Consider the following 461,373-nt stretch of genomic DNA (forward strand, 5'->3'; position numbering starts at 1 on the left):
CGGCCGCGGTAGGTGAAGCAGTTCGAATAGTAGGTCGCCGAATCCTTCGACTGGCCCTTCCTCTTGAACTTCGGGTAGCCGGCCTGCTTGCGCCAGAACCTGTCGAACGCACCCTGCAACTGCCGCAATGACTCCTGCAACGGCCCCTTCGACGGCTCCGACAACCACTCCGTCTCGGTGTCCCGTTTCCATCCGGTGAGCATCTTCGAGGTGTCCGCGTAGGTGACCCGCCGCCGCTCCTGCGACCAGGCACGCGAGCGCTCGGCCAACGCCCGGTTGTAGACATACCGGGTGCACCCGAACGTCCGAGCAAGCTGTTCCGCCTGCACCGCAGTCGGATAGAAACGGTACTTGAACGCCCGCTTCACCACCCTCCCCGCCATGACCCAGACACTAGCCACACAGTCCGACATAACCAGATCGGCTCTCCGGACCTGAAGGACCGGGTTTGCGCCGAAAGACTCACGGATCACACCGGCGACATATAAGCGACACGAGAGCAATACGAGCCTGACAGCTTGGCAACACTGGCACCGCACGCCACTTCCGTCGCAGCGTCGCCGGTCCCCGTCCGACTACCCTGTCGTGCGTGCCGAGACAATCCCCCCAGCAGCCGACGCGACGCGGCCGATGAGCGAATTCCACGGACACGGACACGGCCACAGCGAGGGACCGGCCCCGATGGGACCTGTGGCCGCCAAGGTGGTCGTCGGACTCCTCGTCGCCATCGGCGTCGCGGTGCTCATCGGCGCCATCGCGTTGTGGCCCGGCAAGCCGAGCGTCGACGTCGAACAGCCCTTCCAGAGCGCCCAGGGCGGTGCAGTCGTCACGGAGTCGGGCACGGTCACGATGCAGAACATCGGCGACTGTGGAAGTCCGTCGGCCGGGCGCGTCTTCACCGGCACCCCGTTGCCGCCGCCGGCCGGCGCGTACGAATGCCAGCGCAGCATCGTCGACATCGAGTCCGGTCCCAACACCGGTACCCAGACGCTGCTCGAGATCATTCCCGGCCCCGGGCAGCCCGACCTCCGGGTGGGCGAGAAGATCCGGCTGTCCCGTCAGACGGACGTGAACGGCACCACGGAGTATTCGTTCGAGGACTATGCGCGCGGCCTGCCCGTCACCCTCATTGCCCTCGCGTTCGCCGTCGTCGTGATCGCGGTCGCGCGGTGGCGCGGATTCCGGGCACTCGTCGGCATCGTCGTCTCGTTCGGCGTGCTCGTTCTGTTCACGCTCCCGGCCCTGCTGGACGGACAACCCGCGATCCCGGTGGCCCTCGTCTCCGGCGCCGTGATCCTGTATGCCGTCCTGTATCTCGCGCACGGTGTCTCCCTGCGAACGAGTTCGGCGTTGCTGGGCACTCTCGCGTCGATGCTGGTGGCGGCCATCCTCTCCTACGCCACCATCGAGATGACTCGTCTGACAGGGCTTTCCGAGGAACAGAACACCAACGTCCAGACGTACATACAGCACGTCAGCATCACCGGACTACTGCTCGCCGGCTTCATCATCGGCTCACTGGGAGTGCTCAACGATGTCACCATCACGCAGGCGGCGTCCGCGTTCGAACTGGCGTCGCTGGACCCCGACGCCTCCCGGCGTCAGATCTTCGGTTCGGCGATGCGCGTCGGACGCGATCACATCGCCAGCACCGTCTACACCCTCGTCCTCGCGTATGCCGGCGGGGCGTTGCCGCTGCTGTTGCTGTTCAGTGTGGCGGGGCGGTCGATCCAGGACGTGCTGCTCAGCGATGCCGTGGCCATCGAGATCGTGCGTTCGGCGGTCGGTGGCATCGCCCTGGCACTGTCGGTTCCGCTGACCACCGCGATCGCGGTGATGTTGGCGCGGCCGATCGGCGCGGGTCCTTCCGGCAGCGCGCCCGCGGTCAAGCCGTCACGGGGTGGCCGCCATTCCAAGTAGCGCGGCGACCGCTAGCTGAAGACGCCGAACTCCCGCAGGACGATGAAGATGATGGCGATGACCATCAGCGCGTAGACGGTCAGCATCGTCACTTTGGCCGCATGCTCGCTGGTGGGCGGGAACATCTTCAGGATCGGCTTGGAATATGCGACGAGCCTGCGCGTTTCTGCCGGCGCGGCCGCCGAAGGCCTGGGAACGTTGGGAGTGCTGTGGAACTCCGCTGGATTTGCAGTCACTGCACACATCCTCTCTACGCCGGAACCATTCCCATCGTAGGCCCGGAGATCGGCGGCGACTACGTTCCGGGGAACCTGGGAAGTTCGGGCAGTTGGAACTGCGGCAGCTGGATCTGCGGCAGACCGGGGAACACCGGCACGGGCGGTGGGGGCGGCGGGGCGGGCTCCGGCTCCGGAATCCGGATTTGCGACGCCGTCTGGATCGGCGCTTCGACGGCCTCGGACGGAGGCGGCGGGAGCGTCGCCGGCGACGGCGTGGCCACCTCGGTCATGACCGGCGACTCGGTGGTGAGTTGTGTGGTCACCGGCTGCGACGAGCCCTCGGTGCGTGCCAACAGGTTCTTGCCGTACCCGAGTCCGAGACCGATCACCGCCACCACGGCGAGCGCGCTGCCCGCCAGCGCGGCCCCCCGGATCTGGGGCTTGGCCACCTGCTGACTCGGCGGCGGCGCCGCGGCGCTCAGCCAGGACGGAGTACTCGACGGCGCACCGGTGCGTGCGACGGTCGCGCTCGGCGCCTGGTAGGTGGATACGACTGCGTCCGGTGCGGAGTGCGGCGTGTATGGCGGCGGGAGGACCCTGGCGACCTCGGCGGGTGGCGGCACCACCTGCTGGGCAAGCAGCGCAGCACCCTGTGCCGCAACGAGTTCGGGGTGATCAGGAACGACGACCGGCAACCCGAGCCACGACTGCAGCACCGACCGCACCAGAGGGATGCGTGCACCGCCGCCGATGAGCACCACGGCATCGGGGGTTCGTCCCGACTTCGTGATCACATCGCGGGCGAGGCGCGCCGACGATTCGACGGTGACACCGATCAGCGCGTCGAAGACGTCACGGGACAGCAACAGCAGCCCGCCGTCGCCGGGCACCGCGACGGCGCCGCCGGTGGAGAGCCGCTCTTTCGCCTCACGACAGCGGAGGTCGAGCGCGAGGCCGGCGGCCGCGTCGCCGGGCTCCTCGATCCGCTTGTTCTCCAACTGGTTGTCGCGGATCAGCCGGTCGAAGACGTCTCCGCTCACCGCGTCGGCGCGGACCGTCTCCACCACCTCCCCCGTCGCCCGGTCGACGACGCTCACGGTGAGCCCGGAGCTGCCCAGGTCGTAGAACACGAGCGTCGCATGGTCACCGAGGGCGCCCGAGACGTCGAGGAACTTCAACGCCGCCGAGGCTTCGGTGACGAGCTGGTAGTTGGCGAGTTGCTGCCGGGTCATCGCCGCCTGGACGGCGTCTGCCTGGGCTTCGTCGCGGTAGGCGACCCCGGTGGCGCGGACCGGCCCGGCGTCGGGCGCCCCGGCGAGGACGACGCCGATCGATTCGGCGGCAAGTTCCTCCGGCAGGTCCCGCCCTGCGGCGACGACCTGGGCCCGGAAATCGGGGACGTGCCTGCTCCCGGCGTCGTCACGGTTCACGGAGTCGGGTCGCGCCAAGCGCACAGCGCTCGCACCGACCGACACACCTAGAACCGAACTCATGGGCCGCCTGACTCGACTGTGCACGGGTTCGATCCGGAATCCCCCCACTCCATGGCCCGCAGTCTAGCGAAGCGGTCCGACGGGGCAACCGAGCAACCGTTCGGCGAGAGGCAACTCAGAAGTTGCTCGCGATGATCACTCCCGCGATGCCCGTGCCCAGCGGCACGAACCTGCAGGGCGGCACGATCGTGTGTTCAGGATCGAGCGTGTTGAGAACCAGTTGCTGGGAGAACGGATCGTAGGGCAGGTTGAAATGGCCGGTCTGATCGATCGGGCACAGGTCCTGGACGAGGATGTTGGTGGCGCCGGGGTCGTGCAGCGCGACGTTGGTGTACGGCTGGATCACCTCGTCGTACCGCGTCCCGATCGTGGTGTATTCGACGCCGGGAACGGTGTCACCGCCGGCGTTGAGGGCGGTGAGGAACGGCGATCCCTGCACCTGCTCGGCGAGGGCCTCCGAACCGAAACGCTCGATCAGCTCGCTGCCCCCGGGGACCGACGTCACCGCCGTCGCGATCCCGAAGAACGTCCCACCGTAGGTCGGGGACGCCAGACCGATCCACCGGCTCACGTGGGCCGCGCCGCCGAGCCTGTTGATGTAGTACCGGGCCACCGTCGCGCCCTGCGAGTGCCCGATCACGTCGACCGTCGAGGCGCCCGTGGCAGACAGCACCTGGGCGACGAAACCGTCGAGTTCGTGCGCCCCCTCGGCCATTGTTTCCATCCCATAGTGTTCGGTGCCCGGTCTCTGCCCGTAGTTGAGGGCGAACAGGCAGTAGCCGGCGGACTTCAGTTTCGGGCTCAGCCCGGCCCAGTTCGCGTAGGCACTGCCGTCGCTGCCGTGTACGAGGATCACGGGGTGGGGGTGCGCCGGACCGGGGCGGCACGAGAAATCGTTGGTCCCGGGCGGCGCCGAATGCGGATGCTGCTTCGCGTACGAGATGGCCGCGCCGGCGTCGGATTGCGCCGGCCCCGGCAGGGTCGGGACCTCCGCCGCCCGAGCGGGGGCGACACCGAGCGCACAGACACAGGCAACGGCAGCCAGGAGTGCGAGTCGGGATCCGTGACGTGCCTTCGACATCGCCAGCCCTCCGTTGCGATTGAGGCTGACGCTACCGGTCCGGCAATCGCGGCGGGCGATCTTTCGCAGCTGTTACCGAACCGCGCGGTCCGATCCGTTCGGTGACCCGGTCGCAACCTGCGCGTCGCAGGTCAGCCCCTGCCCAGCCCCCGGTAGACCCACCCGGCGGCGCGCCAGTCCGCGGCGTCGAGACAGTTGCGGCCGTCGACCATCACCCGGGCCCGGACCACGTCGTTCAGATCCTCCGGTTTCAGGGCCGCGAACTCCGCCCACTCGGTGAGCAGAAGCACGGCGTCGGCGTTGTCGCACGCCTCGACCGCCGATGTCGCGTAGTTCAGCGTCGGGAACAGCCTTCGTGAGTTGTCCAGGGCTTTCGGGTCGTAGACGCTGACCACTGCCCCGTGCAACTGCATCATTCCCGCGACGTTGAGTGCCGGCGAATCACGGACGTCGTCGGATTCGGGCTTGAACGCCGCGCCGAGCACGGCGACGTTGGCGCCGAGCAGCGAACCTCCGCACACCTGCGCCGCCAACTCCACCATCCGGGTGCGACGCCGCATGTTGATGCTGTCGACCTCCCGGAGGAAGTGCAGTGCCTGGTTCGCGCCCAGCTCACCCGCCCGCGCCATGAACGCGCGGATGTCCTTGGGCAGGCAGCCGCCGCCGAAGCCGAGACCGGCGTTGAGGAAGCGCCGGCCGATCCGCGCGTCGTAGCCCAGGGCGTCGGCGAGTTGGGTGACGTCGGCGCCGGTGGCCTCGCAGACCTCGGAGATGGCGTTGATGAAGGAGATCTTGGTGGCGAGGAACGCGTTGGCCGAGACCTTCACCAGTTCCGCGGTGGCGAGGTCGGTGACCAGGAACGGAATGTCCTCGCCGAGCAGGCGGGCATACAGCTCGCGTAACTCGGTCTCCGCGCGTCCGGGGCGCTGGCGGTCCACTCCCAGCACCATCCGGTCGGGGTGCAGGGTGTCCTCGACGGCGAAGCCCTCCCGCAGGAACTCCGGATTCCACGCCACTTCCACGGCGTCCCCCGCCGGGGCGAGCGCCCGGGCCCGCGCACCCAGATCCGCCGCCGTCCCGACGGGAACTGTCGACTTGCCGACGATGACGGCGGGACGATCGAGCAGCGGCGCGAGAGTGTCGATCACCGAATGCACGTGCCGCAGGTCCGCCGCGTACTCACCCTTCTTCTGCGGGGTGCCGACACCGAGAAAGTGGAGGTCGGCGAACTCGGCGGCCTCGCTGTACGACGTGGTGAAGTGCAGTCGGCCGGCGTCGATGTTCCGGCGCAGAACCTCCCCCAGCCCGGGCTCGTAGAACGGGACCTCCCCGGAGGAGAGCTTCGCCACTTTTCCGGGATCGATGTCGACGCCCAGGACGTCGTGACCCAGTTCCGCCATACAGGCGGCGTGGGTGGCTCCCAGGTATCCGGTTCCAAACACGGTGCAGCGCATGCACCCTTGATAACCAGTGCAGGTGAGCGCGATATTTACCCGACTGATGTTCGAAGCCAACAGTGCGTGTACGAACGGTGCGAGGCGAGACCCTATGCTTCGCCCATGCATGTTCTCTTCGTCTGCACCGGAAACGTCTGTCGCTCCCCAACGGCTGAGCGCCTCGCAGTGGCATACGCCGAGGAGCTCGGGATCACCGATCTGACTGCCGAAAGTGCAGGTACCCGCGCCGCGGTCGGACGCCCGATGGAACCGACGGCCGCGCAAGTCCTCGAAGGGCTCGGCGGTGATCCGAGCGATTTCACCGCGCGGATGCTCACCGCCGATCTGGCGGCGGATGCCGATCTGGTGTTGACGATGACCGAGCGTCAGCGCGAGAAGGTGCTGGCGCTGGCCCCGGAGCAGCTGAAGAAGACGTTCACGCTCCGGGAGGCGGCGCGGCTCGCGGAAGCAGCGGATGCGAAGTCGGTGGCCGACCTGGCTGCGGCACGTCCCAAACACAAGGCCGACGAGACCCCGGAAGACGTTCCGGACCCGATGGGGCAGGACGAGGACACCTTCCTCACCATCGGGTCCGAGATCGCCGATCTACTGGGTGTGGTCGCGCGGAGCGTCCGTCTCTGACCAGGCTTCCTGGTCGTCGCGGTAGCGGCGGGTGCGTCTCGGTGCGGGGGGCACCGGCGCGCCCGCCTGCTGCTCGTTGCCGTAGTGGTCGGGACCGCCGTACCACTGCTGACTCTGGTCGCCCTGGTAGGCCGGGGCGCCCTGATAGGCGGGGACTTCCTGCTGATCTCCCCCGTTCGGACCGTACTGGTGCGGCGGGTGCTCGTCGCGAACGTACGGGGCCGGCTGCTGAGGTGCCGGCTGCTGGGGTGCCTGGTGCTGAGGGGGCTGCTGCTGCACGGGCGGCTGCACGGCGGCGGCCTGCTGCATCTGCGGCAGAGACTTGTCGGTCTCGTAGTAGTACTTGTACTCGTAGACGCCCCGCCCGCGGCTCGGCGTCATCGTGATGATCGTTCCGAGGATGGTTGCCCCCACGCTGTGCAAGTTGCCCACCGCCCTCGACAGCTGATCCCGCTTGGTCTCGGCGTGCCGTGCGATGACCAGCGCGCCGTCCGACATCGCGGTCAGCACGGTCGCGTCGGTGACGGGCAGCAGCGGTGACGCGTCGACGATCACGTAGTCGAAACGACCCCGCAGATCGGCCAGCACCTGGCGGGCCGTCTCCGTTCCGAGGAGCTCACTCGGGTTCGGCGGGATCGGTCCGGATGCCAGGACCGTGAGACCCGAGTACTGCGTCGGCTGGAGCACGGCGTCGAGATCGGCCTTGCCTGCCAGCACACTGCTGAGACCGACGGAACCGACGACGCCGAGGTACTTCGACACCCGCGGCTTGCGGAGGTCACCCTCGACCAGGCACACGTTCTGACCGCCCTCCGCCAACACGAGGGCGATGTTGATGGCGGTCGTGGTCTTGCCCTCGGTGGGCAGCGAACTGGTGACGACGATGACACGCGGCGGGTTGTCGACCTCGAGGAACTGGAGGTTGGTGCGCAGCTCCCGGTAGGACTCGGCGCTCGAGGAGTTGCCTTCGGCGAAGTTGATGGCCTGCTGCGTCTGCCGCTCCTTGTCGAACGGGATGGTGCCGATCAGTGCGGACCCGGCCAGCTCCTCGACGGTGCGCCGATCCTTGACGGTGTTGTCGAGGCGATCACGCAGGACTGCCAGCGCGAGACCGAGCAGCAAGCCCACCGCCGCACCCAGCGCCAGGTTCCGCGTGGTCTTCGGGGAGACCGCCACCGACGGGGTCTGAGCCTGCTGCTCGACGACGACGCGCGCCGCCGGTGCGCCCCCTCGCTCGGGCGTCTCCAATTCTCGTGCCATGACGACGAACTCGTCGGATAGGGCATTGGCGATGTCGCGGGCGCGTTCCGGCGACGGATCCTGCACCTTGACGTCGATCAGCACCGTGTCCGGCGCCGAGCTGGCCTTCACTTGCGATGCGAGTGCGGGCGCCGTCATGTCGAGGCCGAGCTTGTCGATGGTTCGCTGCGCAAGATTTTCACCGGTGAGCAGCTTGGTATACGACGTCACTCGCTGCTGCGAGAACAGATTGCCCTGGTATATCTCGTTGACTGATGCCCCGGACGACGTGGACACGAACATGCGGGTCGACGCCTCGTACATCGGCGTGGTGAGCAGTGATGCTCCCAGCGCGCCGAGAATAGCAACTACGGTCGTCACGGCGATGATTTTCCATCGTGCTTGCAGTATCCGCAGGTAGTCTTGTATTTCCATTATCGAGTCTCCCATCGACTTCACGCTCGGGGCTTGCGTGATCGTGCTGTCATCTACTTCGTTTCGACCCGACTGAACCTCTGCATCTTAGTGATGGCCGCGGTCAGGGGCGGCAGCTGCTTCACGGTCCGGAGTGGCCTCCCGATCCACGCAGTCTTCGGCCGATCACAGCCACCGGTACACGCCCGACCATGTCTGCGTGCACAGCATCGATGCGGTGTTCGGTGACGTCACCGCCGAAGTGTCGCCGCCAGTCCGGAACGAGTTCCGGATGATGATCGAGATCATATGCGGCCGTGAAGAACACGGCGTCGCCGCCGAAGTGCCGGGGCTGATGTGTCGACGCGATCTGCTCGAGACGGATGAGGAGCTCGCCCAGCGACCGCACACGATCGGCCGGCACCGCTGCTCCGAGCTCGGCCGGAAGGTCCAGCTCGGGCCGGTTGTCGCCGAGGTTCACGAGCGCCGCGCGGTGTTCCGGCAGCAGGGTATCGAGCATCGCGAGGGTGGCCACTTCGTGGCCCGCTTCGTGTAGTTGCACGGCCATCTCCTGTGCCACAGTGCCGCCCAGCGACCAGCCCAGCAGGTGGTACGGGCCGGTCGGCTGCACCGTGCGGATGGCGTCGATGTGGCGAGCGGCCAGCTCGGCGATTGACGAGGGCAAGTCCGTGTCACCGGTTGCCTGCACTCCGTACAACACACGTCCGGGGAGATGCTCTGCGAGGCCCGTGTAACACCACGCGATTCCCGCCGCAGGGTGGATGCAGAACAGTGGCGGACCGTCGCCCTCTCCGCCGAGGCGCACCACAGCGGCGAACGGATCGTCGGACGCCGACGTACCGGATTCGATGCGCTTGGCGAGTCGCGCGGCGGTGGGGTCGGTGAAGAGCCATTGCAGGGGCACGTCCCGGCCCAGCCTCGTGCGCAGTTCATCGGCCGCCGCCACCGCGCCCATGGAGGTGCCGCCCAGCGCGAAGAAATCTTGATCCGTGCCGATGAAAACCACTCCGATGACATTGGCCATTACGTCGGCGACCACTGTCTCCAGATATCCGGACGGCGGTGTCGTCCCTGTCGTGTCCGAATCGAATTCCGGCTCGGGAAGCGCGGATCGGTCGACTTTGCCCGACGGTAGAACCGGCAGGCTGTCCAGCACGACGACGGCGGACGGCACCAGATGTCGGGGCAGAACCGCGCGGGCGAATTCGCGCACAGTGCGGGCGGTGAGCGTGGAGTCGGGCTCCATCACCACGTAGGAGACGAGGACGAGCTGTCCACCGGGAGCCACGACCGGCGTGGTGATCACGAACCTGACGTCGGAGTGCCGGGCCAATGCGACGTCCACCTCGGCAGGTTCGACGCGGATGCCGTGCAGCTGCACCTGAGCGTCATTGCGTCCCAGATAGTCCAGAGCACCGTGTGCATTGCGGCGCACCAGGTCTCCGGTGCGGTACATCCGGTCTCCAGGTTTCCCATACGGGTTGGGGACGAACTGCGTTGCGGTGAGACCACGCCGCCCGAGGTAGCCACGGGCGACGCTGCTTCCGGACAGGTAGAGCTCACCGGTCACGCCGTCGGGCACCGGATGCAGCCTGGAGTCGAGCACGAGGGCGGCGGCAGCGTCGATCACGTCCCCGATGTCGACGCCGTCATCGACGCCGGCCGGTGTGAGCGGTCCTGCGACCGACGCCAGGATTGTGAATTCCGTGGGACCGTAGGCATTGAAGAGCCGATGACGCGACGCCCAGGTCGTCGCCAATGCCGACGGTAGGCGTTCGCCGACCGACACCACGGTCCGGGGCCCTTCGTCACCCAGGCTGTCGGCATCGAGAGTGGCCAGCACGGTGGGCGTCGCGACGAGATGGGTGATGCGCTCCCGGCGCACCACGTCGGCCAACTGATCGCCGGCATAAGTGAAGTCGGGGGCGATCACCAGGCTGCCGCCGGATGACAGCGCGTACAGCATTTCGAACAGTGAGGCGTCGAAGGTCGGGGAGGCCAGCTGGAGAACCCGCACGGCGCCGTCGATGTCGAGAACCGGCGCCTGCGCAGCAACCACATTCACCAGACCGCGATGCGGCACCACGACACCCTTCGGCGTTCCGGTGGTGCCGGATGTGTAGATCACATACGCGGCGCCCTCCACCTGTGAGTACTTCTTAACCGCGGGTGGTTGATAAGTACTCACGGGTGGGAGCCAAGGGATTGTGGACGGGAGCTCGGAGATGCGCTCGGGCACGGTCAGCCCGACCACGGCACCGGAGTCGGCGAGCATCCATTCCAGACGCTCGGTGGGATGCGTCGGGTCCAGCGACAGCCAGACCGCGCCTGCTTTCGCCACAGCCCACACGGCGGCCACCCAGTGCCGGCCACGACCGGTGGCGACCGCGACCACATCCTCGGGTTCGACGCCACGGTCCGAGAGCGCCCGGGCCCACCGCTCCGCCACGTCGTCCAGTTCTTCGTATGTCCACTGCGCTCCGTCGTCCTCTACGGCGACGGCGTGCGGGGTGGCGCGGACCTGTGTCTCGAAGATCTCGGCGAGGGTCTTCGGCTGATAGTTCCGTGCGGGGCCACTGACGAGGGCCGCACGTTCGCCCGCCTCGAGGATGTCGATGTCGCCGACCACCGCGGACGGATCGGTCAGGGCTGCGCCGAGGATACGATCGAAGCGCTGTGCCAGCGCCCGGGCGGTGGAGTCGTCGAACAGGTCCGTGGCATACAACAGCCGCAGCGTCAGCTCCCCCGACGATTCCGTGAAATCCCACACCAGGTCGAATTCTGCGGTGGCAGTAGTGGCTCCGACCGCCTCGGTTCCGGGCAGACCGCCCGGCTGCTGCGCTGCGTGCTGGTACGCGAGCATCACCTGGAACAGCGGGTTGTACGAGGTAGAGCGGCGGGGTGCCATGCGCGCGACCACGTCGTCGAACGGCACGTCGGCGTGGGCGAACGCGTCGAGGTCAGCCGAACGCACCTGCTGGAGGAGCGCGGCAAAGGTTGCAGCAGAGTTCACTTCGGTGCGCAAGGCGACGGTGCCGACGAACATCCCCACCAGTGCGTCGAGTGCCGGGTCGGGTCGTCCGGCAACGGCGGTCCCTATCACGACGTCCGGGTGCCCACCTTCGCGCGACAGCAGAACGGCAAGCGCCGCGTGCAGCACCATGAACACCGTGGCGCCCTGACTGCGGGCGACGTCGGACAACCGTTGACGCACTTCGGGGTCCAGGGTCCACTCGACGGTGGCGCCCGTGTGGCTCGGTTGGGCGGGCCGCGGACGGTCCGTGGGCAACGCGATCGGGGCGTCGACGCCGTCGAGCACCCTGGTCCAGTAGTCGAGCTGGGCATGGGCGACGCTGTCGGGGTCCGCGGGGTCGCCGAGGACCCCGCGCAGCCACACGCTGTAATCCGCGTAATCGACGGGAAGCGGCTCCCATTGCGGTTCGCGTCCTCCGCAGCGAGCGGTGTAGGCAGCTTCGAGGTCGGTGGCCAACCGCTCCATGGAGCCACCGTCCAGCGCAATGTGATGCACGACGGCGGCGAGCACGTGGTCGCCGTCGGCTTCGGCCCACAGTTGCACGCGTAGCGGGGTTTCCGACTCCAGGTCAAAGGGTCGCCGCACGAATTCCGCGACCTCGGCGGACACGTCGGCGCCGTGGACGGGACGCAGGTCGATGTTCACGGGGACGATCACCTGGTGTGGTCCGCTGTCGTCCATGGGAAAGACTGTGCGCAGCACGGCATGCCGCTGCACCACGTCGGCGAGTGCGTGCCGCAGTGCGGCCAGGTCGATGTCGTCGCCGAGACGATGCACGAACACGAGATGGTGCATCGAAGCGCTCGGATCGACGCGGTGCAGCAGCCACATCCGTTGCTGCGCCGGCGACAGCGGAATCCGGGCGGCCGGGTCCCGTGGCGCCAGTGGAATGCGTGTCGCGACCGTGTGCCGCTGGTCGAGCCATCCGGCCATCCCGGCGGCGGTGGGATGTTCGAACAGCGTTCTGACGGGTACGTCCACGCGGAATGCCGCCGACAGCCGGCCTGTCACCGCGGTCGCAGACAGGGAGTCGCCGCCGATGTCGAAGAAGTTGCTGTGGGCACCGACGCTCACGCCGCCGAGCACTGTAGCGAACACCCCTGCAACCAGTTCCCCGGTCATGGTCCGCAGTGGCGCCGGCGAGTCGGTGTCGATCTCGACGTAGCTCGCTTCCAGCGCCCGCACGTCGAGTTTGCCGTTGGAGGTGAGCGGAAGGCTGTCGCGAATCATGATGCTCTGCGGCACCAGGTGTGCCGGGAGTTGTCTGATCAATTGCGCGCGGAGCGGTTCGGGATCCACAGCCGCCCCCGTGACGAAGGCGACCAGCCGACCGTGGTGCAGCAACACCACTGCCTGGGTGACACCGGGCTGCACCAGCAGGGCGGCCTCCACCTCGGCGGGCTCGATGCGCATGCCGCGCACCTTCACTTGACGATCGGCGCGTCCGACGTACGACAGTGTGCCGTCGACGCGGCGGTGCACCACGTCGCCGGTGCGGTAACGGCGGATGCCGGCTTGTCCGGCAACGAAGTTCGCGGCCGTCAGCGCTGGGTCCGCGACGTAGCCGAGGGCCAGTCCCAGTCCCTCCAAGTACAGTTCACCGACGCCCCCGAGCGGTACCGGACGGAGCCGGTCGTCCAGGACAGCCGCCGTCGTGCCGGGGACGGGTGTGCCGATGGTGACGTCGGCGCCCACCTCTGCCAGGGTGGCCACCACTGTGGACTCGGTGGGCCCGTAGGCGTTCAGCATCAGCCGCCCCTCGCTCCACGCTGCGGCCTGCTCCGGGCTCAAAGGCTCGCCGCCCACGGCGACGACCTGGAGGGCGTCCAGTTCCCGCGGTTCGAGGGTCGCCAAGACGGAGGGTGTGGAGAGGTAATGCGTCACGCCCTGAGCGGTGAGCAGATGCTGCAGCTCGGTGCCGCCGTAGACGTCAGGGGGTGCGACCACGAGGCAGGCACCCGACCGGAAGGCCAGCAGCATCTCGAGCAGCGCTGCGTCGAAGGTGGGGTTGTAGCCGTGCAGTACCCGCGCCTCGGGGTGCACTCGGTACCTGCGGACGGCCTCGTCGGCGAGGGAACCCAGTCCGCGGTGGGTGACGGCCACGCCCTTCGGGGTGCCGGTCGATCCGGACGTGTAGATGATGTACGCCACCGATGGTTGCGCCGACTCCTGCGCCTGCGCCACCATCGCCTCCCGGCGTTCGCCGGGGTGGGTCGGGTCGAGCGGCAGGAAGGTGGCCCCGGTCCGGGTCACGGCCCAGAGTTCGATCACGAAGTCGATCGAGCGCGGCATGCAGATTTCCACGACCGTTCCGGGTCCGGTGCCCTCGGCGCGAAGCTGACCGGCCCGGAGTTCCGACGCCGCGGCCAGTTCGCGGTAGGTGAGTGCCCGGGTGCCGTCGGTGAGAGCCGGACGGTCGGGGTGCACGGCAGCGGTGGACAGGAGGATGTCGGTGAGGGTGCGGGTGTCGTCGGCGGGCCCACCGGTGAGCGGAGGTGCCGGAGCCAGGACGATCCCCCCCACCATCACTTGCGGATCGAGTGTGACAGCGTCCAGCACCTGGCCCAGGAGGGTCGCCAGTGAGGCTGCGGTACCGCGGTCGAACAGGTCGGCGGCGTAGGCGACGGCCCCGTCCATACCGCCGGGTTTCTCGCCGTCCCAGTGTTCGCGGACCGTCACGTGGAGGTCGAATTTCGCTGTGCGGGTGTCGACTTCCCGGACTTCTACGCGAAGGCCGGCCACGTCGACGGCAGGAAGGTCGAGGTTCTCCACTGCAAGTGCGACCTGCGGTGTGCGTCCCCCGAGCAGGTCGGCGATCGATTCGAAGGGCACGTCGGCGTGCTCGAACGCATCCACGTCGAAGTCGCGCACCTGGGCCAGCAGTCCTGCGAACGGCATGTCCGGCTGGACCTGCGCCCGCAGAGCGAGAGTGTTGACGAACATTCCGACCAGCGGGTCGAGGGTACGGTCGCCGCGGCCGGCCACCGCGGTGGCAACGGTGACGTCGCGCTGCGCACCGAGCCGCGACAGCAGCACCGACAGTGCCGCGTGCAGCACCATGAACGGCGTGGCGCGGTGGTCGTGAGCCAACCGGTGCACCGCTCGCTGGACCGCGCCGGGGATCCGGAAGCTCACCACCCCGGCGGCGCCGTCCGATGCATCGATGCTCGGTCGCCTATCCGGGATGAGTGCGGCACCCGACTCGGCACCGTCGAGCGCGCGCCGCCAGTGCTCGACACCGCGCGCCGAGTACTCGCTGCGGAGCAGTTCCTGCTCCCAGAGCGCGTAGTCGGCGAAGTGTATGGACAACGGCGCCCAGTCGGGTGTGTCTCCGGCGCGACGAGCGTCGTAGGCGGTGAGTACGTCGGTCACCAGAGGGGTGAGCGACCAGCCGTCGGCGGCGATGTGGTGGAGCACCACGGCCAACACGTGCGAATCGGGACCGATCTGCAGCAACCGGACCCGCAGGGGCATTTCGCAGGTGAGGTCGAACCCCTCGGACGCGAATGCGGCCACCACGGATTCCACCGACTCCGGGTGCGTGTCCTGGGGCGTGAGGTCCAGTTCGCCGGCCGGGAGGATCTGCTGGTGGGGCAGTTCTCCCGCCGCGGCGGGGTACTGGGTGCGGAGTACTTCGTGCCGGGCGACGACGTCCGCGAGCGCCGCCGACAACGCGGGCACGTCGAGCGGCCCGTCCAGCCGGAGTGTCGCGGGCTGGTTGTAGGCCGCGGACGACGGGTCGCGACGGTTGAGTGCCCACATCCGGTACTGACTGCGCGACAGTGGAATTCGATCCGGACGCGGTTGCGAGACGAGCGCGGGCCGCAGATCCGGTTCGGGGACGGCACCATCGAGGACGGTGGCAAGTTCCGCGATCGTGGGGTGCGCAAAGAGGCTGCGCAGCGGGACCGGGCGGCCCATCACCTCGGAAAGCCGGGCTGTCAGCTGTGTGGCCAGCAGCGAGTTGCCGCCCGCATCGAAGAAGTGCGCCCCGCGACCGGCCTCGGGCAGTTCGAGGACCTCGGCGAAGACCGCGGCCACGGCACGTTCGGTATCCGTGGCGGGCGGTTCGTGCTCACCCGCACCGAGTTCGGGCGTGGGCAGCGAACGCAGGTCGAGCTTGCCGTTGATAGTCTGCGGCGGCGAATCGAGCACCACGACGGCCGTCGGTACCAGGTACGACGGCAGCAGTTCGGCCAGGCGACGCCGTAGTCCGTCCGCGTCGAAGCCTGTGTGCCGAGGCAACACGTATGAGACGAGTGAGTCGGAGCCGGTGGGTGTGGGGCGGACGATCGTGGCCGCGAAGTCGACGTCGGCGACGCGGGCGATGGCGGCGTCGATCTCACCCGGTTCGACGCGGACCCCTCGGATCTTGACTTGGCTGTCGTTGCGGCCCATGTACTCCAGTTCGTCACCGCCTCGCCAGCGCACCAGGTCGCCCGTGCGGTACAAGCGTGTGCCGTCCGGGCCGGCGACGAAGCGTTCCGCCGTCAGCCCGGGTTGCTCGGCATAACCCCGGGCCAGCGCACCGCCCGACAGGTACAGCTCGCCGGGCACGCCCACCGGCACCGGGCGTAGCCGCTCGTCGAGCACGAGGGCGGCGACACCCGGGATGGGGGTACCGATCGTCACCGGCGCTCCGGACGACAGCGGACGAGTCGCAATGGTGTACATCGTCGACTCGGCGGGACCGTAGCCGTTGATCAGCCGGCGGCCAGGCGCCCACCGGTCGACCAGTTCGGCTCCGAGCCGCTCGCCGCCCACCATCAGTACTTCCAGGTCAGGTAGTGCGATGTCGCCGACGGTCGCGAGAACGGTGGGGGTGATACAGGCGTGGGTGATCCGTTCGCGGCGAAGCAACTCACCCAGTGCGGGACCGGCGAACTCGGTGTCGGACGCAATCACGAGTGTGGCCCCGGACGCACCTGCGATCAGTACCTCGAGCAGGGTCATGTCGAATCCGGCGGCGGCGCGGTGCAGCACCCGCGCTCCCGGCGCGGCGCCGAAGCGCGACGCGACGTCCGCGTCCAGTGCGCCCAGGCCGGAGTCCGTCACCACGACGGCTTTGGGTGTGCCCGTGGTGCCGGATGTGAACACCACGTACGCCGTGCCCGTCGCCCTCGGCAGACTGTCGGCGATGGCCCGCATGACGGCCACCCGCGCTTCGGGCAGAGCCGGGTCTATCAGGACGGGCGCTGCGCCTGCTTTCGCGATCGCCCACAACCTCACCACCGACTCGGTCGAACGAGGCGCCGACCAGACGACGCAGTCACCCGGCCGCACACCCGAGTCGACGAGTGCGCGGGCGACGACGTCGGAGCGGGCGTCGAGTTCCCGGTACGTCAGTTGCGTGCCGGAGTCGCGGACCGCCACGGCATCCGGCGCCACCTGGGCGCCGCGCGTGATCATGGCCCGCAACGTCAGCGCGCCCGGTGTGCGGGGCCCGGCAGCGGGGACCAGGTCGGAATGCTCGCGCTCGCTCAGCAGGTCCACATCGCCCACGGAGATGTCGGGGTCGGCGGTGACCGCCTCGAGAAACCGCACCAGCTGCGCTGCGAACTCGACGACGGTGGCGTGGTCGTAGAGTTCCGCGTTGTAGCCGAAGTGGAGTGCCATCGGCTCACCGGGTCCGGGCTCGGCGACGGTGAGCTGCAGATCGAAGTTCGCGTGCTCGACGTCGGGGATCACCGGGGTCACGGTCAGCCCGGGCAGGGTGAGGTGTCCGGGGCGGTGTCGCTGCATCGACAGTGCCACCTGGAACAGCGGGTGGTGCGACGCCGATCGCGGCGGGTTGAGCAGCTCCACCAGTGTCTCGAACGGCATGTCGGCGTGGGTGTAGGCCGCGATGTCACGTTCGTGCACCTGGGCGAGCAGTTCGGTGAAGCTGGCGGTCGGGTCGACGGTTGCCCGCAACACCAGAGTGCTGGCGAACATACCGACTACGTCGTCGAGTTGCGGATCGCCACGGCCGGCGACTGCGGTGCCTATGGGCACGTCCGGGTTGCCGCTGTACCGAGAGAGCAGCGCCGCGAGTGCGGCGTGCAACACCATGAACGTCGTGGCCCGGTAGGTGCGTGCCAGTGCGGTCAGAGACTCGTGCAGCGCCGTGTCCACCATCACCGAGTGAGCGGCGCCCTCCCCCGACGGGATGGCGGGGCGGGGGCGGTCGGGCGGGAGGGTCACCTGTTCGGGCAGCCCTGCCAGGGCACCCGACCAGTAGTTCGACAGTGCGTTCTCGGTGTTCTCGCTGTCCTCGGCAAGCATCCGACGCTGCCAGATGCTGTAGTCGCTGTATTGCACAGGAAGCGAGGACCATTGGGGTCCGGCTCCACTCAGCCGGGCCCGATACGCCTCCAGGGTGTCCCTGATCAGCGGGGCCAGCGACCATGCGTCGGCGGCGATGTGGTGGATCACCAGGGTGAGCACGTGGGTGGTTGCGGCGGTCCGGTAGAGGCGCGCCCGCAGCGGCGGCTCTGTCGCCACGTCGAAACCGTCACCGGTGAGGGCTCGGACGTGGGCGTCGACGGCGTCGTCGGGAATTGCGATCGCAGTGAGATTCAGCGGGATCTCGTCGGCCTCGAGCACCACCTGCTGCACACCGTCCGCGGTCCGTGGGTACACGGTGCGCAGGGTGCGGTGACGTTGCACGACGTCGCGCGCCGCGGCGGCAAGCGCCTCCACGTCGAGGTCGCCGTCGAGTCGGACGATGAGCGGAATGTTGTATCCGGCTGCGCCCGTGTCGAACTGGTTGAGGATCCACATCCGTTCCTGCGCCGGCGAGAGCGGAAGCTGCTCACCGTAGGCGACTGGCACCAGCGGCGGTCGGCGACGGCCGTCCCCGGCCCGCTCCTCCACCCGCGTCGCCAGTTCGGCGACGGTGGGTACCTCGAAGAGGTCGCGGACCGTCACGTCCGTGTCGAAGACGGCGCTGAGCCGGGCAGCTACCCGGGTGGCGATCAACGAATTGCCACCCAGGTCGAAGAAGCTCTGCCGGGCGCCGACCTCGATGCCGCCGAGAAGCTCGGCGAATACACCTGCGACCACTTCCTCGATCGGCCCGTGGGGTGCGTGGGCGTCTGCAGCGAGGACGGTCGGTTCGGGCAGCGCGTGCCGGTCCAATTTCCCGTTGGGGGTCAGCGGGAAGGTCGGGACGGGCACCACCGCGCCCGGCACGAGGTACTCGGGCAACACCGACCGCAGGTGACCGAGGAGGGTGCGCGGGTCCGCTGTGCTCACCACGTAGGCCACCAGTTGGTCGCCGACGGCGCTGCCGCGCAGCATGACTGCGGCGTGCTCGACGTCGGGACGCCGCAGAAGTGTCGCCTCGATCTCTCCGGGCTCGATGCGGTAGCCGCGCACCGCCACCTGGGTGTCGGCGCGGCCCTGGTGGTCGAGTTCACCGTTCGAGCGGTATCGGGCAAGATCTCCCGTCCGATACATGCGGGTGCCGGGGATGAAGGGGTCGGCGACGAACCGTTCCGCGGTGAGTGAGGGCAGTCCCACGTATCCGCGCGCGACCTGTGCGCCGGAGACGTACAGTTCGCCGACGGTCCCGGGCGGCACGGGATGCAGCGATGTATCCAGGACGTAGGTCCGCAGTCCCGGCAGCGCCCTGCCCACGGACCGGTGCTCATCTCCCGACTGCAGGTCGTGCCGTGTGACGTGCACCGTGGTTTCGGTGATGCCGAACATGTTGACCGCGCGCACGTTCGGGTGGCGGCCGAGCCAGGACGCCACGAGGGTGTGGTCGAGCGCCTCACCGCCGAAGATCAGCAGCCGCAGCGAGGAGCTGTCGATGTCCTCGGCGAGTTGCCCGAAGGCGGACGGCGTCTGGTTGAGGACGGTGACGCCTTCGTGTACCAGCAGATCGGCGAATTCGCGGGGCGAGCGGGCGAGGTCGCGGTCGATCAGCACGAGTCGTCCGCCGGTGGTGAGGGCGCCCCACATCTCCCAGACCGAGAAGTCGAAGGCGTGGGAGTGGAACATCGTCCACACGTCGCCCGGGCCGAAGCCGAATTCCTCGCGCGTGTTGGCGAGCAGCGACAGTACGTTGGCGTGGGTGACCGTCACGCCCTTCGGCTGCCCGGTGGAGCCCGACGTGTAGATCACGTACGCCGCTCCCCCCGGTGCGCGGCGAGGCGCGCCCGAGGACACAGTGCCACTCACCTGCGGCATCTCGGAGATCACGACCGCCGGCGCAGCGTCGTCGAGCAGGTAACGGATGCGTTCGGCGGGGTAGTCGACGTCGATGGGCACGTATGCGGCGCCGGCGCGGATCACCGCGAGCATCGCCACCACCAGATCGACCGAGCGAGGCAGAACGAGGGCCACCAGGTCTTCGGCTCCCACGCCGGAGGTCCGAAGGTGCTCGGCCATCTCCGCGGAGCGGTGATCCAGGTCGCCGTAGGTCACCGTGGTGTCACCGAACGTGATTGCCGCCGCGTCGGGATTCTCGGCGGCGCGGTGCTCGAACAGTTCGGCCAACGACGACGCTTCCGGTAGTGCACCGTCGATACCCGAAACACTCGCGTCGCGTTCGGACTCGCCGAGCACGTCGATCGATCCCACAGGCACCTGCACATCGGTGGTCACCGCCCGCAGCACCCGCAGCAGACGCTCCGCCCACCGCTCGACCGTCTCGGAATCGAACAGCTCTGCCGGATAGACGAATACACCGTCGAGACCGGCCGATTCACCATCTTCGCCGCGCTGTTCGCGTACCGACACTTCGAGGTCGAAGCGGCTGGTGCCGGTGCCCAGTTCACGGCCGCGTACATCCAGCCCCGACATCGTCACAGCCGGGAGGGACTCGAAGTTGTCGTACGCCAGCATCACCTGGAACAGCGGATGATGCCCGACGGAACGGGTAGGCGCGACCGCATCCACGGCCAGGTCGAACGGCACCTCGGAATGGGCGAACGCGGCGAGGTCGGTTTCCCGGACGGCGGCGAGTAGGGCGTCGAACCCGGCGCGTGGGTCGATCCTGCTGCGCAGGGCCACGGTGCCGACGAACATACCGACTACGTCGTCGAGCGCCGGGTCGGTGCGGCCCGATGTGGGTGTCCCGATGGCGAGGTCGTCGGCACCGGTCAGCTTGGACAGCAGGACGGCGAGTGCGGCGTGCAACACCATGAAGGGCGTCGCGTTCTGCTGCCGAGCCACTGTTTCCAGGCGTCGATGCAACTCGGCGGGAACCGAGAACGGGAGGTGTCGGGCGGTCAGCCGATCGGTGCCGGGTCGTGGCCGGTCGGTGGGCAGCGGCAGCAGGGTGGGCAGTCCGGCGAGTGCGGATGTCCAGTAGTCGAGTTCGCGTCGCATACGACTGTCAGGGGCGGCGGCGTCGCCGAGGAGGCGGCGCTGCCACCGGGCGTAGTCGGTGTAGGCGACGGGAAGCGGAGCCCAGTCGGGAACGCGGCCGGACGTCCTCGCGTGGTAGGCGACGGCCACGTCCCGGATCAGCGGCCCGAACGACAATCCGTCGACGGCGATGTGGTGCAGCACCACTGCGAGGGTGTGGCGGTGCGGCGCGACCGCGAACAGGGCGGCGCGCAGCGGTGGCTCGGTGGTGAGGTCGAACCCGCGGACGGCGAAGGCGGTCTCGTCCTCGGTGGGCGTGAGGTCGACAGCGGCGGGCACGACCTTCTGGACGGGCCCGGTCTCGGTGTCGGGGAAGACGGTGCGCAGCACGGCGTGCCGGGTGACCACATCGTGCAGGGCGGCAGACAATGCTGTGACGTCCAGGTCACCGTCGAGGTCGACGGCGAACGGCACGTTGTAGGCGGGAGACTGGAGGTCGACCCGGTTGAGCAACCACAGCCGTTGCTGCGCGTAGGCAAGCGGCGCCGGCTGCTCGGCGGGCTCGGCGACGAGCGGTGGACGCTGGTCACCGCCCTCCTCGATCAGGGCGGCGAGCGCGGCAACGGTGGGGCGGTCGAACAGGTCACGCACACCGATACGCAGTCCGGACATCGCTGACAGGTGCGAGACAACCCGGGTCGCGGACAGCGAATTTCCGCCCAAAGCAAAGAAATCCGCGTCGGCGCTGATGTCGGGGATCCCGAGGACGGCTGCCACTGCGTCCGCGACAGTTTGCTCGACGGGGGTCCGAGGGGGCCGGGTCGCCGCCGGAAGTGCGGGTGCGGGCAGGGCGTGACGGTTCACCTTGCCGTTCACCGAGAGCGGCACGGCATCCAGCACGGTCACAGTCGCGGGCACCATGTAGTGCGGCAGTCGCTCCGCCACGTACGCCCGCAATGCTGCGGGGTCGAGCTCGACGGTGCCGTATACGTACGCGGCGAGGACGTTGTCGTGCGGCACGGTGACGGCGGTGTCGACTCCGGGCGCCGACCACAGCACCGCGTCGATCTCGCCGAGTTCCACGCGGAATCCACGGATCTTGAGTTGGCTGTCGGCGCGACCGACGAACTCGAGGGTGTGGTCTGCGGTCCAGCGCACCAGGTCGCCGGATCGATACATACGACCGTATCCGTACGGATTCGCGACGAATCGTTCCGCCGTCAGATCGGGTGCACCGAGGTAGCCGCGGGCCAGCGCCGGACCCGACAGGTACAGCTCGCCGATGACACCCACCGGCACCGGCCGTAGCCGGGCGTCGAGTACCACCGCGGACGCACCGCGGATCGGACGCCCGACGGTGATCGGGTCGCCGGGCTGCAATGCACTGCTTCCGGTGGCCCACACGGTGTGTTCGGTGGGTCCGTACAGATCCACAACGGTCCGGCGTCCGGCGGCCCAGCGTTCCAGCACGTCCGGCGGGCACGCCTCCCCCACCACGGCCAGGAACGCGAGCGAGTCCAGGCCTTCCGCGTCCATCAGCGCGGGCACCGAGGGGGTGGTGGTCCAGTGGGTGACGCGTTCGCGGCGGAGCAGGTCCTTCAACTCGTCGCCGCCCACTACGCCTGGTGGGGCGATCACGAGGGTGGCGCCGCCGATGGCGGCCACCAGAATTTCGTGGATGGCGCCGTCGAAGCTAGGGGCCGCGAAGTGCAGTACGCGGGAGTCCGGCCCCACTCGGTAGCGGTCACGGACCTCGGCGGCGTGGTTCGCGAAGCCGCGGTGAGTTACCACGACACCCTTGGGTTCGCCGGTCGACCCGGAGGTGAAGACCACGTACGCGGGGTGATCCGCCGAGAGCGGCCGGACGCGCTCGCCGTCGGTGACAGGTGTCGAATCCCCCTGCCTCTCGCGCGCGTCGATCCACACGATGCCGTCGGGAACGAGCTCGGCGTCGTGCGCGATCGCGACGCGCACCCCAGCGGCGGCGAGGATCCGGGCGGTGCGTTCAGCCGGATGGTCCAGGTCGATCGGCAGCGACGCGGCACCGCTGCGGGCAACGGCCCACACCGCGGTCACCGAGTCGATCGAGCGCGGCAGCATCAGCGCCACCGCGTCCTCGGGTCCTACGCACAGTCCGATCAGCTTGCGCGCCAGCCGGTTGGCTCGCTCGTCGAGCTCCCGATAGGTCAGGTGGGCGTCACCGCACCGCACCGCGACGTCGTGGGAGTTGCCGCGCAGAAGGTCGGGAAGCGTGATCGGCGAGAGTGCCACTTCCCCGCGCGCGGGGACCAGGTCGGCGGCCTCGGACGGCTCGAGCACGTCGAGATCGCCGACGGCCACCGACGGGTCCGCCACGGCTGCCTGCAGCAACCGCTGCAGCAGTGTCGACCACCGGACGATGGTGACACGGTCGAACAGTTCGGTCGGGTAGGCGATCACGCCGTCGAGTCCGGCTGCGGCGCCGTCCTCGGCGTGCCGTTCCCGAATCTCGATCTCCAGGTCGTAGCGGCTGACGCTGCTCGGGATGCCGCGACTGCGTACGGTGACGTCGTCGAATCGAATCTCGGGTTCGGTGAAGTTCTGGTAGGCGAGCATCACTTGGAACAGCGGGTGATGCCCGACGGAGCGAGTCGGCGCGACGACGTCGACCACTCGGTCGAACGGTTGCTCGCTGTGCGCGAAGGCCGCCAGATCCGCGACGCGGGTGGAGGAGACGAGGTCGGCGAACGGGATCCTCGGATCCACCCGGGTACGCAGAACGACGGTGCCGACGAACATGCCCACCAGATCGTCCAGGACGGGATCGCCGCGACCGGACACCGGCGTGCCGACGGCGATGTCGTCGGCACCGCTGAGGACGGCCAGGGTGGCGGCCAAGGCGCTGTGCACCACCATGAACGGGGTGGCGCTGCATCGTCTGGCCAGTTCCACCACGGCACGGTGGGTACTCGGGTCCACCGTGAAGGGGACGCGATCCGGGGTGGTCGCCGTCGCCGGCCGCGGCCGATCGGTGGGTAGCGGCAGCCGCTCCGGCAGTCCGTCGAGGGTGGTCTTCCAGAACGCGAGATCTCGGTCGGCGCCCTCCTCCACGATCCGGCGGTGCCAGCGGGCGTAGTCGCCGTACCGGACCGGTAGGGCGTCCCAACCGGGGGCGTCGCCCTCCCGGCGCGCGCGGTACGCGGCCATCAGGTCGCGGGTGAGCGGGACGACCGAGAGTCCGTCGAAGACGATGTGATGGGCGGCGACGACCACGGTGTAGCCGTGGGTCCCGCGGTCGAAGATCCGGACGCGAATCGGCGTATCCCGGCTGAGGTCGAACCCCTCGGTTGTCAGTGCGGTGATCGCCTCGCCGAGTCGGTGTTCGTCGACCGGAACCGGGCTCAGATCGAGTGCGACGTCCGACGGCAGTTGCACCACTCCGGTCTCGGTCTCCCGGAACACGGTGCGCAGCGGCTCGTGGCGGTCCACCACGTCCCGCACGGCCGCGGCCAGCGCGTCCACGTCGACGGCGCCGCTCAGGTCCACCGCGAACGGGACGACGTAGTCGGCGGAGCCGGGATCCATCCGGTCGAGCAGCCACAACCGATCCTGTGCGGGTGCGAGAGGCGCTTCGCGCCCGTGCGCCTTTGTGGTAGTCAGAGCAGCCGAAAAGGCGCACGGGCTGCGGAGCAGCCTGGATGTCAACGTCGCCACGGTGGGAGCCTCGAAGACGTCGCGCACACTCACCTGCCGGTCGAGCGCATGCCCGACCCGCGACGCCAGGGTGGTCGCGGTCAGCGAACTGGCGCCGACCGCGAAGAAGTCGGTCTCGGCATCGATGAACGGCAGGCCGAGCACGTCGGCGATCACCCGGGCCACGACCTCTTCGGTGGCGCCGCGCGGCTTCCGTGACCGCACCACGGACGCCCCGGGCTCGGGCAGCGCGGCCCGATCCACCTTGCCGTTGGCGGTCAGCGGCATCGCGTCCAGCACCGTCACCGAACCGGGCACCATGTAGTGGGGCAGCTTGTCGGCCGTGAATGCTCGCACTGCAGCCGGTTCCACCGATCCGGTGACATACGAGGCCAGCGTTGTGCCGTGCACCAGCGTCACCGCGCCCTCGACCCCGGGTGCCGCCCGCAGTGCGGCGTCCACCTCACCGAGTTCCACCCGGAACCCACGGATCTTCACCTGGTTGTCGGCGCGCCCCACGATCACGAGTTCGTGCGAGGGCGTCCACCGGGCCAGGTCGCCGGAACGGTACATCCGCGCGCCGTTGCCGGACGGGTAGGCGATGAACCGCTCCGCCGTCAGCCCCGATCTGCCGTGGTAGCCCCGGCCGAGGCTCTCCCCCGCCAGGTACACCTCGCCGGTCACACCGACCGGAACCGGACGCAGCCGCGAATCCAGCACCAGCACTTCGGTTCCCTCGATGGGGCCGCCGATGGTCAGCGGACCGCCCGGCGTGAGGGGGTCGCTCATGAAGTTGACGATGGTGGTTTCGGTCGGCCCGTACCCGTTGACGACGATGCGTCCGGGGGTCCATCGCTGAGCGAGTTCCCACGGCAATTCTTCGCCGGCCAGGTCGATCACCCGTAGGTCCGGCACCGACGACGGCTCCAGTGACGCCAGCACACTCGGTGTCACCATCACATGGGTGACGCGTTCGCGGCGGAGCACGTCGGCCAGTTCGTCGCCGGCGAGTACCCCGGGTGGCACGATCACCAGGGTGGCGCCGGCGGTGAACGCCAGCAGCATCTCGTTGATGGAGAGATCGAACGACGGCGACGCGACGTGCGCCACCCGCGCTTCCGAATCGAGGAGTCCCAGCATCGCGTTCGCGTCGGCGAGCGGCGCCAGCCCGCGGTGAGTAACCACGACGCCCTTGGGCATTCCGGTGGAGCCGGACGTGTAGAGCACGTATGCCGGATGGTCGACCCGCAGCGGCCGAACGCGATCCCCGTCGGTCACCGCGCCCGCGTCACCCGGGCCGTCGGCGACGTCGATCCACGTAAATCCTTCGGGCACGTGCGACGCGTCGGCGGCCAGCGCCACCCTGACCTCGGAGTCGTGGAGCATGAATGCGATCCGCTCCGGCGGATATCCCGGATCCACCGGGAGGAATGCGGCGCCGCTGCGCGTGACGGCCCACACGGCGACGATCGACTCGACAGACCGCGGCAGCATCAGGGCCACCAGGTCCTCGGGTCCGATCCCGCGCGCGATCAGTCGCCGGGCCAATCTGTTGGCCCGAGCATCCAGCTCGCGGTAGGTGACCTCGACGTCGGCGCACCGCACGGCCACCCCCTCGTGCCTACCGTCGAGGAGGTCGGGCAGAGTCGCGACCGGAACGGCGACCGGTCCGACGCGTGGTACCAGTGCGGCGTGCTCGTCCGGCGCGAGCAGGTCCAGATTTCCGACCGTCACCGACGGATCGGAAGTTGCGGCGAGAAGTACATGCTGCAGCAACGCCATCCACCGGTCGATGGTTTCGGCGTCGAACAGTTCACGCGGGAAGTTCACGTCCGCGTGCAGTCCGTCGGGGCTGCCGTCGTCCGAGCGTCGCTCGCGTACGGTCAGGTCCAGGTCGAACGGTCGGGCGTGGGTCTGGACGTCCCGCACCCGAGCTGCGAGACCGGGCAGCGTCGCGTCGGCTTCGCCGAAGTTCTCGTATGCCAACATCACCTGGAACAGCGGGTGTTCGAGCTGGCCGGGTTCCGTGCCCTGCTGTCGCACGACCTGTTCGAACGGCACGTCGGCGTGCTCGAACGCCCCGAGGTCTGCTGCCCGCACCGTCTCGAGGAGATCCGCGAAGCTCGCGGCGGGGTCGATCCGGGTGCGCAGCGCCAGGGTGCCGACGAACATGCCGACCAGGTCGTCGAGTGCCGGATCCGCGCGACCACCCGTGGACGTGCCGACGGCGATGTCGTCGGTGCCGGTCAGGGCACGCAGCAGCACGGCGACCGCTGCGTGCAGCACCATGAACGGGGTCACGCCGTTCTCGCGCGCCAACCGGACCAGCGCACGGTGCTGTTCGGCGCCCACAGCGAACGTTGTGTGTCCCAGCGTCAGCGCGCCGGCGGGCCGCGGTCGGTCCAGCGGCAACGGCAACACCGCCGGAAGCTCGTCCAATGCCTCTGCCCAATAGCCCAGTTGGCGGGCGGCGAGGCTGTCGGGGTCTTCCGCGTCGCCGAGTACTTCTCGCTGCCACCGCACGTAGCTCGCGTACTCCACGGGCAGCGGCGCCCAGTCGGGAACGCGGCCGGCTGTGCGCGCGGAGTAGGCGACGGCGAGGTCGCGCAGCAGCGGCCGCAGGGACAGTCCGTCGACGGCGATGTGGTGCAGCAGGATGGCAACGGTGTGCCGGTCGCGGGCACGCTGCGACAGGGTCACACGAATCGGAACCTCACGGGTGAGGTCGATTCCGCCGCCGGCAACGTCGTCCAGAACGCAGTCCGCGTCGTCGAGCACCACCTGCTCGCCCAGTGAGGGGAACACCGTGCGCAGCATCCGATGCCGGTGCTGCACATCCCGGACAGCGGTCCGCAGGGCCACCACGTCAAGGGTGCCGTCGAGGTCCACCTCGAATCCCATGGCGTACGGATCGGCGGCGGGGTCGCGCTGGTTGACCAGCCACAGTCCCTGCTGCTGCGCCGACAGGGGCACCGGTCCCGACGTCTCGCGCGGGTCGAGCGCCGGGCGGTCGGCGGCCCCCGTCACGTGGGCGGCCAGTTCGGCCACGGTGGGGTGGTCGAAGATGTCGCGCACCGAGACCCGGCGTCCCAGCACCGACCCCACTCGGGCGGCGAGACGTGTTGCTCCCAGTGAGTTTCCGCCGAGGTCGAAGAAACTGTCGTCGATATCGATGCCCGCGGTCCCGATTTCGGTAGCGAATGCGGCAGCCACCAGTTCCTGCGTCGCGGTGCGCGCTCCCCGGCTCGATGCCGTCCGGATCACGGGATCGGGCAACGCCGCCCGGTCGATTTTCCCGCCACGCGTCAGCGGCAGGCTCCCGAGGGCGGTCACGGATGCGGGATTCAGGTGCCGGGGCAGGTGCTGCGTCGCGAAGGCGAGCACGACGTCGGTGTCCACGTCGGTTCCGTGGACGTAGGAGTGCAGGGTGCCATCGCGGGCGATCGTGACCGCCGTGTCGACTCCGGGAGCGACCCCCAGGACCGCGTCGATCTCGCCGAGTTCTACGCGGTAGCCGCGGATCTTCACCTGATCGTCTGCGCGTCCGGCGAATTCGAGGTGGCGCGAGGCGGTCCAGCGGACGAGGTCTCCGGTCCGGTACATGCGACCGTCGCCGTGCGGGTTGGCGACAAAGCGTTCCGCCGTCCACCCGGGCCTGCCGACGTATCCGCGGGCGAGGCCCGGTCCGGCCAGGTACAGCTCCCCCACGACGCCGACGGGGACCGGACGCAGAGCCGCGTCGAGCACCAGCACCGACATGCCGTCGATGGGGCTGCCGATGGTCACCGGGTCATCCGCGGACAGTGGTCCGGTGCCGGTGGCCCAGATGGTGGCCTCGGTGGGCCCGTACAGGTTGAGTAGGGTGCGGCCGGGCGCCCACCGCGACACCAATTCCTGTGGGCACACGTCTCCGGCCACCGCGACGACGCGCAGGCGCTCGAGACCATCGGGCTTGGTGAGAGCGAGGACAGCCGGGGTGGTGGTCCAGTGGGTGATGCGCTCACGCTGCAGGAGTTCCGTCAGTTCGTCGCCGCCGTAGACGTCGGTGGGCGCGAGGACCAGCGTCGCACCGCACGCCGACAGCAGTTCGTGGACGGAAGCGTCGACGCTCGGCGACGCGAACGCCAGTACCCGCGACCCGCTGTCCACGGCGTAGGACTTCCGGAGGGCCGCAGCGTGACTCGACAGCCCGCGATGGGTGACGACGACACCCTTGGGAGTTCCGGTCGACCCGGAGGTGTAGATGACGTACGCGGGATCGTCCACCCGCAGCGGGCGCACCCGGTCGGCGTCGGCAACCGGGGACGGGTTGTCGCCGAGGTGCTGCATGTCGCTGTCGGTGAGTACAGCGCGCGCCCCGGAGTCGGCGAGTATGTGCGCCACACGCGATTCGGGGTAGGTGGGATCGATGGGCACGAACGCCGCACCGGTCCGGGTGACCGCCCACAACGCGGTCACCCATTCGACGGAGCGCGGCAGCAGCACGGCCACCACGTCGCCGGGGCCGAGGCCCCGCTCGATCAGGTGGTGCGCCAGCCGGTTGGTCCGGTCGTCGAGTTCCGCGGGGGTGAGCTCGACGGAACCGCTCACGACTGCGATGCCGGTGCCGTCCAGCAGCGCGGGCAGGGTGAGGGCCGGTGCGGCGGCGGGTCCGTGGTGCGGAATCAGTGCGGACCGGTCGTCGGGGTCGAGCAGGTCCAGCGTGCGCACTGGGCTGTCGGGGTGCGCCACCATGGCCCGCAGCACCCGTTCGAGGAGTCGAGTCCAGCGGTGCACGGTGGTGTCGTCGAACAGTGCGCGGGAGTAGGTGACGGTACCGAGCAGCCCGGCGGCAGAACCGTCCGGCGAATGCTGTTCGGCCAATGCCAGTTCCAGATCGAAGCGTGCGACCGGGGCGGGGACCGCGTATGCGCGCACCGTGAGACCGGGCAGGGTCAGTTCGGGTTCGGTGGCGGCGTTCTCGAATGCCAGCGCGACCTGGAGCAGCGGATGATGCGGCGCCGATACCCCGCCCGTCACGGCGTCGACGATGCGGTCGAACGGTGTCTCGGAATGCGCGAAGGCGTCCAGATCGGTGCGGCGAACGTCCGACAGCACGTCGGCAAGTGTCTGATGCGCGGATACTCGGGTGCGGAGCACGACGTTGCTCACGAACATGCCGACCAGCGCGTCGAGCGAGGGATGGGTGCGCCCCGACACCGCTGTTCCGATGGCGATGTCGTCGGTGCCCGCCAGCGCGCTCAATGTGACGGCCAGCGCGGCGTGCACCACCATGAAGGGCGTCGAATCATCTGTCCGTGCGAGCTCTTCCACCGACCGGTGCAGGTCGGCGTCGAACGCCAGCGGTACCGTCCCCGCCGGGTGCAACCCTGCCGCTGGGCGGGGGCGGTCGGTGGGCAGCGGCAGCAACTCGGGCACGCCATCGAGTTGGGTGGCCCAGTAGTCGATGTCGCCGGGGGCGGCGGCGTCCACGATGTCGCGGTGCCATCGGGCGTAGTCGGTGTACTGCACGTCGAGCTCGGGCCAGCTCGGCGCAGTGCCGGAGCGACGTGCCTCGTAGGCGGTGATCACGTCACGGGTGAGCGGCGCGAACGACAAGCCGTCCATCGCGATGTGATGCGCAATCACGACGAGCGCGTGGCGGGTGGGGGCGAGCCGGTAGAGGCGGATGCGCACCGGTGTCTCGGTGGTGACGTCGAAGCCGCGGCCCGCGAGTTCGGCCGCGGCGGCGTCGAGTGCGCCGGGTTCGAGCGGAATGGGTGTCAGGTCCACGACGGCAGGGGTGACCACTTGCACGGGACCGTTGGCGGTGTCGGGGTAGACGGTGCGCAGCACCGTGTGCCGGTCGAGGACGTCGTGCACCGCCGCAGCCAAACTCGACGCGTCCAGCTCACCGTCGAGTTCGACGACGAACGGCACGTTGTAGGCGGGCGATTCGGGCGCGGCCTGCGCCAGGAGCCACAGTCGCTGCTGCGCCGGTGCGAGTGGTGCTGTGCCCCCGTCCGAGTCGGCACGGCGCAGGGGCGGTGTGGCCACCCGCGAACGCGAAGCGCCCATTCTGGTGGCCAGAAGCGCAACGGTCGGTGCCTCGAAGATGTCGCGCACCCCGACCACGTGTCCCCGGGCCGAGAGCCGGGCAGCGACCTGCGTGGCGGAGAGCGAATTTCCGCCCAGCGCGAAGAAGTCGGCGTCGGCTCCGACGGAGTGCAGTCCGAGAACGTCGGCGATCACAGCGGCCACGAGTTCTTCGACCTCGCCGTGCGGCGCGCGGGACGGCGACACGACCGGTTCAGGGAGGCCCGCGCGGTCGATCTTGCCGCTGGGGGTGAGTGGCATCTGCTCGAGCACGGTCACCGAGGCCGGCACCATGTAGTGCGGCAGCCGGGCGGCGGCGAAATCGAGCACTGCGGCTGGGTCGGTCGCGCCGCTGACGTACGACACCACTGTGCCCGAGGATATTCCGGCACCGTGTACCACGGTGACGGCGTGGTCGACGCCCGGCGCTGCGGTGAGCACGGCGTCGATCTCGCCGAGCTCGACCCGGAAGCCGCGGATCTTCACCTGGGTGTCGGTGCGGCCGACGAACTCGAGCTGGTGGCCGGGGGTCCACCGCACCCGGTCACCGGTGCGGTACATCCGCGACCCGGCGCCGTGCGGGTAGGCGACGAATCGCTCGGCTGTCAGCCGGGTGCGCCGGTGATATCCCCGCGCGACGCTCTCCCCCGCCAGATACAACTCCCCGACCACGCCGACGGGGACCGGGCGGAGTCGGGTATCGAGCACGAGTGCGTCGGTGCCCGGCACGGGACGGCCGATCGTGACCGGCTCTCCCGGTACCAGCGGTGGGCTGAACAGGGTGGTGACGGTGGCCTCGGTGGGCCCGTAGCCGTTGACCATGACGCGGCCGGGCGCCCACGCATCGACCAGTGCGCCGGCCAGCGCCTCGCCGCCGACGTCAAGGACGCGGAGGTCGGGTAGCTCCGACGGCACCAGGGTGGCTACGACCGCGGGGGTGAGTACGGCGTGCGTCACGCGCTCCGTGCGCAGCAGCTCCGTCAGCATCTCGCCCCCGAAGACGTCGGGCGGCACGATCACCAGCGTGGCTCCGGCGGTGAACGCGAGCAGCAGCTCGTCCAGGGAGATGTCGAACGACGGGGACGCGAAGTGTGCGACGCGGGCGGACTCGTCGACGTCGTAGAGTCCGTTACGCGCGGAGGCCAGGCCGGCCAGGCCGCGGTGCGTCACCGTCACCCCCTTGGGCGTTCCGGTGGAGCCGGACGTGTAGAGCACGTACGCGGGGTGGTCGAGGCGCAGTGGGCGGACACGATCGGTGTCGGCAACGGGTGACGGGTCGCCGGGCCGGTCTGTCACCTCCACCCAGTCGATTCCGGCGGGCAGCACCGAGGCGTCCGCGGCGAATGCCACCGTGGTCCCGGAATCGGCGAGCATGAACGCGATCCGCTCTGCCGGGTAGCCGGGGTCGACGGGCAGATAGGCGGCGCCCGAGCGCGCGACGGCCCACAGTGCCACCACCGATTCGGGTGAGCGCGGCAGCATCACGGCCACCACGTCTTCGGGTCCGATACCGCGCTCGATCAGCCGATGGGCGAGCCGGTTCGACCACGCGTCCAGCTGTCCGTACGAAAGGTCGACGCCCGCGTGCCGCAGTGCGATTGCGTCGGGGTCACGCAGTCCGGCGTCGAGCAGTTCGGGCAGGGTTGTCGGCGGGACGGCGGGCGGGCCGCCGCAGGGCACCAGTACCGCCTGCTCGGTCTCGTCGAGAATCGGCAGTGCCCCGACCTGGGTGTCGTCCTCCGCGCCGACGAACGTCTCGAGGAAGTCCAGGAACCGGCGGTACCGAGTGTGCAGCTCGGTTTCTTCGTAGAGGGTGGGGTTGGCCTCGAAGTCGATGCGTGTACCCCGCCCAGTTACCGATGGGTAAAGATTGAGGGCGAGGTCGTCCACCGGACCGCTGGTGAGTGGATGGAAGACGCCGACGACGTCTCCGAGCACGATCTCCTGGTGGTAGATCATCAGGTTCACGGTGGGGCCGAAGCCGCCGCGCCGCGCACCGCCGTCGGGGAGGTCGCGTCGCATGTCTTCGTAGCGGTAGCGCTGGTGCCGCAGGGCCCCGGTGAGCTCGAGCTGCACCCGTCGGACGAGCTCCGCGCCGCTCACCTCGCCGTCTACGTGCACGCGCAGCGGGACGATGTTCGACACCATGCCGGCCGAGCGACGAGCGGCCGCGGTGGTGCGCGCGGAGACGGGCAGGCTCAGCACGATGTCGGTGGTGCCGGTCATTCGTGCGAGGAAGGCGGCGAACGCGGCGACTACGACGGGGACGTCGGACGAATTCCAGCGTCGGGCAACGTCGCCGATGCTCTGGGAGATGCCGTCGTCGATGGTGCCGCCGAGAAGGAGCGAGGGTGCGACGGGTGGCGCTTCCCGGGCGGTGAGACGGGCGGGGTCGGGCAGGCCGGCGATACGTTCGGCCCAGTAGTTTCCGTCCGTCTCGAACCGGCTCGTGGATCGGTAGGCGTCTTCGGCGTCGTACAGCTCGCGCAGGCTCAGCGCCTTGGACGGCGGCGGTTCGGTGCCGTTCACGAGGTGGCTGTAGATCTCGGCCACACGGTTGGTGAGCACCATGCCGCCGTGGCCGTCGATGACGATGTGGTGGACGCGGGAAAACCAGAAGTAATGGTCGTCGCCGACGTGCAGCAGGGTGGCCATGATCAGCCGGTCTTTCAGCACGTCGAGCGGGCGGCTGTATTCCGCGCTCATCCAACGGTGCGCTTCGACGGCGGGGTTCTCACCGTCGCGGAAGTCGCGGTAAGCGAGAGCGTCTTCGATATCGAAGTCGACACTCTGTAGGGTTCCATCACGACCGTCGACCAGCAGGACGAATGGCGACTCCAGTTCACGGGATGCACGGTCGGTGGCGTCCACCAGGCACCCCACGTCGACGTGTCCCTGAATCTCCACATACTGGGCCACGTTGAGGGGGACGCTCGGGTCGAGTTGCTGGGCGAACCAGATTCCCTGTTGTGCTCTCGACAGGGGGAACTCACTCACAGTGGTTGTCCCCCGTCCATGTTTCCCGATCCGAGCAGAAATCGGGCCTGCACGCCGCTTCGTTACTGTGAATTGGCCCACTCACGATCTGGATGGGCCTGAACCTTGATGACTCCCGGTTCGCGAAATCCGCTACTCAGACAATAATGAGCAAGCGCGTTGCTCACCACGCGGGGGTCAAACCTGCGACGCACGTCACAGTATCCTCTACGCAACCACGATGACAGGAGCCACGATCCGTGAACGATCATTCCCGCGGTGACGCCGAGAACCCCGGCGCTTCGGGCACTTCCGCGGGCGAGCCCTCGGTTCGTCGCATCCGCAAGCGCACGAGCGTCCGCAGCAAGTCCTATAAGCGCAAGCGTTCCCTGATCACGGGCGGTTTTGTGGCTTCGCTGGTGGTAGTGGCACTGGGTCTGTGGCTCGGCTATTCGGCTAGGGAAGCACGCGCAAATCTGTACGAGGCGCGCAACCACGCACAGCTCGCGAAAGACGCGTTACTGGACGGTAATACAGAAGACGCGGAGCGCTCATCCGCCGACGCCGACAAGTACGCGAACAAGGCCTACGACTACACCCACAACGTCCCGTGGAGCGTCGCGTCGACCATTCCATGGCTGGGCAGCCCGCTCGAGACGTCGCAGCAGATCTCCGAGGTGGTGCGCGGCCTGACGTCGGAGGTGCTCACACCGGCGGTGGCAGCCGGAACCTCTCTGGCGCCAAACCAACTCATCGCTTCCGGTGGCAAGGTAAATTTGCAGCCGTTACAGGATGCTGCGCCAGTACTGGATCAGACTGCCGTCGCTGCGCAGCGGTGGAACGATAAGGCACAGGCTATCGCGGCTCCGACATACCTGACGTCGGTTTCCGACGCTCGTACACAACTGCAGGACCAGCTTTCGGAGCTCTCGAAGCTGTTGGGGAATACCGCAATTGCCGCACAGCTGGCACCCGCAATGTTGGGCGCAGACGGCCCCCGCAACTACTTCATGGCCTTCCAAACCAACGCCGAAGCTCGCGGAACGGGCGGCCTGCTAGGTGGCTACGGTGTCATTCGTGCGAATGATGGTGTCGCACGAGTAGACACGCTAGGGCGGAACTCGGACCTTGTCGGCGCAGCAGCGCCGTTGGACCTGGGACCAGAATTCGCCGCCCAATACGGGCAGAGCCGACCGACCACAGACATCCGTAACAGTAACTTGAGTTCACACTTTCCCTATGCAGCGCAGATTTGGAAATCGATGTGGGCCCAGGAATCAGGCGAGCAGGTGGACGGTGCGATTGCCACCGACCCGATCGCGCTCAGCTACGTGCTCGGCGCCATCGGCTCGGTCAAAATGCCGGACGGAGAGGTGATCAACGCCGACAACGTGGTGGAACTGACCGAGTCGACCGCCTACGTCCGGTTTGCGGACGACAACAACGCCCGTAAGCAGTATCTTCAGACGGTGGCCGCCCGGGTGATCGACAAGATGACCGGTCAGATCCAGTCCCCCCAGAAGTTGCTAGACGCCCTCGGCCGCGCGGCCGGTGAGCGCCGTATCGCCGTGTGGAGCTCGCACCCTGAGGAGCAGCAAGTTCTGGCCGGGACCCCCCTCGGTCACACCGTCCCCGACGACGCGGCACCATTCGCCGGCGTCGTCATCAACAACCAGGCTGGTGGCAAACTCGACTACCACACGACGCGTGAGATCGACTACACGGCTGAGAGTTGCGCCGGCGACACCCGCCGCTCGACGGTGACAGTGAAGCTGACCAACAACACACCGGCGGGCGACTTCCCTGACTACGTCGCGGGAACGTTCATCAACACCCTCGGCGTGCCTAAGGGCACCAACGTGTCGGCTGTATCACTACTGGCGACACAGGGCGCACAGCTACGGAACGTGACGGTGGACGGCAAGCCGGCCGTGTTCCTAACAGGCAAGGAAATGGGCCACCCACTGTTCGACGTGCTGGTTCCCGTGAGGCAGGGCCAGACGACGGAAATTAAGTACCAGCTGACCGAGCCCGCCACCCCCGGCGAGGCGCGAGTTCCGGTGCAACCCCTGGTAGATGATCCAACTGTCATCGTGGACGTACCGAACTGCGGCGCCTGACTCGGCAATGCTCTCCGACACCTCTCGTACCGCCGCCACCGCCCTGGCCGTGGCGGCGGGTGGCGCGGTGGGCGCTGCGTGCCGATACCAGATTTGGCGGTGGTGGCCGGACGACACAATGCACTTTCCGCTCACCACTTTCGCCATAAATGTGGTGGGGTGCTTCCTGCTCGGTCTGTCTATCGGCGCTATTCCAGATGGGGATCAGGATTTATCGGCCATCGTCCGCGCGTTCCTCACGTACGGCACGCTTTCAGGTTTCACGTCTTTCGGCTTCTTTGCGGTGCAAGGTGTAACACTGACTTATCCCGGGATGGGGTTGCTATATCTGGCGTTGACGCCGGTTGTCGCTGTCGGTTTAGCGTGGGCCGGCAGGGCGTGCTGGTCCACGCTGTCGAGGCGCAGCCGTCGTGCGGGGAGGCATGCACGGTGAACGTGTCAACGTCGATCAACTACGCGTGGTGGGTCGCGGCTGGCGGTGCGGTGGGCACACTGTTGCACTACCTGGTCGTGACGGTCGCCGGGCCTCGTATCGGTGCGGACCGCGTTGTGCTACTGCTCACCACGTGCACGTGTGTGTTGCTCGGCATCGTCGTTGCGTCGGGCCGGAGCGGGGGCGGGTATGCGTTCTTCGGTGCCGGGGTACTCGGTTCGGTCGCGCCGTTTACGGCAGTCGCGGGGCAGGCATTAGACCGCGCTTGTCCTCTGCCTCGGCGCCGCAGGATATTGCTTGCGATGTGGACTGGCTTGGCCGGCGTAGCGATGGCGATAGCGGGCTACATCTTGGCCGATATAGGCAGTATCACGATAGAGAAGGCACCCAGCAGCCTCCGCTAGCACGACCCTTGAACGAAAGCCTTGATGAACCCCACCGTTTGATACAGGTACGTATATTCCCACTCGGCAAGACTGTAGTTGTAGTCGCGGGGCACCGGCCGCATCACAATCTCACCGTCGAAGCACTGCGAGAAGATGTAGCGCGCTCGCGGTAAGTGGAAACGCCAGCTGATCACCAGCACACGGTTCCACCCGTTTTTCTCGGCTAATTCGCGGGTGAACTCCGCCTCTCCTCGTGTCGTCGCAGGGACGGGGGGCACACACGTGACGGTGAACCGTGGGTCGTTGATGGCGCAGAACGCGGTCATCCACGGGTCACCTTGCCAGTACGGATTGGAAAGCACGACGTTCCTCGCGACTCCTTGCTGGGCAAGGTTGACGCCGTAGTCTTCGCGCCCGTCGTGCTCACCACCAAGTACGACAATTGCATCGACAGGTGTCAATGGGTCAATTCGAGACTCGGTGAAGACGAAAAATCCCACGACCCCAACGCCTGCCACGACGAGCGCAACGATGCTCACCGAGACCACCAAAAACGTGAACAACCGCTGCACAGTTAGCCACACCCCCGTTTTGGTGCGGAGCTCTCCCGCGAGCCGCGATGAGGGAGCTATGCCGCTCTCCGCTACGGGCGTCCCAATCCACGATAAGTCCATCCCTCATCGCGCCACTGTTGTGGGTCAAGGCAGTTCCTGCCGTCGATTAGCACGCGCTTGCGTACCACTGCGTCAAGATCTGCGGGCTGCAATTTTCTAAATTCGGGCCATTCTGTCAGCACTAGGACAACGTCAGCGCCCTCGCAGGCATCGAACGCAGTCTGCGCGTACCCAAGCGTCGGGAACAGTGCCCGCGAATTCTCCATCGCTTTGGGGTCGTACACCGTTACTGCAGCGCCTTGCAACTGAATTTGTCCGGCGACGTTCAGGGCCGGGGAGTCACGCACGTCGTCGGAGTCCGGTTTGAACGCGGCGCCAAGTACTGCGACGCGGGCACCGAGCAGTGACCCGCAAGCTTCCCGCGCCAGTTCCACCATACGAGTGCGGCGCCGCATGTTGATGTTGTCGACCTCGCGTAGGAACGTGAGTGCCTGATCTGCACCGAGTTCGCCGGCGCGGGCCATGAAGGCACGGATGTCCTTGGGGAGACAACCACCCCCGAAGCCGACCCCCGCATTCAGAAAGCGACGCCCGATACGGGCGTCGTGACCGATGGCGTCGGCCAACACTGTCACGTCCGCCCCTGCCGCCTCGCATACCTCAGATATCGCATTGATGAAGGAAATCTTGGTGGCGAGAAAAGCATTCGCCGAAGTCTTAACGAGTTCAGCAGTCGCCACATCCGTGACGAGAAATGGAATGTCATCCTCGATGAGTGTTGAATAAACCTCGCGTGCAACGTCCTCTGCGCGTCCCGGACGATCGCGATCGACTCCGAGAACCAGGCGGTCTGGATGCAGCGTGTCCTGGACGGCGAATCCTTCGCGAAGAAATTCGGGGTTCCAGGCCACCTCGAGATCTTCGCCAGCCGGCGACAGCTCGCGCGCAAGTACACCCAGCCGTTGAGCCGTTCCCACGGGAACGGTCGACTTACCGAATATCACTGCTGGACCCGTAATCAGCGGTGCAAGGGTCGTGATGACGGCGTCGACATACGTCAGGTCGGCTGCGAACTCTCCCTTCTTTTGGGGAGTGCCAACACCAAGGAAGTGGACGTCGGCGAAGGCTGCGGCCTCTTCGTACGAGGACGTGAAACGTAATCTTCCTGCAGCGATATTGCGTCGCAGGACTTCTTCCAGACCTGGCTCGTAGAAAGGCACCTCACCAGCCTCAAGCTTCGTGAGTTTCGCCGAATCGACGTCCACACCAAGGACCTCATGACCGAGCTCCGCCATGCAGGCAGCGTGGGTGGCTCCTAGGTAGCCAGTTCCGAATACAGCAATGCGTGTGGTCACTGTGATCTCACATTCAGGGGAATTGACCTGCGATCAGAACGGATGACGCATTCACCTGCGCACAACGTCTACGTGGCGGCGGTACCACGCAATCGTTGATGCGATCCCCTCGCGGAGACCGATACTGGGTTCCCAACCAGTCCCGCGCAGCTTGGTGGTGTCGAGAAGCTTCCGGGGCGTACCGTCAGGCTTTGATGTATCCCATTCGATCCGGCCTGTATATCCAACTTCTTCGGCCACGATTCGTGCAATCTCTTCAATAGTCGAGTCTTGCCCGGTGCCTACATTGACCTGATCAGGGCCGTCATAGTTCTCAAGCAGGTGGAGACAGGCCGATGCCATGTCGTTCACATGCAAGAATTCGCGGCGCGGTGAGCCCGTGCCCCAGTTCGTGACGGACTCGGCTCCGTCGCGACGGGCTTCATCGTAGCGACGAATGAGTGCGGGAAGCACATGCGACCCTTGCAGCGAGAAGTTGTCACCTTGCCCGTACAGGTTGGTCGGCATGGCGGAGATCCAAGGAAGTCCATACTGGCGCCGTACAGCCTGAACTTGCAGAATGCCAGCAATCTTCGCGATGGCGTAGGCATCGTTTGTAGGTTCGAGGTGGCCAGTCAGGAGGTACTCCTCCTTGATCGGCTGAGCGGCGAGCTTGGGGTAGATGCAGGACGATCCGAGGAAGAGAAGACGCTCAACACCATGTTCCAAAGCCGCATCGAGGACATTCACCTGGATCCGCAGGTTCTCCGAGAGGAAGTCGACGGGGTACGTGTTGTTCGCCATGATTCCGCCGACTTTCGCTGCAGCCAGCACAACGTTGCGTGGCTCCTCGTCCGCGAAGAAGCGAAAGACCGCCTCCCTGTCGCGCAGATCAAGTTCACTGGACGAACGCCCAAGTAGGTTCTCGAAGCCTTTCGCCTCGAGCTGGCGCCAGATAGCAGAGCCGACAAGACCTCGGTGACCTGCCACGTATAGCGGAGCTGTTCGATCTAACTCTTTCGGCACGAAGTTGTTCTGCATCAGAGGATCTCCCAGTCGGGATGCGCCGGCGAATCAATCCATGGCCGGCCCTCATGCTTGAGTGCCTCGATATCGGCGTCAACCATGATCTTCGCGAGTTCAGGAGTGTGGACCTGAGCCTTCCAACCCAACTTTCCCTCGGCCTTACTCGCGTCACCGACCAACGCGTCCACCTCGGTGGGGCGGAGGTAGCGCTCATCGAAACGCACGTGGTCTTCCCAGTTCAGACCTGCATGGTCGAACGCCACTGTCAAAAAGTCTCGAACTGAGTAGTTCCCGCCGGTCGCGAGACAGTAGTCGTCCGGTTCGTCGGCCTGCAACATTCGCCACATACCTTCGACATACTCGGGTGCATAACCCCAGTCACGGATTGCGTCAAGGTTACCCATGTAGAGATGCTCTTCGAGGCCAGCCTGGATTCGTGCGACGGCACGAGTGATCTTGCGCGTTACGAACGTCTCGCCGCGACGCGGTGACTCGTGATTAAAGAGGATGCCGTTGACAGCAAAGATCCCGTACGCTTCACGGTAGTTCTTCGTAACCCAATACGCGTACACCTTCGCTGCACCGTATGGCGACCGCGGGTAGAACGGAGTCTCCTCATTCTGCGGAGGCGGTGTGGCACCGAACATTTCAGAGCTCGAGGCTTGGTAATACTTGCACTCCACGCCCGCCAGCCGGACAGCTTCGAGGAGTCTGATAGATCCGACCCCGGTCGTGTTCCCTGTGTGTTCTGGCTCGTCGAAGCTCACGCGGACATGCGACTGCGCACCGAGATTATAGACTTCGTCCGGCTGGATTTGTGAGAGAAGAGTCACAAGCCTCGCACCGTCACTCAGATCACCATAGTGCAGGAATAGCTTCGCTTCGGGGTCATGCGGGTCGACGTACAGATGTTCAATCCGAGACGTATTGAAGGTCGAAGACCTACGGATCAGTCCATGGACCTCATATCCCTTCCCGAGCAACAGCTCGGCAAGGTACGAACCGTCCTGGCCAGTGATCCCAATGATCAACGCACGCTTCATCCCAGCTCCATTTGTTCGAATCCGCAACACACCCTCGCCTGGTAGCCTAGTTCCTTGGCGCAGGATCCTCGACATGAGGTGGCTTCTGATCGAGGTCCACCCCTTCGGGCAGCGACCCGCTGAGAATCGTTGACGCGGAACCGGCGTCAAGCAGACACCCCCGAAGCTTCATCTAGCTAGCTAGCTACGTCGGCGGGCTTCTGCCATCTTCGGCATCGGCGGCACATCCGGATCAATAAGATTGGCGGCGCGGTCTCCGGAGCGCATTGCCTGAGGTGAACCCCAGCCATGGATAGAAGCTACTATCCATCCTCGTGACCAGGCGCCCGCTCCACGTAACGATCGTTGGCCTAAATTACCCCCCAGAAGTCACGGGGATCGCCCCGTACACCGGCGGGATAGCGCGCGGCCTACACGACCGGGGCCACATCGTTCGCGTCGTCACCGGATTCCCTCACTACCCGTCGTGGAAGGTCGATCCGGATTACTCAGGTCAGACGATTGATGAGAATCGTGACGGAATTAGCATAAGACGTGTACGGCAGTACACTCCAAGTAATTTAAACAACGCCACCAGGATGCTACTTGAGGCCTCATTCGGAACGAGGGCAATTACGCAGAACTGGCATAGGCCCGACGTAGTCCTTTGCGTCTCGCCGGCTTTGATTGCAGCGGCGATGGCGGTCGCACGGGCTCGAGGCCAGAGAAGTCGGCCGAGCATTGGAATTTGGGTCCAGGATTTGTACAGTCGAGGGCTGATCGAGACTGGGGCAGCGAACGGGCGCATCGCCCAAGCCGCGGCGAAATTCGAATCGGCCACCTTGAGGGCAGCTGACGGCGTTGCCGTGATTCACGATCGCTTCCGCAGCTACATGGCGAATACGTTGAAGATCGAAAGCTCCAAGATCGAGGTCATTCGGAACTGGACACACCTCAGGGTCGGACCTACAAGGAGCCGAGTGCAGACTCGATCTCTTCTCGGTTGGGGGCCAGACGAGACGGTCGTGCTTCACAGCGGGAATATGGGAGCCAAACAAGGGCTCGAAAACGTTATCGAAGCCGCTAAGCAGGCCTTCGTTAATTACCCATCTATCCGATTCGTCCTCCTTGGCGATGGAAACCAGAGAGCAAGACTGGAGTCATTATGCCCCCCAGGTCTCAACCTCCAGTTCCTAAATCCGATGAGTGATTTCGATTTCCGATCGGCGCTCGATGCGGCCGATGTGCTGCTGGTAAACGAATTACCAGGAGTGACTGAGATGGCAGTCCCAAGTAAGCTTACGACGTACTTCGCTACCGGGAAACCCGTGCTTGCCGCAACCGACAGGACAAGCACAACGGCAGAGGAACTCGCAAACTCCGGTGGCGGGGTTCAGGTTCCGGCGGGTTCTCCCGAGGAGCTTATCAAGGAGATAATTCAACTTTCGTCAGACGATGCTTACGCGGCGGCGTTTGGTCGCGCCGGGCTTGCTTACTATCGCACCACACTGAGCGAAACATCGGCGATTGACAGTTTCGAAGAGTGGATTTATAAAATCCACTCCGCAAAAAGAGAGGTTCGGTCGAGTGCAGGAGCCGACGAATGAGTCGATTGACGTAGCGTTCAAGCTCTCCAATAGTTCTCGCCGCCTATCTCAATTCAGCGGTCGCGGATATGACAAAGGCCGATCTGTCGCAGTGCAGGCGCTATGGATGTTGATATCTGGGTGTTTCACATCCAGATGGTGGCTGCCCAACGCCATTCGGATCAAGATCTTAAGGTTGTTCGGCGCCCATATCGAAGCTGGCGTCCTAATCCGGCACAATGTGCGGATCCACTGGCCTTGGAAGCTCTCAGTCGGAAGGGATTCATGGATCGGTGAAGGCGTCTGGATTCTAAACCTTGAACCGGTGTTTATCGGGCGGGACGTCTGCATATCGCAGGAAGCAATGATATGCACTGGGAGCCATGACAGAAATTCGCCGACTTTTGAGTTCGACAATCGACCTATCACGATCCAGGACGGAGCTTGGATAGCTGCGCGAGCTACGATTCTCCGCGGAGTAACTATCGGATCAAACACGACTGTCGGAGCACAGTCCCTCGTCGTTCGCGACGTCCCAAGCAATACCGTCGTCCTCAATGCAGGGACCACTCGGTATCCGTCCGCTGAATAGGCGAGGTGCTACACAGAGTCATCTCACTGACAGCATCGCGCTCATCGAGCATCGGGGCGCTGGACCGTTGACACCCGACCTGGTCAAGGCCGACAGGAGGTATGAGGGGTCGCTGGGCATTCGCTCACATGTGAACTTAGCAGCGACGGAATGTGGTCCTGCCGCGGAGCCACAGATATAGGGCCACAGTGATCGGTCAGCATACGAAGGTCGGGTGGATGAGCTCGCGCCGGCGAGGGGCTCGATGGTGAGACCGGTGAGATGTTCGAGCATCGGTTGACGCCGGATCATGATGAGATCCTGGAATGGATCCGCTAATTCTCGTGCGGGCGTGCGGCGACTTCCGAGGCCGGTCCGACCGGCTTCCGGCTGGCCACGTTCCTGGTCAGGGCCAGGGTTCGTGTGTCTGGTGGCGGCACCGTCGAAGCTGCAACGCCATCCGGCGGCCGGGTCAATACCGATACCGCGATGTCCGCCACCTGGCCCGGCTGCTGCATCTGGGTGAGGTCATCGAGGTGAAGTCCCGAGTGTCGAGCAGGAAGCTACACGCAATCTGGTCCGGCCCGACAGAATGTGCGCGGGGAGGACCTGACGTCGGCCCGGAACAGCATCTCGAAACTGCCTATGCGGCCGAGAATCGTCTACTCCGGCAGAAGAGCGTGGGCCGGAAAACACCAGCTGTGGCTATGGACGCGCGCGTTTACAGTCCCGATGCTGCAACTCGCATTTGGCACTGCGTCTACACCATGCTCACCATCGGGGATCGGCGATCGGCGCGCACCTAGGCCTGGTGCCCACCGAATCGTCCTCGGGCGCGTCACGATCGCAGAGGTCGATCGCCAAGTCCGGCAATGCCCGCGCCCGCCGACCGCTGATCGAAGCCGTATGGGCATCACCGCCACCCCTACCCAGCAGTCCCGGTGTGGATCTGCGGCGCGGGTGGAACCAAGCCACCCCGTCGGCGCGGGCGCACGGGCAACACGGCAACCGCCGTTAACACGGCCGATGGCAAAGCTTCGATCAGCGACGTAAGCGTCCAGTGGGCAACAACTCCGCCCCCCCCCGTGAACTCGCCGGCTGGTGCCTGGTCACTGGCCGTGGTCCCCGGCTCACCGCGCCGTCTACCAATGTCCTGACGGCCCCACGGTGGTGGTGACGGCAGCGCCTGGGGAGACCCGCGAACGCCTGTAGAGCAGTCGCGCACTCGTGCGCACCGTACGGCCGGACATGGCCGACCCGCCGCTCTTCCTCGTCGGCGTGGATAGCTGGCCGGACTGCCAGACGGCTACATCTGCTACCAGCGAGGTCGGTTCGGGAACATCGAGATCCAGCATGGCTTGACCGCCCCGGGCGAGCCGGCGGGCCTGCTCAAGCAGAACCCCCAGCTCGGCGTCGGTGTGTGCGGACCCGACATGCGCCACGATCTCCCACTGGCCACGGGGTTTGCGCACGACCTGCACCGCGACCGCACCCGACGCGGTGCGCACCTTCCGCACATATGTCACAGCCGGTGACCATACCTGCTTAGTGCCCCATTTCAGCCCTACCGGAAGCCGACACCGCAGGTCAAGGCACTGCCGCAGAATCTACTTGCCAATAATGTCCTAAGTCGGAGGGATCGCATGTCGAAACACGCCCCGCGATTTCGATAGGCCGACAACGGCACCCCAGGCAAGGTAATGGGCGCCCTGCTGGCGATCGCCGACGCCACTGGTGAGATCCACTCAGGATATGAATCCTAAAATATGTGCGAAGAGTCAATTCTGCTCTCTGCGATCTAGTTCAGCCGAGTGACGTTCCCGCTCTGAATCCGACCGAAACCGCAACTTCACTACACGGGCGGGATTACCGACTGCAATCCCGAATGGCTCAATATCACGGGTAACAACAGCGCCAGCGCCAATTACCGCGCCCTCCCCAATTGAAATTCCGCCGAGAACGATTGCCCCTGCACCAATCCAAACATCTCGCCCGATGGCAACACTATCCTCGGGCACTTGGGGCCGATCCCCTACCCAAGTCGAGAGTGCCATCGGCATGCCAATCTCGCTAACAGCATGATCCATTCTGCCCAGTATCTGAACGTTCCGACCGATCAGGCAGTAATCGCCTATACGGCCGTCAACCTCTATTATTGAACCAGGGCCAACCGCCACCGATTTACCCACAGCCAGACCATGTGGTGATGAAATCAAACTTCCATTGCCGAGCCTCAAGTCCCTTTGCACAGATACCTGACCTCGAACAGCGATCCGGCGTTGAATTCTTCTAAACGCCCTCTCCAGAACGCCCGGTAGCCGACTCCGGTTCGGTGGTATGCCATCCTCAGTCAGCACGGCCAACCATCCTTTCCAAGAGTCTGTTCCACACCATCTAGCGCACACAGAATACCGCTCGCCATTGCTTCGGCCGAGTACGACGACGCAACGCGATCACTTAGCTCCTGCCTACCGTCCCTCGAGGATCTATCCCGGGCTGAACGTAACGCAGAAGCTAGCGAGTAATGGTCGTCAGTATCGAAGAATTCCACTTCACCAAACTTCACTAGCTCGATCTCCGGAGCGTGCGGCTCGTCGCGCGACACGACTACTGGTACACCAAAACCCAGGCTCTGGGTAATGCTGAGGCCCGCATATCCCGGCGACACGGAGCAAATAGCCGAATTATACACTTCACGAAGCTCCTCCGGGGTCGATATTTGCCCAAGGAAGAATGTGGAATCAGCGACCCCCAACTTGGCTGCAAGGCCTTCCAGATACTCCCTCTGAGAACCCACACCAACGATCCTGAGGTTCACTCCGGCGGCTTTCAAGCCACTTGAAGCAAACGCACTAATCAGAACATCCACCTTCTTGGATGACTCAAGTCGGCCTACGTACACGAACGCGTCCAATGGTCCGGTGCCCGTTCCCGCCAACATACGATTCCTACGATAAAGCGAGTTAGGGGCTACCCAAACGGGCTGATCCGGTAAATCCGCCTTCGCCGGCAAAACGCTGTCGTATCCATAAAGTATCGTTCCCTGCGACACCGACCGCATCCGTCGTCGTATAGCAGCTGTTTTACTTGCTGCACCAGCCCGCGGGTAAAGATGGCCCCACACTAAGGTCCGTCTGCCAAGGAGTTTTCGGACAACCAGAAACACCCAGGCATTGATACTACGCGGATTCAAGTCAACCACAAGCGTCGGAATTGCAAGAGCCCTCCGCCATTGTCCGACCTGAAGAAGCAGACGCCGACGAATCACAATGTTGCGCACGCGAGTGAAATAACTCGGATCAATTCCCGTCCGAACGGTCTCATCGACATGTCGTTCCCCCGCGAAGAAGATAACGGACCCGGCCGTTGCCTCGTGCACGACTCGAACACATTCATCTCGATAGAACGGCAATACTGCTAGATACAATGCCGCAGCTTGATCGGCATTCCCCTTGCTAATCGTTCGCCTAACTTGCTTCATGCCCAACCTCTCACGCGTGACATCACTAACTTGCGCGGACCAGCGCGTTCAATTCCCCCGCCGTCTCCGTGGACCGCACCTTATCCGGTCGCGACTTCCCAGCGCCCGTCGCGGCAACGAGGATTACGACTAGGACCGTACCTGCCTGCGTTACATAGGGCGTAATTGGTGTCTCCGACAAACACGATATGGCAAACACCGTGGACAAACCAGCCACCGCACTATTCTTCGGATCGGCAAATACCTTTGACTGTCCAAATGAAAACACCAACCCAATAAAGAGAAGAACTGCTATCAGCCCCCCCTCGCCGATTAAGTTTAGGAGTTGGTTGTGCGCATGCGTCACGTTAAGGACGTCGACATCGAGAACGTAACTTCGAGCTCGAAGGATGAAATCTCCGCCGGAGCCGGTGAGCAGCGTTCCAGTCAGGGCCTGGCAGGCACCTTCCCATAGTGAACTCCGAGTACCGACAAATCGTATGACGCCAAAGTTGGGGGCTTGCGCAGTCACCAATGCGTACATACTAAGAATAAATGGGATACTTGCGACCGAAAGGGAGCAAACCCAGACCAACCTCGCAAATAACAATCGACCAGTCTTTATCAATACGACTGCAAGCCCTCCAAGGACGGCTGCGAGAATCGCGTTTCTTGCTTGGGACGAGGCCAGCATGACTGAACCGCAAGCGAGAAATATCACCGACAAGTATAGGGATATTTGTTTGCGAGTGGGTAATAATGCAATTTCGACGACGATAGCGCAAGCAAAGTAAAGCCCAGTATAATTTGGATGACCCAAAATGCCCTGAACGTTCGGATACTCGGCTATGATCTTACCCGATCCCCGGAAGCCAATCGGCTCATTGACGTACCACTCGGGTAGAATCAAGTAAGTCAATAGACTGATAACGATGCTTACGCGGAATCCATCGCGGATCCACCTAAATAGGTTTCGGGTGCCCACGGTCGAGAACGCAATCACCCCGGCAATCACTGCAATCAGTAGATAATTTACCGCACCTCGGCTATTCTCACTAACCGCATATGACAAGGCTAGCCAGACCAGAAGCAAAAGAAACGCCAGGAGACTCTGCCGACGACCTTTTGACTCCCTAACTACAGGCTCTGCAAATATGCATGTCACAGTTAGCAGTAGGGCTGCGATGAAGGTTGCCAAGGCTGCCTGGTTGATCCCCCCAATGGGGAACTGTTGAGTGCGCCGTGGAAGCTCCATAGCAGCTGTCACGGGTAATAGCACGAAAACGAATAGAAGAATACGTGTCGACCAGTCTCTTACAGAATCGCCTTTAGCCGCTGGCCTCATATTGCCTCCTCGCTCGCTACGTCGGCCCATCCTGGTAGAACGTCGACCCATCCTGGCGGTTCGTCGACCTATACTGGCGGAAGCATGCCTGCGTACCCCTCCGCCCAATAGCAAGACCAGGAATTCGTACTTGCGCATATGCAGTTTCTTTCCGGCCACGCGGACTATTTCTATGGAGGCCACAAGATAAGCTATCCAACTAACTGCCGCCGCGCCGACTGCACCCCACGTCGAAACTAGAGGGGGAAGAAGTAATGCGGTAGCGATCGCGGCACTAATTGTTGCTCGCATACGCCCCACTCCGATACCACGCGATTGGAGTAATGCATCTACGAGATCGAGCACAAGAATTGGCAAGAATGCCCCGAGAAGAATCACAGCCGGAATTCGTGCTCCAGCATATTCCTGACCGAAAACAATTGGTATGAAAAAGTAAACGACAGGCGTTGTGACCAATATGGCCAGCACTCCGAGAACAATCGCCCTTCTGAAAAGGTTGGCGAAATCAACGAGGGATAAGCGCACTGCCGATGGAAGTAATGCGATCTTCACGGAAGACGAAACCAAGATCAGCACCTCAGCCGTGCTGACTGCTACCGCATATAGCCCAAGTTGGTAGGTGGTAGAAAAGAATGCCATAAGAACCTGGTCTGCACGCAACATCACAGCCGTGAGTAGGCCACCAACCCAGATCTTGGTCGAAAATGCCCAATATCGATCCAGATGGTTTGTCGCGGTGGGAAGATTTGTTGCTACGGAGCGTTTGACTAGTCGCAAGCAGACCGGAAGAATGAGAATCATCGGCAAGATCATCGAAATGCTTTGCGCAAGCAGTGCCGTTTCGACTGAGAGATGTCCAACGGCCAGTAATAGCACCAGCGCGAGTAGTCTTAGAGACACACCAATCCAGCGTTCGGCAAGTAGGGCACCGAAAATTTGCATTCCCTGCATCTGGCCACGGAATCCTTGCACCCATACTAGTGCTGGTATCGATAAGCAAACGATGGCCAGTGAATAGTTATCGAGTTTCCATGTGAAATAGAATGAGGCAGCCCCAAACGGTATAATCGAGCCGATGGATAGTGCGAGCCGTTTCTGACTCAGATGCTCAATCTTTGTTAGTCCGCGAGCGGCGAACGATGCTTGAGCGTCTTGGGCGCCATACGCGACTACGTACATACCAATCATGAGGGTGGACACGTAGGCAGCGAGCAATCCGCGGTCCTCAACGCCGAGCCCGCGCGCCAAGATCGGTCCAGTGGCGATTGCTGCAATTGGCAAAGCCATGTTAGACCCGATTGTTCGCTTTAGCCCAAGTAATCGCGACACAAGTCAACCTTGTTCCCGCCTGCGGCGATCGAGCGCCAACAGACGAAGATGCGTTTTGATGGTGGCTGGCTTCACAGGCCTCCGATCTGCACGCATCTTGATTCCTCCAGCAAAAACTCCCGCCAAAAACCCACTAACATTCGCTTTCACAAGGCGGGTTGAAGCGATACTACGAATAAGTCGAGCAGTCAGCCGAGCAATCCGATTCGGTAACATGTGGACAGGCCACAGAAGTAAGGCAGAGATTACTTCGTTCCGCCGGGCATAGAAGACGATTTTTTCATTATCCCGTATTGGAGAATGGTGATGGTGGAGAGGTACGGCGTGTATTGCCTCAACCTTACGGCCGGCATTCATCGCCAGCAAAGAATAAAAACTCTCCTCCCCTTGCCGAATTAAGTAGTCGGGATATCCGCCCAGTTCAAGAAACGTATCTACGCGGATGATATGTGCGGTGCCCGTGTATGCACCAAGTTCACACGATAATTGATTTTCAGCTGGGAGCTGCAGGACGTCGTCGCTAATCTTTACGTTAATGTAGGGAAGCGCTACGACTGCCACAGAGGGGCTCGCCTCAAGGTGCTCTACACCAGCTTGTAGAGTCGTCGAATCCTGAAAGTATGCATCATCGTCGATACTCGCGAGATACTTCGTCCCGCATTCTCTTGCTAGCTGGTTCCTTCTCGCTATCAAGCCTGCCGATTCACTGCAACTTATCAAATGGACTTCTGGGAACAGCTCCTTGACCATTGCGGACGTGCCGTCCGTACTGCCATCATCAATGACTAGGATCTTAGGGACCGGGCGCAGTAGTCGGGCGCTCAAGAGTGAGCGCTCCAGCTCCTCTTTCCGGTTTTTTGTGGTGATTCCAACGGTAATAATGGCGTCGTCTCCTCAGAAAACGTTGTCGATAATATGCCACCGAGAATCCAGGCGAGCTGAGTCAGAGGCAAGGGGCTCCCACGAGCTCGGAAGAGCGATTACTGCTGCAGAACTCAGCCAAGCAGCCCACCAACTGAAAGTACTATTGGCACACACTATTGACGACGCCTTTGAGATCCAGTAAAAGTCCTGTAAGGGGCTCTCGCCCGACAACACGGTGAGCGGCAGATTCTGCTCGCTGACCCACTCGGGGTCATCTGAAACCGCGTAGATCGGTACCCCTGGTTGTTTCTGCTCGATTAGCGCTATCGCATCTTGATAGTATTCAATTCCAAGAATTTGATGTGTTTTGCGGTTCTTCTTGTGGAGGTAATCTCCGCGACGAACGTGGATGATTGCATATCGCGAGGACGGTAGCGAATTTGAATACTCTGCCAGCCTGGATTCGGTTAAAGACAAATCAGACTGAATTCCGGGGTTTTGAAAGAAGTAGTTCGGTGACTGCCAAAATCCGATTACTCTTATCGCCCCATTGACGTCCGTCGTTTGACTCGTGGGGTCAGACTCACGGTAATCATGAGCTTCCAGCAGCGGTGGCGGCTCGTGCCGTGCCGCGTTTCGCGACTGGATTCTTCGACCAAGCCACGATTTCTTCGGCGAAACCGGTACAGATCTCACCAATTCGTCATATCTCACGCAGAAGTTTGAGAGCTCGTACTTTCGCATGCCGGGCAGATCAAGTCGACGAGCATCCAACACTAATTTCTTGTCTTCGGCGTCAGCGATCGTCCGAGCACAGGCATACTGGAACATCTGGTTCCCGAGACCGCCCGTAAGTCGAGCGACGATACTTGATCTTTCCGCTACTTCGGTGAAATTCACCGTTCTCGTTCCTCCCGTCCGGAGAGTAGTTGGACTCGTAACGCTTCTGGGGGCGGCCATGGCATGCGTGTCTGAGTTCAACCCTTATTGAATAATATGGCGATATCAGGTCCGCTAGTATGCCCCTGATCCCACCACTACCGCTCGAAGAGTCTTTCCGACGATCAGCATGTCTCCCATCATCGACCAGTTTTCTACATACGATAGGTCTAAACGGACCGTCTCTTCCCAGGACAAGTCCGAGCGGCCGCTAACCTGCCATAGACCCGTGATACCTGGCTTTACCAGAAGTCTGCGACGCACAGTCCCGTCGTAGGCCTCCACTTCCCGACGCAAGGGCGGACGCGGTCCCACCACACTCATTTGACGGCGCAGCACGTTGATGAACTGCGGCAACTCGTCGAGGCTGTACTTGCGAAGGAGCCTCCCCACCTTTGTCACCCTGGGATCCTCGCGCATCTTGAACAGCACCCCAGCGCCCTCGTTCGCCTTCATCAACGATTCCACCTGCTTGTCCGCGTCCACGACCATGCTGCGGAACTTGAGCATCGGGAAGGGTTTGCCGTCCAAGCCCATACGCTCCGACTTGTAGAACACCGGTCCTTTGCTGGTCAGCTTGATCGCAAGAGCAGCCGCCATCATCACCGGGCTGACGAGAATAAGCGCAAGGGCCGCGAACACGTAGTCGAAGGACTGCTTCGAGAACTTCTGAGCGCCGTGGTATTGCGGCTTTTCCACATGGATCAGGGGCAGTCCCGCCACCGGCCGCATCGACAACCGGGGCCCAGATACATCCATCATCCCCGGCGCAACCACCAGGTCCACATGATGGGGTTCGAGGTCCCACGCGAGAGTGCGCATGCCCTCGTGTCCGAGATGCTCTGTGGCGGTAACGGCGACGGTGTCAGCATGGCAGAAGCCCAACGCGCGAACCACATCACACTCGTCTCCAAAGACGGGGATATCACGCTCCCCCACAACGATCTTGTCGTTCCGAGCGCCGGTGTGCCCGGGGATACACATGCCAACCACCCGATAGCCGTCGGCTGTGCCACGCTCGAACGATTCCGCCAAACTCCGCACCGAGCGTTCACTGCCCACCACGAGCACCGAGGTCTGGAACTCGCCGCGGGAGCGTTTGCGGGCGATCACCCGACGCCACACCCACCGACTGACCATGAGACCGGCTAGCCCCACCGGGAAGGCAATCGCGAGATACAGGCGAGCGAGGTCGAGGCGGAACAGGAGCGACACAATGGCGATGAAGCCGAATAGCCTGACGGTCGAGACGAAAATTCGCCGGTACTCATCTGGGCCGCTACCAATCACACGAACTGTGCGGGTCCGGAAGATGATGAGCGTGGCGAGCCACGACACGACGAGGAGTGCAGACACCAGCGCATAACTGAGTGTTTGAGGGAAGGCCGAGGTCTGCAGGACGCCGCTGTCCCCGAACCGCACCCATTGCGCGAGGGCTACCGCGGCGATCACGATCACCGTGTCCGAGACCCACAACCGCCGGATGTACGCGGCCTGCCAGGCACGCCTGCCGCTGAGTCTGCCTTCTAGACCCGACGCGGGCGTCGTGCCCCCAGCGGGGGGTGCGGAGTCGAGCGAGACACCGAACGACGTCACCATCTGAGCCTTCCAACTAGGACCAAAGAGCTAGCGAGCGTCACTGTCTCGCGACCTGCGTGGCGGTAGAGGAAGTCCGCCCCCCGGGAGTTTTGCTGCCAGCTAATAATCGCACTTGTGGTCGCCTCGTTACACCAGAGACCCTTCGGAGTGATACGACTCACATCTTCGATTTTTCCTTAGAGAGAGGAACTTTCGACCCTGGTCAACTGGAGGATCTCCGATTAGAGCGACGCGCTCGGGGACCAGTCCGCAGGCAAACCTCAGACCGACTGCTGGTACCGTTTCCAAACTTCGAGTATTTTGCGCACCTCGTACTGGACAGTAACAACACGGTAACGTCACTCTGACCAGGAACAGGTCCGCCGAAACGCAAAGGGGACGAACGGAACATCGCTAGCCCTTAACCCTCTGCTCCAGCCACGTCCGCAGATCCGCCCCATACTCGGGATGACTGAGCGCCACATCCACGGATGCGCGGAGGAACCCACCGGGATTGCCAAGGTCGTGCCGAGGACCCCGATGAACCACGACGTGTACGGGATGCCCCTCCATGATCAGAAGCGCGATCGCGTCGGTCAACTGCAACTCTCCGCCCGCTCCCGGACGAATTCGTCGAAGCGCATCAAAGATTGCTCGGTCCAAGAGGTAACGGCCGGCGGCCGCGAGAGTCGATGGCGCGTCCTGGAGTTTCGGCTTCTCCACCATGCCCTTCACCCTCAATACGTTCGGATTCACGGCATCGGGGACCGTCTCGACGTCGAAGACTCCATATGCACTCACCTCCTCTTTCGGGACGTCGATGGCACACAACACCGTTCCGCCACGCTTGGCTCGCACGCGTGACATGACATCGAGCACGCCGTTCGGCAGCACCAAGTCGTCCGGCAGCAGAACCGCGATTGCATCCTCGTCGTCGCCCAGCACCGCTTCAGCGCAACCAACCGCGTGGCCGAGCCCCAGCGGTTGTTGCTGGACTACCGACTCCACCGCGAGGAGGCCCGGCGCCCTGCGGACCTTCTCCAGCAGAGTGTGCTTTCCCCGGGCAGCAAGGTTGTTTTCCAACACCAGGTCTTCGACGAAGTGCGCCACCACGCCGTCCTTGCCCGGTGCCGTCACGATGATCAGCCGCTCTGCCCCGGACTCGGCAGCCTCGCCGGCCACCAGCTCGATCCCGGGCGTGTCCACGACAGGAAGTAGCTCCTTGGGGACTGTCTTTGTCGCCGGCAGAAATCGCGTTCCCATTCCCGCGGCGGGCACCACAGCAGTGCGAAATCCAGTCGAATCCAATTCCCCCATGGTTGTGTCTTTCTCGAAGTACCCAATGTGCTGCGGTGTCACGACTTTTGCGGGGGGCCCGACGGTCGCATTGGTCAGTTGTCCAGGTCTATCGGATGCGCTTGATAGCAGACCCGTTGGCAGCGTGGAGAGTCCGCATCACCCGGAGCCGGTCGTGGCGACGAAGACCTCGGCATGCTGTTGAGCCGGTGCGAGGGTCACCGCCGGGTTCGATGCAGGCAACCACGCCGACTGTCCCGCACTCAGCTCGAGCGAGGCGCCCGGGGACGAGAGGACGGTCGATCCTGCCGTGCAGAGAACGATCCGTGGGGCCCCGGCGCCGAGTGTCGCTGCGGATGACGAGGCACCATTCGAGCTCGTGTCGAGGTGCAGTCGGGTGAGCTCGAATTCTGCCTCCGGCGTGTGGTATAGGTGTCTGTTGTCACGACCATCACCGTTCGCACGCAGAACCGGCATGGGCGCAGGCCGAAAGTCGAGGACTTTCAGCAGCTCGGGCACGTCAACGTGCTTTTGGGTCAAACCGCCGCGCAGCACATTGTCCGAGTTGGCCATGATCTCGACGGCCACGCCTCTAAGGTATGCATGCAGATTTCCGGCCGCGAGAAATAGCCCTTCCCCCGGTTCGAGCGTGATCCGATTGAGCAGTAGCGAGATCAGGACACCGGGGTCGTTCGGATACCTGCTCCCCAGGTCGAGCGCGGTCTGCGCCTCCGCCGCGAACTCCCCCTCCGCTCCGTCGCACATGGTCGACAGGTACCGCCGGCAGGCCTCGACCACACCACCGATCAGGGCCGCCGGGTGTTTATCGCCCGTGATCCACTGCGTGAACAGCGCGCGCATACCCGAGGAGTCGGTCTGAGCTGCCAATTGCTCCGCACACCGGTCCAACTCCGCAACACCCAGCGCTCGCAGCAACGCGACGGTTCGCCGCACGTCGCGGAAACCGGCGAGCGCCTCGAATTTCGTCAGCGCAACCACAAGTTCCGGCTTGTGGTTGTCGTCTTTGTAGTTGCGGGCAGGCGAGTCCAGCGGCACACCGTTTGCATCTTCGCGTTCGAATCCTTCACGTGCCTGCACGGAGTTCGGGTGCGCCTGCAACGACAGTGGTTCCTCCGCGGCGAGCACCTTGAGCAGAAACGGAAGGCGACCTCGGAATCGCTCCGCGTTGGTCGCCCCCAGTTGCCCGTGCGGGTCGGCCGAAATCACGTCGAAGAGTGAGACGCCGGAGCCCGCGTCGTCCACGCGAGCCGGGTCTGCCGGATGCGCACCGAGCCAGAGTTCAGCTTCGGGCCGATCGGACGGCGAGGGTCGTCCAGTGAGCTCCGCCAGCACAGTGTGGGAGCCCCAGCGGTACGACCGGATTGCTCCGTGGAGGCGATTCATCGATCAGACACTCGTCGAGAATCTAGCTGTGACGCGCTGGAACGTCGATGTGCACTGAAACGCACAGTGTTCGACGGCAAGGTCCGTCGCCAGTTTCTCGATGTCCTAGTACGCACCGTCACCGACCACCACAGCACGAACCGTTTTGCCGATGATGAGCACATCTCCCATCATCGACCAGTTCTCCACATACGAGAGATCGAGCCGCACGGTCTCTTCCCACGACAGATCCGATCTCCCACTCACCTGCCACAGGCCGGTGATACCGGGCTTCACCAGCAGCCGGCGACGGACGGTGCCGTCGTAGGCCTCGACCTCCCGGCGCAGAGGCGGGCGCGGACCTACCACGCTCATCTCCCTGCGCAGAACGTTGAGAAACTGCGGAAGTTCGTCGAGGCTGTACTTGCGCAGAACGCCGCCCACGCGTGTGACCCGCGGATCCTCTCGGATCTTGAAGAGGACGCCCGCACCCTCGTTCGCCGTCATCAGCGCCGCGACCTGTTTGTCAGCGTCCACCACCATGCTGCGGAACTTGAGCATGGGGAATGGACGTCCATCCAGGCCCATCCGCTCCGACTTGTAGAACACCGGGCCCTTGCTGGTCAGCTTGATCGTGAGCGCGGCCAGAATCATCACCGGGCTCGTCAAGACGAGCGCCGATGCCGCAAAGATCATGTCGAACGCGAGCTTCGAAAACTTCTGCGCGCCGTGATATTGCGGCTTCTCCACATGAATCAGCGGCAATCCCGCCACCGGCCGCATCGACAGACGCGGACCCGACACATCCATCATTCCCGGTGAAACCACCAGGTCGACGTCGTGCGGCTCGAGGTCCCAGGCGAGGGCGCGCATCCCGTCGTGCCCGAGTTGCTCGGTAGCCGTGACGGCGACGGTGTCGGCGCGACAGAAACCCAGCGAATCGATCACGTCTCCCTCGCCGCCGAGCACGGGAATGTCGCGGCCGGCGACGGTGATCTTGTCGCCATGCTCGCCGGAGTGTCCCGGAATGCAGACGCCCACCACGCGATATCCGTCGGCCGTACCTCGGGCGAAGGATTCCGCGAGGTTCCGGACGGCACGTTCGTTGCCCACGACCAGGACCGACGTCTGAAACTCTCCGCGCGACCGCTTACGAGCAATCACCTGACGCCACACCCAGCGGCTCGCCATCAGAGCCACCAGTCCGACGGGAAACGCTATGGCGAGGTAGAGCCGAGCCAGATCGAGGCGGAACAACAGCGCCAGCATCGCGATGAAGCCGAACAGCCGCACGGTGGACACGAAGATCCGTCGATACTCGTCGGGCCCACTCCCGATCACCCGCACCGTGCGAGTCCGGAAGAGCGTCAGGGTGGTCAGCCACGCCACGATCAGCAGAGCGGAGACGAGCGTGTAGCTGAGGTCGTGTCCCATGCCGCTCGTGGTCAGGATGCCGCTGTCACCGAACCGCACCCACTGCGCGAGCGCGACCGCGGCGATCACGATCAGCGTGTCCGAGATCAGCAAACGTCGGATGTACGCAGCCTGCCACTCGCGGCGACTGTATGACCCACCCTCTTCCCCCGCGAACGCCGCTGCGTTCTCCGGAGCCCGAGACGAGTCGGGTGAATCATCGAATGCCGTCACCATTCGCCTTCCGAGCTCGAGCCATCCTGACTGGCGAGCTCGTGTGTTCTCACGACATGGCGAAGACGACGATCGCCCGATGTTTGCTGCCGCGTCGATATTCGCACGCGGACCCCCAAGTTGAGACATCAAGTGACCAGGTTCACAGTACCCGATCCACAGGGCGGAACAGCCCTTCTATCGCAGGTCAGCAGGTGTGTATATCGAGCGAATGACATTGCCGGGCGGACCATCTGATACCGGAGGTCACACGAAATGCTGGCGAACTCGCCGGCGAGCAGGTACCGTGCTCGACGCGATTCGCTCGCGGCCCGGATCCCGATAACTACCTGTCCGCATTCTGAACGATCGACCCGGAAATTCTCAGCATTTACGCAGCTACGAATGCCGAGTACGGTAGCCTGGCCACCCCCTCGACTGCGGCATACTGGTGCCGTGTGGTGGACAATCGGGATCGTCATTGCGTGGGTGGTGTTGTCGATACCACTCGCAATACTGATCGGGAGAGCAGCCCGGCAAAAAGATCGGCGCGAAAAGTTGCCCCGCCGGCGCAAGAGCCGGACTGGCGGGCCGCCCGACCAGACCGCCGCATAGCCCCCGTCACACAAACAAGCGCCAGCTACCCCGTCCGGTCGTTGCGTGAGCGGGTCTTCTCCATCGTGGCGTGAAGGCGAATGTGTCGCAATCTCTCATCACAAGATTCCGCCAGCGGTTGCGGCGGGGTCATCCCAAGATGATCTTGGTTCGCCACCGGGCGATCTCCCTTCCTTGCTCAAACGTTGGAGGGAATTTCGTCGGGCTATAGGGACCCCGCTAGCTCGTTGCCCCAAAACGGGTTAGCGCAGATCCCGCTGCCGAGTCGTCTTACAGCAGACGGCTGATGTAACGCAGCGATGCCAGATGGGTCGCGCCGAACGCTTGTGGTGATGGCACGCCCACGTCCTGGGTAGATATTTAAGGGAAACACGCCCAGGAGGTTCGGCATGCAGTCGATTCCCGATCAGCTCTACGACATGGCCGCGCAACTCCCGGACGCAATTGCGGAGGGCCACCTCATCAGCGTCACACGGCTCGAAGTGCGGTTGAGCGCACCGCTCGGCAACCTCAGCGCAACCCTAGGAGACGACGCAGCCAACCAGCAACTCAACAATCGGCGTGGCCTACTTTTCAGGCAGGAATGCCCGCCGTCCCGGTGCGGAACGCGGGGCATAGTGAGCAATTCTGGGCGGGCAGACGGCATGATCTACCGCATGTCTGAACGGATTGAGCAGATCGAACGGAAGCTGGCCCGCGCAAACCGCTACCTCAATGCGCTCGAAGACGAGCTTCGCCAGTTTGACAAGGACGGCGTGCGGGCCGAGCAGGAGACCGTCGCACCTGAAGCCACTGAATCTGGATTCGGCTTCGCGATTAAGGTGCGGTTCAACCGTCCACTCGATCCCGAATGGGAGATCACTCTCGGCGAGGTTGCATATCAAGCGCGGTCGGCGCTCGATCAGTTAGTGACGGCGGCGGTCGTGGCGAATGGCGGCGACGTGTCTGACCATCGAGGCGCATTTCCAATCTTCTCAGAGGAAAGCGACTACCTCAACGGAAAGCGGTCCAATCGCGATCGCCTCCTAGCCGGTGTGCCCGAACCCGTAGCGAAGGTGATCGACGACCTGCAACCGTTTCGGGCTTCCGACCCGTTCAAGCACCCTCTGTACGTGGTGAATGCGGTCTGCAACGGTGACAAGCATCGCGACGGACAACCCTCGCTTGTTCGCACCCGGAGATCCGCACTCGCGTTCGAAATTCCATCAGCCAATACCATCACCGTTTTCGCGCATGACGAGATTCCGCCAGGGCACGCCGGGGTCGGGCAGTACAAAGATGGTGATGACCTCATGCTGACGTTCTCGGAAGCGCAGCTCAGGTCGATGGCGGACGACCTGGCACGGAAGGGTGTTCGGGACGCCGATGGAATCCAGCTGGTCGGGGTCAATTTCGTGACCGCCGTCTGCTTTGGGTCGAGGAACATTTTCTCGTTCCAGCTTCGCGAATCCCTCCGATACATCGAATCCGAGGTACTAGGGCGGATCGCCCCACTGATCACGCATGTGTGAGGTTGTAGACGGGTTGCTGTCATTCAAGTGAATGAACTTCGTTGAATCTTGTAACGCCCTGGCCCCGACTACAGATAAGAGTCTGCCTGGCTTGGCGTTCGGACCGAGCCGCCTGAGCTGAACCGGGGAAGAATCCAGATGCCGAAGCTGATGAAGCGTGACCCAAAGACCATCGCATTGGTGGCGTTCTTCGTCGTGGCAGCCCTACTGGTCGGAGGCGGTCTGCTGTGGAACAACCAGCGCGCCGCCGACTCGAGCGGATATGTGTCCAGCTACACCCCACCCGTCACCACACCACCAGTGCCCGCCGCGCTGGTCGCTGTAGTCGGCGATTCGTACACAGGCGGCAGCGACATGGGTGGGGTGGGCAGCGCGAACTGGACCTCGATCGTTCAATGGCACATGGATGAGGCGAAAACGCCGATCCGGTTGGAGGTGTCCGGTCAGGGCGGATCGGGATACGTCAACGCCGGGTCGGCGAAGACTGTTTTCCCTGGTGAGGCGGCGAGGATCGTGAAGTCCGAAGATCAGATCGTCGTGGTGTTCGGCAGCCGCAACGACACCCGCCAAGACATCGAAGCAGTCCGCTCCGCAGCACGCGCCACGTACTCGCAGATCAAGGTGAACGCGCCGAACGCGAAGCTGATCGTGATCGCACCGCCGTCCGTCAACGAGAACGTGCCCCGCGACATCATCGCGCTCCGTGATGCGCTGAAGCGTGAAGCCGACGCCGCGGGGGCCGTGTTCGTGGACCCCATCGCCGAGGGATGGTTCTTCGGCGACAAGGCTGGACTCATCGGTTCGGACGGTCTCCATCCGACTGACGAGGGCCATGCCTACATGGCCGGACTGATCCAGCCGCACATCGAAGCAGCGCTCAAGCCTTCGACTCCACAATGAGCTGCGACAACGTGATGCTGTTCGCCGCGTTCGCGACACTGAACTGAGCCGCGAGTCCGACTGTCATATTCTGGTTGCCCTGCGTGCCGTTGGTTGGCTGCACCTGGTTTGTGGTGCCCGTGCCGGTGTTCACGATGGCCGCCGAGATGGGTGCTCCGGCGTTGTCGATGAGACCGAATGCCTGGCACGACAACCGTGCGGTCGCCGTACCCGCGACGCACAGCAACACGAACCCGTCGATTTCGAACCCTGCGTTGGCGAGTGAGGTGGGCAGGGTGAACGTCATTGTGCCGAGATTGGTGACACTGCCTGTGTTGTTGTAGACGATGGAGATCGCCAGCGTTCCGGGCGAGGATGCCATCGATGAGACGTAGCCGTACCCGGAGATGCTGAACAGTCGGCCATTGTCCGTGTTGATGTCGATATTCGGGTCGACGACGATGGCCGTGTCCGCGAATGTCGTCTTGGTGACGGTGTTCGCGACGACGTTCCCGGCAGGGACGCTGGTGTTCGCGAGTGCGAGTCGGTAGCCCATATCACTTCACCAATCCGAGGTCGAATGCTGCTGCGATCGTGGCGTGCCCGATCGAACTCGGGTGGGTGCCGTCGATGGTCATCGGCTGATAGATCTGGAACGTGTCTCCGGTTGCGGGTGTCGCGCCCACCGTGGTCACCGTGAGTGTGGTGGCGGTGTTGTAGGAGATGGTGCCAACGCCTCCCGACGCTGCACCGGAAGTCATCCGCACGGAGTACCCCCGGTACCGATCCTGTGTGTACGTCTTGACGTGTGTGGTCTCGGGACATGCTTGACGAGATGTAGTCGGGACATGCTTAACGCTTTCTGGGTCGGTGGGCGTTGAAATTGCGGATTGGCTTGGTGGTCGTTCTGGCATGCAGCGAGAGTTCCGTTGTTCCGTCGAGGACCCGGAAGTGGTGGTCTTCGACCATCACAGTGATGATGGTTCCGGCATGGGTGCGTCCGACTCGCAACCGCTGCCCGGCCACCATCACGACGCCGTCCTTCGGCACTCGTCGGTGCAGGCGTTGGGGCCCCGCCGGCGGAGGTGGAGGCAGGGGCGTCGTTGCCCGTCGAACCTGGGTGAGCCGGCCCAGGTCGGCGGCGACAAGCGGATTCGGTAGCGTCTTGATCAGGTGGTTCCCCGCGACAGCATGGATGAGCCCACCGTCGATCCGCAGCGTCACCCGGGTTCCTGCAGTGTCCGGTCCGAGCGCGAGTTGGTGGCCGAGAAGGACGACAATCCCGTCCCGAGTGGCGGTGCGGTCGACTTCCACCGACACCCGCTCGGCCGCGGGTGCAGCGGGATCGAATGCGGGTAGCGCGGGGGCCGGCCGACCGGGTCGTGCACCTCGCATGGCCAGTCGGTCGAGATCGGCGGTCGTCAACCGGGACACGGTCGTCTTGACGACGTCATCGTCGAGTACTACGTGGATGCTGGCGAGATCCACCCACAGCGTCACCGTGCGACCTGCATAGCTCTTGCCGACCCATATCTGCTGTGCACCAACGAGGTCCACGAGCCCGGAGGGCGGCACACGTAGGTCGATCTCGAGGGGGTGCGCCTCCGTCGGGATGCTCACGATCGGTTGCGGGGTGGCCGCTGATGCACCCGCACCGACAATCGGGGTGGGGGCAGGGGCCGGTTCGTCGTCCTGTCGTGTCCGGAACAAGTTCGCTGGGGTGGCCATGTCCAACGACTGATGGGGGCGGTGTGTGTTGTAAGCGTGAATCCATTCGTCGACCGCAGCCTGGGCTGCCTCGATCGTGGCGAACGCTCCGACCTCGTCGAGAAGTTCGCGTCGCAGCGTCCGGTGGAACCGCTCGATCTTGCCGGTGGTGGTCGGGGACCGCCGTTTGGCCAGGCGCGCGGTGATGCCGTACTCGCGGCAGGTGCGCTCGAAGAGCACCTCGACGGGCAACGGTCGGGTGAACTTGCCGGTGAACTGCTTCCCGTTGTCGGTGAGGACCTCGAAGGGCACACCCCAGCGTTGCATGGCGGCGATGAACGCCTCGCACACCGCCGTGCCGGAGGGTTTCTCGAGCACCGCAGCGACGACGACGAACCGGGAGTGGTCGTCGATACCGGTGAGCATCTTGCATTCGCGGCCGCCGGCGAGGAATATCCCGCCCACCAGGTCCAGCTGCCACAGGTGCATCGGCGCTTCTCGCTCCCACCGCTTGTAGACTCGTTTATGTTGCTGTTCTTGCGGATTGACGAGCCCGTTGCGCACCAGGACTCGGTGGATCGTCGAGCGGGACGGGGCACGATCACCGATTTCCCGGTGCAGTTCGTAGGCGATGCGCCGCGCTCCCCGCCGTCGGTGGTGACGGCGCGTCTCGCAGATCAGGGCCTCGACGTCGGGCGAGATACGTCTTGGGCTCGAATGGGGTCGGCGCGAGATCTCGGACAGTCCGTCGAGGCCTGCGGTTTCGTATCGGTTGCGCCATGTGGTGACCGTTTGCCGGGTGACCCCGAACCGTTCGGCAACGTCGACGATGGGTGCGCCGTCACGCACCTCGGTGACGGCTCGTAGTCGGATCTCCACGGACACGCGGGCGGCAACGGCGGAATCGGATTCGAGTGGCTGAGTTGAAGGCACGCGCCACGGTCTTCGGAAGCGGTGACCTGTCAGCTATGTCCTGATGACGATGAGTCAAACATGTCTTGAACCCATACACGTCAGTCTTTGACGAATCGGTCAGGGACGTTGCCGACGACCCGGCGGTTAGTGTTCCTGTGGCAACGACAGAACCTGATGCGGGCTTCCAACGTCCACCGTTCAGCGTGAGCACACCCGAGGAGTTGACCTCCACGGCAGCGGCCCCGTCGAAGATTGCGCACCCGGCGGGGTTTACGGTGGCTGACGCGAACGTCCCATCCCGCAACCATGTGTTGAACGCGGCCCGGTCGGACTCGACCGCGGTCACAGTCTGATTCGCCGCAGTAGACCAGCCATCCGTCGAGGTCGTGCGGGGCAGGAGTGTGCACCCCACGAAGTACTTGCCCTTTCGGAGGAAACTGTTTGCGGCCTGAATGTACTGGGTTTTCAGCGTCGCCAGGGTGCCGCCCAGATCATTGGTCCCGTAAGCGAACAGGACGGTCGACACCAGGGAAGACATCTTGTTTCGGACGTGAGAGTACGTAGGCACAGCGCCGAGTGCAGATGCTTGGGTGAGGAACTGGTTCAGCGATTCACCGCCCCTCGCGAGACGGAAGAACGGAACCACGGGGGTAGTCGGGAAGCTGTACGAGGTGCCGGGCTGCGCGGTTGGTGCTCGCACGAGGTACCCGCCGTCGTTCCTGCCGTATCCGCCGTCGCCGGTGCCGGCCTGAATCGAGTCGCCGAAGATTCCTGCGGTCGGAACGTAGCCATTGACATACCCGAGGATGGCAACCGGACCGGGGTATGTCTGCGATGTGGACGCCGTGGATGTTCCGATGGTGCCGTTGCGGATGGCGGCGTAACTGACATAGCCTTCGCCGTTGTTGACGCCACCGACTCCAGTGCCGCCCTGCAATGACATTCCGGTGGGAACACCGAGGCTGGACCCATTGGTCTGCATGTTCGTGCGGACGAAGAGCTGTGTGCCAGCAACCGCATCGAACGGGATCGGATCGGACATGAGGATCGCGCCGGGTGCGAGCTCGCCGACCTTCTGGCCGCCGAAGTACGCGGGAACTCGGATGCCGTTCTCGGTGGCGACGCCGCTGGTCGACTTGTATTCGAGCGCGGCGGTTACCTTGACGGTGCAGTCGCCACCCCATTCACCGAGTCCGTTTGCGTTGGAGATGTTCGCGTAGACGAGCACCACGTGTGAGGTCGAAACCGTGGGGATCACAGATATGCGCGAGGACACCGACTGGCCGAGCATGATGCCCGAGCCGGAGGGGTTGCACCGCGATTCGGCGATCGGCATAAGGCCGGAGTGGGAGAGGCGTCCGAACTTCTTCTTGGCATCGGACTTCGCCATGCCGAGGGTTACGGGGTCCATGTCAGCGCGCAATCCCGGTCAGGTTGCCTGAGCCGTCGTAGGTGTAGGTGCGCGTCACGCCGTCGCGGGTGTCGGTGTGGACGGTCCCGTCGGCGTTGTAGGTGTAGGTGGTCGTGATCCCGTTGTCGGTCACCGTCGCCACGTTCCCGCCCGAGTAGGTGATCGTGGTGTCCGGGAATGCCGGGGCATAAGTGGCATCCAGAGCCGACTGGACGTCGCTGGGAATTGTTACTTCGTCCCTTCAGCCCAAAGCACAGCTACACGCCCCACGCCGAGGTGTGGCGGTTTGGTAGTTACTGCACCAACGTGAACCCAGCGCCGTAGCTACCCTTTGCGTTGCTATCCGCCAGTATCGGGGTGATCGACCCATAGAAGGTCGGCGGCTCGGTTCCGAAGTCCATGCCGATGTTTAGACCGACCAGCCTCTCCCCCACCACGACCGGGCCGCCTGAATCGCCCTCCCACATCAACGCCCAGTTCTGTAAGTGAATTCCGTCTTCCTTGGCGATGATCCCGCAATTCTTGCCGGTGGTTGCTCCGTGGTTGCACCCGACGTCCGACAGCGAGGCATCACCGACAGTGGAAACGATGACGTCGGACGTGTCACTGTACTTGCTCGGCACAACAACATTCGGGTTCAGCCGGATCACCGCGTAATCGAGCGCCCTGAACGTGCCGTCTCCCACCCGATCGGCCCCATGGCAACCTCACCAACCTTGTATACAGCCTGGCCCGCGCCCTGGTGACAGTGGCCGACAGTCAGCGCAGCCAAACGGCCCGCGCTGTCGGTGCCCACCGCACCGATCGTGCAATACCCCTCGACGTCCGGATATGGGGTGTACGCCGTACCCGGCCCGACATGGACGGTAGGTTCCGCCTGCGCCACCGGGGCCACTCCGAGCGGCAACGCGAGCGCGGCAAGAACCGCAATCCAAACCATCCTCATCCCAATCTCCTGTTCTTCGTCCTGGCGAGCATTCTCCTATCCCTCTTCGCGGCCCACTCATCGCCTGGGTGTTGTCGATCTCGCAATCCTGATCCGGAAGTAGCCCGATGGAAGGCCCGACGCGACAGGTGCCCGCCCGGCACAGCAACGAGGCACTGCCCGATACCGGAGGCCATCGAAACCAGAACTGGGGCCCACAGCATATCTGTGAGCCCCAGCTTCAGATCGGTGCCGGACTTACCCTCCGGCGGACCCACCCTCCGAACTGAAGGTCAGGAACGAAGCAAAGAAGTTGATCAATTCCGAGATGCTGGCGAAATCTACAGACATATTTCACTCCTGCCGAGGCGATGGTGTTGGAATCTCGATCCGTACCCCTGCCGGGCACTCGTTCTTTTTACACGAGTTGAAAGACTTTGCAACAGCAGGGGAGCCGCGGGCACGAACTTTTCTCACGATCCAACCCCCTCCTTCGCGATCCAGGCATGACGGCTGATCACACTCGAATTGATGTTTCGCCCATTCACATCAATCCCGAAGTAGGTCAGCGCATTACACTACTGACCGAAAAGACTATCCGGAACCCGGAAAAGCGACCTCAAACTTGATCAACCGTAGCTCGTAGCATCAAAATCTCCCATTCCCGCCCTGTTCGACGGCGATGAACCTGTTCCTCAACCACTTCCGACCTGGCAACGGCGCGCCCTCGACACACCTCCATGCACATCCTGCGAGTGGCAACGACTGGCCTGCAGTTGGGTTCGAGATCCTGCTTTCGCGGCAGAGTGGGAGGCAGTCAGCAGTGAGATACTCGCCGCTGTAGCGGCAAACCGAACCCGCGGATACGCTCAGCGCACACTGGTCGCGACCCCCAACCGAGCGCCAGTGCAGAGACCCCGCTGATGCTCGCCCACTGGTTCCGAAAGGGTTTCGACCTCCACTCGCTGATCTAACACCGCCGGACCACATCGTTGTGACGCCGACGCTCCCCTTGTTCCCGATGAGCATCAGCTCAGGCACGCGCTCCGGAGGTTCGCCACGCACTCTGTTCCCGACCGACTCTACGACCTTGCCGCCCTCCTGAAACACACCTACGGGAAGGGCGACCTCATCGGCGTCATGCAACTCGAAGCGCAGTTGAACGCACTGCTCACCAACCTGACCACGACACGTGGTAGAGAATAGCTGTATCCAGTGCCAGCCAGAAATGTTTCATCCCTTTGTCATTCGGGTGGTATACGCACACGAGCCGAACTGGTGGGTAGCCGACCTGCCTGTTTACGATCAGCTCGCGTCCGGCGGACGCCTCCGACAGCCGGCGCGGAAACCCTGCCTTTCCCGACGTCGAGCGGGGTTTCGTCCTACCTTCAGAAAGAGTACTCATGGACAGCGGCGTTTGGGATACACCTTCTGGCATGTTCATCCAGTTCGTCTCGGGAGTGCTGCACGCCCTCAACTGGGGCAGCGTCAACTAGTGCCACACCCGTGAAGGTTTGCCCTCTTGTAGCGACACGCCGCTTGGTTGCGGAACTGGGGCTGGTGGGTGGGCCACGCTGTGGTGGTGGCAGAACGAGTGCGCGTGCGGGAGATCGATGACGACGAAGGAAGACGATTGTTGCGGATCGTGCGTCGCGGGAGCGGGTCGGTGGTGACCTGGCGGCGAGCGCAGATGATCTTGCTGTCCGCGCAGCGGATGCCGGTGGCCAAGATCGCCGACGTCACCTTCACCAGCGCCGACCGGGTCAGGGACGTGATCCACAACTTCAACACGGACGGTTTCGCCTCGCTGTATCCGAAATACAAAGGCGGGCGGCCGGAGACGTTCACTCTGCCCGAACGCCGGGAGATCAAGAAGATCGCCAAGTCCACCCCGACCGAGCACGACCTGCCGTTCTCGACCTGGAGCCTGTCCAAGCTGGCGGACTTCCTGGTCTCCGAGGGGGTGGTCGACGACATCAGCCATGAGCGCCTTCGGGTTCTGCTCCGAGAGGAGGGCATCTCATTTCAAAAAGTGAAGACATGGAAGGCGTCCCGGGACCCGGACTACGCGGTGAAGAAGGCCCGGGTCGAGCACCTGTACGCGATCGCCGACCGGGAGGTCGTGCCCGAGCCCGGTGAGCCGGAGGTGGTGTTCTGCCTCGACGAGTTCGGCCCGTTGAACCTGCAACCGCATCCGGGGCGGCAGTGGGCCGAACGCGGCGGCAGGCACAAGGACCCCGAGCGTGAGCCGCGGCGCCGGCGGCGCGCCACGTTTGGGCCGCCCGCACGGTGTGCGGCACCTGTTCGCGGCCTACGATCTGGCCACGGACAGGCTCTACGGGCATGTCAAAGACACCAAAAACCCGCACCCAGTTCCTCACCTTCTGCCGATACCTGCGCAGTCTCTACCCGGCCGGAGTGCGCCTGGCGATCGTGTGTGACAACTTCTCGCCGCACCTGACCACGAAGAGGTGCCGCCGGGTCGCCAACTGGGCGGAGGCGAACAACGTCGAGATCGCATACACGCCGACGAATAGTTCGTGGTTGAACCGGATCGAGGCGCAGTTCACCGCGCTGCGCTACTTCGCGCTCGACGGCACCGACCATTCATCTCATCGCGAGCAGGCCAGCATGATCCGCCGCTACATCATCTGGCGGAACAAGCATGCCGCCGACGACGGTTACGGGAGATCGTCAACAAGGCAAACGTTGCCTGATGCGGCACTAGAAACGGCGAGACGCCCCTGTCCGGAAGGATGGGGGCGTCTTCGTGAGCCTTGGTAGCGAGGCCAATCCGGCCACAGACCGACGCTCGAGGTACAGCTGGCTACCGAGGTTCAATTCAGGAAACAGGTGCCGATGGGAGGCAGTCGCATCCGCGCGCACCTCCAGAAGGAGGAAATGGAATGGAACATTGGTGGAATCCGGGTGGCATGCGGCCGGAGTGGTTGATTGTCTTAGCGCCAGTCATCACCTTCCTCACCACCGGTAGCGCCTCCTAGAGAGAACAAACCGCCCCACCCTCAGATGGTTGTGGGACCCTGCAGTTACTGCACCAAAGTGAACCCGGCGCCGTAGCTACCTTTTGCATTGATATCCGCCAGAATCGGCATGATTTTCCCGTAGAACGTAGTCGGCTGGGTGCCGAAGTCCATGCCGATGTTGAGACCGACGAGCGTCTCCCCCACCACGATCGGACCGCCCGAATCGCCTTGCCACATCACCGCCCAGTTCTGGAGGTGAATACCGTCTACCTTGCCGATGATCCCGCAATTCTTGCCGGTGGTCGCTCCGTGGTTGCACCCCACGTTCGACAGCGAGGCATCGCCAATAGTCGAGACGGCGACGTCAGTGGTGTCGCTGTACTTGCTCGGCACGACCACATCCGGATTCAGCCGGATCACCGCGTAATCGAGCGCCGTGAACGTGCCGTCGGTGTTACGCGAGTACACATCGGTCTCCCAGCCGATCGGCCCTTTGGCAGCGTCACCAACCTTATAGACGGCCGTACCCGCGCCCTGATGGCAGTGGCCGACAGTCAGCGCAACCAAGCGGCCCGCGTTGTCGGTGCCGACCGCGCCGATCGAGCAGTAGCCCTCGACGTCCGGATACGGGGTGTAGGCGGTACCAGGCCCGACATGGATGGTCGGTCCCGCCTGCGCCACCGGGGCGACACCGAGCGTCACCGCGAGCGCGGCCAGAACCGCGACCAAGGTCATCTTCATCCTTGTCTCCTGTTTCTCCTACTTGGGAGCATTCTCCTGTTCTTCTTGGAACGCCCACTCATGGGGGGTGCGTGGCGACGAGAGCCTCGCATCCCGAGAGGCGCGAGGGACAAGCTGAGCAACTCTGGATGGAAGCGGTACATGCCCTTGTCATTCGGAGGATATACACGGCTCACATTGACTGGCCAGTGATCGAGTTGTCCATTCATGATCAGCTCGCGTCGGTGGACCCATCCGACTGCCGGCGCAGAAACCCCGCCTTCTCCCCGACGTTGAGCGGGGTTTCGTCATACCTACCGGGAGAGTGCTCATGGACAGCGGGGTTTGGGATACGCCTCTTGGCATGTTCGCCCAGTTCGTCTCGGGGCTGTTGCACGCCGTCAATTTCGGCAACGTGAGCTAGAAACGACGAGACGAAATAGCCCACCCTCCCGAAGTCGTAGGGCGTCGCCTACCACGGTTCAGGGCCGCTACGGCGGATGTCGACGTGCTGCTCCAATTCGACGGCCAGGACGCCCGGGACTGCCTCGAGGGCTGCGAGTCGGCCCGCGGGGACGGAACCGGAGATGATTCCGATCGTGCGGTGCACCAGGTCGACACGCATGCCCTCCTCGGCCAGCGCGACGCCGACCACGTCGATGTCCTCGACGTGGTCGGCGTCCACCGTGACACTGATTCCGACCATGCCCGGCACGATACGTCGGGCACTTCTACTCGGATGCCTGGATCAGCCCCGCACCCACATCGAGTGACGGCAACCCGAGCCGCCGGGAATGCTGGGTGAGCAGGGACCACAGATCGCGGCCGGTGCGCCCGGTCTTCTCGCACCACAGGGCAGCGATACCCGCGACGTGCGGGGTGGCCATACTCGTTCCATTCTTCGAGCCGTACCGCACGGGCATCGGCACCGATGAGAACACCCGCACGCCAGGTCCTGCCACGTCGATCTGACCACCGGCCACGGGGTTACTCGCAGCAGAGAAATTGGCCAGCCCGAGATCGGGGTCGACTGCAGCGACGGCCATGATCGACGGACTGTTGGCGGGTACGCCCACCAGTCCCGGGCGTCCGGCGGCTCTGTTCGCGTTGTTGCCCGCCGCAGCCACGATCAGCACTCCGGCCGCCAGCGCCCGCTGCCCCACCGTCTCGTAGGCGACGGACACCGACGCAACGTCGGCACCGAGCGACATCGAGACGATCTGACAACCGTTGGCGATGGCCCACTCGATTCCTGCGAGGATCCCACCGTCCACGCCACGCCCCTGATCCGACAGAACCTTCCCGACGAAGATGTCGGCCTCATGAGCCACTCCGTATCGGCGGGGCCGGTCGCTGCCGTCGGACCGCAGGCCGTTCCGATGCAATGCGTGCCGTGTCCGTGCCCGTCCTGGGGTACTGCGCCCGGAACGAACGACTGGGCCGTGATGGTGCGACCCCGGAAATCCGGGTGGGTGAAATCGAATCCGGTGTCGAGGACGGCGATCCTGACACCGCGCCCACTGCACGCCGACGACGTGGTGCGGGTCGCTTGCAGTCCCCAGGTGAACTCCGGCGTATCCAGGAAGTGGTCGAGGTCTACTGGCGCGACTGCACCGTTCTCAGGCCGTGCGATCTCTACGACGGTGTCTTCACTGTCCAGCGCATGGTGGACCAACTCGGGTTCGACCGAGAGGACCGCGGCGTCGGGCGAGGCGGCTGCGGTGCGGAGTGCGGCCAACTGGTCGGGGTCCGCGGTCACCACGGCAATTCCGAGTTCGTCGAACAGAACTGCGCCGGACACTTCGGCCAGTTCGAGATCCATTGCCGAAGACTCGAACTCGCTACTTCTCGTTACGGTCGAGACGCCGGCGAGGGACCGTAGGAGTGCTGTGGGACCCGCTCGCCTCCCGTCGTCCGTGAACACCACGACCTGACGGCCCGTCGTCTCGGCCCGCGAATCGGCGACGGGCCCGTCGCCGTCACGGTCGGAATCTTGTGGAAATATCACTGTTTCGTCCTTTTACTCTGGATCGCGGCGCGCTCGTCGTCGCGTCAATGTGTCTACTTACCTTCAGTTGTCGATCGCCGGTGGCGCTCGTGGGACTCCCCCACTCTCCGGCGTGGGCTCCCGAATTCCGCGAGTGGCGCGCTACCCGAATTTGTGTCGGGCCGGGCTGTCGGGGTGAGTAGTTAGGTTCATGCGACCGCAGAGATCACGTGGTACCAGTCGACGACGACGGACCTCACTCCGATCGATGCGATCATCGTCCGGATCGGACCGTCCAGGCACAGCTGGCTGTCGACGTGCCGAGCATCGGAGCAACCGCAGATGCTCTGTGCGGCCCGCAACCCGATCAGGATCTCCGGAGAGGACTCTGTTCGGCTGCCCTCGATGAGTAGAGCCTCCTCGTCGACGCCGCGGACCGCGATGTCATGTCCGTCTGCGACGTCGCCGACGATCAGTGCGAGGTAGTCGATGTCGGTGTCCTCGTCGCGAGTGGCGATCAGTCGTGCCGTGCCGGCTCCCACCGGCACGACTTCGTCCAACACCAGAACGGCGGACTCGGATTCACGGAGTTCGTCGAGTTCGACTCGTCTCGCTGTCCAACTGAAGAAGGGCTCCGGCCGCGCGGTCATGACATGCTCCTGTAGTTCGACGCAATAACTTTCCGCGGTACCCATTCAGCGTCGCCGGGATGTCGGCTAATCTCGCGAGTAGCGTCCTACCCGATCGTGCGGACACGCCTTCGGTCGATCTCGAAACCGAACTCGTGCCCGTGTCGCACTACTCAATCCATCGGCATCTCAGGAGTACTGCAGCCTAAAGCGGCTCCAAGGTTGTATTGCACTGCTTCGCTGGATAACTCGCGTCCAATTCTCGACTCGGCGCTGTCACCGGTGGCGCGAGAAACTTAGAATCAATGCATGGGTCCAACGTGGCCTCTGATTCAGCGGCAAGTCGAGTTCGACGCGATCACCGCGTCGCTCACGACTCGGTCCGGGGGATGCGGTGTTGTCCTCACGGGCGATCCCGGCGTCGGCAAGACCATCCTCGCGCGGTTCGCCACCGAGTCGTTGCCACGTGAGGTGAAATGGGTGGCGGGCACCGAGTCGGCGCGCAGCATCCCGCTGGGTGTGTTCGCTCATCTGGTCGGGGCGTCCACCTCCCGGGATCCGGTCGCCTTTCTGTCGGCGGCGCGGCAGGCGCTCCTCGACGACGGCCGCAGTCGTGACGTGGTGGTCGGCGTCGACGACGCACACCTACTCGATCAGCTCTCGGCGACGTTCCTCCATCAGCTTGCGCTCGACAGGGCGGTGCACATAGTCGCCACGGTTCGCAACGGAGAGACCGTGCCCGACGCGATCACGTCGCTGTGGAAGGACGGTCACCTCCTGCGGCTCGAACTGGCGCCGTTCAGCCGGGAACAGAGCATCGAGTTGATCGAGTCCGTGCTGGACGGCCCCCTCGAGGGGCTGAGTGCGGACATGATCTGGGAGGCGTCCGGCGGGAACGCGTTGTTCGTCCGGCATCTGGTGGAGGGCGCTCTCGAAGCGGGGACGCTGCGCCGTTCCGGTGGGGTCTGGCAGTTGCGGGGCCGTGCCGCCATCACCTCCGAACTCGCCTCCCTGCTGGAGCACCGGATCGATCAGATTCCCCACGACGTGTTGCAGGCGTTGCAGCTCCTTACTTTCTGCGAGCCGCTCGATCTGGACATCCTCGGTCAGCTCGCGGGTGACGACGCGGTGGAGGAGGCCGAGCGACGCGGCCTCGTCAGAATCGTCGAAGACGGACACCGCCTCGACGTCCGCTACACGCATCCACTGTTCGGTGAAGTGATTCGACGACGCGTGGGGCGCGCTGCAGGCCGGAGGCTCCGCGGACGGCTCGTGGAGGCTCTGAGCAGCCGGGCCGTGGTCGGATCCTCCAATCGAATTCGCCTGGCAGAGTTGGCGCTCGACAGCGTGGCAGCACTCGGTCGGCGGCCAGAATCGCCTTCGCCGCCGCTGCTGCTTCCTCGGGCCGATTCTCGAACACCGCGCACACCGAGCCGATGCCCTCGATGATCGGGACGAGACTGGGATGCGTGACCTTCTCGCGGAGAACCGCGAGGACCTCGTCGGCCTTCTCCGACTCGCCGCTCGCCCAGAACAGGTTTGCGATCCGCGATGTACCCCAGCGCACCAGTTGCACCTGGTCCAGGCTGTCGGGTGAAAAAGACAGCAGCAGCGATTCGGCCTCGGTGGCGTGCCCCTGCCACAACAGTGCTCGGGCCAGGAGGTCGGCCGCCTCGAAGCTGCCGGTCTGGTCGAGTGCCGCGCGCGCGAGCCGTTCCCCCAGAGGCACATTCGCCAAACCGCGCCACGCGTCTCGCCGAGTTGGCCGACATCTGCGACGGCGAACTTGTGGACATCGTTGCCCGGCATGCGGCGGCAGTCACGACAGGAAACGGATGCGGTGCGGCATCGGCAGCAACCGAGTTCGAGCGAATCGGCGCCTTGCCGGATGCCGCTGACGCGTACGCTCGGGCGGCGATCGCATTTACGCAGGCCGGAGACAAGCGGCGTTCGATCGAGTGCGCTGCCGCGGCCGAAGCCCTGTCGGCACGATGCGACCACATGTCCTCTCCCGCGCTGGTGGAGGCCGCCCATCCACTCCCCCTCACGAGTCGTGAACGGGAAGTGGGGTCGATGGTTGCGGCCGGATTGTCGAACCGCCAGATCGCCGATCGGTTGTTCGTCTCGGTGCGGACGGTGGAGGGTCATATCTACCGTGCGTGTATGAAGCTCGACGTCGCCGATCGCAACGGTCTTGCGCAGGCGATGGGCACGACGGTTCGGTGACACCGACCGGACTCCGGACACGACCACATGCCGGCTCTGCGACAGGATTTGTCCTGTCACCGAGTCGGCGTGGTGCGCTGTGTCGCGTGGTCAGGATGCTCGGGGCCGGGCCCGGTTGTGCGCCGGCAGCGGCTTTCGTTCCCAGTCGACCTGCCGGGGTGGGATGAATGTGGGGTGCCGGTCGGCGCCCATCTCTATCTCCCAGTCGCTGTGGTGCAGCAGCCGGTGGTGGAATCCGCAGAGCAGGACCAGGTTGCCCATGTCGGACGGCCCGCCTGCGGACCAGTGGATGATGTGGTGACCTTCGCACCAGGACGGCGGCGCACCACACCCGGGGAACGCGCATCCTCGATCCCGCGCCACCAACGCTTTTCGCTGCCTCTTCGTGACTGTTCGGGTGGAGATGCCGAGGTCGAGTGGCGCTCCGTTGTCGTCGAGCACGATCGGCGTGTAGATCGAATCGCAGCTAAGAAGCCGGGCTGCCCTGAGACTCAGTGGCCCCATCCACTCGGTCCACGCCACCCCATCGACGGCGAAGAGCGAGTCGTCCGGCGAGGCGGCGGCGTCCTGCTGTGCTCGTGCACTGCAGTCGGTGTGGTCGGCGAGATCCTTGGCATTGACGTGGAGTGAGACGTGTGGCCGTTCGCCGCCTTCTTCGCCCGCGACCCCGGAGTCGAGATAGCGGCGCAGGGGTTCGGTGAACCCGTCGGCCCGCCGCTGCCCGGGAGTGCGGGGGTCCTTGGTTCCGTCCTGCGCGGGCCGCGGCTTGGACAGTCCGGAGAGCGCCGAGAGCAGCATTTCGCCGGTGACGCCATCCAGGTCGCCCTTGACGGCGACGCGTCCGTTGAGTGTCTTGGATGCGTGGAACTCGTTGAGGTCGGTGTCTTCACTGGGCAGCGGATCGTCGGACTCGAAGGCGCGTTCCAACCTGGCAATGACGGCGCGCACCGCATCCGTGTTTGCGGTGGGACCGGTTGCGGCGAACAGCAACGCATTTCGGCAGTCATCCAACGCTTCGAGCGGCATGCCCTTGGGTGGCCGTTCGCAGAACTTCATGATGAGCGCTGCGTGCTCCGCCGAAATGTTGGTGTCGAAGTACTCGTCCGCGATCTCCGGCTGGAGACGCAAACCTCGGCCCAACAGCACGATTCGCCCCGCCGCGCCCACCTCGAGCAACGTCTTGGAAGCCAGCCACATCTTGGCGTTCGGAAACCCCAGCACATCGACCTTGCAGCGGTGGTCGACGGCCCCGACGAGCTTGACGCGCAAGGCTTCGAGTCGCTGAATCTCCTCCGAGATACGAACGACCGAATCGAGCAACTCCGCCTCGGCCAGACGCCACGCATCACCGACCGCGGTCGCCAGAATCTCGTCCGACAACGCCCCCTGGATATCTCCCCCGAGCCCCATGTTCGGATCTTACTTCGAACGTTTGTTCGAGTCAATGGTTTCGTGACGGCCGCGACCTTCGGGTAACCCCACCGAAGAAGTCCCGGAACGACATACGAAGTACGCGAACGGGTGGCACGCTTGACGGTGTGACGACCCAGGACCCGGCGACCGAACCCCACCGCAGTCGCTTGCGCCGTCTGCGTGCCGCGTGGCGGAGGAAGCTCGATCCGAGTGAGCAGTCGGCGGTGGTGTCGTGGGGCGCGTTCACGCTGACGTTCGCGGGGGTGCGGGCGTTGACGCACTGGATCAGGCGCGGGCACGGACCGGCCGGCGGTGGGTTGAGTCTCGACGGCCGTCATTTCCACCATTACAACCTCGGCATCGCGGCGCTGGCCGGGGTCGGGGCGGTGGCGGTACGCGGCTCCGAGAAGCAACGCCACCATCCAACGGTGCCGATCTCATACGGCGTCGGCACCGCGCTCATCGTCGACGAGTTGGCGTTGCTGCTGGACTTGCAAGACGTCTACTGGGCGAAGGAGGGGCGGACCAGCGTCGACGCCGCGGTGATCATCATCGGGCTCGGCGGACTGATGACCGCAGGTTTCGAATTCTGGCCCGCAGCCCAACGCGCGCTCACGGAGCCGACGTAGGCGGAAGCGCACCGGGCAACCGGGCCGTCCCCCACGGCTCGATGTCGTAAACGGGGATGCAGTCCAGGCCTCGGGCGCGCACGCGCTGCACGACCGCCGCATCCGCCGACGCACCGGTCCCGTCGGCGACGGCCTCGGTGACGATCGCGCACAGCACGTCACCCTGGAGTTCGCGTACGGGTTTCAGCCCCTGCTCCACCGTCCAGTGCCGCACGGCCCAGTGCGTCACCTCGGTGACGGTGGACGGGTTGCCGATGAACAACACACTCCGCGTGACATTCCGCCCGCCCGCGGCAGCCGATGACTGCACCTGAATCTCCGCCTCGGTGCACCACTCGGACGCCACCTCGGCCAACGTGGTGCTCGCAATCGTCGACATCTACCTCGTCCTGTTCCTGCGTCCGACTCGCATGAGAGTCATCCTGTCGCGAATCGGGCGCGGCGACTGTCCCCCGATCGGGCCTTGAATCGGATGATTCGGATGTCCCCCGATCGGGCCACAGCGCCTGGGGTGCGGGGGGCCCGCAGAAGAAGGCGACGGCGGACGAGCCGCACGAGTCGATCGGCGCGGAACTCGCCGGAATCGCCGGCGAAGCCGGATTCGGCCCGAGCGAACTCGTCCACGACCATCCGTCGACGGCGCCGGCAACCTCCCACGGACACTGAAACCGTTACGCTGAAAACCATGCCGACGGACCGCGGACTCAAGTTCATGAACGCCGCCCACCGCGCCCTGCTGCGCATTACCGGCGGGCGGGTGGGGCGGAGTTTCGGCAAGATGCCGGCGGTGGAGTTGACCACCGTCGGCCGCAAGACCGGGAAGGTGCACAGCGTCATGCTGACCGTTCCGGTGCGGGAAGGTGACACCCTGGTCGTGGTGGCGTCACGTGGTGGCGACGACCGCAACCCCGCGTGGTTCCTGAACCTGCAGGCCAACCCGGTGGTCCAACTGTCGCTGCAGGGAAACCCCGCGCAGTCCATGCGCGCCCACGTGGCAACCCCCGAGGAGCGGGCCCGTCTGTGGCCGAAGGTGACCGCCGCCTACAAGGGGTACGCCGGCTACCAGAAGAAGACGGACCGCGAGATCCCTCTGGTTCTGCTCGACCCCACGACCTGACGCCGGTCACCGCCGGCAGAACACGGTTCGGTTGCAGTCCGGCGCAGCGAGCCGGTTCCACCCTTAACCTCGACCTCACCCTTATAGATTTGCGAATTCCGGGCGGGCGAGGTTGGGAGTGACGTGGACACTGACGATGCTGCGCTGCACAAGTCCGGCACCCGGCACCTGCCGCGGCGCGGGTGGATCGTAACGGCGCTGACGATCCTCGTCTTCATGGGTGCGCCCGCCCCGTCGGCGACGGCCGAAGCGATCGTGCAACCGGTGGCCGCCGACCCGAGCGTCGTCCGCGCGTCCGACGGCATGTTCTACATGTACACGACCGCCGACGACTGGGGCGACGGCCAGGGCATGCACAACATGTCGATCTTCAAGTCCGCCGACCTCATGGACTGGATGTACCTCGGCGACGTCTTCCCCGACCGGCCCGCGTGGCATCCCGACGGCAAGCTCGCGTGGGCACCGAACGTGCTCGAATCCGACGGCCAGTACAGCCTGTACTACTCGCTCTACGACGAGTCGAACCCGTGCATCGGTCTCGCCACCGCCGACCGGCCCACCGGACCGTGGACCGACCTCGGCCGCCCCGTGTTCTGCGCCCACGACGTCGGCGTCGGCGGCACCATCGACCCGTTCGTGTGGGACGACGGCACGACGAAGACGATGTTCGTCGGCAACTTCCAGGGCGTCCACGCCATCCCGCTCAGCCCGGACGGGACCGCGGCGGCCGGCGAACCCGTCCGGGTCGCGGACGAGCGCTTCGAGGGCCCGTACGTCGAATTCCACGACGGCTACTACTACCTGTTCCTCTCCGCCGGCAACTGCTGCAACGGCGCCGACACGGCCTACCGGGTCCTCGTCGGCCGGTCGGAGTCGCTGACAGGGCCGTACCTCGACCGGAAGGGTCAGGACCTGAACGACGGCGGCGGGGCCCTCATCCTCGCCGGCAGCGAACCGTGGGCCGGACCGGGCCACAACACGGTGGTCTCCGACGACGCGGGCTCGGATTGGATCGTGTACCACGCCATTCCGCGCGACAACCGGGATCTGCCCAGCGGAGCCCGCCGGCGCGAAGGGATGATCGACCGGATCGTGTGGGCGAACGGCTGGCCCGAGGTCGGTGACGGATCGCCCGCATCGACGGGGCCGGCGAACCCCGACACGGATCTGCCGGTGCGGGTCACTTTGCGCGCCGATTCCGACACCACGCTGCCTGCGGGCGGCGGGACCGTCGACACCACCATGCTCGTCGAGGCCCCCGACGATCGTCCCTACGCGGGGCAGGTATGGGTCAGCGCCGTGTCACCCGACAACCGGACCAGCGATCCGTTCTTCGGGCCGATCGACGTCGACCTGCAACCCGGCGAGGTGCTCGAGGAGGCCATCGCCTACACGGTCCCGGGAGATGCGGTCGCCGGCACCTACTACGCCTACGCGTTCGCGGGCACCTACCCCGACGAGACCGTCGAGTTCGGCACCGTTCACGCCGTGAAGTCCGGCGACGAGGCCAGGATCAGCCCGGTCCGCTCGGTGTCGCTGCACCTCGGCACGGTCGCGCGCTGACGAGTCCAGCCGGCAGGAGACAACCGATTCGGTTTCCGATTCCTACTTCTACAACTGAATCCGCAACATTTCTCGCCTATTGCTATTGAAATAGTGGTAGGCGTAGGTCAGGATGGGAGCCACGGTGACGTGCCTCACACGTCACCTTTCGGTCATTCCACCAACAAAGGTGCTCCATGCTGCAGACAGTGTTCGAGAAGAATCAACCGAACGCGAAGGTCGTCGACCATGCGCTCCGGCGCACCCGGTTGGCACCGTTCTGGATCGAGGACGTCGCCGACACACCCACCTACCCGGCCGCCTCGGCCGACGCCGCGTACGACCTGGTCGTCGTCGGCGGCGGATACACCGGACTCTGGAGTGCTCTGCTCGCGAAACAGCGCCACCCCGAACTGTCCGTCGCGCTCGTGGAGGGCGAGACCATCGGTTGGGCCGCATCCGGTCGTAACGGCGGGTTCGTCGAAGCCAGCCTGACCCACGGCAGCGAGAACGGACGACGACGCTGGCCGGGGGAGATCGACGCCCTCGAAGCACTCGGGCTCGAGAACCTCGACGCCATCGAGAAGACCGTGCACACTCTGGGGTTGGACTGCGATTTCGAACGGAACGGCGCGATCTCGGTCGCGATCGCCGATTACCAGGCGAAGGACGTGTTCGACACGCCGCCGAGCGCTACCACCACGGTGCTCGACGGGCCCGCGATGCGGGCGCAGGTGAACTCGCCCACGTATCTGGCCGGTGTGTGGGACAAGCAGTCCACCGCGCTGGTGCATCCGGCCAAGCTCGCCACCGAACTCGGCCGGGCCTGCGCGGAGCACGGTGTCGAGATGTTCGAGCACACCAAGGTTCTCGATCTCGTCCGCTCCCGATCATCGTCCCGGGTCGGCGTTCGGACGGCGTCCGCGACCCTGTCGGCCGGACGAGTGATCCTGGCAACCAATGCTTTTCCGTCCCTGCTGAAGCGGTACCGGCTGCACACGGTTCCGGTGTACGACTACGTGCTCATGACCGAACCGCTGTCCGACGCACAGCTCGCGGAGGTCGGATGGTCCGCGCGACAGGGCGTCGCCGACATGTCCAACCAATTCCACTACTACCGGCTCACCCGCGACAACCGAATCCTCTGGGGCGGATACGACGCGATCTACCACTTCGGGCGGGGAATGCACCACGACCTCGAAGACCGCCCCGAATCCCACGCGAGGCTCGCGAGCCACTTCTTCACGACGTTTCCTCAGCTCGAGGGCCTCGAGTTCACCCACAAGTGGGGCGGCGTCATCGATACGTCGACACGCTTCTGCTCGTTCTTCGGTTCCGCGGCGAAGGGGCGGATCGCGTACGCGGCCGGCTTCACCGGTCTCGGTGTCGGCGCCTCCCGCTTCGCGGCGAACGTCATGCTCGACAAGGTGTCCGGCGAGACGACGGCGTTGACGGAATTGGACTTGGTGAAGTCCATGCCCCTCCCCTTCCCGCCCGAACCGTTGGCGGCGGCCGGTATCAACGCCACCCGATGGTCCCTCGATCGCGCCGATCACACGGAGGGCCGACGGAATCTCTTCCTCAAGGCTCTCGACGCGGTGGGATTGGGATTCGACTCGTGAGCGACCCCGCGACCGGGGTCGTCGCCTGGGAATCCGGACCGCTTACCGATGCTCGAACCACCGATCTCGAGTACCACCGCCTGCCCGAGGAGCAGGTGATCGGCGACAGCGTGCCGAAGGTCGGCGAACGAGTGCTCGGCGACTTCGCCGGTGTCACCGTCGGCGTGTGGGAGATCGAGCCCAGCACCTCGTGCGACGTCGAGATCGACGAGGTGTTCGTGGTGCTCAGCGGCGACGCGACCGTGCAGTTCGACGACGACACCCCCGATCTCGAGCTCGGTCCCGGAAGTGTCGTCCACGTGCGGTCCGGGCAGAAGACCCGCTGGATCGTGCGTGACACGCTGCGGAAGATCTTCATCGCCGCGCCGGCAACGTAACCGCGAAAACCACTACACCCCTGTACTACACCTGCACGGGCACGTCTGCCCCCACCCGCACACCTCGAGGGAGACTTGATGAGCATTGCCGAACCGCCACCCTTGAAGACCCAGCCCTCGAAGACCCAGAACCCGCTCGACTCCGCGAAGGGCCTCAACAGCGGCGCACTGGGATTGATCGGCAACACGGTGATCGGGCTGTCGTCGGTCGCGCCCGCCTACAGCCTCGCCGCGACGCTGGGCTACGTCGTTCTGGCCGTCGGCGACAAGGCACCGTCGATGTTCCTCGTCGCGTTCATCCCCATGTTGCTCACGGCGTTCGCCTACCGCGAGCTCAATCGGGACACCCCGGACTGCGGCACCTCGTTCACCTGGGGCACCAAGGCGTTCGGACCGTGGATCGGCTGGATGGCGGGATGGGGACTCGCCGTGTCCGCGATCATCGTCCTCGCCAACACCGCGGAGATCGCGGCGATCTACCTGTTCGAGGTTCTCGGGTTGCACGCGGCAGCCGAGTCGCTCGCCGCGAAGGTTCTGCTGGGGTGCTTCTTCATCGCGGCCATGACGTACGTCAGCTTTCGCGGCATCCTCATCAGCGAACGGCTGCAGAATGTCCTGATCGCCGTGCAGTTCACCGTCCTCATCGGGGTCAGCGTCATCGCACTGTCGAAGGTGTTCGGCGGCACCGCCGGCCCGCAGGCGATCACCCCGAAACTCGACTGGATCATTCCCACCGGCGTCTCGATGTCCAGTGCCGCACAGGCCATCATCCTGTGCATCTTCATCTACTGGGGGTGGGATGCCTGCCTGGCGGTCGGTGAGGAAACAAAGGATTCCGAGCGGACTCCCGGCCGCGCCGCGGTCTTGACCACGGTCATTCTCGTCGCCACGTACGTCCTGGTCGGATACGCGGTCCAGTCGTTCGCCGGGTTCGGGGACACCGGCATCGGCCTGAACAATCCCGAAAACGTCGACGACGTGCTGACCACCCTGGGCGGGCCGGTCGCCGGACCGGTGGCAGCGTCGTTACTGCTGCTGACGGTCTCGATCTCCGCGCTCTCCTCGACCCAGACCACCATCCTGCCGACGGCCCGCGGAACATTGTCGATGGCGGTCTACGAAGCACTGCCGCGAAAATTCTCCACCGTGCACCCCCGATACATGACCCCCGGCTTCGGAACCCTGGTCATGGGAGCGTCGGCGCTCCTGTTCTACCTGGTCCTGTCGTTCGCGAGCGCCAACGCCCTGCAGGATTCGGTGGCGTCGCTCGGACTCGCGGTCGCCTTCTACTACGGCATCACCGCCTACGCGTGTGTCTGGTACTTCCGTCGGACACTCCTCGACTCGGCACGTAACCTGTTCATGCGCGGCATCTTCCCGCTGCTCGGCGCCCTCTGCATGACGTGGGCCTTCGTTCAGAGCGCCGTCGACATGCTGCGTCCCGACTACGGATTCACCGCGTTCGGCCCGTTCGGGGGCGTGTTCGTTCTCGGCGTCGGAATGCTGGTGGTCGGAATCCCTCTGATGTTGCTGTGTTTCGCGACCGGCTCCCGGGACTTCTTCCGCGGACGCACCCTCACCGCCGACACGGAAGTGAAGGTACCCGAGTCGTGAGTGCCGACGTCACCGGGAAGAGGCGATAGTTCCGAAATGTCCGAGCCGATTGTCTTCGACACCACGAGCAAGGGAGGATTCGACCATGTCTGAGCAGCCTGCCTCTCTCGATCCCGTGTCCAAGCAGATCATCGAGCAACTTCAGGAGGATGGACGGCGGTCATACTCGGCCATCGGCAAGGTCGTCGGATTGTCGGAAGCGGCTGTACGCCAACGCGTGCAGAAGCTGATCGACACCGGCGTCACGCAGATCGTCGCGGTCACCGACCCCGTTCAAGTGGGATTCTCACGTCAGGCCATGGTCGGAATCCGCTGCTCCGGGGACGTCACCGACATCGCCGCCCGGCTCGCCGACGTCGACGCCATCGACTACGTCGTGTTGACAGCAGGCGCCTACGACATTCTGGCCGAGATCGTGTGCGAGAACGACGACCACCTCCTGACCGTGCTCAACAAAGAAATTCGCACTATTCCCGGTGTGCTCGGCACCGAGACGATGGTGTACCTGAAACTTGTCAAACAGCAATATGATTGGGGAACCCGATGACCACGGTTACCAACACTTCACCCACCACGGCGCACCTCGAAGCAGCAGCCCGCCGCCACCTGTGGGGGCATTTCTCCCGGCACGGGGAGAACATCACCCCGCCGATCATCACCCGCGGTGAGGGCGCCCGGATATGGGACGCCGCCGGCAAGAGCTACCTCGACGGGCTGTCCGGGTTGTTCGTCGTCCAGGCCGGGCACGGCCGCCTAGAGCTCGCCGAGGCCGCCGCCAAGCAGGCCGAACAGCTCGCGTTCTTCCCGCTCTGGTCCTACGCCACCCCACCGGCGATCGAACTCGCCGAACGCCTCGCCGGCTACGCCCCCGGCGACCTGAACCGGGTCTTCTTCACCACCGGCGGCGGCGAGGCCGTCGAAAGCGCCTGGAAACTGGCCAAGCAGTACTTCAAAAAGGTCGGCAAACCCGGCAAGCACAAGGTGATCTCCCGCTCCATCGCCTACCACGGCACCCCGCAGGGCGCCCTCGCCATCACCGGCATCCCCGCCCTGAAGGCCCCGTTCGAACCGCTCACCCCCGGCGCGTTCCGGGTCCCCAACACCAACATCTACCGGGCCCCCGAACCGCTCGGCTCGGACCCGAAGGCGTTCGGGATCTGGGCCGCCGACCGGATCGCCGAGGCCATCGAATTCGAGGGCCCGGACACCGTCGCCGCCGTCTTCCTCGAACCGGTGCAGAACGCCGGCGGCTGCTTCCCACCCCCGCCCGGCTACTTCGAGCGGGTCCGGCAGATCTGCGACGAGTACGACGTGCTGCTGGTCTCGGACGAGGTGATCTGCGCGTTCGGCCGGATCGGGTCGATGTTCGCGTGCGACGACTTCGGGTACGTCCCCGACATCATCACCTGCGCCAAGGGGATGACCTCCGGATACTCGCCGATCGGGGCGATGATCGCCTCGGACCGGTTGTTCGAACCGTTCGCCGACGGGACGTCGATGTTCGCGCACGGCTACACCTTCGGCGGGCACCCCGTCTCGGCGGCGGTGGCGCTGGCGAACCTGGACATCTTCGAACGCGAGGGCCTCAACGCCCACGTCGCCGAGCAGGCGCCGGCGTTCAGGGCCACCCTCGACAAGCTCACCGACCTGCCGATGGTCGGGGACGTGCGCGGCGAGGGCTTCTTCTACGGCATCGAACTGGTCAAGGACAAGACCACCAAGGAGTCGTTCACCGACGACGAAGCCGAACGGATCCTGCACGGGTTCCTCTCCACCGCCCTGTTCGACGCCGGCCTGTACTGCCGGGCCGACGACCGCGGCGACCCGGTCATCCAACTCGCCCCACCCCTGATCTGCGGACAGACCGAATTCGACGAAATCGAAAACATCCTCCGCAGCGTCCTCACCGAAGCCTGGACCCTGCTGTGAACCACCAGGACCTTCCCGGGCTGTACGTCGGCGGCCGCTACCGGGACGGCCGGGCGGCCGAGCGGTACGAGGTGCTCAATCCGGCCACGGGCGAGGTGATCTCCTCCCGCACCGAAGCATCGGTGGACGACGTCGACGACGCGGTCGCCACCGCGAAGACCGCCTACGCGGAATGGTCGGCGACGAGCCCGGGTGAGCGTTCCGCCGTCCTGACTCGATGGGCCGCCGAGCTCACGGAGATGTCCGACGACATCGCACGCACCGAAACCCGGCAGACGGGCAAACCGATCAAACTGTCGACCGAGTTCGACGTTCCCGGGTCGATCGACAACGTGTCGTTCTTCGCCGGCGCGGCCCGCAATCTGGAGGGAAAGGCGTCGGGCGAGTACTCCCCCGACCACACGTCCACCATCCGCCGTGAATCCGTCGGGGTGATCGGCTCGATCGCGCCGTGGAACTATCCGCTGCAGATGGCCGCGTGGAAGGTCCTGCCCGCGGTCGCCGCGGGCAACACCATCGTGCTCAAACCGGCGGAGATCACCCCCCTCACGTCACTGCTGTTCGCGGAGGCCGCGTCCCGAGCCGGAATGCCGGACGGCGTCGTCAACGTGATCACCGGCCGCGGCGTGACGACCGGGTCGTCTCTGGTGTCGCATCGGGACGTGAGCATGGTGAGTTTCACCGGATCGACGCCCGTGGGACGGCAGATCGCGGCCGCCGCGGCAGGCAAGCGACTCCATCTGGAACTGGGTGGGAAGGCACCCTTCGTGGTGTTCGACGACGCCGATCTCGAGGCGGCGATCAACGGAGCCGTCGCCGGTGCCCTCATCAACTCGGGCCAGGACTGCACCGCGGCCACCCGCGCCTACGTGCAGCGTCCGCTGTACGACGACTTCGTCGCCGGGGTGGCCTCACTCATGGACACCGTCCGCCTGGGCGACCCGTCCGATCCCGGGACCGACATGGGGCCGTTGGTGTCGCGGCGACAGCAGCAGCACGTCGCCGGGTTCATCGATCGCGCCCGCGACACCGGGGCGAAGATCGTCCGCGGCGGATCCGTCCCCGGGGGCGACCTCGCATCCGGCTTCTACTACGAGCCGACGCTCGTCGTGGGTGCCGAGCAGTCGAGTGAGATCGTGCAGCGGGAGATCTTCGGCCCGGTTCTCGTCGTCCTGCCGTTCGAAAACGATACGGACGGAATCGCGCTCGCCAACGACACCGACTTCGGACTGGCGGCGTCCGCGTGGACACGGGACCTGTACCGGGCTCAAACCGCCTCCCGCGACATCGCCGCGGGCTGTGTGTGGATCAACGACCACATCCCGATCATCAGCGAGATGCCCCACGGCGGGTGCAAGGCCTCCGGTTACGGCAAGGACATGTCGACGTACTCGCTCGACGAATACACCCACGTCAAGCACGTCATGTCCGACATCACCGGAACCGCCAGGAAGGACTGGCACCGGACGGTGTTCGGCGACCGAGGATAAGCCCGATCGCCGGGACGGCAGCGCGTGTGCCGTCCCGGCGACCGTGGCAGTTCTGCCAAGTCCCGCCCCGCGCGCGACTACGCTGACGAACAGGCGCGTTCGCTTCGGCTGAAAGGCAGAGACGATGCATGTGACTCCGTTCGCCTGGATTGTGACGATCGTCGTGATCATCGCTCTGCTCGCGTTCGACTACTTCTTCCACGTCCGCCACGCGCACATCCCGACGCTGAGGGAAGCGGCGATCTGGTCGTCGATCTACGTCGGACTCGCGTTGCTCTTCGGTGTCGCGGTCCTGATCTTCGGTGGCGTCGACATGGGCTCGGAGTACTTCGCGGGCTACGTCACGGAGAAGGCGCTGTCCGTCGACAACCTCTTCGTCTTCCTCATCATCATGTCCAGCTTCCGGGTCCCGCGCGAAGACCAGCAGAAGGTCCTGCTGTTCGGCATCGTGTTCTCGATCTTCGCCCGGACCGCGTTCATCTTCCTCGGTGCCGCGCTGATCAACTCGTTCGCGTGGGTGTTCTACTTCTTCGGCCTGATCCTGCTGATCACCGCCGGCAACATGCTGCGACCCGAGACCGAGGATTCGCATTCGGCCGACAACTTCATCATCCGGATCGCGAAGAAGTTCATGCACACCACCGAGCACTACGACGGCGACAAACTCTTCACCATCGAGAACGGCAAGCGGGCGATGACGCCGATGCTGCTGGTGATGGTTGCGATCGGCGGCACCGACATCCTGTTCGCGCTCGACTCCATTCCCGCGATCTTCGGCCTCACCCAGAACGTCTTCGTCGTCTTCACGGCCACCGTGTTCTCGCTGATGGGTCTGCGGCAGCTGTACTTCCTGCTCGACGGACTCCTCGACCGCCTCATCTACCTGTCGTTCGGATTGTCCGCGATCCTCGCGTTCATCGGGGTCAAGCTGATCCTGCATGCGCTGCACGAGAACAACCTGCCGTTCGTCAACGACGGCGAACCGGTGAACGTCATCGAGATCAGCACGTTCGCGTCGCTGGCCGTCATCATCGGCATCCTCGTCATCACCGTGATCGCGTCGCTCACCAGCAAGCGGGGCCGGGCACAATCCGCCATCGCCGGTGCCCGGCGGCACGCGATCAACTACCTCGACCTCGACTACACCGCCGACCTGGCAGAGCGCGAACGCATGTATGACAAGTTGCTCAAAGAGGAGGAACAGCTCAAGAAGCTCGACCCGAAGTTCAAGAAGATGGTCCGCGAAGAAACCGCACTCATGGACCTCATCAAGCGCGCCCACCAGGAGCACGACGCGTTTCTCAAACAGAATTAGACGAACAACGAAGCGCCCACCGAATCGGCGGGCGCTCCTGTGACTCGTGCCCCATCCCCATGAAGGCACGCGCCGCGACTACCTCCTCCTCATCCGCATTCCGCCGTCCGCCATGCCCATCGCGGTGATACCGAGACCCAGCAGACAGACGACGATGCCGCAGATCACGTTCGACCAGATCATTCCCGCCGTGGTGGTAACTCCGACGACCAGCCACGGGCTGACGATCATCCACAGACCCAGCAGCGGCGCGACGAACGCCATGCCGTGTGTGCGTGAGTAGGCCGACGTGAAACCGACGGCGAGCAGTGCCACCGCAACACCCGACAACAGATTGCACATCGCCAGGCCCGACTGGCTCGCGAACCCGACAATCCACGGCGACGCCGCCATGTAGAGGCCCGCCATGAACATCAGACCCTCGGTGACCTGCGTCATCGGCTGTTCCGAGACTCGGTCGTAGCGAGCCCGCAACTCGGCGATATCAGGGTGTCTCTCGATCGACATACCTGGTGTCGTCATCACCCACCTCCTTGAAAAAGAGAACCAATCCCTACCGAAGGGGGTGCCCCGAACTTGGCAGGGCAAACCAGCGATAACCAAGTAATTTTTGCGAGTTTGTGCTACCGACCAGTCCCCACAGACCGCGGCGCCCTTGGGCAAGCGTCCAGGGGCGGGCATACTCGAATTGTGTGGTGGATTGCCTGGGTCGCGCTCGTGTGGGTAGCACTGTCGGTGCCGCTCGCGATCCTCATCGGGAGAGCGATACGGCAGAAAGACCTGCGCGAACTGCCCGCCAGGGAAGACGCGACAAGAAAGAACGACCCGCCCGACCGAACGGTTGCGTGACCGCGCCCCAGCGCGCGCAGTCCTGGCGCAGCTTGGAAGGATAGCGGGATGGCGCTGCCCTTCTATCCACTCGTGTTCATGAACCTGTTGTTTGCGGCGACCACACTGTGCCTTGCACGCCCCTCCCGCCTGTCCGCCGCAGCCACCGTCGCTGCCGCCGTTCTGTGGCTGTTCGGCAACGGACCGCTCGAGGGTCAAGTCCTCTGGGAGTTCGACGCCACGCACGGCCTCACGGTGTCCGACCTGCTGTCCGTTGCGGCCGTCGCCATCGCCGCGTGGACGTTCGCGACTACCGAGGACCGACCGTGGGCTCGGCGAACCGGGCGACGCCGCCGAACGCCGTTCCGAATTCGGTACTGAGCGGGCTCAGCGTCTCGAGGACGCCCCGACCACCCTCAACACCGCAGCTGACGTCATATGCCAATGCGTACTGTCGACGATCCGGTTTCGGACAGCGCCCGCCACGTAGGGCTCCCAGCTCGCTGCCGCCGCCGATCCCGTCGGATCGTCCCGTCCGGCAGTGAAGAACGCGACATCACCGCGAAAGACACCCGGGGTGTGGTGATCGAGCAGCGCGCAGTTGTGTGCGGCACCCTCGATCAGCCTGTGGAGTTGGTCGCGGCTGAGAACGGCCGTGGGGCCGCCCGTCGCAGCCAGTAGGTCCACCGCCGATTCGGGTGTCATGTCCGCAACGGCCGCAGGCACGTCCGCATCGACGCCGATTCCCGAGAGCAGGTCGCTCACACTCACCGGCATCTCCGTGTCCCTCGGGTCCGGTTGATGCGCGTAACTGTCGAGCATCACGACGGTCGCCACCTCGTGACCCGCAGCTTGCAGTTGCACTGCGACTGCATGCGCGAGGACGCCGCCGAGCGACCAGCCCAGAAGTTCGTACGGACCGCGAGGCTGGATCCGGCGGATCTCCCCCACGTACCTCGCCGCGAAATCGTCGATCGATGCCGGCAGCGGGTCCTCGCCGTTGATCGCCGGCGACTGGAGGCCGTAAATCGGCCGATCGGGATCGATCCTGGACGTCAAACCCGTGTAGCACCAGGCGAGACCCACGATCGGGTGGAAGCAGAACAGTGGGCGCCCCTCCCCCGCGGTCCTGATGGGGAAGACCACGTCGAGCGCCCCGTCACGTTGTCGATCGGCCGAACTCAGCCGTTCCGCTATCGAACTCGGGGTCGGATCCGTCATCACCATCTGCAGTGGAACCACAACGCCGATGGACGCCTCGAGGGCACTCACCACGCGCACCGCCATCAGGGAGTTTCCGCCCAGCTCGAAGAAATTGTCGTCCGCACCCACCGTCTCGAGACCGAGCAGCTCCGCGAAGGCGATTGCCACCGCAACCTCGATGTCCGTCACCGGGGCGCGGAACGGCCGTGGTTCGAACCGCGGCTTCGGAAGTGCACGCCTGTCGAGCTTCCCCGCCGACCCCAGGGGCAGTTCGTCCAGGATCATGATCTGCGACGGCACCATGTACGCGGGTAACCGTTCTCGCGCAGACGCCGCCAATTCACGAGTGTCGATCCGCTGACCCTGTTCGGCCACGACGTAACCGACGAGGTGGTCACCGCCACGCTCGTCCGAGACCAGCGCCACGGCGGCCTGGGACACCCGCACCGCCGCCTCCAGCACCGACTCGATCTCCCGCAGTTCGATGCGCAAGCCGCGCAGCTTGACCTGGAGGTCCGTTCGGCCCAGGTACACCAGCTGACCGGTTCGGGTCCACTTCACGAGATCGCCTGTGCGGTACAGGCGTTCTCCCCGCCGACCGAAGGGATCGGCCACGAATCGTTCCGCAGTGAGCTCGCTCCGTCCCACATACCCGCGGGCCAATTGGTCGCCGCCGAGATAGAGCTCGCCGGCTACACCCACCGGAACCGGATTCAGCCGTGCGTCCAGCACGTACGCCTGGGTGTTCCACACCGGCGCACCGATCGGCACTCGCGCATCCACGGATTCGCCCAGCCTGAACGCTGTCGCGCTGATCGCCGCCTCGGTGGGACCATACGTATTGTGGAACGCGCCCGGACGGAGTGCGATCACGTCCTCCGCGAGTTCGGACGACACCTCCTCGCCGCCCACATGAAGGTGTCGTAGCGAGGACAGGGTCTCCCCCTCACCCATTGCGAGGAACGCGGCCAGTACCGACGGCACGAAATGCATCATGGTGATCCGCTGCTCGCGGATGACTGCCGCCAGATAGTCGAGGTCGCGATGCCCGCCGGGCCGCGTGACCACCAGTTGGGCTCCCACACTCAGGGGCAGGAAGATCTCCCACACCGAGACATCGAACGTGTACGGAGCCTTGAGCACTCCGCGGTCGTCGGCGGTGACCTCGTACCCCTCGGCGAGCCAGCGCAGCTGATTCACGATCGCGGCGTGGCTGACGGCCACGCCCTTGGGTCGTCCCGTCGATCCCGACGTGAACAGCACATAGGCCGTGTTCTGCGGCCGCAGCGGGCCCACCCGCTCGGCGTCGCAGATCGGCCGCGAACTGAACCCGGACAGATCGACGGTGTCGATGTCGACGTGCGCGATACCGGCGGGCAAGGACGCGCGGGTCCACGAAGTGGTCAACACCAGTTCCGCCGCCGCGGAGCCCAGCACGTCCTCGACACGCTCTGCCGGGTGGTCGGGGTCGAGAGGCACGTACCCACCGCCGGCCCGGAGGACCGCGCACATTCCGACGATCATGTCCGGTGAGCGCTCGAACGCAAGCGCGACAAGGGATTCCGGTCCTACCCCGCGCTCGAGGAGCAGCCTCGCCAGGCGGTTGACACGCGCGTTCAGCTCGCCGTATGTCAACGAATCGCCCTCGAAGACGACGGCAACGGCATCGGCGGTGTCGGCCACCTGAGCATCGAGAAGATCGACCAGCGTCGATGCGCGCAGCTCCACGTCCGTCGAATTCCACGTATTCAGCATCTGGACCGTCTCGTCGTCCGTCAGCAAGGACAGATCGCGGACCTGATGACCCGGTTGCGTTGCGAAGGCCTCGGCGACGCGCACCACACCCCGGACGAACCGATCCGCCGTTTCCGAATCGAACAGCTCGGTGGAGTACGTGAGCGTCCCGGCGACACCGGCAGGGTCACCGTTCTCGTCGTAACTGTCCGAGAGCGAGAAGTCGAGGTCGAACTTGGTGACATGCGCGTCGATCTCGAGCGGCGCAATGGTCAGTCCCGGCAGTTCCAGCTTCGCCTCGGCCTGATTCTGAAACGCGAGCATGACCTGAAACAGCGACGAATACGATTGCGAACGAACCGGGTTCAGAATCTCGACCAGCCGCTCGAACGGAACCTCCGCGTGGGCCATCGCCCCGAGATCGGTCTCCCGGACCTGGTCCAGCACGTCGAGGAGGGAGGCGTCGGGATCCACCGCGGTACGCAGCACCAGCGTGTTGACGAACATTCCGACCACGTCGTCGAGCACCCGCTCACCGCGGCCCGCGACCGGAGTGCCGATCACGATGTCCGAGGTGCCCGTCACGCGCGCCAGCAACACCGCCAGAGCAGCATGCATCACCATGAACAGGGTCGTATTGTGTTGTTGTGCAACATCGCCGAGACGTCGATGCGTGTCGGCCCCGATGGTCACGGGCACCACGGCACCCCGATGGGTGCGTGCCGCGGGTCGGGGGCGATCGGTCGGTAGCTCGAGGAACTCGGGAATACCCGCGAGTGTGCGCGTCCAGTAGGCGAACTGCTTCGCGGCCGGCGACTCCGGATCACCTTCATCGCCCAGCACCTCGCGCTGCCACAGCGCGAAATCGGCATACTGAACCGCGAGCGGTGTCCACCCGGGACGGTCGCCCCTCGCCCGCGCCAGGTACGCCGCCGCCACATCCCGCGCCAGCGGTGCCATGGAGAAGCCGTCCGCACTGATGTGGTGGACCACCACGACCAGGATCAGTTCGTTGTCGCTCACCCGCAGGAGCCGCCCACGGATCGGGACCGATGCCGAGACGTCGAATCCCCGTGCGACGACCGAGAGTACGTGGGCGTCCACGGCATCTGCTGTCACGACTGTCGGCGACAAATCCAATTCCACAGTTTCAGCGGGCACCACGATCTGCACCGGCTCGCCGTCGTGTTCGGGGAACACCGTCCGGAGAGATTCGTGCCGTTCCAGCACGTCGCGCACCGCCTGTTGCAGTGCGGGCACGTTCAGGTCTCCGGTCAACCGCACGGCCAGGGGGATGTTGTAGGCCGGGGAAGCGGGGTCGAAGCGGCTCAGGAACCACATCCGCTGCTGCGCCGGCGACAGGGGAACACGTTCCGGTCGAGGCCGCCGCGACAGGACCGGCCGGTTACCCGTGCCCAGCACCGAAGACACCTGCTCGGCCAGTGCCTCCACCGTCGACGCCTCGAACAGCATCCGGACCGGCACGTGCGCATTCAACGCCTCCCCCAATCGGGCGGCCGCCTGCGTCGCGATCAGCGAGTTACCGCCCAGTGCGAAGAATTCGTCGTCGAGCCCGACCTGCTCCAGTGCGAGCACCTCGGCGAAGACGGCGACGACCGCCTCCTGCACCGCCGACACCGGTGCCCGGAAGACCCTCGACTCGAGTACCGGCGCCGGCAACGCCTTCACGTCGATCTTGCCCGACGGGTTGAGAGGAAACGCGTCGAGCACCACGACCGCGGCAGGCACCAGGTACGACGGCAACATGTCTTCGAGTCTCTTGCGCAACAACTCCACATCGAGAGAACCGCGGGGCACGACATACGACACCAACGCGTCGGCGCCGGCCGCGTTGGGCCGGGCCACCGTGATCGCACCGTCGACGTCGGCGACCCGGGTGATCACCGCGTCGACCTCCCCCGGTTCGATGCGGACGCCACGAATCTTCACCTGCCGGTCCACTCGCGCGATGAACTGCAGATTGTCGTCGGCACGGCGATGCACGAGGTCGCCGGTCCGGTACATCCGAGTACCGCCCGCACCCGCGACGAAACGCACCGAGGTTCGCCCCGGATCACCGACGTACCCGCGAGCCAGTCCGGACCCGGATAGATACAGCTCGCCGATCGCACCAACGGGAACCGGGCGCAATCGGTCGTCGAGCACCCGACCGGTGGCGCCGGGAATCGGTCCGCCGATGGTCACGTGGTCGTCGACCGCGGCGAGGGTGGCGACGACGGTCGACTCCGTCGGCCCGTACGCATTGAGCATTCGCCGGCCGTCGCTCCATGCCGCGGCGAGGTCGGGATGCAGAGCCTCACCGCCGACCGCGACGACTTCGATGTGCTCGAGCCCGTCCGTGTTCAAGGACGCCAGCACCGCCGGCGTCGACAGATAATGGCTCACCTGATGCTCGACGAGCACACGATGCAAATCCGGTCCCGCATACACCTCGGCGGGGGCGACCACCAGGCAGGCACCTGAACCGAACGCGAGCAGCGCCTCGAGGAGCGCGGCGTCGAAGGTGGGGTTGTAGGCGTGGAGCACCCGTGAGGCCGACGTGACCCGGTACCGACGCACCGCTTCCTCGGTCAGCGAGGACACACCGCGGTGCGGCACCATCACCCCCTTGGGCGTGCCAGTGGAACCCGACGTGTAGATGACGTACGCCACCTCGTCCGGATGCACCGGAACATGCACCGGAGCAACATCTTTCAGACAGTCACCCGCGGTGACCGGCAGCCACGCGATCCGCGAACCGCCCACCGACATCGCCCCGACCCCGACACACACGTCGGCCTCGGTCAGCACCCGTTCCAGACGCTCCGCCGGATGTGTCGGATCCACCGGGACGAAGGCCGCACCGGTCTTGGTGATGGCCCACAGCGCAATCATGAAATCCACCGACCGCGGCAGGGCGAGCGCGATCACGCGGCCCGGACGGGCACCTGCGTCGATCAGGACACGCGCCAGCGAATCGGACCGCGCATCGAGGTCACGGTAGGTGAGAGTCACGGCACCGTCGGAGAGCGCCTGTGCATTCGGGAAGGCGCGGGCAGTGCCGGTCAGAATCCCGGAAAGGGTTCTCGGTTCCGACGGTTCGCCGCCGTCGAGGACTGCGCCGGCAGCGAGGCCGATGCTGCCGACGTCGATCTCGGGGCGGTCGGTGACGACGGCCAGCACGTCCACGAACAACTCGGCCAGCGATCGAACGGTCGCGGTGTCGAACAGCGACGGCGTATAGGTGACGACACCGTCCACTCCCACCGGATCGTGATCCGACCAGCGCTCCGAGTACGTGAACGCCAGATCGAACGGCGTCGGCGTGGTGCGCTTCTCCGAGGTCGGCGCGAGCACGAGCGACACCTGCGGTCGCTCGCCGCCGAGCAGGTCGGCGAGCGCCTCGAACGGCACGTCCGCGTCCTGGAAAGCCGCGACATCGAAGCTCCGGACCTGCTCGAGGACCTCGAGAAACGACATGGAGGGGGTGACGCGGGCCCGCAACGCCACCGTCTTGGCTCGATCTCCCGCCAGCCCGGCATTGCCACCGATGACGATGTCGCGGTGAACACCGATGCGTGCGAGCAGGATCGCGAGAGTCGCCCGTAAGACCGTGAACAGCGTCACGCCCTGTTCGCGCGCCAACCGCAGGGCGGCCTCGTGGCGATCGGAGCCGATCGCGAACTCGTGCACGCAGTCCGAGCGGGAGGCAGCTCCCCCGACTCTCCGGTCGGTCGGCACCGGCGACGACGAACCGACGCCGCGCAACGCCCACTGCCACCGTGCGAGGCTGCTGTCTCCGGATGTCCTCGGTAGCCGCTCCAGTTGCCCGTCGAGATACCGCCCTCGGTCCCCGGTTCGGTACATCCGTACTCCCCCGGCTCCCTCCGTGCTCTCGGGCACGAACGGGTCGGCCACGAACCTTTCGGCAGTACCCCGGGGCCGACGGTGAAACCCTCGGGCAACCTGCTGCCCTCCCACATACAGTTCCCCGACCGTGCCGGGCGGGACGGGCCGCAACGCCCGGTCCAGCACATAGATGCGGGACCCGGCATCCAGGTAGGTGGGTTCTGCAGGCTCGCGCTCTGTTCGGTCGTGCCCCACCGTCCCGCCGTCGACGAGCGGCCCCCAGATATCCGCCACCACACCGGCGCAGTCGTTGCCCGACCGTGCCAGCACATTCGCGTGGGTCACTGCGACCGGTTCCGAGCCCACGGGGCAGAGCACATAGGCAACGCGGTCCGGATGAATCGGTTCCGACTCCCACGCCGTGACGTCGTTGTCGCCGGCGCTGTTCATCTCGACGTCGTCGAGCAGCACGGTCGGGTATCCGCCGTGAGGAATCGCTCCGGCGTCGGCCCGACTGAGGAGCAGCAGTGTCGGCACCACGTCGGCCAGCATGTACCGGATGCGTTCGGTGGGATGGTCGGGGCTCAGCGGGAGGCAGGTCGCGCCTGCCCGCATGACGGCAATATGCGCAACCACCCGGTCGGCCGGGTTCGACAGTCCGACAGCGACAATGCTCGAATCTTCGATTCCGGACGCCGTCAGCGCCCGCGCCAAACGGTCGGAGCGACGGTCGACCTCGGCATAGGAGAGCACCTCCCCACCGCAGCTGACGGCGACGGCGCCCGGGCGGTCGGCAACTCGCTGCAGGAATACCTCGGACAACGACGTGTCGTGGTCCGCCGATTCCGTCATCCCTCCGACGGCTCTGGCGCGCTCGTCCGGCGTCAGCAGGTCGATCGAGCTCAGCGCAACACCGGGGTTCTCGGCCACCACCACGAAGAGCCGGTGCAGCCGCCGCGTCCAGCGCTCCACCGTCTCCCGCTCGAAACGATGTTCCGCGTAACGAAATACGCCCTCGACCCCGCCGTCGTCACCGCCGACCCGATCACGCAGCGACACCACCAGGTCCAGACCGTCGAACTCCCGCTCCGTCTCCGCTTCCACCGACAGCATCACCTGGAAGAGCGGGTGCCGTCCCGGCGAAAGCTCTTGCCCGACAGCATCGACCACGCGCGCGAACGGAACCGCGCCGTGTGCGCGTGCGGCCTGCTCGACGCGATGGGTTTCGACCAGGAACTTCTCGAACGTCAGACGTGGATCCGGCCTGCTGCGCAGCACCAGGGGCTCGGAATCGTGGTCGTCCCCGCCGTCGGGGCAGTCCGACAGGACCGCTCCGATGGCGAGGTCGTCCTCACCGCTCACGACGGACAACAACACCGCCACGGCCGCGTGAACGACCGTGAAGAGCGAGACCTCGTGCCGGGCCGCCAGGTGGTGCACATCCCGACTCAGGGCGGGATCCAGGGCGAACGGAACCACACCGGTGAGCGCCCCGGAGTTCACCGAGACCTCGTGGTCCATCGGCAACGGCAAGGAACTCAGCATACCCCTGAGCTGCCTTGTCCAGTAGCGCAATTCGCGTTCGTACGGCGCAGGAATCGGCAACGCGGAACGATCGACCTTGCCGCTCGGGGTGAGCGGCACCGCATCGAGAACTGTGACCGTGGAGGGCACCATATACGCCGGCAGCCGCTCGGCCACACCGGCGAAAACGTCGTCGGGATCCAGGCCGGCGCCGTGAACGTAACCGTCCACCACCAACTCGCCGTTCCGGTCGTGTGCCACGGCGATGGCGGTGTCGACACCCGGATGCCGACCGAGGACCGCGGTGATCTCGCCCAGTTCGACCCGGAATCCGCGGATCTTCACCTGATCGTCGGCCCGGTCCACGAATTCCAACTCGTGGTCCTCAGTCCACCGGACGAGATCGCCCGTCCGATACATGCGTCGCAGATCGGTCGCGAACGGATTGGCGACGAAACGAGTCGCGCTCGCACCCGGCCGCTCCAGGTATCCGCGGCCCACCCCCGGACCGGACAGGTACAACTCGCCCACCACTCCGGCCGGCACCGGCTGCAGGAACCGGTCCAACACCACGGCCGACACACCTTCGATCGGTCGCCCGATCGTGGTGCGGGAACCAGGGACCAGCGCTTCGGTGGCCGTGGCCCACACGGTGACTTCCGTCGGCCCGTACAGGTTCAACACGGTGCGGCCCACGCCCCAGCGCGCCACCAGTTCCGGCGGGCAGACCTCACCGGCGGCGGCGAGTACCTCCAGGTCGGCCAATCCAGCCGGATCCATCTGCGCCGGGACCGCCGGTGTCGTGGTCCAGTGGGTGATCCGCTCACGCCGCAGCAGGTCGGCGAGCGCCTTCCCCCCGCGCACCGGCGGCGGCGCGATCACCAGCGTCGCACCCGCTGTGACTGCGACCAGCAACTCGTGAATCGAGGCGTCATAGGAGGGCGACGCGCACATCAGCACCCGCGAGCGGGAATCTGCCGCGTAGAGACGACGCAGTGCGGCGGCGTGATTCGCAAGTCCCCGATGGGGCATGGTGATACCGCGTGGCGCCCCGACCGAGCCGGACGTGTAGATGACATAGGCCGCGTTGTCCAGCCTGATCGGGTGTGCCAGTTCCGCATCGGCTATAGGCGCGCCGTTTCCCGGCGCATCGGCGACATCCACCCACTCGACACCAGGAGGCACCACCTCCGGTTCCGTTGCGACAGCGATGGTGACGCCTGATTCGTCGATCATGTGCGCGATGCGTTCGGCCGGATAGTCCGGGTCCACCGGAACGAATGCCGCACCGCAACGCGCAACGGCCCACACCGCGACCACCTGTTCGATCGAGCGGGGCAGCATCAACGCAACGCGGTTTCCGACGCCTACGCCCTGCGCAAGCAGTCTGCGCGCGAGCCGATTCGATCGCTCGTGCAGAGCGCGGTAGGTCATCTCGACATCGCCACAGCGGACGGCAACCGTGTCGGAATCCGCTGTCTTGTCGAACATGTCCGGAAGGGTGAGCGGAGATACCGAGGGGGGACCGGTGAGAGGCACAAGCGTCTCGAGTTCGTCGTCGGTGAGCAATGGCAGGCTGCCGACCGCTGCCTCGGCATCCGCGCCGACGAATCCGCCCAGATACTCCAGAAATCTCTCGTGGTGTCCCGCAAGTTCGTCTCGTTCGTACACCGCCGGGTTGCCCTCGAAGTCCACGCGGACGTTCTGGCCAGCGGCACCCGGATAGATCGCCACCGCGAGGTCGTCGACCGGGCCGGCGGTGAGAACATTCAGTTCACCGAGTACCTCACCCCACCACGTCTCGGTGTGGAACATCATGATGTTGACCATCGGCCCGAAGCCGCGGCCGACGCGGGAGGTCGACCGCATGTCGTGGAGGATGTCTTCGTACCGGAAACGTTGATGTCGCAGCGCACCGGTCAGTTCCAGCTGGACACGGCGCACCAGGTCGTGTGTAGTCCCGTGCGCATCCACCGCGATCCGGAGCGGAACGATGTTGGCCACACTGCCACCCGAACGGCGCGCGCCCGCGGTGGTGCGGGCTGACACCGGGAGACTCAGCACGACATCCGAATTGCCCGTCATCCGTGCGAGAAATGCGGCGAACGCCGCGACCACGATCGGTACCTCGAACGAATTCCAGTCTCGAGCGAGTGCTTCCAGCTCGTCGACGACAGCGGGATCCATCACCTTGCCGGCGAGCAACGACACTGCCGACGGGGCGCTCTGCCGGTCGGTCAACCGGGAAGGCTCGGGCAGGTGCGCTGTGCGTTCGGCCCAGTACTCTCGGTCGATCTCGAACCGGCGGGACTGCGGGTACGCATCCTCGGCCTCATACAGTTCGCGTAGTGGCAGCGCCTTCGACGCGGGAGCCTCCGTGCGCGCGACTGCGTGCGTGTAGAGCTCGGCCACCCGATTCATCAGCACCATGGCGCCGTAGCCGTCGAGGATCAGGTGGTGCGCGAAGGTGGTGAGAAAGTAGTGGTCACGGCCGACGTGCAGCAGTGTCGCGGAAATCAGCCGGTCCCGATACACCGACATGGGGCGGCGCCGCCGCTCGTCCATCCACCGGTGCGCCTCGGCCACAGGATCTTCACGGGACCGTAGGTCGACGTAGGCGAGTTCGTCGTCGATCGTCTCGTCGGCCAACTGGTACGGCTCACCCGCGTAGTCGACGATCCGTACCCCGGGTGACTCGATGTCGAACGAGCCCTGCTCGGATGCCCACTTCAACGCCCCGACGTCCACAGGCCCACGGAGTTCGACGTACTGCGCGACGAGAATGGGGACGTTCGGTTCCAACTGCTGCGCAAACCACAGCCCCTTTTGGGCATGCGAGAGCGGGAAGGCACGTGAATCCACTTCACCTGCAGTCTTGCGCGGGAACCCCGAGCCCACTATCTGTCCCCCGATCTACAACTTGACGAACTGCCCGGACGGGGCCGTATACGTATGGGTGTTGCAGAGGAAATCGTTACGGTGACCCTACTCGCAGTCCCAACTCGTTCGCAGCGCTCGTCCGGCGGGTGCCCGTGCCACCACCGAACAGGAACATGCCTGCGCTTACCCTTACTCTTTGTTGACCGGAACAGACACGGACAGAGGAGGATACGACAGGTGGCGCAGGTCTACTAACTTCGCAGAAAACGGGAATGCGACAGCAGAAACCGGCGCGGTGACATAACCCGCAGTAGTCCTGCGCATTCCTCCCGCGACTAGCAGTTCGGCTACGCGACCAAAAACCTCATCCTCGATAGCTAGGAGCAGACCTGAATGGACGCGAAGTCGCCCAACAACTCCCACAGCGACGGTTCGATACCCGCTGAGGCGCCGACGGCACCGCGCCGATGGACCGTACGCCGGCGCGTACTGACCGGTGTGGGCGTTGCCGCCGTCGCCGTCGTCGCATGGTTCGGCTTCTCGGCCTGGCAGGTCCAGCACAACCTCACCGGCGCGCGGGACAACGCGCAGCTCGCGAAGGATTCACTGCTCGACGGCGACACGGAGGGCGCCCAGCGTGCGGCGGCCGAAGCCCGGGAGCGGGCGGAGGGCGCACAGGACAACCTGCATTCGGTCCCGTGGAGTTCCCTGGCAGCCGTGCCCGGCCTCGGAGCCCCGTTCGAATCGGCGCAGCAGATGTCCGACGTCGTGGTCGGGCTCACTCGCGACGTTCTCACACCCGCGGTCGACGTCGGCGTCGCGTTGTCACCCCGGGATCTGATCGGCGAGGGCGGCAGCGTGCAACTCCAGCCGCTGCGCGATGCGGCCCCGGCGTTGCAGGAGACGTCAATTGCGGCGCGGAACCTGGCAACTCAGGCACAGGGCATTCGAGGCGCGGGATACGTCGGCCTGGTGGACGATGCGCGGACCGAGTTACAGAATCAGACCGACGACGTGGCAAAACTTCTGGAAAACACGACGATCGGCGCCAAAGTACTTCCGGCCATGCTGGGCCTCGACGGACCGCGGAGCTACTTCCTCGCGTTTCAGACCAACGCGGAGGCACGCGCCACCGGCGGACTCGTCGGCGGCTACAGCGTCATCCGCGCCAGCGACGGAAAGCTGGGCATCGAGAAGCTCGGCAAGAACACCGAAGTGTCCTACGACAAGCGACCTCTCGATCTCGGCCCCGACTACAAGAGCATGTACGGCAACTACAATCCCTCGGTCGACATCCGAAACAGCAACCTGAGCTCCCACTTCCCGTACGCCGGCCGGATCTGGCAGTCGATGTGGGCGCAGGAGTCGGGTGAGCAGGTGGACGGAGCAATCGCGACGGATCCTGTGGCACTGAGCTACGTCCTGGCCGCCGTCGGCCCGGTCACCCTGCCCGACGGGGAGGTTGTCGACGCCGACAACGTCGTGGAACTCACCGAGTCCACCGCATACACCCGATTCATCACCGACGAGGCCAATTACCACGCCGACAACGCCGACCGCAAGGAATACCTGCAGACCATCGCCGGGAAAGTCGTCGAGAAGATGACCGGCAAGATCGAATCACCCCAGCGACTTCTCGACGCGGTCGGGAGGGCCGCCGGAGAGCGGCGCATCGCAGTGTGGAGTGCGCACCCGGAAGAGCAGGCGATTCTCGCCGACACCACGCTGGGATACACGGTGCCCCAGGATCCCGCCCCCTACGCCGGCGTCGTGATCAACAACAACGGCGGCAACAAGCTGGACTACTACCTCGACCGCGAGATCGACTACACCGCCGGCGACTGCACAGGTGATACCCGTACGACCGCCGTCACCGTGCGGCTGACCAACAACACCCCGGACACCAACTTTCCGCGCATCGTCGCAGGAACCTTCAAGGACAAGCCCCTGCCATATGGCACCAACGTCGCCATGGTGTCGCTGCTGTCGACCAACGGCGCGACCCTGACGAAGGCAAGCATCGACGGCAAGCAGTCGTTCGCCATCCAGGGAAAAGAGCTGGGTCACCCGGTCTTCACGGTCCCCGTCACCATCCCGAAGGGCGCGACGGTCGAGTTGCGATACGAACTGAGCGAGCCAACTGCACCGGGCGACGCGCGGATTCCCGTGCAACCCTTGGTGGATGAACCGAAGGTCACCGTGAACGCTCCCGTGTGCAGAGACTGATTTCCTTCGCGGTCCCCGATCGCGCTGCACCAGCCGTCGTCAATTGGAAAGGACGTTATGAGTAAGTCGGTCGCAATCGTGGGCACCAGGGGATATCCGAGCTACTACGGCGGATTCGAAACCCTTGTTCGCGAACTTTCTCCGTACCTCGTGGAACGCGGATGGAACGTCACGGTCTACAGCCGCAAGGGTGCGGTCGAGGTCGACGATCCACATCGCGACCCACGTGTCGAGACTGTCGTGACCCGGGGCGTCGAATCCAAGTCGCTCAGCACACTCACCTACGGCCTCACCTCTGCAGCGCACGCGGCACGGAAGCGCCCCGATGTCGCACTGGTCATGAACGTGGCAAACGGCTTCTGGCTGCCGATCTTGAAAGCCCGCGGAATCCCTACCATCGTCAACGTCGATGGAATCGAATGGGAACGCGCGAAGTGGGGACGTGCAGCCAAGACCGTGTTCAAACGTGGCGCGCAGCTGACAGCAAGGTTCGGTGACCAACTCATCTACGATTCTCACGAAATCGGTCGGCGCTGGTCCAAGGAGTTCAAGCGTGACGGCAATTTCATCCCCTACGGCGGAACGATACCTCCACAACTCGACCCCGTCGAAGGACTTGCACCACGCTCGTACGTCCTGATGGTCTCCCGGTTCGTTCCAGAGAACACAGTTGAAGAATTCTTCTCTGCCGCCGAAGCTTTGAGCCGAGACTGGGATGTAGTCATCGTCGGATCGTCTGGCTACGGCGGCGAGCTCGACCAACGGGCGCAAGACCTAGCCGAAGGTTCGGCGCGCATTCATTGGCTGGGGCACGTGAGCGACGACGAAAAGCTGTTCTCACTGTGGCAGAACGCCGGCGCCTACTTCCACGGTCACAGCGTGGGTGGAACCAACCCAGCATTGATCCAAGCCATGGCCTGCGGTGCGCCTATCGTCGCTCGCAATACCGTGTACAACCGCGAAGTGCTCAGCGACGCCGCTCAGTTTGTCGAACCGCAGAGCGACGCAATCGCGAAGGCAGTGGACGAGGTTCTCTCGGACCGTCGGTTGCAAATGGAACTTAGCGCCGGCGCGATCGAACGCCAAGGTGATCAGTACACCTGGGAGGGTGTCTGCGACCTCTACGAACAACTCCTCGTCAGCGCGTGTGCAGGTACGGCGGAATCAACTCGCAGTCGATGACGAAATCGCCGACACGTCCATCCTGTTCAACGTCCGCTGCGCCGGAAGCAACTGCACGGCCGCCACCACGATCTCACTGGCGGCGAAAGCCCACGCGACTCCGGTAGCACCGAACGTCACCCCGCACGCGATCATCAGCGGCAGCCCGACAATCGCACCTGCGCACGTACTCAGGAGCACTGCCCGACTGTCCCCGGCAGGAATGAGAATCAGCCGTCCCGACGCCGAGTTGGCTGCCACCGCCACAAACGCGACTGCGAACGCAATTGCCACGCCCGGTGTGGTTGCCAGGTCAGGTCCGAATATCAATCGAGATGCCGGAACACCCAAGACCGCGATACCCAGGCCCCCGATGATCCCGAGCAGTCCGGTGAGCATCAATGCCAGATGGAGTCGGCGCCTGTCCTTCCCATTTCCGTGCTCGGAGACCCATGACTGTAAAGCATTCACCGATGCGCCGAGCACCATCGTGGCGGGGCGATACATCTTGTCGGCCGAGGAGAATCGTGCGACGACAGCGGGTGACGTAATAGCGGCGACGATCGTGACGGGACCCGATGCGTATGCGCTCGCCAATATTTGACTGGCCGCAAGACCCTTCTCCGTACGATGCAGGCGCATCGCACGAGAAACGCTGAATGCGCCGAACCCGTGGCCGCGATTGAGCAGCACTGCCAACCACGACACTGACACCAATCGAACACTCATGAGAAGTAGGGGATACACCCATAGCGGTGCACCAAGCACCAGCAGTGACGCGCTGACTGCGGTGACGGCAATGGTCGGCAGGGTTTCGTACGCGACGAGCCCGCGAGGCCGATTCATCCCGATGAAGTACCACGAAGGCGTGAGACCAGCATTGACTGCGATCGCCACCGCCACCAAGATTGCAATACCCGCATCCTGCGGAACAAGTAGCGCTGCGGCCAAGCCGGCGCAAGAGCAGGAGACCACCGAGATGACCAGGCGGCCCACAAGGCTGTCGTTGTACAACTCGACGAGTCGTACTCCACGCATGCGCGCGGCGAGTGTCGGGCCTGAAAATCCCCAAGAGTAGAGAATGGCCGAGCCGCCCATGGAGCCAATCGACTGTCCGACGACAAATGCAGACCATTCATCGATCGACGAAGTTCTCGCGACGACCGGAAGCAGCATGAAGGGAGACAGCATCGCGATAACCGAGATCGAACTCAGGCTCGCCATACGCCGGATGGCGTTCCAGACCTCAGATCTCGGTCGCTGCATCGAACCCACGAAGCCCGTCGACGAAGATTGCGGCGACCTCTCGCGAGAATCGGTCCCGCTCGCGCGAAATCATGTCTCGGTATTCGTCTTGACGAGCACTGTGCTTTGCTTGCGCGCCGAGCACTTCGCGAAGCCGTTCAACAGTGTCGTCGACCAATTGTGGGGAAGGAACAATCTTGTGCTCGGTCGGGATGGGTACGTCCACCCCGTTTGCTGCGGACCCACGCGCAGCGGCCACCACAATGGCTCCGGCCGTTGCCGCCTCCCTGGGCATTCGATCCTTCCCAGGATGTGGGCCGAGATCGAGATAGACCGCACTTCGGCCGAATAGTCGATACACCTCGTGCGGCAGCATGTTCGAGGCGGGAAGGAAATCAACCTCCGGCAGACGACTGGCCACCTTGCTTGCCAACAGTCCACCCTTCATGGGGTTGTAGACCACAGTGTTCGAACGCCGATCCTCAGGGTGCCGGTGCTTCTGAATTTCCTCGACATCCGGAGTGAAATCGGATAGACACGACGCGACAATCCGGCAATTCGCGTGCAGGAACCCGTGCGCATACTGCGACTGAGCCAGGTGAACCACGCTCGACGGTAGCGTTCGATGCCGGTCACGCAGCGTGATGGCCACCTTTCCGTATCTCCTCGCCAGCGCTAGGAGACCCGCGCGCTCGCCAAAGCCATTCCTGTGGGCAATCAGGTCGAGGCGAGGTCCGAAGGCGCGAGAATTGTCAATGCTCAGCCACCAACAGAACTTTTTCGAACGTGGGTACCGACGCAGATGCTCAACGCTGACTTCGGGAGAAATGATGGCATTGCTTTCATTGTCTGTTATCTGCGTCCGTTCAGGGGCTTCGTAGCAATGGTATTGGGGAACACGCGGAGAGTCCTCGGTTCCCGGCAGTGGAACAAGATAAGCATCCTGACCTTGTTCGCGCAGAGTATGAACCAACTGATGTAGCGCCTCGGGCCCGCCGGTCCGAGCACCTCGCGGGTACAGCACGTAGAGCTGATCGAACACAGATTACCCTCTCGCCAATGCGACACCACAACTGAATTTACTCGGCCGCAACCGGATCAAGAATATAGTTGCGGACTCTCTACTCGTTCGTCATCAGTCACTGGACGTAACAAGGCGGCGAACACGATCCAGATAGCGCTGAACCAGAACATACTGGTCAATGTCGCCGCCGTCAGGAATGACACCGCCACCGCTGCCGCAATCGGTCGCCGTCGCCATGGCACGTGGTACAGCACCACAGCACCGAAAACCAAGATAAGGGAGAGCCCGACGATCCCGACGTCGTAGAGAATTTGAACCGGAAGCATGATGAGATGCCCCGGAACGCCGGGGGAACCGGGCTGCTCATGACGCACACCAAAGGTGTTGGTGCCGTTACCCAGCCATAGGTTGACTCCGTTCATGTCCTCGGCCGCGACCTTGGCGACCGTTACGCGAAAACCGATCGTGCCCCCCTGAAGGTTGACGTCACCCAGCTTGTCCTGGGTTTGCGGAACGGTCGTGTCCTGTACTGCGGGTGCCGTTTCAGCCACACCGAATTCAGGTAGGTTCGACGAGGCGCCATACGCTACCAACACTCCCACGATAATTGCGGCAGGCCCAAACCAGAATTCTCCCCGCCATCGCGTATGGCGCCGTCTGCGCGCGAACTCGTACCCCACATAGACCGCGAGACCCAGAATCATGCAGAACACTGCAGTGCGGGTTTGCGAACCGACGAGCCCCAATGGGACCGTCACAGCCGCCACGATCATCCATCGACGTTTGTATCCCTTTCCGGCGACCAACAGTAGAGTCCACAAGACGAGAATCGACGCGTAGATGTTGGCCTCGCCCGCCGTCAACCGGGCTACGTATACCTGGTACAGAGAGTCGAGATCAGTGCCCCAGGCCACATTGCCGCCGGACACGTTGGCGACGAGATACATCGCAAAGCCTGCAGCCGCCCAGGGCACCACGAACCGGATCCCGATCCTTTCGGCCCAGACTGCCCTCTCACCCAACGACATCAGTCCCGCGAGTAAGAGAAGGTCGATGGCGAACCAGGCCAGAATCGAAATACTCTTGGTCAGGCTGGGAGAAAAGAGGAAGGATGCAAACACATTCCACACAATGAACGCTGCGAGGGCCACAACCGCGGGGTGCCGGAGGGTATGGACGAAATCGTGCCGGCGGCGTGGATCGACGAGCAACCACCCCACAAGGATTATTGGGGCAACTTGCTCCCCGCGCACAGTGAAACCCCAGAGCTCGAAAGACAAGCGGCCCAGAAACGATGTCGTCACCACCACCATCACCAACGCGAAAGTCACGACCTCACTGCGCCCCACAATCTCACCGCGCCATCGGGGGTTCGCCGTGGCTGGCGCCGATTCGACCGTCCCTTCGCCCCGATCAGTCACAGTGAACTCCTGCTCCCACTCTCGGATGTGATTCGAGCGGAAGAGACCGCTAGAAGGTTCTGAGCGAAAAGACGAAACTTCACCGACTCCGCGCTCCAGTCGTTCTCCTGGTCGGACTCGGGGCGCGCTCGCAGTTTGTAGGCGGCGGAACGCGCGAACAGGCCGCCCGCGACTGCCCATTTCCAACCGATGTTCTGCAACCGGGTGCGAGACAGCCGCCATTTGTACAGGTCGTACATGTTGACCACCCACGCCGAGTTGGGCACCCGCGACACCGTGGGCGTCGCCGAACTCTCGCCGATCAGGTGAACTCCGGTCACCGAGGGCACCGTGACGACCCTCTCGCCCGATTCCTTGACCCGCAGACAGAACTCGATATCTTCCGCGTACATGAACCACCGACGGCTCAGTCCGCCCAATCGCATCCAGGTGTCGCGTCGCACCAGCATGCAAGCACCGGACACCCAGTCGACGTCCCTCGCATCCACCGACGAGTGCCGTTTGAGGAGATACAGTCCCTCGACGAGTGGCGAGTATCCGGCCAGTCGTGAGAGACCGGAATAGTGGCACAGTACGCGCCACAGGTCCGGTTTCCTGCCGCACTCTCTGATTGCGAGCCGTTCCCCCGGTTTGTCGAGCAGCGGGGCCACTATGCCGATACTGTCGTCCGCGTCGAGGATTCGACTCAGCGCGAAGACACTCTCCGCGTCGACAACGGCATCGGGGTTCAGCAGAAGCACGTGTTCACCACGCGCCTCCGACACTCCTCTGTTGACCCCGCCGGCGAATCCCAGGTTCTCCTCACTTCGGATCACCCGTGCGCGCGGACACACCTCGGACACCCTGGCGATCGTGTCGTCGATCGAATTGTTGTCGACGACAACGATGTCCAGCGCGGGCGCGGATGCCAGCACCGACAGGCACTGTTCGATGACCGCAGCGCTGTTGTACGTCACGATCACGACCGAGATCTTGCACCCGTCACCGCGCGCCTCGTCCGGTGCGCTCATGTCCATATCTCCTTGCCGATCTCGTCACGGAATCGACGCACACCGAACTGTGCCTCGAACCTCCGCCGCGCCCGACTCGCGCGTTCCGTCGCGTCTTCGATCGAAAACTCCTCGAGCGCCTGCCGCCACGCCGCCACATCACCTGTCGGTACGAGACGCCCCACGTCGTCACCGATGATCTCGGGCAGACCGCCACTGTCGCTGGCCATCACGGCGCGTCCCGCCGCCATCGCCTCGATGGCTATGGTCGGCAACGGATCCGGCTTGATGCTCGGCACCAACACCAGGTGCGCCGCATCGAGGTACCTGCGGACGTTGTCGGTCTGTCCGACTATCGACACGCTGTCGGGACGTTCGAGTCTTTCCACGCGATCGACCACGTCGACAGACGCGCCGTTCAGGGGCGGCGCGCCCAAGACGATGAGCTCGATGTCCGACCGATCGAGTCCGTCCCACGCGTCGAGGAGAACATCGTGTCCCTTCCACGTGTTCCACCTGCTCGCCACGACACACACAAGCCGCTCGTCAACAACGAACGGTGTCGGTTCCGGCAGCTCGAAACCGTTGTAGACCACTGTCGATCGGCGGACGAACTTTTCGGGCAACGGACGGCGAACGGCGTTGCTCACGCACACGATGCGTTGCGCAAACGACATGAACGGAGTCACGAAGAGCGCCGTCTTGCGATCCAGGAACTCATGGAGATGCAGCACCGTCGCTGCACCGGCGAGTCGCGCCAACGGCAGCATCAAGACCAGAGCCGATGTGTTGACGTACATCTTCGACGGCCGCGCGCACACGACGGCGACCGCCGTGCGAAGGAAACGCCCGACGAGTCCGGGGAACGCTCCGAGGCGGAGGTACGAACGCCGGATCACGGGAAGTGGCATCCTGCGCACCGTATGCCCCAACTCGGCCAGCGCAGTCGACAGCTCGTTCCCGGGATAGTCGACGTCTGTCGGTAGCCACACCTCCACGTCCCAATCACTCGGAACGTCGGTCAGAGTCTCCAGGAAGACCCGGTCGGCTCCGTACATCTCGTCGGAAGGATGCACAGCGATGAGCTTCTTCGGACGTCTCACGGTGCGGCCTTGCCGGGCGCGGACCGGACCCGCACCATCAGTACGCACCGTCACTCGCCACCACAGCCTTCAGGGTCTTGGCGATGATCAACATGTCGCCGACCATCGACCAGTTCTCGACGTAGGACAGATCCAGACGCACCGAGTCCTCCCACGACAGGTCCGAGCGCCCGCTCACCTGCCACAGGCCGGTGACACCGGGCTTCACCAGGAGCCGGCGACGCACCTCGCTCTCGTAGGACTCGACCTCGACCCGCAGGGGAGGCCTCGGCCCGACCACACTCATCTCACGTCGCAGCACGTTGATGAACTGGGGCAACTCGTCGATGCTGAACTTGCGCATGACGCGGCCGACACGGGTGACACGCGGATCCTCTCGCAGTTTGAACAGAACTCCGGCACCGTCGTTGTGCCCGCTCAGGGTCGCGCTGTGCTTGTCGGCGTCGTCGACCATCGACCGAAACTTCAGCATCGGGAACGGCCTGCCATCCATGCCCATTCGTTCCGATTTGTAGAACACAGGCCCTCGACTCGTCACCTTGACCGCTACCGCTGCGACAACCATCACGGGACTTGCCAGCACGAGCGCAAGAATGGCAAAGATCAGATCGAACGACGTCTTCCCGAATCGCTTCGCGCCGTGATAGCGCGGCTTCTCCACGTGGATCAGAGGCAGTCCCGCGACAGGTCGCATCTCGAGGCGCGGCCCGGAGACGTCCATCATTCCTGGAGCGACCACCATGTCGACGTCCAGTTGCTCGAGGTCCCACACCATTTCGCGAAGCCCGTGATGGCCGAGGTGCTCGGTCGCCGTGACCGCGACGGTGTCGGCCCCGGATCGCTCGATCGCATCGACGACGTCGTGCTCGTCGCCGAGGACCGGAATCAATCGCCCGTCCACCGTGATCGTGTCGTCGGACGACCGGTAATGAGCTGGGATACATACCCCGACCACGTTGTACCCGTCCGCCGTTCCACGGTCGAAGGTCCTGGCGAGGTTGCGCACGGAGCGTTCGCCTCCGACGACCAACACCGATGTCTGGCACAGCCCGCGCGCCCGCTTGCGAGCGAGGACGCGGCGCCACATCCATCGGGTCAGCAGCAGACCGAGTAGACCCGTGGGGAATGCGATCGCCAGGTACAGCCGCGCCAATTCCAGCTGCAAGAGGAGCGCTGCGATCGCGATGAGCCCGAAAAGTCGTAGCGTCGCGGTGGCGATGCGTCGATACTCCTCCGGGCCACTCCCGACCACTCGTGGGGATCGAACGTGAAAGACGGCGAGCATGGCGAGCCACGACGCTACGAGAGCGACGGAAATCAGACCGTAGCTCACGTTGCTCAGAGTGCGCGAGTCGACGAGGGTCCCGGGGCCTCCGAAGCGCACCCATTGAGCCAGAGCCACCGCTGCCACCACGACGAGGGTGTCGGTGAGGAGAATTCTCCTGATGTACACGGCCAGCCAGTGTCGGCGTGCGACCCCTCGTTGCGCCGGAACTGCCGCAGCGCTGTGAACAGCTGAAGATCTGTCCACAGTCGAGTTGAACGTCGCCATGCATCCCCTCCACTGTCGAACCGACCGTCGGCAGAGTGTGATGGTCGAGTCGGCCGTTTCACGACAGCGGATCTCCGGACGCGGACAGTGCCGTCGTCACCAACGAGCAAAAACCAGAAGTGCCCCGAGCACCGCCATGTAGATAGACGACATCGAACATTCACAACGAGTGTGGACGCTATCAGCGCGATTCCGTCCTGTCTCATCCGCACCGGCGACATGAGACCGTGCGGTCTGCGCTAAATATGGACTGAGCAGCGGTTACTCGCTCCTACAATTGGTTCGGGGACAGCCTTTTTCGGCAAACTGACCACAGGTGTTCGGGCAGAAGCTTTTTCACCTAGTCAAGTCCGCATCGGGGCGTCTACGCACACTTGAAGTCCCGCCAACACTCGAATTGCATACCCAAAGTTGGCGATTACCAGACGTATGCAATCCCATCACCGAATCGAAGACATTTTTCACGAACCAGCACCGAAATTCGGTGGCTGACTCGAGAATTCGAACGGTCCGGCATCGACGCTCTCGCGTTTCACGCCCCGCCACCGTGGGGCCCGGCCGACACACCGACCTGTGGCCGCCCCATCCGCGCCCGAACGCGGGCGGTCACCTGCCAGATCAGGGTGGTGTCGTGGACGCTGATGCACGGCACGCCGAGTGCACGCGCGTGCTGAACGGTGGCCGACTCCTTCTCCGAGCAACGCCCGTCCAGAATGTCCTCGGTGACGATGACACAGAGCACGTCTCCCTCGAATTCGCGGATAGGTTCGAGCCCGTGGAGCGCCACCCATTGCCGGACCATCGCCCACTGCGACACGTCGTTGTAGCGGGTCGGATTGCCGACGAACAACACACGGCGGGACCGACGGGCTCGGGCGACCTCGATGCTGGAGATGGGTGACATGACAAAGGTTCCTGTCCACGTGAACGGCTGATCCCGGTACGGGACCACTCTCTCCCGGCGCAGCGCCGACGTCTGTCCCCCGATCAGGCGGTGCATCGGATGAATCTCGCCTCCCCCGATCAGGGGACACCCCCGCACGTGAGTGGGAAAGTGTGCTCGGGCACGCATCGGCACTCACATGGGAGGTTGCATGATCACTGCTCTGTGCTGCCGCGGCATCGGTGAGGATCGGGGCGTCAACATGCTCACCAACACCACGCAACTGCTGGACCTCGCACGGTTCGTCGTCAAGCAGGTTCCGTGGGAGGCAAGTTACGGACCGGTGCCCGATCCGGGTGGTTCAGCGTTCGACAAGGCACTGTCCGAAGGACGCACGCTCTTGTTGCGAATGATCGCGGAAGACCCGAATCCCGTTGTTCTGCTCGGCTACTCGGGAGGCGCTGCGCTCGCCGGCAACGTGGCAGCCGAGGTGGGGCGGGGCGTGCACCCCGCCCTGGACGTTCGCGGGGCCGGTCTGATCGCCGATCCGCTGCGGCCGGCATCTCCGGACCTGCCGGGCTGGGGAATCGCGGGACAACGCCTGATCACGGGGATGCCCGTGTGGCAGATCGCCGACCCGTTGGACGTCATCTGCTGCTGTCCGGACAACTCGCCGCTGCGCACGTTCGCGGACCAGTCGGCGGCCTTCTCACTCGCCGATCCGGCGGCGTGGGTGGCGGATCTCCTCGATCGGCTCCGCACCCGCCGGTGGCAGGCGGTGATCCTGAACTGGTGGCGACCGTGGACGGTGTGGCAGCAATACTCCGAGGCAATCGAGGATGTGAACGGTTACCTGTTCCGGGGCGACCACACCAGTTACTGGGTGCGGCTCGCCCCGGGCACCAATCGCACCTACAGTGAGCTGCTCGCCGATCGCGTCGGCAGCCTTTCGGACTGATCCCCGCACGCCGAGGGATTTCAGAGTGGGCCGCACGGGGCGGAGATGCAGATACATGCATTGCTCGACGCCCACCCGTCATCGCACTCCCCTCCGTCGTTCTCGGATCGGCAGGTGATCGATGAGGTCCGTGGCATGAACGGCACCGTCATGGGAGCGGATCCGCGCTCCCAGAGTTGCTGCGGTCACCCTGTGCGGTCCGGCTACGAGCAGCTCGCCGACAGCTGACCGGATTCGCTCGGGCGAAGCCGTCTTGCGGAGGCAACGGGCCACGCGGCGCTGCTCCAGACTGCGGCCGATCATCTTCTGATCGAGCGCCGGGTGAATTGGCAGGATGACCAGGGGCAGGTCGTGCGCGAGGGCGCGCATCGTGGTGTCGTGGCCGCCGTGCCCGACAACGAGAGTGGCGGTCGGCAGGATCTGTTCGTGCGGAACGTAGCCGTGCACTTCGATGTTCGGGCCCGCTGTGAGGGTGCTCGGGTCGACGGACGGCCCGGTAGTGACAACGGTGTGGGCGGACAGTCCACCGACAGCCTCGAGGACGTTCTGCAGGGCCCGCTGTTGCCCGTCGAAGTTGAGACTGCTGAGGCTGACCAGGATCAGCGGATCGCGTTCGGACACGGGTGTCAACGTGGACGGCATCGAATGGTGCACCACCCCGGTGTAGTGGACGGAGACGGGCAGGCTCCTGCGGGAGGCCGGATCGAGTTCCTTCTCGGTCGTTACCAGCGCCAGGTCCGATGACGCCCACAGCCTCAGTGGCCGTTGGCCTTTCAGACGGGCCATCACACGCGTCATACCATGCGTCACGTCTCGATACATGTACTCGTAGTAGGTGTGTACCAGCGTGACACGCATCAGGTTCGCGTCGTCGGCGGCCTGCAGGGCCCCGTACAGCAGGCAATCGACCACGACCACGTCTGTCGGCTCGCACGCGACGGTGTCGAGTAGATCGATTCCGGGCCCGGCGTCGGTGAAGACAGCAAGCGATTGGTACACGCCGGCGATACCGGGATGTCTGGCGGTCGACTGCCAGGGTCGTGCGTGGGTGTAGGCCGTGAAGCGGAAACCGTGGCTTTCGATTCGCCGGCGTTGCTGGGCGTGTCCGAGAAATCGGACCTGGTGACCGCGGTTGCGCGCCTCCGTCGCGATGCCAAGAGCGGGTGGCACGTTGCCGCCGCCGTCCCAGGTGACGAACAGAATGCATGCCATGGGGTGCCTCCAGACGCTCGAGGTCGGGCCCGTTAAAAGCTGCTCGGGCAGTCGGTCCGGCAGTTGGGCTCGCACGCGGCCGAGCTGGGCCTGATCGGTGAGTTCGGCCGACGAGCAGATCGTTGCGGAAACGAGCCAGACGAGAACGTCTGTCGCCGGAGCCCGTTGGGAGAACAACAGGTCACGATCGCCTGCTTCCAATGGGTTCAGGACGTCGCATGAATGATCCGCTCTGTGGTCTACGCGGCAACCTGCGCCCGCGCCACCATCCGGTATGGGCGGGCGGCCCGACTTTCATGTCTACAACGATCGTCTCCGGATTACCGGCCGTCAACAGCCGCGGTACAGCCGATGCGCGTAGTCGCAGCCCAGGATCGGTGCCCATGCCCCTGGGCGGCGAATTCACGCTCCGGCATCCCAGTGGGCCGATACGCAATCTCGATGAACTAGCCATACCTCATGACGCGAGCACCAAAGGCGGGCGCCGCGATGCTCGCGACGCCCGCTACTCGCCGCTTCTTCGACTAAGGGGTGCCGCCGTCGGGGTTCTCCGCGTCCGGGTTCTCCGCGTCCGGGTTCTCCGCGTCCGGATTCTCCGCGTCCGGATTCTCCGCGTCCGGATTCTCCGCGTCCGGATTCTCCGCGTCCGGATTCTCCGCGTCCGGGTTCTCTGCGTCCGGATTCTCACCCGCCGGGGGCTCGCCTACTGGAGGCTGCTCGACCGCCGCCGGCGGGTTCTCGACGACGGCAGGCGGAAGCACCACCGGCGCCTGCTGCTGACCTGCGACCGGAGCCTGCCCACCCCCGCCGGAACCGCCCTGCCCGGTCCCCGACGAACCGCCGCCGCCTCCGTTCGACTCGGGTGCGACAGCCGGCGGTGCGAGCTCCGATGTCGGCGGAGCGGTCGTGGCTGCGGCGGGTGTCGCCTTAGTGGTCGAGCCAGCCGTTTCGGATGTCGGCGTCGGTTCGCTGTCGGACCCGCAGGCCGACAGCGTCAGGAGCGCACAACTTGCCGCGATAACCACCGAGCGTTTCAAGACCGTCTCCTTCGTTCGAGTATCTATCGATCGAACGGAACATACGGGCCGTTTGGTACGTTTTGGCGTCTTTGCGCGGAATCGTCACCCTTCCGACACGAACGGCGAATCAGCTCTTCGCGTTCCTGCGCGCCGCACGCTTGGCCCAGGCATTGCGGACCATCGACAGCGGCGTCGGCGGCACCCAGCCCAGCTGGACCGCCTGACCGAGGTCGTCCCGGGTGGCCCAGTGCTCGATGACGCGGCCGTCTTCGACGCGCAACCAGTGCGACTGCTCGACCGCCAACGATCGCCCCGTGGGCGCGAACACCTGGTCGATCGACCCCTGCTCGTCGTAGACGACGAAGGGTCCGACATGCCTGCCCTTCATGATCGTGTGGACGACAGCGAGGTCGCCCTCGACCACGACATGCTCGACGTCGAACCGCAGCTCGGCGAACGCGGAACGCAGCCACACGGCGGAAGCGTAGAACGCGTCGGGCCCGCGCCCGCGCGTCCGCGGGGGTTCCGTCGCGCTCTCCCGGTTGAATGCGCCCGAGTGGACGACGGAATCGAAATCGGCGCGGCTTCCGTTCGCCATGATCTCCATCGCGCGAACGGCGAGGGATTTCACGTGCTCCGACGGGACCGGTTCCTCGATGCTCACGGTGCACTCCGCAACAGTCAATGGGAACTCTCAGTATTCGACCGCCGCCGACTGGAAGTCAACGACCTGATGCCGGTCCGATCGGGTGCGGGATTTGCGCGCGCCTCAGCGAAACCGCCGTCGACGGCGGTACCGTCGGGGAGGTGATGGGACTGCCTGATGCGATCTCGGCCTGCTTGTTCGATCTCGACGGTGTGCTCACGGCAACGGCGGTGCTGCACCGGAAGGCGTGGAAACGCACGTTCGACGAGTTCCTGAAGCATCGCGAGGGCACCAACTTCCGGCCGTTCACCGACCAGGACTACTACGACTACGTCGACGGACGCCCCCGCGCCGACGGGGTCCGGACCTTTCTCACGTCCCGCAACATCACGTTGCCGGAGGGGTCGCCGGACGATCCACCCGGCGCCGAGACCGTGAACGGTGTCGGGAACAGCAAGAACCGACTGCTGCTGAAAGTCATCGAAGAGGAAGGCGTCAGCCCCTACCCCGGTTCGGTCCGCTACATCAGCGCGGCGTACGACGCCGGCCTGAAGATCGCCGTCGTCACGTCGTCCGCGAACGGCAAGGCCGTCCTCGACGCGGCCGATCTCAGCCGCTACGTCCACGTCCGCATCGACGGGGTCGTGATCACCGAGCAGGGTCTCCGCGGGAAACCCGCGCCGGATTCGTTCCTCGCAGCCGCCCGCGCCCTCAACGTCCATCCCGATCAGGCGGCCGTGTTCGAGGACGCCCTGTCCGGAGTGGAAGCGGGGCGGGCAGGCGAATTCGGCTACGTCGTCGGGGTCAATCGCAACGATCAGGCCGAGGCGCTACGCGAGCACGGCGCCGACGTGGTGGTGAACGACCTGGCCGAACTTCTGGAAAGGTGAGCATGGACGACAAGGGCTACGAGATCTCACCGTGGCAGCTGCGCTGGCGCGGACTGGATCTGGAGGCACTGCACGCCACCGAATCCACCTTCGCACTGTCCAACGGACACATCGGGATTCGTGGCACGTTCGAGGAGGGTGAACCGCGCGGTCTCCCCGGCACCTACCTCAACGGGTTCTACGAGCAACGTCCCCTGCCCTACGCGGAGGCGGGCTACGGCTACCCCGAGGACGGGCAGACCGTCGTGAACGTGACCGACGGCAGCATCATCCGCCTGCTCGTGGAGGACGAGCCCATGGACATGCGTTACGGGAGTGCACCGGCGCACGAGCGCGTCCTTGACTTCCGCTCGGGCACCCTGCGCCGCACCACCGAGTGGACGTCGCCGACCGGGCGCCGGGTGCGTATCCACTCGGAACGACTCGTCTCGTTCACCTCGCGCGCGGTCGCCGCCATCCACTACGAGGTCGAGCCGCTCGATGGCGATATCGAACTCGTCCTGCAGTCGGATCTGCTCGCCAACGAACACATCCCGGCCCGCACGGACGACCCGAGAGTGGCTGCCGCCCTGGACAGTCCACTTGTCTCCGATTTCGCTGCCGCCCACGACTTCAAGGCTGTGCTCGCCCATCACACGAGGGCGTCGGGACTGCGGATGGCCGCGGGGATGGACCACGAGATCGACTATCCCGCCAACGGGCGGTGCAGTATCGAGACCGAAGAGGATCTGGCACGGCTCACCGTCGCTGTCGACATCCCGCAGGGTGAACGCCTGAGGGTGACGAAATACCTGGCGTACGGGTGGTCGGCGCGGCGCTCGACTCCGGCTCTGCGCGGCCAGGTGGAGGGGGCGCTCGCCGGCGCACTCGAAACCGGCTGGGAAACCCTGCTGAAACGGCAGCGCGAGTATCTCGACGCCTTCTGGGAGACGGCGGACGTCGAGATCGACGGCGACGCGGAACTTCAGCAGGCGGTGCGGTTTGCGCTGTTCCACGTGCTGCAGGCGGGTGCTCGCGGTGAATCGCGGGCGATCCCCGCGAAGGGCCTGACCGGGCCCGGATACGACGGACATGCGTTCTGGGATACCGAGACGTTCGTCCTCCCGCTGCTCACGTACACGGTGCCGGACTCGGCCCGCGACGCACTGCGCTGGCGGCACTCCACGCTCGACAAGGCGAAGAACCGTGCCGTGCAGCTGGGGCAGGCAGGCGCCGTGTTCCCGTGGCGCTCGATCGACGGCGAAGAATGCTCCGGCTATTGGCCCGCGGGAACCGCGGCCTTCCACGTGGGTGCCGACGTCGCCGCGGCGACATCCCGGTACCTGGCCGCGACCGGGGACGAGGAGTTCGAAGCCGAATGCGGCGTCGAACTGCTCGTGGAGACCGCCCGGCTGTGGACGTCGCTCGGCCATCACAATGCGCAGGGCGAGTTCCGAATCGACGGTGTCACCGGGCCGGACGAATACACCGCCGTCGCCGACAACAACGTGTTCACCAATCTGATGGCGCAGAAGAATCTGCACGACGCGGCGGCCGCCTGCGAGAGACGCCCCGGCCTGGCGCGCGAGCTCGGTGTGGACGACGAGGAAGCAGCACTCTGGCGAGATGCCGCCGAGCACATGCGCATCCCGTTCGATGACGCTCTCGGCGTCCACCAGCAATCCGACGCCTTCACGCACCACGCCGAGTGGGACTTCGAAGGCACACCACCCGAGCATTATCCGCTGCTGCTCCACTACCCGTACTTCGATCTCTACCGCAAGCAGGTGGTGAAGCAGGCCGACCTGGTGCTCGCGATGTATCTTCGGGGCGACGCCTTCACCCACGAACAGAAGATCGCCAATTTCGCCTATTACGAGGCACTGACGGTTCGGGACTCGTCCCTGTCGGCGTGCGTGCAGTCCGTGATGGCCGCCGAGGTCGGGCAACTTCAACTCGCCTACGACTACCTCGCCGAGGCCGCTCTGACCGATCTCCACGACCTCCACGCCAACGTGGAGAACGGATTGCACATCGCCTCACTCGCCGGAACGTGGATGGCGTGTGTCGCGGGATTCGGTGGAATGCGCGACCACGGCGGCAACATCTCGTTCGCACCGCGGATACCACCACAGCTGGTCAATCTGTCATTCCGGATGACGGTGCGGGGCAGCCAGATCCACGTGGACGTCCGCGCCAAGACCGCAACCTACCGCCTGCTGTCCGGCGAACCGGTGCAGCTCGCTCATCACGGCAGCCCGTTCACTCTCGACTCCTTCCCGGTCACGCGGCCGATCCCCGAACTGCCGATCACCGCGCCCGTGCGACAACCGTACGGGCGCGCACCCGTGCGTCGAGGCTGATCTGACACCCGGCCAGCCCGAACACCGCGGCCGCGAGCAGCAGCGCGGCACACCGAGCCTTCGTTGTGCGACAGTGGTGCGATGAGCCCTGTGGTGACGATCGACGAGTTGGCGGAATCGCTGAGCAGCGACGCTCCGCCGGTCCTTCTCGACGTGCGGTGGGCGCTCGGCGACACCGAGGGCAGGCAGCACTATCTCGACGCGCACATTCCCGGTGCCGTGTTCGTCGACCTGGACACCGAACTGGCCGCCCCGGGATCCCCGGAGCTGGGCCGGCATCCGCTGCCGACGGTGACGGACCTCCAGGACGCCGCACGCCGGTGGGGTGTCCGGGCCGGCAGCCCGGTCGTGGTCTACGACGCCACGGGGAACCTCGCCGCCGCGCGGGCGTGGTGGCTGCTGCGCTGGGCCGGAGTTGCCGACGTGACGATGCTCGACGGTGGACTCGGCGCGTGGACGTCGGCGGGCCACCCCGTCCGATCCGGCGACGAGCACCCACGACTGCCCGGTGACGTCGTGCTCACCGCGGACCACCTGCCGACGCTGACCGCGGACGAGGCCGCCGAACTCGCCGCCCACGGTCGCCTTCTCGATGCCCGTGCCGCCGAGCGGTACTCGGGCGAGACCGAACCCGTCGATCCCCGCGCAGGGCACATTCCCGGTGCCCGCAGCGCCCCGACGTCCGAGAATCTCGGGCCCGACGGACGGTTCGCGCCTGCCGAGGCGCTGCGCGAACGGTTCGCCGCGGTCGGCGCGGAACCCGGACGTCGCGTCGGCGTCTATTGCGGATCGGGTGTGACGGCAGCCCACCAGGTTGCGGCACTCGCGCTCGCCGGCGTTGACGCCGCCCTGTATCCGGGGTCCTGGTCGCAGTGGTCGTCCGATCCCGGCCGCCCGGTCGCCACCGGCCCCGACCCGCGGTGACGGCGAGTCACGCCGTCTGACCGGCCGTCTCCACGTCGTGCGCCGGATAGGCGTGGATGAGGGCGGTACTCAGCTTCGGAACGGCGTACCTGAGTGTGTGTTCGGCGGTGTGCGCCACGCGGTGCGCGTCGCGCAGGCTGGTCGAAGGGTCGACGTCGAGTTCGGCGTCGGCATGCAGGTGGTGCCCGATCCACCGCATCTTCACGCTCCGCACCCCGACCACCCCCGGTTCGGCGGCGAGGGCCCGTTCGGCGGCGTCGACGAGTTCCGGGTCGACGCCGTCCATCAACCGCCGGAACACGTCGCGTGCCGCGGTCCGTAACACGAGCACGATCGCAGCCGTGATGACCAGGCCCACCACCGGGTCGGCGAGCGGAATCCCGACCGCGACACCACCGGCGCCCAGCACCACGGCGAGGGAGGTGAATCCGTCGGTCCGTGCGTGCAGCCCGTCGGCGACGAGCGCGGCGGAGCCGATCCGCCGACCGATCCGGATGCGATACAGCGCCACCCATTCGTTACCGGCGAAACCGATGACACCAGCGAGGGCCACCCACCCGAGGTGGTGGATCGGCACGGGATCGAGGAGGCGGCGGGTCGCCTCGACACCCGCGACGACCGCGGACAACGCGATCATCACCACGACGAACAACCCGGCGAGGTCTTCGGCCCGGCCGTATCCGTACGTGAATCGCCGGGTGGCCGCCCGCCGTCCGAGGGCGAACGCGATCCACAGCGGAATCGCTGTCAGCGCGTCGGAGAAGTTGTGCACGGTGTCGGCGGCGAGCGCGACGGAACCGGACAACGCGACCACGATCACCTGAGCCAGGGCGGTGACGCCCAGCACCACCAGGCTGATCTTCACCGCCCGGATCCCGATCTCGCTCGCCTCGAGTGCGTCGTCGACGCTGTCCGCGGAGTCGTGGCTGTGCGGGGCGAAGATCTCGCGGATCACCCCGCGGACGCCACCCGAATGTCCGTGGCCGTGGCCGTGGGAATGTCCGTGGCCGTTCACGACCCGCCTCCCTCCGCAGCGAGGTCCGCGTCCTCGTGGATGACCTGCAGGTCGCCGGTGGCACGGTGATGTCCCGGGATACCGGGGCCCGCGTGCTCGGCATTGAACACGGCGTCGGTGACCAACTGCTGCACGTGCTCGTTGGCGACGCTGTAGTAGATGGACGTTCCCTCCCTCCGTGTGTGCACGAGCCGCGCCATCCGGAGCTTCGCGAGATGCTGCGAAACGGACGGTGCCGGCTTTCCCACCCGTTCGGCCAGCTCGTTCACCGACAGCTCGCCTCCCACGAGTTGCCAGAGCACCTGCACCCGGGTCGCGTCGGCGAGCATGCGGAAGACCTCGACCACCAGCCCGACCTGGTCTTCGTCGAGCCGACGCCGGCAAGAGCGCATATCTGCATTCATACGCAGATAATAGTTCACTTCGTTTTGTGATGCATCAGACACCGATTCGACTTACTTGCTTGCGCTAACGATGTATATAGTTGCTTGCATCAAGTAAGTCGTCCTTCAGGGGTTGCCATGTCCGTCTCGTCAGTGCCTACCGTGTCGTCCGTATCTCTCGGCACCACCGAAGCGCTCATCGACGAGGTCTTCCTCTTCGGCCGCGTGCTTCGCGACGCCCTGGTGTCGGAAGGCGACGGTCACATCCCGCGCGCGTTGACGGGGGTCCTCCTCGTTCTCGCGGCTCGGGGGGAATGCCGGCAGAACGAACTCGCCACCGAGCTGTGTGTGAGCCAGTCCTCACTCAGTCGCCAGATCACCGATCTGGTGGACGTCGGCTACGTCACCCGGCACTCGGATCCCGCCGACGGACGCGCATTCCGAATACGCGTGTCGCCGGAGGGATTGGCGTACGTCGAGCACGTGAGAACACAGCGAGCCGCACGAATGCAGAAGTTGATGACCGGATGGAACGAGACCGAGGCAGCGATTGCCCTCGAGTCCATCCGGCACCTGAAGGAAACACTCTTCGATCCAGAACACCGGACCGTCACGAGCTCGAACCCGATTGGAACACAAAGCGTATGACCGAAACACAGACTCGGCCGCCGGTTGAAGAAACGACGGCCATGACGCACCGCCAAATCCTCGAAGCCCTCACGGGCCTGCTCGCGGCGCTGTTCACCGCGCTGCTGAGCAGCACGATCGTCGCCACCGCCCTCCCGACGATCATCGGTGACCTGAAGGGCACGCAGACCGCGTACGCCTGGGTCATCACCAGCGCGTTGCTCGCCAATGCCGCCTCGACACCCATCTGGGGCAAGCTCGCCGACCTGTTCAACAAGAAGGTTCTCGTCCAGAGCGCGATCGTCATCTTCGTCATCGGTTCGGTGATCGCGGGCTTCGCGCACAACGTGCCGATCCTGCTGGCCGCGCGCGTCATCCAGGGCGTCGGCATGGGTGGCCTGACGGCCCTCGTCGTCGCCATCATCGGCACCATCGTCGCTCCCCGTGAGCGCGGCCGCTACTCCGGTTACATGGGTGCCGTCATGGCCGTGTCGATGTCGGGTGGTCCGATCCTCGGCGGCGTCATCGTCGACAGCCCCCTCGGCTGGCGCTGGTGCTTCTTCGTGTGCGTGCCGCTCGCCGTCATCGCACTGTTCCTGCTGCAGCGCACGCTGCACCTCGCGACCGAGAAGAAGGACGACGTCTCCATCGACTGGCTCGGCGCCCTCCTGCTGACCGCCGGTGTGTCCATCCTGCTGATCTGGGTCTCGTTCGCCGGCAAGGCGGGCTACTACGAGTGGTTCTCCCGTGAGACGGTCATGTACGTCGGATCGGGTGTACTCCTGCTGGCCGCGACGATCCTCGTCGAAGCCAAGGCCAAGTCACCGATCATCCCGCTCAAGATCGTCACGGAGAAGACCACCGGACTCGCCATTATCGCGTCCGTCGCCGTCGGTGTCGGAATGTTCGGTTCCACCACGTTCCTCGGCCAGTACTTCCAGACCTCGCGTGGCTACACCCCGACCATGGCCGGAGTGCTCACCATCCCGATGGTCGCCGGCATGCTCCTCGGCACGGTCGGATCCGGACAGCTCATCACTCGCTTCGGTAAGTGGAAGCCGTTCGTCGTCGGCGGCGCCGTCCTGATGATCGTCGGCTTCGGATTGCTCGGCACCATCGATCACGAGACCAGCCTGACCCTGGTCGGCGCGTACATCGCGATCATCGGTCTCGGCATGGGCATGCTGATGCAGAACCTGGTCCTCGCGGTGCAGAACACTGTCAGCGTCCAGAACATCGGTGCGGCATCCAGCTCGGTCGCCTTCTTCCGGACCTTCGGTGGCGCGATCGGCGTCTCGGTTCTCGGTTCGGTGCTGGCCACCCGCGTCGCCGACCTGTCGGCCGACGGTTTCGCGAAGCTCGGCATCCCCACCGGGTCGAGCAGCGGCGGCGGAAGCCTGGACCTGACGTCCATGCCCGCTCCCGTGCAGGGTGTCATCCGCGCCGCATACGGAGACGCGACCGGCCGGATCTTCCTCATCGCCGCAGCCGTCGCCGTCATCACCCTGATCGCCGTCATCCTGCTGCCCAACCGCCCGCTGCGTCGCACCATCGACCTGTCGAGCGAGCAGGAGCCCGTCCAGGAACCCGAGTACGCCCCCGTTCCGGAGTACGCACTCGAGCCCGACACGGCACCGATCCAGTCGTCCGACGTCCGCGGCGGCAGGCACGAGGCCCCCGCCGATCAGCGGCAGCCCTTCGCGGGGTTGAGCGCCGACGCCCGGGACCGTCTCCTGTCCATGCTGCTGCCCCAGCCGGAGCGGACGCTGGAAGCGATCGACGAAGCGGAGAAGATCCGCGACGAGGTCAACCGCCTGCGCAACGATCTCAACGCCAAGCTCGTCGAATTCGACGCGGTCTGGGATCGCCTGCGCGAGCTGGGACTGAGCGAAGAGCAAGTGGCCGGCGTCCTCGGCGGCGGCCACGTGACGGACACCGGCAACGGTGCCCTCATCCGCTGAATGAGATGATCGTTCAGTTCCACGACGCCGTCGGCCCGCCCACGTATCCCCCTCTACGTGGGCGGGCCGGCGGCGTGTTCGCTCAATTGACCCGGTTCACGCTGGTGGGCACGTCGAGCAACGTGCTCTACGCTCTCGCGTTCTTCACCCTCGACATGTACGGGTCGTTCGTCGCCAACCTCGTCGGCGTGGTGACCAGCTCGATGCTGGCCAACGAACTCCACCGGCGGCTCACCTTCCGTGCCGTGGACCGCGTCCGCTGGTTCGTCGCACAGTGGGAGGGCGGAACCCTCGCGCTGATCGGCCTGGCCGTCAGCTCACTCGCGCTCGCCCTCCTGCACATGCTCTTCCCCGGCGCCGACGGTCCGGCGCAGGTCGCGCTCGTCATCGCCGTCAGCGCCGTCGTCGGCGGGCTGCGGTTTCTCGCACTCCGCGGGTGGGTTTATGCCTCCGGCCCGTGAGTACTTATTAACCGCCCGTGGTTAACAAGTACTCACGGCAGGGGACGGTGCCACGGACCCGTGATCGCCAGTGTCAACCCCGGCGACTGGATGTTCGCGAACAGGATCTTCCCGTCCGCACTGAACGCCGGACCGCAGAACTCGCTGTCGTTCAACTCGTTCCGCGCCATCGCGAACGGCTCACCCTCCGCTGTGACGCCCACGAGGTGGCTGATCCCTTCGCCGTCCTCGGCGAGGATCACGCCGCCGTACGGCGAGACGGTGATGTTGTCGGGCCCGTCGTAGTTTCCGGTGTCGACCGCGGGATCGGGATTGACGCCGAACAGGGTCTTCAGCGTGACGGTCTGCTTCGCCGGGTCGTAGAACCACACCTGGCCGTCGTGCTCGGCGACGCTGCCGTCGCTGGTCCGTGCGTAGCTCGCGACGAAGTAGGCACCGCCGTCGCCCCACCACTGTCCCTCCAGCTTGCGGCTCCGGGTGACGACGTCGTTCCCGAACTGCTCACGCACCGGCGTGCTCGTCGCGTCACGGTCCTGCACACCTACCCACTGCACGGCGTACACGGTTCCCGGCTCGGTGGCCTGCGACAGGTCGGGGACGTGCGTTCCGCCCTGGAAGCACGCCATCGCCTGGAGAGCACCCGCGGCGTCGCCGCCCGGAGACTGCGCGAGTTCACGCAGCGCATTCGGCCCGCCCCGGAAACCCTGCGGCGGCGTCCACCGGTAGTACAGGCCGTTCGGCCCGGACGCATCCTCGGTGAGGTAGATGGTGCTCGCCGCCGGATCCACCGCCACGGCCTCGTGCGCGTACCGGCCCAGGAACTTCAGCGGCACAGGACTTTTTCCCCTGTTCGCGTCCTGACTCGCCGGGTCCACCTCGAAGACGTAACCGTGGTCGAGCAGGAACCCGTCCTCCCCCGCCCGCGCCTCCGTCTCCTCGCAGGTCAACCACGTCCTCCACGGGGTGATGCCGCCCGCGCAGTTGTTCACGGTGCCCGCGACGCTGACGTACTGGCCCTGCCGTGCGCCGTCGGCGCCGACCGCGGTCGTGGTCGTGCCGCCGCGCGCGCCCGTGTCGTACGTCAATCCGTCGAGGGCGGGTACGCCGAACGGTTCGTCGCTGCCGATCTCGTGATTGGTGACGAGTGTGGAACCGCCGGGTCGCGCGAACACCCCGATGGCGTCGGGATCGCTCGGAACCGGTACGCCACCGTCCAACTGGGTCTCACCCGAACGGGAGACGACGGTGTACGAAAAACCCACCGGGAGCGAGAGAATGCGGTTCGGGTCGGGTACGAGCGGTCCGTAGCCGATCGCCTGTCCCGGCGCCGCGGACGCGAACGCCGGCCGGACTAGGGCGTCGACGCTTCCGGCGAGTGCCACACCGAGGCCGGTGAGCGCGGTGCGACCGAGGAACCCGCGGCGGTTGAGTGGTGCAGTGGACACTGTCTGAAACCTCCATGGTGACGAACCGGGACCCTCGGACGGTAGGGACCGGACTGCCCTGGTTCGTGGACGCACCGTGGCGGGCGCGTGAACCGGGCGAGAACTTCCCCTGTGAGTACTTGTTAACCCCCCGCGGTTAATAAGTACTCACGGGCGTTGACATGTGACTAAATGGTCACCTATTGTCGATTCATGGACGACGATCACGTCTTCAAGGCACTGGCCGATTCGACCCGGCGCCTGATACTCGACCGATTGTTCGCCCAGGATGGTCAGACGCTCACCGAACTCGAGTCGAAGGTCGAGATGACGCGCTTCGGGGTCATGAAGCATCTGCGTGTGCTCGAAGACGCGGGGCTCGTCGTCACGCGCCGCTCCGGCCGGGAAAAACTTCACTACCTCAATCCTGTGCCGATACAGCTGATCCACAACCGGTGGATCGACAAATACACCGAGCGTCACACGAGTGCGCTCGCTCAGCTGAAATCCGAACTGGAGGAAGAGAAATGACTACCGCCGACGCATTCCAGATCTACGCGGTCTACATCAAGGCGACGCCGGAGGCCATCTGGGACGCCATCACCAAACCCGAGTGGTCGCAGCAGTACGGTTACGGCGGCCTCGTCGACTACGACCTCCGCGCGGGCGGTGCGTTCCAATCGCGCGCGGACGACGCGATGAAGGAATACCCGGGCGTGCCCGACGTGATCGTCGACGGCGAGGTGATCGAGTCCGATCCGCCGAAGAAGCTGGTGCAGACGTGGCGGATGCTGATGGACGCCGACAACGTGGAGGGATTCACCACGCTCACCTACGAGATCGTGCCGTCGAGCCGGCCCGGAGTCGCGAAACTGACTGTCACACACGACCTCACCAACGCACCCGGACTGGCCGAGATGGTCGCGGGCAAGCGGGAATCCGAGGGCGCGGGCGGCGGCTGGAACGAGGTGCTGAGCGGAATGAAGACCCTGCTCGAGACGGGGCAGCCGATGGTGAACTGGGGCTGACCGCCGGGTCGGCGGGCGCGAGGGCCCGACATCTGTCGGACGGCCGCAGTAAGCTCCAACCATGACGGCTGCGCAGTCGCTCGACGGGGATTTCCTCGCACTCGCCGACCCTTACCGGCGCGAGTTGCTCGCCCATTGTTATCGCATGATGGGCTCACTTCACGACGCCGAAGACCAGATGCAGGAGACCTTCATCCGGGCCTGGCGGGGGTACGACGGCTACCAGCAGCAGGCGTCGCTGCGGACGTGGCTGTACAAGATCGCCACCAACACATGCCTGACGGCCCTGCAGAGCAAATCCAAGCGTCCGCTGCCGAGTGGGCTGGGCGCTCCCGACTCCGACCCGACCGCCGACCTCGTCGAACGACACGAGGTGCCGTGGCTCGGACCGCTCCCCGACCGCCTCATCGACGACGACGCGAACGATCCCGCCACCGTCGTGACGTCGCGCGAGTCGGTGCGGCTGGCGTTCATCGCCGCCCTTCAGCATCTTCCTGCACGTCAGCGTGCGGTTCTCGTCCTCCGCGACGTGTTGCAGTGGAAGGCGTCGGAGGTCGCGGCGGCTGTCGGTACCACCACGACGGCGGTCAACAGCCTGCTGCAGCGTGCACGTGCGCAACTCGAACTGGCCATGCCGACGGCCGACACTCTCGTGGAACCGGAATCACCCGAGGAACGCGACCTCCTCGACCGCTACGTCGCCGCGTTCGAGAACTACGATATCGACGCGATCGTCGAACTGTTCACCAAGGACGCCGTCTGGGAGATGCCACCGTTCGACGGCTGGTATCGCGGGGGCGCCTCGATCGGCACCCTGATCAGCGGAAACTGTCCAGCCAAGGCTGCGGGCGACATGCGCCTGGTGCCCACGGCGGCCAACGGACAACCGGCCCTCGGCCTGTACATGCGCGGGGAGGACGGCGTCCACCGTCCGTTCCAGCTCCACGTCCTGGACGTCACGGCTGACGGGGTCTCCCATGTCGTCTGCTTCTTCGACGTCGATCTGTTCGAGAAGTTCGGACTACCGGAGACCCCGCCCGCCTGACCCCTACGCCGGCACGGCGGCCGGATCCATCCACATGACCTCCCAGACGTGACCGTCCAGGTCGCGGAACGCGCGTCCGTACATGAAGCCTTCGTCCTGGAGCTTGCCCCACGACGTCCCGCCGGAGGCGAGGGCTTTGTCGACGAGGCTGTCGACCTCCTCGCGACTGTCGGCCGAGATACACATGAGGGCCTCGACGGACTTCGAGGTGTCGCAGATGCCGCCCTCGATGAAGTCCTTGAACCGGGACTCGACGAGGAGCATCACGGACGTGTACTCGTTGATCACCATGGCGGTGCAGGAGTCGTCGCTGAACGTAGTGTTGAACTCGAAGCCGAGTCCGGCGAAGAACGTCTTGGTCGCGTCGAGGTTCTTGATCGGCAGGTTCACGAAGAGCATCCGGGACATGTGATTCTCCTTCTCGGGTTCCGCCCACTGCGGAAGGTCATCGATACAGACCGCAGCGGTGCGCAAAACTCATCGGCGACCGCTCGCCCGATCCCCTCAGCTCTCGGCGAGGTCGAGGAACGAGCCGATGATGATCCGCCCGGCCGCTTCCACGTCGGCCATGTGGGCCCCCGACGGCGCGGTGTCCGGCGGCATGTGGGCCTGCATCACCGGCAGCTGCGCGCGGGTCAGTTCGACGTGGAACTGCAACCCGTACGCCCGGCGGCCGATCGCGAACGCCTGATTCTCGTAGAGGTGACTGCTCGCCAGCCCGATCGCGCCGTCGGGGAGGTCGAAGGTGTCGCCGTGCCAGTGGACGACGGGCACCTCGGCGCCGGCCGAACCGAACACGGGATCGCGCGTCCCGTCCACGGACACGGTGACCGTCCCGGCGCCGTTCTCCGGGGTCGGCCCCCGGCGGATCGCGCTGCCGAACGAGGCGGCGAGAAGCTGCGCGCCGAGGCAGATTCCCAGCATCGGAAGTCCGGCGTCCACAATTTCTTTGATGAAGTTTCGCTCTCGTGGAAGTTGCGGGTGGGTAACGTCATCGAGTGCGCCCATCGGACCGCCCATCACCACGAGGCCGCCGATGTCGTGAACGGCCGGGAGTTCCGACGCCCGGTACATGGGGTACTCGGTGTACCGAATTCCCCGCTCCGCCAGCAAAGTACCGACGAGCGCCGGTCCCTCGAACGGCACGTGCTTTACAACCGCCCATGGCTTGTTCATGCCACAATTCTTACCGAGTAGGGACTTTCGACCCTATGCAGGCCCGAATTCGCGAATTCCGCACTGAGTGCACAAAATTCGGATGTTCACACGGAGTTCACCTTCGGTGTACTCCACCCGAATGACACCATCCAAACTGGACGCTTGTCTAGTGGCATGGCTCACGCGAAACCTGTAGAAATACGACGTCACGCTTTCGTGACCCGTCCCATATCAATTAGTTATCCGGTGGTGGTCCCTGACAAACGGAACGTCACCATCTCCCGTTACCTCAGACCACAGACGAGCCCTCCCGCGATCCGGGAAGTCGTCTACGGGATGGAAAGGGCCCTAGATGCCGCTCCCCATGTCCCCTCTCGACTCGATGTTCCTTCTCGGCGAGTCCCGTGAGCACCCGATGCATGTCGGCGGCGTAGAGATCTTCCAGCTCCCGGAAGGCGCCGACACGTACGACATGCGCGCGATGCTCGACCGCGCGCTCGCCGACGGCGACGGAATCGTCACCCCCCGGCTCGCCAAGCGAGCCCACCGGTCCTTCTCGACGCTCGGTCAGTGGAGTTGGGAGACCGTCGACGACATCGACCTCGGTCACCACATCCGGCACGACGCGCTGCCCGCCCCCGGGGGCGAGGCCGAGCTGATGGCACTCTGCTCGCGGCTGCACGGATCGCTGCTCGACCGCAGCCGCCCGCTGTGGGAGATGCACCTGATCGAGGGACTGAGCGACGGACGATTCGCCGTCTACACCAAGATCCACCACGCGGTCGCCGACGGCGTCACCGCGATGAAGATGCTGCGCAACGCGCTCAGCGAGAACTCGGAAGATCGGGACGTGCCGGCACCGTGGCAGCCGCGGGGCCCGCGGCCGCAGCGGACGCCGTCGAAGGGCTTCAGCCTGTCGGGTCTGGCCGGTTCCACGTTCCGCACCGCCCGCGACACCGTCGGTGAGGTCGCCGGGCTCGTGCCCGCGCTCGCCGGCACCGTGTCCCGCGCCTTCCGCGACCAGGGCGGCCCACTCGCCCTGTCCGCACCGAAGACCCCGTTCAACGTGCCGATCACCGGTGCCCGCCAGTTCGCGGCGCAGTCGTGGCCGCTCGAACGTCTCCGGCTCGTCGCCAAGCTGTCCGACACCACCATCAACGACGTCGTGCTCGCGATGTCCTCCGGGGCGCTCCGCAGCTACCTCGAGGATCAGAACGCCCTGCCCGCCGAGCCGCTGATCGCGATGGTGCCGGTGTCGCTGAAGAGTCAGCGCGAGGCGTCGAACGGCAACAATATCGGGGTGCTCATGTGCAACCTCGGCACCCACCTCCCCGACCCGGCGGATCGCCTCGACACCATCCGGACGTCGATGCGCGAGGGCAAGGAGGCGTACGAGACGATGAGTGCGACGCAGATCCTCGCGATGAGCGCTCTCGGCGCGGCACCGATCGGCGCGAGCATGCTGTTCGGGCACAACTCGCGGGTGCGCCCGCCGTTCAACCTCATCATCTCCAACGTTCCGGGTCCCAGCTCGCCGCTGTACTGGAACGGGGCGCGGCTCGACGCGATCTACCCGCTGTCGGTGCCCGTCGACGGCCAGGGCCTGAACATCACCTGCACCAGCAACGACGACATCATCTCGTTCGGGGTCACCGGCTGCCGCAGCGCGGTGCCCGACCTGAAGTCGATCCCCGCCCGGCTCGGGCACGAACTGCGCGCCCTCGAGCGCGCGGTCGGAATCTGATCCTAGGGACTCTTACGGTCGCTGTGCCCGAGGTGGCGGTCGGGCGCCACCCGGTCCCGGACCAATTGCTTGAGCACGGTGATGTCGGGGAAGCCGCCCTGTTCCTTGCGGTCCCAGATCAGTTCGTCGTCGACGGTGATGCGGAAGATCCCGCCGGTGCCGGGGACGAGCGCGACCTCGCCGAGGTCCTGCCCGAACGTGCCGAGTAATTCCTGCGCCATCCACGCCGCACGCAACAGCCACTGGCACTGGGTGCAGTAGGTGATCGCGACCCGGCCGTCTGCGCTGCTCGTCATCATCGTGCCAGGTTAGCCGAAGGCGCTCCCCCGCTTGCTGTTCGAGTTGCACGGAGGACACCTGTTCGTCATGCGGACGTCAGCATCGTGAGGCAGACTGTCGATCGCCATGCTGTGCCCCCTCGACGAAAGGAAGCCGCCATGTCGACCGCGCTCGAAGAATCGCGTCGCCACGCCATCGAGCTGACCAACGAGAAGATCCAGGCCGTCAAGGACTTCTTCACCAACATCTTCCGCCTGAACACCACGCACCGGACCGAGGCCTGAACACGTGGGGAGGTCTTCGCCGAGAAGGCCTCCCCGTGTTCACCGGATCGTCTCGAAGAACTGCACGACCTCCGCGGTGCGGAAGTGGTCTTCCGAGACGTGCGGTCCGCTCACCTCGACGAACTCGACGGCGTCCGAGCCGCGGCGGAGCATCTCGACCCACGGCCCCGTGACGCCGGCAATGTTCGCCACCTCGTCCTCCCGCGACGCGTACACCCGAATCGGCACTCCGACATAGTCTCCCGGCTCGTGCCGGACGGCGTCCCAGTGCTCGGTCTTCGGTTCGAGGTCGTGCCCGTCCGCGGACACGCGGAAGGCGTCCCGCACGGTGTCGCGTCCGTGTTCGCCCCGTTCCCACACTGCGCGCAGCGACAGCGACGGAGCGATGAACACGGCTCCGTCCCACGCGACCTCCCGCAGGCGTACGGCGTTGGCGGCGGCGTTACCACCCATCGATTCGCCGATCAGGAAGCGGCGTGTCACCGGCCACCGATGCGACACCCACTCGTCCAGTGCAACCACGGCGTCCTGCGCCAGGCGGTTTCCCCACTGGTCGCCGTGCAGGTAGGGGCTGGCGACCAGGTAGCCGGCGTCCAGCAGGCCGTCCCGCAGGCCGGCGCGGTCGTCGATCGACCTCTCGTCACCCGTACGCCCGTGCAGGTAGCACGCGAACGCCGACGGCGTCACCCCGCGCGGCACCGCGACCAGCGCACGATCGCCGGAGCGTGGGACGGTCACCGCGTGCTCGTCGAACGCCGTGCCATGTGCCGTGCACCGCGTCAGCGGTTCGACGGGCTGGGCACGAGGTGTCACCCCGCCACGCTAACAAGCGGAGACGCGACGTGCGTGGCGGGGAATTCGGGCGCGGTATCGGTTTCGCCGAGTCGAGCTGACGCCCGGCGGCACGCTCCTATAATTCGTACCCTGAGCCCTAGTTGCGAGGGGGACCGATGGCCGGCTTCCTGCTACGACGAGCGCTCAACTACGTGGTGCTGTTGCTGCTGGCGTCGTTCCTGACGTTCAGTCTCGCCTCGCTCACGTTCCGTCCGCTCGACAGCCTGGAGCAGCGCAATCCGCGGCCACCGCAATCGGTGATCGACGCGAAGGCCGCCGAACTGCATCTGGACGACCCGATCCCGGTGCGGTACGCGAACTGGCTGGGCGGCGTGGTCCACGGCGACTTCGGCACCACCATCACGGGTCAACCGGTCTCGGACGAGTTGGGTCGCCGGATCCTGGTGAGCATGCGATTGCTGATCCTCGGTTCCGTCATCGGAGCGGTACTGGGTGTGCTGATCGGCGCCGCCGGTGCGATCCGGCAGTACAAGTTCAGCGACTATTTCACCACCGTCCTGTCGCTGCTGATTCTCAGTGCGCCGGTGTTCCTCGTCGCGACCCTGCTGAAATACGGTGCTCTCCAGATCAACTCGGCCACCGGAAGCCAGATTTTCCTGTACACCGGCGAATCCTCGGCCAGCACGATCACCGGGTTCTGGCCGCAGTTCGTCGACCGCGTGCAGCATCTCGTGCTGCCGACCATCGCGCTGGCGTTGGGCAGCATCGCCGGTTACAGCCGGTACCAGCGCAACGCGATGCTCGACGTTCTGGGCAGCGACTTCATCCGGACCGCCAGGGCGAAGGGACTGACCCGGCGGGCGGCACTGCTCAAGCACGGGCTTCGGACGGCGCTGATCCCGATGGCGACGCTGTTCGCCTACGGATTCGGGGCGCTGGTCGTCGGCGCCACGTTCACCGAGACGATCTTCGGCTGGCACGGTATCGGCGAGTGGATCGTGATCGGCATCGACAATCAGGACACCAACATCGTCGTGGCGATCACGTCGTTCACCGGGCTGATCGTGCTGTTGTCGGGACTCCTCTCGGACGTGGTGTACGCGGCGCTCGACCCGAGGGTGCGTGTCGGGTGACCGAGATCCAGATCGCGTCCACCGATGCGGCGGTGTCGGCCGTCGGTCGCCGGACCCTGCTGTGGCGGCGGTTTCTCCGGAACAAGCCCGCCATCGCCGGGGTGTGCGTCCTGGTGTTGCTGTTCGTGGGCAGTTTCGTCGGACCGTACCTGCTCCCCTACGACTATCAGCAACTCGACTACACCGCGCTGCTGCAGCCGCCCAGCGCCGAACATCCGTTCGGCACCAATCAGATCGGCCAGGACGTTCTCGCTCAGACGTTGCGCGGGCTGCAGAAGTCGCTGATCATCGGGATCTGCGTCGCGATATTCTCCACCGCCATCGCGGCGCTCGTCGGTGCGCTGGCAGGGTATGTCGGCGGCTGGCCCGATCGGGTGATCATGTGGCTGGTCGATCTGCTGCTCGTCGTTCCTAGCTTCATCATCATCGCGGTGTTCACTCCGCGGCTGAAGTCCTCGAGCTCGATCGCCCTGCTGATCCTGCTGCTGGCGGTGTTCGGCTGGATGATCACCGCCCGGATGGTTCGGGGAATGACGCTGAGCCTGCGCGAGCGGGAATTCGTCCAGGCGGCCCGGTACATGGGTGCCCCCACCCACAAGATCATCACCAGCCACATCGTTCCGAACATCGCGTCGATTCTGATCATCGACGCGACCCTGAACGTCGGTGCCGCGATCCTCGCCGAGACCGGGCTCAGTTTCCTCGGGTTCGGCGTCCAGAAGCCGGACATCTCCCTCGGGTCGCTGATTGCCGACGGCACCGAATCCGCCCTCACCTACCCGTGGCTGTTCCTGTTCGCGGGCGGTCTGCTGGTGATCACCGTGCTGTCCGCGAACCTGGTGGGCGACGGTCTGCGCGACGCGGTCGACCCCAGTTCGACGCGCGCCCGGTCCCGCAAGAGGAAGACGAAGGCGAAGCGGTGACCGGGCAACCGCTGCTCGAGATCGAGGACCTGCGGGTCAGCTTTCCCAGCGAGGAGGGCCGCATCGAGGCGGTGCGTGGTGTCAGCTACCGCGTCTCCGACGGCGAGGTGCTGGCCATCGTGGGTGAGTCGGGTTCGGGTAAGTCGGTGGCATCCCTCGCCGTGATGGGTCTGCTGCCCGAGCACGCGCGCGTCACCGGCTCGATCCGTTTGCAGGGCCGCGAGTTGCTGGGCATGGGCGACAAGGAGCTGTCGGCGCTGCGCGGGAAGACGGTCAGCATGGTGTTCCAGGATCCGCTGTCCGCGTTGACGCCGGTGTACCGGGTCGGTGACCAGATCGCCGAGGCGCTGCTCGTCCACGGCCGGGCGAGCAGCAAGAAGGATGCCGCGCAGCGCGCTGTCGACCTGCTCGACCTGGTCGGGATACCCGATCCGGCGGTGCGCGCCAAGGCCTTTCCCCACGAGTTCTCCGGCGGTATGCGCCAGCGCGTCGTGATCGCCATCGCCATCGCCAACGACCCCGGGCTGATCATCTGCGACGAGCCGACCACCGCCCTCGACGTGACCGTGCAGGCGCAGATCCTGAACCTGCTGCGCAAGGCCCGCGACCTCACCGGCGCCGGCGTCGTGATGATCACCCACGACATGGGCATCGCCGCGACGCTGGCCGACCGCGTGGTGGTGATGTATGCGGGCCGGGTGGTGGAGTCGGCGTCGGTGCGCGAACTGTTCGCCGAACCCCGGATGCCCTACACCGCAGGCCTACTCGTGTCCGTGCCGCGGATGGACGCTCCGATCCGGAGCCGCCTGGTCTCGATCGCCGGTGCCCCGCCCGCGCTGCATTCGCTGCCACCCGGCTGCACGTTCGCGCCGCGCTGCCCGCTCGCCGTGGACGACTGCCTACTGGCCGAGCCGGAACTCGTCTCGACCGGACGCGGTCATCAGGCGGCGTGCATCCGCGTCGACGAGACGCGCACCCGCGACCTGTTCACGGCGTATCGGCGGGACCAGCCGGCACCCGCCGCCACCGCGGAGACGGCACCCGAGCAGCGCGTGGTGCTGCAGGTGGCCGATCTCGTGAAGACGTATCCGATCACCAGCGGTCTGGTGTTCCGCCGCAAGCGGGGCGAGATCCGGGCGGTCGACGGCATCAGCTTCGACATCAGCGCCGGCCGCACGCTGGCGCTGGTGGGTGAATCCGGCTCGGGCAAATCGACCACGTTGACGCAGATTCTCGACCTGGCCGCACCGGAATCCGGTTCGATCGCGGTGCTGGGCGCCGACGTCGCTGCGCTGAGCCCACACGAGAAGCGCGCGATCCGGCGCAAGATGGCGGTCGTCTTCCAGGATCCGACGGCGTCCCTGGATCCCCGGCTGCCGGTGTTCGACGTTCTCGCCGAGCCGCTCCGGCTGGACGGCCGCAGGCGCGAGGAGGTCGGCCGCCGGGTACCGGAGTTGCTCGACCTCGTCGGGTTGCGCCGCGAGCACGCCGATCGCTATCCGGCGGATTTCTCGGGCGGCCAGAAGCAGCGGATCAGCATCGCCCGGGCGCTCGCCCTCGATCCGGAACTGCTGATCCTGGACGAGCCGGTGTCGTCGCTCGACGTCTCGATCCAGGCCGGGGTGCTCAACCTCCTGCGCGATCTTCAGGAGCAGCGAGGCATGTCGTACCTGTTCGTCTCCCACGACCTGTCGGTGGTCCGCAACATCGCGCACGACGTCGCGGTGATGTACCGGGGCAGGATCGTCGAGTCGGGGACAGCGCAGACGATTTTCGAGGATCCGCAGCACGAGTACACCCGGGCACTCCTCGAGGCAATTCCCGTTCCGGATCCGACGTATTTGGCACACTAAAGCTCAGCGAACTTCGAGGAAGGGCACATCCATGAGGATTCGTTCGGCGCGCACCCGCCTCGCGGTATCGGTCCTGGCCATCGGCCTGATTCTCGGTGGCTGCGGGGGTTCGGACACCGGCGGCGTCGAGGCCGGGTCCGGGTCGATCGGCACCACCAACGACATCAATCCGCACGACCCCAGCGAGCTACGCGACGGCGGAAACCTGCGGTTGGCGTTGTCGGGTTTCCCCCCGAATTTCAACACCCTGTCCAACGACGGCAACGACACCGAGATCGGCGCCATGCTGAAGCCGATGATGCCCCGCGCCTTCAGCACCGACGCCTCGGGAGCGCTGTCGGTGAACCACGACTACTTCACCGACGTCGCGCTCACCGGCACCGACCCCCAGCAGGTCACGTACACGATCGACCCGAAGGCCGTGTGGTCGGACGGCACCCCGATCACGTGGGCGGACATCCAGTCTCAGGCCGCAGCGCTCAGCGGGAAGAACAAGGAATTCCTGATCGCGAACACGTCCGGGTTCGAGCGGGTGGACAGGGTCGAGCGCGGCGTCGACGACCGTCAGGCGGTGATCACATTCGCCGAGCCGTACGCCGAATGGAAGGGCCAGTTCGCGGGCAATTCGATGCTGTACCCGAAGTCGGTCACCGCGACCCCCGAGACGTTCAACGAGAGTCTGCGCGACGGGGTCACACTGACGTCGGGACCGTTCCGGATCGCGTCGATCGACAGGGCGCAGAACCGAATCACGCTGGGCCGCAACCCCGCGTGGTGGGGCAACACTCCGAAACTCGACACCATCACCTACAGCGTGCTCGACGACTCGGCGCGAATTCCCGCTCTGCAGAACAACGAGATCGACGCGTCCGGACTGGGCACCATCGACGAGGTGAAGACCGCGCAGGGTTCGGCAGGCATCGCGATCCGCCGGGCACCGGGAAACCAGTTCTCGCACATCACGTTCAACGGAGCGGAGGGATCGATCCTCGCCGATCCGGAATTGCGGGTGGCGCTGTCCAAGGGCATCGACCGGCAAGGCATCGCGACCGCGATCCAGAACGGTCTGGTCGACGATCCCCAGCCGCTGAACAACCACGTCTACCTCAACGGCCAGGAAGGCTACCAGGACAACAGCGCAGCCGTCTCCTACGACCCCGAGGAGGCCGCGAGGCGGCTCGACGAACTCGGCTGGACACTCAACGGCGAGTTCCGGGAGAAGGACGGGCGCAGGCTCGAGATTCGCGACGTGATGTACCAGTCGACCACCTGGGTTCAGATCGCGCAGATCCTTCAGCAGAACCTCGCGCAGATCGGCGTCAAGCTGAACATCGACACCCGTGGCGGCACCGGGTTCTTCACCGATGTCATCCAGCCCGGCGACTTCGATATCGCCCAATTCTCCTGGGTGGGTGATCCGTTCCCACTCAGCGGCCTGCCGCAGATCTACGCGTACAACCCCGACGACCTGCAGGGAAATTACGGCCGGATCGGTTCGCCCGAACTGAACGCGCTGATCGAGCGGACGATCTCGGAACTCGACCCCCAGAAGGCGATCGAACTGGCCAACGAAGTGGACAACGCGGTGTTCGAAGAGGGATTCTCGCTGCCGCTGGTGCAGGCGCCGGGCAACGTCGCGGTGCGCGACAACCTGGCGAACTTCGGCGCCGCCGGCCTCGCGTCCTACGACTACACCACGATCGGCTTCCTGAATTAGCGGGTTCGCGGCCGTCCGCTACCCCGTTGCCGTCAGCGCGTGCGCGCTGGTGGTGTGCGGCGGGTTCGCCGTGGTCGCCGACGCCGATCAGCTCAGCGCACTGGTCGTGGTGGCGGCGACGGTGCTCGGTGTCACCGGCTACACGTGGTTCGCTGCCACCCGTTCGGGGTCGGAGCCGGGTCGGCCCGCCACGGTGCACCGGGTACGCCAGCAGCATCGGCTGACCAGCAGGTCCTGGATCGAGGTTCGTGAGGAACCGGGTTCACTGTGGATTCCGGTGTTCTTCGATCCCGCGCTGATCACGATGCCGACCCCGACCGCGGCGACGGTGCACGACGCGGGGCGTCGCCGTGTCGTGGTCTGGGAAGGCCGTCGACTCCGCCCGTCCGGGCGAGCGCGTCGTTCGGAGCCGGCCGGGCGGTTGATCGACAACCCGTCGCGCCCGGATCCGGACGGCCCGGTGCGCGCCCGGGCGGCCGCTCGACCGGTCCGCCGGATCGTCCTCGACGCCCAGTTTGCGGTGGCGGCACCGTTCGTCGGGGCACTGTGGGTGTACGTCGCGGGCGGTGGGCTTCCGGCGTACGCGGGCGCGACCTGTGTGGCTGCGGCTGTCGCGGTGTGGTTGGCGGCCGTCCGCGGCTCCGACCCCAGCTGAGGGGTCAGGACATGGTGACGCCCGCGCTGACGAAACACGGCAGCAGTCCGGCGATCTCGCTCAGCACGGGGCCGAATCCCACGGCTGCGGGCACCGGGTCGTTGACGAACGCGACACCCCGGAACCCGGTGGTGAGGTTGGTGAACTGCACCACGGCACCGTTCCACTGCGCGAGCGGCGCGGCGGTGGTGTACCGGATCCGGTCGGGCGCGACCCGCTCCGCGTTGAACGTCAGCCACGCGCCGGGGGCACACGTCGACATCGAGCCGGGAACGAAGGGCGCCGCCGAGGCGGCCGCGGGCACTGCGAACGACAGTGCGCCGGCGGCGGCGATCACTGCACCCAACCGGCCCACCACTTGTCGAGTAGACATCGGAATTCCTTTCGGGGCGCGCCAATCCGTCTCCCCGAGTACGGCGGAACCGCGTCACTGAGTGTGAATACCAGGTCAGAGAATTATATCCCCGCAGGTACCTCCCACCGCCAGGGTCAGGAGGCGTCACCCACGTCCAATTCGAGGCGGTCCTCTTCGAGCAGGACCACCCGGACGGCGCAACTACGTCTTTCATGGCAGCGTCTACGTAGATTTCATACTGTCTGCCACTGATGTGGCGGGCGATAGAGATGTACGTGTGTCACGGCTACCCGCATCACCGTGCGGTGGTATGGGTTTGACCGTGTCCCACACCGACGCTTGTGATGCAGGAACATGCTGTTTCGAATTCACCCCCAACCGCCGTGTTGTGGTGGGTAGGCTGCGGCGGACCCGTCGGTGCCGTGGCCTGCTCGGGGTGGGACCGTGCTTGTCGCGGCAGCGGCGTACCGGTGCATGTTCGGCCACCCGGACCGCGGACAATTGCCCACGCCGTCTGGTGGCTTTGTTTCTGCCGAGCAGTGCGCGTTTAGCCAGGTTCACCCCGGCCATATGGTCGCGTTTACCACCGACCCGGCAGCGGGGACACCACGCGTCGTGATAGCCGCCGGGGCGGGCAAGCGGTTCGTCGCAGCCCGGACACAGTGCGGAGGAACCTCGGGCCGGCACCGACACCACCGCGACACCGACACCTGTGGCGGTGTGCGCGAGGGCGGCGACCGCTTGGCGGCGGGCGGACTGCGCGGCCCGGTTGTTGTTGACTCGTCCGTGTCCGCGGGTCTCGAGGGTGGTGAGATCTTCCACCGCGATCACCTGCGCGCCCGCCGCCTCGGCGTAGTCGGTGACCTGGCGGGCGAAATGGAACGCCAGTTCCCGGTTGATCTTTCCCCGCTTGACGCCCACCGCGGTCCGGTGGTCGTTCAGGACGGCGATCTTCGTCTCCAGCCGGGCGCGGACCTCGGGTGGGGCGGTGGCGGCCAGCCGCGTCAACCGGGCCGCCTTGCGGTGCAGCATCTGCCCCTCGGCTTGCAGGCGTGCCAGTTTGATCCCGAGGCCGCGGTCGTCGTAGGTCCAGCCCAGGTAATCAGAGGATAACCCGTCCGGGCCCTCTGCTGCGATGGCGGCGGCACCGAGAGTGGACGGGGACCAATCGACGCCCACCGCCGCCGCGCCGTCCATTAGATCGGCTTCAGGGACGAGCTCGGTAGCGGCGCACCGCCACAACAGACCCCGGCGATCGAGGACCAGGGTCGGCAGATGCCAGTCGGAGACAGCTCTGCCGTGCAGGTGCGCGGGGACGGCGGCGGTCAGCCGGACCCGCCGCCACTGCGCCCGCCCTGCCGGGGTCGGGCAGGTGGGCAACTTCACCGTCAACACCAGCTCGTCACCGGTGACGGCAAGCTGCGCGAGCTGCCGATCGGCGGCCGACAGCCGTGCCATCGCGCTCGTCTGCGGCGGACCCTGCACCTCGGTGATCCGCAACCGGCCGGCCGGTGCCCCGCCGCCGCGGCGAGAGCGGGCGACGAGCTGACGTTGCACGCCCCGAGCGAAGCCCGACGGCACGTCGTCCGCCGACCCGACCGGCGGCGCCACAACCCCGGTGGCCGGGTCGAATCGGGCCGACAGTGCCGTGATCGCGGCGTCCCGGTAGGCCAAGGTCCGCAGGGTCGCCATCACCTGCGCCGTCACCACCCGGGTCACCCGCGACGGCACATAGACCCCGTCCGGAAAGATCGGGTTCCAGCCGAGACGTGCCGCGGCGGCATGACCTTGCACGGGCAACCTACGGTCCTGACGGTCACGACCGGCGGCAAGCACATCGAACGTCGCCGGCAGCCACAGCCGCGACACCAACTCGGCGCCGGCCGCGGTGATCAGGTCGAGGAGCCACCCCACCCGGGTATCGACGTCGTCGAGGCCGATCGGCTCACCGGTCGCATCGTCGACTGCCCCGTATGGGCGGGTGGTGAAGGCGAATTGCCGCGGCGCAGTCGTTCCCGGCCCGGTCATGCCGGCCAACCAGGATCCAGGCACAGCCGAACGAACCGAGTCACGTCCAGTTGACGACAGTGGTCGCCGCCGCAGCAACCAAAACCGAATGGTGGGCCGGTGCCGTCGCATCCGCGAGGGTGTAGCGGGCAGGTGCTGTGATCGCCGGGATCAACTCCCGCCGCCCGCCAGACCGCCAGCGCTGCGTCGGACACAACGTCCGCCCACGGCCCCCTGGCACGATCTTTCATCGCACGGAAAGCGACGCCGCGGACCGTCAGCATCGCTAATTCGGTAAACCGACCCCTTGGTCGCGTCGTCGAGCATCCGGCCGCACCCCGCCCGCCGGTCCCTCGAGACCCGAACCGCGATCCGTATAGACCCAATACACCTCGCCACCAATATTGCGACAACAGTTGGCGGCCTCCGGGATCGAACGCCAGGAGAGGGCGGCTTCGAATCCCAGTCTTCTCTCACCCGCCGCAATACACACGAGTAGCGGACCACTCGGTTTGCAATATTTTCGTCGGGCCGCGGGGGTCAGCTCTGCGCGAAGTTGAGGTAGGCCTTCGACGGTGTCGGGCCGCGCTGGCCCTGGTACTTGGAGCCGACTGCGGAGCTGCCGTACGGGTGTTCCGCCGCGCTCGACAGCCGCAGCAGGCACAGCTGGCCGATCTTCATCCCGGGCCACAGGGTGATGGGCAGGTTCGCGACGTTGGAGAGCTCCAGCGTGATGTGCCCGTTGAAGCCGGGGTCGATGAACCCGGCCGTGGAGTGCGTCAACAGCCCGAGGCGGCCGAGCGAGGACTTACCCTCGAGGCGTCCCGCCAGGTCGTCGGGCAGCGAACACACCTCCAGCGTGGAGCCGAGAACGAACTCACCGGGGTGCAGAACGAACGGCTCCCCCTCGGCCGGCTCGACCAGCGTCGTCAGCTCGTCCTGCCGCTGAGCTGGGTCGATGTGCGTGTAGCGGGTGTTGTTGAACACCCGGAACAGGCTGTCGAGGCGCACATCCACGCTCGAGGGCTGGACCATCGAATCATCGAACGGGTCGATGCCCAGACGTCCAGCGGAAATTTCGGCACGGAGATCGCGATCGGAGAGGAGCACAGGTAAAGGTTAACGGGTGTGGATGGCCATCGAGAGCAGCAGTTCGGTGCAGGTGTCCACGAGCTCCTCCTCGGGGAGGGCCACCGTGCCGTTCAACCACGCCGTCAGGGTCTGCGCCAGGCCACCGACCATGAAGTGCGCGGCCAGGTCGAGGCGCGGGCTCTCGGCCACCTCGTAGTACCCGACCGTCTGCTTCGTGACCAGGCCCGCGAACAGCCGCGAACTGTCGAGGCGGCGCTGCGCCAGCACCGCGCTCGACTGCGCCACCGAGAACATCAGACGGCCCTGACGCGGATCCTCGGCGACCTCCCGCACGATGTTGCGGACCCCGGCGCGCACGATGTCGCGTTCACCGGGCCCGGCGTTCGACACGGCATCCAGGGTGCTGGTGGCGATCCGATCCACGACGTGGTCGTAGACGGCGACGGTGAGCGCGTCGCGGTCGGTGAAGCTCTCGTAGAAGTAGCGGGTGGCGAGTCCGGCCTGCTTGCAGACTCCGCGCACGGTCAGGGCGTGGTCGCCCTCCGCGCTGCCCAGCAGGTCGAGTCCGGCCTCGATGAGCTGGCCACGTCGTTCCGATGTGCGCTGGTCGCGCTCCTGGCCGCCATAGACGCGTCCGCCGTCGCCCGTCGAGTGTCCGACCTTCGCGTTCACCGGTGCGGTAGCCATGCGCACCATCTTTCCACTGGACTCTGGACGGCGAACATATATGTGAGTACGGTCGTGTTCAGATAGCGAATCCGCGGTGGGGAGAGGGAACAAGAATGTCGACGTCACTCGAAGTACCGGACCGTCTCGATCAGGTCATGGACGGCGCCGGACTACTGGCAGGCGCAGCGAACATCATCATGCAACTCGCCCATCCCGGGGTCGGGTACGGCGTGTACGAGAGCAAGGTCGAGAGCGGCCAGCTGTTCAGGCATCCGATCAAGCGGACCCGCACCACGCTGACCTACCTCGTGGTGGCGGCCCGCGGCACCGACGAGGAGAAGGCGGCCTTCCGCAAGGGCGTCAACCGCGCCCACGCCAAGGTGCGCTCCACCCCCGACAGTCCCGTGCAATACAACGCATTCGATCCCGAACTGCAGCTGTGGGTGGCCGCCTGCATCTACCGGGGGTTCGAGGACGTCAACCGCGCCCTGCACGGCGACCTCTCCCCCGCCGCCGCCGAGTTCTTCTACAAGGAAGGCGCCACGTTCGGCACCACGCTTCAGGTACCCCCGGAGATGTGGCCCGAAGACCGAGTCGCGTTCGACGAGTACTGGAACAAAGCCCTCGACAAGGTGTCGATCGACGACACCATCCGCGAACACGTCCTCTCCATCGCACGCCTCGAATTCCTGCCCGCCATCGTCTCCCGCCTGTTCGGCCGGCTCAACATGTTCTTCACCAACGGCTTCCTGCCCCAGCAGTTCCGCGACGAAATGCACCTGACATGGACCGACAAGGATCAGAAGCGCTTCGACCGGACCCTGCGCACCATCGGCGCCGTCAGCAGGCGCATCCCCGTCCGAATCCGGGAGTTCCCCTACAACCTGCTCATGTTCGATCTGCGACGCCGAATGAAGGCCGGCAAGCCCCTCGTATGACACACCGCGTGTGCGCCCGGGTAGTCCGGATCACCATCTGATAATGTTTCCGCCGCAGGGTGTTGGGCCTGCCTACGGGCGCCCAATATCGTGCGCGCCGATGTAGTTCAATGGCAGAACATCAGCTTCCCAAGCTGAATACGCGGGTTCGATTCCCGTCATCGGCTCCATCCATTCCATCCACCCCGCATCCACGCCCTGCGTCGTCCAGCCCGCCCCACCCACTCGACCCATCCGTCCGTTGGTTGGCGGTTGTCGGGGGTTGGCAGGCGGCGATCACCAAATTGCTCGATAAATTGAGTTGAGTCGAAACTTATTCCCGGCCCAGCTCGGCCGGGGCATCGGAGTGGCAACGCGGTCCTCGACGGCGCCGACGCGGTGATGCTCTCCGGTGAAACCTCGGTCGGTGCATACCCGCTCGAGACCGTCGCGACGATGGCGCGGATCCTCACCGCCGTCGAACACGAATCCACACCCCGCTGCCGCTGCTGGAATTCGCCCCGGTACCCCGGATGAGCAACGAACCCGCGCTCATCTGGGGTACCGAAACCTTCCTCGTCAACCCGGTCCAGTCGACCGACGAGATGATCCGCCAGATCGACACCGACTCCTCCGGTTGGTCCGCTACCAGAGCGTGGACCTCGTCGTCATCGTTGCCGGCTCGCCCTCGCCCACCGTCGGATCCACCAACCTCATCCACATCCATCGCGTCCGCGAAGACGACTTCACATCGGTCCGGCCACCTGCCGCCACGGATCGTCGTCGGCACTGTGCGAATCCGGTCGGGAGTGGGCGTCTGGTACGTCGCAGTGGTCCGCTGCGATGCGGAAAGGATCGAGATCGGCGAATGGACGAACATCCAAGACGGCTGCGTCCTCCGCGCAGATCCCGGTTTCCCGCTTGTTATCGACACAGGGGTATCGATGGACACACGCGATCCTGCACGCCTGCACGATCGGCGACGACCTCCTCGTCGGCATAGGTGCGACGGTGATGAACGGCGCCCGCGTGGGGGCCAGCACCCTGATCGCCGGCATCCCCGGAAAGGTCCGGCGTTCCCTGACAACATAGGAACTAGGAGTACCCCTCGGCCGAACGCACCTTATCCGCGTCGAGCGGTGGTGTCTCGCACCTGAATCCCGTACGGCAGTATCTCTTTGCGTGCGGGTCCCTTGTCGCCGGCGAGACGTTGGAGAAGCATGCGTGCGGCGCGTTGGCCCATCAGATCCCGCGGCACGGTCACGGTGCTCAACTGGAGGGGGCCGGCGCTGGAGAAGCTCATGTCGTCGAACCCGGTCAGGGCCAGGTCTTCCGGCACGCGCTTGCCGATTTCCCGGGAGACGTCGAGAACGCCGAGCGCGATCATGTCGTTACCGCAGACGATGGCGTCTATCTCGGGGTGTTCGGCGAAGAGTGCTCGGGCGCGCAACGCGCCGGCCGGTCGGGTCAACTCTCCCCACACGTCGGGTTCGTTGACCGCGCGCAGACCCGCTTTGGCCAGGGCGTCACGGTATCCGTTCATGCGGTTGACCGACACGCTCGAGGTGTCGGGGCCGCCGAGGATGGCGACCTTGCGCCGGCCGGTGGCGACCACGTGGGAGGCGATTTCGAACGAGGCGGAGTAGTCGTCGATGCCGACCCAGTCGGAGGGTTCGTCTTCGATCTTGCGGTAGAGCTGCACAACGGGGATGTTCTCGTGGCGGAGCTTGTCGAGGAGAGGTTTGTCGGCGGCGACGAGCGAGGTGAAGATCAGGCCGCTGCAATTTCGGTCGACTTGCGCGAACGCGACATCCGATTGCCGCGAACCGTCCACGCCGACGTGGGAGACGAACACCTCGTAGCCTTCTTCGGCGGCGGCGGCGACCACTCCCCCGGCGACCTCGGTGTAGAAGGGATTCGCGATGTCCGCCAGAAGTAGCCCGATTGCTTTCGTGGTGCCCGAGCGCAGTTCCCGGGCGATCCTGCTGGGTCGAAACCCCATCTCCTCGGCGATGGCGAGGATCCGCTGGCGGCTCTCGTCGCTGACCCCGGGCGCCCCGCTGAGTGCGTAGGAGACCGCGGCAGCAGATACCCCCGCCTTGCGGGCGACATCGCTCATCGTCACTCGCCGGGTGCGGCCACCGTTGGACTTACTGTCGGTCATGCGCGCCAGCTTACGCGGTTAAGTGATGCTTTCAGGGGCGGCACGGCGCCGCGTCCTGCACAAACGCCATCGCTGATTCGTTTAAGTTGTATGAAACTCCGCCAATGACTCCTTAATCACTCGGGCGACTACCCAGACTCTAACCATTTAGCCAGTTAAGGGCACTATTGAAGCACTGAAGCGTCACCACTTGTGCGCTGAAACACAACGATGTACGGTCACTTATGCGATTAAGCGAAAGGAGAGCATCGTGAGTTCCACTGTTGAGATGAAGAACGAAGAGGCTGTGCCTTACACGGGTCCGAAGCCGTACGGGATGAGTGACGATCTGATCGTTCCGGGTGCGCTGGATCTGGACTGTGACGAGCGGCTGTGGGTTCCGCAGTCGCAGGATGTCGAGTTCCGGCCGCTGGTGTTGTCGGCGAGCCAGGGCTATTTCGTGAACATTCTGCGGGTGCGCCGTTCGGGGATCCTGTCCCGGCACCGGCACGCCGGTGCGGTGCACGCGTTCACCCTGCGGGGCCGCTGGCACTACCTCGAGTACGACTGGTGGGCCGAAGAGGGCACCTACGCGTTCGAGCCGCCCGGCGACATCCACACCCTCGAGGTCCCCGAAGACGTGACCGAGATGGCGACCCTGTTCCACGTGAGCGGCGCGTACATCTACGTCGACGTCGACGGCAACACCGTCGGCATCGAAGATGTGTTCAGCAAGATCGACAAGGCCCGCGCGCACTACGAGAAGATCGGTCTCGGCGCCGACTACGTCGACCGCTTCATCCGCTGACACTGCGGCGGACACCGCCCGACATGGCGCAACCACACCGAGTGCCCTCGGCACTCGGGGGCGGTGTCCGCCGGCGCCCCACCCTCTCATCCCTGAGCCCGGCAGCGGGCGAAAGTTAGCAGGTTCCCCATGCGAGCTCTGACCAAGAGAAGTGCCACTCCCCACGACGTCCTGGTGCAGGACCTGCCCAAGCCCGAACCGGGCCCGGGACAGGTGCGGGTACGCACCGAGGCGTGCGGGCTGTGCGGCAGCGACGTGCACGCCTGGCGTCACGACACCGGCTACGAATGGATCCGCCCCCCGGTCGTGCTCGGACACGAGGCGGTCGGATACGTCGAAGCCCTCGGCGAGGGCGTCGACCCGACCTGGATCGGCAAACGCGTTGTCCCCGTTGCCATCGACGGCTGCGGCGTGTGCGATCTGTGCGAGCGCGGTTTCCGGCAGATCTGCCCCCGGCGCACCGTCCTCGGATTGTCCTTCGACGGCGCCGCCGCCGAATCGTTCGTCGTCCCCGAGGTCCGCCTCGTCGAGGTCGACCGGCATCTGCCTGCGTCGACCCTGGCGCTGACCGAACCACTGTCGGTCGCCTGCCGCGCGGTCGCGCACATCGAGAACGCCGCCGACGGCCCCACCCGGGTGGTGGTATCCGGGCCCGGACCGATCGGCACGATGGCCGCCCTCGTCCTCGCCCAACGCGGCCACGATGTCGTGCTCTCCGGGGTCGGCAACGATGAGAACGTGCGATTGCCGCTGGCCCGCGCGCTCGGTCTGCGCACCGTGATCGCCGGCCGGGACGCGCTGCCTTTCATTCCCACCGCCTGGGTCGACGCCTCCGGTTCGACGGCAGCGCTCGATGCTGCCATCGCCGCGGTCCTGCCCGGCAGCCCCATCTCCGTCGTCGGCCTGTTCGCCCGCACCGGACCGGTCGACTTCAACGCCGTCACCCGCAAGGAGATTCGTCTACAGGGCAGTTACGGATCAACGAAGGTCGACTACCGGGCCGCTGCCGACGCGATGGCCGCCGACCCGACACCGTGGCCCCGGCTGGTGACCGAAATTTCCCTCACTGATGCGGCTTCGGCGCTCGAACGCGCCGCGGCCGGTCACGACATGAAGGTCGTGCTCGTCCCATGACCACACCGGACCCCACCCCTGTCCCGAAAGGACACGCCATGTCCACACCCGACGTTGCGGCCGAACCCGCAACCCACGCGGCCGGGCGCACCTCGATCGTCAAGGTCGCCTTCGCCAGCATGATCGGCACGGCCGTCGAATGGTATGACTTCTTCCTCTACGGCTCGGCCGCCGCGCTGGTCTTCGGGCCCCTGTTCTTCCCCGACAGCGAACCGGCCACCGCCACCCTGCTGGCGTTCGCCACGTTCGCGGTGGGCTTCTTCGCCCGCCCGCTCGGCGGGATCGTCTTCGGCCACTACGGCGACAAACTCGGTCGCAAGAAGATGCTGGTCGTCAGCCTGCTCATGATGGGCGCCGCGACCTTCGCCATCGGCCTGCTGCCGACCTTCGCGAGCATCGGTATGGCCGCACCGCTCCTGTTGATCGGCTGCCGACTGCTGCAGGGCTTCGCCGTCGGCGGCGAATGGGGCGGAGCGGTCCTGATGGCCGCCGAACACGGTGACAACGACCGCCGCGGATTCTGGACGTCGTGGACCCAGGCCGGCGTACCCCTCGGAAACCTCCTCTCGGCGGTGGTGCTGTGGGTGCTGGCATTGTTCCAGAGCGACGAAGCCTTCGATTCCTGGGGCTGGCGAATTCCCTTCCTGCTCAGCGCCGTACTGGTCCTGATCGGTCTCTGGATCCGGCTGAGCATCGAAGAATCCCCGGTCTTCGCCGCCAACAAGAAGGCCCTCGAGAACCACAAGGCCGAGCACGCACCGATCATCGAGGTCCTGCGCAAATACCCCCGCGAGGTGCTCATCGCGATGGGGCTGCGGTTGGTGGAGAACACCTCGTACTACATCTTCACGGTCGTGGTGATGACCTACATGGTCACCTACCTGGATATGCCCAAGAGCGCCGCCATCGCGGGTGTGCTGATCGCCTCCGTCGCGCAGTTCTTCCTCACCCCGATCATCGGCGCCCTGTCCGACCGGGTCGGCCGGCGACCGCTGTACTTCACCGGCGCACTCGGTGCCGGCATCTGGGGATTCGTCTTCTTCCCCCTCATCGACACCGGCAACCAAACCGTCATCGCGGCGGCGATCTTCATCGGCCTCATCTTCACCACCCTGATGTACGCGCCGCAGGCGGCGATGTTCTCCGAACTGTTCGGCACCAGCGTCCGCTACAGCGGCGCCTCTCTTGGGTACCAGCTCGCCTCGGTGTTCGCCGGCGGCCTCGCCCCCGTCATCGCGGTCGCGCTGCTCGGCACCGTCGAGGAAAAGAACACCATCGCCGTCAGCATCTACCTCGCCGTCCTCGCCGTGATCACCATCATCGCGGTGATCGCCGCCAAGGAAACCGCCCGCACCTCCCTCGAACACGACCGGGTCCTCGACGAGGCCACCCGCAACTGATGAGCCGCCGGGCCGGTGTGCGGCGCTCACCCCGCACACCGGCCCGGTCACCACCATTCGAAAGAGCCTCCCCCATGAACACACCCGCCCACACCACGGTTATGGACCTGTTCCGGCTGGACGGCAACGCCGCCCTCGTAACCGGTGCCTCCCGCGGCCTCGGCCGCGCACTCGCCATCGCACTCGCCGAGGCGGGAGCCGACATCCTCGCCGTCGACATCGGCGACCTCGACCAGGTCGCCAAGGAGGTGCGCGCCCGGGGCGTTCACTGCGCCACCCGTACCGCCGACCTCAGCAACCTGACCCCCGACACCGCGGCCGAGTTGATCTCCTGGGCCAAAGCCGAGTTACGGCCTCCGACGATCCTGGTCAACAACGCGGGCATCATCCGCCGCGGCCCGGCAATCGAAACCCCTGCAGCGGACTGGTCGGCGGTGCTCGACCTCAACCTCACCACCCCCTTCCTGCTCAGCCAGGCCTTCGCACAGGCCGCCCTCGACGATAATGCCGCCGCGAGCATCATCAACATCGCCTCGATCAACTCCTTCCAAGGCGGAATGGAGGTCCCGTCCTACGCCGCCTCCAAGCACGGCATCCTCGGACTGACCCGAGCGCTCGCGAACGAGTGGGCACCCCAACGCATCCGCGTCAACGCAATCGCCCCCGGCTACATGGAAACCGAATTCACCGCCGCGCACCGCGAGGACCCCGCCCGGGCGGAGAACATGCTGCGCCGCATCCCCGCCGGCACCTGGGGCCGACCGGAAGATCTTGCAGGCGCAGCCGTCTTCCTCGCCTCGGCCGCATCCGCCTACGTCACCGGCACCGCCCTGTCCGTCGATGGTGGATGGCTGTCCCGATAACACCGCGACCACCACTCGGAGGAGCCGCCATGGCATCGACACCGCAGAACCGTACCGACGTCCCCGCCGCCGATGCCCGATCGTGGCTGCTCGTATCCGCAGCACACAGCAGGCACTTCACCGAAACACACACCGGAGCGGCCGACGCCGTCATCTACGACCTCGAAGACGGTGTCGTCCCCTCCGCGAGACCCACGGCACGAGAAGCCCTCCACCTCTGGTTCTCTCGCGGCGGCACCGGCTGGGTCCGCGTCAACCCGCCGGCACCGAGGACTGGAGCCATGACCTCGACGCACTCGAGGCAACACCCGGGCTCTTGGGCGTGATGCTCGCCAAATGCGAGTCGGCAGAGCACGTCACCGAGACCGCCGCCCGATTGCCCGCCCGGACCCCCGTTATGGCACTCGTCGAATCGGCCCTCGGCATCGAACGCGCCTACGACATCGCCTCCGCACAGCCCACTTCCCGGCTCGCCTTCGGAAGCGGCGATTTCCGCCGCGACACCGGGGCAGCCGATCTCGCGCCTGCTCTGTCCTATGCCCGGGACGATCGGTGGTGGCGAGCCAGGCAGCGGGTCTGCCCGGCCCCATCGACGGTCCCACCCTCACCTCCGCCGACGACGCGCTCGCCGATGCCCTGACCGTGACGCGCACGATGGGCATGTCGGGCAAGCTGTGCATGCACCCGGGACAAGCCCCCGTCATCAACCGCGCCCTGAGCCCCACCGACACCGACATCGACTGGGCCCGCCAGATCATCGACCAACTCGGCGTCGACGGTGCGCGCATCGAAAATGGCAGTGACCTGCCGAAACTCGGCCGAGCGCGGACGATCAGCCGCCTCGCCACCGTCTTCGCACCAGCACCAAATGGTCGACGTGGACGTTCTCGGCTTCGACACCGGCGCGGCGCAGCGCATCGACCTGGTGGTCGGAGTCTGGTCTGCGCTGGAGACCCGTGCGTAGCCGCGATTACCGACACTCACTTACCGATGTACCGCCACGGGCGAGGGCACTCGGCAGCCGTTCGGGAAGTAGGCGTGCTGCGTGCGCGGCAGCCGGGGAGTTCCACGTCAAGCTGCTCGACCGACCGGTCTAGGAGGTGACCCGCGAGGTGTTGGTTTCGAGCTGTCGGCGGATCGCGTCGCCGAGGGTTTGGGTGGTGGCGGTGCCACCGATGTCGGGGGTGAGGGTGTCGCCGCCGACGGCGAGGACGTCCTCGACTGCGGTCATGACGGCGGCGGCAGCCTCGGTCTCGCCGAGGTGGTCGAGCATCATGCTCGCGCTCCAGATCTGCCCGATCGGGTTGGCGATGCCCTTGCCCGCAATGTCGGGGGCCGATCCGTGGACCGGTTCGAACAGGCTCGGGAACGTGCGCTCGGGGTTGATGTTTCCGCTGGGGGCCACGCCGATGGTGCCGGTGCAGGCCGGGCCGAGGTCGGAGAGGATGTCACCGAAGAGGTTGCTGGCGACGACGACGTCGAACCAGTCCGGGTGCAGAACGAAGTTCGCGGTGAGGATGTCGATGTGGTACTTGTCCACCGCGACATCGGCGAAGTTCTGGGCCATCGCTTCGACGCGCTGATCCCAGTACGGCATCGTGATGGAGATGCCGTTGCTCTTCGTCGCGGAGGTGAGGTGTTTCTTGGGCCGGGACTGGGCGAGATCGAAGGCGTACTTCAGGATTCGGTCCACACCGGTTCGCGTCATGACCGTTTCCTGGATGACGGTTTCGCGGTCGGTGCCCTCGAAGATCTTGCCGCCGATGCTCGAGTACTCGCCCTCGGTGTTCTCCCGCACCACGAAGAAGTCGACGTCACCGGGTTCGCGGCCCGCCAGCGGGCTGGTGATTCCGCGGAGCAGTTTGACCGGCCGCAGGCTCACGTATTGGTCGAAGTGGCGGCGGAACTGCAGCAGGCTGCCCCACAAGCTGATGTGGTCGGGGACCACCTCGGGCCAGCCGACGGCGCCGAAGAAGATGGCGTCGAACTGGTTGAGCTGGTCGAACCAGCCGTCGGGCAGCATCGTGCCGGTCTTGGTGTAGTAGTCGGCGCTGGCGTAGTCGTACTGCTCGTAGTCGAGTCGGAAGTCGAATGCCGACGCCGCGGCCTCGAGGACCCGTAGTCCCTCCGGGACGACCTCTGTCCCGATCCCGTCGCCGGGGATGACTGCGATCCGATGTGTTGCGCCCATGGTGTTGTGACTCCCTTCAGGGTCCAGAAATTCTGGCGTGCAGCACTTCGGCGCTGCCGCTTGGATAATTCGGGTGTTTGGTTATCGGGGCCGGTGAGGCCGCCCGGTCAGGCCGGCTCGCGTGAGGTCGCGCCCTCGCGTTCCTCGAGGGCGCGGATGGCGCTGGCGGTGAGGCTTTCGGTGATGTGTCGGCGCATCAGCTCGCCGGTGCCGGCCGCATCGCCCGCGACGACCAGGTCGAACAGCTGGCGGTGTTCGTCGAGGTCGCGGATGCGGGGTTCGTCTCCGGGAGGGAGTTCGAGGCCGACGCGGCGATATCGGTCGGATTTGTCCCAGACGTCGTCGAGTAACCGGATCAGCACGTCGTTGTGGGAGGCGACGTAGAGGGCACGGTGGAATTCGCGGTGGGCTTGCAGGCCCTCTTCGCCCCATTGACGTGTGACCGGCACCAGTCGGCTCAGGGCGGAGCGCATGAACAGGATGTCCTGATCGGTGCGCCGTGCGGCGGCCAGTTCGGCGGCGGTGGGGTCGAGGGAGAGGCGGACCTCGAAGAGCTGGCGGGCCTCCTGTGCGCTCATCTGCGCCACTCGCACGTCGCGGTGTGAGTCCATCTCCACGAGCCCTTCGCTGCTCAGGCGGCGGATCGCCTCCCGCAGCGGGGTGATGCTCATCTTGAGGCTGTCGGCGAGTTCGTACTGCGCCAGGCGTGATCCCGGGGCGAGTTCGCCGCTCAAGATCAGCCGACGGAGCTCGCCGTACGCAACGTCGCCCTTGCTCGAATAGACGTTCATGACGTTCGTCGGCTGCATGTGCCCTCCCTCACCCAATCCTCGGTCTGTGCTCCCGGCCACAAATTGGCCCTTGTGTCCGGCGCCACGATCAGTCTAACATCGCTCTTGCATCTTATAAGACTTACAACTTATAAGACCGATACGAGAGGGAACCATGAAGATCATTTCCGTACACGAGGGCATCGTCCCGATCAGCTCGTCCATCCGGAACGCCTGGATCGACTTCAGCAAGATGGACTGCTCGATCGTGGCGATCGTCAGCGACGTCATGCGAGACGGCGAACCGATCGTCGGCTACGGCTTCAACTCCAACGGCCGCTACAGCGCCGGAGAGATCCTGCGCCGCCGCGCCATCCCCCGGCTGCTCGACGCCGACCCCGAAGCGCTGCTCGACGAGGCCGGCGACCTGGACCCGACCCGGGCCTGGGAGATCATGATGAAGAACGAGAAGCCGGGCGGCCACGGCGAGCGCTCGGTCGCGGTCGGTGTCATGGACATGGCCCTGTTCGACCTCGCGGCGAAGATCGCCGACAAGCCGCTCTACCGCTACCTCTCCGACAAGTACGGTGACGGCCGGCCCGACGACTCGGTCTTCGTCTACGCCGCCGGCGGCTACTACGCGCCCGGCAAGACCCTGAAAGACCTGCAGGACGAGATGCGCGGCTTCCTCGACATGGGCTACAACGTGGTCAAGATGAAGATCGGTGGCGCAGACCTGGCCGAGGACCTCCAGCGTATCGACGCCGTCCTCGAGGTCCTCGACGGCGACGGATCCCGCCTCGCGGTAGACGTCAACGGCCGCTTCGACCTGGCGACCGCCCTCGAATACGGCAAGGCCATCGAGCCCTACAACCTGTTCTGGTACGAAGAGGTCGGCGACCCGCTCGACTACCGCCTCAACGCCGTGCTGTCCGAGAACTACTCCGGCCGGATTGCCACCGGTGAGAACCTCTTCTCGCTGCAGGACGCCCGGAACCTGATCCGCTACGGCGGCATGCGCCCGGACCGTGACATCATCCAGGTCGACCCCGCCCTGAGCTACGGCCTCACCGAATACCTGCGGGTGCAGGAGATGCTGAAGGACCACGGGTGGTCCTCGCGCCAGTGCATCCCGCACGGCGGACACCAGTTCTCCCTGCACATCGCCGCCGCACTGAAGCTGGGCGGCAACGAGTCCTACCCGGGCGAATTCCAGCCGACCGGCGGCTTCGCCGACGGTGCCGTCGTCGAGAACAGCCGGGTCGGGCTCACCGAGATCCCCGGCATCGGGTTCGAGGGCAAGGCCGCCTTCTACAAGGTGCTCCGCGCACTGCACCACTGACCCCCAACCTCCATGGTTCCGGCTGATGCGGGGACCGCCACCTGGTCCGATGTGCGAAGGAGCACTCGCGATGACTACTACCACCATGTCCCCGAGCCATACAGAACCTGAACGCTCGCGGCTCAGCCGACTGATGCGCGAGTTGTGGTTCCAAGTGCTGCTGGGGGCGGTCCTCGGAATCACGGTCGGCGTCCTGCTCCCGGACGTCGGCGCCGCTCTCAGCCCGTTGAACGACTGGTTCATCGGCATCGTCAAGATGATCGTCGTCCCGGTCGTGTTCTGTGTGGTCACACAGAGCATTGCGTCGATGGACAGCCTCCGGAAGGCCGGCCGGATCGGTGCCAAGGCGCTCGGCTACTTCATGGTCCTGTCGCTGTTGTCGATGCTCATCGGGCTGGTCGTGGCGAACGTCTTCAAACCGGGCGCGGGCATGAACATCAATCTCGCCGAGCTCGACACCGAGAGCATCCCCGGCGCCGGCCAGGCCCACGGCACGGTCGACTTCATCGACCGCATCATCCCGACCAACCTGTTCGGTGCCGTCACCGGCAACGAAATCCTTGCCGCACTGCTGGTCTCGATCGTGTTCGGCTGCGCCCTCAACGTCTCCGGCGAGAAGGCCGCACCGATCAACGAAGGCATCTCCGCGCTGACCTCCGTGGTGTTCAAGATCGTCGGCTGGGTCATGCGTCTGGCCCCGATCGGCACCTTCGGCGCCTTGGCCTCGGTCGTCGCCAAGTACGGCGCCGAGAGCCTGCAGCAGCTCGGCTACCTGATCCTGCTGTTCACCGGCACCTGCATCGTGTACGTCATCGTGGTCCTGGGGGTCATCAGCCGCGCCTGCGGAGTCGGCCTGTTCTCGCTGATGCGGTACCTCAAGGCCGAACTCCTGGTCGCGCTGAGCACCTGCTCGAGCGAGGCGGTGCTGCCGCAACTGGTCCGCAAGCTCGAGGACCTCGGTGTCGGTAAGCCGGTCGTCGGCATCGTGATCCCGTCCGGGTTCTCGTTCAACCTCGACGGATCCGCGGTCTACCTGACGATGGCCTCACTGTTCCTCGCCCAGGCAGTCGGAATCGACCTGTCCTGGCAGCAGCAGCTGATCATGGTCGGGGTGATGATGCTGACCAGCAAGGGAACCGCCGGTATCGCGGGCGGAGCGTTCATCGTCCTCGCCAGCACGATCACCGCCGTCGGCCACGTCCCCCTCGCCGCGCTCGCCCTGATCGTCGGTGTCGACCGCATCCTCAACGAGGGCCGGGTCTTCATCAACGTTCTCGGCAACGCGATGGCCACCATCGTGATCGGCAAGTGGGAGAACGACTTCGACGCCGAGAAGGCACGAGCAGTGCTCGGTGCCCGGCCCGGCAAGCACGAAGAAGCCGGAAAGTAACCAACAGTGCCGACATGACAGGGCGAGGTGGCCGCGGCGACGCGGCCACCTCGCCCTGCCGCATTCGGCCGCAACACACACACGAACTCGAGAGGAAATGACCTGTATGTCACGCGTTCTGGTGACCACCGACTACCTCGGGCCCGGTGACGACATCGACACCCTGCTGCGCCGGCACGGACACGAGGTGACCTACGCACCCGCCCGCCGCGCCCGCAACCGCGCGGAAGCGTTGGCGTTGTTCGACGGAATCGACGGAGCCGTCATCGCGAGCGAACCTATCACCGCGGACATGCTCGAGACCGCCACGTCCCTGAAAGTCATCGCCCGCAGCGGCGTCGGCTACGATTCCGTCGATCTCGCGGCAGCCGCCCGCCACGGCGTCCGAGTGTGCAACACCCCCGGCGTCAACCACGACGCGGTCGCCGAAATGACGATCGCCCTGATCCTGACGACCGCCCGTAAACTTTCCGCCGTCCTCTGCGGAGTCCGGGACGGCCGCTGGCCCCGCGACGCCGGCCGCGAACTGCGCGGATCCACCCTCGGCATCATCGGCTACGGACCCAGCGGCCGGGCCGTGGCCCAACTCGGTCTGGCGTTCGGAATGTCGGTGGCCGTGCACACCGCACACCCCACCGGCGACCCGGGCATCGAATTCGTCGACCTCGACACCGTCACCGCCACCGCGGACTACCTGTCCCTGCACACCCGCGCCGCCGCCACGACCGAGCACCTGATCGACCGCAAGCGCCTGCAGGCGATGAAGAACACCGCGGTCCTGATCAACACCGCCCGCGGCAGCCTGGTCGACGAGGACGCCCTCGCCGACGCCCTCGAGGCCGGAGACATCGCCGGCGCCGCACTCGACGTCGTCGCCCGAGAACCTCTCCCCGCCGACAGCCGACTCCGCGGCCTCGACAACGTGCTCATCACCTCACACCTGGCCGGTCAGACCGTCGAGGCCCGCAACCGCGCCGGTCTCGCCGCCGCCCAGGCCGTGATCGACGTCCTCGCCGGCCGCGAACCCGCTCATCCGGTCGATAAGGAAACGGTATGACCATGACCGAGAAACTCTCGACACCTCCCCGCGCGGTAGACGCCGAAATCTCCCGTACCTGGCTGCTGGTCAACGCAACTCGGACAGACACCTTCGACGACGCCGACCAGTCCCGGGCCGACCAGATCGTGCTCGACATCGAAGACGCCGTCGACCCCACCGCGAAACCCGACGCCCGTGTCGACGTCACCCGATGGCTGGAAGAACGATCGGCGTGGGTCCGGATCAACGACCGCTCGACCCCCTTCTGGTCCGACGACGTCGACACCTTGAAGGGCCTTCCCGGCCTGGCCGGGGTGATGCTCGCCAAGACCGAGTCCGCCGAGCAAGTGACCGAAACCTTCGACCGCCTCGGCGGCGCGACCCCGGTGCTCGCACTGATCGAGTCCGCCCTGGGCATCGAGGAAGCCCCACAGATCGCACGTGCCCGAGGCGGCTTCCGCCTGGCCTTCGGCAGCGGCGACTACCGGCGCGACACCGGCACCGGAGCCGACGACCTCGCCATGGCCTATCCGCGCTCACGCCTGGTCATCGCCAGCAGACTCGGTAACCTCCCCGGCCCGATCGACGGACCCACCGTCAGCGACGACCACGCAGTCCTCCACGAGAAATCCACGCTGGCTACCACCCTCGGACTGACCGGCAAGCTGTGCCTGAAAACCGACCACCTGCCCGTCATCAACGCCGCCATCAGCCCCACCACCGACGACGCCACCTGGGCCCGGGACTTCCTCGCCGACTTCGAAGCCCGTGGCCGCATCATCCGCGACGGCAGCGACCTGCCCCGTCTGGGCCGCGCCCAGAAGATCGCCCGGCTGGCTACGGCATTCGGAGTTCTCTCGCCATGAACGCTGCCCACCCTGCAGTGCACAGCGTCTGTGCAGCCACTGCTGATCCTCACGATGCGAGGTAGCGCCACATGTCGTCGACTACCCTTTCGACCCACCTGTATGCACCGCGGACCGATTTATGGGACTGGCAACTTCGCGCCACCTGCAGACAGGTCGAAACCGACCTGTTCTTCCCCCAGGAAGGCGAAACCCATCACGATCGACGGGGCCGCGAGCGGGCAGCCAAACGGATCTGCCGCACCTGCCCGGTGCTCGCCCAATGCCGCACCCACGCCCTGAGCGTCGGCGAACCCTTCGGAATCTGGGGCGGCACCACCGAGGACCCCGACGGTTGACCATCTCCCACAGCCACCCACCACCGGGCAAACGACCGCCCCAATCCTGAACTGCAGTACACGGATCCACAATCGCCACGCGACCCCTCACGGCACCCACCCACCGAGAAAGTGAGAACATGCCCCTCTTCGTCGTCGAGTACACCTACTCCGCCGTCACCGCTGCAGGCCGCGATGAACACCGCACCGCACATCGAGCCTGGCTCGCCGACCTCGTCGAACAGAAGACCGTGATCGTCTCCGGCCCCTACGCCGACGACTCCGGCGCATTCATCGTCGTCGCCGCCGACACCGCCGAGACCGTCGAACAGCTCTTCGCCCAAGACCCCTTCGTGACCCACGGACTGGTTCCCACCCACAGGATCATCGAATGGACGCCGGTCCTCGGAACGCTCATCCACTAACCGGCTGGCGCAGCGATACCACCCGACGGTGGGCACCGCCCTCCGACCGGCTGGAGTCGCGACGGTGACGCCCGACCGGCAGCACCCGCAGGCCATGAATCCTCTGCACAGAGCGAGCACGACTGGTGCAGAGAATCCACCCGGCCGAGACCGACATTCTGCCTCTCGCCGGCATCTTCGACTTCTGGCGCAACTCCGATGTCCCCGACGAGGACCCGGACGCCGCAAGTGCACGCGCAGTAGCGACTGGGAGGGCCGCCCGATCTGCGCTGCCTGCAATCGGAAGTCCCGCAACGTCAATCATCTCGATCGCTTGGTTCGCCGAATTCTGGCGGTCAGCCCGGCGGCGCATGTCGACCGCGTCCGCCAGATCCTCGAGCGTGCAGAGAAAGCGCCGTCTAGCGACATAGATCTCCGGTGAGGTACCGCTGCAGATTGGGAGCGATCATGTCGATGATCCGTTCGTGTGAGGCCGAGGCCAGTGGTTCGATGGCGAGCAGATAGCGCATCGAAGCGAGACCCATCAGCTGGGTGGCGACGAGATTCGCGCGCCAACGCGCTAATTCGGGGTCGGGCTCCATCGACTCCGCGATCGGTTGCAGCGCTCGTTTGAGTAGGAACTCCCGCAACAGTGCGGCGCTGCGGTCATGTGCCATCGAACTTCGCAGTACAGCCACTGCCGCTGTTCCCGCGGGGGAATCCCAGAGATCGAGTGCGGTCCGCAGCAGCCGCTCGGCGATCCGGTCGCGAGGTCCTTGGAGGACTGAGTCGACGTATTGTCGCGGGTCGAACGGGGCGTCCATCACCGCGAGGAAGAGCTTCTCCTTGGTGCCGAAATAGTAGTGAACCAACGCCGTGTCCACTCCGGCGGATGCGGCAACCGCGCGTACAGTCGCCGCATCGTATCCGGCTCTCGCGAACTCTTCTCTTGCAGCGCTGAGGATTTGATCTCTGGTATCGGATGTTCCTGGGCGTCGTCCGCTTCGTGCACCTGCCGCCATCAGGACTCGATTGCTGCCCGGCGGTCGATCAGTACCATCGTCTCCTCCAAGGTGGCGGGCACCTCTGTCACCGCCGCTCTTAGCCCGGCTGAGTCGAGCGCCCTGCGCACATCGGCGGTGCTGACACCCGCTACCCGTACGACCCGTCCGTCGAGTGTCACCGGCAGCTGCGCCCTCATCAGCGCTTCGAACGTCCGTGCCCACTCCGCCGTCTGCACGGCGACCGCCCGTTGCCCTCCGATGATGTCGGCGAGGGTTCCGCGCGCCACCGGGCGTCCGTGGGACATGAGCACCAATCGGGTGCACTGCTGGGCCTCCTGCAAGTAGTGCGTGGTCACCAGTACCCCGCAGCCTGTGTCCGCCTGGTCGTGGATGGTGTCCCACAGCCGGGTACGGGCCAGCGGGTCTACGCCCGAGGTCGGCTCGTCCAGGATCACCAGTTCCGGTCGGTGCGACAGTGCGCAGTGGAACGCGAGCCGACGTTGCAACCCGAGCCCGATCTCCCGGACCGGACGCGCGGCAACCGCCTCGAGCGCCTCCGGTAAAGGTTGCTCGGACAGTCCGAATGCCTCGGCCACGAACTCGACGTTTTGCCGGACCGATAGTTCCTGGTAGAGCCCGAGACTCTGCGGCATGTAGCCGAGTCGGCGGAGGGTGTGCCGCGAGGGCGGTGCACCGAACACATCGATCGCTCCCCGATCGACCGCCTCGAGCCCGAGGATCATCCGGATCAGCGTGGTCTTGCCGGCCCCGTTCGCGCCGATCAAGCCGACGATCTCCCCCGAACGAACATGCAGTGACATGTCTCGGACTGCTGTGAACGCGCCGAAGTTCCGCCACACACCACGCACGTCGATCGCCACTCGCTCAGACATGCTCGGAGTTCCGCTGCTCGTTGCGTGCCAACATCAGCGCGATCACTGCGTCCTCTAGATCGGTGTGCTCGTCGCAGCGTCCCCGACCTGACGGGCTCCACACACGAAACATGCTTCCTCGCCTCCAGGTTCGGTTCGCAGCTTCACCCAGCGGCCGATTCCGTTCCGTACTGATCGTGCCCGGAATCGAGGCGATCATCTCGTCCGGTGTTCCCAACCCGAGGATCTCGCCGCCGTCGAGAACCAGCACTCGGTGTGCACGCTCGGCCTCGTCCAGGTACGTCGTCGACATCAGCACCGCGGTGCCCGCTGCCGCTGCTTCCGCCACCATCCGCCACAACTCCACCCGACTGACCGGATCCACGCCGGTGCTCGGCTCGTCGAGTAGCAGCACCAGAGGACGATGCAGCATCGCCATGCAGAAGCCCAGTTTGTGGCGCATGCCGCCAGAGAGCTGGCCGCCGAGCCGGTCGCCGACGCCGCCCAGACCTGCCGGGCCGAGTAGCCGAGCTTTTCGGTCGCCCAGCAGGTCCGGACTCATTCTGTAGGCGCTGCCCACGAATTCGATGTTCTCGTCCACCGTCAGGTCCCGCCACACCCCGGCGGTGCTCGGCTGAAACCCGATCTCGTCCTTTGCAGGCATCGTGACGGTACCGCTGGCAATCGGGATCCGGCCGGCCAGTGCCCCGAGCAGGCTGGTCTTGCCCGCCCCGTCGCCCCCAACCACCGCGGTGATCTCCCCGCGCGGAATATCGACAGTCACCCTGTCGAGCACGACCCGACCGCCGAGTCGCACTGTCAGCGCAGCCGCACCCCAAGCACGGTCACGTGAGGCCACTGCGTACCACCGCCTTACCCCTCGGTGCAATCGACCGCTTCAGCCGGAACACCGCCGCCCCGAAGATCAACAGTGCCATCGCGGTCAACACAGCAATCGGGATCCACAAGGTGCTCATACCGGCCCCACGCAGCATCACCCCCTGCGAGATCTTCGTGAAGTACGTCAGTGGAAGCAGGTACCCGATCCAGCGGACGCCTGGGGCCATGGCGCTGAGAGGAAAGATCATGCCGGACAGCAGGACCTGAGGCAGCAGCACCATCATCGCTGCCTGGATCGCTTGGCCGGTGGTCTTGGAGATCGTGGAGATGAACACCCCCAGACCGAGTACCGCGAACAAGAAGATCGCCGCCCCGAGCGCGAAGATCAGTGCGTTGCCGTTGAACGGTACCGAGAAGATCCAGATGCCGAGCAGAGTCACCGCCACCATGTCCACTGCGGCCAGCAGAAAATAGGGTGCAATCTTCCCGGAGATCACCGCGGCTGGCGAAAAGGGCATCACGGCAAGCTGTTCCAGTGTGCCCGCCTCACGCTCTTTGACCAGACCGATGCTGGTAATGATGGTGCCGATGAAGGTGAGGATAAGTCCGATGATTGCTGGCACCATCACCCATGATGTTTTCAGGTCGGGGTTGTACAGGACCTCGGAATCGACGGTGGGACCCATTCGCGCGACGACAATCTTGGCCGCTTGTGCGGCGAAGAGATTGGACCCGTCGATATACACGATCGGCTTCCCTGCCCCGGTGACGATCGCTAGGTCGGAAACGTCGTCGCGCAGTGCCGTGCGCGCCGTCGCGTCAGTACCCGCAGAATCGACGGTGTCGACGTGCAGAACCTGCGCCACCTGCGGGTCGGCCGCGAGGCGGTCCGCCACCGTGTTTGCGTTCGGTCCGACGATTGCCGTTTCGAGTGTCGTGATGGTGAAGTTCGCGGCGAATCCGAAGACGACTAGCAACAACAGCGGCAGCGCGACGAGCATGGCGAGGGTGCGTCGGTCTCGCCGTAGCTCACGAAATTCCTTGATGATCATTGCCCGCATGAGCACTCCCGAACCTGAGATACAGGCTTATCCATGAATTCATCGAATAATGAATTCAACGCTATGCCGCCTTGATGAGCACTGTCAATGGGCGCGGCGAAGCCAGGCGTCGCGGCTCCGTACTGGTGAAGATCACGGTCAGAGGGCCCGCGCCGCATCACCGGAGCGACCGTCGCCGTCGACAGCTCCGACCCCGCCCTCGCCCGCATTCGACTGCGCCACCTGTCCGGTGCTCCGATCTGTGCCGTGCGCTCCGCATCGTGCAGAACCATGTCGACTTCGACCCGTCGCTCTGGTCTGCGGCAAACCCCCCGGACTGCGTGAAGCTGAACCATCAGCCACCGATCAGCGTCCACTGCTCTGCGGGAATCTCCCGAGCGATCTCGGCGGCCTGCGGCCACGGCGGCCCCATCCACCGACCGGTGCCTCCACCGCCCACTCCGGCCGCGTCTCACCGGATGTCATCGAGCAACTCCCCTGGCACCCGCGCTTCGGCGCTTCGCTCCCGGGTGTCGAGCGAGTCCATCAAATCCACCGCAACAGTCGCCACCGGCAACGTCGTCGTCGTGAAAGACGGATCCGGCGTGGGCCCACACGGGACAGCCGGGTTTGTGGTCAGGTCAGGGAGTCGACGGGCAGGGCCGCCAGCCGCCACTCGAGCATGCCGTCGGCCAGCCGCGAGGCCTGCCGGCCGTGGTCGGTCAGCAGCCGGACCGCGTCGTGGGCGAGCACGCAGTAGGCGCCGCGGCAGTAGGCGACGATCTCCTGATCCGGCGGCAGGTCGGCCAGGTGATCGGCCAACTCGTCCAACGGAATCGACACCGCGCCGGGGATGTGCCCGGCCTGGTATTCCTCGCGGGGACGCACGTCGAGCACCGTCACCTTCCCCGACCGGGCCCGCTCGAGCAGCTGGTCCTTGCTGACGTGTTCGGTGTCGGCCGGGCCGAGATACGCGGCGGCGGCGGCCTCGACATCGGGCAGGTGGTCGTTGGCGACCGTGCGGACCAGCGCGAACAGCTGCGCCACGTCCTCGCCGGCGAGCCGGTAGAACACCTTGGTGCCCTCGCGGCGGGTGGCCACCAGATTGGCCTGCTTGAGGATCTGCAGATGCGCGGACGCGGTCGTCAGCCCCAGCTCGCAGGCGCGGGCAAGGGCGTCGACGGTGCGCTCGCCCTGGGCGAGCAGATCCAGCAGTTCGAGCCGCTTGCCGCTGCCCAGCGCCTTGCCGACCCGGGCGAACTGGTCGAACAGTTCGGTCTTCGCGATCCGATCACCCATGGCTTTCTCCAATCATCTTTGGAATAGTGTAGAACATGGATCGGGTGTTCCGCCCGGGACGCCCACGGAGCCGAGGCAGGGAGAAGGCCATGGCCGGGATCGATCTGGTGCCGCTCGTCGACGAGGGGCTCGGCAACTCCGCATATCTGGTGGACCTGGGCGACGGGCGGGCGTTGGTGGTCGACGTCAGCCGGGACCTGCGGGCGGTGCACGCCGCGGCCGCGCGCCGCGGGTTGACCGTCGCGTTCGCCGCCGACACCCACCTGCACGCCGACTTCCTTTCCGGCGCCCACCAGCTCGGCGCCACCGGCGGGACGCGGGTGCTGGCCTCCGCCGCCGGGGACCGGGAGTTCCCCCGCACCGGGCTGCGCGACGGCGACGAGGTGGACCTGGGCGGGCTGCGGTTGCGGGCCCTGATGACGCCCGGGCACACCCACGAACACCTCTGTTACCTGCTCCTCGACGGCGAGAAGGAGGTCGGGGTGTTCACCGGCGGCTCGCTGCTGGTCGGCTCTGCCGCCCGTACCGACCTGATCTCTCCGGAGCGCACCGAGGCCCTCACCCGCGCCCAGTACGCCTCCCTGCAACGGCTGGCCGCACTGCCCGGCGAGGTGGCGGTGTGGCCCACGCACGGGGCGGGCTCGTTCTGCTCGGCCCCACCCGGCGCCGAACGCACCAGCACCATCGCCCGCGAACGCGCCACCAACCCGTTGCTCGCCGCCCGCGACGAGGACGCGTTCCTCGACCAACTGCTGGGATCGCTGGGCAGCTATCCGCCGTACTTCCGCCGGCTCGGGGAGGTCAACCGACTCGGTCCTCCACTCCTCGACCAGGATCCGGTGCTGCCGGCGCTGACCGTCGACACCGTCCGCGCCCAGTTGGCCGGGGGCGCCGCCCTGATCGATGTGCGCGCGCTGGCCCGGTTCGCCGCCGAACACATCCCCGGTGCGGTGTCGATCCCGCTGCGGCCGGTCTTCGCCAGCTGGCTGGGCTGGCTCGCCCCGGCCGACCGGCCCCTGATCATCGTCCGCGACCAAGACCAGGACGTGGACGAGATCGTCTGGCAAGCAATGAAAATCGGGTACGACAATCTGATCGGTGAACTCGACGGCGGCCTCGCCGCCTGGACCGCCGCCGAACTCGCGGTGGCCGCCACGGCGCTGACCGGCCCCGACGGGGTCGGCAATGTCCGGGTCCTCGACATCCGTCAACGCCCCGAATACCTGGCCGGGCACTTGCCCGGCGCCATCCACATCGAACTCGGCGCCCTCCCGGGCCGGGTCGACGACCTGCCCCGCGAGCCCACCGTGGTGATGTGCGGGCACGGCGAACGCGCGATGGGCGCCGCCAGCCTGCTCGAACGCGCCGGCCACCGACAGCTGACGGTGCTCGAGGGCGGTCCCGACGACTGGGCCCACGCGACCGGGCGCACCCTCGAGACCGGCGCATGAGCAGAGACCGTCGCAGGAGCACCACCTCGCCCCGGCCGATCCGACTCGGCCTGGGCGCCAACCTCGCCCAGTTCAGCCTGCTCGTCGCGGTCAACGCCCTCGTCGGTGGCATGGTCGGCCAGCAACAGACCGTGCTGCCGCTGCTCGCCTCAGGCGAATTCGGGCTGACCGGCTACACCTTCATCTTCACCTACGTAGCCGCGTTCGGAATCACCAAGGCCGCCGCCAACTACTTCGCCGGAACCTGGTCCGATCGCTTCGGCCGCAAGCCGGTGCTGCTGGTGGGCTGGCTGTTCGCCATCCCCGTCCCGCTGATGCTCATCGCCGCCCCCAACTGGTGGTGGGTCGTGGCCGCCAACGTGCTCCTCGGCATCAACCAGGGCCTGACCTGGTCGACCACCGTGGTGATGAAGATCGACCTGGTCGGCCCCGCCCGCCGCGGCCTGGCGATGGGACTGAACGAGGCCGCCGGCTACGGCGCCGTGGCCGTCAGCTCGCTGATGGCCGGCTACCTCGCCGACCAGTACGGGCTACGACCGGCCCCGTTCCTGCTCGGACTCGCCTACACCGCGCTGGCCCTGCTGCTGTCCGGGGTATTCATCCACGAAACCCGCGACCACGCGCGCCTGGAAGCCACCCGGCACACCCCGCGTGCGGACGGAATGCACGATCACCTGCACGCGGATCTGACCAACCGGCAAATCGCTGCGGCAACCAGTTTCACCGAACCCGCCCTGTCCTCGGCGAGCCAGGCCGGGCTGGTCAACAACCTCAACTTCGGGCTCTCCTGGGGCCTGTTCCCCCTGCTGTTCGCCACCGCCGACCTGGGCGCCGGGCAGATCGGTGTGCTCTTCGCCCTCTATCCCGGCGTATGGGGCGCCGGACAATTGGTCACCGGCGCCCTTTCGGACCGGATCGGCCGCAAGCACCTGATCACCGCCGGCATGACCCTGCAAGCCGCAGCCCTGGCGCTGATCGCCGCCTCCCACGGCTTCACCGGGTGGGCGGCCGGCACGGTGCTGCTCGGGGCCGGCACCGCCATGGTCTACCCCACCCTGCTCGCCGTGATCGGCGACGTCGCACACCCGGCCTGGCGCGGCCGCGCCGTCGGGATCTACCGGGTCTGGCGCGACAGCGGCTATGCCGTCGGCGCGATCCTCGGCGGCATCGTCGCCGACCTGATGGGACTGCACGCCGCGGTGTGGGGTGCCGCCGCCGTCAGTGCCGCTTCGGCCCTGGCCGTCGCGGTCCGCATGTACGAAACCCACCCCCGACCCGTCAACACGAGCCCGCAGCGTGCGCCGAGGGGTTGATCGCATCCCGGGGGAATGCGCTGCGGCGGCAGCCCATACAAGGACCGGCGCCTGGCCGGCTCCCGAGTGCAGTCGGCATGAGCAGCAGGGTCGCGAGCGCACGGCTCGTCTGCACCGCAGGGATCGAATGCACCAGGTGAGCATGACCGCCCGTCCGTGTGGCGAGGACGTACGCCGCCTACGTGTGGGTCAAGATCGCGGACCAGATCCTCGAATCGATTGTAGGAAGTCCGGCGGGTTCGGGAAGTGCCGCGTTCATCATCCGGGGGCACCCGATTCACCGCCGTCTCGTCCGTCGAGGATGAGGTGGGCGCCACGGGAATGTCCTAGCACCTGTCCCGGTTGATCTATATATACCCATGGGGGTATTTTGGGAGATGTTGACCGAGGTGACGATGATGAAGCTGACCGACGACTTGCCGCGTACGTGTCTTCCGGACGATCGGGGTGGCGGTGCCCCGCAGTTGGTCGTGACCCGGGGCCCTGGGCCGGCGAAGGGTGCATCCCTTGCCGTCGACCGCGACATCACCGTGCTTGGCAGCCATCCCAGGTCGGAGATCGTGCTCGGCCACGGAACCGTCTCGCGTCGGCATGCCGAAATCCGCCGGGACGATGCAACGTTCACCCTGTGTGATGCCGGCTCTCTCAACGGAACTTATCTGAATCGGCAGCCCGTCGATTGCGCCGGACTGGTGGACGGCGACGAGGTTCAGATCGGAGTCTTTCGCATGCTCTTTCGACTACCCGCCGCGTCGTCGATGTGTCGGCCGACCGTAACGGCGACGCCGAAGATCGCGGGCACCCCGAGCGCCGGGCCGTAGTGCCCGCCGCTGATCATGAGGACCGCTGCAACGGTCAGCGGACCGATCACGCGCCGATCTGGTCGAGGGCCATCCGCGAGCAGGCTGACCGTACCGAACGCGACCACGAACCCCACGCACCCATCGACGGCAGCGCTTGCGAGATCGGGCGTTCCCCCGGCGGTGCGGAGGTTCCCGGCGGCGGGGTCGTGCGGTGTCACCCCTGCTCCTTGCGGGGGGCGGGGACCAACAGGACGGGTCGGCGGGCGTGGTGGACGAGTTTCGAGGACACCGATTCGCCGAGAAACCGCTCGAACAGGGACATTGCGCCGCCCCGGGAGGTGCCGATGATGATCATCAGGGCATCGTTCGCTTCGGCGATCGTGGTCAACAGTTGCGCAGGATTCCCTTCCCGCGAGTAGTAGGCCCAGTTGCCGGGCAGCGCGGCCAGCATGGTGCAGGCCTCCCGGCGTTCTTGTTCGACGGCGTCGGCGAAGCGCTGTTCCCAGTCGTCCCGGTCGGGTTCGACGGGCATGTCGTCGATGTCGACGATGTGCGCGACGTGCAGAAAAGCATTGAGTCGGCCCGCGAGGTCCATCGCGTGGGTCAGGGCGGCGTGGCTGGCCGGGTGCCGGTCGAAGCCGACCACCAGATGGCACACCACCGGAGTGGAGGTCGCGGGACCGTCGACACGCAGCGGGGTGCGCCAGTCCCGCAGCGTCTCCCGCGTCGGGTGGTTGTCGTTATTGGTCATGGTCGTCTTCTCCTCACACCCCATCAGCCAGGGCGAGACCGGCACTGCCGGCGACGGTCACCAGCAGGGTGCCGCCCGCGCGACGCCGGGTGGCGTACCGCTGGCGTGGGATCAGCCGCACGGTCTCGAAACTGGCGGTACTGAAGGTCGTGTACCCGCCGCAGAACCCGACACCCACGATCAGCTGAATTTCCAGCAAGACATCGTGAAAAGGGAACCAATCCGGCTACGAACCCGAGGAGCAGCGCCGGTCACGTTGACGATCGCCGTCGCCCACGGAAACTCCGACGTCCGCCGGTGTTTGATCGCCCCATCCACACCGAATCGGGCGATCGCCCCTATCGCTGCCGACGCACTCGATCCACCACACCATCATCGGGTCGCCTCCTGCGCCGTGACTGAAGGTGCGTGCCGATCGCAATTCCCGCGGTGGTGGCCACCAGACGCGGTCAACCGCGCGCTGCTGGCCAGTCTCGATCCTCGCCTGACCGATGTCGGGCAAGACACAGCCTGCTGGAATGAGGCGTCTGGATCAGTACGACCAGAAGCCTCCCTGCGTCCCTCGTGTGATGCGGGATTGGCCAGTCCCGGCCCGCTCTGTCAGCTCTTCGGCTCGGGGGTGCGCAGGTTCGGCGACGACGGTGACCCGTCCAAGTCGATCGTCGAGCGCACGGTCGAGCGCATCGAGATAGGCATCGGTGAACGCGAAGCCGAAATCCCCGAGGTGGATCAGGACGTCGGCGTTGCGTTTCGCCGCATGTGCGATGGCCACGACACCGTATGCCGTGTTGGCGTGCCAGTCCCCCGCGATCGCCACCCGCCCAGGGCTGGTGCACAGAAATCGCCCGGTACCGGGGTTCTCGAGCTGGTGGTGGAGCATCTCAAACCACCTCTCTCGCTGCGTTTTCGGCGGGCGCGCCAGTCGCCGGACCGGAGCGCGTGTGCTCGGTCGATGCCAACCATTGCGTTGGCATACAGCGCGTGTCGCTCACGCGATCCGCTGTTCGTGCTGTTGCCCGTGAGGTCCGATACCGGGCGTCGTGCCTGGGCGGTCTTCTGGCTGCGGGACCTCTCCGCCGTGGCGCACAACTATCGTCCACCGGTTTTCGGGGGGCGAGATCGTGCACTGGGTCGTCAGTCGGGGTGTCCGCCGTGCGGGACGGTCAACGGGAGGGACCGGCCGACGAGACTTCGCCGCAGGATCGGCAGGGATGTCGCGATCTGCCGGATCTGTGTGACGGAGGCGGCTTGCGGGGCCGCGATCATCGCCGGGACCCCGGCATCGCCCGCCTCGCGCAGTTCGATGTCGAGTGGCACCTGCCCCAGGAGCGGTGCGGCGATGGCCTCGGCGAGACGCTGACCACCTCCGGCGCCGAACAGCGGGGTGCTCTCGTGGCACGACGAGCAGATCATCGCGGACATGTTCTCCACGACGCCGGCGACCGGCATCCGTGAGTCGCGGGCCATCCGGCCGACCCGCTGGGCGACGGTCTGGGCCGCCGGCTGCGGTGTGGTGACGACGATGAGCGCTGCGTCGGGCACGAGCTCGAGCAGCGAGAGCGTCACGTCGCCGGTGCCGGGTGGGAGGTCGATGAGCAGAACATCGAGTTCACCCCAGTACACATCGTCCAAGAACTGCTCGATCGCCTTGTGCAGCATCGGGCCACGCCAGACGACCGGCTCGTCGTCCCGGACGAAGAACCCCACTGACATCAACGCGACCCCGAAGGCCTCGACGGGCAGCATCAGTCCCTTCAGCGCGACCGGCGCTCGGCGCACCCCGAACAGGTGCGGGATGGAGTATCCCCAGACGTCGGCGTCGAGAATGCCGACCCGTTTCCCCTGCCGGACCAGGGCCACCGCAAGGTTGGCCGTGATTGTGGACTTACCCACGCCACCCTTGCCGGAGGCCACGGCATACACCTGGGTTGCCGAACCCAGTCCGAACGAGTTGGCGCCCCGTGGCCCGGCGCCGCGAAGGCGTGCGGCGAGCCGCATACGCTCGCCCTCGCCCATCGCCGCGAAGGCGACCTCGACGCCGGAGACGCCGGCGATGGCGCGGACTGCCGCGGTGACGTCGGTGGTGAGGGTCTCCTTCAGTGGGCATGAGGGCGTCGTGAGTCGGACAGTCACCCGCGCGACGCCGGAGCGGTCAACTTCCACCTCGCCAAGCATCCCGGCCTCCTCGAGGGGCAGGTGCAGCTCGGGATCCTCGACGCGTGCCAACGCGGTGCGCACGTCGGCCGGATCGACCTTCGCGTCGGCACGCCTCCGCGACAACAGGCTCATGGTCGCTCCTCCGCATCGGGCGATCGAAAGGCGCGTCGGCGGGGTTTGACCGGGCGCATCATGAACTCTGGACGGCGCAGCCCGGACCGGCTCGGTCCGGGACGGGTGTTGTCCATCCAGGCGCGGTACACCTCACGGGACCGCTGGGTGTCCACCACCACATCGCCGTACCGGTCGTCCACGTGGGCTCTCTCGACGCGCACCTTCTGGTGCCAGCAGTGCATGCCCGAGACCGGGTCGGGATGCACGGCGAATGCGAGGTTCTGGTGCACGCCGGGGTCGTCCCAGTAGATCCGGTCGCTGTCCGGGTCGTCACTGTGGAACGGCTTCACCCCTTCCTTGTAGCGCAGCCTCCACACCCCGTTGCCGTCGTTGCCGAGGTCGACCAGGCCCATCACCCACCGGGATCCCGCGTTCTCGGACGTGCGCCACCGGCCCATGTGGTGGGAGAGCCCCATGACGCCGGGGCGGATCGCCTCGGTGGACCAGACGCGGGCCACGAAGTAGCCGATCTCGGTGTTGACCCGGACCAGATCGCCCGTGCCGACCCCGAAGCGCCCGGCGTCCACGCTGTTCATCCACAGGGGATGGGTGTTGCTGATCTCGTTGAGGTACTTGGCATTACCTGATCGCGTGTGGACCAGGGTCGGGAGCCGGAAGGTCGGCATCAGCACAATCTCGTTGTTGGCCTGGTCGATCGAGCGGTAGCTGACGTGGGACTCGATGTAGCCGGGTGTGGCGTACTCCTCCCACCCGAAGTCGACCATGGTGTCGCTGAACAGCTCGAGTTTGCGCGACGGCGTGAGCCAGCCGGCGGTCCTGCTGCCGTCCGCGTGGACGACTCCCACCGCACCCGCCTCCCCGACCAGCGGCGGGGTCGAATCGAGGGTGACGGGTTTGCGGAGCACACCGTTGCCGTCCGGGGTCGCCCCTTCGGTTTCGGCGTCCGACAGTGGCCGCTCGTCGAGTCGATAGGCATCCTTGGCGACCTCGAACACGCCGTACTTTCGCATGTATTGCAAGGGGGTCAGCCCCTGGTCGGCGGCAGCTTGTGGCAGGCCGGGCACGCTGTTTTCGAAGACCCAGCGGTAGTACTCGTCGACGGTGACCTTCTCGCCCGGCCGGTACGGCGACTCGAAGTACTTCCGGATGCCGAGGCTGCCGTCGGGGTCGATGCGCCAGGACAGCTCGAACCAGAATTCGTTCTCCTCCCACACCTCCCCCGGGTTGGATTCACGGGAGTCGGACACGAGCCGGCCCATCTTCTCCATGGCCACCCGGGTGACCGGCTGGCGGAATCCGAGCCACTTGCCGGCGTACTGCTCGTAGGACTGGGTGTCGTGCCGTTCGGTGCTGTGCCCCATCGGCAGGACGTAGTCCGCGAACGTCGCCGTCTCCGACCACGTCGGGGTGAGTGCAACGTGGCAGCCGACGAGCTGTTCGTCGGTCAGGGCCTTCAGCCAGCTGAAGCCGTCGGGGTTGGTCCACACCGGGTTGTAGACGCGGGAGAAGTACATCGACAGCTTCCCGCGGCCGTCCTCGAGCAGGTGAGGCAGCAGGATCGACATCTCGTTGGTCGACAGTGGGAACTCCGCCGGCCAGATCATCTCGTTCCACGACTGGTGTCCCTCGGGGACGTTGGGGCCGTGGGCGATGATCTTGTCCCAGCCGTTGGGGCTGGTGCCGCCCTTGGTGCCGACGCTGCCGGTGAGCACGTTGAGGAAGAACAGGGCCCGCGACACCTGCCACCCGCCGAGGTTGCCGGACGCCGCGGCGCGCCAGACGTGTGCCGACAGTGCTGTACCGGCGGTGGCGACGATCCGGGCTAGCTCGGCAATCTGCTCCTCGGGCACCTGCGCCTCCTGCGCCGCGTAGGCGAAGGTGTATCCGGCGTAGTCCTCGGTCAACGCGCGGATGAACTGGTCGAAGTCGTCGGCAGGGTGCTCGGGGTGGCGGCGTGTCATGTACGTCGACCAGTTCACCCAGCGGCGGATGAATGCCCGGTCGATCTGACCGGTTCGGAGCAGGTACGCCGCGACGGCCAGCAGGATCGCGGCTTCGCTTCCTGGCCACGGGGCAATCCAGAGGTCGGCGTGGGAGGCCGTGTTCGACAGCCGCGGATCGAGCACGACGACCGTGGCTCCGCCCTCGATCTTGCCCTCCATGATCCGTTGCGCGTGCGGGTTGAAGTAGTGCCCGGCCTCGAGATGACTCGAAATCAGCAGGATCACCTTCGCGTTCGCATAGTCCGGCGAGGGCCGGTCGTAGCCGCCCCAGAGCGAGTAGCCGAGCCGCGCGCCGGCGGAACAGATGTTCGTGTGGCTGTTGTGCCCGTCTACGCCCCACGCCAGCAGGAACCGTTCGGCGAAGCCGTCCTCGCCGGGCCGCCCGACGTGGTACATGACCTCGTCCCGGCGGTCCTCGACGATGGCGGCCCGGATCCGGGCCGCGATGTCGTCGAGCGCGTCGTCCCAGCTGACCCGATCCCACCGGCCGCTGCCGCGCGTGCCGACGCGCTTGAGCGGGTGCAGGATCCGCTCGGGGTCGTTGACCTGGTTGATCGTCGCGGGACCCTTGGCGCAGTTGCGCCCTCGCGAGCCCGGGTGGGCGGGGTTGCCCTCCACCCTCTTGATGGACATGTCGGACTTGTCCACGTAGGCGAGCAGTCCGCAGGCCGACTCGCAGTTGAAGCACGTGGTGGGCACCAGCATGTACTCGTGTGGCACCTTGCGCGGGTGCGCCTTGGCGTCGTATTCGACGTGGTGGTCCCAGTTCTCGACCGGCGGGAAGTTCCGCAGCCGTTCGTGCGTGCGTTCGCCCGGCATCGCCGGCGAGGCCGGTGTGCGGTCCGTCTCGGCAGTCATGGCTGGTCCCTTCGGCGTGGTCGTTCGTTCACGAGAGCGGCGGGTCCTGGCCCGCCCGGACGAAGGCCGTCTCGTAGTCGAGGAGAGCGACCTGGGCCAGCAGGCCCGCCAGGACGAGGAGCACGGCACTGCCGGACCCGGTCCACGCGGGCGCGGCCAGCGCGGCCGCCAGCACCGCCGGGGCGATGGCTCCCAGCCAGAACAGTCGCGCGTAGCGGCCGTGCGTGATGATGTGCGCGGCCACGGACGCCTGGCGGCTGGCGTGCCTGCTGGAGTACTCGATGCCCAGCATCATCAGGTGCAGGCCCGTCGAGAGCACGAACGCGCGCGTGAGGAAAGCGATTGCACCACTGGAGAGGTCCTCGAACGGTGCCATGACGAGGAGGGCCCCGGAGCCGACCATTCCAGCCTGCACGAGCAGGTGCCAGAACAGCAGCGGCGACTGCCACAGGTCGCGGCCCTCGGCCTGCCCGAAGAGGAAGCCGGTGTAGCCGGCGACGAGCGCGCCGAACGGGATGGCGAGCCAGGCCAGCACGGTCTGGGCCCAGCCGATCTCGAGGAGGGCGGCGAGGATCCACAGGACCGCGCCGCCGGCGAAGGCGGCCAGGGCGTAGGCGCCCCAGACGAGCCATGAGGTCCAGTTGGACTCGAGGAAGATGTAGAGGAACCGCTCGGGACGCTTGAGGTCCCAGATCAGCAGGGCCCCGGTGGCGGCGGCGCCGAGCAGGGCGACGGCGGGGGCGCCGTAAGCGCCGAGCCAGCCCAGGTCGACGCCGAGGATGTGGGCCAGCCCGGCGATGGCCAGCGCGCCGGCGGCCACGGCCTTGGTCCACAGGTAGGTCGTCACCCGCCACCCCCACGGCCGGGGGTGCGCGGTGTTCAGCGTGGTGCGCGCCCGGGTGGTGGGGTCGCCGGGCAGATCGGCGGCGGTCGCGAGGCGCTGCGCGTCCGGTTTCGCCCACAGGTAGGTGTCGGCGACCGGTGCGGCCAGCGGGTCGAGGACAGCGTGGTCGGCGCCGAGGTAGAAGACGTTGGGCCCGGTGTTCTGCTCCGGGGAGCGCACCGTGGTCTCGTGGGTACCGATCAAGCGGGCGATGCCGCTCGTCGGGTCGTCGAGGTCGCCGACCCAGATCGAGTGAGTGGGGCAGACCACCACGCAGGCGGGCTCCATGTCGTTGTCGATCCGATGCGCGCACAGGTTGCATTTGGCTGCGGTGTGGGTGTTGTCGTCGATGTAGAGGGCGTCGTAGGGGCAGGCCTGCATGCAGCTCTTGCAGCCGATGCAGCGCTCGTTGTCGAAGTCGACGATGCCGTCGTCGCGCTTGAACAGTGCCTGAGTGGGGCAGATCTTCACGCACGGGGCGTCGGTGCAGTGGTTGCAGCGCATCACCCCGAAGGAGCGGGTGGTGTCCGGGAACTCGCCGGTGTCGACGTACTTCACCCAGGTGCGGAACTGCCCGACCGGCACCTCGTGCTCGGTCTTACACGCCACCGTGCACGCGTGACAGCCGATGCAGGTGCGTTGGTCGATGGCGAAGCCGTAGCGCACCGACCTCACTTCTTCCGGATGATGTAGCGGTAGACGCCGTCCTCGCTGGTGCGCTCCAGCAGTTCGTTCCCGGTGTCCTTCGCCCACGACGGGATGTCGGTCCTCGACCCACCGTCGGTGGCCTCGACGAGCAAGATCTGCCCGGACTCGAGTTTCCGGGCCGCACGCGAGGCGAGGAGCACCGGCATCGGGCACTTCTGGCCCTTGGCGTCGATGGTGACGTCGATCTGATAATTCACGGCGGGCTCCCTGAATGCGGCGGGTCAGATGAAGAGGTTGATCTGGGACTTGCTCATCGCGGACAGCGCGGTGGCGGCACCGACGGGCTCGCCGACACCGTCGATGAGCTGGTCGCGGCGCAGGCCGAGCAACTCCATGCTCATCTCGCACGGCCACAGGTTCACGCCCAGCTCGGTGCACATCTGCACCAGGTCCGTCGGAAGGGCCACATTCTGGCCCCGCGCCAGCTTCTTCAACATCCATGGACCGGCGCCGGCCATGTGAAGTTTGGACAGCTTCATGTGGCTCATCCCCGGCCGGTTCATCCCTGCCAGTGCCTTGGTCATCGCGTTGGTGCCGGTGATCCTGACGTCGTCACGCACCAGCGGGAAGAGCCCCCAGAACGTGAAGAAAATCGTGGTGGACATGCCGTACGCGGCACCGGTCGACCCCAGGATCAGCGTCGGCCACATCTTGTCCAGGTCACCACTCCAGGCCACGATCGTCATGCTCTCCGGGATGACATCGTCATCGTGCTGCGGGCTGTCGGACATGCGCCGGCCCCTTTCTCGGCTGGCTGCCCAGGAGACCTCGTGAGGGCCTTCGCGCAGACATTGCTAACTGTGATCCAAAACACTACATTCGTATATGCGCATACTGCAAGATGCCTCTTCGCGTCGTATCGAATACGTGGAAGACCACCCGACATCCGTGCACCTTGGGAGGACACGTGGCTGACACCATCACCTCGACGGAACTGTTTCGCGAGATCCAGGCCGGCACCGTCACCGAGATCCTCGACGTCCGCAGCACCGACGACTTCCGGGCCGGCAAGGTGGAAGGCCCGCGGCCCGTCCCCACCCGCCACGTCCCGGTGTACCGGGTGATGGAGGAACTCGAGGAGCAGGCCGCCGCCACCCGCGAGGGTGCGGTGATCGTCTGCGGGCAGGGAAACGGCTCCGAACTGGTCGCCGAAGAGTTCGAGGCCCTCGGAGTGCGCACCCGCTCCCTGGCGGGCGGAACCGACGCCTGGAACCGGCTTCTCGTCCCCGTCGAGATCACCGGATTGCCCGGGGACGTGCGGGTGTGGCAGTTCCAGCGACCCGCGAAGGCGTGCCTGTCCTACCTCGTCGGAGTTCCCGGCGGCAACGCCGTCATCGTCGACCCCACCCGGTCTCCCGACGCTTACCTGGAGCTCGCACAGGTTCACGACATGGCCGTCACACACGTCGTGGACACCCACGTCCATGCCGACCACATCAGCGGTGGCCCCGCCGTGGCCGCCCGGCTCGGCGCCGAGTACCACCTGCCGCCGGAGGACGCCGGTGGCATCGTTCCGTTTCCCAACCGGCCCCTGAAAGACGGCGACCAGCTCGACCTCGGCTCCGCCGTGGTCCGCGCCATGACGATGCACCTGCCGGGACATACCCCCGGCACCACCGCGCTGTTGGTCAGCGAGACGGTTCTGCTCGTGGGGGACACCGTCTTCGTTCGCGGGCTCGGACGGCCCGACCTGACCGGCCAGGCCGACGAACTCGCCCGCGATCTCTTCCGCAGCGTGCACGAGCGACTTCGACCTCTCGATCCACGCACGATCATTGCCCCGGCGCACTGGTCCACCAGCGAAGAGATCAACGCCGACGGGCTCGTCACCACCACCCTCGAAGAGGTCTTCACCGCCACCTTGCTCAACGAGCGGGCCATCGAACGGTTCGTCGAGCAGATCGTCAGTTCCCTACCCGCAGCGCCGCAGGCCTACGACACGATCCGCCGCGTGAACGCCGGACAGATCACCCCAGGGGACGACGAGATCGAGGTCCTCGACGTCGGACGCAATCAGTGCGCGGCATCCACCTCACTGACGGCGACATCGTGACCAGCTCTCCCCGCCGGCCGGCACGCCCCGGGAAAACCCCACTGCACGAGGTCGGCGAGCATCCCGACTACCGGTTCACCCTCGCCAACGAACGCACCTTCCTGGCCTGGGTCCGCACCGCACTGGCCCTGATGGCAGCCGGGGTCGCCGTCGTCCAGTTCGTCCCCGGCCCCACGGCGATCCGCCACGGACTGGGCTTCGTGCTGATCAGCCTCGGCGGCGCGCTCAGCGCCGTGTCCTACACCCACTGGGAACGCAACGAACGCGCCATGCGGCTCGGCGAACAGCTGCCCTACTCGCCGATGCCGAGGCTGGTGGCCGCGATGCTCGCACTGGGAGCCCTGGCGGCGCTGGTGCTGACCGTAGTCGACCTGGTCGAGACCTGAGGGTCGCAGCCGATGCTGACCGGTCGGCTGCTGCCGCATCGTCGCAGGAAGGAACCGGCCGTCGACGTCGGCCTGCAGGCCGAGCGGACAGCCATGGCATGGCAGCGGACCGCCCTCGGCGTCGGCGGCGTGTCGGCGTTGCTGCTACACCTCGCCGCAGGCAATCTCCCGGCGGCTGTTCCAGGACTCGCCGGCCTGTCGGCCGCGCTGCTGCTACTCGTGCTGTCGGAACAGCGGTATGTGCGGATCGTGAACAAGGTGGGAGCCGGTGAGCCGCCGCCAGCCCCCGGCCTCGTACGCCTCATCGCAGCCGGTGCCGTCGTCCTCGCGGTGTCCGCCCTTGCGCTGCTGCTCCTCACCGACGCCTGACCGAGCAGGCACGCGGGCCGCACCTATAATCAGCTTCCGAGGCCCGGTTTGGAGGGGTGATGGACCAAGACATCGCGGCACAACTACAAGAACTCCATGCCAGGGTCTGCAAAGCCATTGCCGACCCCAAGCGCCTTCTCATCATCAACGAACTTCGCGACCGTGAACTGAGCGTCGGAGAACTCTGCGAGGCAACCGGCATCAGCCAGTCCAACGCCAGCCAGCATCTGACCATCCTGCGTGAGCGCGGCATCGTGACGACGCGCCGCGTCAAGAACAACGTCTTCTACTCGCTACGCAGCCAAAAGATTGTGCAAGCAGTGGACCTGCTCCGAGAGTTCCTGGCCGAGGATCTGGCCGACCACGCAGCATTGGACGGCGCCATCCGCGGCTGACCCCGCGGGACGTCGGGACAAGCGGCCCAGCCGCACCCGCGCCGCGCCGGTGAGATCGGTGCGCGACCAGGCTGCGCCCCCGGATACACGCACACCATCTCCCCCGCCGGCACCTCGGTGAGACCAGGAAGTCACCTCCCCCAGCGGCATCAGCCGCACACCCGGTACATGGGCCCGCACGGACCTGTGGCCTTCGCGCACGACCACCACCGGCACGCCGGACGCCCATGCCGGACGCAGGCATCGACTTCCTTGTCGTGGCCACTGGCCGATTGATACCCGCGGGGGCATTTCGCCCAAGAACCTGACATATACCCCCAGGGGTACTTGCATACCCCATGGGGTATATGGCAGTCTTGTTGACAAGGAGAAAGATCCTGCCAACTTCGGAGGAGACCACGATGATTCTCGAGCAGTACTACATCGAGTGCCTGTCCCACGCCTCGTACCTGATCGGAGACGAATCCACCGGGCGAGCCGTCGTGGTCGACCCGCGCCGCGACATCACCGAGTACCTCGACGACGCCCGCACGCACGGGCTCACGATCGACGGGGTGATCAACACCCACTTCCACGCCGACTTCGTCTCCGGGCACCTCGAATTGGTGGAGGCCACCGGCGCCTGGATCGGCTTCGGCGAGGCCGCCGAGACCGACTACCCGATCCGTCGCCTCGCGCACGGCGAGCACATTTCCCTCGGGCGAGTCGACCTCGAAATCCTCTCCACCCCCGGCCACACCTGGGAATCGATCAGCGTCCTGGTCCGGGAAACCGCGGACGCCACCCCGACCGCGGTCCTGACCGGGGACTCGCTGTTCATCGGCGATGTCGGTCGGCCCGACCTGGTCAACCTCGGCGACGGCTCCACCACGGACCTGGCCCGCGCGATGTACCACACGGTGCACGACACGCTACTGGCCCTGCCCGACGGCGTGACAGTGATGCCCGCGCACGGCGCCGGCTCCTCCTGTGGCAAGAACCTGTCCGCGGAGCTCACCTCGACCATCGGGGAACAACGGCGCACCAACGCGTCGGCTCAGCCGATGAGCGAGGACGCATTCGTCGCGTTGATCACCGACGGCCAGCCCGCGGTACCGGCGTACTTCTCGGTGGACGCGGCCCTGAACAAGTCCACCCACCCGGCGCTCGACCAGCACCGTCGGATCCCGGAACTGTCCGCGGACCGGGTGCGCGCCGAACTCGCCGCCGGCACCCGGGTGCTCGATGCCCGCACCGTCGACGACTTCGCCGCCGGACACTTGCGCGGTGCGGTCAACGTCGGCTTCGACGGCCGGTTCGCCGAAACCGGCGGCATGGTCGCCGAGGTCGGCGAGGCGATCGTGCTGATCACCTACCCGGGCGAGGAACAGGACGCGGCGATGCGCCTGGCCCGGATCGGCTCGGACAACGTGATCGGCTACCTGGGCACCCACACCGACGGCGTCCTCCCCACCGCACTCGCCGACCTCGTCCAGACGGCGCCGCGCACCACCGTCACCGAACTCGACCGGCTGCGCGCCGACGATGCGATCACCCTGGTCGACATCCGCAACCCCGGCGAACGCGACTCCGGCGTCATCCCCGGTGCGATCCCGGTTCCGTTGGCGCAGTTGCGGTCCCGAGCCGAAGAGCTGCCGACTGGCAAGCCGATCGTGGTGCACTGTGCCGGTGGATGGCGTTCGAGCGTCGCCGCATCGCTGCTCCGCGCCCGCGGTATCGAGCGGGTCAGCGATCTCGTCGGCGGCTACAACGCATGGGCCGCACAGCAGGTGTCGGCCTGACGCTCCCTCGATAAGCACCTCCACGGAAAGGATCCCTCATGACCACCAAAAACCTCACCCACACGGACTTCGCATCCACGATCACCGACAACGCCATCGTGCTCGTCGACTTCTGGGCGTCGTGGTGCGGCCCGTGCCGGGCCTTCGCGCCCACCTTCGAACAGTCGTCCCGCAAACACCCCGATATCGTGCACGCCAAGGTCGACACCGAAGCCGAGCAGCACATCGCCGCGGCCGCGGGAATCCGCTCGATCCCGACGATCATGGCATTCCGCGACGGGGTGCTCGTGTATTCGCAACCCGGAGCTTTGCCGCCCGCGGCCCTCGAGGAGTTGATCTCCCAGATCAAGGCGCTCGACATGGCCGCAGTACACGCCACGCTCGCACAACAACCTGCCGCAGCGGGGCAGGCATAGCGGTCTCATTCCCGGGCCCCTCAACAGCACCGACCCGATCAGTGAGGTGCCGCCCATACCCGTCCCACACGTCACCGCCGAACTCTCCGGCGAGCAGACCCGATGACGGTGCGCGAGCCGACGCGGCGATCTGGTTCCCCGATCGGTGGCCGTCGCTGGGAGGAGCCTCCTGCCGGGCGATGTCCCCGGTCGCTCCCGGGGACCAACGGCCCTGGCGCGGTCCGTGGTCCCCTGCCACCCTGACAAGAGCAGGAACCTGGTGCCCCGCCGGAGAAGAGGCACTTCGATGACGACGGCAGTTTCGTCCACGCCGATTGCACCGTCCCGGTGGTGCTTTCGATCCCGTCCCGTGCCGGACCTCGAGCCGATGAGATCGATACCGAACGCAAGCACCAATAATCGGAGGTAGAGCATGGACTACGGCAAGGCCGTCCAACAGGAACTTCGGGGGCCCGCCCGGGCACTGCGCCACACGATCCCGCAGGTCTACGCCGGTTACGGGCAACTGCACGAAGCCGCCCTGGCACCCGGGGCTTTGGACGCCAAGACCAAAGAACTGATCGCCCTCGCGATCGCCGTGAGCAAGCAATGCGATGGCTGCATCGCCGCACACGCGCGCGGCGCCGCCGAGCACGGCAGCACACCACAGGAAGCAGCGGAGGCAATCGGCGTCGCGATTCTGATGAACGGTGGGCCCGCCACCGTGTACGGACCCCGAGCATTCGCCGCGTTCAACGAGTTCCACGCCGATCAGGAACCTGGCCACGAGAACAATCCGCCCGGACGATAGCTGGAATCACAGCGATTCCTGCCGAGCGCCCACCAGGCGGCTGGGCATCCTGAGGCACTGTGCGCCACCGCGGATCCGACCGGAACCGCCGCGACCCGGATCCGTTGCTGCTCAATGACTGTCGATGCCGAGACGGGAAGAAACCGGCACAGGACAGGTGTGGTCATCCACACATCTCCCGCGAATAGATACCCCTAGGGGTATAGTTTGTTTCGTTACGATCACCGGCATTCCGAGGAGGAACCCACCATGTGTTATCCAGTTACGTGCCCCGGCTGCGGAAAGACAACGTGGGGAGGCTGCGGTGCACACGTCGACGGTGTCATGAAGGCCGTGCCCGAATCCCAGAAATGCACCTGCGAGAACAATGCCGCTCCCCCGGCGAAATCCGGATTCTTCAGCACACTCTTCGGCCGCTGACCGCACGACCCACCCGCCCTGCCGACAGCCCATCGCCACCTCGACTGCCGGCAACCGTGCACTCGAGGGTGCCGTCGACGAGAACCAGGCTTCGTCGGCGGAGCAGGGATTCGGCCGCACCGAGATCGACATGCAGGACGGCGCGCCGGCGAAGCTCGGCGAGAGGACGGCACGCAATGCCACCCTCGGCACCTGTAACTCCCCGCCCGCGGATCGAGCGGTCAAGCCCAACCGGCAGATCGGGCTGCTGCCGCGGGTAACCGAGGAGCCCGCAGTCGCCGGCGATCAGGGAAGCCGGTATGCGCCAGCGATGCGCACCAACGTCGCCGGCGCCCGCCACCCGAAGGATTGCATAAATACCCCCATGGGTAACATAGTCGACCATGTTCAATACCCCCTAGGGTATGAAGGGTGTGTCATGCGTGAAATCGAGATCGGTGAATTCGCCGACGCGTGGGCGGCGGGAGCGCCCGTCGTCGACGTTCGAGAGCCGTGGGAATACCGGAATGCGCACGTGCCCGGCGCGCAGTTGCTGCCGTTGGGACAGCTTGGCGACCGGGTAACGGAGATCCCGGCCGGCGCGGTGGAGTACGTGATCTGTGCGTCCGGGAACCGGAGCGTGCAGGGGGCACGAATCCTCATGACTGTCGGACGACCCGCGGTGTCGGTGGCCGCGGGGCACCTCCGGGTGGGCCGCGGCGGGCCGGCTCCTCGACACCGGTGATGGCGGCTCATGTGCCCACCGCTGATCGCCCCGCCCCTGTATCGACCAGATTGTTCCTCTCAGATCGTCAAGGAGACCGCAGATGACCCGCAGTACCACCGTCGACGGCGACCAGCCCACGACCACGACCACCGCCGAGAGTGGGGTGCTGGGCCGAATGGGCGTGGCGATGGCCACCCATACCAAAATGGTGTTCGGGGTGTGGTTGATCGTGCTGGTCGCGCTCGGTGCGGCGGCGCCGTCGGTGTTCGGCTCGCTGGCCGGTGCCGGGTGGCAGGCCAACGGCTCGGAGTCGGTGCAGGTGCGTCAACTCGCCGAGCAGCACTTCGGCGGCAACTCCTCGGCGGCGGTGCAGGTGGTCGTGCACTCGGACTCCCAGACCGTCGACAGCCCGCGGGTTCAACAGACCCTCCGCGAGGTCGGCGCCGTCTTCGCAGGCGATACCCGGTTCGGGGCGGTGATCACGCCGCAGCCGGGAATGTCGATCAGCCCGGACGGGCACACCGGCATTCTCATTGCGGGCGCGAACGCGAGCACCGACGACATGGTCAAGGCCGTCGACGTGCACAAGGCGGAGCTGACGGCACTGTCCGGCGACGGGATCGAGGTGTACCCGACCGGGGCGTCCGCGCTGTGGAGCGACTTCAACAAGGCCAACCACGACGCGATGATTCAGGCCGAATTGTTCTCCTGGCCGGTGACATTGGCGGTCATGGTGCTCGCGTTCGGATCCCTCACCGCCGCCGGGCTGCCACTGCTGTTGACCCTGGCCGGGCTCGTCGCCTCGGCAGGCGGGCTGGTGTTGCTCAACGAGATCACCCCGATCTCGGTGTGGGCGATGAACTTCGCGATGATGTTCGCCCTCGCCCTCGGCATCGACTACGCCCTGTTCGTCGTCTCCCGCTTCCGGGACGCGGTGAAGAACGGTGGTGACCCACGATCGGCGGTGGCCGAGACGATGGACACCGCGGGCAAGGCGGTAGCCCTGTCCGGGCTGACCGTGCTCGTGAGCCTGTCCGCTGTGCTGTTGGTGCCGGCACCGGCGGTGCGCACGATGGCCGTCGGGATCATGCTGGCGGTGTTCTTCGTCCTGCTGGCCACCCTGACGTTGCTGCCCGCCGTGCTGGGCACGCTCGGCGGCAAGGTCAACGCCGGCTCGCTGCCCTGGGCGAAGAGGCAGCAGCACCGCTCGCCGCGGTTCGCCGCCTGGGGCGAGCTGCTACATCGCCACCCGTGGCCGTTCGCGATCGGTTCGCTGCTCGTGCTCATCGCGCTGTCGGTCCCCGTGCTCGGGCTGAAGGTCGCGATGCCCTCGATCGAAGTGGTGCCCACCGATGCCCCGGTCCGGCAGGGCTACGAACTCGTTCAGGGCCAGATGGGCGAGGGGGCACCGGGGATGTTGCAGATCATCGCCCCCACCGCGGAGGGTACGGAAACCGGGACGACAGCCGCCGCAACCGACGGAATCGCCATGGTGACCCCGCCGCAGCCCGCACCGGACGGTAGTGGCTACGTGATGCTGCAGGCCATGCCCACCGTCGATCCCTCCGACGCACGAATGGGCACCATCCTCGACACCCTGCGCGCGGATCTGCCCCCAGGCGCGTTGGTCGGCGGGGCGCCCGCGGAGAATCTGGACCTGCAGCAGGCGCTGAACGATTATTTCCCGCTGATCGTGGGCATCATCTTGATCCTGGGGTTCGTGCTGCTGCTGGTGGCGTTGCAGGCCCCGTTGATCGCGATCCTCGGCACGGTGGTCAGCCTGCTCTCCACTGCGGCCGCGTTCGGGGTCGCGAAGCTGGTCTTCCAGGACGGTCACGGTGCGAGCCTGCTCGGCTTCACCCCCCAGGGGTTCCTGGACGGGTGGGGGCCGGTGTTCTTCTTCGCGATGATCTTCGCGATTGCCATGGATTACACCGTGTTCCTGCTGGCCACCGCGAAGGAACACTACGAACGTTCCGCGGATCCGAAGGTCGCGCACGTCGACGGTCTGGCGCATTCCGGTCGGGTGATCTTCGCCGCCGCCGCGGTGATGGTCGCCGTGTTCTTCACCTTCGCCCTCGCCGACCCGTTGCCCCCGAAGGAGATGGGCATCATCCTCGGGGTCGCCGTGCTCCTCGACGCGGTGCTGATCCGGCTGATCCTGCTGCCGGTGCTGCTGCGCCTGACCGGGCACGCTGCCTGGTGGTCACCGGCCTGGCTGCGCAAGGTCTTGCCGAAGATCAGCTTCTCCCACTGAGCGTCGGGACCGTGGCCGCGGGTGGGGTGGGGCATTACACAATGCACCCACCCCACCCTTGGTACCCCGGGGGGTATACTGTGATTAGGTCTCAGGAAAGGAACCATGATGGTCGGCGACGAAGACAGCATTGCATTGGTACTCAACCGGCTCCGCCGGGCCCACGGGCAGCTCGCCGGGGTGATCTCGATGATCGAGCAGGGACGCGACTGCAAGGACGTCGTCACCCAGCTCGCCGCGGTCTCCCGCGCCCTGGATCGCGCCGGGTTCAAGATCGTGGCCACCGGGCTACGGGAATGCCTCACCGGCGAGCCCGAGGACGGCAGGGAACCGATGACCGAGGCCGAACTCGAGAAGCTGTTCCTCGCCCTCGCCTGAGGCTCGGTCCGGCCACCACCTCCGTTCGCCGTCGACGAAAGGTGACCATGACCGACGCGACCCGTCGGTGCGGCTGAACCATCGAAAGGATCGTGCCGCTCCTCGCCGGAACGGTGGTGCTCGCGGGAATCGCACTGGCACTGGTCTTTCCGTCGCGGTGGCTGCTGGTCACCGGGTTCGCAGCCCGCGAACCCGCTGCTCCACCGCCTCGGTGTGTGTCCCGGCGCACCGCAGTATGCCCGACCTGATCCCAGGTCGCCGAGAGAAAGGCAGACACGCTCATGACACTCGCACTGTCGACCACCCTGCACACCTCGTTCGCCGACGCGGTGGACCGCACCCGCAAAGCCCTGGCCGAGCAGGGTTTCGGGGTCCTCACCGAGATCGACATGAAGGCCACCCTGAAGGCGAAACTCGGTGAAGACATGGAGGACTACCTGATCCTCGGTGCCTGCAATCCGCCGCTCGCGCACCGTGCGGTCACCGTGGACCGGCAGATCGGGCTGCTCCTGCCGTGCAACGTCGTCGTGCGCGCCGACCCCGCCGATCCGGGCACGGTGCTGATCGACGCGATGAACCCACAGGTGATGGTCCAAGTCGCCGACCAACCCGGGCTCGGAGCCGTCGCCGACGACGCCACCGCCGCATTGCAGGCCGCCATCGACTCCTTGGGCGCGGGCGCATCGAAGGACTGACACCGCACCCGCCCATTCCCGTTGACGGAAAGGAGGATCGGTGACTCTGACCGTCGCGCTCGCCCTCGGAGCGATCATCGGCGTCCTGCTCGGACTCCTCGGCGGCGGCGGGTCGATCCTGGCCGTCCCCGCGCTGGTCTTCGGCCTCGGTCTCGACCTCGAACAGGCCATTCCGATCTCCCTGCTCGTGATCGGTGTCGCCTCCCTCGCCGGAGCCGTCCCGAAAATTCACGAGCACCAAGTGAATTGGCGCATGGCCGGGGTATTCGCCGCCTGCGGCATTCCCGCCACCTTCGCCGGCAGCGCGATCGGGCGCCTGCTACCGCAATCGGTGGTCCTGATCGGTTTCGCTGCCGTGATGGTCGTCGCCGGGATCCGGATGCTGATGGACCGAGGCGACACCGGCACCGCCTGCGAGGTCGGGGACTCGGGGATCGACTGGCGCCGCTGCGCCCCCCGATCCATCCCCGCCGGGATCGCGGTGGGATTTCTGACCGGCCTGTTCGGTGTCGGCGGCGGATTCTTGATCATCCCCGCCCTGGTGCTGATGCTCGGTCTGGACATGTCGGTCGCGGTCGGCACCTCGCTGGTCATCATCGTCGCGAACTCGGCGGCCGGTCTGGTCTCGCACCTGAGCGGCGCGAGCATCGACTGGGCGATCACCGTCGCGTTCGCCGGCACCGCGATCGCCGGGTCCCTGATCGCCGGTCATTTCGGCACCAAGGTCGACACCGACCGGCTGCAGCGGTGGTTCGCCTACCTCGTCTTCGCCGTCGCCGCCTACGTGCTGATCGACACGATCTTGCTGCGCTGATGCCGCGGGCGGCCGGCACCACACCGTTTCACCTAAGCCCTCCCGGGCAAGCGAACACCAGAGAATATGTGAGGAAGGTACGAGTCATGGACGTATCGATCATCGAGACCTCGAGCCTGGGCGACCGCAGTTACCTGGTCAGCGACGGCGCCGTCGGCGTCGTCGTCGACCCGCAACGCGACATCGACCGGGTCTTAACTCTCGCCCACGACCGCGGCGTGCGGATCACCCACGTCCTCGAGACCCACATCCACAACGACTACGTCACCGGTGGCCTCGAGCTGGCCCGCACCGTCGGCGCCGAATACGCCGTCCCCACCGGCGACGACGTCGGCTACCAGCGGCGCGCCGTCGGTGACGGCGACGTCATCGACGCCGGACCGATCCAATTGCTGGTCATGCACACCCCCGGCCACACCCACCACCACGTCAGCTACGTCCTCCGTGACACCGCCGGCACCCCCCACGCAGTCTTCACCGGTGGATCGATGCTCTTCGGCACCACCGGCCGCACCGACCTCCTCGGCAAGGCCCACACCCGGGAACTGACCCACGCCCAGTACCACTCGGTGCGCCGCTTGGCGGACGAGCTCCCCGCCGACACCAAGATCTACCCCACCCACGGATTCGGCAGCTTCTGCGCCGCCACTCCCGCGAGCGGGGACTCCTCCACCGTCGGCGAACAACGCACCACCAACCCCGCCCTGACCCAAGACGAGCAAAGCTACGTCGACGAACTGATCGCCGGTCTGTCCGAGTATCCCGCCTACTACGCCCACATGGGCGTGATCAACACCCGAGGACCGGCCCCGGTCGACCTGTCTCTGCCCGCACCCGTCGACCCGGACGAGCTCCGCCGCCGCATCGAGGCCGGCGAATGGGTCGTGGACCTGCGGGAGCGCACCGCCTTCGCCGCCGGCCACCTCGGCGGCACCCTCGGCTTCGAGCTGTCGGACTCGTTCGTCACCTACCTCGGCTGGCTCTACCAGTGGGGTGCACCCCTGACCCTGATCGGCGAAAACGAAGACCAGGTCGCCGACGCCCGCCGCGAACTGGTCCGCATCGGCATCGACGACCTCGACGGCTCCGCGATCGGTGAAATCCACACCCTCGTCGCCGGCACCGCACTGCGCTCCTACCGGGTCGCCGACTTCGCCGCCCTCACAGAGGCACTGCGCGAGAAGGACATCGCAGTCCTCGACGTCCGCCAACGCAACGAATACGACAGCAGCCACATCGACGGAGCGATCAACATCCCGCTCCACGAACTCTCCGACCGCCAGGGGACCCTCCCCGACGGGGAAATCTGGGTGCACTGCGCCTCCGGCTACCGCGCCTCCGTCGCCGCCTCGATGATCGACCGACCCGACCGCACCACCGTGCTGATCAACGACGACTACGACAACGCAAAGGACACCGACATCACCAGCACGACATAGGCATTCGAATATCACGGGGCGCTGACCGATTCTGGAAGACCGGCGTCCACTGCCATACCTACCCGTGGAATCGGTTCGGCCAACGCTGGAAGCAACTCTGGCGACCGCGACCTCGTGCACGACGGCCAGGCATACACCGGTGACCACCGTCCCGTGTGCACGCGGGGGCCTGCCGGGTGCGGCGACGCTGCCGCGCTGGTGACGGTGGTCCGAGAAGGCACACACTTATACCCCCCGGCGTATTATGGGAAGTGGCGGGGCGACAGCATCGGGTCTCCCCCGGACGGAGGTGAGGCGGCAGATGCGTTACGGCGACTGCGGTGGGGGCATAGCCGGCTGGGTGTGGGTGTTCGGTGCACTGCTGGTGGTCGGGCTTCTGCTGCTCATGGTGGCGGGAGGACTGCTGACGTATCGCGCAACATCTCGACCGGACAGCCACCTCACTGGCCGCACCGGCCGACACCCCGCGCCGCCGGCCGGGCAGGCCCGGGCCCGCGAGATCCTCGACGAACGTTTCGCCCGGGGCGACATCGACGCCGAGGAGTTCGGTGACCGGCGGCGCATGCTCGACGGCGGCGATTGATGGAACCGATCAGCCGCCGCCGCGCACTGCAACTCGGCGGCCTGGGCCTGGCCGGCGTGCTCGCGGGCGGGCTCGGATTGGCTTGGCAGGGCAGCCGAGGCGCCCGATTCGACGCGGCGGTCGGTGCGGAACTGTCCGAACCGAGCGTGCTCGCGAGCAGCGGCGGGGAACTCGCGCTCGCGCTGACGGCGGCCGAGGGGGACCTTCCGGTCGCCGGGGGCCGGGCGCGGGTCCTCGGGTTCAACGGCGGCCTGCCCGGCCCCACCTTGCGCGTGCGGCCCGGCGACCGGATCCGGGTGACGCTGCGCAACCGCTTGTCCGAGCCGACCAACCTGCACCTGCACGGGCTGCACGTCTCCCCTGCGGGCAACGGCGACAACCCGTTCCTGCGGATCGAGCCGGGCCAGGACTTCGACTACGAATACCGGCTGCCCGACACTCATCCGTCCGGGGTGTACTGGTACCACCCGCACCACCACCACCTGGTCGCCGACCAGATCTTCGGTGGCCTGTATGGAGCCATCATCGTCGACGACATCGATCCGGTGCCCGTCACCCGGGAGCGGGTGCTGGTGATCTCCGATCTGACCCTCGACAATGCCGGACGGATCGCGCCCGCCTCGATAATGGACCGGATGGTCGGCCGGGAGGGCAATCTTGTGTTGGTCAACGGCCTGCTCCGTCCGACGATGACCGCCGCCCCGGGCACGCTCGAACGGTGGCGCATCGTCAACGCCTGCGTCAGCCGGTACCTACGCCTTCGGTTGGACGGGCAACAGCTACGACTGCTCGGCCTGGACTCGGGCCGCTTCACCGAGCCGCGCCCGGTCCAGGAGTTCGTGCTGGCCGGTGGAAACCGCGCCGACCTGTTGGTGTCCGCCATGGCGGGATCGGGGCAATTGCTGGCCCTGCCGGTCGACCGGGGCGCAATGGGCATGATGGGGCGCGGGGGCAGGGGCGATCCCTCGTCACCGGGCGGGGATGCGACGGGGACGGTCCTTGCCACTGTCGAGGTCGCGGGTGCTGCCGCCTCGCCGCCGGCTCCGGTTCCCCCGCAGCCGTCGCCGCGTGACCTGAGACGCGAAACCGTTGCCGCCACCAAGACGTTCACCTTCGGGGTGGGAATGGGAATGGCCATGGGCGCCGGCGGGATGCGGTTCACGATCGACGGCCGCGAGTACGATCCCGACCGCACCGACCACACGGTACGGGTGGGCACCGTCGAGGAATGGACCCTCGTCAACGACTCGCCTATGGAGCACTCGCTGCACCTGCATGTGTGGCCGATGCAGCTCCTGCGCACCGGCGGACGGGAGGTCACCGAGATCGCCTGGCAGGACGTGGTCAACATCCCGGCCCGCAACCGGGTGACGGTCCGCGTCGCGTTCGACGACTACCCCGGCCGCACCGTCTATCACTGCCACATCCTCGACCACGAAGACCTTGGCATGATGGGCGTCATCGAGGCGCGATGACCCCCACCGAGAACGTGCGATCGAAGAATTTTCGTTGGCTTGGCGGAAAGCCGCCGGGACCCGAGCACGGCTGCAGTTGGAGGCCGGGCTCGGTCTTTCTGGAATCGCGGTGCACGGCCGCCGCCCCGATAGAACCGGATTCGCGTACTTACGCAACCCGCCTGCCGCCGGAGTCACCCTGGAAATCCGATGAATCCCCACCGCACGAAGAAGGCGGCGGGGACACCCGCGGACAGGGTGGCGGCTCCGGAGACGGGGCAGTTCAAGGCTGCGGACGTCCGCACGTGAGCGGGCCCACCGCTTTGGACACCGCCGCGATGTCGGCGCACATCCCGTCTCGCTATCGTTGCCGCAGGTGCAGGTGGTCTCGAGCTCACGCTCTCGACCGAACGAGCACCGGCCGATGACACGGTTCGACGACGAACTCGCAATACCGAGCTTTCCTGCGTCGGGGTTCGCTCCCCGGCTGCTTCGCCACGGCAGTCCGTCGCTGCGCTCCTGGCGGTCTCGTTGTGTGCGGCGTGTGGGGTACCCGAGGTTATTCCACCGCCCCCTACCGGTGACTATTCCCAATTCCACCTGCCCGATGGTGCCCAAGTGTTACCGCCCGCGAGCGTCGTTCCACCTGTCCCACAGGATCCCTCCACCTGCGACGCGACACCACCTCCCTCGCCACCGTCCAGCGCGTCGCACCCACCGCCACGATCGTCGCGGTCCCCGACTGGGACGATTGCCTGACCACCCTGCAGCACGGCCGATGCGGCCAGCACCGACAACTCCATCCTCGCCGGCCTCGCAGCTCAGGATCCCCACCTCGAGCTCGTCGGCCCGAACCTGGAACTCGAGCCGTACGGTGTCGTCACAAACAAGAGCAACGACGACCTGGTGCGCGTCGTGAACGCAACACTCGGAACGAGTGCGTACCGCACGGAACATGGATGAGGATGTACGAAAAATGGTTACGCCTGGTAGGGCCGACCGGCGGCCCACCAGCGCCGAGCTATCGGGACTGACACGGTGACCGGGTGCGAAGGTCATCGGTATGTCGCCACTCGCCTGGATCTGATCCCGCGGACCTGGATGTGATCCCGCAGGTGACGGTCGCCGATCGGATCCTCGGAGACCTGCACTGCGGAGACCGGGTCCGGCGCTCCACTGGCAAGGAGCCGGACCCGGACGACCACGGGCGCACGGCGACAGCGGGATTCGCACGGACTCGAGGCGCGGGGCGCCATACCGAAGACGAGATCGACTGAGCTCACTTCGCTGACTGTGATCCCCGCGCGCGACCACGTCAATCTCCGCATTCTTCACCCATTCGATCCGACCGAGGTAGACGTCGGTCAACGCATTGCGGGCGGATCTCCGGCGGGGGTGAGGCATCAGCTTGCCCAACATTCTGACAATGACAGTCTTCGGGTGCCATCATCAGACATGGGCTATGACACGGATGAATCAGCCGAGCAACCGATCACCGAACTGGACTCGGAGACGAGCTGGCAGTTGCTCAGCTCGGGCGCCTTGGGGCGGCTTGCCTTGAGCGTGTCCGGGCGGGTCGACATCTTTCCCGTCAACTACGTCGTCCACGAAGGCAAGGTGTACTTCCGAACCGCTGAGGGATCCAAGCTCGTCGAGCTCACCATCCACCGGGACGTCGCCTTCGAGGTGGACGAAATAGCCGAGAAATCGGGCTGGAGCGTCATCGTCCACGGCACCGCGCGTCGCCTCCAAAAGCTCAGCGAGGTCGCCGCAGCCGACGAGTTGCCTTTGCGGTCATGGCTGGCCACCCCCAAGTTCAATTACGTCGAGATCACACCCACCGAAATCACCGGTCGCCGCCTCATCTTCAGCGACGAACCGGACCGCTGAACCGCCCTAACTGCCTCGGCTCTCCTCCGCGCTGCCACCCCAACCAACCCTGCAGTGACGACTGCGGTACCAAGCACGCGGCCGAGACGCAGCGGGAAGAGGGTACGGCGCCAGGCTTCTGCATGAGGCGCCGGAGAGTTGGGATGGGATCGGACCGCGTTCCCTGTTGGAGAAGTACGTACCTTGTGAGGCAGGACGCCATGGACCCCGATCGCCGCCGCCCCGCCCTTCAAAGGCTCGGACGGACCCTCACGACCGGCGAGTGCATGCCGCTGCTGCGGTCGGTTCCCTCGGCCTGAGCCTGCTACTAGCCGGTGCCCGCCGCACCTCCCGACGCGGCCGCCTCGCCCGCCACGAAACCGACGTCGTAAGCCAGGACCGCGACCATCTCGCCGAACAACAACGCGGGAACGTCAACGCCGATCCCAACCCCACCGACAGACGTGACTGGCGGCACCCATTCGGCCACCGATCAGACTGCACCGCAACCAGCTCCACCCCCTGCCGCCAAACCGAGGGCACGGTTGTGGAAACTCCGGTACGCGGTGGTGAACAGTGTGCTCGGGTTCTCTGACGGGCTGATGTATTCGCTGTTGTACGAGTGCAAGCTCGGGCCGGTAACGTAGTTTCTCGTGAACGGGCTCCCTGCCACGCTCGATGCCGATCATCGGTGTCTCGTGACGGCGCCCAGACCGTGAAAACTGCGAAGCCGCACGTTCGGCACCCTCCTCAGCAGGCCGCGGTCGACAGCGTCATCGAAATGCACGGATTGTCGAAACGCTTCGGTGGTCTTATCGCCGTCGACGCGCTCGACCTCGACGTCCATCGGGGTGAGGTCTTCGGGTATCTCGGCCCCAACGGGTCGGGGAAAAGCACGACGATCCGCATGCTGTTCGACTTCATCCGGCCGTCCACCGGAACCTACACCGTCCTCGGTGGCAGCGGCGCCGACCCGGCCATCCGCCGCCGGCTCGGCTACATCCCCGGCGAGCTCCAGTTCGACCCCAGATACACGACGGCAGACCTGATCGCGTTCTACGGCCACCTTCGCGGTGGAGTCGACACGACCTACGTCTACGAGCTTCTCGAACGCTTCGACCTCGATCCAGTGCGCCCGATCGGACAACTCTCCACGGGCAACCGCCGCAAGACCGCAATCGTGCAGGCGTTCATGCATCGTCCGGAGCTGTTGATCCTGGACGAACCCACGGCGGGTCTCGACCCATTGCTGCAACACGAGTTCCACCAGCTGATCGGCGACGTCAAACGCGACGGCACGACGGTGTTCCTGTCCTCACACGTCCTGCCCGAGGTGGAAGCGCTCGCCGACCGGGTCGGGATCTTGAGGAAGGGCCGGCTCGTCACGGTGGCGGCCATCGACCAGCTCCAGCGCCAAGCCCGCCAGCACATCGACCTGTACGTTGCCCGCGAAGCAAGCGCCGAGCCGTTCGAGAGCCTTCCGGGCGTCCTCAGCGCTACATCGTCCGGTACGGTGATCAGGCTCGTCATCGAGGGGAACGTCGACGCCGTCCTCAAGCAGGCCGCGACGCTGCCGGTGCGACGGATCGTCACCCACGAGACCGATCTCGAGGACGCCTTCCTCAGCTTGTACCGGGACGAGCCGAGCCCGTGAGGGTCCTTGGGCGTTACCTCGAGGACCGGCGCCGCTCAATGGTGTGGTGGTCGGGCGGCGTGGCTGCCTACGTGGCGGTCAACAACGCGTTCTACCCGACGATCAAGAACGTGACGGGCATCGAGAACCTCGTCAAGGACCTTCCGGATACGTTCAAGACCCTGATCGGCTCGAGCGACCAGATCCTCATCACCTCGCCCGCGGGGTACCTGCAGGGACGTTTGTTCGGCCTCATCCTGCCCGTCCTGCTGTTGATCTTCGCCGTGGGAGCGGGCGCGTACGCGATCGGCGGCAGCGAGGAGGACGGCACCCTCGAACTGCTCTTGTCCAACCCGGTGACCCGCGGACGCGTCCTGATCGAGCGATTCGTCGCAGTGGTCGCGCTGTCGCTCGGCCTTGGGATCGTCACCACCGCGAGCCTCCTCGCGTTCTCCCCGCCGTTCGGCTTGCTCGAGGGCGTATCGATCCCCGGGCTCGTCGCGGCGGTGTTCGCGGCGACCGCATTCGGGCTGATGCACGGTGCGATCGCGTTTGCTGCGGGCGCCTGGACGGGCCGACGGTCGGTGGCGATCGCCACGGCCGCAACCGTGGCGGTGATGGGAAATCTCCTCAACGCCGTCGCGGCATCGAGCGAGAGCTTGCACATCTTGCGCTTCGCCTCGCCCTGGCACTGGTACGGGGGCCGCAACATGCTCGCGCAGGGAATCGCGCTCGAGCCGTTCCTCGCTCCGATTGCCGTTTTCGTGGTCTGCGCGGCGGTGGCCCTGTGGAGCTTTCGACGGCGGGACCTGCACTGACCCACCGCACGTGGGGTGACGTCGAACCGGTGTACCGGACTCATGCCGTATCCGCGAGCAGCGTGGCAGTTTCAGCAGTTCCCTGCACGGACCCCAGAGGAGCTAGTCGTTGGTGCAGACTTCATCCGAATGGGAGGCGCAATAGTCATGTGCACAACGCGATCATCTACTTGCTGAAGCCCATTCGCGATATCTGGGCGCAGCCGTGCAGTGCGCGGACGGCGGTGGCGGCAGCGAGGACGCCCGCTGTGGCCTGGCGGCGGATTCCCTCCAGCCACGAATCCAGGCCACCCCTCCGGTGGTGATTGCCATGAGCGTCGTCGATGCTCCCGTCCTACCCTGAGTTGAGGCCGCCCGGGTAATGGTCGGCGGTGCCGTCGTCGACCGCTGAAGGAGTCCCGTGTCCGGTGACACAGATCCGGAACTCACTCCCGCCCCGCGTGGTCGGATCACCCACATGCTCAGCGCCCGCCCGTTGCTGCTCCTCGCGTTCGCGTTCGCGGTCATGGCGGACCCCGTATCCTCCGTGGCGTACGCCATCGAGGCTGCACTGCGAGCCCTGGGCGGTGATCTCGCTCTGCTGATCCCGCCCATGGGAGCAGTCGTTGCCATCATCGCGGTGGTGAGCGTGAACTACCAGCAGCTGATTGCCCGTTACCCGCAGGGCGGCGGCGGCCATCGGCGAGGCCTTCGGCGGGCTATGTGTGGGTGAGAACGACCGCAAGGAACAACAGACCGTCACGATGCCGGTGATGCCGGCCGTGATCCCGGCGGCAACGTCGACGGGCATGCGATGGGGTGTTCTTCTACCTGTCCGGTAGGCGGTGATCCCGGCCGTCACCGCACCCACACCCACGATCACACCGATGCCGTACGCCCAGAACAGGGCGACAGACAACACCCCGCAGAGAAATGACACCTGCCCGTATCGGTGCTCCCGTGCCTGGTCGCCGGTCCCACGGCTGTGACCGGCTCCTCTCATGATTACCCGCAAACCCCACCGCTGACTTCCCTTGTTGCCGCCTCGCTCCGGGTCACAGGTTGGGCAAGACCGCGGCGAGGAACAACACACCGGCCGTGATTCCGGCCAGCCCGGCCAGAACGCCGAGGACCGCCTCCACGGGAATCGGTTCCTGCGTAGCGCGGGCGCGATCTCGGGCAACAGCTGCTACGACGAGAGCGCCCAGACCCAGCAGCACACCCACTCCGAAGGCCCAGAACGCCACGACCGAGAGGGCACCGAACATCACCGCCAGATCACCGGCAGCGTTTTCCCGTGCCGACCCTGCCGGCACGGGGTGCTTGCGTGATTCGGGAGCGACCATCATGGGTCTATTCATCGAGCCACAGTCGTCGCCGGCACACCCGCAGCATCGCCGAGGCTTCGGACGGGGTGAGGGTCTCGGGTGGGTCGGTTTCGAGAAGGTCCTCGAGCCGCCGGAAGAACGTGGCCGGGGGTAGCCCGAACTCGGTTTCGATGTCGTCGGCGGGGCCGCCTCCGAGGCGATACCAGCGGCGCTCGAAATCGACCAATTCCGCAGTGTCTGTCTCGGGCATCGGTGTCACCTTCCCATCCGGTCCGGCCGGTAGGTCAGATCGCATTCTGGGCGGCCGTGCCGGGAGTACTTCCGAAGTGATGTCCTCGGGTGGATGACCCCTCGGGAACACCACTGACCGTATGACGATTGTGCGGCTCGGTTGTAGGGTCCGAAGACCTCACCCGCGAACACCACGGCTTGCCCGACCGGCACCGGCGTCAGGCGGCGCTGCCGTCGGCCACGGCAGCCGGGAACGCGCCGGCGACCGGCTGATCGAACGCGGCGGGAAGTGGCTGGTGGACGACGTTGGTGATGAGCTCGCCGAAGGCGTGCGGGTCGTCCATCAGCCAGGCGTGCCCGCCCGGCATGGTGATCGTGTGCGGATCCCCCAGTGCGGCCTGCAGTGACAGGGACGTGGATTCGGGGATGATCGTGTCCCGCTTGCTCCACACCACGAAGATCGGAAGTCGACGTTCGGCGAGAGCGGCGAGTTCCGGGGCAAGGTTCGCGGTGCGGGCGAGGTGGGCGACCTCCCACACCGCGCCCGGGTTGCGCAGCACGTTGGGCACCGCGTCGCGCAAAACGACCGGCAGGACACGAGTCAGTTGCCGGCCCGGGCAGCAGATCGGCCGGCAGGTGCAGACCCCAGTCCCACAGCGGACGATCACGCAGTGCGCGCACCACCCCGCGGCCGTCGGTCCACGCGGAACCGCCGATGGAATTGACCAGCACCAAACGTTCGGCCAGATCGGGCAATCGGTGGGCCGTGGTGATCGCGACGCCCCCACCGAACGAATGACCGACGACGGTCACGGGCCGGGGCAGGCCAATGGTGTCGGCGAACTGCCCCACCCAGTGGGCGTACCCGGGAAGAGCTCTCTGCGCCTCCGGCAGACGGGCGGTGCCTCCGACACCGGGGAGTGCCGGGACATACACACGCATACCCATTCCGATCAGCTGCTCGAGCGGGCGGGTGTAGGCGGCTCCACTGAGCCCCCAACCGTGCAGGAACAGCACCCGCTGCCCGAAGCCGCCGACCCCGTACCGGGCGATCCGGCCGTCGATGCGCACCGACCGCCACCGCAGACCGGAGCACGGTGGCTGCGACCCAACGTTCGTGTTCATACCTTCCATCACACGACGATCGCGCGGATGCGCCCAGGGCCGCCGGGCCTTCACTTGGTTACCAAGGTCCCCTTTTTCTACCCGGTGTGCTCGAGGCGGTGCCTTCACGCTGCCCTGCAAGCGGCCGCGAAGGTCGTCATCGTTGTCGGCAAGGCTGTCGCCACCTCGCCCGCGGATCAGCGCGCCGCTACCCGGACCACCACCTCGTTGCGACGGAGGAATGGGATGGTCCACGGCGGATCGTAGAACCAGGCGACGGGTTCACCGTTCGGGACCCACGCGGTGTCATCCAACGCGCGCAGCAGTTCAGCGGTGCGCGCAGCGACCGCCCCGGGGCCGCGGTCGCCTGTGAAACGCAGCGCCGCGACCGTCTCACCGGGGACCTCCACGAGTTCCACGTTCTGGTCCTTGGGAATGGGCAAAGCTTCCATCGTCCATTTCAACGGCATGTAGAACCGGACGACCCACGAGTCGCCCGGACCGCCGACCTGGGATACCGGCGAGGTCATCGCGATCTTCGACTTACTCACGTTGGCGCCGAAGATGTATCCGGCCAGGCGCCGGAACCCTGCGTTACGGGCACTCTCCTCGTCTCCGGGCACCGTGGTCTCGGCAGCGACACGCGGACCGTACCGGCGGATCTCGAGGCCTCGAATCTTCTCCTGGACGTCGTAGCGAGGCTCTTCGGTGCCGCTGCGAATTCCTACCAGCGACCCAAAACCCTTCGCCACATCGGTCGCGATCGTCACCAACCCCATCTCGGCCTCCTTGTCGGATTGCTTCGCCGTGAACTCTTACGGGACACCTCTAGGTCTTCATCAACGACTCGCGCACCACGCGACGCAGAACCTTGCCAATCTGGGAACGCGGTAGATCTTCGACCACCACCACCTTCCGAGGCACCTTGTATGCCGTCAGATGGGTTCGGCAATGCTCCCGCGCCGCCTCGGCGTCGAACTCGCTTTCCGATGCAACCACCGCCGCGACCACTTCTTCACTGCCGCTCGGTGTCGGCAGGCCCACAACGGCGACGTCGGTCACTCCGGGGAACAGTCGCAGCGCCTCTTCCACCTCGGACGGCATGACGTTGAATCCACCGGTGATGATCAGTTCCTTGATGCGATCCACAACCGTGACGAAGCCGCCAGGATCAACTTGGACAATGTCGCCGGTTCGGAACCAGCCGCCTTCGAGCAGCGCTTCCCGCGTCTTTTCGGGTTTGTTCCAGTACCCGGTGAACACTTGAGGCCCTCGAATCAGCAGCTCGCCGCGTTCCCCCGGCTCCACGTCCTCGATGGGATTGTCGGGATGCACGACCCGAATCTCGGTGCTGGGAAAAGGAACTCCGACGGCACCTGGGCGGCGCGCGAGCCCGATCGGATTTCCGAGCGCGACCGGAGACGTCTCGGTGAGCCCGTAGCCCTCGACGAGCAACCCACCGGTGACCGTTTCCCACAGTTCGAGTGTCGCTGCCGGCAACGGCATCGCCCCGGAGATCGCGTAACGAGCCGACGTCAGGTCCACACCCCGCTCCTGTGCGGCACGCGCGAGTCGCTCGTATATCGGTGGCACCGCGGGGAGAAATGTCGGCGGATGTCTCTTCGCTGCGGCCAGCACCAGGTCGACGTCGAACTTCGGAAACAGCACCAGGCGTGCGCCGATACTCATCGCGAACGTCAGACACAGCGTGAGCCCGTAGGCGTGAAACATTGGGAGAACGGCGTATACAACCTCCTCGCCGTCCACAAGTCCTGGAACCCACGCGCGTCCCTGCTCGGCGTTGGCGGCGAGGTTCCGGTGACTGAGCATGGCGCCCTTCGGGGTGCCTGTGGTGCCGCTCGTGTATTGCACCGCCGCCAGATCACCGACGGTGGGTCGGGGATAAGCCGGATCGATTCGCCCCTTGGTCAGCAGCTGCTTCCACGGAACCGCTGCCGGCGCCGGAGCGGTCAACTCGTTCCGAAGCTTCCGCGCCCTCGCGATGGGCAACGCCAGGCCGATCCGTTTGGTCAGGGGCATCGATTGCGTAATGTTCACCGCAACGACGTGCTGGAGGGCCGTCTCGCCGGAGAACTCGCGGAGCATCGTGCACACTTTGTCCCAGGCGATTGCGACCTTTGCACCGTGGTCCGCAAGCTGGTGCGCCATCTCCCGAGAGGTGTAGAGCGGATTGTGCTCGACCACCACACCGCCGATCCGCAGCACGGCGTAGAACGCGACAACGTGTTCGGGGCAGTTCGGCATGATCAGAGCCACCCGGTCACCGTGGCTGACGCCGAGGCGCCGCAGTCCCTCGGCCGCACGTTGTACGCGGTCATCGAGCTCGGTATAGGTGAGTTCTGCTGCGAAGAACTCGACCGCCGGCCTGGGCCCGAACCTGGCCACCGAGGCGTCGAACATGTCGACCAGTGACGTCTCCGGGATTTCGATGTCCGCTGGAACCCCTTCTGCGTAGCTGCTGAGCCACACCCGTTCGACACTCTTTCTCATACGGACCACCTGACCCTGTCGCACCTCGTCGCCCTAGGACTGCCGCGCAGTGCTCCGCGCGGTCGGCTAATGGCATCCCGACCCCGTCGGGTCGGCGTCATCGCTGGGCTTGCCGCCGAACCTACGACCGTCCGACACGTACTTCTAGAGGCGTTGGACCCCGGCAGGTGGCGACGTCGATGATGATCTGCCTGAGGCCGCGCGACGGATACAACCTCTGCACCGCGCCTGCGGCCAGTCCGGGTCAGTTGACCGACCATCCCGGTGCGTGCCCGAGACCCTGCCATTCCCGCTGCCACTGCGAACGGTGGTGTTTGTCGAGCAGCCAATGGACCCCGAGTAGGAGCAGGCCGCAGCCGACCGTTCCGAGCATCAGGAACCCGAGTGCCGCGCCGATGGCCCCGAGTGCGTTGTCGGTGGCGGTGTTCGGGGCGGCCATGTAGTTGCCGTCTTTGTCGACCCAGACGGTCACCGTCTGTCCGGCCCACGCCCCGGTACCTCGCCGACTCCCGAGCAGTGGTCGAGTCAAACCGATTGCCCCGCATGGGATGTGCGACAGCTTGCGTGCCACGTCCTCGGCATGGCGGCGTATGCATCGTCGATCCGCGAGGGCCGCCGGCAACAGAGGCTCGCGCACAAGGCCCTCGCAACCCACGGCGGAGGTGAGTTCATCGATCAACTCACCGACCTCCAGGTCCGAGAGCGCGCCGCGCTGACCCCAGCGCAGATCACCCAGCAATTCCACGCCATCGGCCGCAGCGCAGCGAAGGGACGCAGGCGCACACCCGCGATCATTCGCCGACACCGAATGCCCGAACCGCAGACGATCGGAGGAATCAGCGAATGGTGGTCCATCGGGTTCGTCACCGACGTGATCCTCACCCGCGATGTCTGGATGCATCGTGTGGATCTCAGCCGGGCCATCGGCCGACCGCTGCGCCTGTCCGCCGACCACGACGGCGAACTGATAGCCGACATGGCACGCGAGTGGGCGGGGCGCCACGGACAACCGTTCCGGCTGCACCTCACCGGTCCCGTCGGGGGTGCGTGGTCGTCGGGCACCGACGGCGAAACCCTCGAGGTCGACGCCCTCGAGTTCTGCCGCATCCTCTCCGGGCGGGAACCCGGAAACGGGCTGCTCGCAACCCCGGTGCCCTTCTAGGGCTGCGCCACACGAGATCGTGATCACCTCGGATACCACACCGAATTGGACACGACATCAGCGTTCTCAACGATCAACTCGCCTCGAGGCTCAGGTCGTAGTCCTCGTCGGTGAGAAACCATGGGTCAACGCGCGGCAACCTGATGGTGGAAGCCGCCCTCGGCGTGAGGGCGGACGTCGTCGATTGTCAGAGTAGGCGCTCGGCGCTGGTCCGTGCATCTCGTCGCCGACGCCGGTGTGTGCGCCGTCTGCGGTCGGCCTCGGACATCCCACCCCACGTTCCGTACGGTTCGGCAACGGCCAGGGCGTACTCGCGGCATTCGATGAGCACCCGACAGTCCTGGCAGACGCGTTTGGCGTGCGCTTCGCGCCGCGCCCGGTCGCGGCCGCGCTCCCCCTCCGGGGAGAAGAACAACGACGACTCGACGTTCCGGCACGACCCCAGGATGCGCCAATCTCCGTAATCACGGTCGGTGGACAGCCCGGTCCGCAGCGAATTTTCACGGCGGGGAGCCGACGCAGTGCTCGGCGCACGAGCGGGTACAGAAGTCATGGGATCGGTGTCACTCATCTCAGTTTCGGATTTTGCGCGGCGAACGTGCCACGTGTAGTGACATCGGTTGGACAACAACATGAAGCACCGTGCGCCCTGTTCGGCGGATCAGGTGCCCAGCCAGAGCCGTCGACGGGCGACGGTGGTCATTCGCTCGACCAGCACCGGCCGCAGGGGTGCCAGCGCAGCGACGTCGAGGTATGCGACCAGTGTCCGGAAGAACGCCGCGGTGTCCATCCCGAAATCGGCCATGATGACCTCGGCCGGTCCGCCGCCGTGGGCGCACCACCGCAATTCGAAGGCCACCATTCGGCTCAGCTCCGTCATGTCCGTGGCCATCTGCGCCCCTGGTGGTTCGGTGCACCGGTTGCCGCACAACGGGTCCGGACCCTGGGCTGACGCGAACTCGGTTGCCCGGGCCGAGGTGGTGGGTAATCCATCGGGTGGCCAACCGGGCAGTAGCCACAGTGCATCGGCACGGCGCTGTCATCGGGCAACGCTCTGCCCTCCGGGGCAACCGGGACCCACGGCGAGGACTGTGTGAGAGCAGTTCGATGGACCAAGGATCGGAAATATCGGATCCTCGCTGCCGGCGGAGGTCTGGGGTGAGCGGGCGGCGTGGAATGCGTTGGCGACGGTGTCGAAGCAGGGCACCGCTGCACCGATGCCGATCCGGTCCAGGATCGAGCGCACATCGGCGGATGCGGCCAAAGTCAGGCGGCACCGCTGCGCCGACAGATCGGTGGCGGTGCGGTGCAATGCTGCCAACCCGGGGCACCCGAGAAAAGGAACATGTAGCAGGTCGACGACGACACTGTGACCGGTCAGCACCGATTCGCCGAGACAGGCCGACAGCACCGGCACGGTGCCGGCGTCCACGTTCCCGGCCACCCGGATCACGACCGGGCCGCCGGGGGGTTCGTCGATGTCGATGCGGAATTCGGTGGCCCCGGCAGCGATGGTGTTCGACCGCCAGGTGTCCGCTAACCAGGACTTCACCTGTGCCGGAGAGTCGACAACGGAATGGAAAAAGGTCATGAGGTTCCTCCGGGGTGGGACCGACCCGAAAAACCCAAAAAAGAAAGGGCTGAGAATCGTAGCCGGGAACGGACACTGTCTGCCGGGCTGTGAACTCAACCTCTGCCCTCAACGATAACGCGCATTTCCCAGGAAGCAACCCGCACCCGGATTCGGGCGATACCGCACAAACCCCGCCGCCGCGGCCGCGAATCCGCGGCGGTGTCGCGTGGGCGCTACCAGACGAAACGCACACCAGGTAGGGGCAAGGGATACCGTTGAGCAACTCCTATCCCCGTCCCCGCCGGCTCGAACGCCAGAGCGCCGCACAGCGGACACCAGCTGCCGACTCTGGCCACCGATGACTCGGCGGATCCGCACTCATCACGGTGTCGGCCCCGTATGGGGGATCGACATCGAGCTATGAAAACACGCGTCCATCGCACCGTTCGACGTCGCGGCCGAGCAGTGGTTCCCTGCGGCGGCCAGGTTCGCCGTCACGGTCACGACCGCCAGCGGCTCGCTTCCCCGGCCGCCCCGCACACGACGCGATTCGGACACTCGGATACGACACGATCGCCGCACGACCCTAGAAGCGCCGCAGCACTTCTCGCCCATCACTAGGCTCGACACGATGGCGCTCAGAACGCCTGAGACAGGGCGTTGACGACGGATCTTCCTACCGGAAAAGGGTGGCCATGAGCCGATCGATCGAACAGCCCGGTCACGACGGCACCCGGGTGCTCGTCGTGATCATCTCCGCGGCAGTGGCGATCGTAGGCTCCTTCATCGGCTCGGGGGCGCTGTTGGGAACCCCGATCGCCCAGGTCGCCGACGGCGCCCTCGCCGCGGACGCCACCGCCGTCGCCCCCGGCGGGCCCGCCTTCTCGATCTGGACACTGATCTATCTGGGATTCATCGCGCACGCGATCTGGCAGGCCCTACCCGCCCACCGCGCCGACGTTCGACAACGGCGCCTCGGGTGGTGGCTCGCCGCCTCGATGATCCTGAACGCGGCATGGATAACCTGCGTCCAATTCGAACAGCTCTGGCTCAGTGTCCTGGTCATCATCGCCCTCCTCGCCGTGCTGACGGTCGCCTTCGGGGTCCTGACCACCGAGAGGCCCTCCAGCCGCGTCGAGGCGGTCGTCGTCGACGCCACCGCATACGTCTACCTCGGCTGGGTGTGCGTCGCCGTGGTCGCCAACATCGCCGCAACACTGGCTGCCGCCGACATCGATCCGTTCAGACTCGGACCCGACACCTGGGCCGTACTCGTCCTCACCACCGTCGCCCTGGTCGCCATCCTCCTCGCCGTCGCCGGCCACGGACGCGTCACCGTCACAGCCGCGATCGTGTGGGGCCTTGCCTGGATAGTGGTGGCCCCAACCACCGGCGACGGCCTCAACTCGCGGCCGGCCGCCATCGCTGCGGCCGTCGCCGCCACCGTAGCCGTACTCGCCACCGCAATCGCTCGCGTACCTCGGCAGCAACCGACAACCCGAACACTCAAATGACCATGTAATCAATTTCGCGCCCACCACGCACACCGATGGAACATGTCGCCTCTACTGGTCAAACGCTAGGTTTGCTCAGGGAGCGCCTCCATAGTCAGCCGGTGTGCGAGGTGATGACCGGCAGGCTCAGTACCCTGCCCTCCCCCGGTGCTCACTGACGCTGGCAGCATCAGCGCCGCCTGCAAACATCAACTCGACTCCCTCCTTCCTCGAGCAGTACAAATACTTCATCGCCGGTGTGAGCACCCCGCCGCGGCTGCTCAAACAATTCGACCAGATCCGGGCCGACCTCGGCGGCGTAGGGATTGCGGTGCGGTCCATAGCGCAGCAGAGTGGGAATGGCATGGCCGGTGCATACGGACGTGATGGGCGATGGCGGCGTGCTCCACGTACCGCGGCTCGCCGGGCCCCTCCGGTTCGAGGCCGAAAGATGGGTGAGCACGATGGTGAGTGAGCAAACGAAGGCCCGGATTCAGCACGATCTCGACGCCCGGTTCGGCCGGTTCGGGGTGTGGCTCTATCGCGTGACGAGGGGCCGCATCGTGCGGCCGTGGGGGCGACGAGTCCTGGTGCTGACGACCCGGGGCCGGCGCACCGGGCTGGCTCGGTCCGTTCTGCTCCAGTACTTCCCCGACGGCGCCGACCGCATCGTCGTGGCCGCTAACAGTGGCCGCCCGACACATCCTGCCTGGTACCACAACCTGACGGCGACTCCCGCGGCGACGGTCGAGGTCGACGGGCACCGCCTGCTCGTGCGCGCCGTCGAGCTCACCGATGCGGAGGCGAAGCAGTGGTGGCCGAGGGTGGTGGCGATCGCTCCGTCCTACGCCCGGATCCCCGAGCGGACCACCCGACGCATCCCGTTGATCCGACTCGTTGCCGCGAACTGACCGGCGATGGCCCGGGTTCGCGGCGCGCAGGTCCGGGCGCCGGCGGTAGTAGGGGGTCGATGGCTGCGATCCGATCGGTTTCCGGTCCCGGTGTTGAGGTAAGACCACCTGCTCGGATTCGCTGGGCAGTCCGGTGAGGGCGGAAACGGTCGGTAGCTCCAGGGCACCCGCACCTCGTTCATCGCGACGCGGTTCCCGGCGCGTTGGATGAGTTGCGGTCGGCGGCGGCCGCCGAGGAACCCCTCGAGACGGTGCTGGGCAGCAGTATGCGGCGGATCGGTGCGTGTCTGGACGCCGCTCGCACCCGGGAAGCGGTCCGGGCCGTCGTCGGGGACCACGCCGGGCAGTGGCCGGAGTTCGCCGCGGCCGCCGCGGGGGCCGGAATCGGTTCGTGCCTGTCGGTCCCGTTGGTCGTCGACGGCACGGTACCGGGCGAGTTGGTCGGCTCGTTCAACGTCTACAGTGACCGGGGCGAGGCATTCGATCCGTTCGACGAGAAGTTGATGCGGTTGCCGACCACCGCGGCGGCGGCCGCGATCAGCAACGCCCGCCGCTGGCAGGCGGCCGGTGAGACGATCGCACAACTCGAGGTCGTGTTGGGGTCCCGGGCGGAGATCGACCAGGCCAAGGGTGTGCTGATGGCGGAGCACCGCGTCACCGCGGAGGAGGCGTTCCAGCATCTGGTGCAGGTCTCGCAACGCACGAACACCACACTGTCCGAGGTGGCCCGGAATCTGATGGCATCGATCACCCAGGACCGCTGACCCCCGCATCAAAACGAGTGTCCCGCATGCGAGGAGACGCCTTGGTGTGACCTCTGATGCGGGTTGTCAGCACGGGGCTGGTGCGGCGGTGTGGGTTGCCGGCGGGCGGCGAACTGTCGGACGTAGTCCTGATCGGCAGGGCCGGTGCGGGCGGGCAGCAGCAGCGGCCGAGTCTGGTTGAGCCGCTGACCGTGATCGCCGGTCCCCTCGCCGACCACACCGAAGCCGTTCTGCGGGAAGCGCTCGGCCACGTCCTCACGCCCACGCCCGAACGGGCACGATCACCCTCACCGTCACGGTCGACGATGTCCTCACCCTCGACGTCACCGACGACGAAGCCGAGTCGCCTTCCTGGCTGCGGCGAGACTGGCCGCGGGCCGAAGGGTTCGACGGGGCGTGTTGGTGACGTTGTCCTCTACGCGCGCACCGGGAGCAGCGAAAGACTGGACACAGCCCCGGATAGGCTGCAGCCTGCAGCGCCACGGAGGGAAGAGGGAACCGATGTTCTCGCCATCTCCTCTGCGACCCGCCCGACTCGACGACAGTCCCGCGTTACCCCGTTACATGGCAACGCGATTCGCGTTCGGTGCCGCGACGGCGGCGACCGTGCCCACCGCAATCGTCACCGGCTCCGCGCTCATCGCCGCGGCCGCCGGACTCCTCGTCCTCCTCGCCGTCGCCGTTGCCGTTGCCTCGATACTGATCTGACACCGCCGGTCGAAAAGCCCGCCGAGACAGCGGCCGAAGTGTGCCGGGTGCGGTGCTCGTCCGCACCCTTCCTCCCGGCTCACACGGGGGTGTCGACGTGCGCATACATCGCGCTCAGTCGAGTGAACGGGCGGCAGCGCCACCGGGGACCCGGCGGCCGGTCCGATTGTCCTGTGTGTGCATGAGTGAGGAAGTCACAATGGGCCGCATGGCGGCAGAACCGAAGACGTTGCGGGTCGAGCTGGAAGAGGTCGGGGCGCGGCACTGGTGGGCTGCGCTGTTGGCGACCCTGGCCTCGCAATCGGGGAACGCGTACATGCGGTTCGTCGGTGTCGTCGACGGCCGGCCTCGGTATGTCAGTTCCACCTTCCCGGTTCCCCGCACGTGGGGCACCGTCCCGCCGCAGGAAGCGTGGGCGCCGGGGATGACGGCGTCCCTGGCGGAGCTGCGCCGCACCATCGAGGATGATGGTTGGCATGAGGTTGGCCGCGGACAGCAATCCTGGTCACTGACCTATCAGCGTCGCTGACACGAGACACGCTGGCCCACATCACAATCGAGATGCAGACAGTCCGGGTCGGTGAGGAATAGGTGCCTCGCACACGACAACAGAAGTCACCGGAGCGTCCTCGTCTTCTGCCGTTGTGCTGCCCGGACGTGTTTCAGGCGCGCATGCTCGGAGGGAACACGTCGATTCACGCGACCGGAGGAGCATGCATGAGGGCGATCCAGTATCGAACCATCGGCCGTGAGCCCGAGCTCGTCGACATCCCCACTCCCGAGCCGGGGCCCGGGCAGGTGCTGCTTCAGGTCACCGCTGCCGGGGTCTGTCACTCCGATGCATTCCTGATGGGGCTGCCGCGTGAGCAGTACACGTTCGGTCTGCCGCTGACCCTCGGGCACGAAGGCGCCGGCCGCGTCGCCGCGGTCGGGGCCGGTGTGGACGACGGTCTGCTCGGAGTCAATGCCCTGGTCTACGGGCCCTGGGGGTGCGGGCAATGCTGGCACTGCGCGCAGGGCATGGAGAACTACTGTTCCCGGGCCGCGGATCTCGGTATCGTCCCGCCCGGGCTCGGTGCCCCCGGGGCGATCGCCGAGTACATGATCGTCGATTCGCCGCGGCATCTCGTCCCGATCGGAGAACTCGACCCGGTGACAACGGTTCCGTTGACCGACGCCGGACTCACCCCGTATCACGCGATCACACGATCGCTGGGCAAGCTGCGGGCCGGCTCCAGCGCCGTGGTCATCGGGGCCGGCGGTCTCGGCCACGTCGCCATCCAACTTCTGCGGCATCTGTCGCCGGCACGGGTGATCGCCCTCGATGTCAGCGAGGACAAACTCGAGCTGGCCCGGTCAGTGGGTGCGCACGAGGTGCTGCGCAGCGATGCCGGCGCCGCAGAGGGGGTGCGCAGGTTCACCGGACCGGCCGGGGCGGCGCTGGTACTGGATTTCGTGGGGATGCAGCCGACATTGGATCTGTCGATGGCCGTCGCCGGGGTCGGTTCCGACGTCGCGATCGTCGGCTTGGGTGACGGGCAGGCGGCTGCCCAGGTCGGATTCTTCCGCGGCGCCTACGAGACCAATGTCGCCGTTCCCTATTGGGGTGCCCGGCACGAGTTGATCGAACTCGTCGAACTGGCTCGTCAGGGTGTGCTCGATATTGCGGTGGAGCGGTTCGACCTCGACGACGGGGTGGAGGCGTACCGGCGGCTGCTGGCCGGAACGTTACGCGGACGTGCGGTCATCGTGCCGTGAATATGTCGGAGTGCGACACCGGAAGGCCCGCAGTGGTGAGCCTGCTCACTTCTCCTGTTCCGGTGGGTCGGGGTCGGCAGGCACACCCTCCTCGTGCGCGCCGCCGAGCTCACCGTGGAGGCGAAGCAGTGTTGGTCCGACTCGTCCCCGCGGTCTGACCGGCGATGGTCCGGGTCCGCGGCAGCCTCGACATCGCTCGACCGGTCGAGGAGGTTTTCGACTTCGTGGCCGATCAGCGCAACGAGGTGCGCTACAACCCAGCCATGACCGACTCGATCAAGATCACCGACGGGCCGATCGGGGTGGGGACACGGTTCCACGCAACCATTCTTCGCCGAGGCAAACCACTCGCGGTGATCGTCGAGTACACCGGGTTCGACCGCCCTCACCTGCTGGCGTCCCGCAGCGTCATGAAGGGTGCGGTCGTTACCGGACAGGTGCGATGCGAACCCGTTGCGGGCGGCACCCGGCTTCAATGGGAGTGGGAGATCACGGTGCCGGGCCTCGCGCGCCTCGCCGGACCCGTCGTCGGATTCATCGGTCGGCGGCAGGAACGCGCCATCTGGACGGGCCTGAAGCGCGTCCTCGAAGCCGGGACCGACACCGTCTGATTAGCCCGCCCCTGACACGTCGGGCAGGGGTGCGGTCCAGGTCAGGCGGGTTCCGCCGGGGGTGCGGGTGGTGTGGGTGCAGGTGCCGCCTGCCTGTTCGGCGCGGGCAGTGAGGTTGCGCAGGCCGCTGCGCGTGACGGCAGGGGCGATGCCGATGCCGTCGTCGGTGACGCAGATGGTGAGGTCGTCGTCGACGGAGACGGTGACATCCACCTGGTGGGCGTGGGCGTGGTGTACGACGTTGCTCAGTGCTTCCCGCAGCACTGCTTCGGCATGGTCGGCGAGGGGTCCGGTGACCACACTCAACGGCCCGGACATGCGCACCGAGGTGTGTAGTCCGCTCTCACCGGTTTGTTCGGTGACGATCGCGGTCAACGCCGGGCGCAGCGCGAACCCGTCGTCCTCCCCACTTTGCAGGTCGAAGATGGCGGTGCGGACATCGGTCAGGTGCAGTCCGTGCGCGAACAGTCGTTGGATGACGTGGTCGTCATCCACGCGCACGATCACACCGCGGAGTCGAGCTTCGGACTCGGCATCCTCTACCAACAGGAACTGCAGATCGGCGACGAGCAGGCCGAACACCTGAACGGTCAGTGGCAGGCGGCGCTGAAAGCGGCACGCCCCCTCTGGCGCTGACCGGGCCGATCACCGCAAACACAGGTGGTCCCTACCTCAAGATGGGTTCACCGACACGGGCAAAACGGCTTTCCCCGCGGCACGCGGCATAGCCTCACGTTCCACCAGGAATCTTGGACCGGCCTCCAACTCAGAATTCTATCGAGGCAGGCTGCGAATCATCCACGCCCCCTTGGGTGTACCGTGGCCGACCGGGCCGATTCGGGCCTGCTGGCTGATCGGGGTCGGGGTCTGCGCTATCGAGACCGTCTCCCAGATCCACTTCTCTAAACGGAAGGGGTGGTCACCTCGAGAAGATCGGCGAGCTCGAACACCCACTCCTCCGGTGACGCTTCCCGGAGTTCCCTCGCTTCCTCCACGACCTTGGTGTGGAGCGCCGTCAGGTAGTCCGAGTCTGTCGACCAGGCGGTGCCAGTGGGGTCTGTCGCCGTTGGCGGTGATCACGTCAGGAATGTTGTCACTGACGAGCTTTCGATGACCCTCGACCGCGTCGTTGTTTCACATCCCTCGATCGAACCATTGCAATCGGCTGCAACGTTTATTGCGCACGTCATATCTCCCTACATTCATGACCCGGGTTACACGAGGCACCAACCGTTCCGACGCCGCAGTGCGATCGGAGGCGGGCCCCGACGTAGCCGGCGACAACGGAGAAACCAAGGGAGTGCAATGGCGCTGAACAAGAACTCGCTACTGAGCGCGTATCGGAGGATGTCCGAGATCCGCGCGTTCGAAGACCGTCTCCACGAAGAGAACGCCACCGGCGACATCCCGGGCTTCATTCACCTGTACTCCGGTCAGGAAGCCATTGCCGTCGGCGTGTGCGAGAACCTGCAGGACACCGATTACATCGGGTCCACCCACCGCGGGCACGGGCACTGCATCGCCAAGGGGTGCGACCTCCACGGGATGATGGCGGAGATCTTCGGCAAGGACGACGGCCTCTGCCACGGCAAGGGCGGTTCCATGCACATCGCCGACCTGTCCGTGGGCATGCTGGGCGCGAACGCCATCGTCGGCGGGGCACCCTCCCTGGCCATCGGTGCGGCGCTCAGCGCGAAGACACTGCGAAACGGCGGCGTCGCGGCCTCGTTCACCGGCGACGGTGGCTCCAACCAGGGAACGGTCTTCGAGGCCATGAACATGGCTGTCGTACTCGACCTTCCCATCATCTTCGTCACCGAGAACAACGGATTCGGCGAGGCCACCGGACGGGACTACGCCGTCGGCGCACCCAGCATCGCCTCCCGCGCGGCATCCTTCGGCATGCCCGCCGTCACCGTCGACGGAACCGACTTCTTCGCTGTGTACGAGGCGACCCGCGAGGCCGTCGAGCGTGCCCGGATGGGAGGCGGGCCCACCTCGATCGAGGCGATCGCGTACCGCTGGCACGGACACTTCGAAGGTGACGCGCAGCTGTACCGCACCGCGGATCAGGTCGCGGAACTGCGCAAGACGAAAGACCCGCTGCTGAATTTCCGCAACCACCCGGACAGCAGGAAGGTGTCGGCGAAGGAACTCGACGCGATCGATTCCGACGCACGAGCCCGCGTGGACGACGCCGTCGCGAAGGCGCGGCAAGCCGAATACCCGCCGTTGGAGAACCTTCTGACCGACGTCTACGTGTCGTACTGAGAGTGAGAACAGAGATGACAACGTCGAAGACGACGTACCGCGAAGCAATCAAGGCCGCGCTCGCCCAGGAGATGGAACGCGATGCGACGGTAGTGCAGATCGGTGAGGATCTGCGTGGTGGTCAGGCGGGGACCAATCCGGAACTCGAGTCCGGGAAGCTCGAGGCGTTCGGTGGTGTGCTGGGTGTGACCAAGGGCTTGTGGACCGAATTCGGTTCCGACCGGGTCATCGACACCCCGATCACCGAGTCCGCGATCATCGGCATGGCGGCCGGCGCGGCGTTGACCGGGCTCCGTCCGGTCGCCGAACTGATGTTCATGGACTTCTTCGGGGTCTGCTACGACGCCCTGTACAACCAGGCCGCGAAATTCCGCTACATGTTCGGCGGGAAGGCCCGCACCCCACTCGTGGTGCGCGGCATGATCGGCGCCGGATTCTCGGCGGCTGCGCAGCATTCGCAGTCCCCGTACAACGTGTTCGCCGCGGTCCCCGGCCTCAAGGTGGTGGCCCCGTCCAACGCGTACGACGCCAAAGGCCTTCTCATCCAATCCATTCGCGATGACGACCCGGTGGTGTTCTGCGAGCACAAGACGCTGTACGACCTCAAGGGCGAGGTGCCCGACGAGCCGTACACCATCCCGTTCGGCGTAGCCAACTACACCCGGGAGGGCACGGACGTCACGATCATCGCGCTCTCGGCCATGGTGAATGCCGCCAACACGGCCGCCGACAAACTTGCCACCGAGGGCATCTCCGTCGAAGTGGTCGACCCGCGGACCGTCTCGCCCCTCGACGAGGAGGGCATCCTCGAATCCGTCGCGTCCACCGGGCGGGTGGTGATCGTCGACGAGTCCGCGGCACGGTGCGGATTCGGCCACGACGTCGCAGCGCTGATCGCCACCAAGGCGTTCGGTTCGCTGAAGGCACCGATCGAACTGGTCACCCCACCGCACACCCCGGTGCCGTTCTCCCCCGTGCTCGAACAGGCATGGCTTCCCAACGCGGCACGCATCGAGGCCGCGGTACGCAAGGTGGTGACCGCCTGACCATGAGTGACATCAAACTGATCGAAGTTCCCAAATGGGGCCTGTCCATGGACGAGGGCACCGTCACCGAGTGGTTGATCGACGAAGGAACCCCCTTTTCGAAGGGCGATCTGATCTGCGAGATCGAGACCAGCAAGATCACCAACGAGTTGGAGGCGCCGTTCGACGGAGCGCTTCGTCGCATCGTCGCCAGGCCGGGTGCCACGTTGCCGGTGGGTGCGGTTCTGGCCGTGTCGGCTGACGCGGCCGTTTCCGACGCCGAGATCGAGGAATTCCTGACCGGCATCGGAGCGGATTCCGTCCCCGCATCCGAGCCCGAGCGGTCGCCGGGTGGACAACCCACCCCCGCGGAACCGCGCGTGACACCCACCCCGTCGGCGCCGGCGGCACAGGAGTCGGCGAGGACTCCCGGCACAACCGCCGTCCCGGATTCGCTACGGGGACAAACGAAGGGTGACGTATTCGCGACACCACACTCCCGTCGACTGGCAGACGAATTGTCGATCGACCTGGGCCGTGTGGCCGGGACCGGTCGCGAAGGCCGGATCTCCGTCGCGGATGTCCACGACGCGATTCGCTCGGCAGGTGGAACCGTCGCGGAGGCACCGTCTCCGACCCGATCGGGTGTGCCCGGACGCACCTCCGAGGACGACAGCGGAGTCGATGCGACGCCGGTGGCGCGTCGACTGGCGAAATCCCTCGGCATCAATCTGCACGATTGCCGAGCCACCGGTTCGCGGGGACGGGTCTGCGAGGCAGATGTCCGGGAAGCCGAACGGACGTTCCGGCTCGTTCCCGATCCGATGGCGGCGTCCACGGACGGCGCGGACACCTCGCAACACACGGCACCCGAGTTCGAGACGATCCCGTTCAACTCGATGCGCAAGGCGATCGGTCAGCGTCTGCAGGAATCGAAGCGCAACGCCCCGCACTTCCGGCTCACCGTGGACCTCGAGATCGACAATCTCCTCGCGCTCCGCAAGGAGATCAACGCGACCGTGCCCTCGGTCAAGCTGTCGGTCAACGACTTCGTCGTCAAGGCCTGCGCGGCGGCGCTGCGCAAGGTCCCCGATGTCAACGTCCAGTTCGACGAAGCAGCACAGTCGGTGCTGAGATTCTCCGCCGCCGACATCTCGGTAGCCGTCGCCCTGCCGTCGGGTCTGATCACGCCCATCGTTCGCGGGGCGGAGAGCAAGAGCCTCGCCGAGATCTCCGGTGAGGTCCACGCACTGGTGACGAAGGCCAAGACCGGCAAGCTGACGCCTGCGGAGTTCCAGGGCGGCACGTTCACCATCTCGAACCTCGGGATGTTCGGGGTGCGCGAATTCGACGCGATCATCAACCCACCACAGGGCGCCATCCTCGCCGTCGGAGCCGGACAGCAACGTCCCGTCGTCGTCGACGGTCAGGTCGTGCCTCGCACGGTGCTCACCGTCACCTTGTCCTGCGACCACCGGGTAATTGACGGCGCCCTCGGCGCCACGTTCCTGCAGGAACTGCGGCGCTTCGTCGAGTCACCCGCATTGATGCTGGTCTAGGGAGTATCCATGACTGACAAATACGACGTCCTGGTAATCGGAAGCGGCCCCGGCGGCTACGTCGCCGCCATCCGCGCCGCTCAGCACGGACTCCGCACCGCGGTGATCGAACGGGACCGCCTCGGCGGTATCTGCCTCAACTGGGGTTGCATCCCCACCAAGGCACTCCTTCACGGCGCCGACGTGGCGCATACGCTGGCAAATCTGCGTCCCCTCGGATTCTCCACCAGTGGTGTGGAATTCGATATGGCACAACTGGTCGAGTTCAGCCGTGGGGTGTCGGGTCGGTTGTCCGACGGCATCGGATATCTGATGAAGAAGAACGGTATCGACGTGATCACCGGCACCGCACGCCTGACCGGAAAGGGCGTCGTGGGGGTCCGGGAGAGCGCGGACTCGGCGTCGCCGCTCACCGAGTACCGGGCCGACCACATCATCCTGGCCACGGGTGCGCGCCCGCGGTCGGTGCCCGGGGTGACACCGGACGGCGATCGGGTCTGGACCTACTTCGACGCACTGGTTCCCCAGGACCTTCCGAAGTCGTTGCTGGTCATCGGGTCCGGTGCCATCGGCGTCGAGTTCGCCAGCCTCTACCACGATCTGGGCAGCGAGGTCACGCTCGTAGAGCTGGCACCGCAGATCATGCCCGTCGAGGACGCCGCGGTGGCCGGCCACGTGCGCCGGCAGTTCGAGAAGCGCGGGATCGAGATCCACACCGGTGCCTCGGTATCCGAACTCACGGTCGGCGCGGACTCCGTCGCTGTGACGGTGAGATCGGCGGACGGAACCCTCGAGCAGCGTGTCGTGGAGCGGGTTCTCGTCGCAGCCGGCATCCAGGGCAACGTCGAGGATTTGGGACTCGAGGACCTCGGCGTCGAGGTCGACCGCGGCTTCGTCACCACCGACCAGTGGTGCCGCACGACCGCATTCGGGGTCTATGCCATCGGCGACGTCGCCGGCGCCCCGTGCCTCGCTCACAAGGCCGGCCACGAAGGTGTGCTGTGTGTCGACAAGCTGGCGGGTGACCCGCACGTGACACCGCTGGACAAGGACTATGTCCCCGGATGCACGTACGCCCGGCCCCAGGTCGCCAGCCTCGGCCTCACCGAGGACCAGGCGCGGGCGACCGGTCGTTCCCTGCAGATCGGGCAGTTCGATCTGCAGGCCTCCGGCAAGGCGCTCGCCATCGGTGAAGCGGACGGGTTCGTCAAGACCATCTTCGACGCCGACAGCGGGGAACTACTGGGCGCCCACATGGTCGGTCCCGATGTCACCGAGCAGATCCAGGGCTTCGGCATCGCCCGATCCCTGGAGGCCACCGGTGACGATCTCGCGGAAGTGATCTTCGCGCACCCCACGCTGTCCGAGGCCATGCACGAATCTGTCCTGGCCGCGCTGGGTCGCCCGATCAACATGTAGCAATCCCGCCGAACCGTGGTCACCCTCCGGCACCACGGTTCGGCGGAATTACCCCCAGGAATCGACACGTGACTGCCACACCGAGACCATCGTCCGACGCCCCGCAGGCCCCGCCCGGCCGCAAGCTGCTCCGCCTCGAGATCCGAAATGCGGAGACCCCGATCGAACGCAAACCGAACTGGATCAAGACGAGAGCGAAGATGGGCCCGGAATACTCCGAGCTCAAAAGCCTCGTCAAGCGCGAGGGTTTGCACACCGTCTGCGAAGAAGCCGGCTGCCCCAACATCTACGAATGCTGGGAAGACCGCGAAGCGACCTTCCTCATCGGCGGGCAGCAATGCACCCGCCGCTGCGACTTCTGCCAGATCGACACCGGCAAGCCCGACGACCTCGACCGCGACGAACCCCGCCGCGTCGCCGAGTCCGTCCAGGCGATGGGACTGCGCTACTCCACCATCACCGGCGTCGCCCGCGACGACCTCCCCGACGGCGGCGCCTGGCTCTACGCCGAAACCGTCCGCCTGATCCACCAGCTCAATCCCGGCACCGGCGTCGAACTGCTCATCCCCGACTTTGGCGCCAAGCCCGACCAGCTCGCCGAGGTGTTCTCCACCCGCCCCGAGGTGCTCGCCCACAACGTCGAAACCGTCCCCCGCATCTTCAAACGGATCCGACCCGCGTTCCGCTACCAGCGCAGCCTCGACGTGATCACCGCCGCCCGCGAAGACAACCTCGTCACCAAGTCCAACCTCATCCTCGGCATGGGCGAAACCCCCGACGAGGTCACCCAGGCGTTGCACGACCTGCACGACGCCGGCTGCGACATCATCACCATCACCCAGTACCTGCGCCCCTCCCCCCGCCACCACCCCGTCGAACGGTGGGTCAAGCCCGAGGAATTCGTCGAGCACTCCACCACCGCCGAGGAGATCGGCTTCGCCGGCGTCATGGCCGGACCCCTCGTCCGCTCCTCCTACCGCGCCGGCCGCCTCTACGCACAGGCGATGGCCCACCACGGCCGCGAACTCGCGCACCCCCTCACTCACCTCGCAGCCGTCCGACCCGACAGGAGTGTCAGCCCTTGATCAACGATTCCGTCATCGAAGACGCACAGGTCATCGAATTCGCCCGTCGCTGGCTGCCGTACGGCGGTGGCACCACCGGTGATCTCCTCGTCGAATTCGGTATGACACCCGCGTGTTATGTGGCCCGGCTCCGCAAGATCCTCGCCGGACCGGCCGGTCAGTGCCTCGACCCGCAACTGCGCGCCGACCTGGGCCGGTTCGTCGCCGTGCGATCGGCGAGGAATTAGACACCGGGAAGGTTCGTCACCCGACAACGTGCACGTCGACACCGTCCACGAACCGATACGGATGGGTGGACAGAACGGGGCCGAGGCTCTTCCGGAGACGGGAGATCTCCGCGCGAACGGCCACCACGTGGTCGCGGTCACCGAACAGCGCCACACTCAGTGACGCGGCATCGATTCCAGCGGAACCTGTTTCGGTCAACAGTCGCAGGATCTGCGCGTGGCGGGGTGAGAGCGCTCGGGTCCAGCTCGTGTCGCCTCGCACCGTGGCTCGCGGGGTGTCACCGAGGTCGAGTTCCACTGCGATGGCCGTCGGCCTGCCTCCGCGTCGCACCAGCCAGCCGTCACCGAGCGGTTCCGGCATGCACAGCCCCAACCCGGGCACGAGCAGTGGCGTGCCCGGGCACGGGGGTGACACCCGGTCGGGAACGGTGAGCCCGCGGGCGTCGGCGACCCAGCCGTGCCGGTCGACCACGAGCGCCGGACCGGCGGTCGCCCCGAGCGCCGGTGCCGCATAACCGCGGAGCTTCCCGAGAGTGATCGTGTGTTCCTGCCACAGTGTGGCCTCGGCCAACCGGACCGCCGTCTGCACCAGTGCCACCGTCGTCGGATGAACCGACATCGCCGAGCCACTGATGTCGACGACGCCGAGCACCTCGCCGCTGCGCGGATCGTGCACCGGAGACCCGGTACACGACCACCCGCAGTGCGACCGTGCGTAGTGCTCCGCCGAGAACAGCTGCACGGGAGCATCTTCCACCAACGCTGTTCCGATGGAGTTCGTGCCCACCGACCTCTCGGACCACCGGGCGCCCTCCATGAACCCCAGCGCGTCGGCGGCCTTTCGCACGCCGCGTGGCCCTTCGCGCCACAGCACCACCCCGTCGGCGTCCGCGATCACCACGATGAAGTTCGCGTCTTCCGCCACCTGGGTCAACGTGTCGCGAAGCTCGGGAAGGACCGATCGCAGGGCAGTTCGCGTCCGCCGGGCCTCGACCTCGGCATAGTCGGCGAGCACCACGTCCTCGCAGCGGTCGGGGCTGACCCCGTCCGCTTGTAGCCGCGACCACGATCGGCCGACCACGTCGCGCGGCTGCGCGGGCGGTTGCCGTCCCGACAGCACGGCATCGTGCACTTGACTCAACAACCTCGCGTGCCGGGGCAGATCGACGCCCGAGCCGACGGCGGGAAGGCGGTGCCGAACCGAACCGGTAGTACTCACCCGGCCGAGCCTACCGGGGATGTGAGTGCTCGACCAGAGCCAGGCTCCAACCATTTCGATTGGGGGCGAACGCAATCGACAGCGGTCGGGACCACAGTGCAACCGAGTGCAACCCTTGAATCCCCGCCCTCGTGACGCTTGGCTCTCCTGTGAGGACCGTCACAAGGACAGGAGCTAGGGATGAGCATCAAGGGCAAAGTCGCGTTGATCACCGGCGCGGGCCAGGGCATCGGACGCGCGATCGCGTTGCGATTGGCGTCGGACGGCGCCGACATCTCGCTCGTCGACGTCAACGGCGACCGGGTCGATGCGGTGGCCGACGAGGTCCGGGCCGCGGGCGCGAAGGCGATCTCACTGGTCGCCGACGTGACGGACCGCGATCAGGTGCAGTCCGCCGTCGACCGGACCGAGCGCGAACTGGGCGGATTCGACATCATCGTCAACAACGCGGGAATCGCCCAGGTCAACCCGATCGCCGACGTCACACCGGAGGAGGTCTCGCGCATCCTCGCCGTGAACGTCGAAGGCGTGCTGTGGGGAATCCAAGTCGGGGCAGCCAAGTTTCGAGCACGGGGGCATGGTGGAAAGATCATCAACGCGTCGTCGATCGCCGGCCACGAGGGATTCCCGATGCTCGGCGTGTATTCGTCGACCAAGTTCGCGGTCCGCGGACTCACCCAGGCCGCGGCGAAGGAGTACGCGTCCGACGGCATCACCGTCAACGCCTACTGCCCCGGCGTCGTCGGCACCGACATGTGGGTCACCATCGACGAGCGGTTCTCGACCCTCACCGGCGTACCGAAGGGCGCCACGTTCGAGAAGTTCGTCGGCGGCATCGCCCTCGGACGCGCGCAGACACCCGAGGACGTCGCCGCGTACGTCTCGTATCTTGCCGGGCCGGATTCCGACTACATGACCGGGCAGGCGGGACTGATCGACGGCGGCCTGGTGTACCGATAGGCCACCACTCGCAGCGGGGTTTCACGCCCGGATTCGCGGGTAGACGGACGTAGGGTGATGCGACAGCGCGTCCGGGGATGAAAGGGGCAGCCGTGGACGTCGACGACCTGGTGGAGCGCACCGCTCGGTTGCGGTTCGATCTGCAAGCACTCGAAAACCGCATCAAGGAGTTGACCGACGCGTTCGACACACTCGACCGCACCACCGACGGCGCTTCGAAGGAACAGGTGATCGACAGCCTCAGCGATGCCCGGCTCGATCTGAGCACTGCGGACAGGCACCTCGAGACCGCAGTGCGAAACGCCGAGAGGCTGTCGACCACCTGAACCCTGCGTCGGACGACGGGCTCGTCATGTCGTCGACCCCCGCGCACCCCAGACAACCCGATCCCACCAACTGCTGAGCGGACTGGGATCCGGCCACCGGATGGGCTCGTCCTCGCGCAGTTCCGTAACGCGACGTTGCGCACTCTGATTCGATGATCCGCCTTCTTCTCGACGCACAGCACTGCACCTCCCGAATTCCTGCGCGCCCGTCACGGCGGCGGGCGCGGCCCACTGTGCATCCGGAATTTAGCACCGCCGCGTCCGAACGACCAGCTCTCCGACGCAGTAACCATTCGATAGCGACCGTCCAGGTTTCGGCGAGCACCATCGAAACTGGCACTCACAGCCGCCGAGTGCTAAATTTCTGCTGCACAGTGGTGGATGCGCTCGCCGAGGTGGCGGGCCATTTTGACGATCACGGGAGGTGTGTTGCTGTGCTGCGTTCCGATCGACTCGCCGAGGCTCGGCCGATGACCCGATCTTTGCTGGAAGTCCACAACGGATCGTCGCGACACAATCCCGACAGCTCCCCGGCACGACTCCCCCGGCTCGCCAGACCACAGCACCTGCAGGGCGAACACTGGAGCGACATCTCGGTCATGCTGGGAGCACTGTCGATAGTGATGTTCTGGATGTTCGGATTCGGCATCGTTCTCGGCGTCTGCGCCATCGCTGCCGGCATCGCCGCCAACCGACACCCTGCCGTCGAAGGAAGCGAGCCCAAGTCTCTGGAAGCACTGCTGGGCATTCTCACCGGCGCTTTCGGAATCGCCGCCGGTACAGTCTTTCTCACCGCGGCGCTCCCACACCTCTGACATACGCCACAAATCTGGCCCGACACCCGGCGAGGATCAACTCGCGGGTGCCGGGCCAGATGACGGTTGATCGGCCGAGGCCGATCAACCATGATCAGTCGAGGTCGAACCGGTCGAGGTTCATCACCTTGTTCCAGGCAGATACGAAGTCCTGCACGAACTTCTGCTGCGCGTCGTCGGTGGCATACACCTCGGCGAGAGCGCGCAGTTGCGAGTTCGAACCGAAGACGAGATCGACGGCGGTGGCGGTCCACTTGGCGTCACCCGTGACACGGTCGGTGCCTTCGTAGACGTTCTCCGCCGAGGCCGAGCCCTTCCACTGCGTACCCATGTCGAGGAGGTTGACGAAGAAGTCGTTCGTCAACGCCTCGGGCCGGTCGGTGAAGACGCCGTGCTTCGTCTGACCGAAGTTGGCGTTCAGTGCACGCAGGCCGCCGACGAGAACCGTCATTTCCGGAGCGGTCAGGTTCAACATGTAGGCCCGGTCGACCAGAAGTGCCTCGGCAGGCAACTTCTCCCCCTCTCGGAGGTAGTTGCGGAACCCGTCGGCCCTCGGCTCGAGTACGGCGAACGACTCCACATCGGTCTGCTCCTGTGTGGCGTCGGTACGACCCGGCGTGAACGGGACCGTGATGTCGTGGCCGGCGTTCTTCGCCGCCTTCTCGACCGCCGCGGCGCCGGCCAGCACGATCAGATCCGCGAGCGAGACCTTCACCCCGCCGGACTGCGACGAGTTGAAGTCCTGCTGGATCTGTTCGAGGGTCTGCAGGACCGTGGCCAGCTCGGTGGGGTTGTTGATCTCCCAATCCTTCTGCGGCGCAAGCCGGATTCGCGCCCCGTTGGCGCCGCCGCGCATGTCGGTGCTGCGGTGGGTGGCTGCCGACGCCCAGGCGGTCGACACGAGCTGGGAGATGGACAGACCCGAGTCGAGGATCTTGCCCTTGAGCGCGGCGATCTCGCTGTCACCGATCAGCTGGTGATCGACTGCGGGGACCGGGTCCTGCCACAGCTGCGCCTCCGGAACCCACGGGCCGAGGTAGCGCGTGACGGGCCCCATGTCGCGGTGCAGCAGCTTGTACCACGCCTTGGCGAACTCCTCGGCGAACTCCTCCGGGTGATCGAGCCAACGCCGGGTGATCTTCTCGTAGGCCGGGTCGACGCGCAGGGAGAGGTCCGTGGTCAGCATCGTGGGGGCACGCCCCGCCGACGAATCGAACGGGTCGGGGATCGTGCCCGCGCCCGCGCCGTCCTTGGCGGTCCACTGCCAGGCACCCGCGGGACTCTTGGTCAGCTCCCACTCGTAGCCGTACAGGACTTCGAGGAAGCTGTTGTCCCACTTCGTCGGTGTGGGGGTCCACACGACCTCGAGACCACTGGTGATCGCGTCCTTGCCCACGCCGGTGCCGTAGGCACTCTTCCAGCCCAGGCCCTGCTGCTCGATCGGGGCGCCTTCCGGTTCCGGACCGACCAGGTCGGCGTCGCCTGCGCCGTGGGTCTTGCCGAAGGTGTGGCCGCCTGCGATCAGCGCGGCGGTCTCCATGTCGTTCATCGCCATGCGGCCGAACGTCTCCCGGATGTCGCGGGCGGCTGCCAGCGGATCCGGCTGGCCATTGGGGCCCTCCGGGTTCACGTAGATGAGACCCATCTGCACGGCCCCGAGCGGACCCGAGAGTTCGCGATCGCCGCTGTAGCGCTCGTCGCCCAGCCAGGTGTCCTCGGGACCCCAGTACATCTCCTCGGGCTCCCAGATGTCCTCGCGGCCGAATCCGAACCCGAAGGTCTTGAACCCCATCGACTCCAGGGCACAGTTTCCGGCGAAGACGAGGAGGTCCGCCCAGGAAATCTGCTTGCCGTACTTCTGCTTCACCGGCCAGAGCAGCCGGCGAGCCTTGTCGAGGCTCGCATTGTCGGGCCAGCTGTTGAGGGGGGCGAAACGCTGAGCGCCCTGACCGCCACCGCCGCGACCGTCCGCGATGCGATAGGTGCCGGCGGCGTGCCAGCTCATCCGGATGAAGAGGCCGCCGTAGTGGCCGTAGTCGGCGGGCCACCAGTCCTGCGAGGTCGTCATCAGATCGATGACGTCGCGCTTGAGTGCCTCCACGTCGAGCTTGGCGAACTCCGCCGCGTAGTCGAAGTCCGCGCCCATCGGGTTCGACTTCGACGTGTGGGCGTGCAGCACCGACAGCTCCGGCTGGTTCGGCCACCAGTCGCGGTTCGTCCTCGGGCGGTTCGCCGCCGGAGTGGGAGACGGGATTACGGGATTTTCACTTTCACTGGTGCTCTGAGTGTTTCCCTCATGAGCGACCGGGCAGCTATCGGACACAACATTCCTTCCGGGAGAGACCAAACTGGGCTGTGGTCATGGGTTCGATCGAGAAGTCTGTGATGTCGAGCAGTCGGGGCACAGACCCCAGTAGATGACCTCGGCCTCCTCGACGAGGAAACCGTTGTCGTCGGACGCGGTCAGGCAGGGCGCCTCGCCGACGGCACAGTCGACGTCCGCAATGACCCCACACGACCGGCAGATGACGTGGTGGTGATTGTCTCCGACCCGCGACTCGTACCGAGCAACGGAGCCGGGCGGCTGAATCCGCCGCACCAATCCCACAGCGGTCACTGCGTGCAGCACGTCGTACACGGCCTGCCGGGACACCCCTTCCAGAACGGTGCGCACCGCTCCGAAAATCGTCTCCGTATCGGCATGTGGACGCGCGTGCACGGCCTCCAACACCGCGACCCGCGGGCGGGTCACGCGAAGCTCAGCCCCGCGCAGCAGCGCTGCGTAATCCGGCATCGACGGCACCCACCCACTATGACTTACTTTTCTGGACTCAGCCAAGACTTTGCGGAAACATTTTGCCGTGACTTCGAATCACGCATATATGGCCCGGTGGCCGACCGCTGCTCCGGCAAACCCTTCAGGGAAGCTCGAAGGTGACGACGACCGTGGGCACCGAATCCGGCGACGACAGTCCGATCGTGCCGCCCGACGGCACGAGGGAGAGTCCGCCCCCGCCGCCGCCCGGTGGCTCGTCCGCCTCGCCGGTGCCACCGATGCGTCCCCCGGCGGCGCCCCCACCACCGCCGTACCAGCCGGCCCCACCTCCACCCCCGGCCCCGATCCCGTCACCGACGGCCGCCGGAAGCGTCGCCCCGGAACTTCCTGCGCTGCCGCCGTATCCGGGACCACCGGCAAGCCCCGCCGGGCTCGACCCGTCGGATCCGAACACTCCCTGTCCGCCGCCCTGCGCGAACGAGCCGTAGCCCGACGGTGTCGCCCCGCCGCGCGCACCGCCTCCCGGCGCTCCCGCATCGCCGCCGGGCGACACCATCCCGCTCGCGGTCGACGCGCCGCCGCCTCCTCCGGCCGCGATGACCAGCGGCAGTTCGATTCGATGCGGAACCAGCATGCTCGACCTTCCGGTATCGAGGACGACGGCCGAAAAGCCTCCCCCGTCACCGCCGTTGACGTTCGGCGGAGTGGTGTTGCGGCGCCAGTCGGTGGTGCCGCCGCTGCCCCCGCCGCCCTCGACCTGCGTCAGAGCGTCCGACCCGCCGCCGTGCCCGTTCTCGCCGACCCGGACGTACACCGTCGATCCCGGAACGAGCCACGCGTCACCACCGGCTACCGCTCCCCGGCGATGACGACGACGGCCAGGAACGGACGCGGAAGCACCACCCCCGGTCTGATCATGTCTCCCGCAACGGGGGTCACCGCGGCGACCAGGCCACACAGCAGGACCCACCCCGGCGGCACGAAGCCGTCGCGTTGCGCGACAGCCGCACCGGCGATGGCAACGACGGCGATATGCGCGAACACCGGCACAGCGAGCGGGTAGTCGTACTCACTCTCCGCCACGCGTCGACGAAAAAATGCCGTCACCTGCACACGACCAGCGTAGGCGAAGACCCACCCGCAGCGCGTCCTCTCCGGAGCGGAGACACCCTCCGCCCACGGTAGGAGACGAGAACGCGACCGTGGCACGGCGAAACCGCTGCCGCGAATCCGTAGCGTTGCCGTCATCAACGGAACTACGGAGGTGGCCGAGATGTCGTGGAACGGTTCCGTGCACGCCGGGCGGTGCTGGAAGAGATACTGGCGCGGGCGCACGCCGACCCCGCACTGGCGTTGCGGTTCGACGAAGTGCCCGGCGCGATAGAGCTTTTCGGCTCGGCCGACAACATCCTGCTCTCACTTCAGCACCGGTGGAGCAATCACCTCGCGGCCCGCCTCGACCAGGCGGTCGAGGACGGCACTCCTGTGAATTCGACGTGGGAAGCGCTGGCCGCCGAGCAACCGGCGTTGCGCGCGCTCCTCGACACCGCGGCCGCGTCTTCCCTGCCGTTGCGCGGGTCTCAGCGCGCGGAGCAGCGGATGATCGAGGCCCACCACACCGGACGCCTGTCCGGCCACGGGATCGAGCAGCGACCGATCGGCGCGCGAACGCCGACGACGACCCCCGCGTGACAGACGGACAGCTGGCCTCGGGATTTCGCTAAGGGTGCGCGAAGGCCGCCTCGAACGCGTCGAGCGCGTCGTCCGGATCGTTCTTCGCCCACCCTTCGAGTCCCACGACGCCGGTGTAGCCGATGTCGCGGAGGGCGGCGGCGACAGCCGGGTAGTGGATTTCGCCGGTTCCGGGTTCGCAGCGTCCGGGGACGTCGGCGACCTGGATCTCCCCTATGTAGGGCAGCGCCTTTCGGACGAGTTCGATGAGGTTCCCCTCGCCGATCTGGGCGTGATAGAGATCGAGATTCATGCGTAGGTGCGGGCTGTCGACCGCCTGGACGAGAGCGAGAGTGTCGGCCGCGGTCGCGAACGGGGTACCGGGATGATCGACGGCGAGGTTGAGGTTCTCGAGCGTGAACACCCGCCCCGCCTGTTCACCGAGTTCGGCGACCTTCCGCAGAGTGTCGGCGGCGGTGAGCCACATTGCGGGCGTGACCGTTTCGACCGGCCAGACGGGCAGGCCCCGGTTGTCGAGTCCGGTTCCGTGCAGGTTCAACCGCGGGCAGTCGAGCCGTTTCGCGACGTCGAGGGACTGCTGCGCCGTGGTGAGCAGGGTCTCGATGCCGTCGGGTTCGGTGAGGTTGCCCTCCAGATAGCCCGTCATCGAGGAGAATTCGGCGCCGACAGCGGCGAGAGCGTCGATGTCCTTGGTGGACCAGTCCCAGATCTCGACCTGGAGTCCGCGTTCGGCGATGCGGTGCACGCGGTCCAGGAACGGCAGGTCGAGGTAGAGCATTTCGGCGCTGGCGGCGAGCGTGTACGTGGCCATCGGGTGTCACCCGTCCAGGTCGACGGCGGAGCCGGTCTCGACGCTGCGGATGGCGGCGAGTGCGATCGACAGCGCGGTGCGGGCGTCCTGGCCTGTGACGACGGCCGGTGTGTGGGTGCGGATCGCGTCGACGAAGGCGGTCAGTTCCCCCACGTACGCGGAGTGCAGGAGGTCGGTGTCGCGGCGCGCGGTGTCGGCGTGCAGCCCGTCGGGGCCGTAATAGGTCATGTCGGTGCTGAGCCCACTGCCAGCGGTGACCATGCCGCCGGAGCCGAATACCTCGCCGCGCACGTCGTATCCGTACAGCGCGCTGAAGCTCGCCTCCGCCGTGGCGATGGCACCGTTGTCGAATTGGACGGTCACCACTGCGGTGTCGAGGTGGCCCGCGCCCTTGGCGTCCGGTCGCACCAGGGCGTCGGCGACCGCGTGCACCCGCACAGGGCGTGCGCCGGGGTTGAGGAAGCAGAGCGTATCGAAGTCGTGAATGAGCGTTTCGAGGAAGATCGTCCACTGCGGAACGCGTGCCGGATCAGCGGTGTACGGCCCGGGATCGCGGGTCAGCGAACGTAGCAACTGCGGGGTTCCGACCTTCTGCGCGTCGATCGCGGCGCGCGCGGCGGCGAATCCGGGAGCGAATCGGCGATTGAACCCGACCTGCAGGACGATGCCGGCGTCGGCGGCCGCCGCGATGGCGCGGTCGGCGTCGGCGAGGGTCACTGCCATCGGCTTCTCGACGAACACGTGCTTGCCGGCGGCCGCGGCCGCGACGACCAGGTCCGTATGACTCCGCGCGGGGGCGGTGATCAGCACCGCATCGACCTCGTCGCTGGTGAGGACGTCGTCGACGGTCGTGGTGGCGAGCGGCGCCCCCAACGCCGTGGCGAGACGCTGCGCGGACTCGCCGACCGGGTCGCTGACCGCGACGAGCGACGCCCCGGGAACCAGACGGGCCACGATCTCCGCGTGATTCGAGCCGATGCGCCCGGCACCGATCAACGCGATGCGTACCGGGTGGGAAGCGGGCGCCGTCGAGTGGACGGTTGCGGCTTCGGTGAGTGACATGGGTGCGCTCCAGTGCAGTGGAAGGGGAGGTCGAGGCGAACTAGTACGTTCTAGTTCTAGACCGTAGAACTCGTGCGATCATTGGTCAAGAGCAGCTTCGAGCGAAACGGCACGGGGCCCGGAAGACAGGAGCCGTGCACGTGGTCGAACCGGTGGCGGGATCGACCGGTGGCGCTCGTCCGACAATGGGCGACGTCGCGCGCGCAGCAGGAGTCTCCACAGCGCTCGTCTCGATCGTGATGCGCGGCGTTCCCGGCGCCAGCGAGGCCACTCGCAGGCGCGTGCTCGACATCGCCGACGAGATGGGCTACGTGCCGGATCGGCGCGCACAGAAATTACGCCAGGCCAGTTCCCGGCTGCTCGGCGTCGTCTTCGAACTGCAGCAGCCGTTCCACGGCGACCTCGTCGAACAGATCTACGCCGCGGCCACCCGCCGGGGATACGACGTGATGCTCAGCGCGGTCGCCCCGAGCCGTGCCGAGAAGGTCGCCGTCCAGGCGCTCATGCGGGAGCGCTGTGAGGCCGCGATCCTCCTCGGCACCCGGTTCGACACCGATGCGCTCGGCGCCCTGGCCGATCGCGTGCCCACCCTCGTCGTGGCGCGCGCAAGCGGCCTGCCCGGAGTCGGTGCCGTGCGGGGCGACGACGTCGCCGGAATCACCCTGGCCGTCGACCATCTCACCGAACTCGGGCACCGGAACATCGCCCACATCGACGGCGCCGACGCGCCCGGTGGTGCCGACCGGCGGGCCGGTTTCCTGGCCGCGATGCACCGGCACGGACTGTCGGCTTCGGCAACGGTCGTGGCGGGCGGCACGACGGAAACCGAAGGCGCAGAAGGCATGCACAAACTTCTGGAACTGCCCACTCCCCCGACCGCCGTCGTCGCCTTCAACGACCGATGCGCCACCGGCGTGCTCGACCTACTGGTCCGCCGCGGCCGGGACGTGCCCGCGGACATCTCCGTCGTGGGCTACGACGACTCCCGCCTGGCGCGGATTCCGCACGTGCAGATGACGACGATCTCGCAGGACGCCACACACATGGCCGAAGCCGCCGTCGACGGAGCGCTGGCTCAGATCGCCGGCGACAAGGCGGTCGACCTCGTGCTCGCGCCGCACCTCGTTCGCCGCGCGACCACCGGCCCTGTCGCACACCACGACTGAGGTCAGGAGCCTGCGAATGTGTCGAGATTGCGACCGATGAGCATCAGAGTGGGCCCAAGCGGGCCCTGAGCAGGCAGAACTCATTGCCTTCGGGGTCGGCCAGGACGTGCCACTGCTCCTGCCCTGTCTGGCCGATGTCGGCCGGGCGCGCACCGAGCTTCAGAAGGCGGTCGAGCTCGGCGTCCTGATCGCGGTCGGTGGCGTTGACGTCGATGTGCAGCCGGGATTTCCCCTTCTCCGGCTCATCCCTGCGGCTGAGGATGATCGTCGGCTGCGGACCGCCGAACCCTTCACGCGGTCCGATCTCCAGCGAGCCGTCGTCCTCGCGATCGAGCACGACGAAGTCGAGGACCTCGCACCAGAACCGCGCCAACGCCTCAGGGTCGCGGCAACCGAGCACGAGCTCACTGATACGACATGCCATTAGCGACACCTGCTCTCAGCACGGCCGTCGGCCATGCGGTAGGGAAACCGACTTCGAGACACGACAGAGATCTGCCGGATACTAGGCCGACGACCAGACACCGAGTTCGTTGCCACTCGGATCGGTGAAGTGGAAGCGGCGCCCGCCGGGAAAGTCGTACGGGCCGTTGACGACGGTGCCGCCGGCCGCCCGCACCGCATCCACCGACGCGTCCAGATCCACCGAGTACAGCAGCACCAGCGGCCCGCCTGCCTGCTTCCGTTCCGGCACCTGCAGCAGGCCGCCGACCTCCTCACCGTCCGCACCGACGATGCCCGCGTACTGCGGGCCGTAGGAGTTGAACTCCCAGCCGAATGCCGAGCGGTAGAACGCTTCCGCGTCCGCGAGGTCCGTGACCGACAACTCCACGTAGTTCAGTCGATGATGATCTGCGGCAGAACGTGACATGCCGGAACTCTAGCCGGAATCGGCTCCTCGATCAGGAGTTCGGTCGGCGAGAAGCATGTTCACGAAACCGCGGGTGCTCGCCGTCTGGGGTCGGCCGGCGAGCTGGACGAGTGAAATGGTGCGTTCGACCGTCGGCTGCAGCGGTATGTGGACGAGACCGGCGAACGAGATCATGGGAAGCACGAGTTCGGGCACCGCGGTGACACCGAGCCCGGCCGCCGCCAATCCCGCTACCGCGCCGATGTTCTGCGCCTGCATGACGGGTCCGAGTTCGATGCGGGCGTCCTCGACGGCCCGGCGGACGGGCGCCGCGATGCTGCTCTCGGGTCCGAACGCGATGAACGGCTGTCCGGCGAGATCCGACCACCGGAGTACCGGCCGATCGGCGAACGGATGTGTCGGCGCGACGGCGCAATAGAAGGAGTCGCTCGTCAGAACGTCCTGTTGCAGGCCGGGCAGAATCCCCGAGGTGGTGACCAGGGCGAGGTCGACCGTGCCCGAGTACACGGCGTCGAGAACCTCCTGCCGCAGTCCGTCCCGTATCTGGAGGCGCACGTCGGGGTGCTGCTCGCGGAAGCTCACCACGTAGGGGGGAAGGAACGTGGCCGCGAGCGAGGGCAGGCATGCCACCGTCACGATTCCGCGGTCACCGGTGACGAATCGTTCGATCTGTGTGAGCCCGTCGTCGAAGTCGTGGAGCATCCGCCGGGCGTGCTCGATGATCTCGTGCCCGTGCGTGGTCAGCTCGACGCGGCGCGTGGTGCGTTCGAACAGCGTGACGTCGAGTCTGCGCTCGACCTCGGCGACCGAGCGGCTCAGCGAGGACTGAGATACGTCGAGTGCGTGGGCCGCCGAGGTGAAGCTCGCGTAGTCGGCGATGGCGACGATGCTCCTCAGGTGAGAAATCCCGAGATTGATGCTCATGCGCATCAGTATGGCCGGTATTCATGCGCTGGATATTCATGACTTGAACTCATAAATCGATCATTCATTGATATTTGACGCGCAATTGTGAGGCGCGCGACACTGAGACTCCATTTCGAAGGAGGTCACATGGTTGCCGCGCTCGGGTTCGCCACGATCGCTTGTTTCCTGGCGCTGGCGTTCAGCCGTCGGGTCTCGGTGTTGGTCGCACTGATCCTCGTTCCCGTCGCGTTCGCGATCGTGGGCGGATGGGCACCCGACCTCGGGGAGATGGTGGGCGACGGTCTGCTGAAGGTCGCGCCCGTCGCCATCATGATCGCCTTCGCTGTCCTGTATTTCAGTCTGATGGTCGACGTGGGACTGTTCGACCCGGCGATCCGCCGGATCGTCCGGTGGGCAGGCGGCAATCCCACCAAGATCGCCGTCGGAACCGCGGTGCTGACCCTGCTCGTCGCGCTCGACGGCGACGGAACCTCGACCTTCCTGATCACCATCTCGGCGTTGCTACCCATCTACCAGAAGCTCGGGATGCGCCCGGTCGTCCTGACCGGCATCGTCTGCCTTGCCGCGGGACTGATGAACATGATTCCGTGGGGCGGCCCGACCGTCCGCGCCATGGCCGCACTCGACCTGACCAGCGCCGACATCTTCACGCCGGTCCTGCCCGCGATGGGGGCCGGGGTCCTGTGGGTCCTGTTCGCCGCCTACATGATCGGCCGCGTGGAACGTAAACGGCTCGGCGTCACCGAACTGATATCTCCCGGCGGCGGTGGTCCCGGCACGCCGCACGTGTCCGACGCGCCGGTGCGCACCGGTCGCCAACGGGCGGTGATGGCGTTCAACACCGTGCTCACCCTCGTTCTGATCGTGATCCTGCTGTTCCAGCTCGTGCCGCTGGAGGTGGCATTCGCCATCGCATTCGCACTCGCGCTCGCCGTCAACCGCCCCAAGTGGGACGACCAGCAGGCCCTGTTCGCGAAGCATGGCGGCAACGTCACCATGGTGGTGGCGATGATCCTCGCGGCAGGCGTGCTCACCGGAATCCTCAACGGCACCGGGATGATCACCGCGATGGCGCAGACCTTCGTCTCCTGGATTCCGCAGTCCGCCGGGTCCCTGATCCCCGTCATCACCGCCGTCACGTCGATGCCGCTCAGCCTGGTCTTCACCCCGGACGCCTACTACTTCGGCGTCGTACCGGTGCTGGCGGAAACCACCGCATCGTTCGGTGGCGACCCCGCGGAGATCGGCCGCGCCGCCATCCTCGGCCAGATGACCACCGGGTTCCCGCTCAGCCCGCTGACCGCCGCGACGTTCATCCTGATCGGACTGAGCAAGGTGGACCTCGGCAAGCACCAGCGGTTCATCTTCGGCTGGGCCTTCGGAACCACGATCGTGATGACCGTCATGGCGCTGCTCACCGGTGCCATCTCGCTGTAATCGTCCGCGACACCACCTCGGGCCCGCCCACCCACCGCCCGTCGAACAAGCAAAGGACTTCGAGCCCGTGACACCATCGAGCACCCGCGGCAGCGCTTCGCGGAGCGTGCGACTCGGCGCCGGATCCGGGTTCTCCGGGGATCGCATCGACCCCGCCGAGAAACTCGCCCGGCACGCCGACCTCGACTACCTGATCTTCGAATGCCTCGGCGAACGCACCGTTGCCGCCGGAAACTCTCGCCGACTCGAGAACCCGGACGAAGGATACGATCCGCTCCTCGCCGCACGCATGCGCGCGGTTCTCCCGCACACGCTCGCGTCCGGGACCACGGTGATCACCAATGCCGGTGCCGCGAACCCTCTCGCCGCTGCCGAATTGGTCTCCGGCATCGCGTCCCGGTCCGCCGACCGGCAGGTGCGCATCGCTGCCATCACGGGCGACGCGGTGCTCGAGCAGGTGCTACGCCACGACCCGGTCGTGTGGGAGACCGGGAAACGCCTGTCGGAGCACGACGAGGAACTCGTCTCCGCGAACGCGTACATCGGCGCGGAGGCCGTGATCCCCGCGCTCGAACTGGACGCCGACGTCGTGGTCACCGGGCGTCTGGCCGACCCCTCCCTCTACGTCGCCCCGCTTGCCCACCACTTCGGATGGGACCTGGCCGACCACGAAACCATCGGCGCCGCAACCGCGATCGGGCACCTGCTCGAATGCGCCGGACAACTCACGGGCGGGTACTACGCGGATCCCGTCACCAAACCGGTGAAGGGTATGGCCGATCTCGGTTTCCCGTTCGCCGACGTCCTCGCCGACGGATCGGCGACCTTCGGCAAACTCGACGGATCCGGCGGGATACTCACCGAACGAACCTGCGCCGAGCAACTCCTGTACGAGGTGGGAGATCCCACGTCGTACCTGACCCCGGACGTCACCGCGGACTTCGGCAACGTGTCGTTCACCAGCGTCGGACCCGACCGGGTCGCCATCGCGGGTGCGACGGGGCGCCCCCGGCCACAGCAGCTGAAGGTCACCCTCGGGTTCCGTGGCGGCTGGCTCGGTGAGGGGCAGATCAGTTACGCGGGACCGCGCGCCTATCCCCGTGCCCAGCTCGCCGCGGACATCGTCACCGAACGTCTCGTCGACGTGCACGGCTTCGCCGAGGGCGCCGTCTCGGTCGAATACATCGGCGCCGGTGCCGCTTTCCGCGGACTCGATACGGACACCGCTGCCCACGAGGTGCGCGTGCGGGTCACCGCCCGCGCACGCACCCGCGAGGAAGCCGGCCTCGTCGGCTGGGAGGTGGAAAGCCTGTACACCAACGGACCGGCCGGCGGGGGCGGCGCCCGGCGCTCGGCGACCGAGGTACTCGCGATCCGCTCGTGCACCCTCCCCCGCGACCTCGTGCCCACCCGGGTGCACCTCACGGAGGTGACGACATGACCACGCCCGCAACGGTTCAGAAGATAGACTCCCTCGCCGACGTTCGTGCCGGCGACAAGGGAGACACGCTCATCCTTGCCGTGCTGGCCCGGGACCACGCCGCCTACCGTTATCTCGCCCGGAGACTGACCGAGGACGTCGTCGCCGCCCACTACGGCGAGCTGATCACCGGTCCGGCCCGGCGCACCTGCCAGCCGAACCTGATGGCGATGGTGTTCGAGTTGCCGGGCGTCCTCGGCGGCGGCGTCACGGGTTCCCCCGCACTCGACGGACACGGCAAGACGCTGGGCTATCACCTGCTGAGCCTCGAAATTTGACGGGCTACACGGGATTCCGGTCCCGCGACGCCGACAGGGTGACGGCGAGCGCCTGACGGTCGAGCTTGCCGCGCGGCGTGCGCGGCAAGCTGTCGACCGCGAGTACCTGGACCGGCATGCTCGGGCTGGGTAACGTGGCGCGCAGATGCCGCCAGATCTCGCTGGAACTCGGCCCGTCGCCGTCCACCACGATCGCGGCGGCCGGTGCCTCGCCCATCCGGCTGTCGGGCACTCCGATGCACGCAGCCTCCGAGATCCCGGGGAGTGCGGTCAACGCCGCCTCGATGGCCGCGGGTTCCACATTGAGCCCCGCCCGGATCACCGTGTCGCTGTCGCGGCCGAACAACTGCAGGCTGTTGCCCGCGACCCTGCCTCGGTCCCCGACGGTCATCCACCCGTCGGCGGGGCCGTTCACCACGCCGTCCTCGGTGAGGTAGCCGTCGAACAGCATGTCGCTGCGCACGTGAACGAGGCCCGCGCGAATCGCTGCGTCGACGCCGTCGAATAGTTCGCCTGCCGCATGTTCGTCGGCGGCGCCGAGACCCCGGTCGAAGGACACGAAGCTCAGTTCGGAGGCGCCGTAGAAGTGCACGAGCGACGCCTTCGGCAACACTTCCTGCAGCGCCTCACGCCCGGTGCGCGGCCACCGGGCCGCCGACGACAGCACCTCACGGACGCTGCCGACCGGACCGATGCCCGACCGCACCACATCCCAGGCGATGGTGGGTACCGAGTACAGATGTGTCGCTGCGTCGCGCAGCGAGTGGGTGACCGGTCGCAGATCCACCGTCGCACCGCGAGTGAGGCCGTGCAGCGCGCCGTACAGGAAATGGGTGTGGTCGAGAACTCCGGGCACCGCCACGCGATCCCCGCTGCCGATGTCGAACGTCGCGTCCGATCGGTCGAGGGTCGTGGCCCACGATCGCTGGTTGCGCACGAACAGCTTCGGCTCACCGGTGGTGCCGGACGTGATGCCGACCAGCAGTTCGGTGCCGGGACGCGCCCGGCCTGCGGCGCCGTCGGATTCGAGGCTGTCCGCCGTCTCGACGGTCCCGTCGAATCCCAGTCTCCGTAGCCTGGTGTGCTGGTGCGGCGCGGCCACCACGGCGCCGGGTTTCGCGAGCTCGAGCACCCGCGTCAGCTGCGCGGGCAGGAGATGCCGATGCAGCAGCACGACGCTGACTCCCGCGTGCATCGCCGCCGTCACCACGACCAGCGACCCGACATCCGACGTCGGCAGCACGGCGACCCGGTTCATGCCGTCGAGCCCGGCGGCGGTGCGTGTGACCCGCGACCAGAACCGGCCGTAGTCGACGGTCTCGCGTGCGGACACGACCGCTGTCGTCTCCGGGTTCTCGGCGGCCCGTCGAGCGACACGCTCGGCGAGCAGCTCAGTCATCGTCCACTCCCCGTGCGACGAGGGCGTCGCCCATCGCATCCGCGGTCCGGAGGGCGCGGACCAGAACCGGTGTGGCCAGCGCCGTCATCGACCATTGCAACCCGCGTGCCTTCCGCGCCTGCGCCACCTCCTGCACGATCCCCGTCAACAGCGGGATACACCGGATCGCCAACGCGAGCAGGAGTCCGATCCGATCCGGGTCGACCCCGAACCTCCGCAGGGGCCCGAGTGCGCGCGACACCGTGTCGAGCATGTCGGTGACCCGGGTGGTGAGCGTGACCAACGCGGCGAGCGCCACCGAGATCAGCAGCACCCCGCACACGACGACCGCCCGCGCGGGCGACGTGATCAGCACCTGGAACACGGCGATGATCAACAACATCCACACCACCGGGCGCAACTGCGCCACGGCGACCCGCCACGGAATGGAGGCCACCGCGAACAGCAGTCCCACCGCCAGGACGACGACGCCGACCTCGAGCGGGGTGCGCACGAACACCGTGGCCGTGACGATCGACGCGATCAACAGCAGCAGTTTCAGCCCGGCGGGCATCCTGTGCAGGAGCGAGTCGCCCGGGCGGTACAGGCCGATCATTCGACCAGCTGCCGGTACGCCGGGACGGCGTCGTCCGGGCTGCCGTCGAACGCGACGAGACCGTCGTCGATGACGATGACCCGTTCGAAACTCTCCAGCAGCGCCAGTTGGTGGGTCACGACGATCACCTGCTGGTCCATCGAATCGAGCGCTTCGGAGACGACGCGCGCGTTCCGCAGATCCAGCAGCGTCGTCGGCTCGTCGGCGATGACCACCTCGGGCCTGCGGATGAGGACGGCGCCGATGGCGAGCAGCTGCTTCTGGCCCCCGGACAGCAGGTGCGCGGGGTGATCGGCGTGCCGGTCGAGCCGGAACCGCACCAGGATCTCCTCGACGCGACCGGCGATCTCCTGTTTGCTCAGACCGGACCGGCGCAGCGAGAACGCCAGGTCCTCGGACACCGTGGGCATGACGATCTGGGTGTCGGGGTCGGTGAACACGAACCCGACCTTGCGGCGCACCTGCGCGCCCTTCCTGGCGGCGTCGACACCGTCGACCGTGACCGTGCCGGAGGTGGGCTTCAGCAACCCGTTGATCATGCGCGCCAGGGTCGACTTGCCGGAACCGTTGGAACCGATGATGCCGACGCGGCGCTCGGAGAAACGCAGGTCGACGCCGCGCAGCACCGGGCGGTCCCCGAAGGCGTGCGTCACCGAATCGAAGACGATCTCACTCACGACACACGCTCCACGAGCATCGCGATGCCCTGCCCGCCGCCGATGGCGCAGGCCGCGAGCCCGAGCGGGGGTCCGTCCTCGCGCAGCATCTGACTTGCCAAGCGCACCAACAAGATCGCCCCCGAGGCGCCCCACGGGTGCCCCATGGCGATGGCGCCGCCCTGCGGGCAGATCGTGGATTCGTCCAGGCCGAGTTCGTCCGAGACCGCCAGCACCACCGACGCGAAGGCCTCGGTGATCTCGACGACGCCCAGATCCGCCACGTCGTGTCCGGTCCTCTTCAGGAGTGTGCGGATCGCGGGAACCGGTCCGAGTCCGGGCAGCGCCGGGTCCGATCCCGCGACGGCGGAGCCGAGGATCCGTAACGCAGGCAGTCCGGCGGCCAGCGACTCGGTCGTCACCGCCAGCACGGCGGCGCCGTCCGAGATGCCGCACGAGTTGCCCGCCGTGGCCGTTCCGCCGGCACCGAAACTGGGGCGTAGCCGCGCGAGCCTGGCCTCGGTCATGCCTGCGCGAATGCGCTGGTCCCGCTCGATGTCACCGATCGGCACGATTTCCGACGAGAAGTCGGCGGCTGCGGCGAGCGTGTGCGACCGCGCCGCGTAGGCATCCTGCCGCTCACGGCTGATGCCGCGCACCCGCGCGAGATCGTCCGCGGCCGCTCCCATGTCGGGGTCGGGGAAGCCCTGCGGCGCAAAGGGAGCGCGGGTGTAGCGCACCGGATCGGCGCCCCCCGCCGGCGGCCAGAACCGCCACGGCGCCGTGCTCGCCGACTCGACGCCGCCGGCCAGAATCAGCTCGTCGGCACCGCTGCGCACACGGAGCGCGGCCTGCATCACCGCGTCGAGGCCGGAACCGCACTGCCGGTCGACAGTGACACCGGGAACCTCCACACCCATCCCCGCCTGCAGGGCCGCGACCCGCGCCGGATTACCGCCCGGCCCGAGGCAGTTGCCGAGGACGACGTCGTCGACCTCGGCAACGATGCCCGACTCCCGCAGCGACGTCAGAACCTCGCGCAACACCGGGGCGGCCAGATCGGTGGTGGTCAGATCGGCGAACCCGTGCCCGGCATTGCCGATCGGCGTCCGACGCGGCGCCACCAGAACAGGGACAGAGCTCATGCCAGCCAGTCTCTCACTCGACCTCGGGCGACCTTGCCACTGGCGGTCCGCGGCATCGACTCGATCGGCACCCAGCGGCGGGGCAGGGCTTCCTTCGTCAGCATCCGGCGTGCGCGCGAACGGACGTCGCCGATCCCCGCGGTGCCGTCGAGCTCCACCACGGCGGTGACGGTCTCGCCGAGCACCGAATGCGGCGATCCGACGACGGCGGCCGCGGCGACACCGTCGAGCGTCCCGAGGATGCGCTCGACGTCCTCGGCGACCACCGTGGTGCCGCCGACGTTGATCGCGGATTCCCCCCGGCCGCGCACCGTCAGCTCGCCGTCGTCACCGAGTTCGGCCAGGTCACCGACGCCGAACCACTCCGGGACTCCGATCACGCTGTACGGCGACCGGACGTACAGCAGACCGTCGCGGATGTCGGCGTCGACGCCGTCCAGCAGCCGGAGCGGTTCGGGCACCCGGCGCGCCGCGACGAGGGAGAGTTCCGCGGCACCGTAGTACTCGACGATCTCGATGCCGTCCGCCAGCGCGCGGGCGCCGTCGTCCAGGGCGGTCCCGGCGACGATCGCCGTGCGCAGCTTCGGGGCCTTCCCCACCACCTCACGGAGAACGGCGGGAACGGCGTGCACCACCGTCGCCCGGGACGGGTCGTCGGTGACGCACGCACCTCGCCAGAGTGCGTGCACGGCGCCGAACAGGTGCATCGTGGCGTGCAACGGGCCGGTGATCAGCACGTGGTCGGTCGCGTCGATGCCGGTGATCGCGGTGAAGGCGGGGAAGCTGTCGAACCAGGAGGCCGCGGTGCGCGCGAGCGGACGCGGCCTGCCGGTGGAGCCGGACGTCGCGACCAGCAGAAACGCGGATGGCGGAATCACCGCGCGGTCCGGGCGCGCGTCGGGGTTCTCGACGATCACCGTCGTCCCCTGCCGCGCCGCCGCGCACACGCAGATCAGGGCGTCCGGGACCGGCAGCGTCGACGCGTCGTAGGCAGGCGCACCCGGGCCGTGCTCGAGGATCCATCGGTCGATGGCACGGTCGAGTTCGGCGTACGTGTAGGTGCGGGCTTCGAAGTCGAGAGCAGGCTGATCGCCGGAGCCGCCGAGTTCGGAACTCACGTACGGATCAGGCCGGGGTACGCGCGATGCACGCTCTTGGCGACCACGGTCGCGACGACGACCTTGAGCAGGTCGCCGGGGATGAAGGCGAAGTTGGTGGTGATGGCGGCGCCGACACCCAGATCGGTGCGGAGCAGGAGTCCGACGGTGCCGAAGACGTAGATGACGACGATCCCGCCGAGGGCGTTGATCAGCAGACCGAGCGCGATCGGGTACTTCGGCAGGATCCGAGCGGTGAGGAGACCGATGATCAGCGTCGCGGGCATCCAGCCGATGAGGTACCCGGCGCTGGGGCCTGCGAGCGCGGTCAGTCCGGTGCGGCCACCGGACAGCAGGGGCAGGCCGATCAGGGTCAGTGCGATGAAGACCGCGACGGCGGCTGTGCCCTTGCGAGCGCCGAGCACCGCGCCGGCGAGGATGACGCCGAGCGTCTGCAGTGTGATCGGCACTCCGCTGAAGCCGACCGTGATGGCGCCGGGCAGACCCAGCGCCGCGATCAGCGCGGCGAACACCGCGATCTGCGCCATGTCCCGCGCTGAAATACCGAGCCTCGACACCCGAGCACTCTCGACACCTGCCATGACGACTCCTCTTGCTTCAAACTTGAACGACGTTCAAGGTATCAGGTCGGCGCGGACAACGGTGCGGCAGACTCCGCGACGTCGCCCTCGTCGGGCGTCGTGCGCGCCCCGGCCCGCGCTGCTCCGATCCCCGCCGCGACGACGAAACAGATCCCGGCCACGGCCGCGTGGTCGGGAACCTGATGCAACACGACGAGCCCGATGATCAACGCGAACGCCGGTTCGAGGCTCATCAGGGTCCCGAACGCCGCCGTGTTCAGCCGGCGCAGGGCGAGCATCTCCAGCGTGAACGGCACGACCGGCAGCAGTATCGCCAAACCCAGCCCGATGATCAACAGGTCCGGCGTCATCTTTCCGAGCATCGACGGTCCACCCACGGCAGTCGCGACCAATCCGGCGACCGGCATGGACACCGCGAGCCCGTTGAGACCGGCCACCTCGTCGCCCACGCGCTGGGTGAGCACGATGTAGAGGGCCCAGCACGCGGCCGCGCCCAGTGCGAACAGGATTCCGACCGGGTCGACGCCGCCGGCCCAGGGTTGCGTCAGCAGCAGCACCCCGACGGCCGCCAGCGCCGGCCACTTCAGGCGACCGCGTCCGTGCAGAACAGCGACGCCGAGGGGCCCGAGGAACTCGAGCGCGCTGGCGGTTCCCAGCGGGATCCGGTCCACCGCGGCCATGAACAGCAGGGTGACCGCCGCCGTGACCACTCCGAGCAGGACACACGCGCCGAGCGACGATCGCGTGAACGCCTTCGGACGGGGCCGCACGATCACGGCCAGCAACACCCCAGCCCATGCCAGGCGCAACCAGGCGGCACCCTCGGCGCCGACGCGTTCGGACACGCCGACGGAGATCGCGAGTCCGCTCTGCACGCACAGCATCGAGGTCAGCGCCATCGTCGCGCCGACGTGGGTCGAGTTCCTGGTCATGTCTGCATTGAAGGCCACCTCGACCGTTCACGTCCACGTGACTTTCATGGACAAACCGTTCGGATATCGCGAACAATGCATGGGTGGATACCCGACGCCTGCATCTCCTGCTCGAGCTCTCCCGCCTCGGCTCCATGCGTGAGGTCGCCGAGACACACCGGCTGACCACCTCGACCGTCTCCCAGCAGATCGCCGCACTCGCGAAGGAGACGGGTGCGCAGCTCGTCGAACCGACCGGCCGCCGGGTGCGGCTCACTCCGGCCGGTCGCCGGCTGGCCGACCACGCCGTCACCATCCTGGCGGCCGTCGACGCCGCCCGGCTCGACCTCGACCCCCACGCCGAGCCGGTCGGCACCCTGCGCGTCGGGGGTTTCGCGACGGGCATCCGGGTGTCGCTGCTCCCGGTCGTCGCCGAACTGGCACGCACCCACTCGCAGGTGGACGTGGTGATCAGCGAATACGAGCCGGTCGAGGCGTTCGCGTTGCTCGCCGACGACGAACTCGATCTCGCCCTGACCTACGACTACAACCTGGCACCGGCATCCCCGGGCACCGCGCTCGAGGCCGTCCCGTTGTGGTCGACTCCCTGGGGACTCGGCGCCCCCACGCCCGCCGAGAGCGGACCCGCCGACGTCGCCGCCTATGCCGGTTCGCCCTGGATCGTGAACTCCCGCAACACCGCCGACGAGGACGCCGTCCGCACCCTGGCCTCGCTCGCGGGTTTCACACCGCACATCGCCCACCAGATCGACAGCCTCGACCTCGTCGAGGACCTCATCGCCGCCGGCTACGGGGTGGGCCTGCTGCCGGCCGACCGTCCCACACGCAAGGAAGTCACGGTCCGCCCGCTCACCAACCCGAAGGTCGTGCTGACGGCCTACGCCGTGACCCGCCGCGGGAGGTCGACCTGGCCGCCGCTGCGCCTGGTCCTCGACCGCCTGGCCGCCGTCACCCGGGAACGGCGATCGGCCGACGCGACATGACCCGCGTGATACACGACGCCCCGCCTGCGGGAGCGCAGGCGGGGCGGTTTCGAACGGGAGCGCGCAGGGCGGGTTCTAGCGGGAGGCCACCGCGGAAGCCGCGTCCTTCAGGGTGCGGGCGGCGACCTGCAGTCCTTCGAGCTGTCCCAGTTCGACGTCCTCGTGTTCGATGTTGACCGCCATGTCCGGGTCGACCCGCTGCAGGGCGGCGAGGAAACGGGACCAGAAATCGACGTCGTGTCCGCGACCGACGGCGACGAAGTCCCACGCCGAGTCCTCGGGCCACTTGTTGACCACGTGCTTGCCGCCGAGTCCGGTGGGGTTCTGGTCGGCCGGGATCCGGGTGAACCGGTCGTCGAGAACACCGTAGATCTTGCAGTTCTCGTTGATCCGGGTGTCCTTCGCCGCGGCGTGGAACACGAGGTCGCCGAGCCAGTCGACCGCGGCGACCGGATCGATGCCCTGCCAGAACAGGTGCGACGGGTCCATCTCGGCGCCGACGTTCGTCGCACCGGTCTTCTCGACCAGGCGCTCGAGCGTCGGCGGGTTGAACACCAGGTTCTGCGGGTGCATCTCGATCGCGACCTTGACGCCGTTCTCACGGGCGAGCGCGTCGATCTCCTTCCAGAACGGCACCGCGACCTGATCCCACTGGTAGTCGAGGGAGTCGAGATAGCCGCTGTCCCAAGTGTTCACGTGCCAGGCCGGCCACTGGCCGCCGGCGTGCGCGGCCGGCAGCCCGGACATCGTGACCACCCGGTCCACACCGAGCAGGCCGGCGACCTTGATGGCGTTGCGCAGGTCCTCGGCGTCCTCGGGCCCCACCTCGGGATCCGCGTGCAACGGGTTGCCGTTGCAGTTCAGGCCGGCGATGGAGACGCCGGTCTCGTCGAAGACCTTCAGGTACTCCTGCGGTGACACCTCACCGGAGAGGAGTTCCTTGACAGGCAGGTGCGGGGTGGGCAGGAAGCCGCCCGCGTTGATCTCCGCGCCCTCGAGCCCGAGGGACGCGATGGTCTCCAGCGCCTCGCGCAGGCTGCGGTCGTGCAGGACGGCGGTGTACACACCGAGTTTCATGAGGGTTCCTTGCGTGGTGGGAAGAAGTTGCGGTTCAGGGGGTTTGCGGTTACGGGGTTTGGGGTTCAGCCGATCTTGACGGCTGCTCCGTCGGCGCGGGCGGACTCCGCGACGGCGGTGACGATCTGCATGCCGCGCAGCGCGTGGGCGAAGGACGGCAGCGGGCCGAGGATGTCGATGCCGGCGATCTGGTCGAGGAACGCCCGGGCCTGGTAGGCGAAGAACTCCGCCTTGCCGTGGCCGACGCCGCCGGCATCCATCGGCAGGCCACCCTGGATGTACGGGTGCTGCGGACCGATGATCACCCGCCGCTGACCGTTCACGGTGCGGTCGAGGCCCTCGCTGGACACCGAGAATTCCGCGGCGCGAGCCAGGTCGAACGCCGCGGAGCCGGACGTCCCGAACAACTCGAAACCGAGTCCGTCCGGAAGCTGATGCGCGACGCGGGAAGCGGAGAACGTGCCGACCGCGCCGTTCTGGAAGCGCACCGTGAACGTCGCGAGGTCCTCGTTCTCGACGGGTGCCATCTCACCGGTGGTCTCGGCCTTGGTGTGGCCGTAAGTGACTCCGGCAGGCACGGGACGCTCCGTGATCACCGTGGCGAAGGTCGCGCCGCTGATCTCGACGATCGGACCGCACACGAATTCGGCCATGTCGAGCAGGTGGCTGCCGACGTCCGCGAGCGCGCCCGTTCCGGGACCGCCGCGGTACCGCCAGGTGATCGGCGAGGCGGGGTCGAGGCCGTAGTCGCACCAGTAATGCCCGTTGAAGTGGATGATGTCGCCGAGGCGGCCCGTCGCGAGTTCGTCGCGGATCGCCTGGATGGCCGGCGACCGGCGGTAGGTGTACCCGACCGTCGCGATCGTGTCGGCATCCGCAGCGGCCGCGACCATGGCCTCGGCGTCCGTGATGGACCCGGCCAGGGGCTTCTCGCACAGCACGTGCTTCCCCGCGGCGAGGAGCCCTTCGACGATCTCCCGGTGCAACTGGTTGGCGACGACGACGCTCACGGCGTCGATGTCCGGCGATTCGGCGATGGCCTGCCAGCTGTACTCGGCCCGCTCGTACCCGTACCGCTTCGCGGTGTCGTCGGCGACGGCCTGGTTGGTGTCGGCGATCGCAACCAGACGCACGTCGGGGCGGTCGGTTCCGAACAACGTCGACGCCATGCGATATCCGGCGGCATGCGCTCGTCCGGCCATGCCGCCGCCGATGACGGCGACACCGATCGAGTTGGAAGTCATGAGTGGAAGCCTTTCGGTGTGATGGTGACCCGGCGGGAGTGCAGGTCGGCTACCCGCAGACACCCGCACGGATGAGTGAAGACGCCCTCAGGCTAGTTCGGTCTATTTAACCGGTCTAGTACGACTACTATGAGCTGAATCACGACACCCTGTCAAGCCCCGACTCGGCGGTCCGGCCAGCGGGCCGCACCCCTTGACGAGCACCCTTGGCGTGCAGATATCGAATGCAATTTCACTGAATACCTCTTCAGTGAATGCGAAGTCGGGAGGAACGTACGAAGGTCAGCGTCGCAGGCGGTCCGGCACTGGGAGGCTGCTGGCGGAAGTTCCGCACGGACGGCTGTCGGGGGATCCGCTGCACAGTACGACGCTGAAGCGGGGTTCCCTGGTCGAGGTGCTGCGTGAGTGCGCCGAGCAGGCCGGGGTGCGGATCGTCACCGGCCGCCGACTGGTAGGGGCCGAGCCCACGGGACACGGTGTCCGCGCGCAGTTCGCCGACGGTTCCAGTGCCACGCGCCGACCTGCTGGTCGGCGCGGATGGTCTCTGGTCGGCTACCCGGTCGGTCCTTGATCCCGGCGCGCCCCGACCCACCTACGGAGGCTCTCCAGCGTCTCGGGCAACGCCGCCGGCATCCCGGCCGAGACCGGCACGTTCAACATGGTTTTCGCGCGCAGCGGCGCCTTTCTCCACATCCCGGCGCCGGACGAAACCGTGTGGTGGTCCGCGCAGGTTGCCGATCCCAGGCCACCGGACCTGGCCGGTGTCGGCGACGACTGATTGCTCGGGCGACTCGCCGAGCTGTACCGGTTCGAGCCGCAGCCGCTCGAGATCATCAGGGCGACCACGCAATTGCACCGTCCGACGCTCATGCACACGCTGGCCGAAGTCCCCGTCTGGCACGACGAACGCGTCGTCCTCGTAGGCGACGCCGCTCACCCGGTTGGCGCGGGGCAGGGCGCCTCGATGGCCATCGAAGACGCCGTGGTCCTGGCCCGGGCACTCGCCGAGGCCCGCTCGACCGGGGAAGGTCTCGCGGAGTACGACCGGCTCCGCCGCGCCCGAATCGGGAAGATAGCCAAGGCGGCCCGCACCAACCGCGACGCCAAGACCAGTGGCCCGCTCGCGCGCCGGCTCCGCGACCTAGTCATGCCGATCGCCTTCGGGCACTACTACGAGAGGGCCACCACCTGGCTCTACGCCCACGATCTGGGCACACTGCCCGCGCCGGCCGAGGAATCCCGGCCCGCCGAACACTGACGGCCGCCGCAGGTCAGGACACGCCCGACCGGGATCCTTCCATCGGCTCGGGCGCGGGCCCGGTGGTACGGCGCGCGACGAGCCGCGGGCGGAGGACGGTCGCGACCGATTCGGTCCTCCCCCGGTCCAGCCGCTGGATGACCGCGTCCACCGCCGTGGCGGCCTGCTCCCGCGGTTGCTGATTGACCGACGTCAGATCGATGTGCGCGAGCTGGGCGAGCACGCTGTCGTCATATCCGGAGACCGAGACGTCTTCGGGAATACGCACGCCCCGGCTCCGCAGTTCGCCGATCAGCCCGATGGCACTGCGGTCGTTGGCCGCGATCACCGCGGTGGGAAGCTGCGACCGCCCGAGCAGCGTCTCCGCGGCGACCGCTCCGGCGCTGTCGGTGAAGTCGCCCTCGACGACGTCGATGTCGAGTCCGTGACGACGCATGGCACGGGTGTACCCCGACTTCCGGTCGGCCGCAATCGTGCCCGTACCACCGCTGAGGTGCGTGATTCGGCGATGCCCCAGCTCCACGAGATGGTCGACGACGGTGCCGATCCCCTTGCCGTCCGCTGTGCGCACGACGTCGACGGCGCCGTCTCCGACGCGGCGACCGACCACGACCACCGGTACCCGCTCCCCGAGCGTGTCGAGAACGTCGGTGCCGAGTTCGGTGCCGAGCAGGATCAAGGCTTCGCAGCGGAAATCGAGCAGCGTTTCGACGACTTTCGGTTCGGCGTGCGTGGGAGTCAGCGCACCGAGCACCACCTCGTACCCGTGGTCGTCGGCGGCGGCGACGATGTACTCGACCATCTCGGCGTGGAAGCTGTTGCGAATATCCGCCGTCACACCCACGAGGTGGGTCCGCCGGAGCGACATCAGTGCGGCCGTACGGTTCGGCCGGTACCCGAGCTCGTCCGCGACGTCGAGGACCCGCTTCCGCGTCTCGGCACTCGGTCCGGGAACGCGCCGAAACACCATGGAGACCAACGCCTTCGACACCCCGACACGGTCGGCGATGTCCTGCATGGTGACGGCCTGCCGGGGCATCGGAGCAGGACCACCGCTCCGGGCGTCGTCGTCGCTTCGCATGTGCAGACCCTTTCGCTCGCCGAGCACGAGGCACACCCAGAGTATCCGACATAGACCGAAGTACTAGACCGGGCTACCTACCCGAACGCAGCTAGCCGGCAGGAGAACGCGCGACGTTCGATGTTCTGGGCGCTGGCGAGCACGAGCGCTCCCTGCACGAAGCGGCGGTCGTCGTCATCAGCGTCTGGGAGGGCGGCGTCGTCGGACTCGCCGTCACCCTCACAGTCGGACTCCTCGGAGGCCTGCTGTCGCGGGCGTTCACGATCCACGCAGGCGTCCTGTTCATGGGGTACTACGTGGCAGTCCTCAGCGTCCCCGCCATCCTCGCGCTCTGACCGTGCCGACTACGCGGTGACCAGGTCGATGGCGACGGCCGATCCCTGCGGATCGACGACCGCGTCGAGGATGGTCTTCTGCGTCTGGGTCAGGTGCTCGGTGCAGGCCGCGGCAGCCGCCGGTCCGTCGCCGGCGAGGATCGCACGGCACATCGCCCGGTGCTCCGCCAGCGAGACGTCCAGACGGTCCGGGTGGGAGTGGGCGATGTTGCGCAGTCTCTCCGTGTGCGGCCGGAGTTCGGCAATCGATCGGGCCAGTTGCGAGTTCCGGGTGTGCGCGATCACCGCCTGGTCGTACGTTTCGGTGAGTTCGTAGAAACGATCCCGCCGGGACTCGGACGGGTCCTCCTCCGAGATCGCCCCGAGTGCGTCCGCTACCTCGTCGAATTGCTGCCGGGCCGCGGTGTCCCGGCCGACGGCCTCGGCGACCATGCGCGCCGCGGCCGCCTCGAGCAGGATGCGTAGCTCGAACAGGTCCCGAACACTCTTGATGGAGATGGGAGCGACCCGTGCCCCCTGCCGGTCGGTGAGCGAGACCAGCCCGTCTGCTTCGAGCCGAAGGAAGGCCTGACGCACCGGGGTGCGAGACGCCGAGAACCGCGTGCCCACGTCGATAGCACTCAGCGACTGCCCCGGAGACAGGGTCCCGTTCAGAATGTCCTGTTTGAGCTGCACGTATACCTGTTCGCTCTTGCTTTCGCGCGCCATGCATACATCCTAACGTTCCCCACCGTATGAGCTAAGGTATACGCTAATGCGCACCATAGAACAGGAACAGCATCCCGAAGTAGGCGTCCACACGTGAACGACGTGCAATCCACCGAACGATCCGTGCCGACGCGCGCGTCCGAACTGCGCCGTCACGGACTTCGGTGGGCCGCACTGATCGCACTCTCGATCGGCGGCTGGGCGCTCGGCGAGAGCGTCGGACTGACAGCGGCCGGTCTCTTCTCGGCTCTGATCGTCGCGGCGACCCTGGCCGTCACCGGCTGGGGCCCGTCCCGCGTGCCCCGCCCGCTGGGGAAGCTTGCCCAGGGAGTGCTGGCGAGCGCCGTCGGACTGATGGTGCACCGGGACACGATCGCCGCCCTAGGCTCGATGTGGGTGCCGGTGGTCTCGATCGCGGCCGCGACTCTCGCGCTCAGCGTGGCGGCCGGCGCCCTCCTCGCGCTGCACCGTGACGTGGACGCGGTGACCGGATCCCTCTCCATGACTGCGGGCGGCGCCACCGGACTCGTCGCGATGGCCCGCGAACTCGGCGGCGACGACCGGGTCGTCGCAGTGGTGCAGTATCTGAGGGTGGCGCTCGTCGTCGTGTCGATGCCGATGATCGTCACGTTCGGCTTCCGCGCGGATACCGGTGCAGACACCGTGACAGGCACCGAGGGCGGCGGGTCCGAATGGTATGTGACCCTGCCATTCCTGGCACTGTTCATCGTGGGCGGCACCGCTGTGGCGTCACTCGTGCGACTACCCGCGCCCGCGACATTGGGTCCGCTGGCCGTGAGTGCCGGGTTCGAACTCGGCGGCTGGAGCGACGCGGTCGCGGTCCCGCCGATGCTGATGACCGCCGCGCTGATCCTCATCGGCTGGCAGGCCGGGCTCGCGTTCGACCGGGCGAGCCTGCGGGCGATCGGACGAATCCTGCCGTACGCGGCGCTGCTCACCTTGCTGGTCGGGGCGGCCTGCGCCGGGCTGGGCGTCCTACTCTCCCACCTCACCGGCGCGAGCCTGCTCGAGGCCTATCTCGCCACCACGCCCGGTGGCCTGGCGGCGGTGCTGGCCGTCTCGGCATCCACCGCCTCCAATGTCACGTTCGTCGCGGCCGCTCAGGTGTTGCGCCTGGTCATCATGCTCGTCACCACCCCGATCATGGCGAAGGTGTTTGCCCACTTCAGTTCTCGGCGTCGACGAGCGTAGTTCGGGAATCCTCTCCGGACAGGACGGTCCCGCTGGCGTCCGGGCCGTCTCGACCGGAGAGGAGTCCCGAACACCCCGAGTCTCGTTGCAGTGTCTCCGAACTCGGGGTCCACCGGGAAGTGGGTTCCTCGAATGTCGGCGCATGGCATCTACCTCCGATTCTTGTCAGCAGCTACCGAGCTGCACGGTGGGTGGGTGTCGGGTCGGTCAGCCGTAGACCCTCGCGATGAAGGCATCGAGGTTGTCGCGGACCCGCGCGATCCGCTCCTCGGGCTCGAGATCCTCGCGGTACTGCCTGCCCAGCGCGGGAGACTTCTTCCGGCGCGCGTAGAGCGAGCAGGCGAGATCGGCGCACATGTAGGTGCCGATCGAGTTGCCGCGGCGTCCGGATTCACCCGACTTGCGCGCGGTCATCAGCGAGACGCCGCCGTTGGCGTGCGTGGTCATGCAGACGGTGCACATCTGCGCGCGACGATAACCGCCCGTTTCGTAGCGCAGCGCGACGCCGACCAGACCACCGTCTCGCGGCACGACGACATAGCAGCGGCCGGGAAACGACGGGTCACTCCAGCCGAGGAAGTCGAGGTCGTCCCAGGGCCGATCGTCCAGATCCCGAGGGACGGGCAGACGCTTGGCGTCGCCTTTGGAGCAGTTGATGAACGACGACCTGATGTCGCGTTCGGTGACGGGTTCCATGTCGAGGTGAACTCCTTCTGTGAACGGGTTGACAAAGCCACGTGACACTACGGACAGCGGTGAGGTCGAGCAACGGATTTTCCGAACGATCTCTGGCCGCGTCGCGGGTGCGGCGGGTGTCGCGAGCGTCCCAGGACAGCGCGACATCTGCGTGTATCGTGCTGTTTCCGGCTTCGAGGGGAACGGCAATGGCGGCAGGTACACGGGTCGGCTCGCAGTTCGGGCAATACCATCTCAGGGCTCTGCTCGGACGAGGCGGAATGGGTGAGGTGTACGAGGCGTACGACACCACCAAGGATCGCACCGTCGCCCTCAAGATCCTCGACGTCGACCTCGCGAAGGACCCCACCTACCAGCAGCGGTTCCGACGCGAATCGCATGCCGCGGCGCGGTTGCAGGAGCCGCACGTCATTCCGATTCACGACTGGGGCGAAATCGACGGTGTGCTGTACATCGACATGCGCCTGGTCGTGGGACAGGATCTGCGTTCACTGCTCCGCACACGGGGCCCGATGGGTCCCGCACACGCGGTCGCGATCGTCGACCAGATCGCGGCGGCGCTCGACGCCGCGCACACCGACGGTCTCATCCACCGCGACGTCAAGCCGGAGAACATCCTCGTCACCGCCGGGGAGTTCGCGTACCTCGTCGACTTCGGTATCGCGCACTCGAGTTCCGACCTCCGCCTGACCACGCTCGGCAGTGCCGTCGGCTCCTACGCGTACATGGCGCCCGAGCGGTTCGACAATGCGCCGGTCGATGCCCGCGCGGACGTCTACTCGCTGGCGTGTGTCCTCTACGAATGCCTCACGGGGTCCATCCCGTTCCCGTCCAACAGCATCAGCAGCGCGATCCGCGCCCACCTCACGACGCCGGTGCCCAGCCCCAGCTCGATTCGACCCGACGTGCCCGCCGCGTTCGACGAGGTGATCGCCCGAGGCCTGGCGAAGGACCCCCGCGATCGGTACCCGACGGCCGGCGACTTCGCGGCCGCCGCCCGGTCCGCGTTGACCGCTCGCGAGCGGAGGACCGAACCCGACATCGCGACCCGCCCGGAACCCTCGTCGGGGATGCGGTCCGAACCGACGCGCGTCGACGACCGCGGCCGTCCACCGGTCTACCCGCCGACCGCATTCCACGGCGAGCCACCTGCGCAGCCCCCGGCGGCGCCGTATTACCCGTCGACTCCCTACGCCCCGCCGGCACGACGGTCGGTGGCCCTGCCGGTGACGGTGACCGTGCTGGTGATTGCGCTGCTGGTCCTCGGCGGGGTGGTCGGATGGCTCGTGCTGGATCGGAACACACCGGACGCATCCACCGTCGCCGCGGCCACCAGCAGTCAGGTGCGCGCCTCGGCCACAGAGGACGTACCCGCCGCGTCCGCGGCTCCGGCGACGGTCCCGCCTGCCGTGACGACGCCGCGTACGACGACGGCTCCCCCGCCGACGATCGTCGGCGAGGTGTCGGGCGCCGATCGGCAAGGTTTCCTGGCCCCGTCCGACGCGCGCTGCAACTACACCAACCCGGCGGTGTTCATCGGTCGCACCACGAAGTCTCTCGTCGTGGTCTGCGAGACGGGAGTGGGCCGCTACTACTACCAGGGCGTGCGCATCAGCGACGGCGCCGCCATCTCCGTCGACGATCCGATCTCGAGCGGTACCGGCTTCGTGGCCACCGGCGACGGCGGCACCCAGTACCGGCTGACCCCGTCCGCCCTGACCATCGTCAGCGGCGACGGACGGATCCTCGCGACCGAACCGATGGTCGAGTCCGCGCACCGCTGAATCGCCGTCTGCGGCGACAACGGGACGAGCGGTCGGAATCGGTGAGAGTATAGGTCTGTGAGCGCACAGGCAGAGCATGAGGAGAGACGTCGCCCGACCCCGGAAACTCCCTTGGGCTACCTCGAGCAGCTACCCGCCCTCGTCCTGCTCGAACGCCTTCCGGTTCCCGTCCTGGCGGTCGAGAGCGACGGCACCGTCGTCCACGCGAACAGTGCTTTCGAGGAGATGCTGGGTTATCCCGTCGCTTCACTGCGCGGACACCCGGTGTCCGAACTCCTCGCCCTGGACGACGCACCGACAGGTGCCGACGCGGTCGAGCACCTCCGCGAGTCCGACACCGCACCCGTCGACCTCACACATCAGGACGGGTCCCGAGTGCGTGCACTCGTCAGCCGGCCCATTCTCCGTCGGGAGGACGATCCGGTGACCCTCGTCTGCTTCCACGACGTCACCGAACAACTGTGGAACGGCGGCCGGGCGCCCGGCTTCTGACCCCCGCCCCACAGACGCACGGACATTGGCCGGATTCACGCGCTATTGCCTGTGAATCCAGCGAAACCGTCTGCAAACAGGGCGGAAGGGATCGAACGCGGGTTAAGTTGACTGAATGGCGACCGGCAAGAGCAAGGCTCCCGCTGTCGAACTGGAGGTCGGCGACCGGACCGTGCGGATCTCGCACCCGGAGCGCGTCTACTTCCCCGCGACCGGTGCCACGAAGCTCGACCTCGCGAACTACTACCTGAGCGTCGGCGACGGGATCGTGCGCGCCCTGCGCGAACGCCCCTGCATGATGCACCGCTTTCCGGACGGCCTGAGCGGCGAGAAGGTCCACCAGAAGCGGTTGCCGCACGGTGCGCCCGACTGGGTCCAGACGGTGCGGGTGACGTTTCCGCGGTACAACCGTCACGCCGACGAACTGTGCGTGACGCACCTGGCGGATGTGATCTGGGCGGTGCAGATGTCCACGGTCGAGTTCCATCCGTGGAACTCGCGCCGCGCTGACGTCGAACGTCCCGACGAGTGGCGGATCGATCTCGATCCGATGCCCGAGTGCGGGTTCGACACAGTGCAGCGCGTGGCCGGGGTGGTGCACGAGGTGCTCGACGAAGTGGGCGCGACGGGCTGGCCGAAGACGTCGGGCGGAAGCGGCATGCACGTTTACGTCCGGATCCGGCCCGACTGGGGTTTCGGCGACGTCCGGCGGGCCGCGCTGGCCTTCGCCCGCGAAGTGGAGCGCCGGGCCCCGCAGGACGTCACCACCACCTGGTGGCGGAAGGACCGGGATCCGCGCAAACTGTTCGTCGACTACAACCAGAACGCCCGCGATCACACCATCGCCAGCGCGTACTCGGTGCGGGGTGTGCCCGACGCGACCGTGTCCACACCGGTGACGTGGGACGAGATCGACGACGTGGACCCGCACGAGTTCACCATCGCCACCGTCCCCGACCGCTTCGCGAAACTCGGTGACCTGCATGCCGGAATCGACGACGCCGTGTTCTCGCTCGAACCGCTGCTGGAGTGGGCCGACCGGGACGAGGCCGAAGGCGAGCCGGATCCCGGTGGCGCGGAGGATTAGTCGGGGCACTCGGCCAGCGCTGCCGGCGCGGTTTGCCCACAACGCGACACGCGCCCCGACCGTGCGGCCGAGGCGCGTGTCTGGCATGCCGAACTCTTCCCTACCGTGGCGGCGGGGGCGGCGGAGGCGGTGGGTTGGGATTGCAGAGTTGGCAGCCGTCGACCGGCGGTTTGGGAACCGGCGCGTGACAATCGTTCTGACATGGTCTGGCGCCGGCGAATTCGGCCGTTCCCACCAGTGAAATCGAGAGAGCCGCGAGGATCGCCCCGATGGCGACCACGATTCTGGCGGAAGTTCTGGTAGTCGACATTGTGGGTTCCTCCTGTGAGCTGAAGGGCGGTGTGCACCGTCCATAGAGCTTCGGCGAAGGACGGGCCGGCGACCAGGCACCCTCGGGGTGGTATCGCGCCACCCGCTATGCCATCCCGCCGATCACGTCGAGCACGTCGCGGAGCGCGGACACGGAGTGCGCGGGGAGGAAGGCATCGCAGAACGGCAGCGCAGCCGCCATCGATCCGGCGAGCGGCCGGAAGTCGGGGTCACCGGCGCGGGGGTTGAGCCACACCAGTCGGTGGGCGCGGCGACGGACCCTGGTGAGGGCATGCGCCAGGCGCTTCGGGTCGTCGCTGTCCCAGCCGTCGGACGCGATGACCACGACTGCCCCGCGCAGCGCGTTGCCGTGCGGGGACGCCAGTAGTTCGCTCACGCTGCCCGCGATGTGGGTGCCACCGAATCTGTCGACCACCTTGTCGTTCGCCTTACGGACCGCGGTCTCGGCGCTGCGGTGGGCGAGCACGGGCGTGAGCCTCGTCAGCGACGTGGAGAACGCGAACACCTCCGGCCTGCCCGCGGTCTGGCGTTGCACCGCCGCCCGCATCAGATGGAGATAGATCGCGGCGTACGGCTGCATCGACCGGCTCACGTCGCACAGCATCACGATGCGCCGCGGGCGGTTCCGGGGACGGCTCCGCGCGAGAACCACCGGTTCCCAGCCCGTGGCCCTCGACCGGTTCATGGTGGCGCGCAGATCGATACGCCGGCCGCGGCGATGCACTTCGCGACGCCGGGTGCGGCGGGACGGCCACGCGGCGGTGGCCTGTTCCAGCCAGGATCCGAGGAGCCGGAGGTCGCCGGCGTCGAATCGGGCGAAGGGTTCGTCGGCGCGGGCCACGAGCCTGCTGGGCAGGGTGTCCGGCACGGCGGTGAGCGCGTCGTGAAGGTCGTCCTCGCCGCTGTCGTCGCCACCGGTCATCATCGGTCGTGTCATCCACGGCACGCCCTCGACGTCCTGCGCCTCACCGGGCCGGTCGCGACCGTCGCTGACACCTGCGAGGGCCTTCTCTCGTCCCGCCGCGGCGCGTCGCGCGTGCGGATCCACGGACAGCACGGCGTCATCGAAGACCGCGGAGAACACCGCGTCGAACGACGCGAGGTCGTCGACGCGGTTGACCAGGGTCAGACGCGCCGACCAGTACAGCCGCGACCGCGAACCCGGCGGTGACAGATGAAGCGCCTGCACGAACACCGCGGGGCCACTTGCCGAGACGACGACACCACGGGAGCGCAACCGGGCGACGAGTGCCACCGCGAACGCCGCGAGATCGACGCCCCGCAGGACGCCCGACGCGCTCATCGCCTGCGGCGGCCCACCACGAGGACGACCACGATTCCCGCGAGGATGGCAGCGAGAATGGGGGCGTACCGTTTCCACGCACCCGCGCCGGACAGCGCCAGAAGATCCAGCGGCGCCGGTTCGGCGGCAGGCGGGGCCACGGAGAGGTTCGTGGTGCCGGCCGCCTCGGGCTCGGCCGTGGCCTGCTCGGCGGGTCCCCCGGCGAGCTTCGCTTCCAGCGACTCCGCGAACTGCCCCATGAGTTTCTCCGACACCTGCTGGATCATTCCGCTGCCGAACTGCGCGAGTTTGCCGACGATCTTCATGTCGGTGTCCACGGTGACGCGGGTGCGGTCGCCCACCTCGTGCAACTGGGCGGTGATCGTCGCGGACGCGTTGCCGGAACCGCGCGAGTCCCTCCCGCGGGCGTCGATCACGGCGCGGTGCTCCTTCGGATCGCGCACGACGAACGCGGCCTTGCCTTTGAACTCACTGGTCACCGGGCCGACCTTGACCTTCACTTTTCCCAGGTAATCGTCACCCTCCCGCCCGGTCATCTGAGCTCCGGGTAGCAGGGGGGCAACCTCCTCGAGGTCGCTGAGCACCTCCCACGCCTGCTCGATCGGAGCGCTGACGGTGAACTCGTTGGCGATCTTCATGGCAGTTGCCTCTCATCCGGTGGCCAGGCCGTGCGCGTAGTCCGCGAATGCGTCCTGAACTATTGTGCGGTCGTCCGGGGTCTTCGCGAGGGCACTCAGGCTCTGGATCGCGTCGTCGCGAACCAGATCGGCCACCCCCAGCGCCGCGAGGGCGGACACCCAGTCGATCGTCTCGGCAATTCCGGGCGGCTTGTCGAGATCGAGTTCGCGGGCCCGGCCGACGAAGCGGGTGGCGTGCTCGATGAGGGGCGCCGCCGCCGCGGGCACCGTGCGGCGCACGATGGCGGCGGCCCGCACCGGCTCCGGATAGTCGATCCAGTGGTAGAGGCATCGTCGGCGCAGCGCGTCGTGGAGGTCGCGGCTCCGGTTGGACGTCAGCACGACGACGGGGTGATGTTCGGCCGTGAACGTTCCCAGTTCGGGAACGGTGACCGATGCCTCCCCCAGGAATTCGAGGAGGAGTGCCTCGAACTCGTCGTCGGCTCGGTCTATTTCGTCGATCAGAAGTACGGGCGGGGTCGGTCCCCGATATCGCACACAGTGGAGGATGGGACGTTCCAGCAGGAATTCCTCGGTGAACAGGTCGTCCTCGGTCAGGCCGTCGCCCCGCGATTCGGCCAGCCTGATGGTGAGCAACTGCCGCTGATAGTTCCAGTCGTAGAGGGCCTCGTTCGCGGTGAGGCCCTCGTAGCACTGCAACCGGATCAGCGGGGCGCCGAGGACGGTCGCGAGAGCCTTCGCCGCGGTGGTTTTGCCGACTCCGGGTTCGCCTTCGAGCAGGAGCGGGCGGCGCAGGGCTGCCGCGAGATACAGGGCCGACGCGGTTCCGAAGTCCAGAAGGTAGTCCTCGGCATCGAAGCGCCGGACCACGTCCCCCACGTCCTCGAACGCCTCCGTCATACCGCTCCCGTCTCCCGCGCGAACGAGGTCCGGCAACCCGGGCCGCAGAACCAGAAGTCGGCACCGTCCCGCCGGAGGTGGGCGGTATCCGGCCCCACCACGACTCGCATCCCGCACACCGGATCGACCGCCTCGGTCACCGCCGCCCGCGGAGGCGAATCGCCCTCGGGCGCGCGAAGTCCCGCGGTCCGCAGTTCCTGCACCAACTCGGCCGCGATCGACACCGCGATCTCCGCCGACGTCCGCGCCCCGATGTCGAGACCGACGGGGGTGTGTACCCGCGACCGTTCGGACTCGGTGAGACCCAGGGTGTCGAGGATGGCCCCACCGCGTGTTCGGCTGGCGACGAGCCCGACATACCCGATCCCGGCGTCGAGCGCCGCACGGATGACCTCCCCTTCGGGTCCGCCGTGGCCGGCGAGCACCACCGCCGTGGTGCCGGAGAACTGCTCGAAACCGGCGTCGTCGTGCTCGACGGTGAATCCCAGCAGTTCCGATATGCCCCCCAACGCCTGCGCGATCGGCGTGGTGCCGAAGATCCGCACCAACGGGGGTGGCAGTTGCGGCTCCAGGAAGATCTCCATGGCGCCGCCGGACAGGCACGGATTCACCACGACGGACGCGCCCGGAGTCTCCGGGAATTGCACGGCCCCGTCGGGAAGGACCCGCAACAACACGCTCTCGTTGGTCGCCAGCGCCCCCAGGGCGGCCGTGCGCACCGAATTCTGCGCGCACTGACCGCCGACGAAACCCTCGATCGTGCCGTCCTGCAGGAGGATCGCCTCATCGCCGGAATGACTGGACGTGGGCGGCTGCACCCGCACCACAGTCGCATGGACGAACGGCCTGCGGTCGCGCGCCAGTTGCGCCGCACGCTCTTTCAGATCCATCGGGCCTCCTCGCAGCCGACGGGCGACATTCAGATCGGGGGTGTCGCGCGGCCCTGCATGGCCTCCCACACCCGGGACGGGGTGAGCGGCATGTCGGCGTGCCGGACACCGAACGGGGCGAGCGCATCCACGACAGCGTTCACCACGGCCGGGGGCGATCCGACCGTCGCGGACTCGCCGATGCCCTTCGCGCCGATCGGGTGGTGCGGCGACGGGGTCACGGTGAATCCGGTCTCGAGCTTCGGAACCTCGAGCGCGGTGGGGATCAGGTAATCCATCAGTGATCCGCCGAGGCAGTTGCCGTCCTCGTCGAACTCGATGATCTCCATGAGTGCCATGCCGATGCCGTCGACGATGCCGCCGTGGACCTGCCCCTCGATGATCATCGGGTTGATGCGGGTGCCGCAGTCGTCGACGGCGAGGAACCGCCGCACCTTCACCACGGCGGTGCCGGGATCGATGTCGACGACGCAGAAGTACGCGCCGTAGGGGTACGTCAGATTCTCGGGGTTGTAACAGATCTGCGCGTCGAGTCCGCCTTCGATGCCCTCCGGCAGGTCGCCGGCGCCGTGTGCCCGCATCGCGATGTCCTGGATGGTCACCTTGGCCGAGGGATCGCCCTTCACATGGAATTCGCCCTTCTCCCATTCCAGATCCGCGACCGAGGCCTCGAGCATGCCCGAGGCGATGATCTTCGCCTTGTCCCGCACCTTGCGGGCCACCAGCGCCGCGGCCGCCCCCGACACCGGTGTCGACCGGCTGCCGTACGTGCCGAGCCCGAACGGCGTGTTGTCGGTGTCGCCGTGCACGACGTCGATGTCGTCCGGTGGGATCCCCAGTTCCTCCGCCACGATCTGCGCGAACGTCGTCTCGTGACCCTGCCCCTGGGTCTGCACCGACAACCGCACGACGGCCTTGCCCGTCGGGTGGACGCGCAGTTCGCAGCCGTCGGCCATGCCCAGGCCCAGGATGTCCATGTCCTTCCGGGGTCCGGCACCGACGGCTTCGGTGAAGAACGACATGCCGATTCCCATCAGCTCGCCGCGTTCGCGGCGTTCCTTCTGCTCCTCGCGCAACTGCTGGTAGCCGATCATGTCCATGGCCTTGCGCATGGTGGTCTCGTAGTCGCCAGAGTCGTACACCCACCCGGTCTTGCTGGTGTACGGGAACTGTTCCGGCCTCAGCAGATTCTTCAGCCGCAGTTCCGCCGGATCCATCTTCAGATCGAACGCCAGGCAGTCGACGAGCCGCTCGACCAGATACACGGCCTCCGTGATGCGGAACGAGCAGGCGTACGCCACCCCGCCGGGCGCCTTGTTCGTGTACACCGCCGTCATCGCGCAGTGCGCGGCCTCGATGTCGTAGCTACCGGTGAAGACGCCGAAGAAACCGGCCGGATATTTCACCGGGGCCGCCGTGCCGTTGAACGCACCGTGATCCGCCAACACCTTCGTGCGGATCGCGAGGATCTTGCCCTCGCTGGTCGCCGCGATCTCGCCGACCATGATGTAGTCGCGTGCGAAGCCCGTGCTCATCAGGTTCTCGCTGCGATCCTCCATCCACTTCACCGGTTTGCCCGTCACGAGCGACGCCACGATCGCACACACGTATCCCGGGTAGATCGGGACCTTGTTACCGAATCCGCCGCCGATGTCCGGAGACACCACCCGGATCTTGTGCTCCGGGATCCCGGAGACCAAGGCGTAGATCGTCCGGTGCGCGTGCGGGGCCTGCGACGTGGTGTACAGGGTGAGCTTGCCGGACACCCGGTCGACGTCGGCGATCGCACCGCACGTCTCCATCGGCGCCGGATGCACCCTGGGGTAGACGATCTCCTGCTTCACCACCACGTCCGCCTTCGCGAACACGGCCTCGGTCGCGGCGGCATCGCCTGTCTCCCAGTCGAAGCAGTGATTGTCCGTCTTGCCTTCGAGGTCGTCGCGGATCACCGGCGCATCGGGCGAGAGCGCGGCGCGCGCGTCGACGACGGGATCGAGCATGTCGTATTCGACGTCGATCAGTTCCAGCGCGTCCCGGGCCGAATACCGGTCCTCGGCGATGACGAACGCCACCTCCTGGCCCTGGAAACGCACCTTGTCGGTGGCCAGCACGGCCTGCACGTCGTTGGACAGCGTCGGCATCCAGGCGAGGTTCTTCGCGGCGAGGTCGGCGCCCGTCACCACTGCCGTCACCTTCGGGTGTTCCTGCGCCGCAGTGGTATCGATGCTCACGATCCGCGCGTGCGCGACCGGCGACCGCAGGATCGCCAGGTGCAGCATGCCGGGGAGGGTGATGTCGTCGACGTAATTTCCGAGCCCCCGGATGAAGCGGGGGTCCTCCTTGCGCAACATGCGACCGTGGCCGCAGGGCTTCTTGTCGTTGTCGACGATGTCGGCGCCGCCCGACGGCGGACGGGATTCGACGGTGGTCATGATGCACTTCCGGTGGGTGCGTGTTCCTCGACTGTCATCGGTGCGCCCTCGGCGCCCCGTGTCTTGTCCTCCTGGACCTCCGCGTCGAAGTCGCCGGCCGGTTCCGGCTCGGCGGCCTCGCCCGCCCGATGGTCCGCCGCCCACTGGATCGAGCGCACGATCGTGGTGTACCCGGTGCAGCGACAGATCTGCCCGGAGATCGCTTCCCGGATCGTGGCCTCGTCCGGGCTCTCCTCCCGGTCGAGCAGTGCCCGCGCCGTCATCATCATGCCGGGGGTGCAGAACCCGCACTGCAGTCCGTGGCACTGCATGAAGCCCTGCTGGACGGGATCGAGTTCGCCGTCGTGTTCGAGGCCCTCGACCGTGCGGACGTCGTGCCCGCTCGCCATCGCGGCGAGCATCGTGCACGACTTCACCGGATCGCCGTCCACGGTGACGACGCACGTGCCGCAGTTGCTGGTATCGCAGCCCCAATGGGTCCCGGTCAGGCCCAGCTGGTCGCGGAGAAAATGGACCAGCAGCATGCGCGGTTCCACCTCGGCGCTCACTGCCTCGCCGTTGACGGTCATGTTCACCTGCATGGCTATGCCTCTTCTCCGGTCGGCTCGTGCTCCACGTCGCTGCGGAGCACCCGGTCGACCGCTGTACGGAGTGTGCGGATCGTGAGTTCGGATGCGAGATGGCGTTTGTAGTCGACGGTGCCGCGTGCGTCCGCGACGGGCTCGCAGGCCTGCGCGGCCATCCGCCCGGCCTGGGCGAACGCCTCCTCGGACGGGGGACGTCCGGTCAGGTAGTCGGCGACATCCGAGAGTCCGGACGGATCCGGGTTGACCGCGGTCAGGCCGACAGCGGCCCGGGCGATCTCGCCGCCCTCCACCGTGACGGCCGCTCCGGCCGCGGTGACCGCCCAATCTCCGGTCCGCCGTTCGACCTTGGCGTACGCACTGGAGCTGTGACCGTGGACCGGTATCACGATCTCGATGAGCATCTCGTTGTGTGCGAGCGCCGTCTCGTACGGTCCGACGAGGAACTCGGACATGGGGATCTCGCGGCGCCCACCGGGCCCGCGCACCACGCAGGTGGCGTCGAGAACAGAGCAGACAGTGGTGAGATCCTCGGCCGGATCGGCCTGGCACAGAGATCCGCCGATGGTCCCGCGGTTGCGGACCACCGGGTCGGCGATCACCTTCTCCGCGTCACGGAAGAGTGGGAACGCCGCCGCGAGCTCGTCCGATTCGAGCAGCCGGCGGTGCCGCGTCATCGCACCGATCCGCAGCCTCGACCGCTCGGTCGTGATGTAGCCGAGTTCGCCCTCGAGGTCGTTGATGTCGATGAGGTACTCGGGATTGGCGAGGCGAAGTTTCATCATGGGGAGCAGGCTGTGGCCGCCTGCGACGAGGCGGGCTTCGTCGCCCAGCCGGTCGAGCAGGGCGATGGCGTCCTCGACGCCCGTGGCACGCTCGTATTCGAAGGATCCTGGTACTTGCATTATGACCTACCTCACAAACGTGGATGCTCTCAGCCTCCGCAAGAACCGACGGTCCGTCAACCCCGGGTGAACCGCCCTAGTCGACGCAGAAATCGACGGGTTCCTCGTGGTGGATCCGACCGCTCGACTCCGCCAGCGGGCGCCCCGTGCCACCCCACCGGCGGGCGATGATCTCGGCGGCGATGGACACGGCCGTCTCCTCGGGTGTCCGGGCGCCGATGTCCAGGCCGATGGGGCTCGACAGCCGGTCGAGCTCGGTGTCGGTCAGACCGGCCTCGCGCAGGCGTTCGCGCCGGTCCAGGTCCGTTCTGCGTGATCCCATGGCACCGATGTAGGCGACGTCCGGGAGGCGCAGCGCCGTCTCGAGGAGAGGAACGTCGAACTTGGGGTCGTGGGTGAGCACACAGATCACGGTCCGGCCGTCGATCGCCTGGGCCTCGGCCTGGGCAGCGAGATACCGGTGCGGCCAATCCACCACCACCTCGTCGGCCGTCGGGAACCGCGCGTGCGTCGCAAACACCGGACGGGCGTCGCAGACCGTCACCCGGTATCCCATGAAGGCGCCCTGCCGGGCCACCGCGGCAGCGAAGTCGATGGCCCCGAACACGAGCATGCGCGGCCTCGGCGCGTAACTGGCGACGAACACCTCCATGCCCTCGCCGCGACGCTGACCGTCGGTTCCGTACGTCAGGACCGTGCTACCGCCCGCTGCCAGGAGGCCCCGGGCGTCGTCGGTGACCGCGGAATCGGCCCGGTCCGAGCCGAGCGAACCGCTCACGTGCTCGGGCCGGACGACCAGCCGGCGCCCCACCCGAGCCGCATCGGGGTGCGCCACGACGGTGGCCACCGCGACCGGCAGGTGGTTCTCGATGTCCCGGGCGATCTCACCGAGCTCCGGAAAATTGTCCCGCGACACGGGCTCGACGAAGATGTCGATGATTCCACCGCAGGTGAGACCCACCTCGAACGCGTTCTCGTCGCTGATCCCGTACCGCTGCAGCACCGGCGTGCCGGACGTCGTGACCTCGGATGCGAGTTCGTAGACCGCTCCCTCGACGCACCCGCCGGACACCGAACCGGACGCGCTGCCGTCGGGCGCCACGACCATCGACGCCCCCGGCGGTCGCGGCGCGGAGCGGAACGTGCGGACCACCGTTCCGACACCCGCCGTCCCACCCGCGGTCCACACCGCCATCAGGTCCGCCAGCACGTCGCGCATCAGCACCCTTCCCGCTCGAGTCCGACGTGTGATACACGCTCAGCTACAAGCCTATTCCGCCGAGGCGAGTTTGGCCCGGGAGACGGGAACCTCGACTTCGACCGGCGTCAGGGGGAACGGTGGCGTCCCCACCCCGGAGATCCGGTAGTGGCCCCACGGGTCGCGCTCCGCGAGCGCCGCGGGCACGTCCGGACCGTCCCCGATCGTGAGGAACAACGGGGCGCGGTTGCGCCGTTTCGCCGCGTCGACGCCGTCGCCGACGACGCGGCCGTACCAGTGGTAGAGGCCGTCCACCGGTTCGATGTGACCGTTCAGAAAGATCTCGACGGCCACCGCCAGGTCGCCGGACGTGAGCACGCCGGGCCCGCGGTATTCCGTGTCGTCCTCGCGCTCGGCGAGCGAACTCAGCTCGAAGTGCCGATCGTCGGGGTTGCGCATGCGCCGCCAGTAGGCGGCACTCGACCCGGGCCACGCCGCCCGATTGTGGCCGGTGGAATCGAGGTACCAGCTGTCGCAACCACCCGAATTCCACACCGAGCGCGCGAGTTTGCGGTGGACCACCCGGTTGAATTCGCGCTGCGCGCCCGCACGCACCTCGATCCGCGTCGCGTCGCGTCTCTTCATCAGCGCCAGGCATCGGGTGACGTAGTGCGCCTGGGCCTCGATGACGAAGACGATCGACTGATTGCCGCCACCGGAGTTCGGCCCCATCATGAGGAAGAAATTCGGGAACCCCGCGACCGCGACACCGAGGTACGCCTCCATGCCGTCGCGCCACGCCCGCTGGATCGTCAGCCCGCGCCGGCCCACGATGTGCTCGTTCTCGAACCGGTCGCCGACGGCGAAACCGGTGCCGTAGACGATGACGTCCGCCTCGTGCATCGTTCCGTCCTCGGTGCGGATCCCGCGCTCGGTGACCTCCGAGATGCCCGAGGTGACCAGATCGACGTTCCCGCGTTGCAGGGCCGGGTAGAAATTGCTGGACACCAGAATCCGCTTGCAGCCGATGGTGTAGTCGGGGGTCAGGGTGGCGCGCAGTTCGGGATCACGCACCTGCCTGCGCAGCAGACCCCGGGCTGCCGACTCCAGCACCGTCATCAGCCGCGGGTGCAGGAACCCGGCGATCAGCGATTCGTGACTCCAGTAGATCGCACCGCGGTAGGCCTTCTGGACTCCGGGAACGGCATTGAACACCGCCTTCTCCCCGGCCGTGATCGGGCGGTCCAACTTCGGCAGGATCCAGTGCGGAGTCCGCTGGAAGACGTCGACCTGCGCGGCCGTCTTCGCGACCTCGGGAACGAACTGCACGGCACTGGCTCCGGTGCCGACGACCGCCACCCGCTTACCGGTCAGGTCGACCGAGTGATCCCACTCGGCGGAATGGAATGCCGCACCCGAGAACGACTTCCGGCCGGGAAGATCCGGGACGCTGGGTTTGTGCAGTGGGCCCGGACCGGCGACGACGATCCGCGGCCGGTAGACGGAACCTGACCTGGTCTCCACCCGCCACCGGTCCGTTCTCTCGTCGAACTCGTAGGAGATCACTTCGGAGCCGAACCGGATGTGCGGTGCCAGATCGTAGTCGCGGACCACCCGTTCGATGTAGTCGAGAATCTCGGGTTGCCGCGCGTACATTCGCGTCCATTTCCGGTTGGGCGCGAAGGAGAACGAGTACATCAGCGACATCACGTCGCAACCGCACCCGGGATACGTGTTCTCCCGCCACGTCCCGCCCACCCGATCGGCTTTCTCGAGGACGACGAAGTTCTCCTCCCCCGCCTCCTTCAGCTTGATCGCCATACACAATCCGGCGAATCCGGTGCCGACGACGAGGACGTCCGGCTCCGCGACCCCGGGTGTCACAGGAATCCTCCGCGCCGCCACAGCGCGCGGGACGTCGCTCGCATCAGACCGTTCTCCTCGAGGAACGCGGCCAGCGACTCGAACCCGCGTCGTTGATTCTCGCGAAAGTTCGGATTTGCCAGCGCCTGTCGACGCGCCTCCTTCGGATCCAGTCCGGCCCGCTCGTACATGGCCGGGTTGGTGAACAGCCGCTGGAACAGCGGGCCGCCGATCCCCTGCAGCGTTCCGACCCACAGCCGGTCGATCCGGTGGCCTCCTGCGACGCGGCGACGCACCCCCTCGCGCGCGAATCGGATGTGCCGGGACTCCTCGGTGACGTGGATCCGCATCAGCCGGGAAATCATCGGCTGCAATTGCGGGTCCTCGAGGACTCGCCGCTGCGTGGCGTCGAAGATCTCCTCACCGATCAGCGCGGCCACCCACAGCATGGTCCCGCGAAACGTCTTGGGCAGCAGGTTGACCACGACTGCCTGATACCACCGGAGCTGGAAGGGCTTGGCGCCCATCCGCTCGATGGCGCGCCCGAACATCGTCATGTGCCTGCACTCGTCGCCCATCTCGGTGAGCATGTACCGGGTGTGCAGCGAGCTCGGGTCGTTGTGCAGCAGCGCGCGCAGGAGCGCCTGGTTGAGAATGTTCTCGAACCAGATTCCGACGCTGAGGATGTTCGCCGATTCCTGCCGGGACAGCTCGATGCGCTGCGCCTCGCTCATCCGGTCCCACATCTCGGTTCCCCACAGGGACAGGACCTGCGGCGGCAGGAAGTACTTGCCGTCGTCGAGGGGCGCGTCCCAGTCGATGTCGACGACGGGAGCGTACGAACGCTTGACGGAGCCCGCGAGGAGCCGGCCGGCGACTTCTTCCCGGGCGATCGTGTGTGAACGCTGAGACATCGCTGTTCCCTTCATCGAGCGCGATTCCATCTCGTTGCCGTTTATAGGTAAAACGTAAACCCGGGTGTGACGTAGGTCAATGGTTATCTGTGACTCGAGTTCACATTTGCGGCTTCTGTTTGCACCCACCCCACCCGAACAGCACAATCAGGGCCGTGAGGACGCAGCCGACGACACCGACCCCCGGCGAACTCCGGGAACGGATCCTCGATGCGGCCGAGGAATGCCTGATCGAACTCGGCTACAGCACCCGGCTTCACGCGGTCATCGCCGAGCGGGCAGGACTGTCCCGGCCCACGCTCTACAAATACGTCGGCGACCAGTCCGCCATCCTCGACGCCCTCTTCCAGCGGGAGATCTCGCGATTCTTCGTCGTGCTCGACCCGGTGCTGCGAGGACGGCAGAGCCGACTCCAGGTGCGATTCGTCGACGCCGTCGTGTTCGCCGTCCAGTACGCACGCGAACACCGGTTGCTGCAGAAGGGCTTGCGCGACGACCCCGAGGTGGTACTTCCCTGGTTCACGGTCAAGGCGAAGCCGATGATCGAACTCGGGGCGCAACTGCTGACCCCCCATTTCGAGCGCCTGTTCTCTCCCGACCAACTGTCGGGCGTGAGCCCCATCGCCATCTCCGAGTGGGCGTTCCGCATCATCGGCTCGCTCATCATCACGGAGGGGATCGTGGACACGTCCGACGAGCGGGCTCTGCGCGAGTTCGTCCGATCCCTGCTGTCGATCGCGTTCATGCCACAACCGGACGTTCATATTCCTTGACGCGTATATACGCGTAGGAGCATACTCACACCATGGCACCGGATGTGTTCACCGTGGTCGCCGAACCGCAGAGGCGCAGGATCCTCGAACAGCTGCGGGCCGGCCACGCCAGTGTCGGCGAACTCGTCGACCAGCTCGCACTGCCCCAGCCGACCGTGTCCAAACACCTGCGGGTGCTGCGACAGGCCGGATTCGTCACCTGCCGCACCGCGGCCCAGCAACGCATCTACAGCCTGCACCGCGAACCGTTCGACGAGTTCGACGCGTGGCTGCAGCCCTACCGCCGGCTGTGGACGCATCACCTCGATGCGCTGGAGCGGCACCTCGATTCGAAGGAGACCCCGTCATGACCGAGTCAGACGCACGACGCGACTACCGCCCCGGCCCACTGCGGCACGTCGAAGCACGACCCGACGGCACCCGATGGGCCCTCACCTTCGTTCGCGAGTTCACCCACTCGCCGTCGGCGCTGTGGACCGCGCTCACCGACCCCGGCGAACTTCCGCTGTGGGCGCCGTACACCGCGGACCGGAACCTCGGAACTGTCGGTCCCGCGACCCTGATCATGGTCGACGGGCAGAATCGCACCGAACTCGACGGCACCGTGACCCGGGCCGACTCACCTCACGTCCTCGAACACGCCTGGGGCGACGACGTCCTGCTCTGGACGATCGACGAAACCGACGCCGGCACGCGACTGACCCTGCGCCACACGGTCGACGACCAGCACACCGCGGCGATGACGGCCGCCGGGTGGCACATGTGCCTCGACGTCGCCGACGCCCTGCTCGACGGCAATCCGATCGGACCGATCGTCGGTGCCGAGGCGATGAACTACGGCTGGCGCGAACTCAACGAGCAGTACTCCGAACGCCTCGGCGTCGAACCGGTCGATCCGACGCTGCAGTGAATCCGTGACGCGCGCCAACCGCTCGCCGTACCGTTGACGCATGGGACTGCAATGGGAAGCCGTGGTGGTCAACGCTCTCGATCCGACAGCCCTGGGACGCTGGTGGGCCGAGGCCCTGGGCTGGGGCGCCGTGACCGACTCCGACGGCGACGTCCACATCCGGCCCCGGGCCGACAGCCACCCGGAAATCCTGTTCGTGGCCGTTCCGGATCGGAAACGAACTCCGAATCGGCTGCATCTCGACTTCCGGCCCGACGATCAGCAGGCCGAGGTCGCGCGGCTTCTCGGGCTCGGCGCCCGGCACGCGGATGTCGGTCAGGGCGAGCAGAGTTGGGTGGTGCTCGCCGATCCCGAGGGCAACGAGTTCTGCGTCCTGTCCGGCCGGCGCTGACCCCGGTCAGGCCACCTTCGCCCGCAGGGTCCGCAGCGCCTCGTGCTGCACGACGAGGACCCGGCCCACCGGGAGGCCGAGGAGGCCCGCGGTGTCGTGCACGGACAGCCCGTCGATGACCCGCAGCAGAACGATCTCCCGGGCCGTGGCGTCGAGATGGTGCAGCAGTCCGGCCACTTCCGCCGGAACGTCGGGACTTCCGGCCGATCCGCCGTGCACATCCGAAACGGTCCGGCTCACGACGCGATACACCTCGCGGACAGGATGGTCACTGCGAGCGAGAGCCGGAAGTCCGCGCGCGACCGCGAGCAGCGCTTCGTGCGCCACCTCGTCGGCCGGCCGCGTGACCTGCGTCGAATTCCCCACGCGGGTACGGCAATAGCGCACTACCTGCGGCCACAGCGTCGTCATCACTCGCTCGACCGCCTCGCGATCCCCCGCCGCGGCGGCCGTCGCTGCCGAATGTAATTCCTCGTCAAGCACACTCATGTTGCCCTCGATCCCCCGACCTCGCCGCCTCCGGTCATCCGTCACGGCGCTTCCGTACTCATCCTCCGGCACACCAGGGGTCAACACATCCGGGAGATTCCCCATTTCCCGGTGCGTGAAACCACCTACATGTCCGGCTTCCTCCGCAGGTTCTTGGTCTGGCCGCGTTGCTTCTTGGCGTCGAGCCTTCGTCGGTGCGAACCCTTGGTCGCCTTGGTCGGACGCCGGGTACGGGTTTCGGCGAGGACCGCCGCGCGCAACAACGCTGCCATCCGGGCCCGCGCCGCGCGCCGATTGCGCAGCTGCGAACGGGTTTCGGACGCCGTCACGGTGACCACCCCGTCAATGAGCCTGTGCCCCAGAGCAACCTGCATGCGTTCGAGCTGGGACGGCGACAGCGTCGACAACGTCCACAGGTTCACCCGCAACTCCACCCGCGAGTCCGTGGTGTTGACTCCCTGACCGCCGGGACCGCCGGCGCGGGAGAACCGCCACTGCAACTCGGCGGCCGGAACGACGAGCGACCGCGTGATCTCGAGGTCGTCGGTGACCTCGCCACCGGGAAACACCGGAGGAACGTCGCTCACACTCCCAGCGCCCGGGCCAGCACCGGCCAGGAATCGTGCAGGTCGTCCTGCCAGTACCCCCACGAGTGTGTACCCGAGTTACGGAAACTCGCGGTTGCAGGTATTCCCATTTCCCCCAGGCGATCCGTGAATCGATGGGTGCAGTAGTTGGTCACCGCTTCGATGGGACCACCCGCGTAGATCTGACGCGCGAGCGTAGCGACGTTCCCGTCGATCCCGGGGCCGTCCAGGGTCTCGTGGCGCCCCGGCAGACCGTTGCCGTTGGAGAGGAACAGTTCCGTTCCGCGCAGTTCGGCGGCGTGAACGTAGGGATCGTTCGCCGCCCACGCCGGATCGTCCGCCTCGCCGTACATGTTGGCCGGGTTGCCGTAGCCGTAGTTGTCCATGGTGATCTTGATGAAGAGCTGACCGAGCGGATCACTGGTCAGAGCGCAACCGCTGTAGGCGGCCACGCCACGGAACAAGCCGGGGGCGGCGATCGCCAACTGCAGCGCGGCGGTACCCACCCGTGACATGCCGGCGAGCGCGTTGACTCCGTTGGTGCCGAGGGCCGCATCGACGACCGGCGGAAGTTCCTGAGTCATAAAGGTCTTCCACTTGTTCACCCCCATCACCGGGTCGGGGCTCTTCCAGTCCGTCCAATACGCGTTCTCGCCGCCGGACGGGCTGACGACATTCACGTTCTGGCCGGCCAGGAACTCTTCGACATCGGTCTTCTCCCGACGGACCTGACCGTCGAGGAAGTACAGCGTCGGCCTCGGCACGCTCGTGTCGGCGGGGCGCTGCACGTACACCGGAACGACCCGCTGCATCGACGCCGAGAAGACGTGCAACGTCAGGTGTCTCGGATCGATCACGGTGACGTGATCGAGCGTCGACCCGTTCGGCGCCACCGCGGAACCGAGCGCCTGACCGGTGTCGACGATCGGATCGGCGGCCGCCGCACCGGTGCCACCGAGGCAGAGAGAGACCACGGTCACGGCCGTCACGGCCGCTGTTCGCAATTTCCCCCGAAAGATCTGTCGTGTCACGACCGTGTACCGCCCTCCACCCGCACGAATTCCGGTCCCGGGCATGCTAACAGTTCCCGCGATGCCGAGTAACGGAAGAGCCCTTCCGCGCGATGAACATCCGACCCCCCACGTTCATTGAAGGACCGGCATGACGCTTCCCCCGCCCTCACCACCTGCCACCCGCAAGAAGTGGCCCTGGATTACCGCCGGGATCGTCGTAGTCGTGGCCACGGTCTCATTCCTCAGCCCCGGACAGGACGACCAATCGGCCCAGGCCACAGCAGTATCCGCGTCCGTGACTCCCACGGTCGCCGATACGACGACCGTGCGTGCCGCGTCGAGTTCGTCGACACCGGTTCCGGTTTCGTCTGCGCTCGCCCTCTCGCCGGTCGAACCCGCCGCCGTCGGCGGCGCCGACGCGACCGCCGCGCTGCAGCAACTCGCCGAACTCGAGATCAAGGGGCGCGCACCGAAGACCGGCTACGACCGGGATCTCTTCGGCCAGGCGTGGACCGACGACGTCACGGTCGAGGGCGGCCACAACGGGTGCGACACGCGGAACGACATCCTCGGGCGCGACCTCGAACAGATCGTGTTCAAGCCGGGCACCCGCGACTGCGCGGTACAGACCGGAACGCTGCTCGACCCGTACACGGGCAACACCATCTCCTTCGTCCGCGGTGAGGGCACGTCGAATGCCGTACAGATCGATCACGTCGTCGCGCTGTCCGACGCCTGGCAGAAGGGGGCGCAGCAGCTCGACACCGTGACCCGCGTGAACTTCGCCAACGATCCGCGGAACCTGAAAGCTGTCGACGGCCCCACTAACCAGCAGAAATCGGATGGCGATGCCGCAACCTGGCTGCCCCCGAACAAGGGCTACCGGTGCACCTACGTGGCCGATCAGGTGGAGGTGAAGGCCGCGTACGGGCTGTGGGTGACCCAGGCCGAGCACGATGCGATCGCCCGGGTTCTCCAGGACTGCGGGGCCGCGACGCCTGCCGTCGCTCCCGCCCCGAGCACCGCCACGGTCCCGGAAGCGGTCCCAGCACCAGCACCCGCACCCGTTCCCGCTCCGGCACCCGCGCCCGCACCCGTCCCGTTCGTCGACACGGCACCGCCGAGCGACGTCTACTACAAGAACTGTTTGGCCGCCAAGGCGGCCGGTGCCGCGCCGGTCCACCTGGGCGAGCCGGGCTACGGCACCCACCTCGATCGCGACGGCGACGGCGTCGGCTGTGAGAGCTGATCCGGGCCTGGCGCGACACACGCCGCCGTCACCAGTTAACCTGAATTGCCTGCAGGGACGTCGGGTACCTGTAGCGCTTTCGTACATGTCAGAAAGATGAGATCGGCATGACCACTGCACCCGACGCACTCGGGCACCCCCCACACACGGACGAACCGGCAGTCGCCCGCACGTATCCGAAGCCGGCGTTGTCGGCGCGCGAAATCGAGGTTCTCCGCCACTGGTTGCGCGGCGACTCCAAGCTCGCCGTCGCCGCCGACCTCCACATCGCGCTCGGAACGGTCAACACGCACCTGACCCGCATCCGCGAGAAGTACGCGCTGGTCGGACGTGACGCATCCACCAAGACGGCGCTGCTGGTGCGGGCCCTTCAGGACGGGATCATCACGATCGCCGAACTCTGACGGCCTACGCCCTGCGCAGGGCGTCCCGGTCGATCTCGGCCACCGACGTCACGCCACTGAGCCCCATCGTGAGGTCGAACTCGGCGATCACGTTGGCCGTGGCGTCCCGCGCACCGGCCTGACCTGCGAGGGCCAGGCCGTACAGGTGGGGCCGGCCGAGCGTCACCGCGTCCGCACCCAGCGCGAGGGCCTTGAAGACATCGGCTCCCGTGCGGATTCCGCTGTCGAGGAGCAGCGTCAGCCTGCCGTCCACGACGGGCGCGATGTCCACGAGCGCGTCCAGCGACGACACGCTGCCGTCCACCTGCCGCCCACCGTGATTCGACACGACGATGCCGTCGACCCCGGCATCGAGCGCGCGCCTGGCGTCGTCCGGGTGCAGCACGCCCTTGAGGAGGACCGGCAGCGACGTCCTGCTGCGGAGGGTCTCGATATCGGCCCAGCTCAACGACGGCCGGGAGTAGATGTCGAGAAACGTCTCCACGGCGGCCCGCGGTTCCGGCGACCGCAGGTTGTCGAGGAAGCGGCCCGGGAAGCGCCGAGTCATCGACACCAGTGACCGGATCGCGCCGAGCGTCACCTCGACGTCCGCCTTGCCGGCGGCAGCCTTGATCCGCTCGTGCACGATCCGGCGGAACACCGGATCGGACGTGTACTGCGCGATCCCCTGGCCCTGCGCGAAGGGCAGCGAGCCGAGGTTGAGGTCTTCCGGGCGCCAGCCGAGCATGGTCGTGTCGAGGGTGACGACGACGGCGTCCGCACGAATGTTCTCGGCGCGCTGGAGCAGGCTGTCGACGAGATCGTCGTCGGTGCTCCAGTACAACTGGAACCACCGGGGCGCGTCGCCCATCGCCGCGGCGCTCTCCTCCATCGGTGCACAGCCCTGGTTGGAGAAGATGTACGGCACACCCAGTTCGGCGGCAGCAGCGGCGATCGCCACATCCGCCTCGGGGCTGGCCAGTTCGGCGGCACCCACCGGGGCGAGCAGGACCGGGGCCGGAATCCTGCGCCCGAACAACTCGACGCCGATGTCGCGCTTCGAGACGTCGCGCAGCACCCGGGGAACGATCTGCCACTTGTCGAACGCGTCGCGGTTGGCCTGCATCGTGCGACCCAGCCCCGCGCCGCCGTGGACGTACGCCCACCCCTTCGCGCTCATCTTCCTCCGCGCGCGTCGCTCCAGCGTGTCGAAATCGGTGGGAACGGAGGGTGTGCGGCCGAGGACGCCGTCGCGGTAGATCAGATTCTGGCGGGCCCGGCCCGGGCTGTCCTGGTTCTCGCTCGCAGACATGCGCCGAGTCTTCCACAGCGCGTCGCGAACCGACGGCAGGTCGTCGGGACGCGTAGGTTTGTGACCGGCACCACACCGCGCGCTGCCCCGACCATGCCCTAGGAGACCGCGATGCCCGACCGCCCGTCCCTCACCGGCGCTCCCTGCTGGATCGATCTCACCAGTTCCGACCCCCAACAGGTCATTCCGTTCTACACCGGGCTGTTCGGGTGGAGGTCCGACACCAACGAGGATCCGCAGTACGGCGGGTACTCCATCTTCAGCAAGAACGGCAAACCCATTGCGGGCCTTGGTCCGCAACAACAGGGCAACCCGTACGGCAACGTGTGGACCACCTACATCGCGTCCGAGGACGCGGAGGCCACCGCCGCGAAGGCGGCCGAGGCGGGCGGGCAGGTGATGATGCCCGCGATGACCGTGGGCGACCAGGGCACGATGGCCATCCTCGGCGATCCCGCCGGCGCCGTCATCGGCGTGTGGCAGGCCGATCGACACGGCGGCTTCGGTCTCGTGGACGAACCCGGCGCGCCCGTCTGGCACGAAACGCTGTCGCGGAACTACGCGGCGGCGCTCTCCTTCTACGCGGACGTCTTCGGCTGGACCTATCGAGCTCTCGGCGACACGGACGAATTCCGGTACTCGCGGGCCGACCTCGGCGACCGCACGGTGGCCGGAGTCATGGACGCCGACTCGTTCCTGCCCGAAGGCGTCCCCTCGTTCTGGCAGTTCTACATCGGCGTCGACGACACGGACGCGGCGGTCGCGAAGGTGACCGAACTGGGCGGCAGCGTTCGGCGCGAACCGGAGGACACACCGTTCGGGCGGCTCGCGTCCGTCGCCGACCCCCTCGGCGCCACGTTCCAGATCACGACCCTGCAGTCCTGACCCGGCGACGGTGGCGTGCAGACCGCGCCACCGTCACACCGGGCCGAACGGCGCCTGCGCCTCCTTGGCGTCCCAGATGTCGAGGAGCGAGCGGAGAATCTCCTCGGACATGCCCAGGCCCCCGAGATGGCTTTCCCCGTGCATCGTGTGGAACTCGGCGTCGGGAAGAAGCGACACCATGTGCTGCCCGTGCCGGAGCGGAATGATGTGGTCGCAGTCGCCGTGCCACCACCGCACCGGGGTCTTCACCGCGTTCACCCGGAATCCCCAGTCCCGCGCGAACAGGACGAGGTCGGCGAACGGTGCACTGAGCTGCTTACGGCCGCCGTTGAGCAGATCGTCGAGGAACATCGCCTTGAACTCCGGCCGCGCAAGCAGACGGCGGTCGCCCTCCGGCGACAGCCGCCCGTACAGGTCGATGATCGGCGACGCGAACGGCCTCGCCAGCCTGATCACGGAACTCGCCGCCAACCCGACGGGAACACCGCCCGCCGACAGCACCGGAGCCGCCAGGACGGCGAGATCCATCAGCCCGCTGCGGATCGCGTCGGGACCCTTCGTCGGCGCGACACCCCCGAGGATGCCGGTCGCGACCACGCGGTCGGGCATCGCGTACGCCGCGGCCAGCGTGTAGGGGCCGCCTCCGGACAGGCCGACCACGGCCATCTGATCGATGCCCAGCGTGTCGGCGACCGTCCGCAGGTCTTCGGCGAAGTCGATCACGGCGCCGTACCGGTGCGGCGTCGACGACCCGACCCCCGGCCGGTCGATTCCGATCAGCCGGACGTGCTCGCGTTCGGCGAACGCGCGCGCTTCCATCGGCACCTGCCGCCGCGCTCCGGGCGTGCCGTGCAGCCAGAACACCGCCCTGCCCTGTGCCGAACCGAACTCCGCGAAGCCGAGCCGACGCCCCTCGCCTACCGCGACCGTGCCCTCCAACTGCGGGCGTGCGATATCCACCATGCCCACAGCTTCGCACGTGACACCCGTCACGTTTCCGCCCGGGACCCGCTCAGCGGTGTGCGGTGGACGTGAACTGGTAGGTCGCGGCATCGACGATCTGCTCGGGAGACACCTCGATCTCGCCGTTCAGCCACGCCGTCATGAGCTCCGCGAGCCCACCCACGAACAGCAGCGCGGTGATCTCGTCCTGCGGCGACGACCACGCCCGGTCGCCGTAGAGTTCCTTCGATTCCTCCGCGACCAGCAGGGCGAACGCCCGCAACAATTCACGCCGACGCGTCCGCAGCGGTTCGGCGCCCGCCGATTCGATGATCGACACCCGCCCTTTCCGCGGGTCCGCCGTCAGGATCTCGACGAACGTCGAGATCGCGGCCCGCGCCCGCACCTCGGGGTCGCCGGTCACGGTCTGGAGGGTGACCCGCGTCGCCTCCGCGATCTCCGCGGCAATGCCCTCGATCACCTGCACCAGCAGGTCGTCCCGGCTGTGGAAGCTCTCGTAGAAATAGCGTTCCGTCAGTTTCGCCTCGGCGCAGATCGCGGTCATGGTCGCCTTCTCGCCGCCGACGGTGCCGAACACCTGCAGTCCCGCCTCGAGCAGTCGCGCGCGACGGTCCGCGGCGCGTTCCTCCGAACTTCGACCGCGGTACTGGCGCGCCGGCTGACTCATGACTCGATGTTGACAGACCCGCAGGTGTGACGCACACTACACACATCTGACAGAGGGTCCTGTCACATACGCCACGAGGAGGGCCGATGCCCAAAGTTCTCGCTGCTCCCCCACCGCAAAGCACCTTGCAACCCATCTCGGGCAATGCCGGATTCCCCGTCATCGGACACTCGCTGGACTATTTCCGCGACCCGATGGGACTGCTGCAGAGTCGCTGGGATCGCTACGGCCCCGTGTCGTGGCTGAGCATGGCCGGCAAGCGGTGGGTCACCGTGCTCGGACCGGACGGCTGCCAGACGGTGCTGCAGAACAAGGACCGAGCCTTCGTCAACAGCGACGGGTGGAGCGTGCTGATCGGGCCGTTCTTCCACCGCGGGCTGATGCTCCTCGACGGCGACGAACACCTCGCCCACCGGCGAATCATGCAGCAGGCCTTCACCCGGGACCGGCTGTCGCGCTATACCGAGGCACTCCATCCGGCCGTCGAGGAGGGGCTCGACGGCTGGCAGCCCACCCCGGGCTTCGCCGCGTACCCCGCGCTCAAGGAGCTGACACTCGATCTCGCCACGAGCATCTTCATGGGCGGCGCCGAGGGGTCGACGCCCCGGGAGATGGCCGAGATCAACAAGGCGTTCATCGACAGCGTGCAGGCCGCCACGTCGGTGGTGCGGTATCCCCTGCCCGGAACGCGGTGGAAGCGCGGCATCGACGGGCGCGCACGACTCGAGGAGTTCTTCCGCCGCTACCTGCCCGCGCGGCGAGCGGGTGCCGGCGACGACCTGTTCTCCGCGCTGTGCCACATCGAATCCGAAGACGGGCAACGGTTCAGCGACGACGACGTCGTCAACCACATGATCTTCCTGCTGATGGCGGCGCACGACACATCCACCATCACGCTGTCGACGATGATGCAGTACCTCGGTCAGCACCCCGACTGGCAGGAGCGGTGCAGGCGGCAGTCGGCGGCACTGGGCACGTCCACCCCGACCTACGGTCAACTCGACGAACTGACCGACCTCGACCTCGTCATGAAGGAATGCCTGCGCCTCGTTCCGCCGGTCCCGGTGGTCGCCCGCCGCGCGGTCGCGGACACCGAGGTGCTCGGCCACTACATCCCCCGGGGCACGTACATGTCGGTGGTCGTGCACTTCACCCATCACATGCCCGAGTACTGGCCCGATCCGGAGAGGTTCGACCCCGAACGGTTCGCACCCGAACGCCGCGAGGACAAGGTTCACCGGTTCGCGTGGGAGCCGTTCGGCGGCGGCGTGCACAAATGCCTGGGGATGCACTTCGCGGGAGCCGAAATCAAGACGGTCATGCATCACCTGCTGCGGCGATTCGACTGGCAGGTGAGCCCCGGCTACGTCGCCCCGCTCAACTACACCTCGCTGCCCTTTCCCTCCGACGGCCAGCCCGTGGACCTGTACCACCGTGTCGGCTGAGCCGACTCTCGACATTGCGGGCTGAGCCGATATCCCAAGTGCAGCCTGAGCCGATCCACCATAGTGGAAGTCATGACCGTTACGGCGCCCCCGCTCGACGTCTATTCGCAGCCGACACTATCTGCCCTGATGCCGTCCGTCCTCGCCGCACTCGGCGTTGCCGGCGAACCCAACCGGCTGCACCTGCCGGACAGCAGGCACACCGTGGTGTTCTTGATCGACGGCCTCGGCTGGACATTGCTGCGTCGCCACCGCGACCACGCCCCGTTCCTCGACAGCCTGACCGGACGGCCGATCCGGGCGGGCTTCCCCACCACGACCGCCACCAGCATCGCGTCGTTCGGCACGGGGTTGCCGTCCGGCGGTCACGGCATCACCGGCTACCAGTCATACGTTCGTGAGGTCCGCGGCACGCTCAACTGGCTGTCGTGGCGCGCGGGCCACAAGGGCGATGAACTCACCCGCCTGGTGCCCGAGGTCGTCCAGCCCGTACCGACCGTGTTCGAACGCGCCGCGGCAGCGGGCATCACGTGCACGACCGTGGTTCCCGCGAAGTTCGACGGGTCCGGGCTCACCCGCGCCGTCCTCCGCGGCGGCACGTTCACAGGAATACACGCGTACGGTGACCTGATCGCGCACGTCGTCACCGCGGCCCGGGGAGGCGAACGGACCCTCACCTACTGCTACCTCAGCGAAATCGACACGCTCGGGCACATTTACGGACCGGGATCCGAATCCTGGCTACACCAGGTCGCGCTCGTCGACCGGCTCGTCGAGAAGCTCGCCGCGGGACTCGCCGCGGCACAACCCGACACCACGCTGTACGTCACCGCCGACCACGGCATGGTCACCGTCGACGACGCCGACAAGATCGACTTCGATGCCACTCCCGCCCTGTCGGACGACGTGGTGGCGCTCGCCGGCGAACCCCGGTGCAGGCACGTCCACACCCGAGCCGGAGCCGGGCACGACGTCGCCGCCCGGTGGCGGAACGAACTGGGACACCGCATGTGGATCGGCACGCGCGACGAGGCCGTCACCGCGGGACTGTTCGGGCCGGCCGTGCGATCCGAGGTCCAGGGCCGCATCGGCGACGTCGTCGCCATCGCCCAGGGCGGCGTCGCGGTGGTCCGGCGCAAGGCGGAGTCGAGGCTGTCCGCCCTCCCCGGGCAACACGGCGCCCTCACCGACGACGAGTTGCTGATTCCCCTGCTGCGGGGCGCCACCACGTAACCCGGGCCGATCACCGGCCCGTGGGGCCACTCCTGATAGAAATGACGAACAGCGTTGATTTCAGGAGAGATTCATGCCCCGCTCTGCGGTACCGAACACCGGCTCCATCATCACGACCATCCGCACCAAGTGGCCCTGGATCCTCGCCGGGCTGCTCGTCGTCGTACTCGTCACGATGCTCTCGCCCGACCCCGACGACACCCTCGCCGCCGGAACCGGACCGGTCGCGCCCTCGGAAGTCACTGACGCACAACAGATACAGATGGCGTTCGCCCAGCTGTCCACCCTCGAGGTGAAGGGCCGGGCACCCAAGACGGGATACGACCGGGAACTGTTCGGTGCCAGCTGGACCGACAACGTGTCGGTCGACCTCGGGCGCAACGGCTGCGACACCCGCATTATCTAGTGCGTCGGGTCGATACCATCCTGAGTGCGCAGCTCAGGTGATCTTAGTTGCGAATCTCGATGAGTGTCACGGGGGCCACAACCAGCGTATGGCGGGGGTTTCCCGGTCGATTGTTCACGGGAAGTAGAAATTCGTAAGTGCTCCCGAGAGCACCTTGGTCTGCCGTCATGCGCAGTGATTTGACCGCGGAGTGACCGGTGTCGAGGGTAGGTGCTGCACGCTATCCCGACGCGGGCGGGATCGTGCGCAATCGGGATAGGAGCTGTTCGGGACTTGTCCCGATACGGGAGTAGTACACGACTCGGAGATCGCATCTCAGTCCTGAAACTTCAGCAAAGCTTCCATCGATGATCTCCAGGATCCGGGGAGCTCCGATCCTCCCGTCTTCTTGGCTAAGCACCAAGTCCGCGTCCGCAACATTGATGACCAACCTGCTGACGGGTCGCCCGACTCGGTCCCGGAATTGGCTTCCGAGACCTCCTTCTTCGACGTTGAGTAAGTCCATGAGGCATTCATTGAATGCATCGATATTGCGTCCGTAATAGCCGGGGAACTCCAACGCGTCGCCCCAGGTCCTTACGAACTCGTCGAGAGTCTTACATCTTCGCCCCTGAATGGTGACAAAGTGGGTCGGTAGCCCTTCGGGCGAGAGACATGCCTTCATCACAGCCGATTCCACGACGGGATGGCTGGGATAGATCCGCAACCAGTCGTAGCGATCGATCCCCACACCGTGGATCGTGCCGACGTCTTCGCGCGTGGTGTGGGCCTCCACGAGCGGCCAGAACGGCAGACCGGGATGGATGGTGCCCGCTTCATTCATCGTCCACTCCAAACCCTGTGGGGGAACGGCTTTGCATCATTCGTTTCAGTCCGGATCGGGCAGCGACGAGGTCGTCCTCGAGTCCGGCGGCGCGTTCTTCTGCCGTCAGCACTCTCATGTTGGCCTTTTCGACCTCGGACTCGAGCTCGGTCTTGCGCTGTTCCAGGTTCTGGATGCGGGAGACGAGTCGCTCGTGTGAGACACCGTCGAGTTGTGAGCCGAGCGCTAGTTGAACTCGGGTGCGTAGTTGGTCGCGTTCAGTGCGCAGGGATCGCACTTCCTCGCGAGCCAACGCGAGTTCAGTATGCAAGCTCGCCGACGTCACCGTTGTGGGCCGGCTCGTTCGTACGATAGACCGCGTCTCAGCTTGTTCGGCGATGGCACTTTCGACCGCACCCCGAACTGCGGTCTGGTTGTAGATGAACCAAGTCGAGACGGCCGCGTCGCGTGCGACCCCAGTGACGGTGATCCGTTCGCCGGCACGAATGAGGTCGTCGACGGCACGCAGGCACCGACGTGTCTTCTCTGCGCTGTCACGTTGTCGGGACGCCTTGAGGCGGCCGATGCGTTCGGCGCGGGAATCGGTTTCCGGGGTGTGGGTCATTGTGTGCCGCCCTTTCCAGACAGCGAAGACAGCGGGATGAACGCTGCGGACTGACGGGCCTTCCGCAGTTCGCGCGCGGCGGCTTCTACCGGCACCCGTTGATCATCAGGCATGGCGTCGAGTAGTTGCTTCATTGTCGTGACAGTGGCTGAGAATGCGTCGATCTGCGAGTTCAGGTTGTCAACGACCCAGGTTGCCGCGTCGGCGGCGATAGCGGTCTCGCGGTCGGTTCGGAGTTGGGATATGTGCTGCTCGATGGCTGGAATGTATGACGGGTCGGGCCGGTAGAAACCGCATCCTGCGCATTGGAACCTGATCGGGCAGTGGCCTCCTCCTGCGGTCACGTTGCTTGGCTCGGTACAATTACCGAACGGCACCGCAACCGACTCGCGTTCGTATGCCAGAACGCTGGAGAAACCGGCAGGTGCGCCGTCACGGTTGACTGCCAAGCGGGAGATAAGTTCGGCGGCAGCGCGTTTCCTATTGAGGCCGATTTTGTAGTAGCCCATCGTGGTATCCACCGAGCGGTGGTCCATCAGCTCCCGAAGCACGTCGACGGGTGTTCCCGCGTCAGCGTGACGCTGCGCATAGGCATGGCGCAGGCCATACGGGGTTATCCGACTTTTCTCGAACTCCGCCATCTGCCCAATGGTGTCGAGATGGTCGTCGTCGAGGCGCGGCATCTGCTCGATCCAACTGCGGAACGCCCGATTGGTGAAATGTGCACTCTGCAAATGACCTCGACGGGGGCGGTTGCGCGATCCCGGTGTCGGGAACAGCCATTCCTCGCAGCCGGGGATGGCCGGTAGTGAGTCGCGGTGTTGCTGCCAGGTCCGAATGATTGCAGCTGTAGCCTCCCCGATGGGAAGTCGACGCCCGAGACGTCGCCGCTTGTGGTTGTCGTAGATGAGGGTGGGGCGTCCGTCCACCGATTGAAGGCACGCGCGGTGAAGACTGGTGACCTCGTTGGGACGGCGTCCGGTATCTCGCAAGATTGCGTAGACAGCTTGGTACATGGTGGCGAAATCTGCTGGCCTCCAACCCCCGGAATCATAGGCGGTATACGTCCCCAGCATCGGGAGGTGGGCGTCCATCTGCGCGATCACGTGTTCGGGGATAGCCCGGCCGATCTCATCTTCGGCGGTGGCGACCAGGTCGATGCGGTGGTGCCGTGGGTCGAGCGCGAAGGTCCCGGGAACTTCGTCCATCAACCCGGCTTGTCGGGCGAAGTCGATCAGTCGGCGCCACCAACCGAGCACCGCTCTGCGGTGGCTGAGCGATAATCTGGATCCTGTTTGGTTGGTCATCATGGTGATCTGAGCGACGATCGCGCTCATGTCGCCCATCGAGAGACGCTGGGGTTGATCGCCGTTCGGACGTTGGCTGAGGGCGTTCGACGCAATCGCGGCTGCGTTGACGGTGCGGTGAAGCACACTGGTCGGTGGTCGAACGGCCCGACCGTATTCCTTTGCGATCTCCCGCAGCCACTTCTGGGTGATAGTGCGAAAATCGATTGTCCCGTCGATGGACGCGTAGTGCCGGTTCGGTGCTGCCTGAAGACCGATGAGGGCGGACTCCCAGACGTCGGGAATGGTCGGGTCGTCGTGGGTGTGATCGAGGTAGGCGCGTTTGGCGTGGGAGACCAGGGCGCGCAACAGACTCTTAGCGGGCTGGGGTAGGCCGGCGTGGATGTCGGGCGGTATATCCAACAGTGACTCACAACCTGGTGGAATCGAGGACACGATCCTTTTGACTGATGAAGGGATGAGTCCGATTCCGGCGTTGTCGCGCTGTTGCAACCCGAAGATGATCTCGTCGGCGGTTGTGTGCTCCAGGGTCGCCAGGTTGAATACGCCGGGGCCTCCATCTGGTGCTCGTCGATGTTCCAGCAATTTCGGGACATGCGTGTCATCGAAGTCGATGGGTCGGCCTCGTCGGTTCCGTTCAGCCAGGCATTGTTTGCATCGACGAGGGTTGGCGGAGTCGACGTGACGTGGACACGCCGCAACGAGACACGGAGATACCGCTGTGGCGGGATTGTCGATGCTGCCACGGAAGAGGCGCAGTGCCGGGTCCCACTCGTCCGGGCGCCATGCCGGGTCGAGCCTGTCCGTGACAGCCGCTGCGCAGTCGCGGGTCTCCGCGGGCGCGAGGTGAGCAATCGTCGATGTCAGCGAGGTCATCGATGTCATCGACTGGTCTCGATCCGTTCCACAGCCGCGCGTAGGTCGTCCTGGGTGGCGTGCTGGTAGATCGCGGTCGATGCTGCCGAGACGTGGCCCAACAACTCCTGGACGACATCCTGGGGGACACCCGCGCGGGTCCACGCGGTGGCTGCGGTGTGACGCAGCATGTGCGGTCGAAGCCGGATGCCACAGCGATTGCCGATGCGTTCGAGGACCTGTTTCGCATTGGGGTACGACATGGGTTGACCGGAGTGCACGCCGGTGAGGTTGATGAAGACAAAATCACTGACATCAGCCGGAACGCAGGATCGTTCAACGAGGTACTCGCGATAGGCGTCGATCACCTCGGCTGTAACGGGGACAATCCGCGATCGACCCGATTTCGCTCGGGCCCCGTTCGGATTGTCAGCTCGGGCTCTGACGTGCACGTGAGGACCCGGAACAGGGCATTGCAGGAAGGCGGAGTTCGGAAGCAGATGCATATCGTCGCGTCGCAGACCAAGCGCCTCTCCGATACGTATCCCAGTGCGCAGCAGCAACGTCACCATTGCTGCATCGCGAGCGGTGCGTGAGGCAGCGACAAGGGCGGAAAAGTGAGCTGGATCCACGGTGGCCGGCGGTTCCTCGCTCTCTGCCACCTTCAATACCCGTGACTTGACCCACTGGTGCTGGCCGCCTTCCCCGGGATCGAAACCAGATGGCCGGAAATTCACGAACCGAGGCTCACTCAGCCGAGCCGCTGTCTCTGGTGGGATATGCCCGTGGGCGGCGCAGAACCGCAGGAACTCGCAGACAGCGGTCATTGCGGCATTGATCGTCTTCCCCGACCGCGGCTTCCCGGAAATCGTGGGCGTGCTCTCGAGATGGAATTTGAATCGAGCCATCTCGCCCAAACTGACGGTTCGCCAATCCGTTCCACGGTCGCCGCACCAATTGAGGAATCGCCCGATTCGGGGAATGTACGCGCGCTGGGTGTGCGGCGACCGGCCGGCGCCGCGTAAGTGGGTCGAGTATTCCAACGCCTGCCGGTGTAAGTCGAAGCTGTCGACATCGACCAACACCCATGTCGTTGCTCCGGACGCGGGGGATACAGCCTTTTCGACTCTAAGCATCGGATACCCCGTTGCTAGTGGTTGACGATTGTCGCCAACATGCCTCGCACGCTATCGGATAAGTTCGAGTAACAAACCCTGCGACACGCTCAACGCTCGTCACGAGCGGGAAGTAGCCGATCCAGATAACCCGCAACGACATCCTGCGGCGCGACCTGGTCGACATCACCTCACGGGACCGCACCCGCAACTGCGTTGTGCAGTCGGGCACGTTGCGGGATCTCTACACGGGCACCATCATTGCGTTCACCCGGGGCACGAAGACGTCGGACGCCGTGCAGATCGATCACGTGGTGGCACTGTCGGACGCCTGGCAGAAGGGCGCTCAGCTCCTCGACGCGCAGACCCGGGCGGACCTCGCGAACGATCCCCGCAATCTGCAGGCGGTGGACGGGCCCACCAATCAGCGCAAGAGCGACGCCGACGCGTCGACATGGCTGCCCCCGCTGGCGGCGTACCGCTGCACCTATGTGGCGCGGCAGGTGGAAGTGAAAGTGGCGTACCGGCTCTGGGTGACGCCGCCCGAGCGCGATGCGATGGCCGCGGTGCTCACCGGCTGCGGCGCCCGTGATCACGCTCCGGGTGGGGTGAGCCGATTCTCCGAGCCCGTGTCGACCGACGGGGTCGTCGCGCCGGAATCCCAGTCGACGGAGTTGTTGGACCCGGTCAGTTCGAGGGAGTCGAGGGACACGGCGCGCACGAAATTGTCGTTGCCACTCACCGTCATCGCACCGGAGTCGTCCACGGTCACGGAGTTCCCGCTGCCGCTGACCGAGATCCGCCCCGCCTGCTTGCCGAGTACGGTGACGGCGTTGCCCTGCACGTCGATCGACTCGACGACGTCGATGGTGGCACTGTTGCTGCGTCCCGAGATGGTGAGCGTTCCGGTCTGCCCGCCGACGACGTTGGTGTCCTGACCGTTCACGACGACCGCGTTCGACGTCGCGACGTTCGCCGAGACGCCGTTGGCCTCGATGGTGACGGTGCCGCACTCGCCGTCGAGGACGACCCCGGCACCGTCCCGGTTGACGATCACGTCGCGGCCCGCGCAGTCACCGCCCGAATTCAGTTCCACCGCAGAGCCGGACACCGTCGAGGTACTGCCGCCGCCAGTGCTCCCGCCGCCGCAGCCCGCGAGGGCCACGGCGCCGGACATCAGCACGGCGACGGCGATCGACTGCCGGGTGACGCTCATCGACCCCTGCTTTCCTGTCCCCTCCGGGGCCGGGTCAGTCCTTCGCGAGTACCGGCATCGTCACGACCTGGGCCGCGTAGGACAGCCCGGCACCGAAGGCGAGCAGCAGGGCGGTGTCGCCGGGCTTGGTGGCGCCGGACTGCAGCATCTCCTCCATGGCGAGCGGCACCGATGCCGCCGACGTGTTGCCGCTCTCGGCGATGTCGTCGGACACGGGCACGTTCTCGGGGAGCTTCATGCTGCGCGCGATCACCTCCGTGATCCTCGAGTTGGCCTGGTGCGGCACGAACGCGTCGAGGTCGTCGACCGACATGCCGGCCTTCTCGACCGCCCGCAGTGCCACCTTGCCCATCTCGAAGGCGGCCCAGCGGAACACCGCGGTACCCGCCATCTTGATGTACGGGCGCGTGGCACCCGGCGTCGTGATGTATTCGTACCAATCGAGATCCTGCACGATGGCGTCGGCCTGGGCGCCGTCCGAACCCCACTCCACCGGACCGATGCCCGCGACGTCGCTCTTGCCCACGACCACGGCGCCGGCGCCGTCACCGAAGATGAACCGCGTCGAGCGGTCGGTGGGGTCGGTGGTGATGCTCATCTTCTCGACGCCCACGACGAGGGCGTAGTCGACGGATCCCCCGCGAACCAGGTCCGACGCCACGGTCAGCGCGGTGCAGAAGCCCGCGCAGCCACCGCCGAGATCGAACGCTCCGGGCCCGTTGGTGCCCAGGGCGTCGGCCACCACCGCCGCGGCGGGCGGGGTCAGCAGGAGGTACGTCGACGTGGCGACGATGACGCAGCCGATCTGCTCGGGATCGATCCCGCTCGCTTCGATCGCCTTACGCCCGGCTTCGATGGACATCGTGACGACGTTCTCGTCCTCCGCCGCGAACCGCCGGTTGCGGATTCCCGAGCGCGACTGGATCCACTCGTCGTTCGAGTCGATCAGTTCACAGATCTCGTCGTTGGTGACGACCCGTTCGGGCCGGTACACGCCGAGCCCGAGAAGGGCGGACTGCCGACCTCCAGCCACGGTGGCAATCTGCTTTCCCATCGATCGATCTCCTCATCAGGTCCCGCGTGGTTACGCGCAGTGTGGACTTGTCGCCAGCACACGTTACGTCGGCGACCGCCCAGCGGGTAGCACCGGTTCCTGTTACTCGTCGGTAATATCAGTTCGGCAGGGCAGCCGATGAAACGAACACGGCGGTCAAACCGACACTTTCGTAAGAACAGACTTGTTAGACTTCTGGCGATTTCCAGCAGTTGATCACCGGTAGGGGGAGTGGTCTCTTCGGGCCACGCAGTGCCGCCTGCTGCTAGAGATGGAGTGTCCTTCGTGAAGCGAACCAAAGCTCTTGCAGCAGCGTCGCTCGTCGGCGCAGCCGTGACGTTGATCGCATTCGCCGGCCCGGCCGCCGCGAATCCCAACGCCATCAATCCGATCCCCGGACTCAACGGCACCAACGGGATTCCGAACCTCACCGGACGCACCCAGGCGGTCGCGCAGCAGACCGGCATGCTCAGTCCGAACCGCACCCAGGACGCCAACGTCCTCGGCACCGACCTCGGGATCATGTGGGACAACGGCCAGGGCCAGGTCCTCACGGCGTTCGGCGACTCCGCCGGGCTCGGACTGCCCAACCTGCTGTCGGGCAGCCTGTGGGCCTGGCGCAGCAGCACGCTGTTCCGCAGCTCGGACGGCATCCTCGCGGACGGGATGAACTTCGACAGCTCACCCCGCGACATCTTCGGCCAGTCCAAGGAGCTCGTCCCGAGCCCGAAGATCCCGTTCGTCGAGATCAGCCGCATCCCCACCGCCGGCGTCGCCGTCGGCAACACCCAGGTCCTCAGCATGATGTCTGTGAAGAACTGGGGACCGGCGGGAACGTGGGACACCAACTACTCCGGTCTCGTGTACTCACACGACAACGGTGAGAACTGGGCCGTCGCCCCCGAGACGCAGCGCCCGAACGTCGGCGGCAACGCCAACTTCCAGATGAGCGCGTTCGTCAAGGCCGACGGCTTCGTCTACCAATACGGCACGCCTGCCGGCCGCGGCGGACTCGTCCACATCGCGCGGGTCCCGGAACCCCAGATCATGGACCTCGGCGCGTACGAGTACTTCGACGGCGCCAAGTGGATCAAGGGCAATCCCGACGTCGCCAAGCCGATCATGCCGGGCGGAGTCGGCGAATTGTCCGTCGCGTACAACGAGTACCTCGGCCAATACCTCATGCTGACCACCGACCAGTACAACTCCGTCGTCATGCGCCGATCACCGTCGGTCACCGGACCGTGGGGCCCACCGGAGGTGCTCGTCGACACCCGGGAGCTGCCCACCGCGTACGGCGCCTACATCCACCCGTGGTCGTCGGGGCGCGACCTCTACTTCCTCACGACGGTGCACAACAACTACAACGTGCTCCTCATGCGGACCACACTCACTCCGTAGCCCGGGTACTAGCGTCGGGGCATGGATGCAGCTGCCTGGGACGAACGGTATTCACAGAGCGACCTGGTGTGGGGCGCGCCACCCAACGCCGTAGTGGTCGAGCGGGTCACCTCGCTCCCCCGCGGCCGCGCGCTCGACCTCGCGTGCGGGGAAGGCCGCAACGCGCACTGGCTCGCCACCCGCGGCTGGGAGGTGACGGGGCTCGACTACTCTGCCGTGGCCGTCGACAAGGCCCGCCGGGTGGCCGCCGAAGCACCCCGCTCGGTCCGCGAACGGCTCGACTACCGCGTCGCCGACGTCACCGATGCAGACCTCGGCGGCGAGTACGACCTCGTCCTCATGATCTACCTCCATCTCGCCCCCGAGGAGCGTCTGCAGGTTGTGAACCGCGCCATATCTGCGCTGAAACCTGATGGAATCCTCATGATTTTGGGGCATGACGCCGTTAACTTGTCACAGGGAGTCGGGGGTCCCCAAGACGCTGAAATTCTGTACACGCCAGATGATTTGGTGAACTCGTTCGGCGGGCGGCTCGTCGTCGACGTCGCCGAACGGCGATTCCGCGAGACGGACGCCGGAACGGCAATCGACGCGCTCGTCGTCGCGCACCACCCGAGTCTTGGCAGTCAGGTAAATCGGGCGTAATATCGCTGATGTTACCGACGAGTAATAACTTGGGCGGTACTAACGGATAGACCGCACCATCTCACTGGGAGAGACAGAAGACATGGGCCATTACAAGAGCAACGTCCGCGACCTGGAGTTCAACCTCTTCGAGGTACTCGGTCTCGAGCAGCCGCTGAGTGAAGGCGTGTGGGGCGATCTCGACGCCGACACCGTCCGCAACATGCTCAGCGAAGTTGCCCGCCTCGCCGAGGGACCGCTCGGCGAGTCCTTCGCCGATGCCGACCGCAACCCTCCGGTCTTCGACCCCGAGAACCACACCGTCACCCTGCCGGAATCCTTCAAGAAGTCGTTCCGCGCACTGTGGGACGCCGAGTGGTACCGCATGGGACTTTCCGAGGAAATCGGCGGCGTCCCCGTCCCCCGGTCCGTCGTGTGGGCCATCGGTGAGCTGATCCTCGGCTCCCAGCCGGCCGCGCACATGTACCAGGCCGGACCCGCATTCGCGGACGTGCTGTTCCACAACGGCACCGAAGAGCAGAAGAAGTGGGCCGCCACCGTCGTCGAGCGCGGCTGGGGTGCCACGATGGTCCTCACCGAACCCGACGCCGGCTCCGACGTCGGCGCAGGCCGCACCAAGGCCATCAAGCAGGACGACGGCTCCTGGCACATCGAGGGCGTCAAGCGGTTCATCACCTCCGCCGACTCCGACGACCTGTTCGAGAACATCTTCCACCTGGTCCTGGCCCGCCCCGAGGGCGCAGGCCCCGGCACCAAGGGACTGTCGCTGTTCTTCGTCCCGAAGACGCACTTCAACTTCGAGACCAACGAATTGGGCGAGCGCAACGGCGTCTTCGTCACCAACGTCGAGCACAAGATGGGCCTGAAGGTCTCCGCCACGTGCGAGGTCACCTTCGGCGGCCACGGCATTCCCGCCCAGGGCTGGCTCGTCGGCGAGGTCCACAACGGCATCGCGCAGATGTTCGACGTCATCGAGCACGCCCGGATGATGGTCGGCACCAAGGCCATCGCCACCCTCTCCACCGGCTACCTCAACGCCCTCGACTACGCGAAGGAACGCGTCCAGGGCGCAGACCTCACGCAGATGACGGACAAGGCCGCGCCGCGCGTCACCATCACGCACCACCCCGACGTCCGTCGCGCCCTCGCCATGCAGAAGGCGTACGCGGAGGGCCTGCGCGCCGTGTACCTGTACACCGCGGCGCATCAGGACGAGGCCACCGCCAAGCTGGTGTCCGGTGCCGACAAGGACCTCGCGTTCCGCGTCAACGACCTGCTGCTCCCCATCGTCAAGGGCGTCGGCTCCGAGCGGGCCTACCAGTACCTGACGGAGAGCCTGCAGACCTTCGGTGGCTCCGGCTTCCTGCAGGACTACCCGATCGAGCAGTACATCCGCGACGCCAAGATCGACTCGCTGTACGAGGGCACCACTGCTATCCAGGCGCAGGACTTCTTCTTCCGCAAGATCGCCCGCGACCGCGGTGTGGCACTCGCCCACGTCGCAGGCGAGGTCAAGAAGTTCATCGACAGCGAGGCAGGCAACGGTCGCCTCAAGGCCGAGCGCGCCCTGCTCGCCACCGCCCTCGAGGACGTCCAGACCATGGCCGCCACCCTCACCGGGTACCTCATGGGTGCGCAGGAGCAGCCGTCCGAGCTGTACAAGGTCGGCCTCGGTTCGGTCCGCTTCCTGATGTCCGTCGGCGACCTGCTCATCGGCTGGCAGCTCCTGCGCCAGTCCGAGATCGCGATCAAGGCCCTCGACGAGGGTGCCTCCGACAAGGACAAGGCGTTCTACGAGGGCAAGGTCGCCATCGCGTCCTTCTTCGCGAAGAACGTCCTGCCGGAACTGACCGCCACCCGCAGCATCGTCGCCAACATCGACAACGACATCATGGAGCTCGACGAAGCAGCGTTCTGATCGGGTTCACACGGCCCGGCGGCCGGGGTACTTCCCTGGCCGCCGGGCCTTTTCGTGTCCCGACCGGCCGACCTCGGGCACTCTTTCCCGGTCGACGCACCCCTTTTCAGCCCCCACAGGCAGTGCGCGAGCCGAGAAAGAGTGCGGGAGTTGTCCACAAGCTCCAGTTCATCCACAGCAGGCTCCTTCGGACCGGATTCTTCCGGTGGCTCCGGCGAGAATCGTTCCCATGGAACATGACCCGGGGGCAATGCTACGACGCCAGGAGGCGTTGGGCCGCGGCTACAGCGACGACGAGATCCGACGCCTGTACACACGTGGCGAGTGGCGGCGCATCGGGCGCGGCGCGTACCTCTCCGCGTCGATGTACTCGGCGCTGAGTGAGGAGGAACGTCATCGCTTCCTGATCGACTCGACAGTTCACGCCGTGTCGGACGACGCGGTGCTCAGTCACCAATCCGCGGCCGTCGTGTACGGGCTGCCACTGTGGAAGACGCCCCTCGACCGCGTGCACCTCACCAGAAATCGACGCGGAGGTGGCCGGATCAAACGGCGGATCACGGTGCACTGCGCCCCGATCGGAGAGCACGTGACGGTGGTCGACGGGCACTCGCTGACTCTCCCTGCGCGGACCGTGATCGACCTCGCGAGAACTCTGCCGTTCGAGCAGGCCGTCGTGGTGGGAGACGCGGCCGTCCGCAAGATTCGACGTCAGCCGAGAGGACCTGGAGGCCGAACTCGCCCGCGCTGCGCGTCGTCACGGCGTCGATGCGGCACGGAGGGTCGTCCGGTTCCTGAGCGGGCACAGCGAAAGCGTCGGTGAATCGCGAAGCCGGGTGATGTTGTCGAGTGCCGGGCTGCCCGTCCCGTCCCAGCAAGGCGAGGTGTTCGAACCCGGCGGGCGCCGGATCGGGCGCGTCGACTTCCACTTCCACGGCATCGTGCTCGGGGAGTTCGACGGACGCGTCAAGTACGGCCGGTTGCTGAAACCCGGGCAATCCCCCGGCGACGCGGTGTTCGCCGAAAAGCAGCGCGAGGACGCCCTGCGCGACCTCGGCTTCCAGGTGGTGCGGTGGACCTGGGACGACCTCGAGTCCCCGGGGCAGGTGGCGGAGCGTGTCCGCCGCGCGATCGCGCGTGCCGCGACGCCACGAGGCTGGGTCACGCAGGCCCCGCTCCCGTCCGCCCAGCGGCTTACGGTGCGGTCGCTGTAGCCGCACCCTTTCTCGGTTCGCGCTCTCCTTTTCGGGCTCGAAAAGCGGTGCGCGAACCGAGAAGTAGTGCGTCTACTCGCCGTCGTTCGGCTTCGGCTTCGGGGTGGTGGTTTTCGGGCTTTCCGCCGGGGCGGACGGGGCCGGCGAGGCGGCGGGGGTGCGCTCGTCGGGTTTGGGTGCGGCGGCGGGTGCCTCGCACTTGACGATCGGGACGGGGTCGTACCGGACGGTCCTGGTGTTCCGGGAGATTTCCTGGCCGGTGGCGTGGTCGGAGATCACCCGGGTGTCGCTGGCGGTGAATCCCGGTGCGCCGCTGGAGGCGATGCAGTGATCGCCGGCGGGCAGGGTGACTGTGTCGGGCTCCGTCGGCTTGGTCCGGTTGCCGGTGATCGACTCGACGTCGACCGACTTGGTTCCCCAGAACCGGATGGTCAGATCCGAGGCGCCGCCGATGGCCTGGATCATCACACCCGTCTTGCCGGTGTTCCGGAACTGCAGGTCGATGGCGCCTTCGAAGACGGTGGCCTCGCGCGCCTCGGGGTAACGCGAGATGTAGTACGAGTGCTCGGTGTGCGCGACGTCCTCCATGCCCGCGAAATATGCGGCGTTGTAGAGCGTCGTCGCTACCTGGCTCACGCCGCCACCGACGGCGGTGTCCGGGCGACCGTTGTTGATGATGCCCGACTCCACATAGCCCTGAGCCGTGCCGCGCGGGCCGGTGTACCCGTTGAGGGAGAACGTGTCGCCCGGCTTGATCAGCGCCCCGTTGATCTCACTGGCGGCGAGCCGGATGTTGGTACCCGACGCGGCAGAGAAGCCGCCGGTCGTGAACTCGCCGATCACTTCCTTCACGCCGAGCGCCTGCGCGGCCTCCGTGGTGAGGGCGGGCGGGACAGGTCCGTACACCGCGGCGGTGGTGTGAGAACCGTTGCCGCGCAACAACTCGGGCAGTGCCTCCAGCGTCTTGGGCCACTGCACCAGGTCGCCGACGACCGCGGGGACGACGGTGGGTGATCCGCCGTCGAGCGTGATCGTCGCGTCCTTCGGTGCGATCTCCGTCGAGACCAGCTGCGGGGCCAGGATGCCCGTGGCAGCCTCGATGTTGTAGGTGGGCTTCAGCCCGCCGTTGCCGTCCGGTTCGAAGCCGACGATGGCACCGATCTGCTGACGCGCCGCGGTCGCGACCTTGCCGTCGCGTCCGGTTACCACCAGATCGGCGGAGGCAGCGGGCGCCGCCACCTCGTCGAGCGCCCTCTGGACGCCTTCCTTCGTCACCGTCACGGGCACGACGTCGACGGGCAGGTCTACGGTCCGGCCGAACGCCCATTCCTCGGTCAACGCCGCCTCGGCGCCCTCGCCGTTCAGGTTCTGCCCGGTCGACGGGTCGACCGGAACCGGGGTCGGACCCTCGAACACGACGGTCCCCTCGCGGGACGCGCGATCGGTCTCACTGCGGAGGCCGTCGACGGCGGACGCCAGCGCGGCCTCGTCGCGGGTCGACACCACACCGATCTCGTCGGTGGTGAAGAACGACGTGAGCCTCGTGACCGGGTTGAGTGGCTGCGAATCGGCCCTGTCGAGGGTGGCCTCCCAGTCGACCCCGAGCCCGGCGGCGGACGGAACGAGTTGCGTCGACACGTCGCCGGCCGTCACCGTCAGCGGTTGGTCGGCGCGCGGGCCCACCTGCGCCTGCAGAATGGCCTCGGCCTCCTCGCGGGACGAACCGCCCACGTCGACGCCTGCCACGGTCACTCCGCGCGGGACCTTCCCGGAGGACACCGCGAGGTCCGCGGCGTACGCGATGCCGATCAGGGCGATCACACCGCCGGTGACTGCTGCGATCTTCACCCAGGGCGCGCGGGCCGGGGTGGTCGGTTCTGCGGAGGGCTCGGCGGGCGCGGAAGGTTCCGGTGCCGGCTGCGGTGGGACCTGCGCCGCGGCGGCGGGCGCCACCACGGTCGGATCGTCGGCCGGTGTGGTGTACGCCGGCGTCGGCCCGGGAACGGGACCCGGCGGAATCGCGGGGATCACCTGAGTGACGTCCTCGTTCGCCGGCGGCTCCACCCACAACGGCGCGTCGGGAGCCTGCTCCTCGGAGCGTTCCCCCAGGTCACCGAGGTTCAGCTGCGTCGTCGGGGCGTCGTCGGCACTCGGCTGTTCCGCCGAATCCTCGGGAGCCGGAGCGTCCTCGGGAGCCGGAGCGTTTTCGGGTTCCGAGATCTCGTCCGGTTCCGGAGCGGGCGGGTCGGCCACATTCTCGGGTTCGACACTCTCGGGCGTCGCGGAAGGGTCCGGCGTCGACCGTTCGGGTGCCGTGCTCCCCTTGTCGCCGTCTTCGTCGTTCACCGTGGCCCTCTCACCGAGTTGTCCTTCGTGCGGGCCTCAGCTTGCCGTCGGTGCTCGTTGCATTTCAAGCGCGATCCGATCCGAGCGAGGCCCGGTCGAGACCCCCACGTCAGCGTACCGGCCGCCGGAAATGCAAGAGCCCCGCGCTGCTGCCAGGTCGGGGGTCAGGCAGCAACACGGGGCTGACAGGGATATCGCCAGCTAATCTCCAGCGTTACACCTGTTGGAAAAGAATTCGGGGATCCGGCCACCCCTCGTTGCCGGATCCCCGCTCGCACTGCGCGCACGCTGGCCTTTCCGGTCTCCCAGCTACCGGAAAGGCCAGTCGGATCACGCCTCTATGATTGCCGTCACACCCTGGCCGCCGGCGGCGCAAATCGAGATCAGGCCGCGGCCCGAGCCCTTCTCCGCCAGCATCTTGGCGAGCGAGGCGACGATGCGTCCGCCGGTCGCGGCGAACGGGTGCCCCGCCGCCAGCGAGGACCCGTTGACGTTCAGCTTGCTGCGGTCGATGGACCCCAGTGCGCCGTCGAGGCCCAGGCGTTCCTTGCAGTACTCGTCCGATTCGAACGCCTGCAGCGTCGCCAGCACGACGGACGCGAACGCCTCGTGGATCTCGTAGTAGTCGAAATCCTGCAGGGTGAGGCCGTTGCGGGCCAGCAGGCGCGGGATGGCGTACGTCGGCGCCATCAGGAGCCCGTCCTTGCCGTGGATGTAGTCGACGGCCGCGGTCTCGGAGTCGACGAGATGCGCGAGCACCGGAAGCTTGCGCTCGGCGGCCCATTCGTCGGTGGACAGCAGAACCGCTGACGCGCCGTCGGTGAGCGGGGTGGAGTTACCCGCCGTCATCGTGGCGTCGCCCGCCTTCACCCCGAAGACCGGCTTCAGCTTGGCCAGCTTCTCGGCGCTGGAGTCGGGCCGCAGGTTGTCGTCGCGGGTGAGCCCGAGGAACGGCGTCACCAGGTCGTCGAAGAATCCGCGGTCGTAGGCGGCGGCCATGTTCTGGTGGCTGGCGGCGGCGAGTGCGTCCTGGTCCTCGCGGCGGACGCCGAATTCCTTGGCCGTGATGGCGGCGTGCTCGCCCATGGACAGCCCGGTGCGGGGTTCGCCGTTGCGGGGGATCTCGATGCCGAGCATGGACGGGCGGACGTTGCCGAGGAGCTTGATGCGGTCGCCGGTGCTCTTCGCGCGGTTCAGGGACAGCAGGAACTCGCGGAGTTCGTCGTTGACGCCGATCGGCGCGTCCGACGTGGTGTCGACGCCGCCGCCGACACCCGCATCGATGCGGCCGGCCGCGATCGCGTCACCGACGGCGACGATCGACTGCAGTCCGGTGCCGCAGGCCTGCTGCAGGTCGAAGGCCGGCGTGTACGGGCTGAGGGCGCTGCCGAGGACGCATTCGCGCATCAGGTTGAAGTCGCGGCTGTGCTTGAGCACGGCGCCGCCTGCGACGAGGCCCAGCTTCTCGCCCTGGAGGTTGAAGCGGCTCACGAGACCGTCGAGGGTGGCGGTGAACATGTCCTGGTTGGACGCCTGCGCGTACTTCCGGTCGGAGCGGGCGAACGGGATGCGGTTTCCGCCGACGATCGCGACGGGACGCTGCTGCTTTCCGCCTGGCTTCGGCGCCGCTGCGGAGTTCGAATTGGTGCGAGCTTTGCTGGTCACTGACGTCTCCAAGGATCTGGTGCGATTACCTGTTGGCTACTATTCTTACTCAGGAGTAAGTTACTTGTCGACACCGCACTTCACTCGGTGCTCGGTGACTGACCGCCAAACGACGACAGAAGGTAGGACCGTGGCAGCCAGCAAGGGAGCTCCCGACCTCTATTCCCAGTTCCTCTCATCCGCACCCGGCGCGTTCATCGCCGCGAAAGCGGGACTGCCGCGACCGGAGAACCTGCGGCGATACAAGCACGGCGAACCGCCGCTCGCCGGTCCGGTCCTGATCGGCGGCAAGGGCCGCCTCGTCGAACCGTTGCGCGAACTGCTGTCCGACTACCCCGCCGCGGGAACGGGCGACGACACGTACGGCGCTTTGGTGTTCGACGCCACAGGCATCGGTTCGGTCACCGACCTCGAGCAGCTTTTCGAATTCTTCCAGCCGGTCGTCCGCAACCTCGCGCCGTCCGCGCGCGTCGTCGTCATCGGCACCACCCCCGAGGAGACGTCCAGCGTCGACGAGCACATCGCCCAGCGCGCGCTCGAGGGCTTCACCCGCAGCGTCGGCAAGGAGGTCAAGCGCGGCGCCACGGCTCAGCTCGTCTACGTCTCGCCGAAGGCTTCCGCAGGACTGTCGGGTCTCGAATCCACGCTTCGTTTCCTGCTGTCGGCCAAGTCCGCGTTCGTCAGCGGCCAGGTCATCCGGGTCGGCGCCGAGGATTCCGTCGCACCCGCCGACTGGGACAAGCCGCTCGACGGGAAGGTCGCCATCGTCACCGGTGCGGCCCGCGGCATCGGCGCGACCATCGCCGAGGTCCTCTCCCGCGACGGCGCGCACGTCATCTGCGCCGACATCCCGGCCGCCGGTGAGGCACTGTCGGAGACCGCCAACAAGGTCGGCGGCACCTCCCTCGCGCTGGACGTGACCGCGGACGACGCGGCAGACAAGCTCGCCGAGTTCGTCCTCGAACGGCACGGCGGCGCGGACATCATCGTCCACAACGCCGGCATCACCCGCGACAAGACCCTCGCCAACATGGACGAAGGTCGCTGGAACATGGTGATTGGCGTCAACCTTCTTGCGCCGCAGCGCATCACCGACGTCCTCGTCGCCAAGGGTGCACTGAAGGAAGGCGGCCGCGTCATCGACGTCTCCTCCATCGCCGGCATCGCGGGCAACCGGGGCCAGACCAACTACGGCACCTCCAAGGCCGGTGTGATCGGCCTCGTGCAGGCCTCGGCGCCGGTGCTCGCGACGAAGAAGATCACGATCAACGCCGTCGCACCGGGCTTCATCGAGACGGCGATGACCGCGGCGATCCCGTTCGCCACCCGCGAGGCCGGACGTCGCATGAGCTCCCTGCTGCAGGGCGGCGAGACCGTCGACGTCGCCGAGACCGTCGCCTACTTCGCGAGCCCCGCGTCCAACGCCGTCACCGGACAGATCGTCCGCGTCTGCGGCCAGAGCCTGCTGGGCGCCTGATGTCCGGCAAGGTCGTGCAACTCACGGAGAAGCCGGGCACGCTCGACATCTACGCCCGGGCCGTGCGCAGTGCGCTGCCGGTCATCGGCGCGAGCGGGCACAGTGCCCCGGACACGACGCTGGTCCTGAACGGCGTCCGCGTGGACCCCGACAACCTGGCGGCGTACGACCGGGTGACCGGTCTGCGTTTCGGCGACCACCTGCCGCTCACGTACCCGTTCACGCTGGTGTTCCCGGTCGTGATGAAGCTGATGGTGTCCGAAGGCTTCCCCTTCCCCGCCATCGGTTCCGTGCACGCGGAGAACGTCATCGAACAGTTCCGTCCCATCTCGGTGATCGAGCCCCTGGACGTGTCGGTGCACGCGGAGAATCTGCGTGAGCACCGCAAGGGACTCCTGATCGACGTGATCAGCGAGATCCGGGTCGGACGCGAACTGGTGTGGAAGCAGACGTCGACGTTCCTGCGTCAGCAGAAGACGTCGCTGTCCGGTCAGCCCGGCCCCGAGCCGAAGGCCGAGGAGGAGCCGCCGCGTCCGCTGCGGACGCTGCGGGTCGATCAGAAGACGATCGGCAAATACGCCGCGGTGTCCGGTGACCGGAACCCGATTCACGTGTCGACGTTGGGCGCCAAGGCTTTCGGATTCCCGAAGACCATCGCGCACGGCATGTGGAGTGCGGCCGCCGTCCTCGGGTCGGTGGAGGGCCGGATCCCGGACGCCGTCACGTACAGCGTGCGCTTCGGCAAGCCGATCCTGCTGCCGTCCACGCTGAACGTGTACGCCGATCAGACCGGCGACGGCTGGGATCTGTCGATCAAGCACCCGAAGAAGGGATACCCGCACCTCACCGCGACGCTGCGGTAGCTGCTGCCCGGGCGAATGTACCTTTCGACGCCGCCAAGGCGTCGAAAGGTACATTCACTCCGGCTTCTTCTTACCCGCGAGGCCGCGCCACGCCAGGGATTCCAGCAGGTCTGCGGCGGCGTCGACCTCGATCTCGCCGCCGGCGACGCGGTCGGCCACGGCCTCGCCCGCACCGACCAGGGCGATGGCGATCAGTTCGAAATCCTGCCCCGGCTCGGGATCCTTGGTGCTGGACTCGAGCAGGTGCGCGGTCAGCTCGATCAGCCGGTCGCGGCTCGATTGCACCGACCCCACGAACGCCTGCTGCCCCATCGCCTGGCGATACAGCACCATCCACGACTTGCGGTGCTTGCCCACGAACCCGAGAAACCCTTCGAGGGCCCGGCGCAGCTGTTCGCGCGGGCTCAGCCCCGGATCGCCCGCCGGAGCGAGTGCCTCGACGAAGCGCAGACCCTCCCGCTGGATGCATGCCGCGAACAGTTCGTCCTTCGAGCCGTAGTACAGGTACAGCATCGGCTTCGAAATTTCCGCCTTGGACGCGATCGCGTCCATGGACGTTTCGTGAAAACCTCTGTCGGAGAAGACGTCGACAGCAGCGTCGAGCATCTGCTGCTCGCGCACTGCGCGCGGCAGTCGCTTGGTGCCGCCGGCCATTCGTCCTCCATCATCGTCGAACCCGCTATCTTACTCTACGGTAATAAAGCGGGCCCGACCGGCGGACGAGAAGAATACCAGCACCCTGTCGCGGACCGGGGCACTAGCAGGCCAGCACGCCCTTGGCGCGCGCCACGGTCAGGACCGCCTCGTCGACACGCTGCTGCGGCAGCTTGCCCGAGGCCACAACGCTTTCGAGGTGATCGAGGACCCGCGGGACGTCGTCGGTGGTGAGCCACAGGGCGACGTCGACACCGGATTCCAGCGCGGTCTCGACGGCGACCGTGATGTCGTAGCGGTCGGTGATCGCCTGCATGCCGCTGAGGTCGTCGGTGAAGATCGGGCCGGTGAACGGCGGCGCGCCGTATCCGGTGCCGCCGCGCAGCAGCGCCACGGCGTCGGGACTGATGCTGGCAGGGACCCCGGGGGCGGTCAGACCCGGCACCTCGAGGTGGCCGAGCATGACGCCGACACCCGTGGACACCAGGTTCCGGAACGGGACGAGGTCCTTCGTCTGCAACTGCTCGAGCGGCGGGGTGGTGACGGCCCCGGTGTGCGAGTCGCCGGACGCCGATCCGTGGCCGGGGAAGTGCTTGATGACGGGCAGGATTCCCGCGTCCCGCATCCCGCGCGCGTACGCGTCGGCGTAGCGGGTGACCACGGCGGGATCGTCGGAGTAGGAGCGGTCGCCGATGACGCTGTCGTCGGGCTGGCTGCTCACGTCCACGTCGGGGGCGAAGTTCACGGTGACACCGAGGTCCTTCAGTCCGCGACCGCGCTCGAGCGCCATCTGGTACGTCTGCTCCTCCGTCATCGTGGCTGCGGTCTGCCGGGCGGACGGATCGGCTCCGAGCAGGTTCTCGACGCGCGACACGCGTCCACCCTCCTCGTCGATCGTCACCATCAGGGGCAGCGACGACGCCGACGCCACCTGGGGAATCTCACGGTTCGCGAGCATGGCCTCGTCGGTCCAGCTCCCGACGAAGATCCCGCCGATCTGCTCGTCCCGGACCACCTGAGCCGCATCCGCGGTGCCGGTCACTCCCACGTTCAGCAGCTGAGCAAGCTTGCGCCGCAACGGCAACGACTGCAGGAACTCCGTCTCGCACGACGCCGGTGCGGCGGCGGGCGCTGCGGTGCCGGTGTGCGACGCCGGCTCGACGGAGGACGGCGACGGCGTCGCTGTCGCCGACGACGATTCCGCGACCGTCTCGCCACCACCCGACGAACATCCGGCGACGAGGCCGGTACAGGCAGCGAGCGCGAGTGCATACTTGATCCGCATGGGTTCGACGGTAGCCCAATTCGCCACCGGCACCCCCCTGGTAGGCCCCGAATCGGCGACCGCTGCCGCCCGTCTTGGTAATCTGGACACAGAGGAAGCCCGTACTCAGGAGGTCGTAGTGCCCGGTGGTTTGATGTTGATCGCCTACGACGGATCCGACAACGCCAAGCGTGCCGTGGAGTGCGCAGGTCGCTTCCTCGCCTCCAATCGCGCTGTGCTGGTGACGGTGTGGGAGCCGATGGTCCGCCAGGCCGCGCGTATGTCGGGCCTGTCCGGTGTGATGCAACCCGAGTGGGTGCCCGACGAGGAGACCGAGGACGTCGCGTTCTCCGACGCCAAGGTGACCAACGAAGAGGGCGTCCAACTCGCCGAGGCCGCCGGGCTCGCCACCGAGGGCCGCTGCATCGAGTGCACCAGCACGATCTGGACGGCCATCGTCGAGACGTCCGACGAACTCGCGGTCGACATCATCGTCACCGGCACCCGCGGCACCACCGGTCTGCGGTCGTTGCTGCAGAGCAGCGTCGCCGACCACGTGTTGCGCCACAGCCACCGCCCGGTGCTGATCGTGCCTCCCGGGAAGTAGTCCGGCCGCCCGACTACTGTCGGGTGACCATGGACGGCTTCCTTCTCTCCCGCGCCGACCGGACGCTGCGCACGTCCGGTGCGCGGCACGGGCACGACACCGCGGCAGCCGCTGTCGCGGCCCTCGCGAACGGTGACACCGAGCTGATCGTCGGAGCGCTGCCGTTCGATCCCGAACGTCCCGCCGCGCTGACCGCCCCGGAATCGTGGGAGTTCACGGACGGCCCGTGGCGCCCCGGCACCGTTCCCGACCTTCCCTCCGTACACCTCACGCGGGAGGTCCCCGACCCCGCCGAGCACGTGGCCCGGGTGCGATCACTCGTCGACCGCCTGCGCGAGGGCACCCTCGGCAAGGTGGTGGCCGCACGCAGCGTCACCCTCCGCGCAGACACCCCCATCTCCGCAGAAGCGTTGGCCGCGAGAATGATTCACCAGAATCCCACCGCCAACGGGTTCGCCGTCGACCTCTCCGCGGCCGGCGAGAGCTTCCGCGGACGCAGTCTCGTCGGCGCCAGCCCCGAGGTGCTGCTCAGCCGGCGCGGGCGACGCGTCACCTGCCGTCCCCTCGCCGGAACCGCGCCGCGGCGCACCGATCCGGAGGCCGACGAGAAGGAAGGTCGCGGACTCCTGGAGTCCACGAAGAACTTGGCCGAGCACGCGTTCGTCACGGCCTGGATCAGGGAGGTCCTGGCGCCGCTCTGCACCGAGCTGACCATCCCGGACTCCCCGGTACTGACGAGCACGCACGAGGTGTGGCATCTCGCGACCCCCATCGAAGGCGTGCTGCGCGACCCGTCGACCAGCGCGTTGAGCTTGGCCACCGCGCTGCACCCGACCCCCGCGGTGTGCGGCACCCCCACCGACCTCGCTCTCGCGACCATCCGGGACGTCGAGGAGGATCGGCGGTTCTACGGCGGCGCCGTCGGGTGGTGCGGCGGCGACGGCGACGGCGACTGGGTGGTGGCCATCAGGTGCGCCGAGATCGCCGCGGACGGACTCGAGGCACTGGCGACGGCGGGCGGGGGCATCGTGGCCGAGTCCGACCCGGAGTCCGAACTCGACGAGACGACCACCAAACTGCGCACGCTGCTTCGGGCGCTCGGAGTGCAGCAGAGCCCGTGAACTGCAGAAACGGTGGCCCACGAGCACCAATCAGCAGTTCGGCGGCCCACGGGTGATACCTTGACCCGAGCAATTCGTACGCGGGAGTAGCCGTGTGCGTCGATGGCACGACGGTGGGAGATGTCTGATGGGAAAGTTCCTTGTGCCCGGTGTGGTCAGCGCCGTGGTCGGTGTCGCTCTCGGCACCGTGGCGACGCTCGGCATCACTGCAGCCGCACAGGACAACACGCGTCCCGAGATCGACCGCAGCGGCAACGCGGATTCCTCGCTCCTGAACCAGGTTGAGTACGGCAGCCGCTGAGAGCGCCGGCTCAACAAGTTCCCGCACTTCCCCCGAGTCGGCGGCCATGTCGTCCATGGCGCCCTCGGCGGAGCCTCTGTCACGGCGGTGGCTGTTCGGCGCCTCTGTCGTAGCGTTTCTTCTCGCATTTCTCCAAACCCCCGGCCGGCTCGCCGCTGACACCAAGTACGACCTGTCCCAGAATCCGATCGGATTCCTGGAACGGGCCGCGCATCAGTGGAGCAGCCAGGCCCCCATGGGCCAGGTGCAGAACCAGGCCTACGGTTACTTCTTTCCGCACGGCGCGTTCTTCGCGCTCGGCGACGTCCTGAGCGTCCCGCCGTGGATCACTCAGCGGGTCTGGTGGGCCCTGCTGCTCGTCGCCGGATTCTGGGGCATCGTCCGTCTCGCCGAAGCACTCGGTGTCGGCAGCCGATCGTCCCGGATCATCGCCGGTGTCGCGTTCGCGTTCTCCCCCCGTGTCCTCACCACCCTCGGTTCGATCTCGTCGGAAACCCTGCCGATGATGCTGGCGCCGTGGGTCCTTCTTCCCGTGGTCGTCGCCCTCTCCCATGTGAGTGACAAAGCGTCCCGGGACACGCGATGGCACTCACCTGCACGGTTGGCGGCCCAGTCGGCGCTCGCCGTCGCGTTGATGGGCGCGGTGAACGCCGTCGCGACCGTGGCCGCGTGCCTCGTCGCAGCTCTGTGGTGGATCTCGCACCGGCCCAACCGTCGGTGGTGGGTGTTCACCGCGTGGTGGTTCCCGTTCCTGGCACTGGCCACGTTGTGGTGGATCGTGCCGCTGCTGTTGCTCGGCAAGGTGAGCCCGCCGTTCCTCGACTACATCGAGTCGTCCGGGGTGACCACGCAGTGGACGTCCCTCGCCGAGATTCTCCGCGGCACCGACAGCTGGACGCCGTTCGTCTCCCCCGAGCGGATCGCCGGCGCGGTCCTCGTCACCCAGCCCGCCGCGGTCGCGGCGACCGGTCTGATCGCCGCCGCGGGTCTCGCCGGACTGTGCATGCGGTCGATGCCGGCCCGCGGTCGCCTCACCCTGATCCTGTTCGTCGGTGTCGCCGGACTCGCGGCCGGGTACATCGGCGAACTGGGCTCCCCGTTCGCCGAGCAGGTGCGACTGTTCCTCGACTCCACCGGGGCGCCCCTCCGGAACGTGCACAAACTCGAGCCGCTCGTCCGACTGCCCCTCGTGCTCGGGCTGGCGCACCTGCTGGCGAAGGTGCCGCTGCCCGGGTCCGTGCCGGTGGCCCGGTGGCGCAGCGCGTTCGCGCACCCCGAGCGCGAACCGATGGTCGCGGTGACGAGCCTGGTTCTGGTCGCCCTCACCCTGGCGACGTCGCTGGCGTGGACGGGCAAGCTCGCACCGCGGGGCACGTATTCCGAGGTCCCCGGCTACTGGCAGCAGGCCGCCGCGTGGCTGGAGGACAACGCCGGGGGCACGAGCCCCGACGGTTCCGACGCGGAGCGGGCGCTCGTGGTGCCGGGCGCACCGTTCGGCAGCCAGCTCTGGGGTCTCACCCGCGACGAGCCGATGCAGGCCCTGGCGTCCACGCCGTGGGCGTCCCGCGACGCCGTCCCGCTCACCCCGCCCGGCACCATCCGCGCGATGGACTCGATCCAGCGGCTGATCACGGACGGCCGCCCCTCGGACGGCATGGCGCAGACCCTGCTCGGCCAGGGCATCCACTACCTCGTCCTCCGCAACGACCTCGACCCCGAGACGTCGCGGTCGACGCGCCCGCTGCTCGCGCACCAGGCCGTCACCGGCTCGCCCGGATTCACGCAGGTCGCGGAATTCGGTGAGGACATCGGCCCCGGCGACGTGGAAGGCCTGGTGATCGACAGCGACCTGCGGCCCCGGTACCCGGCGATCGAGATCTTCGAGGTGTCGATGCCGGACGGTTCGCCGACGACGAGCGGGCCGTACACCGCGAACCTCGACGGCGTCCCCCGGGTGCAGGGCGGTCCGGAATCGCTGCAACGCCTGCGGGAGAACGGCGTCCTGCCCGGGGCCGGACCGGTACTGCTGGCCGCGGACGCGAAGCGCGCCGGACTGCCGGTCGACGACGTCACCGTCACGGACACGCCCCGGAACCGGGAAACCGACTACGGCCAGGTCGACAACCACAGTTCGGCGCTGCGCACGCCGGACGATGCCCGCCGGACGTTCAATCTCGTCCCCGACTATCCGGTGGCGGACACCCCGCTGGTGGAGGGGCAGTGGGAGGGCGCGGCGTTGAGCGTGTCGAGTGCCGCGTCCGACGCCACGCAACTCGGCGGCACCTCCCCCGCCAGCAGCGCCGCCGCGACCGTCGACGGCGACCCGGCGACGGGCTGGTTCAGCAACGGCATCGAGCGGGCGCTGGGCCAGTGGCTCCAGATCGACTTCGACACTCCGCTCACCAGTTCGCTGCTGCACATCACGACCAGCCCGGCCGCGATCGGCGCCCCCGTCCGCTGGATGGAGGTGTCGACCCCCAACGGCAGTACCGCCGTGAAGGTGGATGCCCCGGGCAAACCGATCGCCGTGTCCGTCCCCGGCGGCATCACCCCGTGGGTGCGGATCACCGCGACCCGCACCGAGAATGGTTCCGCGGGAACGCAGTTCGGCATCAGCGAGGTGTCGGTCGAGGACTTCTCCCAGCGTGACGCCCCGGTCACCGTGCCGATCCGGTACCGGACCGTGTTGCCGCCCACCCCCGACGGCGCGTCCGTCTCGGGTTGGGATCTCAGCCAGGAACTCCCCGGCCGCAACTCGTGCGCCGATTCCCCGGACCGCGTGCGGTGCAGCAACGCCGTCGTCCTGCCGCCCGAGGAGGTCGGCACGTTCGAGAGAACGTTGTCGGTGCCCGAACCCACGGCGGTCACACCGCAACTGATGCTGCGGGCGCGGCACGGCGCGCCGCTGGAAGAGCTTCTCACCCAGCGGGATTCACCGTCGGCCCACGGCACCAGCAACATCACCGACCTTCGTGGGTCGGCGTTCGCCGCCACCGACAACGATCCGCGCACCAGCTGGTCGGCGAAACAGGACACCACCAGCGGCAAGGGCGCGAAACCGACTCTCACGATCGACCTTCCCGAACCGACGCTGGTCACCGGCCTGCAACTGACCCCCAGCCTGGGTGCCGTGCCCGCCGCCCCCGACCGGGTCGCCGTCGACCTCGGGAACGGACCGCAGGTGCGCGACGTGGACGAGGACGACGGGACCGTCACGGTCGAACCCCGGGTGACCGACCGGATCGTGCTCAGCCTCGTGTCATGGAAGAGCACCCTCGATCAGAACGCGCTGGGTTTCGCGCAGCTGCAGCCGGCCGGACTCGCCGAGGTCGGGGTGCTGGGCGAGGACGGCGTCCTGCTGCCCGGTTCGGGTCCGGCCGACGATGCCGGCGCCCGCCCGGTGGCGGTTCCCTGCGAGGAGGGGCCGGTCGTGACGGTCGGCGGGCAGCCGGTTCGCACGAGCGTCACGGCAACTGTCGGGCAATTGCTCTCCGGTGACCCGGTTCCCGCGACCCTCTGTGACACGGCCGGCCCCGTTCCGCTGGGAGCCGGATCCCAGGACGTGACCGTCGACCCCGGGTCGGCGTTCTTCGTCGACAGTCTCCGCCTCGACGCCGGACCGCAGGCCCAGGCCGTTCCGACCGAGCAGGTGTCGACCACCGCGTGGACGGAGAACCACCGGGAACTCACGGTGCCGCGCTCGGACGCCGAGCGCGTCGTCGTCGTCCCCGAGAGCACCAACGTCGGCTGGGTGGCCACCGCACCGGACGGCAGCGAACTGACACCGATCGTCGTGGACGGCTGGCAGCAGGGGTGGATCCTGCCCGCGGGAACCGAGGGGACGGTGACCCTCGACTTCCCCACCGACCACTGGTACCGCCTCGGGATCTTCGGCGGTCTGCTGCTGCTGATTCCGCTGATCGCTGCCGCGCTGTGGCCGCGTCGCGCACGTCAGCGCGATTCCGGCCCGGCACCCCGGACCTGGGGCAGCGCGACGGTCGGGTGGCTGGGAATCCTCGCTGCCGCCACCGTGATCGGTGGTCCCGTCGGCGCGATGACGACGGTCGTGGTGACGCTGCTGGCCGTGACCCTCGTCCGGCTACGCGGAACCGCCACCACGGCGCGCGTGCTGGTGGGGGTCGCCGGAGCGTCGACGATGCTCGGCATGGCGATGCTCTCCACCGGCCCGTGGCGGGCGCCCGGCGGGTACGTGGGGCACTCGTTCCTCGTTCAGTTCCCGCTACTGCTGGCGCTCGTCGCCACCGGGCTGGCGGTGCTGCCGCTCGGACGGTCGGCGCTCCTGACGCGCGCCTCCCAGCGTTTGACGGCGCGGCGAGCCGGTTCCTCCACCAACGCGTAGCTGGCCGACGCGACCGCGACGCTCATCACGGTCGTCAGGAACAGGATGTAGACGAAGTGGCCGGTGAACGGAACGAGCCCGAACACCGGAAAGACGATCGACAGCACCGCGAGGTGCCAGATGAAGATGCCGTACGACCAGCGGCCCACGGCGAGAGCGAGCGGACTCGCGAGGTAGCGGTGGCTGGATGTGTCGGACAGCACCAGCGGGGCCATCAGCGCGAAGCTGATGACGGCGCCGAGCGCCATCTTGACGGCGTACTGCCACGGTTCGGGACGCACCAGCCCCTCCGGGCCGGCGAGGTCGGTCGCCGTGAGGGCGAATGCCACAGCGGCGACGAGAAACATCCGGACGCGATGATGCGCCCAGCGGTGCATTCGTCCGGGCGGACTCACCGCCAGTTCGGCCAGCAACATCCCCGCTCCGAACCAGGGCAGGTACCCCGGCAGCCAGTTGTCGTGATGGATGCCGCCCGGCGTCGACACCGGCACGAATGCCCACGTCAGGCTCACCGCGATCAGCGCGAGAATCGCCGGAACACGCAGCCGCGCAACCGGACCCCGCAGCCCGACCAGCGCGAACGCCAGCAACGGAAGCACCAGGTAGAAGGCCACCTCCACCGACAGACTCCACATCTGGGTCAGACCGTCGGTGAGCGTGAGGGGCACGAACACCTGCACGAGTCCGAGATTCGCCCACCACGTGCGGTAACTCGCGTTCGCGGTGGGCAGGAACGTCAACACCACCGCCACGGCGACCCAGTACGCGGGCAGGATGCGCGTCGCCCGCGAGATCCAGTACCGGACGATTCCCTGGGCGGGGCCCATCCCTCGCGCCGCGCCGGCATGGCTGCGCCACAACAAGAATCCGGACAGCGCGAAGAAGACCGCCACCGCCAGATCGAATCGTCCCCAGATGCGGCCGAGGACGGGCACGTGCGTGGCACCGGTCTGGAACGCGACGTGCGTCACGAGCACACCCAGCGCCGCGAGACCGCGCATTCCCTCGAGTGCGGGAATGAAGCTGCGCGGGGTTGCGGTCGTGCGCGTGGTGGCCGAGGTGCTCATCACCAACAGTGTGCCTGGTCCCGGGGCTGTGACGGAAAACTCCGTCCGAGTCACTTCGATGGCGAACGGCCGATGCGTTTACTATCCGATGGGGCAAATGCGCGTTCGAGACTGTTAGTGTTTTGCCTCACGTGGTGTCGATGTGGGCTCCATGCGATCCGTGCAGCCGTGCTGCCGGTGGGGGAATCTCAATCGACAGAGTTGGGTTAGGAGAGAAAGCATGGCGGAGCGCTCAGGGCCGAGCCGGATACTTGCTTGCATTCTGGTGGGCCTCGGTGCCTTCCTCTTGGCCGTCGCAATCCTCATTCCGACCTATGGGATGAGCAAGTTGGCAAAGACGCCTTTGGATCTCGAGGCGACCACGATTGCCAAGGCAAACGGCAGTGTGCTCAACTCGCAGGCACTTCTCGCAGGCAAGGCCGAAGTCAACACGAATGTTCCGTTGGTGTCGCAGCGCTTCGTCACGTCCGAGGATCCTGCGGACGCCGACGTGGTCACCATCCAGAATGGTCAGACGCTCCGGCGCACCGACAAGCAGGGCGACACCGGATTGCTCACCGCGTTCGTGGACCGCGTCACCGTCGACCGCAAGACGGCTATGCCGACCAACGATCCGGTGGGCACGATCCAGACACAAGCGAACCAGCCAGCCGAGGAAGTTCCGCGTGACGGACTTCAGTACCGGTTCCCGTTCAACTCGGAGAAGAAGGCCTACCCGTTCTTCGACGTGACCGCGCGCACCACTAGCGACATCAACTTCGTCGAGGAGACGGAGATCAACGGTCTGAAGGTCTACCACTACAACCAGACCATCGAACCCGTCGATCTCTCGAAGGTCGCCAACCTCCCCACCAACAAGTTGACTCTTCCCGCCGACACCTGGGGTGTTCCCGGCGGCACTCTGCCCGTCACCATGACGCGCTGGTACACCAACGTGCGCGACGTGTGGATCGAGCCCCAGACCGGTGTGGCCATCAAGGGTCAGGAGCAGGTTCACCAGTACTACGCCCGGAACAAGGACAAGCCTGAGGTCGACGTGTTGAAGGCAACCCTGCCGTTCGACGAAGAGACCATCGAGAGCCAGGCCGAACAGGCCCGGGACGGCATTGACCAGCTCAGCCTGATCGGCCGGACCATTCCGATCATCGCCGGCATCCTCGGTGTCATCGCCCTGATCGCAGGAATCGTCCTGGGTCTGCGCGGCGGCAAGGGCAGGCAGCCCGCGCACACCGCCGGCGACGACTACCCGCCGAGCGACGGTGGCCGCCACGTCGACCTGGACAAGTCGGAGGCTCCCACCGAGCAGCACGACTGGACCACGGACAAGACGGAAGAGATTCCCGTGCAAGATCCGCGCCGGTACGACGAGCGATAGAGCAGTACAGCCGGACGCCACGTAGTCCGGTCGCGAAGGGGACCTCGGTAGTGCACCGAGGTCCCCTTCGTCGTTCCCGGGGGCGGCTGTGCGGTGTCGCCCGATGTCACAGGCGGCTCGTCGGGTTGAACGGATGTCACATTGGGCGCGGGGCATCGCGCCGCGCGCTGCGCACGGCGAGAACGCCGGCGACCAGTGCCGTGCTCGACGCGACCGTCACGGCGACGGCGATGAACTGCCCGATCGTGGACGCGAGGGTCAGCATGCCGGTCATCTCGACGGCAAGACCGATCCAGGCGATCACGGCGAGGTACGTCCGCTCCCCCGCGATGGCGGACAGCAAGGCGCCCTGCAGGACGGCCAGGCAGGCACCGTGGAGCGCGAACAGCCACAGCAGCGACTGGACGGGCTGGTACGCGTCGCCGACGAGGAGCGGGACGAGGGGGGCGGCCACCGCGACGCCCGCGACGAGTACCGCACCGAGTCCGACGAGGACGGCGAGCGCCGACCGGATCGCCTGCGCGGAGTGCGCGGGATTCGCCATCCGCGGGTAGAGCACCACCCCGACGGCCTGCGGCAGCCAGAATGCGGCCTTGGTCGCGACGGCGCCCAGTGCGTACAGGCCGGCGTCGTCGTTGCTGAGCACGATCCGGGCGATCACGAGGTCCATCGACGACAACGCGATCAGCGCCAACTGCACCTGCGACGCCTTCAGCACGGCCGCGACGCCGATCCGGGTGCTCGACTCCCCGGTGATCCCCGAATCGGCGAACAGTCGCGCGCACAGCGCTACCAGTCCGGTGCCCACCGCACTGGCGGCGAGCGCGAGCCCCGGCCCGGCGCCGACGGCCAGCACCACGACCGCGGGAACGACCTTCGCGACACCCGCTGCCGCGAGGACGACGCTGAGCGGACCGAACCGCGCCGAGCCCTGCAGCAGTCCCTGCTCGGTGGCGAGCAGGACGAGGACGGGCGCCGTGACGAGCGCCGAGAACGTGGCGAGCATGCCGGTGTCGAGCGCCCACGACACGAGGGGGGCGAGCAGCATCGCCGCGACCGCGACGATCACCGCGCAGCGGTATCCCAGCAGCCGGACCGCGTGGGCTCCCTTACCCCGGACCACCTCGCGGGCGACGACGGTCTGCAGTGCGAGAGCGGGGACGGCGAGGACGAGCTGGGCCGCCAGCAGACTCGCGAACTCTCCGTAGCCCGCCGGTCCGAGCCAGCGGCTCGCCGGCAGATGCAGCAGGTAGGACGCGATGTTCGCGATCATCGAGCCCGCCGTCACCATCGTCACCCCGGCGACCGCCGAGCTGGTGAGGGTCTGGCGTGGCATGCGCCCCATGATGCACTACGTGCCGTGCGAGCCGGGTCGATGCACCACGTATCGTGACGGCCCATGACCGCCCGGCGCCGAGCACCGTTCGTCGTGCCGGGTTACAGCCTCCTTCTGGCGTTGCTGATCCTCGGGCCGCTGCTCGGGCCGGGCTATCTGCTGTTGCGGGACGCGGTCAGCACTCCCCGCTCGTATCTGACGGATTCGGCGCTCGGTCTCACGGATGCCGCCGCGCGGGCCGTGCCGCAGGACGCTCTGCTTGCGACGCTGAGCGTCGTCGTCGACGGCGGCCTGGTGGTGAAGGCGATCCTGCTTCTCGCGCTGTGGGCGGCCGGCTGGGGCGCGGCCCGGATGGTCCGCGCCGTGCTGCCGACGGCGGGGCTCGGACCGCGGCTCGTGGCCGCGACGGTGACGGTGTGGAATCCGTACGTCGCCGAGCGACTGCTGCAGGGGCACTGGAGCCTGCTGACGGGGTACGCGGCGCTGCCGTGGACGGTGTGCGCAGCGGTCGCGATTCGACGGGGTCACGGCCGGGGGTGGTTCGCCCTCGCGGCCTGCCTCGCGGCGGCCGGGCTGACCCCCACCGGGGTGTTGCTCGCCGCGGTGACGGCGGTGGCCGTCCTCGCACTACCCGGCGGACGATCGGCCGCGTGGCTCCGGGTAACCGGCGCGCTGGGCCTGTTCGTCGCCGCGAGCGCGCCGTGGCTGGTGGCCACGGCCCTGGCCGGAGGCGGCGGGGACGGCTCCGATCCCGCCGGGGTCGCGGCGTTCGCGGCGCGCGCCGAACCGGGGCTGGCGACGCTCGGCAGTCTCGCCGGCCTCGGCGGCGTGTGGAACGAGACCGCCGTCCCGGATACCCGGACCACACTGTTCGCCCTCGTCGGAACGGTCCTGCTGCTCGGCGTCGTGCTGTGTGGACTCCCGGCGCTGTGGCGGCGGCGACGGCATCCCGTGGTGGCCGCACTGACCGCACTCGCACTGGTGGCGGTGCTGCTGCCCGCACTCGGCGCGACCGCGTGGGGACTCGACGTCGGCCGTTGGATGGTGCAGAACGTCCCCGGCGCGGGGTTGCTCCGGGACGCGCAGAAATGGGTGGCGCTCGCGGCGCCGCTGTATGCGCTCGCCGCCGCGGCCGCGGTGCTGCGACGCCCCGGCACGTGGTCCGTCTCGGCCGTCCTGGTCGTGCTGCTCGCCCTCCCCGACCTCGCGTGGGGCGTCGGGGGCGCGCTGCGCCCGGTCCACTATCCGCCGTCGTGGCAGCAGGTAGCCGCCGAGGTGGCGCGCGACGCGCACAGCGGGGACGTCGCCGTGCTGCCCACCGGCATGTTCCGCAAGTTCTCCTACAGCGGTGCCGCTCCCGTTCTGGACCCCGCCCCGAGGATGCTGCCGGAGGACGTCCTGCAGACGGGCGAGCTGGTGGTGGCCGGTGGCACGGTGGAGGGCGAGGGGTCCCGGGCGCAGCAGGTGGAACGGGTGCTGCTCACCGGCGGTTCGGCCGCCGATCTCGCGTCGCTGGGCGTCCGGTGGGTCCTGGTCGAGCGCGACACGCCCGGACCGCGCGGCGAATCCGCGACCACCCTGGCCGGTCTGGAGCGACAGTTCTCGGACGAGCATCTGGAGCTGTACCGCGTCGGCGGCGACGTCGCGCGGCACGAGGCGTCCGATCGGGCACGGGCGACGGTGGTCGCGGCCCACGTGCTGTGGGCGCTGCTGCTGGCCGGCGGTCTACTCGGCGCGGGCGTGCTCGAGACCCGGACGCGCCAGCGCCGGCGACACCAGCCCTGACGTCCGCAGGCCCGCGGCCGTGCCCGCCAGCACCTCGTGGACGCCGTTCCCGGTGTGCTTCCAGGAGAACTCACCCGCGCGGACCCGCGCCTTCTCACCGAGCACCATGCGTGTCTCGGGGTCGAGCAGGAGGGTGTTGACGGCCGCGGTCAGTTCGCCGACGTCGGCCGTCGCCGCTTCCGCGCTGCCGACCAGGACACCGGTCACGCCGTCGACGATCGAATCCGTCAGCCCCTTGGAGCTGCGGTAGCCGACGGTCGGGACCCCGTGCTGGGCGGCCTCGATGACGGCCAGACCCCAGCCCTCCTTGCGGGACGGCATGACGTGCACCCAGGACTGCGACAGCAACTGGTGCTTGCGGGTTTCGTCGACGTGCCCGTGGAACGTGACGGCGTCGCCGATGCCCAGTTCGTGTGCGTGGTCGCGGAGATTCTGCTCCCACCAGCCGCCACCGATGACGTCGAGGTGCACGTCGGCGATCGTGGGGCGCAGCGCCGCGATCGCTTCGAGGGCGTCCTCGATCTGCTTGTGCGGCACCAGCCGGGACAGGACGCACACGCTGGGATGCGCGGTCCGGGTGTCGGCGCCGCCGACGTCCACGCCGAGAGGGATGTCGTCGGCGCCGTTGCGCACCACCGCGATCCGTTCGCGCTCGACGCCGAGTTCGACGAGTTCGTCGGCGGACGGCAGCGACACGGTGAGGTACTGGTCGTCCCGATGGGTGCGCGGCGACAACCGGGATTCCACCCACCAGCCGATCTTGCCCATCAATCGGCCCGCCACGGGCCACTGCTCGCGGTGGCAGTGATGCACGAGCAGCGTCACGGGTGCACCGGCGACGACGCGGGAGAAGAACGGGATGCCGTTCTGGGTGTCGATGACGGCGTCGGGCCGGATCCCTCGTAGCGGTCCGAACCCGAGCCGGCCCGCGGCGATCGCGGCGAGGGCGCGGGGGTAGACGCTGTACCGTCCGCCCGCCCGGCTGATCTCGATGCCGTCGACGGTCTCCTTCTTGGCGGCGCCGCGGTAACCGGCGGTGCGGAGGGTGACCTTGATTCCCCGCGCCGCGAGCTGGGCGCCGACCTCCTCGAGGTACCGCTCACTGCCGCCACCCTGAGGGTGACCGGTGTCGCGCCAGCAGAGCAGCAGAACCTCTCGCACGTTCATATACTCCTGTGGTCGGTGCGGTACATGTGGTCTCGGGGCGGGACGTTCCGCGCTGTAGTCCCCGAACACCCTATCGGTCGCGTTCCACCGGATGTTGCAGCCACCGCGAACGGATTGCGGCCCCGGCGGCGGCACTCGCTAAGGTTCAGTCTCGTGACGACGCCTCCCGTGACCCGGCGATTCGGTCGACGGGCAACCCTGAAGCGGTCGTTCGGCCTGCTCAGCGACTTCCGGCACGAACAGACCGCACCCGACCTGTTCTACGGCGCCCTCGCCCGCGACTCCGTCGAACTGATCGGCGACCTGTACGGCGGTCTCACCGAATCGGATCTCACCGGGACGACGGTGCTGGACGTCGGCGGCGGCCCCGGTTACTTCGCGGACGTGTTCCAGCAGGCCGGCGCCCGGTACGTCCCGGTGGAGCCGGATCCCTCGGAGATGCATGCCGCGGGTCTCGCCGTGGGCGGCGCGGTGCGCGGGTCGGGGTTGGCGCTGCCGTTCCGGACGTCGTCGGTGGACATCTGCTTCTCCTCCAATGTCGCCGAGCACGTCAGCGAACCGTGGGCAATGGCGGACGAGATGGTCCGGGTGACGAAACCCGGCGGCCTGATCGTGCTGTCCTACACGTTGTGGTGGGGCCCGTTCGGCGGCCATGAGACCGGGCCGTGGCATGCACTCGGCGGTGAGTACGCCGCTCGCCGCTACCTGCGCAAGAACGGCCGCGAACCCAAGAACCGGTACGGCGTCTCCCTGTTCAAAGTGGGTGCGGCCGACGGGCTTCGGTGGGCCCGCCGCGCCCCGGACGCGGACTTCCTCGCGGCGTTCCCCCGCTACCACCCGCGCTGGGCGTGGTGGATGGTGCGAATCCCCGGACTGCGGGAGTTTTTGGTGAGCAACCTCGTTCTCGTGATGCGGAAGCACTGACCGTGGTCGCGCTGGCTCTCGACATCGGCGGCACCAAGATGGCCGCCGGGATCGTCGACGCGGACGGCACCGTGCCGCATCCGGCCACCACCCCGACGCCGGCGACCGGCGTCGCCGACGCGTGCGCCGCCCTGCTGCGGGAGGTCGCGGGCGCGGCAACGATCACGTCGGTCGGTATCGCGTGCGCGGGACCGGTCGACACGGTCGCCGGCACCGCGTCACCCATCAACATCGACGAGTGGTCGGGCGGCTTCGGCCTGGTCGGCTTGGTGCAGGAACTTTTTCCCGGCGTCCCCGCGAGTCTGGCGATGGACGGCGCCGCCGCCGCTCTCGGTGAGCATCACCACGGTGCCGGGCGCGGTGTCCCCGACCTACTGAGCCTGGTCGTATCCACCGGCATCGGCGGCGGAGTGGTCCTCGGCGGCCGCATCGCCACCGGCCGGACCGGCAACGCGGGACACATCGGTCACCTGGTGGTCCCCGGCGGAAGCGAGCCGTGCACGTGCAGCGGGACCGGGTGCCTGGAGACGGTGGCGAGCGGACCGTCGTCCGTGCGCTGGGCTCGCTCCCGGGGATGGCGCGGGACGACGGGCGTCGAATTGGCGAGGGCCGCCGCGGACGGGGACGACGTCGCCGTGGCCGCCCTCGACCGCGCCGGGACCGCACTCGGGCAGGCCATCGCGTCCGCCGCAGCCCTCCTCGACGTCGAGCTCGCGGTGATCGGTGGCGGATTCGCGCAGGCAGGACCGCCGCTGTGGGACCCGATGCGCAGGGCCGCCGCCCGCCACGCCCGGTTGTCCTTCGTCGCGAATCTGCGGGTGGTCCCGGCGGAACTCGGCGCCTCCGGAACCCTCGTCGGGGCGGGAGTGCTGGCCGTCGACGAGGGCTGACGCAGCGGGATCTCCTCACCTGTTCCGAAATTCTGTAACGTGTTCTAGTGTTCAGGGTCACACCACGTTCAGGAGAGGAGGTGACCGTGAGCACGAGCACCGCCCGATCCGCCGACGACTCCGATCACTCGTCCGAAGTCGCCCGGCCCACTGACTCCCGTCGCGATCCGGAGGTACTGCGAGACGCGCTGCAACGCTGGCTCGCCGCCCAATTGCCCGCCGACGCCGCACCCGAGGTCACGCACGTCCACCTCCCCGACGCCAACGGCATGTCGAGCGAGACCATCCTGTTCGACGCCACCTGGTCCGGCGAGGTTCACCCACTGGTCGCGCGGGTCGCGCCGGCCGACACGACGATGCCTGTCTTCCCGGAGTACGACCTCGACGGGCAGTTCCAGGTGATGGCGCAGGTCCGGGAGAACTCCGCCGTCCCGGTCCCGGTCGTCTACTGGTCCGAATCCGATCCCGGTCCGCTGGGCGCCCCGTTCTTCGTCATGGCCCGCGTCTCGGGGCAGGTCCCGCCGGACGTGATGCCCTACAACTTCGGGTCGTGGGTGACGGAGGCGACCGAGGAGCAGCGCGCGCTGTTGCAGCACAGTGCGGTGAATGTGCTTGCGCTGCTGCATGACATCGACCGGCCGTGGGAGCGGTTCGCGTTCCTGCAACTGCCCGGCTCGGGTCCCACCGTCACCGAGGCGCTCGCCGCGCACATCCGGCAGCAACGCGACTACTACGAGTGGACGACGCTGTCCGGTCCCCGGTCCCCGCTGATCGAACGCGGCTTCGCGTGGATGGAGGAGAACCTCCCGGACGACCCCTCCCCCGCCGTCTTCTGCTGGGGCGACGCCCGCATCGGCAACATGATGTTCGAGGACTTCCGGCCCGTGGCCGTACTCGACTGGGAGATGGCCGCACTCGGACCCCGCGAACTCGACCTGGGCTGGATGACGTACCTGCACCGGTTCTTCGAGGACATCGCCGCGGCCGCCGGACTGGACGGGATGCCCGACTTCCTGCGACTCGACGACCTCGCCGCGCTGTACGAGGAATTGACGGGTCACACGCCCCGCGATCTCGAGTACTACACCGCCTACGCGGCACTGCGGCAGGCCACCATCATGCTGCGGATCCAGGAGCGCGCCATCCACTTCGGACAGGCCGTCGCTCCGGAGGATCCGGACGACATGATCATGCACCGCGCGTCGCTGGAGGCGATGCTCGACGGCACGTACTGGGAGAAGATCCGATGACCGCCGACTACGCGGGAAATCCGCTGTCCCCGATGGACGACTACCCCATCCATCAGGTGGCCGAACCCATCCGGCGCGTCGCCACGTCCGACCGCAACTTCTACGACCGCTACTACTTCAACTGCTACCCCTCGGCCGAGTCCGACCTCTTCCTCATCATCGGTCTCGGGCAGTACCCCAACCTCGGCGTGACGGACGCCTTCGCGGTGCTCCGCCGCGGCGACGACCACATCGTCGTCCGCGGGTCCGCGGCCCTGGGACACGACCGCTCCGACAGCACCGTCGGACCGTTCCGCGTCGAGGTCCTCGAGGGTCTGCAACGCTTGCGCGTCGTGCTCGAGCCCGGCGACTACGACCTCTCCTTCGACCTCACCTTCGACGGCGCGATCCCCGCGACGCTGGAGCCCCGCCACTTCCGCAGGCAACTCGAGCGCGTCACCTTCGATACGAGCCGATTCGTCCAGACCGGCACCTGGGCAGGCGAACTCACGATCGACGGGCAGAGCCGCCCCGTCACCCCCGACACCTGGCGCGGCAACCGCGACCGGTCGTGGGGGGTGCGCCCCGTCGGCGAGTCCGAGCCGCCCGGACGGCGCGCGGTCGACGGGATCCAGAACTTCTTCTGGATCTACTCGGTGATGCAGTTCGAGGACTACTCCGTCTCCGTCGTCCTGCAGGAGGACGAACTCGGCAGGCGCATCGTCGAGGAAGCCGTCCGCATCTGGCCGGACGCCGACCGCGAACCCGAATGGCTGGGCCGACCCGAACACGAGCTGAAGTTCGAACCGGGGACACGGGACGTCACGTCGGCGTCGCTGAGTTTCCACCGCCCGACCGGCGAGGTCGTCACCGTCACCTGCGACCTGCTGGTTCCCAATTACATCGGTATCGGCACGGGGTACGGCCTCGAAGCCGATTGGCGTCACGGCATGTGGCAGGGCGAACTCATGGTGCAGGGACTGCGCAAACGAGCGTCCGAGATCGAACCGGGACTCCGGATGTTCTGCCCCGTCGACAATCTCACCCGCTTCCGGCTAGAGGACGGCGGCGAGACCGTCGTCGGGACCGGGCTGTTCGAGGTCGCGGCGATCGGCCCACACGCACGGTACGGATTCGACAGTTTCACCGACACCGCCTCCTGACCGGGGGAACGACACGAGGAATGGACTCATGACCGACTACGACAAGCTCTACATCGGCGGCAAGTGGGTGGCCCCGGCCACCGATCAGGTGCTCGAAGTGTTCTCCCCGGCAACCGAGGAACGCGTCGGCAGCTGTCCCGTCGCGTCGCCGGCCGACATCGACGACGCCGTCGCCACTGCCCGGCGGGCATTCGACGAAGGTCCGTGGCCGCAGACCACTCCCGCCGAGCGCGGGGAGATCCTCGCGAAGGCGGCGAAACTCATCGAGGAACGCGGCGACACCCTCAACGCACTGATCTCGTCCGAGATGGGCCAGCCACCCGCGATGGTCGGGATGATGCAGCAGACGCCGTCGCTCGCGACCCTGAACTTCTATGCCGGCCTCGCGAACGAGTTCGAGTGGGAGCAGACCCGCACCGGCGTGTTCGGACAGACGAAGGTGCTGCGGGAGCCGGTCGGCGTGGTGGCCGCGGTCCTCGCCTGGAACGTGCCACTGTTCCTCGCCGTCAACAAGCTGTCCCCGGCGCTGCTCGCCGGCTGCACCGTCCTGCTCAAGCCCGCACCCGAATCTCCGCTCTCCACACACCTTCTCGCCGAAATCTTCGCCGAGGCGGGTGTCCCCGAGGGTGTCATCTCCGTCCTGCCCGGTGGCGCCGAGACCGGCGAATACCTGGTGTCGCATCCCGGGATCGACAAGATCACGTTCACCGGCAGCAGTCCCGTCGGCCGCAAGATCGGCGCCATCGCCGCACAGAACCTCAAGCGCTGCTCCCTCGAGCTGGGCGGCAAGTCGGCGGCCATCATCCTCGAGGACGCCGACCTCGCATCCACGATGCCGATGCTGGTGATGTCCGGGCTCATGAACACCGGGCAGGCATGCGTCGCGCAGACCCGGATCCTCGCTCCGCGTTCCCGCTACGACGAGGTTCTGGACGCCCTCGTGGCGGGTGCCGGATTCATGACTGTCGGCGATCCCTCCGATCCGGCCGCGCAACTCGGTCCGCTGATCTCCGAGAAGCAGCGCGACCGCGTCGAGGGCTACATCGCCAAGGGCAAGGAACAGGGCGCCCGCGTGGTACTCGGCGGCGGCCGTCCGGAAGGCCTCGACAAGGGCTGGTACGTGGAGCCGACCATCTTCGCGGACGTCGACAACTCGATGACGATCGCCCGCGAGGAGATCTTCGGACCCGTCCTGTCCGTGATTCCCTACGACTCCGAGGACGAGGCGATCAAGATCGCCAACGACTCCGACTACGGACTCGCCGGCTCGGTGTACACCACCGACATCGATCACGGTCTCGCCGTCGCGAAGCAGATCCGCACCGGCACCTACGCCATCAACTGGTACGCGTTCGACCCCGGCTCACCGTTCGGCGGCTACAAGGCCTCCGGCATCGGTCGCGAGAACGGACCGGAGGGGCTCGAAGCGTTCTGTGAGACCAAGTCCGTCCTCATGCCGCCCGGTTACAGCGGATAGGCGCTCCGCGCCCGTGCGCCTTTCTGGTTGCTGCAGCTACCAGAAAGGCGCACAGGCGTTAGCGTGATCGGGTGACCGCATCGACTCCGGACACCACCCACGACGCCGACGGTGAGAGTGCACTCACCGTCGTTCTCGCGTTCGGCGCGAACATTCTGATCGCACTGGCCAAGACCGTCGCCGCGGTGGTCACCGGCTCGGCGTCGATGGTGGCGGAGGCCGCCCACTCGTGGGCCGACTCGGGCAACGAGATCCTGCTCCTGATCGCCAATTCGCGGGCCAAGCGCACGCCGGACCGCATCCATCCGCTCGGGTACGGGCGCGAGGCCTACGTGTGGTCGATGTTCGCGGCGCTCGGGTTGTTCGCGCTGGGCGCGGGGGTGTCCGTCACGCACGGCATCCAGGAGCTCGTGCACGCCGAGCCAGCAACGAACTTCGCCGTCGCATACGTCGTGCTCGGTGTCTCGTTCGTGCTCGAGTCCATCTCCTTCCAGCAGGCGTACCGACAGTTGCGCGCCGAGGCCATCGCCATCGACCGCGACGTCCTGGCCCACGCACTCCGCACGTCCGACCCGACCACCCGGGCCGTGTTCGCGGAGGACGCCGCGGCGCTCATCGGTTTGGTCATCGCGTTCCTGGGCGTTCTGCTGCACCAGATCACGGGATCGGCGATCCCCGACGCAATTGGCTCCATCCTGGTCGGGATCCTGCTCGGCGTCATCGCGCTGATTCTGATCGACCGCAACCGGCGATTCCTGATCGGCGAGGAGGCATCCCTCGCCCTGCGCCAGGCCGGCATCGAGGCGCTCGAGGCGCTGCCCGAGGTCGACCGGGTGACGTTTCTGCGCATGGAGTACCTGGGACCACGACAGGCGTACCTGGTGGCGAGCGTCGACCTGGTCGGTGACTACGCGGAGTCCCGTGTCGCCCATACCCTCCGTGACCTCGAGGCCCGGCTCGAACGGAACTCGCACGTCGTCCGCGCGATACTCACCCTGTCGACAGAGGACGAGCCGACGATCACCCTGTGAGATCGCCGGCTCGCCGCCGTTTCTGCGGTCTAGCTGCCGAACTGGACCCCGCCCAGCGGGCCGCCGACGAGGACGATCTGCGGCATCGTGGTCTGGGGGTTGGCGACGGTGCTCAGCGACAGGCATTCGCCGATGACCGCGTACGCGCCGTCCGGAAGCTCCGGTGTGGTGAACGTCTTGACCGCGTTGCCTGCGGCGTTCGCGACGACGCGCTCGATCGGGTTGGTGGCCCACGCGACGAATCCCGGTTCGAGGACGACGGTGGGATCGGCGAGGACGGCGGGCAGCTTGGTGGCGTCGAATGCCACTGCACCGCAGGACTGGGCGTCCAGCAGATTCAGGACGTTGGGGTTAGTGACGGTGATGTCGAGGGTGTTTCCGTCGACCGCGGTCACCACGGTGGGAGGCTGGACTTCCGTCGCTGCGGATGCGGTCGCCGGCATGGTGACGGCTACGGTGGCGGCGGCCGCGGCAGCGAGTGCGGCACCTCCGGCGAGTCGTTTCATGCCCCTACTGGTCCCTGTCTGCATCTGCAATCCTTTCGTCGGGTGCGAGCTTCGAGAATCGAGGCTTTACAAACCGAATGGTATGCGTTTACTGCAGAATCCTCCCCTGAAACGACGAATGTCACAGTGGTTCAGTCGGACTGAACCACTGTGACATTCGGTCACCGGGGGGACTAGCTCAGGCGCTGCTTCAGGGCCTCGAACTCATCACGGATGCCGGAGGGAACCTTCTCGCCGAGGAACTCGAACCATTCCTCGATGAGCGGCAGCTCCTGCTTCCACTCGTCGACGTCGACCTTCAGCGCCTCGTCGACGTCGGCGGCGTCGACGTCCAGGCCGCCGAGCTCCAGATCGGCTGCGGTCGGAACGAAACCGATCGGGGTGGACTCGGCGCCGGCCTTGTGCTCGATACGGTCGACGATCCACTTCAGCACGCGGGAGTTCTCGCCGAAACCGGGCCACAGGAAGCGGCCGTCGTCGCCCCGACGGAACCAGTTGACGTAGAAGATCTTCGGCAGCTTCTCGGAATCCGCGTGCTTGCCGAGGTTGATCCAGTGGTTCAGGTAGTCGCCGGCGTTGTAGCCGATGAACGGGATCATGGCCATCGGGTCGCGGCGGACGGTGCCCACGGCACCCTCGGCGGCAGCGGTCTGCTCGGACGACAGCGTCGCACCGAGGAACGTGCCGTGCTGCCAGTCGAAGGATTCGCTGACCAGCGGAACCGTGGTCTTACGGCGTCCACCGAACAGGATCGCGGAGATCGGCACACCCTGCGGGTCGTCCCACTCCGGCGCGAGGATCGGGCACTGCGACATCGGGGTGCAGTAGCGCGAGTTGGGGTGCGCGGCCTTCTCGCCCGACTCGGGCGTCCACTCGTTGCCCTTCCAGTCGGTGAGGTGCTGCGGGTCGCCCTCGAGCCCCTCCCACCAGACGTCGCCGTCGTCGGTCTGCGCGACGTTCGTGTACAGCGAGTTGCCGGCCTCGAGCGTCTTCATCGCATTCGGGTTCGACCCGTAGTTGGTGCCCGGCGCGACGCCGAAGAAGCCGTACTCCGGGTTGACGGCGTACAGGCGGCCGTCCTCACCGAAGCGCATCCACGCGATGTCGTCGCCGAGGGTCTCGGCGCGCCATCCGGGGATGGTCGGCTGGATCATCGCGAGGTTGGTCTTGCCGCAGGCACTCGGGAACGCGGCCGCGATGTAGTACGGCTTGTCCTCCGGGGAGATCAGCTTGAGGATCAGCATGTGCTCGGCCAGCCAGCCCTCGTCGTGGGCCATCGCCGACGCGATGCGCAGCGAGTAGCACTTCTTACCGAGCAGAGCGTTTCCGCCGTAGCCGGAACCGTAGCTCCAGATCTCGCGATCCTCGGGGAAGTGGGTGATGTACTTGGTGTCGTTGCACGGCCACGGGACGTCGGCCTGACCCTCTTCGAGAGGTGCGCCGACCGAGTGCAGCGCCTTCACGAACGGCTTGTCGGTGCCGAGCTTCTCCATCGCGGCGGAACCCATGCGCGTCATGATGCGCATCGACACGACGACGTACTCGGAGTCGGTGATCTCGACACCCAGCTTCGGGTCGTCCGCACCGAGGGGACCCATGCAGAACGGCACCACGTACATGGTGCGTCCGCGCATGCTGCCGCGGTAGAGGTCGGTCATGAGCGACCGCATCTCGGTCGGGTCCATCCAGTTGTTGGTGGGCCCGGCGTCGATCTCTTCACGCGAGCAGATGTAGGTGCGGGACTCGACGCGTGCGACGTCCGACGGGTCGGAGTTGCCGACGAACGAATTCGGCTTCTTCTCGTCGTTGAGTCGCGTGAACGTACCGGCCTCGACGAGCTGCTCGGTCAGTCGATCCCATTCTGCGTCCGAGCCGTCGGCGAAGACGACGCGATCGGGCTGAGTGAGTTCGGCAACCTCTCGAACCCAGGCGAGCAGCTCACTGTGCTCCGTGGGGGGCGTGCCGTCAGTTCCGTTCAGACCGGGAATGGTCGCTGAGGTCATCAAACTCTCCTGGGGTGAGCCGGAACCGGACCATCTGCCGTCCGCTGAGAGAACCTCGCAGCGAGTGCCAGACGGTCCGATTTCCCCTCTCGGCGGGGTCCAGCCAGGCCGTCCATGCCACATGGAAGACGCGGGCGCCGGGTGTCCTATCCCTAGAGGTTAACGCCGCGAGTCCCATCTCGGGGAATCGGGTGCGGTTGGAATGGTCACAGAAACGATTCAGTAGAGCTACCAGGGGCCTTTCCCGCGTCTGCAGTGCGGATTTCGGAGGTGTTCAGCCGTTACCGAGAGTCCCACCATCGGTCTGCTGCCAGTGCACGACGCCGTCGCCGTCGCGGCGAAACTCCCAAGACGCGTACTCGCCGTCCTCGTGGATCATCGTCAGATGGTCTGCGTCGCCGTCCGAGTCGAGGTCGGAGGCGATGACGACGGCGTCGCCCGCGTCGAAGGTCTGGGTGTCGAGGACGCCGTCTCCGTCGATGTCGTGGGTCGGATCGGTGAGCGCGACCGCCCCGGAATCGTGACCGAAAGTGTTCGGATCGACGTCCGGCACGTCCGGGACCAGAAAACTCTCAGTCGTCGCCACCGCGGTCTCCCTTCACATTTCGGACCAGTTTCCCGCACAAATCAAGACATATCAAGATAATTCAACACGATCCCACACGAAAGCGGGCGAACACCGGTCAGGTACCTATGTATTCAGACGTTCGATGCGGCGATTCGGTTCCCCCGACTGCCTGCGGACCTCCTGCAGCCCCCGGTCGACGGCCCCGAGGTCACGTTCACAGGACGACAGCTGCCCGTTGCGCCTCGCGGCGAGGCGACGCAGTTCACCCTCGATCTGCGCGACCCGCTCGTCGACGTCCCGGGCGCAGACCCGGCTGTCGGCGATGATCGCCTCACTCGCCTGAGCCTCGGCCGCGAGCAACCGAGCGAGGACGAACTGCTCCCACTGGGACCGCACGTGCACCAGCGCCTCGGTGGCCCACTGCCGCACGTGGGCACGCTCGGCGACGTGCCCGCGCGCCCGGGTCAGCCACCACGCCGCGACGGCTCCCAGCGCGAGGGTGAGCGGGATGGTCGCGATGTCCAGCGCGGGCACCATCGACAGCGGCGAGACCACCAGCCTGCCCAGACCGAGCCCGGCGGACGCACCGATCAGGATCGTCATCCGGTCTTCGAGTCCGCGGTGTCGCGGCTCGGGCCCGTCCGGCGCAACCGGCTCCGGCAGCGGAACGGCGGTGTCGGCCGCGGACACGGTGACGCCGACCCGCGACCGCAGGTCGTCGAGGCGCGCGGCGACCGCGGCATCGACCGCACCACTTCGCTCGCGCACCATTTCGGCCAGCCGGTCGGGGTAGCCCTCGAGCGTCCCGCGGCCGGCACGGTCGATCTCGGCGCGCGCGGTCGTTCCGGCCGCGCGAAACTGTGCGGCCACCTCGTGCATCAACTCGACCTTCGCGAGCTGGACCTGACCGCGGAGCTGCGCGACCCGTTCGGTGCGCCTGCCGTCCCGCAGCGTCATCGCGCGAACCCGCTCGGCGCGCAGTTCCGCGCCGGGCTCGGTCTCCCGCACGGACCGGGCAGTGGCCGCGATCATGCGCCGGGTCTGCTCGAGCACGGCCTCGGTGACGGAACGCGGGTCGGGGGCCTGGGCGCGGACGGCACGCAGGAGTGCCGCGAGCAGCGCCTCGGCCCCGGAGCCCCCCGCCGCCACCGGGTGGATCTCTGCGTCGGCGAACCGCGCCGCATGCCGGGCGAGGAGGGCCCGGTTGCGTTCGCTCACCCCTGCCCAGTTCCGGTGGACATCGGTCTTGGAGAGCGCGAAGACCACCGGACAGGCCGGTCGCGCGACGACGTCCAGAACGGACAGCTCCTCCCGTCCGAGTGGTGCCGCGGCATCGAGCACCATCAGGACCACGCGGGCGTCGATCGGGTCCTCCACGAATGTGAGCGCGGACGCGTCGAGAGCGCGGAGCCCGCCCACGAGCGTGGTCTTCCCGGAGCGCCGCGGCCCCGCCACGAACACACCGCGCTGCGAGGCTTCACCGGACTTCAAGCGGGCGACGCCGTCGGGGTTCCATCGCGTCACCACGTCGACGGTCTCGGCGGGCAGATCCGACAGCTGTTGCGTCGTCACGTTCCGGGGCTGCCGCTCAGCTGCTGCCAGACCCGAACGTAGTGACGCCGGACGTCGACGACCGCCCGGCGCCGGCGGGCCGTCGGTTGCCGGGCGAGTTGCGCCCGCCACCAGTCCGCGCACCGGGCGGCGTCCGCGGCGCTGGACGGCGACCCTGGCGCCTCCGCGACGCAATCGGCGAGATGAAGCCTGGCCGCGGCGGCCGCGAGCGCGGCAGCATGGTCGCCGGCGAGATACCGCTCCAGCACGTCGCGGGATGCCGGGCTGCGCGCCGCCTGCGACCGCAGTGTGTTCAGCAGGGTCTCGGCGCGGCGTGCCCGGGATCGTGTGACCCGATCGGCGACGGCGGCCGACACCGCGTCGATCCCGGACTCCGGTGCCGGCCCTTCGATCGCGAGCGTTCCGATGAGGGGCAGAGCCGGGAGGCCGCCTTCCTCCGAGCACTCGGCGGCACGCGCGGTCGCCGTCGCCCAGGCGTCGGCTGCCGCGCGCGACGCGCCCAACGTGTCCGACTTGTTGAGGACGAACAGAGCCTGCGCCGGATCCAGCGTCCGCGCGGCGTCCCGGTCGGCGTCGCGCACCGACTCGACGAGGACGTAGACCACGACGTCGCCATCCAGCGTGGGGTCGGGCGCGCCGGGCACGTCGACGGCGTCCGCTTCCTCCACGACGGCGTCGGCGATCCCGTTCGCGGTCAGCGCCGAGGCCACGGTCGACCTGCCCACACCCGCTCGACCCGCGGTCTGGACCCGGATCGGCGCCCGAAACGCGGCCACGGCGCCGCGCACACGGTCGCCGGCAACCCCGTCCAGTGCCGCCACTCGTTCGGCGAGATCCGCCAGTTCCCCGCCCCCGGCATCTGCAGTGCCCATGACGCAGTCACCCCCCTTCGTCCCGCGCCGATTCTGTCAGACTCGCCCCGAATCGGCGTGGGCAACCGTGCAGGCTGGGCACCGGATTATCGAAAAAGTCTCAAGGTGAACTTCAGACCCGTATGCCGGAAACGCCCCTCATGCGTGACAATGGTCCGGTGAACCACGCTGATCAGGATGCACCCGCCGTCCCCGAGGAGGGGCAGACGAAGGACTCGAAGGGGTCTCGTCTCCACCCGAGGGTGACCAGTTTCCGCTCGCGCAGGGGCGCCCTGACCGCTGCGCAGCAGGAGTCATGGGACCGGCAATGGCCCGAGATCGGCGCGGACGTCTCGGACAATCGCCTGGATGCGCCGACGTGGTTCGGCCGCGACGCCCCTCTGATCCTCGAGATCGGCTCGGGCACCGGTACCGCCACCGCGGCGATGGCGAAGGCCGAACCCCACGTGAACCTCATCGCCGTCGAGGTCTACCGGCCCGGCCTCGCACAGTTGCTTCAACAGATCGAACGGGACGAGATCCCGAACATCCGGGTCCTGCGCGGCGACGCCATGGATGTCCTGGAGAACATGATCGAGCCGGAATCGCTCACCGGAGTCCGTGTCTTCTTCCCGGACCCGTGGCCGAAGGCCCGCCATCACAAGCGGCGCCTGCTGCAGTCCCCCACTTTCGCCCTGATCGCGAGCCGGCTGAAGGCCGGCGGTGTGTTGCATGTCGCAACAGATCACGCCGAGTACGCCGAGGCCATCGCCGAGGCAGGCAACGCGGAACCCCTCCTGACCTCCCTCGACTGGGAATCGCCGATGACGCACGAGCGTCCGGTGACGAAGTTCGAGGACAAGGCCCACCAGGTCGGCAGTGCGATCACCGAGTTGATTTGGGGGAAGATCAGGTCATGAGCGTCAGCGAGCAGTACTCCGACATAGCCGGCGCGGTCCCGGCAGGCACCGCCGTGTCGTCAGGATCTCCCGTGGCAGGTGCACGTGACGGACGCCACCAGAAGCGGGTCCTCCTCGTCTGGGACGCCCCGAACCTCGACATGGGCCTCGGCGCCATCCTCGGCGGCCGGCCCACGGCTGCCTACCGGCCACGATTCGACGCGCTCGGCCGCTGGCTGCTCTCCCGGACCGCGGAACTGTCCGCGTCCGGCACCGACACACTCGAACCCGAGGCGACGGTCTTCACCAACATCGCGGCTGGCAGCGCCGATGTCGTGAGACCGTGGGTCGAAGCCTTGCGTAATGTGGGCTTCGCGGTGTTCGCCAAGCCGAAGATCGATGAGGACAGCGACGTCGATTCCGACATGCTCGACCACATCGCGCTTCGTCACGGCGAGGGGCTGGCCGGTGTCATGGTCGCCTCCGCCGACGGTCAAGCGTTTCGCGAACCGTTGGAGGACATCGCCGCGACCGGCATTCCGGTCCAGATACTCGGGTTCCGCGAGCACGCCAGCTGGGCGGTCGCGTCCGACCTTCTGGACTTCGTCGATCTCGAGGACATCCCCGGCGTGTTCCGGGAGCCACTCCCTCGGGTCAGCCTCGACACACTGCCCGACGAGGGTGCCTGGTTGCAGCCGTTCCGACCGCTTTCCGCCCTGCTCGTCGGGCGGAAGAGTGCTGCCGAGTAGGAGTTGATCAGTGTTCGCGAGCTGGGGAAGCGTCGTCTACCGGGCCCGATTCACCGTCATCGGCATCATGGTTGCCTTGTTGCTCGGTTCGGCCGCGTACGGCCTGGGCCTCGAGAAGCATCTCAGCCAGAGCGGCTGGGACGATCCGGGCTCGGAGTCGGTCGCCGCGGCCAAGCTGGCTGACGGCACCTTCGGTCGCGACACCAACAGCGACGTCGTGGCGCTCTATACGGCGCCCGAGGGCAAGACGATCGAAGACCCCGAGTTCCAGGCGAAGGTCGTCGAAAACCTCGAACGGCTGGCCGCGGAACACCCGGACAAGATCCTCAAGATCAACGGCGGTTACTTCAAGGTCGGCAGCGCACCGCAGCTGGCGTCCGCCGCGGACGCCGACAAGCAGCACGCGATCGAGAGCATCGCGATCGTCGGCGACAACGACACCGAGGTCACGGCCAATTTCCGCGACGTCAAGGACGAGTTCTACATCGACGGCGTCGACGTGCAACTCGCCGGACTCCAGCCCGTGTCGGGTGCGCTCAACGACACGATGGCCAAAGACATCAGGCGAATGGAGATCCTCGCGATCCCGGCCGTCGGCATTCTGCTGTTCTTCGTGTTCGGTGGTGTCGTCGCGGCGGCGCTGCCGCTGATCATCGGCGGCCTGACCGTGGTCGGGGCCAACGGCGTCGTCCGGTTGATCACCAACTTCACCGAGGTCAACTCGTTCGTCGCGCCCGTGGTCTCCCTCGTGGGGTTGGGTCTGGCCATCGACTACGGGTTGTTCATCGTCAGCCGGTTCCGAGAAGAGATGGCGGAGGGGTACGACACCCGCTCCGCCGTCCGCCGCACGGTGATGACCTCGGGCCGCACCGTGGTCTTCTCGGCGACGATGATCGTCGCCAGCCTCGGCGGTCTGCTGCTGTTCCCGCAGGGCTTCCTGAAGTCCGTCGCCTACGGCGCCATCGCGACTGTCGGCCTGGCGGCGCTGACGTCGATCACGATCCTGCCCGCGATCCTCGGCATCCTCGGCAAGCGCATCGACGCCCTCAGCCTCGACCGTTTCCGTCAGACCAAGAACACCGAGGAGATCGAGGCGAGCATCTGGGGCCGGCTCACCCGCTGGGTGATGCGTAACCCGCTCAAGGTCACCATCCCGATCGTCGTCGGTCTGCTCCTACTGATCGTGCCGCTGACGGGCATCAAGTTCGGTGGCATCAACGAGACCTACCTTCCCCCGGACAGCTCGACCCGCGCCGCGCAGGAACAGTTCGACGAGATCTTCCCGAATCTGCGCACCGAACCGGTCAAGCTCGTCGTGTCCGACGCCGACAACAAGGCGCTCGGCCAGATCATCAAGGAAGCCAGTGGCGCGCCGGGGCTGATCGAGCGATTCACCCCGGAGGGCGCGGCCAAGGACGGTGTGGTCGTCCTCAAGGCAGGCCTCGTCGACCGCAACGAGTCGAAGCCGACCATCGACTATCTGCGCGCCATGGACAGTCCGGACGGCGTGCAGGTACTGGTGGGCGGCACCCCGGCGATCGAGCAGGACAGTATCGCCGCGCTGCTCGACCACCTGCCCACGATGGTGATCTCCGTCCTCGTCCTGACGACGCTGCTGATGTTCCTGACGTTCGGTTCGCTGGTGCTGCCGATCAAGGCGGCGTTGATGAGCGCGCTGGGCCTCGGGTCCACGCTCGGCATCCTGACGTGGATCTTCATCGACGGTCACGGCTCGGAGTGGTTGAACTTCACCCCCGGCCCGATCATGTCGCCGGTGCTGGTGCTGATCATCGCGATCGTCTACGGCCTGTCCACCGACTACGAAGTGTTCCTGCTCTCGCGCATGGTCGAGGCGCGGGCGCAGGGGGCCAGTACGACGGAGTCGATCCGCATCGGCACGGCGCACACGGGCCGCATCATCACCGCGGCCGCGCTCATCCTCATCGTCGTCACGGGCGCGTTCGGGTTCTCGGAACTGGTGATGATGAAGTACATCTCCTACGGCATGATCGCCGCGCTGATCATCGACGCGACCCTCATCCGTATGTTCCTCGTGCCGGCCACGATGAAGCTCCTCGGCGACGACTGCTGGTGGGCGCCGGCGTGGATGAAGCGGATCCAGGAGAAGACGGGTCTCGGTGAGCCCATCCTCGACAACGAGCTGATGCCCACCGACGTCCCGGAGCTCACCCCGATCGGTGCCGTCCCGCCGCAGCGCAAGCTCGCGGCGCCGCCCGCACCCCGGAAACCGGAACCGCTCACCGAGCCGATCCCGTTGGTCACCGCACGGGCGCTGGCCGCGAAGATGTCCGAGGACGACGCGAAGGCGCGCCGGGCGCAGAACGAGGCTCGCCGGTCGGCGACCGGCCGTCCCGCTCGGGCACCGGAGGAGATCGAGGACACGCCGACCGCGGAACCGCAGACCACTGTGCTGCCGCAGCCTGCTCCGCCGCGTCCGGCCCCGACGCAGTCGCGTCCCACACCGCAGTCGCGGCCCGCACCGCAGTCGCGTCCTGCTCCGCGGCCCCGTCCGGCGGCCCCCGCCCCGGGTCCGGCCACCGAGTCGCGTCCGATCGAGAGTTGGCTCGCGGACCTCCGGTCCACGTCGGCCGCCGAACCGCGGCCGATCTCCTCACCCGCCGAACCGCGACCCAGTGCGTCGGCGCCGTCACTGCCGACCCGCTCGCCGCGCTCGGTGCCCGCACCGTACGAGCAGGAGACCCCCCAGTCGTCTCCTGCCCGCCCGGTGCCGCCGATTCCGTCGAGGCGCCGTGCCGCCGAGCCTTCGGAACCCGTGAACGGCAGCAGGCGCAGCAACGGCTCGCCCGCGAACGGAACCCCACCCAACGGCGCCCCGACCAACGGCTCGCGTCGCCGCAGCGTCGAGGAACCGCCCGTCGATCCGGACGACGCCTCGAGCGGCAGGCACCGCGCGGACGACGGCAACGCCGTCAGCGTCAGCGAGCTCATCGCTCGGCAGAACCGGCGCTGACGGAGCCGTTCGGCGTTCCCCGTCCGGCCTCCCGCTCCGCGAACTCACGCGCGTAGCGGGTGCCGGCGAGGAGTAACAGCAGACCGACCACGAGGAACGCGAGGACGCGGAACAGGCCGTCGAGGGTGGCCAGGTCGAACAGGAACAGTTTGGCCAGCGCTGCGGCGGTCAGTCCGAGCCCGACGCCGAGCGCGGTGTGCGCGTAGTCGCGGCGGGCCAGTCCGAACACCAGCGCCGCCGTCGCCGCCGCCATCCACGCGATGGTCGCAGCGCAGTGTCCGGCGATGAATCCTGCGGACGTCCCGGTGAGCGCCGTTCCCGCGGACACCGTCGCGGTGGTGACGGCGTACAGGATCACCAGCCCGGCGAGCACCCACCACGGCTGGGCGGTGTTGTCGCTCAGCAGCTTCAGCGTGTGCGCGTACCAGACGAACAGGAACACGGTTCCCGCCAGCACCAGCGAGGACAGCACCGTGGTCACCCCGAGCGAGTCGAGCGCGCTGTACTCGTCGACGAGGACGAACGGCGGCGCGGTGATCACGAAGGCGAACCCGCCGACGACGGTGAACACTGCGCCGACGGCATACGCGATCCGCGACTCCGCCTGCCCGCCGATGGTGAGGAACAGTGCCGCCACCCCGAGCAGGACGAGCGGCGCGAGGTCTTCGCTCGAACCGATGAGGCAGGCCTCGAGCAGAGCGAGGGTACCCACGCCCGCGAGCGCGATCCGTGCGTGTCCCGGCAACGACCGCGCCGACGCGAACGCGGCGAACATCGCGGCGGCCAATGCCAGCGCGATCAGCGTGGACCCGAGCCGGTCGAAGAGGTGGCCGATCACCAGCGTCGGGACGGCCGTCGTGACGATCATCGCGGTCGCAGTGACGTCACGGGAGTTGCTGCGCAACAGGATGATCGACGAGACGAGCCCGAACAGGGCGACCAGGGCGGCGGACGCGAGCAGCCAGAACCTCTCCGGTCGGTCGGACAGTCCGGAACTCGCGATCGCGATCAGCAGCGCGATCACCACCGGGCACGTCCGTGCGATCGCCAGGTACAGCCAGTCGCGACCGAGTTGCGAGGGGAAGCTGGCGACCTGGATGACGAACAGGAATCCGATGAGGGTGAGCGTGATGCCGTCGGTGAGGACGGGTGCGAGCACGGCGGCGCCGGTCACCACGAGCAGCGCGAGGGGTTGCGAACCCCACCTGACCGCCAGTGCGACACCGGCTCCCGCGATCCCGAGTGCCACGACCATGGCGAGCACCGGCAGCAACCAGTGATAGACGACCGCCACGGCCACGACGTCGAGGTAGGCGCCGGCAATACCCGTCGCCGCGAGCGCGATCCCGCCGACCCGGCCGCCGGGCCGTCCGAAGACGCGGGTACCGGTGTAAACGAGACCGGCCGAGAACAACCCGCCCGCCACGACGCGCAGTTCCGGACCGAAGAAGCCGGCCTGCGCCGCCAGCACGAGCAGCATCACGACACCGATCAGGGTGACGGCGACGCCGGCGACGGCCAGCACGCGGCTGATCACCCCGTCGCGCTGCCACCAGGGTTCGCGAGCCACCCGGGGAGGTGGCGGCGGAGCGGGACGGTACGGGACGGCCGGTGCGAGCGGCGGGGGCGGCTGGGCGACCGGGGGTCGGTACATCGGCTGCGACGCCGGCTGGGGTTGCGGCTGGGGTTGGGGTTGCGGCTGGGGCCGCGGGACGCTCGCGAGCTGCGCCTGCAGGACGGCGAGGTTCTCACCCACGTGACGCATCTGCTGCCCGAGCGCCGAGAAGTCACCGGAGAGCTGCGCGACCAACCGGGGGTCGATCGAAGGAGTACCAGGTGTGGACATGGATCAATCGTCCTGCGGCGACGGCACCCACACATGAGTAGGCCTACTCGAGAGACCTGCGTCGTGCTACCCGAACATTCGGCGAATCGAGGTGCCGAAAGGGTGTTTGGCCGTCACGTTCCCGAACCTCACCTTGCCTCGCACGACGACGTGCAGCGGGCCGATGGGCGGGCCGGTCCGCACCTTGTTGGTCGCGGAACCACCTACCGTTTCCACGCCGTTGAGGTCGACCGTCGCCTCTTCCGGCACGATCAGCGAGATCGTGCTCGCATAGTCGTCGATCGTCACGTGCACCACCTGCGTGGTCATGACGGCCCGCGTGAAGTCGAGCGTCACCGTCGACAGCCGGGTGTTCACCTCGAGGGCGGGGGGAACGTTCCAGGAGCCGGTGCGGCTGACCGACGACATCCGGCCCCGGATGACCTCGCCCGGCGGTGGCGCGGGCGACCGGTGCGCGACCGGCGGAACCGGCGGCGCCGGTCGAGACACATACGGCTGGTCGGGGTACGGCGGCGGCGTGAAGTCGGAGATCAGCTGGATTCCCGGCAGATCCACCAGCACGACGTTCAGCTCTGCCCGCGTCTTCGCGGCGAGTGCCGTGTCCATCCGTTCGGTGAACTCACCGAGCGAGAGCATCCCCTGGCCCACCGCCCGCTGCAACAATTCGCCGACGTGTTCGCGCTCCGCATCCGATACGCGTAGGTCCCGTGCCTCCATACCGACCAGGCTAGCGCCCGTGAGTACTTGTTAACCGCCCGCGGTTAACAAGTACTCACGGCTACTCGAGGCCCTGCTCGATGGCGTACCTGGTCAGCTCGACGCGGTTGGCCAGCTGCAGCTTGCGGAGCGTGGCCTGGACGTGGTTCTCGACGGTGCGGTGACTCAGCGACAGCTTGGTCGCGATCTGCTTGGCGCTGAGCCCTTTCGCGACGAACCGCAGAACCTCGGTCTCCCGTTCCGTGAGTTGGGGGATGGCAGGACCCTGCTCGTCGGCGGGCGCACTCGACATCCGGCGGTACTCCCCCAGCACGAGTCCGGCAAGCCCCGGTGTGAACACCGCCTGTCCGGCCGCGGTGGCCCGCACCGCGTCCAGCAGCTCCTCCACGGACGCGCTCTTCACGAGGTACCCGGACGCACCGGCCTTGACGGCGTCGAGGACGTCGTCACGCTCGGACGAGGCCGACAGCACCAGCACCCGGCTGTCCGGCGACACCTGGAGGACGGCGGCGGTGGCCGCGGCGCCGTTTCCGTCGGGCAGTTGCATGTCCATGAGCACGACGCCGGGACGGGTCGCGGCGGCCCGACGTCCCGCCGCGGCGACGCCGTCGGCCGTGGCGACCACGGTGAACCCGGCGCCTTCGAGGTCGCGGGCCACCGCGTCCCGCCACATCGGGTGGTCGTCGACGACCATCACGGTGATCTGCTCGCCGGTCTCCGTCTCACCCATGCGTTTCGTCTCCCTTCGGCACGCGGATCTCCCATTCGGTGCCCTGACCGGGTTCGGTGTCGAGTTCGGCGGTGCCGCCGAGCGCGCCGACGCGGCCCAGAATGGATTTCGATACTCCCATGCGGCCTTCCGCCTCCGCTTCGGCCAGCCGTCCCGGGGCGATTCCGCTGCCGTCGTCGCGGACGCTGACGATCACCTCGTCGCCCAGATCCTCCAGCAGCACGTACGCCCGGGCGCCGGTCCCCGCGTGCAGTGCGACGTTGGACAGTGCCGTGTCGACGATCGCGACGAGTTCCGTCGCCCGGTCGCGCTCGATCGTCACCGGATCCGCCGGGGTCGACACGGACACCGTGGTGCTCGCCCGCGTGCCCAGCAACAGTCGCAGATCGATCAAGCTTCCACCCAGATCCGACGCCACACCCGCGCCCTGCTCGGAGATGAGCATGCGCAGCGCCACCTCCTGCTCGCCGGCGAGATCCGCGAGTTCGGCTGCGGGTCCCCCGATCTCGTTGCCGCGGCGGCGGACGAGCGCGAGCACCTGCAGGACGCCGTCGTGCACCTCACGGGCGAGTCGTTCCCGTTCCTCGGTGGCGGCGGCCAACCGCACCGCCTGCTCCAGTTGGGCCTGCGCACGCCTCGCGGTGGTGGTGGCGAGCCCGAGCGCCAGCCCCACCGACACCAGCACCGGCGCCGTCGCGTCCCGCCACAGGTCGAGGTTGACCTGGTCGCGCACCACCGCGCTCACCGTCGCCATCAGCACACCGGACGCCATCCCGAGCCACGGCCCGCCGAAGACGGCGGCGGAGATCACCGCGTTGGTGACCCACAGCGTCGTCGGCAGCGTCTGATGGTGGTTGTACCAATCATGATCGGCGACAAGGCGAGTCGACACCATCAGCGCGATGACGATCAGCTGGTCGGCGATCACCACCTGGTAGCGCGGGACCTTCCCGTGGGACAGCAGGACGGCCGAGAGTCCCGACCACACCGCCATCAGGGCGACGAGGAACCAGCTCAGCCGCTGATGGGTGTAGTACTGCACCGACACGATCTGGTAGCTGATCGCGTACACCAGCGTGACGAGGCGGAACGCCTGCGCCGCCCGCCACAGCGGTGCGTCCGGCTGGGTGTCGAGCTCGGTCGCGGCCCGCGGCCGGTAGTGCAGGCGGGTGCGGTGCTCATTCCGGTCGGTCATGGGTCTGGGCGGTGTCGTCGAAGTGCGGGTCGTCGAAGTGCGGGTCGTCGAGGCGCGGGTGGGCGGGATGCGGCGGGTGCGGGACGTCGGCCTCGGCGGGATAGAGCGGGACTGCCGGGTCGTCGACCTCGAGTGCGTCGTAGGTGGCCTCGGGATCCGCGGACATGAGCGAGCGCACCGCCGTGTTCAGCAGCGCGACGATCGGCACCGCCAGGAGGCCGCCGACGATCCCGGCGAGCACGATGCCGGTGGTGATGGCCAGCACCACCGCGAGCGGGTGCAACCGGACCGCGCGGCCGAGCAGCAGGGGTTGCAGCACGTGGGCCTCGAGTTGCATCACCCCGATGATGATGCCGAGCACGATCAGCGCGGTGAGGAATCCCTTGGTGACGAGGGCAACCAGCACAGCGAGGAACCCGGTGAGGAACGCACCGACGATCGGGATGAACGCACCGATGAACACGAGCGACGCCAGCGGCAGGGCGAGCGGAACTCCCAGAATCGCCAGTCCCGCGCCGATTCCGATGGCGTCCGCGGCGGCCACCGCCACCGTGGCCCGGACGTACCCGATCAGCGAGCCGAACCCCTGACTCCCCGCCAGCCGGACCCGTCGCCGCGACGCGGTGGGGACGAGGCGGGTGACGAACTCCCAGATCTGAGATCCGCCGTAGAGGAAGAAGATGAGGGTGAACAGCGTCAGCAGGGCTCCGGTGAAGATCTCGCCGACGACAGTGGCGGTGGTCAGTGCCCCACTCGTCAGCTGCTGGCGGTTGTCCTGGATGGACTTCACCACCGAGTCGCCGGCCTGCCGGATCTGATCCTCGCTGAAGTGCAACGGGCCGTCCGTGAGCCACCCCTGGATCTGTGTGACGCTCGCCTCGAATTGTTCGGTCAGGCCGGGAAGACCTTCGATGAACTGCTCGACGACGAACGTCATGATCCCGGCGACGATGCCGATCGAACCGATGAGGACGACCAGGACGGCAGCCGACCGCGGCACGCCCTTGCCCTGCAACCAGTCGACGAGCGGCACCAGCAGCGCCGACGAGAGCAGCGCCAGGCCCACCGGAATGAGGACGGTGTCGAGCCTGGTCACGATGTATCCGAGGGTCAGCAGGCCCGCGAAGATGACGAGGAGCCGCCACGTCCATTCGGCCGCCACCCGCACCACCGGGTGCACGGACGCCGAGGGGTGACCCCCGCCCTGTGTTACCGCGGCAGTGTCCGAGCGTTGCTCGTTCGCGTTCACGTGCGGAGCGTATCGAGGTTCGGACAGTGCCGGGCGATTCGCGTGCGAAACACGCGCGCAGGGCACGCATATGCGCCTTTTAGGGGACGTGTCCTACGCCACCCGGTACACCCCCCGCTAAATTGAACGGCGTGCGGAAATCCTATAGAGCGATCGCGGCGACGGTCCGCAGCAGATGGCCGCTCTATATGGTTTCGATGCTCCTCGCCAATTTCATCGGCGCCATCCTCGTCTTCGCGTTCGTGCGTTACGGCGTGCCCATCCCCGAATCGCAGGAAATTATCGCCGACCGGGTCCGCAACGTCGCGATCTTCGGTGGCTATCTCGCGTTCGCCGCCGTGGTGAGTCTCACGGCCGCGGCGATGATGCTGAGGTCGGTAGTCCGCTGGCAGTTGCGTGGGGGTCCGCCGACGCGCAGCGAGCAGATGTCGGCGCTGCACGCACCGCTGCGACAGGCGATCGTGCACCTGGTGCTGTGGATCCTCGGCGGCATCATCTTCGTGCTGCTCACCATCACCGAGATGCCGGAACTCGCGGTGGCGGTGATCGTCACCGTCTGCATGGCCGCGACCACGACGTTCGGTTTCACCTACATGCTCGGCGAACGCATCCTGCGTCCCGTGGCCGCCCGCGCGCTCAGCGAGGGCGAGTTCGACCGGACCATGGCACCCGGTGTCGGTACCCGGATGGCCATGACGTGGGGTCTCGGAACGCTGATGCCGGTCATCGGCATCATCCTGCTGTGCGTGACGCAGATAACCACCGACCTGGTGTTCTCCCCGAACGCGCTCGCGTGGGCGATCATGCTGCTGTCGATCATCGCGATCGCGCAGGCGTTCGCGCTGTCGATGCTGACGGCCAGCCAGATCTCCGACCCGATCAAACAGCTGCGACGGGCCATCGAACGCGTCCAGCGCGGCGCCACCGACGTCCGGGTCGAGGTGTTCGACGGCAGCGAGATCGGGCGACTGCAGGTCGGGTTCAACCGCATGATGCGCGAATCGGATGAACGGCGGCTGCTACGCGAACTGTTCGGTCAGCACGTCGGTGAGGACGTCGCACGGCGGGCCCTGCAGTTCGGTACCGAACTCGGCGGGGAGACGAGGTTCGTCGCGGTGCTGTTCGTCGACATGGTCGGCTCCACCGGCGCCGCCGCGGAGCGTCCCCCGGGCGAGGTCGTGAACCTGCTCAACGAGTTCTTCCGCGTCGTCGTCGACGTGATCGACCGGCACCACGGCTTCGTCAACAAGTTCATGGGTGACGCGGCTCTCGCGATTTTCGGCGCCCCGCTCGACCGCCCCGACGCACCGACGGCGGCGCTGGCGGCGGCCCGGGAGCTGCGGTTCGCGCTGAACGAGATCACCGGCCTCGACGTCGGTATCGGCGTCTCCGCAGGCCTCGCCGTCGCCGGCAACATCGGCGCCGCCGAACGCTTCGAGTACACGGTGATCGGCGACCCCGTCAACGAGGCGTCGCGGCTCACCGAACTCGCCAAGCTCCACCCCAGCCGTGTGCTGGCCTCGACGAGCGCCCTGTATTTCGCGGACGACGACGAACAGGCGCACTGGGAACTCGGCGAACAGGTCCAGTTGCGGGGGCGCCGCCGCAACACCCATCTGGCTTGGCCGGAGGACTATCCGGAGTAATCCGCTACCCGTTGGTTACGCTGGCCAGGTGGCCCAGCCTCGATCCGACCCGCCCACTGCCGAGCCTCCTCGGCAGCGAAGCCGATACTGGTGGATCAAATGGCTACTCGGCGCCGGCCTCCTGGCCCTGCTGACCGTCGAGGGCATCTACCTGTGGCCCACCCTCAGCGACTCGTGGAAAGCACTCACCGAGATCCACTGGGGGTGGGTCGCGGCATGTATCGCAGCCCAAGCCGTCTCCCTGAGCGGGTACGGCGCGGTCCAGCAGCGGCTGCTGCAGGCGGGTGGTGTCGTCGTCAGCCAGCTGAAGTCGGTGTCGGTGATCTACGCGAGCACCGCGATGGCCGTGAGCCTGCCGGCCGGTCAGGTGTTCTCCACCGCCTTCACCTACAAGCAGACCCGCAAGTGGGGTGCCACCCCCATCGTCGCGTCCTGGCAGCTGGCGATCTCCGGAGTGATCGCCGCGGGCAGCCTCGCGCTGCTCGGCGCTGCAGGCGCGTTCGCGGTGGGCACCAAGGTGAGTCCGGTCACGCTGGCACTGTCGCTGGTGGCCGCGTTCGGACTGTTCTACGGACTGCGATACATCTCACGTAACCCCGACTCGATCGAGTCGATCGGACACTGGGTGCTCACCCGGTACAACAAGTTCCGCAAGAATCCCCCCGAGACGGGTGTCGAACGGTGGAAGGAGATCCTGAGCCAGCTCGATTCGGTCGAGCTGAGCCGCAGGGATTCCGTCATCACGTTCGGGTGGTCGGCGGTGCACCGGCTCGCCGACGTCGCGTGCCTCGGCTTCGCCTGCTGGGCGGTGGGCGCGGAACCGTCGTTCGCGGGTCTGCTGATCGCGTTCGCCGCGGCCAAGGCCGTGGGCAGCATTCCACTCGCGCCGGGCGGGCTGGGGTTCGTCGACGGCACCCTGATCGCGACGCTGACGGCGGCGGGAGCCACCGCGTCGCAGGCCCTCGCGGCGGTGTTCGTCTACCGCGTCGTGAGCTACATCCTCGTCGCGATCGTCGGCTGGGTGGTGTTCTTCATCCTGTTCCGGCACAACCAGCACGAGGACCTGGAGATGGACCTCGAGTTCGAGCGCCGGGAGCAATCGTCACCGACCACCAAGCGCACGAAGCACACCGGGGACCCCGAGCCCGACTCCCAGCCGTGAGTACTTCTTAACCGCCGGACGTTGACAAGTACTCACAGGCGGCGAAGCCGCATGATCCGGACGGCCTGCTCGGCGTCGCCGTCCGCGATCGCCTCCACCAGCAGTCGGTGGTCGTCCGCGTCGGGCTCACTGTGCGCGGTCAGGTCCAGCACGTCCATCAGGTCGAGCATCGCTTCGCGCAGCCGCGGGACGAACGTCTCGAACAATTCGGTCAGCACCGGGTTGCGCGCCGCGACCACGACCGCGCGATGCAGGGCGATGTCTGCGTCGACGAACGCGGCAGCCCCGGTTCCGGACGCTGCGGACCGGGCGTCCAGGGCCTGGCGGAGCGCCGCGACATCGTCCTCGCCGCGCCGGGCCGCGGCCAGCCGGGCCGCCTCGATCTCGACGGTGTTACGCACCTCGACGACGTGCCGGATCTCCTCGGTCCGGAGCACCCGGTCCCAGCCCTGCCGTGGCGACGACCCGCGGAGAAAGACGCCGGCCCCTTGCCGCGACTCGAGCATGCCGAGGCCCGCGAGCATCCGGACGGCCTCGCGCACCGTCGACCGTCCGACGCCCAGTTCCGCGGCCAGTGTGGTCTCGCCGGGGAGCTTGGCGCCGACCTCCCATTCACCGCTCTCGATCCGAGAGCGCAGCAGGTCCGCCGCCTGGTCCGTCAGCAGGTGGCGTCGTATCGACGAGGTCACTCAGAACTCCTCAGGTTGTCTGATGAGTGATTTTCTCCTTGTCTAGCGCCGTGGCGTTCCGTGGACTTCTCCTCCACTGCCGCGGCGAGGCCTGAAGGCCGGCACCCTGCCGCGGGGTTTCGCCGCGTCGGTCGTCTCGTGCACCCCCTTTCCGAGGAGCAGACCGTGATGACCAGCACCGTCCCCACCTGGAACACCCACCAACCCTCGCCGATGCCCTCCGATCGCTACCGCGCGATCTGGGACCGCGTTCCCGTCCCCGACCTCGACCGCACCTGGCCGGCGCGACGCACGACCACCGCCCCGCTGTGGGTTCCCGTCGATATGCGCGACGGCAACCAGGCCCTCGCCGAGCCGATGGATCCGGAGCGCAAACGCACGTTCTTCGAACTGCTGATCTCGATCGGCTACAAGGAGATCGAGGTCGGATACCCGTCCGCGAGCCAGACCGATTTCGACTTCGTCCGCGACCTCGTGCGTCTGGACCTGGTGCCCGAGGACGTGACGATCGTCGTCTTCACCGCGGCCCGCGACGATCTGATCGCCAGGACGTACGAGGCGGTCGAGGGACTGCGGAACGTCGTGGTGCACATGTACACCGCGACGGCGCCGACGTGGCGCTCCGTCGTGCTCGGCAAGGACCGGAAAGCGCTGCACCGGTTGATCTTCGATGCAGCGCAGGAGGTGGCACGCGGCGCCGGCGATCATTCGGGCCGGCGGTTCGAGTTCTCACCCGAGGTGTTCAACCTGACCGAGCCGGACTTCGTGCTCGACGTGTGCAACAGCCTGACCCGACTGTGGGACGCGAGCCCCGACCGTCCCGTGATCCACAATCTGCCTGCCACGGTGGAGGTCTCGACGCCCAACGTGTATGCCGATCAGATCGAGTACGTGCACCGGCATCTGGAGCGGCGGGAGTCGGTCATCCTGTCGGTGCACCCGCACAACGACCGCGGCACCGGGGTCGCCTGCGCCGAACTGGCGGTGCTGGCGGGTGCGCAGCGGGTCGAGGGCTGCCTGTTCGGCAATGGTGAGCGGACCGGCAACGTCGATCTGGTGACGCTGGCCCTGAATCTGCACGCGCAGGGCGTCGACCCGATGATCGACCTCTCGGACATCGACACGGTGCGGCGAACCGTCGAGTACTGCAATCGGATTCCCGTTCACGAGCGGCACCCCTACGGCGGCGACCTCGTGTACACGGCGTTCTCCGGTACCCATCAGGATGCGATCAAGAAGGGATTCGCGGAGCATCGGGCGTCCGCAGCAGCAGCAGGGCTGGATGCGAGGAGCGCACCGTGGGCGGTGCCGTACCTGCCGATCGACCCGGCGGACGTGGGACGCGACTACCAGGCCGTCATCCGCATCAACAGCCAATCCGGCAAGGGGGCATCGCGCACCTGCTGCAGACCGAATACGGTGTCACGCTGCCGCGGCGGCTCCAGATCGACTTCGCCGCGAAGGTGCAGGAGGCGGCGGACACGTCGGGGCTCGAGATCACGGCCGAGGAACTGTGGACACGGTTCTGCGCCGAGCACGGCTATCGGGGCGGCCTCGGCCGCTGGTCCGTCGAGCACGGCGCGGACGGTGACCGGCTGTTCGTCGTGTTCGACGTCGACGGTGTGGAAGTGTCGGGCGAGGCGGTGGCCACCGGCCCCGTCGAGGCGATGACCCATGTCCTCGCGTCGAAGGGCGTGGACGTGGACGTCCTCTCCCTGACTCAGCACTCGCAGAAGTCGGATAGCGACAGCGCGGCGATCACGTTGGCGGAGTGCCGCGTCGGCGATCGGACGGTGTGGGGCATGGGCTCACATCAGTCGGTGACGGCCTCCGCGATCCGGGCGGTGTATCGAGCCGTGAGTACTTCTTAACCGCCGGACGTTAAGAAGTACTCACGGGCGGCGAAGCCGCAAAGGAGCGAATCGCCTCCGCCACCACGTCCGGCCGGTCCTCGGGCATCAACGTGTAACTGTCCTCGACCTCCCGTAGTTGGGCGTGCGGGTACAGTTCCGCCAACCGCCGGCCGTGGTCGCGGGGCATCACCTTGTCCTCGACGGCCCACAGCACGAGGACCGGCCGGTCGAAGCTCCGGTTCGCTTCCGCCCAGTCCAGCAGCGTCGACTTGGGTGGCAGCGACGTCGTGTACTTGCGCAGGTCTCGCCGCACCCGGCGGTCGGTGGTCGCGGGCCGGAACCAGCCGTCCATCACCGGTTTCGGTACCGGTCGCTTGCTCATCCAGCCCCACGCCGCCGGCGCCCGGCGCATCGCCCGGAATCGCAACGCCTGCATGGTCAGGGCGAGGCCACCGGGGATCGCCACCGCGACACCTATCGCGCGACCGGGAATTCCCGGCGGATAGTTGTCGAACGCCTCGCACGGCGTGAGGACGAGCGCCGCGACGCGGCTGGTGTCACCGAGCGCGATGAACACTTGCGCGCCGCCCCAGTCGTTCTGCACGAGTGTGACGTCCGCGAGGTCGAGTCGCTCGAGGAATTCGCCGATCAGCAGTCCGAGGCCGCGCAACGAGAGGTCGGCGTCCTCGTGCATCGGAATGCGGTGCGCGCCGAGCGGGAGGATGGGGAGGATGCAGCGGAAGTCCGGAACGAGCCGCTCCACCACGTGTCGCCACACGGTGCCGTCGATCGTCAGTCCGGAGATGAACACGAGGACGGGGCCGTCGCCACCGGTGTCGTGGTACTCGACGGTGCCTGCGGAGAGGTCGATCTGCTTCATGGCGCTCACTCCATTTGATAGATCGTTCTACTGAAATTCACGTTACGATCAGGTAGGCACCGAGCGCAACGGTCGGAGGCAGGAAAGTGAAAGACACGAAGGCCCGGATCCTCGGCACCAGCGGCGAACTCTTCCGCCGCAACGGATACACCGGGACCGGACTCAAACAGGTCGCGGCGGAGGCGCGCGCCCCGTTCGGGTCGATCTACCACTTCTTCCCCGGCGGCAAGCAGCAACTCGGCGAGGAGGTCATCCGCTCGTCGGGCGAGGAGTACGCCCGGCTCGTGTTCTCCATCCTCGACGCGCATCCCGACATCCTCGAGGGGATCGAGGTGGGGTTCCGGTTGGCGGGCGAGACCCTGGTGGCCACCGATTACGCGGACGCATGCCCGATCGCCACGGTCGCACTCGAGGTCGCGAGCACCAACGAGGTGCTCCGCGTGGCCACGGCCGACGTATTCACGAGCTGGATCGACTCGGGCAGCGCCCTGCTGCGCGCCCGCGGATTCGCCGAGACCGATGCGCGGCGTCTGATCCTCGGCTTCGTCACCAGCCTGGAGGGCGCGTTCGTCCTGGCCCGCGCACTCCGCAGCACCGAACCGCTCGATGCCGCCGGCACCACGGTCCTCGCCGCCGCGCGGGCCTGCCTCCCGTCGCGCGAGTGACAGGCGTCACATTCGGGTTGCGGAAGAAATCCACCGGGTTCATAGTTGAACCTACAAGAACTTGAACATTCAACTAATTGAGTCGACGATCCGAGGAGTTTTCATGACCACCGCCACCGCCACCCTGCCCAACCTCACCGCCGGAACCTGGGCCATCGACACCGTCCACTCCACCGTCGGCTTCGCCGTCCGCCACCTCATGGTCAGCAAGGTCCGCGGCACCTTCAACGACTTCACCGGCGCGATCACCGTCGCCGAGGACGGCACCGCCGCCGTCACCGCCGAAATCCAGGTCGCATCCATCGACACCAAGAACACCGACCGCGACGCCCACATCAAGTCCGCCGACTTCTTCGACGCCGAGCAGTACCCCACCGCCACCTTCACCTCCACCGCCGTCCGCGCCAAGGGCGACGACTACGTCGTCGACGGCGAATTCACCCTCCACGGCGTCACCCGCCCGGTCGAGCTCGCCCTCGAATTCAACGGCGTCAACCCCGGCATGGGCAACGGCCCGGTCGCCGGCTTCGAAGCCACCACCGTCCTCAACCGCAAGGACTTCGGCATCACCATCGACATGCCCCTCGAAGGCGGCGGAGCCGTCGTCGGCGACAAGATCACCATCACCCTCGAGATCGAGGCCGGCCTGCAGGCCTGACCCATGGGCGTCGATATCAGCGGTAGTGAACGAGTGCCCGTTCCGACCTGGGACTGTCGTTCGCTCGCAGTCTCAGATTCTGGTGATCGGTGGGATGACGTACGTCTGATCCAGCACTGATGGTGCGGGCTCGTACATTCTGAGTACGGGCCGGAAGTCTCCTGCGGGAGAGGGCAACCAGTTCGCGGCCGCGGCATCACTCGCGGGTTTGGTGTGGCTGATGGTGATGGTCAACGACCCCTCCTCGTCGCGCACGATCCCGGGGGTGCGATCACCGATCGAATAGCGGTTGATCGGGTTGCTCACCAGGAAGAAGTCCGGCACCGAGTACATGGTCAGCGACCAGAATGCGTCAACGGGCGGAGTCGGATCGAGGCGGAGTCGGATCGAGGCGGAGTGCGTACGTATTCGAACCGGTGAGCTGCCGGCCCTGATCGTCGAGGTAGGTCATGATGTATGCCGCCTCGTAGGGGTGATTCCCCCAGAGCCCTCCCTTGGCTGCGGCAGCCCGCTCGATGATCCGCAAGGTCGGGTCCTCGATCTTGAATCGTGCGTCGTCGAGCGAACCGACTTCGAAGAAATCGAGGTTGTAGTCGAAGGCGTGGAACGTCAGCTTCCAGCCGTTGACTTCGGGACTCGACCCCTTTTTCAGTACCGTGTCCAGATTTTGACGACCGGCAGCTAAGCCTGCCCGCAGAGCTGCCGCCGTCTCGTCGTCCGGTGACGAGTAGGGAGTGGGGCCGGATCGGTCGATTCCGAGCGGTGCGAACGAGTCCTGCAATGCGCGATCGCGTGTAGCCGGCGGGAAGGCCTGTGACCACAGTCGTAGCTTCTCGAAGAACCGAAGGTCGGTGCCGACCGTCGGATCCGGCGACGGGAGACCCGCGGGTCGGGTGCCGGCGTCGAGCACGGTCAGAGTGGTCGAATCCTGCAATGCATGAACAGCCGGAAGGTCGTCGTCGCCGGAGCATCCCCACCTGCCGACGATCGAGGCAATGGTCGTAGGGAACGTGATGACGGTGGCGTCGCCCGGTTCGCCGGCGTTCCAGCCCGGCGGCACCAGCAGGAAATCGGCGGCGGCGGTGCCGGTGGCGCGGTGGCCAACGTACGCGAAGTTGTTGGTCCAGGCGTCGACGAACTGCAGCACGTAGTACCGGCCGGCAGTGTCCGGAACGTGCAGGGCGACAGGTCCCACGGACAGATCTATCTGGGCCATCGAGTACACGGTGTCGTTGTTGATGGTCACGAACGTGTCTGCCGGGCCGGCTAAGGCTCGCGCATGGCTGAAGGTGTTGAACCCTGCTGCGGGATTCGCTCCGACTCCCTCGTGGACATACCGGTGGACCTGGTCCAAGTTGAAGACGAGGGGAAATCCGTAGATGTAGGCATGAGATGCCAGATCGGACAACGTCTGGTTCGTCACGGCAATCCTGTTCTTCGTCTCGGATACGCGTCGGGTCTCCATACCGGCCCGACTGTGGGCGAGCCGTACGATTTACAACAATGCGGTGATCAGCCCCGGTCGTGCATCACCCGATGCGGATGAGGAACCTGCGAGCGTTCCCACGTATCGACCCGCACCGCGTCATCGTATGAACGCCGTGCCCTTCCACGATCGGTGACCGCACGACCGTCAGCTCGCGACGCGTTCCGGCCGGCGCGGTCTCGCGATCAGCGCGAAGTCGATCAGCCGGAACTGTGAGAAGGCACCACCTCTAGGCTGGCCGTGTGAAGAAGTACCTCCCCGCGCTCGTCCTGGACGTCGTCCTCGTGATCGTGTTCTGCGCCATCGGCCGCCGCAGCCACGACGAAGCCAACGCACTGACGGGTCTGGCCACCACGGCGTGGCCGTTCCTGACCGGCCTGGCGGTCGGCTGGCTCGCCACCGTCGCGCTCTACCGCGACAAGTTCGACGCCTTCCTCATCGTCCCGACCGGCATCGTGGTGTGGCTGTCGACGCTCATGGTGGGCATGCTGTTGCGCGTCGTCAGCGGCCAGGGAACGGCGTTCAGTTTCGTCCTCGTGGCGGGCACGGTGCTCGCCGTGTTCCTCCTCGGCTGGCGGGCCGTCGCGAAGATCGTGACGAAGTCGCGCGCCACCACCCGATAGCGGCGAATCCGCCCCGACGGCACACGCACACCCGCTCGAGGTGAGACAGTTTTCCCATGAGTGACACCATCGATCCGGCCCGGGACGAGAAGCGGTCCGACCGCAGCTTCTTCGGCCAGCCGTTCGCCCTCGCGAACCTGTTCGGCGTCGAGATGTGGGAGCGGTTCTCCTTCTACGGGATGCAAGGCATCCTGATCTACTACCTCTACTATTCCGCCGCCGACGGTGGCCTCGGAATCGCCGAGTCGTCCGCGACCAGCATCGTCGGCGCCTACGGCGGCACGGTGTATCTGTCCACCATCCTCGGCGCGTGGATCGCCGACCGGCTCCTCGGCTCCGAACGGACCCTGTTCTACAGCGCCATCCTCGTCATGCTCGGCCACATCGCCCTGGCCGTGTTCCCGGGGCTGTGGGGGGTGGGCATCGGCCTGGTCTGCGTCGCATTCGGTAGTGGCGGGCTCAAGGCCAACGCCACATCTCTCGTCGGTGATCTCTACGACGAGGACGACGACCGCCGGGACGCCGGATTCTCCATTTTCTACATGGGTATCAACCTCGGCGCCCTCGTCGGCCCGTTGCTGACGGGCTGGGCGCAGGACTCCATCGGATTCCACGCCGGCTTCGCGCTCGCCGCGATCGGCATGGCCCTCGGACTGATCCAGTACACGCTCGGCCGCAAGCACCTCCGCGGCATCGGTGCGGAACCGCCCAATCCCCTCCCCCGCGCTCAGCGGCCCAAGTGGATCGCGATCGGCGCCGCCGCGGTCGTGGTGATCGCGGCCCTGTCCCTGACCGGGGTGATCACCGCGGCCAACATGTCGGACATCGTGGTCGGCCTCACCATCGTCGCGGCGATCGGCTACTTCGCGATCATGTTGTCGAGCCGCCGCATCACCGCCGTCGAGCGCAGCCGCGTCTACGCGTTCATCCCGATGTTCATCGCCAGCGCGGTGTTCTGGTCGCTGTTCCAGCAGCAGTTCACCACCGTCGCGGTGTACTCCGACAAGCGACTCGACCGCAACCTGTTCGGCTGGGATTTCCCGCCGTCGTGGGTGCAGTCCATCAACCCGGTCTTCATCATCATCTTCGCCGGCGTCTTCGCGGCCGCGTGGACGAAGCTCGGACCCCGTCAGCCGTCGTCGCCGATCAAGTTCGCGGCGGGCACCGTCATCATGGGTATCGCGTTCCTGGCGTTCATCCCGATGTCGGGTGGCGGCGCGAACAGCGCACCGCTGCTGGGTCTGGCCGGAATCCTGTTGCTGTTCACGTTCGCCGAACTGCTGCTGTCCCCGGTCGGGCTGTCGCTGTCGACCAAGCTGGCGCCCGAGGCCTTCCACACCCAAATGGTGGCGTTGTTCTTCCTGTCCGTCGCCCTGGGCACCGCCATGGCGGGCACACTGGCCGGCTACTACGACGAGAACAACGAAGTTCCGTACTTCACCGCGGTCGGGCTGGGCTCGATCGCCGTCGGTGTGCTCCTCGCCATCGGGTCACCGTGGATCCGGCGTCTGATGAAAGGTGTGCACTGAGCGTCGTCTCAGCGCACCCACAACCACGCGGCCAACCCGAATCCCGCGATTGCGATGACGACGCGGAGGACGGACGGTGGTATCCGCCTGACGACGGGCGGGCCGCACCAGCCACCGGCCAGGGCGCCGATCGCCATCGCGGCGGCGGCGCCCCAGTGGACGGGGCCGAAGATCGCGAACCCGATCGCCGCCACCAGGTTCGCGACGCCGAGGAGAAAGCTCTTCAGGATGGTCGCGCGCCAGATCTTCTCCGAGGTGAGGATCAGCGCGATCGCCAGGAAGATCACGCCGGCGCCCGCGCCGAAGTACCCGCCGTAGATGGCGACGACGAACAGCGACACCGAGTACGCGCGTGGCATGTCCCGCTCGCCCGCCAGCGCGCGGAGCCGGGGCTGCAACAGCAGCGCCAGCGCGGCGAACGCCACCATGAACGGAACGATCGCCTCGAACGACCCCGCCGGGGCCACCAAGAGGATTCCCGCGCCGACCAGGCCGCCCGCAGCCGAGTACAGCGCCCAGCGCCACAGCTTGGGGCCGGTGTCGGCTACCTCCCGCGTCGAGTTGGACAGGGCGCCGACGCCGACCGCCACCATCGCGACCGTGTTGGTGACGTTCGCGGTCACCGGCGGAAGACCGACCGCGAGAAGTGCGGGATACGACACGATGGACGCCAGGCCGGTGACGAAGCCGACCAGTCCCGCGAAGAACCCCGCTACGACGAGAAGACCGATATCAAGCAGGGACACAAAGAAGAAACTTACCCTTGCTCACTTACTCCATCAGCGCGGACGGCCCCGCCATTCCCTCAGTTCGCCGGCTTCGCCATCACCGTGTCCTCAGTTCGCTGGCTTCGCCATCTCACGGAACAGCATGTCGGTCATCTTCACCGCGCGGTCCCCACCGTCGGCGTCGGCGACGAAGACCGCGAAGGCCAGGTCGCCGCGTGAGCCGTAGAACCAGCGGTCGTCGCCGCTCGCACCGTTCATGCCCATGAGGTCCGGGTAGCCGTTGAGGAACGACGCCCCGCCCCGCACCACGTTGTCGCGCATCATGCCGCGGAGCTGGTCGTTGACGTTCGCCGGAAGCGGCTGAGCGGCCACATCCGTGGTGCCCGGCTGCCCCTGGACGATCATCGGTGTCGGCGCGCTGCCCCGCGCGATCGACGCGGCCAGCATGGCCATCCCGAACGGCGTCACGGCGGGCAGGTCGCTGTCCTGACGGTTCATCACCTGGTTCATGCCCGACTGGTCGGCGGTGAAGACGGCGGTCTGATGGTCGAGGCCCGGGATCTTGTAGTTCATGCCGAGCCCCAGCTGATTGCCTGCCTTCTCGATGTCCTCGATCGACAGCGACGACGGGTCGACGCCCTTCTGCAGTCCGGCGGCCTTCTTCACCAGGTCGAGGTTCGATCCGGCCGGGTAGAGCCCCTGGAACGCGATCGGCCCCTGCTCCATCGCCTGGTTGTTCTGCGCGGCGGCCAGCACGGCGCCGGAGGACGGCTGGATCGCGACGATCGTCGCGGGGGTGCCGACACTGACCACGGCTTCCTCGGCTGCCAGCTGCAGGCGGGAGTCCATGGTCGCGACGATGTCCGGTCCGGGCGGGCCCTGGAAACCTGCCTGCGGAATCAGCGTGCCGTCGGGGTCCACGAGGTGGACGGCCCAGCCGGCCGTGGCATCCCGGTTGGCCTGCCACACCTTGCGCAGCGGATCCAGCAGCGGTGTCGTGATGCGCCGATCCGCCGTGATCAGCTTCGGCGTCTTGATGGTGATGACGCCGGGGATCGCAAGATCCTGCTCGAGGAACTCCCAGTCCTGGTCGCGCAGCAGCACGGCGGTGACCTGCTGGCCGGGCTTCTCGGCCATCTCCGCCATCATCGTGTCGGACGTCACGAGGGGTGCCACCGGCTCGAGGACCTCCGCGAGACGCCGGGTGGTCGCGACGGGATCGGGCATCGTGGCGGGATCGAGGGTGACCGAGTTGATGGTCTGCTCGTTCATGAGCAACCCGCCGAACGCGTCGAAGACCCGCGGCGGAGCGGCGTCCGTCCGGTCGTAGCGGACGATACGCCCGTTGCCCAGGTCGGGCGCGAGGATCGACGGATCCCAGGAGATGCGCCAGCCGACGGACAGGTTCCGCACACCACCCTGAACCTGGTAGGTCCAATCCTTGCCCTCACCGAAATGCCAAGCGGCACCAACGGTGAAGAAGCCGGAGTCGGAGCCGAGATCCATGAACTGGGTCAGGTCGAACTTGGCGTCCTCGGGTTTGAGACCGTCGAACATCTGCTGAATCGCCGTCTCCGCGGCGTTGGGATACGAGGTCTGCGCTGCCGCGGCAGCGGCGTCGCCCTCGTTCAGCGCGTTGACGAAGTCGTCGACGACCGACTGAGCGGTCGCCTCCTCTTTCGACAGCACACACGACGCCAGAATCACCGCCAAAATGACTGCCGACGTCAGGGCGATCACGTATCTGTTGCGGCGGCCAAGCGATCGTCCATTCCCCATGTCCACCATCTTGCTTTCAGTCACATGCGTAACAAGCACCATTTGCCTACGAAGGAGTTACGGTTGAGCCACAACTTATCCCCGAACAGCAACGCGCGAACGGGTTTATCGAAGAAAACGCCCCGCAGCCTGCACAGCAGGGGCCGAACTGTCACCTGTTGCTATAAAAACGGCAAATGCTAGGTCGTCCTTGATTCCGACGAACCAGCCGTGTGCGGGACCATTTCCCGACTCGGCCGTGCCCGTTTTGCCGAGCAGTCCCGGAATGTCCTGCAGCGCAGTAGCGGTACCGCCCGTCACAGTTTCGCGCATCATCGTCCGGAGGTCGGAAGTGACGTTCGCAGGCACGGTGGGCGCCGTCTTGTCGGCGGTTCCCGGTTGGCCTTGCACGATCATAGGCGACGGCGTCGAACCGTTCGCGATGGAGGCGGCCACCATGGCCATTCCGAACGGCGTCGCGGTCACCTGCCCCTGCCCGATCCCGGACTCGACACGGGCCGCCGGACTGTCTGCGACGGGCACGTTGCCGGTCACGGTCGTCAGCCCGGGCGTCACGTAGTCGACGCCCAGCCCGAACTGCAGCGCGGCTTGCTGCAGGGCGTCGGGCGGCAACCCGACCGCCAGCCGTCCCATGGTGGTGTTGCACGAACGGGCGAACGCGGTGTGCAGCGGGACCGCGCCCAGGTCGAATTCGTCGTCGTTGGGGATCTGCCTGCCCTCGATGTTCTCGGTGCCGGGGCAGGGCAGAACGGTGTCCGGTGTGGCGGCACCGGCCTGCAGGGCCGCGGACGTGGTCACCGTCTTGAACGTGGATCCCGGCGGGTAGAGGCCGGTCAGCGCGATCGGGCCGAGTGCATCGGCCGGAGCGTTCTGCGCCACCGCCAGCACCTCGCCCGTGGAGGGTCGCAGGGCGACGATGGCGGCCTGCTGCGGGACGTCGGCGAGCGCCCGCTCGGCAGCCATCTGCATCGGGAGATCGAGGGTCGTCGCGATGTCGGGGGCGTCGGGCCCCTGTTCACCGGCGATGCTCTTGGCCGCGCCGTCCTGACCGACCAACTGCACCGCCCAGCCGGCGGAGGCGTCCTGCCCCTCCTGCCACAGGTCACCGAGGCCCGCCAGGGTGGGTGAGGCCAACGCTTTGTCGGTGCTGAGCAGCCTGGTCTGCGGCGCCAGCGTCACGCCGGCGAGTTGCCGCAGCTGCGGTTCGATCGGCGCCAGGTCCTCGGCGCGCAACGAGATGGCCGTGACCGGCTTGCCCTGGGCGCCGGCAAGATCCTGCTGGAGCGAGGCCGCGGTGATCGTCGGCGCGATGGGCGACAGCAACGCCGCCACCGCCGCGGTGTCGGCCCCCTGTTCGAGGTTGACCAGCGTCACGACCTGTTGCTCGAGGATCGGTGCCCCACCCGCGGCGAGGACCTTCGGTGGCGTCCCGGTCGTGGTGGTGTACCGGACGGTGGTGTCGTCGGTGAGACCGGGTGCGAGCACGGCCGGGTCCCAGACGATCTTCCAGTCGTCGCCTTCCTTGGTGGCGTTGCCGGTGGTGCTGTACTTCCACTCCTGCCCCGGGGCGAACGGCCACGACACGTCCATCGTGAACGTGCCGCCGTCGTCGCCGGACTCCTGCACGTCGGTGCGGGTGAACGTCCCGTCCTTGTTTCCGAGCCCGTCGTACATCGCCGTGATCGCGGCGGTGGCGGCGGCCGGATCGGTGGTGAGTTCGGCGGCGGCCTGCACGTCGTCGCTGTTCAGGGCGTCGGCGAACTGCTGCGAGACGGTGTCGGGCTGGTCCGGTCCGAAGAGTCCGCAGGCGGAGAGCACCGTCGCGAGGACGGCGATTCCGGCCGCTGCCTTCCGGGTGGGGGTGGGACGGATGGGGCTGTGACGATTTGAGGTGCGCACGGACTCGATCATGCCTGACGTGGTGGCGCGCTTCGAATAATCGGTGTAATCATGTAATCAGTGCTGCATCGCAGTGATCGCGGCACCAGGGTCCCCAGGAGGACGCCATGAGAAACACACAAGGTCCGGGCCCGCGCCGCTTCGGCCGGCCCGGTGGATGGCAGCAGGCGGATGTCCCCGATGCGAGCGACGCGGCCGAATGGTTCGCCGGCCGTCTTCCCGACGACTGGTTCACCGGCCCCGCGACCGTCGAGGTCGACCGCGAGGAGATCGTGGTGGTCGGCGAATTGCCGCCCGTCGAGTCCGCCGACTCCGGTTCCGAGGCGGCGATCGACGGACGCATCTCCCGATTCCGCGAAACGACCCGGGGCGATCGGATGCGCATCGCCGACGAGGCCGAGAGACGATACGGGCGCAAGGTCGCGTGGGGCGTCAGCCTCGACGGCCACAAGACGCTGTTCACTCACCTCGCCGTTCCGGTGATGACCCGGCTCCGCCAACCCGAACGCAAGGTTCTCGACACGCTCGTCGACGCCGGTGTGGCGCGGTCGCGATCGGACGCCCTGATGTGGACGGTGCGCCTGGCGGGCCAGCACAGCGAACAGTGGCTCGCCGAACTCCGCGACGCTATGGCGAAGGTGGACGAACTCAGGGCCGACGGCCCCCAGATTTAATTCGATTGCGCGGGCATCGGCGCCGTCCTATCGTGAACGGCACCGATGCGCACCGGGCGCGTCTGACAGAGGGGAACGGTCCATTGCTCCTGACGAGGTAGTCACGCGAGTCTTCATCCGCACACACCTCGGGAGTCCCCTATGGCCCAGTCATATCTGTCCCTGTCCGACCTCACGTTCACCTGGCCCGACGGCGAGCCGGTCTTCGACAGCCTCGACGCCGTCTTCGGCCCCGGACGCACCGGGGTGGTCGGTCTCAACGGTTCCGGTAAATCCACCCTGCTCCGGCTGATCGCCGGGCGCCTGCACGCCGACCGCGGGTCGGTGACGGCGCAGGGCGAGGTGGCGTATCTGCCGCAGGACATCACGCTCGATCCCGCACTGAAGGTCGACCGGATCCTGGGCATCGCCGACCTCCGGGCGGCGTTGCACCGCATCGAGTCCGGCGACGGCACACCCGAGGATTTCGATGCCGCGACCGGCCGCTGGGACATCGAGGAGCGGGCGGTGTCGACCCTGCACCGGCTCGGTCTCGAACGCGTGCTCGGCAGCACGTCCGATCTAGATCGCACCGTCGGCACCCTGTCCGGCGGTGAGACCGTGCTGCTCGGCCTCACCGCGCAGCTGTTGAAGGAACCGGAGGTGCTGCTCCTCGACGAGCCCACCAACAACCTCGACAGCGCGTCCCGCAGCAAGCTCTACGAGGTGGTGCAACAGTTTCCGGGCACCCTGCTGGTGGTCAGCCACGACCGTGACCTGCTCGATCTCATGAATTCCGTCGCGGAGCTGCGCGGTGGTGAGATCCGCATGTTCGGCGGGAACTTCAGTGCCTACCAGGAGATCGTCGAGGCGGAGCAGGAGGCCGCGCGGGCTGCGGTGCGCGATGCCCGCAGCGACGTGCAGAAGCAGAAGCGGGAGCTCGTCGAGGCCCGCATCAAGATCGACCGTCGTAAGCGGTACGGGCAGAAGATGTTCGAGAACAAGCGCGAACCGAAGATCGTGATGGGACTGCGGAAGCGCCAGGCGCAGGAATCCGCGGGGAAGCTGCGAAACAACCACATCGCGAAGGTCGACGGGGCGCGGGAGTCGTTGACGGAAGCGGAGAGTGCCCTGCGGGAGGACCGCGAGGTGCGCATCGACCTCCCGGCCACGGAGGTGCACTCGGGCCAGGAGGTGGTCTCCGTCCGGGACGTGAGCCTGCTCAGCGGACAGGAGGTGTCGCTGGACGTCGTCGGTCCCGAGCGGATCGCCCTCGTCGGACGCAACGGCGTCGGGAAGACGACCCTGCTCGACGCCGTCGTGGCCGCGGGACCGCGGGTTCCGTTCAAGGCCCTGCCGCAGCGACTCGACGTGTTCGACGAGTCGCTGACGGTCGCCGAGAACGTGGCGGCGGCGGCGCCCCACGCGTCGCAGGAACAGATCCGCGCGCAGCTGGCCCGGTTCCTGTTCCGGGGCAACGATTCCGACGTGCTCGCATCGGCGTTGTCGGGCGGGGAACGGTTGCGGGCGGCGCTGGCGACCATCTTGCTGGCCGAACCCGCCCCGCGGCTGCTGTTGCTGGACGAGCCGACGAACAACCTCGACCTGCCGAGTCTCGCCCACCTCACGCAGGCGCTCCGCAGCTACCGCGGCGCGCTGATCGTGGTCAGCCACGACCGGCAGTTCCTCCACGACATCGGCGTCACCCGGTGGCTGGAACTGACCGACGAGGCCCTTCGGGCTTGTGCGCCTTTTCGGTAGCCCCGGCTACCAGAAAGGCGCACGGGCGGAGCCTAAAGCGTGATCGCGTCGAGGCGGGTCTTGATGAAATCCGCCGACGTGACGGGCCCGAGCCCGGCGACGGTTCCGATCGGCGGTTCCAGAGGTGTCACCTGCGCGTCGTGGTTGAGTTCGTAGAAGTAGATGAGCGACACCAGGTCTTCTTCGGGGGCGTCGGCCTGCGGCGGCAGCACGCGGTGCCGGCCCGACGGCCAGCGCTTGCCGCTCCAGTACTCGAGGAGGTCGCCGATGTTGACGGTGACAGCGTCGGGGTCGTAGGGCGCGTCCTCCCAGCCGCCTTCGTCGGTGTACACCTGGAGTCCGCCTGCGCCGGGTTCCCGGTCCAGGACGGTGACGGTGCCGAAGTCGGTGTGCGGCCCGATGCGGAACTGGCCCGGCTCAGGCTCCCCCACCGACGACATCGGCGGGTAGTGGTTGATGTTGCACGTCCACGTCGGGCGGTCCGCGAGCCCGTCGAAGGGGTTGACGGGCAGCGCGAGTGCCGCCGAGAACAGGGCGAGGAGGTCGTCCGAGAGCCGGCGCATCGCCTCGGTGTAGGTGGTGAGAAGGGCGCGCAGTTCCACCACTTCGGCGGGCCACACGTTGGGCTTGAACCACACGTCGTCGACGAGGGGATCCCCGGTGCACGTCTCGGCCCCGACGGCGAACGTCTCCTTGAGGTCCGGGGGCGTCTCGGTGCCCTCGGCATAGCCGTTGGCCTCCATCCCGGGCCCGATCCAGCCGCGTTCGCCCACGATCGCCGAGTACCGCGCCTTCACCTCTTCGGGAAGTGCGAAGAACCGGCGCGCGGCAGTCCGTACGTCCGCGGCCAGTTCGCGCGTCACCCCGTGGCCGCGGACGAGGAGGAAACCGGCGCGCTGCAGTCCCTCGTCGACGTCCCGGGCGACGGCCGCGGCGGAGGGTCCGCCCGCCCGCCAGAGTGCGATGTCGACGGTGGCGATCGGGGTCATTCGGCTACTCCAATGTCTTCGTTCCAGAGTTCGGGCTGGTTCTCGATGAATTCGGTCATGAGGTCGATGCAGTGTTGATCGCGCAGGACGGTCACGTCCACGCCGTTCTCGCGGAGCCATTCGTGGCCGCCGGTGAACGTGACGCTCTCCCCCACGACGATCGCGCCGATGTTGAACTGCCGGACCAGACCGCTGCAGTACCAGCACGGTGACAGGGTCGTCACCATGATCGTCGAGCGGTAGTCGCGCTGGCGCCCGGCGGCCCGGAACGCGTCCGTCTCACCGTGGACGGACGGATCGGCGTGCTGGACCCGTCGGTTGCGGCCGCTGCCCAGCAGGGTTCCGTCGCCGGCGAAGAGCGCGGCCCCGATCGGTATCCCGCCCTCGCGTTTGCCGAGTTCGGCTTCGGCGATCGCCACGGTCAGCAGTTCCTCGGGGTCGAGGGCCATCCGCGCAGAGTTCACAGAGATCGACATGCCTCTACCTTGCGTCTCGGACGGCGCGACCACAACGGACACACTGTGGTAACGAACGGGCCTTAACCTGTACAGACTGTCCGCCTCCCGAGGAGGGTTCGACGATGTCGTTGACCGTGCGCGAGTTGCTCCGGAACCAGTTCTTCAGCGCGAACCCGCAGGTTCTGGCCGGGAAGTCGCAGCTCGGCCGCACGGTGCGCTGGGTACATTCCAGTGAAATCTACGAGATCAGCCCGCTGCTGTCCGGGGACGAGTTGCTGCTGACCACCGGGCTGGGTCTGTCCGGTGTGGATCCCGGCACCCGCAGGCACTATCTCCGCGAGGTCGGGGAACGCAATGTGGCGGCCGTGGCGATCGAGTTGGGCCGGACGTTCGACGCCGTTCCGGGCGACATGATCGAGGAGGCGGCCGCCCTGGACCTGCCGCTGATCGCGCTACGGACAGTGGTCCCGTTCATCGAACTCTGCCAGAACGCCAATACGGAGATCATCTCCCGGGAGGTGTCGGCCCTGCGGACCCAGAACGAACTGTCCCGCGTCCTGGAGGCCGAACTGATGGCAGGCAACGGGGTGGCCCGGTTGCTCGAGCGCGTCAGCGAGGCGAGCGGCTGCCCACTGATCGTCACCAGCGGCAGCGGGGCGCTGGTCGCGGCGCACGGCGTCGACGACGACCGCGCGGCCTGGGCAGCAGCCGACGCCGGAACCGTCACGGCTACCATCCATTCGCGGGACGGCGCGTGGGGGACGTTGACGGCCGGGCCGGGTTCCACGATGAACTCGCCCGTGTTGCGTGCGCTACTCGAACGGTCGACGGCGTCGCTCGGGCTTGCACTCACCTACTCGGGCAGCCTCGCGGGACGTCCGCAGCGCGCCGCAGCCGCGCTGGTGTCGGATTTGCTGGACCGCAACGACGTTCGGCAGATCGACCTCACCGTGCGGTCCGCCGCGGCGGGGTTCCATCCCGCGCCGGGCAACCGGGTGGTCGCGGTCGCCATCGATTCGCCGGGTTCGCGCATCGCGACCCGGTTGCTGGATTCGGCCGCCAAACTGCTCGGGCAGCCGTGCCTGCGTGCGGAGGTGCACGCGAGCACGTTCGGCCTGATCGCGGTCCCCGCACCCGTGGTCGACCCGGTGGGGACTGCCGTCGACTGCTTTCAGGAATCTTTGGCGTCCAACATCACCGACGGGGTGACGGTGGTGGTCGGCGATCCGTGCGACTTCGCTCCCGGAGACGTCGGCACCGCGCTGCACACCGCCCGCTCGGGACTGCGCCTCGCGATGTCTGCCCGGCGGTCGTGGCTGTCGGGCCAGGTAGTGACGACGACGCGGGAACTCGCCCCGGAACTCGCGCTCGATCGGCTGCCTCCCGACGTCAGGGAGCGGATGGTCGCGACAACCATTGCGCCGCTGGTGGAGTGGGATCGAACCCATTCGAGCGACCTGGTCCGTACCCTGGAGGTGCACCTTCGGCACGGGTGCAGCGCCACCAGTTCGGCGTCGGCGCTGCATCTCGGCCGGCAATCGCTGTACCAGCGACTCGAGCGTATCCGGACCCTCCTCGGATACGACCCGGGTTCGCCGTCGATGTACGGTTCGCTGCTACTTGCCCTGTGCGCCAACAGGTTGGCCACGTGAGATCTTCGCACCGTTGATCGCGAGGTACAGCGCTCCGGCCAGCACGAAGCCGACGAAGAACGTGATGTCGCCGAGTTCGGGTACCGCGCGCACCACGTAGCCGACGAACTTCTCCTGATTGGAGAACAACAGAACAGAGCCGACGAGGGCGATCACGAACGCGGTCAGACCACCCCAGTTGCTGTACTCGCGGTTGTACAGGAGGTTGTCGATCCGCTGTCCGCGGCGCAGATACTGGTCGGCGAACATGATGCCCAGCCACGGTCCGATCCAGTAGGCGACGATGAGCAGGAAGGCCTCGTAGCTCGCGGCGGCGTCGGCGAGCGCCCACCACGCCACGAGGAATCCGACGACTCCGAACATCATGGTGACCACCGCCCGCTGCGTCTTCAGCGGCAACCTCAGCCCGATGGTCACGAAGGCCATCGACCCGGAATACACGTTGAGGGCATTGGCGGCGACCGCCCCGAGTGCAATGGCGAGCAACGTCAGATTCGCCAGTGCCGAGGGCAGATTCGCGGTGAACGCGTCGGTCGGGTTGTCGGAGGACGGTGCGCCGATCGTCACGGAGGCGGCGCCGACGACCGACAGTGCGACACACGAGACGAACAGCCCGGCCGAGGCGAACAGCCCGGTGCGGACCCTCGACACGGTGGCCGGCAGATACCGGGTGTAGTCGGCGGCGTACGGCGTCCACCCGGCCGCGTAGCCGAACGCCGTTCCGACGGTGAGGAGGAACCCGCCCATTCCGCCGACACCACCCTCGACCGCGGGCGCGCCCGGGTTCGACTTCGCGAGTATTACCACCGCGGTGATCGCGAAGATCACGGCCAGCACAGGGAACGCGTAACGCTCGAACGCCTGGACCAGGTTGTGCCCGAAGAACGCGAACACGGTCTGGACGACGACGATCACGAGCAGTGAGGGCAGGGGCGCCAGACCGGTCAGCGTGTTGAGTGCGAACGCGCCGCTGACGCTGTTGGTGGCGAACCAGCCGACGCCGCACATGATCGACATGAACGCCGACGGAAGGGCGTTGCCCCAATACCCGAAGCCGAGGCGTCCGAGCACCATCTGCGGAACGCCGTGCAGGGGACCGCGCGCGGACAGAACGTAATGCGCGGCAGCCCCGAGACCCGTCCCGAGGACGAGCCCGAGCGTCGCCTGCCAGAACGTCATCCCGAACACCGACACGGACAGGACGCCGATGAAGATCGTGGCGAACTCGAGGTTCGGCGACATCCACGTCCAGAAGAGTTGGCGTGGAGTTCCGTGGCGGACCTCGTGCGGAATGAACTCGTTTCCGCCCGGTTCGACGGCCAGGACGCGGTCGCCGTACTCGCGTTCGGCAGCGGTCGCATCGCTGGTGGTGCCCTCGGTAATTGCCATAGAAGCACTGTGTTCGCCCAGGCCGGCGCCGACAACCGACAATGTGTCCGTCAAACGTGCGCTCGGGGCGGACAGATCGACGGGACGCAGTCGCCCCGGGTCTTGCGTTGGAGTGCACTCCAGGTCGTACTGTTCAGTCATGGCCACCCAGTTGGAGCAGTCGCCCGGAGCGTTCGCGAGCATCTCGGAGGTCTCGGCCATCACTGGCCTCACGCAGGACACCCTTCGCTGGTATGAGCGCGAGGGGATGATTCCCAGGATCGCGCGGGGTTCGGACCGTCGTCGCCGCTACAGCGAGCGGGACGTGCGGCTCATCGAACTGCTGGTGAAACTGCGGACCACGGGCATGCCGACCAGTGACATGCAGCGTTTCGCGGTGCTGCTGACCGGGGGCGCCGAGACCCACGAGCGGCGGTTGGCGCTGCTGCTCGCGCATCGCGAACGCATCCTCGCCCAGCAGGCGAGGCTCGACGACGCCCTGGCGGCACTCGACACCAAGGTGGATCACTACCGTGCCCTCATCGCAGGGACCGACGAAGACCCTGCCCGACAACGACGAGGAGAAGCATGACCGACATCGGTACGACAACCCTGGGTGACGCGCTCACCGTCTCCGACATGGGTTTCGGAGGAATGGCTCTCACACCCGTCTACGGCGGGGTGGAACCGGGGAAGGCGCTCTCGACACTGCATCACGCGGTGGATCTCGGAGTGAGTTTCCTCGACACCGCCGACGTGTACGGGGCCGGCGACAACGAGCGGTTGATCGCGCAGTTACTGAGGGACCGGCGCGAGGAAGTCACGCTGGCAACCAAGTTCGGGATTGTGGGGGATCCGAGGAAGCGGAGCGAGGGCGGCGCCTCGACCCGCGGCGACCGCGCCTACGTCCACGAGGCGGTGGACGCCAGCCTGCGCCGACTCGGCATCGGCACGATCGACCTCTACTACCTGCACCGCCCCGACCCGTCGGTTCCGATCGAGGACACCGTCGGTGCGATGGCCGAACTGGTGGCGGCGGGCAAGGTGCGACACCTCGGACTGTCGGAGGTGACGGCCGGGGAGCTGGCGTCCGCGCACGCGGTGCATCCCATCACGGCAGTCCAGTCGGAGTGGAGCATCTGGAGCCGCGACGTCGAGGCGCGGGTCGTGCCGGCGGCGGCCGCACTGGGTGTCGGGTTCGTCCCCTACTCGCCGCTCGGCCGGGGGTTCCTCACCGGGACCGTCACCGGCGTCGACACCTTGGCGCCCAACGACTTCCGCCGGACCCTCCCCCGGTTCGCGGCGGGCACGCTGCAGCGGAATCTCGGCGTGGTGGACGCGGTGAATTCGGTCGCAGGCGACCTGGGTGCCACGCCCGCACAGGTTGCGCTGGCGTGGCTCTACGCGCAAGGCCGCGCGTTCGGACTTCCGGTCGTACCCATCCCCGGAACCCGCAGTGCGGAACGGGTGACGGAGAACGCCGGTGCTCTCGGTATCGAACTCGATGCGGCGCAGCTGGCGGTGCTGAACTCGGCCGGGGAGCATGTGGAGGGTGCGCGTTCGGAGGATCTGCAGTGGGTGTCGGAGGGCCGCGACTTCTGAGTGATGCAGACTGGGCGGGTGCAGCACGCTACCAATCCCGTCGACGGTGTCCGGATCGCGCACAAGACCGTCGGCGACGGTGAGCCGCTCGTTCTCCTTCACGGCACGGCGCTCTCCCACGCGATCTGGCGCGGATTCGGCTACGTCGCCGCGCTGCGTGACCGGTACCGGCTGATCCTGGTCGATCTGCGGGGCCACGGGCGCAGCGACAAGCCGCACGACGAGGACGCGTACGCGATGGATCTGGTCAGCGGCGACGTCCTGGCGGTCCTCGACCACCTGGACCTTCCCAGCGCACATGTTCTCGGGTACTCGCTCGGCGGCCGGGTCGCGCTGGCGTTGGCGGTCGGGGCGCCCGAACGACTGGAGAGCCTGATCGTCGGCGGCGGCAGCAGCCGACCGCAGGCCGGCGCGTTCGACCGCCTGTTCTTCCCGGGCTGCATCGACGTCCTCGAGCGGGACGGCATGGATGCGTTCCTGGGGCAGTGGAATGCCCGGCGCGCGTGGCCGATCGACGCCGGCACCCGGGCGGCGTTCATAGCGAACGACGCGAAGGCACTCGCCGCGTACATGCGGCGTTCCGGTGTGGAGCCGGGTGTGGACGACGACGTCCTGCGCGGGATCGCCGTCCCCACCCTGCTGTTCGTCGGTTCGAACGACTCCGAGCGGATCGGCGACACCCAGCGGGTGGCGGCACTGATTCCCGGTGCGTCGCTGACGGTCCTGCCCGGGTTCGACCACTCGACGACGGTGGCCGCGAGCACCGAGGTGCTCGCGGCCGTCGAGCCGTTCCTCGCCTCGGTGTGACCCCTACATCCATTCGACCAGCTGGATGATCACCCCGTTGGGGTCGCTCATCTGGAAGTAGCGTTCGCCCCAGGGCTCGGTTTCGATGGGCGTCACGATCGGGACGCCCTCCGCCTGCAGTCGCTCGTATTCACCGTCGATACCGTCGACGACGAGCGCGATCAGCAACCCCTGGCCGGCGTCACCGGCGATCCGCGCTGGCTTGAACGTCTCCAGTCCGGTCTTCAGGAAGACCAGATTGAAGCCGACGTCCGCGCGCTTCAGTGACACGAAGCCCTCTGCGGCCATCTCCTCGACGAAGCCCAGGTGGGACTTGGCGAACTCGGCCGACGCACTGGGGTCTGCGACGTTCAGCGACAGTGCGCTCGCGGTGACCTTCACGGTGGTGTCCTTTCGTTGACGACACCCCACTAACGTACACCGTACGACATTTGTTCCCGAGGGCACGTCATCACATCGCCAGCAGACCCTTCGCGATGTGCGTCACCTGGATCTCGTTGCTGCCTGCGTAGATCATCAGCGACTTCGCGTCGCGCGCGAGTTGCTCGACCCGGTACTCGGCCATGTAGCCGTTGCCGCCGAACAACTGCACCGCCTCCATCGCCACCTCCGTAGCCGCCCGCGAGGAGTAGAGCTTCATCGCCGACGCCTCCGCGAGGCTCACCTGATCGCCCGCCGCGGTGCGCTCGATGGCGTTGAAGACCATGTTCTGCACGTTGATGCGGGCGATTTCCATCTCCGCGAGCTTGAGCTGGATGAGCTGGAACTGGGCGATCTCCTTACCCCACAACTTTCGGGACTTGGCGTAGTCGACGCACAGCCGGTGACACTCGTTGATGATGCCCAGCGACAGCGACGCGATGCCGATCCGTTCGGCCGCGAAACTCTCCTTCGCGCTCGACTTGCCGTCGGACTTGCCGCCGTCCTCGGTCTCGCCGAGCAGACGGTCGCGGGTGAGGCGCACGTTGTCGAAGAACAGTTCCCCGGTGGGTGAGGAGTTCATGCCCATCTTCTTGAACGGCGCACCCTGGGTGAGCCCCTCCATGCCCGCGTCGAGGACGAACGCGAGAACCTTCCGGTCCCGGCGGTCGACGGACGAGTCTCCCTCGTCGAGCTTCGCGTAGACGATGATGACGTCGGCGTAGGGGCCGTTGGTGATGAACGTCTTCTGCCCGTTGAGGATGTAGTCGTCGCCGTCGCGGCGCACGTACGACTTCATGCCGCCGAACGCGTCCGAGCCGGAGTCGGGCTCGGTGATGGCCCAGGCTCCGACCTTCTCGAACGTGACCAGTCCGGGTAGCCAGCGCTCCTTCTGCGCCAGCGTCCCGCGACTGCGGATGGTGCCCGCCGCCAGCCCGAGGCTGACCCCGAGCGAGGCGACGAGTCCGAGGCTGACGCCGGCCAGTTCGGCGTTCATGATGACGCCCATGCTGCCCGCACCGCCGAGGCCGCCGGACTTCTCCTCCTTCGCGCCGGACGCGGCGTCCCCACTTCGCTCGCGGTCCAGCGACTTCGTCAGCGCGTCACGAGCCATCTCGTCCAGGCCGAAGGTGGCGAAGAGTTTGCGGATGATGTCGAACGGAGGCAGCTCGCCGGTCTCCAACTTGTCGACGTGCGGTCGAATCTCCTTGTCGATGAAGCCGCGGATCGCGTCGCGGAACATCAGGTCGGTATCTGACCACTCATACATGCCGGGCACTCCAGTCACTGAGAGACAAACGGTTGCCGCAAATATAGAACACGTTCCTATTCTTGGACAGGTGTGCCGGACGGCGCACCCGTTCGGAACGGCACCGGAGCCCCTTCGGCCAGCACCACGTACGCGCGACGCCACGGGTCCGTCCCGACGAGCGTCCACTCGTGCCCGCTCCCGGCGGTGTCCTCGGCCAGCAGGACGTCGCCCTCACGGAGGCGGAACTGCTCACCGTTGCGGGTCCGGAAGTCGAGGGTGCCGCTGAGGGTCAGCACGAGTTGCCGCACCGGCGCGGTGTGCCAGTCGAAGGATCCGCCCGAAGTCGTCTCCTCGAAGCTGACGTGGGTCACGTCCACACCCGCGGTGCAGAGATCGCCGTTCCGCCCCGGGTCCATGGCGAGGAAACCCAACTCGACGTGGGATGCATCGTCCGCCCCGGTCCACAGCCGCACACATCGAATCATGCCGAGCCACCTTTCGTTTCACCGATCCCGAGCCACTTCGACCTCAGCCGGTCGAGGGTGCCGTCCGCGGCCAGGGTGCGCTGCGCCGACTCGATGCCTTCGCGCAGCGCGTGATCACCCGTGCGGACGGCGACGGCGATCTCCTCGCGGGAGATTCCCCGTTCGACCACCTCCACGTGCGGACGATCCCGGACGAGCCAGGTGAGGACCGGCGCGAGTTTCATGACGGCATCGCACCCGCCCGAGGACAGGTCGTCGAGGGCTTGGCCGATCCGGTCGTAGGCATACACCCGGATCGCACCCGCGCGGCCCTCCGCGACCAGCCTCTCCACGATCGGCTGACTGGTGTTGCCGTGCTGGACACCGACGGTCAGACCACCCAGATCGTCCACCCCGCGCACTCCGGGATGCCGCGACGTGTCGACGGCGAGGGACTGACCCGACACGAGGTACGGAGCGCAGAAATCCGCGCGCCCCCGCCGCTCCGGCGTCACGGTGGTTCCCGAGGCGATGCAGTCGAATTCACCGTCCGTCAGCGCGTCGAAAATGCCGTTGAAGTCGGTGCCCCGGTACGGGACGAGCGACCATTCGACGCCGAGCACCTGCGCGACCGCCCGCGTGAACTCGACATCGAAACCCGCCGGAGCCCCACCGTCCCGGAATTCGAACGGCGGGTCGGGCAACGCCGAACCCACCCGCAGTACCCGCGCTGCCGCCGTCATGCCATCCCTCTCCGCCGTGACGAGTACCTACGAGCCGATCAGCCCCAACCGCTGTGCCAGCCAAGGCAATTCCTTCTCCAGTCCCGCAGACCACACCGCGAAGCTGTGCCCGCCCGGCACTTCCACGTACTGCACGTCCATGCCCGCGTCCTTCGCGGCCTGATAGACCTTCTGGGCACCCGGCTTGTATGCGTCGTCGTCACTGCCGATCACGAAGACCCCGGCCGAATCCGGGTACTGCTTCGACGCCATCAGATCGAGCGGGTTGACCCGCTTGAACGCCGCCTCGTCACCGCCGAATCCGTCGTCGAGGGTGCGCTGGTGGTCGCCGAGCGTGGGTTCTTCCTGACCCGAGATGTCGAGGAACGTCGGGTACACGTCGGGATAGTTGGTGGCCATCTGGAGCGAACAGGTGCCGCCGTAGGAGAGGCCGCCGATCGCCCACGCCTTGGGGTCCGGGTTGACCTGCAGGTTCGACTTCACCCAGGACGGAACGTCCTTCGCCAGATACGTGGCCACGTTGCCCAGCTTCGAATCGACACACAGGGGGTTCGCGATCTGCGAGCCGGTGCCGTCCGCCACCACCACGATCGGGGCCAGTCCCCCGTGCTTCGCGGCGAACTCGTTCATCGTGGTGGCGAGCTTGCCTCCGGCGAACCAGTCCTCCGGCGAACCGGGCTGACCGGCCAGCATCACGAGCACCGGCAACAGGGGGCGTGGGTTGGCGAAGTAGGCGGGCGGGAGGTAGATCTCGGCGTCGCGGGCGGCGAAACCCGACGCCGTCCCGGGAACGCCCGCCGTCAGGACCCGCCCCTCGCTCGGCATTCCGGGCGGGGCGGTCCACGACGCGTCGAGAGGCGTTCCCGTCACCACGGTCTCGGTGGTGCTGCCGAGGTCGTTCATCTGAACCCGGTCGAACGGCTCCGCCCCGAATGCCGTGCCCACCGTGGGATAGGCATCGAACACCAGGTTGATCTGCGTCGCGGACGCGAGAAGGACGGCGAATACCGCGAGAACCGACACGACGGCGGCTTTCACCGTCCGGCCGGCGCGGATCCTCGGCACGAGCAGGACGATCGCGAAGAGCCCCAGACCGATCCACACGTAGATGGAAATCTCGATGGGATCTGGGAACGGCCGGAGCACCTTCTCGACCATCACGTACAGGACGACGGTGACCACCACCGACACGGCCAGGCAGATCGGAATCGCTTTCCTGGGGTACCAGGGTGCGCGGGCGGCGAGCAGCCACACGCCGCCGAGCACACCGATCACCGTGAGGATCCAGGGCAGAGGCCCTGAGATCACGCTGAGGTCGCTGAGCCATTCCACGTCACGAAGCCTAGAGCGCGAACCCGCACTACGTCGGCGACTCGGAACGACCGGTAAAATTGCGCGGGTGACATTCATCAAGGTGTGCGGTCTGCGAGACGTGGCCTCCGTCGATCTGGCCGTGCGACTCGGCGTCGACGCCGTGGGGTTCGTGTTCGCCGACAGCGTCCGCCGGATCTCCCCCGAGGACGCCGCGCCGCTGGTCCGCCGGGTCACCGGTCACACCGTCGCGGTGGGCGTGTTCAAGGGGAGTCCCGTGTCGGAGGTGATCGAGGTCGCCGCCACCGCAGGTCTCGGAACCGTTCAGATGCACGACCTGAAGTCCGCCGACGACGTGGCCCGGTTGCGGGAGGCGGGGCTCGGCGTGATCCGTGCCGTGGTCGCCGGTGACACGTCGGGCGATTTCGGCGCCGACCGCATCCTGGTCGACGGAGCGACCGCCGGGGCAGGCGTGCCCTGGGACTGGGCGAACCAGAGCCGACCCGACGGCGAGTGGATCCTGGCCGGCGGACTTCATCCGGGCAACGTGCGGGCTGCCGTCGACGCGACCGGCGCGTGGGGTGTCGACGTGTCGAGCGGTGTCGAATCCTCGCGTGGTGTGAAGGATGCGGCGCTGATCGAGCAGTTCGTCGCCGCCGTCCGATCCGGCGACTGAGTCAGCCCGGCATCCCGGCCACTGAATCTTCGACGTCCCACGACGCGAGCACCGTCCGGATACCCACGACCAGCGCGAGCGGCTGGTCGATCATCACGTGGTGTCCGGCGTCGGGGATCTCGACCACCACCGCAGTGGGCCCGAACCGGCGGCGCATGCCGTCCATCATGGTGTCGGTGACGATGCCGTTCTCGGCGCGGAAGTAGGCGATCCGGCAGCGTGGGTCGGATCCGCCCAGGTGATCGCTGCCGTGACGCGCGAAGAACGCGGAGTCGAACTTCCACGCCCAGCCGCCGTCCACCTCCTCCATCGAGTTCTCGGCGACGTGCCGCAGGACCGCGGGCACCGCGGTGTCCTGCGGCGGGACGAACCGGAACCGCTCGAGCGCCTCGGCCCTGGACGGGTAGACCTTCTTCGGACCGAAGGCACGCTGCTTCCGCGCTTCTTCCTCCTCCGGTGTGCGGGCGAGGACGGGCGAATCGATCAGCGCGACACCCGCCAGATCCTCGCCGAACAGCTGCGCGGCCACGTAGGACACCATGCCGCCCATGCTGTGCCCGACGAACACCGGCGCCCCCGAGATACCCGCCGGCTTCGCCACCGCCAGGGCTTCTTCCGCCCACTGCTCCAGGCCGTACTCCGCGCGCCGGTCGCTGTCGCCGTGCCCGGTGAGGTCGAGGGCGACGACGCGACGGTCCGTGGCCAGCATGGGTGCCACATGGTCCCACCACCGGCTGTGGGCGGCGCCGCCGTGAACGAGCACGATTCCCGGTGATCCCGACGGCCCCCACGCACGGTAGTGAACCTGTGCACCGGCGACGTCGACCCGGCCGGTGTCGACCGGCGACGCCAACGCCGTGGTGAACCAGCGGGGCGCGTCCGTCTGCACGTTGCTCATTCACCGAACATACCGACCACGTGTGGCCGTCCCCGACCGCCCTACAGAAGGTCGAGCATGGCTGTGACCGCGCGTTCGACCACCGGGAACCGGTCCGGGGCCAGATCGTGGCGGGCTCCCTCGAGTTCGACGAGCGTCGTCGGTGCGGGGATCAGTTCGACCGCCGACCGCATCTCGTCGGTGCTCGCGAACGGGTCCTTCGAACCGTGCACCACCACGGACGGGGTGCGGAGACCGGGCAGGTGCTCGGTGCGGAGCTTCTCCGGCTTGGCCGGCGGATGCAGCGGGTACGACAGCAACAACAGGGCGTCGACGAGACCCGGTCGCTCCGAAGCGAACATGGACGCCTGCCGCCCGCCGTACGAGTGCCCGCCGGCCCACACCGGCGCCGTCACCAGCTCCCGCATCACGGCCACCGCGGCCGCGATGCCGTCCCGGTCCTCCGCCGCCTTCGACGGATGCGGCGGACCCGACGCGCGGCGCTGACGGAACGGGAGATCGAACCGCAGCACGACGACCCCCCGCTCCACGAACCCGTCGGTCACGGCGCGCAACAGCTTTGTGTCGCAGTCACTTCCCGCTCCATGCGTCAGGACCAGCCCCGCCACCCCGTCACCCTCGGGGTGATGGAGATGTCCGCGCACACCGTCACGTTCCAGCAACTCGCTCATGCGGTTCACGGTAGTGGAATGTCGGCCTGCTCCGGCGCGTGCAACTCCGCCAGTTCTTCGCACGGCTGGTCCGCGAGTTCGTTGGCGCGTGGCACGACGCCCGTGCTCCAGTACCCGTGCAGCATGCCCGGGGAGATCCGGAATCGAACCGGCACGCCGGCGGCCTCCAGCACAGCGGCGTACGCGGGGGCGTGATCTCGGAGGGGATCACATCCGGCCCCGCACACGATGGCGGGTGCCACTGCCGTCAGGTCGCCCTCGATCGGTGAGACGCGGGGGTCGAGAGACAGGCTGCGGTCTGGGAGGTAGCCGGCCCCCATGTCCTCATTCGCCCGCACCCTCTGTCGTGCCGAAATCCGACGGTTGATTGCGATTGGCTCTCGGTCTGTTTGCCGGGTTTCGGTGCGGGGTACCTTAACAACACGACTGCTGGGAGTAGCCAATGGACACCATGACCATCATCTGGATCATCGTCGCGATCGTCGTCGTGCTCGCCGTCATCGCGCTGCTCGTTGCGGCATCACGCAAGCGCAACGAGCGCCGCCACCAGGAGGCCGACAGCATCCGCGCGAGGGCACAGGAGCAGACATCCGTCGTCGAGAAGCGTGAGGCGATCGCGGAGGAGACTGCGGCCGACGCCAGAAGGGCTCAAGCGGAAGCCGAGGCCAAGGCGGCCGAGGCCAAGAGACTGCAGGTCGACGCGCAAACGCACCAGAACACGGCGACCACGTCTCGGGACGACCTGAAGCACGAGTGGCAGCGGGCCGACGAGCTCGATCCCGACGTCAAGACGACGGACACTCCGCCGAACGACGCCAGAGCCACCGACGCTCGGACCACTGGAACGGGGCCGACGAACGCTCGCGCCACCGATGCCCGAACCACGGGTGCAGGGCCTGCCAACGGTCGGCCCACCGGCACGGACTCCACGAATACCCATGGAGCACACGCGAAGCCGACCGACACGTCGTCGACATAGCGTTCGAGGACATAGCGTTCGAGTACGACACGTGCATCGGCCTTGCGCCGGTGCCCACACGGGAGGTCGGAAATGCGTATCGGACGGCTCGTGACGCTTATCGTGATCATTTGGCTGATCATCGGCGCCGTTGCCGTGTGGCAGCGCGGTTACTTCAAGGACACGACGGCCGATTGCGCCAGCGCCGGAACGATCGCGGTCACCGTGATCGCCGGACCACTCAACTACGCGGGTGTGAACCCGAAGATCGATTGTGAAGTGCCGCAACCGAGTCAGTAGTTCCAGACCGTCAACCGAAAGAGGGAAGACCGTGATCGTTCTCGGGATCATCCTGCTCGTCATCGGCCTCGTCGCGGGGATTTCCATCCTCACGACGATTGGAATCATCCTTCTCGTCATCGGCCTCGTGCTGCTACTGCTGGGCACGACGGGCCGCGCGGTCGGCGGGCGGAAGTACTGGTATTGACGTCGGCGCTCATCCGTTCGACATAATCAATCATTGACATTATCAATGATTGATAGTTAGGTTCCTTTCGAGTATGCATGCGTGCGCCGCACGCGTGCCGTCGAAAGGAACCTCGCATGTCTTCGGTTGCACTGGAACGGACCATTTTCGACGCCGATCACGATGCGTTTCGGGAAACGGTGCGCCGGTTCGCCGAACGTGACGTCGCCCCGCATCTTCGCGACTGGGCCGACGCGGGACAGGTCGACCGGGACGTCTTCCGCCAGGCAGGCAAGCTCGGGCTCCTCGGGATCAATGTCGAGGAGCGATTCGCCGGCGGCGGAATCGACGACTTCCGTTTCAACGCCATCGTCATCGAAGAACTCTGCCGCGTCGGGGCCCCTGCCGTGGTGATGGGCCTGGCGGGCATCAACGACCTCGTCACCCCTTACCTCGTCTCGCTGGCGAACGAGGAGCAGAAGCATCGGTTCCTGACGCCCTTGTGCACCGGCGAGAAGATCGGTGCCATCGCCATGACGGAGCCCGGTGCGGGCAGCGACCTGGCCGCGATCTCCACGACCGCCCTCCCCGACGGGAACGATCTGGTCCTCAACGGCACCAAGATCTTCATCAGCAACGGAATGCTCGCCGACTTCGTGATAGTCGTAGCCAAGACGGATCCGGCAGCGGGCAAGAAGGGCGTGAGCCTGCTGGTGGTCGAGGACGGGACGGCCGGCTTCACCCGCAACGGGCCGCTGCACAAGGTCGGCCTGACCGCCCAGGACACCGCCGAGCTCGTATTCGACGACGTCCGCATCCCCCGCGAGAACGTCCTGGGTGAACTGAACGACGGCTTCGGCTACCTGGGAGACAATCTGCCCCAGGAGCGCCTCAGCGTGGCCGTCACGTCCATGGCGTCGATGCGACGCACGTTCGACCAGGCCCTGACGTACAGCTGCGATCGGACCGCGTTCGGCCAGAGGGTGGCCGACTTCCAGGCCAACCGCTTCTACCTCGCGGAACTCGCCACCGAGATCGAGATCGCGCAGTGCTTCACCGACCGCTGCATCCTCGACGCCGCACACGGCACCCTCGACGAGGTGACCGCGGCGATGGCCAAATGGTGGATCACCGAGCTGCAGCAGCGGGTCGTCCAGCGCGCGGTTCAACTGCACGGCGGCTACGGATACATGCGCGAGTACGACGTCGCCCAGGACTACCTCGACTGCCGCGGCGGGCCGATCTACGCCGGCACCACCGAGATCATGAAGGAAATCATCGGGCGCAAGCTCACGCGTGCCTGACGGGTCCGATTCAGCCGAAGCGTTGGCGATCTCTTCCATTGACAACTTCAATGATTAATGTTTAATTGTGATCCGCGCTACACGCGCGATCCGCTCTGTTGTCCCACGCTCGGCCAAGGAGTATCGATGACGGTCACCGCCACCGCCGGCACCATGTCGGCCACCCAACGCAAGAAGGAAGTTCGCAGGGTGATCCTGTCGAGCTACCTGGGCAGCACCATCGAGTTCTACGACTTCCTGCTCTACGCCACCGCAGCGTCCCTCGTCTTCGGTCCGGTGTTCTTCGCCGATCTGGACCCTCTGGCCGCGAGCATCGCATCGATGGGAACGTTCGCCGCCGGCTACGTCGCGCGCCCCCTGGGCGGAATCGTCTTCGGTCACTTCGGGGACACCGTCGGCCGCAAGGCCATGCTGCTGATCTCGATGACCGTCATGGGCATCGCGTCGTTCGCGATCGGGCTCATTCCGCCGCCGGAGATGATCGGGTCTTGGGCCGCGGTGATCCTCGTACTGCTCCGCGTCTGCCAGGGACTCGCCGTCGGCGGCGAATGGGGTGGCGCAGCGCTGATGTCGCTCGAGCACGCCGAATCCGGCAAGCGCGGATTCGCAGCGGCGTTCACCAACGCGGGCGCCCCCACCGGCGCGCTGCTCGGCACGCTCGCGCTGGCGGCCGTGTCGCTTCTCCCCGACGAGCAGTTCCTGACGTGGGGCTGGCGCATCCCGTTCCTGATCTCGGCATTCATGCTGGCTCTCGGCCTGTTCATCCGGTCCAAGGTGTCGGAGAGCCCGCTGTTCACGGCGGCACTGAAGGAATCCGCGAAGAAGGAGACCACCCCACCCATCGTCACCATCCTGAAGCGGCCCCGCGCGGTCGTCGTGGCGTCGATGAGCTGCATCGCGAGCTTCGGAATGCAGACCGCATTCACCACGTTCGCCATCACCTACGCCGTGTCGAGCGGCGCCCCGCGGTCCGACGCGCTGCTGGCGTTCTCCTTCTGCCAGTTCTGTGCGATCTTCCTGGTCCTCGGATCTGCGCGACTGTCCGACCGGATCGGCCGCCGCCCGGTCATGCTCGCGGGACTCGGCGCGATGATCCTCAGCGTCTACCCACTGTTCCTGCTGCTCAGCACGGGACAGTTCCCGTTCGTCGCGCTCGCCTTCGTCGGCTACACCCTCTGCCACTCGGCCACCTACGGTCCGATGGCCGCGTTCATCTCCGAGCAGTTCGGCACCCGGGCGCGCTACACCGGAGCGTCGCTCGGATACCAGCTGGCCACTCTCGTCGGCGCGGGATTTACCCCCGTCATCCTGGCGTCACTGTTCGCGTCGTCCGGCAAGTCGATCCTCCCGGTCGGGCTGTTCATCATCGCACTGTGCGTGGTCAGCGCCGTCTTCCTCGTCGCGACGAAGGAGAGCAAGGACAACGACCTGAGCGCGGAGACCCCGTCGGCCTGACGCACCCATCCCGCCACAAGCTCGAGAGTAGCTTCGAAGAGAACGAGGAGTCACCATGGACAACGAAGGCATCGGCTCGTGGCTCGAGCGCCGCATCACCATGACGCCGAAGAACGAGGCGCTCGTCTTCGACGGACGGGCCGTCACGTACGAGGAGATGGCCCTGCGGACCCGCCGACTCGCCCACGGCCTGCGCGCCCTCGGCGTCGAGAAGGGTGACTGCGTCGGCTTCTTCGGTTTCAACGACCCCGCGGCGCTCGAGGTGATGTTCGCGGCCGGGCTGCTCGGTGCCACGTATCTCCCGCTCAACGCACGCCTCACCGCCGAGGAAGCTCGCTACGTGCTCGGCGATTCACGCTGCACCACAGTGATATTCGGCGATCAGCAGGCCGACGTCGCGCAGAAGCTGGCGAAGTCGGACACCCCGGTCACCACCTGGATCGGCCTGGGCAACTCGTGGTCCACCCACACGTACGAGGGCGTGCGCGCCGGGCAGCCGGACACCCGCATCGACGAGCAGGTGGGCCTCGACGACCTGTCCGTGCTGATGTACTCGTCGGGCACCACCGGAGCACCGAAGGGTGTCATGCTCAGCCACGGCAACATGCTGTGGAACGCGCTGAACCAGCTTCTCGCCCAGGACATGACGTCGAAGGAACGCACGCTGTCGGTGGCGCCGCTGTTCCACATCGGCGGGATCGGCGGCGCCGTCACACCGACACTGCTCAACGGCGGCACCGTGGTGCTGCTGCGCAAGTTCGATGCCGGCGTCGTCCTCGACACGATCGAGAAGGAACGCATCACCACGTTCTTCGCGGTCCCCACGATGATCCAGGAACTGTGGCACCACCCCCGGTTCGCGGACGCCGACGTGTCCAGTCTGCGGGCCATCTGTGTTGCCGGGGCTCCGCTGCCCGAAGCGTTGATCTCCCCGTGGCAGGACCGGGACGTCGCGATCACGCAGGCGTACGGCCTGACGGAGACCGCGCCGTCGGTCACCATGCTGTCGAGCGCGGACGTGCGCACCAAGATCGGGTCCGCCGGCAAACGGACGTTCTTCACCGACGTCGACGTCGTGCGTCCGGACGGGTCGAGCGCCGAACCGCACGAGATCGGCGAGATCGTCGCCAAGGGCCCGAACGTGATGCTCGGCTACCTGAATCAGCCCGAGGCCACCGCCCGCACGATCGTCGACGGCTGGCTGCACACCGGCGACGCCGGCTACTTCGACGACGAAGGTTTCCTCTTCATCTGCGACCGCTACAAGGACATGTACATCTCGGGCGGCGAGAACGTCTACCCCGCCGAGGTCGAGGCGGCACTGCTGAGACTGGAGGGCATCCGGGAGGCGGCGGTGATCGGCGTCCCCCACGAGAAGTGGGGTGAGACCGGTATGGCCTTCGTCGTCGCCGCCGACGGAACGACCCTCGACGAGGAGACGGTGCGCGTCCGGCTGCGAGAAAAGCTCGCGGGCTTCAAGATTCCCACGTGCATCCAGATCGCGGAGGCACTCCCCCGCACCGCCACCGGCAAGATCCGCAAACCTGACCTGCGCAAGCTTGCCGCTTCGCAGCCTGTGAGTACTTCTTAACCGCGGGCGGTTAACAAGTACTCACGAGCGTGCTTGCATTATGGAATGAAGCACATCGGGATCGTGTTGTTCGACGGCGTCGAGGAGTTGGACGCCGTCGGGCCGTGGGAGGTGCTGTCCGCGTGGACGCGCATGTACCCGGACGACGGATACACCGTGTCCTGCCTCTCCGCGTCGGGCGGGAGTGTGCAGTGCGCCAAGGGCCTCGTCCTGGGCGCTCATCATTCCCACGCCGACGCGCCGCCCCTCGACGTGCTGCTCCATCCCGGCGGTCAGGGCACGCGGCCACAACTGCTCGACGACGCCCATCTCGACTGGGTGCGCCGCCAGCGCGCCGTCGTTCCGTTGATGACCAGCGTGTGCACGGGTTCCCTGGTCTACGCGAAAGCCGGCCTGCTGAAAGACAGGCCGGCTACGACGCATTGGGCGTCGTTGGCGTTGCTGGCGGAGATCGATCCGACCATCGACGTGCGCCCGGACGATCGATTCGTCGACGACGGCGACGTGATCACGTCGGCCGGTGTCTCCGCGGGTATCGACATGGCACTGCACCTCGTCGCCCGCTTCGCCGGAGCGGAGCGGGCGCGCGAGGTGCGCCGCTATATCCAGTACGACCCTCGCCCCCTGTGAGTACTTGTTAACCACCCGCGGTTAATAAGTACTCACGGGCGCGTCAGCGCACCACGGAGAGCGACACGCGGCTGGGGTACCGCTCCCCCGTGTGCACGGTCTGGTGGGCGACCACGAATTCCGAGGATTCGTAGGCAGATTCGCCGGTGTTCAGGTTGCGGTCCCAGCGGGGATGGTTGCTGGACGTCACGTGGACCCGGATCCGCTCGCCGGGCTGGAAGGTGACGGCCGTGGACCACAGGTCGATCGCGTACTCGTACACCTCCCCGGGCACGAGCGGGCTCGGTTCGGCGGACGTGTACGTCCCGGGCGTCCGGTAGGAGTCGCGGTAGCGGGCCCGCACCATGCCGTCGGTGAGCGTGATCGACGTGCCGTCCGCGGTCACCCGGCACAGTCGCACGACGAAATCGGTGTCGACCGCACTGGACGACGCGAACAGTGTCGCGGACACCCGGCCGATCACCGTCAACGGCTCGGTGAGTGCCTCACCGGTGAACACGAGGACGTCGTCGCGGGATTCGACGCGGCTCTGTTCCAGTGCGCCGGGCGCGAACGTTCCCGGCATCATCGTCGCCCCACCGACCGTCGGCACCGGATCCGCCGGGTCGTAGTCGTAGTCGACGCACCCGTCGGTCCGCTCCGCTTCCGCGACGAGGGTTCCGCCGGGAGCCAGGAAGAATTCGGCGGTGCGCGCGGGTTCCGGGAAGCGGTCGTACGTCCGCCACCGGTTCTCGCCCATCACGAAGATCCGGACCCGGGGCATGGCGGGTTCCTCGTCGCCGAGCACCGACGCGTACCACTGCGCGTGAACCGACGACAGGTCCTGCCCCGAGTCGAGCACCGCCTGGTTCGCGGGACTGCCGAACACCACCGAGCCACCGAGCCCGGAGAAGTTGGTGTGACTCCACGGGCCCACGATCAGGTACGGCGCGGGGGCCGCACCGGAATCACTGTGCGCCAGTTGGCCGAAGTACTGGTCGAGGGTGCTGTTCACGAAGATGTCGTACCACCCCCCGATGTGCAGCGAGGGGAGGTCGACGGCCCGGTCGCTCGCGCTGTCCCACAGGTCGCGGGTGGGGTGATCGATCGGGAATCCCAGCGATTCGACGATCGGCGACGCGAAGAACGCCGGGGCGTCCACGGCCATGTCGCGGACGGGCAGGATGTCCAAGAACGTGTCCTCGGACATCGCCCGGTCGATCCGCGCCCACGACGCCCACTCACGTTCCGCGCGGACGGGATCGGTCCGGGACAGTTTCGCGATCTCGGCCGGTCCGGCCGAGTAGTGCCCCCACCCGAGCCGGGCACCGAATTCCACCGCGCCGCCGCGCACGAGTCCACCGGACCGCGCGTTGCCGCCTGCGGAGATGCCCGGGGCGATGCCGCGCAGGGCCGGCGGCTTCTCCTGGGCTGCACGCCACTGGGTTTCGGCGAAGTACGACCGCCCCCACATGCCCACGGCGCCGGTCGAATACGGCAGTTCGGCGGCCCACTGCACCGTGTCGTAACCGTCCGGACCTTCGTTCTCGGACGGCACGAACTCGCCGTCCGAGCCGAATCTGCCGCGGACGTCCTGCATGATGACGACGAATCCGGTGGCCGCGACGGTAGCGGGGTTGAGGTAGCCCGAGTTCACGGACAGGTCGCGGCCGTACGGGGTGCGGGTGAGCAGAACCGGGAAGCGTCCGGATCCGTTCGGGCGGTACACGGTCGAGCGCAGAACCACCCCGTCCCGCATCGTCGCCTCGACGTCGTTCTCGATCAGTACATCGTGTTTCACAGGTTCGGTCACTTTCGACGGGAGGTCGGTCATTTGCCGAGGTCGGTGGTGCTGGTCCGGTAGGTTTCCCGGACCGTGAGCGTGGTGAGCGCGCTGACCAGGCAGCAGCACGCGGTGAACACGGCCACCGGAATCCAGCCGTTCGGTCCGGGCCGGACGAGTGCCGCGGCGATGGTGGGGGCGAATCCGGTGGCCACCAACGCCAGCTGCCCGGAGATCGCCATGCCCGAATACCGGATGCGCGTCTCGAACATCTCGGCGCACAGGGCGGGACCGACGGCGTTGACGAGCGAGTAGCCGGCCACCATCACGACGCATGCGGTGATCAGGATCAGGGCCGTCGAACGCTGGCTGACCGCCCAGAAGAATCCGGAGATGGCGACGGCGCAGACGAGATTGCCGGTGATGAAGATCGGCTTGCGTCCGATCCGGTCGGCGAGGATCCCCGCGGCGGGCTGGGCCACGAGCGCGAGTGCGGCGGTGAGCACGGTCGCGCCGACCATGACGGTCCGGGACACACCGGCCTCGTGGGTGCCCCACGACAGGGCGAAGGCGCTGAAGATGGTGGAGACCACCGCGAACAGGCCGCAACCCACGACCCGCAGCACGCTCGGCCAGTGGTCGCGGAAGATCACCTTCGCCGGCATTTCCTTGGGTTCGTCGGTCGACACGGCCTCCTCGAACACCTCGCTCTCGGGCAGCATCCGGCGGATGACGAGCCCGGCGAGTGCGACGAAGATGCTGAGCAGGAACGGGATACGCCATCCCCAGCTGAGGAAGGCGTTCTCGGGCAGTCCGGAGAACACGAGGACGACCAGCGATGCCAGCAGCATTCCCGCGGCGGCACCGGTGTTCACCCAGCTCGCCGCAAGCGCCCGGCGATCGGCGGGTGCGTGTTCGAGCGCCAGGGACGCGGCTCCCGCCGACTCGCCCGCCGCCGACGCACCTTGGACGGCCCGGAGCAGCACCAGCAGGATCGGCGCCGCGACGCCGATCGCTCCGTACGTCGGCAGGCAGCCGATGAGCGACGTGGCCACGCCCATCATCACGAGCGTCACCACCAGCATCCGCTTACGGCCGAGGGTGTCCCCGAAGTGGCCGAAGACGAGGGCTGCGAGAGGCCGGACGACGTACCCGATCCCGATGGTCGCCATCGACACGATGGTCCCCCAGAATGAACCGAGATCCGGGAAGAACAGGGTGTTGAACGCGAGCGCGGAGAAGGAGGCGTAGATGAAGAAGTCGTAGTACTCGAGTGTGCTGCCCACGAAGGAGGCCAGGGCTGCCCGGCGCGCGTGGGGCGACCGGACGCTCGTGTCGGCGCGTATGTCGCGGCCGTCGAATGTGGAAGTCATGTGGTTCCTACCTGAATGTGAAGGGCATCCGGGAGTTCGGAGAGGCCTCGAGGCGGGTGCGGCACCGGGGATCGGAGTTGTCCAGGTCACATCCGCTGCCGCCGAGGGAGACTCTGCCAAAGAAACCGATCACCGTCCAAGAGCAGTATCGGCACCGGTTGATAAGCGATCGTTATTGCTCGTCGGGGGCGGCGTCCGACGACGGCAGCACGTCGGCGGCGAGGTCGAGAACCGTCTGCACGACGGGCGATACGGGACGGTCCGACCAGGCCAGCGCGGCCCGGACTTCGTATCGGCCGGCGTCGAGGGGAACGAGCACCACCCGATTGGGATACGTCTGGACGTCACCCGGCACGAGCGCCACACCGACCCCGGCCGCGACGAGGGCGGTCAGCACGATGCCGTCGGTGGTCTCCTGCACGATGTTCGGCGTGAACCCGACATCCCGGCACGCGGCGAGCAGATCGCGGCGGAGCGTGGATCCGGTGGCGGCGGGATTCGCGACGAACGTTTCGTCGCGCAGTTCGGCGAGGTCGATCGACTCCCGTGCGGCGAGTGGGTGATCGCTCGGGAGCAGCGCACTGAGGTACTCCACCGAGATCTGCCGCGTGAGCACATGGGGGTGGGACACCGCGTCCGAGACGATCCCGAGGTCGAGTTGCCCCTCCCAGATTTCGTCGAGGATCTGCCCACTGACCGTCGCCCCCTCGAGGACGAGATCGATCAGCGGGTACCGACGGCGCACCGACCGTGCCAGAGAAGACAATTCAGTCTGCCCGTAGGCGCCGCTGAACCCGACCCGGACGCGACCCTCGACCGCCGGATCCGCGATCACCGCGGCATCGACGGCGCGGTCGATTCCGGCGAGCGCGTCCTTGCACGGCTGCAGGAAGCGCTCCCCCGCTGCGGTGAGCCGGACCGATCGCGTGGTGCGGTCGAACAGTTTCACGCCGAGGCGCTTCTCGAGTTGCTGCACTTGCTGACTCACGGCCGGTTGCGCGATGTGCAGCACCTCGGCCGCCCGGCCGTAGTTGAGTTCCTCGGCGACCGCGACGAACGACTTCATCCAGCGGATCTCCACGGCCGGTCAGTCCACCACGAACACCGTGAGACGCACCTCGCCGGGGAGGCGTTCGCCGGTGCCGACGAGGATCCGCGAGCGCAGCCACGACCACCGGCCCTCGGCGGCGGTGAGCCGTGGGGTGCAGCGGAAGTAGATGCGCTCGGGCGGCACGGCCTCGCCGTCGACCAGTCGGGCGATGTCTTCGGCGGTACCCGAGCGCAGCCCGAAGTTGGTGACGTAGATACGGTCGCCGTCGTCGGTCTCGATGGCGTACTTGGCCTCGAGTTCGGTGAGCGTGGACGAGCTGAGCAGCTGGAAGTCCGCCCCGACCGGCAGCACGGTGCCCCGCAGCTCGGGGCCCTCGACCCGGCCACCGAGGATGGGGATGATGCGACGTGTTCCCTCGGGCGTGGATCCGATCTCCACCGGCTCGGCAACCTCCACGACGAACGTGGCGAGGAACGACATCCCGGGCGGGGCCGGGGCGAGGAGCTCGGTCATCGCGCCCTACTCGACGAAGGCGGGAAAGGCGATGCTCTGCAACGTGTCCCGCATCTGGTTCACCACCGTGTCGGGGATGCCCTCGAAGTAGCGTCCGTGGGCCGCGTCGACACGTGCCTTGGCGTCGTCGCGGAGCCGGCGTCCCTCGTCGGTGGCCGCGATCAGTTTGTTGCGGCGATCCGAGGGGTCGAGGGTGCGCACGACGAGTCCGCGTTCCTCGAGTTCGTCGACCAGGCCCACGATCTGACTGGGGTCGAGACCCATGGTGGCGGCCACCCCGCGCTGGTTGACGCCCTCGGCCTGCTCACACGCGAGGACCAGGACCGAGTAGGAACGCACCCGCAGCCCGGTGGGAACGAGGGCCTTGTTGACCGCGCCCAGCACCATTCCGCCGACGCGCGAGAGCAGGAACCCGATGTCGTCCGATAACGCCTGCGACTCTGCCATGCGACGACCCCCTTCTGATGATTGTCGGTAGAGTAGCAGATCTTAATCATTGACATTCTCAATCATCAATGATTACGTGTGATCCAGCGAACACGACCTTAGGAGAATCACGACATGGACCTCAGCAACAAAGTCGCCGTAGTCACCGGCAGCGGACAGGGCCTCGGACTGGCCTACGCCAAGGACCTGGTGCGGCACGGCGCCGCGGTCGTGATCAACGACGTCAACCAGGCCACCGCCGACGCCGCCGTCGCCGAGATCACCGCCGCGGGCGGCCGGGCCGTCGCCGTCGTCGCCCCGGTCGGCAGCACCGAAACCGCCCAGAAGCTGGTCGCCGGCGCGGTCGACGCATTCGGACGCCTCGACGTCATGGTCACCAATGCCGGCATCCTTCGCGACAAGGTGCTGTGGAAGATGACCGACGACGACTTCGACGCCGTCATCAACGTGCACCTGCGCGGCACCTTCACCTGCGTCCGCGAAGCCGTCCTGAAGTTCCGCGAACAGGGCGACGGTGGTCGCATCATCTGCATCGGCTCCCCCGCCGGCCAGCGCGGCAACTTCGGGCAGACCAACTACTCGGGCGCCAAGTCCGGCATCGTCGGCATGGTCCGCACCTGGGCGATGGAACTACAGCGCGCGGGCATCACCGCCAACGCCGTCTGCCCCGTCGCCGCGACCGCGATGACCGAGACCGTCCCGTTCCTCGCCCCCTACATCGAGGGCATGAAGAACGGCGAGCCGCTCCCCGACATCATCCGCCGCGAGGTGGGCCTGGGCACCCCCGAGGACGCCGCAGGCATCATCTCGTTCCTCGCGTCCGACGCGGCAGCCGAGATCACCGGCCAGGCCTTCGCCGTCGGCGGCGACCGCCTCGCGCTGTGGTCGCACCCCGACCTGACCGCGGTCGAGTACCACGACGGCGGCTGGTCGGCCGACGACATCGCGGCTCAGTGGAACGGCACGTTCGGCGACGCCGTCCAGTCCGTCGGCGAGGAGTTCCCCGAGGAGCTGATGGCGAAATGAGCCGCTACGAGTACGGCATCGACTTCGACAAGATCGACGCCATCGACATCCACACCCACGTCGAGATCGACGGCTGCGGGCACCGGTCCCTCGACGACGAACTGATGGCCGCCTCGGAGAAGTACTTCAAGTCCGGCGAGGAACGCACCCCGTCCATCGACGCGATCGCCGACCACTACCGCTCCCGCAACATGGCCGCGGTCGTGTTCACCGTCGACGCGGCCTCGGCCAGCGGACACGCCGCCAACTCGGTCGAGGAGATCGCCGAGGGCGCGGCCCGCCACAACGACGTCCTGATCCCGTTCGGATCCGTCGACCCCTGGCAGGGCAAGGCCGCCGTGCGGCGCGTGCACCGGCTCGTCGACGAATACGGTGTGAAGGGGTTCAAGTTCCACCCCAGCATGCAGGGATTCGAACCCAACGACCGGCAGTTCTACCCGCTCTACGAGGCCATCACCGAGGCCGGGGTCCCCGCCCTGTTCCACACCGGTCAGACCGGGATCGGCGCCGGGCTGCCCGGCGGCCACGGCATCAAACTGCGCTACTCCGACCCGATGCTGCTCGACGACGTCGCCGCCGACTTCCCCGACCTCACCGTGATCATGGCCCACCCGTCGGTGCCGTGGGTCGACTCGCAGATCTCCATCGCCACCCACAAGGCCAACGTCTTCATCGACCTGTCCGGGTGGTCACCGAAGTACTTCCCGCCGCAGCTGGTCAAGGCCGCCAACAGCATGCTCCGCGGCAAGGTGCTGTTCGGCTCCGACTTCCCCGTCATCCAGGTCGACCGCTGGATGAAGGACTTCGAGAACCTCGACATCAAACCCGAGGTCACGCCCCTGATCTTCAAGCAGAACGCGCTGCGCGTTCTCGGCATCAAGCACTGACCCTGCCCCACCGAACCACCAGGAGACTTAGTGTGACCACCGCAACCACCACCCGCGTCGCCACCCTGGCAGACCTCGCCGCGCTCGAGGGCCAGTCGCTGGGCACCAGCTCGTGGATCGACATCCCCCAGCAGCGGATCAACACGTTCGCCGACGCCACCGACGATCACCAGTGGATTCACGTCGACCCCGAGCGCGCGACGGCGGAGAGCCCGTTCGGCGGGCCCATCGCCCACGGCTACCTCACGTTGTCGCTGATCATCCCCATGTGGGACGAGGTACTGACCGTCGACAGCGTGACCATGGCCGTCAATTACGGTCTCAACAAGGTCCGATTCACCAACCCCGTGCCCGCGGAAGGACGCGTCCGCCTCAACGCGACGCTGCAGTCCGTCGAGGCACTGCCCAAGGGCGGCGTCCAGGTGACCGTCGCCGGGCAGATCGAACTCGAGGGCAGCGAGCGTCCCGCGGTAGTCGTCGAGGCCGTGTACCGCTTCTTCGAGTGACCCACCCGTGAGTACTTGTCAACCGCCCGCGGTTGACAAGTACTCACAGGCGTTACTCGGGAGCCTGATCGTCGGGCTCGAGCTGTTCCGCCTGCTTCCGCTCGGACGCGTTTCCCGCGATTCCCTTCGCCTCACGCTCGGCCACCAGCCGGTCTTCCATGTCGTCGACGAGGTCTGCGATCCGCTGGTGCTCGGGGAGGTGCTGATCGTGTCGATCCGAATTCGCCTTCATCACGCTCCTTCCGCTGTGTGCGAACGTGCCGCAAATCCTGCGACTTCCGGACGCACAATTCGAACTGTACGCCGCGGGCCCGGCCGAAGCGGGCATTCGCGGCGGCACGAACTGGACGCCCGTCTTTCACGCTCTTCTCGCCGTCGGCGAAAGCTGTTGCCGAACACCGCCTTACGAGCGCTCAGTACTCCAATGTCGCACTGCGCAACCTCATTTCGCCTTCGATGCAGGCCCTCCACCGCTGCCGGCAGGCGATGAATTCGATGCACAATCGACACCGTCTTGCGAGTACCTGCAGCCGGCACCTCGTACTCTGGACCGGGTACCACCCGAAGGAGGACCGATATGCCAGCAGTCACCACACCTCACGTCTATGTTCATCGTGCCGGCGATCGGCTGAAAACCAAGATTTCCTGGTTGGATTCGAAACATTCGTTCTCCTTCGGCCAGCACTACGACCCCGACAACACGCACCACGGGCTGCTCCTCGTGAACAACGACGACACCGTGCTCCCCGGTCAGGGATTCGACACGCATCCGCACAAGGACATGGAGATCGTCACGTGGGTGCTGCGCGGCTCGCTCGTGCATCAGGATTCGATCGGCCACTCCGGCATCATCTATCCCGGCCTTGCGCAACGCATGAGCGCAGGCAAGGGCATCATGCATTCAGAAAAGAACGACAGCTGGCGCCTCGAGGGTGAGCAGCACCACGAGCCGGTGCACTTCGTCCAGATGTGGGTGGTACCCGACGAAGCCGGCCTCACTCCGAGTTACGAACAACTCGAGATCGAGGACGAAATCCTCGAGGGCGGGCTGGTGCCTGTTGCGTCCGGAATGCCGGAATACAAGGACAATTCGGCGATCCGGATCAACAACAAGCACGCGGCCCTGCATGTCGCGCGACTCTTCCCCGGCGCACCGGTGACACTTCCCGAAGCGCCGTTCCTCCACGTCTTCGTCGCCCGGGGCACCGCCGAGATGGAGGGCGTCGGCACCCTGTACGAGGGCGACGCCGTCCGGCTGAGCGCCTCCGGTGGCCAGCAGGTCTCCTCGCACTCCGGCGCCGAGGTCCTCGTCTGGGAGATGCACGCCCGCCTCGGCGGCTGAGTTTCCGGCAAGTTCACAGCCGGACGGCACGCTGCGTGCAGGTTCGTGCGCCACGACGACGAGCGCCGAGCTCGCACTGCGGCTGCAGGACCTCACGAACGACGGCACCTACCTGCGCGGCGCCCAGACCACGGACGCGTACGGCATCGCCCAGTTCACCACGGTCTTCCCCGGCTGGTACATCAGCCGGACCACCTACATCCACCTCGAGGTGCACATCGACAAGAAGACGGTGCTCACCACCCAGCTGTTCTTCGACGAGGCCCTGCTCGACGACGTGTACGCGACCGCGCCGTACTCCGACCACACCGGACGCGAGAACAACGTGAACAACTCCACCGACAGCATCTACGACGACGCCGGCCTGCTGACCGTCGCCGAGCAGTTTGTTTCGCCCTGAGCGCAGTGGTGGACCTCCCGGCGCGGAACGGTGTAAGGATGGAACGCATGACCACGGCTCAGCGCTCCGGCATCGACCTCACTCACCTCGACAACGACACCCGCGCCCAGGACGACCTGTTCGTCCACGTGAACGGCAAGTGGATCGACGACTACGAGATTCCCGCGGACCGGGCGATCGACGGCGCGTTCCGCACGCTGTACGACAAGGCCGAGGTCGACGTCCAGACCATCATCGAGGAGGCGGCGGACTCCGGCGCGGCGCCGGGGACCGACGCGCAGCGCATCGGCGACCTGTACGGCAGCTTCATGGACGCGGACGTCGTCGAGGCCGCGGGGCTCGCACCGATCGCCGGTGAGCTCGCCGACGTGGCCTCGGCCGCCGACCTCTCCGCGCTCGCCGCCGTCATCGGCCGCCAGCAGCGCACCGGGGTCGGCGGAGCCGTCGGTCACTACGTCGACACGGACGCGAAGAACTCCGAGCGCTACCTCGTCCACTTCAGTCAGTCGGGCATCGGCCTGCCCGACGAGTCGTACTACCGCCAGGACGACTACGCGGAGATCCGCGCGGCGTACGTGAAGCACATCGCGAAGATGTTCGCCCTCGCCGGCGTCGGCTACGACGCGCAGCGCGTGTTCGACCTGGAAACCAAGATCGCGGCCGGTCATTGGGATGTCGTGAAGCGTCGCGACGCCGAGCTGAGCTACAACCTGCTCACCCTCGACCAGCTGCCCGCCGGGTTTGACTGGTCGGCGTGGATCGGCGCACTCGGCGGCACGTCCGAGCAGTTCGACGAGATCGTGGTCCGCCAGCCCGACTTCCTCACCACCCTGACCGAGCTGTGGACGTCCGAGGACCTCGACGACTGGAAGGCGTGGGCGACGTGGAACGTCATCCGCTCCCGCGCCCCGTACCTCACGCAGGCCCTGGTCGACGAGAACTTCGCGTTCTACGGAAAGACGCTGACCGGCGCCGAGGAGATCCGTGAGCGCTGGAAGCGCGGCGTGTCCCTGGTGCAGGATCTGCTGGGCGAGGCCGTCGGCAAGCTCTACGTCGAACGCCACTTCCCGGCCGACGCGAAGGCCCGCATGCAGGAACTGGTCGCCAACCTGCAGGAGGCGTACCGGCGCAACATCTCCGACCTGGACTGGATGAGCCCCGAAACGCGGCAGGCGGCGCTGCGCAAGCTGGAGAAGTTCACGCCCAAGATCGGGTACCCCGACAAGTGGCGCGACTACTCGGCCGTCACCATCTCCCGCGACGACCTGGTCGGCAACTACCGCAGCGGCTACGCGGCGGAGTACGACCGCGACCTCGCGAAGCTCGGTGGCCCCGTCGACCGCGACGAGTGGTTCATGACACCGCAGACGGTCAACGCCTACTACAACCCGGGCATGAACGAAATCGTCTTTCCCGCAGCCATTCTGCAGCCGCCGTTTTTCGACGCCGCAGCCGACGACGCCGCCAACTACGGCGGAATCGGTGCCGTCATCGGTCACGAGATCGGCCACGGCTTCGACGATCAGGGCGCCAAGTACGACGGCGACGGCAACATGGTCGACTGGTGGACCGACGACGACCGGACCGAGTTCGGCAAGCGCACGAAGGCGCTGATCGAGCAGTACAACGAGTTCGAGCCGAAGGCGCTGCCCGGCCACACCGTGAACGGTGAGTTCACCATCGGTGAGAACATCGGCGACCTCGGTGGCCTGTCCATCGCCATCGCGGCGTACCGGATCGCCACGGAAGGGGCCGAGCCCGAGGTTCTCGACGGCCTCACCGGTCTCCAGCGGGTGTTCTTCGGCTGGGCGCAGGTGTGGCGCACCAAGGCCCGGGACGCCGAGGCGCTCCGCCGGCTGGCCGTCGACCCGCACTCGCCGCCGGAGTTCCGCTGCAACGGCGTGGTCCGCAACCTCGACACGTTCCACGACGCGTTCGACGTCCAGCCGGGTGACGCCCTGTATCTGGATCCGCAGGAGCGCGTCAAGATCTGGTAGCGACTACCGCAGACGGTCACCCGTCGCCGCGGAGAAGAAGTACACCTCGCCGGGTTTCGGCTGCAGGTGCACCCTCTCCCCCGCGGCGACGGTGCGCGTGCGGTCCACCCGCACCACCACCTTCCCGGATGTGCCGGACGCGTACACGAAGGACTCCGCCCCGAGTTCCTCGAGCTGGTCGGTTTCGACCGTGTACGAGTCCTTGCGCCACGACCCCACCAGTGTCCACGACTCCGGGCGCACCCCGACGATCACGGAACCGTCCCCGATCGCCGAGCGCGGCACGGGAATACGCAGGTCGCCCAGTTCGGCGACGCCGTCGCGGATCGGGGTGTCCATGAGGTTCATCCCGGGCGAGCCGATGAACCCGGCGACGAACGTGTTGACCGGGTTGTCGTAGAGATCGCGGGGCCGGGCGACCTGCTGGAGGCGCCCGCCCTGCATCACCGCAACCCGGTCACCCATCGTCATGGCCTCCACCTGGTCGTGGGTGACGTACACGGTGGTCGTACCGAGCCTGCGCTGCAGGCCCGCGATCTGCGAGCGGGTGCTCACCCGCAGCTTGGCGTCGAGGTTGCTCAGCGGTTCGTCCATGCAGAACACCTTCGGGTGCCGCACGATCGCCCGGCCCATCGCGACCCGTTGACGTTGCCCGCCGGACAGTTTCGCCGGTTTGCGATCCAGCAGGGGTTCGAGTTCGAGCATCCGCGCCGCTTCCAGCACCCGGGCGGTGCGTTCCACCTTCCCGACGCCGGCGTTGCGGAGCGCGAAACCCATGTTGTCGGCGACGGTCATGTTCGGGTAGAGCGCGTAACTCTGGAACACCATGGCCACGTCCCGCGCCCGGGGTGGCAGCGCGGTGACGTCGGTGCCGCCGATCTCGATGCGGCCCGCCTCGACGGCTTCGAGGCCGGCCAGCATCCGCAGGCTGGTCGACTTACCGCACCCGGACGGACCCACCAGGACGAGGAACTCGCCGTCCGCGATGTCGAGGTCCAGCCGATCGACCGCGGGTCGATCGGCTCCGGAATAGCGGTGGGTGACGCCTGCGAACTGCACGTGGGCCATGGATGTTCCTTCTCCTCCTACTGGGGCAGCTTGGGTGTGATCTGGCGGTCGATGATCTGCTGGAGTTGCGTCCCGACGCCGGCGAACGTCGTCGCCACGTCCGCGTTCTGCAGCGCGATCTGTTCGAGTCCGGTGCCGATGATCTGGTCGCCGCCGGGCACGAACACACGGGCGTAGTCCTGCGACCGGGTCTTCGCGAGCTGGTCGACGGCGGTGCGCGCGTTGGGGTTCGCGTCGAGGTATGCCTTCATGCCCGGGTCCTCGACAGCGGACTTGCGGACGGGCATGTACCCGACGTTCTGGGAGAAGTACGCGGTGTTCTCACCGTTCGTCACGAAGTCGATGAACGTCAGGGCGTTCTTCTTGCGCTCGTCGGAGATCCGCGCCGGAATCGCGAGGCCCGCGCCGCCGGTCGGGCAGCCCGGGGCGCCCGACGCGGGGAGGAACGCGGTGCCGAAGTCGAACGCGGCCGACTTGGTGATTCCCGACAGGTCACCGGTCGAGGCGATGGTCGACGCGAGGATGCCCGCACCGAACTCGTTGGCGATGTCGCTCGACACCGCCGCGTACTTCTTCGTGTGGATCATGTCCTTCAGGAACGTCCCCGCGGCGAGCGTTGTCTCGTCGCCGAACTTCAGGTCCCACTGGTCCGAGTACGCCCCGCCGAACGTCCAGACCGGTCCCTCGAACGTCCAGCCCAGGTAGTTCTTGGCGTCACCCCAGCCGTGGGCCAGCTTGCCGCCGCCCATCACCCGCTGCAGTTCGGGACCCCACTCGTCGAACTCCTGCCAGGTGGCGGGCCCGCGATCGGGCAGGCCGGCCTGCGCCCACACCTGCTTGTTGTAGTAGAACAGCGGCGTCGACCGCGCATACGGGAGGGCGTAGTGCGTGCCCTCGAACAGGTAGTCGGCGAGCAGCGAGTCGACGTAGTCGGAGGAGTCGACGCCGACCGTGCCGAACAGTCCGTCGAGCGGTTCGATGGCACCGGTCAGCGCGTAGTTGAACCACCAGACGTCCGATAGGACCACGACGTCGGGCAGTTCGCCGCCCGACAGGGCCGCGTTGAACTTCTGCGACACCTCCTCGTAGTTCTTTCCGCCGTCGACGAGGTTCACGGTGAGGTCGGGGTGTTTCGCCTGGAACCGGTTGATCAGTTCACGTTCGACGTCCTGCGATTTGCCGGGGTGGTTGGACCAGAACGTGATGGTGTTCGCGTCGCCGGCCGCACCGGACGCCGCCGACGAGCCCGACCCCGACCCGGCGCAGGCCGTCAGCGCGGCACCGGCGGCCACCGCGCCCGCCAGCCCGAGGAATCCTCGACGGTTCATCCGATTCATGTCTCTCCTCGTTCTCCGCTATCCCTTGACCGCACCCGATGTGAGGCCCTTGATCATGTGCCGTTGCAGCACAAGGAAAATCGCGAGAATCGGCAGCATCGTGAGTACCGTTCCCGCCATGACCGGGCCCCAGTTGGTGAGCCCGTCGTTGTTCTGGAGTTGGGTCAGCCCGATCGGCAGCGGCGCGACGGAGGCGTCGTCGGCCATCAGGAACGGCCACAGGTATTCGTTCCACTCGGTGACGACGGTGATGATCGCGAACGCCACCATGGTGGGGCCCGACACCGGCAGGACCACCCGCCACAGCAGCCGGAAGTGGCCTGCGCCGTCCATCCGGGCGGCCTCGATGATCTCGGTGGGTATCGACAGGAAGTGGTTGCGCATCAGGAACGTTCCGAACGCGACCCCGGCGAGCGGAACGATGATGCCGTGAAAGCTGTTCCGCCAGCCCCATTCGGCGACGAGTGCGTAGTTGGAGATGACCGTAATCTGGTTGGGCACCATCAACGCGGCGATGATGCCGAGGAACACGAGGTTCTTGCCCGGGAACCGCAGGAACACCAGCCCGTAGGCGCTGAACACGCCGAGCGCGAACTTCACGACGGCCAGCACCCCGGTGATGATCACCGAGTTCCGCAGGAACGTCCAGAACGGCACCGAGGTGGTGGCCTCGGAGTAGTTCTCGGGATGAAAGGTGCCGGGCCACCAGGTCACCGGCAGGGTGTAAACGTCCGGACGATCCTTGAAGGACGTCATCACGATCCAGTACAGCGGCAGGGCCACCATGACCAGCACCGCCACCATCGCGGCGTACCCCAGAGCCGTCACGAGCGCCTCCCGGCGTCGATGGTCACGGGCCGCGTCTGCTGTCACCGGCACCTCCGTGCTGCGCTGATCGCGCACGGTGTCCGCGATCACCGGACCTCACCGCGATCCATGATCCGCACCTGATAGACGGTGATCCCGAGCAGGACCAGGAACATGATCGTGGCCACGGTGGCGCCGTAGCCGGCACGGAAGTTGCGGAACGACTCGTTGTAGACCTGGTAGACCATCGTGGTGGTTCCGGTACCGAGTGGACCGCCCCGGGTCATCACGTTGATGATGTCGAACACCTGAAGGGAGCCCAGCATCACCGTGATCGAGAGGAAGTAGGTGGTCGGACGCAACTGCGGGAGGACGACCCGGCGGAACGTCGTCCACCGGCCCGCCCCGTCGATCTCCGCGGCCTCGGTCAACTCGCGCCGCGTACCCTGCAGTGCCGCAAGGTAGATCACGAACGTGTAGCCAAGGTTCTTCCACATGTAGGTGACCGTCACCATGAACAGCGCCCAGTGCGGATCCTGATAGAAGTCGGGGACGGAGTCGACCCCGGCACGGTGCAGAAGATCCTGGATCAACCCGAAACGGGGATCGAACACGAACTGGAACGCCACGCCGATCGCGGCACCCGAGATGACGAACGGCGCGAAGATCGCCGAGCGGACGAGGTTGCGGCCGTGCAGGTTACGGTCCAGCAGCACGGCGAGCGCGAGACCGGCGACCATCGATCCGACCACGGTCGCGACAGTGAACACGACGGTGTTCCCGACGATCTGCCAGGTGTCGGGCCTGCTCCACCATTCGCGGTAGTTGTCCCAGCCGACGAACGTGGCGACGGGGTCGGCGATGTTCCAGTCGAAGAACGACAGCCGGATGTTGTCGACCAGGGGCCGGTAGGTGAACAGAACGAGCAGAACCAGATTGGGACCCACCAGCGCTGCGAACAGCGCGTAGTCCCGCCACGGACGCCCGAGCAATCCCTGCTTTCCCGGCGACGGCAGGGTTCGTTCCGGACTCGATCTCACTGCGGCAGTCTGACGACCGTGTACGAATAGCCGGTAAATTGCCGTAGCCCGCACATTGAACTGTGCGGGCTACGGGGACAACTGGTCAGATCAGGGTCAGCGGTTCCAGTCGCCGAGACCGTCGGAGCCGCTCAGCACGCCGCCTGCGGTGTTCTGCACGACCACGGCGTCGCCCTTCTTCGAGTTCTCGTAGAACCACTTGGCGTCGTCGGTGCTCACGTTGAGGCAGCCGTGGCTGACGTTGGTGTTGCCCTGGGCGTCCACCGACCACGGTGCGGCGTGGACGAAGATGCCGCTGTACGACATGCGGGTGGCGTACTCGACGTACGTGCGGTACCCCTCGGCCGAATCGACCGGGACACCGTACGTGGACGAGTCCATGTACATGTCACGGAACTTGTCGCCGATGATGTAGGTGCCGTTCGGCGTCTCGTGATCGGTCTTACCCATCGACGTCGGCATGGTCTTGACCACTTCGCCGTTCCGGGTGACGGTGATCTGCTTGGTGTTGTCGTCCGCGGTCGCCACCAGGGCGTCGCCGATGGTGAACGTGGAGTGCGAATCGCCGGCGTCCACGGTGACCTCGGTGTTCGCGGGCCAGAACTCGGTGGGCTTCCACCGCACCTGGCTGTCGTTGATCCAGTAGAAACCGCCCTCGACCGGCTGGCTGGTGGTGACCTTGATGGCACGCTCGGCGGCGGCGCGGTCGCCGATCGCCTCGTTGAAGCGGATGATCACCGGTTGCGCGACACCCACGACCTCGCCCGCACCCGGGTTGAGGGACGGGGCCGAGAAGTTCGCGGGCGCGGGTGCCGGTTCGGGAAGCGGTAGCTGCGGCGCGCCGGGCAGACCGGGCAGGGTGGGAAGACTCGGAACCTCCGGTCCACCGGGAAAGAGCGGTGCGGCCTGTGCGGCCCCGACCAGCGCCGTTCCGGACACGACGGCCCCGGTCAGTGCGACAGCGACGCGCGAAGACCAGTGCTTGTTCCTGGAAAAACCGATTCCTGACTTGCCCATATGACCACTCTCGTTCGACGACGTGTGCAACGCGCGTCCCCGACGGACCTACCAATCGCGCACTGCCATTAACACACATCATCCGGCCGCGAGCAATTTGCCCGCAATCGTTGCCGCTCCGCGGCCTGCGGGGCGTGGGTGTCACCGAGTGGTCAAGAAGCGCTCACGATCAGGTATCGGCGCGGGCGGCGGCGAGCATGCTCTCGATGGTGATCAGCTTGGTGCGCGTCCGACCGGCAGCCTTGCCCCCGGCACGTTCGGTCTTGTCGATGCGCTGCCAGCCCTGGTAGTCGACGGCGTCGGGCGCACGCTCGGCGATCAGGCGGTCGAGAGCCTCACGTTCGGTGGGCGCGTCGAGGCGACCGGCGGAGAAATCGTCGATCAGCATCTTGACCGTCTCCGCGGAGCAGTACTTGTTGGTGCCGATCACGCCCGTCGGCCCGCGCTTGATCCAGCCCGCCACGTACACGCCGGGCACGGGTGTGCCGGTCTCCGGATCGATCACCCGGCCGTTCTCGTTGGGTATGACGCCGCGCCGGTCATCGAAGGGGATGCCGGCCACGGGTTGACCGCGGTAACCGATCGAGCGCAGCACCAGGCCCGTGTCCAGTGTCGAGGTGACGTCGGACGGTTTGGCGCTGAGCCGTCCGGACGCGTCCGCGACCATCTCGTTCTTCGCGATGCGCACCGATTCGACGGCGTCGGTGCCGAGAATCTCCACGGGCGACGTCAGGAACCGCAATACGATCCGCTTCTTCGCCGGATCGGCGGTGCGCCGGGCGAACTCCTCGACCTGCCGCACCTTGTGGCGCTGCGACGGCTCGGCCTCGTCGCCGTCGACGAACGCGCGGCTTGCCGGGTCGAGGACCGCTTCGTCCGGGTCGACCACGATGTCCACGTCCGGCATCAGCCCGAGCGCGAGGAGTTCGGGGTTGGTGTAGGCGGCCTGAGCGGGGCCACGGCGGCCGAGAATGACGACCTCGCGGATGTTGCTCGCCCGCAGCGCCTCGAGGGCGTGGTCCGCGAGGTCCGTCTTGGCCAGGATCTCCGGATCGGTGACGAGGATGCGGGCCACGTCGAGTGCCACGTTGCCGTTGCCGACGATGACGGCCCGCTCCCCCGACAGGTCGAACGTGTGGTCGGCGTAGTCGGGGTGGCCATTGTACCAGGCCACGAACTCGGTGGCGGCGTGGCTGCCGACGAGATCCTCGCCGGGAATGCCCAGCGTGCGGTCGCCTGCCGCGCCGACCGCGTAGATGACGGCGTGGTGGTGTGCGAGCAGTTCCTCGTGGCTCACGTCCCGGCCCACTTCCACGTTGAAGTGGCAGTGCACCGTGCGCTTGCCGACGACCGAACGGAACTGGTCCGTGACGCCCTTGGTGCCCGGATGGTCCGGCGCGACCCCGGCGCGCACCAGCCCGTACGGGGTAGGAAGCCGGTCGAAGATGTCGACCTCGACGCGCGGTTTCGCGGTCAGTTCCATCGCGGCGTAGCAGGCGGCCGGACCCGACCCGACGATCGCGACGTGGAGCGTGCCGAGGGCTGCGTCGATCTGCGGCAGCGCGAGCGGCTCGGGCCAGTCGGGGCCGATGGGGTGCTTGGTGTAGTACTGCGCGTTGATGTCGAGGTACGGCTCGTCGACCTCGTCGAGGTCGTTCTCCGCGTAGATGGCCTCCACCGGGCACTCCTCGACGCAGGCCCCGCAGTCGATGCAGGTGTCCGGGTCGATGTACAGCATTTCCGTGGTAGCGAACGGCTTCTCGTCCGGTGTGGGATGGATGCAGTTGACCGGACAGACATCGACGCACGATGCGTCGTTGCAGCACGGCTGCGTGATCACATAAGTCACGGTTCTCCCCTACCTGAGTACGCGCAGTCCGACGTCGGGATGTGACACCAGACTATAACGTGTTCCAATTTTGCGCGAGAACCGTCCGCTGTGTCAGACCGCGTCGCCCGGCTCCACACGGAATCCGACCTTGACCGTGACCTGGTAGTGCGCGATCGCGCCGTTCTCGACGTGGCCCCGGGTCTCGACGACCTCGAACCACTCGACGTTGCGCACGGTCTCGTTGGTCCGCGCGATGGCGTTCTCGATGGCCGCGTCGGTGCTGTCGCTCGACGAACCGACGACCTCGACAACTCGGTACACGTGATCACTCATCAGGATTCCTTTCGTGGTTACTTGCCGTTCCGGACGATCGCCTGCGCCTCGACACCGAGCCTGGCCAGACGAAGATCACCGAGAGCCGTGAGGGAACTGCCGAGCCGATTGGTGACGAAGCCGAGGGACAGTCCGCTGTCGAGGTCCGCGTAGGCGCCGGACCCGCCGACACCGTAGTGCCCGATCGCGTTCCGTGGTTGTCGCCGGGACGCGAGGATCGGCCGGTGGTAGCCGAGGGACCACTGCGGCCGGATACCGAGAACGTAGTCCCGGTCGTAGGTCTGCACCTGCGACATCTGCGCGATGGTGGACTTGCGCAGGAACCGGTGTCCGTCCAGCCTGCCGCCGTTGGCGATGGCGCCGTACATGCGCGCGAGCGCCCGCGCGCTGAACACGCCGTTCCAGCCGGGCATCACCGCGTCGTGCACCGCGGGGTTCCGGACCAGCACGTCGAATCCCCGGGGCATCGCCGCCTCGGCGAGTCCGCGGGTGGGGCCGACGAGCGAGAGCACGTTCGACGTGAGCTCCCAGTTGAGTCCGGCCGGGTTGATGTGCGGAAACAGCTTCGCGATCCGCGGACGGTGCTGTCCGGGAACCTGATACCAGAAGTCGTCGACGCCGAGCGGGCCTGCGATTTCGTCCTGCACGACCTGGACGAACGGCTTTCCGGTGACGCGGGCGATCAGTTCGGCCACCAGCCACCCGTAGGTGACGGCGTGATACCCGGGGCCGCGCAGCCTGCGCGGATCCGCCGGGCCGGCCGCGAGGGCCCCGACGACGGCGTCGTATTCGAGGAGATCGAGCGGGCTCCGCATCAGACCCCGGACCTTGTGCAGTCCGGCCCGGTGGGTGAGGAGTTCGCGGACCGTGATGTCGCCCTTGCCTGCCGCGCCGAACTCGGGCCAGTAGCGCGCGACGGGCGCGTCGTAGTCGATCAGCCGGCGTTCGGCGAGCCGGTGGACGACCGTGCTGGCCACGCCCTTTCCCGTGGAGAACGACAGGGCGACGGTGTCGCGGTCCCAGCGGCGGTCGCGGTCGGCCCAGCCCGCCCAGATGTCGAGGACTTTCTCACCCCGGAAGTACGCGGTGAGCGCCCCGCCGCCGTGCTGAGGTTGCCGGTACATCGCGAAGAACCGGTCGGCGAGCGGCAGGAACCGCGGATCGACGTGCAGCTCCGTCCGTGGCACGGACGCGGGCCGGGGAACTCGAACGCTGGTCGTCATCGACCACCTCCGATCTCGCTGCCGTATCTCCTACGGCAGTTGCGTCAGCCCATTGTGACTACCGTCACCATACGACGCGGACCGGGGTGCCGTTCAGGGAAGCCGCCACACTGTTATGCCGTCACTCAGACATGCTTGACCTGCAAGGAAATTGATCGCGAGCGACGGTCCAGCGGCGCACACCACGCCCTTGGCCGGATCCGCGACGAGCGCCTGCCCGCCCGGACCGCTCAGCACCAGGGCGGGACCGGCACTGTCGACCGTTCCGATGGCGACGCTCTCGGGCCCGACCGCCACGGCGGCGACGGCGCCACGACGTGCCTCGGCCGCACCCACACCGCCGCCCAGCCCCGCGCCGAGCGCCGCGCCCGCGTGGGCTGCGTCGGCGAAACCGACACCGTCCGTGCCGAACGCCGCCGAATTGCTGCTCGTATCGGCATTGGCACCGCACGCGGTGCGGTCGACGATCGTGGTGTCGCCCCGGCCGGGTGGTGACACACAGGAGAGGGAGACGGCCGACGCGGTGGCCGGCGCGATCATCAGGGCCCCGAGTGCCGTCGCGACGACACCGAGGGCGAGTCCGGCAGTACCGGTCGTACGTTCCATGGCGACCTCACATTGTTCCCGACCCGACCGTCCCGAGCCTACGTGAGCGCCGGCTATTTGCGGTCTCGGTCCCGACTCGGTTGTACCCGCTTGGGTTCCCCCGGCATCTTGGGGTAATTGGGTGGGTACGGCAGATCGCCGAGACCGTTCGCGGCGTCCCGTTCGGCCATCTCCAGCAGCACGTCCAGCGATTGCGCCACGTCGCCCATGGTCGCCATGGGATCGCCGCGCTTCTCGAGCAGCGCGGGCACGGTCGCGATGGTGAAGTCGTCGGGGTCGACGTCGACGAGTTCCTCCCAGGTGACCGGCGTCGACACGGTCGCGATCGGCGTCTTGCGGGCCGAGTAGGCGGACGCGATGGTCTTGTCCCTGGCGTTCTGGTTGAAGTCGAGGAAGATGCGTTCGCCGCGTTCCTCCTTCCACCAGGACGTGGTGGCCCGGTCGCCGCTGCGCCGCTCGATCTCCCGTGCGAGGGCGATGCCCGCGCGCCGCACCTCGATGAAATCCCAGCGCGGCTCGATGCGGAGATACACGTGCAGCCCGCGGCCCCCCGACGTCTTGGGGTAGCCGACGAGACCGAGTTCGTCCAGCAGCGGCCGGAGCACGTCCAGCGCGACCGCCCGGGCGTCGTCGAATCCGGTCCCCGGCTGCGGGTCCAGGTCGATGCGCAGTTCGTCGGGGTGATCGACGTCGGGGCAACGGACCGCCCACGGGTGGAACGTGATGTTGCCGAGGTTCGCCGCCCACACGATGTTCGCGGCGCTGCGCACGCAGAGCACGTCGGCCTTGCGGCCGGAGGGGAACGTGACCTCGCACGAGTCGACGTGATCGGGGCGCTTCGCGGGAACCCGCTTCTGGTAGATCTCCTCGCCCTCGATCCCGTCCGGGAACCGTTGCAGATGCGTCGGCCGATCGAACAGGGCGGTCAGCAGCGCACCGTTCAGCGCCACGGTCCGGTAGTACTCCACCAGGTGCCGTTTCGTGCCGCCCTCGGCACCGAGTTTCGGGTAGTAGATCTTGTCGGGATTCGACAGCCGCACGGCGATGCCGTCGACGTCGAGTTCTTCGGCAGGACTCGCCATCTAGGAACCTCCGGCCAGGACGTCGGCAAGGTCGTATCGCACCGGGACCTCCAATTGTTGGAACGTGCACTCGTCGGGCGTCCGGTCCGGGCGCCAGCGCAGGAACCGCGCGGCGTGCCGGAACCGGGCACCCTCCATCTGGTCGTACGCCACCTCGACGACGCGTTCGGGGCGCAGCGGCACCCAGGTTCGGTCGTTACCCGACTGCCACCGCGTCGGCGCCCCGTCCGCGACGACGTCGTCTCCGACGCGCAGCTCGTCGAGTTCGGCGAGCAGTTCGATCCGCCGCGCCGCCGTGAACGCCGACGCACCGCCGACCATCGCCATCTGGTCGCCGTCGTACAGTCCGAGCAGCATCGACCCGATCCCCGGCTGACTCTTGTGCGGCCGGTAGCCGATGACGACGCAGTCGGCGGTGCGGGCGTGCTTCACCTTCACCATTTCCCGCTTGTTCGGCAGGTACGGGCCCACCAGCTTCTTCGCCACCACCCCGTCGAGGCCGGCCCCCTCGAACGCCTCGAACCACTCGATGGCCGTCGCACTGGATTCGGTGGCCGCGGTGACGTGGCAGCTGGGTCCACCGCCGATGGTGTCGACGAGCTGCGCGCGACGTACGGAGAAGTCCTCCCGGCTGAGGTCGCGGTCGCCCAGCGCGAGCAGATCGAACGCGACGAACTGGGCCGGCGTCTTCTCCGACAGCATCGCCACCCGGCTCTCGGCCGGATGAATGCGCTCCGACAACGACTCCCAGTCGAGCCGGGTGCGGCCGTCGATGCTGCGCGGGACGACGAGTTCGCCGTCCACCACGCACCGCTCGGGCAGTTCGTCCTTCACCGCCCGGACTAGTTCGGGAAAGTACCTGGCCAGATCCTTTCCGCCGCGGGACCCGAGCACCACCTCGTCGCCGTCGCGGAAGACGAGTGTGCGGAAACCGTCCCATTTCGGTTCGTAGGACCAGGCGAGCCCGGACTCCGGTTGCGCCGGAACGGACGACGCAGCCTTCGCGAGCATCGGCTGTAACGGAGGCATCACGGGGAGATCCACCCGTCCATACTGTCACCACGATTGGCAAATCGAACAGCGATGTAATCAAATAATGCGCGACACGGCAATCGCGGTGGACACGATCGAGGTGGCAACGGTCATCTCGGAGGAACGGGTGGCGGACGGTCACCTGACGGAGGGGTCAGACATGACAGGGTTAGTTCGGCGGGTGTGTACCGCAGTCGTCGCATTGTCGGCGACGGCAGTTCTGGTGGCCGGGTGCGGTTCGGACACGACGCCCACCGCGGTGCCGGAGTCGGGTGCCTCCGCGGCCACCTCGTCCAGCGAATCGACCACCGTGATCGACGGGCAGGAAGGCGAGGACGCCGGCGGCGACGTCGACTTCGAGGTCGCGATCGGTGAATGCGTGAAGCTCGGCGGCACCGTCTCCGACGCCGAGATCGACAAGGCGGTGTGCGGCAGCGCCGATTCGAACTACAAGGTGATCGCCAAGGCCGCGAAGAACAGCCAGTGCATCAGCGACGCCGACTCGTACTACTACGAAACCCTCGGCGGCATCGAGCAGGGCGCGATCTGCCTCGACGTCGACTGGGTCGTCGGCGGTTGCATGGACGTCGGCGGCGAGGATCCCGCGCGCATCGACTGCGGCGACACCGCGGCCGTCGACGGCGTCAAGGTGACGGAGATCGTGCAGGGCGCAACGTCCGTGGACTCGTGCAGCACGTCGTCCAACGGATACGAATACCCCGAGCGCAAGTTCGTCGTCTGCGTCGACGAACTCTGACAGCAGGCGCCGGCCGGCTGCGGGCACTGCCCGCAGCCGGCCTCGCTCACAACCAGCCGCGGCGTTTGAAGATCGTGTACAGCCCGGCGCAGGTGAGCATCATCAGAGACAGGGCGAACGGATACCCACCGACACAGTGCAGTTCGGGCATGTGGTCGAAGTTCATGCCGTAGACCGTCCCGATCAGGGTGGGCGCGAACAGGATCGCCGCCCACGCCGACACCTTCTTGATCTCCTCGTTCTGCGCATAGCTGGCCTGGGTCAGGTTGCGCATCTCCTCGTTCTGCTCCTGCGACACCAGGGTGGCGTTGACGGTGAGGATGTTCCCGAGCAGCTGACGGAAGCCGTCGGCCCGCTCCACGACGACCGTCGCGTGGTCGGTGACGTCACGCAGATAACGCTGCAGTTCCTCGTCGGTGTTGTACTTCTCGAATCCCGCCGACAACCCGCGCAGCATCCCGAGCAGCGGCCTTGTGGCCCTCTGGAATTCGATGACCTCGCGGGTGAGTTCGTAGATGCGCCGCGACACGCCCGGCGCTCCGCTGAACACCTCGGTCTCGATCTCGTCGATGTCGTTCTGCAGTCCGGCGACCACCGGCGCGTACCCGTCGACCACGGCGTCGAGGATGGCGTAGAGAACCGCCTCGGGTCCGAGCCGGAGCAGGTCCGGGTTGCTCTCCATCCGCCGGCGGACCGCCGACAGGTCGGGGGATTCGCTGTGCCGGACGGTGAGCACGAACGTCGGACCGCAGAAGACGTGCAGCTCACCGAATTCGACGCGCTCGGTCTCGTCGCAGTAGCGCGCGGCGCGCAGGACCACGAACAGCGTCTTGCCGTAACGCTCCAGCTTGGGCCGCTGGTGGGCGACGATCGCGTCCTCGACTGCCAGCTCGTGCAGGTCGAATTGCTTTGCTGCCGCGTACAACTGGGCGTCGTTCGGCCGGTACATCCCGATCCACGCCATCGACGACGCGTCCGGCAGGCTCGCGAGAGCCTCCGACAGCGTGGCCGGGGTGGCCGTCTTCCGGCCGTCGCGGTAGACGGCGCTGTTGACCACAGTTTCCTCCGCAGGCGTCGGTTCGACGGGCCGGCGGGTCACCGCGTGACCGGCGTCGGCGTCGGACAGACCGGCGGAACGGCTGGGGAGGAGGGAACGGATCGGACGCAGCTGAGGCATGACACGGGGCTTTCGAGGGAAAGTGGGCAGCGCGGAACGGCGCTGAGGAACACGGACCGTGAAACCGCGCACCTACCGGTGGAACGGTTTCAGTTGGTACTCGGAGGTTGGCTTCTCATCGGATGCCACACCTCCTTGCTCTCTCGAAAATGGCAGTTCACGACCTCGGCGAACTGCAGACCGGAGGACACGATACCCCCGGCGACCGGCCACGACAACCTGGGATCCCCGCCGTGTCGGTCCCGGATCCGGCGCCTGCAGCGGCAGATACTGGGCGGGCAACGAATCACCACCGAGAGGCCCCCATGACCAGCTGGTCGGACAGACCGATCTGCGCGTTCGACTTGGAGACGACGGGACCCGACCCCAGCGATGCCCGCATCGTCTCCGCGTGCATCGCCGTCGTCGACGCTCACCACTTCGAGTCGCGAACCTGGCTGCTCGACCCGGAGGTTCCCATCCCGCAGGGCGCCTCGGACGTGCACGGAATCTCCACGGAGTACGCCCGGGCTCACGGACAGGACTACGCCACCGGGTACGGCGAGATCCGCGAGGCTCTACACGACGCGTGGACCCGCGACCATGCCGTCGTCGCGTTCAACGCCTCCTACGACCTGACCGTCATGCACACCGAGGGTCTGCGCCTCGGGCTGACCGAACTCGTCACCGGCATCGTGGTCGACCCGTACGTCATCGACCGCGAGATGGATCGGTACCGGAAGGGCAGGCGCACTCTCGGCGCGGTGTGCGAGCACTACGGCATCGCGCTGGAGGACGCCCACGAGGCCGAGGCCGACGCGATCGCCGCCGCACACCTCGCCCGGACGCTCGCGCAGGAGTACCCGAATCTGCGGGCTCTGGACATCATGAGCCATCAGGCCGGCTGGCACGCGGAACGGCAACGCGACTTCGCCGACTACCTCGTCAGACAGGGCCGGGACGCATCGGACGTCAACGGTGAGTGGCCGATTCGCGGTCTCGCACAGTTCCGCATCGCCTGATCCGATTCACGGCCGTTCGGCGAGCGCGCGCGACAGGACCGGCCCGATGACGGCGAGGGACTGCGGCTCGATCATCTCGTTGTGCCCGCAGTCCACGGGCCGCTCGTCGATCCGGCCGGTCACGAGCGGCCGCCACTCGGCCGCCGACCGCGCACGGGTCGCGCCGTTCCCGTCGCGGCTGGCGGGGAAGATGAGCAGGTCCCCGTCGTAGACCCGCGGCACGAAGTGGTGGGCGAGCCACCGCGAATTCTCGTATCCCGCGGTGATCCGTTCGAGGTCGTGCCCGCGCACTCCGGTCTCGGTCCCGAACGACTCGTCGATCAACCGGGCCGCGTGCTCGTAGGTCATCTCACCGTCGCCCTCGGTCTGGAGTCCCAGCCCGCGCAGGAGGTCCCGGATCTCCAGCCTGCCGACCAGCGGGTCCTCGCCGCCCACGGGGTAGCTGTCCATGACGGCGAGTGTCGCTACCTCTTCGCCGGCCCTCTGCAGTTCGACCGCCATGGCGTGCGCGATGACCCCGCCGAGGGACCAGCCGAGCAGGTCGTACGGTCCGGTGGGCTGGATGGCCTGCATCTCCTCGACGTATCGGTGGGCCAGTTGCTCGATCGTCCGGTAGTCGCCGTCACCGCTGATCGTGGGCAGCTGCAGTCCGTATGCCGGCCGGTCGGGAGGGAGATACTGCACCAGACCTGCGTACCCCCAGGACAGACCGATGCCCGGATGCACGCAGAACAGCGGTCGCCCGCTTCCCTGCGCACGCAGCGGAATCACCACGGCGAGTGCCTCTTCCATACCGGCGCTCCGGTGTGGAAGGTCGAGGCGGCGGGCGATTCCCGCCGGTGTCGGGTCGAGGAACATCCACTGCAGCGGAACCCTCCGATCCAACGCCGCCTGCAGTGCGCTGACGATCCTGGTGGCGAGGAGCGAATTTCCACCGAGATCGAAGAAGCTGTCCGCGGTGCCCACCCGGTCCACTCCGAGTACCTCCGCGAAGGCGTCCACGACGATGCGCTCGTTGTCCGTGGCCGGTGCCCGGAACGCCGCACCGGTCGAGCCGAATTCCGGGGCGGGCAACGCCTTCCGGTCGAGCTTGCCCACCGGGGTCATCGGAATCCGATCGAGAACGACCACCGCGGACGGCACCATGTGGGTGGGCAGGCGCTCGGACGCGTAGGTGCGCAGCCCCGCGGGCTCCACCTCCTGCCCGTCCTGAACCCGCACGTACGAGGCGAGCACGGTGTCACCGGACGGGCCGGTGTGGCCGATGGTGGCGGCGAAGGCAACCGCCGGGTGCCGGGCGAGCACGGCGTCGATCTCCCCGAGTTCGATGCGGAAACCACGGACCTTGACCTGGAAGTCGCTGCGGCCGATGTACTCGAGTGCGCTTGCCGTCTTCCGCCAGCGCACCACGTCGCCGGTCCGGTACATCCGGGTGCCCGGTTCCCCGAAATTGCAGGCGACGAATCGTTCCGCGGTGAGCGCCGACCGGTTGTGGTACCCGCGTGCCATACCCGGTCCGGCGATGTACAACTCGCCCGGTACGCCGACCGGGACCGGCTGCAGTCTCTCGTCGAGGACCAGGAACGCGAAACCCCGTGCGGGAGACCCGATGTTCACGCCCTCACCGGGTCGCATCGCGGCGCTGACGCTCGCCTGAATCGTGGTCTCCGTGGGCCCGTATCCGCTGTGCAGGCTCCGCCCCGGCGCCCACCGCGCCACCACTTCCGGCGGGCACGCCTCGCCCACCAGATCCAGGACCCGGAGCGAATCGAGTCCGTCGTTGTCGAGGGCCGCCAGCGCGGTCGGCGTGATGGTCGCATGGGTCACCTGCTCGCGACGGAACAGATCCGCCAGGTCGCTGCCCCCGATGACGGCAGGCGGCACGATCACGACGCGCGCCGACGCACTGAACGCCATCATCAGCTCGAACACCGACGCGTCGAAGCTCGGGGACGCCAACTGCGAGACCCGGGACTCGTGCGTGACCTGGAACCATTCGTGGGTCTCCGCGGTGAAATCGGCCATGCCCCGGTGGGTGACGGTCACGCCCTTCGGTCTTCCGGTCGACCCCGACGTGTAGATGAGATAGGCCGGGTGGGCGAGGTGCAGCGGCCTCGTCCGCTCCTCGTCGGTGATCGGTGCCGGCGACACGTCCGCCGCCTGCGCGGCGAAGTCCTCGTCGTCGAGGACCAGCCACGGAACGGTGTCGGGCAGGGTGCTCCGGCGACTCCTCACGGTGAGGCCGAGCGCGGCCCGGCAATCGGTGAGCATGTATTCGATACGGTCGCGCGGGTAGGTGGGGTCGACGGGTACGAGCGCCGCGCCCGCCTTGGTGATCGACCAGATCGAGATCACCGACTCGATCGACCGGGGCATGCCGACAGCCACGAACGTCTCCGGTCCCACCCCTCGGTCGCGGAGAACCCGGGCCACCCGGTTGGACCACTCGTCGAGTTGGCGGTAGGTCACGCGCCGGTCCTCGAGGGACATGGCCACCGAGTCCGGGTCGAGCGCGGCGGCGGCCGTCAGCAGGTCGGGCCACAGCTCGGGGCGCACCTCCGGCGCGCCGCGGGCAGGGACCATCGCCCGCAGCTCCGCCTCGTCGAGGAGGGGGAGGTCGCCGATCGGCCGGTCGGGGTTCACGGTGACGGCGTCGAGGATCCGCACGAAGCGGTCGGCGAAGCCACGGACCGTGTCGGGGTCGAAGAGATCGGTGGCGAAGTCGACGGCGCCGTTCATCCCCGCGGGCGCACCGTTCGCGTCGAACTCCTCCGCCAGGAGGAATTCGAGATCCACCTTGACCACGGCGAGCCCGGGATCGATTCCACGGACTTCCAGTCCCGGCAGTGTCAGGGCCGGTCGCTCGTTGTTCTGGAATTCCAGCGACACCTGGACGAGCGGCGCATACGCCGTCGATCGGGTCGGCCCGACCGCCTCCACCACCCGCTCGAACGGAACGTCGGCATGCGCGAAGGCGCCGAGGTCGACGTCGCGACAGTGCGCGGCAAGGGCGGTGAACGACTCGGCCGCATCCACCTGCGTGCGCAGGGCGAGCGTGCCCACGAACATGCCCACCAGATCGTCGAGTGCGGGCTCTCCCCGGCCGGCGATCGGGGTGCCGACGGCGACGTCCGGAGTTCCACCGAGGCGGCTGAGCAACACCGCGAGGGCGGCGTGCACGGTCATGAATTCGGTGGAGCCGAGCCGTCGCGACAACTCCCGGATGCGACGGTGAAGGTCGCTGTCGACGGAGAAGTGGATGCGCTCGCCGCGGAAGGACTGCTGGGACGGCCGATCCCGATCGGTGGGGAGTTCCAGGAGATCGGGGGCGCCGGCCAGCGCGATCGTCCAGTAGTCGAGTTGCCGCGATATCAGCGACTGGGGGTCGTCGTCCGAACCCAGCGATTCCCGTTGCCACAGGGCGTAATCGGCGTACTGCACCGGCAGGGGCGCCCAGTCGGGCGCGCCGCCGGAGACGCGGGCGCCGTACGCCGTCATCACGTCGCGCACCAGCGGGACCATCGAGAACCCGTCTGCCGAGATGTGGTGCACCACCACGGCGAGTACGTGCTCGGTAGCGCTCAGTGAATACAGCCCGACCCGCAACGGAAGCCTCACGGTGACATCGAAACCCGCCGAGACGAGCCGGGTCACTTCCTCCCGCAGCTGCTCGTCCGAGACGGTGACGGGGATCAGCGCGGGCACCGCACCCGCAGCGGGCAGGATCTGCTGAACCGGCCAGTCGCCGCGGACCGGGAACATCGTGCGCAGCGACTCGTGCCGGGCGACGACATCGGTGAGCGCCGAATTCAGCGCTCCCACATCGAGGTCCCCGCTGAGTGTCACCACGATCGGGATGTTGTAGGCGGCCGAGGTGGTGTCGAGCTGGTTGACGAACCACATCCGCTGCTGCGCGAACGACAGCGGAATGTCCTCGGGCCGGGCGCGGGCCGCGAGCACCGGTCGTCCGGACGGCTCCGCACCGGCGTGCTCGATCCGTGCCGCCAGCGCGGCGACCGTGGGCGCCTCGAACAGATCACGCACCCCGCACTCGGTGCCGAGCAGCGCTCGCAGCCGCGCCATCACCCGGGTGGCGCTCAGGGAGTTTCCGCCGATGTCGAAGAAACCGGCGTCGGCGCCGACACGCCCCAGCCCGAGTACGTCCGCGAAGACTCCGGCCACCGTTTCCTCGATCGGACCGATCGGCACCCGGTCGTGCCCCGTCCCGGAGAGCAGATCGGGCTCGGGCAGTGCCGTGCGGTCCAGCTTGCCGACCGCCGTCAGTGGAATGTGATCCAGAACCGTGATCGAGGTGGGCACCATGTGGGACGGCAGGCGGTCCGCCAGGTGCCGGGTGAGTACCGCCGTGTCGAGGGAGCGACCCGACGTCGGAACGACGTACGACACCAGCAGGGCGTCTCCCGCAGGACCGCGATGCGCGAGAGTGGCGGCGAATCCGACGTCCGGTTCCGACATGAGGGTGGAGTCGATCTCGCCGAGTTCGATTCGGAAACCGCGCACCTTCACCTGGAAGTCGGTGCGGCCCACGTACTCGATGCTGTGGTCTGCCGTCCACCGCACGATGTCACCGGTGCGATACATCCTCTCCCCGGGACGGACGGGGTCGGCGACGAACCGCTCGGCGGTGAGTGCCGGTCGGCGGTGGTAGCCGCGGGCCAGACCGGCCCCGGCGAGATACAACTCGCCCGGAACCCCCACGGGGACCGGTTGCAGCCGGGAGTCGAGCACCAGTTCCGTCACCCCGCGGATCGGCCCGCCGATGGTGATCGGGTGCCCGGGGACCATCGGCTCGCTGATGTTGGACATGATCGTCGTCTCGGTCGGTCCGTACGCGTTGTACAGCCGGCGGCCCGGCGCCCAACGGGCGACGAGTTCGGGCGGGCAGGCCTCGCCGCCGAACACCAGGTCCGTGAGCTGCGCCAGCCCGGCCGGATCGAGTGACGCCAACGCAGCGGTGGTGATGAAGGCGTGGGTCACGCCCCGGTCGGCCAGAAGCCGCGCGAGTTCGTCGCCGCCGAACACGGTGGGCGGCGCGATCACCATCGTCGCGCCGGCACCGAAGGCCTGCAGGTACTCGAACACCGACCCGTCGAAACTCGGTGTGGAGAAGTGCAGAGTCCGGGACTGCGGTGTCGCACCGAAACGTTCGAGCTGGTCCAGAGCGAAGTTGTCCAGTCCGCGATGGGTGACCACCACACCCTTGGGCACACCCGTGGACCCCGACGTGTACACGGCGTACACCGCGGTGTCCAGCGTGATCGGACCGCTCCGGTCGACATCGGTCACGGCTGCCGCCGGGCGCTCGGCGCACTCGGCCGCGAAGCCGGGTTCGTCCAGGGCCAGCCAGTTCGCGGTGCCCGGGAGCCGGTCTCGGTGTTCGGTCGTGGTCACGCCGAGAGTTACTCCGGAATCGACGAGCATGTGCGTGATGCGCTCGTCGGGGTAGTTCGGATCGATCGGCACGAACGCCGCACCGGTCTTCGCCACCGCCCACACCGACAGCACTGAGTCGAGGGACCGCGGTATCCCGATGGCCACGAACGTCTCCGGGCCCGCCCCCCGCGCGATGAGTGCGCGCGCCAGGCGATTCGACCGCTCGTCCAGGTCGCCGTAGCTCACGTCGCCGTCCTCGGAGGACAGTGCGATCGCCCCCGGATCGAGCGCGGCCCCCTCTTCGAGGATCTGCGGCAGCGTGCGGGTCGACCCGCCCGGACCGCCGCGGACCGGCACCAGATCGGCGCGCTCCCGGTCGGTCAGCAGCGACAGCGCGGCCAGCGGCTGGTCCGGACGAGCGCACGCGTCGAGCACTCGCAGCACGCGTCCGGCGATGTCGTCGATGGTGTCCGCGTCGAAGACGTCCGGGAGGTACTCGAACTTCAGGCGCAGACGAGCGTCGGCGGATGCCACGAGACTCAACGGATAGTGGGCCGCATCTCGCGCGTCCACTCCGGCGACGCGCATTCCGGCGATGTCGGTCTCGGTGGAGAGCCCGGCGCGGTCGACGGGGTACGACTCGAACACCGTCAACGTGTCGAATCCGACCTCCGGTCCGGCGGCACTCTGGATTTCGGCCAGCCCGAGGTGGTGGTGATCCAGCAACGCCGCCTGCTCGGCCTGCACCCGTTCCAGCAGGGCGCCCACCGTGTCGTCGGGGCGCAGCCTCACCCGGACGGGCAGTGTGTTGATGAACAGTCCGACCATCGTCTCGATGCCGGTCAACTCGGGGGGCCGCCCCGAGACGGTGGCGCCGAACAGCACGTCGTCTCGGGCGGTCAACGTACCCAGCACAATCCCCCAGGAGACCTGAACGAGCGTGTTGACGGTCAGTCCCCGCGAACGCGCGACGTCGCGCAGGCGGGTGGTGTGGTCCTCGTCCAGGTCGAAGACGAACTCGTCGGACATCGTGGACAACCGCCGTCCCCGGTCCGAGTGGGCCAGCAACGTCGGTCCGTCCACCCCGGCGAGGGCCCGAGCCCACACCTCACGGGAGGCGCCCTGATCTCGGCGGCTCATCCACCCCAGGTAGTCGCGGTACCCGCGAACGCGGGGCAGCGGCGACGGGTCCCCGTCGGTGGCGTACAGCGTCAGCAACTCCCGGACCAGCAGCGGCATCGACCAGCCGTCGAGGAGGATGTGGTGGTTCGTCGACACCAGCCGGTAGCGGTTCGGCGCGGTAGCGATCAACAGGAACCGGATCAGCGGGGCACGCGTCAGGTCGAACGGGCGACCCCGGTCCTCGGCCAGTAGTCGCGCGACCTCGGACGCCGCAGCGTCCTCGTCGAGAGCCGTGAGATCGACCTCGCGCCAGGGCGCCTCCACCCTTCGACGGATCACCTGAACTGCGTTGCCGTCGACGTCGTGCCGGAAGCAGGCGCGCAGATTGGCGTGCCGGTCCAGCAGGGCGTCGGCCGCGCGGCGCAGTCGATGCGGATCCACGGCGCCCTCGAGTTCGAGGCTCACCTGCACCAGGTAGGCGTCGAGGGAGTCGTCGGCGAGTTCGGAGTGGAAGAGCATGCCGGACTGCAGGGGCGACAGCGGCCACACGTCCGTCAGGTCCGGACAGATGTGTTCGAGGTCCTCGATCGCATCCTCTCGAAGTTCGACGAGATCGAGATCCGACGGCGTGAACCCACCGCCACCCGACTCCGTATGCGTGCCGAGAGCAGCGAGCGCCTGCAGCCATAGCTGCGCGAGTTCCTCGACCTCCTCGTGGGTGAGGACGCCCGGAGGGTAGGTCCACGTGGAGTTCAGCTGGGGGCCGTCGCCCGAGTCGACGGTCATCGCGTTGACGTCGACGACGGCCGCGACGGGCACCGCCGACTTCTCGCGCAGTCCGGGTTCCTCGACCGGCACCCACCCCTCGTCGGTCTCCGTGGCGGTCCGGCCCATTCTGCCGAGGTAGTTGAAGCTGACCTGAGGCGTCGGCAGCGGTGAAAGAACGTGCGCCGTCTCGTCGTTCAGGTACCGGAGTAGTCCGAAACCGATGCCGTGGTCGGGAACGGCGAGGAGTTGCTCCTTCACGGACTTGAGCGCGACCCCCGCGGACGGGCCCGCGGCGAACGCGTCGTCGAGGTCCACCCCGCTCAGATCGAGTCGCACCGGGAAGAGGGTGGTGAACCAGCCGATCGTGCGCGCGAGATCCGCGCCCGGCACCACGTGCTCCTCTCGACCGTGTCCCTCGAGACCCACCAGCGCGCCGGGGAGTTCGATCCCGCGGCGTCGCCGCCAACTCGTCAGCGCCATGGTCAGTGCCGTCAGCAGCGCATCTCCCACACCGGCGTGGAAGGCCCGCGGCACGGTTGTCAGGAGGGTCTCGGTCAACGGGGCAGAAACTCGTACCGCGAAGTGCGCGGCGGTCGCAGCGGTGTCCGACACGGTCACCGGGCGCGACCCCAGCAGCGGGTCGGGCGCGTTCAGCATTCCCCGCCACAGTTCGACCTCGGCGGTGCGCTGGGGTTCGCGCGCGGCGTCGGCGAGTGCGTGTGCCCACCGGCGCATCGACGTTCCCGGTGGCTCGAGCGCCGGTTCCGCGCCGGACTGCAGTTGCGCGCACACCGCGGCGAGGTCGGGGATCAGGATCCGCCAGGACACACCGTCCATCGCCAGATGATGGACGACGATCAACACGCGACTCGGATGGTCGCCGTCCAGCCAGACCGCCTGCAGCATCACGCCCGACTCCGGGTCGAGCCGATCGAGGGCACTGTCGAGTTCGGCGCCGACATCGTCCACCCGGCCCCGGCGGAGAACGCTCGCCGCCCGCACCGATCCTTCGGCCTGCACCTCCATCGACCAGCCCTCTTCGGTGCGGGACGTGCGGTACAACCGCGCCCGCAACAGGTCGTGCCGATCCAGCACGGCCTGCAGCGCCGCCGTCAGGGTGTCGTCGTCCACCGAGGCGGGCAGCGTGAACAGAGCGGACTGCGAGTAGCGGCGGAAATCCCCACCCCGGGCGAGCATCCACCGCACGATCGGAGTCAGCGGAATCTCGCCGATCCCGGCCCCGGGCAGCTCGTCGAGAACCACCGTCCCGTCATCCGTTCCGGCCGCCGCGGCCAGCCCGGCAACGGTTTTGCGCTCGAACACCTCGCGCGGCGAAATCAGTATCCCGGCGGCCTTGGCGCGGGTGACCAGCTGGATGGACATGATCGAATCCCCGCCGAGGGCGAAGAACGAGTCGTCCACCCCCACCGAGTCGAGGCCGAGGACCTCCGCGAACAGCTCCACGAGGGTCCGTTCCGTCTCGGTGACCGGACCGCGGCCCACGGTCATTCGCTGTCCGAAGTCCGGTTCGGGCAGAGCTTTCCGATCGAGTTTGCCGTTCACCGTCCGCGGCATCTCGTCGAGAACCACCACGGCGGCCGGCACCATATGCGACGCCAATCGCTCGGCGGCCGTATCGATGATCGCCGCCGGGTCGATCGCGACACCGGTCTCCGGCACCACGTACCCCACCAACCGGTCCCCGCGTGCCGTCACCGCAGACTGCGCCACCCCCTCGCACGCGAGCAGCGCCGACTCCACCTCACCGAGTTCGATCCGGTAGCCCTTGACCTGCACCTGGAGGTCGTTGCGGCCGAGGTATTCCAGCTGTCCGTGCCCGTTCCACCTGCCCAGGTCGCCGGACCGGTACATCCGGGCCCCGGGAGTGAAGGGGTCGGCGACGAATCGGCCGGACGTGAGGGCCTGCCGGCCGAGATAGCCACGTGCGACCTGCGCCCCGGAGACGTACATCTCCCCGACCACGCCCGGCGGCACCGGATGCAGTCGTCCGTCGAGCACGTACACGCGCAGTCCGGGCAGTCCCCGGCCGATCACGGAGGCGGGCTCCTCCTCGACGACGTCCCGGGCGATCGGCAGGTGGCTGACGTGCACGGTGGTTTCCGTGATGCCGTACATGTTGACCAGGACCGGCGCGGTGTCGCCCCGGCGTGCGTACCAGCGCCGCAACTGGCCGAACTCGAGGGCCTCCCCGCCGAAGATGACGTACCGCAGCGACAGGCCGGGACCACCGGCGAGACGATCGGCCTCCGCCAATTGGTAGAAGGCGGTGGGGGTTTGATTCACGACCGTGACTGCTTCGTCGCGCAATAGTTCGAGGAACTTCGCGGGTGAGCGCGCCGTGAAGTAGTCCACCAGCACCAGCCGTCCGCCGTGCGCGAGCGCTCCCCACATTTCCCACACCGAGAAGTCGAACGCGGCGGAATGGAACATGGTCCACACGTCGGCCGGTCCGAATCCGAACAGCGTCTGGGTGTTCGCCAGCAACGTGATCACGTTGCGGTGCGAGACCTGCACGCCCTTCGGCTGCCCGGTGGAACCGGACGTGTAGATCACGTACGCCACCGAGTCCAGGTGCAGCGGAGCACGGCGGTCGGTGTCGGTGACCGGCAGCGACGACAGCTGCTGCAGCGCAGTCACTGTCTCGGGATCGTCCACCACAACCACCGGAACCCCGGCGCCGCGGAAGGTCTCGGCGTCCGCGGTCGTGGTGAGCACACACTTCGGCCGGGCGTCGCCGAGCAGGAAGGCCAACCGCTCGGCAGGAGAGGCCACGTCCACCGGAAGGTACCCGGCGCCCGACTTCACCACCGCCAGCAGTGCCACGACGAGGTCGATCGACCGCGTCATCCCCACCGCCACCAGGTTTTCCGCGGCTGCCCCCTGTTCCACCAGCAGTCTCGCGAGCCGGTTGGCCCGGTCGTCGAGCTCGCGGTACGTCACCGAAGCGTCGTCGCAGCGCACCGCGACGGCATCGCCCGCGGATGCCACCATGCGATCGAACGCATCCACGAGCGACAGCGGTGGGACATCGGTCCCCGGCCGATGCGCGGCGGTGAGCAGGAGCTCGCGTTCGGGCGCGTGGAGGATGTCGACGTCCCCGACGGGTGCGGTCGGGTCGGTGGTCACGGCCTCGATCACCCGCACGAAGCGCTCGGCGAAACTCTCCACCGACGCGCGATCGAACACATCGGTCGCGTAGCGGAGGCCGGCGCTGATCCCGGCCGGCACGCCCTGCTCGTCGACCCGCTCCACCAGGCTCAGCTGCAGATCGAACTTCGCGACGTCCAGATCGACGTCGAGCGACCGGGCGGTCAACCCGGGCAGTTCCAGGTGGGTTCGGGTGGCGTTCTGGAATTCGAGCAACACCTGGAACAGGGGTGAGTGCGCGGTCGACCGCTCGGGTGCGAGTTCGTCCACCAGCCGCTCGAAGGGAAGGTCTGCGTGCTCGAACGCGCGGAGGTCCACCGACCGCACGGCGGTGAGCACGTCGGCGAACGACGATCCCGGCGCCACCGGTGTGCGGAGCACCAGCGTGTTGACGAACATCCCCACGACGTCGTCGAGTGCCGCGTGGCCCCGGCCCGCGACCGCGGTTCCCACCACCACGTCGTCCGATCCCGACACCCTCTCCAGCAGCACGGCCAGCGTGGCGTGCACCACCATGAACAGCGTCGAATTGTGCTGTCGTGCAAGATCGGCCAGAGCTTCGTGGACGGATGGCGGGATGTCGAACGGGACGACGGCCCCGAGGAAGGACCGGTGGACGGGTCGGGGCCGGTCCAGGGGCAGTGGCAGCACGTCCGGGATGCCCGACAATGTCCGGGCCCAGTACCCGAGCTGACCGGACATCACCGAATCGGGCTGGTCTTCGGTGCCCAGTACCTGTCGCTGCCACAGGCTGTAGTCGGCGTACTGCACGGGCAGCGGCGCCCAGCCGGGTGCCTGCTGCTGTGCGCGGGCGGTGTAGGCGAGCGTCAGGTCGCGCGCCAGGGGCGCCATCGAGAAGCCGTCGGCCGCGATGTGGTGCACGACGAGGGCGAGGACGTGCCGCTCGGGAGTGAGTGTGCACAGCCTCACCCGGATCGGAAGGTCCTCGGTGACGTCGAATCCCACGCCGAAGAATGCGGTGAGCGAGTCGTGAAGGGCTCCTTCGGCAACGGGGACCGGATCGAGGTCGGGGGTCGCGAGCGTGGAGTCGACGATCACCTGCCGGGGGCCGTCGGCGGAACCGGGAAACACGGTCCGCAGCGACTCGTGGCGTTCCATGACGTCGCCGAGTGCCGCTTGTAGCGCAGCCAGGTCCACCACGCCGTCCAACTGCAGGGCGACCGGGATGTTGTAGGCCGGTGAGGAGGTGTCGAACTGGTTGACGAACCACATCCGCTGTTGCGCGACGGAAAGGGGAATCCGCTCGGGCCGCGCCGTCGCGGTGAGTGCCGGGGAGCCGGAACTCGTCCTCACGTCCGAGTCGATCCGGACGGCCAGATCGGACACCACGGGTGCGTCGAACAGCGCCGCGACACCCAGAGTCGTGTCCAGTGCGCTGTTGATGCGTCCCACCACCCGGGTGGCACTGAGCGAGTCTCCCCCGAGGTCGAAGAAGCTGTCGTCGGCCCCGACGCGGTCGACATCGAGGACGGCGGCGAAGGCGGTGGCGATCGCTTCCTCCGCGGGTGTGGTGGGGGCGCGGTATCCGACGGTGCGCGTGCCGAATTCCGGTTTCGGCAGCGCTTTCCGGTCGAGTTTGCCGTTCACCGTCACCGGCAACTCCGCCAGCACCACCACCACCGACGGCACCATGAACCCCGGCAACGCCACCGCAGCCCACTCCCGCACCACCCGCTCGTCCACCACCGCCCCGGCCACCGGCACCACATACCCCGCCAGATACTCCCCCGACGACCCATCGCCGCGCAGCACCACCACCGCCTGCGCCACATCCTCCCGGCGCAACAACACCGCCTCGATCTCCCCCAACTCGACCCGCTGACCCCGCAACTTCACCTGAAAATCCGTACGCCCCAGATACTCCAACTCCCCACCCGGCAACCACCGAACCCGATCCCCCGTCCGATACAACCGCGAACCCGCACCGAACGGATTCGCCACGAACCGATCCGCCGTCAAATCCGGCCGCCCCCGATACCCCCGCGCCAACTGCACACCCCCGAGATACAACTCCCCCGCCACCCCCACCGGCACCGGCCGCAACCGCCCGTCCAGCACCAACGTCTGCGTATTCCACACCGGCGCCCCGATCGGCACCACCCTCCGATCCGCCTCCGTCACCTCGTGGAACGTGACATCCACCGACGCCTCCGTCGGACCGTACAAGTTGTGGAGCCGGGCACCGGGTACCAGTGTCCGCATCCTCGACGCCGTCCGCGCGGGCAACGCCTCACCCGAGGCGAACACACGCCGCAGGCTCGTGCATCGCGTCACTGCCGGTTCCGCGGTGAATACGGCCAACATCGAGGGGACGAAATGTGCTGTCGTGACGTCATTCTCGGCTATCGCGTTCACAAGATAGGCCGGGTCGCGGTGCCCGTCCGGCTCCGCGATCACCAACCGCGCCCCGACGATCAACGGCCAGAACAACTCCCACACCGACACATCGAACGTCACCGGCGTCTTCTGCAGGATCACGTCCTCCGACGTCAGCGGGTACCGCTCCTGCATCCACAACAGCCGATTCACCACACCCTCGTGCGGAACCGCCACCCCCTTCGGCCGACCCGTCGACCCCGACGTGAAGATCACATACACCGGATGAGCAGGACGCAACCGCGACAACCGCTCCCCATCCCCCACCACACCGACCGAAAACCCCGACACATCCAGGGTGTCGAGTTCCACCACCCGCACACCCGCAGGCACCACCACCCCATCCCCAGATGTGGTCAGCACCAACACCGGATCCGCCGTCGCCACCACAAACCCCACCCGCTCGGCAGGCTGATCCGGATCGATCGGGACATACGCCCCACCCGCCTTCACCACCGCGTACATCCCCACCAGCATCTCCACCGAACGACGCACCGCCACACCCACCGACGACTCCGGACCCACCCCCGCCCCGATCAGGAACCGCGCCAACCGATTCACCCGCGCACCGAACTCCCCATACGACAACACCGTCCCGCCACACACCACCGCCGCAGCATCCGGGGTCCGACCCACCTGCGCATCGAGCAGGTCGGCGAGGGTGATGTGGGGCACCAGGTGACCCGTCGCATTCCACGAACCCACCACCAACGCCCGCTCACCCGGCCCCAGAACCTCCACATCACCGACCGCGGTGTCCACGTCGCCGGCGATCGTCGCCAGAATCCGGACGAGGCGGTCGGCGAGCGCTGCGGCTTCGTCCCGGTCGACGGCTCCCGGCTGGTAGCGCAGACTCAATCGCAGCCGTGGTTCGAGGATCGACAGCAGAGTGAGCGGATAGTGCGTGGCGTCGCGGGCATCGAGACCGGTCACCCGCATGCCCCCGATGTCGGTGTTCTCGTCCAGCCCGGACGTGTCGATCGGGAACGACTCGAACACCGACAGTGTGTCGAACAGATTGCCCAGACCCACCCGCGACTGAATTTCGCCGAGGCCGAGGTGATGGTGGTCGAGCAGGGACGTCTGCTCGTCCTGCAGGCGGGCGAGCAGTCGCGCGACACTCTCGTCCGGGTCCACCCGTACTCGCACGGGCACCGTGTTGATGAACAGTCCCAGCATGTTCTCGACACCGGACAGCTGCGGCGGACGACCGGACACGGTGGCACCGAAGACCACGTCGTCGCGGGAGAGCGACCGGGACAACAGCATCCCCCACGCCGCCTGGATCACCGTGTTCATGGTGACGCCGGCGCATTCCGCCGCCGTGGCGAGTCCGTCGCGCAGCGGGGCGGGCAGTTCGACGTCGAGTTCGTGGGGCACACCGTAGAGCGCCGCAGACGCGTGCGGCGCCACCAGCGTCGGCTCCTCGACACCGTCGAGCGCTCGTTCCCAGGCCCGCGCCGATGCCTCCGCGTCCCGGCTCGCCACCCATTCCAGATACGTGCGGTACGAGGGCGGGTCCGGCAGTCCGGCCGGGTCGCCGTCGGCGGCATAACGAACCAGCAGTTCCCGCACCAGCAACGGCATCGACCAGCCGTCGAGGATGATGTGATGATTCGTGACCGCCAGCACGAAGCGTCCCGGTGCGGTGCGGAACAGGGTCAGCCGGAGCAGGGGCGGCCGGGCGACGTCGAACCTGGCACTGCGGTCCTCGTCGAGCAGGCGCTCGAGTTCCGTGCCGGGGGCCGACCCCTCGACGGTGAGATCCACTTCCCGCCACGGCACGTCCACCGTGTCGACCACCAGTTGCGCGGGCACCCCGTCGTCGTAGACGAACGCGGTCCGCAGGCTGGGGTGGCGGGCCAGCAGCCCTGCCGCGGCGGCGCGCAGACGTTCGGCGTCGACCGCACCCTCGAGGTCGATGCGCAGTTGGGCGGTGTAGACGTCCATCGACTCCGCGGCCAGGGAAGCATGGAACAGCAACCCGGACTGCAGCGGAGACAACGACCACACGTCCCGCAGTGCCGGGAAACGCTCCTCCCAGCGCTCGATCTGCTGCTGGTTCGCCGAGACCAGCGGAACGTCGGACGGTGTCAGCCCGCCCGCATCCGGTCGTGACGCGTGCGCGGCAACTCCGGCGAGGGCGCGGCGCCACAGATCCGCGAACGCCGCGACCTCCGCCTCGCGGAGGACCCCGGTCGGAAATGCGAACGACGCCATCAGACGGGGTCCGTCTGGACTGTCGGAGACGACGGCGTTGACGTCGATCACGGATGCGACGGGCATGTCGGGATTCCGGGTGCCGCCGAGCGTGCTCTCCACCGGCAGCCAGTCCTCGGCTCCGTCCGTGGTGGTCACTCGACCGAGATAGTTGAAACTCACTTGCGGAGCCGGGAATCGGCTGAGGGACTGCGCCGTCTCGTCGCCCCGGTAGCGCAGTAGTCCGAAGCCGATCCCGTGATCCGGGATCGCGAGCAACTGCTCCTTGACAGCCTTGACCGCCTGCCCTGCCGCGACACCACCTGCCATCGCGTCGTCGACGTCGATTCCGGTGAGATCCAACCGCGCCGGATACACGGTGGTGAACCAGCCGACGGTACGCGACAGGTCCGCGCCGGAGACGACCTGCTCCTCGCGGCCGTGCCCCTCGAGGGTGATCAGCGCGTCCGACACGGGGGCGTCCCGTTCCCGTCGCCAGGCGATCAGTGCCAGCGTGACCGCGGCGAGCAACCCGTCGCCCACGCTCCCGTGGAACGCGTCCGGAAGCGTGGTGAGCAGGGCGCCGGTCACCGACGACGACACGTCGACCCTGACGGTGCCGACGGTCGCGTCGACGTCGATCGCGGGATCCATTGGGCGCGAACCGATCAGCGGGTCCGGGCCGTCGAGGATCGTCTCCCACGATGCCAGTTCACCGGTCCGGTGCCGCGCCGCTTCGGACAGGCCGTGCGACCACCGCCGCATCGACGTTCCGACTGCCGGCAACTCCGGGGTGAGACCGGCCTGGAGTCGGCTGCACGCCGACGCGAGATCCGCGACGAGGATGCGCCAGGAGACGCCGTCGACAACGAGGTGGTGCACCACCACGAGCAGTCGCCCGACGTCGCCTGGGACGTCGAACCAGACCACCCGCACCATGCGGGCCGCGGCGGGGTCCAGGTGGTCGGCCGCAGCATCGAGTTCCGTGGTCGCGAGCGCGGTGAAGTCGTCTCCCGTCACCGTGTCGACCGGCACCCGACGGACCAGTGCGTCCGCGGGCACCGAGCCCGCCGGCAGCACGTCCATCTCGTCCGCGGACACACGCGCGCGGAGCATGTCGTGCCGGTCCAGTACCGCCTCGACGGCGCGGACGAGGACCTCGTGGGTGAGACCGGCGGGGGCCGCCAGCAACAGCGCCTGCGAGAACCTGTCGAGCCGCCCGCTGCTGCGCTCGAACGTCCAGCGCGCGACGGGTGTCAGCGGCAGGGTGCCGACGCCACCGCCCGGCAGCTCGTCGAGAGCCACTGCGCCGTCGCTGTCGAATCGCGCCGCCGTGGCGAGGCCGGCGACCGTTCGGTGGTCGAACACGTCTCGGGGAGAGAGGATCACACCGGCGGACCGTGCGCGGGCCACCAGCTGTATCGACATGATGCTGTCACCGCCGAGGGCGAAGAACGAGTCGTCCACGCCCACCGAGTCCAGTCCGAGCACCTCCTCGAACAGTCCGGCGAGAAGCTCCTCGGTCTCGGTGTGCGGCGGCCGACTCGCGGAACCCGCGAAGTCCGGGGCCGGAAGCGCTGTGCGGTCGAGCTTTCCGTGCACCGTCAGGGGAAGCGCTTTGAGTGTCACCAGCGCCGCCGGCACCATGTACGACGCCAACCTGCCCCCGACGAAGTCGAGGACAGCCCTCGTATCGACCGTCGCATCCGGTGCGGGCACCAGGTACCCGATCAGCCGATCGCCGCCGCCGTCCCCGTTCCACACGCTCGCGACCGCGTGGGCCACGGAGTCGTGCGCGAGCAGCACCGACTCGACCTCACCGAGTTCGATGCGGAAGCCCCGGATCTTCACCTGGGCATCGGTGCGCCCGAGGTACTCCAACTGACCGTCGGGAAGCCAGCGTGCCCGGTCGCCGGTGCGATACATCCGGCTTCCGGGCGGGCCGAAGGGGTCGGCGACGAAGCGTTCGGCGGTCAGTGGGTACCGCCGGCGGTACCCGCGTGCGAGGGCGGGACCTGCGAGATACAACTCTCCTGCGACACCGGCCGGCACCGGGTGCAGTCGCGAGTCCAGCACGACCTCGGCGAAACCACGCGTGGGCGTGCCGATCGTGACCGGAGCCCCCGGTACCAGTTCGTCGCTGATGCTCGACACGACGGTCGACTCGGTCGGACCGTACGCGTCGAACATGCGACGGCCCGGCGCCCACCGCCGGACCAGTTCGGGCGGACACGCCTCGCCGCCCGTCACCACGCACTCGAGGGCGGTGAGACCGTCGGGGTCGACCGACGCCAGGGCCGCCGGAGTGACGAAGCAGTGCGTGACCCGCTCGGATTCCAGCAACTGCGCCAATTCGGCACCGCCGTAGACGGACGGCGGTGCGATCACCATCGTGGCTGCCGCGCCGACCGCCAGCAGCAGTTCGAGAACGGACGCGTCGAAGCTCGGCGATGCGAAGTGCAGCGTTCTGGATTCGGGTGTCGTACCGAACGTCTCCCTCTCCTGGGCGGCGAAGGCGGCGAGACCGCGGTGCGTGGTGACCACACCTTTGGGCCTGCCGGTCGACCCCGAGGTGTAGATGAGGTAGGCGGGATTGTCGATCCGAATCGTCGACGTCCGCTCGTCATCGGTGACCGGCGACGACGGATAGTGCGACAGCCTGTCCTCGAGACCCGGGTCGCCCAGCACCAGCCACGGCACCGCGTCCGGAAGTGCGCCGCGTTGCGCCGAGCCCGTCACACCCCACACGGCGCCGGAGTCGGTGAGCATGAATTCGATCCGTGCGGCCGGATGGTCCGGATCCACCGGAAGGAAGGCGGCCCCCGACTTGGCCACCGCCCAGACGGCCAGGACGGATTCGACGGACCGCGGCACACACAGGGCGATGACGGATTCCGGGCCGACGCCGCGCTCGATCAACATGCGGGCCAACTGGTTCGATCGCCTGTCGAGGTCCCCGTAGCGCACGACACGCCCGTCGAAGACCAACGCGGGGGCCTCCGGATCGTTCGCGGCCGCCTCGGCCATCAGATCCGGCAGCGTCCGTGCCGCTACCGCCGCACCGCCCGTCACCGGGGACAGTACGGCACGCTCCAGCGGTCCGAGAATGTCGATGTCTCCGACCCGGGCGCCGGGGTCGGCCGTGACCGCCTCGAGAATGCGCACGAGTCGTTCCGCGAAGCCGAGCACCGTATCCTCGTCGAAGAGATCGGTCGCGTAGCCCAGTCCCGCGGCAATGCCGGTCGGGTTGCCGTCGGCATCGACGTTCTCGGCCAGCGTCAACTGCAGATCGAAGTTGACGGTGTCGATCTCGAGTTCGATGTTCCGCACCTGCAGATCCGGCAATTCCAGAGTGGGACGCTCGATGTCCTGGAACTCCAGCATCACTTGGAAGAGCGGCGCGTACGCCGTCACCCGGGAAGGACTCAGGACTTCCACCACCCGCTCGAACGGGACCTCCGCGTGGGTGAAGGCGCCCAGATCGGCTTCCCGAACGCCGGCCAGGAACTCGGAGAAGGTGGCGCCGCCGTCGACGTGGGTGCGCAGGACGAGGGTGTTGACGAACATGCCCACCACGTCGTCGAGTTCGCGCTCGCCGCGACCGGCGATCGGCGTCCCGACGGCGATGTCGTCTGCACCGCTCACGCGTGCCAGCATGATCGCCAACGCGGCATGCAACGTCATGAACACCGTCGTGGTGTGTTGCCGTGCCAGCCTGACCACACCGGCATGAACCTCGGGTCCGATCACGAACTCGACGTGGCCGCCGCGAAGTGACCGGACGGTGGGACGGGGACGATCCGTGGGCAACTCCAGCACTTCGGGCAGATCCGACAGCGTGGTGGTCCAATACGTCAGCTGTCGGGAAATGGGCGAATTCTCATCGGATTCCGATCCCAGCCACTCGCGCTGCCACAGCGCGTAGTCGGCGTACTGCACCTCGAGCGGGGCCCACTCCGGGGCCGACCCGTTCACCCGGGACACGTACGCGTCCATGACGTCGCGGGCCAGCGGTGCCATCGAGAAGCCGTCGGCCGCGATGTGATGCACCACCACCGCGAGCACGTGCACGTCCGCGTCGAGGCTGAACAGTCGTGCGCGCAACGGCACCTGCGTCGTCACGTCGAATCCTGCGGACAGCACTCTCCGCGAATGTTCGCGGAACTCGGCTTCCCCCGACACCGCGATCGGTTCGAGGTCGGGCACCGCGCTCGCCGCGGGCAGGATCACCTGGCGCGGCCCGTCGTCGGTGAGCGGGAAGATCGTCCGCACGGCCTCGTGCCGTTCGATGACGTCGGCAACCGCCGCCCGGAGCGCACGCACGTCGAGCCGCCCCTCGAGCCTCAACGCGAACGCGACGTTGTATGCGGACGAGGTGGTGTCGAACTGGTTGATGAACCACATCCGCTGCTGGGCGGGCGACACGGGGACTTCCGCGGTACCTTCCCTGGGCTTCAGCGGTGGTCGGGCCTCCAGCCCGTCGTGCGCCTCGGCCAGCGCCGCCAGACCGGCCACGGTGGGGGCGTCGAATACGTCGCGAATACCGATCCGGTCCCCGACGGCCGCATTGATCCGCGCGACCAACCTGGTGGCGATCAGAGAGTTTCCGCCGAGGGCGAAGAAGTCGTCGTTCACGCCTACCCTCGGGACACCGAGCAGGTCGGCGCACACGGCGGCCACTATTCCCTCGATCGGGGTTCGGGGAGCGACGAAACCCACAGTAGCGCTGCCGAAATCTGGTTCGGGCAGGGCCTTGCGGTCGAGTTTGCCGTTCACCGTCACCGGCAACTCCGCCAGCACCACCACCACCGACGGCACCATGAACCCCGGCAACGCCACCGCAGCCCACTCCCGCACCACCCGCTCGTCCACCACCGCCCCGGCCACCGGCACCACATACCCCGCCAGATACTCCCCCGACGACCCATCGCCGCGCAGCACCACCACCGCCTGCGCCACATCCTCCCGGCGCAACAACACCGCCTCGATCTCCCCCAACTCGACCCGCTGACCCCGCAACTTCACCTGAAAATCCGTACGCCCCAGATACTCCAACTCCCCACCCGGCAACCACCGAACCCGATCCCCCGTCCGATACAACCGCGAACCCGCACCGAACGGATTCGCCACGAACCGATCCGCCGTCAAATCCGGCCGCCCCCGATACCCCCGCGCCAACTGCACACCCCCGAGATACAACTCCCCCGCCACCCCCACCGGCACCGGCCGCAACCGCCCGTCCAGCACCAACGTCTGCGTATTCCACACCGGCGCCCCGATCGGCACCACCCTCCGATCCGCCTCCGTCACCTCGTGGAACGTGACATCCACCGACGCCTCCGTCGGACCGTACAAGTTGTGGAGCCGGGCACCGGGTACCAGTGTCCGCATCCTCGACGCCGTCCGCGCGGGCAACGCCTCACCCGAGGCGAACACACGCCGCAGGCTCGTGCATCGCGTCACTGCCGGTTCCGCGGTGAATACGGCCAACATCGAGGGGACGAAATGTGCTGTCGTGACGTCATTCTCGGCTATCGCGTTCACAAGATAGGCCGGGTCGCGGTGCCCGTCCGGCTCCGCGATCACCAACCGCGCCCCGACGATCAACGGCCAGAACAACTCCCACACCGACACATCGAACGTCACCGGCGTCTTCTGCAGGATCACGTCCTCCGACGTCAGCGGGTACCGCTCCTGCATCCACAACAGCCGATTCACCACACCCTCGTGCGGAACCGCCACCCCCTTCGGCCGACCCGTCGACCCCGACGTGAAGATCACATACACCGGATGAGCAGGACGCAACCGCGACAACCGCTCCCCATCCCCCACCACACCGACCGAAAACCCCGACACATCCAGGGTGTCGAGTTCCACCACCCGCACACCCGCAGGCACCACCACCCCATCCCCAGATGTGGTCAGCACCAACACCGGATCCGCCGTCGCCACCACAAACCCCACCCGCTCGGCAGGCTGATCCGGATCGATCGGGACATACGCCCCACCCGCCTTCACCACCGCGTACATCCCCACCAGCATCTCCACCGAACGACGCACCGCCACACCCACCGACGACTCCGGACCCACCCCCGCCCCGATCAGGAACCGCGCCAACCGATTCACCCGCGCACCGAACTCCCCATACGACAACACCGTCCCGCCACACACCACCGCCGCAGCATCCGGGGTCCGACCCACCTGCGCATCGAGCAGGTCGGCGAGGGTGATGTGGGGCACCAGGTGACCCGTCGCATTCCACGAACCCACCACCAACGCCCGCTCACCCGGCCCCAGAACCTCCACATCACCCACTGGCGCATCCGGATCCGCAATCACTCCCGCCAGAATCCGGAGGAACCGCTCCCCGAATCCCACGACCGTGTCCGGATCGAACACATCCGACGCGAACGTGAACGACGCCTCGATGCCTGCTGCCATCCCGGACGCGTCGTAGCGCTCCGCGAGGGTCAACTGCAGATCGAACTTGGACACACCGGAATCGACGTCGAGGATCTCCACCGTCAGTCCCGGCAGGTCGAGGTGCGCCGGGGCGGTGTTCTGGAACTCCAGCAGAACCTGGAACAGCGGTGAATACGCGGTCGAGCGGGTCGGTGCGACCGCGTCCACCACGCTCTCGAAGGGCACCTCGGAATGACCGAACGCCGCCAGATCCGCTTCCCGCGCCCGGGACAGCACCTCGCCGAACGTTGCGGCAGGCTCGACGATCGTCCGCAGGACCAGGGTATTGACGAGCATCCCCACCACGTCGTCGAGTGCTTCCTCGCCCCGCCCGGCGATCGGCGTCCCGATCGCGATGTCGCCGGAACCGCTCAGCCGCGCCGCCAACACCGCCAGCACCGCATGCATCACCATGAACATCGTGGAATTGTGTTGCCGCGCGAGGAGGAGAAGCTCCCGATGATCTTCCGCCGACACCGAAAACCGGACGATCCCACCCCGGAGCGCTCTGTCCGCGGGCCTCGGCCGGTCCAATGGAAGATCCATCGCGTCGGGGAGCCCGGACAGCGTCTGCTTCCAGTACTCCAACTGCGCCGACATCATGCTGCCGGGATTCTCGTCGCTGCCGAGGGCCGCCCGCTGCCACAGGCTGTAGTCGGCGTACTGCACCGGGAGTGGCCGCCAGTCGGGAGCCTGCTGCTGTAGCCGCGCCGAGTACGCCACCATCAGGTCGTGGGCGAGCGGGGCCAGCGACGCTCCGTCCGCCGAAATGTGGTGCACCACCAGCATGAGGACGTGCTCGTCGTGACCGGTCCGGAACAGGGCACCACGCACGGGCACCTCGGTGCTCACGTCGAAGCCCTGAGCAGTCGACTCGGCGATCCGCGCGCGCACTGCGTCCTCGTCTTCGCAGACCGTCGGCTCCAGATCCGGAATTACCTCCCCCGGTGACAGGATCACTTGATGCGGTCCGTCCACCGACGCCGGATACACCGTGCGGAGCGATTCGTGTCGTTCGAGGACATCCGCCACCGTCGCCCGGAGCGCCTCCACGTCGAGCGTTCCGGACAGTCGCAGCGCCATCGGAATGTTGTAGGCGGGCGACGAGGTGTCGTACTGATTGACGAACCACATACGTTGCTGGGCAAGCGACAGCGGGATCCGGTCGGGGCGTGTCCGCGCCACCAGGTCCGGGCGGTCGGGGCGCCTCGCGTGGGCACCCTCGATCCATCCCGCCAATGCCTCCACCGTCGGCGCCTCGAACAGGGTCCGCACCACGAGGTCGGCGCCGAGTGCGGCGTTGACCCGCGCGACCACTTTCGTCGCGACCAGTGAATTTCCGCCGAGGTCGAAGAAGCTGTCGTCGAGGCCGATTCGTTCCACACCCAGCACGTCGGCGAACACTCGCGCGACGGCCCGTTCCACCGGAGTGACGGGCGCACGGAACTCGGTGGCCGTGGAGAGGAATTCCGGCGCCGGCAATGCGGCACGATCGAGCTTCCCCACCGGTGTCATCGGGATCTCGTCCAGAATCACGATCGCTGCCGGCACCATGTACGTCGGCAATTGCTCTGCGGCATAGTCGATCAACTCGGCAGTCGCCAGCTGTTTCCCTGCTGCCGGCAGCACGTACGACACGAGCACCGTGTCGCCGGACGGTGCCGTTCGCGGCATCGTCACTGCGGTCCGCACCCGCGGATGGGTATGGAGGACGGTGTCGATCTCACCGAGCTCGATGCGGAAGCCGTGTACCTTCACCTGGAAATCGCTGCGGCCCTGGTATTCCAGCGTGCGGTCGGTTCGCCACCGCACCACGTCCCCGGTGCGATACATCCGGTCGCCGGGGCCGCCGAAGGGGTTGGCCACGAACCGTTCCGCCGTCAACGCTGATTTACCGTGATATCCGCGAGCGAGGGCGTCGCCCGCGACGTACAGCTCCCCGGCCACGCCGACCGGCACCGGGTTCAACCGCGCATCGAGGACGACCTCGTGGAATCCGCGGAGCGGACCGCCCAGTGTGATGGCTCCGTCCGGTGACAACGGTGCACTGATGTTCGACATGACGGTCGCCTCGCTGGGCCCGTACGCGTTGCACAATCTGCGACCGGGCGCCCACCGCTTCACCAGTTCCGGCGGGCACGCCTCGCCACCGAACACCACGTCCCGGAAGTCGGCGAGTCCGTCCGGCTCGACCGTTCCGAGCGCGGCAGTGGTGACGAATCCGTGGGTGACCCGTTCCGACGTCAGGAGGCGGGACAACTCGGCGCCGCCGTAGATCGTGGGCGGAACGATCACCATGGTGGCGGCGGCGGCGAACACGTGCAGGTACTCGGATACGGACGCGTCGAAACTCGGTGTGGAGAAGTGCAGAATCCGGGACGTCTGTGTGGCCCCGGATCGTGAGCGCTGCTCGGCCGCGAAGTCGTCCAGGCCACCGTGTGTGACCACGACGCCTTTGGGCCGGCCCGTGGAACCGGACGTGTAGATCACGTACGACGGATTCTCCACGCGGAGAGGCCGCGTCCGCTCCGCGTCGGTCACGGCGGATTCCGGCTGCGTCGCACAGAGCGACCGGAATTCTTCGTCGTCGAGCACCAGCCACGGAATGGCGTCCGGTAGCCGGGAACGCACGGCGGACACCGTCACCCCCAGCGCAGCGCCCGAATCGTCGAGCATGTGCTCGATGCGTTCGGCCGGGTAGTTCGGGTCCACCGGCACGTAGGCCGCACCAGACTTGGCCACCGCCAGCATCGACAGAACCGACTCGATCGAGCGAGTCAAGCCCAGTGCCACGAAGTTCTCCGGCCCGATGCCGCGTTCGGCGAGGACGCGTGCCAACTGGTTCGAGCGCTCGTCCAATTCTCGGTACGTCACCTCGACACCGCGATACGAGAGCGCGACACCGGTGGGATTGGTTCGTGCTGCCGCTGAGAACAATTCGGAAAGCGTGCGACCCGGACGTCCCGGCACGCCGGAGACCGGAACGAGGGTCGCGTGTTCGGTATCGGACAGGATGTCGATGTCGCCGACGGCGAGCGCCGGGTCGCCGGTGACCGTCTGCAGGATTCGGCGGAACCGTTCGCCGAGGCCACGTACCGTCCCGGGGTCGAACAGATCGGTGGCGAACCCGAGTGTCGCCGTGATCCCGGACGGGGTGCCGTCGGCGTCGACGGCCTCGGTCGCGGTCACCCGCAGGTCGAATCGGCCGACCCCGGAGGTCTCCGCCCCCTCGCGGCACTCGAACAGGACTTGGACGATCGGCGAGTATGCGGGCGAATCGCTGAGCGCGAGTGTCCGGACCACCTGTTCGAAAGGGACGTCGCGGTGCTCGAACGCCGCCTGGTCGACATCGCGGACGTGGCCGAGGAGATGAGTGAAGGAGGTGTCCGGTTCGACGCGGTTACGGAGCACCACGAGGTTCCGGCTCCGGCCGTCGTCCACCACGGTCGTCGTTCCGATCGCCACATCCGAGGCACCCGACAGCCGGCTCAGCAGAACGGTGAAGGCCGCGTGCAGCACCGAGAACGTGGTGGTGTCGTGTTCCCGCGCCAGGGCCACCACTCCGGCATGTGCCTCTGCACCGATCGCAACGTCGACGCGGTCCTCCCCCCGGGTTTGCGCGGCGGGGCGAGGCCGATCGGACGGCAGATTCAGCACTTCCGGCATCCCCGACAGCCGATCCTTCCAGTACTCGAGTTGGTGCGCCGCGAGGCGTCGTCGCGCACCGTCGAGGGCCGTGGCCTCGTGAATCGTCGCGACCCGGGCCTGCGGGCCGGCCGAGATGAACTCTTCCAGCAGTTCGACGAAGTGCCGGTGATGCAGGCGCAGTGCCGAATCCTCGTACCGGTTCGGGTTGGCCCGGAAATCGACGAAGATCTCGGCCGGCGTCCCGCTCGGGTACACGTTGACCAGCAGATCTTCCACCGGACCCGACGTGACGATGTGGTATTCGCCGACCAGCGGGCCCAGTTGGACGTTCTGATGGAACAGCATGACGTTGACCATGGGGCCGTGGAGTTCGGCGCCAGTGCCCGTGCCCACGTCGCGGCGGATGTCCTCGATACTGCACCGCTGATGCCGCAACGCGCCCATCAGTTCTCGCCTGACCCGCGACACGAGGTCCGCGACCGTCTCGTCCTCGTCGACCGTGATCGGCAGCGGTGCGACGTTGACCATCATGCCGCCGGAGTTGCGCAGCACCGACGTGGTCCGGCCGGACATCGGAACATTCACGAGAACATCGGTTTTCGCCGTGATCCGCGACAGGTAGCAGGCGAAGGCGGCGATGATCGTGACTGCCGCGGTGGCGTTTGCCTGACTGTCGGCGTTGTGGATTCCGGAAACGGCCGCCTCGGACAGCAGGGCACTCTCGACCTTGCTCCTGGCGAGTGCGGGCGCGGTCGCGGTCGCGTCGGCCAGGGTCGATCCTTCGACTGCCTCGACTCGTTTCGCCCAGTACTCCCGATCGGCCACGAAGCGGTCGGAGGACCGGTAGCGGGCGTCGACGTCGTACAGCTCGTGCAGGGTCGCGGCTCGATTCGGATCCGGTTCGCGACCGGACATCGAGGCCGAGTACCGGTGCGCGATGCGGTTGATCAGTGTCATGGCGCCGTAACCGTCGAGCGCGACGTGGTGAATGCGGCTGTACCACAGGTAGTGCGACTCTCCCACGCAGAGGATCGAGGTCTCGAACAGTCGATCCGTGTCGAGATCGAGTGGGGCCTGGTAGTCCCGGTCCATCCATTCGTGCGCTGCAGCGACCGGATCGTCCTCACCGCGAAAGTCGATGACGGCGATGGACGTGTCGGTGGTGTGGTCCACGTACTGCATCGGCCGGCCGTCGACCTCGACGACCTTGAGGAACGGCGACTGGAACTCGCGGGCCACCGCGATGGTCTCCCGTCGCAACAGGTCGATGTCGAGGTCGCCGTGCAGTTCCACGTAGTGCGCTACCGAGATCGGCACCGCGGGGTCGAGTTGCTGCGCGAACCAGGTGGCACGCTGCGCCGCAGACAGCGGGAAGGGCACCGCGCCCGAATCGTGTGTAGCCGGCTTTCGCGTGTCGACGGGCTTCACGGCGGTTCCTCCCCATAAGGTATCCCCGACCGCTCACAGCGTGACCGCGTCCTGATCCTGGCTCGCGAAGGCGGGAGGCGGTAGCTTTTCCCCGCCCCCCAGAAAATTCGTTCGCCGTCAACAGGGCGCACAGACCCCATCGTCGCACAGCGGCGCGGCTCCGTTCAGCGGATTCGGTTCTCGCGGCGACGGGTGCGACCGGCCTCGAGATACCTCGACAGCACCGGCCCGATGACAGCGAGGGACTGCGGCTCGATCATGTCGTTGTGCCCGCAGTCCACCGGATGCTCCACGATTCGACCCGTCACGAGCGGTCGCCACTCGTCCGCCGACCGGGCGCGCGTGGTGCCGTCGTCGTCGCCGGTCGCGGGGAAGATCAGCAGCTCGCCATCGTAGACCTGTGGCTCGAACCGGTGGACGAGGTTTCGCGAATTCTCGTATCCGGCGTTGATTCGCTCGAGGTGTTCGCCGCGCAGCCCGGAGTCGCTGCCCCACGATTCGTTCAGCAGTTGCGCCGCGCGTTCGTACGTGAGGTCGCCGTCGGTGGCGACGACGAGCCCCAGTCCGCGGAGCAGATCCCGCATGTCGAGCTTCCCGAAAAGCGGATCCTCGCCGTTGTCGGGATAGCTGTCCATGACCGTGAGGGTGGCGACCTCCTCGCCTGCCCTCTGCAGTTCGACGGCCATCGCGTGCGCGATGACCCCGCCCAGAGACCAGCCGAGCAGGTCGTACGGTCCCTCCGGCTGGATGACCCTCATCTCTTCGATGTACCGGTGCGCGAGTTGTTCGATCGACTGGTAGTCGCCGTCCCCGCTGATCGTGGGCAACTGCAGTCCGTACGCGCGCCGGTCGGCGGGCAGATACCGGACGAGACCCGCATACCCCCAGGAGAGCCCGATTCCCGGGTGGACGCAGAACAGCGGTCGTCCGGCGCCCTCGGTGAGCAGCGGAATCACCACCCCCAGCGCCTCCGTCACACCGCCCTCCGCCGACGGCAGGGCGATCCTGCGGGCGAGGCCGGCCGGGGTCGGATCGAGGAACATCCATTGCAGCGGGATCTTCCGATCGAGTCTCTCCTGCAGGGCGGCGATCACCTTCGTGGCGAGCAGGGAGTTGCCGCTCCTCTCGAAGAAATTGTCCTCGGCCCCCACCCGGTCGAGTCCGAGCACCTCGGCGAAGACGTCCACGACTGCCGCCTCGAGGTCGTTCGCGGGCAACCGGAAGCGAGCGCCCGACAGGAACTCGGGTGCGGGCAGTGCGGCGCGATCCAGCTTGCCCACCGGGGTCAGCGGAATCTGGTCGATTACGACGATCGCGGCGGGCACCATGTGGGCGGGCAGACGCTCCCCGACGAGACGGGTGAGTTCCGCGGTGTCGAGGTCCGCGCCGCCGATCGGACGGACATAGGACACGAGCAGCGGTTCCCCGGCAGGCCCGGCACGGCCGATCGTGACGGCGAACCCGACGTCGGGATGATCGGTGAGTGCCGCGTCGATCTCGCCGGGTTCGATGCGGAACCCGCGGATCTTCACCTGGAAGTCGCTGCGCCCGACGTACTCGAGAGTGCCGTCCCGGCGCCACCGCACCACGTCTCCCGTGCGGTACATCCGCTCGCCCGGCGCACCCCAGGGGGCGGCCACGAAACGGGACGCCGTCAGTCCGGGCCGACGGTGATACCCGGACGCCAGGGCGCGTCCCGACACGTACAGCTCACCGACCACACCGACCGGCACCGGGCGCAGCCGCGAATCCAGCACCACCTCGGAGACGCCGCGGGTGGGTGCGCCGAGCGTGATCGGGTCGCCCGGCACCAGCGGCTCGCTGATGTTCGACATGATCGTCGTCTCGGTCGGCCCGTAGGCGTTGAACATCCTGCGGCCGGGCGCCCACCGGGCGACGAGTTCGGGTGGACAGGCTTCACCGGCCGCGACCAGCGTCTGCAGCGACTCGAAGCCGAGGGGGTCCATCGACGCCAGTGCGGTCGGGGTGACGAATCCGTGGGACACCCGCTCGTCGCTCAGCAGTCCGGCCAGTTCGGTGCCGCCGTAGATCGTCGGCGGGGCGATCACCAGCGTCGCGCCCGCGCAGAATGCCATGACCAGTTCGAACACGGAGGCGTCGAAACTCGGCGACGCGAAGTGCAGCACCCGGGCGCCGGGTGTGACGGCGAGACGGTCGCGCTCCTCCGCGGCGAGGTTCGCCAGGCCGCGGTGCGTGACGGCCACTCCCTTGGGGACGCCCGTGGATCCGGACGTGTAGATGAGGTACGCGGGATGTGATTCGTGCAGCGGCGCCGTCCGGTCCGCATCGGTGACGGGGGCAGGCGACTGCACCCGGATCCGCTCCTCGGCTTCGGCGTCGTCGAGAACGATCCAGTTCACGGTGCCGGGCAGCCGATCTCGGTGTGCCCGAAGGGTCACCCCGGACACCGCCCCGGAATCGGTGAGCATGTGCTCGATGCGGTCGAGTGGATACCCGGGGTCGACCGGCAGGAACGCCGCGCCCGTTCGAGCGACCGCCCACACCGACAGCACCGATTCGATCGAGCGCGGCAGGCTCAGAGCGACGGTCGTTCCCGGACCCGCACCGTCCTCGATCAGGCGGCGCGCCAACCGGTTGGAGGATTCGTCGAGTTCGCGGTAACTGATCGTCCGGCCCCGGTACGACACCGCGTCGGCACTCCGGTCTCGTTCGACCGCGGCCGAGAGCAGTTCCGGCAGCAGGACATTCGGGACGTCGGGCGCACCGCGCGCCGGGGTGAGCGCCGCGACTTCGTCGGTGCCGAGGATCTCGATGTCGCCGACCGGAACACCGGGTTCGGCGGTGACGGTGTCGAGGATGCGCACGAACCGTTCTGCGAACCCCCGCACCGTGTCGGCGTCGAACAGGTCGGTCGCGTAGTCGATCGCACCCACCATGCCCGCAGCGCTGCCATCCGCGGCGAACCGCTCGTCGAGGATCACCTCGAGGTCCACCTTCACGACGGCGAGGTCGGGATCGAGCCCCTCGACGGTCAGCCCCGGCAACCGCAAGGCGGGATTCTCGGTGTTCTGGAATTCGAGGGACACCTGGAAGAGCGGCGAGTGGGCGGTCGACCGCACCGGTCCGACTGCGTCCACCACCCGTTCGAAGGGCAGGTCGGCGTGCGCGAAGGCACCGAGGTCGGCGTCGCGGACCCGAGCGAGCAGGTCACGGAACGGCTGTTCCGCCGCTACCGGGGTGCGCAGCGCCAGCGTGCCGACGAACATGCCGACGAGGTCGTCGAGCGCCGCCTCGCCGCGGCCGGCGATCGGGGTGCCGATCGCCACGTCCCCGGTGCCGCCGAGCCGGCCGAGCAGAACGGCGAGTGCGGCGTGCACGATCATGAATTCGGTGGACCGGTACTCTCGCGCCGCCGTCCGGATCCGCTCGTGCAGGCCGGGGTCGATCGCGAAGCGCACCCGGTCGCCCCGGAACGACTGCTGTGCGGGACGCCGACGGTCGGCAGGCAGTTCGAGGAGTTCGGGCAGCCCCGCGAGCGCCGACTCCCAGTAGGCCAGTTGCCGCGAGATCAGCGATCCGGGGTCGTCCTCGGACCCCAGCAGCCTGCGTTGCCACAGTGTGTAGTCGGCGTACTGCACGGGCAGCGGCGTCCAGGCGGGAGCGCGACCGTGGACGCGGGACTCGTACGCGATCATCACATCCCGCACCAGCGGTGCCATGGAGAAGCCGTCGGCCGAGATGTGGTGGACCACCACGGCGAGCACATGATCCGTCGGGTCGAGGGAGAACAGGGCGACGCGCAGCGGGACGGCGGCGGCGACGTCGAAGCCGGCCGACACCAGCCGGGTGAGCTCCTCCCGGAGGAGGCCTTCGTCCGCGACCGGGGTCGGCGCGCGCATCGGGGTGGCGGGCGCGCGGATCTCCTGGACGGGTTCGCCGTCGCGGAGCGGGAAGCGGGTGCGCAACGACTCGTGCCGGGTCACGACGTCCGTGACGGCGGCGGTCAGCGCATCCACGTCGAGGTCGCCGGTGAGCCGCACCACCATCGGGATGTTGTAGGCGGGCGAACTCGTGTCGAACTGGTTGATGAACCACATGCGTTGCTGAGCGAAGGACAGCGGGATGCGGTCGGGACGGTCCCCGGCGGTGAGGGCGGGACGGCCGGACGAACCCGCTCCCGCGTGCTCGATGCGCGCGGCGAACGCCTCGACGGTGGGCGCCTCGAACAACGCGCGCACGCCGATGTCGGTGCCGAGTGCGGCGCGCAGGCGGGCCACCGCGCGGGTCGCGCTCAGTGAATTGCCGCCGAGGTCGAAGAATCCCGCATCCGCGCTCACCCGGTCGAGTCCGAGGACCTCCGCGAAGACCTCGGCCACCATCTCCTCGACCGGATCGGCGGGTGCCCGGTATTCGCGCGTGCCGACGTCGTATTCGGGTGCGGGCAGGGCTTTGCGGTCGAATTTGCCGACGGCGTTCAGCGGGATCTGGTCCAGCACCGTGATCGAGGACGGAACCATGTGGGCGGGCAGTCTGCCCGCGAGCCGTCGGGTGATCGTCTCGGTATCGAGCGCACGTTCGGGCGCGGGCACGACGTAGGACGCGAGGAGTGTGTCCCCGGCCGGTCCGCGGTAGGCGACCGTGGCCGCGAACCGGATGTCGGAGTCGGCCATGAGGGTGGTGTCGATCTCGCCGAGTTCGATGCGGAACCCACGCACCTTCACCTGGAAGTCGCTGCGGCCGAGGTACTCGATGGTGTGCTCGGGCGTCCAGCGCACGATGTCGCCGGTGCGGTACATCCGCTTCCCGGGATCGGCGGGGTCGGCGACGAACCGTTCTGCCGTCAGCCCGGGGCGCCGGTGGTAGCCGCGCGCCAGTCCCGCACCGGCGAGGTACAACTCCCCGGGAACCCCGACCGGGACGGGCTGCAACCGGGAATCGAGCACCAACTCCGTGACACCGCGGATCGGTCCGCCGATGGTGATCCGCTCCCCCGGGATCAGGGGATCGCTGATGTTGGACATGATCGTGGTCTCGGTCGGTCCGTACCCGTTGTACAACCGGCGTCCCGGCGCCCACCGGTTCACGAGTTCGGGTGGGCAGGCCTCGCCGCCGACGACGACGTCGGTGAAATGATCCAGCCCCGCCGGGTCGAGGGACGCGAGTGCCGCCGTGGTGACGAATGCGTGGGTGACGTGCCGCTCGCGGATCAGTTGGGCGAGTTCGTCGCCGCCGAATACCGTGGTCGGCGCGATCACCATCGTCGCTGCCGCGCCGAACGCCTGCAGGTACTCGAATACGGATCCGTCGAAGCTCGGTGTCGAAAAGTGCAGCGTCCGGGATGCGGGGTCCGCCCCGAAGCGGGCGAGTTGGTCGCGCGCGAAATTGTCCAGACCGCGGTGCGTCACGGTCACGCCCTTCGGCCTGCCGGTGGACCCCGACGTGTAGACGAGGTATGCGGCCGTGTCGAGGGTGACCGGTCCCCTGCGGTCGCCGTCGTCGACCGGTGCCGCGGATGCGGCCGCGCACTCGTCGACGAACGCGGGGTCGTCGAGCACCAGCCAGTCGGTGGTCTCGGGCAGGCGGGCGCGATGCTCGGACGTCGTCAGCCCGAGTGCGCACTCCGAATCGGTGAGCATGTGCGTGATGCGCTCGTCGGGATAGTTCGGGTCGACGGGTACGAACACGGCCCCGGTCTTGGCCACCGCCCAGACACACAGCACCGACTCGATCGAGCGTGGGATACCCACGGCCACCGACGTTTCCGGGCCGAGCCCGCTGTCGATCAGAGCACGGGCGAGCCGGGTGGACCGCTCGTCCAGCTCCCGGTACGACACCTCGACGTCGCCGGACGACAGGGCGACCGCATCCGGGTCGACGGCGGCCGCGTCCGTGAAGATCTGCGGGAGCGTGCGGACGGAGCCGGCGGGACCACCGCGGACCGGTACCAGTTCCGCCCGTTCGCGCTCGGTGAGCAGCGACAGCCGGGCGAGCGGCACGTCGGGTCCGGTGCAGGCATCGAGCACCCGCACCACCCGCTCGGCGATGTCCTCGATCGCGCCGGGGGCGAACAGGTCGGGCACGTACTCGAACTTCAGGTGCAGGCTCGCCGCCGCCGACGCGACGAGGCTCAGCGGGTAGTGGGCGGCGTCGCGGGCATCCACGCCGGTCACGCGGAGCCCGGCGATGTCGGTGTCTTCCGACAGCCCGGCCCGGTCCACCGGGTACGACTCGAACACGGTGAGCGTGTCGAACCCGACGCCGGGACCCGCGGCGTCGTGGATCTCGGCGAGACCCGTGTAGTGGTGATCGAGCATCGCCGCCTGCTCGGCCTGCACCCGCTCCAGCAACGCGCCGAGCGTCTCCTCCGGACGCAGCGTGACGCGCACCGGCACGGTGTTGATGAACAGCCCGACCATCGTCTCGATGCCGGAGAGTTCCGGCGGCCGGCCGGAGACGGTGGCGCCGAACACGACGTCGTCGCGTCCCGTGAGCATCCCCAGCACGATGCCCCATGCCGTCTGCAGAATGCTGTTGAGGGTGAGCCCGCGAGCACGCGCGGATTCGCGCAGCCGGTCGGTCCGGTCCTCGTCGAGGTCGAACACCCACTCCCGCGACACGGTCGACAGTTGCCGAGCCCGGTCGGCGGGCACCAGCAGCGTCGGTTCCTCCACCCCCGCGAGTGCGTCCGCCCAGGCCCGCGCGGACAGGCCGGTGTCGCGCCTGTTCATCCACGCCAGGTAGTCGCGGTAGTCCCGCACCCGGGGCAGCGGCACCAGGTCGGCATTCGTGGCGTACAGCGTGAGCAGTTCCCGGATCATCAGCGGCATCGACCAGCCGTCGAGCAGGATGTGGTGGTTCGTCGACACCAGCCGGCAGCGGCCGCCGGCCGTCCGCACCAGCAGGAACCGGATCAGCGGTGCGGTGGTCATGTCGAACGGGGTGGTCCGGTCGGCGGCCAGCAGTCGCTCGACCTCGGCGGTCGCCGCGTCCTCGTCCAGTCCGCTCAGGTCGATCTCCCGCCAGGGCACGGCAACCCGGCCCGCAACCACCTGCACGGCCCCGCCCTCGGTGTCGTGACAGAACGCGCTGCGCAGGTTCGGGTGACGGTCGAGGAGGGCGCCGGCGGCCCGGCGCAGTCGTTCCGCATCGACGTCGCCGCCGAGGTCGAGGATCAGCTGGACGAGGTAGGCGTCCACCGATTCGTCGGCCAGTTCGGCATGGAACAGCATGCCCGCCTGCAGCGGCGACAGCGGCCAGACGTCGGTCATCGCCGGGTAGCGGCGCTCGAGGTCGTCGATCGCGCTCTGGCCGAGCCGGACGAGGCTCAGGTCGGACGGGGTGAAGCCGCCGCCACCGGACCGGGCGTGCGCGGTGAGGGCCTCGAGCGCGCCGACCCACAGCCCCGCGAGTTCGCCGACGTCGTCGGCGGCGACCACCCCGACGGGGAACGACCACGTGGCGGTGAGGGCGGGACCGACGGCGGTGTCGGTGGTCCTGGCGTTCACGTCGACGACGGCCGCAGCGGGCAGCCCGGACTGCGCGGCGGCGGCGAGCCCCGCGTCGGAGACCGGTGTCCAGTCGCCGTCCGCCGCGGAACCCGAACCGAGCCTGCCGAGGTAGTTGAAACTCACCTGCGCGCTCGGCAGGGCCGCGAGCTCCGGCGCCGTCTCGGCGTCGAGGTAACGGAGCAGCCCGAACCCGATGCCGTGGTCGGGGATCGACTGCAACCGCTCCTTCACGGCCTTGACCGCGGCTCCGGCGGCGGGGCCGGCCGCGAACGCGTCGTCGACGTCCACGCCGCTCAGGTCGAGGCCTACCGGGAAGATCGTGGTGAACCAGCCGACGGTGCGGGCGAGATCGGCGCCCGGCACCACCTGCTCCTCACGACCGTGCCCCTCGAGATTCACCAGCGCGCCGGACGACTCGATGCCCCGCGCCCGGCGCCAGCGGACGAGCGCCAACGCCAGCGCCGTCAGCAGTCCGTCGCCGACGCTCCCGTGGAAGGCCTGGGGAAGCGTCGTCAGCAGCGCCTCCGTCACCTCGACGGGAACCCGGACCTCGACGTCGGAGGTCTGGATGTCGGTTGCGGTGAGGGGCCGCGACCCGAGCGGCGGGTCCGGGGTGTCGAGCATCCGCCGCCAGAGGTCGAGTTCGGCTGTGCGAGAGGGTTCCTGCGCCACATCCGTGAGGGCGTGCGCCCACCGGCGCATCGACGTGCCGATGCCGGGCAGGGTAGGCGGCTCACCCGACAGCACCTGAGCGCAGGCGAGGGCGAGGTCGGGGACGAGGATGCGCCACGACACCCCGTCGACCACCACGTGATGGGCGACGATCAGCAGCCGTCCCGCGGCGGCCGGTGTCGCGCTGCTCGCGAACCACACCGCCTGCACCATCACACCCGACTCCGGGTCGAGCCGGCCCGCGGCGGCGTCCAGTTCGCGGGACGCGGCCTCGGTGAACGAGTCCGCGGCGTCGAGCGGCACCGTGCGCACCACCGCGGTCGCCCGCACCCAGCCGGGCGGTGCGACCACCATCGCCGCACCCCGCTCGGCCCGGTCGCTGCGGTACAGTCGGGCGCGCAGCATGTCGTGCCGGTCAAGGACGGCCTGCATCGCCGCCGTCAGCGTGTCTTCGTCCAGTGCGGCGGGGGTCGTGAACAGCGCGGCCTGGGAGTACCGCCGGAAATCGCCGTCCCTGCCCAGCATCCAGTGCACGATCGGGGTCAGTGGCAACTCGCCGACGCCGCCGCCGGGCAACTCCTCCAGCGTGACGGTCTCCTCCCCCGCGGTCGCGACCTCCGCGAGTGCGGCAACCGTCTTGCGTTCGAACACGTCCCGCGGGGTGATCACCACCCCGGACGCCTTCGCCCGGGTGACGAGCTGAATCGACATGATGGAGTCGCCGCCCACCGCGAAGAACGAATCGTCGACACCCACCGATTCGAGGCCGAGGACCTCGGCGAACAGTGCGGCCAGGATCCGCTCCGTCTCCGTGGCGGGGGCACGACTGAGCGACACCTGCCGTCCGAAGTCCGGTTCGGGCAGCGCTCGGCGGTCGAGTTTGCCGTTCACCGTGAGGGGTAGGGCGTCGAGCACCACCACGGTCGCGGGCACCATGTGCGCCGCCAGCCTGTCGGCGACCGCGTCGACGATTCCGGCCGGGTCCAGCACCCGGCCCGCCTCGGGCACCACGTAGCCCACCAGTCGTTCGCGCCGCGCCGACACCACCGACTGCGCCACACCGTCGCAGTCGAGGAGCGCCGACTCCACCTCACCGAGCTCGATGCGGAAACCCTTGACCTGCACCTGGAAGTCGTTGCGGCCCAGATATTCCAGCTGGCCGTCCGTGTTCCACCGGCCGAGGTCGCCGGACCGGTACATCCGCGATCCGGGTGTGTGCGGGTCGGCCACGAACCGGGTCGACGTGAGCGTGAACCGGCCCAGATAACCCCGGGACACCTGCCCGCCCGACACGTAGAGTTCCCCGACCACTCCCGGCGGCACCGGGTGCAGGCGGGTGTCGAGCACGTAGACGCGCAGGCCGGGCAGTGCCCGGCCGATCACCGAGGCCGAGGCGGATGCGGCGAGTTCCTCGTCCAGCGGCAGGTGACTGACGTGCACGGTGGTTTCCGTGATGCCGTACATGTTCACCAGCGCCGGGGCGGTGTCGACGCGCCGCGCGTACCAGCGGGTGAGCTGCCCCAGGTCGAGGGCTTCGCCGCCGAACACCACGACGCGGAGGGCGAGTTCGGCGGCGCCGGCGACCCGGTCCGCCTCGGCGAGTTGGTAGAAGGCGGTGGGGGTCTGATTCAGGACGGTGACGTTCTCGTCCCGCAGCAGTCGCAGGAACATGTCGGGTGAGCGGGTCGTGAAGTAGTCCACCACCACCAGCCGGCCGCCGTGCAGCAGCGCGCCCCACAACTCCCACACGGAGAAGTCGAACGCCGCCGAATGGAACATGGTCCACACGTCGGAGGCATCGAACCGGAACAGGGGCTGCGTGTTCGCGAACAGGGTGACGACGTTGCGGTGCGCCACCTGAACGCCTTTCGGCCGGCCCGTCGAGCCGGAGGTGTAGATGACATACGCCACCGAGTCCGGGCGCAGCGGTCCGGTCCGGTCGCCGTCGGTCACCGGCAGCGGCGACGTACGGTCGAGTTCTGCCACCGTCTCCGCGCTGTCCACGAGGAGGAGCGGGACCCCGCTCGCCCGGACCGCGCCGGATTCGGCCTCGGTGGTCAGCACACACACCGGCCGGGCGTCGGCGAACACGAACGCGAGCCGCTCCGCCGGGTACGTGACGTCCACGGGCACATAGCCGGCGCCCGACTTCACCACCGCGAGCAGCGCCACCACCAGATCCACCGACCGCGCCGCGGCGACGGCCACCAGGGTCTCGGGGCCGGCGCCCCGCGCGATCAGCAACCGCGCCAGACGATTCGCCCGGCTGTCCAGCTCGTCGTAGGTGAGCGAGACGCCTTCGCACACGACGGCCGTCGCGTGGCGGGATCGCTGCGCGGCCCGCTCGAACAGTTCCGCCAGGGTCGCGTCCGGCGCGGCGGGCTCGGCGAGCGCCGGCAGCACCAGATCCCGCTCCACCCTGTCCAGGATCTCGATGTCGCCCACCGGGAGGCCCTCGGCAGCGGCGACCGATTCGAGCACCCGCAGGAACCGGTCCCCGAACCGCGCCACGGTGCCGCGATCGAGCACGTCCGTCGCGAACCGCAGTCCGGCAGCGAGTCCGGCCGGTGCGCCGTCCGTGTCGATCTGTTCGGCGACGCTCAGTTCCAGGTCGAACTTCGCGACGCCGAGGTCCACGTCGAGCGAGTCGACGGTGAGTCCGGGCAGTTCGAGGTGGGTGCCCTCCGCGTTCCGGAACTCGATGAGCACCTGGAACAGTGGGGTGTGCGACGTGGATCGTTCGGGGGCGAGATGGTCGACAAGCCGCTCGAACGGGATGTCCGCATGCTCGAACGCACCGAGGTCCGCGGCCCGGACCGCGGTCAGTACCTCACCGAACGACGCCCGCGGATCCACCACCGTTCGCAGCACGAGCGTGTTGACGAACATGCCCACCACGTCGTCGAGCACCGCCTGCCCGCGACCGGCGACGGGCGTTCCCATCGTGACGTCGTCCGTGCCCGACAACCGGGACAGCAGGACGGCGAACGCCGCGTGGACCGCCATGAACAGCGTCGCATTATGTTGGGCCGCGATCGTGTTCAACGCCCGGTGCAGCCGGGCCGGCACCTCGAACTCGACGACGTCCCCGCCGTACGACCGCTGGGCGGGGCGCGGCCGGTCGACCGGGATCTGCAGCACCTCGGGCGCACCGGACAGGGTGTCCGTCCAGTAGCCCAGCTGCCTCGACAGCACCGAGTCCGGGTCGTCGACCGCGCCGAGGAAGTCCCGCTGCCACACGCTGTAGTCGGCGTACTGCACCGTCAGCGGAGTCCAGCCGGGGGTGTCCCCCACGGTCCGGGCGGTGTACGCGAGCATGACGTCGCGGGCGAGCGGCATCATGGAGAACCCGTCGGCGGCGATGTGGTGCACCACGATGGCCAGGACGTGCTGCTCGGGCTCCAGCTCGAACAGACTTGTGCGGAACGGGATCTCGTCGCTCACGTCGAAACCGGCGCCGACCAGGGCTGCGAGGGCGTCCCGCAGTGCACGGTCACCGGCGACGGCCACCGGATCGAGGCGGGGGGTGGCCCGCCCGGGATCGACGATCACCTGGTGCGGTCCGTCCACCGACCCGGGAAACACGGTGCGCAGCGATTCGTGCCGTTCGACGACGTCACCGACCGCAGCGAGCAGGGCGGCGTGATCGAGGACTCCGGTCAGTCGCAGGGCGATCGGGATGTTGTAGGCAGGCGAGGACGTGTCGAACTGGTTGACGAACCACATGCGTTGCTGCGCCAGCGACAACGGGATCCGGTCGGGGCGCGGTCGTGCGGCGAGTGCCACCGACGGGGTGGTCGCCGTCGCCGCCGAGTCGATCCGGACCGCCAGATCGGCCACGACGGGCGCGTCGAACAGCGCGGCCACGCCGATCCCGGCGTCGAGGGCGGAGTTGATGCGCGCCACCGCCCGGGTGGCGCTGAGCGAGTCGCCGCCGAGTTCGAAGAAGCTGTCGTCCGCACCGACACGCGGGGCACCGAGCACGTCGGCGAACACCTGCGCGACGGCCTCCTCGACCGGAGTGGTGGGCGCCCGGTACCCGATGGTCGCCGACGTGAATTCCGGTGCGGGCAGCGCTTTCCGGTCGAGCTTGCCGACGGGGGTCAGTGGAATCTCGTGGAGGACGACCACCGCGGCGGGCACCATGTACTTGGGCAGGATCCGGCCCGCGAACGCGAGCACGTCCGGCGCCGCCACCTCCTCGCCGTCGTGCGGCAGCACGTACGACACCAGCGCCGTGTCCCCCAGCGGGCCCGGCCTGCCGAGGGTCGCGGCGAAGTCGAGGTGCGGATGGGTGGTGAGAACGGAATCGATCTCCCCCAGTTCGACGCGCTGACCGCGGATCTTCACCTGGAAGTCGCTGCGCCCGAGGTATTCGAGGGTGTGGTCGCGACGCCACCGCACGACGTCGCCCGTGCGGTACATCCGGCCGCCGCCGTAGGGGTCGGCGACGAACCGCTCCGCGGTGAGCGCAGGCCGGCGGTGGTATCCGCGGGCCAGCGCCGGTCCCGCGATGTACAACTCGCCGGGCACCCCGGCCGGAACGGGCTGCAGCCGCGCGTCGAGGACCGACAGCGCGATGCCCCGGACGGGGCTCCCGATGGTGACCGGCTCGCCCGGTCTCATCGGCCGGCTGAACGTGGTGAGGATGGTGGCCTCGGTGGGGCCGTACCCGTTGAACATCGCCCGATCCGCACCCCACGCGGCGACCAGTTCGTCACCGACGGCGTCGCCGGCCACGACGAGCGCCTCGAGGTGCTCGATGCGATCGCGCTCCACGGTGGCCAGGACGGCCGGGGTGATGCAGGCGTGGGTGACGCGTTCGCGCCGCAGCAGCGCGGCCAGTTCCGCCCCGCCGTAGACGTCGGGGGGAGCGACGACGAGCGTCGCCCCGGCGGCACACGACTGGACGAGTTCGAGTATCGCCACGTCGAAGCTGGGTGAACAGATGTGCAGGCACCGGGCGTCGGGCGACACGGTGTAGTGCTCGGTCTGTTCGGTGAGCAGGTTCGCCAGACCGCGGTGGGTGACGACGACGCCCTTCGGCCTGCCGGTGGACCCGGATGTGTAGATGGCGTACGCGGCGTGGTCGACGTCGAGCACCGACCGGCGGTCCAGGTCGGTGACGTGGACCGGCGATGCGGCGGCCCACGTGCGGTCGAAGGCCGGATCGTCCAGCACCAGCCACGGCACGGAACCGGGCAATCGGTGCCGGTGCGCCGACGTCGTCACACCCAGTGCCGCACCGGAATCGGCCAGCATGTGCTCGATGCGGTCGGCGGGATAGTTCGGGTCGACGGGCACGAACGCCGCGCCCGCTTTCGCGACCGCCCACACGGCCAGCACCGATTCCCGTGATCGGGGTAGCCCGAGCGCCACGAACGTCTCCGGCCCGGCACCGCGTTCGATGAGGACGCGGGCCAGCGCGCTCGACCGCTCGTCGAGTTCGCGGTAGCTCGTCTCGCGTCCGTCGAAGACGAGCGCGGGCGCCTCCCGCCGGTTCCCGGCCGAGGCGGTGAGGATCTCGGGCAGGGTCTTCGGCGGACCGGCGGGGGCCCCGGACACCGCGGTGTACTCCCGGAGTTCGGCCTCCGACAGCAGGGTGAGGTGGGCGATGGGTGTATCGACGTCCGACAGCAGGATCTGCACGACGCGCGCGACGCGGGCCGCCACCGACTCCGCGAACTCGCTCTGGAAGACGTTCGGCTGGTACCGCAGTCGCAGGTGCAGTCCGGTGTCGACGTGCGCCATCAGGGTGAACGGGTAGTGGGTGGAGTCGATCCCCTCGATCCCGGCGACGTGCATGCCGTCGATGTCGGTGTCTTCCGACAACCCCATGCGGTCCACCGGATACGACTCGAACACGGTCAGCGTGTCGAACACGGCGCCCTCGCCCACGGCGCGCTGGATCTCGGTGAGTCCCACGTAGTGGTGATCGAGGAGGGCGGACTGTTCACGCTGGAAACGCTGCAGCAGTTCGGCGAGCGTCTCCTCGCGGCGCAGGCGCAACCGGACGGGCACCGTGTTGATGAACAGCCCCACCATCGACTCGATGCCTGCTACTCCCGGTGGGCGGCCGGACACCGTGGCTCCGAAAACCACGTCCTCGCGGGTGCCGAGCGTGGTCAGCACGAGCCCCCACGCCACCTGGACGAGGGTGTTCAACGTCAGCCCGTGCTCCCGCGCGAGGGTCTCGAGCGCCCGGGTCTTCTCCTCGCCCACGTCGAGGCGCACGTCCTCGGGTTCGGCGAAGCTCTGCTCGCCGCGCGCCGCGGGCGCCACGAACGTCGGCTCGTCCGAGCCGGCGAGGGCGGATACCCAGGCAGCCGTAGACCGTTCGTGGTCCTGCCTGCCGATCCACTGCAGGTAGTCGCGGTAGGACGTGACGCGGGGAAGGGCCGTCGTGTCGCCGTCCGTGGCGTAGAGGACGAGCAGGTCCTTGATCACCAGCGGCGTCGACCATCCGTCGAGGAGGATGTGGTGATGGGTCACGACCAGCCGGTACCGGTCGGGTGCGGTGCGCAGCAACGTGAATCGGAGCAGCGGCGCCTCGGACATCTCGAACGGGACGGCGCGGTCGGCCGCGACGAGTGCCGCCGCCTCCGTCGTGATCCGGGTGTCGTCGAGATCCGACAGGTCGACGTCGGTCCACGGCGCGGTCGCCCTCGCGAGTACCACCTGGACCGGTCCGCCACCGGTGTCGGCGAACGCCACCCGGAGGTTCGCGTGCCGGTCGAGCAGGCCCTGTGCGGCGCGGCGGAGTCTGGCGGAGTCGACGGTGCCGCGCAGGTCGAGGACCAGCTGCACCTGATACGCGTCGAGGCGATGCTCGGACAGCTGCGCGTGGAACAGCAGACCGGCCTGCAGCGGTGACAACGGCCAGATGTCGGCGACGTCCGGGTAGGTGCTCTCGAACCGGTCGATGTCCGTCTGCCCGACCGACACCAGATCGAGATCGGACGGTGTCAGCCCGCCTGCGCCCGGACGGCTCGCGTGCTCGGCCAGGGCGGTGAGTGCCCGAACCCACAGTGCGGACAGCTCTTCCACGTCCTCGGCGGCCAGCACACCCGTGGGGTACGACCACGTCGCGGTGAGTACCGGGGCGCCGTCCCGGACGGTGGTGGCGGCGTTGACGTCCACGACCCAGGCGGCGGGCATGTCGTAGTTCTGGGTTCCGCCGAGGTCCCCGCTGCCGGCGACGGGCAGCCAGGGCACCTCGCCCCCGCTCGTCGCCACCCGGCCGAGATAGTTGAAACTCACCTGCGGTGGCCGGAATCGGCGCAGTGCCTCCGAGCCGACCGGATCCAGGTACCGCAGCATCCCGTAGCCGATGCCGTGATCGGGGATGGCGAGGAGTTGTTCCTTGATTGCCTTGATCGCGGACCCGGCCGCGTCGTCGCCGGCGAGGGCGGCGTCGACGCCGATGCCGGTGAGGTCGAGTCGCGCCGGGAACAGTGTGGTGAACCACCCGACGGTGCGGGACAGGTCGGCGCCGGGCACGACGTGGTCTTCACGTCCGTGACCCTCGAGGTTGATCAGCACGTCGGCCGACTCGACCCCACGACGGCGCCGCCACCGAATCATCGCCAGCGTGAGCGCCGTGAGGAGGCCGTCTCCGACGGTGCCGTGGAAGGCGGCGGGCAGCGTGGTGAGGAGTGCCTCGGTGACGTGTGCGGGTACTTCCACGGTGACGCGGCCCGTCGTGGCATCGACGTCGACTGCGGGATCCAGCGGCCGGGAGCCGACGAGCGGATCGGGGCCGTCCAGGATCGACTGCCACAGGCCCGCTTCGGCGCGTCGGGACCCCACGGCCTCGGTGAGTCCGTGCGACCACCGCCGCATCGACGTCCCCACGGCAGCCAGCGCGGCGGTCAACCCATCGGCGACGCGGGTGTGGGCCGCCGCCAGATCCGAGATCAGGATCCGCCACGACACGCCGTCGACCACGAGATGATGCGCGACCAGCAGCAACCGCCCCTGCCCGCCGGGACCGTCGAACCAGAGCACCTGCACCATGCTGGCCGAGGCCGGGTCCAGGCGGTCCGCCGCCGCGTTCAGTTCCGCCCTCGCCACCGCATCGAAATCACCAGGGTCGAACGACGTCACGGGCACGTGATGGATCAGCGCGCCGGCAGGCACCGATCCGGCCGGCAGCACCGTCATGACCCACTGCCCCGCCTCGTCGACGGCGAGCCGCGCGCGGAGCATGTCGTGGCGGTCCAGCACGGCGTCGACGGCGGCGGCGAGATCGTCGCGGGTGAGCCGGGGCGGCGCGGTGACCAGCACGGCCTGGGAGAACCGGTCCAGCCGGCCGCCGCTGCGCCCCAGCATCCACGCGACGACGGGTGTCAGCGGAACCGGGCCGACGCCGGCGCCGGGAAGTTCCTCCAGCACCACGGTATCCGCGCGCTCGTAGTGGGCCACCTCGGCGAGACCGGCGACGGTCCTGCGTTCGAACACGTCCCGCGGGGAGAGAATCAGGCCGGCTGCCTTCGCGCGGGCCACCAGCTGGATCGACATGATGCTGTCGCCGCCCAGCGCGAAGAACGAATCGTCCACACCCACCCCCTCGAGTCCCAGCACGTCCCGGAACAGACCGGCGAGCAGCGCCTCCGTCTCGGTGCGCGGCGGACGACTGTCGGTGACGGCGACACCGAAGTCCGGTTCCGGCAGCGCCTTCCGGTCGAGCTTGCCGTGGACCGTCACCGGGAGCGCCGCGATCACCACGACGGCGGCGGGCACCATGTACGCCGCGAGCCGCGTGCCCGCGAACTGCAGCACCTCGCCCGGATCGATGTCCGCTCCGGGTTCGGGGACCACGTACCCGATCAGCCGGTCGCCGGACCGTTCGTCCCGGCGCACGTCGGCGACCGCCGCCGCCACGTCGCCGTGCGCGAGCAGCGCCGATTCGACCTCGCCGAGTTCGATCCGGAATCCGCGGATCTTCACCTGGAAGTCGGTGCGCCCCAGGTAGTCGAGTTGCCCGTCCACCGTCCAGCGCACGAGGTCGCCGGTCCGGTACATCCGGCTGCCCGCCGGCCCGAACGGGTTGGCCACGAAGCGTTCCGCAGTCAGCGGGTGTCGCCCGTGATAGCCGCGTGCGAGCGCGGGGCCGGCGAGATACAGCTCCCCCGCGACCCCCGCCGGTACGGGATGCAGCCGCGCGTCGAGGACCGCCTCGGTGAACCCGAGCGTCGGCGCGCCGATCGTGACCGGTTCGCCCGGCGCCAGCGGGGTGCTGATGCTCGACACGACGGTCGACTCGGTCGGACCGTACGCGTCGAACATGGCCCGGCCCGGCGCCCAGCGGGCCACCAGTTCCGGTGGGCAGGCCTCGCCGCCGGTCACCACGCACCGCACGCTCTCGAGGCCGGCGGGATCGACCGAGGCGAGCGCCGCCGGGGTGACGAAGCAGTGCGTGACCCGCTCGCGCAGCAGCAGATCCGCGAGCTCCTCGCCGCCGTAGACGGACGGGGACGCGATCACCATCGTCGCGCCCGGCCCGACCGCCAGCATCAGCTCCAGCACGGAGGCGTCGAAGCTCGGCGACGCGAAGTGCAGGGTGCGGGACGCCGCGGTCGTGTCGAACGTGTTCTGCTCCGTCGCAGCGAAATTCGCCAGGCCGCGGTGTGTGGTCACCACGCCCTTCGGCCTGCCCGTCGATCCCGACGTGTAGATGACGTACGCGGGGTGGTCCACGTGCAACGCCGACGTGCGGTCGGTGTCGGTCACCGCCGCCGCCGGGAGCAGCGCCAGTTCGGCCTCGGTTCCGGGGTCGCCCGGCACCAGCCACGGGATCGACGCGGGAAGGGCCGACTGCAACGCGGCCGTGGTGAGACCGGCGACGGCGCCCGAGTCACCGAGCATGTACTCGATGCGGTCGGCCGGATGATTCGGGTCGACCGGCAGGAACGCGGCCCCGGTCTTGGCCACCGACCAGACCGCCAGCACGGATTCGATCGACCGCGGCAGCGCCAGAGCCACCACCTGTTCCGGGCCGACGCCGCGCTCGATCAGGAGCCGGGCGAGCCTGTTCGACCATTCGTCGAGGTCCCGGTAGGACACCTCACGTCCTTCGAAGGACAGCGCCGCGGCGTCCGGGTCCGCGGCCGTGGCGGCCGCCAGCAACTGCGGCAGCGTCCGAGCCGCCACGCCGGGGCCCCCGCTCGCGGACGTCAGTGCGACCCGCTCGCCGGCGCCGAGGACGTCGACGTCGCCGACCGGGGCGTTCGGGGACTCGGTGACGGCGCTCAGGATCCGGACCAGGCGCTCGGCGAACGCGGCCACCGTGTCCGCGTCGAAGATGTCGGTGGCGTACCCGAGCGCCGCACTGAGGCCCCCGGGATGCCCTTCGGCGTCGGCGTTCTCCCGCAGGGTCAGCTGGAGGTCGAAATTGATCGTGTCGAACGCGAGGTCGAGGGGTTCGACGTGGAGGCCCGGCAGCTCCAGCTCGGGGCGCTCGGTGTTCTGGAATTCGAGCATCACCTGGAACAGCGGCGAGTACGCCGTCGAGCGGGAGGGACGCAGGCTTTCCACGACGCGTTCGAACGGGACGTCCGCGTGCGTGAACGCCCCGAGATCGGCCTCGCGGACCTGCGCGAGCAGCTCCGCGAACGTGCGGGCGCCGTCGACGGGGGTCCGGAGCACGAGGGTGTTCACGAACATGCCGACCAGGTCGTCGAGCTCGGCCTCGCCGCGGCCCGCGATGGGGGTGCCCACGGCGACGTCGTCCGACGCGCTCAGCCGCGACAGCAGGACGGCCAGCGCGGAGTGCAGGGCCATGAACACGGTCGATCCGTGCCTGCGGGCGAGCTGCACGACGCTCCGGTGGAGGTCCGGGTCGATCTCGAACTCGACGCGGCCTGCACCCAGGGTCCGGGCGGCCGGGCGGGGCCGGTCCGTCGGCAATTCCAGCACATCCGGGAGGTCGGCCAGTGTCGCGGTCCAGTAGTCGAGCTGGCGGACGAGCGGCGAACCGCCGTCGTCTTCGTCGCCGAGCCAGTCCCGTTGCCACAGTGTGTAGTCGGCGTACTGCACAGGAAGCGGGGTCCAGTCCGGCGCGACGCCGCGGCGCCGCGCGGTGTACGCCGACAGGACGTCGCGGGCGAGCGGAACCATCGAGAAGCCGTCCGCCGCGATGTGATGCACGACCACGGCCAGCACGTGCTCGTGCTCGTTCACCCCGAACAGCCGGGCCCGCACCGGTGCCTCCGTCGTCACGTCGAACCCTGCGGAGAGCAGGCGGTGGAGTTCCGCGCCGAGGCCCGCCGACTCGACGGCGTGCGGTGTGAGAGCGGGCGCCACCTTCTCCACCGGGAGGATCACCTGCCGCGGACCGCTGTCGGTGAGGGGGAAGACGGTGCGGAGGGATTCGTGGCGCTCGACGACGTCGGCGACGGCCGCTTCCAGCGCCTGCGTGTCGAGCGTGCCGGTGAGGCGGAGCGCGATCGCGACGTTGTACGCGGCACTGGTCGTGTCGAACTGGTTGATGAACCACATCCGCTGTTGTGCGAGCGAGACGGGTACCTCCCGCGACGGATCCCGCGGGGTCGGTGCCGGCCGGGATTCCAGGTTGGTTTCCCCGGCCTCGGCGCGGGCGGCCAACCCGGCGACGGTCGGGGCGTCGAACACGTCCCGCACGCCCAGCCGGTCGCCGACCGCGGCGTTGAGGCGGGCGACGAGCCGGGTCGCGGTCAGCGAGTTCCCGCCGAGCGCGAAGAAGTTGTCGTTCGCCCCCACCCGGACGATACCGAGCAGGTCGGCGAACACGGCGGCGACGATCTCCTCCACCGGATTGCGCGGGGCGGCGAACCCCACCGTCGACGTGCCGAAGTCCGCTTCGGGCAGCGCTTTCCGGTCGAGTTTGCCGTTGACCGTCAGGGGCAGGGCGTCGATCACCACCACCGCGGCCGGCACCATGTACGACGGAACGCTCGCCCCGACCGCGTCGAGAACCGCCGCCGCATCGACATCCGCACCCGTCTCCGGGACCACGTAGCCCACCAGACGGTCGCCGTCCCGGTCGTCGCCGCGCACCACGACCACCGACTGCGCCACCCCGGCGCACGCGGCCAGAGCCGCCTCCACTTCGCCGAGTTCCACCCGGAACCCGCGCAGCTGCACCTGGAAGTCGCTGCGCCCCATGTACTCGAGCCGGCCGCCCGCACCCCACTTCACGACGTCGCCCGACCGGTACATGCGCGCCCCCGCCCGGTGGTGGCCGAACGGGTCGGCGACGAAACGCGTCGCGGTCAAACCCTGCCTGCCGATGTAGCCGCGGGTCACCTGGTCGCCGGACACGTACAGCTCACCCACCACCCCGGGCGGCACCGGATGCAGCCGGCCGTCGAGGACGTAGACACGCAGACCGGGGAGTCCGCCGCCGATCACCGAGCCCGGTACGGACGCCGCCAGCGCACGATCGAGGGCGAGGAAGCTGACGTGCACCGTGGTCTCTGTGATGCCGTACATGTTCACCAGCACGGGGTCCCGGTCGTCGTGCCGGGTGTACCACCGCTCCAGTTGCCCGACGTCGAGGGCTTCGCCGCCGAAGATCACGTGCCGCAACGACAGTGGCGCCTGGTCGGTGTCCTCGACGGCGTTCGCCGCACGATCGGCCTCCGTCAGCTGGTAGAACGCCGTCGGGGTCTGGTTCAGCACCGTCACCCGTTCCCGGCGCAGCAGTTCGAGGAACGCGTCCGGCGATCGTGCGGTGAAGTAGTCGACCAGCACCAGCCGGCCACCGTGGACGAGCGCACCCCACAGTTCCCAGACGGAGAAGTCGAACGCGTACGAGTGGAACAGCGTCCAGACGTCGGACGAGTCGAACCCGAACAGCTCCCGGGTGTTGGCGAGCAGCGTGACGACGCACCGATGTGATACCTGGACGCCCTTCGGCCGCCCGGTCGACCCCGACGTGAAGATGACGTACGCGACGGCGTCGGCCCATAGCGGCCGCAACCGGTCCGAGTCGGTGACCGGCAGCCCGGACAGTTCGGCCACCGCACGCGCCGTCGCCGGATCGTCGATCGCCACCACCGGAATTCCGGCCGGCGCCAGCGACGCGAAGTCCGCGCTCACCACGGCGCAGACGGGTCGCGCGTCCTCGAACATCGCTGCCACCCGCTCGGCGGGATAGCTGGTGTCGACCGGGACGTACCCGCCGCCGGCGGCGAGCACCGCCAGCAACGTCACCACGAGGGCAGGCGTGCGATCCACCATCACCGCGACCAACGACTCGGTTCCCACCCCCTCGGCGATCAGCAACCGTGCCAACCGGTTCGCCTGCTCGTCCAGTTCGCCGTAGGTCAGCGTCTCGTCGCCGCACACGACCGCAGTGGCGTCCGGGGTCGACGCGGTCACCCGCGCGAGCAACTCGACCACGGTCTGCGCGTCGGCCGGGAGACCCGCACGGTTCCACCGGTCCAGCACCAGGTCGCGCTCGACCGCACCGAGAACGGGGATGTCCCCCACCACCGCCGCCGGGTCGTCGACCACCGCCCGCAGCACCCGGACGAAGCGTTCCCCGAACCCCTCCACCGACGTCCGGTCGAACACGTCCGTCGCGTACAGGAATGCGGCGGCCATACCTGCGGCGGTGCCCTTCTCGTCGTGGTATTCGGCGAGCGACAGCTGCAGGTCGAATTTGGCGACCCCCGGGTCGACGTCGACCGCCTCGACGGTCAGGCCCGGCAGTTCGAGGTGGGCGCGCACGGTGTTCTGGAATTCGAGCAGCACCTGGAACAGCGGCGAGTGGGACGTCGACCGGCCAGGCGCCAGCTCGTCGACGACGCTCTCGAAGGGAACGTCCGTGTGCCCGAACGCGCCCAGATCCGTGTCGCGGGCCCGGGCCAGCACGTCGGTGAACACCTCACCGGGCTCCACCGGAGTCCGCAGCACCAGCGTGTTCACGAACATCCCCACGAGGTCGTCCAGCGCCGCCTCGCCACGACCCGCGATCGGGGTGCCGATGGCGACGTCGCCCGATCCGGACATCCTCGACAGCAGCACGGCCAGCGCCGCGTGCATCACCATGAACAGGGTTGCGTGGTGCTCGCGCGCGAGGAGGAGCAGTTGCCGGTGCAGGCCCGCGTCGATCGCAAACGCCGCGGTCGCACCCTCGAGCGAGCGGGTCACCGGCCTGTTCCGGTCCAGCGGCAGGGCGCTGACCTCCGGGAGTTCGGCCAGCACACCGCGCCAGTACTGCAACTGCCGGGACATGAGGCTGTCCGCGTCGTCGGCACTGCCGAGGAGGCGACGCTGCCACACGCTGAAGTCGGCGTACTGCACGGGCAGCGGCTCCCAGCTCGGCGGTGTCCCGGACCGGCGTGCCGCGTATGCGACCATCAGGTCGCGGGCCAGCGGCGCCAGCGACGCCCCGTCGGCGGCGATGTGATGCACCACGATCACCAGCACGTGTTCGTCGGGGCCGATCCACAACAGCGCCGCCCGCAGCGGGACCTTCGCGCTCACGTCGAATCCGCCCGCGAGGAGGGTCGCGATCCTCTCGTGCAGCGACTCGTCGCCGTCGACGTGCGGGGTGAGGTCGGGGACGACGTCCGCGGTGTCGACCACCACCTGGTACGGCCCGTCCGCCGACGCGGGGTACACGGTGCGCAACGACTCGTGCCGCTCGATGACGTCGCCCACCGCGGCCCGCAGCGTGTCGGAGTCCAGAGGTCCGAGTAGGCGCACGGCCATCGGGATGTTGTACGCCACCGACGACGTGTCGAACTGGTTGAGGAACCACATCCGTTGCTGCGCCAGCGACAACGGGATCCGTTCGGGCCGCTCCCCGACGGCCAGGGGCGGTCGGTCCACGAGTTCCGTACCGGAACGGCGAACGTACGCGGCCAGCAGTTCGACGGTGGGCGCCTCGAACAACGCTCGCACACCCACGTCCGATCCGAGTGCCGCGTTGACGCGCGCGATCACCCGCGTCGCCACGAGAGAATTGCCGCCGAGGTCGAAGAAGCTGTCGTCGACACTGATCGGTTCGACGCCGAGGACCTCGGTGAAGACCTCGGCGATCGATTCCTCGACCGGGTCGGTAGGCGCCTTGAATTCGGCGGCCGCGGACAGGAACCGCGGTTCCGGCAGTGCCGCGCGGTCCAGCTTGCCGACCGGGGTCAACGGGATCTCGTCCAGCACCACGACGACCGAGGGAACCATGTACGCCGGCAACCTGTTCCGCACCTGTCGCAGCAGTTCCGTCGTCTCGATCGGCCTGCCTGGGGCCGGGACGACGTACGAGACCAGGACCGTGTCCCCGGACGGCCCCGGCCTGCCGATGGTGACGGCCAGCCGCACGTCCGGATGTGTCTGCAGAATCGCGTCGATCTCGCCGAGCTCGATGCGGAAACCCCGCACCTTCACCTGGAAATCGCTGCGCCGCAGGTACTCGAGCGTGTGGTCGGGCCGCCACCGCACCACGTCACCCGTGCGGTACATCCGGCCGCGGCCGTAGGGGTCGGCGACGAAGCGCGCCGCGGTGAGACCGGGACGGCGGTGATAGCCCCGCGCCACACCGGCACCGGCGATGTACAGCTCACCGGGTACCCCGACGGGTACCGGATGGAGCCGGGCATCGAGTACCACCTCCTCGGCACCTCTGATCGGCCCGCCGAGTGTGATGGGGTCACCGGGGGTCATCGGTGCGCTGATGTTCGCCATGACGGTCGTTTCGGTGGGACCGTACGCGTTGTGCAGCCTGCGGTCCGGCGCCCACCGGGCCACCAGTTCGGGCGGGCAGACCTCACCGCCCACGGCCACGTCGAGGAAGTCGCCCAGCGCATCCGGCGGGATCGTGCCCAGCGCGGCCGTGGTGACGAAGCCGTGCGTGACGCGTTCCGACCGCAGGAGGTCGGCCAGTTCCGGGCCACCGTACGCGGATGGCGGCACGACCACCATCGTGGCACCCACCCCGAACGCCTGCAGGTACTCGAAGACGGACGCGTCGAAACTCGGCGTCGAGAAGTGCAGTGTCCGAGACGATCTCGTGGCGCCGAACCGTTCCTGCTGGTCGGCCGCGAAGTTGTCGAGCCCGCGGTGCGTGACGGTGACGCCCTTCGGCTGCCCCGTCGAGCCGGACGTGTAGATCAGGTACGCGGAATTGTCGAGATGCAGGGGCCGGATGCGGTCGGAGTCGGTCACCGGATTGTCGGGCCGGGCCGCGCAGGCGGCCTGGAAGTCCTGGTCGTCGAGCACGCACCAGGGAATAGAATCGTGGAGGCGTCCCCGCAGCGACTCCTCCGTCAGGCCCAGCACCGCACCGGAATCGGCGAGCATGTAGTCGATCCGATCGGGCGGGTAGTTCGGGTCCACCGGAACGAATGCCGCCCCCGTCTTCGCGACGGCCCACACGGAGGCCACCGACCGGAACGAGCGCGGCAGTGCCAGCGCGACGAACGATTCCGGCCCCACCCCGCGGTCGATCAGCATTCGCGCGACCTGCGTCGACCACCGGTCCAGCTCGCGGTACGACAACTCCTCGCCCTGCCGCGACAGGGCCGTCGCCGCCGGATCCAGCGCGGCGGCGTCCGCGAAGAGGTCGGGCAGGGTGCGCTCGGACCGGCCCGGGCGTCCTCGTACCGGTGTCAGCGCGGAACGTTCGCCCGCGGAGAGGATCTCGATGTCTCCGACCGGAACCTCGGGGTCGGCCGCCATCGCGCCGAGTATGCGGAGGTACCGGTCGGCGGCCACCCGGATCGTGTGGACGTCGAACAGTTCTGCGGCGAAACCGAATTCGACGGTCACACCCGCCGCAGCCCCCGACTCGTCGACCGCTTCGGTCACGGTCACGCACAGGTCGAGGCCGGAGACGGTGCAACCCGGGGAGCCGGGCGCGCGGGTGTCGAGCAGCACCTGGACGATCGGTGCGTACGCGTCCGACACCGACACGTCGAGCTCCCGCACCAGCCGGTCGAACGGAACAGCGGTGTGCGCCACCGCCTCGGTGGCGACGTCCCGGACGTGCGACAGATAGTCGTGACACGACACCTCGCTCGCGTACCGCGACCGCACCACCACAGTGTCCGTGCGATCGCCCACGTCCACGGCGATTCCGACGGCGATGTCGCTGCTTCCGGTCACCCTGCCCAGCAGGATCGACAGGGCCGTCAGGAACACCGTGCGGCCGGTGGTGCCGGCGGCGTCGGCCAGTGCGGCCACGCAGCGGTGCAACTCCCCCGGCACCACGACGGTGACCCGGTCGCTCGCCGGCGACAACCTGGCCGGCCGCCGGCGGTCGGTGGGCAACGGCAGGAAGTCGGGCAACCCGTCCAGCTGCCGGCGCCAATACTCGATTTCCTCGGCCTCGCGCAGAAGTCGTTCGCCGGTGCGGGCACTGGTGTCGTGAATGCTGCCCACCCGGGACGCCGGATCTGCGGTGGCCAGTTCCTCGAGCAACTCGACGAACTGCCGATGGTGCTCCCGCAGTTCCGCCTCCTCGTAGCGGCTGGGGTTCGCGCGGAAGTCCACGAAGATCCTGGTGGGGGTGCCGCTCTGATACACGTTGATCAGCAGGTCCTCGACCGGACCCGACGTGACGATGTGGAAATCGCCGAGAAGCGAACCCAGCGCGACCTCCTGGCGGAACAACATGACGTTCACCATCGGCCCGTACAGTGCCGTCGTCGCGGTGTCGCCGGCGTCGCGGCGGATGTCGTCGAGGCTGCACCGCTGGTGTCGCAGTGCGGCGACCAGCTCACGCTGGACCTTCTCGATCAGTTCCGCGACGGTGTCGTCGGCCCGGACGCTGACGGGCATCGGGGCCACGTTGACGAGCATGCCACCGGAATTGCGCAGCACCGCCGTGGTGCGCGCCGACACCGGAATGGTCACCAGCACATCGGTTCTGCCGGTACGTCGCGCCAGGTAGCACGCCGCGGCCGCGATGATGGTCGCCGCAGACAGGCTGTCGCGGGAATCGAGAACCGCCACGACGTCGTCCGAGAGGATGGCACTCTCCACCGTGCTGGTGGCCGACACCTGCCCCGCCGTCCGCGCCAGCGTGGTGCCCTCGAGCCCGGCGACCCGCGCGGCCCAGTACTCTCGATCGGTTGCGAAACGCTCGGAGGCGCGGTACCGGCTGTCGATGTCGTACAACTGCCGCAGGCTCACCGCCCGGTTCGGATCCGGTTCGCGGCCCGCGATTTTCGCGGAATAGCGGTGTGCGATGCGGCGCAGCATCGTCATGGCGCCGTAGCCGTCGAGCGCGACGTGGTGAATCCTGCTGTACCACAGGAAGTGTGTGTCACCGGTCTGCAGGATCGACGTCTCGACCAGCCGGTCGGCGCTCAGGTCGAGCGGCGTGACGTAATCGCGTTCCATCCATTCGTGTGCCGCCGCCACCGGGTCGTCTTCCGCACGGAAGTCGACGTACGCGATCGACGTGTCCGTCCGATGGTCCACGTACTGCAGCGGCCGGCCCTCGACGTCGTACACCTTGAGGAAGGGTGATTCGAACTCGCGGCCCGCTTCCACCGTCTCCTGCCGGAGCAGGTCGATGTCGAGCACACCGTGGAACTCCACGTACTGGGCGATGGAGATCGGGACCTGCGGTTCGAGTTGCTGCGCGAACCACGTGGCCCGCTGCGCCGCCGAGAGCGGTATCGGTTCGCCGCCGCCCGGAACACGGAGGTCCGCGGGGCGGCGCGTTTCTCCCGCCCCCGGAACGGGTCCTTCACCTTGTCCTGGGCACACTCGAACTCGACCTCGCCCCGCCCTACCAGGACGGACGCACTGTTTCGAGTATCCGCCCGCAAGGCTCGCCGGGTCCAGGGCACTGCGGGCCCAAAGCCGCCAATGGATACTGGGCCCCATGACCGAGCGCGTCGACACACCCGGCATCGATCCCGCGGACTTCCGCGTCCACGTGGTGGCGCAGGCCATCCGGCTGTTCTCCGAGAACGGGTACGAGGCGACGACCGTCGAGCAGATCGCATCCGCCGCGGGCGTGTCCCGGCGGACGTTCTTCCGCCAGTTCCGCTCCAAGGAGGACGTGATCTTCGCCGATCACGAATCGCTGTTGCAGCAGGCAGGCGATTATCTGTCCACGAATTCCGACGACCCGTGGGCGGCGGTCTGCAGGACGGCGGGCCTGGTCTTCGACAGGTTTCGCGAGAACCGGGAGCTGTCGGCTCGCCGGTACCAGGTGGTCCAGCGGGTTCCCGCCCTGCGCGACCGGGAGATCGTCACCGGCTTCCGCTACGAGCGGTTGTTCGTCGACTACCTGCGCGGGGTCGTACCCACCGAGCCGGTCCTGAAGGTCATCGGATTCGCGGCCGCCGTCACCGCGTGCCACAACTTCCTGCTCCGGAACATGATCAAGGGCGACCCCGACGCCACCGCCGAGGAACTCGAGCGGGCCCTCCTCGACGTGCGCCGGACGTTCGGCGTCGCTCCGGGGGCATCGACGCAGGAACAGGACGCCGTGCTGGTGGTGTCGTACCCGCCGGGAACGCCGGTGGAGGAGATCACCGGGCGTATCCAGGCCCAGCTGTCCCGGCGCCGGGGCTCAGTGGCCGGGTGACGACAACCACCCTTGACTGGCACTCAGTGCCGTGGTTGACTGCACTGTAGTGGCAGTAGTTTGCCGACCACGAACGTTGCGGCCCACCTGAACGACAATAACCTTGGCACGGAGTGCCTATTCAGACTCGGTGCCGTCGAGACTCAGCAAGGAGCGCCCCATGGCCGGAAATCCGGACTTCGATCTGTTCAAGCTCGGTGAAGAGCACGACGAACTGCGGTCCGCGATCCGCGCGCTCTCCGAGAAGGAGATCGCACCCTACGCGAAGGAAGTCGACGAGGATGCACGCTTCCCCGAAGAGGCCCGCGTCGCCCTCGTGAACTCCGGGTTCAACGCCATCCACGTCCCCGAGGAATACGACGGCCAGGGCGCCGACTCCGTCGCCACCTGCATCGTCATCGAAGAGGTCGCCCGCGTCTGCGGCTCCTCGTCCCTGATCCCCGCCGTCAACAAGCTCGGCACCATGGGCCTCATCCTCAACGGGTCCGAGGAACTCAAGCAGCAGGTCCTGCCGCAGCTCGCGTCCGGCGAGGCCATGGCGTCCTACGCACTGTCCGAGCGTGAAGCCGGTTCGGACGCGGCCGGCATGCGCACCCGCGCCAAGGCCGACGGCGACGACTGGATCCTCAACGGCTCCAAGTGCTGGATCACCAACGGTGGCAAATCCAGCTGGTACACCGTCATGGCCGTCACCGACGCAGACAAGGGCGCCAACGGCATCTCCGCGTTCATGGTCCACGAGAACGACGAGGGTTTCGTCGTCGGACCGAAGGAGAAGAAGCTCGGCATCAAAGGCTCGCCCACCGCGGAGCTCTACTTCGAGAACTGCAAGGTCCCCGGCGACCGCATCATCGGCGAGCCCGGCACCGGCTTCAAGACGGCGCTGCAGACCCTCGACCACACCCGTCCCACCATCGGCGCGCAGGCAGTCGGCCTCGCACAGGGCGCCCTCGACGCCGCTCTCGCCTACACCAAGGACCGCAAGCAGTTCGGCAAGTCGATCAGCGACTTCCAGGCCGTGCAGTTCATGCTCGCCGACATGGCGATGAAGGTCGAGGCCGCACGCCTCATGGTCTACACCTCCGCGGCCCGTGCCGAGCGCGGCGAGAAGAACCTCGGTTTCATCTCCGCGGCCGCCAAGTGCTTCGCCTCCGACGTCGCGATGGAGGTCACCACCGACGCCGTCCAGCTGTTCGGTGGCGCCGGCTACACCACCGACTTCCCTGTCGAGCGGATGATGCGTGATGCGAAGATCACTCAGATCTACGAAGGCACCAACCAGATCCAGCGCGTCGTGATGTCGCGTGCACTGTTGAAGTAGGCGGCTACGCCGCCCGTGCGCCTTTTTGGTAGCTCCCGCTACCAAAAAGGCGCACGGCTACGTGAGGAGAATTTGTGGAACTAGTAGGCGTGATCGGCGGCGGCACCATGGGTGCCGGCATCGCCGAGGTATGCATCAAGGCCGGTAGCTCGGTTCTCATCCTCGAGACCAAGCCGGAATTCGCCGAGGCGGCGCAGGCCCGCATCGAGAAGTCCCTGGCTCGCGGGGTCAAGGCGGGCAAGCTCGACCAGGACGCCGCGGATGCCGCGCTCGCCCGCGTGCGGGTCACCCTCGACATCGAGGAGTTCGCGGACCGCGACCTCGTGATCGAGGCGGCGCCGGAGATCGAGTCGCTCAAGGTCGACATCTTCCAGAAGCTCGACAAGATCGTGAAGCCGTCGGGCATCCTGGCGTCCAACACGTCGTCCATCCCGCTGATCAAGATGGCCAACGCCACGCAGCGTCCCGGGCAGGTCGTGGGTGTCCACTTCTTCAACCCGGTGCCGGTGATGCCGCTGGTGGAGATCGTGGTCAGCCTGGTCACGTCGGAGGAGACCGTCCTCGCGGTCACCGACTACGCGAAGAACACGCTGCGCAAGAAGACGGTGCGGGCCGGGGACCGTGCGGGTTTCATCGTGAACGCGCTGCTCATCCCGTACCTCACGTCGGCGGTCCGGATGCTCGAGTCGGGTTACGCCACCGCCGAGGACATCGACGAGGCCATGAAGGGCGGCTGCGGTTACCCGATGGGCCCGCTGACGCTGATCGACACCGTCGGTCTCGACATCACCCTCGCCGCGGCGGAGTCGCTGTACGCGGAGTTCGCCGAGCCGCACTACGCTCCCCCGACGCTGCTCAAGCGCAAGGTGGACGCCGGACAGCTCGGCAAGAAGAGCGGTAAGGGTTTCTACGACTACAGCTAGTCACGCCCGTCCGGAAGCCCGTCGCGTCGTCGCGGCGGGCTTTCGCCGTTCTTGACCGCAAATCCCATGTAGGAGATGGCCGTACTCCGGATCTGCCCGAAGTCGAGCCGGCGGCTCAACTCCCCGTAACTGAGCCGTGTTCCGCCGGCCCGGGCGAGGTCGAGGAGCCGGAGCGGATTCTTCGACCGCGGCCCGAGCCCGACGATCTCGCCGAGCCGCAGTCCGTGCCGCGCCATGATCGGCTCCAGCTCCGCGGGGCGGATACACATCGACCAGTCGTGGATGGGAGTGTCGAACATCCGGGTCATCCGCCACTCCTGCATGATCTTGATCGCGACGAGCTTGCTGGCGAATGTGCGGTTGATGGTGTCGAACAGGTACAGGCCGCCGGGTTTCAGCGCCCGGGACGTCTCGGCGATCACGCCGTCGAGATCCGACACGTGCTCGAGGACGTCGCAGCAGTAGATGACGTCGAACGCGGCATCCGGTACCGGCAGCTGTTCGCCCGACCCGATGCGGTACTCGATGTCGAGGGCCGAACCGGCTGCGTGACGCCGTGCGGTGTCGACCGACACGGGGGACGGATCGATGCCCGTCACCCGGAAACCGATGCGGGTGAACTCTTCCGCGAGGAACCCACCGCCCGACCCGACGTCGAGGGCGCGGAGCCCGTGATGGTCACGACCGACCGTCTCGCCGAGCACCTTACGGAAGTAGGCGAATCGTCCCGGCGTGAGGCTTCCGTGCAGCAGGTTGAGTGGGTTGTCTTCCTCCCACCACGACTCCCCCACACGGTTGTAGACGTCGTTGTCGATGACCAAGCGGACCACCCCTTCTCTGCCGACGGCACAGCGACGACCTCCAGCCTTCTCCTGAGCGTCGGTCACTTCAAGGCCGGTGCCCTTACGCGATGCTCAGAGGATGACATTCAGGGTCTCGCACGTGTGCCTGCTGCTGGGCGGGTTCGTCACGGGAATTGCGTTGACGTCCACCACGTCCAGGGAGTTCGCGTTCGTGGTCGGCGGCGACCGCCTGGACGCGTTGTATGCCGGGCCGTCCGCCGGTGCCTTCCTGGCTGCGGTCGTCGCCGTCCTGGTGGCAGCGCTGGTTCGTGCCCGCCGGGTCCTGTCGACGCTGTCGTTCGCCGGTCTCGCGCTGCTGGGTGTCGCTCCGTCGACGGGGCCGTGGGATTTCGAGGTGTACCTCGGCGGAGTCGGTGCGGGCCTGCTGCTCGGCGGCCTCGTCGGACTGTGCGCCACCGCCGACCGGGCATGGTTGCAGACCGCACTCGCGGCGGGGGTTCTCGCCGGACTCCTCCTCGCCGGACCGATCGACCACTTCCGGACGTCTTTTCCCCGGCGCTACGCCGATTACCTTCCGGAACCCGCAGTCGATCCGGTGGCGCTGACCGTCCTCGCGCTCACGTGCGTAGTTCTGGCCGTCACGCTGGCGTCCGGCGACTTCGGTGAGCGGACGGACGTCGCGGTGAGCGCGCGCGCCCTCGTCGTCGGGATCGTCCTGCCGCTGATCGGGCTGGTGCTGTACTGGTGGTTCGTTCGACGTGTCTGGAACGTGGGCACCTACGGCGCGATGCAGGGCAGGTGGATGTTCGGACTCGTCCTGGTCGTGGCGGTGATCGCCGCCTCGCTGTGGCTGGAGAGCCGCACCGGGATCGTGTTGCTCGCCGCGATGGCGTTCGTCGCCGCGGGGGACATCGGTGTGGCGGCGTTCCCGGATTCCTGGCCGTGGCTGCTGGTGCCCGCGGCGCTCGTGCTGACGGGCGCCGTGCTCGGCCGGCGCTTCCCGCACCCGGTGCTCGGCATCGCGGCGCTCGCAGTCGTGGCCGCGTCGGCGTTGTTCGAGCACCCGCCGTGGGACAACCTGCACGTCGGGGCGACGTGGCTCCTCCTTCCGCTCGCGGCCTCGTACACGGTCGCGTCGAGTCTGCCGTCGAGCGAGCCGGTCACCGCGACATCGCTGGCGGTGCCTGCCGCGCTGGCCGTCCCGCTGATCGCCGACTACGGGTGGACGGCGTATGCGCCGCTCGTCGAATCCGAGAGGACGCTGGGGCCGGACTCGTGGGCGTGGACATCGACCGGACTGTCCGTGGCTGCCGTGGTCGCGTGCGGTCTCGCCGCCGCTCACCTCGGAAAACGCCCCACCTGAGCTCATTGCACGATACATACGTTGTGCACCATGCATACTCTGTGTATGGTGCACAAATTGTGTTTCGCAGAGTTGAGGAGATTCGTGTGGACAGTCCGACGCCCGCCGTCCGGCCAGGCGGCCTCATCGCCGTGCTGGCATTCACCGGCATCGTCGCCGCGCTCATGCAGACCCTCGTGGTGCCGCTGATCGGCGACCTCCCCCGACTGCTCGACACGACCGCCTCCAACGCATCGTGGGTGATCACCGCGACGCTGCTCGCCGGCGCCGTGGCGACACCGGTCACCGGACGTCTCGGCGACCTGTACGGCAAGCGGCGGATGATGCTGATCTGCACGGTGCCGCTCGTCCTGGGCTCGGTGGTCTGCGCACTCGCGACGTCCCTGGCCCCGATGGTGATCGGCCGAGGGCTGCAGGGCATCGGTGTGGGCATGATTCCGCTGGGAATCAGCGCACTGCGGGACCTGCTGCCGCCCGAGCGCCTGCACTCCTCCATCGCCTTGATGAGCTCGTCCATGGGCATCGGCGGCGCCCTCGGTCTGCCGCTCGCCGCAACGGTCGCGGAGAATGCGAGCTGGCGCGTGCTGTTCTGGGGCGCCGCCGGGCTCAGCGCGCTGATCGCCGTGCTGCTCTGGTTCTTCGTGCCCGCCACGCCCGTCCACGGTCCCAAGGCCCGCTTCGATCCCATCGGGGCAGTCGGACTGGGCGTCGGACTGGTGTCGCTGCTGCTGGCTGTGTCCAAGGGCGCCGACTGGGGCTGGGCGAGCAGCACCACCCTCGGTTTGTTCGCGACCACGGCCGTCGCGTTGACGGCCTGGGGCTGGTGGGAACTCCGCACTCCCGAACCACTGGTCGACCTGCGGGTGATCGCCGGCCGTCAGGTACTGCTGACCAACGCCGCGTCCGTCGTGGTCGGCTTCGCCATGTACGCCCAGTCCCTGATCGTTCCGCAGCTCCTGCAGTTGCCGGCGTCGACGGGATACGGCCTGGGACAGTCGATGCTGGCCATGGGCCTGTGGATGGCCCCCTCGGGTCTGATGATGATGGCGGTCTCCCCCTTCGGCGCCAAGCTGTCGTCCACCCGCGGACCGAAGGTCACCCTGCTCGTCGGAAGCCTCGTCATCGCGCTCGGCTACGGATCGTCGATGTTCCTGATGGGGTCGACGTGGGGCCTGGTCGTGGTGACCTGCATCTGCGGCTCGGGTGTCGGTCTGGCCTACGGCGCGATGCCCGCTCTGGTGATGAGCGCCGTGCCGCAGTCGGCGACCGCCTCCGCCAACAGCGTCAACTCCCTGATGCGCTCGGTCGGCACCGCGGTGTCCGCGGCCGTCGTCGGAGTGGTCCTCGCCCAGATGAGCGTCCAGGTCGCCGGCCACACCCTGCCGACCGAGGGCGGCTTCCGAACCGGCCTGTTGATCGGTTGCGGTGTCGCACTCGTAGCCGCGGCCATCACGCTGGCCATTCCCACCCGTCGCGCCACCCTCGCGGCGCCGAACTCGATTCCCGAACCGCTCGCGCCGTCGAAGGTGTAGCCCCTTGCCGGTTGCCTACTTGTGGAGGGCGTACCCCGCCACCGGGTTGCCGTTGATGTAGACGGTGCCCTCGTAGGTCCCGTCGGGCCTCGGCGTGATCCGGTCGGTCAGGAAAGGAAGCCCGGAGGGGCTGTAGTCGGTGACGAGGGAACCGCTCGCTTCCGGAGTGGTCATGCCGAAGATGTACGGGAAGAACACCCCGAAGTTGTCCATGACCCACCCGGGCCCGAACGTCTTGCCCTTCCAGATCAGGTCGCCACCGAGAACGTTGGTGGTGCCGAGGTATGTCCCGGCAGGCAACGGGACCGGCATCGGCGCGGGTAGCGGCGGCGGCATGGGGGCCGGCACCGGGTCTGCCGCGGCCGTCCCCGCGGCGAAGAAAGACAGGCCGGCCACCGCGACGGCCCCGACTGCGACCTTGCGCATGATGTCCATGAGTTCTCCGTATATCGAGGTGCGTGGCGGAAAGTGTCGCACGGACAGGGCCGTCACAGGGAGAGTGTGAAGAAGATGCTGTTCGGATCGTTGCCGTAGTCCCCGAACGGGGGACATTCGGTGAAGCCCTGCTCGGTGTACAGACGCCTGGCCGGGGCGAAGAAATCCTCGACGCCGGTCTCGAGGCTGAGCCGGACGTACCCGCGTGCCCGCGCCTCGTCGACCAGGTGCGCGAGGAGCCGGGTGGCCACACCCCGCCCGCGCGCCTCCGCGGCAGTCCGCATCGACTTGATCTCACCTTCGGCCGGCGAGAGCTCACGCAGAGCCACGGTTCCCAGCACGGTCTCCTCGTCCCACAGCGTCCACACGGTGACCGACGGGTCCCGCAAACCGGGCAGATCGAGGGCGTGAACACTTTCGGGCGGCGACGTCGCATGCATGTCCGCCAGGTGCTCGGCCAGCAGACCGTGCACGGCCTCACGGGACAGGTCGTCGACTTCGATGTACACGTGCAGGCTCTCGACTTTCGGTTTCGACCGGGCAACGATGTCGAGTATGCCGAAGTCGGCGCGAGAAATCGCAACGAGCACCGCGCTGCCTGAACCGCGGCGCACCATGGGGAGATGACCGAGACCGTTCTGCGCCTGAGCACCCGCCAGGGGCGGTGGGTGGTCACCGCGACCGTTCTCGGTTCGAGCCTCGCGCTGCTGGACGGCACGGTGGTGAACATCGCCCTGCCGCATATCGGTGAGGACCTCGGGTCGGATGTCGCGGGAATGCAGTGGGTACTGAGCGGCTACACCCTCGCGCTGGCGTCGCTGATCCTGCTGGGCGGGGCGCTCGGGGATCGCTGGGGCAGGCGCCGCGTCTTCGTCTGGGGGACGGTCTGGTTCGCGGCGGCGTCACTCCTGTGCGGCATCGCACCCGACATCACGATGCTCGTGATCGCGCGGATTCTGCAGGGTGTCGGGGCTGCGATGCTGACCCCCGGCAGCCTCGCTCTGATCTCGGCGTCGATCCACGAGGACGACCGGGGTGCCGCGATCGGGCTGTGGTCGGGACTCGGCGGGGTGGCCGGGGCGATCGGGCCGCTACTGGGCGGCTGGCTGGTGGAGGTGGCCGGCTGGCGGTCGGTGTTCCTGATCAATCTTCCGCTCGCCGTCGTCGTGGTGTGGGCGTCGATGCGGCACGTCCCCGAGAGCCGCGACCCGCATCCTCCCGATCATCTCGACGTGCTCGGGTCGGTGTGCGCGGTGATCGGCCTCGGCGCGCTCACCTACGGTCTGATCGAGATGAACCTGATCGCCGGGGTGGTCGGGACCGTCGCGCTGATCGCGTTCGTCGTGGTGGAACGGCGTTCACCGAACGCCCTGGTGCCGCCGAGCCTGTTCGCGTCGCGCATGTTCGTGGCGGCGAACCTGGTGACGCTCGCCGTGTACGCCGCACTCGGCGGCGTCTTCTTCCTGCTTGTCCTGCAGTTGCAGTTGGTGGCCGGATACTCGCCGATCGAAGCCGGGGTCGCCACCATCCCGATCACGCTGGCGATGCTGGCGTTCTCCTCCCGCGCCGGCAGCTACGCCCAGACCCACGGCCCCAGGTTGCCGATGACCGTCGGGCCCGCACTCGCAGCGGTCGGCCTGCTGTTGATGACCCGGATCGGGCCGGGTGCGAACTATTGGACGGTCGTGCTCCCCGGCGTCGTCGTCTTCGGCCTCGGACTGTCCGCCATGGTCGCGCCGCTGACCGCCGCCGTGCTCGGGTCCGTCCCGGTGGACCAGTCCGGCATCGCCTCCGGAGTGAACAACGCCGTCGCGCGCACCAGCCAGCTACTGGCGGTGGCCGCGCTCCCCGGGATCGCGGGGATCGACGCCGAAAGCATGATCGACCCCACCAGCTTCTCGCACGGCTTCCGCATCGCGATGTACATCTGCATCGCACTGCTCCTGGTCGGGGCGACCATCGCCGCAGCCCTGATCCGGGCGCCCGCCCCGCCCGCTCGCACCCCGCTTGGTCCCGTCCCGGATTCGGTTGCATGCAAACCACATTGCGACGTCACCGGTCCGGCAGTGCAACCGGCAATCGCCCGGTCGAGCCCTACTCCACCGAAGCGATGACGTGTAGCGCTGCCCCGTGTTCGCGCACCTCGTCGTGGAGGGCCTCCATCTTGACGTCGAGATTGCGGGCCACGTCGGCAGCATCCTTCAACTCGTCCAGCAGCGCGGCCGGGACCGCCTTGTCGTACTTGTAGAAGATCTTGTGCTCGAGGCTTGCCCAGAAATCCATGGCCACCGTACGGATCTGGATCTCCACCCGCACCGATTCGACGCGGTCGGACATGAACACCGGAACCTCGACGATCAGATGCAGGCTCCGGTATCCGTTGGGTTTGGGTTCGGCGATGTAATCCTTGACCTCGATGAGGGTGATGTCCTGCTGGCCCGTCAACAGGTCGCTGATCCGGTACGCGTCCTGAATGAAGCTGCAGGTGATCCGGATTCCGGCGATGTCGTGGATGTTGTCGCGGATGGAGTCGAGAGTGAGCGGAATACCCTTGCGGGCAGCCTTGCCCAGCACGCTGTCGGCCGACTTCAGCCTCGACTTCACGTGCTCGATCGGGGTGTACTCGTGAATGTAGGTGAACTCGTCCTTCAAGATGTTGATCTTGGTCATCATCTCGTCGATGCCGAATTTGTACGACATCAGGAATCGGGTGAGATCCCGTCCCCCGTCGGAGCTTCGGAGACTCAGCAGTCCGGTCACGTCATCGGCCGTTCGCTGCTCCACACGTCACCCCCACCATTGCCTCGTGCATCGCCGACGGAGTGGGTGCAGGCGGCAGCGGTGCGGCGCCGACAGCCGAGAACGCCTGGAGCATGTAGCCCATGAGACGACGCCAGGCATCAGGGGCCGCGGCGCCTGTCGCCTCGACCACCCCCGCGTTCGCCATCAGAAGCAACACCAGGTCCTGGGAGGAGAAGTCCGCGCGCAGCCGACCCGTCTCCTTGGCGCGTTCGATCAGCCGCTCGAAGCCGCGGTAGGCCTCAGCCCGCTTCGCCTCGAATTCGCTTGCGGTGGGGAACGTCATGGTGAGCACGTGAGTGAAGCCGCGATCTTCCGCCTGCATGGCGCACACCCGCTCGACGTAGGCGCAGAAACCGTTCCACGGATCGGGGTCTGCCGCGGCCTCGTCGATGGCGTCGACGTAGGCGCTCATCTTGTCGGCGAAGACATCGGTGATCAGATCCTCCCTGGTGGGGAAACGGCGATACAACGTCGCGATGCCGACTCCGGCCCGCCGGGCGACCTCGGCCATGGAGGCCGTCAACCCTTGCTCGGCGAACACCTCCTGCGCCGCATCGACGACGCGCGAGCGGTTGCGCTCGGCGTCGGTGCGCAACGCCTGCCTGCACGCATTCCGTGCCTCTTTCGACCCCGGCTTCACCATGAACTCGATGCTACCCGAAGTGGAAAGCACACTCCGTTTATCGTGTCAGCCCACGCCCGGCGTTCTGGACGACCGCGCCCGATTTCTCGCGGCGGCACCCGCGATCAGCAAGCGAGTCGCACCCTTTCGTATCCTGGTCAGGTGGCGATTTCCGGGACCGATCCCGCGAGCGTCCGGGTCGACAGCTGGACCTGGGCGATCCGGCTGTTCAAGACGCGCTCCGCGGCGGCGGCCGCCTGCAGGTCGGGGCACGTGCGGGTCAACGGCACCACCGCCAAACCCGCGCAGCCGGTCAAGGTCGGTGACGAGGTCCGCATTCGCGCGGCGGGTGTCGAACGCATCGTCGAGGTCGTCCGGCCCATCACCAAACGGGTCGGCGCGGTGGTGGCGGTCGAGTGCTACACCGACAACACACCACCGCCCCCACCGCGCGAAGTCCTCGCGTCGATACCGCAACGCGACCGCGGTGCAGGCCGGCCTACCAAACGCGAACGCCGCGAGATGGACCGGTTGCGCGGGTTGTGACCGCTCAGGCCGGGGTGTGGCTGAGGATGCGCAGGGCGGCCGGCACCGCCTCGATGGTGATCGGCAGCGGACCGACCCGGTCGCCGTCCGCGTACGCCGTGATGCCGTCGCACTGCAATCGCACCTTCCGCGAACGGTAGGTCTGCACGTCAGGGAGATCCACGTGAGTGCCCTTGTAGACGCGGGGGAACAACCGGACCAGCCTCGACCGGCGACCGTAGTCGACGACCGTGACGTCGAGCAGGCCGTCGCTCTTGTCCGCGCCCGGGCAGATCTGCATGCCGCCGCCGTACGAGCGTCCGTTGCCCACCGCCACGAGGGTGGCGTCCACCTGGAACGTCTCCTCGTCCAGTTCGATGGTGTAGTGCAGCGGGCGGAGCTGCGTCAGCTCGGCGAGCATCGCGAGGTTGTACCGCATCGGGCCTTTGGGCCACGACATCCGATTGGCGCGGTCCGTGACGAGCGAGTCGAATCCGCTCGCGACGATGGTGCCCGCCCACACCACCGCGCCGTCCGCGAGCGTGATGCGGGCGAGGTCGGATTCCTGCACCTCCCCGTCGGCGATCACGTCGGCCGCGGCGACGGGATCGCCGACGGGGATACCGAATTCGCGCGCATGGTCGTTGCCGGTGCCGGCCGGGATCAGCCCGACCGGTGTCCCGGATTGCGCGGCCGCCTGCAGCCCGATGCTGATGGCGCCGTCCCCGCCGACGACGACGAGCGCGTCGGTGCCGTCGTCGATCGCCCGGCGCGCCAGCATGCGCGCGTGATCGGCATCCGTGCCGATGATCTCGGTGACGGCGACCCCGCGCTCCCGCAGGCGCGCCACCCCCTTGCGGCCGGCGACGGGTGCGTGACCGTGTCCGGCGAGGGGGTTGACGAGGACGGTGACCTTCTCGATCACCTGCTGCGTGCTCACGGAATCAACTTGCCGGGGTTGAGGATTCCCGCAGGATCGACCGCGTCCTTGACCGCCCGCAGAATCGCGACGCCCAGGTCGCCGATCTCGTCCCGCATCCACGGACGGTGGTCGACTCCGACCGCGTGGTGATGCGTGATGGTTCCGCCGGCGGCGATGATCGCATCACCGGCGGCGGTTTTGGCCTTCCGCCACTGTTCGATCGGGTCTTCCGCTTGCGCGGACACGACGGTGAAGTACAGCGAGGCGCCGGTCGGGTACGTGTGCGAGATGTGGCACAGGACGAGCGGCGGGGTGCCCTGCCCGGCCAGCGACTCCGTCAGCGCAGTGGTCACGGCGGTGCGGAGCGCAGCGAGGTTGCCCCAGGTGGTCGCGGTTTCCAGCGTCTCGCACAGCGCTCCCGCGTCGAGCAGCGAGTCGCGCAGGTACGGTGCGTCGAAACGGCCGTGCTCCCAGCCGTTTCCAGGCGCCTCACCCAGGGACGTGCCGCCGTGCGCCACCAGCACGGCGCGAGCCTCCGCCGTCCGCTCCGCGGTGTGCTCGGCGGTGCCCTCGAACGTCGTGATCGCCAGGCAGCCGCCGGTGACGGTCTCCTCACCGATCTTGTCGGTGGTCGCGAGGTTCACCGCCGTCTCCGCCTCGTCGGACAGTCGCAGCACGGTCGGGACCGCACCTTCCTGCCGCAACGCCCGCAGAGCCGCCGCGCCCGTCTCGAAGTCGGGGAAACTCCACCCTTCCCGGACGGTGGTGTCGGGGACCGCGTGCACCCGCACCCGCACCCGGGTGATGACGCCGAGCGTTCCCTCCGACCCGACGAACAGTTCGCCGAGGTCCGGACCCGCCGCGGAGGCCGGGGCGCGCCCCGTGTCGAGGGTCCCGGTGGGGGTCACCACCCTCAGTCCCTGCACCATGTCCTCGAACCGCCCGTACCCCGCGGACGCCTGCCCCGACGACCGGGTGGCCGCGAAGCCGCCGATGGTCGCGAACATGAAGCTCTGCGGGAAGTGCCCGAGCGAGAAGCCGTGCGCGCCGAGCAGTTCCTCGGCGAGCGGACCCGTCACACCCGCTCCCAGCGTCGCGATGCCGGAGTCGGCGTCGAGGTCGATGAGCGCGTCGAACCGGCGCAGGTCCAGCGAGACGACGGCGTCGAATCGGTCGCGCACGGGGTCGAGCCCGCCGACCACGCTCGTTCCGCCACCGAACGGCACCACGGCGATGCCGTGGTCGGCGCAGTATCGGAGCACGTCGGCGACCTCGTCGTCCGTACCGGGGGTGACGACGGCGTCGGGCGCGTTCTGCGGTTCGGTGCTGCGGCGGCGCAGCAGGTCGAGCGTGCTCTTGCCGCCGGAACGCAGCAGCCGGTCGGAGTGCGCGGTGCTGCAGAACTGTTCTCCGACGATGCCCGCGAGAGCGGCGACCTGCTGGTCGGACAGTGCGCTCGGAGCCAGGACGACGTCGTCGGCCGCCCGGTCGGAGGGCTCCCTGATCGTGACGCCGAGGGCCTGTTGCAGCAGCCCCTTGATGCCGTCCGAGAGGATCTTGTGCTTCTCCGGCGCGCCCCAGGCGTCCCACTGCATCGGGGGTGCCGTCAGGACGGCGTGATCTTCCGATCGCTCATTGCTCATGCGTTATAGTGTTACACATCATGTAAGAGTGTAACTAGCCCTCTTCAGCGACCGCCCCGCTCCCGCCACACCTGCCGGATGGGCCGCAGCACCAATCCCATCTGTTTCCGTGTCTTCCCACGCGTCACCAGAACACCCGTGATCGCTACGATCCAGACCGGGTACTGCACGAGCCAGGCCACTCGGAACGCGTCGAACGAGTACCCGCCCATCGCATCGAGGATGAGACCCATCGCCTGGATGACCAGCAACGACGCCAGGAAGCCGCCGATGTTGACCATTCCCTGCGCCGTTCCCATGCTGGTGCTGGGGTTGAACATGCGGGCGTAGTCGAAACCGATCATCGAACCGGGGCCGCCCACCGAGATCACCATCACGAGCACGATCAGCAACCAGATCGGCGCCGGACCCGGCAGCGACAGGACAACGGTCCAGATCGCCGCATTGCTGATCATGATCGCCAGCACCAGATAGGAGCGGCGCATCGGGAAACGGCCGCTGAGGATGCCGATGATCGGGCCGGCCACGATCGCCGAGATCACCGACAGGGTCAGCAGCGAACCGGCCTCCGCCGGCGACAATCCCTGCGCCGACCTCAGGTACGGCACACCCCACAGCAGGGCGAACGTGGTCATCGAGAACTGCGTGCCCATGTGGGTGAAGAACCCGAGCCGGGTGCCGGGACGCCCCCACACGGTGCGGATCTGCCTGCCCACCTCCCGCAGTCCGGCGGGCGCGGCCACCACCTCCAGACCGGGAGGCGCATTGCGGATGACGGAGACGGCCAGCACGAACGACAGCAAACCGAGCGACGCGGCGCTGCCGTACGCGAAACTCCAGCCCGGCCCGTTCAGCAACAGCATCAACGGCAGCGCCGACAGGATCTGACCGATCTGACCGAAGATGCCGGTGAGCTGCGACACGAGCGGGACCCGCCGCGGCGCGAACCACTGCGGCACCAGGCGCAGCACGGAGATGAACGTCATCGCGTCGCCGACGCCGACGAGAACGCGCGCGGCGACCGCCAGCGGCAGCGATTCGGTGAGCGCGAGGAGCATCTGCGCCGACGCCATGATGAGGGCGCCCGCGGAAATCATGACTCGCGACCCGTACCGGTCGAGGAGCACACCGGCGGGGATCTGCATCCCCGCGTACACCACGATCTGGAGTACGACGAAACCCGACAACACACTCGGACTGATCGAAAATCGTTCCGTCGCCGCGAGGCCCGACACACCGAACGAGGTTCGATGCAGGACGGCGACGATATAAGCGACAACCCCGACGCCCCACACCAACCACACTCTGCTCATCGCAGATCAAACTACCCCCCAGCAGGTATTACCCGCCGGTCGAAGTCACTCGCGGCCCAGCGACACCCAGGTCGGATCGGCTGTGCGCTCGCCGACGGTGAGATCCGCGAGCAGGTCCAGACGCGCGATCTGCCCTTCGGTCAGCGTGAGCGCGAGCGCGCCGGCGTTCTCCGTGACACGGGCCGCGAACCGGGTACCGGGAATCGACACGGACGGCAACCCGAACTCGCCGGCTTTCGCGTCCAGCCATGCCAGCGACACCTGGGCGGGCGTCGCGTCGAGTTCGGCAGCGACCTCGCGGACGACGTCGAGCACCTTCAGGTTCGCCGGCAGCGCATCGTCGCCGAAACGCGGGAACCGGCGACGCAGATCCTTGTCGCCCAGCGTGGCCGGGTCGTACGTTCCGGTGAGGAATCCCCGGCCCACCGGCGAGTACGGCACGAAGCCGATGCCGAGTTCCGCCGCCGCGGGAACCACGTGCTTCTCGACGTCGCGACTCCAGATGCTCCACTCGCTCTGGATCGCGGCGATGGGGTGCACGCGCGAGGCGCGACGCAACTCGTCGCCGGTCGCCTCCGACAGTCCGATGTTGCGGACCTTCCCGGCCTTCACCTGTTCCGCGATCGCACCGACGGTGTCCTCGATGGGCACCTCGGGGTCGACGCGGTGCAGGTAGTACAGATCAACGGTGTCGACGCCGAGCCGGGACAGGGATTCGTCGAGGGCCTGCGCCACGTATTCGGGCTTGCCGTTGATGCTGCGCCGGCCGTTCGCGATGTTGCCGACGAGACCGAACTTGGTGGCCAGCTGCACCTCGTCGCGGCGTTCCTTCAGCACCGTGCCCACCGCGATCTCACTCGCGCCGTCGCCGTACACGTTGGCCGTGTCGATGAACGTCACTCCGATGTCGATGGCGTGGTGGAGGGTCGCGAGCGCCTCCGCGGCGTCGACGGGGCCGTACACGGGGGCGACGGACATGGCGCCGTAGCCCTGCGCGCTGACGGTGAAGCCTTCGGACAACTGCACGGTGGGGATGTTGGTCATGCGCCCCATCCTTCCCGAGCACCCCGACAGGTGCATCGTTTGGAATCGCGCTGATCGTGACCCGGCTGCCTCTACCCTGAAGGCATGGCATTCGACTGGTTCGAACTCGCCCGCATCGCCCACCGCGAGTTCGGTGCACGGGTCGCCGCGATCACCGACTGGTCGGCGCCGACACCGGACCGCGACTGGGATGTCACCCAGCTGGTGCGGCACGTCATCGAGGAACAGCAGTGGGTTCCCCCGCTGCTCGCCGGGAAGACGGTCGGCGAAGCGACCCCGGACATCGAGCCCCTGCACGGCGACATGCGGTCGGAATGGCAGCGGTACTCGGACTCGGCCATCCACGCGTGGTCGTCGACCGACCCGCGGACGCAGGTGCACCTGTCCTACGGCACGGTGCCGCTCGAGCCGTATCTGCGGCAGCAGATCGCCGACGTCACCATCCACGCATGGGACCTCGCCAAGGCCACCGGATCCGACGACACCCTCGACCCGCAACTCGTCGCCGGCGTCTGGTCGGATCTCGACGGCCAACGCGAGATGCTCTCCGAGAGCGGGCTGTTCGCCGACCCCGTCGACGTTCCCGACGACGCGCCGCTCCAGGATCGCCTGATCGCCCTGACC

General features: G+C 67.2%; 360 protein-coding genes, 1 tRNA gene and 14 pseudogenes (1 of these 375 only partly in view). 182 read left to right on the forward strand and 193 right to left on the reverse strand.

Annotated features, from left to right (window positions below; translation table 11 throughout):
- Positions 1-368: RNA-guided endonuclease InsQ/TnpB family protein (locus tag HGB39_RS00005; protein WP_514120876.1), on the reverse strand; the 368-nt coding region annotated here is incomplete at its 3' end.
- A 262-nt stretch (positions 369-630) separates the two neighbouring features.
- On the opposite strand from HGB39_RS00005, the gene HGB39_RS00010 reads away from it, so the two are divergent.
- Positions 631-1,920: a YibE/F family protein gene (locus HGB39_RS00010; protein ID WP_005563234.1), complete on the forward strand. Its 1,290-nt coding sequence runs from the start codon at positions 631-633 to the stop codon at positions 1,918-1,920.
- Positions 1,921-1,931: 11 nt separating this feature from the next.
- Here HGB39_RS00010 and HGB39_RS00015 read toward each other — a convergent pair whose 3' ends face one another.
- The 4 genes from HGB39_RS00015 to HGB39_RS00030 form a co-directional block, all read right to left on the reverse strand.
- Entirely contained in the window at positions 1,932-2,156 is a 225-nt protein-coding gene (locus HGB39_RS00015) for a hypothetical protein (RefSeq protein WP_005238249.1), read from the reverse strand.
- Between the two features lie 59 nt (positions 2,157-2,215).
- Positions 2,216-3,631, reverse strand: a complete 1,416-nt coding sequence (locus tag HGB39_RS00020) for a DUF7159 family protein (protein WP_005563236.1) — start codon at positions 3,629-3,631, stop codon at positions 2,216-2,218.
- A gap of 115 nt (positions 3,632-3,746) precedes the next feature.
- Positions 3,747-4,712, reverse strand: coding sequence for an esterase/lipase family protein (locus HGB39_RS00025; protein WP_005563239.1), 966 nt, complete (start codon positions 4,710-4,712; stop codon positions 3,747-3,749).
- A gap of 131 nt (positions 4,713-4,843) precedes the next feature.
- Positions 4,844-6,166 carry a UDP-glucose dehydrogenase family protein gene (locus HGB39_RS00030; protein ID WP_005563241.1) on the reverse strand — a complete coding sequence of 441 codons (1,323 nt, stop codon included), beginning with the start codon at positions 6,164-6,166 and terminating at the stop codon, positions 4,844-4,846.
- A gap of 105 nt (positions 6,167-6,271) precedes the next feature.
- On the opposite strand from HGB39_RS00030, the gene HGB39_RS00035 reads away from it, so the two are divergent.
- Positions 6,272-6,790 (forward strand): arsenate reductase/protein-tyrosine-phosphatase family protein, encoded by a 519-nt coding sequence (locus tag HGB39_RS00035; protein ID WP_011597644.1) that lies wholly within the window; start codon positions 6,272-6,274, stop codon positions 6,788-6,790.
- On the opposite strand, the gene HGB39_RS00040 is transcribed toward HGB39_RS00035, so the two are convergent.
- A complete protein-coding gene (locus tag HGB39_RS00040; RefSeq protein ID WP_005563243.1) occupies positions 6,755-8,464 on the reverse strand; it encodes a tyrosine-protein kinase domain-containing protein in 1,710 nt (569 codons plus the stop codon). The genes HGB39_RS00035 and HGB39_RS00040 overlap by 36 nt on opposite strands.
- 121 nt (positions 8,465-8,585) lie before the next feature.
- Entirely contained in the window at positions 8,586-33,539 is a 24,954-nt protein-coding gene (locus HGB39_RS00045) for a non-ribosomal peptide synthetase (protein ID WP_168442908.1), read from the reverse strand.
- Positions 33,540-33,778: 239 nt separating this feature from the next.
- On the opposite strand from HGB39_RS00045, the gene HGB39_RS00050 reads away from it, so the two are divergent.
- A complete protein-coding gene (locus tag HGB39_RS00050) occupies positions 33,779-35,638 on the forward strand; it encodes a DUF4012 domain-containing protein (RefSeq protein WP_005572589.1) in 1,860 nt (619 codons plus the stop codon).
- A gap of 7 nt (positions 35,639-35,645) precedes the next feature.
- Positions 35,646-36,071: a fluoride efflux transporter FluC gene (locus tag HGB39_RS40115; protein WP_005572590.1), complete on the forward strand. Its 426-nt coding sequence runs from the start codon at positions 35,646-35,648 to the stop codon at positions 36,069-36,071.
- A 400-nt stretch (positions 36,072-36,471) separates the two neighbouring features.
- Here the strand turns inward: HGB39_RS40115 and HGB39_RS00060 are convergent, their stop codons facing one another.
- The 4 genes from HGB39_RS00060 to gmd form a co-directional block, all read right to left on the reverse strand.
- Positions 36,472-36,996, reverse strand: coding sequence for a YdcF family protein (locus HGB39_RS00060; RefSeq protein ID WP_248949876.1), 525 nt, complete (start codon positions 36,994-36,996; stop codon positions 36,472-36,474).
- A 104-nt stretch (positions 36,997-37,100) separates the two neighbouring features.
- Complete coding sequence (locus HGB39_RS00065; RefSeq protein ID WP_005572593.1) at positions 37,101-38,426, reverse strand: UDP-glucose dehydrogenase family protein; 1,326 nt, start codon at positions 38,424-38,426, stop codon at positions 37,101-37,103.
- A 51-nt stretch (positions 38,427-38,477) separates the two neighbouring features.
- Positions 38,478-39,446, reverse strand: coding sequence for a GDP-L-fucose synthase family protein (locus HGB39_RS00070; RefSeq protein ID WP_005572594.1), 969 nt, complete (start codon positions 39,444-39,446; stop codon positions 38,478-38,480).
- Positions 39,446-40,474 (reverse strand): GDP-mannose 4,6-dehydratase, encoded by a 1,029-nt coding sequence (gene gmd, locus HGB39_RS00075; RefSeq protein WP_005572595.1) that lies wholly within the window; start codon positions 40,472-40,474, stop codon positions 39,446-39,448. Before gmd ends, HGB39_RS00070 begins: the two co-directional genes overlap by 1 nt.
- 314 nt (positions 40,475-40,788) lie before the next feature.
- Here gmd and HGB39_RS39500 point away from each other — a divergent pair, with 314 nt between their 5' ends.
- From HGB39_RS39500 to HGB39_RS40485, 3 genes and pseudogenes are all read left to right on the forward strand, one after another.
- Positions 40,789-42,060: a glycosyltransferase family 4 protein gene (locus tag HGB39_RS39500; RefSeq protein WP_005572596.1), complete on the forward strand. Its 1,272-nt coding sequence runs from the start codon at positions 40,789-40,791 to the stop codon at positions 42,058-42,060.
- Positions 42,061-42,403: 343 nt separating this feature from the next.
- The gene (locus HGB39_RS40120) at positions 42,404-42,631 is read left to right on the forward strand and encodes an LbetaH domain-containing protein (protein WP_376744835.1); all 228 of its coding nucleotides are present in this window, start codon (positions 42,404-42,406) and stop codon (positions 42,629-42,631) included.
- Positions 42,632-43,406: 775 nt separating this feature from the next.
- Positions 43,407-43,523 (forward strand): annotated as a pseudogene (locus HGB39_RS40485) (transposase); the annotation flags it as partial.
- A 441-nt stretch (positions 43,524-43,964) separates the two neighbouring features.
- Here HGB39_RS40485 and HGB39_RS40490 read toward each other — a convergent pair.
- From HGB39_RS40490 to HGB39_RS00140, 10 genes and pseudogenes are all read right to left on the reverse strand, one after another.
- Positions 43,965-44,136 (reverse strand): annotated as a pseudogene (locus tag HGB39_RS40490) (IS1634 family transposase); the annotation flags it as partial.
- 252 nt (positions 44,137-44,388) lie between these two features.
- Positions 44,389-44,697, reverse strand: coding sequence for a DapH/DapD/GlmU-related protein (locus tag HGB39_RS39505; protein ID WP_085999991.1), 309 nt, complete (start codon positions 44,695-44,697; stop codon positions 44,389-44,391).
- Positions 44,698-44,960: 263 nt separating this feature from the next.
- Positions 44,961-46,091, reverse strand: coding sequence for a glycosyltransferase (locus HGB39_RS40130; RefSeq protein ID WP_081276581.1), 1,131 nt, complete (start codon positions 46,089-46,091; stop codon positions 44,961-44,963).
- Positions 46,092-46,116: 25 nt separating this feature from the next.
- Positions 46,117-48,702 carry an O-antigen ligase family protein gene (locus HGB39_RS00110; protein WP_081276580.1) on the reverse strand — a complete coding sequence of 862 codons (2,586 nt, stop codon included), beginning with the start codon at positions 48,700-48,702 and terminating at the stop codon, positions 46,117-46,119.
- A 45-nt stretch (positions 48,703-48,747) separates the two neighbouring features.
- Entirely contained in the window at positions 48,748-49,626 is an 879-nt protein-coding gene (locus HGB39_RS39510; RefSeq protein WP_081276579.1) for a glycosyltransferase family 2 protein, read from the reverse strand.
- 12 nt (positions 49,627-49,638) lie between these two features.
- Entirely contained in the window at positions 49,639-50,508 is an 870-nt protein-coding gene (locus tag HGB39_RS00120; protein WP_162276250.1) for an alpha-1,2-fucosyltransferase, read from the reverse strand.
- 114 nt (positions 50,509-50,622) lie between these two features.
- A complete protein-coding gene (locus HGB39_RS00125; RefSeq protein ID WP_005572603.1) occupies positions 50,623-52,146 on the reverse strand; it encodes a sugar transferase in 1,524 nt (507 codons plus the stop codon).
- A 393-nt stretch (positions 52,147-52,539) separates the two neighbouring features.
- Complete coding sequence (locus tag HGB39_RS00130; protein WP_005572605.1) at positions 52,540-53,442, reverse strand: UTP--glucose-1-phosphate uridylyltransferase; 903 nt, start codon at positions 53,440-53,442, stop codon at positions 52,540-52,542.
- A 138-nt stretch (positions 53,443-53,580) separates the two neighbouring features.
- Complete coding sequence (gene manA / locus HGB39_RS00135; RefSeq protein WP_005572606.1) at positions 53,581-54,825, reverse strand: mannose-6-phosphate isomerase, class I; 1,245 nt, start codon at positions 54,823-54,825, stop codon at positions 53,581-53,583.
- Between the two features lie 105 nt (positions 54,826-54,930).
- Positions 54,931-56,454 carry a sugar transferase gene (locus tag HGB39_RS00140; protein ID WP_005572607.1) on the reverse strand — a complete coding sequence of 508 codons (1,524 nt, stop codon included), beginning with the start codon at positions 56,452-56,454 and terminating at the stop codon, positions 54,931-54,933.
- Positions 56,455-57,434: 980 nt separating this feature from the next.
- Here HGB39_RS00140 and HGB39_RS00145 point away from each other — a divergent pair.
- Positions 57,435-58,556 carry a hypothetical protein gene (locus HGB39_RS00145; protein ID WP_005572608.1) on the forward strand — a complete coding sequence of 374 codons (1,122 nt, stop codon included), beginning with the start codon at positions 57,435-57,437 and terminating at the stop codon, positions 58,554-58,556.
- A gap of 150 nt (positions 58,557-58,706) precedes the next feature.
- Entirely contained in the window at positions 58,707-59,456 is a 750-nt protein-coding gene (locus HGB39_RS00150) for an SGNH/GDSL hydrolase family protein (RefSeq protein WP_162276249.1), read from the forward strand.
- Here the strand turns inward: HGB39_RS00150 and HGB39_RS00155 are convergent.
- The 6 genes from HGB39_RS00155 to HGB39_RS38345 all read right to left on the reverse strand — a co-directional run bounded on the left by HGB39_RS00155 (position 59,434) and on the right by HGB39_RS38345 (position 64,154).
- Positions 59,434-59,991 carry a hypothetical protein gene (locus HGB39_RS00155; protein ID WP_005572610.1) on the reverse strand — a complete coding sequence of 186 codons (558 nt, stop codon included), beginning with the start codon at positions 59,989-59,991 and terminating at the stop codon, positions 59,434-59,436. The two genes, HGB39_RS00150 and HGB39_RS00155, sit on opposite strands and share 23 nt — an antisense overlap.
- A 1-nt stretch (position 59,992) precedes the next feature.
- Entirely contained in the window at positions 59,993-60,196 is a 204-nt protein-coding gene (locus tag HGB39_RS00160) for a hypothetical protein (RefSeq protein ID WP_005572846.1), read from the reverse strand.
- Positions 60,197-60,287: 91 nt separating this feature from the next.
- On the reverse strand, positions 60,288-62,027 hold the full coding sequence (locus tag HGB39_RS00165; RefSeq protein ID WP_005572844.1) for an IS481 family transposase: 1,740 nt from the start codon (positions 62,025-62,027) through the stop codon (positions 60,288-60,290).
- Positions 61,984-63,099 (reverse strand): SGNH/GDSL hydrolase family protein, encoded by a 1,116-nt coding sequence (locus tag HGB39_RS00170; protein ID WP_210752436.1) that lies wholly within the window; start codon positions 63,097-63,099, stop codon positions 61,984-61,986. Before HGB39_RS00170 ends, HGB39_RS00165 begins: the two co-directional genes overlap by 44 nt.
- Before the next feature lie 370 nt (positions 63,100-63,469).
- Positions 63,470-63,601, reverse strand: coding sequence for a hypothetical protein (locus HGB39_RS00175; RefSeq protein WP_162276247.1), 132 nt, complete (start codon positions 63,599-63,601; stop codon positions 63,470-63,472).
- A 160-nt stretch (positions 63,602-63,761) separates the two neighbouring features.
- Positions 63,762-64,154, reverse strand: coding sequence for a chymotrypsin family serine protease (locus HGB39_RS38345; RefSeq protein ID WP_247607327.1), 393 nt, complete (start codon positions 64,152-64,154; stop codon positions 63,762-63,764).
- Positions 64,155-66,113: 1,959 nt separating this feature from the next.
- Here HGB39_RS38345 and HGB39_RS38350 point away from each other — a divergent pair.
- The gene (locus HGB39_RS38350; protein ID WP_418163393.1) at positions 66,114-66,854 is read left to right on the forward strand and encodes a helix-turn-helix domain-containing protein; all 741 of its coding nucleotides are present in this window, start codon (positions 66,114-66,116) and stop codon (positions 66,852-66,854) included.
- Complete coding sequence (locus HGB39_RS40495) at positions 66,812-67,177, forward strand: transposase (protein WP_005564410.1); 366 nt, start codon at positions 66,812-66,814, stop codon at positions 67,175-67,177. The genes HGB39_RS38350 and HGB39_RS40495 overlap by 43 nt, the downstream gene beginning before the upstream one ends.
- 263 nt (positions 67,178-67,440) lie before the next feature.
- Here HGB39_RS40495 and HGB39_RS00195 read toward each other — a convergent pair whose 3' ends face one another.
- From HGB39_RS00195 to HGB39_RS40570, 3 genes and pseudogenes are all read right to left on the reverse strand, one after another.
- A complete protein-coding gene (locus tag HGB39_RS00195; RefSeq protein ID WP_005564409.1) occupies positions 67,441-68,118 on the reverse strand; it encodes a chymotrypsin family serine protease in 678 nt (225 codons plus the stop codon).
- Between the two features lie 451 nt (positions 68,119-68,569).
- A complete protein-coding gene (locus HGB39_RS00200; protein WP_043788599.1) occupies positions 68,570-68,812 on the reverse strand; it encodes a hypothetical protein in 243 nt (80 codons plus the stop codon).
- Positions 68,813-68,828: 16 nt separating this feature from the next.
- Positions 68,829-69,601: pseudogene (locus HGB39_RS40570) on the reverse strand (S8 family serine peptidase).
- Here HGB39_RS40570 and HGB39_RS40575 point away from each other — a divergent pair.
- Positions 69,491-69,979 carry a hypothetical protein gene (locus tag HGB39_RS40575; protein ID WP_471897031.1) on the forward strand — a complete coding sequence of 163 codons (489 nt, stop codon included), beginning with the start codon at positions 69,491-69,493 and terminating at the stop codon, positions 69,977-69,979. The pseudogene HGB39_RS40570 and the gene HGB39_RS40575 sit on opposite strands and share 111 nt — an antisense overlap.
- Before the next feature lie 314 nt (positions 69,980-70,293).
- Here the strand turns inward: HGB39_RS40575 and HGB39_RS00210 are convergent, their stop codons facing one another.
- The gene (locus HGB39_RS00210; protein ID WP_005564404.1) at positions 70,294-70,734 is read right to left on the reverse strand and encodes a hypothetical protein; all 441 of its coding nucleotides are present in this window, start codon (positions 70,732-70,734) and stop codon (positions 70,294-70,296) included.
- 288 nt (positions 70,735-71,022) lie between these two features.
- Here HGB39_RS00210 and HGB39_RS40135 point away from each other — a divergent pair.
- Positions 71,023-72,939 (forward strand): annotated as a pseudogene (locus HGB39_RS40135) (helix-turn-helix transcriptional regulator).
- A gap of 90 nt (positions 72,940-73,029) precedes the next feature.
- On the opposite strand, the gene HGB39_RS00230 reads toward HGB39_RS40135, so the two are convergent.
- The gene (locus HGB39_RS00230; protein WP_168442910.1) at positions 73,030-74,349 is read right to left on the reverse strand and encodes an HNH endonuclease signature motif containing protein; all 1,320 of its coding nucleotides are present in this window, start codon (positions 74,347-74,349) and stop codon (positions 73,030-73,032) included.
- A 128-nt stretch (positions 74,350-74,477) separates the two neighbouring features.
- Here HGB39_RS00230 and HGB39_RS00235 point away from each other — a divergent pair, with 128 nt between their 5' ends.
- Positions 74,478-74,981 (forward strand): hypothetical protein, encoded by a 504-nt coding sequence (locus HGB39_RS00235; RefSeq protein ID WP_005264047.1) that lies wholly within the window; start codon positions 74,478-74,480, stop codon positions 74,979-74,981.
- Here the strand turns inward: HGB39_RS00235 and HGB39_RS00240 are convergent.
- A complete protein-coding gene (locus tag HGB39_RS00240) occupies positions 74,965-75,360 on the reverse strand; it encodes a hypothetical protein (RefSeq protein WP_005564402.1) in 396 nt (131 codons plus the stop codon). The genes HGB39_RS00235 and HGB39_RS00240 overlap by 17 nt on opposite strands.
- 306 nt (positions 75,361-75,666) lie before the next feature.
- Here HGB39_RS00240 and HGB39_RS00245 point away from each other — a divergent pair, with 306 nt between their 5' ends.
- The 9 genes from HGB39_RS00245 (at position 75,667) to HGB39_RS00285 (ending at position 85,987) form a co-directional block, all read left to right on the forward strand.
- Positions 75,667-76,098, forward strand: a complete 432-nt coding sequence (locus HGB39_RS00245; RefSeq protein ID WP_005264044.1) for a nitroreductase/quinone reductase family protein — start codon at positions 75,667-75,669, stop codon at positions 76,096-76,098.
- 123 nt (positions 76,099-76,221) lie between these two features.
- The gene (locus HGB39_RS00250; protein ID WP_005564399.1) at positions 76,222-77,661 is read left to right on the forward strand and encodes a family 43 glycosylhydrolase; all 1,440 of its coding nucleotides are present in this window, start codon (positions 76,222-76,224) and stop codon (positions 77,659-77,661) included.
- Between the two features lie 176 nt (positions 77,662-77,837).
- Entirely contained in the window at positions 77,838-79,262 is a 1,425-nt protein-coding gene (locus tag HGB39_RS00255; protein WP_005264042.1) for an NAD(P)/FAD-dependent oxidoreductase, read from the forward strand.
- On the forward strand, positions 79,259-79,639 hold the full coding sequence (locus tag HGB39_RS00260; RefSeq protein ID WP_005564397.1) for a cupin domain-containing protein: 381 nt from the start codon (positions 79,259-79,261) through the stop codon (positions 79,637-79,639). Before HGB39_RS00255 ends, HGB39_RS00260 begins: the two co-directional genes overlap by 4 nt.
- Positions 79,640-79,717: 78 nt before the next feature.
- A complete protein-coding gene (locus HGB39_RS00265) occupies positions 79,718-81,253 on the forward strand; it encodes an APC family permease (protein ID WP_081276576.1) in 1,536 nt (511 codons plus the stop codon).
- A gap of 85 nt (positions 81,254-81,338) precedes the next feature.
- A complete protein-coding gene (locus HGB39_RS00270; RefSeq protein ID WP_005264039.1) occupies positions 81,339-81,800 on the forward strand; it encodes an Lrp/AsnC family transcriptional regulator in 462 nt (153 codons plus the stop codon).
- Positions 81,797-83,182, forward strand: a complete 1,386-nt coding sequence (locus tag HGB39_RS00275) for an aspartate aminotransferase family protein (protein WP_064080622.1) — start codon at positions 81,797-81,799, stop codon at positions 83,180-83,182. Before HGB39_RS00270 ends, HGB39_RS00275 begins: the two co-directional genes overlap by 4 nt.
- On the forward strand, positions 83,179-84,672 hold the full coding sequence (locus tag HGB39_RS00280; RefSeq protein WP_005563194.1) for a gamma-aminobutyraldehyde dehydrogenase: 1,494 nt from the start codon (positions 83,179-83,181) through the stop codon (positions 84,670-84,672). Before HGB39_RS00275 ends, HGB39_RS00280 begins: the two co-directional genes overlap by 4 nt.
- A gap of 124 nt (positions 84,673-84,796) precedes the next feature.
- Positions 84,797-85,987, forward strand: coding sequence for a TerC family protein (locus tag HGB39_RS00285; RefSeq protein WP_043788084.1), 1,191 nt, complete (start codon positions 84,797-84,799; stop codon positions 85,985-85,987).
- 78 nt (positions 85,988-86,065) lie between these two features.
- On the opposite strand, the gene HGB39_RS00290 is transcribed toward HGB39_RS00285, so the two are convergent.
- Positions 86,066-86,509, reverse strand: coding sequence for an SPW repeat protein (locus HGB39_RS00290; protein WP_011597573.1), 444 nt, complete (start codon positions 86,507-86,509; stop codon positions 86,066-86,068).
- Between the two features lie 375 nt (positions 86,510-86,884).
- On the opposite strand from HGB39_RS00290, the gene HGB39_RS00295 reads away from it, so the two are divergent.
- The gene (locus HGB39_RS00295; RefSeq protein ID WP_005563197.1) at positions 86,885-87,196 is read left to right on the forward strand and encodes a hypothetical protein; all 312 of its coding nucleotides are present in this window, start codon (positions 86,885-86,887) and stop codon (positions 87,194-87,196) included.
- Positions 87,197-87,202: 6 nt separating this feature from the next.
- On the opposite strand, the gene HGB39_RS00300 is transcribed toward HGB39_RS00295, so the two are convergent.
- Positions 87,203-97,987, reverse strand: a complete 10,785-nt coding sequence (locus tag HGB39_RS00300; protein WP_064080621.1) for a non-ribosomal peptide synthetase — start codon at positions 97,985-97,987, stop codon at positions 87,203-87,205.
- Between the two features lie 411 nt (positions 97,988-98,398).
- Between HGB39_RS00300 and HGB39_RS00305 the strand changes: the two genes are divergently transcribed.
- Together HGB39_RS00305 and HGB39_RS00310 are read left to right on the forward strand one after the other, a co-directional pair.
- On the forward strand, positions 98,399-100,231 hold the full coding sequence (locus HGB39_RS00305; RefSeq protein ID WP_005561286.1) for a DUF4012 domain-containing protein: 1,833 nt from the start codon (positions 98,399-98,401) through the stop codon (positions 100,229-100,231).
- Positions 100,232-100,288: 57 nt separating this feature from the next.
- Positions 100,289-101,413, forward strand: coding sequence for a glycosyltransferase (locus HGB39_RS00310; protein ID WP_005561284.1), 1,125 nt, complete (start codon positions 100,289-100,291; stop codon positions 101,411-101,413).
- On the opposite strand, the gene HGB39_RS00315 is transcribed toward HGB39_RS00310, so the two are convergent.
- The 7 genes from HGB39_RS00315 to HGB39_RS00345 all read right to left on the reverse strand — a co-directional run bounded on the left by HGB39_RS00315 (position 101,396) and on the right by HGB39_RS00345 (position 109,630).
- Positions 101,396-102,616 (reverse strand): lipopolysaccharide biosynthesis protein, encoded by a 1,221-nt coding sequence (locus HGB39_RS00315; protein ID WP_005561282.1) that lies wholly within the window; start codon positions 102,614-102,616, stop codon positions 101,396-101,398. The two genes, HGB39_RS00310 and HGB39_RS00315, sit on opposite strands and share 18 nt — an antisense overlap.
- Positions 102,617-102,638: 22 nt before the next feature.
- Positions 102,639-103,679, reverse strand: a complete 1,041-nt coding sequence (locus tag HGB39_RS00320; protein ID WP_155756057.1) for a hypothetical protein — start codon at positions 103,677-103,679, stop codon at positions 102,639-102,641.
- 56 nt (positions 103,680-103,735) lie between these two features.
- Entirely contained in the window at positions 103,736-105,082 is a 1,347-nt protein-coding gene (locus HGB39_RS00325) for an O-antigen ligase family protein (RefSeq protein ID WP_312029793.1), read from the reverse strand.
- On the reverse strand, positions 105,079-106,092 hold the full coding sequence (locus HGB39_RS00330) for a glycosyltransferase family 2 protein (RefSeq protein ID WP_247607331.1): 1,014 nt from the start codon (positions 106,090-106,092) through the stop codon (positions 105,079-105,081). The genes HGB39_RS00325 and HGB39_RS00330 overlap by 4 nt, the downstream gene beginning before the upstream one ends.
- Positions 106,089-107,174, reverse strand: coding sequence for a glycosyltransferase family 4 protein (locus HGB39_RS00335; RefSeq protein ID WP_248949873.1), 1,086 nt, complete (start codon positions 107,172-107,174; stop codon positions 106,089-106,091). The genes HGB39_RS00330 and HGB39_RS00335 overlap by 4 nt, the downstream gene beginning before the upstream one ends.
- A 37-nt stretch (positions 107,175-107,211) precedes the next feature.
- The gene (locus HGB39_RS00340) at positions 107,212-108,726 is read right to left on the reverse strand and encodes a sugar transferase (protein ID WP_064080620.1); all 1,515 of its coding nucleotides are present in this window, start codon (positions 108,724-108,726) and stop codon (positions 107,212-107,214) included.
- Between the two features lie 532 nt (positions 108,727-109,258).
- On the reverse strand, positions 109,259-109,630 hold the full coding sequence (locus HGB39_RS00345; RefSeq protein WP_007300788.1) for a hypothetical protein: 372 nt from the start codon (positions 109,628-109,630) through the stop codon (positions 109,259-109,261).
- 190 nt (positions 109,631-109,820) lie between these two features.
- Here HGB39_RS00345 and HGB39_RS00350 point away from each other — a divergent pair, with 190 nt between their 5' ends.
- Positions 109,821-110,567: an alpha/beta hydrolase gene (locus HGB39_RS00350; protein ID WP_005562603.1), complete on the forward strand. Its 747-nt coding sequence runs from the start codon at positions 109,821-109,823 to the stop codon at positions 110,565-110,567.
- Positions 110,568-110,645: 78 nt separating this feature from the next.
- Here the strand turns inward: HGB39_RS00350 and HGB39_RS00355 are convergent, their stop codons facing one another.
- The 3 genes from HGB39_RS00355 to HGB39_RS00365 form a co-directional block, all read right to left on the reverse strand.
- Entirely contained in the window at positions 110,646-111,956 is a 1,311-nt protein-coding gene (locus HGB39_RS00355; protein ID WP_247607332.1) for a glycosyltransferase, read from the reverse strand.
- Positions 111,957-112,303: 347 nt separating this feature from the next.
- Complete coding sequence (locus tag HGB39_RS00360; protein ID WP_064080619.1) at positions 112,304-112,816, reverse strand: hypothetical protein; 513 nt, start codon at positions 112,814-112,816, stop codon at positions 112,304-112,306.
- Between the two features lie 109 nt (positions 112,817-112,925).
- Positions 112,926-113,462, reverse strand: coding sequence for an ester cyclase (locus tag HGB39_RS00365; RefSeq protein ID WP_043793450.1), 537 nt, complete (start codon positions 113,460-113,462; stop codon positions 112,926-112,928).
- Between the two features lie 146 nt (positions 113,463-113,608).
- Here HGB39_RS00365 and HGB39_RS00370 point away from each other — a divergent pair, with 146 nt between their 5' ends.
- From HGB39_RS00370 to HGB39_RS00380, 3 genes are all read left to right on the forward strand, one after another.
- Complete coding sequence (locus tag HGB39_RS00370) at positions 113,609-114,334, forward strand: HAD family hydrolase (RefSeq protein ID WP_005573277.1); 726 nt, start codon at positions 113,609-113,611, stop codon at positions 114,332-114,334.
- 2 nt (positions 114,335-114,336) lie between these two features.
- Positions 114,337-116,676 carry a glycoside hydrolase family 65 protein gene (locus tag HGB39_RS00375; RefSeq protein WP_005573278.1) on the forward strand — a complete coding sequence of 780 codons (2,340 nt, stop codon included), beginning with the start codon at positions 114,337-114,339 and terminating at the stop codon, positions 116,674-116,676.
- Positions 116,677-116,766: 90 nt separating this feature from the next.
- Complete coding sequence (locus HGB39_RS00380; RefSeq protein WP_005573280.1) at positions 116,767-117,600, forward strand: sulfurtransferase; 834 nt, start codon at positions 116,767-116,769, stop codon at positions 117,598-117,600.
- Positions 117,601-117,607: 7 nt separating this feature from the next.
- Here HGB39_RS00380 and HGB39_RS00385 read toward each other — a convergent pair whose 3' ends face one another.
- Both HGB39_RS00385 and HGB39_RS00390 read right to left on the reverse strand, forming a co-directional pair.
- Positions 117,608-118,615 carry a cation diffusion facilitator family transporter gene (locus tag HGB39_RS00385; RefSeq protein WP_005573282.1) on the reverse strand — a complete coding sequence of 336 codons (1,008 nt, stop codon included), beginning with the start codon at positions 118,613-118,615 and terminating at the stop codon, positions 117,608-117,610.
- Positions 118,612-119,019: an ArsR/SmtB family transcription factor gene (locus HGB39_RS00390; protein WP_039952872.1), complete on the reverse strand. Its 408-nt coding sequence runs from the start codon at positions 119,017-119,019 to the stop codon at positions 118,612-118,614. The genes HGB39_RS00385 and HGB39_RS00390 overlap by 4 nt, the downstream gene beginning before the upstream one ends.
- A 117-nt stretch (positions 119,020-119,136) precedes the next feature.
- On the opposite strand from HGB39_RS00390, the gene HGB39_RS00395 reads away from it, so the two are divergent.
- Genes HGB39_RS00395 through HGB39_RS00405 form a run of 3 tightly spaced genes read left to right on the forward strand, consistent with a single transcriptional unit; the run spans position 119,137 to position 122,047 of the window.
- Entirely contained in the window at positions 119,137-119,646 is a 510-nt protein-coding gene (locus HGB39_RS00395; RefSeq protein WP_064080618.1) for a MarR family winged helix-turn-helix transcriptional regulator, read from the forward strand.
- A complete protein-coding gene (locus HGB39_RS00400; RefSeq protein ID WP_064080617.1) occupies positions 119,643-121,586 on the forward strand; it encodes an MDR family MFS transporter in 1,944 nt (647 codons plus the stop codon). Before HGB39_RS00395 ends, HGB39_RS00400 begins: the two co-directional genes overlap by 4 nt.
- A 5-nt stretch (positions 121,587-121,591) precedes the next feature.
- On the forward strand, positions 121,592-122,047 hold the full coding sequence (locus HGB39_RS00405) for a GtrA family protein (protein WP_005238131.1): 456 nt from the start codon (positions 121,592-121,594) through the stop codon (positions 122,045-122,047).
- 32 nt (positions 122,048-122,079) lie between these two features.
- Here HGB39_RS00405 and HGB39_RS00410 read toward each other — a convergent pair whose 3' ends face one another.
- On the reverse strand, positions 122,080-123,492 hold the full coding sequence (locus tag HGB39_RS00410; protein ID WP_064080616.1) for an alkaline phosphatase PhoX: 1,413 nt from the start codon (positions 123,490-123,492) through the stop codon (positions 122,080-122,082).
- Between the two features lie 192 nt (positions 123,493-123,684).
- Between HGB39_RS00410 and HGB39_RS00415 the strand changes: the two genes are divergently transcribed.
- The 3 genes from HGB39_RS00415 to HGB39_RS00425 all read left to right on the forward strand — a co-directional run bounded on the left by HGB39_RS00415 (position 123,685) and on the right by HGB39_RS00425 (position 125,544).
- Positions 123,685-124,002: an ArsR/SmtB family transcription factor gene (locus HGB39_RS00415; RefSeq protein ID WP_210752438.1), complete on the forward strand. Its 318-nt coding sequence runs from the start codon at positions 123,685-123,687 to the stop codon at positions 124,000-124,002.
- Positions 123,999-124,499, forward strand: a complete 501-nt coding sequence (locus tag HGB39_RS00420; RefSeq protein ID WP_064080614.1) for an SRPBCC family protein — start codon at positions 123,999-124,001, stop codon at positions 124,497-124,499. The genes HGB39_RS00415 and HGB39_RS00420 overlap by 4 nt, the downstream gene beginning before the upstream one ends.
- Positions 124,500-124,560: 61 nt before the next feature.
- Positions 124,561-125,544, forward strand: a complete 984-nt coding sequence (locus HGB39_RS00425; protein ID WP_005573290.1) for a sigma-70 family RNA polymerase sigma factor — start codon at positions 124,561-124,563, stop codon at positions 125,542-125,544.
- A gap of 3 nt (positions 125,545-125,547) precedes the next feature.
- On the opposite strand, the gene HGB39_RS00430 is transcribed toward HGB39_RS00425, so the two are convergent.
- Positions 125,548-125,952, reverse strand: coding sequence for a VOC family protein (locus HGB39_RS00430; protein ID WP_007300651.1), 405 nt, complete (start codon positions 125,950-125,952; stop codon positions 125,548-125,550).
- A 96-nt stretch (positions 125,953-126,048) separates the two neighbouring features.
- Positions 126,049-126,720: a type 1 glutamine amidotransferase gene (locus tag HGB39_RS00435; RefSeq protein WP_043793453.1), complete on the reverse strand. Its 672-nt coding sequence runs from the start codon at positions 126,718-126,720 to the stop codon at positions 126,049-126,051.
- Positions 126,721-127,054: 334 nt separating this feature from the next.
- On the opposite strand from HGB39_RS00435, the gene HGB39_RS00440 reads away from it, so the two are divergent.
- A complete protein-coding gene (locus tag HGB39_RS00440; protein WP_005257349.1) occupies positions 127,055-128,446 on the forward strand; it encodes a WS/DGAT/MGAT family O-acyltransferase in 1,392 nt (463 codons plus the stop codon).
- Positions 128,447-128,448: 2 nt separating this feature from the next.
- On the opposite strand, the gene HGB39_RS00445 is transcribed toward HGB39_RS00440, so the two are convergent.
- Positions 128,449-128,745 carry an Rdx family protein gene (locus HGB39_RS00445; protein WP_064080613.1) on the reverse strand — a complete coding sequence of 99 codons (297 nt, stop codon included), beginning with the start codon at positions 128,743-128,745 and terminating at the stop codon, positions 128,449-128,451.
- Positions 128,746-128,883: 138 nt separating this feature from the next.
- Between HGB39_RS00445 and HGB39_RS39520 the strand changes: the two genes are divergently transcribed.
- Complete coding sequence (locus tag HGB39_RS39520) at positions 128,884-129,009, forward strand: hypothetical protein (protein ID WP_265147102.1); 126 nt, start codon at positions 128,884-128,886, stop codon at positions 129,007-129,009.
- A gap of 39 nt (positions 129,010-129,048) precedes the next feature.
- Here HGB39_RS39520 and HGB39_RS00450 read toward each other — a convergent pair whose 3' ends face one another.
- The gene (locus HGB39_RS00450; RefSeq protein ID WP_064080612.1) at positions 129,049-129,822 is read right to left on the reverse strand and encodes a serine aminopeptidase domain-containing protein; all 774 of its coding nucleotides are present in this window, start codon (positions 129,820-129,822) and stop codon (positions 129,049-129,051) included.
- Positions 129,823-129,959: 137 nt separating this feature from the next.
- On the opposite strand from HGB39_RS00450, the gene HGB39_RS00455 reads away from it, so the two are divergent.
- Genes HGB39_RS00455 through HGB39_RS00475 form a run of 5 tightly spaced genes read left to right on the forward strand, consistent with a single transcriptional unit; the run spans position 129,960 to position 136,085 of the window.
- On the forward strand, positions 129,960-130,937 hold the full coding sequence (locus tag HGB39_RS00455) for an ABC transporter permease (RefSeq protein WP_007300648.1): 978 nt from the start codon (positions 129,960-129,962) through the stop codon (positions 130,935-130,937).
- Positions 130,934-131,860 (forward strand): ABC transporter permease, encoded by a 927-nt coding sequence (locus HGB39_RS00460; RefSeq protein WP_005238098.1) that lies wholly within the window; start codon positions 130,934-130,936, stop codon positions 131,858-131,860. The genes HGB39_RS00455 and HGB39_RS00460 overlap by 4 nt, the downstream gene beginning before the upstream one ends.
- On the forward strand, positions 131,857-133,713 hold the full coding sequence (locus tag HGB39_RS00465; protein ID WP_064080611.1) for a dipeptide ABC transporter ATP-binding protein: 1,857 nt from the start codon (positions 131,857-131,859) through the stop codon (positions 133,711-133,713). The genes HGB39_RS00460 and HGB39_RS00465 overlap by 4 nt, the downstream gene beginning before the upstream one ends.
- 31 nt (positions 133,714-133,744) lie before the next feature.
- Positions 133,745-135,430 (forward strand): ABC transporter family substrate-binding protein, encoded by a 1,686-nt coding sequence (locus HGB39_RS00470; protein WP_005573301.1) that lies wholly within the window; start codon positions 133,745-133,747, stop codon positions 135,428-135,430.
- Between the two features lie 49 nt (positions 135,431-135,479).
- Positions 135,480-136,085 carry a hypothetical protein gene (locus HGB39_RS00475; RefSeq protein ID WP_064080610.1) on the forward strand — a complete coding sequence of 202 codons (606 nt, stop codon included), beginning with the start codon at positions 135,480-135,482 and terminating at the stop codon, positions 136,083-136,085.
- A 4-nt stretch (positions 136,086-136,089) separates the two neighbouring features.
- Here HGB39_RS00475 and HGB39_RS00480 read toward each other — a convergent pair whose 3' ends face one another.
- From HGB39_RS00480 to HGB39_RS00495, 4 genes are all read right to left on the reverse strand, one after another.
- Positions 136,090-136,458, reverse strand: a complete 369-nt coding sequence (locus tag HGB39_RS00480) for a hypothetical protein (protein ID WP_039952841.1) — start codon at positions 136,456-136,458, stop codon at positions 136,090-136,092.
- Positions 136,459-136,662: 204 nt separating this feature from the next.
- On the reverse strand, positions 136,663-138,468 hold the full coding sequence (locus HGB39_RS00485; RefSeq protein ID WP_064080609.1) for a zinc ribbon domain-containing protein: 1,806 nt from the start codon (positions 138,466-138,468) through the stop codon (positions 136,663-136,665).
- Positions 138,469-138,987: 519 nt separating this feature from the next.
- Complete coding sequence (gene dcd / locus HGB39_RS00490) at positions 138,988-139,557, reverse strand: dCTP deaminase (protein ID WP_005238072.1); 570 nt, start codon at positions 139,555-139,557, stop codon at positions 138,988-138,990.
- Between the two features lie 9 nt (positions 139,558-139,566).
- Positions 139,567-140,235 carry a TetR/AcrR family transcriptional regulator gene (locus HGB39_RS00495; protein ID WP_005561031.1) on the reverse strand — a complete coding sequence of 223 codons (669 nt, stop codon included), beginning with the start codon at positions 140,233-140,235 and terminating at the stop codon, positions 139,567-139,569.
- An 86-nt stretch (positions 140,236-140,321) separates the two neighbouring features.
- Here HGB39_RS00495 and HGB39_RS00500 point away from each other — a divergent pair, with 86 nt between their 5' ends.
- From HGB39_RS00500 to HGB39_RS38105, 4 genes and pseudogenes are all read left to right on the forward strand, one after another.
- The gene (locus HGB39_RS00500) at positions 140,322-141,146 is read left to right on the forward strand and encodes an oxygenase MpaB family protein (RefSeq protein ID WP_005561030.1); all 825 of its coding nucleotides are present in this window, start codon (positions 140,322-140,324) and stop codon (positions 141,144-141,146) included.
- A 96-nt stretch (positions 141,147-141,242) separates the two neighbouring features.
- A tRNA-Gly gene (locus tag HGB39_RS00505) sits at positions 141,243-141,316 on the forward strand.
- Between the two features lie 147 nt (positions 141,317-141,463).
- Positions 141,464-141,870, forward strand: a pseudogene (locus tag HGB39_RS38100) (pyruvate kinase); the annotation flags it as partial.
- 176 nt (positions 141,871-142,046) lie between these two features.
- Positions 142,047-142,217 (forward strand): LbetaH domain-containing protein, encoded by a 171-nt coding sequence (locus tag HGB39_RS38105; protein ID WP_182623748.1) that lies wholly within the window; start codon positions 142,047-142,049, stop codon positions 142,215-142,217.
- A 31-nt stretch (positions 142,218-142,248) separates the two neighbouring features.
- On the opposite strand, the gene HGB39_RS00520 is transcribed toward HGB39_RS38105, so the two are convergent.
- Positions 142,249-143,289 (reverse strand): LacI family DNA-binding transcriptional regulator, encoded by a 1,041-nt coding sequence (locus HGB39_RS00520; protein WP_005561026.1) that lies wholly within the window; start codon positions 143,287-143,289, stop codon positions 142,249-142,251.
- Between the two features lie 250 nt (positions 143,290-143,539).
- Here HGB39_RS00520 and HGB39_RS00525 point away from each other — a divergent pair, with 250 nt between their 5' ends.
- The 5 genes and pseudogenes from HGB39_RS00525 to HGB39_RS00545 all read left to right on the forward strand — a co-directional run.
- Positions 143,540-144,076, forward strand: a complete 537-nt coding sequence (locus HGB39_RS00525; protein WP_037203928.1) for a 2,4'-dihydroxyacetophenone dioxygenase family protein — start codon at positions 143,540-143,542, stop codon at positions 144,074-144,076.
- Positions 144,077-144,205: 129 nt separating this feature from the next.
- Positions 144,206-145,210 carry an alcohol dehydrogenase catalytic domain-containing protein gene (locus HGB39_RS00530; RefSeq protein ID WP_005561022.1) on the forward strand — a complete coding sequence of 335 codons (1,005 nt, stop codon included), beginning with the start codon at positions 144,206-144,208 and terminating at the stop codon, positions 145,208-145,210.
- A gap of 38 nt (positions 145,211-145,248) precedes the next feature.
- The gene (locus HGB39_RS00535; protein WP_005561020.1) at positions 145,249-146,610 is read left to right on the forward strand and encodes an MFS transporter; all 1,362 of its coding nucleotides are present in this window, start codon (positions 145,249-145,251) and stop codon (positions 146,608-146,610) included.
- A 74-nt stretch (positions 146,611-146,684) separates the two neighbouring features.
- Positions 146,685-147,473 (forward strand): SDR family oxidoreductase, encoded by a 789-nt coding sequence (locus HGB39_RS00540; protein WP_005561017.1) that lies wholly within the window; start codon positions 146,685-146,687, stop codon positions 147,471-147,473.
- Positions 147,474-147,502: 29 nt separating this feature from the next.
- Positions 147,503-148,331 (forward strand): annotated as a pseudogene (locus HGB39_RS00545) (HpcH/HpaI aldolase/citrate lyase family protein); the annotation flags it as partial.
- A gap of 235 nt (positions 148,332-148,566) precedes the next feature.
- Here the strand turns inward: HGB39_RS00545 and HGB39_RS00550 are convergent.
- Both HGB39_RS00550 and HGB39_RS00555 read right to left on the reverse strand, forming a co-directional pair.
- Complete coding sequence (locus HGB39_RS00550; RefSeq protein WP_005561013.1) at positions 148,567-149,664, reverse strand: tartrate dehydrogenase; 1,098 nt, start codon at positions 149,662-149,664, stop codon at positions 148,567-148,569.
- 107 nt (positions 149,665-149,771) lie between these two features.
- Positions 149,772-150,473, reverse strand: a complete 702-nt coding sequence (locus HGB39_RS00555) for a GntR family transcriptional regulator (RefSeq protein WP_005561012.1) — start codon at positions 150,471-150,473, stop codon at positions 149,772-149,774.
- Between the two features lie 136 nt (positions 150,474-150,609).
- Between HGB39_RS00555 and HGB39_RS00560 the strand changes: the two genes are divergently transcribed.
- The 6 genes from HGB39_RS00560 (at position 150,610) to HGB39_RS00585 (ending at position 155,813) form a co-directional block, all read left to right on the forward strand.
- Positions 150,610-151,776, forward strand: a complete 1,167-nt coding sequence (locus HGB39_RS00560; RefSeq protein ID WP_005561011.1) for a mandelate racemase/muconate lactonizing enzyme family protein — start codon at positions 150,610-150,612, stop codon at positions 151,774-151,776.
- A gap of 70 nt (positions 151,777-151,846) precedes the next feature.
- Positions 151,847-153,166 (forward strand): cation:dicarboxylate symporter family transporter, encoded by a 1,320-nt coding sequence (locus HGB39_RS00565; RefSeq protein WP_052023895.1) that lies wholly within the window; start codon positions 151,847-151,849, stop codon positions 153,164-153,166.
- A gap of 106 nt (positions 153,167-153,272) precedes the next feature.
- Positions 153,273-154,223, forward strand: coding sequence for a phosphoglycerate dehydrogenase (locus HGB39_RS00570; protein ID WP_005561007.1), 951 nt, complete (start codon positions 153,273-153,275; stop codon positions 154,221-154,223).
- Between the two features lie 2 nt (positions 154,224-154,225).
- The gene (locus HGB39_RS00575; RefSeq protein ID WP_043787058.1) at positions 154,226-155,071 is read left to right on the forward strand and encodes an HpcH/HpaI aldolase/citrate lyase family protein; all 846 of its coding nucleotides are present in this window, start codon (positions 154,226-154,228) and stop codon (positions 155,069-155,071) included.
- A gap of 71 nt (positions 155,072-155,142) precedes the next feature.
- The gene (locus HGB39_RS00580) at positions 155,143-155,409 is read left to right on the forward strand and encodes a WhiB family transcriptional regulator (RefSeq protein ID WP_005257408.1); all 267 of its coding nucleotides are present in this window, start codon (positions 155,143-155,145) and stop codon (positions 155,407-155,409) included.
- Positions 155,410-155,528: 119 nt separating this feature from the next.
- The gene (locus HGB39_RS00585) at positions 155,529-155,813 is read left to right on the forward strand and encodes a YciI family protein (RefSeq protein ID WP_005561003.1); all 285 of its coding nucleotides are present in this window, start codon (positions 155,529-155,531) and stop codon (positions 155,811-155,813) included.
- Between the two features lie 398 nt (positions 155,814-156,211).
- Here HGB39_RS00585 and HGB39_RS00590 read toward each other — a convergent pair whose 3' ends face one another.
- The 5 genes from HGB39_RS00590 to HGB39_RS00610 all read right to left on the reverse strand — a co-directional run bounded on the left by HGB39_RS00590 (position 156,212) and on the right by HGB39_RS00610 (position 160,847).
- Positions 156,212-156,814, reverse strand: a complete 603-nt coding sequence (locus HGB39_RS00590; protein ID WP_037203932.1) for a TetR/AcrR family transcriptional regulator — start codon at positions 156,812-156,814, stop codon at positions 156,212-156,214.
- The gene (locus tag HGB39_RS00595) at positions 156,814-157,677 is read right to left on the reverse strand and encodes an ABC transporter ATP-binding protein (protein WP_005257413.1); all 864 of its coding nucleotides are present in this window, start codon (positions 157,675-157,677) and stop codon (positions 156,814-156,816) included. The genes HGB39_RS00590 and HGB39_RS00595 overlap by 1 nt, the downstream gene beginning before the upstream one ends.
- 4 nt (positions 157,678-157,681) lie before the next feature.
- Positions 157,682-158,452 (reverse strand): ABC transporter ATP-binding protein, encoded by a 771-nt coding sequence (locus HGB39_RS00600; RefSeq protein ID WP_005561000.1) that lies wholly within the window; start codon positions 158,450-158,452, stop codon positions 157,682-157,684.
- A 61-nt stretch (positions 158,453-158,513) separates the two neighbouring features.
- Entirely contained in the window at positions 158,514-159,560 is a 1,047-nt protein-coding gene (locus HGB39_RS00605) for an ABC transporter permease (protein ID WP_005560999.1), read from the reverse strand.
- A 624-nt stretch (positions 159,561-160,184) separates the two neighbouring features.
- On the reverse strand, positions 160,185-160,847 hold the full coding sequence (locus HGB39_RS00610) for an ArsR/SmtB family transcription factor (RefSeq protein ID WP_064080452.1): 663 nt from the start codon (positions 160,845-160,847) through the stop codon (positions 160,185-160,187).
- Positions 160,848-160,936: 89 nt separating this feature from the next.
- Between HGB39_RS00610 and HGB39_RS00615 the strand changes: the two genes are divergently transcribed.
- The 3 genes from HGB39_RS00615 to HGB39_RS00625 all read left to right on the forward strand — a co-directional run bounded on the left by HGB39_RS00615 (position 160,937) and on the right by HGB39_RS00625 (position 164,432).
- The gene (locus HGB39_RS00615; RefSeq protein ID WP_064080451.1) at positions 160,937-162,298 is read left to right on the forward strand and encodes an MBL fold metallo-hydrolase; all 1,362 of its coding nucleotides are present in this window, start codon (positions 160,937-160,939) and stop codon (positions 162,296-162,298) included.
- Entirely contained in the window at positions 162,295-163,611 is a 1,317-nt protein-coding gene (locus HGB39_RS00620) for an MFS transporter (protein WP_064080450.1), read from the forward strand. Before HGB39_RS00615 ends, HGB39_RS00620 begins: the two co-directional genes overlap by 4 nt.
- Before the next feature lie 398 nt (positions 163,612-164,009).
- A complete protein-coding gene (locus HGB39_RS00625; RefSeq protein WP_100228373.1) occupies positions 164,010-164,432 on the forward strand; it encodes an FHA domain-containing protein in 423 nt (140 codons plus the stop codon).
- Here the strand turns inward: HGB39_RS00625 and HGB39_RS00630 are convergent.
- The 9 genes and pseudogenes from HGB39_RS00630 to HGB39_RS00670 all read right to left on the reverse strand — a co-directional run bounded on the left by HGB39_RS00630 (position 164,321) and on the right by HGB39_RS00670 (position 172,640).
- Positions 164,321-164,632, reverse strand: coding sequence for a hypothetical protein (locus tag HGB39_RS00630; RefSeq protein ID WP_005257434.1), 312 nt, complete (start codon positions 164,630-164,632; stop codon positions 164,321-164,323). The two genes, HGB39_RS00625 and HGB39_RS00630, sit on opposite strands and share 112 nt — an antisense overlap.
- Positions 164,629-165,165, reverse strand: coding sequence for a universal stress protein (locus tag HGB39_RS00635; protein ID WP_005257435.1), 537 nt, complete (start codon positions 165,163-165,165; stop codon positions 164,629-164,631). The genes HGB39_RS00630 and HGB39_RS00635 overlap by 4 nt, the downstream gene beginning before the upstream one ends.
- Before the next feature lie 13 nt (positions 165,166-165,178).
- Positions 165,179-165,507 (reverse strand): annotated as a pseudogene (locus tag HGB39_RS00640) (fluoride efflux transporter FluC).
- Positions 165,508-165,697: 190 nt separating this feature from the next.
- Positions 165,698-166,045: a hypothetical protein gene (locus HGB39_RS00645; protein WP_005571916.1), complete on the reverse strand. Its 348-nt coding sequence runs from the start codon at positions 166,043-166,045 to the stop codon at positions 165,698-165,700.
- 254 nt (positions 166,046-166,299) lie between these two features.
- Complete coding sequence (locus HGB39_RS00650; protein ID WP_005571918.1) at positions 166,300-167,454, reverse strand: Mrp/NBP35 family ATP-binding protein; 1,155 nt, start codon at positions 167,452-167,454, stop codon at positions 166,300-166,302.
- Complete coding sequence (locus tag HGB39_RS00655; RefSeq protein ID WP_005571919.1) at positions 167,451-170,318, reverse strand: molybdopterin-dependent oxidoreductase; 2,868 nt, start codon at positions 170,316-170,318, stop codon at positions 167,451-167,453. The genes HGB39_RS00650 and HGB39_RS00655 overlap by 4 nt, the downstream gene beginning before the upstream one ends.
- A 28-nt stretch (positions 170,319-170,346) precedes the next feature.
- Positions 170,347-171,867, reverse strand: coding sequence for a 4Fe-4S dicluster domain-containing protein (locus HGB39_RS00660; protein WP_043792821.1), 1,521 nt, complete (start codon positions 171,865-171,867; stop codon positions 170,347-170,349).
- A 5-nt stretch (positions 171,868-171,872) separates the two neighbouring features.
- Positions 171,873-172,106 (reverse strand): sulfurtransferase TusA family protein, encoded by a 234-nt coding sequence (locus HGB39_RS00665; RefSeq protein ID WP_005571921.1) that lies wholly within the window; start codon positions 172,104-172,106, stop codon positions 171,873-171,875.
- A gap of 24 nt (positions 172,107-172,130) precedes the next feature.
- The gene (locus tag HGB39_RS00670; RefSeq protein ID WP_005257442.1) at positions 172,131-172,640 is read right to left on the reverse strand and encodes a DsrE/DsrF/DrsH-like family protein; all 510 of its coding nucleotides are present in this window, start codon (positions 172,638-172,640) and stop codon (positions 172,131-172,133) included.
- Positions 172,641-172,816: 176 nt separating this feature from the next.
- Here HGB39_RS00670 and HGB39_RS00675 point away from each other — a divergent pair, with 176 nt between their 5' ends.
- From HGB39_RS00675 to HGB39_RS00765, 21 genes and pseudogenes are all read left to right on the forward strand, one after another.
- Positions 172,817-173,962 (forward strand): MBL fold metallo-hydrolase, encoded by a 1,146-nt coding sequence (locus tag HGB39_RS00675; protein WP_005571923.1) that lies wholly within the window; start codon positions 172,817-172,819, stop codon positions 173,960-173,962.
- On the forward strand, positions 173,926-174,348 hold the full coding sequence (locus HGB39_RS00680; RefSeq protein ID WP_005257444.1) for a YidH family protein: 423 nt from the start codon (positions 173,926-173,928) through the stop codon (positions 174,346-174,348). Before HGB39_RS00675 ends, HGB39_RS00680 begins: the two co-directional genes overlap by 37 nt.
- Before the next feature lie 12 nt (positions 174,349-174,360).
- Positions 174,361-174,717 (forward strand): DUF202 domain-containing protein, encoded by a 357-nt coding sequence (locus HGB39_RS00685; RefSeq protein WP_005571925.1) that lies wholly within the window; start codon positions 174,361-174,363, stop codon positions 174,715-174,717.
- Between the two features lie 59 nt (positions 174,718-174,776).
- Positions 174,777-175,112: an ArsR/SmtB family transcription factor gene (locus HGB39_RS00690; RefSeq protein ID WP_005257448.1), complete on the forward strand. Its 336-nt coding sequence runs from the start codon at positions 174,777-174,779 to the stop codon at positions 175,110-175,112.
- Between the two features lie 401 nt (positions 175,113-175,513).
- Positions 175,514-176,893, forward strand: a complete 1,380-nt coding sequence (locus HGB39_RS00695) for an MBL fold metallo-hydrolase (RefSeq protein WP_005571927.1) — start codon at positions 175,514-175,516, stop codon at positions 176,891-176,893.
- A gap of 38 nt (positions 176,894-176,931) precedes the next feature.
- Positions 176,932-177,309, forward strand: coding sequence for a thioredoxin (trxA, locus tag HGB39_RS00700; protein WP_005571929.1), 378 nt, complete (start codon positions 176,932-176,934; stop codon positions 177,307-177,309).
- 412 nt (positions 177,310-177,721) lie between these two features.
- Positions 177,722-178,099 carry a carboxymuconolactone decarboxylase family protein gene (locus HGB39_RS00705; RefSeq protein ID WP_005571931.1) on the forward strand — a complete coding sequence of 126 codons (378 nt, stop codon included), beginning with the start codon at positions 177,722-177,724 and terminating at the stop codon, positions 178,097-178,099.
- Positions 178,100-178,348: 249 nt separating this feature from the next.
- Positions 178,349-178,519: a DUF8730 family Cys-rich protein gene (locus HGB39_RS40580; RefSeq protein WP_085999989.1), complete on the forward strand. Its 171-nt coding sequence runs from the start codon at positions 178,349-178,351 to the stop codon at positions 178,517-178,519.
- Positions 178,467-179,243, forward strand: coding sequence for a rhodanese-like domain-containing protein (locus HGB39_RS40585; RefSeq protein WP_514120873.1), 777 nt, complete (start codon positions 178,467-178,469; stop codon positions 179,241-179,243). Before HGB39_RS40580 ends, HGB39_RS40585 begins: the two co-directional genes overlap by 53 nt.
- Positions 179,244-179,325: 82 nt before the next feature.
- The gene (locus tag HGB39_RS00715; RefSeq protein WP_005571933.1) at positions 179,326-181,482 is read left to right on the forward strand and encodes an MMPL family transporter; all 2,157 of its coding nucleotides are present in this window, start codon (positions 179,326-179,328) and stop codon (positions 181,480-181,482) included.
- 108 nt (positions 181,483-181,590) lie between these two features.
- Complete coding sequence (locus HGB39_RS00720) at positions 181,591-181,860, forward strand: metal-sensitive transcriptional regulator (protein ID WP_005571934.1); 270 nt, start codon at positions 181,591-181,593, stop codon at positions 181,858-181,860.
- A 281-nt stretch (positions 181,861-182,141) separates the two neighbouring features.
- Positions 182,142-182,555 (forward strand): DUF302 domain-containing protein, encoded by a 414-nt coding sequence (locus HGB39_RS00725; protein ID WP_005571935.1) that lies wholly within the window; start codon positions 182,142-182,144, stop codon positions 182,553-182,555.
- A gap of 40 nt (positions 182,556-182,595) precedes the next feature.
- Entirely contained in the window at positions 182,596-183,369 is a 774-nt protein-coding gene (locus HGB39_RS00730) for a sulfite exporter TauE/SafE family protein (RefSeq protein ID WP_064080449.1), read from the forward strand.
- 86 nt (positions 183,370-183,455) lie between these two features.
- Positions 183,456-184,808: an MBL fold metallo-hydrolase gene (locus HGB39_RS00735; RefSeq protein WP_064080448.1), complete on the forward strand. Its 1,353-nt coding sequence runs from the start codon at positions 183,456-183,458 to the stop codon at positions 184,806-184,808.
- A 301-nt stretch (positions 184,809-185,109) separates the two neighbouring features.
- Complete coding sequence (locus HGB39_RS00740; RefSeq protein WP_005574114.1) at positions 185,110-185,391, forward strand: SHOCT domain-containing protein; 282 nt, start codon at positions 185,110-185,112, stop codon at positions 185,389-185,391.
- Positions 185,391-186,866 carry a multicopper oxidase family protein gene (locus tag HGB39_RS00745; protein WP_168442911.1) on the forward strand — a complete coding sequence of 492 codons (1,476 nt, stop codon included), beginning with the start codon at positions 185,391-185,393 and terminating at the stop codon, positions 186,864-186,866. Before HGB39_RS00740 ends, HGB39_RS00745 begins: the two co-directional genes overlap by 1 nt.
- A 656-nt stretch (positions 186,867-187,522) precedes the next feature.
- Positions 187,523-187,879, forward strand: a pseudogene (locus tag HGB39_RS38365) (type 2 periplasmic-binding domain-containing protein); the annotation flags it as partial.
- Positions 187,880-188,300: 421 nt separating this feature from the next.
- Entirely contained in the window at positions 188,301-188,735 is a 435-nt protein-coding gene (locus HGB39_RS00750; RefSeq protein WP_005257476.1) for a pyridoxamine 5'-phosphate oxidase family protein, read from the forward strand.
- Positions 188,736-189,429: 694 nt separating this feature from the next.
- Positions 189,430-190,368, forward strand: a complete 939-nt coding sequence (locus HGB39_RS00755) for an ABC transporter ATP-binding protein (protein ID WP_248949819.1) — start codon at positions 189,430-189,432, stop codon at positions 190,366-190,368.
- A gap of 59 nt (positions 190,369-190,427) precedes the next feature.
- A complete protein-coding gene (locus HGB39_RS00760; RefSeq protein ID WP_248949820.1) occupies positions 190,428-191,165 on the forward strand; it encodes an ABC transporter permease subunit in 738 nt (245 codons plus the stop codon).
- Between the two features lie 400 nt (positions 191,166-191,565).
- A complete protein-coding gene (locus tag HGB39_RS00765; protein ID WP_205627385.1) occupies positions 191,566-191,877 on the forward strand; it encodes a hypothetical protein in 312 nt (103 codons plus the stop codon).
- Between the two features lie 322 nt (positions 191,878-192,199).
- Here the strand turns inward: HGB39_RS00765 and HGB39_RS00770 are convergent, their stop codons facing one another.
- The 7 genes and pseudogenes from HGB39_RS00770 to HGB39_RS00795 all read right to left on the reverse strand — a co-directional run bounded on the left by HGB39_RS00770 (position 192,200) and on the right by HGB39_RS00795 (position 196,790).
- Positions 192,200-192,505 (reverse strand): hypothetical protein, encoded by a 306-nt coding sequence (locus HGB39_RS00770; RefSeq protein WP_155756035.1) that lies wholly within the window; start codon positions 192,503-192,505, stop codon positions 192,200-192,202.
- On the reverse strand, positions 192,498-192,722 hold the full coding sequence (locus HGB39_RS00775; RefSeq protein WP_005264209.1) for a DUF3263 domain-containing protein: 225 nt from the start codon (positions 192,720-192,722) through the stop codon (positions 192,498-192,500). Before HGB39_RS00775 ends, HGB39_RS00770 begins: the two co-directional genes overlap by 8 nt.
- 199 nt (positions 192,723-192,921) lie before the next feature.
- A complete protein-coding gene (locus HGB39_RS38375; RefSeq protein WP_242323546.1) occupies positions 192,922-193,263 on the reverse strand; it encodes an alpha/beta fold hydrolase in 342 nt (113 codons plus the stop codon).
- Positions 193,264-193,303: 40 nt separating this feature from the next.
- Positions 193,304-193,837, reverse strand: a pseudogene (locus HGB39_RS38380) (alpha/beta fold hydrolase); the annotation flags it as partial.
- 167 nt (positions 193,838-194,004) lie between these two features.
- Complete coding sequence (locus HGB39_RS00785) at positions 194,005-194,586, reverse strand: SOUL family heme-binding protein (RefSeq protein ID WP_005565137.1); 582 nt, start codon at positions 194,584-194,586, stop codon at positions 194,005-194,007.
- 49 nt (positions 194,587-194,635) lie between these two features.
- A complete protein-coding gene (locus HGB39_RS00790; protein ID WP_043788950.1) occupies positions 194,636-196,318 on the reverse strand; it encodes a long-chain-fatty-acid--CoA ligase in 1,683 nt (560 codons plus the stop codon).
- Positions 196,319-196,562: 244 nt separating this feature from the next.
- On the reverse strand, positions 196,563-196,790 hold the full coding sequence (locus HGB39_RS00795; protein WP_005565134.1) for a hypothetical protein: 228 nt from the start codon (positions 196,788-196,790) through the stop codon (positions 196,563-196,565).
- A gap of 3 nt (positions 196,791-196,793) precedes the next feature.
- Between HGB39_RS00795 and HGB39_RS00800 the strand changes: the two genes are divergently transcribed.
- Positions 196,794-197,480 (forward strand): maleylpyruvate isomerase family mycothiol-dependent enzyme, encoded by a 687-nt coding sequence (locus tag HGB39_RS00800; protein ID WP_081276548.1) that lies wholly within the window; start codon positions 196,794-196,796, stop codon positions 197,478-197,480.
- A 187-nt stretch (positions 197,481-197,667) separates the two neighbouring features.
- Here the strand turns inward: HGB39_RS00800 and HGB39_RS00805 are convergent, their stop codons facing one another.
- From HGB39_RS00805 to HGB39_RS00815, 3 genes are all read right to left on the reverse strand, one after another.
- Complete coding sequence (locus HGB39_RS00805; RefSeq protein WP_005565131.1) at positions 197,668-198,051, reverse strand: WhiB family transcriptional regulator; 384 nt, start codon at positions 198,049-198,051, stop codon at positions 197,668-197,670.
- A gap of 90 nt (positions 198,052-198,141) precedes the next feature.
- Positions 198,142-198,372, reverse strand: coding sequence for a DUF3263 domain-containing protein (locus HGB39_RS00810; RefSeq protein WP_005565129.1), 231 nt, complete (start codon positions 198,370-198,372; stop codon positions 198,142-198,144).
- A gap of 147 nt (positions 198,373-198,519) precedes the next feature.
- Positions 198,520-199,071: an STAS domain-containing protein gene (locus tag HGB39_RS00815; protein WP_043788947.1), complete on the reverse strand. Its 552-nt coding sequence runs from the start codon at positions 199,069-199,071 to the stop codon at positions 198,520-198,522.
- Between the two features lie 677 nt (positions 199,072-199,748).
- On the opposite strand from HGB39_RS00815, the gene HGB39_RS00820 reads away from it, so the two are divergent.
- From HGB39_RS00820 to HGB39_RS00830, 3 genes are all read left to right on the forward strand, one after another.
- Positions 199,749-200,567: a TspO/MBR family protein gene (locus tag HGB39_RS00820; RefSeq protein ID WP_043788945.1), complete on the forward strand. Its 819-nt coding sequence runs from the start codon at positions 199,749-199,751 to the stop codon at positions 200,565-200,567.
- Positions 200,568-201,010: 443 nt separating this feature from the next.
- On the forward strand, positions 201,011-201,457 hold the full coding sequence (locus tag HGB39_RS00825; protein ID WP_241769712.1) for a nitroreductase family deazaflavin-dependent oxidoreductase: 447 nt from the start codon (positions 201,011-201,013) through the stop codon (positions 201,455-201,457).
- A 203-nt stretch (positions 201,458-201,660) separates the two neighbouring features.
- The gene (locus tag HGB39_RS00830) at positions 201,661-202,221 is read left to right on the forward strand and encodes a GAF and ANTAR domain-containing protein (protein ID WP_063885188.1); all 561 of its coding nucleotides are present in this window, start codon (positions 201,661-201,663) and stop codon (positions 202,219-202,221) included.
- A gap of 8 nt (positions 202,222-202,229) precedes the next feature.
- Here the strand turns inward: HGB39_RS00830 and HGB39_RS00835 are convergent, their stop codons facing one another.
- Positions 202,230-202,472, reverse strand: coding sequence for a hypothetical protein (locus tag HGB39_RS00835; protein ID WP_005565119.1), 243 nt, complete (start codon positions 202,470-202,472; stop codon positions 202,230-202,232).
- Between the two features lie 313 nt (positions 202,473-202,785).
- Here HGB39_RS00835 and HGB39_RS00840 point away from each other — a divergent pair, with 313 nt between their 5' ends.
- The 4 genes from HGB39_RS00840 to HGB39_RS00855 all read left to right on the forward strand — a co-directional run bounded on the left by HGB39_RS00840 (position 202,786) and on the right by HGB39_RS00855 (position 205,298).
- The gene (locus HGB39_RS00840) at positions 202,786-202,929 is read left to right on the forward strand and encodes a hypothetical protein (protein WP_155756036.1); all 144 of its coding nucleotides are present in this window, start codon (positions 202,786-202,788) and stop codon (positions 202,927-202,929) included.
- Positions 202,930-203,137: 208 nt separating this feature from the next.
- The gene (locus tag HGB39_RS00845) at positions 203,138-203,458 is read left to right on the forward strand and encodes a hypothetical protein (protein ID WP_240482935.1); all 321 of its coding nucleotides are present in this window, start codon (positions 203,138-203,140) and stop codon (positions 203,456-203,458) included.
- A 188-nt stretch (positions 203,459-203,646) separates the two neighbouring features.
- Positions 203,647-204,687, forward strand: a complete 1,041-nt coding sequence (locus HGB39_RS00850; protein ID WP_005565115.1) for an NAD(P)-dependent alcohol dehydrogenase — start codon at positions 203,647-203,649, stop codon at positions 204,685-204,687.
- 164 nt (positions 204,688-204,851) lie between these two features.
- Complete coding sequence (locus HGB39_RS00855; RefSeq protein WP_005565113.1) at positions 204,852-205,298, forward strand: SRPBCC family protein; 447 nt, start codon at positions 204,852-204,854, stop codon at positions 205,296-205,298.
- Here HGB39_RS00855 and HGB39_RS00860 read toward each other — a convergent pair whose 3' ends face one another.
- Positions 205,299-205,793, reverse strand: coding sequence for a sensor histidine kinase (locus HGB39_RS00860; RefSeq protein ID WP_064080447.1), 495 nt, complete (start codon positions 205,791-205,793; stop codon positions 205,299-205,301). It lies immediately after the preceding gene.
- On the opposite strand from HGB39_RS00860, the gene HGB39_RS38385 reads away from it, so the two are divergent.
- The 7 genes from HGB39_RS38385 (at position 205,779) to HGB39_RS00890 (ending at position 212,884) form a co-directional block, all read left to right on the forward strand.
- Positions 205,779-205,934 (forward strand): hypothetical protein, encoded by a 156-nt coding sequence (locus tag HGB39_RS38385; protein WP_005264255.1) that lies wholly within the window; start codon positions 205,779-205,781, stop codon positions 205,932-205,934. The genes HGB39_RS00860 and HGB39_RS38385 overlap by 15 nt on opposite strands.
- 669 nt (positions 205,935-206,603) lie before the next feature.
- On the forward strand, positions 206,604-207,569 hold the full coding sequence (locus HGB39_RS00865) for a thiamine pyrophosphate-dependent dehydrogenase E1 component subunit alpha (protein WP_005565109.1): 966 nt from the start codon (positions 206,604-206,606) through the stop codon (positions 207,567-207,569).
- Positions 207,570-207,583: 14 nt separating this feature from the next.
- The gene (locus HGB39_RS00870; RefSeq protein ID WP_005243580.1) at positions 207,584-208,615 is read left to right on the forward strand and encodes an alpha-ketoacid dehydrogenase subunit beta; all 1,032 of its coding nucleotides are present in this window, start codon (positions 207,584-207,586) and stop codon (positions 208,613-208,615) included.
- A 2-nt stretch (positions 208,616-208,617) separates the two neighbouring features.
- Positions 208,618-210,153 (forward strand): dihydrolipoamide acetyltransferase family protein, encoded by a 1,536-nt coding sequence (locus HGB39_RS00875; RefSeq protein WP_005565107.1) that lies wholly within the window; start codon positions 208,618-208,620, stop codon positions 210,151-210,153.
- Between the two features lie 9 nt (positions 210,154-210,162).
- Positions 210,163-211,572 carry a dihydrolipoyl dehydrogenase gene (gene lpdA / locus HGB39_RS00880; protein WP_005264258.1) on the forward strand — a complete coding sequence of 470 codons (1,410 nt, stop codon included), beginning with the start codon at positions 210,163-210,165 and terminating at the stop codon, positions 211,570-211,572.
- A 68-nt stretch (positions 211,573-211,640) separates the two neighbouring features.
- The gene (gene lipA, locus HGB39_RS00885) at positions 211,641-212,657 is read left to right on the forward strand and encodes a lipoyl synthase (RefSeq protein WP_005565106.1); all 1,017 of its coding nucleotides are present in this window, start codon (positions 211,641-211,643) and stop codon (positions 212,655-212,657) included.
- A complete protein-coding gene (locus HGB39_RS00890; RefSeq protein ID WP_005258409.1) occupies positions 212,654-212,884 on the forward strand; it encodes a DUF3263 domain-containing protein in 231 nt (76 codons plus the stop codon). Before lipA ends, HGB39_RS00890 begins: the two co-directional genes overlap by 4 nt.
- Before the next feature lie 16 nt (positions 212,885-212,900).
- Here the strand turns inward: HGB39_RS00890 and HGB39_RS00895 are convergent, their stop codons facing one another.
- Entirely contained in the window at positions 212,901-214,157 is a 1,257-nt protein-coding gene (locus HGB39_RS00895) for a GAF domain-containing protein (protein WP_247607334.1), read from the reverse strand.
- Between the two features lie 126 nt (positions 214,158-214,283).
- Between HGB39_RS00895 and HGB39_RS00900 the strand changes: the two genes are divergently transcribed.
- The 3 genes from HGB39_RS00900 (at position 214,284) to HGB39_RS00910 (ending at position 216,204) form a co-directional block, all read left to right on the forward strand.
- Positions 214,284-215,063 carry an acetoin reductase gene (locus HGB39_RS00900; RefSeq protein ID WP_005565102.1) on the forward strand — a complete coding sequence of 260 codons (780 nt, stop codon included), beginning with the start codon at positions 214,284-214,286 and terminating at the stop codon, positions 215,061-215,063.
- Positions 215,064-215,155: 92 nt separating this feature from the next.
- Positions 215,156-215,389 (forward strand): hypothetical protein, encoded by a 234-nt coding sequence (locus tag HGB39_RS00905; RefSeq protein ID WP_005258415.1) that lies wholly within the window; start codon positions 215,156-215,158, stop codon positions 215,387-215,389.
- Positions 215,390-215,859: 470 nt separating this feature from the next.
- Positions 215,860-216,204 (forward strand): hypothetical protein, encoded by a 345-nt coding sequence (locus HGB39_RS00910; RefSeq protein ID WP_052023954.1) that lies wholly within the window; start codon positions 215,860-215,862, stop codon positions 216,202-216,204.
- A gap of 94 nt (positions 216,205-216,298) precedes the next feature.
- Here the strand turns inward: HGB39_RS00910 and katG are convergent, their stop codons facing one another.
- The 4 genes from katG to HGB39_RS38390 form a co-directional block, all read right to left on the reverse strand.
- A complete protein-coding gene (katG, locus tag HGB39_RS00915; RefSeq protein ID WP_005565098.1) occupies positions 216,299-218,527 on the reverse strand; it encodes a catalase/peroxidase HPI in 2,229 nt (742 codons plus the stop codon).
- 36 nt (positions 218,528-218,563) lie between these two features.
- Positions 218,564-219,007 carry a Fur family transcriptional regulator gene (locus HGB39_RS00920; protein WP_005243590.1) on the reverse strand — a complete coding sequence of 148 codons (444 nt, stop codon included), beginning with the start codon at positions 219,005-219,007 and terminating at the stop codon, positions 218,564-218,566.
- A 115-nt stretch (positions 219,008-219,122) separates the two neighbouring features.
- A complete protein-coding gene (locus tag HGB39_RS00925) occupies positions 219,123-219,794 on the reverse strand; it encodes a hypothetical protein (RefSeq protein ID WP_168442912.1) in 672 nt (223 codons plus the stop codon).
- Between the two features lie 35 nt (positions 219,795-219,829).
- Positions 219,830-220,063 carry a hypothetical protein gene (locus tag HGB39_RS38390; RefSeq protein ID WP_005574618.1) on the reverse strand — a complete coding sequence of 78 codons (234 nt, stop codon included), beginning with the start codon at positions 220,061-220,063 and terminating at the stop codon, positions 219,830-219,832.
- 195 nt (positions 220,064-220,258) lie between these two features.
- On the opposite strand from HGB39_RS38390, the gene HGB39_RS00935 reads away from it, so the two are divergent.
- The gene (locus HGB39_RS00935; RefSeq protein ID WP_005574617.1) at positions 220,259-220,672 is read left to right on the forward strand and encodes a hypothetical protein; all 414 of its coding nucleotides are present in this window, start codon (positions 220,259-220,261) and stop codon (positions 220,670-220,672) included.
- A gap of 28 nt (positions 220,673-220,700) precedes the next feature.
- Here the strand turns inward: HGB39_RS00935 and HGB39_RS00940 are convergent, their stop codons facing one another.
- Positions 220,701-221,483 (reverse strand): TIM barrel protein, encoded by a 783-nt coding sequence (locus HGB39_RS00940; protein WP_005574616.1) that lies wholly within the window; start codon positions 221,481-221,483, stop codon positions 220,701-220,703.
- A gap of 6 nt (positions 221,484-221,489) precedes the next feature.
- Positions 221,490-222,545 (reverse strand): Gfo/Idh/MocA family oxidoreductase, encoded by a 1,056-nt coding sequence (locus HGB39_RS00945; RefSeq protein ID WP_005258433.1) that lies wholly within the window; start codon positions 222,543-222,545, stop codon positions 221,490-221,492.
- Between the two features lie 140 nt (positions 222,546-222,685).
- Between HGB39_RS00945 and HGB39_RS00950 the strand changes: the two genes are divergently transcribed.
- A complete protein-coding gene (locus HGB39_RS00950) occupies positions 222,686-223,711 on the forward strand; it encodes a LacI family DNA-binding transcriptional regulator (RefSeq protein ID WP_037204354.1) in 1,026 nt (341 codons plus the stop codon).
- Positions 223,712-223,754: 43 nt separating this feature from the next.
- On the opposite strand, the gene HGB39_RS00955 is transcribed toward HGB39_RS00950, so the two are convergent.
- The 3 genes from HGB39_RS00955 to HGB39_RS00965 all read right to left on the reverse strand — a co-directional run bounded on the left by HGB39_RS00955 (position 223,755) and on the right by HGB39_RS00965 (position 225,512).
- The gene (locus tag HGB39_RS00955; protein WP_005574614.1) at positions 223,755-224,135 is read right to left on the reverse strand and encodes a VOC family protein; all 381 of its coding nucleotides are present in this window, start codon (positions 224,133-224,135) and stop codon (positions 223,755-223,757) included.
- 81 nt (positions 224,136-224,216) lie between these two features.
- A complete protein-coding gene (locus tag HGB39_RS00960) occupies positions 224,217-224,582 on the reverse strand; it encodes a VOC family protein (protein ID WP_043793970.1) in 366 nt (121 codons plus the stop codon).
- A gap of 9 nt (positions 224,583-224,591) precedes the next feature.
- On the reverse strand, positions 224,592-225,512 hold the full coding sequence (locus HGB39_RS00965; RefSeq protein ID WP_005574612.1) for a LysR family transcriptional regulator: 921 nt from the start codon (positions 225,510-225,512) through the stop codon (positions 224,592-224,594).
- Positions 225,513-225,635: 123 nt separating this feature from the next.
- On the opposite strand from HGB39_RS00965, the gene HGB39_RS00970 reads away from it, so the two are divergent.
- The 3 genes from HGB39_RS00970 to HGB39_RS00980 all read left to right on the forward strand — a co-directional run bounded on the left by HGB39_RS00970 (position 225,636) and on the right by HGB39_RS00980 (position 228,704).
- A complete protein-coding gene (locus tag HGB39_RS00970; RefSeq protein WP_005574611.1) occupies positions 225,636-226,946 on the forward strand; it encodes a CitMHS family transporter in 1,311 nt (436 codons plus the stop codon).
- A gap of 67 nt (positions 226,947-227,013) precedes the next feature.
- On the forward strand, positions 227,014-228,387 hold the full coding sequence (locus HGB39_RS00975; RefSeq protein WP_043793967.1) for an acyclic terpene utilization AtuA family protein: 1,374 nt from the start codon (positions 227,014-227,016) through the stop codon (positions 228,385-228,387).
- Positions 228,384-228,704, forward strand: coding sequence for an AtuA-related protein (locus HGB39_RS00980; RefSeq protein ID WP_005574609.1), 321 nt, complete (start codon positions 228,384-228,386; stop codon positions 228,702-228,704). Before HGB39_RS00975 ends, HGB39_RS00980 begins: the two co-directional genes overlap by 4 nt.
- A gap of 4 nt (positions 228,705-228,708) precedes the next feature.
- Here HGB39_RS00980 and HGB39_RS00985 read toward each other — a convergent pair whose 3' ends face one another.
- From HGB39_RS00985 to HGB39_RS01015, 7 genes are read right to left on the reverse strand one after another with little or no spacing between them, the layout of a single operon-like run.
- Complete coding sequence (locus tag HGB39_RS00985; protein ID WP_005574608.1) at positions 228,709-230,103, reverse strand: AMP-binding protein; 1,395 nt, start codon at positions 230,101-230,103, stop codon at positions 228,709-228,711.
- Positions 230,096-230,698, reverse strand: a complete 603-nt coding sequence (locus HGB39_RS00990) for an energy-coupling factor transporter transmembrane component T family protein (protein WP_005574607.1) — start codon at positions 230,696-230,698, stop codon at positions 230,096-230,098. Before HGB39_RS00990 ends, HGB39_RS00985 begins: the two co-directional genes overlap by 8 nt.
- Entirely contained in the window at positions 230,695-231,375 is a 681-nt protein-coding gene (locus HGB39_RS00995; protein WP_005258449.1) for an energy-coupling factor ABC transporter ATP-binding protein, read from the reverse strand. Before HGB39_RS00995 ends, HGB39_RS00990 begins: the two co-directional genes overlap by 4 nt.
- Positions 231,372-232,499, reverse strand: a complete 1,128-nt coding sequence (locus HGB39_RS01000; RefSeq protein WP_064080860.1) for a thiolase family protein — start codon at positions 232,497-232,499, stop codon at positions 231,372-231,374. The genes HGB39_RS00995 and HGB39_RS01000 overlap by 4 nt, the downstream gene beginning before the upstream one ends.
- Positions 232,496-233,617: a class I adenylate-forming enzyme family protein gene (locus HGB39_RS39780; protein ID WP_005566206.1), complete on the reverse strand. Its 1,122-nt coding sequence runs from the start codon at positions 233,615-233,617 to the stop codon at positions 232,496-232,498. The genes HGB39_RS01000 and HGB39_RS39780 overlap by 4 nt, the downstream gene beginning before the upstream one ends.
- Positions 233,614-234,198, reverse strand: coding sequence for a biotin transporter BioY (locus HGB39_RS01010; protein WP_081276633.1), 585 nt, complete (start codon positions 234,196-234,198; stop codon positions 233,614-233,616). The genes HGB39_RS39780 and HGB39_RS01010 overlap by 4 nt, the downstream gene beginning before the upstream one ends.
- A gap of 41 nt (positions 234,199-234,239) precedes the next feature.
- A complete protein-coding gene (locus HGB39_RS01015; RefSeq protein WP_005566210.1) occupies positions 234,240-235,130 on the reverse strand; it encodes an EamA family transporter in 891 nt (296 codons plus the stop codon).
- An 83-nt stretch (positions 235,131-235,213) separates the two neighbouring features.
- On the opposite strand from HGB39_RS01015, the gene HGB39_RS01020 reads away from it, so the two are divergent.
- Positions 235,214-236,113, forward strand: coding sequence for a LysR family transcriptional regulator (locus HGB39_RS01020; RefSeq protein ID WP_005566212.1), 900 nt, complete (start codon positions 235,214-235,216; stop codon positions 236,111-236,113).
- A 75-nt stretch (positions 236,114-236,188) separates the two neighbouring features.
- Here the strand turns inward: HGB39_RS01020 and HGB39_RS01025 are convergent, their stop codons facing one another.
- Positions 236,189-237,190 (reverse strand): sugar phosphate isomerase/epimerase family protein, encoded by a 1,002-nt coding sequence (locus HGB39_RS01025; protein ID WP_005243623.1) that lies wholly within the window; start codon positions 237,188-237,190, stop codon positions 236,189-236,191.
- A 65-nt stretch (positions 237,191-237,255) separates the two neighbouring features.
- On the reverse strand, positions 237,256-238,434 hold the full coding sequence (locus HGB39_RS01030) for a Gfo/Idh/MocA family protein (protein ID WP_005566213.1): 1,179 nt from the start codon (positions 238,432-238,434) through the stop codon (positions 237,256-237,258).
- A 250-nt stretch (positions 238,435-238,684) separates the two neighbouring features.
- On the opposite strand from HGB39_RS01030, the gene HGB39_RS01035 reads away from it, so the two are divergent.
- Both HGB39_RS01035 and HGB39_RS01040 read left to right on the forward strand, forming a co-directional pair.
- Positions 238,685-239,005, forward strand: coding sequence for an FAD-dependent monooxygenase family protein (locus HGB39_RS01035; protein WP_005566215.1), 321 nt, complete (start codon positions 238,685-238,687; stop codon positions 239,003-239,005).
- Positions 239,006-239,212: 207 nt separating this feature from the next.
- Positions 239,213-239,692 (forward strand): FAD-dependent oxidoreductase, encoded by a 480-nt coding sequence (locus HGB39_RS01040; RefSeq protein ID WP_064080859.1) that lies wholly within the window; start codon positions 239,213-239,215, stop codon positions 239,690-239,692.
- Between the two features lie 13 nt (positions 239,693-239,705).
- Here the strand turns inward: HGB39_RS01040 and HGB39_RS01045 are convergent, their stop codons facing one another.
- The 3 genes from HGB39_RS01045 to HGB39_RS01055 form a co-directional block, all read right to left on the reverse strand.
- Positions 239,706-240,773, reverse strand: a complete 1,068-nt coding sequence (locus HGB39_RS01045; protein WP_081276634.1) for a LacI family DNA-binding transcriptional regulator — start codon at positions 240,771-240,773, stop codon at positions 239,706-239,708.
- A gap of 77 nt (positions 240,774-240,850) precedes the next feature.
- Positions 240,851-241,042, reverse strand: coding sequence for a hypothetical protein (locus HGB39_RS01050; RefSeq protein WP_005566254.1), 192 nt, complete (start codon positions 241,040-241,042; stop codon positions 240,851-240,853).
- Positions 241,043-241,117: 75 nt separating this feature from the next.
- Positions 241,118-241,816, reverse strand: coding sequence for a GntR family transcriptional regulator (locus HGB39_RS01055; RefSeq protein ID WP_005566256.1), 699 nt, complete (start codon positions 241,814-241,816; stop codon positions 241,118-241,120).
- A gap of 93 nt (positions 241,817-241,909) precedes the next feature.
- Between HGB39_RS01055 and HGB39_RS01060 the strand changes: the two genes are divergently transcribed.
- Complete coding sequence (locus HGB39_RS01060; protein ID WP_005258473.1) at positions 241,910-243,028, forward strand: AbrB family protein; 1,119 nt, start codon at positions 241,910-241,912, stop codon at positions 243,026-243,028.
- Positions 243,029-243,235: 207 nt separating this feature from the next.
- Here the strand turns inward: HGB39_RS01060 and HGB39_RS01065 are convergent, their stop codons facing one another.
- Entirely contained in the window at positions 243,236-243,724 is a 489-nt protein-coding gene (locus HGB39_RS01065; protein ID WP_005566258.1) for an FBP domain-containing protein, read from the reverse strand.
- A 188-nt stretch (positions 243,725-243,912) separates the two neighbouring features.
- On the opposite strand from HGB39_RS01065, the gene HGB39_RS01070 reads away from it, so the two are divergent.
- From HGB39_RS01070 to ligD, 3 genes are all read left to right on the forward strand, one after another.
- A complete protein-coding gene (locus tag HGB39_RS01070) occupies positions 243,913-245,508 on the forward strand; it encodes a serine/threonine-protein kinase (RefSeq protein WP_005566259.1) in 1,596 nt (531 codons plus the stop codon).
- Between the two features lie 57 nt (positions 245,509-245,565).
- Positions 245,566-246,000 carry a PAS domain-containing protein gene (locus HGB39_RS01075; RefSeq protein ID WP_043789608.1) on the forward strand — a complete coding sequence of 145 codons (435 nt, stop codon included), beginning with the start codon at positions 245,566-245,568 and terminating at the stop codon, positions 245,998-246,000.
- Between the two features lie 115 nt (positions 246,001-246,115).
- Entirely contained in the window at positions 246,116-247,087 is a 972-nt protein-coding gene (gene ligD, locus HGB39_RS01080) for a non-homologous end-joining DNA ligase (protein WP_005566263.1), read from the forward strand.
- 415 nt (positions 247,088-247,502) lie between these two features.
- Here ligD and HGB39_RS01085 read toward each other — a convergent pair whose 3' ends face one another.
- The 10 genes from HGB39_RS01085 to HGB39_RS01130 all read right to left on the reverse strand — a co-directional run bounded on the left by HGB39_RS01085 (position 247,503) and on the right by HGB39_RS01130 (position 259,074).
- Positions 247,503-248,720, reverse strand: coding sequence for a vWA domain-containing protein (locus tag HGB39_RS01085; RefSeq protein WP_005566265.1), 1,218 nt, complete (start codon positions 248,718-248,720; stop codon positions 247,503-247,505).
- Positions 248,717-249,358, reverse strand: coding sequence for an SRPBCC family protein (locus HGB39_RS01090; RefSeq protein ID WP_005566267.1), 642 nt, complete (start codon positions 249,356-249,358; stop codon positions 248,717-248,719). Before HGB39_RS01090 ends, HGB39_RS01085 begins: the two co-directional genes overlap by 4 nt.
- A gap of 12 nt (positions 249,359-249,370) precedes the next feature.
- The gene (locus tag HGB39_RS01095; protein WP_005258486.1) at positions 249,371-250,258 is read right to left on the reverse strand and encodes an AAA family ATPase; all 888 of its coding nucleotides are present in this window, start codon (positions 250,256-250,258) and stop codon (positions 249,371-249,373) included.
- Positions 250,255-251,148: an XdhC family protein gene (locus tag HGB39_RS01100; RefSeq protein ID WP_005566269.1), complete on the reverse strand. Its 894-nt coding sequence runs from the start codon at positions 251,146-251,148 to the stop codon at positions 250,255-250,257. Before HGB39_RS01100 ends, HGB39_RS01095 begins: the two co-directional genes overlap by 4 nt.
- Before the next feature lie 29 nt (positions 251,149-251,177).
- On the reverse strand, positions 251,178-253,580 hold the full coding sequence (locus HGB39_RS01105) for an aerobic carbon-monoxide dehydrogenase large subunit (protein ID WP_005566271.1): 2,403 nt from the start codon (positions 253,578-253,580) through the stop codon (positions 251,178-251,180).
- Positions 253,577-254,161: a (2Fe-2S)-binding protein gene (locus HGB39_RS01110; protein WP_005258492.1), complete on the reverse strand. Its 585-nt coding sequence runs from the start codon at positions 254,159-254,161 to the stop codon at positions 253,577-253,579. The genes HGB39_RS01105 and HGB39_RS01110 overlap by 4 nt, the downstream gene beginning before the upstream one ends.
- Before the next feature lie 2 nt (positions 254,162-254,163).
- Complete coding sequence (locus HGB39_RS01115) at positions 254,164-255,069, reverse strand: FAD binding domain-containing protein (RefSeq protein WP_005566273.1); 906 nt, start codon at positions 255,067-255,069, stop codon at positions 254,164-254,166.
- A gap of 76 nt (positions 255,070-255,145) precedes the next feature.
- Positions 255,146-256,288, reverse strand: a complete 1,143-nt coding sequence (locus HGB39_RS01120) for an XdhC family protein (protein ID WP_054246503.1) — start codon at positions 256,286-256,288, stop codon at positions 255,146-255,148.
- A 51-nt stretch (positions 256,289-256,339) separates the two neighbouring features.
- Entirely contained in the window at positions 256,340-258,151 is a 1,812-nt protein-coding gene (locus tag HGB39_RS01125) for a DUF4873 domain-containing protein (protein ID WP_005574972.1), read from the reverse strand.
- Positions 258,148-259,074, reverse strand: coding sequence for an AurF N-oxygenase family protein (locus tag HGB39_RS01130; RefSeq protein ID WP_081276598.1), 927 nt, complete (start codon positions 259,072-259,074; stop codon positions 258,148-258,150). The genes HGB39_RS01125 and HGB39_RS01130 overlap by 4 nt, the downstream gene beginning before the upstream one ends.
- A gap of 125 nt (positions 259,075-259,199) precedes the next feature.
- Between HGB39_RS01130 and HGB39_RS01135 the strand changes: the two genes are divergently transcribed.
- From HGB39_RS01135 to HGB39_RS01150, 4 genes are read left to right on the forward strand one after another with little or no spacing between them, the layout of a single operon-like run.
- Complete coding sequence (locus HGB39_RS01135) at positions 259,200-259,817, forward strand: TetR/AcrR family transcriptional regulator (protein WP_005258497.1); 618 nt, start codon at positions 259,200-259,202, stop codon at positions 259,815-259,817.
- 32 nt (positions 259,818-259,849) lie between these two features.
- Positions 259,850-260,167, forward strand: coding sequence for an ArsR/SmtB family transcription factor (locus tag HGB39_RS01140; protein ID WP_005258499.1), 318 nt, complete (start codon positions 259,850-259,852; stop codon positions 260,165-260,167).
- Positions 260,164-260,727 carry an SRPBCC family protein gene (locus tag HGB39_RS01145; RefSeq protein WP_005574975.1) on the forward strand — a complete coding sequence of 188 codons (564 nt, stop codon included), beginning with the start codon at positions 260,164-260,166 and terminating at the stop codon, positions 260,725-260,727. Before HGB39_RS01140 ends, HGB39_RS01145 begins: the two co-directional genes overlap by 4 nt.
- A 40-nt stretch (positions 260,728-260,767) precedes the next feature.
- The gene (locus HGB39_RS01150; protein ID WP_005574977.1) at positions 260,768-261,118 is read left to right on the forward strand and encodes a VOC family protein; all 351 of its coding nucleotides are present in this window, start codon (positions 260,768-260,770) and stop codon (positions 261,116-261,118) included.
- 6 nt (positions 261,119-261,124) lie between these two features.
- Here the strand turns inward: HGB39_RS01150 and HGB39_RS01155 are convergent, their stop codons facing one another.
- The 3 genes from HGB39_RS01155 to HGB39_RS01165 all read right to left on the reverse strand — a co-directional run bounded on the left by HGB39_RS01155 (position 261,125) and on the right by HGB39_RS01165 (position 263,183).
- Positions 261,125-261,607: a sigma factor-like helix-turn-helix DNA-binding protein gene (locus tag HGB39_RS01155; protein WP_005574979.1), complete on the reverse strand. Its 483-nt coding sequence runs from the start codon at positions 261,605-261,607 to the stop codon at positions 261,125-261,127.
- 125 nt (positions 261,608-261,732) lie between these two features.
- On the reverse strand, positions 261,733-262,194 hold the full coding sequence (gene arfB / locus HGB39_RS01160) for an alternative ribosome rescue aminoacyl-tRNA hydrolase ArfB (protein ID WP_005258505.1): 462 nt from the start codon (positions 262,192-262,194) through the stop codon (positions 261,733-261,735).
- Positions 262,191-263,183 carry an alpha/beta hydrolase gene (locus tag HGB39_RS01165; protein ID WP_005574980.1) on the reverse strand — a complete coding sequence of 331 codons (993 nt, stop codon included), beginning with the start codon at positions 263,181-263,183 and terminating at the stop codon, positions 262,191-262,193. Before HGB39_RS01165 ends, arfB begins: the two co-directional genes overlap by 4 nt.
- Positions 263,184-263,355: 172 nt before the next feature.
- Here HGB39_RS01165 and HGB39_RS01170 point away from each other — a divergent pair, with 172 nt between their 5' ends.
- On the forward strand, positions 263,356-264,456 hold the full coding sequence (locus HGB39_RS01170) for a GmrSD restriction endonuclease domain-containing protein (protein ID WP_043794171.1): 1,101 nt from the start codon (positions 263,356-263,358) through the stop codon (positions 264,454-264,456).
- 107 nt (positions 264,457-264,563) lie between these two features.
- Complete coding sequence (locus tag HGB39_RS01175; RefSeq protein ID WP_005574983.1) at positions 264,564-264,860, forward strand: response regulator transcription factor; 297 nt, start codon at positions 264,564-264,566, stop codon at positions 264,858-264,860.
- 4 nt (positions 264,861-264,864) lie between these two features.
- Here HGB39_RS01175 and HGB39_RS01180 read toward each other — a convergent pair whose 3' ends face one another.
- A complete protein-coding gene (locus HGB39_RS01180) occupies positions 264,865-266,151 on the reverse strand; it encodes an alpha-hydroxy-acid oxidizing protein (RefSeq protein ID WP_005574985.1) in 1,287 nt (428 codons plus the stop codon).
- Positions 266,152-266,262: 111 nt separating this feature from the next.
- Here HGB39_RS01180 and HGB39_RS01185 point away from each other — a divergent pair, with 111 nt between their 5' ends.
- On the forward strand, positions 266,263-267,036 hold the full coding sequence (locus HGB39_RS01185; RefSeq protein ID WP_005574986.1) for a VOC family protein: 774 nt from the start codon (positions 266,263-266,265) through the stop codon (positions 267,034-267,036).
- Between the two features lie 33 nt (positions 267,037-267,069).
- Here the strand turns inward: HGB39_RS01185 and HGB39_RS01190 are convergent, their stop codons facing one another.
- The gene (locus tag HGB39_RS01190; protein ID WP_005258512.1) at positions 267,070-267,999 is read right to left on the reverse strand and encodes an alpha/beta fold hydrolase; all 930 of its coding nucleotides are present in this window, start codon (positions 267,997-267,999) and stop codon (positions 267,070-267,072) included.
- Positions 268,000-268,048: 49 nt separating this feature from the next.
- On the reverse strand, positions 268,049-268,666 hold the full coding sequence (locus tag HGB39_RS01195) for a TetR/AcrR family transcriptional regulator (protein ID WP_005574988.1): 618 nt from the start codon (positions 268,664-268,666) through the stop codon (positions 268,049-268,051).
- A gap of 86 nt (positions 268,667-268,752) precedes the next feature.
- Here HGB39_RS01195 and HGB39_RS01200 point away from each other — a divergent pair, with 86 nt between their 5' ends.
- The 3 genes from HGB39_RS01200 to HGB39_RS01210 all read left to right on the forward strand — a co-directional run bounded on the left by HGB39_RS01200 (position 268,753) and on the right by HGB39_RS01210 (position 271,750).
- On the forward strand, positions 268,753-270,111 hold the full coding sequence (locus tag HGB39_RS01200) for a cytochrome P450 (protein WP_005574990.1): 1,359 nt from the start codon (positions 268,753-268,755) through the stop codon (positions 270,109-270,111).
- 72 nt (positions 270,112-270,183) lie between these two features.
- The gene (locus HGB39_RS01205) at positions 270,184-271,344 is read left to right on the forward strand and encodes an alkaline phosphatase family protein (protein WP_005574992.1); all 1,161 of its coding nucleotides are present in this window, start codon (positions 270,184-270,186) and stop codon (positions 271,342-271,344) included.
- Between the two features lie 73 nt (positions 271,345-271,417).
- A complete protein-coding gene (locus HGB39_RS01210; protein WP_247607336.1) occupies positions 271,418-271,750 on the forward strand; it encodes a hypothetical protein in 333 nt (110 codons plus the stop codon).
- Positions 271,751-271,970: 220 nt separating this feature from the next.
- Here HGB39_RS01210 and HGB39_RS01215 read toward each other — a convergent pair whose 3' ends face one another.
- From HGB39_RS01215 to HGB39_RS01230, 4 genes are read right to left on the reverse strand one after another with little or no spacing between them, the layout of a single operon-like run.
- Complete coding sequence (locus HGB39_RS01215) at positions 271,971-272,573, reverse strand: barstar family protein (protein WP_064079833.1); 603 nt, start codon at positions 272,571-272,573, stop codon at positions 271,971-271,973.
- Positions 272,566-273,177 carry a DUF6262 family protein gene (locus HGB39_RS01220; protein WP_064079832.1) on the reverse strand — a complete coding sequence of 204 codons (612 nt, stop codon included), beginning with the start codon at positions 273,175-273,177 and terminating at the stop codon, positions 272,566-272,568. Before HGB39_RS01220 ends, HGB39_RS01215 begins: the two co-directional genes overlap by 8 nt.
- A complete protein-coding gene (locus HGB39_RS01225) occupies positions 273,174-275,369 on the reverse strand; it encodes a tyrosine-type recombinase/integrase (RefSeq protein ID WP_081276436.1) in 2,196 nt (731 codons plus the stop codon). Before HGB39_RS01225 ends, HGB39_RS01220 begins: the two co-directional genes overlap by 4 nt.
- Positions 275,366-276,421: a tyrosine-type recombinase/integrase gene (locus HGB39_RS01230; protein WP_168442913.1), complete on the reverse strand. Its 1,056-nt coding sequence runs from the start codon at positions 276,419-276,421 to the stop codon at positions 275,366-275,368. Before HGB39_RS01230 ends, HGB39_RS01225 begins: the two co-directional genes overlap by 4 nt.
- A 182-nt stretch (positions 276,422-276,603) precedes the next feature.
- On the opposite strand from HGB39_RS01230, the pseudogene HGB39_RS01235 reads away from it, so the two are divergent.
- Positions 276,604-277,110, forward strand: a pseudogene (locus HGB39_RS01235) (HNH endonuclease family protein); the annotation flags it as partial.
- Here HGB39_RS01235 and HGB39_RS01240 read toward each other — a convergent pair.
- Together HGB39_RS01240 and HGB39_RS01245 are read right to left on the reverse strand one after the other, a co-directional pair.
- Positions 277,047-277,670, reverse strand: a complete 624-nt coding sequence (locus HGB39_RS01240; RefSeq protein ID WP_005574996.1) for a DUF3060 domain-containing protein — start codon at positions 277,668-277,670, stop codon at positions 277,047-277,049. The pseudogene HGB39_RS01235 and the gene HGB39_RS01240 overlap by 64 nt on opposite strands.
- Positions 277,671-277,704: 34 nt before the next feature.
- On the reverse strand, positions 277,705-278,724 hold the full coding sequence (locus tag HGB39_RS01245; protein WP_005574998.1) for a beta-ketoacyl-ACP synthase III: 1,020 nt from the start codon (positions 278,722-278,724) through the stop codon (positions 277,705-277,707).
- A gap of 285 nt (positions 278,725-279,009) precedes the next feature.
- Here HGB39_RS01245 and HGB39_RS01250 point away from each other — a divergent pair, with 285 nt between their 5' ends.
- From HGB39_RS01250 to HGB39_RS39790, 5 genes are all read left to right on the forward strand, one after another.
- The gene (locus HGB39_RS01250; protein ID WP_043794175.1) at positions 279,010-280,125 is read left to right on the forward strand and encodes a glycoside hydrolase family 183 protein; all 1,116 of its coding nucleotides are present in this window, start codon (positions 279,010-279,012) and stop codon (positions 280,123-280,125) included.
- A gap of 21 nt (positions 280,126-280,146) precedes the next feature.
- A complete protein-coding gene (locus HGB39_RS01255; RefSeq protein ID WP_005575002.1) occupies positions 280,147-280,770 on the forward strand; it encodes a class I SAM-dependent methyltransferase in 624 nt (207 codons plus the stop codon).
- Positions 280,771-280,852: 82 nt separating this feature from the next.
- Positions 280,853-282,688: an acyl-CoA dehydrogenase gene (locus HGB39_RS01260; RefSeq protein WP_005575004.1), complete on the forward strand. Its 1,836-nt coding sequence runs from the start codon at positions 280,853-280,855 to the stop codon at positions 282,686-282,688.
- A 229-nt stretch (positions 282,689-282,917) separates the two neighbouring features.
- Positions 282,918-283,511: a hypothetical protein gene (locus HGB39_RS39785; protein WP_306671898.1), complete on the forward strand. Its 594-nt coding sequence runs from the start codon at positions 282,918-282,920 to the stop codon at positions 283,509-283,511.
- 13 nt (positions 283,512-283,524) lie between these two features.
- Positions 283,525-283,902 carry a hypothetical protein gene (locus HGB39_RS39790; protein ID WP_310794447.1) on the forward strand — a complete coding sequence of 126 codons (378 nt, stop codon included), beginning with the start codon at positions 283,525-283,527 and terminating at the stop codon, positions 283,900-283,902.
- 72 nt (positions 283,903-283,974) lie between these two features.
- Here the strand turns inward: HGB39_RS39790 and HGB39_RS01270 are convergent, their stop codons facing one another.
- Together HGB39_RS01270 and HGB39_RS01275 are read right to left on the reverse strand one after the other, a co-directional pair.
- Positions 283,975-286,248 carry a VanW family protein gene (locus tag HGB39_RS01270; RefSeq protein ID WP_005575006.1) on the reverse strand — a complete coding sequence of 758 codons (2,274 nt, stop codon included), beginning with the start codon at positions 286,246-286,248 and terminating at the stop codon, positions 283,975-283,977.
- 330 nt (positions 286,249-286,578) lie between these two features.
- Positions 286,579-287,913 (reverse strand): acetyl-CoA C-acetyltransferase, encoded by a 1,335-nt coding sequence (locus HGB39_RS01275; RefSeq protein ID WP_005575008.1) that lies wholly within the window; start codon positions 287,911-287,913, stop codon positions 286,579-286,581.
- 130 nt (positions 287,914-288,043) lie between these two features.
- Between HGB39_RS01275 and HGB39_RS01280 the strand changes: the two genes are divergently transcribed.
- The gene (locus HGB39_RS01280) at positions 288,044-289,390 is read left to right on the forward strand and encodes a 3-oxoacyl-ACP reductase (protein WP_005258533.1); all 1,347 of its coding nucleotides are present in this window, start codon (positions 288,044-288,046) and stop codon (positions 289,388-289,390) included.
- Positions 289,390-290,253, forward strand: coding sequence for a MaoC/PaaZ C-terminal domain-containing protein (locus HGB39_RS01285; protein ID WP_005258534.1), 864 nt, complete (start codon positions 289,390-289,392; stop codon positions 290,251-290,253). The genes HGB39_RS01280 and HGB39_RS01285 overlap by 1 nt, the downstream gene beginning before the upstream one ends.
- Positions 290,254-290,307: 54 nt before the next feature.
- On the opposite strand, the gene HGB39_RS01290 is transcribed toward HGB39_RS01285, so the two are convergent.
- Positions 290,308-290,907, reverse strand: a complete 600-nt coding sequence (locus tag HGB39_RS01290) for a TetR/AcrR family transcriptional regulator (protein WP_005258535.1) — start codon at positions 290,905-290,907, stop codon at positions 290,308-290,310.
- A 103-nt stretch (positions 290,908-291,010) separates the two neighbouring features.
- Entirely contained in the window at positions 291,011-292,192 is a 1,182-nt protein-coding gene (locus HGB39_RS01295; protein ID WP_005575010.1) for a glycoside hydrolase family 3 N-terminal domain-containing protein, read from the reverse strand.
- A gap of 118 nt (positions 292,193-292,310) precedes the next feature.
- Here HGB39_RS01295 and HGB39_RS01300 point away from each other — a divergent pair, with 118 nt between their 5' ends.
- From HGB39_RS01300 to HGB39_RS01315, 4 genes are all read left to right on the forward strand, one after another.
- Complete coding sequence (locus HGB39_RS01300) at positions 292,311-292,778, forward strand: universal stress protein (RefSeq protein ID WP_005243718.1); 468 nt, start codon at positions 292,311-292,313, stop codon at positions 292,776-292,778.
- A 29-nt stretch (positions 292,779-292,807) separates the two neighbouring features.
- Positions 292,808-293,899, forward strand: a complete 1,092-nt coding sequence (locus HGB39_RS01305) for an isochorismate synthase (RefSeq protein WP_037204330.1) — start codon at positions 292,808-292,810, stop codon at positions 293,897-293,899.
- Between the two features lie 127 nt (positions 293,900-294,026).
- Positions 294,027-294,200, forward strand: coding sequence for a DUF2613 domain-containing protein (locus tag HGB39_RS01310; RefSeq protein ID WP_005258546.1), 174 nt, complete (start codon positions 294,027-294,029; stop codon positions 294,198-294,200).
- Positions 294,201-294,246: 46 nt separating this feature from the next.
- The gene (locus HGB39_RS01315; RefSeq protein WP_120659613.1) at positions 294,247-298,560 is read left to right on the forward strand and encodes an alpha-(1->3)-arabinofuranosyltransferase; all 4,314 of its coding nucleotides are present in this window, start codon (positions 294,247-294,249) and stop codon (positions 298,558-298,560) included.
- Positions 298,561-298,631: 71 nt separating this feature from the next.
- On the opposite strand, the pseudogene HGB39_RS01320 reads toward HGB39_RS01315, so the two are convergent.
- Positions 298,632-299,627 (reverse strand): annotated as a pseudogene (locus tag HGB39_RS01320) (acyltransferase family protein); the annotation flags it as partial.
- Between the two features lie 220 nt (positions 299,628-299,847).
- On the opposite strand from HGB39_RS01320, the gene pgfA reads away from it, so the two are divergent.
- Complete coding sequence (pgfA, locus tag HGB39_RS01325) at positions 299,848-301,002, forward strand: cell envelope lipid trafficking protein PgfA (RefSeq protein WP_043792998.1); 1,155 nt, start codon at positions 299,848-299,850, stop codon at positions 301,000-301,002.
- Between the two features lie 136 nt (positions 301,003-301,138).
- On the opposite strand, the gene HGB39_RS01330 is transcribed toward pgfA, so the two are convergent.
- Positions 301,139-302,347, reverse strand: coding sequence for a polysaccharide biosynthesis protein (locus HGB39_RS01330; RefSeq protein ID WP_081276597.1), 1,209 nt, complete (start codon positions 302,345-302,347; stop codon positions 301,139-301,141).
- Between the two features lie 54 nt (positions 302,348-302,401).
- Here HGB39_RS01330 and HGB39_RS01335 point away from each other — a divergent pair, with 54 nt between their 5' ends.
- On the forward strand, positions 302,402-304,123 hold the full coding sequence (locus HGB39_RS01335) for an MmpA family trehalose lipid delivery protein (RefSeq protein WP_064080683.1): 1,722 nt from the start codon (positions 302,402-302,404) through the stop codon (positions 304,121-304,123).
- On the opposite strand, the gene HGB39_RS01340 is transcribed toward HGB39_RS01335, so the two are convergent.
- A complete protein-coding gene (locus tag HGB39_RS01340; RefSeq protein WP_043789983.1) occupies positions 304,064-305,284 on the reverse strand; it encodes a glycosyltransferase family 4 protein in 1,221 nt (406 codons plus the stop codon). The two genes, HGB39_RS01335 and HGB39_RS01340, sit on opposite strands and share 60 nt — an antisense overlap.
- Before the next feature lie 174 nt (positions 305,285-305,458).
- On the opposite strand from HGB39_RS01340, the gene HGB39_RS01345 reads away from it, so the two are divergent.
- The 6 genes from HGB39_RS01345 to HGB39_RS01370 all read left to right on the forward strand — a co-directional run bounded on the left by HGB39_RS01345 (position 305,459) and on the right by HGB39_RS01370 (position 312,004).
- Complete coding sequence (locus tag HGB39_RS01345; RefSeq protein ID WP_005566981.1) at positions 305,459-306,214, forward strand: class I SAM-dependent methyltransferase; 756 nt, start codon at positions 305,459-305,461, stop codon at positions 306,212-306,214.
- Between the two features lie 2 nt (positions 306,215-306,216).
- On the forward strand, positions 306,217-307,104 hold the full coding sequence (locus HGB39_RS01350; protein ID WP_005566982.1) for an ROK family protein: 888 nt from the start codon (positions 306,217-306,219) through the stop codon (positions 307,102-307,104).
- Positions 307,105-307,184: 80 nt separating this feature from the next.
- On the forward strand, positions 307,185-308,354 hold the full coding sequence (locus tag HGB39_RS01355; protein ID WP_005566983.1) for a phosphotransferase family protein: 1,170 nt from the start codon (positions 307,185-307,187) through the stop codon (positions 308,352-308,354).
- Positions 308,351-309,496 (forward strand): Rv3169 family protein, encoded by a 1,146-nt coding sequence (locus tag HGB39_RS01360; RefSeq protein ID WP_054248604.1) that lies wholly within the window; start codon positions 308,351-308,353, stop codon positions 309,494-309,496. The genes HGB39_RS01355 and HGB39_RS01360 overlap by 4 nt, the downstream gene beginning before the upstream one ends.
- A 28-nt stretch (positions 309,497-309,524) precedes the next feature.
- Positions 309,525-310,973 (forward strand): aldehyde dehydrogenase, encoded by a 1,449-nt coding sequence (locus HGB39_RS01365; RefSeq protein ID WP_005573537.1) that lies wholly within the window; start codon positions 309,525-309,527, stop codon positions 310,971-310,973.
- A 71-nt stretch (positions 310,974-311,044) separates the two neighbouring features.
- Positions 311,045-312,004, forward strand: coding sequence for a cation diffusion facilitator family transporter (locus tag HGB39_RS01370; protein WP_005573538.1), 960 nt, complete (start codon positions 311,045-311,047; stop codon positions 312,002-312,004).
- A 29-nt stretch (positions 312,005-312,033) separates the two neighbouring features.
- Here the strand turns inward: HGB39_RS01370 and HGB39_RS01375 are convergent, their stop codons facing one another.
- The 5 genes from HGB39_RS01375 to HGB39_RS01395 all read right to left on the reverse strand — a co-directional run bounded on the left by HGB39_RS01375 (position 312,034) and on the right by HGB39_RS01395 (position 317,525).
- Positions 312,034-312,534, reverse strand: a complete 501-nt coding sequence (locus tag HGB39_RS01375; protein WP_037204339.1) for a hypothetical protein — start codon at positions 312,532-312,534, stop codon at positions 312,034-312,036.
- 149 nt (positions 312,535-312,683) lie between these two features.
- Positions 312,684-314,513 (reverse strand): phosphoenolpyruvate carboxykinase (GTP), encoded by a 1,830-nt coding sequence (locus HGB39_RS01380; protein ID WP_005573539.1) that lies wholly within the window; start codon positions 314,511-314,513, stop codon positions 312,684-312,686.
- A 274-nt stretch (positions 314,514-314,787) separates the two neighbouring features.
- On the reverse strand, positions 314,788-315,099 hold the full coding sequence (locus HGB39_RS01385) for a DUF6802 family protein (RefSeq protein WP_005258577.1): 312 nt from the start codon (positions 315,097-315,099) through the stop codon (positions 314,788-314,790).
- A 105-nt stretch (positions 315,100-315,204) separates the two neighbouring features.
- Positions 315,205-316,653: a GTPase Era family protein gene (locus HGB39_RS01390; protein ID WP_005573541.1), complete on the reverse strand. Its 1,449-nt coding sequence runs from the start codon at positions 316,651-316,653 to the stop codon at positions 315,205-315,207.
- Positions 316,650-317,525 carry a hypothetical protein gene (locus tag HGB39_RS01395; protein WP_064080714.1) on the reverse strand — a complete coding sequence of 292 codons (876 nt, stop codon included), beginning with the start codon at positions 317,523-317,525 and terminating at the stop codon, positions 316,650-316,652. The genes HGB39_RS01390 and HGB39_RS01395 overlap by 4 nt, the downstream gene beginning before the upstream one ends.
- Before the next feature lie 122 nt (positions 317,526-317,647).
- Here HGB39_RS01395 and trmB point away from each other — a divergent pair, with 122 nt between their 5' ends.
- Genes trmB through HGB39_RS01410 form a run of 3 tightly spaced genes read left to right on the forward strand, consistent with a single transcriptional unit; the run spans position 317,648 to position 322,144 of the window.
- Positions 317,648-318,424 (forward strand): tRNA (guanosine(46)-N7)-methyltransferase TrmB, encoded by a 777-nt coding sequence (gene trmB / locus HGB39_RS01400; RefSeq protein WP_183102206.1) that lies wholly within the window; start codon positions 317,648-317,650, stop codon positions 318,422-318,424.
- The gene (locus tag HGB39_RS01405) at positions 318,421-319,152 is read left to right on the forward strand and encodes an NYN domain-containing protein (RefSeq protein WP_005258582.1); all 732 of its coding nucleotides are present in this window, start codon (positions 318,421-318,423) and stop codon (positions 319,150-319,152) included. The genes trmB and HGB39_RS01405 overlap by 4 nt, the downstream gene beginning before the upstream one ends.
- 10 nt (positions 319,153-319,162) lie before the next feature.
- The gene (locus HGB39_RS01410; protein ID WP_005574339.1) at positions 319,163-322,144 is read left to right on the forward strand and encodes an MMPL family transporter; all 2,982 of its coding nucleotides are present in this window, start codon (positions 319,163-319,165) and stop codon (positions 322,142-322,144) included.
- Here HGB39_RS01410 and HGB39_RS01415 read toward each other — a convergent pair.
- From HGB39_RS01415 to HGB39_RS01435, 5 genes are all read right to left on the reverse strand, one after another.
- Positions 322,119-323,990 (reverse strand): DUF2339 domain-containing protein, encoded by a 1,872-nt coding sequence (locus tag HGB39_RS01415; RefSeq protein WP_167118830.1) that lies wholly within the window; start codon positions 323,988-323,990, stop codon positions 322,119-322,121. The genes HGB39_RS01410 and HGB39_RS01415 overlap by 26 nt on opposite strands.
- A 66-nt stretch (positions 323,991-324,056) precedes the next feature.
- Positions 324,057-324,707: a DUF1707 SHOCT-like domain-containing protein gene (locus HGB39_RS01420; RefSeq protein WP_005574336.1), complete on the reverse strand. Its 651-nt coding sequence runs from the start codon at positions 324,705-324,707 to the stop codon at positions 324,057-324,059.
- Between the two features lie 61 nt (positions 324,708-324,768).
- A complete protein-coding gene (locus HGB39_RS01425) occupies positions 324,769-325,437 on the reverse strand; it encodes a response regulator (protein WP_054248598.1) in 669 nt (222 codons plus the stop codon).
- Positions 325,430-326,632 carry a MacS family sensor histidine kinase gene (macS, locus tag HGB39_RS01430; RefSeq protein ID WP_005573347.1) on the reverse strand — a complete coding sequence of 401 codons (1,203 nt, stop codon included), beginning with the start codon at positions 326,630-326,632 and terminating at the stop codon, positions 325,430-325,432. The genes HGB39_RS01425 and macS overlap by 8 nt, the downstream gene beginning before the upstream one ends.
- Positions 326,616-327,881 (reverse strand): AI-2E family transporter, encoded by a 1,266-nt coding sequence (locus HGB39_RS01435; RefSeq protein ID WP_005573348.1) that lies wholly within the window; start codon positions 327,879-327,881, stop codon positions 326,616-326,618. The genes macS and HGB39_RS01435 overlap by 17 nt, the downstream gene beginning before the upstream one ends.
- A 188-nt stretch (positions 327,882-328,069) precedes the next feature.
- On the opposite strand from HGB39_RS01435, the gene HGB39_RS01440 reads away from it, so the two are divergent.
- Both HGB39_RS01440 and HGB39_RS01445 read left to right on the forward strand, forming a co-directional pair.
- Positions 328,070-329,527, forward strand: coding sequence for an adenylate/guanylate cyclase domain-containing protein (locus tag HGB39_RS01440; RefSeq protein WP_005258596.1), 1,458 nt, complete (start codon positions 328,070-328,072; stop codon positions 329,525-329,527).
- Positions 329,528-329,555: 28 nt separating this feature from the next.
- Positions 329,556-330,689 carry a lysylphosphatidylglycerol synthase transmembrane domain-containing protein gene (locus HGB39_RS01445; RefSeq protein ID WP_005258597.1) on the forward strand — a complete coding sequence of 378 codons (1,134 nt, stop codon included), beginning with the start codon at positions 329,556-329,558 and terminating at the stop codon, positions 330,687-330,689.
- Between the two features lie 32 nt (positions 330,690-330,721).
- On the opposite strand, the gene HGB39_RS01450 is transcribed toward HGB39_RS01445, so the two are convergent.
- Positions 330,722-331,378 (reverse strand): FadR/GntR family transcriptional regulator, encoded by a 657-nt coding sequence (locus HGB39_RS01450; RefSeq protein ID WP_054248600.1) that lies wholly within the window; start codon positions 331,376-331,378, stop codon positions 330,722-330,724.
- Positions 331,379-331,546: 168 nt separating this feature from the next.
- Between HGB39_RS01450 and HGB39_RS01455 the strand changes: the two are divergent.
- A pseudogene (locus HGB39_RS01455) lies at positions 331,547-333,249 on the forward strand (2-isopropylmalate synthase).
- Between the two features lie 10 nt (positions 333,250-333,259).
- Here HGB39_RS01455 and HGB39_RS01460 read toward each other — a convergent pair.
- Positions 333,260-334,111, reverse strand: a complete 852-nt coding sequence (locus HGB39_RS01460) for an alpha/beta fold hydrolase (protein ID WP_005571312.1) — start codon at positions 334,109-334,111, stop codon at positions 333,260-333,262.
- 86 nt (positions 334,112-334,197) lie between these two features.
- On the opposite strand from HGB39_RS01460, the gene HGB39_RS01465 reads away from it, so the two are divergent.
- Together HGB39_RS01465 and HGB39_RS01470 are read left to right on the forward strand one after the other, a co-directional pair.
- Complete coding sequence (locus HGB39_RS01465; protein WP_005571313.1) at positions 334,198-334,776, forward strand: TetR/AcrR family transcriptional regulator; 579 nt, start codon at positions 334,198-334,200, stop codon at positions 334,774-334,776.
- Between the two features lie 103 nt (positions 334,777-334,879).
- Positions 334,880-335,434, forward strand: coding sequence for a YceI family protein (locus HGB39_RS01470; RefSeq protein ID WP_005569205.1), 555 nt, complete (start codon positions 334,880-334,882; stop codon positions 335,432-335,434).
- Positions 335,435-335,506: 72 nt separating this feature from the next.
- Here the strand turns inward: HGB39_RS01470 and HGB39_RS01475 are convergent.
- Positions 335,507-336,899, reverse strand: a pseudogene (locus HGB39_RS01475) (DUF1254 domain-containing protein).
- Positions 336,900-337,162: 263 nt separating this feature from the next.
- Here HGB39_RS01475 and HGB39_RS01480 point away from each other — a divergent pair.
- Together HGB39_RS01480 and HGB39_RS01485 are read left to right on the forward strand one after the other, a co-directional pair.
- Complete coding sequence (locus HGB39_RS01480; protein ID WP_005569203.1) at positions 337,163-337,543, forward strand: DUF3054 domain-containing protein; 381 nt, start codon at positions 337,163-337,165, stop codon at positions 337,541-337,543.
- A 56-nt stretch (positions 337,544-337,599) separates the two neighbouring features.
- Entirely contained in the window at positions 337,600-339,072 is a 1,473-nt protein-coding gene (locus HGB39_RS01485; RefSeq protein ID WP_005263665.1) for a peptide MFS transporter, read from the forward strand.
- Between the two features lie 8 nt (positions 339,073-339,080).
- Here HGB39_RS01485 and HGB39_RS01490 read toward each other — a convergent pair whose 3' ends face one another.
- The 3 genes from HGB39_RS01490 to HGB39_RS01500 all read right to left on the reverse strand — a co-directional run bounded on the left by HGB39_RS01490 (position 339,081) and on the right by HGB39_RS01500 (position 343,490).
- Complete coding sequence (locus HGB39_RS01490; RefSeq protein ID WP_005569201.1) at positions 339,081-339,818, reverse strand: sulfite exporter TauE/SafE family protein; 738 nt, start codon at positions 339,816-339,818, stop codon at positions 339,081-339,083.
- Positions 339,819-339,908: 90 nt separating this feature from the next.
- The gene (locus tag HGB39_RS01495) at positions 339,909-341,588 is read right to left on the reverse strand and encodes an NTF2-like N-terminal transpeptidase domain-containing protein (RefSeq protein ID WP_081276677.1); all 1,680 of its coding nucleotides are present in this window, start codon (positions 341,586-341,588) and stop codon (positions 339,909-339,911) included.
- Between the two features lie 96 nt (positions 341,589-341,684).
- Positions 341,685-343,490 (reverse strand): penicillin-binding transpeptidase domain-containing protein, encoded by a 1,806-nt coding sequence (locus tag HGB39_RS01500; RefSeq protein ID WP_064081001.1) that lies wholly within the window; start codon positions 343,488-343,490, stop codon positions 341,685-341,687.
- Between the two features lie 95 nt (positions 343,491-343,585).
- Between HGB39_RS01500 and abmR the strand changes: the two genes are divergently transcribed.
- Positions 343,586-344,152: an ATP-binding transcription factor AbmR gene (gene abmR, locus HGB39_RS01505; RefSeq protein ID WP_005243791.1), complete on the forward strand. Its 567-nt coding sequence runs from the start codon at positions 343,586-343,588 to the stop codon at positions 344,150-344,152.
- Positions 344,153-344,293: 141 nt separating this feature from the next.
- Complete coding sequence (locus HGB39_RS01510; RefSeq protein WP_005569197.1) at positions 344,294-345,892, forward strand: ABC-F family ATP-binding cassette domain-containing protein; 1,599 nt, start codon at positions 344,294-344,296, stop codon at positions 345,890-345,892.
- 32 nt (positions 345,893-345,924) lie between these two features.
- On the opposite strand, the gene HGB39_RS01515 is transcribed toward HGB39_RS01510, so the two are convergent.
- Positions 345,925-346,881 (reverse strand): isopenicillin N synthase family dioxygenase, encoded by a 957-nt coding sequence (locus HGB39_RS01515; protein WP_005569195.1) that lies wholly within the window; start codon positions 346,879-346,881, stop codon positions 345,925-345,927.
- The gene (locus HGB39_RS01520; protein WP_052024015.1) at positions 346,878-347,357 is read right to left on the reverse strand and encodes a nucleoside deaminase; all 480 of its coding nucleotides are present in this window, start codon (positions 347,355-347,357) and stop codon (positions 346,878-346,880) included. The genes HGB39_RS01515 and HGB39_RS01520 overlap by 4 nt, the downstream gene beginning before the upstream one ends.
- 104 nt (positions 347,358-347,461) lie before the next feature.
- Between HGB39_RS01520 and HGB39_RS01525 the strand changes: the two genes are divergently transcribed.
- A complete protein-coding gene (locus tag HGB39_RS01525; RefSeq protein ID WP_005569192.1) occupies positions 347,462-348,991 on the forward strand; it encodes a PucR family transcriptional regulator in 1,530 nt (509 codons plus the stop codon).
- On the opposite strand, the gene HGB39_RS01530 is transcribed toward HGB39_RS01525, so the two are convergent.
- A complete protein-coding gene (locus tag HGB39_RS01530; RefSeq protein ID WP_005569189.1) occupies positions 348,956-350,380 on the reverse strand; it encodes a purine-cytosine permease family protein in 1,425 nt (474 codons plus the stop codon). The two genes, HGB39_RS01525 and HGB39_RS01530, sit on opposite strands and share 36 nt — an antisense overlap.
- A gap of 139 nt (positions 350,381-350,519) precedes the next feature.
- Here HGB39_RS01530 and HGB39_RS01535 point away from each other — a divergent pair, with 139 nt between their 5' ends.
- The 3 genes from HGB39_RS01535 to HGB39_RS01545 are packed head-to-tail and all read left to right on the forward strand — an operon-like array spanning position 350,520 to position 352,768.
- Entirely contained in the window at positions 350,520-350,951 is a 432-nt protein-coding gene (locus HGB39_RS01535) for a MerR family transcriptional regulator (RefSeq protein ID WP_005569188.1), read from the forward strand.
- Positions 350,948-351,961 (forward strand): aldo/keto reductase, encoded by a 1,014-nt coding sequence (locus HGB39_RS01540; protein WP_054247417.1) that lies wholly within the window; start codon positions 350,948-350,950, stop codon positions 351,959-351,961. The genes HGB39_RS01535 and HGB39_RS01540 overlap by 4 nt, the downstream gene beginning before the upstream one ends.
- Positions 351,962-352,768, forward strand: coding sequence for an alpha/beta fold hydrolase (locus tag HGB39_RS01545; protein ID WP_005571435.1), 807 nt, complete (start codon positions 351,962-351,964; stop codon positions 352,766-352,768).
- Between the two features lie 3 nt (positions 352,769-352,771).
- Here HGB39_RS01545 and HGB39_RS01550 read toward each other — a convergent pair whose 3' ends face one another.
- The 5 genes from HGB39_RS01550 to HGB39_RS01570 all read right to left on the reverse strand — a co-directional run bounded on the left by HGB39_RS01550 (position 352,772) and on the right by HGB39_RS01570 (position 356,979).
- Positions 352,772-353,149 carry a VOC family protein gene (locus HGB39_RS01550; protein WP_005263638.1) on the reverse strand — a complete coding sequence of 126 codons (378 nt, stop codon included), beginning with the start codon at positions 353,147-353,149 and terminating at the stop codon, positions 352,772-352,774.
- A gap of 70 nt (positions 353,150-353,219) precedes the next feature.
- On the reverse strand, positions 353,220-354,458 hold the full coding sequence (locus HGB39_RS01555) for an acyl-CoA dehydrogenase family protein (protein WP_005571433.1): 1,239 nt from the start codon (positions 354,456-354,458) through the stop codon (positions 353,220-353,222).
- Between the two features lie 56 nt (positions 354,459-354,514).
- Positions 354,515-354,925 carry a cupin domain-containing protein gene (locus HGB39_RS01560; protein ID WP_005571431.1) on the reverse strand — a complete coding sequence of 137 codons (411 nt, stop codon included), beginning with the start codon at positions 354,923-354,925 and terminating at the stop codon, positions 354,515-354,517.
- The gene (locus HGB39_RS01565; RefSeq protein ID WP_005571429.1) at positions 354,922-355,647 is read right to left on the reverse strand and encodes an ABC transporter substrate-binding protein; all 726 of its coding nucleotides are present in this window, start codon (positions 355,645-355,647) and stop codon (positions 354,922-354,924) included. The genes HGB39_RS01560 and HGB39_RS01565 overlap by 4 nt, the downstream gene beginning before the upstream one ends.
- 27 nt (positions 355,648-355,674) lie before the next feature.
- Positions 355,675-356,979, reverse strand: a complete 1,305-nt coding sequence (locus HGB39_RS01570) for an alpha/beta hydrolase (RefSeq protein ID WP_005571427.1) — start codon at positions 356,977-356,979, stop codon at positions 355,675-355,677.
- 67 nt (positions 356,980-357,046) lie between these two features.
- Between HGB39_RS01570 and HGB39_RS01575 the strand changes: the two genes are divergently transcribed.
- Positions 357,047-357,634 (forward strand): phosphoribosylanthranilate isomerase, encoded by a 588-nt coding sequence (locus tag HGB39_RS01575; RefSeq protein ID WP_005571426.1) that lies wholly within the window; start codon positions 357,047-357,049, stop codon positions 357,632-357,634.
- A 1-nt stretch (position 357,635) separates the two neighbouring features.
- On the opposite strand, the gene HGB39_RS01580 is transcribed toward HGB39_RS01575, so the two are convergent.
- The 3 genes from HGB39_RS01580 to HGB39_RS01590 are packed head-to-tail and all read right to left on the reverse strand — an operon-like array spanning position 357,636 to position 359,646.
- Positions 357,636-358,532 (reverse strand): alpha/beta fold hydrolase, encoded by an 897-nt coding sequence (locus tag HGB39_RS01580; RefSeq protein WP_005571425.1) that lies wholly within the window; start codon positions 358,530-358,532, stop codon positions 357,636-357,638.
- Positions 358,533-358,573: 41 nt separating this feature from the next.
- Positions 358,574-359,212, reverse strand: coding sequence for an alpha/beta hydrolase family protein (locus HGB39_RS01585; protein WP_005571424.1), 639 nt, complete (start codon positions 359,210-359,212; stop codon positions 358,574-358,576).
- Positions 359,209-359,646, reverse strand: a complete 438-nt coding sequence (locus HGB39_RS01590; RefSeq protein ID WP_247607337.1) for an alpha/beta hydrolase fold domain-containing protein — start codon at positions 359,644-359,646, stop codon at positions 359,209-359,211. Before HGB39_RS01590 ends, HGB39_RS01585 begins: the two co-directional genes overlap by 4 nt.
- Here HGB39_RS01590 and HGB39_RS01595 point away from each other — a divergent pair.
- The 7 genes from HGB39_RS01595 to HGB39_RS01625 all read left to right on the forward strand — a co-directional run bounded on the left by HGB39_RS01595 (position 359,646) and on the right by HGB39_RS01625 (position 365,607).
- Positions 359,646-360,182, forward strand: a complete 537-nt coding sequence (locus HGB39_RS01595) for a hypothetical protein (protein WP_005571422.1) — start codon at positions 359,646-359,648, stop codon at positions 360,180-360,182. The genes HGB39_RS01590 and HGB39_RS01595 overlap by 1 nt on opposite strands.
- A gap of 72 nt (positions 360,183-360,254) precedes the next feature.
- Positions 360,255-360,461, forward strand: coding sequence for a hypothetical protein (locus tag HGB39_RS01600; RefSeq protein ID WP_005571421.1), 207 nt, complete (start codon positions 360,255-360,257; stop codon positions 360,459-360,461).
- A gap of 31 nt (positions 360,462-360,492) precedes the next feature.
- A complete protein-coding gene (locus tag HGB39_RS01605; RefSeq protein WP_005263616.1) occupies positions 360,493-360,648 on the forward strand; it encodes a DUF6131 family protein in 156 nt (51 codons plus the stop codon).
- A 116-nt stretch (positions 360,649-360,764) separates the two neighbouring features.
- Entirely contained in the window at positions 360,765-361,931 is a 1,167-nt protein-coding gene (couH, locus tag HGB39_RS01610) for a dihydro-p-hydroxycinnamoy-CoA dehydrogenase (protein WP_005571420.1), read from the forward strand.
- 126 nt (positions 361,932-362,057) lie between these two features.
- Positions 362,058-363,386, forward strand: coding sequence for a p-hydroxycinnamate MFS transporter (couT, locus tag HGB39_RS01615; RefSeq protein ID WP_005571418.1), 1,329 nt, complete (start codon positions 362,058-362,060; stop codon positions 363,384-363,386).
- 55 nt (positions 363,387-363,441) lie between these two features.
- Positions 363,442-364,977, forward strand: coding sequence for a p-hydroxycinnamoyl-CoA synthetase (gene couL / locus HGB39_RS01620; RefSeq protein ID WP_005571417.1), 1,536 nt, complete (start codon positions 363,442-363,444; stop codon positions 364,975-364,977).
- A gap of 45 nt (positions 364,978-365,022) precedes the next feature.
- Complete coding sequence (locus HGB39_RS01625) at positions 365,023-365,607, forward strand: DJ-1/PfpI family protein (protein WP_005571416.1); 585 nt, start codon at positions 365,023-365,025, stop codon at positions 365,605-365,607.
- A 43-nt stretch (positions 365,608-365,650) separates the two neighbouring features.
- On the opposite strand, the gene HGB39_RS01630 is transcribed toward HGB39_RS01625, so the two are convergent.
- The 5 genes from HGB39_RS01630 to couR all read right to left on the reverse strand — a co-directional run bounded on the left by HGB39_RS01630 (position 365,651) and on the right by couR (position 370,753).
- Positions 365,651-367,420 carry a CocE/NonD family hydrolase gene (locus tag HGB39_RS01630; protein ID WP_005571415.1) on the reverse strand — a complete coding sequence of 590 codons (1,770 nt, stop codon included), beginning with the start codon at positions 367,418-367,420 and terminating at the stop codon, positions 365,651-365,653.
- On the reverse strand, positions 367,417-368,742 hold the full coding sequence (locus HGB39_RS01635; protein WP_005571414.1) for an MFS transporter: 1,326 nt from the start codon (positions 368,740-368,742) through the stop codon (positions 367,417-367,419). Before HGB39_RS01635 ends, HGB39_RS01630 begins: the two co-directional genes overlap by 4 nt.
- Before the next feature lie 172 nt (positions 368,743-368,914).
- Positions 368,915-369,823, reverse strand: coding sequence for a LysR family transcriptional regulator (locus HGB39_RS01640; RefSeq protein ID WP_005571413.1), 909 nt, complete (start codon positions 369,821-369,823; stop codon positions 368,915-368,917).
- 6 nt (positions 369,824-369,829) lie between these two features.
- The gene (locus HGB39_RS01645) at positions 369,830-370,306 is read right to left on the reverse strand and encodes a DUF3237 domain-containing protein (protein ID WP_005571411.1); all 477 of its coding nucleotides are present in this window, start codon (positions 370,304-370,306) and stop codon (positions 369,830-369,832) included.
- 6 nt (positions 370,307-370,312) lie between these two features.
- A complete protein-coding gene (gene couR, locus HGB39_RS01650) occupies positions 370,313-370,753 on the reverse strand; it encodes a MarR family transcriptional repressor CouR (protein ID WP_005263606.1) in 441 nt (146 codons plus the stop codon).
- A 114-nt stretch (positions 370,754-370,867) separates the two neighbouring features.
- Here couR and couN point away from each other — a divergent pair, with 114 nt between their 5' ends.
- The 3 genes from couN to couM are packed head-to-tail and all read left to right on the forward strand — an operon-like array spanning position 370,868 to position 373,172.
- Positions 370,868-371,779 (forward strand): 4-hydroxyphenyl-beta-hydroxyacyl-CoA dehydrogenase, encoded by a 912-nt coding sequence (couN, locus tag HGB39_RS01655; RefSeq protein ID WP_168442914.1) that lies wholly within the window; start codon positions 370,868-370,870, stop codon positions 371,777-371,779.
- A complete protein-coding gene (gene couO / locus HGB39_RS01660; protein WP_005566783.1) occupies positions 371,776-372,666 on the forward strand; it encodes a 4-hydroxyphenyl-beta-ketoacyl-CoA hydrolase in 891 nt (296 codons plus the stop codon). Before couN ends, couO begins: the two co-directional genes overlap by 4 nt.
- Before the next feature lie 32 nt (positions 372,667-372,698).
- Complete coding sequence (gene couM / locus HGB39_RS01665; protein WP_005566784.1) at positions 372,699-373,172, forward strand: p-hydroxycinnamoyl-CoA hydratase; 474 nt, start codon at positions 372,699-372,701, stop codon at positions 373,170-373,172.
- A gap of 52 nt (positions 373,173-373,224) precedes the next feature.
- On the opposite strand, the gene HGB39_RS01670 is transcribed toward couM, so the two are convergent.
- The gene (locus HGB39_RS01670; RefSeq protein WP_005253084.1) at positions 373,225-373,404 is read right to left on the reverse strand and encodes a hypothetical protein; all 180 of its coding nucleotides are present in this window, start codon (positions 373,402-373,404) and stop codon (positions 373,225-373,227) included.
- Positions 373,405-373,749: 345 nt separating this feature from the next.
- Here HGB39_RS01670 and HGB39_RS01675 point away from each other — a divergent pair, with 345 nt between their 5' ends.
- From HGB39_RS01675 to HGB39_RS01685, 3 genes and pseudogenes are all read left to right on the forward strand, one after another.
- A complete protein-coding gene (locus HGB39_RS01675) occupies positions 373,750-374,514 on the forward strand; it encodes a pirin family protein (RefSeq protein WP_005566785.1) in 765 nt (254 codons plus the stop codon).
- A 94-nt stretch (positions 374,515-374,608) separates the two neighbouring features.
- Positions 374,609-374,914: pseudogene (locus HGB39_RS38110) on the forward strand (peptidase associated/transthyretin-like domain-containing protein); the annotation flags it as partial.
- A 47-nt stretch (positions 374,915-374,961) separates the two neighbouring features.
- A complete protein-coding gene (locus HGB39_RS01685; protein ID WP_005566790.1) occupies positions 374,962-376,911 on the forward strand; it encodes a M13 family metallopeptidase in 1,950 nt (649 codons plus the stop codon).
- Between the two features lie 3 nt (positions 376,912-376,914).
- Here the strand turns inward: HGB39_RS01685 and HGB39_RS01690 are convergent, their stop codons facing one another.
- The 11 genes from HGB39_RS01690 to HGB39_RS01740 all read right to left on the reverse strand — a co-directional run bounded on the left by HGB39_RS01690 (position 376,915) and on the right by HGB39_RS01740 (position 388,299).
- Positions 376,915-377,979, reverse strand: coding sequence for an ABC transporter ATP-binding protein (locus HGB39_RS01690; protein WP_005566792.1), 1,065 nt, complete (start codon positions 377,977-377,979; stop codon positions 376,915-376,917).
- 17 nt (positions 377,980-377,996) lie between these two features.
- Entirely contained in the window at positions 377,997-379,316 is a 1,320-nt protein-coding gene (locus HGB39_RS01695) for an ABC transporter substrate-binding protein (RefSeq protein ID WP_005566793.1), read from the reverse strand.
- A gap of 18 nt (positions 379,317-379,334) precedes the next feature.
- Complete coding sequence (locus tag HGB39_RS01700; RefSeq protein ID WP_005566794.1) at positions 379,335-380,234, reverse strand: carbohydrate ABC transporter permease; 900 nt, start codon at positions 380,232-380,234, stop codon at positions 379,335-379,337.
- Positions 380,231-381,202, reverse strand: coding sequence for a carbohydrate ABC transporter permease (locus HGB39_RS01705; protein WP_375154209.1), 972 nt, complete (start codon positions 381,200-381,202; stop codon positions 380,231-380,233). The genes HGB39_RS01700 and HGB39_RS01705 overlap by 4 nt, the downstream gene beginning before the upstream one ends.
- A gap of 57 nt (positions 381,203-381,259) precedes the next feature.
- Positions 381,260-382,180: a L,D-transpeptidase gene (locus HGB39_RS01710; protein ID WP_005253076.1), complete on the reverse strand. Its 921-nt coding sequence runs from the start codon at positions 382,178-382,180 to the stop codon at positions 381,260-381,262.
- 169 nt (positions 382,181-382,349) lie between these two features.
- Positions 382,350-384,029 carry an FAD-dependent oxidoreductase gene (locus HGB39_RS01715; protein ID WP_043789887.1) on the reverse strand — a complete coding sequence of 560 codons (1,680 nt, stop codon included), beginning with the start codon at positions 384,027-384,029 and terminating at the stop codon, positions 382,350-382,352.
- A gap of 93 nt (positions 384,030-384,122) precedes the next feature.
- The gene (locus HGB39_RS01720) at positions 384,123-384,344 is read right to left on the reverse strand and encodes a dodecin (protein WP_005253074.1); all 222 of its coding nucleotides are present in this window, start codon (positions 384,342-384,344) and stop codon (positions 384,123-384,125) included.
- Positions 384,345-384,361: 17 nt separating this feature from the next.
- Complete coding sequence (locus HGB39_RS01725) at positions 384,362-385,567, reverse strand: serine hydrolase domain-containing protein (RefSeq protein WP_043789890.1); 1,206 nt, start codon at positions 385,565-385,567, stop codon at positions 384,362-384,364.
- 93 nt (positions 385,568-385,660) lie between these two features.
- On the reverse strand, positions 385,661-386,173 hold the full coding sequence (locus HGB39_RS01730) for a DUF6764 family protein (RefSeq protein ID WP_064080308.1): 513 nt from the start codon (positions 386,171-386,173) through the stop codon (positions 385,661-385,663).
- Between the two features lie 53 nt (positions 386,174-386,226).
- The gene (locus HGB39_RS01735; protein WP_005561963.1) at positions 386,227-387,255 is read right to left on the reverse strand and encodes a DNA polymerase domain-containing protein; all 1,029 of its coding nucleotides are present in this window, start codon (positions 387,253-387,255) and stop codon (positions 386,227-386,229) included.
- Entirely contained in the window at positions 387,256-388,299 is a 1,044-nt protein-coding gene (locus tag HGB39_RS01740; RefSeq protein WP_005561960.1) for an ATP-dependent DNA ligase, read from the reverse strand.
- Between the two features lie 148 nt (positions 388,300-388,447).
- Between HGB39_RS01740 and lppU the strand changes: the two genes are divergently transcribed.
- A complete protein-coding gene (lppU, locus tag HGB39_RS01745) occupies positions 388,448-389,044 on the forward strand; it encodes an LppU family putative lipoprotein (protein WP_043787480.1) in 597 nt (198 codons plus the stop codon).
- A 46-nt stretch (positions 389,045-389,090) separates the two neighbouring features.
- Here the strand turns inward: lppU and HGB39_RS01750 are convergent, their stop codons facing one another.
- Complete coding sequence (locus HGB39_RS01750; protein ID WP_064080309.1) at positions 389,091-390,221, reverse strand: magnesium and cobalt transport protein CorA; 1,131 nt, start codon at positions 390,219-390,221, stop codon at positions 389,091-389,093.
- A 305-nt stretch (positions 390,222-390,526) separates the two neighbouring features.
- On the opposite strand from HGB39_RS01750, the gene HGB39_RS01755 reads away from it, so the two are divergent.
- Positions 390,527-391,222, forward strand: coding sequence for a 3'-5' exonuclease (locus tag HGB39_RS01755; RefSeq protein ID WP_005561957.1), 696 nt, complete (start codon positions 390,527-390,529; stop codon positions 391,220-391,222).
- Between the two features lie 6 nt (positions 391,223-391,228).
- Here HGB39_RS01755 and HGB39_RS01760 read toward each other — a convergent pair whose 3' ends face one another.
- Positions 391,229-417,808 carry a non-ribosomal peptide synthase/polyketide synthase gene (locus HGB39_RS01760; protein ID WP_168442915.1) on the reverse strand — a complete coding sequence of 8,860 codons (26,580 nt, stop codon included), beginning with the start codon at positions 417,806-417,808 and terminating at the stop codon, positions 391,229-391,231.
- Between the two features lie 164 nt (positions 417,809-417,972).
- On the reverse strand, positions 417,973-444,672 hold the full coding sequence (locus HGB39_RS01765; protein WP_064080806.1) for a non-ribosomal peptide synthase/polyketide synthase: 26,700 nt from the start codon (positions 444,670-444,672) through the stop codon (positions 417,973-417,975).
- A 118-nt stretch (positions 444,673-444,790) separates the two neighbouring features.
- On the opposite strand from HGB39_RS01765, the gene HGB39_RS01770 reads away from it, so the two are divergent.
- The 3 genes from HGB39_RS01770 to HGB39_RS01780 all read left to right on the forward strand — a co-directional run bounded on the left by HGB39_RS01770 (position 444,791) and on the right by HGB39_RS01780 (position 447,745).
- Positions 444,791-445,501, forward strand: coding sequence for a TetR family transcriptional regulator (locus HGB39_RS01770; protein ID WP_005255942.1), 711 nt, complete (start codon positions 444,791-444,793; stop codon positions 445,499-445,501).
- A gap of 160 nt (positions 445,502-445,661) precedes the next feature.
- Positions 445,662-446,822 carry an acyl-CoA dehydrogenase gene (locus HGB39_RS01775; RefSeq protein ID WP_005255941.1) on the forward strand — a complete coding sequence of 387 codons (1,161 nt, stop codon included), beginning with the start codon at positions 445,662-445,664 and terminating at the stop codon, positions 446,820-446,822.
- Between the two features lie 74 nt (positions 446,823-446,896).
- Entirely contained in the window at positions 446,897-447,745 is an 849-nt protein-coding gene (locus HGB39_RS01780; protein WP_005561875.1) for a 3-hydroxybutyryl-CoA dehydrogenase, read from the forward strand.
- Here the strand turns inward: HGB39_RS01780 and ubiG are convergent.
- The gene (ubiG, locus tag HGB39_RS01785) at positions 447,742-448,575 is read right to left on the reverse strand and encodes a bifunctional 2-polyprenyl-6-hydroxyphenol methylase/3-demethylubiquinol 3-O-methyltransferase UbiG (protein WP_005561877.1); all 834 of its coding nucleotides are present in this window, start codon (positions 448,573-448,575) and stop codon (positions 447,742-447,744) included. The genes HGB39_RS01780 and ubiG overlap by 4 nt on opposite strands.
- A 91-nt stretch (positions 448,576-448,666) precedes the next feature.
- Here ubiG and HGB39_RS01790 point away from each other — a divergent pair, with 91 nt between their 5' ends.
- Together HGB39_RS01790 and HGB39_RS01795 are read left to right on the forward strand one after the other, a co-directional pair.
- Positions 448,667-449,911: a phosphatidylglycerol lysyltransferase domain-containing protein gene (locus HGB39_RS01790; RefSeq protein WP_005561878.1), complete on the forward strand. Its 1,245-nt coding sequence runs from the start codon at positions 448,667-448,669 to the stop codon at positions 449,909-449,911.
- An 86-nt stretch (positions 449,912-449,997) separates the two neighbouring features.
- Entirely contained in the window at positions 449,998-451,443 is a 1,446-nt protein-coding gene (locus HGB39_RS01795) for an MFS transporter (RefSeq protein WP_005561880.1), read from the forward strand.
- Between the two features lie 15 nt (positions 451,444-451,458).
- On the opposite strand, the gene HGB39_RS01800 is transcribed toward HGB39_RS01795, so the two are convergent.
- Positions 451,459-451,878 carry a hypothetical protein gene (locus tag HGB39_RS01800; protein ID WP_005561883.1) on the reverse strand — a complete coding sequence of 140 codons (420 nt, stop codon included), beginning with the start codon at positions 451,876-451,878 and terminating at the stop codon, positions 451,459-451,461.
- A 53-nt stretch (positions 451,879-451,931) separates the two neighbouring features.
- On the reverse strand, positions 451,932-452,495 hold the full coding sequence (locus HGB39_RS01805) for a GNAT family N-acetyltransferase (protein ID WP_005561885.1): 564 nt from the start codon (positions 452,493-452,495) through the stop codon (positions 451,932-451,934).
- Between the two features lie 6 nt (positions 452,496-452,501).
- Between HGB39_RS01805 and HGB39_RS01810 the strand changes: the two genes are divergently transcribed.
- Positions 452,502-453,992 carry an MFS transporter gene (locus tag HGB39_RS01810; RefSeq protein WP_005561887.1) on the forward strand — a complete coding sequence of 497 codons (1,491 nt, stop codon included), beginning with the start codon at positions 452,502-452,504 and terminating at the stop codon, positions 453,990-453,992.
- Here the strand turns inward: HGB39_RS01810 and HGB39_RS01815 are convergent.
- Positions 453,973-454,662: a GTP pyrophosphokinase gene (locus tag HGB39_RS01815; RefSeq protein WP_005255930.1), complete on the reverse strand. Its 690-nt coding sequence runs from the start codon at positions 454,660-454,662 to the stop codon at positions 453,973-453,975. The two genes, HGB39_RS01810 and HGB39_RS01815, sit on opposite strands and share 20 nt — an antisense overlap.
- Positions 454,640-455,323 carry a TetR/AcrR family transcriptional regulator gene (locus HGB39_RS01820; RefSeq protein ID WP_005561889.1) on the reverse strand — a complete coding sequence of 228 codons (684 nt, stop codon included), beginning with the start codon at positions 455,321-455,323 and terminating at the stop codon, positions 454,640-454,642. The genes HGB39_RS01815 and HGB39_RS01820 overlap by 23 nt, the downstream gene beginning before the upstream one ends.
- 141 nt (positions 455,324-455,464) lie before the next feature.
- Here HGB39_RS01820 and hslR point away from each other — a divergent pair, with 141 nt between their 5' ends.
- Positions 455,465-455,848: an Hsp15 family ribosome-associated heat shock protein gene (hslR, locus tag HGB39_RS01825; RefSeq protein WP_005561891.1), complete on the forward strand. Its 384-nt coding sequence runs from the start codon at positions 455,465-455,467 to the stop codon at positions 455,846-455,848.
- A 4-nt stretch (positions 455,849-455,852) separates the two neighbouring features.
- On the opposite strand, the gene HGB39_RS01830 is transcribed toward hslR, so the two are convergent.
- The 4 genes from HGB39_RS01830 to HGB39_RS01845 form a co-directional block, all read right to left on the reverse strand.
- The gene (locus HGB39_RS01830; protein WP_005561892.1) at positions 455,853-456,767 is read right to left on the reverse strand and encodes a diacylglycerol kinase; all 915 of its coding nucleotides are present in this window, start codon (positions 456,765-456,767) and stop codon (positions 455,853-455,855) included.
- Positions 456,764-458,344, reverse strand: a complete 1,581-nt coding sequence (locus HGB39_RS01835) for an FAD-binding oxidoreductase (RefSeq protein ID WP_005561894.1) — start codon at positions 458,342-458,344, stop codon at positions 456,764-456,766. The genes HGB39_RS01830 and HGB39_RS01835 overlap by 4 nt, the downstream gene beginning before the upstream one ends.
- Positions 458,345-458,436: 92 nt before the next feature.
- Positions 458,437-459,705: an MFS transporter gene (locus HGB39_RS01840; protein ID WP_039951531.1), complete on the reverse strand. Its 1,269-nt coding sequence runs from the start codon at positions 459,703-459,705 to the stop codon at positions 458,437-458,439.
- Between the two features lie 45 nt (positions 459,706-459,750).
- Positions 459,751-460,749, reverse strand: coding sequence for an aldo/keto reductase (locus HGB39_RS01845; RefSeq protein ID WP_005561898.1), 999 nt, complete (start codon positions 460,747-460,749; stop codon positions 459,751-459,753).
- An 84-nt stretch (positions 460,750-460,833) separates the two neighbouring features.
- On the opposite strand from HGB39_RS01845, the gene HGB39_RS01850 reads away from it, so the two are divergent.
- Positions 460,834-461,373, forward strand: partial view of a TIGR03086 family metal-binding protein gene (locus HGB39_RS01850; protein ID WP_005561900.1) — the 5' portion only. It continues 27 nt past the right edge of the window; 540 of the gene's 567 nt are visible here — the first part of the coding sequence; it begins with the start codon at positions 460,834-460,836; its stop codon lies beyond the right edge, outside the window.

The sequence above is a fragment of the Rhodococcus opacus genome (genome assembly GCF_012396235.1).
GTDB lineage: Bacteria > Actinomycetota > Actinomycetes > Mycobacteriales > Mycobacteriaceae > Rhodococcus_F > Rhodococcus_F opacus.

Coding starts and splice junctions, on each gene's coding strand:
- HGB39_RS00010 (WP_005563234.1), top strand. CDS start 631: ATGAGCGAATTCCACGGACACGGACACGGCCACAGCGAGGGACCGGCC.
- HGB39_RS00020 (WP_005563236.1), bottom strand. CDS start 3,631: ATGAGTTCGGTTCTAGGTGTGTCGGTCGGTGCGAGCGCTGTGCGCTTG.
- HGB39_RS00025 (WP_005563239.1), bottom strand. CDS start 4,712: ATGTCGAAGGCACGTCACGGATCCCGACTCGCACTCCTGGCTGCCGTT.
- HGB39_RS00030 (WP_005563241.1), bottom strand. CDS start 6,166: ATGCGCTGCACCGTGTTTGGAACCGGATACCTGGGAGCCACCCACGCC.
- HGB39_RS00035 (WP_011597644.1), top strand. CDS start 6,272: ATGCATGTTCTCTTCGTCTGCACCGGAAACGTCTGTCGCTCCCCAACG.
- HGB39_RS00040 (WP_005563243.1), bottom strand. CDS start 8,464: ATGGAAATACAAGACTACCTGCGGATACTGCAAGCACGATGGAAAATC.
- HGB39_RS40115 (WP_005572590.1), top strand. CDS start 35,646: ATGCTCTCCGACACCTCTCGTACCGCCGCCACCGCCCTGGCCGTGGCG.
- HGB39_RS00070 (WP_005572594.1), bottom strand. CDS start 39,446: ATGCAGAACAACTTCGTGCCGAAAGAGTTAGATCGAACAGCTCCGCTA.
- gmd (WP_005572595.1), bottom strand. CDS start 40,474: ATGAAGCGTGCGTTGATCATTGGGATCACTGGCCAGGACGGTTCGTAC.
- HGB39_RS40120 (WP_376744835.1), top strand. CDS start 42,404: ATGATATGCACTGGGAGCCATGACAGAAATTCGCCGACTTTTGAGTTC.
- HGB39_RS39505 (WP_085999991.1), bottom strand. CDS start 44,697: ATGGATCATGCTGTTAGCGAGATTGGCATGCCGATGGCACTCTCGACT.
- HGB39_RS40130 (WP_081276581.1), bottom strand. CDS start 46,091: ATGAAGCAAGTTAGGCGAACGATTAGCAAGGGGAATGCCGATCAAGCT.
- HGB39_RS00110 (WP_081276580.1), bottom strand. CDS start 48,702: ATGGCTTTGCCAATTGCAGCAATCGCCACTGGACCGATCTTGGCGCGC.
- HGB39_RS00125 (WP_005572603.1), bottom strand. CDS start 52,146: ATGGTGACGTCGTTCGGTGTCTCGCTCGACTCCGCACCCCCCGCTGGG.
- HGB39_RS00130 (WP_005572605.1), bottom strand. CDS start 53,442: ATGGGGGAATTGGATTCGACTGGATTTCGCACTGCTGTGGTGCCCGCC.
- manA (WP_005572606.1), bottom strand. CDS start 54,825: ATGAATCGCCTCCACGGAGCAATCCGGTCGTACCGCTGGGGCTCCCAC.
- HGB39_RS00140 (WP_005572607.1), bottom strand. CDS start 56,454: ATGGTGACGGCATTCGATGATTCACCCGACTCGTCTCGGGCTCCGGAG.
- HGB39_RS00145 (WP_005572608.1), top strand. CDS start 57,435: ATGCAGTCGATTCCCGATCAGCTCTACGACATGGCCGCGCAACTCCCG.
- HGB39_RS00150 (WP_162276249.1), top strand. CDS start 58,707: ATGAAGCGTGACCCAAAGACCATCGCATTGGTGGCGTTCTTCGTCGTG.
- HGB39_RS00155 (WP_005572610.1), bottom strand. CDS start 59,991: ATGGGCTACCGACTCGCACTCGCGAACACCAGCGTCCCTGCCGGGAAC.
- HGB39_RS00160 (WP_005572846.1), bottom strand. CDS start 60,196: ATGACTTCCGGTGCAGCGTCGGGAGGCGTTGGCACCATCTCCTACAAC.
- HGB39_RS00170 (WP_210752436.1), bottom strand. CDS start 63,099: ATGTCCGATCCGATCCCGTTCGATGCGGTTGCTGGCACACAGCTCTTC.
- HGB39_RS00195 (WP_005564409.1), bottom strand. CDS start 68,118: ATGAAGATGACCTTGGTCGCGGTTCTGGCCGCGCTCGCGGTGACGCTC.
- HGB39_RS00210 (WP_005564404.1), bottom strand. CDS start 70,734: ATGACCGCGCGGCCGGAGCCCTTCTTCAGTTGGACAGCGAGACGAGTC.
- HGB39_RS00230 (WP_168442910.1), bottom strand. CDS start 74,349: ATGGGGCTCGGGGGAGATATCCAGGGGGCGTTGTCGGACGAGATTCTG.
- HGB39_RS00240 (WP_005564402.1), bottom strand. CDS start 75,360: ATGTCGACGATTGCGAGCACCACGTTGGCCGAGGTGGCGTCCGAGTGG.
- HGB39_RS00245 (WP_005264044.1), top strand. CDS start 75,667: ATGCCGACGGACCGCGGACTCAAGTTCATGAACGCCGCCCACCGCGCC.
- HGB39_RS00255 (WP_005264042.1), top strand. CDS start 77,838: ATGCTGCAGACAGTGTTCGAGAAGAATCAACCGAACGCGAAGGTCGTC.
- HGB39_RS00265 (WP_081276576.1), top strand. CDS start 79,718: ATGAGCATTGCCGAACCGCCACCCTTGAAGACCCAGCCCTCGAAGACC.
- HGB39_RS00270 (WP_005264039.1), top strand. CDS start 81,339: ATGTCTGAGCAGCCTGCCTCTCTCGATCCCGTGTCCAAGCAGATCATC.
- HGB39_RS00275 (WP_064080622.1), top strand. CDS start 81,797: ATGACCACGGTTACCAACACTTCACCCACCACGGCGCACCTCGAAGCA.
- HGB39_RS00285 (WP_043788084.1), top strand. CDS start 84,797: ATGCATGTGACTCCGTTCGCCTGGATTGTGACGATCGTCGTGATCATC.
- HGB39_RS00290 (WP_011597573.1), bottom strand. CDS start 86,509: ATGACGACACCAGGTATGTCGATCGAGAGACACCCTGATATCGCCGAG.
- HGB39_RS00295 (WP_005563197.1), top strand. CDS start 86,885: ATGGCGCTGCCCTTCTATCCACTCGTGTTCATGAACCTGTTGTTTGCG.
- HGB39_RS00305 (WP_005561286.1), top strand. CDS start 98,399: ATGGACGCGAAGTCGCCCAACAACTCCCACAGCGACGGTTCGATACCC.
- HGB39_RS00310 (WP_005561284.1), top strand. CDS start 100,289: ATGAGTAAGTCGGTCGCAATCGTGGGCACCAGGGGATATCCGAGCTAC.
- HGB39_RS00315 (WP_005561282.1), bottom strand. CDS start 102,616: ATGGCGAGCCTGAGTTCGATCTCGGTTATCGCGATGCTGTCTCCCTTC.
- HGB39_RS00330 (WP_247607331.1), bottom strand. CDS start 106,092: ATGAGCGCACCGGACGAGGCGCGCGGTGACGGGTGCAAGATCTCGGTC.
- HGB39_RS00340 (WP_064080620.1), bottom strand. CDS start 108,726: ATGGCGACGTTCAACTCGACTGTGGACAGATCTTCAGCTGTTCACAGC.
- HGB39_RS00345 (WP_007300788.1), bottom strand. CDS start 109,630: ATGTCACCCATCTCCAGCATCGAGGTCGCCCGAGCCCGTCGGTCCCGC.
- HGB39_RS00350 (WP_005562603.1), top strand. CDS start 109,821: ATGATCACTGCTCTGTGCTGCCGCGGCATCGGTGAGGATCGGGGCGTC.
- HGB39_RS00370 (WP_005573277.1), top strand. CDS start 113,609: ATGGGACTGCCTGATGCGATCTCGGCCTGCTTGTTCGATCTCGACGGT.
- HGB39_RS00375 (WP_005573278.1), top strand. CDS start 114,337: ATGGACGACAAGGGCTACGAGATCTCACCGTGGCAGCTGCGCTGGCGC.
- HGB39_RS00390 (WP_039952872.1), bottom strand. CDS start 119,019: ATGAATGCAGATATGCGCTCTTGCCGGCGTCGGCTCGACGAAGACCAG.
- HGB39_RS00395 (WP_064080618.1), top strand. CDS start 119,137: ATGTCCGTCTCGTCAGTGCCTACCGTGTCGTCCGTATCTCTCGGCACC.
- HGB39_RS00400 (WP_064080617.1), top strand. CDS start 119,643: ATGACCGAAACACAGACTCGGCCGCCGGTTGAAGAAACGACGGCCATG.
- HGB39_RS00405 (WP_005238131.1), top strand. CDS start 121,592: ATGATCGTTCAGTTCCACGACGCCGTCGGCCCGCCCACGTATCCCCCT.
- HGB39_RS00415 (WP_210752438.1), top strand. CDS start 123,685: ATGGACGACGATCACGTCTTCAAGGCACTGGCCGATTCGACCCGGCGC.
- HGB39_RS00420 (WP_064080614.1), top strand. CDS start 123,999: ATGACTACCGCCGACGCATTCCAGATCTACGCGGTCTACATCAAGGCG.
- HGB39_RS00425 (WP_005573290.1), top strand. CDS start 124,561: ATGACGGCTGCGCAGTCGCTCGACGGGGATTTCCTCGCACTCGCCGAC.
- HGB39_RS00430 (WP_007300651.1), bottom strand. CDS start 125,952: ATGTCCCGGATGCTCTTCGTGAACCTGCCGATCAAGAACCTCGACGCG.
- HGB39_RS00435 (WP_043793453.1), bottom strand. CDS start 126,720: ATGAACAAGCCATGGGCGGTTGTAAAGCACGTGCCGTTCGAGGGACCG.
- HGB39_RS00440 (WP_005257349.1), top strand. CDS start 127,055: ATGCCGCTCCCCATGTCCCCTCTCGACTCGATGTTCCTTCTCGGCGAG.
- HGB39_RS00445 (WP_064080613.1), bottom strand. CDS start 128,745: ATGATGACGAGCAGCGCAGACGGCCGGGTCGCGATCACCTACTGCACC.
- HGB39_RS39520 (WP_265147102.1), top strand. CDS start 128,884: ATGTCGACCGCGCTCGAAGAATCGCGTCGCCACGCCATCGAGCTGACC.
- HGB39_RS00455 (WP_007300648.1), top strand. CDS start 129,960: ATGGCCGGCTTCCTGCTACGACGAGCGCTCAACTACGTGGTGCTGTTG.
- HGB39_RS00470 (WP_005573301.1), top strand. CDS start 133,745: ATGAGGATTCGTTCGGCGCGCACCCGCCTCGCGGTATCGGTCCTGGCC.
- HGB39_RS00480 (WP_039952841.1), bottom strand. CDS start 136,458: ATGTCTACTCGACAAGTGGTGGGCCGGTTGGGTGCAGTGATCGCCGCC.
- HGB39_RS00485 (WP_064080609.1), bottom strand. CDS start 138,468: ATGACCGGGCCGGGAACGACTGCGCCGCGGCAATTCGCCTTCACCACC.
- HGB39_RS00495 (WP_005561031.1), bottom strand. CDS start 140,235: ATGGTGCGCATGGCTACCGCACCGGTGAACGCGAAGGTCGGACACTCG.
- HGB39_RS00500 (WP_005561030.1), top strand. CDS start 140,322: ATGTCGACGTCACTCGAAGTACCGGACCGTCTCGATCAGGTCATGGAC.
- HGB39_RS00520 (WP_005561026.1), bottom strand. CDS start 143,289: ATGACCGACAGTAAGTCCAACGGTGGCCGCACCCGGCGAGTGACGATG.
- HGB39_RS00530 (WP_005561022.1), top strand. CDS start 144,206: ATGCGAGCTCTGACCAAGAGAAGTGCCACTCCCCACGACGTCCTGGTG.
- HGB39_RS00535 (WP_005561020.1), top strand. CDS start 145,249: ATGTCCACACCCGACGTTGCGGCCGAACCCGCAACCCACGCGGCCGGG.
- HGB39_RS00540 (WP_005561017.1), top strand. CDS start 146,685: ATGAACACACCCGCCCACACCACGGTTATGGACCTGTTCCGGCTGGAC.
- HGB39_RS00550 (WP_005561013.1), bottom strand. CDS start 149,664: ATGGGCGCAACACATCGGATCGCAGTCATCCCCGGCGACGGGATCGGG.
- HGB39_RS00555 (WP_005561012.1), bottom strand. CDS start 150,473: ATGCAGCCGACGAACGTCATGAACGTCTATTCGAGCAAGGGCGACGTT.
- HGB39_RS00560 (WP_005561011.1), top strand. CDS start 150,610: ATGAAGATCATTTCCGTACACGAGGGCATCGTCCCGATCAGCTCGTCC.
- HGB39_RS00565 (WP_052023895.1), top strand. CDS start 151,847: ATGACTACTACCACCATGTCCCCGAGCCATACAGAACCTGAACGCTCG.
- HGB39_RS00570 (WP_005561007.1), top strand. CDS start 153,273: ATGTCACGCGTTCTGGTGACCACCGACTACCTCGGGCCCGGTGACGAC.
- HGB39_RS00575 (WP_043787058.1), top strand. CDS start 154,226: ATGACCGAGAAACTCTCGACACCTCCCCGCGCGGTAGACGCCGAAATC.
- HGB39_RS00580 (WP_005257408.1), top strand. CDS start 155,143: ATGTCGTCGACTACCCTTTCGACCCACCTGTATGCACCGCGGACCGAT.
- HGB39_RS00585 (WP_005561003.1), top strand. CDS start 155,529: ATGCCCCTCTTCGTCGTCGAGTACACCTACTCCGCCGTCACCGCTGCA.
- HGB39_RS00590 (WP_037203932.1), bottom strand. CDS start 156,814: ATGGCGGCAGGTGCACGAAGCGGACGACGCCCAGGAACATCCGATACC.
- HGB39_RS00605 (WP_005560999.1), bottom strand. CDS start 159,560: ATGATCATCAAGGAATTTCGTGAGCTACGGCGAGACCGACGCACCCTC.
- HGB39_RS00610 (WP_064080452.1), bottom strand. CDS start 160,847: ATGGGTGATCGGATCGCGAAGACCGAACTGTTCGACCAGTTCGCCCGG.
- HGB39_RS00615 (WP_064080451.1), top strand. CDS start 160,937: ATGGCCGGGATCGATCTGGTGCCGCTCGTCGACGAGGGGCTCGGCAAC.
- HGB39_RS00620 (WP_064080450.1), top strand. CDS start 162,295: ATGAGCAGAGACCGTCGCAGGAGCACCACCTCGCCCCGGCCGATCCGA.
- HGB39_RS00625 (WP_100228373.1), top strand. CDS start 164,010: ATGAAGCTGACCGACGACTTGCCGCGTACGTGTCTTCCGGACGATCGG.
- HGB39_RS00635 (WP_005257435.1), bottom strand. CDS start 165,165: ATGACCAATAACGACAACCACCCGACGCGGGAGACGCTGCGGGACTGG.
- HGB39_RS00645 (WP_005571916.1), bottom strand. CDS start 166,045: ATGCTCCACCACCAGCTCGAGAACCCCGGTACCGGGCGATTTCTGTGC.
- HGB39_RS00650 (WP_005571918.1), bottom strand. CDS start 167,454: ATGAGCCTGTTGTCGCGGAGGCGTGCCGACGCGAAGGTCGATCCGGCC.
- HGB39_RS00655 (WP_005571919.1), bottom strand. CDS start 170,318: ATGACTGCCGAGACGGACCGCACACCGGCCTCGCCGGCGATGCCGGGC.
- HGB39_RS00670 (WP_005257442.1), bottom strand. CDS start 172,640: ATGTCCGACAGCCCGCAGCACGATGACGATGTCATCCCGGAGAGCATG.
- HGB39_RS00685 (WP_005571925.1), top strand. CDS start 174,361: ATGCTGACCGGTCGGCTGCTGCCGCATCGTCGCAGGAAGGAACCGGCC.
- HGB39_RS00690 (WP_005257448.1), top strand. CDS start 174,777: ATGGACCAAGACATCGCGGCACAACTACAAGAACTCCATGCCAGGGTC.
- HGB39_RS00695 (WP_005571927.1), top strand. CDS start 175,514: ATGATTCTCGAGCAGTACTACATCGAGTGCCTGTCCCACGCCTCGTAC.
- trxA (WP_005571929.1), top strand. CDS start 176,932: ATGACCACCAAAAACCTCACCCACACGGACTTCGCATCCACGATCACC.
- HGB39_RS00705 (WP_005571931.1), top strand. CDS start 177,722: ATGGACTACGGCAAGGCCGTCCAACAGGAACTTCGGGGGCCCGCCCGG.
- HGB39_RS40580 (WP_085999989.1), top strand. CDS start 178,349: ATGTGTTATCCAGTTACGTGCCCCGGCTGCGGAAAGACAACGTGGGGA.
- HGB39_RS40585 (WP_514120873.1), top strand. CDS start 178,467: ATGCCGCTCCCCCGGCGAAATCCGGATTCTTCAGCACACTCTTCGGCC.
- HGB39_RS00715 (WP_005571933.1), top strand. CDS start 179,326: ATGACCCGCAGTACCACCGTCGACGGCGACCAGCCCACGACCACGACC.
- HGB39_RS00720 (WP_005571934.1), top strand. CDS start 181,591: ATGGTCGGCGACGAAGACAGCATTGCATTGGTACTCAACCGGCTCCGC.
- HGB39_RS00725 (WP_005571935.1), top strand. CDS start 182,142: ATGACACTCGCACTGTCGACCACCCTGCACACCTCGTTCGCCGACGCG.
- HGB39_RS00735 (WP_064080448.1), top strand. CDS start 183,456: ATGGACGTATCGATCATCGAGACCTCGAGCCTGGGCGACCGCAGTTAC.
- HGB39_RS00740 (WP_005574114.1), top strand. CDS start 185,110: ATGCGTTACGGCGACTGCGGTGGGGGCATAGCCGGCTGGGTGTGGGTG.
- HGB39_RS00745 (WP_168442911.1), top strand. CDS start 185,391: ATGGAACCGATCAGCCGCCGCCGCGCACTGCAACTCGGCGGCCTGGGC.
- HGB39_RS00750 (WP_005257476.1), top strand. CDS start 188,301: ATGGGCTATGACACGGATGAATCAGCCGAGCAACCGATCACCGAACTG.
- HGB39_RS00770 (WP_155756035.1), bottom strand. CDS start 192,505: ATGAATAGACCCATGATGGTCGCTCCCGAATCACGCAAGCACCCCGTG.
- HGB39_RS00775 (WP_005264209.1), bottom strand. CDS start 192,722: ATGCCCGAGACAGACACTGCGGAATTGGTCGATTTCGAGCGCCGCTGG.
- HGB39_RS00785 (WP_005565137.1), bottom strand. CDS start 194,586: ATGGGGTTGGTGACGATCGCGACCGATGTGGCGAAGGGTTTTGGGTCG.
- HGB39_RS00790 (WP_043788950.1), bottom strand. CDS start 196,318: ATGAGAAAGAGTGTCGAACGGGTGTGGCTCAGCAGCTACGCAGAAGGG.
- HGB39_RS00805 (WP_005565131.1), bottom strand. CDS start 198,051: ATGAGTGACACCGATCCCATGACTTCTGTACCCGCTCGTGCGCCGAGC.
- HGB39_RS00810 (WP_005565129.1), bottom strand. CDS start 198,372: ATGGCCACGGACATGACGGAGCTGAGCCGAATGGTGGCCTTCGAATTG.
- HGB39_RS00815 (WP_043788947.1), bottom strand. CDS start 199,071: ATGACCTTTTTCCATTCCGTTGTCGACTCTCCGGCACAGGTGAAGTCC.
- HGB39_RS00820 (WP_043788945.1), top strand. CDS start 199,749: ATGAGCCGATCGATCGAACAGCCCGGTCACGACGGCACCCGGGTGCTC.
- HGB39_RS00825 (WP_241769712.1), top strand. CDS start 201,011: ATGGTGAGTGAGCAAACGAAGGCCCGGATTCAGCACGATCTCGACGCC.
- HGB39_RS00840 (WP_155756036.1), top strand. CDS start 202,786: ATGGCAACGCGATTCGCGTTCGGTGCCGCGACGGCGGCGACCGTGCCC.
- HGB39_RS00845 (WP_240482935.1), top strand. CDS start 203,138: ATGGCGGCAGAACCGAAGACGTTGCGGGTCGAGCTGGAAGAGGTCGGG.
- HGB39_RS00850 (WP_005565115.1), top strand. CDS start 203,647: ATGAGGGCGATCCAGTATCGAACCATCGGCCGTGAGCCCGAGCTCGTC.
- HGB39_RS00855 (WP_005565113.1), top strand. CDS start 204,852: ATGGTCCGGGTCCGCGGCAGCCTCGACATCGCTCGACCGGTCGAGGAG.
- HGB39_RS00865 (WP_005565109.1), top strand. CDS start 206,604: ATGGCGCTGAACAAGAACTCGCTACTGAGCGCGTATCGGAGGATGTCC.
- HGB39_RS00870 (WP_005243580.1), top strand. CDS start 207,584: ATGACAACGTCGAAGACGACGTACCGCGAAGCAATCAAGGCCGCGCTC.
- HGB39_RS00875 (WP_005565107.1), top strand. CDS start 208,618: ATGAGTGACATCAAACTGATCGAAGTTCCCAAATGGGGCCTGTCCATG.
- lpdA (WP_005264258.1), top strand. CDS start 210,163: ATGACTGACAAATACGACGTCCTGGTAATCGGAAGCGGCCCCGGCGGC.
- HGB39_RS00895 (WP_247607334.1), bottom strand. CDS start 214,157: ATGGTTGGAGCCTGGCTCTGGTCGAGCACTCACATCCCCGGTAGGCTC.
- HGB39_RS00900 (WP_005565102.1), top strand. CDS start 214,284: ATGAGCATCAAGGGCAAAGTCGCGTTGATCACCGGCGCGGGCCAGGGC.
- HGB39_RS00910 (WP_052023954.1), top strand. CDS start 215,860: ATGACCCGATCTTTGCTGGAAGTCCACAACGGATCGTCGCGACACAAT.
- HGB39_RS00940 (WP_005574616.1), bottom strand. CDS start 221,483: ATGGCCACGTACACGCTCGCCGCCAGCGCCGAAATGCTCTACCTCGAC.
- HGB39_RS00945 (WP_005258433.1), bottom strand. CDS start 222,545: ATGTCACTCACCGAAGCCGCAACCGTCCACTCGACGGCGCCCGCTTCC.
- HGB39_RS00955 (WP_005574614.1), bottom strand. CDS start 224,135: ATGGCATGTCGTATCAGTGAGCTCGTGCTCGGTTGCCGCGACCCTGAG.
- HGB39_RS00960 (WP_043793970.1), bottom strand. CDS start 224,582: ATGTCACGTTCTGCCGCAGATCATCATCGACTGAACTACGTGGAGTTG.
- HGB39_RS00965 (WP_005574612.1), bottom strand. CDS start 225,512: ATGCGCATGAGCATCAATCTCGGGATTTCTCACCTGAGGAGCATCGTC.
- HGB39_RS00970 (WP_005574611.1), top strand. CDS start 225,636: ATGGTTGCCGCGCTCGGGTTCGCCACGATCGCTTGTTTCCTGGCGCTG.
- HGB39_RS00980 (WP_005574609.1), top strand. CDS start 228,384: ATGACCACGCCCGCAACGGTTCAGAAGATAGACTCCCTCGCCGACGTT.
- HGB39_RS00985 (WP_005574608.1), bottom strand. CDS start 230,103: ATGACTGAGCTGCTCGCCGAGCGTGTCGCTCGACGGGCCGCCGAGAAC.
- HGB39_RS00990 (WP_005574607.1), bottom strand. CDS start 230,698: ATGATCGGCCTGTACCGCCCGGGCGACTCGCTCCTGCACAGGATGCCC.
- HGB39_RS01000 (WP_064080860.1), bottom strand. CDS start 232,499: ATGAGCTCTGTCCCTGTTCTGGTGGCGCCGCGTCGGACGCCGATCGGC.
- HGB39_RS01010 (WP_081276633.1), bottom strand. CDS start 234,198: ATGGCAGGTGTCGAGAGTGCTCGGGTGTCGAGGCTCGGTATTTCAGCG.
- HGB39_RS01015 (WP_005566210.1), bottom strand. CDS start 235,130: ATGACCAGGAACTCGACCCACGTCGGCGCGACGATGGCGCTGACCTCG.
- HGB39_RS01025 (WP_005243623.1), bottom strand. CDS start 237,190: ATGAAACTCGGTGTGTACACCGCCGTCCTGCACGACCGCAGCCTGCGC.
- HGB39_RS01030 (WP_005566213.1), bottom strand. CDS start 238,434: ATGACTTCCAACTCGATCGGTGTCGCCGTCATCGGCGGCGGCATGGCC.
- HGB39_RS01045 (WP_081276634.1), bottom strand. CDS start 240,773: ATGCGAAGCGACGACGACGCCCGGAGCGGTGGTCCTGCTCCGATGCCC.
- HGB39_RS01055 (WP_005566256.1), bottom strand. CDS start 241,816: ATGGCGCGCGAAAGCAAGAGCGAACAGGTATACGTGCAGCTCAAACAG.
- HGB39_RS01065 (WP_005566258.1), bottom strand. CDS start 243,724: ATGGAACCCGTCACCGAACGCGACATCAGGTCGTCGTTCATCAACTGC.
- HGB39_RS01070 (WP_005566259.1), top strand. CDS start 243,913: ATGGCGGCAGGTACACGGGTCGGCTCGCAGTTCGGGCAATACCATCTC.
- ligD (WP_005566263.1), top strand. CDS start 246,116: ATGGCGACCGGCAAGAGCAAGGCTCCCGCTGTCGAACTGGAGGTCGGC.
- HGB39_RS01085 (WP_005566265.1), bottom strand. CDS start 248,720: ATGAGCGCGTCGGGCGTCCTGCGGGGCGTCGATCTCGCGGCGTTCGCG.
- HGB39_RS01090 (WP_005566267.1), bottom strand. CDS start 249,358: ATGAAGATCGCCAACGAGTTCACCGTCAGCGCTCCGATCGAGCAGGCG.
- HGB39_RS01095 (WP_005258486.1), bottom strand. CDS start 250,258: ATGACGGAGGCGTTCGAGGACGTGGGGGACGTGGTCCGGCGCTTCGAT.
- HGB39_RS01100 (WP_005566269.1), bottom strand. CDS start 251,148: ATGGATCTGAAAGAGCGTGCGGCGCAACTGGCGCGCGACCGCAGGCCG.
- HGB39_RS01105 (WP_005566271.1), bottom strand. CDS start 253,580: ATGACCACCGTCGAATCCCGTCCGCCGTCGGGCGGCGCCGACATCGTC.
- HGB39_RS01110 (WP_005258492.1), bottom strand. CDS start 254,161: ATGCAGGTGAACATGACCGTCAACGGCGAGGCAGTGAGCGCCGAGGTG.
- HGB39_RS01115 (WP_005566273.1), bottom strand. CDS start 255,069: ATGCAAGTACCAGGATCCTTCGAATACGAGCGTGCCACGGGCGTCGAG.
- HGB39_RS01120 (WP_054246503.1), bottom strand. CDS start 256,288: ATGCGCGACGTGCTGGCGGACCTGATGGCGGTGTGGACCGCGGGTGGG.
- HGB39_RS01130 (WP_081276598.1), bottom strand. CDS start 259,074: ATGGAATCGCGCTCGATGAAGGGAACAGCGATGTCTCAGCGTTCACAC.
- HGB39_RS01140 (WP_005258499.1), top strand. CDS start 259,850: ATGGCACCGGATGTGTTCACCGTGGTCGCCGAACCGCAGAGGCGCAGG.
- HGB39_RS01145 (WP_005574975.1), top strand. CDS start 260,164: ATGACCGAGTCAGACGCACGACGCGACTACCGCCCCGGCCCACTGCGG.
- HGB39_RS01150 (WP_005574977.1), top strand. CDS start 260,768: ATGGGACTGCAATGGGAAGCCGTGGTGGTCAACGCTCTCGATCCGACA.
- HGB39_RS01155 (WP_005574979.1), bottom strand. CDS start 261,607: ATGAGTGTGCTTGACGAGGAATTACATTCGGCAGCGACGGCCGCCGCG.
- HGB39_RS01170 (WP_043794171.1), top strand. CDS start 263,356: ATGACGCTTCCCCCGCCCTCACCACCTGCCACCCGCAAGAAGTGGCCC.
- HGB39_RS01175 (WP_005574983.1), top strand. CDS start 264,564: ATGACCACTGCACCCGACGCACTCGGGCACCCCCCACACACGGACGAA.
- HGB39_RS01180 (WP_005574985.1), bottom strand. CDS start 266,151: ATGTCTGCGAGCGAGAACCAGGACAGCCCGGGCCGGGCCCGCCAGAAT.
- HGB39_RS01185 (WP_005574986.1), top strand. CDS start 266,263: ATGCCCGACCGCCCGTCCCTCACCGGCGCTCCCTGCTGGATCGATCTC.
- HGB39_RS01190 (WP_005258512.1), bottom strand. CDS start 267,999: ATGGTGGATATCGCACGCCCGCAGTTGGAGGGCACGGTCGCGGTAGGC.
- HGB39_RS01195 (WP_005574988.1), bottom strand. CDS start 268,666: ATGAGTCAGCCGGCGCGCCAGTACCGCGGTCGAAGTTCGGAGGAACGC.
- HGB39_RS01200 (WP_005574990.1), top strand. CDS start 268,753: ATGCCCAAAGTTCTCGCTGCTCCCCCACCGCAAAGCACCTTGCAACCC.
- HGB39_RS01205 (WP_005574992.1), top strand. CDS start 270,184: ATGACCGTTACGGCGCCCCCGCTCGACGTCTATTCGCAGCCGACACTA.
- HGB39_RS01210 (WP_247607336.1), top strand. CDS start 271,418: ATGCCCCGCTCTGCGGTACCGAACACCGGCTCCATCATCACGACCATC.
- HGB39_RS01215 (WP_064079833.1), bottom strand. CDS start 272,573: ATGAATGAAGCGGGCACCATCCATCCCGGTCTGCCGTTCTGGCCGCTC.
- HGB39_RS01220 (WP_064079832.1), bottom strand. CDS start 273,177: ATGACCCACACCCCGGAAACCGATTCCCGCGCCGAACGCATCGGCCGC.
- HGB39_RS01225 (WP_081276436.1), bottom strand. CDS start 275,369: ATGACATCGATGACCTCGCTGACATCGACGATTGCTCACCTCGCGCCC.
- HGB39_RS01240 (WP_005574996.1), bottom strand. CDS start 277,670: ATGAGCGTCACCCGGCAGTCGATCGCCGTCGCCGTGCTGATGTCCGGC.
- HGB39_RS01245 (WP_005574998.1), bottom strand. CDS start 278,724: ATGGGAAAGCAGATTGCCACCGTGGCTGGAGGTCGGCAGTCCGCCCTT.
- HGB39_RS01255 (WP_005575002.1), top strand. CDS start 280,147: ATGGATGCAGCTGCCTGGGACGAACGGTATTCACAGAGCGACCTGGTG.
- HGB39_RS01260 (WP_005575004.1), top strand. CDS start 280,853: ATGGGCCATTACAAGAGCAACGTCCGCGACCTGGAGTTCAACCTCTTC.
- HGB39_RS39785 (WP_306671898.1), top strand. CDS start 282,918: ATGGAACATGACCCGGGGGCAATGCTACGACGCCAGGAGGCGTTGGGC.
- HGB39_RS01285 (WP_005258534.1), top strand. CDS start 289,390: ATGTCCGGCAAGGTCGTGCAACTCACGGAGAAGCCGGGCACGCTCGAC.
- HGB39_RS01290 (WP_005258535.1), bottom strand. CDS start 290,907: ATGGCCGGCGGCACCAAGCGACTGCCGCGCGCAGTGCGCGAGCAGCAG.
- HGB39_RS01295 (WP_005575010.1), bottom strand. CDS start 292,192: ATGCGGATCAAGTATGCACTCGCGCTCGCTGCCTGTACCGGCCTCGTC.
- HGB39_RS01305 (WP_037204330.1), top strand. CDS start 292,808: ATGGACGGCTTCCTTCTCTCCCGCGCCGACCGGACGCTGCGCACGTCC.
- HGB39_RS01310 (WP_005258546.1), top strand. CDS start 294,027: ATGGGAAAGTTCCTTGTGCCCGGTGTGGTCAGCGCCGTGGTCGGTGTC.
- HGB39_RS01315 (WP_120659613.1), top strand. CDS start 294,247: ATGTCGTCCATGGCGCCCTCGGCGGAGCCTCTGTCACGGCGGTGGCTG.
- pgfA (WP_043792998.1), top strand. CDS start 299,848: ATGGCGGAGCGCTCAGGGCCGAGCCGGATACTTGCTTGCATTCTGGTG.
- HGB39_RS01330 (WP_081276597.1), bottom strand. CDS start 302,347: ATGGGGCGCATGCCACGCCAGACCCTCACCAGCTCGGCGGTCGCCGGG.
- HGB39_RS01335 (WP_064080683.1), top strand. CDS start 302,402: ATGACCGCCCGGCGCCGAGCACCGTTCGTCGTGCCGGGTTACAGCCTC.
- HGB39_RS01360 (WP_054248604.1), top strand. CDS start 308,351: ATGACCGCCGACTACGCGGGAAATCCGCTGTCCCCGATGGACGACTAC.
- HGB39_RS01365 (WP_005573537.1), top strand. CDS start 309,525: ATGACCGACTACGACAAGCTCTACATCGGCGGCAAGTGGGTGGCCCCG.
- HGB39_RS01375 (WP_037204339.1), bottom strand. CDS start 312,534: ATGCAGACAGGGACCAGTAGGGGCATGAAACGACTCGCCGGAGGTGCC.
- HGB39_RS01380 (WP_005573539.1), bottom strand. CDS start 314,513: ATGACCTCAGCGACCATTCCCGGTCTGAACGGAACTGACGGCACGCCC.
- HGB39_RS01395 (WP_064080714.1), bottom strand. CDS start 317,525: ATGGGCACTGCAGATGCCGGGGGCGGGGAACTGGCGGATCTCGCCGAA.
- trmB (WP_183102206.1), top strand. CDS start 317,648: ATGCCGGAAACGCCCCTCATGCGTGACAATGGTCCGGTGAACCACGCT.
- HGB39_RS01405 (WP_005258582.1), top strand. CDS start 318,421: ATGAGCGTCAGCGAGCAGTACTCCGACATAGCCGGCGCGGTCCCGGCA.
- HGB39_RS01415 (WP_167118830.1), bottom strand. CDS start 323,990: ATGTCCACACCTGGTACTCCTTCGATCGACCCCCGGTTGGTCGCGCAG.
- HGB39_RS01420 (WP_005574336.1), bottom strand. CDS start 324,707: ATGGAGGCACGGGACCTACGCGTATCGGATGCGGAGCGCGAACACGTC.
- HGB39_RS01425 (WP_054248598.1), bottom strand. CDS start 325,437: ATGGGTGAGACGGAGACCGGCGAGCAGATCACCGTGATGGTCGTCGAC.
- macS (WP_005573347.1), bottom strand. CDS start 326,632: ATGACCGACCGGAATGAGCACCGCACCCGCCTGCACTACCGGCCGCGG.
- HGB39_RS01440 (WP_005258596.1), top strand. CDS start 328,070: ATGGTTTCGATGCTCCTCGCCAATTTCATCGGCGCCATCCTCGTCTTC.
- HGB39_RS01460 (WP_005571312.1), bottom strand. CDS start 334,111: ATGAAGCAGATCGACCTCTCCGCAGGCACCGTCGAGTACCACGACACC.
- HGB39_RS01470 (WP_005569205.1), top strand. CDS start 334,880: ATGACCACCGCCACCGCCACCCTGCCCAACCTCACCGCCGGAACCTGG.
- HGB39_RS01485 (WP_005263665.1), top strand. CDS start 337,600: ATGAGTGACACCATCGATCCGGCCCGGGACGAGAAGCGGTCCGACCGC.
- HGB39_RS01495 (WP_081276677.1), bottom strand. CDS start 341,588: ATGGTGGACATGGGGAATGGACGATCGCTTGGCCGCCGCAACAGATAC.
- HGB39_RS01500 (WP_064081001.1), bottom strand. CDS start 343,490: ATGATCGAGTCCGTGCGCACCTCAAATCGTCACAGCCCCATCCGTCCC.
- abmR (WP_005243791.1), top strand. CDS start 343,586: ATGAGAAACACACAAGGTCCGGGCCCGCGCCGCTTCGGCCGGCCCGGT.
- HGB39_RS01510 (WP_005569197.1), top strand. CDS start 344,294: ATGGCCCAGTCATATCTGTCCCTGTCCGACCTCACGTTCACCTGGCCC.
- HGB39_RS01515 (WP_005569195.1), bottom strand. CDS start 346,881: ATGACCCCGATCGCCACCGTCGACATCGCACTCTGGCGGGCGGGCGGA.
- HGB39_RS01520 (WP_052024015.1), bottom strand. CDS start 347,357: ATGTCGATCTCTGTGAACTCTGCGCGGATGGCCCTCGACCCCGAGGAA.
- HGB39_RS01525 (WP_005569192.1), top strand. CDS start 347,462: ATGTCGTTGACCGTGCGCGAGTTGCTCCGGAACCAGTTCTTCAGCGCG.
- HGB39_RS01530 (WP_005569189.1), bottom strand. CDS start 350,380: ATGGCAATTACCGAGGGCACCACCAGCGATGCGACCGCTGCCGAACGC.
- HGB39_RS01535 (WP_005569188.1), top strand. CDS start 350,520: ATGGCCACCCAGTTGGAGCAGTCGCCCGGAGCGTTCGCGAGCATCTCG.
- HGB39_RS01540 (WP_054247417.1), top strand. CDS start 350,948: ATGACCGACATCGGTACGACAACCCTGGGTGACGCGCTCACCGTCTCC.
- HGB39_RS01555 (WP_005571433.1), bottom strand. CDS start 354,458: ATGTATGAGTGGTCAGATACCGACCTGATGTTCCGCGACGCGATCCGC.
- HGB39_RS01560 (WP_005571431.1), bottom strand. CDS start 354,925: ATGATTCGATGTGTGCGGCTGTGGACCGGGGCGGACGATGCATCCCAC.
- HGB39_RS01565 (WP_005571429.1), bottom strand. CDS start 355,647: ATGACGGCGGCAGCGCGGGTACTGCGGGTGGGTTCGGCGTTGCCCGAC.
- HGB39_RS01580 (WP_005571425.1), bottom strand. CDS start 358,532: ATGAGCAACGTGCAGACGGACGCGCCCCGCTGGTTCACCACGGCGTTG.
- HGB39_RS01595 (WP_005571422.1), top strand. CDS start 359,646: ATGGACACCATGACCATCATCTGGATCATCGTCGCGATCGTCGTCGTG.
- HGB39_RS01600 (WP_005571421.1), top strand. CDS start 360,255: ATGCGTATCGGACGGCTCGTGACGCTTATCGTGATCATTTGGCTGATC.
- couH (WP_005571420.1), top strand. CDS start 360,765: ATGTCTTCGGTTGCACTGGAACGGACCATTTTCGACGCCGATCACGAT.
- couT (WP_005571418.1), top strand. CDS start 362,058: ATGACGGTCACCGCCACCGCCGGCACCATGTCGGCCACCCAACGCAAG.
- couL (WP_005571417.1), top strand. CDS start 363,442: ATGGACAACGAAGGCATCGGCTCGTGGCTCGAGCGCCGCATCACCATG.
- HGB39_RS01625 (WP_005571416.1), top strand. CDS start 365,023: ATGAAGCACATCGGGATCGTGTTGTTCGACGGCGTCGAGGAGTTGGAC.
- HGB39_RS01630 (WP_005571415.1), bottom strand. CDS start 367,420: ATGACCGACCTCCCGTCGAAAGTGACCGAACCTGTGAAACACGATGTA.
- HGB39_RS01635 (WP_005571414.1), bottom strand. CDS start 368,742: ATGACTTCCACATTCGACGGCCGCGACATACGCGCCGACACGAGCGTC.
- HGB39_RS01645 (WP_005571411.1), bottom strand. CDS start 370,306: ATGACCGAGCTCCTCGCCCCGGCCCCGCCCGGGATGTCGTTCCTCGCC.
- couR (WP_005263606.1), bottom strand. CDS start 370,753: ATGGCAGAGTCGCAGGCGTTATCGGACGACATCGGGTTCCTGCTCTCG.
- couN (WP_168442914.1), top strand. CDS start 370,868: ATGGACCTCAGCAACAAAGTCGCCGTAGTCACCGGCAGCGGACAGGGC.
- couO (WP_005566783.1), top strand. CDS start 371,776: ATGAGCCGCTACGAGTACGGCATCGACTTCGACAAGATCGACGCCATC.
- HGB39_RS01670 (WP_005253084.1), bottom strand. CDS start 373,404: ATGAAGGCGAATTCGGATCGACACGATCAGCACCTCCCCGAGCACCAG.
- HGB39_RS01675 (WP_005566785.1), top strand. CDS start 373,750: ATGCCAGCAGTCACCACACCTCACGTCTATGTTCATCGTGCCGGCGAT.
- HGB39_RS01685 (WP_005566790.1), top strand. CDS start 374,962: ATGACCACGGCTCAGCGCTCCGGCATCGACCTCACTCACCTCGACAAC.
- HGB39_RS01690 (WP_005566792.1), bottom strand. CDS start 377,979: ATGGCCCACGTGCAGTTCGCAGGCGTCACCCACCGCTATTCCGGAGCC.
- HGB39_RS01695 (WP_005566793.1), bottom strand. CDS start 379,316: ATGAATCGGATGAACCGTCGAGGATTCCTCGGGCTGGCGGGCGCGGTG.
- HGB39_RS01710 (WP_005253076.1), bottom strand. CDS start 382,180: ATGGGCAAGTCAGGAATCGGTTTTTCCAGGAACAAGCACTGGTCTTCG.
- HGB39_RS01720 (WP_005253074.1), bottom strand. CDS start 384,344: ATGAGTGATCACGTGTACCGAGTTGTCGAGGTCGTCGGTTCGTCGAGC.
- HGB39_RS01725 (WP_043789890.1), bottom strand. CDS start 385,567: ATGACGACCAGCGTTCGAGTTCCCCGGCCCGCGTCCGTGCCACGGACG.
- HGB39_RS01730 (WP_064080308.1), bottom strand. CDS start 386,173: ATGGAACGTACGACCGGTACTGCCGGACTCGCCCTCGGTGTCGTCGCG.
- HGB39_RS01735 (WP_005561963.1), bottom strand. CDS start 387,255: ATGGCGAGTCCTGCCGAAGAACTCGACGTCGACGGCATCGCCGTGCGG.
- lppU (WP_043787480.1), top strand. CDS start 388,448: ATGACAGGGTTAGTTCGGCGGGTGTGTACCGCAGTCGTCGCATTGTCG.
- HGB39_RS01750 (WP_064080309.1), bottom strand. CDS start 390,221: ATGCCTCAGCTGCGTCCGATCCGTTCCCTCCTCCCCAGCCGTTCCGCC.
- HGB39_RS01755 (WP_005561957.1), top strand. CDS start 390,527: ATGACCAGCTGGTCGGACAGACCGATCTGCGCGTTCGACTTGGAGACG.
- HGB39_RS01770 (WP_005255942.1), top strand. CDS start 444,791: ATGACCGAGCGCGTCGACACACCCGGCATCGATCCCGCGGACTTCCGC.
- HGB39_RS01775 (WP_005255941.1), top strand. CDS start 445,662: ATGGCCGGAAATCCGGACTTCGATCTGTTCAAGCTCGGTGAAGAGCAC.
- HGB39_RS01790 (WP_005561878.1), top strand. CDS start 448,667: ATGACATTCAGGGTCTCGCACGTGTGCCTGCTGCTGGGCGGGTTCGTC.
- HGB39_RS01800 (WP_005561883.1), bottom strand. CDS start 451,878: ATGGACATCATGCGCAAGGTCGCAGTCGGGGCCGTCGCGGTGGCCGGC.
- HGB39_RS01805 (WP_005561885.1), bottom strand. CDS start 452,495: ATGGTGCGCCGCGGTTCAGGCAGCGCGGTGCTCGTTGCGATTTCTCGC.
- HGB39_RS01810 (WP_005561887.1), top strand. CDS start 452,502: ATGACCGAGACCGTTCTGCGCCTGAGCACCCGCCAGGGGCGGTGGGTG.
- HGB39_RS01820 (WP_005561889.1), bottom strand. CDS start 455,323: ATGGTGAAGCCGGGGTCGAAAGAGGCACGGAATGCGTGCAGGCAGGCG.
- HGB39_RS01835 (WP_005561894.1), bottom strand. CDS start 458,344: ATGCAGTGGGACGCCTGGGGCGCGCCGGAGAAGCACAAGATCCTCTCG.
- HGB39_RS01840 (WP_039951531.1), bottom strand. CDS start 459,705: ATGAGCAGAGTGTGGTTGGTGTGGGGCGTCGGGGTTGTCGCTTATATC.
- HGB39_RS01845 (WP_005561898.1), bottom strand. CDS start 460,749: ATGACCAACATCCCCACCGTGCAGTTGTCCGAAGGCTTCACCGTCAGC.